We start from the raw sequence: 461,373 nt of genomic DNA, 5'->3' as shown, positions 1-461,373 counted from the left end.
TAATCAGACCCCAATTATTGTCGATCTTGGTGTTAATGAGTCTGCGCCACTTAATCGTCCCTTTGTAACCGTAACTTTATGTGTCCCAGGTACAGATACTTGTCAAACGATTGATCATGTTCTTCTAGATACTGGTTCTGATGGCTTGCGTGTGCCTGCTTCGATATTAAAAAATGCAGCAATGTATCCGCAGCTTACGCTTGATAATCAGCCTTTATATACTTGTGCCAATTATGCAGCGGGATATGATTTTGGTTCAATGAATCTGACTGATGTAGTTTGGGGTGGAGAGACAGCTAAATCTGTACCTTTTCAGATTATCGATGATAGCCAACCACAAGTTGGAATCCCTGCATCCTGTGATGCAACTGGTAGTTATTTTGATTTTATTGCAGCTGGGCAAAATGCAATCATTGGTGTTCGTAATAGCGTTTTTGATGCAGATGCAAATTATACTTGTGTTAATGGGACTTGTAACCCTGTAACTAATTTACCTGAGTCTATGTTAATTGCTAGTCCGGTGATTCGTATGCCTGTTGATAATAATGGGGTACTATTACAGTTTCCTAATATTCCAGCAAATGGTGCAACTAGTTTTACTGGTACGCTTACTTTTGGTATCAATACTCAATCAAATAATAGTGTTACATCAAATGTAAATCTTCTTTATACTAAGGATAGCTTATTTAATACCAACTACAATAATACAAATTATCAGGGAACATTTGATAGTGGCACACCGTATATTATCTTTTCAGATAATAGCCTTCCTCTTTGTACTGGAGAATTTGAAGGGTTTTATTGTCCTAGTTCACCAATGCAGATTAATGCCGTATTTTCTAATTATAATGGTGGTAATCAGGTTAATTCAAGTTATCCTCTTGCAAACCCAGCTATTTATTGGGGAATGCAATAGCGGGTAATACCCTGTTACCATATGCTGGTGCTCCATGTGCTGGTTGCGAGAGTTTTGCTGACTCAATATTTCTTTGGGGCTTGCCTTATTTTTATGGTAAAACGGTTTATTCAATTTTCCCGGGAGCGATGGTTAATGGTGAATCTGCTCCGGCACTTGGCTTTAGTGATTGAAATTGGATAATTGTCGTAATTTAACTTGTACACTGTTGCAAATAATGGATTACAAAAGAGATCTATTCTTGATTTATAGCTTTGGTAGGGTGAAGATAACATGCTAATTGGAAAAAATTTAAGTCTATTCAGGATTTTAAAAATAACCTGGAAAGTTGATTTATTAATGATTATATTCTGTAGCATCACTTATTTGGTCGATGTTTATGTGCTAGTATCTTTTAAATTGCCAATTGCCTATCCTGCCCTGATGGGTACAGCTATCGCATTTTTCATCGGTTTTAATAATAATCAGGCATATGATCGCTGGTGGGAAGCTAGAACTATCTGGGGTGGTATAGTTAACGATTCAAGGTCATGGGCAAGAAATCTTCTTGCCTACAACCAGGATAAGGAAGCTACTGAGCGAATGGTTTACCGTCATATTGGCTTTTTATACGCATTAACCGCTTCATTAAGAAGATTTGATGATGATAAAAGCTATCTTGATTATATTCCAAAATCTGATATAGTTAAATTACAGTCAAAATCTCATATTCCAAATGCCTTACTGCGGATACAGTCTGAAGAGCTAAAACAATTAAGAGATAAGCAGCAAATAACTGATTTTGAGTTCCTTGGCTTAAACAGCCTGCTTGAGAATTTATGTGATGGAATGGGGAAGTCTGAACGAATAAATAATACGGTTTTTCCGATAAGTTATCTCTTTTTTACGAAGCTTTTTATCTGGATTTTTATTGCCTTGATTACTATGTCCACAAATAGTGAGGTTGGTTGGCAATCGGTAATATTAAGCTGGTTGATGGGCTTTGTTTTTAATACCATTCATTTAAATGGGTTAAGCCTGATGAATCCTTTTGAGTATCATTCTTCAGGTGTGCCGATTTCCAGCATTACTAGAAATATCGAAATAAATCTATTGCAGGAAATTGGTGCAGATTACATTCCACCTCCGTTACAGCCGATCAATGACGAATATATTTTATAGTTCTTATGACTTTGGACTACCTTATCTATATATTGAACCTCAATCACGTAGATAGGATATGCAAAAAAGAATTTCATTTTTAAGGTGGATTACGTGCAAGAAGCTTTAGATTATCAGACTGTCAAAACCAGAAATGGGCAGGTTGGATATTGTAAAACTGGGAATGGGCAGCCGCTAATTCTGATAGTTGGTTATTCGGGGACTCTTTATCACTGGAATCGTCATTTTATTGATGAGTTATCCCAGAACTTTACAGTTTATCTTGTTGATAATCGGAAAATTGGCTTGTCTGAGTCAAAAAATGAATACTCAATGCAGGGTATGGCACAAGATGTTATTGATTTTATTGATGAACTGGCTATCATCAAGCCGATATTATTTGGCTGGTCTATGGGTGGAATTATTACCCAGTCAATATTAAAGCTTCGTCCGAATATTGCCTCTGGTGTTGTCTTACTGGCAACAGTCCCACATCATAATTATACTAGCCCAGAATTTATTCAGCTTTTGATGAATAGTGAACATTTACCTGCTAATGAATTTCGCTTACAACTTTACGCGATGTTTTTTTCGGCTAAGCCAAGTGAAAACCTGAAAGAATTAATCACTGGAGCTGCCGCGGAAATAACTGATTATCACTATCGGTTTAATTTTGAAGCCAAAGAATTGCAGGATTATTCTGTTGCTACTTGGGTAGGAAGTGATGCAGCTACTCTTTCAAATGTCACGTTACCAACTCTAATCTTGAAAGCTAGGAATGATCTGGTTGTTAGTAGTGATGCAGCGCAATTCTTTGCGACTTATATTCCTTTCTCTAAATTAATTGAGTATCCAGCAGGTGGACACTTTTTTCTTCATCAAAACCCGCAAGAAGTTGCTAGGGATGTAGGCAATTTCTTTAATAGTTACCAGTCCTGATAGATGTGGTAAAATCATGAGTTCTATAAAGTTAATCCAAATTTACTAAATAAGTAGTTGTTATGCTAAAAAATGTTGTTTATAAGATCTTCGGTACCAGAAATGAACGCTTGTTAAAGCAGTATTACCGCATTGTTAACCAGATAAATGGGCTTGAGGCGCAAATAAGTAAACTCACAGATGATGAGTTGCGTGCAAAAACTGCAGAGTTCAGGCAGCGTTATACAGATGGGCAAACATTAATGCAATTATTACCAGAGGTTTTTGCCGTTGGGCGTGAAGCTGGTAAGCGCGTTTTAAATATGCGTCATTTTGATGTGCAGCTAATCGGTGGTATGGTTCTAAATGATAATAAAATTGCCGAGATGCGTACCGGTGAAGGTAAGACTTTGGTAGCAACTTTGCCAGCATATTTAAATGCAATTTCTGGTGATGGAGTTCACGTTGTTACGGTAAATGATTATCTTGCTAATCGTGATGCTGAGACGGTACGTCCGTTATTTGAGTTTCTTGGATTGACAGTTGGTGTTAATTTACCTGACATGCCACCGGAAGCTAAGCGCGAAGCTTATGCAGCTGATATTACTTATGGCACCAATAATGAATTTGGTTTTGATTACCTACGTGATAATATGGTTTTTGAAGCTGGACAAAAAGTTCAGCGCAAGCTTTCTTTTGCGATTGTCGATGAAGTTGATTCAATATTAATTGATGAAGCTCGGACACCATTGATTATTTCTGGTCCAGCTGAAGGATCTAATGAATTATATCAGAAGCTTAATGCTATTCCACAGATGCTTGTGGCGCAAGAGACCGAAGAAAGCACAGAAGGTGATTTTTGGGTTGATGAAAAAAATCATAACGTAATCTTATCTGAATCTGGGCACATCAAGGTTGAGCAGATCATGTCTGAAATGGGGCTTATCAAGGAAGGTGACAGCCTTTATAATGTTCATAATATTAGTTTGATGCATCATTTGATTGCGGCAATGCGTGCGCACTATGTTTATTTTAAAGATCAACACTATGTGATTAATGATGGTGAAGTGGTTATTGTTGATGAGTTTACTGGTCGTCTAATGTCTGGTCGTCGTTGGTCTGATGGTTTACATCAGGCAGTAGAAGCTAAAGAAGGCGTTGAAATTCAGCGTGAAAATCAGACGATGGCTTCAATTACTTTCCAGAACTATTTCCGGATGTATAAGAAACTATCTGGAATGACTGGTACTGCGGATACTGAAGCATATGAGTTTCAGCAAATTTATAGCCTTGAGACAGTCGTGATCCCAACTAATAAACAGATGGTGCGTAAAGATTATAACGATAAAATCTATATGACTACTGAAGATAAATTCAATGCTGTTATTGAAGATCTTAAAGAGTGTTCTGCCCGTGGGCAGCCAGCTTTAGTTGGTACTACATCGGTTGAAAGCTCTGAAGTTTTATCAAAAATGTTGGCTAAGGCAGGATTAAAGCATTCTGTTCTAAATGCCAAACAGCATGCTAGTGAAGCAGGTATTATTATTCAGGCAGGATACCCAGGTAATATTACCGTTGCAACTAATATGGCTGGACGTGGAACAGATATTATTCTTGGTGGTAATCCTAAGCCAGAGATAAAAAAAATCCGTGAAGATGCTTCATTAAGTGAAGAACAAAAACAAGCTAAAATAGATGGAATAATGGCTGAATGGCAGAAGCGTAATCAGCAGGTGCTTGATGCCGGAGGTTTATATATTATCGGTACTGAACGTCATGAGTCGCGCCGGATTGATAATCAGTTGCGTGGTCGTTCTGGTCGTCAGGGTGATCCTGGTGCTTCGCGCTTCTATTTGTCCCTTGAAGATCAATTGCTACGGATCTTTGGTGGTGAGCGTATGCGTGGCATGATGCAGCGCCTGGGAATGAAGCCGGGTGAAGCGATTGAACATCGCTTGTTATCACGGTCTATTGAATCGGCACAACGAAAAGTTGAAGGTCATAATTTTGATATTCGTAAGCAGTTATTGACTTATGATGATGTCTCAAATGACCAGCGTAAGGTTATTTATCAGCAGCGTGATGAAGTTCTTGAATCTAATGATTTGTCGCCAATGACTACCAATATGATTAAAAGTGTTCTTGGTGAAGTATTTGATTTATATATTCCGCCAAAATCGATGGAAGATGCTTGGGACATCAAAGGGCTAGAGAAAGCACTTAAGGATGAGTATCATATTCCTTTTGCAATTGCAACTAAGGTTGAGGCAGACCCCAATATTGATGAGACTTTATTGCGTGAAGAGCTAATCGAAACAGCACTTAATCAGTATAAACAGAAACTGGATAATTTTAGAACTAGCATCAGCATGGAAGTGGTCAAATTTGCAGTTGCCATGTTACCAGAGAATAAAGAACAATGGAATCTTGTTGCAATCGATGGTTTTATTGCTCAAAATGGTGGGGTAAGTGAAATTAATTTTGCTGAAACCTATGCTCGCCCCGATGCTACGCAAGTTGAGGTTTTGACTGAGTTTGGTAAAGTAACCAAATCAATACTGGATAATCAGGTATTACGCTTTGAACGTGGTGTTTTATTGCAGCATTTAGATCATTACTGGCGTGAACATTTAACTCAGCTCGAACACCTTCGTCAGGGGATTGGTCTTCGTGGCTATGCACAGAAAGATCCGAAGCAGGAATATAAACAAGAATCATTCAATCTATTCTCAGATATGCTTGATAATCTGAAACAAGATGTGGTTAAGGTTCTTTTTGCTGTTCAGTTGCAAAGTATGGATGATGTTCCGAATGAAGATGATTTTGATGAAGATGGACCGATTAGCAATCAGCATCTTGATTTTAATGAGCAGACTCAGTTTGCGGCGATGGAAAATCAGCCGCCAAGCAGAAATGCCCCATGCCCATGTGGAAGTGGTCAGAAATATAAGCACTGTCACGGTAAACTTGCATAATTTGAAAACCTGCTTTAATAGCAGGTTTTATTTATTTGGTGATCAAAAATGGCGTTGGCATTATTAATTGTATTGGGTATTGATTGGGCAACTGGTTACGCGATTGCTGGTTATTGCATGACCCATGGAGTTAAACCGTATGGTTATGCTTTTTGGCAGTCTTTTGGACCATTTTTATTACTTCTTATTATTCAGGTATTCAGGAAAGACCTGTGGCTTGATAAACAAGGCATGATTTACGCTCTTTTATGTGCTTTGGCAGGTATTGTTTTTCCCAATTTACTGATTTATTATGCAGTTAGCAAAATACCTTCCGGATTATTGACTGTTATCGCAAATTTATCCCCGGTTTTTACCTGTATATTGGCATGGTCGCTCAAGGCTGAAAAATTTTCATTAATAAAATTTGTCTGGGTATTGCTTGGTTTATTCGGTATCGCTATAATCATAATGCCATCTGGAAGACTTATAACGGTAGATTTAGGCAGTGTCTGGGTTTATATTGCGATTTTAATTCCATTTAGTTATGCCTTTAGTGCGGTTTATATTGCCAAATTTCATCCGGGAAATGGTTCAGTTTTGTGTTATGCAATGTGGATGTTGCTATTTTCTAGTCTGATAATTAGCCCGCTTACGGTTATAAATCAGGGTTATTATAAGTTAACTATTCATGATTTTAATTCACTGCTGATTTTATGTGAAATACTGCTATCAACCTTAGGTTATGTCTTATTGTTTATTATAATTAACAAAATCGGAGCAGTATCATATACGCTAGTAAATGCAGTTGCAGCAGTCAGTGGCGTAATTTATGGGATAGTTCTTGGACAGCATTTGCAAGGTATCGTCTATTTTGCAGTTTTTTTAATAATACTAGCTATTGCTGGTTTGATCTATACCCAAAAACGATAACAATTGTCTATAGTTGATTGTCTTTTTACTGATATCTATGGATAAGTTATAATCTTGCCTTAAAACGTAAAATTAAAGAGAAGTAAATGTTAAAATTTGAATTATTAAAAAAAGATGGAAATGCACGTCGTGGGCGGGTGCATTTGAATCATGGCGTAGTTGAAACCCCGATTTTTATGCCTGTAGGTACTTATGGTGCAGTTAAAGCACTTGCGCCAACTGATTTGGAAGCTTCAGAAGCGCAAATTATATTGGGTAATACCTTTCATTTGTGGTTACGCCCGGGTTTGGATATTATCAGCAAATTTAATGGCTTACACAAATTTAATGGTTGGGATAAGCCGATTTTGACTGACTCCGGTGGCTTTCAGGTATTTAGTTTGGGTAAATTACGCAAGATTAAAGAAGAGGGCGTTTATTTTCAAAGCCCAGTTGATGGCTCAAAGCTATTTCTCTCGCCTGAAAAATCAATGGAGATTCAGACAGTTCTTAATTCCGATATTGTGATGATTTTTGATGAATGTACCCCCTATCCGGCAGATTATAAGACAGCGCGTGAATCAATGGAATTATCTCTACGCTGGGCACAGCGCTCACGAGATGCATTTAATGAGTATAACAATCCGAACGCTTTATTTGGAATAGTACAGGGTGGGATGTATATGGATTTGCGTAAACAGTCGCTGGATGGGCTAATGCAAATTGGCTTTGATGGGATTGCGATTGGTGGTTTGTCCGTTGGTGAGCCGAAGGAAGAAATGGAACGGATGTTATCTGAACTAGTGGATATTTTACCGGAGGATAAGCCGCATTACCTAATGGGTGTTGGCACTCCCGAAGATCTAGTCTATGGAGTTAAGAATGGTATTGATATGTTTGATTGTGTCATGCCAACCCGTAATGCGCGTAATGGCTGGTTATTTACTAGATTTGGTGATGTTAAAATAAAAAATGCCAAATATAAAGATGATACTGCGCCGTTGGATGAAACTTGTAGTTGTTATACCTGTAAAAATTTTTCACGAGCATACTTACATCATTTATTCAAAATTGGCGAAATACTTGGTTCGCGTTTGAATACTATTCATAATATCCACTACTATCTACAGCTAATGGCGGAAATTCGTCAGGCAATTGATGAGGGTAAATTTAGCCAATTTGAACAAAGATTTTATGCTGAGCGTAGTCAGTTAGCTAGTAATTGATTTTAGTTTTATAGCTAGTGCTTGATGTTGCATGTTAAACTGACCTTGTAACGTATGATATAATCTGGCATTAATTCAGGATTTTTTGAGTATTATTATCATGACAAAAGTAGTTACGTTAGCGCATTATTATACGACCCCAGAAATACAGGAAATGGCTGATAAAGTTGGTGACAGTCTTGAATTATCGCTATTTGCTAGAGATGCCGAAGCTGATCTCATCGTGTTTGCTGGTGTGCGTTTTATGGCAGAAACAGCAAAGATACTTAATCCTCAGGCAAAAGTGGTATTGCCAGATATGGGTTCAACCTGTTCTTTGGTGACCATGACTGATATCAGCCGTTTAAAAAAATGGCGTGAAGAGCATTCAGACTATGTCCACGTTGCATATATAAATTCATCTGCAGAACATAAGGCATTGGCTGACTGGATTGTAACTTCAAGAAATGTCGATGACATAATAGCTCATCTTTATGAACAAGGTAAGAAAGTAATTTATTCACCAGACCGTAATATGGGTGCATTCCTTAATTTTCAATATGGCTATGACATGCCTTTATGGGATGCCGTCTGCGAGGTGCATGATAAATTTAATAAGGTGGCATTAGATGAAGCCTTTTCTTTGGTTAGTGGTGATAAATACCTGATCGCGCACCCCGAAAGCCCTTTGCCTGTTCTACATGAGTCTGATTATATTGGCTCTACTAGTCAGATGCTTAATTGGGTTCGTGATTATAATGGTAATTCGTCAGCAGTGATTTTTGTCGCAACAGAGGACGGTATTTTATATAATATGAAAAAGGCTCGCCCAGATCTAGATATTCGTCAGGCACCAATTTATACTGGCTGTAAGTGTAATTCTTGCCCATATATGAAGTTAAATACGATAGAAGCAGTTAAGGCAGCTCAGGAAGGGCGTGGCGGTACAGAAATTGATTATTTATCTGAAGAATTAATGAAAGAAGCTAAAAAGCCTATTGATCGGATGCTTGAATTTAGTGAACGCTACTATAGAAAATAATTGATAGTTAGGATAGTGAATATTATGCGGATACTTTTGACCAATGATGATGGATATTTAGCGGCTGGCATTAAGGCAGTATATGCTAATTTGGTGAATGCAGGACATGAAGTTGTGATTGTTGCACCGGAACGCAATTCAAGTGGTGCTGGGCAGTCTATTGCTGTTTATAATCCAATTAGTATTACTCAGTTTGAAGAAAAAATTTATTTTGTTTCTAGTACTCCAGCGGATAGTGTGCGGCTTGGTTTACAGTATGTATATAAATCGCCTGACAACTATCCGGATTTGGTCGTCTCAGGTGTAAATATGGGTGAAAATGTGGGTGAAGATGTTCTTTATTCTGGAACTGTCGGTGCGGCTAGAGAGGCTAGCTTACATGGTATTCCTGCATTAGCGTTTTCGACCAATGGTATAAATAAAGAAACTCACAATAAATTTGATCATTTACAGTCTGCTGCTAGAATTGTTGGTGAGCTGGTGGCTAAAGTAGAAGCTAACTTGAAGCAGTTACCAAAAGTTTTTGTCTGGAATATTAACATTCCTAATGTTGCATATGAGCAGATAAAAGGTTATGAAACTACTAAACTTGGGTTGCGTCCACTTCATCGTCCATTAATGGAACAGGTGACACCACGTGGTAATATTATTTATTGGCAGGGTTACTCAAGTGAACCAGAAAACTGTGAATTGGGTACAGATCTTGCAGTTTATCTAAAACAGGAAAAAGTCTCAATTACACCACTTGAAGTTTTACCAACAGATTATAGCCAGATGCCGATTATTGAAGCTTTAACTAATTAATTTAGAGGGATTAAATGAGAAATTTACTGATTTTAAGTTTAGTTATGACTCTGGGAGCGTGTGCTGTTACCAGAGAAACTCCAGCGCCAGTTGTAAATGTGACTGCGCCAAAATCACTAAACCCAACTCCTGCAACCCCTCCGGCTGTGGCAGCTACGACTACTACTTCTGCTCCACCAGCCAAAACAACAGTTAATAAAATTAATGATGATGACGATGGTGTTGTAGTTCAGAATACAACGAAAAATACAGCAAGCTCACCCATGAAATCAACTACTGCAAAAGTAGCTAAAGTAGCAGCTGGTACTGGTGCAGTGATTGCTGGTGTAGATTGGTTAAGACCTACCAATGGTCAGATTACCCAGGCTTATACTGCTGCCTTAAAAGGTATAGATGTATCGGCACCAGAAGGACAGGCTATTCTGGCAGCTAATGATGGTAAAGTGGTTTATAGTGGTAATGGGTTAAAAGGGTACGGTAATTTGATTATTATCAAACATCAGGATAATTTTCTAACTGCCTATTCACATAACAAGGTTAATTTGGTAAAAGAAGGTAGTAGTGTTAAACGTGGACAGAAAATTGCTGAAGTTGGAAAAACTGATAGTGAAAAACCACTTCTTCACTTTGAATTGCGTAAGAGTGGAAAACCAATAAATCCAACGCCAATTTTTGAATAGAAATTAAATGCAAAAAAAAATCATATTATTGTCAATGTTTGTTTTAAATGGTTGTGCATGGTTTTCTGGTCCGGATGATCGTCCACCACAACAGTATACTCCAAGCTATCAGTATGGAAATACTCCGATGGGGGTTTATGTGGGAAATCCTGAAGATATCGGTGATGACATGATGGGGGATGATATGTATATGCCTGATGGACAGCCAATGGGTGAATATCAGGCTCAATCTGGTCAGCAGGAACAGCAATTTCAGTATATTCAAGGGCAGGAAGAGCTAATGGCAGATCAATCAAAGCAGCAAATCAAGCAATATAATGCAGAGCAGCAGATTGGTGAAAGCCTAACCAACCAATACATGCAACAGATTAAATCCCAACAAGGTAACAATTAGAATAAATAATGTGACAATTAAATAAACCCGGTCGTTTTTACGACCGGGTTTATCATTATTTAACATATGGTTATTAAAGAGGAGTATAATATTAGATTGAATAGTAACAAAAATTAAGTGGAGAACTAATGGAAAAAAATCTAGATTTTCTAGTAAAGAAATGCAATAGTTTAGGCAAAATCCCTGCGGCAGTGGTTTATCCATGTAGTGATGTTGCGTTAAGTGGTGCGTTAAAAGCGAGAGAGTGTGGCGTAATAGAACCAGTCCTTGTGGGACCTATCGCAGAGATAAACGATGCAGCGTTGAAGTATGGTTTTGATATTAGCGGAATTAAAATAATTGATTGTAAAGATGACATTGAGGCGGCAGCCAAAGCAGCAACCCTAGCTGCAAATGGAGAAGTAAAGCTTCTGGTAAAAGGCAGTCTTCATACCGACATAATGATGCATGCAATAATGCAGCCGGAATATAACCTCCGCACTCATCAGCTGATTAGTAGCAGTTGTCTTATGCATTTACCAACTTATAACCGATTGATCTTTATTGCGGATATGGTGATTAATATTGCTCCGACTTTAGAGCAGAAAGTGCAAATACTTGAAAATGCAGTTGATCTAGCGCATGCACTAGGGTGGGAAAATCCAAAGGTTGCAATTATTGCTGCAGTTGAAACAGTTAACCTCAAAATGCCAGCCACTGTAGATGCTGCAATTATTTCTAAGATGGCTGATCGAGGACAGATAACTGGTTGTATCGTAGATGGTCCAATTGATCTCGATATTGCTGTTGATCCAACTTCAGCCAAAATCAAGCATTTTAAATCCCAAATCATGGGCGATGCTGATATTTTGATTCTTCCTGATTTGCAATCGGCAAATTCATTATATAAACAAATGATTTTCATGGGGAAGGCTGATGCTGCCGATGTGATTTTGGGAGCAAAAATTCCGGTAGTAGTAACTAGTCGTTCCGATGATGAGGAAACTCGGTTAAATTCAATTGCTGCGGCCGCGCTTCATGCTCATTATCAAACAAGGACTATCTAATGAAAAATGCTGTAATTGTAATTAATTCGGGGTCAACTAGTTTAAAATTTGCTCTTTATACTGTTGAAGGGAGTGATTTAGCTATCCTGGCGGATGGTAGTTATACTGGAATGCCACAAAATACTCATATTAAAATCAAGGATGCCAGAAGTAAGGTGATAGAAGAAAAAGACTTTACCAATGATATCATGAATCATGAAAAGGCGCTTTCATTACTGATACCTAAGCTTGAAGAGCTTTTTCCTGATGTTGAAGTCAAATATGCTGGGCATCGTGTCGTGTCGGGTGGTGAGAGATTTATGGATGCGGTGAGGCTTGATGGTGAGATTATTGATTATCTAGAACAGCTTTCGGAAATTGAACCAACGCACCAGCATTTTGAAGTGATGGGTGCTAGGGCATTGGCTAAGGTATTTCCAGATATTATTCAGACTGCAAGTTTTGATACCTCATTTCATCGTACCATGCCAAAGGTTGCAGAATTCTATGCGGTACCAGAAGAAATTACTAAGCATGGTGTGCGTCATTGGGGATTTCACGGTATTTCCTATGCCTATATTAGTACCCAGCTTGCCAAATTAGTGCCACAAGCGAGACGAGCGATTGTTGCTCATCTTGGTGGTGGCGCTAGTCTTTGTGCCATGCTTGATAATAAGAGTGTCGATACTACGATGCAGTTTGGTGCAATTACTGGTTTGGTTATGGCGACTCGAAGTGGTGACTTTCCTGCCGATGCACTATTGTATCTACTAAAAAAAGAAATTTATACTCCACAAGAGTTTGAGATTTTGCTTAGCAAAAAAAGTGGCTTACTGGCGCTTTCTGATAATCTTTCTGAAAGCATGCAGATAATCGAAGATAGTGATTCAGAAGCTGCCGCTTATGCTCGGGAAAAATTTGACTATATGTTATTAAAGTATCTTGGAGCTTATACGGCTATTCTTGGTGGTTTGGATGTATTGGTATTCACGGCTGGTATTGGAGAAAATGATGCCAGATTAAGAACTCGGATTTGTGAAAAACTGGGATGGCTTGGAATTAGCCTTGATGAGTCAGCAAATAATCAAGCTATTGGTGGTGAAGCAGTAAAGATTAGTTCTAGTAACTCAAGAGTAGAGGTATATGTCATTCCAACAAATGAGGAACTAATGATTGCTAGAAGTACTCTGGAAATAGTTCAGAATACATAATATATTTGGAAATAAAAGTAGTAGCATGAAGGAGATACAATGCTAGACCAGTTACAACAATTTAATGGTGGTTTTCCATTAACTACAACAGCTAAAGAGTTTAATGACTATCTGAAAGATTATCTTGAACGCTCCGTTTTATTTATGGATGTGATGCGTAAACGTGGTAACCAGATGATGGATATGACGCAGAATAATTCGGCTACGGTGCTTAATTTTGAGCATAAAGTCATTATGGATGGTAGCAAATTTGAGCGACCGATCAATTATTGGCTTGCCGAGATCTTGCCGCCTAAAGGTGTAAAAACTGATCATAAATTGCGTCCGTATGTGATTCAAGATCCGCGCGCAGGGCAGGGACCGGGTATTGGCGGATTTAAAAAAGATAGCGAAATTGGTAATGCGCTGAGACATGGTCATCCGGTTTATTTTATTGGTTTTAATTCAGAACCGATTGAAGGACAGACTTATGAAGATATAATTCATGGACAACTGGCTTTTTATGAACATGTAGCTAAACTTCATCCACATAGTCCTAAAATGTGTACTGTGGGTAATTGTGCTGCTGGTTATTTAACTATGTTTAGCGCTATGCAGCATCCAGAAATTTTTGGACCAATTTTAATTGCGGGTTCTCCACTTTCTTACTGGAACGGTGAGCGTGGGCGTTATCCAATGCGTTACAAAGGTGGGCTAGTTGGTGGCTCATGGATAAATTCACTTCTGGGTGATCTTGGTGGTGGTAAATTTGATGGTACCTATCTGGTACTTAATTTTGATTTACTAAATCCGGCTAATTTTCTTTGGACTAAGCAATATGAGCTGTTTGCGAATATTGATAAGGAAAGCGATCGTTACTTGCAGTTTGAAAAGTGGTGGGGTGATTTTATCCAATTTAATACTGAAGAAATCAAGTGGCTAGTAGATAAATTATTTGTTGGTAATGAGCTTACTACTGGTAATTTGATGACTAGTGATGGTATTCGTCTTGATCCTCGCATGATAACTTCGCCAATAATTACCTTTGTCTCAGATGGTGATAATATTAGCCCACCTGCTCAGTCGGCTGGCTGGATTGCTGATCTTTATCATGATGAAAAGGAAATCGAGGCTAGAGGTAAGACTATTGTTTACTGCCTTAATAAAAAAGTTGGACATTTGGCAATATTTACGGCAACCAAGGTTGGCAAACGTGAAGATGAAATGTTTGTTGAAAATATGGATACTATTGATATGCTGCCACCGGGTTTATATGAGCTAGTTCTTGAGACTCCAGAAGGCGCAGAGTCTAATCAGCCGTTACAGTCGCGTTATGAGCCGCGAACGATAGAGGACATCAAAAAACTTGGCTATAATAGCAAGGAGGATGATAGAGCCTTTGCTACAGTAGCTAAGGCTTCAGAAGCAAATAGCTTTGTGTATTCTACTTTTATTCAGCCATGGTTCAAAATGTTTGCTAATGATAGCTACGCTAATATAGTTAAAAATTTCAAACCGCTAAGGCAAAGTTATACTGCATTTTCTGATATAGTAAATCCATGGATGAAAGTATTTGAGCCATTGGCTATAAATATCCAAAACAATCGAAGTGAAGTTAGCACTGATAATAAATTTATCCAATTACAGGGGCAAGTGGCTAATATGATAACTGATTATCTCAAATCATTTCAGGATATCCGCGATAATTTTCAGGAGCAAATGTTTTTTAATTATTGGTCCAATCCTTGGGTACAGAAATTCTGGGGAACCTATGATAAGGAGCCACGCTATATTCCAAGTAAGACTCAATTTGATCGTAAGCGTCTTGATACTAAGCATATTGCAGAAATTAAACAGCATTTACCCATCAGTAATAATGTTGAGGCTTTATTTAGGTTTGTTTCTTTATCATTGCATGGAAATAATTCACTCGCAGAAAATACCGCTCGTATTTTGCTTGATGAAGCTCGGGCAATGGAGCCAAGGTGGGACGACCATCGTCTAAAAAATATAATCCGGATGCAGTCAATGGTTGTTGATTATGACCCTGACGCTGCACTTGATGAGTTAAGTAAATACTCCTTTGCTACCAGTGATTTTGATCAGGTAACTTTGGCGGTTCGCCGTACAGCTGACAGAATAGGGGTAGTTTCGGAAAATGTCGAAAAAGTAGTAAAAAATATAGCAAGTAAACTTAATATTAAGTCAGAATAATCGATCTTATATGATTAAACCAGTCGTAACTGACTGGTTTAAATTATCAAGCTATTTATCGTTCCGTTCTATAAAATAGAGTATGGAAATGAGCAATTAAAGATTGTTTAGGGGTTAAGCGCAGTATAAATTTGCTGTTGTACAGCTATTTCGTATTTGTAATTATCAGAATTTAAACGCCATAAGTGTATTCCTGCCATGCGATATTGATAATAAGTGGCAAGAGCCTCTTCAGTAGTTGGTGTCTCACAATTAGTTTCCGGGCAAATTCCATATAAAATCTTATTCGCAGATACCCCAAGGGCAAAATATGATTCAGGAGTAATATCAAGCCCTCCAGCATAAGATTGCATATTAATGTAGTCTACTTGGGCTAATGATGGCATCGTTAGATATTCAATATCTGCTGGTGAAATGGTAAAGTAGAATTGTTTATGATATTTATTTGATAATTGCTGTAAGGTTTCATGTATTCTATTTGCCAAGATGGGGAATCTTTCAATTACGTTATTACTTTCATAGTCAATGTCGAAACCGTCAATAGCATATTTTCCATTTTCATAAGTTTGATAGTATTCAATAAAATTTGCGACGGATTGAGCATATTCGTTAATATCGGTTTCTGACTTTAGCGTATCTAGTGGCATTCCCCACTTTCCTTGCCCATTGCCCCACCACTGTGAAATAATTATCTTTATAGCTGGGTTAGCCTCCTTCGCTTTAGCAATCAACCATTGAAAGCGATTAGATAGTGCTCCAGTGGATTCACTATTATAAAGCCCAAATTTATTATTATCTTGTATCCCAGCTGGACCAATATACAACACATTTACATCATTTAGGGGGATCTGATTCCAGAAATCAGGGATTTTATAGTAATCTTGTGTATCAGCTATATAGAACCATGCGCCAGATATGCCATTTGTTCCACCATTGGCTGATGAGCTTCCAGAACTACATGAAAAGAGCGTGATCGTTGCAAGTAGCAGAGAGAATAATTTGATTTTCATTGTTTAGCATCCCTAAATTCATGCTTGAGCGATAAGAGCTTTAATTTTATTAAAATTATTGTTACTAACAAAATTTATAAGGGATTATATCAAACTACATTTACTGATAGCCTGAAGAATTTATTCAATTACTTTTTATAGATAGACATTCTAGGTGAACAAGGTAGTCTATTTTTTGTTGCTGATAGGATAGTTTTTGATATAATTTACATCATTGTATGGTGTGGTAAAGAGGTGAAAAATGTTAAAGGTGGCGTTAGTTACTGGTGCTAGTAGAGGAATCGGCAGGGCAACTGCAATACTTCTGGCAAAAAATGGTTATCGGGTATGTGTAAATTTCAATAAAAGCGCAGATGAGGCTACAGGTGTAGTTAAGCAGATACTTGATTTTGGCGGTCATGCTATTCCAATTAGAGCGGATGTAGCTGACGAGAAACAGATAATCCGAATGTTTGAATCAATCGATCATGAGTTTGGACATCTTGATGTTCTTGTTAATAACGCCGGGATATTATTTACTCAGTGTTCAATCTCTCAACTTGATAGCGAGCGAATAAATAAAATATTTTCAACCAATGTAACTGGTACAATCATCTGCTCTAGGGAAGCTGTAAAAAGGATGTCCACTCTAGCAGGTGGTAGTGGAGGTGTTATTGTTAATCTTTCTTCTAGAGCAGCAATTTGGGGCTCCCCAATGAATATCTTGATTATGCTGCTTCAAAAGGTGCTATTGATACTTTTACCACTGGCTTAGCAAAAGAAGTTGCTGATAAAGGCATTCGTGTAAATGCGGTTCGTCCTGGACTAATTTATACCAATATGCATGCCGATGGTGGTGAAGAGGGGCGGGTTGAGCGTTTAAGTACAACGATTCCCATGAAAAGAGGTGGCTATCCGGAAGAAGTTGCTGAAGCTGTTTATTGGTTGGTTTCGGATAAATCAGCTTTTACAACGGGATCATTTATTGATGTATCAGGTGGAAGATAATTTTATTTCTAACATAAAGGTAAGGGATGGAGTATTATTTATCATTATTATTATTTTGTGTTTCAAGTTCGATAACCCCAGGACCTAATAATCTGATGATGTTGATGTCTGGGATTAATTTTGGGGTTAAACGTTCGTTACCACACTATTTTGGTATCTTATTTGGTTTTTCGGCAATGGTGTTTCTGGTTGGAATGGGACTTGCCGGGGTATTTGCCAAATTTCCAGTTTTACATCAGGTTATCAAGTATATCGGGGCAATTTATATGTTATATCTTGCTTATCAAATAATCCGTTCTAGTAGCTCATTAAAAGAAGTTAAATCTGCGCGCCGTCCGTTATCTTTTTTTAAGGCAGTTTTATTTCAATGGGTAAATCCTAAAGCATGGGTTATGGGTATCGGTGCTGTTTCTGCATTCACGGTGATAAATTTACCGATGGTGTCACAAGTCATTATTATCAGCCTTATTTATTTTTTAGTTGGTGTTCCTTGCATTGCTTTCTGGCTTATTGGTGGCGTTGCGGTTAGGCGCTATTTGAATAACACACGTCATTTGCAGATATTTAATGTAACCATGGGTATTCTTCTTATTGCATCAATTCTCTTGATGTTATTTGGTGAGTAATCAAATTACCCAATCCTCAACCGACTTGGTAACTTTAGCAACCGGCGAACTAATCGTAACATTTCCAGCTACTTCTTGCATTACGATACTATTTGGTCCAATCTTGGCATTGGAGTGAATTTTAATATTGCCAAGAATTTTTGCCCCAGCACCAATAATTACATTATCCGCAATCGTTGGGTGACGCTTGGTGTTGGCAGTAGATGGAATACCAAGCCCACCAAGAGTTACGCCATGAAAGATTGTCACATTATTGCCAATCACAGTTGTTTCACCAATAACAATTCCCATACCATGATCAATAAATAGATTTTTGCCAATTATTGCCCCCGGATGAATTTCTATCCCGGTTAGAAATCGAGCTAGATGGGCAAAAATCCGCGAGCTTAGCCGGAATTTATGTTTCCATAACCAGTGATTTAGCCTATGCCATAAAGTGGCATGAAAGCCCGGATAAACCAGAATTACCTCCAGTACGGACGGGCGTACTGGATCCTGCTTCTGATAATGGCGGATAAGTTCCAGCATATTATTGTTCGTCCGGGTTAATGAATAATGCCGTAGATAAATAGCGTTCAGCAAATGATGGAATAATCAGGACAATTTGTTTACCAGCATTTTCTTCACGAGAAGCAACTTCTATTGCTGCTTTTAGTGCTGCACCAGATGAAATTCCGCCTGGGATTCCTTCTACACGTGCAAGTTCACGTCCTTTTTCTAATGCATCTTCATTACTAATCTGAATGATTTCATCAATGATTTTTGTATCCAAAATTGATGGAACGAATCCAGCTCCGATACCCTGTATCTTATGTGGTGCTGGCTTTCCACCGGATAAGACCGGGCTGGCACTTGGCTCTACGGCAATCGCTTTAAATGATGGTTTTCTTGATTTGATTACTTGGGAAATACCAGTAATTGTGCCACCCGTTCCAACTCCAGCAATTAGAATATCCGCACCACCATTGGTATCAGCCCAAATTTCTTCAGCGGTTGTTTGACGATGTATCGCTGGGTTTGCTGGATTATCAAATTGTCCAACTAGGAAAGCTTTTTGCTCTTCGGCTATTTCTTTTGCTCTTCTGACTGCGCCACTCATACCTTCGGCAGCAGGAGTTAGAACTAATTCAGCTCCTAGGTGGGAAATCATTTTACGGCGTTCAATCGATACACTTTCAGGCATGGTAAGTATCAGCCGATAACCTTTAGCTGCAGCAATAAAAGCTAATCCGATTCCAGTATTTCCTGAAGTTGGTTCTACCAATAATGTTTCATTCGGAGTAATTTTATTTTCTTTCTCAGCCGTCTCAATCATATTTAAAGCAATCCGATCTTTCACCGATGCTAGCGGATTAAAAAACTCAAGTTTTGCCAGTAGTTGAGCTTTTAGCTGATATTTTTTTTCAATTTGATGTAGGCGAACTATGGGGGTAGCGCCAATGGTTTCAGTAATACTATTATAAATACGGTTACGGAAAGTAGCTGTAGTCATGATCAATCCTTGAGTATAGATTAAGTTAAGTTATTAAGATAAAAAATATTTATGCTACGAATAGCTATCGAATGATGAATGAGTAATTAGATTAGTTGCAACAGCAACAACAAGATAGAGGAAATGCTTGTGATAGGAAAGAATCGGCAAAGCAGATATTATGCTTATCTGCTAATGTAAATGATAAATGAATATTTGTTGCCATAATCTTGATTGATAAAACGTTTGTTTACGTAAGCTATTTTATTCTAGAGCTGTTTTAGCTGTCAACTATTTTTATAGTTATTTCTTGTCACCTCAGGTTCCTAGCACTTAATTTAGTTGCTAAGTTAGACAATCCAGTTTTCAATATTTGTTCCAGTTAGATGATGCGAACCAGAATTTAGCAAACCTGATGGGATCAGGTCATAGGCAATTATAAGTGCTGCATCAAGTAATTGTTGCTGGGTACTAATGCCTAATTGTAGTTTTATTTTCTTTAAATGTTCATTAACAGTTGTCAGTGACATTTTATGACCCAGCATTGTCATTATTGAAGCAACTTCAGATGCCGAATAGTTTCTGGCATAAAAAAATAAAACCATGTGCTGTTTTCCGGTAATTTTATACTTTTGATTTATTTTGGTAGTAGGAAATGAGAATATTTTGAAAATATTTACCATTATCCGCGGGATATTTACAGTATGAAATGGACGACAATTAACTAATATGAGTTTCTGTTTTGTTATCGTTGTGATTTGAATTACTGTCCGTACAAAAATTTTGCACTCATTTTCTAATTTTAAGATGTCAAGGAAAGAACCTTGTTCTGTGTTTAAAAAATGATTTCGGTTTGACCGTATAAATACATTATATGAATCTTCAATGCTGGCATAGGCGCTAGTTTTTGCCAGTACGGTTCCGCCATCATAAGTAGTCAGATATGCTGCATCGTCAGTATTTTTATAGTAGTTAATAAATGCATCTATGTAGCTTATCAGCTCGTTATCGTCATGATGATAGGAGGCTATTGAGTTAACGTTAAATGATAACCTAGCTGCTAATACACTGTGGCTAACGATTGGATACTGTGTATGCCCCTTTAGAAGAATTAGATAGTCATCGATTAAGTATGAACCTGACTTTAGAAATCCTCTTGGCATAAGCGAAGGAAATCCTGCTAATGTAGCCTTTTTTTTAAGCTCAGCTTTATTTTTGGCACCAAATTGGATCTTTAGGTTTTCCAGATGCTCATTAACTCTGGAGGAAGACATAGTCATGCCAAATGCGCTAAGCCAAGATGATATTTCCGTATAGGAGTAATTTCTTAAAAAAAGAAATAATACTAGCAATTGTTTTGATGTTAGCTCATATTTCCCTGTCCATGGACGAATACAATATTCTTTCTTAGCATAAGAACAAAACGCTAAATCAGAGTATCTTTGCAGGGAAAATGGGCGCATATACACATAAATTCCAATACTTTCATCATCAACGATGATTGGATATTTATGTGTAATATACAGGTGGCTAAATTTATCAATATCCATGATTTCAAAAAATATATGATGCTTTTTATCAGATAGTACCTGTAAATTTTGTTGTGAAATTATTTCATGATTATCTTGATAAAATTGTAATAATGGTAAATCCGTTTCAGTCAATAGCTTACCAATTAGCAAAATTTTATTGGTTATTGAGAATTCACTGGTAAATTCATTACTAACCGCAATAATACGCTGATGATTGTCTAGAATGTAGGCAATGAAATGCATTGTTTCACTAATAAACCGAAACCCAGTAATAAAATTGGTTAACTCAGGTGTAATATTTATATTTTTTTTCAAGAGCCTACTCACTAAGAAATGATCCGTTCTTCAATTATTATAATCTAAGCTATTGTTGAACACAGTATATTCCATATCTACGTCCGCCTCCAGCAGTTTTTTTGCTACAGCTAGCAATACCACTATTGATCGCGTTTGCATTAATTTCAGTAGAATGACCAACAATGCTATTTACAGAATTAGAATCAGTTATCCAACCTGAGCAAATATCTGTACTGGTGGTCCAATCAGACTGTAATCCGGTACGTAACGAATAATTGCCGCTATTATCTATAGGAGCACTCCAGTCAAAAGGGATAACAGATTGTGAATTTGCCGTACCAATTACACCACAAGCAGCATTTACATAATCAATCCCTGGTTGCAGCACCCAATTGTTTAAAGGTACCGCCGTGCGGGTGCTACCATTAACTAGCATGGCCTTGTAACTAATATTCATATCTTGTGGTTTCGAAAGATCAGTATTACAAATAGCATCAGCAGCATCTATTGCACTAGTAAATGGGGAACCAGGAAGCACATTAGTATTGGCATAACCAAGTAGATCCCCACTTATACCAATTTCGCCATTATGTGCTGCATAAATCAGTCTACTTCCTGTCATGCAGTTGCTACCAATATTGCTAAAAGCAATTCCAACCGGAGCTGAAAAATTAGGTGATGCTGTTGTCGGTGTTTCAGTGCATACATTAAAACTGCCATCACTATTTAATGTACATTGGTACATTTTTCCAGTGCTACTACCTACATAAGCATACTGGATGCCATTAATATAAGTAAAAGCAACAGATTGCGGACTCCACGCTATGGCACCACTAGTAGGAGTAGCAATATTACATATATTAAAAGTGCCATCATTATTTAAACTGCATTGGTAGACACCATTACTACTAGCGACATAAGCATAATTGATACTATTAATAGTGGTAAAAAAAATATTCCAAGGTGTCCAGACTGGAGGATTGTCTGTAGGAGTCGCCTGACAGTTGCTTAACGAACCATCGGCATTGTCATTCTCATCTACTGTACAAATATACAATTTACCTTCATTCCCGCCAGCTACATAAGCAGATTTTGTTCCATTTGTTGAAACAGCAATTGCTATTCCATTTGGTTGCCAGTTAGCTGGTGCGTCACTACTTGGAGTATCTCCACAAGCACTTAGATTACCATTATTTCCCACGGTACATTTATAAACCTTCTTATTAAATGCATCTCCTAAATAAGCATACTGAATATTAACAGGAGGGGTAGTGGAGTAGTTAGCAACTGTTGAAAAAGTAATCCCGGAAAGCTTCCAGCTAGACACTCCACTGGATGGAGTTCTATTACAGTTATTTAATGAACCATCATTATTATTAATTGTACACTGATATGGTCCGCCATCATAGGCCGCAATATAGGCGTATAAAAGGTTATTAGATACTGCTATGGCTATACCAGTTGGATATGCAGGTCCACCGCTTGGTGGTGTTGTTACACAAGTGTCAAATGAACCATTAGTTCCAAGCTTACATTTATATAAGGCGCCCGGGCTAGCCCTATTAGCAATATAGGCATAAGCTTCGGTAGTTGGAGCTGGAGATGGGCCTGGACCCGGGGTTGGCGTAGGTGTAGGCGTCGGGCTTGGTGCTGGTGTCGGCACCACATCTGGATTTACATTCTGACTTGTACCCCCTGTACTTGTCTCTGTCTGTCCAGATGGGTTTTGGGCAGTTACCGTTACTAAGTTTGTTGTCGGTGCTACACTTGTATTAATCAACTCATACGTTACCTTGATTACTCGCTGTCCATTTAATATCTCATCTGCTACTGTTATTTTCACATTCGGACTGCTGCTCGTTACCGTTATCTGCGATGCTGTCAAATCTCCTATATTGTATAAGTAACCATACTGGATTGAATCTTTCTGTGTCAGATATACCTGATTGGGGGTTAATTGCAGATTGATATTATTACCCTGCGTAGTCAGTGTATACGTTGCCGTACTCGTACTGCTATTTGTCGTAGCTTTTAATGCTTCACTCTTCAGGTTTAGTCTCTCGGCTAAGCTACTTACCGCTGATGTAGCTAATGTCTGGTACGATGTCCGTACTTTGATATTCTGCGTCAGGTTCACTCCCTGCGGAATCGGTAACTCTATCTCTACTACATCTCCCATTTGTAGCGGTGAACTACCTGGTCCTGCGTTATTACTTGTTACCGTCTGGTTCGGGATTACATTCCCACTTTCATCTACCAACTCTATCGTATTGATTGTCCCTACATTTGGTGACTGCACTACTGCGGTTACCAAGATAAATGGTACTCCGCTTTCGCTATATTGCGCTTTGGGATAGAAATATAAGCCTACTCCATTTGCATTGGCTGATTCGCTATATGGTACTTGTTGCACTCCAATTGCTAACGGTGTTGCTGCTTCGGCTCCATTACTATCTATTGCACTTACTACCGTACCTCCTGCTATTGTTGATTCTGGTACTGAGAATTTCAGGTAACAGCTACTTTTTGCTGCTATATTTGCACAGGCTAATGCACTTGCCTGATCCATGGTTATGCTATTTCCTGAGCCTACCTGCTGCCCAACACTATACTTGATTCCACTTATCGCTACATCTGATGGGTTATATACTCCCATGTAGTTGATACCTGTCTTGTTCGCTAATGAAGGTAAGATACTTGGGGCTACAAAGATTAATTGACTATTTCCATTAGGTGGAACTGTGCAGCAGCCACCGCTTCCGCCTCCACACGCACTTAATACCGCTGCGGTTATCCCTGCTAATGCCAGATTCTGAATCCTACGACTTCTTCCATGTACGAATGTCTTTGTTGTCAGATTTTTCATGCATGCCTCTTATACCAATTATTTCTATATTTTTTATTTCTTATCTACCATGTATACTTAGTTTTGCTTTAGTAAATATGGTCATCTCTCAAAATAAACAGGATGATATTTCTTGTCTATCACCCTGCTCTCATGAAGGAATCTTTTATAATGTTGCTATTTAGAAATTGTACTGTACACCACCCAGTACCAAATTCGTTGCTCCAGCACTCTGATTTCCGCCACCAAATGGTACATAAATTGTATCTTCTACTCGTAAATCAAAATGATTACTAATCGCAAATGATCCTCCCACTCCCGACAACATTACTTTCTGATGGCAGACTATAAATCACCTTTGAAGCAAATAACTGTAATCCACTGAATATTTTAGTATTATTTTTAACTAGCTAGAATGGCTAGCTTTAATTTGAGTAATTTGGTTTATTGGTGTCGTTGTGGTAAAAAGTATTTTTACTTCAAATAGATATGGGTGGTTAAGTTTAGGTTTAGCCTAGTATGCCCCCTTAAATCTATAGAGGTTATAAATGTCGTAAACATGCAGTAAATAGGCTACTGGTTTGGTGGGTTAATAACCTTATAAAAATTGTAGCTATTAATTGCTTATTTTGATATAATATTGATATATCAAATCTACTTGGCGAAAATCCCATGAGTCATTATTACTTTATTCCACATACCAAAATTGATCAGATACTTAGCTACTTCAAGGGAAATGGCTATAAATGTCTCGCGCCACGCCATCTTGAAGGCGGTATCAGTTATGCGCCAATCAGTAAGGCAGAAGATCTGCCATGGGGCTATGTTGATGAACAAAAGCCGGGGCATTATCAAATCACAAAAACGGAGAGTCCGCAGGCATTTGGCTTTACTGTACCGACAGCATCGGTTAAGCCCATGCTATTTAAGGCAAAAGAAACGGTTTGGAAAGTAAAGCGTGATGATTCTGGCAAGCTTGCTTTTGAGTCGGTTGTGGATGTCGAAAAAATAGCTGTATTTGGTGTTAGACCGTGTGATTTACGTGGAATAGAGATTCAAGATCGGGTATTTCAGCATAATTCATATAATGATATTCGTTATAGTAAACGGCGTGAGAATCAGTTTATTATTGCGATGAATTGTGGTACTTCACATTTTAACTGTTTTTGTGTGGCGTTAGGTGATTATCCACGAGCAGATAAGGGGTATGATTTGGCATTAACCGAGATTAATGCTGGATTTGTTGCCGAGATTGGTTCGGATAAAGGTCGTGAATTATTATTGTATCTTGAAGTTGATGCTGCAACTGGTGCAGAAGTAGAGCATGCGCTTAATTTAATTGATAATGCCGCACAAATGCAGCATAAGCAATTGCCGCCAATTAAAGAGGTGGAAGCTAAGCTAATGGCAAATCTTGAACATGAGGCGTGGGATGATGTTGCCAGCCGTTGTTTGTCATGCGGTAGTTGTACTAATTCCTGCCCAACCTGCTTTTGCCATACTGAACGAGATATTCCAAACGTACTGGGTACTGAAACCGAACACACGCGGGAATGGGATTCATGCTTTAGCATTGATCATAGCTACACTCATGGCGAAACTTACCGCGAAAACCCTAAATATCGTTATCGTCAATGGTTAACCCATAAATTCTCAACTTGGCGTGACCAATTTAGAACCAAAGGTTGTGTTGGTTGTGGGCGTTGTGTAACTTGGTGTCCAGTTAAAATTGATGTGGTTGATGAAATCAACACGATTTGCAAATAAGAGAGAAGATTATGCTATATACCAATGATGCCTATACCCCGCATGAAGCAGAAATTGTTGAATTTATAAAAGATCACCACGATATTTTTACTATTCGTTTAAAATTTACTGATCCTGAACTTGATAGCAAATATTCATTTCGTCCCGGACAGTTTAATATGATTTACTTTTATGGTGTTGGCGAAGTTGCTATTTCGATTGTAAATGACCGCGATCACCAAAAAGGACGGTTTGAGCATACAATACAGGTTGTTGGACGAGTAACTAAGGGAATGATGAAACTTCAAACTGGCGATAAAGTTGGCGTCCGCGGACCATTTGGTACCAGCTGGCCAATGGCTGAGGCTAAGGGTAAGGATGTGGTAATTGTGACTGGCGGGCTTGGTAATGCACCTTTGGTGGCAGCAACCGAGGAAGTTTTACAAAATCGCAATCAATACGGTAAATTAAGGGTAATTCATGGAATTAAAAGTCAGGATTGGCTAATTTATCAGGATATGTATGAACGCTGGCATAATTCTCCAGATACCAAAGTAATGATGGCAACAAGCGCCGAAGATCCAGTAGATAATGGTAAATGGGAATGGAAAAAAGGTTTTGTGACAGCCTATATCCCTGAGCTTGATATTGATTTTGCCAATAGTGTGGTAATGACAGTAGGTCCAGAGCCAATGATGTTGGCGGTTGCCAAGGAGTTTATCAAAGCTGGCGCTAAGCCGGATAATGTATTTGTCAGTCTTGAGCGGAGTATGAAATGCGCAATTGGACACTGTGGGCATTGTCAGCTTGGTTCGCAATTTATCTGTAAGGATGGTGCTGTGTATCCATACCCAGCTTGTGAAAAACTCCTTGCCGTGAAAGGATTATAAGATGTCAACGCCTGATAAATTAATAAACTTTGCAAAGCGTCCCAAAATAGCAGTGCATAAGTTTAGCTCTTGTGATGGCTGTCAGCTAGCATTGATTAATGATGCGGTGTCTTTACTTGAATTGGCAACGATGGTTGATATTGTTCATTTTGCCGAAGCAGGACCACTAGATGAGTTTGCTGAAGTTGATCTGGCGATAATCGAGGGTAGCGTAAATACCCACCATGATGTGCATAGAATTGAAATGGTGCGCGCTAAAGCTAAATATGTCCTTTCCGTTGGTGCCTGCGCCTTGACCGGTGGGATACAAGCTCTACGCAATTTTACCGATGAGAAAGAATTACGCCATTGGCAACATGATGTTTACCCTGAAGAGACTGAGGTAATTATTGAGGGTGATTTAGCAACCGCCAAACCAATTAGCGCTTATGTTAAGGTTGATTTTGAATTACCGGGTTGTCCAATTAATACTGGGCAGATTTTACGGGCGATTCGTCAAATACTTTTTGGCGTTGAACCAGAAAAAAATGTTGATCCAGTCTGCACTACCTGTAAGCATGCTGGAGTTACTTGTGTGATGGTTGCCAAGAATGAACCGTGCCTTGGTCCGGTGGTTGCTGATGGCTGTGATGCGATATGTCCAAAGCTTGGACGTGGTTGTTATGGTTGTTATGGACCAGCGAAATATGCCAATATGGATGCAATGATAGCCAAATTAAAGGAAATGGGACTAAGTGATGAACAAATTAAGCATAAATTTCATCATATTAATAGTCAAGCAATAACATTTCATGGAGTAGTTGCTCGGACTATCTCGCAATAACTGCGTCACCTTGCCCCTTGTTAATGGCTTCATATTCCGATGCAGTTATAGTGGATACTTTATATAAATAATTATCATAGATTAGGTAAAAAATTATGAACGTTGAAAATCGCACTACCAAAATTGAAGTTCCAATTCTTGCCCGGGTAGAAGGTGAGGGGGCACTTGATCTGGAAATTACGGCTGGTAAAATCACCAAGTGTGAATTGAGGATTTATGAGCCACCACGTTATTTTGAGAAATTTCTTGAAGGGCGTGAACCAAATGAAGTGATTGATGCGGTTGCCCGGATTTGCGGAATTTGCCCATTAGCTTATCAGGCTGGATTTTCGAATGCTTATGAAGCTGCATTTGGGGTTGAATTGACACCGTGGATTCATGATATGCGCTTATTGATGTTTCTTGGTGAATGGATTGAATCACATTATTTACACACTCATTTACTGGCTGCACCTGATTTTCTTAATTATCGTTCTGGCATTGAGATGGCAAAAGATTATCCAAATGAGGTACTCCGTGGTGTCCGATTACAGCATTTGGGAAATGAAATCCTTAAACTTCTTGGTGGGCGTTCAGTTCATCCAAATGGCATGAAAGTTGGTGGATTTTATCGTGCACCGCGTGAAGAAGAAGTTGCGGTATTGATTCCGAAGCTCGAAGCTGCATTGAAAGATGCAAAGGATGTTGTTGAATGGTTTAGTCAATTGCCGTTTCCTGATGCTGAAGTTCCATTTAAAATGGTTAGTCTCCGTCATCCGACCGAGTATCCCGTTTTCGCAACAGAAGTTATTACCAGTGATGGCGAAACGTTTAATATCAATGATTATGATGAGCATTTTCGTGAGTTTCATGCTCGTCAGTCAACTGCACTACATTCAACAACAATTGCTGGTGAACCAATTTTGTTTGGACCTTTATCGCGGATTAACCTTAATTTTGATCGTTTGCCTCCACATATTCAGGAAATGGCAAATGCTACTGGAATCAAATGGCCAAGCCGCAATATGTTTCATTCAATAATTGCTCGCTCGATAGAAGGCTATTGGGCAATTGAACGCGCGCTTGAAATTTGCCGTAACTATACCTATACTGATAAACCTGCGCTAGAATATACGCCAAAAGCTGCCAATGCTTGGGGTGCTGTTGAAGCGCCACGTGGAATCCAGATTGATCATGTGCAGCTTGATGAGCGCGGTTATGCCACGGCAATCAGAATTTCTGCACCAACTTCGCAGAATTTGCCATGTATCGAAGCAAATTTACGCTCGTCCTTGGAGACATTTGGCTTAGATAAACCAGATGATGAATTACGCCTCCATGCCGAAATGGTTATCCGGAATTATGATCCGTGTATTTCTTGCTCTGCTCATTTTTTAACGCTTAATATTACGCGCCAATGATAAAAACTTTAATCCTTGGGATTGGTTCACCCTTTGGTGATGATAGGGCTGGTTGGCTGGTAGTGGAGGAATTGGAGCAAGTTCCTACAATCAGAGAAATGGTTGCAAAAAATCTTCTGACCCTTGAAGTCGCTGATCGTCCCGGAATTAATCTGATAAACTGGCTACTTGGTGATTATCAAAGAATTATTTTAATTGATATGGTTAAAACGAATCTCAAGATTCCTGGTAGTATTTATAAATTACAGGCGAACGAGATTATCGGTTTTAGTGGCATGCTATCTAGTCATAGTCTGGGTGTTTCGGCTTCATTGGCATTAGCTAAAGAGCTTGGGATTAATATTGATAATGTTGAATTTTGGGGAATTGAAGGTTCGTTAATTTCGCCTGAAAGTGAAGTTTCCCAAGCTATTCTAACTGGAGTTTCTCAAGTTTCTCAAAAAATCTTGGTTGATCCAGAGCTTCATTTATAAAGAATCAGACAAATGTCGGCAAAAAAACTACTTTTACTCCTTGGTGTAATTACTTTAGCGGTATGGTTACTTAATTTAACCGTTACACTCGGTAATGTAAAGCTGTTATCACTGGTGTTTATTGCTTTTACCCTTGGGTTACGTCATGGATTTGATGCTGATCATATCGTCGCAATTGATAATATCACCCGGAAATTCAATTCAGAGAATCGAAAAAGCTATACAACAGGCTTATTTTTTGCTCTTGGGCATTCGACAATTGTTTTTGTACTTACTTTATTAATAGTGCTTGGGGTTATTCAATTTAAAGGTTCATTGGGAAATATTGGCGATTATGGTGGCATAATAGGTACGGTTATTTCGGCTACTTTTCTGTTTTTAACTGGATTCATGAATTTAAGGTCTTTATTTCATGCTTCAAGTCATTCGCATAATCATCCACCCGCTGGTGGGATAATGAGTTTTCTTACGCGGAAAATTCTAAATCTTGTTGATCGTCCATTAAAAATGTACTTGGTTGGCTTTCTCTTTGGACTTGGCTTTGATACTGCTACCGAGATTGCCTTACTTGGTATTGCAGCTAGCTCAGCTTTAAGTGGTATTTCTATTTGGAGCATCATGTTACTACCGATTTCTTTTGCTAGTGGCATGATACTTACCGATTCATTTGATAGTATCTTTATTTCCAAGCTATATGGAAGTTTTAATACTAATCAGCAAAAATTATTAATCTATAACCGGATTATGCTTTTCTCAACTGCAATACTGGCATTTATTGTTGGTTTCTTTGAGTTAGCTAGTTTCATGGCTACTAGCAGTTTCGGGATTAGCAAGATTCTTGCCAAAGGCAGTGATTTTCTAGATGCTTATTCGGAACAAATCGGCATTGCTATTGTTGTTTGGTGTCTTATTATTTGGTGTATTTCAAAATATAGAAGTCAAATATCCAGAATATAAATTTCTGTTATTTACGGGCTTTATTTTTATATCGTGTTGTTGCTTCATCTTGATTGATTGCACCTTCGACAATTTGAGGTGTTGTTTTGTAATCTCCCTTTTGATCTATTCCTAGCTGTCCATATTCATTATTTCCCCAGCAGTATACTTTATTATCAGTTGATACACCACAGGTGTTAGCTGTTGAAGAAGCGCTTATCATTTTAAAAGAAATGTCTCCGGCGACAGCAATAGGTATATTTGATGATAAAAGCGTTCCATTTCCAAGTTGCCCATACTGATTACTTCCCCAACACCACGCGTGATATGTGGTATCTATATTGCACATGTATAGTTACTTCCCGCAGTAATGTCAATAAATTTTCTTGTTGAATAGACACTCTGTGGTGTACTGCTATTATTTAGTGTGTTGTTACCAAGTTGCCCAGTGGAATTTATTCCCCAACACCACGCCTTTCCTGTTGTATCAATAGCACATGTATGGCCACTTCCGCAGCTTGGATTAGATGGTCCATATGAGCTAGCACCTGATGTTACAATCATTTGAAATTTTGTAGCTCCGCTTAATACCTGCTGGGGAGATGATAGATATTGCTCACTATTCTGACCATTGCCAAGATCACCGCCATATTGAGCACCCCAGCACCAAGCAGTGCCTGAGTTATCTATTCCGCAACTAAAGTATTGCCCGGCTGAAACCGTAACAAATTGATGATTCCCACTCACTAACTGTGGAATTGAATTATATAGTCCTTCAGTTGGTGTTTGACCATTTCCCAATTGACCACAGTTATTCTTACCCCAGCACCATCCGTTATTGTTTGTATCTATGCCACAAGATTGGCGGTATCCAGCCGAGATATTTGTGAAAGTATGATTTCCCTGAACAGGTGAAGTGGGAAAAGCTAGGTTACTATTGTTAGGTAATCCAAGCGATCCATCTTTACCATTTCCCCAACAATAGGTTAGATTATCAATTAAATTTATTCCACAAATATGACCATATCGGGATGATATTATACTAAATTTCATGTTTGTATCGACTGCTTCGGGTGTTAAATCCGGATTTGCTTGACTGCTTGATATTGTCCATCCCCACCAGTAGGGAACATTGTTTGTATCAAGTGCACTAGTTTGATAGAATGCCGATTGAACATTAACTTTATTTAAAAATACAGTAATATCTGTACTAGCTGGTGTTGGCGAGACTTCCCCCGTTGTTGAGAAAGAAATTGTATAGTCTCCAGCTACAGTGCCGGAGTTGATTGCAATATAACAGCTAGGTGAAACAAAGCTTAGCTGACAACTATTACCATTAATAAAATACATATTGCTAGGTAGTGAATTTATCCGATAGGTTTGTGTTCCTATTGCAATTTGGGTTGATAAATTAAATACAGCATAGAATACTATGGCATTTGATATTGAATTAATTGTTGGTGTTCCATCCGATTTACTTGATAAAGTCGCAGATACTGTTGGTGTAGGAGTTGGTGTAGGAGTTGGTGTAGGAGTTGGTGTAGGAGTTGGTGTAGGAGTTGGTGTAGGAGTTGGTGTAGGAGTTGGTGTAGGAGTTGGTGTAGGAGTTGGTGTGATATTTTCTGTAACCGGGATTTTTTCTTCAACAGTATTTTGTCCATTATTATAAATTGTTGTTAGAGATGTTATTGCTGTAGGAGTATTTGGTGGGGTAAGTGTAATTTGTGCCAAGCCATATTCATATGGAAAAAGGTTGCCAGTAGCGAATTGAATTATAATATTTGGGCTATTTGAAAGTAATGCAAGTTGTGTTGCTTCTTGGTTTCCTATGTTTGCTAATGCTAATGGTTGAGAAGGGTATTCTTCTGTTAGGTTTAGAACAGCGGGGTAGCTAAAAAGTATTGCTTCATTAGTAACAGTTTTTAACTGATATGTGATTGAGCCAGTTTGAATATTTGAAACTTCCCCAGTCATTGATACTTCAGACGTCTGAATATTGAAGTCTAATTCTTGCACTGACTGTGGTAGTGTCATCATAATTGAGAATGTATCACCCAATTGTAACTGTTGGTGATTGATTAGATTATTACTAATTGGATACTGATTTGGTAATGGTTGATTGTTTTTATCAACTAAAGTTATCTGGTTTAATATTCCAGTATTTAATGACCCAATAATGCCTGATACTATAATGTACTTATTTGAATTTAAGATTTTGTTGTAGTAATAAATCGTTATTCCATTTGGTCCGGTATATGAATTCTGAATACTAGGTTGGATACCAATTAACAGAGATGTTTTTGTTGTGGTTGATTTTTTAGCGCTTGATAACTGACCGCTACTAACGCTTATGCTAAATGCTCCAGCAGTGCTTCCTTTATTAATTTCAAAAGTTAGTGTGCAGCTTGAGTAAGCTTGTATTCTTGAGCATTTTTTTATGCTGTCTGATTCAATAATAGCCTCAGAGCCAGATGCAATACTTGTATCTATATGATATTGAAGATTTGTAATTTCATAATTTGTTGGATTAAATACAACAGCATTAACTTTGCCATTATTCGTATTTGAATTTGGTAGTATATATGGAGTTATTATTTCCAATGATTCAATATTGGAATAGTTGGTATTATTTGAAGTACCACCTTGGCTACAGCCAATTAGGGCAAATGCAAATAAAATAAGTGGGGGTAGGGATAAGTTTTTATTAATTTTATTAAATAAAATGAAAATATTAAATCCATATTATTATAACAGATTTTCATAATGCTCTTTGTTAAAAATAAAGTTTATGGTTGTTGTAAAATTATTGAATCCTTGGGTTGATATTGATTAATCTACTTAGAGTAGTCAGTAATACAAAAATGCATGAATAATATACGTATTTAGCCATTTACATACTTTATGCTTATAGGTATAATACCATCTATAAAACGAATTAAGATTTGTATTTTTGATAGTTTGTAATAGATTAACATAAATATTTAATTACTGGCAAAAAGTCGGAGTTGTAGTTGTTTAATCAATTTAGCTTTTGCTATTTGTGATGATGGCATGTTAGTATTAATTGAGATATCGAGATTTTGACTAAGCATATCAACATTAGTTTTTCTGAAAAAAATTCAAGCGAGACATCCGGGTTTTCATTTAGAAATTCATCAAGATGGCATTATATGATGAAATCAAAGTTGGTGGCAATGCAACTCTAAGTCGGACATGTACTTTCAATAATAGATTGAAGGTTAGTCAAGTTATTATAAATTTTTGTCGAGCTGGTATAATTTCAACATTTGTGGAGTTAAGATTAACTAATTTTATTCCCAGACTCCTTTGGTATAAATGTAGCTAAGTTACCAGATACTTCGGTTTTTTTTGTTTATCCACAAAAGCTGTGGATATCTCTGTGGATAATTATTTTTTATTTGGCTCTATTCCTTGTTATAACAAGGTTTTGTTTGATCTGTTGATAACTTTTAATGTGCTAAAAAATTAAATATAACAATATGTTGCAAAAAGTCAAGCTAAAAAATAATTTAAAATATTTCTTGACAAATAAGCGGTGGATAACTTGATAATAAAATCAACGTTTCGGGCAAATTTTATGGAAAAAATTTCTAATAATATAATGTTTTTTCAAAGTAGTCAGCTTGGAGAGGAAAACATATCTCCGGGCTTATTTGATATTTTTTATGCACATCTGAGTGAGTCTAGGCGTAGTAGTATTTTTAGCAAATTACAAGTAATTGTACCCAATCATGCTTTTGCCGTATATCTACGTGATCGGGTGACTAAAGCTGATGGAATCTCGGCTAATCTTGATTTTGTGGTACTTGTTGGTACGGTACTTGAAAATATTTATCTTGAGAATAATCCTGATGCCCAATTATTTGATTTTAGACAATCGCGCTTTATTATTTACGAATATTTATTAAATACCAGTTTTGATGATTTAGAAGAATCTGAAGAGTTAAAAAATTATATAATAGTTGATGGAGTGATTAATAAATTCAGGGCTTACCAGTTGGCAAGCCAGTTACAACAAATTTTTCACGAGTATCTTTATTTACGAACACATGAATTAATTCATCTTGAAAAGGCAAAATTACCTCACTGGCAGAAACAGATATTTAGACACTTATCTGATTCTATTGGCAGTCGGAAATTATTTATAGATATTTATCAATATTTCATTCAGCTTGATTTAAATGATAATTCTCTCAAACTACCAGAACGTCTGTATCTGTTTGGTCTAACTTCGGTATATCCGTCGCAGCTTGAAATAATTATCAAAATTAGCCAGAAGATTCCTGTTTACTGGTACTATCAGCCGTGCTCGTATGAGTATTATGGAGACCTTTTATCTACAAAAGCTCGCTCAAGCCTTGAGCAGAAATTGCTTCGTAAGCCTGATTTGAGTCTGGATGATTTATATCTGCTCGATGGTAATCCACTACTGGCAAATCTTGGGCAGCAGTCGCGAGAATTTATTGAATTACTTCGGGCTAATGATGTTGAAGTTTACAGCTTTAATACTGAATTCAGTGAAAAAAAGCAAGCAGCTACAATGCTTGAGATCATTCAGGATGACATTCGTAATCTAAAGTATCGGGTACGAAATGAATATCGTTTGAGTAAAGATAATCTGTTTTATATGGATCCAGTCAAACTACTTTCTGGATCTGATGAATGTGTTTCTGATCTCCCTAATGGTAAAACAAGCATTAAGATAAATATCTGTCATAACAGGATGCGTGAAGTACAGGTTCTTTTTAATGAGCTATCTGATATTCTGTCTGACGGTTCCGGAATTATACCTCAAGATATTCTTATTACAGCACCGGATATAGATGACTATGCTACATATATTCGAGCAGTATTTGATAATGAAACGGCTTATACTTCATCTGGCATTCATCTGAAGATTCCATATCATATAACCGGGCATCGTGAGCAAGGTGATTACAAGGTTCTTGAAACCTTGAAGTTACTGTTAAATTTGCCTTATCAATTGCCAGTTAATTATCTGCTTGAGTTATTGATGCAGACAGAAATAAGGGATAGTCTTTTTCTTGATAATGATGATATTGAGACAATAAAAGGCTGGTTTATTGATAACCGGGTTAATTTTGGTTTTAATGAAAAAGATTACGAACCTTATGGTTATCAAAATTTTTCGGTACATAGTTTTAAGACTTTATTGCAAAATATTGTTAGTGGTGCTTGTCTTAGTGAAGATGTGCTGATTTCAGCTAATCATGTTCCCCTTTATCGGTTTGCAGAAGTGGTCGTGGTGCCTTATGACAATATTGATAGTGGGCAAATTGAATTATGTAGTAAGCTGATTGGGTTAATTGATCTTTTATTCAGGATCCGGGAATTCCTTTATCTTGAACATAACTTGTATCGTGAGTTTTCAATTGACGAGCTACATGAGGTTTTTGCTTTATTACAAGAGCAATTATTAAATAATCCTGAATCAGGACTATTATTAAATAAATTTATCGGCTCAATACTGGATATTAATTCAGAGATTAAAATAAACCTTTTAATTGTCAATCAGATAATTGATGATTATATGTCTGAAATTAAGAATAAAATCCGTTTTGAGAGTAAAATTACCTGTGCTTCATTACAGTATATGCGAAATATTCCCCATCGGGTAATTTATATGTTGGGGCTTAATTTTGGTGAATTTCCAGCAATTTATCAACCTAATCAGTTAAGTATCCTTGCCAAAGAGTGGCATCTTGCTGATCGTAACTATAATATTGAGGATAAGCAAGCTTTTCTGGATACAATACTTTCTGCACGCGAGCGGTTGATTATTAGCTATATTGGGCGAAAAGAAACTGACAACAGTGAAATTAAGCCCTCACCGATATTGAGTTTATTCATGAATGTTTTGGGGCAAAGTTTTACTAATTTCTGGGATGAGGGAGATCCTATGAAGCCTAGGTATAATTACAGAAATATTATTTATCAGCACTCATTGCATCCGTTTTATAATAACCATAGCTTCAATTATTCGGAATTTTGGCAAAAATTAGCTAGAATTACTACAGAAAAAGCACAAAATTTGCGTTGGGAATTTAGTGGAACTCAACAAATTAGTCTTACTAGTGAACAAAAGCAGATTTTATACCAGCCAAAATTAGTCGATCTGGTTGCGACTTTTTGTTATTCCAATCGAAACTTATATCGGACATTGGGAATCAATACTTTCATCAATGAAATTGAGCTGGAGGATAGAGAAAGTATCGCTATTTTTGATCGTAATCTGGCTAAAGAAATATTTAAATTTTTTGAATGTTATTTGCAAAAGGCATCATTATCAGAGTTGTCTGAATATTTGCAGGCAAAAGGAGTTCTTGCATATGATCATATCGGAAAATTACAGTTTGATTATTATGCTAGAATTTACCAATTATATAAAGCAAATTGCGGAAATAGCTTAAACAAATTTTATCTTGAGTACCCTGTGACTAAGGGCGAGGAAACCATTGACATTATACTTCAGGATGAGGTATTTGTCGAAGGTAATGCAATAATAATTACTCCAGGATTTGAGCAGATTAGTGATCGGGAATTACCCACTAAGCTGGAAGAGGTTAGCTATTCGTTGAAAATCCGGGCATTAATTTGTGGTCTTTTGTTGCAATGTGATGTTAAATTTGACGCTGGAATCAAGCCAGATAGTGTAATAATCAGGCTGATCCGTAATAATGCTGAAATTCGTAACTTTCCTGTGTATGTACAGGAATCATCAAGTCTTTTTGATATGGTTATTAAGTATTATTTGAGAAGTTTGACATATCCAGTATTAATTCATAAGTCAGCAATTGCTGAATATGCGAAAAGAATTAGCGAAGTTGATAGGAAAGGAAACCTCAAAAACACCCGTGAAGATTGCCTGCGACTTGCAAAAGCTAAATATTTGGTTGATTTTAATAATTTTGAGCTAGATGGTTTGCGTGAGGACATTATTTTCTCATCAATTGCTGAGGATTACTTTGAGTTTATAGATAGTAGTGGTTCTATTAATGATATAGCCCGGATTGCTGAATTATTAAGTCATTTACGTGGTTAATATTGGTTAAAGTATAATTTATTGGAATAATATGCTTGAAGATATTTTTCTTTATGTCAAACTTGTTGATTCTGGTGGTTTTGCGGAGGTTGCCAAATATATAGGGATAAACCAGTCTACGGTTAGTCGGCGAATAAAAGCACTAGAGAAAGAACTAGATACCATACTTATCAAACGAAATACCAGACAGTTTGAGCTTACCCCAAAAGGGAAAGTTCTTTATGATAATTTTAGGGGGCAGGAACAATACGTTGAAGAGCTGCTGTCCAAACTTTACCAGGAAACGACAAATGTCTCCGGGACACTGAATGTGGTATTGCCAGTGGCATTTGCAAGTTATGCAATTACCCCTTATCTTGGCGAGTTTATTCGGAACAATCCTAGATTTAATCTTAATATTTACTACCGCTACTCTGAAATAAATATGGTGAAGGAAGCAATTGATTTGGCAATAGTCTCTTTTCTTCCGCGTGGAGTTTCATTAAAACCACATAAAATCCATAGTAGTAAGGGTATTATCTGCTGTTCTAAAGAGTACATAAAAAAATACGGAACTCTATCTGGATTTGAACCATTAAATCGAAATACCGCTAATCAGTTGATAGATGAAGGCAAGCATATAATTGTAACGCCGATTTTACAGGAAGATACTAAACCGGGAACGACAATTATTTATAATGAAAAAACTGGTGATGAAATCAGGGTTTCAATGCCAGCGCGGCTAGCGGTTAATAATTTTTTGCATGCTAAAATGCTCGTGTTATCTGGTACTGTTATTGCTGGGCTACCAGAAGATTTTATTCGGGAAGAGCTTGCCACTGGTGAAATAATTCGGTTGTTGCCTGATTATAATATTGGTTATGTTGACTATTATTTAATCAGTAATATTAAAGAAAGTGACAGACGTTATCAGTTATTTTATCAATTTATTAAAGAGTGTTTAGATAGATTGACTATTAGACCTCTTTCCTAACCTGCTTCTTTAACTCTTATACGTTGTCATAAAGACTTCTGCGATACTCATGTACTTACGTACGTGTACACTCCGTTTCTCAAAGTCCTTATCCCCTAGTCTAAGAATGAAATAATGGGTTATGAAAGAACTCTATTGACTAAAATTGAATCAAATTTTGCATAAGTAGGGAAAGAAAGTGGTTATATGTATGATGAAATCCTGATTTTTATAGATTTGGTAAATCGTGGTGGTTTTACCGAAGTTGCTCGACATTTGGATATCAATCAATCCACTGTTAGTCGTAAAATTCAGCAAATTGAGAAGAAGCTAGGTTTAATCCTCATTAAAAGAAATGTTCGTCAATTTGAACTGACTGAACATGGTGAAAAGTTATATAGTCTTTTCAAGGGTTATAATGGCGAAGTTAGTCGCTTATTGGGGTTTCTAAATAATGCTGATGAAACTATTCAGGGTAAACTTCATGTTGCGTTACCAATAACATTTTCCCGTTATGCAATTAGTCCACATATTAGTGAATTTGCTCGGAAAAATCCCAAGCTTAGGTTAAAACTTCATTTTCATCATAATGAAGTTAATATGTTAAAAGAAAATTATGATATTGTAATAACCTCGCATGTTCCACGACAACAAACTCAGAAATTGAGAATTATTCATAAAGTTAAAATTATTTTGTGCTGTTCCCGTAAGTATATAGATAATTTCGGGCTGCTATCCGATTTTACCAGTGTTGATAAACATAATTTTCTTTGTCAGTCAGTGGCAAGTAATACCATGTTTAATGAGTTATCGATGTTTAGAGAGTCTGATAATATTAAAATAGGAAATATTAAGATTAAAAGTAATATTCACCTTAGTAATTATATGCATGCCAAGATAATTATAAAAAATGGAGATTATATTGCTGCCATGCCAGAAGAGTATATAAAAAGTGAACTAGATTGTGGTGAATTCATTCGGATTCTACCAGAATATTATTTTGGTTATATTAATTTTTATTTACTTAAAAACATTGAAGATAGTGATGCGAGATTTATAAAATTCAGGGAGTTTATTGATGATTGTATGAGAAAGTATTTACTCATATCTGCTGAATATCGGGAGAATGTTTAGTTATAAATGGCAAGTATTATATGGTAAAATTTTTGTAGATGGTTTTTTTTAGGGGGCAGCATTAATTGAACAATAAATTAAGCAGAAGATGTTTATTTCTATTCTTATTGTGTACTAGTTATAATATTTATGCAGAGGATGATGCTTATATTTCAATAGTGGATAAACGTCCTAGTGATATGATCAATGTAAAGGATGTTATTCCTGAGATTCAGGTAGACATGCGTTATTTTGGTAGTTATAATTTTGTTGGTAAGCCTATTGTTGATTATAAGAAGCCAGTATGTCTTTTGACTCGGAAAGCTGCATTAGCATTGAAAAAGGCTGAAGATAAGTTGGTTCAATTAGGATTAACTTTTAAGGTTTATGACTGTTATCGCCCGCAAAATGCAGTAGATAGCTTTGTTGTTTGGGCAGAGTCAATTGGTGATACAAAAATGAAACAGGTATTTTATCCTGCGGTTGATAAGAAAAATCTTTTTCGTGGAAACTATATTGCCTATCAATCTGGGCATAGCAGGGGGAGTACGCTAGATCTTACTATTGTTCCATTAAATAGCATAATACCTCCTTATCCGACTAATAATAAATTAAGTAATTGTAATTTGAACATAAAGCAGCGACCTGCTGATAATAGTCTTGATTTTGGCACTGGGTTTGACTGTTTTAGCCCTGCATCACATCCGGATTACCTTGCTATATCACCACAAGCACGCGCTAACCGCTTGTTACTAAAGAGCTTAATGAATGAAGCTGGTTTTCGCCATCTGGATAGTGAATGGTGGCATTTTACCTTGCGTGAAGAGCCATATCCCGAGACTTTTTTTAATTTTCCGGTTGAATAGAATTATCAATAGCCGATTTGCCGATTTTTATCCTGACAAACATAATTATATTGTAGTTCTGCAATTGAACCACTACTAATATTTATTGGTTGCGTGCTATTAAAACTATAAATTTTAATTAATTTGCCAAAATCATCATAAATGGCAGTATTTGCAATATAGTATTGTTTTGTTGCACAGTCCATATTCCACCATGATAGACTGTATTTATAATTACCAAGTGCGCCACTTGATGTTTTAGGGGGGCTGTTCGTAATCGTTTTACGATCCTGAAATTTTACTTTATTATCAGTTTTGGTAATGCTGGATTCACTAACTTCGACTGCAATTTGACCATCTTGACTAGTTCCCAAATATCGCCAATTATCTGTAGTTCCACCTGGAATTTGCTTGGCTGGTACTTTAGGGACACTACTTTTTTTCCCTTTATATGATTTACTGCTAGATTTGGTTGCACAACTACTTAAGCCCAGCATTAGGCTAATAAGAATAGATATTGTATAAATTTGTTTCATTGACCCTTACCATATTGCGTTAATATCTATTTTGAAATAAAAAAAGATGCTAAAAATAGCATCTTTACAAAAGAAATTTTAAATTATTTCTTTTTCCCAGATGCAACAGCTTCTTTCAAAGATTTACCTGGTTTAAACTTAGGAGTAACCGTTGCTGCAATCTTGATCTCTTTACCTGTTTTAGGGTTGCGACCAACACGAGCAGCACGAGCAGCAGTAGAGAATGAACCAAAACCAACTAGAGTTACTGTATCACCAGATTTTAGTGCTGCAGTTACACTATCTACAAAAGCATCAATAGCTTCACCAGCTTTTACTTTAGAAATGTCTGCTTTTTTTGCTATCGCTTCAATTAGTTCTGCCTTGTTCATAAAATGCTCCAAAAAATTAATTAAAAACATATACAGACATAGTTATACCAAAGCCTGTAGGCTCTGTCAAATTGAATTTGCTAAAAAAAAACAAGATTTTCATAAGTTGCTGTTATGAAATGCTAAAAATACTGCGACAAAAAGCTATAGAATCCAAATTTTTTATGTAAATCAGCTGCTTTTATAAATTTTTTATTATTTGTGCTTTTAATGAAAATTTAGCTCAGGTTTTAATTATAGGTAGTTTCCAGCCATATTTTACACTTAGTATTCTTAATGCAACCATAAATAATACCGCAATAAATGCTGCCAGAGCATGAAGCATCATACTGCCTAAAGCTATATAAAGAATTCCTCCAAGTAGTGACACTGTAATATACAACTCACTGGAGAATACTAACGGAACCCGGTTAGCAATTACATCGGCAATGATTCCACCTCCAACAGCTGTCCATATACCCATTATGATAGCAATTGAGAAATTTTGTCCCATTAGAAAAGATTTTTCAATTCCAGCAAGACAGAACACCCCTAATCCGATGGCATCAGTGATAAGAACCAGTTTATTTAAGGTTCGGCTGGTTAACAGCCTAGTATTAAAGGAACAGAGAATGAACGTTGCAGCTCCAATCGCAATACTTAGCCAGATGTAAAAATGACTTTTTATCCAAAATACTGGAGCATTTAAAATAAGATCCCGAAATGTTCCACCGGCATTGGAAATTACAAAAGCCAGTAATAGTGCTCCGGTAATATCCATTCTTGAGTCTATTGCGCGCAGTGCGCCGCTGATGGAACAGGCGGTAACTCCGCAAATCAGAAAAATCTCAAGAAGCGTATTAATGTGGTCTATATATTGAGTGCTTAACATATGCTTGCCTTGACATTATTAATTGTTTCTAATTGCCATTTATAAATGCGCTCAATTATATCATGGTTTGCTATTTTGCTATTTGTTAGTTGTTTTGGAATATGGCTTAACTCCTTCGCAGAAGCTAATAGTATCTTTAATTCAAGTATTTTCCATTCTTCTGTATGGTCTGTACTTAGATACCATTCTAAATTATTGACAATTTTTCTAAACTCTTCCAAGTTGCGTAAGGCTCGGACTCTTTTTAATAGCTCTAAAATTTTGTGACAGTCTGGATTGATGGTGAGATTGTCATAGATATACTGAGTATAGTGGATATAATTAATCTGGCTTTTATTCAAAGTCATTAATCTTATTTTTTCGTGAGCTCTTGCGCACAGTATTGCTAAGCTTGTATATTTTTGCAGTGTTGTTGTAGCTTTATGCAAAAAATAAGTTAGTTTATCAAGTCCGAACGAAGTTGGTATTAATAACAGATTTGGAAAAAAAACCTCCAAATTGCCACTTTCAGATAAGATACTGAAGAAATTGTTTGAGAATTTGCCAGCACATGCTAATTCAAGCTCGCGCACTATTCTTTCCCGGCTGACATGCAACCCTGCTTTTTGATTAGCCATTTCTTTCAATAATAACATTGTTTCTGGTGCTACATAAAAACCAAGTGTTGCAGAAAATCGGGCAACTCTTAGAATTCGCAGCGGGTCATCTTTAAATGCTGGAGAAATATGTCTGAGAATACCTTCCCGAAGATCTTTAATTCCGTTATACGGGTCTATCAGGTTTCCCGCTGAATCCTCGGCAATTGCATTAATTGTAAGATCTCTACGCGATAAATCTTCTTCTAGTGTAATCTTTGGGTGGGCATTAATGGCAAAGTCCTGATGCTTATTCCCAATTTTTATTTCACTTCGGGCAAGTGCGTATTCTTCATGCGTTTTTGGGTGGAGGAAAACCGGGAAAGATTTTCCAACCTGCACATATCCCTGCAAGAGCATTTCTTCAGGTGTTGATCCTACTACGACATGATCACAATCTGTTGGGGTTAGACCGAGCAATGTATCACGAACATAACCACCAACTCTATAAATTTTCATTGCTTTATTGAACTACAGAACCATCACCGATATTATTATCATCATCGATGATATAGGTAGAGTCTTTGGTATTCATACGGTTTAGATAGTCAATCAGATCAACTTGTTTGCTATTACTTAGTCTGGCATCATAAACAATCTTGTTGGTGAGAACTTTCTGTACGTAATCTCGAGTGATCTTAAATGGAATCAGTTCAATCTGTACTCGATTATCTAAACTATTAAATGCCTGTTGCCAGCGGTGTGCACGTCCCGGACCTGCATTATATCCCGCAGTAGAATAGATAATATTGTTGCCAAATTTATCATATAAGTGTCCTAAATACCATGAACCAAATTTTATATTGCAATCATAGTTTTTGTAACAGTTACTTGAGCCAGTTTTCTTGGCAATATAACTTGCAGTACCTGGCATGATTTGCATTAAACCTACACCACCATCAGCGGCTAAGGCGTTAGGGTTAAAACGGCTTTCTTGTCTAGTAACTGCCATTGGGTAGCTCATGCTAATATTGTATGATTGGCTATAGCGTTTATACTGTTGGCTAAAGAGAATCGGGAAACTCAGACTGGCATATTTTGAGCCACATTTATTCCCTGCATAGATACCCATTTCATTCCAACCCATATCTAATGCAGTTTTACTAATAATACCGATATCACGTTCATTGGATTTGCCAATTATATAATAAAGACTTTGAGTTGCAAGTCTCACTAAGTAAGCATTTCCATTCTTTTTGCCAATTGTGTATAAATTAAAACTTATACTTGCATCCTCAGCATAGTCAATGCTCGATAATTTGCCACTGGGTGGGTTAGCTGTTATGTCTGGTGACTTATGTAATTCAGATTGAGCAAGTAGTGAGTAATAGCTATAATCACTAGGAATTTTCTGAAGTTCTTCTTTGGCGGCATTTTTATCCCCTAAGCTACTTAGTGAGTATGCTTTCCAGTATCGCCAAGTTGATTTTTCTTGTAACTTTGTTGGCATCGAATCTATGGTGTCAAGGACATCCTGCCAGCTGCTACTCGCAAGATATGTCCGTACGCGCCACTCATAATCATCATCGGATAAGTAATCATTACTTCCATTGTCGATGGCTTTTTTTGCTAAACTGAACATCTGTTTTGCTGCCAAGTTGGCCGCAATTTGATTAAATAAATACTGTCTGGTAAATTTGTCTGCACCTGAATTAGCTAATTCAGTATATGCCCGGTCTGGATCTTTTATAGCTAGATTGGTAATTCTATATACTATCTGGTAGCGGTTACTCAAGCTGGAAGCGGGGATACTCGAGGAGAAATTAACTTTGGCATAATTGAAGGTCGTTGCCAATTGATTGAACTGTGCGGTTTGACCATTACTTACGAGGTTATAGAGAAAAGGCTGTAAATAACTTTTACTAAGGCTGCCATCATTTAGTCTTGATGCAACTAGTGATACACACCAAAGAGGCATTTTATTACTAGTTAGCCATTTATAATTACTTTTATCTGTTACTCCGTTGGATAAAGCAAAATTTGCCGTGTCATAGCCACAAGTTTCATTAACTGAAGCCTGCTTGGTTGGTAAATTATCATAGACGGCGATGTATTGTTTCCAGCTTTGATTATTAAAAAAGTAGGTGAGGAGTTGGTGCATTAAATCTACACTAAAATAATTATCATCTCCGTATTTGTTGACTAGATTAACCGCTGGTTCTGGATTGTTTGAAGCCAGATTTGCCGCAGCATTGAAGTAGCCTATTATTATATCATTAGGATTAGTTTGTTTCAGGTAAGCCAGATTGCTGGTGCTGTTTTTTGAATAGTACTGACTGGCATTTAGCCATTGTGTGCTGGAGGCGAAGGTGCTACTGCTGATTATCATTAAACTGAATACTAATTTTCTCATCAAATTTATCAAGCCTTGTTTCTATATAGTCGAATTTATCTGCTCAAGTCAATTAGATTTTTAGTGCGCTTGACCCGATATTGCTTTAACTGTTGATAACAATACCGACTCTTTTAACGTAAATTCATATCTAGTTGACGAACATAAGTACACTATTATTATACATTATTTGTTGTATGGCTTAGGTAAAAATGTTGCATGTTTCTCGTGGGGTAGATCTGTTATAATAAGGACTTTATCGACAATATACTTAAAAGGTCATCTCTGCATGTCGCTTAAAGATTTTAATCTATCTGAATGGGCATTAAAAAATCAGCCATTAGTCAAATATTTTTTGGTCATATTATTTGTAATGGGCATTCTTAGTTATACCGAGCTGAATCAGAAAGAAGATCCTGATTTTACTATCAAGGCAATGCTGGTATCGGTCAAGTGGCCTGGGGCAACTGAAGCTCAAATGGAAGAGCAGGTGGTTGATAAGATTGAGAAAAAATTACTTGAATTGTCTACACTTGATTATATTTCTTCACAGATTACTCCCGGAGCGGCAATAATTACTGTGAATCTTGGTGATACAATTCGTGGACAAGATGTTACCGACTCTTGGTATCAGGTTCGTAAAAAGATAAGTGATATAAAGGCAACGTTGCCCTCTGGAATACAAGGACCATTTTTCAATGATGAATATGGCGATACCTATAGTAATATCTATGCGTTTAGTGCTAATGATTACAATTATGAAGAATTACGCCGTATCATTGAAGATGTAAAGCGTGAGTTTCTGACTATTGGTGGTGTCATGAAAGTTGATCTGATTGGTAATCAAACTGAACAGATCACGGTTAACCTTTCGAGTAGCCGTCTTTCCTCACTAGGGGTCAGCTTACAACAGGTTTTAACTGCGATTCAGTCACAAAATGCCGTTAATGCATCTGGTAGTTTCACTACTAAAGGCGATGATATTCCTGTCCGGGTTACGGGTAATTTTGCAACGCTTGAAGATGTGAAAGGGCTCCCCGTTGCCGTCAATGGTAAAATTTTCCGTCTTGGGGATATATCAGATGTCAAAAGAGAGTTTCAGGACCCTCCAGAAACTCTTGTGAGAAATAATGGTAAACAAGTTATCCTTCTGGGGGTAGTACCAAATAAAAATGCGGATGTGATACGGACTGGTGAAGAGGTTGAGGCTCGCTATAAGGAAATAAAAAGTAAGCTTCCGGTGGGTGTTAGCGAGGCAGTTGTAAGTGATCAGCCTCACGTGGTCAGAGAAGCGGTAAATGAATTTGTTGAAGCTCTTTTTGAAGCTATTGCGATAGTCTTGATTGTGAGCTTTATCAGTCTTGGTTTTAGAACTGGTATTGTTGTTGCGATCTCAATTCCTTTGGTATTATCGGTTACTTTTTTGATAATGAAAATATACGGAATTGCTTTACAGCGGGTTTCCCTTGGTGCTCTTATTATTGCACTGGGACTATTGGTTGATGATGCTATCATTGCTGTAGAAATGATGGTTTTGAAGCTTGAAGAAGGATATGATAAATTTCAGGCTGCTACCTTTGCCTATACCTCGACTGCCTTTCCAATGCTGTCGGGAACTTTGATTACAGTAGCAGGATTCCTGCCCGTTGGGTTAAATGATTCAACTACTGGAGAATATGTCTTCTCTTTGTTTGCGGTTACGGGAATTTCCTTGGTAGTTTCATGGGTGGTGGCAGTAATCTTTACTCCGTATTTGGGCTTTCATCTTTTGCCCGCAGAGAAGCTGAAGCAAAAGGGCGAGCAGCATCATGGCGGTGATATGTATGCGACTCCATTTTATAATAAATTCAAAAATTTGTTAAATAATGTAATTAATCATAAAAAAATTGTCGTCATCGGTACTGTTGGTATATTTGTTTTTGCACTCTTTATGTTTAAATTATTTGTTGCCCAGCAGTTCTTTCCTTCTTCTGATCGCCCAGAATTAACTGTTGATATGTGGTTGCCACAATCAGCATCCATTTATAATGCTGAATCACAGGCAATTCGATTAGAAAAAATTGTGATGAAAGAAAGCGGTGTTTCTTCTGTTACTACCTTTATTGGGCAGGGAATTCCTCGTTTTTATCTATCCCTTGATGTTCAGCAGCAAAATGCAAATTTTGCTCAATTACTGGTTATGACTAAGGGTGGTGAAGAAGAGCGCGATAAGGTACGCGCAAAGCTTCAAGGCATACTTAAACATGAATTCCCTGATATTCGTGGACGGGTAAACCTCTTAGAAATGGGCGCTCCAGTCGGCTATCCTGTTCAATTCCGGGTTTCTGGGCCAGACTCACAGCGTGTTATGCAAATTACTGAACAGGTAGAAAGCATTATGCGTGCGAATCCTAACACTCTTGGGGTTAATGTTGACTGGGGTGAGGATCTACGTTCAATGCGCGTGGTTGTAAATCAGAGTAAAGCGCAACAGGTAGGAATATCCTCAACGGATCTTGAGCAGCAAATTAATATGCTATTATCTGGCTCTACGATGACCTATTACTTTGAAAAAGATGAGACGATCCCATTAATAGCTCAACTGGATAAAACCGAGCGGGTGCAAGTAAATAATCTTACCAATATGATGATTCAGACTGCAAATAACTTTTTTGTTCCAGTGGGACAAATAGCTAAAGTCGAATTTTTTTCTGAAGCTGGTAAGAAATTTCGTCGCAATCGGGTACCAACTGTAACCGTTAGGGCAGATGTTGTTGATGGTGCCGAAGGAAATGATGTCGCTTTACAGATTTATCCAAAATTACAAGAGCTTGAAAAAACTTTACCTCTTGGTTACCATATCCAAATTGGTGGTAGTCTTGAATCATCTGCTAAAGCTAATGGACCGATAGTCAAAATGTACCCAATTATGGCGCTTGTGGTTCTTACTTTATTGATGCTACAATTAAACAGCTTTAAGCGGACTATGCTTGTTGTTGCTACAGCTCCGCTTGGAATGATTGGCGTGACTCTGTCATTGATATTACTTGATCGTCCGTTTGGTTTTGTTGCGACATTGGGTGTAATCGCATTATTTGGAATTATTATGCGAAATTCTGTTATTTTGATTGATCAAATTGAATCAGACATAAAATCAGGCGAGACTCCGCTTGAGGCAATAAAAATGTCGGTTCTTCGCAGATTCCGCCCAATTGTTTTAACTGCAGCCGCAGCAATTCTTGGAATGATTCCTCTGGTTAAAAGCGTATTTTGGGGACCAATGGCTGTTGCCATGATGGGAGGGTTATTTATTGCAACTTTACTAACTCTAATTTTTTTACCTGCTCTATACGCGTGGACATATAAGATTAGTGAAGTGTCACCGATGGGGAAATTTGAATGAAAAAGAAACTACTAATAGCACTGCTCCCAGTTCTTTGTTATAAAGTTAGTGCTTTTGATCTTGCCTTTGCCTATCAGGAAGCGTTAACTTATAATGCAGATTATTTGAAAACTATTGCCAGTAATGACGCGGGGCAGGAGCAAAAAAATATTGCTATGGCAAAGCTATTGCCACAGATCAATGCTACCGGGACTTTAAGCGAAAATTACTTCAATCAAAGTGGCAATTATGCCTTATATAATCAGGGACTTGTCAGTGCAAGTCTTACACAGGTTGTATTTGATTTTAGCAAATTTTCTTCTTATAGTAAGGGTAAATATGCTGGAATGGTAACTGAGCTTCAGCTTGAGAATGCTAAACAACAGTTGCTAGTAACAGTTTCGCAGGCATATTTTGATGTTTTGTATGCCAAAGATACACTAACTGCAATTCAAAAAACTAAAGAAGCCCTAGAAAAGCAGATGAATCAGGCAAAAAGAGCTTTTGAAGTGGGGAGTGTTACTATTGCTGATGTTAATGATGCACAGGCAGGTTACGACTCTTCTGCTGCACAGGAAATTCAGGCAACTAATGAGCTTATTAATAAGAAAAATATTTTCAGAAATTTAACCGGTCTTGATCCTGAGAAAATTCAGCCAATTAAAGATTCAATTAATCTCGAAAGCCCAAAACCAGCTAATGCTGATAGTTGGTCGGTAATGGCTGAATCTGGCAATCTAAATGTACGCGTAGCGGATAAGCAAGTTGCCATGGCTGATGAAGATGTAAATATTGCTATCTCTGGACATTTACCGACGGTTAATGTTGTTGGTAATTATCAGTACCAGGGAACTGGAAATCTTGATAGTAGTACTCTAAATACCAGTAATGATGGCAGTAATGTTCCTGGTACACCATTATCTAGTTACTCTGTTGGTGGTGTTGGTGCTCAGTTAAATGTGCCTGTATATCAGGGTGGCGGGGTTAATGCCCAAGTGCGTCAGGCTCGTGCCAATCTTGTTGCTGCAAAACAGCAAATGGTTAGCGTAGAACGGCAAACTGATCAGAATACTCGTAACACATTCTGGCAAGTACAAAATGGCGTAAGTATTGTTAAAGCCCAGCAGACAGCATTGAAGTCAGCAAAAACTAAGTTGGACTCTGATCAGCTTGGTTATCAGGTTGGAGTTCGAAATAGTGTCGATTTGGTAAATTCCCAGAAAAACTATTATCAGACTTTCCAGACTTATCAGCAATCGCGTTATCAATATCTGATGGCTCGGGTGCAGTTGCGCTATTTAAGTGGTTCAATAAACCCAGATTTTGTTAAACAGATTAATCAAAATATTAAAAATTAAATTACATAGAAAATATTTATGTTACAACCAGTAGTCTTTGGACTTAATTATCAAACAGCAGATTTTGAATTACGGGATCGCTTGGCGTTTGCTAGCGAAGAAGTTAGCCATGTTCTTAAACGATTAAAAAAATCCGGCATTGTAAATGAGGCTTTGCTGTTATCGACATGTAATCGGACCGAGTTATATTGTACTGCAAAAGATATTGATTTTGTGATTAATTCCTTATGTGATATGCATAGTGTATGTCCGCGTACAGTTAGGAATCATAGTTATATTTTGCACGGTGAAGAATGTGCCCATCACTTGTTTCGCGTGATTTCCGGGCTTGATTCGATGGTGCTTGGCGAAAGTGAAATTGTTGCCCAGATAAAGGGGGCAATGGATCTTGCTCTTGAGAGTGACTCACTTGGTAGTCAGTTGTCTGGTTTATTTCAGATGGCATTAGCAATTGAGAAAGAAGTGCGCTACCATACTTCAATCAATAATGTGGCTATTTCGATGGGACATGCTGTTGCTAATTTAGTTGAAAGTGCTCTTAATAAGCTTCCCAACTCCAAAGTGTTATTTGTCGGAGCAGGGCAGATGATGCAACAGATTGCACCGCATTTCAATTATCTTAATCTGGGGCAAGTGACTGTAGTCAACCGAACTCTAGCTAATGCTGAGACTCTTGCTGTAAAGATTAATGCTAATGCCGTTGATCTTAATCGGTTACCAGAAATCGTGAGCGATTATGCCGTTTTGGTATTATGCTGCTCAAGTAATCATCTACTCATAAACGAAAATATTTTACTTACTGAAATTGAAAATAATATTCCAAAGCTGATTATTGATTTATCAATGCCACTTGTTGCTGATAAGAATTTAAAAAACCATCAGAATATACAATTAGTAACAGTAGATGATATTGCGGCATTGGTTGATGTTGGTATTGAGAAACGCAAGCTGGCTGCGGCTGCGGCAGAAGAAATAATCTCTGGTAAACTTGATGATTACCGAGCATGGCAACGTAAGCGGGGCTTATCGCCTTTAATTAAAAGACTACGTGATGATAGTGATTCCATTCGTAGAGAAAGCCTTGCTGCTGCAGAAAAACAGTTATTAAATGGTGAATCACCAAATGATGTAATGCGCCAGTTATCGATTCAGCTAACTAACCGCTTACTACACATGCCAACAGTAAAATTATGTAGCAGCAATGAACAGCTACAAGATAATTTGATTGATTTGGTAAATTATCTATATGGATTAGAGGCTAATTAATTGATATGAAGCAAAGTGTAATTGATAAATTAAGTATTTTGACCAAAAGACAACAGGAGTTATCTGATTTACTTTCTACTCCAGAAGTAACTGATGATATGCAGCAATTTACCAAATTAAATAAAGAATATGCTGAGTTAACGCCAGTTGTTGATAAATTTAAAGAGTATCAGAAATCTACCGATGATTTGAAAACTGCCGAAGAGCTATTATCTGATCCGGAAATGAAAGATTTTGCTCAAGCGGAAATTAGTAGTGCCAAAGAGCGAATTGAGCAATTAGAGCTTGATTTACAGAAGCTTCTATTGCCTAAAGATGCCAATGATGACAAAAGTATTTATCTTGAAATTAGAGCTGGTACTGGTGGTGATGAATCAGCATTATTCTCGGCAGATTTATTTCGGATGTATTCAAGATATGCAGAACGGATGGGATGGCAGGTTGAAACTATTTCTGCCACTGATTCCGATTTGGGAGGCTATAAAGAGATAATTGCCCGGATTATTGGCGCAGGTGTCTATGCACGGCTTAAATTTGAATCAGGCGCGCATCGAGTACAACGTGTACCAGTTACAGAATCTCAGGGTAGGGTTCATACTTCTGCTTGTACGGTTGCGATTATGCCCGAAGCTGATGAGGTCGCTGAGGTAGAGATTAACCCAGCTGATTTAAGAATTGATACTTTCCGTGCTTCTGGTGCGGGTGGTCAGCATGTAAATAAGACTGATTCTGCAATCAGGATTACCCATCTTCCAACTGGGATTGTGGTTGAATGTCAGGATGATAGATCTCAGCATAAAAATAAAGCACGTGCAATGTCGCTCTTGGCAACTAAGATAAAAGATGTTCAGTTACGCGAACAGCAAGCTAAGGAAGCGGCAGAGCGTAAAAGCCTGGTTGGTTCCGGTGATAGGTCAGAGCGGATTCGGACTTATAATTTCCCGCAGGGACGAATGACGGATCATCGAATTAATCTTACTCTTTATAAGCTTGAATATATCATGGATGGCGATCTAGATGACTTAACCGGAGCGCTTATTGCAGAACATCAGGCTGAACTTCTTGCCCATATGGGTGATAATAACTAAAGATTGATAGTATTAATGAGTAAAGATTGCCAGATAGTTGCCTATTTTGATTTTGATGGAACTTTATCAAATAAAGATACCCTTATTCCATTTCTTATCTATTGTGTTGGTATAGTAAAGTTTATTGCCTATTTACCAAGACTATTTCCTGTTGTTATTTGCTATTTGTTTAAAAAAATTGATAATCAGGAAGCAAAACAAAGAACATTGACGATAATTTTAAAAGGGTGGAAGGAAGAAGATATTCTTGTTAAGGCAAAAAATTTTGCAACTACGCATCTAAATAAGTATCTTGTTCCTGAAACTTATGCAAAACTCGAGTGGCATCGTGAACATAAGCATCGAATAATATTAGTTAGTGCTAATCTAGCAATTTACTTACGCTTTTTTGCTGAGCTTCATAAGATTGATGATGTTATTGCGACTGAAATTGAAATCGTCAATGGAGTTGCTAGCGGGAAATTGGCTACGCCAAATTGTTATGCTATGCAAAAGGTCATACGAATTAAAGAGTATCTAGAGTCAAATAGTTTAAAATTTGACTACGCTTATGGCTATGGTAACTCGCGTGGCGATCATGAGATGTTATTATTTGTCAATGAACCGTATTACGTAGTATCTGGTGAATTTGAAGATTATCATCAATTAAACCATTCAAAATAGAGTATAAGTTGACTGATATTATTATTGATGCTATTCATAAGCTAGGGATTGAATTTGTTGAGAATCAATTATCTGCATTAAATCAATACGCAAGCATGCTTATAAAATGGAATAAAGTATATAGTCTTACAGCTATTAGTAACCCTCGTCAGATTAAGATACTCCATCTGATTGATGGGCTAAGTATCGTTCCGCATTTGCCAGATAATAACGGCTTTGTGCTTGATGTTGGTAGTGGGATGGGTGTTCCAGGTATAATTATTGCTATAATGAAACCAAATCTTCATGTTACTTTGATTGATAGTAATTCGAAGAAAATTGCTTTTTTGCGGCAAGTAAAGATAGAACTTAGATTAGCCAATCTTGAAATTGTAAATAGCCGGGTAGAGAAATATGATATACAACGGTTTGATATCATTACCTCGCGAGCATTTGCGGATTTAAGCCTTTTTATCTCGCTCACTGAGCATTTATTAAATGATTCAGGCTACTATTTAGCGATGAAATCACAGCAAGCTTCAAATGAGGCTGATAAATTAAATAATTATTCTAGTGAAATTATTAATTTGCAGGTGCCATATCTTGATGCACCACGCGTATTGGTGAAAATAAAAAAATTATGAAAAATATTATTGTTGTCGGAAATCAAAAGGGTGGTGTAGGGAAAACTACTACTGTCCTTAATCTTGCTACCAGTTTATCTTTATTCAGAAAAAAGGTGTTGGTTGTTGATATCGATCCACAGGGCAATGCAACTACTGGTGCTGGGGTTGATAAAAATAATTTAAAGTATAGTGTTTATGATGTTCTGATTAATGATGTTCCAGTTTCAGAAGCTACTGTTGCAGCGAAAGAATGTGGTTTTGATCTTCTTGGTGCAAATCGTAATCTTGCTGGTGCAGAAATTGAGTTGGTAGATCTGGATAATCGTGAATTTCGGCTACGGAATGCACTAAGTAAAGTTGCTGCAAATTATGATGTTATATTGATTGATTGTCCGCCATCATTAAGTTTACTGACAATAAATGCGTTATCTGCAGCAAAGCATATTCTAGTACCTTTACAGTGTGAATATTATGCATTAGAAGGGCTTACCGACTTATTAAATACGATTGCCAGAATCCAGTCAAAATTAAATCCAGAACTTCAGTTATTAGGCATTATCCGGACGATGTATGATAAGAGAAATAATCTTGCCCAGCAGGTTTCAGCACAGTTGGTTGAGTATTTTGACGAAAAAGTCTTTTATGCTAGTATTCCAAGGACAGTACGCTTGGCAGAAGCACCAAGCTATGGATTATCTGCAGTTGCTTTGGATTCTGAGTCAGTTGGTGCACAGGCATACATTCGTTGTGCCAAAGAGTTATTAAATAAGCTAAAATAGAGAAATTATATGGCAAAAGTAAAAGGATTAGGACGTGGTCTTGATGCATTATTATCAGCAGCAAAGGCTGATATTGATATCAAGCAAAAAGATACCTCCGAGGTAGTAACTAATCAAAGTGGACTTACCGAACTTAAAATTGATAAGATTCAGCCTGGTAAATATCAGCCAAGGCAGGTTTTTGATCAGGAAGATTTGGAAGAGTTAGCGGTGTCAATTCGGCATAATGGACTAATTCAGCCAGTAATAGTTAGATTAGTTGGCAAAGATCGCTACGAGTTAATTGCTGGTGAACGGCGCTGGCGGGCAAGTCAGATTGCTGGGCTTGAAGTTATTCCGGCTATTGTCCGTGATTTTAGTGATGAAGAGGCACTAGCCGTATCTCTGATTGAGAATATTCAGCGTAAAGACCTGAATATTGTTGAAGAGGCTCAGGGCTATAAAAGGTTGATTGATGAATTTGGTCTAACTCACGAAGCTTTAGCTAGTGTTACTGGTAAGTCACGTAGTAATATCTCAAATATCTTACGCTTATTAAACCTTAGTCCGGAAGTACTGGATTATCTTATGCAACGTAAACTGGACATGGGGCATGCCAGAGCATTATTGCCGCTATCTATGGAAAAACAGCTTGAATTAGCTAATGAAATAATTCTCAAAAAATATACTACCGCCGAAGTTGAAAATAAAGTCTCACGAATCTTGCACGAACAAAAATTTGGGACTGAGATTATTCGTGATAAAACTAAAAAAGATCCAGATATTGCAAGATTAGAAGAAACTATTGCCGATAAACTTGGCATGATGGTTAATATCAAACATAATCGTGGTGGACATGGCAAAATCACGATTAATTATGCAAGCGTTGATGAACTAGAGGGGTTTCTTGAGCTTTTTAGTTAATAATTGTAGAAGGCGGCTTTCACTGAAATAGAAACATTCAAGGAAGCCTTGAAATATAAAGGGTAAGTTCCGATTGTTCCTGAACTTTAAAAATGATCTATTCGGCAGATACAGAAGAATTAGCCTTGGATAATCTTGATGAATTTGCTAAAAAATGGGATGTAAAATATCCGGCTATAAGCAAATCATGGTACAATCGTTGGAATCATTAAATACTTTATTTGGCTATACTAAAGTCGGAAAGCAATTTATATTCCCCGTGCCATTGAATCATTGAATATGACTTTGCATAAAGTGGTAAAAAATAAGCGGTCATTTCCTAATGATACGGCTGTATTTAAGATTTATATCCGGCAATCCAAAAAGTACTTTGGCCATAAATTGTTTGCAAAAATCATCTATTATTACGTATAATTCTACTAAATCCATCATTGCTTCCGTCATTGTTACTTGTTTTGTGAGAAATTCATTTTAACAATTTAGAGCATGATGGATTCTTTTATTTATTCACATTACCTTATCCCAAGTTCGCATTACTAGTTTAATTGTAGATACGGTACAGCAAGCAGCCTAAGCAAAGCTATCTTTTGAATCATTAAAAATATAAAAGACAAAAATGCAAAACTTCATTTCGTAAAATAGATAATTTGCTTAATTTGTATGAAGCACAACAAATTGGGTATTCTAACCTTCCTATAGTGTGACTAGCCGACATTGACTTGTATAAGTTAATTTTACTAAAATACTATTTGCAATGGGGTTTGAATGGAAAAATATCAATCCTGTAGGCAGTTTGTTTAAAAGGAAAACATTATGAAGTTAAATATTTTAAAAAAGCATGTTAAGACAGTTGCGTTATCATTTATAATTGTCGTTAGCCTTAGTGCTTGTAATGGTAATGGGGTTGGCGGCGGAAAGTCTTTAGCATCAGATAATACAGAAATACAAATTAAAGCTCAAAAATTGGCAGATGCTAAAAGGACTGAGCTAACCCGGTTTTACGCCGCACAAGGATATAAAATTGATTTTGCAGACTCACTGTTAGTAGGGCCACAGTTTTATGCTGCAGAATCAAATAAAAGACCAAATACTTTATATAATTTAAAAGTTCTCAAAGTTTCTGATAATGCCTTTACCACTGTATATGAAGCAAATGTAGTTTGCGGTAGTAGTTATGAAGGTTGTAAAGTCAACATTGATAAAAGTAGGCTTCCGGCTGATGAATACGCATTAGAATTGTCACAGGATGGCAAAATTATAGCTGGGGGATTATTTTATGTAAGCAGTGCGGCGGACAGCACTAATTTGATTCTTGATGCAACTAGTACTGGCACTTTCATAAAACGGACTTACTTAGGACCTCAAATGATGAATAGTAGTGATGAGATTGATGAGCTACTCATCCGGGACGCTTTTGATAAAGCAGCAAGAAATGCAGGCTATAGTGGGAAGTATGACTTAAATGAAATGATATATTTTTACTATAATTATCTGTTAGAAAATGGAACTTCTCCAACAATAGTCGTTACAAAAATGGTAAATACAATTAAAGCAAAAGCGGTAAATATCCCTGTGAACAAAAGTATTGCTGATTATCAAGCAAGTATTGCCAAAATCCTAGAGTTAAGCAATAAAGCCTCATTTGCCCAAATGGCTGAAACAATAAAAAAACTGACTGAATCAATTAAAAAATCCGGAAATGAATCTGGAAATGTGCAGATGGTGCTAGATGCACTGGTGAGTTTTGTATCGGGAGGCTCAATTAATGATATCTCCAAGAAAATCGGGCATTTATCTGCTGTAATGGAGTTTCTGTCTAAGGTTAATGGAAGCAAAAATGCTTTAGCTGAAATGAATGCCTTAATTACCTCATTAAGACAAATTCAGGCAGAAGAATTATCTAAAGATGATCAGATAAATAACTATCTAAAATCCATATCGGATCAATTGCAAAAAGCAGATGCCAAATCAGAAATTCGCATGTTACAGAATAATATTAATACTATTAACGTTACCGCCAATGTCTTAAGAAATACCTTAGGCTCTTTAGATCTTGATTCGTATATTTATAAAAATACCGAAGTATCCCCGAAATTAACCTTTGATCAATTAACTATATTATATGCTGCAAATACCGGGGATGGGATTTTTAATATAAAAAGTTTAAAAGAAATTCAAACTGCGGTTGATCAGATAGTTATGGATAAAGCAATTACTAATATTGATGAGTTTCTTAAATCAGTTGATTCTCAGTACATAACAAATGTTAAAGATGGGGTAAATGTTATTCCATTACGTAGAGCCCATAATCTAATTTTGAACGATTATAACCTTGAGCTTCAGGCTGTTTTGGCTGATGCCGAACTAATCCAAAAAAATGCGCTATTTCTGGAATACAAATACCCATATTTTAAAGGTAAAGTAGTTCCTACAGAGAAATTGGATAGTGCTTGTAACCTAGGTACAGCAGAGGAGCAATATAACTGTAAAATTAAAGATATTTCAATTCGCTATAAGAGCTATCGTAATTTTATAACCAATAAATTTAAAACCCACTATATCAATGTCTATCAAGATATTTATGGGGCTGAACGCTTACAATTGCCTTCTGACAATTTTAAGAATATGGCATGTAATTTGCTAAGTCTTACTTATGAAGGAACGGCTGGTAAAGGTCAAGGTATAGTTAAAACGATAGGTGCTTCATGTTTAAATGGTGTCGGGCAAGAAGTTAGTTCAATTCTTGATGTACAAAAGGATGATTGTGATTATAATAGTGCAATAACTACATCACTGCTTAATATTGATGGTAAGTTATCCTGTAAGAGCACAGTCAACAAATTAAGAACCGAAAACAGTATAGCATCTGGATACCCCCTTTATGGATATATTGAAAATTTAGATGACAAAGGCAAAGAATGGTATTTATCACGTATTGGTAACAAAGAATTGCCAGTTAACTTCGTCGTATATGGTGCCGAGGTGACTACCACTGCAAATGACTTTATCAACGGTATTGGTATTACAACACCCGGAGCAAATATTAGCGAGACACTCGATACAAACTTTGATGGTCGTAATTTAGGCGTCGTTAATATTAATATGCTTGGCATGAAATCTGTTTTTAGGGTTTCCTATCATAAAGAGATCACAGCGGATGGCAAAACTGAATTCTATATTCCAATTACCCTAGATATCAATGGAGCTTACTTTCCCTTCTATTTAAAAACAGAAATGACTGGAAGTATGCGACCGAATGGATATAATATTCGTAGTGTAGGATTTAAATTAGCATGTATGACCAATAATTGCAAGTTTGAAACATCAAAACACATGTTTTATGATGATATTAGCGTTAAAGGTAGTCGGGATGGTGTTAGAATAACTTTAGATTATTGTGGCAGTGACAGCAACTTATCTCTAGGAAGAAAGTCCTTGATCCCTGAAGATGGTGGGCGTCATACAGGAAGTATCTGTCTTTACACCCGAAAACTATGAAGTTTCAAGCCAAACGCCTATTAATATAGGTGTTTGGCAGTAAACAACGTTGAAGAGAGTTGATAGACTGTTTTAATCCCGGTTGTCTATCAGCTGACGGTGGCCTATGCTCGACACATCAGTTAGATGGTAGCATGAGCAAGAAAGGTATTGCTGAGATAATGCTGTAGTATAGAGCTTCTTTGCTATCTTGAAAAAGGAATATAACAAAGAAAGGGTTCGCACATACTTGAATGGTGATTCACCGATAGAGTTTGAGTTGAAATATTGGTCATAATTGGTGGCTACTACCTAGTCTAGACTCATAGTTTATATGAAAGAACAGTTATGTATTCTTACGACGATATATTTTTATTTATTAAAATAGTAGAGCTGGGCAATTTTATCAATACTGCTAAAAGACTTAAGGTAAGCGTATCTACAATTAGCAGAAAAATTAAACTTCTTGAAGACGAATTAGGCATAAACCTTGTTCGCCGCAATACTAAAGAATTTGAATTAACTGAACAGGGAAAGCAAATGTATAATTCATTTAAAGGTGATTTGGTGAATTTTGATAAAAAAATATCTGATATTGTAAAAGTAGAAAAAAACAATCCTTTTGGGACAATAAATGTATCCTTACCGCCTGTCTTGGCGTTAAACTTGATTACCCCTTACTTGCCTGGGTTTTTAAGAAAATATCCTGAAATTAATTTAAATATAGCATATCAGTCAAAAGAGGTTAATTTAGTCAAAGAGGGAATTGATGTTGCTATTGTAAATCATATACCAGCGCAGCAGACAGTAAAAGTTAAAAAAATTTTTACTGCAACCATTAGAATATTTTGTACTAAAGAATATATTAAAAAATATGGGGAGCCTAAAACTCTCGGTGAATTAAAAAAACATCTAGTAGCGGGGATGATGCTTGAAAATTATGTTATTCCATCTAATATAGAAGCGATTAATCAGTATACAAAAAAAACTTATATGTTTGAAATGCCCAAAAGAATAACAATTAATAATGCTACACAATCTTTATTTCTGCTACAATCTCATGAAATAATAGCTGGGGGATTTGATTTTATGCTTGATTTTTTAAATGGTACGAGATTCTTTGAGGAACAACTAATTCCAGTGTTACCTGAATATTATTTTGGCAATCAACCATATTATTTAATTAAGCATCCGAATGAGAAAGACTTAAAGATCAAAGTTTTTTGTGATTTCTTAGAAGCTTTATTAAAACAAATTAAAGCAAAAGTATCATCAACATATAACGTGTATGATTCGTAGACATGTTTCAAGTAATTTTTAAATATGTCTAGCTCTTGGCGTTAGCACTGATCATATGGTGCTAGAACTTACGCATTGACAACAAATATGTTATTATAATTAAAGATGAAATTAGCTTGGGTCAAAGATGAAAAAAAAGTAAGCCATCAACAGTAAAATGTAATGAAGAAATATATAACGAGTATTTAATGAGTGAACCAAATAATGCGAGTTATCTAAGAACCAGTTCAAAATCTTTTTAACATCAAACTAATAAAAGCCAGTATCACCATTGTGACTCACTAGATGGTTTCACTATACCCAGATTTTTTTGTAGACTATAGTCAACAAGTAGTCTATTATACTTGTTGTCAGTAACAATAATATTTAGGCTAGTATTCGCAGGCAGTGAGCGTAAATAATCAATTACTAAATGATCATTAGATACCGATTTAAGCTGACTTAGTGAATCTCTTTGCGGGTTAAATGACGAGTATATCGGTAACAGACGAAATTTATTCTCATTAGCTGTTACAGATTCCTTTTGGATAGTCTGCTGAATCATGGTTAGTTTTTTTATTGTATTATATTCAGCTTCTGGAGGTGTATCCATAACTTCAGATTTGTCCCATATATCATAATATTTAGTCAGCATTGAATTTGAAGAAAGCAGAATAATACGATGTTTACTGCTCCAAATATCCTTAAATGTCAGCTGTTGCCAATCTTTTTTTGGCATAAGATATGAACCAAATTTAGTTTGTAGGTAGTTATGAAAAATATTTAAATCATTACTGCTTAACGAACCATAATCAGTATAGATGTTATCAATATCAATCAAAATTATTTCGTCTTCATTGCTACTTATAAAGTCAGATATTTGATTTAAGTTATTTTCAAGGGTGTCTGTAAGGTAATAATTGGAAGTATAATAATTTGCACTTTGAATACAGACATTAAATTCAAGATATCTTATTCCGTTATTTAGTTGTGAACGTACACTATTGGTTTGAGTATTTAAGTAGTTGACAAAATCAGTATTACTTATTTGCTGCGGGTTAGCCTCAATCATCGATTCTATTTGAGCGTTATTACTTAGTGGTGGGTTAGTCTCTCCTACACAGACCACCAAAGTTCCTTTGGTATTATCCAAGCTGTATGCATTTGAATAATGTGACCCAGGAATAATTACCTGTGTAAGTTTTTTTGTCATGAGGGCTTTTTTATTGTCCGCCATCCAGCTGGAGTTAATCGTATTACTACTTGAGCAAGCAACCAGATTAATTTGGTAAATTAATGCTAATAATAAACTGTTTCTTAAATTCATCAATATTCCTAAGGTATATAACCCTTACTTAAATAAGTTTCCAGAGCATAACTAGATCCCAGCATTGCCGGATATTTGTGTGTGATGACATATACTGGCATTTTTTCGAGAAATGACCGATAACGCCCTTTATCTTCAAAGCGGCAACGAAAGTCAGACTTAATAAAGTACTCAAGGATTCTAGGGACTATTCCTCCACCTATATAAACTCCACCAAAAGCATTAGTGATGCAGGCTAAATTGGAAGCGGTAGTTCCCAGTATTCTACAGAAATGATCAAGAGTCTGCTGACAAATATAACATTGATCATTAATTGCACATTCGGTAATCTCGCTTGGGCTAGGTATTTTATCTATGGCAACTTCTTTAATGTTGCAGATTGCTTCATATATAAGCTGTAGTCCGGGACCTGATAAAAACCGCTCTACCGACACATGATGAAATCGTTTATGAACGAACTGCCATAGTTCAAACTCTTCTTCACTGGCAGCAGCAAAGCTTGAGCGTCCACCTTCAGCTGGAATAGCCAGATATTGTTCTTCTATAGGGTGTTTTATTAGCGTTGCCATACCTAATCCAGTTCCAGGACCAATTATTGCAATGGGTTTTGTTGGATTTAACTCCATTCCTCCAACTTTTACCAGTTCATCTTTAGGAATATGTGGTATTGAAAGGGCAAGAGCATGAAAATCATTAAGGAATATCAGGCTTTCTAAATTTGCATCTTCCTGTGTTTGTTTCATTGATGATAGGTGCCATGGGCTATTTACCATAAATAGGGTATCATCAACAATTGGTGATGGAACGGCCAATGCTGCATGTTTTATCTCACTGTGATTTGCTTCTGAGAGGTAGCTAGTTATTGCACTGGCTAGGCTTGGATATTCATTACATTGCAAAACTTTTATGTTTTGGTATGTATATGGCGCAATTTCTATTGCAAACCGTGCATTTGTACCACCGATATCACTTACAAGACGCGGATAATTATGTTGCATTTACTTGCTCCTGTTTTATTCAGACCAAAAGATTTTTGTATCAGGACGATTTGATAATAACAAGCCAATAGGAGGCTGCTTATTTTGTACTTTTAACGCTTTCTCAAGTACCTCTAGTTTTTTATTGCCATTAATGCTTAGAACTAAATGAGGGATTTTAATTAGAGCAGACATATTTAGACCAATTCGCTGATAATTTGCGGTAGTTGGATTAGTAATAATATACCTTTTCGTAGTACTTAGATCACTAGCTGCTTCTAATTCATTGCAGCATGGAAAAATTGAAGCAGTATGTCCATCTTCACCCATTCCAAGAATGGCAATATCTATTTCAGGCATATTAGCGTTAAGGTGATCAACAACTGAATCTATCGCCATATTTGTATTACTAAGCCCGATAAATCTAGCTTCTCTAGCCTTGTTTTGTAGGAGATGCGTTTTAACTAAGTTTTCATTGCTATCTTGGTTGTCAATAGCGATAAATCGCTCATCTACCAGTGTGATAGTTATTCTTTTCCAGTCAATATCCTGCTGGCTTAATTTGTCAAATAATCCTATTGGGCTCTTTCCGCCTGAAACTGCAATACATAATCCAGATTTTGTTTCAAGAAGTTTCGTTATTAATTGAAGTAGATGATTTATAATTCCATTTATCTGTGATTCTGCCGAGTCATATTTATTCATGTATTAAATTCCGTAGTTTGCACATGACCTTGGAAATCATGTCTTTATGTGATATTGATAAGCTGATTTATCGAAACAATATTTTAACTCAATACTACACTTCTAGAATGTAAATAATATGTTGCTCCGCACATAGAGGTGTCTTGCTGGTTTATTTCAGTAAGAGTAACTTTGGTTTATGATATAATTAGCTGGCGCATCTTTGTGATGTTTGAAATAGTTAAAAATGTAATGAAAAATATCTAAATAAGAGTTCAAATATATAGGAGTACTCTCAATGGGGTTTTTGCAAGGAAAAAAAATTCTGATTACTGGGCTTATCTCGGATCGTTCAATTGCTCATGGTGTAGCAAAAGCATGTTTTCAACAGGGAGCTGAGCTTGCTTTTACCTATCAGAATGAAAAGCATAGAGATCGAGTGGCTGGCTTTGCCAAAGAATTTAATTCAGACTTGGTATTTCCCTAGATGTGGGAGTTGATGAACAAATTACTAATTTGTTCGTCGAGCTTGAAAAAAAATGGGATGGTTTGGACGGTGTTCTACATTCAATTGCTTTTACACCTAAAAATGGATTAGTTGGTGATTTTGTTGATAACGTAGATCGTGAAACATTCCAGATTTCAAATGATATCTCTGCTTATAGTTTTATTGCACTAGGACGTGCAGCAAGAAAAATGATGCAGGGACGAAATGGTTCTTTATTGTGTCTTACTTATCTTGGTGGTGAGCGGGTTTTGCCAAATTATAATATGGCTGGTGTTGCTAAGGCTGCGTTAGAGTCAAGCACTCGCTATATGGCTTTTGCTATGGGTGGCGAAGGTATCCGGGTAAATGCGGTTTCTGCAGGACCAATCAAGACTCTTGCTGCTAGCGGAATTGGTAATTTTGGTAAAATTCTTGATCACATGTCGAAATTTGCACCATTAAAACGTGGTGTAACTACAGAAGAAGTTGGTAATACTGCAGCATTTTTATTTTCTCAATTAGCTAGTGGTATTACAGGTGAAGTTCTATATGTTGATGCTGGATATAATATTACAGCAGGTGGTCTTGAAGGGTAATTTTTTGGTGAGGTTTTGCAAGTTGCAAAATTTCGTTAAATTAAACTATGAATAATCAACAAATAATTGCAATTGCAAATCAGGTGTTTGAGGATGAAATAGCTGGTTTGCAGTCGGTGGTGAATACCATTGATGAAGCTTTCTGCCAAGCAGTACAACTAATTTTTAATTGTACAGGTAAAGTTATTGTGTCAGGAATGGGCAAATCTGGACATATTGGTAATAAAATAGCTGCAACACTGGCTTCCACTGGTACAGCAGCCTTTTTTATGCATCCGGCAGAGGCTTTGCATGGTGATTTGGGAATGATTGAAAGTAAGGACATTTTAATTGCCATTTCATACTCAGGTGAATCAGATGAGTTGACCACGATAATCCCGATTGTGCAGAGAAAACAGGTTAAAATTATTGGTATTACGGGAAATAAAGACTCTACTTTAGCCAAGCTTTCTTCCTGTGTGCTACATATTGCAATTAATAAAGAGGCGTGTCCATTAAATCTTGCACCTACAACAAGTACTACTGCTACATTAGTATTGGGTGATGCTTTGGCAGTGGCTCTTTTATCGTTACGAAATTTTAAGCCAGAAGACTTTGCTCTTTCTCATCCAGGGGGTAGCCTCGGACGCAGACTCCTAACTTATGTTTCAGATGTTATGCATGTTAATGAACGGTTACCGGTGGTTAATCCCGAAGCAACCCTAAAAGAAGTTGTGATTGAAATCAGTAAAAAGGGGCTTGGTATGGTCGCAGTTATTGATTCTCATAAAAAACTGGCTGGGATCGTCACGGATGGTGATCTTCGGCGTATTATGGATAATGATGTTGATATTCGGACTCTGACAGCACAGCAAATAATGACGAAGAATCCCAAAGTTATCGGACCGGATGATCTGGCTGTTGATGCATTATACTTAATGGAAAAATACCAGATAACAGGAATGGTAGTTGTTGATAGTAATCAAGAAGTGGTTGGAGCATTTAATATGCATGATCTTTTTAAAGCTAAGATAGTATAGTTTTGGAACTTAAATGACAAAAAAACAAGTAATTGCAAAAGCTCGCAATATTAAAGTAATTGCAACGGATGTAGATGGTGTATTAACAGAAGGATTCGTTTTTATCAAGGGTGATCATGAAGAGCCTTTTGGGAAGTTTAATATTCAGGATGGTTTAGCAATAAGTCTTGCGCATAAAGGGGGACTTAAAATAGTTGTCATTTCTGGACGTAAATCTTTGGCAACAGAAGCGCGTTGTCATAAGCTTGGAATTGATTTTGCTTACACTGGAGTGAATAATAAGCAAGAAAAATTATACCAAGTAGCCAAAGAGCTGGACATTTCTTGTTCTGAAATTGCTTACATTGGAGATGATTTGATAGATTTACCAGCGATGGTTGTTGCTGGTTTAAACTTTGCTCCAGCAAATGCTGTGGACGATGTTAAGAAACGCGTTGATTATGTTAGTAATATCTCTGGTGGGAATGGTGTTTTAAGAGAGGTTGTCGAGCTTATTTTAAAGGCTCAGGGTAGCTACGATGTTATTCTTGCTGAATATCTAACTAAAAATTAACTGGTAATAGAGTTAAATGATTCGGTTAAGATTAAAATATCAATCATCAAGATTGTTTAATTTACTGACAGTAATCATTCTGGCTTTGTTATGTATATTGTTAAACTATCTTACCCGAATCGATTTTCACCGAATTGAATTACCCAAAGATAAACCAGAGTTTTCATCAACTGGAATAGAAGCTAATTTATATACTAAAGATGGTAAATTGCTTTATCGGGCTTTAGCAGAAAGTGGTTTACAATATCCAGATAACAGTAAAGTCTTTTTATATAATCTGAATATGCTTGCGTTTAGCGAGTCAACTAGCTTGCTGCAAGAAAGACTTACCAGCAATGATGGTTGGATTGATACGGAAAATTCGCTTGGTTATCTTGGTGAAAGTGTTGCCTTAACCGTAAATAATATTGATCCTAAATATATTATTAATGCACATACTAGACACGTTCATCTGGATGCAAAAAAGCAGTTTATCTATAGTTCGGAGTCTATTTTGGCAACAAGAGGAAAAAGTGTAATGACTGGTAATGGTTTTAGTGTTGATTATCTTAAAAAAATAATGACTATAGAATCGAATGTTAAAATAGTTTACGTGAAGTAAGTTCAGCACGTTCTTGCCAAATTGTTTGAAAAAATTTTGTATATTACTATAAAGTAAATAAGCAGATTAAATTTATGAAAAATAAGTATTTATTGTTTGTCTTATTGTTTATTATTGGTACTAGCAGTTATGCTCTCAAGACTGATGCCAGTAAACCAGTAGAAATCACAGCTGATCATGCTACCTTTGATCAGAAAAATATGGTTTCAGTTTTTACTGGGAATGTCGTAATTACTCAGGGGACACTTGTTGTTCACTCTGAAAAAGGAACTGCAAGTCAGGATAAGGAAGGTTATCAAACTATCCAATTATTCGGGAGTCCGGTAACATTTTCACAGTTAAACGATGATGGTGAAAAGACGGAGGGACAGGGGAATAATTTTCAATATACCACCAAGACTAATCTAGCCGTTTTAAGTGGGCGTGCTAGGGTTAAAAAGGGTGATAATCTAGTTATTGGCGATAAATTAACATATAACACGCAAAGTCAAATTTTCACAGCCAATTCAACTGACGCTAATGGTGTCACGACTACCAAAAGTGGACGGGTAACAGTTATTTTGCAACCAAACCAGAAAGCACAAGATGGAAATAAACAAAGCGGAATCAACCTCCAGTAGTTTTCTCGAAGTCAAGCATTTACGAAAACAGTTTAAAAAGCGGGTTGTTGTAAAAGACGTATCTTTTGAAGTCAAAAGTAATGAAGTAATTGGTCTCTTGGGGCCTAATGGTGCGGGGAAAACAACCAGTTTCTATATGGTAGCAGGATTACTAGCTAGTGATGGTGGTGATATTTATCTTGATGGTGAAAATATCAAGAGTACCCCAGTTCATAAGCGCGCTAATCTAGGTCTTGGTTATTTGCCACAGGAAGCTTCGATTTTTAGGCAAATGACTGTTGAAGAAAATGTTGCTGCTATCCTTGAATTAAAAGGGCTTGACCGGAAAACCATTCGTAAGGAAGTTGATCGCTTGCTTGAATCGCTCAATATTGACCATTTGCGTGATGTGAATGCGATGGCTTTATCTGGTGGTGAGCGTCGTCGCTGCGAAATTGCGCGCGCACTTGCCAATTATCCACGGTTTATTCTTCTTGATGAACCCTTCGCTGGGGTAGATCCGATTGCCGTTAGTGATATTCAGAAAGTTGTAGCGTTCCTGAAAGATTTGGGGATTGGCGTGATTATTACTGATCATAATGTACGCGAAACGTTACGTATTTGTGATCGTGCTTATATCATCAGTGAGGGTAAAGTTCTGGCGCAGGGAATACCCGAAGAATTAGTTAATGATGAGCGAGTAAAACAGGTTTATCTTGGTGAGAATTTCACCTTATAGTTAATTATAAAGGGGTAATTATGGTTAAATATAAATGGTTTAGCCTTGGTGATGTAAGTAGCTCGGCAACCATCGTCTTTGATAATCTAACCAATATGGCAATCATTGCTTTTTTGTTGACAAAAGTATTTGGTATGCCAGCAGACATAGTTTTGCGGCATATAATACCAGGCTTGTCAGTAGGAATTGTTGCTGGAAATATTATTTTTATCTATTTTGCATTTAGGTTAGCAAAAAAGCTTGGACGAGATAATGTTACTGCTTTTCCATATGGCTTGGATGCACCCAGTTGTATTGGTCTAACTTTATCTGTTGTTGGTCCTTCTTTTCTCCTGTTTAAATCTCAGGGGATGACTCCTGATACTGCCGCAATCACCAGCTGGTATGTTAGCTGTGCCTGCACTTTTTTTATCGGTTTTGTCAAATTTGTATTCTCATTTTTTGCCCATAAAATCAAGCATGCACTTCCAACTGTGGCATTACTTGGCGGTTTGGCTGGAGTAGCTGTAGGCTTAATTGCTTTTTTCCCTTTACTATCAATGCTTGAATTACCTCTAGTTAGTTTTATGGTCTTAGCGATAATTGTGATGGTTTATTTTGCTGGTTATCAGATGCCTGCGAATTTACCTGCAATTCTAGTTGCAATAGTTATTGGCACTATCGCTTATTATATTTTCCAAATTTTCCTGACTGGAAATATGCATTTACCAAGTGCTTCAAATATTCAGCTATCATTACCTAGCTTGGCTCTTGGACTTTTTAGTCAATTTGGGCTTGCTGCTAAATATTTTTCAATTGCGCTACCTTTTGCTTTACTAGTCATTTTTGGTACAGTTTCAGTTGCTGAAAGCGCTAAGGTTCTTGGCGAAGAGTATTCACCAAAAGATCTTTTGATGGTTGATGGAATAGCGACCATGTTAATCGGACTTTTTGGTGGTACGGCGCAAACTACTCCTTATGCTGGATTCCCTGCTTATAAAAAAATGGATGCTCGCTCTGGGTACTTGATTATCAATATAATACTGATTGGCTTTGGTGCTTGGTTTGGTTTTGTAAACTACATTATTGATTTGGTACCTGATGCGATTCTTGCACCTGTTCTGATGTTTATTGGTATTGAAATAGCAATGCAGGTATTTATTGTCTGTGATAAAAAATATTATCCAGCTGCAATTATTGGCTTATTTCCATCAATTGCGCGGATGGTTGAAATCAAACTTTCTTCAAATCCAGATCTGGTTTCGATGAGCAAATTAAATGAGATTCTTTATACAGTAAATAATGGTAAATTATCTGATATTGCCGGGATAGTAACTTTTGGTAATGGCTTCATTATTACAGGTACCTTATTTGCTGCGATTGTCTATTATCTAATAGAGCGAAGAATTATTGCAGCTGTAGTAACCTGTATTATAATGGCAGTATCTTCGCTATTTGGAATTATTCATTCGGTTAATCTTGATGGCTCAATGTATTGGGTGGGTAATTTACCTAAGTCCCAGCAAATTATTCCTTACGAAATAGCTGGAGGTTATCTGCTTTTTGCGGTTGTCGCAGTTTTATTGTGGGCATATAACCGTGGTAAGCCAATAAATCTACATCATTAATAGTTGCTTACGTTAATAATAGGCTGTCTTTGTGCAGCCTTTTGTTTTTCCTGATTTTATAGATGAAAAAATTATTAGAAAATTTCCTTGAATTTGATTTTCAAATAAATCTGATTGCACTGCAAACAGCCATTTTTGGTGGAATATTAGCAGTAGTATATTACCTTACTTCATATAATACTGGCTTAATGGCTGCAATAATGGGCTTATTGACTAACTCGCTGATGTTAACCCAAAATTATCACGGACATAATTCAAAACAAAGGTTATTTTTCGGACTAGTTTTCAGTTTTATTTGTTCTCTAATGTTTGGTCTTGCGACCATTGTTTCCTCATCAATTACCCATTCAACATTAATTATTTTATTTCTAATTCCTTTACTATCGATATTAAGTAGTCACCAGTTATTAAAGTCGTTTGCTTTTTATCTTGCCTATGCATTTATTTTAGGGCTTGGATTTTCAGCCCCGAGTTATTTGGTAGCAATAAAGTATGGCTTATTTTTTGGTTTTGGTTGTTTATTATTGGTAAGTGGTGGATTTATCCGTTTATGGTTACGTAAGAAGCTTTTTCATGCCAATGAGTCGGTTGATTTTGTAAAATATAGGCTTATTAGTTATCCAAAAAAGAGAGAAGCTATTTTTATTTCAATTCTTACCATTGCTGTAATATTGGGTAATCTAATTGCTTTCTTACTACATCTTTCTCATGGTTATTGGTTACCATTAACTGCATTACTAGTTATGAAGAATGAACATCAAATTACCTTAAAACGCGTTTTAGAGCGAGTTATTGGAACTATTTTGGGAATAATAATTGCTTATATTCTATTAACCAAATTCAGTATGATCGGATTGTCTCTTGGGATAATGGTATTTTTTTATCTTTCAATTATTACACTTAATAAGCATTATGTGGCTTTTTGTACCTCAATTACGCTTTTGGTTATGGATATTCTTTTCTTATCTGGAGAGGAAAAAGGTATTTTAAAAACTAGATTGCTAGAGACTGTTATTGGTGTGATAGTTGTTGTACTTGCGAGTTTAGTTGTGAAAATCTGGATTGATAAAATGGATACGAAAAACAATGAAAGTTAGTATATTAAATATCGCTAATAAAATGCCTGATTGGGTAAATACTGCTTGTAAAGAGTACCTAACACGGATTAATCATGGTAAATATAGCTGTAGCCTTGTGGAAATAAAAGCCGATAAAAACCCGAATAAACCGGCATTGGTAAATATGGAAGCCGAAGCTAAAAAGATTGAAGCACAAATTCCTAAAGATAGTTTTGTTATTGCTCTTGACGAACGTGGTAAAAATCTTGATAGTATAAAGTTTGCTAGCTTTCTTGAAGAAACTGCGTTAAATTACAGGAATATTACGTTTATCATCGGTGGGGCAGATGGAATTCATCCTGAGTTAAGGGATAAGGCTGATGCGACAATTAGTTTGTCAAAAATGGTATTTCCTCATGCCTTAGTTCGTGTGATCATTCTCGAACAGATTTATCGTGCAATTTCCATTTTAGAAAATCATCCATATCATCGTGAATAAAGTTATCGTAGTATTTGAATTGGCATCTGAAGAAATGGCAAAAAAAATCACTAATATTTTGCCAGAGGCTTTATTGTTGCTCTCTTCAGAGATACCAGCTGATATTAGTATATATTTGAAGTTAGATGCAGATGGTCTATGGTTATATAGCGAAAGCTTTGCACCATTTCATCTTGATTTATTTTATGCTGAGTTTATTGCCAAACGAAGTAAACTTATTGCTAGAGAGTTATTAGTCCGCGCAGCCAATCCAAAAGGAGGAGCTAAGGAAACTAAGCGAGCACTTGATTTAACTGCTGGACTTGGGCGTGATAGTATTATCCTTACTCTTGCTGGCTATCAGGTGATTATGCTTGAAAATAATCCGTATTTGGCGGTAATCCTTAATTATCTATCAATCAAATTTGCCAAGCAGTTACCAAATTTGCAGGTTATTTATGCTAACCATAATCAGTTCTTAACTGAATCGACTAATTGTTATGATTTGATTTATTATGATCCAATGTTTGAAGATGGTAAAATGGCTCTTGCCAAAAAAGATATGCAATTAATTGATTTGCTGGTTAAATCGCATCCAACTTTGGAACAAAATGATAAATTGCTCCTATGGCAATTACTAAAAACACATTGTCAGAATAAAATTATTGTTAAGCGAGATAATAAGCAGCAACAAGCATTTGCCAATATCGAGCCAACTTACTCCATAAAAGGTAAGACCGTAAGGTTTGATGTTTATCAATGTTAAATAGGTAAATTATGAAAGTAGTAATCAAGGTAGGAAGCCAGACAATAATTTCGCCTGAAGGTGAGGTTCTTGAAGATGTAATGGCAGATGTAATCCGTCAGGTTGTAGAACTGCAACAGCAGGGTCATCAGGTAATACTGGTAAGTTCTGGGGCAGTTGCACTCGGGAGGGTAATCAGCAAAAAAATTGTGGGAAAAACTTACGGAAGTAGTGTAGCAGATAAACAGCTACTGGCAAGCCTTGGACAGCCTCGCTTAATGGCTATTTATGCAAAAATTTGTGAAGAAAAACAGCTAATGGTAGCGCAGTTACTTCTTACTAAGTATGATTTTCAGACTAAGCGTAGTTATACCAATATCCTTCGCTTACTCCAAAAAGGTCTTGATCAGCCAAATGTGTTGGTAATTATCAATGAAAATGATAGCGTGGCGGTTGATGAACTTATGTTTACTGATAATGATGAATTGTCTGGGATAATTGCCGCACAGATTGGTGCCGATAAGCTACTTTTATTAACTAGTATTAGCGGTGTGTATGATAAAAACCCGGAAAATCCGGATGCTAAATTAATCCCGGTGATTGGAGTTAAAGATAAGCTTCCTGAAGTTTCGGGGGCTAAAACGGCTCTTGGGCGCGGTGGGATGGCAAGTAAGCTTAATACCGCTCGTAAAATGGGTAATGTTGGTGTAATGACACATATAGCATCAATTGCTGAAGAAAATGTGATCGTCCGATTGGTTAACGGGGATGTGGCTATTGGTAGCCGGGTAATTCCTGAGCACAAGAAGTCGGGTCGCAAAAAATTCCTAGCTTTTGGACAGACTGGGGCGGTAGCTACTATCATGGTTAATGACGGACTAGTTAAAGTTTTAGCTAGTGGGCAGCAATGTATCAGCATCCTTCCTGTTGGTGTAGTTAAATTTACTGGAGAATTTGCTAAGGGTGATCTTATTGATATTGTTACTGAGAAAAATCAGAAAATTGCGACCGGAGTTGCGCGTTATAACGCAGCTAAACTTAAAGAGTACCTAGGTGGGAAAAATCATCCACCATTAGTACATTATGATTATTTACATGTAAATTATGAGGTATTTGCCGAATGAATAATATAGCGGATAATTTTCGTAAAGTTCGTGAGATAGGCTATGAGACTCAGGATTTAACTTCGGAGCTACGTAATAAAGTTCTTCTTGATCTTGCGAATTTGCTTGAAGATAAAACCAATGAGATAGTAAAAGCTAATCAGCTTGATTTGGATAAGATGGCAAAAGATGATCCAAAATATGATCGCTTACTTCTTAATCAAGAACGAATAATTGGCATTGCTACTGATTTACGTAAGGTTAGTAGCTTAGCTTCACCTGTTGGTCAGATTCTTGAAGAAGTCTCACGATCAAATGGTTTATACCTCAAAAAAATTAGAGTTCCTTTAGGAGTAGTTGCGGTAATTTATGAGGCGCGCCCAAATGTAACTATCGATGTTTTTGCATTGGCATTTAAGACAGCAAATGCTGTAGTATTAAAAGGTGGCAGTGAAGCCCAGCATTCAAACCAGATACTGGTCAGTTTGATTCATCAGAGCCTTATTCAGAGTAATATTGATCCGGGGTTGGTTTATTTAATGCCGCCAGAACGTGAAGCTGTTCATGATCTATTAAATGCAGTTGGTTTAATTGATGTTTGTATTCCGCGTGGTAGCCAAGGACTGATAGATTTTGTCCGTAAGAATGCTAAGATCCCTGTGATTGAAACAGGAGCTGGGATCGTTCATACCTACTTTGATAAAAGTGGTGATGTTACAAAAGCTAGTAAGATTATTCATAATGCTAAGACTCGGCGAGTAAGCGTTTGCAATGCACTTGATACTTTATTGATCCATCAGGAGCGACTTTCGGATTTAGCGATGTTAGTTAGTAATTTGGCGGAGAAAAATGTAGAAATCTATGCTGATACTGAAAGTTATGCTGTGTTAGATGGGAAATATCCGGCTTCACTATTAAAGCATGCAACACCTGAATCATTTGGCACCGAGTTCCTTGATTATAAATTATCTATAAAAAGTGTACCTGATTTAGATAGCGCCATCAAGCATATAATGAATCATACCTCTGGACATAGTGAGGCAATAATTGCTGAAGATCAAGTTGTAATTGACAGATTTCTACGAATAGTTGATGCTGCTGCGGTTTATGTTAATGCTTCAACTGCATTTACTGATGGTGGTGAATTTGGTATGGGTGCAGAGATCGGTATTAGTACCCAGAAGCTGCATGCGCGCGGACCCATGGCATTGCCGGAATTAACCAGCTATAAATGGCTGATTTATGGGAATGGACAAATTAGGTAATTCGAATAATGCAGATACTATTTATTGCTGGGCAGAACGATGAAGAGCGCCTGCGTTATAAAGATTTCGTTAGCCGCTGGTTAACTGCTTTTGATAATTATGTCCCAGAACTGAAGATCCATGTTTATCCGGATGATAATTTTGATCCAGATGATATTGAAGTGGTTCTGATTTGGAAGCATCCTTATGGCTTACTAAATAAATTCAAGAATCTAAAAGCAATTCAAGTAATGGCAGCAGGTGTTGATCATGCACTTGCTGATAAAGAGTTGCCAAATGTGCCTATTGCTCGGATTATTGATCCTGATATGGCTAAGGATTTGGCACAGTATGCAGCCGCTTATGTACTAAAGATTATAAAGCGGATTGATCATTGGCAGCAAAAGCAAAAAGAGCATCGATGGACAAAACAGCCACCATTTAATTTTAGTCATCTGACTATCGGTATAATGGGCTTGGGGGCAATGGGGTAGGCAACTGCAACCATGCTACTAATCTTGATCTACAGGTTATTGCTTGGAGTAAATCTTCCAAAAAAAATTGAGCGAGTTGATTGTTATGCTGGAGACAAAGCGCCAGACTTATTTCTGGCAAGGACAGATATTCTGATTTGTATGCTACCATTAACTGATGCAACCCGAGATATTTTAAATCTGGAACTATTTAGGCGGCTAAAACCTAATGCATATATCATGAATCTTGGTCGTGGTGAACATCTTGTTGAAGAAAGTAAAATATCAGAGAAGACGATTAATCCAAATCGAATTAAAAGTTTGGGTATAAGCCCACTTGCTCTCCCAATGATAGTTGGTCCGGCTGCAATTGTAATGGTAATTCTCTATTGACAGCAGCATACAATTTTAGGTAAATTTCTGATTGTTGGGGTCTTGCTACTGGTAAGTATTTCTGTAGTTGTCGTATTTATGCTAGCAAATTATATTGCTCGCGCGCTTGGATATATGGGGGTTATTGTCCTTACTAAATTAATGGGGCTTATTATTGCGGCAATTGCGTGTGAAATGATTGTCTCTGGATTGAAGGCAGTTATACCAATTCTAGTTCGAGCTGCCAATTAAAGCTAAGACTAATTGATCTTTATTCTAGAAGTTAAAGAATAATCTGAGTTTCAGATCATTAGCTGTAGCTTAAATGCTATATGTTGTTATTTATTTGTAGCAAATTTAGTGGTTTGAATAGAATCTTTAATTCAGGCATGATATACTATGATAGATATATCTAATCTGATAGAAAGATTTTTCATGAAAGCTTACATAACATGCGGTTTCAAGGGTTTTGCTTGTTTGTTATTCAGTGCTACTATCCTATCCGCATGTAGCAGTGGTGGTAGTTCAAATAGTAGTGCTCAGTATAAACCACCAATAGGTCCCAATTCTTATCCTGCATTACAAACAATGTTTACCCATTCTAAAACAGCTTATTCAGGAGCCTTTGCCCCAAAATCTTCAAATAACAACTGTGGTATAAGTGATGATGCAGCAGCCTCTGATTTGGCAATAACGACAGGTTTTATCAGTATGGTGCCTGTAGCAGGACCTGCTTTAGGTGCTTTGACAGGGACAGCTAGTGTTGTTTTATCTCTAATGGGTGGTTCATCTCAAAATTCATGTATGCAATCTGAATTAAATGTTATTAATCAACAGCTGGCTATTCAGGAAGCACAAATTCAAAGTATTGAATCTGAACTTAATCTGACAGACAACACATTTTATGTTGAAAACTACCAAAATGCTTCACAAATTGTGGCAGCCGACAATCTAACTTTTCAAGATGCAGTATCTAACTTTTCTGGACAGCCAAATAATGCTGAAGACTTAGGTTCTATGACTAATCTTATGATTGATATAAAATTTTGGAATTCTACTAGCGCTGCGATAGCTATGCCTGCTAATTTAGCTATTTATATGGAAAGTAACCCTACTTGGCTAACTAATACTTATATTCCTGGTGTAGCAAGATCTGGAGATCAGGCAAACTATCAAACTAATTTAATAAGTCTTGCCGGAGTTAATTTGTCTACATCATGTATAAATTCTGGTAATGCACCTTATACTTGCGTTAGCCAAAACCCACTAAGTTCAGAGATAGTTATGTATCAGGCTCTTTATAGTGCTCTTACTGAAGATATATCTACGCAAGGATATAATAACTATATTCCATTATATGATAATTATAATAATACTTTGATGCAGGCTTATCAACAAACAATTTTTGCCTTGCAGCAAGCCTATTTTATGGAGTATCTGAATAATCAGGTTAATTACAATAATGCGGTTGAGTGTATTGGTCAACCATCTTCATGTTTACAGCAGACATTATCTTATGGTAATGTGTCGGGTACATATTTTGTGGTCGGTTATAATCCTGTAGCTACGAGTGATGAAAGTAGTGTTTATACAAATACTTACGTTGCAGCACAACAGCAGTTAACTTTACTTTTCGCTGCCTACATGAATCAAGCATATATTAACACACTAAACTATATGGTTTCTGATGGTGTTGTTGGTGCTCAGACTTATCCAACTGGTCCAGATACTTTTGTGGTTAATGGTACGACTGTTACAGATGAAAATCCGGTTAATTATGCTGCTGATCTGGGTAGTGATACAGTTGCCCCTATGGCATACTTGATTAATAATATCCAAACTTCATCTGCCGCAGGGGCACAGGGATATACTGGAACACTAGCTAGTTCATTGCAAAATCTACAAAAAGAGTCTTCCATTATGCTTTATCAATACTATGGGCTAAATAATGTTCGAGTATGGGCACAAAGTGTATTTTCTGCAAATTCGAGTAATATGGCAGAATCATTGCAAGCGATTGCTGCTAATTATGAGAGCGCACCACAGTTATTTATCAATGGTAGCGAATCATTTATTGCTTTCAATCAGTCAGTCGTACCAGGGTATTTGGCAACACCAACTGGCTATCCTCTGGGCTTAAATTATCAGCAAACTAATCAGTCACTCATGCCTTATTATGTTCCGGCGAGTGCTTATCCATTAGCAAGCGGAAGTCTAGCAAATAATATCAATCTCAGTGCGTGTAACCCATCAGCTGTGGGTGCAATTCCCGGTTATAACCTATACTGGTACGTTCCAAATGGAGCTAATGGCACATTTTCTTTAGGCACAAAAGGTGTACCATATTTAATGTGTGGTAATTGGCAAACTGGTTATTATCAGGAGGATGTTGCTGGTAGTATTAATAATAACCTTGTTGCATATGCCGGATCAGTTGAGAATTTTGGCTATCTTGCTGCGCATTTGTTAACTTATGTGAATCTTGCACAAAATTCATGGACATTTGTTTCATTTAGGAATAATCCTGAAGGCACTGCTAGTAATATAACTTATATGGCAGCCAGCAATAGCGGGAATTTTGGTATTGATTGGTATGATGGTTCTAGCCTGACTCCTGGTGAATCTTATGCATGGATTAGTGCTGGAGGCTTTGGTAATGCTACCAGCAATAATTATATTACTGTTGTTGCTGCAGTTCAGACAACTTTTCCTGATGGTTTTATTGCATCATTTGGTATAAACCCAATTCAGAATAGTAATGGTTACTATACTAATACACTAGGGATATCCTATAACCCAAATATTGATATAGTTCAGATTAATGGTATCAGCCTGAACAGTGAAAATGCACGTTGGAATTATCCTGGTAATCCTGATGGCGATCCATATAATTGGGCTGTAGCTTTGTTAAATATGACGTTATATACACCAACACATCCATCACCGAATAACACTTATGTGAGTGGTTTATTACTTAACGGTAACTTACTTTTTGTTAACGGTGCACCAATGACTGGAATTTATCTTTATGACTACGAATATAGTTATCAAGATACTTATTTGAGTTTGAACCCAGTTTCTTATACTGGACCAAACATGCCATCCCCCTACGGTATAACTTCACCTTATTGTTCATGGGATTTACAAGATTATAGTGGTGGTTATGAAATGACCATATTTGCTTGTCAGTTATCTTCATACTGGTAACGGCAAAAGTTTGATTAATTTTGATGGTTAATTTTATGGGATTTATAATTTATGAGGCAGAAAAAATTGAAAAATAGTATTGTTTTTGGAGCTCTAGTGCTCACAGGCATCGTTCAATCCGCATTAGCTTGTACAGATGTAAATATTCAAGCTAAAAATGGCGCTGTTGTAGCTGGACGTACGATGGAGTGGGCATATGAAATGAAGTGGCAATTATTGTATTATCCGAAGGGCAGTAAATTTAAATTATCATCACCATCTGGTAGTAATTTACCTTCTAGAGAAATGACAGGTAAATATGATGTTTTGGGTATTGGTTCTGGACTTGCTGGGAATACTCTTCTTGAAGGACAAAATTCTGAAGGTTTGGGATTAAGTGGGAATTTCCTCCCGGGATATACAGAATATGAGACAGTAACGAAACAGGATAAGAATTACATGTCTATACTAGAATTTGGACGCTTTATTTTGGCAAATTATAAATCTGTAGCAGATGTAGAGAAGGATGTAACAAAATATAAAGTCTTTGGTGCTGATGTACCGGGAATTCCGGTTAAGCCAACTGTTCATTACTTGATTACTGACCGAACAGGAAATTCTATCGTCATCGAATTTATAAATGGACAGATGAAAATATTTGACAAGAGTATTGGGGTAATGACAAATGCACCAAACTATGACTGGCATTTAACAAATATTCGAAATTATGTAAATTTAACTAGTAGTGGTGGTAATGTGGCAAAAGTTTCATCTCTGGGTGATGTTACAGGTTTTAGTCAGGGAACATCTTCTTTTGGGCTTCCTGGTGATTATACATCTCCATCAAGATTTGTCAGAACAACATTTCTGAAATATTACTCGACTCAACCAAATGATGCAAAGGGTGCAGTGAACTTGGTTGATCATATCTTGAATACCGTTGATATTCCGATTGGGGTTGTCTCAGATAAGCAAGGTTCTAATACCTACAATGATTATACACAATGGATTGCGGTTAAAGACTTACAAAATAATCAGCTTAATTTTTCTGACTATACACATAGAAGTAATTTTATTGTAGTTGATATGACGAAATTAGCTGGACAGAAAGAAATAGTTTATCCCATAAATAAACTTATTTATCCAAATAATGATATAACTTCAAGCTTAATGAAATAAGTAGTTCTTAGTTTTGATTCAAATACTGTAAAAAAACTGATAGAAGTAATCACTATCAGTTTTATATTTCTATTTTAAGTCTATTAGGCTATTTTACGGATTACTCCATGTGCTTTGTCAAGCTTTTTCTGGGCTTCTTCATAACTACAGTTATTAATGATCATAACAATTGCTGATTTTACATGGTTGTGAGCTAATTCAAGGTACTCTGATGCCGTAGTGAAGTCAACCTCGGTTGCTTCCATGATGATTTTTTTGGCACGTGCCTGTAGCTTCTCATTTGATGTTTTAACATCCACCATTAAATTTTTATATACTTTCCCCAAGTTAATCATAGCTGTAGTGCTTAGCATATTGAGGATAAGTTTTTGTGCTGTTCCAGCTTTCATCCTCGTTGAGCCGCTAATGACTTCTGGGCCAGGGCTGATTTCTATTTTTATGTCAGCATAGTTACTGATTACACTATTTTTATTACAAGCAATTGCAATAGTTGTGCAGCCAATACTGTTGGCATATTTTAAGCCACCGATAACATATGGAGTCCGACCAGATGCGGCGATTCCACAAACAATATCTTTTTCGGTTAATGTAATTTCTTTCAAATCTGCAAATCCAGCGCTTTCCTGATCTTCTATACCTTCCTGTGCTTTAATAAAAGCTTCTTTTCCACCAGCTATTAATCCTACAACAGTATTGTAATCAACTCCATAGGTAGGAGGACATTCAACCGCATCAAGGATACCTAATCTACCACTAGTACCAGCACCCACATAAATCAGGCGTCCTCCCTGTTTCATTGACTGGGTTATTGCATCAACAGCTTTGGCTATTACTGGTAACTCCTGTCCAATTGCTTCTGCTACTTTATGATCCTCTTCATTAATAATTTTTAATTTCTCTATGGTTGGTAAAATATCGATATTAATTGAGTTTTGATTTATTGTTTCTGTTGCTAAAGTTTTAAGTTGTTCAAGAATTTGTTGTTGGTTCATAAGTTCCTACCATTTATTTAACTACCGCAATTTTACCGAAATTCCTCGTTTGCAGTGCATCAATTATTTACTCTTTCAAGAATGTTCAATGATGAATTTGCGGAATGTTTCCTGAACACTTGCTGCTTCTTTTGCAAAGAAGAAGCAGTAGTGAGTACCATATTCAATCCAGATCTTTGATTTTTTCCTGCTTTTCAGCTGCTCATAGGCAAATACTCCATGATAAAACTTTACATCGGAATCATGCGTTCCATGAATAATTAGTGCTGGACACTTGATTTTTGCAAAGTTATCCCAGTTTGCATTAGCTCCTTCTTTCATATCATTCATTGTACCAAGCTGACGTGGTGCATAATCAGACATGCTATAGATTAGCTCAGCGATTACTTCCAGTTGTTCTTGTGATTCAACAATCTCTTTCACTCGCTGGTCAATTTTTTGTTGATCTAGATATCCTTCTGCCCGAATAAGGTTTTTTATTACTGTTTCAGGGAAATAAACTAGGCTTTCCTTAGTAAACCATAAACTAAAGTCGGTAAGAAACATATTTTGGGCAATTTTACCAGTTTGTTCGGGGATTAAATATTCTCCGGCGATGGCATCAATAGCAACAATACCCTTAACTCGCTCTGGGTATCTGCTGGCAAATGTATATAGTGATAATCCACCTGCCGAAATTCCTATAGTGATGATAGACTCAATTTGCAGATAATCTAGTAATGCCGCTAATGCATCAGCCTGTGCTTCTTTTGATTGCCCCGTTTCCAGTGGAGTCCCCAAATATCCAGGACGCGAAGGGCAGATCATCTTATAGCCTTGTGGTATATAGCGTTTGAATAATAAAATTGACTGATCATAGCCCCCAACTCCACCATGAAGAAATAGTAGCGGAATCCCCTCACCATATATGGCAAACTGCATTTTTCCCATTGATAAATCCGCAATTTGGGGAGGAGGAATGTCAAGGGGAGAATGGAGTTTATTTTGTAAAAATTGATAAACCGGGTTTAGCATGGTCATATCCTAATTGGTTGATATTACTTATCATGTTATTTTAGCAGGAAGCTTGATTAATTTGTGGGTTAATATTTATTGATGTGTTCTAGGCATGAGCTTATAATCCATGCAAAAATGAATAAATGTTATACAAAAATGTCTATTTCAATCTTATATGGCAGTTTGGTAGAATCATGCAATAAATTAAGATAAACCAGTAACTGTTCTAGAGGGAAAAGAGAATGAAAATGAAGCAGATGAAAAAAGTAAGTTCGGCTTTAGTTATAGCCGGAAGTGTAGCCTTGGCAGGTTGTAATGGCGGGACAACTGGTGGTGGTCAAAATCTGACTGGTGCACCAATAAGTGCAACCGCAGTTAAAAGTTTGTTTGCAGCAAACAGCTGCTTAACGGGGAAATTAAATTTCCCCGGTAACTCGACTTGGTATCTAGGTGGTAGCATAGATATTATCAACAGCTGTAACTCAGATCTGGATTTAGCTGGAAATACCATTAGCTTTACCTCTCAAGACAGCAAAGGTGGCAAAGTTAATGTTGGAACGCTTAATAACTGGTGGATAAATGGTTCTGCCTATAAACTAGTTTTTACCCCAGGAAATGGTAATCAGCAAATAGGTACTATTAGTGCCGATAATGGTAATGCTATCATTAAAGCTAACCAGACGATATCATTTACTGGCGGATTAAACCTGAATGGTAACACTTTTAATATTGATTTAGCCCAAAATTCATTTGCAGTTAATGGTGCAACACCGACTCCTACACCAACGCCTACTCCGGTTCCTACGCCGACACCGACACCGGTTCCAACACCAACACCAACTCCAAGTGGTGACTATCCGGTATATCCATCGCAGCGTGGAACATACACTGGCGGTACTCTAGTTTATGGTACTGATGGTAAATTATATGAGTGTTTATCTACAACAGTTGCACCATGGTGTAATAGCAGTGATGGTGCATGGGCGTATGCCCCTGGTTCAGGTAGCTACTGGTCACAAGCTTGGAAGCTAGCATCTTCACCGACACCCACGCCAACTCCAACGCCTACTCCAGCTGGTAGTATCAATATTACAGTTGATACTAGCGAAGCTGGTTGCAGTGGTTCGGCATGTGGTCGCGTAACTGTGAGTATTCTTAATTCAAATGGTACAGTAGTTAATAGTTTTAGTGTTCCTTCTTCTGCATTGGGTGGAACTTATACTCAGCAAGTTAATAATCTTGTTGCTGGTAGCTATACCGTAGCAGGTAGCGTGATTAATAGTACAACCGTAAGCTATAAGCCTTCGGCTACAGCAGCAGTTACTGTTGGTAATACTTCGCCAGTAACCGTTAAATACGATAAGGTAGTTGTACCAACTGGTAAAGCTACTATTTCCCTTGGTAATTATGTTGCTAATTATACGGGGACTTTGACTGTACAAATTTTGGATCAAAATAATAATCCTGTTAACGGCGGAACCTTTACAATGAAACAGGGTGATTCTGTAACCACTGCTGATTTACCTGTGAGCGATGCTAATACTTCTTATCGTGTAAAAGTATTAACTGGGATTGCTGATCCTTTACAGGGCTTATATTATGTTGAAAGTGGTGAACCTACTTTGACAATTGTCAAAGATACAACGAAACCATTTAGTGTTCCAATGGTTAAGTCTAATGTCTCACAAAGTAGTGTTATTCTTGCTGTAACTGGACTAGAAGGTAGTGATAAAGCTAGTGTTACATTTAGTGACGGGGCTGGAAAATATAGTTATGTGAACTATTCTAATTTAGCAAATGGTAGTGTTACATATAAAATTGAGAATAATCTAAATTTAGGTACTACAATTACAGCTAGCGGTAGTAGTAGCTATGCTGTGAATCCAATTACTGATACTGGTTTAGTGACTTCGAATAAAACAATATCTGCGGCTTTTCAGAAGCAAGTAGCACCTGTGGTTAAAAAAATCAATGCAACCTATTGGGCAATGTGGGGTAGCAATACTTCCTATGATGTAGGTGGAACTTATCCATCTGTTGCTGTGGATGCGCCAAATATTGATTCTTCATATAATGTAATTATAGCGTCGTTTATTATTACTGATAGTAATGGTAATTATATTTTGTCAACATATGATCCAGGGTCAACTAATCCTGTTAAGTATTATACCGATGATCAGATTATTAACTTTGTTAAACAAGTGAAAGCTCAAGGGCGTAAGATTATAGTTTCTCTTGGTGGTGAAAAATTCCATCTTACTATGAAAACTGACGCAGATGTGGCTACATTTGTAACCCAAGTAGACAAGATTATTGATAAATATGGCTTTGAAGGTATCGATCTTGATCTTGAAGGTGGTGCAACTGCTGAAAATCCAGTATTACTGGCTAAAGCGGTAATGCAGGTAGTAAATAACTATCGCGGAAAAGGTCAAGATTTCTGGTTAACTATGGCGCCTGAGTGGGTGTATGTTATCCCTTATGGTTATGGCTGTGGGCAGTGGGGTAGTCATAGTTATCATAATGCATTCTATGCAAAACTAGTTAATAGCTTAGGTATAAACAATATTAACTATATCTGGCCACAGACTTATAATCAGGGACCTGCAAATGGCGTGTGTGGTTCATCTGAAAATGAAGTTAAACCAGGTTCTGGTATGGATAAATTTGTTGCGGCATTAACTTGGGCTGCTACTACAGAATCAGGTTTTGCAGTGAATACTCGTGGTATGACTGGTGATATTATGCCTATTATTCCTGCAAACAAGTTTGTAATTGGTATTCCGGCGACATTGGGTGCTGCTGGTGGTTATATGGCATATGTTATGACTCCTGCATTGATTTCAAGTTCATGGCAGGTTATGAAAAATACTTATGGTATATCTGCTGGTGGATTCATGAATTGGGCTGCCGATTGGGATAATACCAATTATACCAATAGTACCTATAACTTTAGTCATACTCCTTGGGAAACAGGTAGAGCAGTTGCTAATACTATTAAGTAAGCTGTGTATCTCATTTAAAAGCTACGGTTTTCCGTAGCTTTTTTTATTGTTTTTTTATATGGAATTTTAATTCCATGACCAGCTTTCATATTCCATCTGCTAGATAGAAATTTTAACTATTAATTATTGTTGGTCAAGGTATATCTGACTGTGGTAAAATTCAGCTGTTTTTTAATATTTTATGAGGTCTCTATGGAACAGCAACAAAGACCAAAGTACTTGGATTTGCCAAAACTTGGCTCCAAGATGTCGATTACTGCTAAAGTTTCAATTTTACACCGCGCATCAGGTGTCCTGATGTTTCTCGCGATTCCCTTCGTTTTATATCTTTTTCACAAGTCACTAACCAGTGCCGAGTTCTATTCCAGTTCTTACAATGTAGCAACCTGTGCCTTTATGAAGGTGGTTTATATTGTTTTAATCTGGGCAATAATGCATCATATGTGTGCTGGAGTAAGGTTCTTGTTCTTGGATATGCATAAGGGTATAGAAAAAGGAACCGCGCAAAAAACGGCGCGCTGGGTTATGGTTGTAAGCTTATTGCTAACTGTATTTCTTGGAGTGTTAATATGGTAAAGCAGCGTCGTGTATTGAGTGCTGGTTATGGAATAAATAGTTGGTTGCAGCAGCGAATTACTGCGGTGATAATGCTGGTTGGCATAATTGCGGTTTTTGCTTTTCTTATTTTGGCAAATGAGGTAATTGACTCCAACTTCATTAGCTGGCAACAGTTTTTTAGCTTTGTTTTTGTAAAAGTATTTGCTCAAATCGTTATTTTAGCTGTGATTCTGCACGCTTGGGTCGGGATTCGCGACTTATGGATGGATTATGCAAAATCTTTTGGCTTACGTCTGGTTTTACATACTTTGACAGTCTTGTGGTTATTGGGTAGTCTTATCTACTCGGTAGAAATCTTGTGGGCATAGAAAAGGATAAATTGATGAGTGTTCCTGTATTAAAATTTGATGCCGTAGTAGTTGGTGGTGGTGGTGCTGGTTTACGTGCTGCATTACAATTATCCGAAGCTGGGGTTAAAACAGTAGTATTGTCAAAAGTATTTCCAACCCGCTCTCATACGGCTGCGGCACAAGGCGGTATTTCTGCTTCTTTTGGTAATTCAGAGGAAGATAACTGGCATTGGCATATGTACGATACGGTTAAAGGTGCCGACTGGCTTGGTGATCAAGATGCTATCGAATTTATGTGTAAACAGGCAACTGATGCCGTTGCTGAGCTTGAGCATTATGGTATGCCATTTGATCGTTTAGAAAATGGTAAGATTTATCAGCGACCATTTGGTGGGCACATGGCCGAATTTGGTAAAAAACCAGTTCGTCGTGCTTGCGCTGTTGCTGACCGTACTGGGCATGCGATGTTACATGCTTTATATCAACGTAACGTTAAACTGCAAACTCATTTCTTTGTTGAATGGATGGCATTAGACCTTATCCGTGATAAAGATGGCGATGTAGTTGGTGTTACAGCTCTTGAGATGGAAACTGGACAGGTTTATATTATTCATGCCAAAGCGGTTTTATTTGCTACAGGTGGAGCAGGGCGTATTTATCAGGCATCAACTAATGCATTCATCAATACTGGTGATGGTGTTGGTATGGCTTTGCGTGCTGGTTTGCCAGTTGAAGATATTGAATTTTGGCAATTCCATCCAACAGGCTTAGCCGGTGCTGGTGTATTAATTACCGAAGGTGTACGCGGAGAAGGTGGCTATTTGTTAAATGCCAATGGTGAGCGCTTTATGGAACGTTATGCTCCGACTGCCAAAGATCTTGCTTCACGTGATGTTGTTTCCCGTGCCATGCAAGTTGAAATAAATGAAGGTCGCGGTTGTGGTAAAAATAAAGATCATGTACTATTAAAGCTTGATCATTTGGGTGCTGAGGTTATTGATCAGCGTTTGCCGGGTATTCGTGAGATTTCGATTCAATTCCTTGGTATTGACCCAGTTAAACAGCCAATTCCGGTTGTTCCGACTTGCCATTATATGATGGGTGGGATTCCTACCAATTATAAAGGTGAGGTAATGGATGGTGTTGATGAGAAAATCGTCAAAGGATTCTACGCTGCGGGTGAGTGTGCATGTGCTTCGGTTCATGGTGCAAACCGTCTAGGGACTAATTCTTTGCTTGATCTGGTGGTATTTGGGAAGTCAGCAGGTAATAGTGTGATTGACTTTGTAAAAACTTTGGAAGAGCCTAAGCCATTGCCCGAAAATGCAGCAGAATTTACATTGGCTCGCTTGGCTAAATTAGAAGCAAATACTGGTGATAAGCTTGCCGATGTGCGCCATGATATGCAGGTATGTATGCAACAGCATGCATCAGTATTTAGAACTCAAAAAGTTTTAGATGAAGGTGTTGAGCGGATTCTTGAGGTGTACAAGCGTGCTCAAAATGTCAGTATTAGTGATAAATCAAAAGTATTCAATACCGCACGAGTCGAAGCCCTTGAATTTTTGAATACAATTGAAGTTGCGGTTGCAACAATGGTTGCTGCTCGTGAACGGACAGAGTCACGTGGAGCACATGCGCGAGAAGATTATCCTGATCGTAATGATGAAAAGTGGATGAAACATACACTGTACTATAGTAATGGTAATCGTTTGGAATATAAAGAAGTTCATACCAAACCATTGACTGTAGATTATATTCCACCTGCAAAACGTGTATACTAGGAGAATATGATGTCTAAAAAAATGAAATTTTCAATTTATCGTTATAATCCAGAAGTTGATAAAAAACCTTATTATAAAGACTATGAGGTAGAACTGGGCGATCAGGATAAAAAATTATTAAATGCTTTAGTGAAAATTAAGGAAGAGCTGGATGATTCGGTTTCTTTCCGTCGCTCATGTCGTGAAGGGGTTTGTGGCTCCGATGCGGTGAACATTAATGGACGGAATGGATTGGCATGTCTGACTGATCTTGCTGATTTGAAAGAGCCAGTAGTATTGAACCCAATTCCGGGCTTACCTGTGGTTCGTGATTTGATTGTTGATATGACGCAATTTTTTCACCAATATCACTCAATCAAGCCGTATGTGATTGATGAACGGCCAATGCCTGAGCGTGAGCGGTTGCAGTCGCCAGAAGATCGCAAAGATCTTGATGGTGTTATTGAATGTATCCTTTGTGCCTGCTGTTCAACATCATGTCCATCTTTTTGGTGGAATCCTGATAAGTTTCTGGGGCCTGCAGCGTTACTCCATGCTTACCGCTTTTTGGCAGATAGCCGTGATCAGGCAACTAATGAACGTTTAAATGATTTAAATGATCCATATCGCCTATTCCGTTGTCATACAATCATGAATTGCGTCGATGTGTGTCCTAAGCACTTGAATCCAACTAAGGCTATTGGCAAAATCAAGGAAATGATGGTTGCCCGTATTGCGTAATTTGAATATATAAGTATTTGGGGATTGTATATTTTTTAAGGCTATTGTGAAAGTCATGGATTATATATCTATTGAAAAAATGAAGTGGCGTTCGCGTCGGTCAATTCTGGAACTTGATCTTTTTTTTGAGCGCTTTATTAATGAAGGCAGGTTTGCCCGAATGAATGAGGTGCAATTGGGTTACTATCAACAATTGCTTGAATTTGAAGATGGTGATCTATTACAGCTTTTTCAGGGGAAAGTCCGGTTGGCTGATCCTCTTTTCCAGATGTTAATTGATGAAATAGCTCAGGTTGATTTTTATAAGGAAAGTACTATGACAGACGTTAAAGAAAATAAGGTTGAGACTCAGAATCAACGCGTGGTTAAAGTTGACTTTGGTAATGGACAGACCGCTGAATATCCAGTTTATAAGGCTACTTTGGGGCAGGATGTAGTTGATTTTGGTGCCTTTGGTAAGTCAGGTTTCTGGAGCTATGATCCGGCCTTTTTGGCGACAGCAGCTTGTGAATCAAAGATTACTTATATTGATGGTGATAAAGGACAATTATTCTATCGTGGTTACCCGATTGAGCAATTAGCTGAACACTCTTCGCATTTGGAAGGTGCTTATGCGCTACTAAATGGTGAGTTACCAACCAAAGCTCAAAAAGAGGAATTTGAAACAGCCATTCGTTATCATACTATGGTGCATGATCAGTTTTTAAGCTTCTTCAAAGGCTTCCGTCGTGACTCACATCCAATGGCAATGTTGGCTGGTGCAGTTAGTGCCATGGCAGCATTTTATCCTGAAGCTTTTGACTTCAAAAATGCAGAACACCGTAAAATTGCGATTATTCGTCTAATTGCTAAAATGCCAACAATTGTGGCGATGTGTTATCGCTATGGTCAAGGTTTACCATTTATGTATCCACGTAATGACCTTGATTATTCGTCAAACTTCTTATATATGATGTTTGCAACGCCATGTGAACCATATGTACCAAATCCAGTAATTGCTAAAGCTTTTGATCGTATTTTGTTGTTACATGCGGATCATGAACAGAATGCTTCAACTTCAACCGTGCGTTTAGCTGGTAGTTCTGGTACACATCCGTTTGCGGCTATTGCTGCCGGGGTTTCATGCTTATGGGGTCCTGCGCATGGTGGTGCTAATGAAGCGGTATTGAAAATGCTAAATGAAATTGGTGATGAATCACGTGTTGATGTATTTATGCAAGGCGTTAAAGATAAAAAATATCGTTTGATGGGCTTTGGTCATCGCGTTTATAAAAACATGGATCCACGTGCGAGCATTATGCGTAAAACTTGTTATGAAGTGCTAGACGTGTTGGGTAAACATGATGATCCACTCTTCAAATTGGCAATGAAACTCGAGAAAATTGCTTTGGAAGATTCATATTTTATCGAGAAGAAACTTTATCCAAATGTTGATTTCTATTCAGGTATTATTCAACGTGCAATAGGAATTCCAACGGAAATGTTTACTGCTATCTTCGCCTTAGCACGGACAGTTGGTTGGTTAGCTCAATGGCAGGAAATGATTGAAGATCCTGATCTTAAAATCGGTCGTCCACGCCAGCTATATACTGGTTATGCTGCTCGTGATTATGTAGCTGTGGCAGATCGTAAATAGTTTAATCCGTATACAACAGGCAGATTATATATTTCTGCCTGTTGTTTTTTCTGAATCAGGTAGATGAAAAAATATTTAATTGGTCTAGTTGTTTTTATTGCTTCATTGTCCACTGTTTCCTGTAATAGTGGCGGAGGTGGTAATAATTCTGTGACTCCATATCCATATCAAACTTCAGGTAGCTATAACGGTATTTCTTATTCCCAACTGGGAAATCCACCGGGATTTACTGATTATCCGGAGGCATATTTTCCTACATTTACTTCTTCAGCGGCTATGAGTAGTAAAATTGCCTATGGACGGAATACTCAAACAAATATAACTAACCTTAGTGCGTATGTAAGAATGGGGAAATATATTTGTTCAGCTACTCCAATTTATTACAATCCTAAAGAGAACGTTACTTTTCTAGTTGGGGCTGCACATTGTTTTATTCCCGCAAAACCGCTGGCAGACACATTGACAGCTAATGATTTGGTAGCCAATAATCTAGTTTCTGTTTATAATGGTGTAAGTCAAGATACTGGGTGGTATGAGTCCTTTCCTACTACTGCCGTGTATCTGATGAAAAATTACTGTTATGGTGCTACTTTTGATAAACCTGGTGGCTGTCCTAATTTTACGGCTGGAGATGGTGTAGCTGGTGGACAGGGTAATGATCTGGCAATAATCCAGATTCCTGGTAAATATGCCAATCCTGAATCATATCCTACAGTAGTGCCAGAGAGTGAATATCCACAAGAGCTTAGTATGGCTCCAATACTTTCAGTTGGCTATGGTTTGAATACCCAGACACCTGCAAGCCCAGATAGCGATTTACCTCGTGGTACAATGTTTTATGTAGCGAATTATTTTTATGATAAGACTGATACTAATGGGTATCATTATTTATACAATAGCTTCTTCAATAGCGCTAGCAATGGCTATGCCGCACTGATATGTGGTGGTGATTCTGGTGGTGGGGATTTATTCTGGACTGGGCAAAAGTGGATATTACTATCCGAGCATACGTATGGTCCAGATGATGCTTGTGGGACTTATTATAATTATTTGCCAAATGCGGCAACCAATGTTGGAAGCTACTATAGCTGGATAGAAAGTATTATAACCTCAGCAAGTCCACAAGATTGGTGTAATGCTGCGGGTAATAATTGCGTAACCAATTATGGTTTATAATTACTGATATTTTTTAGTTTCAGAGTATAAATTTCAGGATATATTTGCAGATTTTAATGTTGCGAATGATGAAATTGGTATAAAATTAATTCTTCTATCTTTTGATAATAATATTTTGACTAATGCAATTTAACTTACGGGTGAAAAAATGCAAAACATGCGCGATCAGTGGAAATCCTCTTATCTTTTTGGTTCAAATGGTGATTTTATAGAAGAGCTATACGAGCTTTATCTTGAAAACCCTGAAAATATCGATAGTAAATGGCGAAGTTATTTTGATTCAATTCAAGATGGTTCTACCCGTGATGTTAATCATAATGATATAAAAGAGAAGTTTACGATTTTAACTAGTAACCCACTGGCTCTTGCTGGTGGTAGTGAGGTAATGAGTAGTGCACAAACTGCTGTTTACGGATTAATTGCTTCTTATCGGACATTTGGGCATAAATTTGCCAAACTTGATCCATTAGAGCGTGAAATTATTGAGCGCCCGGCTGAGTTAGATTATAAAACTTATGGTTTAGCCAATGAACTTGAGAATGAATTTTTTAATGATTATGATCTTAGACGTGCAAAAAAAGCTAAATTAAAAGATATTATTGCTCAATATGAATCTATCTATTGTGGTTCTGCAGCCTTTGAATTTACTTATATTAGTGAATTAGCCGAGCAGGAGTGGATTCGCAATTATATCGAAGAAAACTATCCTAAATTTAAACTGGATAATGCTGAGAAAAAACAAATCCTTCAAAAACTTACTGAGGCTGATGGTTTAGAGAGATTTTTACATACCAAATATGTTGGGCAAAAGCGTTTCTCCCTGGAAGGTGGGGATTCTTTAATTCCACTGTTGGATAGAGTCATAACTAAAGCTGCAGATAATGGCGTTAATGATGTATGTCTTGGGATGGCACATCGTGGTCGCCTAAACACGCTAGTAAATATTGCAGGTAAAGCGCCACAGAAATTGATTGATGAATTTGATGGTAATTACCCTCATTATGACTTTGTCACTAGTGGTGATGTTAAATATCACAAAGGTTATGCCTGTGAATATACTACCGTAAATGGTAAAAAAGTAAATACTTCTCTAGCTTATAATCCATCGCATTTGGAAGTGGTAAATCCGGTAGTGCAGGGTATTGTTCGTGCCAAACAAGATCGATTACATGATAATAAAAATCAAGTTATGGGTGTTTTGATACACGGGGACTCTGCGCTGATTGGGCTAGGAACTAATCAGGCGGTTTACAATATGTCTGAAACTCGTGCTTATGGTGGGCTTGGTCTAATTCATATTGTAGTTAATAATCAGGTTGGTTTTACTACCTCACGCCGCAATGATAATCGTTCATCGCGCTATTGTACCGATATTGGCAAAATGGTTGAATCACCAGTGATTCATGTCAATGCGGATGACTTACGTGCGGTAGCTTTTGCTGCTGATTTTGCTATTGATTTTAGACACAAATATGCACGTGATATCATGATTGATTTGGTTTGTTTCCGTCGTCATGGGCACAATGAATCAGATGATCCAACATTAACTCAGCCATTAATGTATGTCAAAGTAAAACAACATCCGGGAACTCGTTCGCTATATGCCAAGCAGTTAATTGCGGAAGGTGTTATTACTGAAGCTGATGAAAAGGAATTGGTTGATAATTATCGTAGTAGTTTTGCCAAAGGCGAGCATGTTGCTAAAGATAAAATGAAGCCGTTACCACGTTATTTTATTGATGTTAAAGCAATGTTAAAAGCTAAGTGGACTGATGAAGTTAAAACCAAAGTTAGTAAGAAAAAATTAGCTGAATTAGCCGAGAAAGTAACTCGTAAACCAGATGGTGATTTCAAACTTCATCCAACGGTTAACAAACTTGTAGATACTCGGATTGCAATGGCAGCCGGTAATCAGCCAGTTGATTATGGAATGGCAGAAACTCTTGCCTATGCCGCATTGCTTGATGAAGGTATCAGCATTCGCTTGACTGGTGAAGATATTTGTCGTGGAACGTTTACCCACCGCCATGCCGCTTGGCATGATATGAATCGTAAACGTTTGAGTGAGGGGATTTATTACCCGCTTAATAATGCGAAAAACAATAGTTATTTTGAGATCTATGACTCTATCCTTAATGAAGAAGGTGTTCTTGGTTTTGAATATGGTTATAGTCTTGAGGCTGTTCCAAGCTTAGTACTTTGGGAAGCTCAATTTGGCGATTTTGCCAATGGCGCGCAGGTAATGATAGATCAGTTTATTGTTTCAGGTGAAGCTAAATGGGGTAATCTTAGCCGCTTGGTACTTATGTTGCCACATGGTTACGAAGGACAGGGACCAGAGCATTCATCAGCAAGACTTGAACGTTTCTTGCAATTAGCTGCCGAAAATAATATTCAAGTTGTAATGCCTTCAAATTCGGCACAAATGTTCCATTTGTTGCGTCGTCAGGTTAAAGGTAACTACGTTAAACCGCTAGTTGTTTTTATGTCGAAAAAGCTACTACGCTTTAAAGATGCATTATCTCATGTAGATGAGCTGACTGAAGGTAGTTTCAAATTTGTGATTGGTGATGAAGTTGCTAAAAAAACTGCTGAACGAGTAATTTTATGTGGTGGTCCGGTTTATTACGATTTGGTAAAAGCTAGGGCTGATTATAAGCTTGAAGATAAAGTGGCAATAATTCGTGTTGAACAATTATATCCATTCCCGACCGAGTTTATCAAGGCTGAATTAGCTAAATATACTAAAGCTAAAGTATTTATGTGGGCACAGGAAGAACCATATAATCAGGGGGCATGGTTACAGATTCGTGAAGATCTGGATAATTGTCTGGATGGTAAAGGAAGATTTGTTTCTGCTACTAGACCAAGAGCTGCAGCTCCAGCTTGTGGTTCTACGCACATGCATAATGAGCAACTGCAGGATCTTTTAGCTACTGCATTTGGTAAAAAATAAGGCATGACTGTTTCTAGTATTAACCGATTGGGTTGGATGGCACTAATTACCCTAATACTGGGTAGTGTCACCTCCTCATTCGGGATTGGCATCATAATCTCGATTATCAGTTTGATTATTACAACTATGCTGTATAAACGGATCGATGATATGGGTTATGGTACTAGTTTATTTAATTTTAGTATTTCGCAATATCTGATTGCGGGTGTTCCAACTGGGTTAATGGTTTATTTCGGTGTTAGCCAGTACACAGATAAAAGTCATGGGGTTATGTTTTTAGTAGCAATAGTAATTCTTGCGCTACTATTATTTGTTGCAATACTTAACTATTTTATTGCTAAAAGCTTGCTGATAGTAGCCGAAAAGTGTGATAATGCATGGTTTAAGATAAGTGGCATTCTTACCAAATTTGGTGCTTATACAGTGCCTGTTTTAATTGGTTTTATGCTACTGATTCTTGCGCAACCTATTTTTCTAATTGGTTGTATTACATTTAAAGGAATTCAAAAAACTGCATGAGTAAATTAAATAAACTGGCACTAGTCGCCCTGATTTTCAATATACTTGGATATTTGCCAAAAATTGGACATGTATTTAGCCTTGTTGGTTTTATAGTTGGTGTCCTTACCTATCGTGAGCTTGAGGTGCTTGGTTTAATCAAGGGGGCATGGAAATCATTTATTGGCATTACTGTTTTAAGTATTGTTGCAGTATTTTTTGCTGTTATTGGTTATTTATATCAAGATAAAATTTCAGTATCTTTAACCATGTCGGTAGTTGCCTATGCAGTTGGTTTAGGTGCTACTTGGTGTACTTATAAACTAATGAAACAAATGGAAGAAACCGTTGCAGTTACTGGAAATAAATCATTCAAGATAACATTAGTAACTCTTAGAATAGCTGTTTTTACTATGCCTATTTTGGTTGGGTTCTTAATTCAGGGAATAGCACAGCTAATATTCCTGATTTCAGCTATTATGTATAAACCAAGTCAAGTTCAAAATGATTAATTTTTATTTAGGAAATAATTTATGAAAATTGAAATTAAAGTTCCTCAGCTGCCAGAATCGGTTAGTGAAGCGGTATTACTTAACTGGCATAAAAAAGTTGGTGAGTTTATCAAGCGCGAAGAAAATTTGATTGATTTGGAGACTGATAAAGTAGTCTTAGAATTGCCTGCGCCTGAAGATGGTGCACTAGTTGAGATAGTTGGTAAGCCAGGTGATACAGTTACTAGTGGTCAATTAATTGCTTATCTTGATACTTCAGTTAAACCAGAAGCCGCAGCTCCAGCTGCTAAAGCTGCAGAGCCAGTGGCACAAGCTCCTACTCAGCAAGCTGCTGCAAATGTTGCTAGCTCAACAGAAAAAGTAGCTGCAATGCCTGCTGCAGCAAAAGTTGCTGCTGATAATGGAGTTGATCTAAAGAACGTTGCTGGTAGTGGTCGTGGTGGTCGTGTACTTAAAGAAGATGTTTTAGGTGCTATGAGTGGTAAAGGTTCACGAATTGAAGAACGTGTACCGATGAGTCGCCTACGCAAACGTGTTGCCGAAAGATTACTTGAAAGCCAGCATACCAATGCTATATTAACAACATTCAACGAAGTTAATATGAAGCCAGTTATGGATTTGCGTGCCAAATATAAAGATCATTTCGAGAAAAAGCATGGCGTAAAATTAGGGTTCATGTCATTCTTTGTTAAAGCTGCGATTGCAGCAATGAAGCAGTATCCAATTGTAAATGCTTCGGTTGATGGTGAAGATATTGTTTATCATGGTTATTTTGATATTGGGATTGCAGTTGGTTCACCACGTGGGTTAGTTGTGCCAATTTTGCGTAATGCTGAAAATATGTCAATTGCCGATATCGAGAAGCAGATTGCTGATTTCGGTAAGCGTGCTAAAGATGGTAAACTTGATATTGAAGAATTGACTGGTGGTACTTTCTCGGTTACTAATGGTGGAACTTTTGGTTCAATGATGAGTACACCAATTATTAATCCGCCACAGTCAGCAATTCTTGGTATGCATGCAACCAAAGAGCGGGCAGTAGTTGAGAATGGTCAGGTGGTAGTTCGTCCAATGATGTATTTGGCATTATCTTATGATCACCGAATTATTGATGGACGTGAAGCAGTATTAACTCTGGTAGCAATTAAAGATGCACTAGAAGATCCTGCCCGTTTGTTGCTTGATCTTTAAGGTTGTTAAAGGCAGGATTTTCCTGCCTTTTTTAGCAGAAAAATATGCAGCGCAAATTTAAGCAGATTATTGTTATATTTTTTGCCATATGGTGGCTTATTGCACTATGGACGGATATTGTTGGTGGTTTGGCACATCTGGGTTATATTAAGGCTACTTGGGCACCCGATAATAATTATCCATTTCTAGTTAAATCATTAAGCATGTACCATTTACCGGAATGGGTTTCTGCATTTTTGTATCTTTGTATTATCCTTTGCTCAGCAATTAGTGGCTGGTTATTTGTCTATGCCGTATGTACTATGAAAAAGCCGCTATGGCTAAATAGAGTTAATCTGGCATTTGTTTTTAGTCTGAGTTTTTGGTTATTGTTTTTTTTGGCAGATCAATTGATAATGAATTTTGAGCTGGAAGAAAATCATATGGTACAAGGTGGGTTTGAGTTGTTATGCTATCTGCTAATAAATATCGTGCCGGATAATAAACCTTTTGTATAAATCAAGGTTCATTATCCGGGTTTGTTGTATTGATCTGTAATAAATATAAACAGGTCAGTTGATCTTATTGTGAGTTATTTACCAGTTCCTGCTGCACACGCATAAGCACTACCGAGATCTGCACATCCAGTTGTCTGATTATCATTATTTAAAACATTACTAATCCAAGAATTAAATTGGCGAACATCAGCTGAAGCATTTGCAACATATGTTTGACTATATACTCCACAGTTCATTCCGACTGGTGAGATAGATGAGTTAGCTATTTGACCCCAAGAATGAACACCAACTAGATTCCAATTGCTTCCATCCCAAGCAAAGTCTCCGCCACCAGAATCACCATTACAGATAAGACCATAATAAATATTATTAAATAGATACCCATTCATAATAGTCATTGATCCCGACCATGTTCCATAACTATTTGTACCAAAATACTGTGTGTTTATATAATTTAACTTACTATTTAGAGAGTTCTCGCTATCAATTGTGCCATTCGGATTAGTTGTGCCATATCCTAAAACTAATAAATTAGTTTTAGTGCTAATCAAATTAAGATTTGAAGGAGCTAATTTTATGTTTGATGCAACTGTTACTGATTTGCCAAGCTGAGTTTGTACCTTCAATACAGCAAAGTCACCATTCATATAAGATATATTGGAATCATCACCACACAAATAGATACCTTCGTCATCTAAATAATTATATGCGGCTCCTTGACAGTATTGGCTTGGAACATAAACAGCAAGAATTTGGGCATTTAATTGATCTAGCGAAAGTGGAGCGGCATTAGTTCCCTGATAAATCCATGCCTGATTATGTCCTAGTGATTCTACGTAAGTATTAATGTTTGCTGCTGTGGTTGGCGCTCCTGCTGGTTTTGGTGTCGTTGTGCCAATAACACAATGTGCGGCTGTAAGAACAAATGTTACACCTGTGTTTGAATTGTATTGAATTGGTGTGCCAGAACAATTATTATAAAACCCTGATTCAGGGAATTGATTATTTTGCGGATTATATTTTTCTAGAGCAACAGCCATTTTTTGCAAATTGTTTGTTTCAGTTGCAGATTCAACAGAACAATTCCCTGCATATGCAATTTTTGAACTATTTGTCCCTGTAGGTAGATTTGATGGTAAACATTGATAACTTGCTGGTAGAGCCTGAGCAACTGGACCTGTAGTTGTTGTAGAGCTGCTACCACTATTACAAGCAGTTAAGATTAGGCCTATACTACCACTTAATATTGTTAGTCGAAATAAAGAGTTATTCATAGTTTCCTTTTTCTTTAAATTGGTTTTCTAGAGATTTTATATGTCACTATTATATAATTATAGGCATTTAATTGTACATAGCTATTTATGAATAATGTTTATCCCTGCCATTAATAATTACCATGAATTTTTAGGTTAGTCTATTATCCGGGCATAACAGTCTTGTATGAACTTAACAAATGATTGTTGAGGATGGGTGAGAGTATGAGATGGAAGAATTAAATAACAAGTAATCTCACGGAAATAGTATTCAGGTAGGATTTTTATCAATTTTCCAGTTGCGAGTTCGTTTTCGAGTAGTGAATCCCATGCCGTTATCATCATTTTATGTGAGCTTGCTAATTCATACGCATTGATTAGATTATCGATATATATTCTTGGATGGGGGATAGTGCCATTTTTTGTCTCTCCCGTAATAGTATTTACTGCAACAAAGTCGTTTGTATAAGAACCATCAACACTCAAGAAACCAACAGTTGATTTACTTATTGCAATATCTAGGGTATCAATTGGACCATTGTTAGCCAAATACTCTGGTGTAGCATATAATTGAATATAAAATTTCTTTAGGAGAATTACTTTGTAGCTTTTTGCGGTTGGTTCATAAGTAGTTACTGCGGCGTCAAATCCTTCTTCAATTAGATCGATGTAACTTGAACGGTATGATAAAATAAGATCAATGTCTGGAAACTCCTCCAAAAACTGACCTAGATAAGGCGCAATAATGTTTTTTGATAATAACACTGGTAAGGCAATCCGCAATATTCCTTTTGTATCAAGACCATAATTTTGTCTTACTTCAGAAATCGTGTTTTCAAGATAAAGTTTATGATTCTTGAATTTTTCATAGAGAAAAGTTCCGGCATTGCTGATACGAAGATTATTGGTGGTTCTTATAATTAGTTCAGTTTTAAATTCTTCTTCAAGGTTGGCTATTCTGCGGCTTATTGTTGACTGCGCTACACCAGTAATATTAGATAGTTTGCTAAATGAACCAACTTCAATTAATTTTATAAATAGCAAAATATCATCATACATATTTTATGCCTTATAAAAGAAAAAAATTATGAAAAGAACTAGCGAACTTTTTAAAATTATACCACATAGGTTCGTTATTTCGTTGGCTTCTTTTGCTGAAAGAGCTTATCTGTTTAGTATAAATGAGTATGCTATAATTATGGCATGATTAACCTCTATTAGGTAGTGATTTTTAATTGCCTTGAGAGCTGAATATAGTCCTGATATTTATAATGATAGGAAAAATATGCAAAACTTTGACGTTGTAGTAATTGGTGGTGGACCTGGTGGTTATGTAGCGGCAATTCGTGCTGCACAACTTGGCTTTAGCACTGCATGTATCGATGGCTATCGCCGCAAGGATAAATATTCACTGGGTGGTACTTGTCTAAATGTTGGCTGTATTCCTTCCAAAGCTTTATTACAGTCCTCGGAAAATTATGCTGAGTTGACGCATAGTTTTGCTGATCATGGTATTAGCTGTGATAATCCAAAAATTGATGTTAAGAAAATGATTGCACGTAAAGAAGATATAGTTAATAAAAACTCTAATGGTATTTCTTTTCTTTTTAAAAAGAATAAGATTACTGAATTACATGGCTGGGCAAGTTTTTCAGCTAATAAAGATGGTAAATGGGTAATTAGTATTGATGATCAGGGCAAAAAAGAAGAAATAAGTGCAACTCATGTAATTGTTGCCACAGGTTCTAATTCTCGTCATTTACCACAAATTGCAACTGATAATGTAAACATCCTTGATAATGAAGGTGCTTTAGATTTAACCGAAACACCAAAAGAGTTATGTGTGATTGGTGCTGGAGTAATTGGCTTGGAAATGGGTAGTGTCTGGGCACGCCTTGGGGCAAAAGTAACAGTTTTAGAAGCTTCTGATAAGTTTTTAGGTGCTGCGGATGAACAGGTAGCTAAAGAATTACACAAAAATCTAGTTAAGCAAGGTCTTGAAATAAAAACTGGAGTTAAAATAGGTGAAATCAAGAATGCTAAGAAAAAAGTAACGGTTAACTATGAACTTGGTGGTGAAAAACTGAAACTTGAATGTGATAAATTGCTGGTTTCAATCGGGCGAATTCCAAATACCAATGGACTAAATCCTGAAGCGGTAGGGCTTAAACTTGATGAGCGTGGTTTTATCGTAGTTGATGCTGATTGCCGGACTAATTTACCTAATGTATGGGCGATTGGTGATGTGGTACGTGGGCCAATGTTGGCGCATAAAGCATCAGATGAGGGTATTATTGTTGCTGAGCGTATTGCTGGACAACACCCACATCTTGATTTTAATACGATACCTTGGGTTATTTATACTAATCCAGAAATCGCTTGGGTGGGTAAAACTGAACAGCAATTAACTGCTGAAGGTATAAAATTCAAAAAAGGTGTAGCGAGCTTTATGGCAAATGGACGTGCACTTGGACTAGGTCATAATGTTGGTTTTGTCAAAATGCTGGCATGTGAAGAAACTGATCGTATTTTGGGTGTACACATGGTTGGTCCATTTGTCTCTGAACTAATTAGTGAAGCTGTAGTGGCAATGGAGTTTATGGCTAGTAGTGAAGATCTAGCGCGGATTATTCATGCACATCCATCATTGTCTGAAGTAACTCATGAGGCTGCATTAGCTTGTGATAAGCGTCAATTGCACGGCTAACCTGATTTATCAAAGCAGTTAACTTTTTAGTTAGCTGCTTTTTTTAGCAAATTGAAATTAAATATCATGATATTCCTGATTTACCCATACTAATCCCAGCCTAATTCTTTTGGTTAATTTTTATCAATCATCTATATTATTCTGTACGATATTTTCATTTTTACTTTTCTGTGATGTTCATCTACTAAATCTGTACACTCCATTTTTTCAAAGCTCTTGTTACTAGTCTAGGATTGAAATAATTGTTTATAAAATAGTGGGTTATTCTTCAGCTGTGTAAAAACACAGTAGTAATTATTTGTCCTTAAAAATATAATTGAGTCCTGAGCACAAACAATTTTTAACAGGAACACTAAAATGATTAATGCAACAAATAATGGAACTCTAACAGGATATAAAGGATCTGTTTTTTATTTTACTGATAATCCTAAATTTACTCAAAATGCATATCAGTTTTTTCCGGAAGGGATACTATATGTACAAGATGGTAAAGTGGTTGAAGCTGGTGATTATAATAAATTGCGGGCAAAATATCCAAATGCTGAGATTGTTGATTATACAGGTAAGTTAATTACACCAGGGTTAATGGATTCTCATGTGCATTATCCACAGATGGAAATGGTTGGATCATATGGGGAACAGCTAGTGCAATGGTTAGGAAAGTACACTATTCCTACAGAAAGAAAGCTTGCTGATCGTGAATATGCCGATAAAATTGCGAATCTATATTTGGATGAGTTAATAAAACATGGTACTACCAGTGCAGCAATTTTTGCCACGATCTCACCTAATTCAACGGATGCGTTATTTGAAGCTGCTTTGAAACGTAATATGCGTGTTATTGGTGGAAGTGCCTATATGGATGTAAATACACCAGACTATGCTTGTTTACCACCAAATGAAGTGTATGATTTTAATAAAACTTTGATTGATCGTTGGAATGGTCGCGGTCGCACTAATTATGCCATTAGCCCACGTTCAGCTTATTTGTTAAGTCCAGCGGAAATGGAAGCAACGCAAGCTTTGCTAAAAGATTATCCGGACATTCATATTCAAGTTCATCTGGCTGAAAATAAAGAATCAGGAGACATGGTTACCAAGCTCTTCCCTGGATTAAAAAACTATACTGAAGTTTATGATCATTATGGATTAATGACGGATAAAACAATTATGGGGCACTGTGTTTGGTTAGATGATGCTGAGTTTGAATTGATTGTGGCACGTAAGTCATCATGTGCTTTCCTACCTACTTCAAATTTATTTCTTGGTAGTGGTTTATTTAATTTGCAGAGAGCTAATAAGCATCGAGCTACAGTAGGTATGGGTACTGATTATGCCGCTGGAACTACATTATCAATGCTGAAAACTATGGGTGAGGCGTATAAGGTAACCCAATTACGCAAGGCTTTTGCTGAGGATCCACGTTCGGTAGAACCATTGGATCCATTAGAAAACTATTATTTAACAACTCTCGGTGCTGCTCGTGCTATGTCAATTGATGCATATGTAGGTAGCTTCGAAAGCGGTAAGGAAGCTGATTTTATTGTACTGGATTCAACTAGTACCCGTGATTTGTCTGTACGTGCTGAACAAAGTGAAGATATTCGTGATTTGTTATTTGCATTTCAGATTATTGGTGATGATCGTTCAGTTGCGCATACTTATATTATGGGTAATAAAATGAAATAAATTACTGTCAAAATAAAAAGGGGTATATATCGGATGGTAGATATATGCCCACAAAAAAATTATAATAGGAAAAAGATATGAAATCATTAAGTTATTGTCGCTGGTTGTCAACTGAGTTTTTATTCATGATCAGCATTATGTGTTCGGTATTATTTGGTGCTTATGCATTACCAATTCAGTTAGCAAATAATTTGGGTAGTACTGAGCTTGCAATATTATCTGGAACATTTTTTGCTGTTTTTGCATTTTCTCAATTTTATTCAGGTTATCTTATTAATAAGGTATCTACTAAACTTTTACTGGGTTGTTCTGCATTACTTGCGGCAATTGGTGTATTTATTTTCGCAAATACTCATGTTTTTAGTATTCTTATTCTTGCTCGAGTAATTATTGGTTTGGGGCTAGGGTGTACTTTTGTTGGAGTATTATATATTGTTGAAATGGAATTTAACCAGCAATTTGCTTTCTTTGCTTCATTAAGTCAAAGTGTTGGCAATGTGGCTTCCGGATTAATTGCAATTTTTGGTAGTGGTTTGATTAGTACTTATTCATATCAGGCTGCATATAATCTGATTAGTATTTTTCTACTGGTTTCAGCTATCTTGATCTTTATCTTTTTGCCAAAACAGATTCAGTTGGTGACAGAGGTAAACCAGGGTTCTATTTTTACAAACTTAAAAATTATTTTATCCAATAAACGTTTTATTGCTGCGACAGTTTATTTTGGTGGCATTTTTGCAACGATTTTGGCTTATGCAGATTTATTTAATGTTAAATATCGCGAAGTAGTATTTAATATGAGCCCTACAAAAGCAATTATTTTAAATGGAACAATTCCTTTGGGAATTGCGATTGGCGGTATTATCGCTGGAGCTTTATCAACAAAATATAAACGCAATCGTTTGATTGCAGCCAGCTTTAGTTTGTTATTGTTAGTTGCGATGATAGTTACATTATATGTAAGATTCCCAACAGATGAGGCTTATGCTATTAGCACATTATGCCAGATTTTATTCGGTATTGGTTGTGGCGGGAGTATGCTTGCTTTCCAAGAGGTTCAAGTAGCATTCAAGGAGGTTTATTTACGTCCACTTGCAAACTCTATTATTTTGACCATTTCCTACTTGTTTGCTGGTTTAATTCTACAACCTGGGATAGGAATGATTATTGGAAATAATTCATATAAATTACCGAGAAATTCGGTAGTGACATCGCATAATTTGCTAGATCAACCAATTATTCAGCAGGCTTGGCATCATTATAATCTAGGTCTATCTGCTCTGGTTGTTATCTTGGCGGCAAGTTTTATTAGTAGTCTATTCTTTACTTCAAAAATTAAATAAGTGGGATAAGGAGTAGGTCAAAATATTATTTTGATATATTTTTGTTTGCTAACCTAATGCATGGTTATTAAGGGGGTAAATAAATAATTAATTTTGCTGCCTAACTGATATAAATGTGTTAATCTTAAAGTCTGTGTATCTCGGATTCGATGTAAATCATCTTTCGGCGACACAGACTTTTTTAATTTACGGGCTATTTCTTGTATTTATGATTAGGTCTCAACTAAAGGGAGAGTTATGTGAAACCAGTTTTGACTTCAACATTATTATTGTTGCTTGCAATAATAACAGGTGTAAGTGTTGCTAATCTTTATTATCTACAGCCATTACTGGCAGAAATCAGTATTTCATTTCAGGTAAACCCAACCACTGTTGGTAGTGGGGCGATGTTAACTCAAGTTGGTTATGCAATTGGAATGCTATTTATATTGCCTTTGGCTGATATTGCCAACAAAAAACGCTTAATTTGTACTGTTGCTCTTGGTGCAGTAATAATATTGCTGATTATTGGAATTAATCAAAGTCTATGGGTATTTTTAATTGCAACCTTACTCTTGGGGATTTTTTCTGTAACACCACAATTAATTATTCCTCTGGGTGCTGAATTGGCTGATGCTAAGGCTCGCGGTGCTGCCATTGGTAAAATTATGTCTGGATTATTTGTTGGAATATTACTCTCTCGAACAGTTAGTGGTTTTATTGGTGAGTATCTTGGCTGGCATATGGTATATTTAATTGCTTCAGCTTTGATGTTGCTTATTGTCTTGATTGTTATTTTTTACTTGCCTAATTACCATAACCCACAGCCAATAAAATATCTGGAGCTGTTTACTTCAATTTTTCAGATAGCAAAAGAAGAAAAAACACTTCGGGATGCTTCCTTGTGTGGGGCATTAACTTTTGCTACTTTTAGTATTTTTTGGACTACATTACCGTTTTTGTTGGCTTCACCGCATTATAATATGGGGCCTCAAGTGGTAGGTGTTTTTGGATTGGTCGGCGTTACCGGGGTTATAGCCGCTCCAATTGTTGGAAAAATGGCTGATCGCCGCAGCCCTGAAACTACGATTTCTGGGGCAATAGTTATTGTTATTTTAAGTTATTTATGCTTTCTTTTCTTTGGAAAGTACATAGCGGGTTTAATAGTAGGCGTGATTTTACTTGATTTGGGGATTCAATCTTGTCAAATTTCTAACCAAGCGCGAATTTTTGCTTTGTCAGATACTGCATATAATCGGATAAATACTTTTTATATGGTAAGTTATTTTTGTGGTGGTGCATTCGGTTCATGGTTAGGAGCATTCTGTTATACTCACTGGGGTGGAGTGGTATTAGTATATCAGGGTTAATATTATTAGTAATCGCATTGGGGCTTAATCTTAAACAAATTCATCAGATTAAAGCCTAGCTATATTTTTTGATATTAAATGTGGCTATAGGATAAAATAAGATTCGTTTGTCAAAGAAATCTACAATAGAATGATGAAATTATGCTTCGGATTCTAAAATCCTTATGATGATTTTTTTCAGCCATAAATTTTAGTAAAAAGGTTTTCAAGATGAGATCTAATGCGGAATACCTGCAAGATGTTATAAGTAACTATCGTAACCTTGATGAATTAACCACATTGGCTCCAATTGCCATTTATGATTTAAATCAGATGGTCGCTTTTAGTAGTAAAGAGTACAAACGAGCTAGGGGAATTCAGGCACAGGAAGGTAATTGTGGACTACCTGATGAGCTTGGTCAATATTTCCAATCACAATCGATAAAAGAGCAGGAAGAAATAATTCGTAGTAGGATACCTAGTTACTCAATCAATTTCAATTATTATGAAGGGGTTGTTCAACCATATACTACAAATAAAAAGCCACTAATAAATCCGGATAATGATGAAGCTGCTGGATTGTATGTTGAATTACGTAAAATATTATATACAAATCTCAAATTCAGCCTGCTTAAGGCTCTTAAAGTTTATGATTTTTCAGTTAATGCTGATTATAGGAAGTATAACCTTAGTAAGCGTGAAAAACAAGTTATCTTTTTATTCATTCATGGACTAACTAGTCAAGAAATTGCCAGCGTTATTTCTACCGCAGAAAATAAGAATATTTCTAAAAGTGCAATTGATGCTGTTTTTGCCAATCAGTTGCGAATTAAATTTGATGCTTATACTCGAGATGGCTTATATGATAAATTAATCAGTTTGGGATTTTACCAAGTTATTCCGCAGGATCTGATGGTAAATATAAAGTTGCCAGCTGGGCATATTGATGTCTATTAATTATCTAAATTAAGTTTAATTGTTTTTGTTGATTATGCTAAAAAGAACAGGTCATTATATTAAACCTCTTTCCTAAGCGGTTTCTTTAACTCTTATTCGTTGCCATAAAGACCTCTGTGATACCTCATGTACTTACGTGTACATTCCGTTTCTCAAAGTCTTTATTTCTAGCCTAAGAGCGAAATTATGGGTTATGAGAGAGGTCTATTCTTCAGTCATACTTAGGTTCATAAGTATTTGCATGGTTTAATAACCTGTTCTTTTTATTGGTTTTATCGCACTGACGCCTGGTAAGGGTAACCTTGATCAAAAATTGCTTGCCAGTCTTGTTGGTAAAGTTGTGCCAATTCTGGGGTATTATGATATATTTGGTAGTTTTCAGCATTTTTTGTTTGTGCTGATGCTGTGTAATTATAACTTCCTGTTTCTACAGTATTACCATCAATAATCATATATTTATTGTGCAATAGTTCATATGCGTTATTTATTTTTACCTCAATCCCATTTTGAACCAATTTATCAAACCCGGCTGTGCTATAAGCTTGAGTGCCTTGTGAATAATCTGCTACCACTTGTACCGTTACACCACGATTTTTGGCTTTGATTAAATCATCAATTAGTGCTTTATCAGTAAAAGTAAAGATTGCTATCTGGATAGATTGTTGAGCGTTATTTACTGCTTGGTAAAATGGTGAATCTTGATAATATCCACCTTTGGAATAATACGAATAATTGCTCAAACAGCTAGCCCCCAGATTACTCATCGTTGCCGGACATATTATGGCACTTTCAGTATTAACTAGATTATGCACGCTATCGATGTCAGTATTATCAATTGATAAGCTATAAATCTGTTTCCCAGCTATTTCGGTTTTTGTGCTGGCTACGACATTTATACCTGAATTATATGGTTGTTCAGAATATTGTGATTGACTAGTCTGATATACAGTAGTTGCCTGATTGGCACGAATCTCATTCCAGCGTTCGCTATAACTGGCGGCAATATTACTATTATCGATCCAGATTGCATTATTAGCTTGTCTGGTTGCTGCAGTAGTTGAATAATTAAAGCTGCCGTACTCAACAGATTTATTGTCAATTACTATGAATTTATTATGCATGATTGCATACGCAGATGCAATATATACTGGAATATTGTTATTTTGCAAAACGGCAATCATTGAATTGGTATCAGTCAAATTTGCTTTATCAGCAATTACTTGTATATCAAGTTGTGGATTATTACGTTTTGCGCTAATTAGGGCATATGCGATATCTGGATTATTAAAATCATATACTGCGGCACGAATTGATTGTTTTGCACTAGTAATCGATGCTACAACTAGTTTGGTAATTCCGGCATTACAATTAAAATATTCATCGCTATTCCATAAACTATCCAAAGTTGAACTTTCGCTAACTTTCATTATTGGTGCTATTGTTGTAGCATAGATATCCTGAGCGTTTGGGCATTCATTTGGACTATGCTGGCTACCTGATTCAAAGTATGGTGAAAAAGCGATCTGTAAATTTGCTTTTTGTGCGCTGAATTTAGCTGCAAACCCAATTGTAGTAGGGTCAGTGATAGAAGTCGCAATCATACTTTTTAGGGTGGTATTGCTATTTATTGAAGTTTGGTTTTGTCCGGATGAGTTGCTGCTACCCACACAAGCAGTTAATGTAACTAGTGGCAAAAGTGCAATAATTAGTTTTTTCATAATACTTCCCTTGATTATTTTGTTTTAGATAGGAGGTATTATAACTATATGTTAAAAATATTAAAACTGGGTTTTTACGCAGGCGATTGTGTCAATATAGTTGCCAGTTATATTTGGGGCGAAATTAAAAGTAGCAAAAACTGGGTTACTATTAAATAAAGCAAAGGGGGCGGAATAGCTGTTATTTTAGCCGATTCAGATAGCTAATAATAATTCTGTCTAATGCATTGGCAAAGGAGGCTTTATCCTTATCATTGTATGGTTGGGGTCCACCTCGGATTTCAAGACTGTCGCGCAAGTGTGTCAATAAATCGCGGGTAGCAAGTTCCTGCTTGATATTTTCCATACTATAAACTTTACCGCGTGGATTTATCACAATTGCTCCCTTATCAATAGCATCACTTGCAAGAGGGATATCTGCTGTTACTAGTAAATCATCTTTATTTATTAGTCTGACTATTTCATTATCTGCTTCATCAAAACCTTTATTTACCTGCATCATTTTAATCTTGGGGCTTATTGGTAATTGTAGGATTTGATTGGCAACCATTAGTAATTCTATCTGGTTACGGATGGCAACCCGAAATAGTATTTCACGAACTGGTTTAGGACATGCATCTGCATCTACGTATATTTTCATTTATGTGATTGATACTCTTTTAATATTGAATAAAACAGGCTTCAAGACTATTGTTTGCAATTAGTCTAATTTCATCCGGGGTAAGCTTCAACGCAGTTGTTAATGCTAGATAATTTTCATTAAGATAACCACCAAAATAAGCGGGGTCGTCTGAATTAATTGTAACTTTTACACCGTATTCCATGAACTTGCGTAATTGGTGTTTAGCTAAATCTGGTACGCTTTGTAAACGCTGATTGGAAAGAGGACACATGGTTAGTGCTAAATCATCTGCGGCAATTCGTCTGATTAAGCTAAGATCATTTATTGCATTATTCCCATGATCAATCCGATGAACGCCAAGTTCATCTATTGCTTCCCAAACATAACTAGCGTCGCCTTCTTCTCCTGCATGTGCTACAAGATATAATCCGGCATCTCGTGCTTTTTGAAATACTCTTTTAAACAGTGAGGGTGGATGACCAACTTCAGAAGAGTCAAGACCTACACCGATAAATAAATCACGATAATTCATTGCATTGTCAAATGTTTTTAAAGCGTCAGACTCTGGCAAGTGACGTAAAAAGCACATGATTAAACTAGCATTAATACCCAGATTTGCTTTGGCTTCATCTATGGCGCGTTTAAATCCATGCATGAAAGTATCCCACTTTATATTACGTGATGTATGTCCTTGTGGGTCAAAAAATATTTCAGCTTGGGTAATATTTTGACTAGCAGCTTTATTTAAATAGGCATACATTAAATCATAAAAGTCATCTTCACTTTGTAAAACAGCCATTCCCTGATAATATAAATCAAGGAACGACTGTAAGTTATTGAACTGATATGCTGACTTAATTTCTTCAATGTTTTTATATGGTAGTGCGATTTTATTCCTTTTTGCGAGTTTAAACATCATTTCTGGTTCAAGACTGCCCTCAATATGAATGTGTAATTCGGCTTTAGATAAATTTTGGATTAGATTATTCATTTAATTTCCAGCATTAATAAGAACTATTACTGGAGTTTATCATAATTAAATAAATGATACACGGACATAATCAATTTGTCTCGCTACAGATAAAATGAGTATAACACTATATTCGAAACTTAACAAAGAGGTTCTTAGACCTCTTTCTTAACCATTTCTTTAACCCTTACGTTGAGAAAGACTTTTATTATGTATGCGTATGCTCTTGTTTTTCAAAGCCTTTATTTCTAGTCTAGGGACAAAGTAATTGCTTATGACAGAAGTCTATTGTTAAATTATTTTTTGCTATATAGTATTTCTATTGCTTTATCCATAAATAGAACAGTTTGCTGTTCATAACCAGGGATTAATCCAGATGGAATATCGCCTGATTTCATTAGTTCCCACATTTTTCTTCCTAAATCAGACTTTTCTTCGTATTGATTATTTGCCGAGTTCATCCATCGTTGCGCTAAATTCTGTACTTCAGAAGAAGCCGGGTCTTTGCTTATTAATGTTTTTGCTTCAGCAAATAGTTTAATCCATAATTGCTCATTATCAACACGGCTTTGCTGAAAGCTGACTTCATTAAAAAAGTTGATTTCATCTTCAGAAAAATTACGTAAAGACCACTCTTTAACAATGCTATTATCTGTCATTTTAAATACCTCTAACATTTTGGCAATTGACTGCCATTCAATTTCATTATTTTTAGAATACAGATTAATGCTTTCTTTAATCAAGATTAACCCTTGATTAAGCCTAGCAATATTATCCTGAACAATTTTTGCCTGTAAATTTAATGAGTGCAACCAGTCTAGTTGATTGGTGTTAAGGATGGTTCTAATCTGTTTTAAATTAAAACCAATGTATTTAAGGACACTAATTTTCTGGATAACCTGTAAATCTCCATAGGAGTAGAAGCGATAACCAGCTTCATTTTTATGATGCGGCTTCAAAATATCTTCATCATCATAATACTGTAGAGTACGAACAGTAACACTAGTTAATTTACTGAATTCTTTGATAGTCCAATATTTATTCATTTCTTTCTCCTGACAGTAATGTAAATTATCACGTAACGTGAGAGTCAAGATATTTTTTTAAATTATAATATTTTTATGCTTTGAAGGGGGTGATTTAGTGGAGATTGTAAAAAGATGTGCTGAGTAGGCTTCTTGAATCTTCAAATTACTAATTTTATCTGCTGATACATTTATTATTTGTGTTATCACACACCTGATTTTTATCCATTCCATTAATAATAGTATTTATCCAATCATAATAATACCCAACATTGGTTGATGCATTTGGGAGGTAATTATATGCTTTGCCACAACCATCCTGAGGTCCATAACTATGGGTTGCCAGTAAAATCCACTTGCTACCATCCCAAAATAAATCGCCTCCACCCGAATCACCACCGCAAGCAAGGCTCATATAACCATTACTGCTATCATAATAACTACTATATAGATAGTGATAACCAGTGGTATCTGTTTTACGGTAGAGATAATTGGTTACGTAAAAGGTTATTCCAGCATGATTCATGTCTTCGGTAATGCCACTTCCAATTGATAGTACTGGTGCCATTGTATAGGCTTCAGGAAATTCACTTTGTGGCGCAAGATGTGCATAATTATCAGGGTTGCCAACTTTGCCTAAAGTATAGATGAGTGCTATGTCGTTACCTTCTGCTCCATTTCCGGCATCTTGTCCCGGATAAAAATTGAGGCAGCCACCGAGTCCATTAAAGGTATTGTTTTTGCAGTAGTCTGAATATACATAAACGGATTGTGCTTCGCTGGCTTGCCATTGATTATTAAAGGTAGTCTCAATTGATAATCTGGATGGGTTTATCAATTCACTCGGGTCAATTATTTTTTTATCAGATTTTTTGGTTACTAGGCAGTGAGCAGCGGTAACGAGCCATGTACCGCTTCCATCATATTTAATAGGCGTAGCACTACAGATATTGCTATTAGCTATGTTTAATAATACATTTAAATTCTTTATCTCTTCAGAGCTGGCGTTGCCGTAGGCAATTTTTGCACCAAATGGTGTACCATTAATAGAATCAGGTAAAGCCAAAACTGGTGGTATGGGGTAATCTTTAGCTGCGGGGTAGGGGTAAGGATCTGCATTTATGCTAGTCATGGGAGGAGTAGTTTGGCTTATCCCAGTACTGCCACCGCCACCACCGTTACAGCCAGTAATTGCGATTCCATATAGCAATATTTGCCAGAATTTATATTGTCTAAACATTTTTTCCCCTACCGCGATGGAACATGAAATTGTTCTGCTATGTGTAACTGTTCTAACTAAGATCATTGTACATTAAAATTACAATTTACTGTATTTGCCGATTGGGGATTATTAATTTAATGGTGAAATTAACAAATTTTAGTTTAAGTGAGGTATAATTTTGAGATTTGAAAAATTGTGCAATGCGATTTTACTGATCATTTTATCTTGGTTTCAGATTGTTTTGATTGTGCCTGTAAGGCTTAGTCATTATCGCTTCACTAATTGTATTAGTGATTTAATACAACATTGCTAACTAGCTTTCATTTACAAATAAACTGGAGATTTGCCGTTTGGGCTTTATTTCTTCCTGACTATTAGTGCTACTTACCGCGCAGAATTTTCTTTGTGTCCCAGTCAATTATTGTTGATGGCTTTTTATTAAAGCTGGTAATTCCTGGTAATACCATTAGCTGTTTACCAAATTGACGTTTACACTCTCGGTAATTGCGAGTCGATTTAAAGCCAGACTTATTGGCGGAAGTAGAGACTAGAGGTAGATTTAGATTTTTGCATAGCTGCTTTACTAATTGGTGTTTTGTTACCCTTACGGCAATCTTTTTGTGTTTGCCAATCAGATTTTTGGGTACTTTATTTGTAACTGGGAGGATTAAGCTAAATGGTCCAGGCCAATACCGATTTAGCTCGTTTTCATCTCTATATAAGATGCTTGTAGGGACTAATTTCGTTAATTGCTTCTTGCTCCCTGCAATTACGATTAATCCCTTTTGTTTATTGCGTAATTTAATCTTAATAATCTTATCTATTGCCTTGTGGTTAAATGGGTCGCAGCCAATTCCATAGCAGGATTCTGTTGGGTAAGCAATTAATCCACCATTTTTTATGTGTTTGCGAACTTTAGCAATTAGATTATTTGAGTAAAAATACATATTACATCATTTTTTCAATTGGTACAACCAGAATCGAGCTAGCGCCAATACTTTTAAGCTTGGCAATTGTATCCCAGAATACACCTTCCTTACTGACAACATGCACTGCTACTTTATTATCTGTGCCATGCAAATGTAGTACCGTTGGTGACTCACAGCCGGGGAGAATATCTTTAAGTTTATTTACTGCATCCTTATCTATGTGTAGCATTATATACTTGCTGTCTTTGGCATCAATGACGCTATTAATTCTAAACATCAGTTCTTCTGCTTTGGCTTTTAGTTCATTCCCAGCCGATTTGCGTCCGATTAAGACAGCTTCACTCTCAAGAATGATATGGGTTTCGAGCAGACCATTTTCTTTAAGTGTGGCACCAGTTGATACTAAATCACAAATTGCATCCGCTACAGCGATTTTAGGGGCAAGTTCGACTGAACCATGCATCTGAATAATTCTGGCATTAATATTGTTTTTGTTTAGATAATCTGCAAGAGTTGCTGGATAGGAAGTTGCAATTGTTTTGCCATTATAATCAGCTAGTTGTTTTATGCCGGAACCTTCCGGTGCAGCAAGGCTTAATCGGCAGTACGCAAATTGAAGTCTGGCAATAATCTCCAAATCATTACCCGGATTTTCTAGAGCGTACTCCATATAACCGTTTTCACCAACTATTCCAAGGTCACTTGCATTACTATCTACGAAGCCAGGAATATCGTCATCACGAATCATAAGGAAATCAGTATTCATTTCTTTTGATTGAATAAGATAATGATTTTTGGCTGGTTTTATTTTGAAACTACACTTGTTAAGTAGCTCAATACTACCTTCAGATAATTTACCTGATTTCTGTAATGCAATTCTTAATCGGTTTACACTCATTTTATTTTCCAAGATTAACTGTTAATTAAATTTAAAACCTGCTGCTGTAGTTGTAAATTGGCGCAAGCTAGACACTGTCCATTAAAATCTTTAGTTAGTGTTTTGCCTTGCCAGTCGCTGATGATTCCTCCTGCTGCAGTTATAATCGGGATTAAAGCCGCAATATCATAATATTGTAAGTCAGCTTCCATTATAATATCAATATGACCTGCCGCAAGTAAGCCAAAAGCATAGGCATCACCACCAAAAGATGTAACTCGCACCTGTTTACGCAATAATTCAAACTTAGATTGTTCATAGTCAGTCGTAAACATATATGGTGTTGTAGCATTTAAGCGAGCATTATTTAAAACCGACTGTTCTGCTGTAGAAATTATTTGTCGATTCAGGTACGCTTTTTCGCCTGTTTTTCCACTAAATCGCTCTTGATTGATAGGCTGATCAATTATTCCATACATGGGACTATCTTTTTTTAGTAAAGCGATCAAAGTGGTATAAGTCGGTTTGCCCGTAGAAAATCCTACCGTACCATCTATCGGATCAATTACCCAAGTATATTCTGAATTACCATCATGATTGGCAAATTCTTCCCCAATTATTCTATGATCTGGGTAATTAGTGCAAATTAGACTACGTAGATGAAGTTCAACTTCTCGGTCTGCTATAGTTACCGGATATTCACCACTTTTGGTTTCAATCTCAATTTTATTGCGAAAATATTTTTTACTAATTTTACCTGCTTCGTCTGCAAGGTAGTTGGCAAATTCAATCAAGGTGTCCGGGTTTTGCATGTTTATTCACATTCAATAGTTTTTAAGATAGTTCTCATGTAGTTAGGTTTAAGTTCTAAAACTTGACTTCGAGACCGCCCATTAGGAAGTTCTGGGTACTAGCATTACTTATTGCATAATCTTCAATATTAATCCGGATATAAGGCAAAATAGGAAATGCAACCCCAACACCATAAAGAACCGCGCCGCTGGTAGAACCATAGTTATTAACATAACTCATCCCAAGTCTTCCATAAATATCAACAATAGGAATTGGCAACACACCTTTAATTGCTGCATCCCAGTATGAAGTACTAGCTCCAGTAAAACCAGCTTCAACACCAAGATAACGGTTAAACATATAACCTGCATTAGCATTATAGGCAAACTGATAATTACTACCTGTATTTATACCGGCATTGGCATTGATATAGACACCAGCATCATCTGCATAAGCAATTCCGGCAGTAGCTGCCAGGATTATCGAAATCAATTTACGCATTCTTGCTCCTTTTTATATTATCATTAAACAATCGTTTTTTCTTCACCCAACTATTACAAATCAATTATTTTTTGCCGAATTAAGCCACTCAAGTAAATCAGGATGAGCCAAAATTGCATTGCAATAATCAACTACAGCTCTATTATCAGATTTATATCCATAGGTTTGAAATCTCAATACTACAGGAGCAAACATGGCATCCGCAATACTAAAGTCACCAAATAAAAATTCACCATCTTGACCAAATTTAGAACGACAGTCAAGCCAAATTTCTTCAATTCGCTTGATCTCACCCTGAAGTTCTTCAGAATATGGTAAATCTTTCTGCACAAAAAGAGCAAACGGCATCATTTTACGTAGTGTGGCAAACCCACTATGCATTTCATTGCTTACTGAACGAGCAATTGCTCGAGCGGCTTCATCAGTTGGCCATAATTTAGCACTTGGCGATACCTCTGCTAAGTACTCGCCGATTGATAATGAGTCCCAAATCAATAAATCATTGTGTTTTAGTGCTGGAACTTTGCCAGATGGGCTTAATTGTAAGATTGCAGCTTTAACGTCTTGGCGCTCAAGATCAACAATAATCTCAGAAAATTTAACCTTACAGCGCTTAATCATTAGCCAAGCCCGTAATGACCAAGAAGATAAATGCTTATTACCGATAATTAGTCTAAACTCACTCATCCTTTACCCCCTGATAGTGTAATACTGTTGGAAATGGATCGTAAAAATGATGTAGTAATTTTTTCCACTCTTGATATTCTAACGACTGACGAAATCCTATTTCATGATCAGCCAGAGTTTGCCACCAGACCAATAAGACATACTGATTATCATGTTCAATACAGCGTTGCAATTCATGGCGGATATAGCCATTCATCCGACTAATTATTTTGCTAGCTAAACGAAAGGCTTTTTCAAACTCATCCTCTTGCCCAGATATAATCGTAAGATTGGCAACTTCAAGTATCATGAGTTATTTCTCCATACCCATATATGATGATATATTTTCTTGATTATGATTCAATGGCCAATATTTATTAAATTTTTTAATAACTTATAATATGCTCGTGATCAAATAGAAGCCCCTATTTTACACTATGCTCTTAAGTCCTTACAACATCACTTGGTTAGTTTCAGATAGCCTTTGGGTTGTGTGAAATCAATTTCGCCTCAGATCATGATATAATCCTGCCGTTTTGACGATATTTATAAAGGAATAAAATGAAAACGCATGAAATTTTGACTGCGATTTATAACGATAAAGATGTATTGAAAAAAGTTAAAAAATCAGTTGAAGAATATTCAATTAATTTGCGTTCAATGGAGCAGTTGCGCCAAGACAGCAAAGATATTGAAAAACATGTAAAGGATGCTTATGGTATAGGCGCAACAGTTTTTAAAAAAATTGTTAAATCAAGTATGGTGCAAAATGATAATGTAGATGAATTAATTGAAGAGTTACAGATGATTCGTGAGATTGCCAAAAGCGAATAATTAATTATAGCCACAGGTAAATATCTATTTACCTGTGTTAAAAACTTGCAGTAGGCTATTAAGTGCTTTAAAAATATAACCTTACTTACATTTTTGGTAAGAGATACTTAGTTTTTACATAAATTTGGCTTTAATATCAGTTGATGATTCAATACCTATCTTATCAAAATTATTTTCAATAAAATCGGTAGCCATTTTTTTACCATTTTCAAACATATATGCCAAGTAATCCGGATCCGTATTTAGTTTACTTGAAACACCTAGGTTTTGAACGATGCTCTCCGCTTCAATCGTGTGAATGAAAACCCGTTTATGTTTATCGCTGTCTAATTCACCATTATCGATAAGATTGGTAACAAAGTAAACTGCGCGTAGCTCACGCATTAGGCTTGAATTAAATGAAAGGGTGTTGATACGATCTAATACTTCACGGGCAGAAGTCGGGATATGTTCAATATTTACCGGGTTTATCTGGACAATAAGGATATCCTTGGATTTTGTCTCGCTGATTAACGGAAATAATGGCGGATTCCCAATATAACCACCATCCCAATAATGCTGCCCATCGATTTCTACTGCTTGAAACAAAAATGGTAAGCATGCAGAGGCAAGTACCGCTTTTATCGACACATCTTGATTTGAAAATACTCTTAGTTTGCCATTACCCACATTAGTTGCGGCAATAAATAATTTACAAGCTGGAGAGTTATGTAGTCTTTCAAAATCAACTGTTTTAGCTAGGACTTCTTCTAGTGGATTGATATTAAGTGGATTTAATTCGTATGGAGAGAAGATTTTAGAAATAAAATCATACATCACATAATTTGGTGAAAAATCCATATTTCCAATACTAAACATTTTATCAAGCATGCTTGGTTTTAGAAAACCTTTTTGTCCAGCCTCTGCAATTCTTCCCCAAAATTCTGCTAATTTGTCACGCGCAGCTTGATTCCCGCCAATCGAAAGTCCATAAGCGGTAACGGCTGCATTCATTGCTCCAGCACTAGTCCCTGATAATCCTTCAATTTCAATTCTGCCATCTGCTAATATGGTATCTAGTACGCCCCACGTAAATGCGCCGTGTGAACCACCACCTTGTAATGCCAAATTTATTTTTTTCTTTTCTTTCACTGATTAATCCTGTTAAAAAATATTAGTTTAATTCTTCTAATGTATATAGTTTGATCTTGTCTGCTTTACCGCGAATTTCCTGTTCGCCCATAAATTTTATTTTCATCTTATCTTTGATTGCTAGCGCAGTTTTCTCACTAAATAGTATCGGAGTATGAAGTTCTTTGGTAAGCTGTTCAATCCGCGAAGCAGAATTTACCGTATCTCCTATGGCTGTATATTCTGAGCGTTTTTCTGAACCAATATTACCGATCACCGCTAAACCAGTATGTATCCCGACACCTATTTTTATCTCGGGAATATTTTTACCTTGATTACGCCATTTTTTGGTTAGTTCCTCGACACCTTGTACCATTTCAAGAGCTGTTTTTACTGCATTAAGCTCTTGCTCTTCATCTTCTAATGGAACTCCAAATTCTACCATCATTCCATCGCCAATGAATTTATCCAATACACCATTATTACGGAAAATTATCTCAACCATTGCCGAAAAGTACTCATTAAGGTAACGTACGACCTGTTCTGGAGTGTATTGCTCAGAAATATGGGTAAACTGGCGAATATCTGAGAAGAGTAGGGTAATCTTACGTTTTTCCCCGGTTAGAGTTAGGTCATCGCCATTTTTAATGATTGAGTCCATCACGTGTTTTGAGACATAGCGAGCAAAATTCTGCTGCATTTTTTCTCTTTGCTGTAATCCAATAGTCATTTGGTTTATTTCATTAGCTAGGTATGAAAACTCATCATTGCTATTTATATCTATTTTTGTAGTTAAGTCACCTGCACCGATCTTTTTCACGCCTGAATGCAATGTTTCTAGGGCGGACACCTGTTGTTTAGATAAAAACCAGCCAAATAGAATCGTTATGGCAAGTGTGAATGAAAATGATATTAACCCATAATCAATAAGTTTATGCATTCTTGCAATTACGTGATTCGCATAAAGATTTACCCCAACTGTAGCCAGATATTTACCATTCTTAGAATAGACTGGAGCATAAGCTGTTAGCCAAGTTCCCCATGCATCGGTGATAAATTCTTCTGGGCTATATATTTCGTTTAAATGTTCTTTTAGTTTGACGGTGCTTGCTTCTTCTGCAATCTGACCAATTGGTGAGTAATCCTTGCTGCCAGTTTCTTCAGCATCGACTAGGTATTCGTATTGGCTATTTTGGCGATCCTGTAGTGGATTTAGGAGATAAATGAATTTTACATAAATATCGCTACGTCGATTTACATCTCTAATCTGCCGTAGTTGTTGTTGGATTTGCTTATATTCTATCGAATTATCATTATGGGTCTGCTGAAGCTTGAGAATATCGCTTTTATCCAAGGTAATTGCGGCATCGGCTGCAACTGATATTACTTCACTACGTAATTCATCAAGAATGATTTTTTTTGTCTGATAATAACCAATTCCCAAGCAAAATAAAATACTAATACTTATACTGAGAATTAAGGTTATATAATTCTTGGTTCTATATTTCATTGCTTAAAATTCAAATTGCTGTCCACGGGTAACAAAGCCTAAAAATCCATCTGCAAGAGCATCTGGAAGTTGGCAGTCATTGTAGTCATAAAGCCAGATTTTTTGTTTTATTTCTTTACTGAGAGTTATTAGCTGATTATAGTGTGAATGCTGATTACTCAGGTGCTCAGAGGTCTCGCAATCATGAAATATAATATCTGCCTCCTGATATACACTGCTCAACTCCTCTAGTGCAAAACGGGTATCTGTGGTAATAAAAACTTTATGTTGTTTGCCATAGATAAGTAAGCCATAGCTTGGTAATAAATGATTATTGCTATAGCTATGGGGAACTTTTATTAGTTTGAACACGTGATTATCCAACGTAAATGACATATTATCATCAAGTGCTTCCAGCTGAAAAAATGTTTCAAGGGTTGCTTCCTTGTATTCAAGGGTGGACATTCCGCCAGAAAGAACATTATTCCATAAGCGCTCTTTTAATTCTGGTGCAATATATAATGGAAGCTGAATGTTCTCCATAAAAAATTTGGAGAAGCCTAACCATTCTAGACCACCAACGTGATCTGCGTGTAAATGACTTATAAATACCGCATCAATTTGTTTTGGTGTATAGCCTAATTCAAACATTGCATGTCTAACATCTCCACCACAGTCAATCAATATATGCTTGCCAGAATCTGTTTCTAGCAACATATTTGAATGAAATTTAAGGTATCCTACAGACAGTGCTGAAGAGACACCAAGAAAAGTTAGCTTCATGATTGATTCCTTTGTGTATAGTTAATTCAATGTATAGCTTGAATTAACAACTACAATCTTGAAAGTAGTTGAGGTATGTAGATATTATATACCCTTTACTATCTGCTGTTATAAAAATATCGGTATAAGCATCTATATTTGAGTCAGCAGGGCTTATTGATGTTCATGGTTAGTTTCCATGACTGTAAATAGTTCAATTTGGAGCCATGATTGCAATTTCACCATTGGTTTCCATAATATCAGAGCTAGTATGATCTCACTAGTAACAATCATAAGTAGCACGGGAGGATCTGGCAGGATGTGCTTACTAATTGAGAAGATAAAGCTCATTATTAGTGTGATTACTATTATAGGTAGTGATTCAAAGATAATTCGGCGGAGTTTATAGGTATGTTTACCGCCAAATTGATTTGAGATCCACATTTCCGAAAGCATCATCGCTAGGGCTTTGAGTTTACGATAAGCTGCAATAATAAATGGTAGCGATATAAATATTGCTAGCCCGCAAATTATTGAGCGGTGTATCTGCTCATTTAAAAGTGTTCCTTCGGCATCATTTATGATCTTTTGATCAAAATTGGTTGCAATGAAAACTCCGGCTAAAAATACTGCAATTACAAGTGCACAGTTAACAATAACCTGCAAGACAATTTTTGCAATAATTTTCACCAGCATGGCGCTATCACCTGTTGGATGCAAATCTCTTAACCATACTGTATAGATTTTAAATGGGTTTTTAATGACTTTGGGTGTATGGCTACTAATTATCTTAGATAGCGGATCGGCTGCTTTGATCAGATATGGTGTAAGGAGGGTTGTGATTGCTGATACCGTTATTGCAATAGGGTAAAGGAAATTACTGGTTACTTTTAGTGTGCTGCCAAGACCGGCAATAATAAAAGAAAATTCACCAATTTGTGCTAATCCCATGCCAACTCTTAAAGAAGTTTTTCCGTTTTGTCCAGAAATGAATGAACCGGTGGTAGCGCCAATTATTTTTCCTATCATTAGTGCTAAAGAGATTAACAAGATCGGAGTTAGATATTGTAGCATTACTTCTGGATTTAACATCATCCCAATAGTAACAAAGAAGATGGCGCAAAACATATCCCGTATTGGTTCAATAAGCTTTTCTATTAATGCTAATGGGCGAGCTTCAGCAACAATGGCACCCATCATGAAAGCTCCTAATGCAACGCTATAATCGAGAGCAAGGACAAGTAGGCAGAATCCAAAACATAAACCTAGAACGCTAATAAGCATCATTTCATGACTATTGAATTTTGATATATAAGCTAATAATCTAGGAATAGTGAGTAAGCCCAGAATTAATGATACAATGATAAATAAAGATAACTTGCCAACGGTAGATAGGATTTCGTGTGAATTAACCGCACCACTTGTAGCCAATCCTGAGAGTAGCGCAATGATACCGATGGCAAGAATATCTTCTACAATCAAAACGCCAAAAATAAGCTGGGCAAATTTCTGCTGTTTCATACCAAGCTCACCAAGTGCTTTTACGATAATTGTTGTTGATGAGATTGCCATCATTGCACCCAGAAAGATACAATCCATTTCCTGCCAGCCAAACCAATGACCAAGATTATAACCAATTGTAACCATTAAACTTGTTTCGCAGACTGCGGTGATGAATGCACGTGGACCAACTTTGGCTAATTTTTTTAGGCTAAATTCAAGTCCCAGAGAAAACATCAGGAATATTACACCTAGTTCAGCCAATACCATAATGATCTGTTTGTCGTGGATTAGCTCAAAAGGTGGAGTATGTGGACCGATTATCACTCCAGCTAATAAATAACCTAAAACAACAGGTTGTTTGAGTTTGTTAAATATTATCGTAATCAGACCTGCAACCAGCATAATGATTGCCATATCATGGATAAAGGTATCAGCGTGCATATTCTCCCTTATAGTCTTTTTAGCTTGGCAAACGCTGCTGCCATGCTATTGTCATTAGTTTGTGGTTTATTTTCTTTTGCTGGGCGACGGTTAGCTGCACCACCACTACTATTTGGAATATTTAATTTATTCAACCCTTTCATTGTGAGTGCTATTCTTTTTCGTTTTACATCAACTTCCTCAACTCGTACTTTTACGATTTGTCCAACTTTCAAGACATCATTTGGATTAGCCACGTACTGATCGGCAATTGCTGAGATGTGCACAAGTCCATCCTGATGAACTCCAATATCGACAAAAGCACCGAAGTTTGCAACATTGGTAATTACTCCTTCGAGCTCCATACCAATTTGTAGGTCGGTAATTTCATTGACCCCATCTTTGAATTGAGCCGTTTTAAATTCACCCCGGGGATCACGTCCGGGTTTATCCAGCTCTTTTAGAACATCACTAATCGTCGGTAGTCCATATTTGTCCGTTACGAAATCAGTTGGCTTAATGCTATTTAGTAGCTGATTATTACCAACTAGATCGCTTATTTTTACCTGTAATTTAGTTGCAATTGCTTCTACTAACGGATAACTTTCGGGATGTACCGCTGATTTATCCAGTGGATTATTTCCATCATTAATTCTTAGGAACCCGGCACACTGCTCAAAGGTCTTTTCACCAAGGCGGCTGACTTTGATTAATTCATTGCGGTCTTTAAATTTACCATTGCTATCGCGATAGCTAACAATATTGTTGGCAATAACACTATTTAGACCAGATACTTTTGCAAGTAACGGGACTGAAGCTGTATTTACATCTACGCCAACTGCATTTACGCAATCTTCAACCACGTTTTCTAGCGTTTGGGCAAGTCTTGTTTGATTGACATCATGCTGATATTGTCCCACACCAATCGATTTGGGATCAATTTTTACCAATTCTGCCAAAGGGTCTTGCAATCTTCTAGCAATTGAGACTGCACCACGCAGACTTACATCTAGATCAGGAAATTCTTTTGCGGCAAATTCCGAGGCAGAATAAACTGATGCACCAGCTTCGGAAACAACTACAATCTGTACTTGGATTTCTTTATACTGCTTCAAAAGCTCTTTTACAAATTGTTCAGTTTCTCTTGAAGCTGTCCCATTACCAATGCTTATTAATTCAGTGTTATATGCTTTTATTAATTTGGCAAGTACCAGCATTGCTTCGTCAACATTGCGAGTAAATGGATATATTGTGCTGGTGTTTAATACTTTACCAGTATTATCAACTACTGCAACTTTTACACCTGTTCTTATTCCTGGATCTAGACCTATGGTGGTTTTACTACCAGCAGGAGCCTGAAGTAACAAGTTCCGCAAATTTGTTCCAAATACTTTTATTGCTTCATTATCAGCACTCTCACGCATATTACTGATTAATTCGTTTTCGAGGGAAGGGTAGATCTTTGCTTTCCATGCCAATCTTACACAATCCCTAAGCCAGCTACTAGCGGCTTTATCATCGCTTATCTCAAATTCATTTTTAATCAGGTTTTCATAATCAGAAAATTCACCCCGAAGTAGGGTATGTTGTTCTGGATATTCAACAGCGATTGTAAGAATACCCTCATTATTCCCTCTAAGAATTGCAAGTGCACGGTGTGATGGAATGTGTTTAATTAATTCTTGATGATTAAAATAATCGGTAAATTTGATTCCCACTTCTTCTTTACCTTCAACTAGTTTAGCTGTGATCAGCCCTTCACTTGTGAAGCGTTCTCGTAGTTTTGCCAGTAGTGTAGCATTCTCTGCAAATATATCCAGTGCAATAAATCTTGCTCCTTCCAAGGCTTCTTCCGGAGTATTGATGCTTTTTTCTGGGTTAAGAAACGATTGTGCTAAAGTGATCGGGTCCTGATTTTGATTTTCAAGCAATGACAGAGTAAGTGGTTCAAGACCTGCTTCCTTGGCAATTTGGGCTTTTGTTCTACGTTTTGGTTTATAGGGTAAGTACAGATCTTCAAGAGTAGTTTTATTGTCTGCTGCAAGTATTGCCGCTTCAAGCTCGGGAGTAAGTTTTTCTTGCTCACTAATTGATTTTAGGATTATTTCACGCCGTTCATCAAGCTCTCTTAGATAAATAAGCTTTTCGGCAAGCATGCGTAGCTGTGTATCATCTAGACCGCCAGTTACTTCTTTACGGTAGCGGGCAATAAATGGAACCGTAGCTCCTTCATCAAGAAGTATTATCGTATTTTTAATTTGGTGTTCATTAATATTAAGCAAATTGGCTAAACGAGTCTCAATACTTAAAAGCATCGGTGAGTCCTTAATTAAACATAAAATAGAGTCCTGAATTTCAGGGTAATATTGTATAGTAAAACGGTGTTATTCTGGGATTTTAAAACTAGAGCCAGAATTTTAACTATCGATGGTATAGCTGATAATTGCATCTGCAACCATAAGATGTGGGGCAATTACTTTGTCTGCTCCTACCATTTTAGCTTTTTCTATATTTTCACGATAAAAGACTCGTGCTAGAATTTTTGGTCGTTTGGTGTACTCTGCCAGAAATTCCTTGATATTCATGATGGCAAAAATTGTGTCGGCATCACGATCAAAGCCAACGATTACCATCTTTGCTTCATTAAGTCTTGCTTGTATTAGTGTCTCGTGGTTACCGGGATATGGAGTTTTCAATAATTTATTTTGATCTTGCAAGAGTTGTCGATCAGAATCAATTTCACCCGTTTCATCAATTACTACGTATGGAATATCTTTTTTCTCATAACATTCGATTAAGATCTTTGTCATAATACTGTTATAACCCATTAAAATCATATGGTTTGTCATGCCAATCTTGCCTTTATTGAAGTGAGTAAGTAATTTTTTGACTTTTGAATTTAAAATAAGTCCAATAAATGTAATTCCTGAGGTAAAAACCAATAGTCCAATTATTATCATTGAGCTAACGAAGTACCTTGCCAAATGTGTTTTCGGTAGTATGTCACCAAATCCTACCGTACTAAAAGTGACAATTGTAAAATAGAAAGCATCACCAAGTGTTTGCAGATTACTAAACTCATCTCTCAGTAGGTAACTACCAAGTGTTCCATAGGATATAACAAAAACTAAAAATGCTCCGATAAGTACAAAACTATAAGATAGGTAGAGTTGTAAATTAAAATGCCGATAAAAAATAGCTAATAAACCTAATGCAACCAGAATTGGCGTTATATCTGTATAGTGATAATGCTCTGCTATCAAAAGGTTACTTATTAGGCAGGTGGAAAGCAGAAAAATACTTGCTATCCAGCAAACTCTTGAACGAGATGCAATTAAGGCTCCTAAAATTAGGAGAAAATAAGAGCAAATAGTCTGAACTATTATGTTTATATCAAAATCGATTAAGGATAGATTATGTCTTAATTCTTCATTGTTTGCGATAAGGGGGAATATATTTTTAGTAAAAATTACCATTGCTGTAATCATTACTACGATGCTACAGATATAGGCAATTAAATTATTTGGGTCGGGTTTCTTCAAAATTATCCTTATGTTTTTGTCCAGTAGGTTTCAAATAATGTAGATTATACCAAATATTTCCTGGCGTTTTGATATTAACGAATACTCTTATATGCCAGTTATTTTCATACTAGTTATCTGATGTTAGATTCGGCTATAGATTAAGTCAGGATGGTTAATCGTTTGATAGTTGGGGTATAATTGCGGCTGTTAATCATTACTTGAGAGAATCATGAATGTCTGAATTATATATAAAATCAGAATTGCCTAATGGTATTGCGTGGAACTGGGTTAAAGAAAGCTTTGCTATTTTCCGTGAAAAACCGATCAATTTTTTATTCTTGTCTATAGCCTTTATTCTATTTTCATTTTTTCCTTTCATCGGTTCCATTCTGGCGGTTTTTGTTTTGGTAAGGATTTTTCTCAGCATCGACAAGACCGTTCGTGGAGAGAGCTTTGGTTTGGGACTTAACTTTGGTGAAATTATCATTAGACGTAATGTTCTAAATTATGCCTTAGCAAGCATGCTCTTTGATCTGTTTGGCATGTTTATTGTTGAAATGCTTGCTAATTATTGGCATATTGACATGAAAAACCAGTCAATGCTTGCAGATAAGCGTATTATTGCGGCTTTAGGTGGCGTGAGCCTATTTAGGATGGCATTTTTTGGAATTTCATTAGCGATTATTGCCTTTAACCCAAAGATTCCTTTATTTCAGGCGCTCAAGCTAAATTGGAAATTGATGTTAAGGCATTGGGCTATTTTATTGCTTGCTGTATTTTTATTGCTACCATTTTTAATTATTCCATTGTATTTGGGTATTATTCTTGCTTTTGCTTCTGAGAGTTCGGTGATTTTTGCTGGTGGATTTTTCATAATTTCATTGACGATTTTAGTATTCATTGCCGTGACAACTGTATTTTGCTACAAGATATATGTGGATGGGATTTGTAATGCTCGCTAAACAAGATATAATTCAATTTAATAAAACTAGAATTTTTGATGGATTTAATTGGGTAGTCAGTGGTGTAAAGATTTTAATGACTAAACCATTCAAGTTACTTCTAGCTTCCTTACCGTTTCTTTTTGGTTTTGCTGGAATTATGTGGTTCAATATCCAAGGCATCTATAGTGCTTCAGCAGGCTTACTAGCTGCATTTGTTTTAAGCTTGATTTTCCCATTAAGTTTGCAGGCTATTGTACTAGCCTATAAGGAGTTTGAGGAAGGTAGAAAAATTTACTTAGCTAGGTTATATGCTCAAGTCTTCTCTTTCAATAAGCTAAGAGTAATCTTGGTTTATGTACTATTGGTACTTTTTTGTTCACTTGCTTCCAATTACCTTTTTAGTTTGATAGAAGCGGATAGTGCTATTATGAACTATACCTTTCAGTGTGTTTTTATTATCCTGCAATTCATCATACTATTGGCTGTGCCACTAAACATCTATAGCAAAAGCCAGTTTAAACCATTTTACGTGTTATTTTTGAGCTTAAAGGCTTTATTGCGTAATTTTATCCCCTGTTTAACGCTGATCATCTCCGCATTTGTGATCCTGATTTTGGCAATTGTAATTGCTAAGTATGTTGCAGTTATTGTGGGTAAAATAGCAATAGTATTTTATTTATTTGAACTATGGGTATTTGTTACCTGGCTTGGTACTACCGCAATAGCCATGTACAAATCAATTTTTCACTTGGGGTGATTGTTCTACTTCTTTCAATTTTTGTTTGATAAGGGGCATTTGAGACATTGCTGCCTTGTAACCTAGTGTAATCGCTTCTTTTTTCTTATCAAAAGCAAAGCTTGACAACTGGCTGATATCTGGCTTTATGACTATATCAGCCAGTTTTAACTGCTCATTTAGTAGTTTTATACTAAGTATATTGATTGTTTGATCAAAGTTTGACAGAAACCCACTTCGCCCCTGTTCGGGCTTCGCTGTTATATCAACTGCGATAACAAAGGTTGCGCCAGCTTTACGTGCGTAACTTACTGGTACAGGCGCAGATAAACCTCCATCAACATAGCGATGACCATTCATAACTACTGGAGTAAACACGTTTGGTATGGAGCATGAAGCTCGTACTGCAATACCCGTATCACCATTATTAAAGCCAATACTTTGCCCACTATCTAGATCTGTTGCAACGGCTGTATAATTTAATTTAAGTTTCTGGAGTGGCGTGTTTTTTACTCTGGCATCAATAAAACGTTGTAATTTCTCTCCTTTAATGACGCCGTTCTTGCTAATTGTAAAGTCTGCTAGGTTTAACTCATCTAGCTGATATGAGATTGTCTGTAATTCTGTTGGTGTATATCCATATGCATAGAGGCTTCCAACGATGCTTCCTGCTGATGTGCCCGTTATTATCTGAGGCTTTATACCATTCTCTTCAAGAGCTTTGATGACCCCAATATGTGCAAATCCCTTAGCTGCTCCGCCTCCTAATGCTAAACCTATTATGAGTGGTGGTGAAATATTTTTGCTTACTTTGATTGCGGTGGTTGATTCAGGTGGTAAATTACTTTCATTGATAAAGGCGAGCAATTCAGGGTTGCTTACTACTGATTCATTTTCTGCCGAATAGCTTTTGCTAAAAGATAAGAATAAGCAAGAAAGTAGCAAGATTTTATATCTCATTTCTGACATTCCGGGCAAAAAAAGCTATTTCTCTGACCGAGGCGAACTTCTCTTATTGGGGTATTACAAATCTTACACGGCAGATTTGCCCGTCCATAAACATAATGACTTATTTGAAAATAACCAAGGTCGCCATTGGCATTTTTATAGTCGCGTAAAGAGCTACCTCCTGCATTAATTGCGTTTTGTAAAACTGTTTGAATATTTTTTACCAAATCAGCACATTGTGTAAGAGTAAGGTTATTCCCGGGCTTTAACGGGCTAATTTTTGTCATAAAAAGAGATTCACAAGCATAAATGTTTCCAACCCCAACAACGATTGCATTATCCATTATTAATTGTTTAATCGGTGTTTTCCGGTTTGCTATTTTGTTTTTTAGGTATCGTGGGTTGAATTCATCATTAAAGGGTTCTGGACCTAGATTTACTAAGAGTGTCGAATCATTAACTTTTTCTGTGTAAACTATACAGCCAAATCTACGTGGATCATTATATCTTAGGACATAACCGTTAAACTGGATATCCACGTGATCATGTTTTTGTACTTCAGGTGTTTTATCCCGGTATAATGTTATTCGCCCTGACATTCCCAAGTGAATGATTAATGTGCCTTTTTCGAGCACTAGCAAGAGATATTTTGCCCGTCGTTCAACAGATTGAACTTTTTGCCCCTCCATTTTTGATAATTCGTTTTTATTTAATGGATAACGTAATCTGGGGAAGCGAATAACAGTTTTTTTTACAGATGTTCCAGTTAGCTCAATAAGTCCATTTTTAATCGTTTCAACTTCTGGGAGTTCAGGCATAAATAAATTTTCCGGAGACAGTTTAGTGGTAAAATTAGCTACTGCCGTATAAAGCCAGCAAAGTCATGGCTGTGTAGCATTAATTAACTAATCCATAATTATAAAACATACCGAGTACGAGTTTAATCAAAAAGATAAGGTGATTTATGAGAAATATCCTCATGATATTGGGAACGTTGTTATTCCTTGCTTCCTGTGCTAGTGATCATTTACAGTACAGCCAAGATCAGTTTACAACTTTGAACTATCAGAAAAATATTGCCAATTCGATTGACTATGCAGATAATTTTATTGATTTTGACGATGCGAATATACCAAAGGCAAATTTGGAGCCTGGGGATTTATCTGCGTTGATTCAGGCAGACGTAGCATTTAATCAAGGAGACTATGTAAAAGCCGCCCCTGTATATTACTACTTATCAGAAAAATATCGTGATCCACGTCTGATATACAAAGGTATAATTTGTTATGAGCATTTTAGTGTTGCACCACATGATACTGCCAGATTAAATCAGTTGATTAATCTTCTGGTAAAAACCGCCCCTGATTCTAAATTGGCGCTTCTTTTTTCCATTCGTCCAAATGTTGAAAATGGTAATCTTGATGCGGCAAAAGATAGCTTGAAGATGGTAATAAAATCTAACCCAAATAAGGCTCGTGCAATTTTATTGTTCCTAACAACTATTATTACTAATGATTATGATCGTAAAGATAGCCAAAATTTGGAGAAATTTGCTGAGTTTGTAGCTGATAAATATTCTGATTATCCTGAGTCACTATTATTTTCTGTAGCAAGTTATAGTATTACTACTAATTCAACTGCACTTTTAGGTTCTTTAGATAAGATTAATGCTTATTATCCTAGCTGGGAAGTTCCGGTTTATTGGTCTGCGGGGATTTTAATGAAAGATGAGCACTTATCCTTATTAATGGATATGCTAAACCATGAAATTGGTCGTTATAAAAATCCTTCAGCTACACTTCAAAATCTGTATATTGCCGCACTAATTCGTACCGGCAGTCTGAGTCAGGCTAATAACTATATTGAAAGCTCGTTAAAACAGACACCAAATAGCGGTAGTTTGATGGTTAATTCAGCTATAGTAAACTATAAACTTGGCAATATAAATACTGCAATTACTTCATTGCTTAAAGCTAGGCAGAATAATGCCATGCTTGATGGTGTTACTGATTTCTCCTTAGCTAGTCTTTACGATTATAGCCATAAATATGAAAGTGCAATTCAATTCTATAAATTATCTGCTACTCAAAGTCCAATCCTGACGCCTTCTGCAGATTTAGCTACATTTCGGGCATATGTGAATTTAGGGCAATATCAAAAGGCAGACCAGTTTCTTGATGGAATTAGCAAAGCACTTCGCTTGACAGATAAGGATGCCTTGATTACCAAAATAACACTTTATACCAGTCTTGGAAAATATGATATTGCCTATAAACTCACTGAATCTAAAATAAAAATCTATTCAAATGATAAAGTGATGGTGTACTTGTATGCTTCACTCTCCGGCTTTACTAATCGTAGTGCCCAGTCTATCCAGTGGTATAAAAAATACATCAAAATGAGTCCGGATGATGCTACTGGTTATAATGATCTTGCCTTTGTTATGACGGAAAATACCACGCATTATCAAGAAGCTAGCATTTATGCGCAAAAAGCATATCTGTTATCACCGAAAGACCCGGCAATTCAGGATACCGTTGGGTGGGTTTATTATAAACTGGGGGATTATGCTAAAGCTCAAGGTTACCTTGAGAGTGCATATCAGCAGACGCACGATAGTGATACTGCGATGCATTTAAAGCAGGTTTATTTGGCACAGAAAATGACGGATAAGGCAAATAAGGTAGTTGTATTAACCAAAGAGGTTGAAAAACAGCAGAATGAAAAACTAATGCTAAATCAAGCAATGCTGATACTTATGTATTATCAGTATGGTTTGGATTTGAATAAATGAAAAAACTAGTTTCTCTATTTTTGCTGGGCATATTATTAACTGGTTGTGCTAGTCTTTACGATACCAAAGTTGATAATCCTGCAGACTACCATAAGCCACAGCAAGTTGATGATAATTATAATTTGACTGGGCGGTTTTCAATTCGAACGGCAGATAAAAATTATTATGGTAATTTCAGCTGGCTAAAGGAGTCGGCTAATGAAGAACTTGATTTTATGTCGCCAATTGGTTCCACAGTAGCGCAAATAAAAATAGAGAGTGGTGTTGCTAGTCTAACCGATGAGGAAAATAAAACATATAGTGGTGAAAATCTTAACCAATTGATGCAGGAGCGTTTGGGTTTTGTATTACCAATGGGGTATTTGCACTATTGGATACAGGGCGTTCCACTGCCACAATATCCTGTTCAGGAGTCATTAAAGTCTGGTTTTAGCCAGCTTGGGTGGCGGGTTGAATATTTAAGCTGGCATGATGAGAATCATCCACAAATTATTCAAGCAAGTAAAGACGATTTAAGGATAAAGCTGCTATTGAATTATTAACATCTATTACTGGAGCTAAAGGATAGCAATTAACTGTTATTTTCAACTGTCTTACTTAGTGTTTCTTTTTCATGACTATCATAGCCTACAAAATGAGTTATGATAGATAGGCCAATAAAAAACAGAAAAATAAATGGCATAAGGTTTAATTTTTTCTTTTCTTTCATTTTCTTTCCCGTCAAGTTAGTTGCGTTTTGTAATTGAATTATTTTATTTTGAGTTATAATAGTGCAATGCAGTATTTTAATCATAACAGTGTTAGATTGCAAGAATTTTTTTAAATGTTTTAGAGTGAATTTATGAGTAATGTGAAAAATATGGAGCTAGCTGCTAGTAATAAATACATTAATGCTAATCTGGATTTACCTGGTTCCAAAAGTATTGCTAACCGTGTTTTACCACTAGCTGCTATGGCCAATGGCGTGAGTACCATCCATAATGTACCTGATGTAGGAGAAGATGTCCAGTTAATGCTTCAGGCACTATCACAGCTTGGGATTAAAATTGAAAGAATAAGAACAGATGTGAATGGTTGTTCTAGTTATAAAATCTACGGTTGTGGGGGTAAATTACCAGTAGCAGATGCAGAGTTATTTCTGGGGAATTCTGGTACCTCAATACGTTTTTTAAGTGCAATGCTGGCATTAACTCCGGGTAGTTACATTCTAACAGGTATAGCTAGAATGAAAGAGCGTCCAATTAAAGATCTTATATTTGCGTTAAGTCAGCTGGGCTGTCAGATTGATTATCTTGAAAATGATGGATTTCCACCGATAAAAGTTGGAGGCTTTGTTGATAATGCTGCTAGTGAAGTTGCTATTAGTGGAAGGGTATCCAGCCAGTATTTGACCGGAGTCTTGATGGCATTGCCATTACTTGGGCGAATGGTTCAGATAAGAATAAAAGATGAGCTGATTTCTCGACCATATGTTGATATTACATTGCAATTACTTGAGCTGTTTGGTGTTAAAGCCTCTGAAATAGAAGAAAATGTTTTCCAGATTCCTGTAAGTGATGGTTATAAGGCAATTGAATATACGGTTGAACCAGATGCAAGTTCTGCGAGTTATTTTCTTGCAATGGGGGCAATAAATGGTGATGTAATAGTTAATCACTTATCAGCAACGAGTTTGCAAGGGGATCGCAATTTTGCCAGAATACTGGAAAGAATGGGCGCAAAAGTAACTTATAATGATACAAGCATTCATGTAAAGGCTAGTGATGATTTAAAGGCAATTACAGTAAATATGGAAGATATGCCTGATGTAGCAATGACGATTGCAGTACTGGCATTATTTGCGGATGGGATTACTACGATTAATGGAATTGCCAGTTGGAAGGTGAAAGAGACTGACCGATTATTTGCGATCTACACGGAGCTAATCAAGCTTGGCGCAGAAGTATCTTATACAGATGACAGTATTACTATAGTTCCACCAGAAAAGATAAATACAAATATTAGTATTGATACATATAATGACCATCGAATGGCAATGTGTTTTTCTTTGCTTGCGGTTGCAGGTATTCCTGTTGTTATTAATGATTATGAGTGTGTTGGAAAAACTTTTGCCAATTACTTTGATTTATTTAAGCAGATTGTATATTAAGTAGTTTATGCGCAAAATTATAGATCAAATTATTATTGTTATTATTGGGTATCTCTTCTTCATACGCATATCTTTTGCTGCAACTACAATTCTGGTTGGCACCACTGGCGATTATCCGCCCCTAAGCGCAAAAACTGAAAGCGGTTTCGTTGGTAAAGATATAGATATTATTAAGAATTTTGCTGCGGATAATCATCTGGATTTACGATTTGTTACAACAAGTTGGCAAAATCTGAGTGATGATTTATCTTCTGGGAAATTTATTTTGGCCGTAGGCGGGATATCCGAAAATCCGGAGCGTAGTAAGTTATTTTATTTGTCAATTCCAATTGAAAGCTCAGCGAAAGTGCCTATGATTCGTTGTAGCGACAGAGTAAAGTATAGCCGATTTGCTCTGATTGATAATGAGTCGGTAATTGTTAGTGAAAATCGTGGCGGAACTAATCAAGATTTTGCCTTAAAAAATATCAAACATGCAGTAATCAGGTTAACTCCTAAAAATGATATTGCTATTGCTAGCTTAACGATGACTCCACCTTTAGCAGATGTAATGTTTACAGATAGTATTGAGGCTGATTATCGTCATCACGTGAATCATAACTTGTGTTTGGCGGATATTCCCGAGAAGTTTCCGGGCAGTCCGAAAGTATTTATCTTTGCGAAAACCGAAGTCGGAAGGAAACTACAGCAATTATTCAATCAATGGTGGCTGAACCAGCAGAAAAATTCCAGTTTCTAATTCCAGCTTGCTTCAATCAGATCGTCCTCTTTAAGTGGAGCCCTACTCATGCAGCTTGAGTGGGCAACACCGTTGGTATTATTCGTAGTTGTCCCATCACTAAAAGTAATTGTGGTCCAAGTAATAGTACAACTAAAGCCGTTATTTTTATATACACCGAATAAGGGTAATCCTTTGGCAATAACAGTGTTATTGATAAATGGTGTTGCTTCAGCAAAAGAGGCAGATACAGGCATGGCTGAAATTTCTTTATTATAATTTGCACTGCTGTCCATCTTTAACATAAATTTCCCATTAATTGGTAACTGACTGGATTTGCTTGTTTTAAACAAGCCACAGGATGAAATTATAGTAGCTGAACATAAAATAATAATGATTTTTTTCATTGGTCGATTTTTCTTGTATCAAAAAAACATTAATCCGGCGACAAATATAAAACCTGAAAATAATAGGCTGATAATACAATAGCCCATGATATCTCGTGCGCCCAATCCGGCAATTGCCAGTGCTGGTAATGCCCAGAAGGGTTGCGCCATATTCATCCAAGCTTCGCCATACGCAATCGCCATTACAGCGTGCCCCATATCTGCGCCGATTTTTTGTGCTGCACTCATTATGAATGGACCTTGTACTACCCAGTGTCCGCCTCCGGATGGTACAGCAAAGTTTATGACTGCGGAGGATAAAAAAGCCCATAATGGAAAGGTTTTCACATTTGCAATCTGGATAAACCATTCGGTAATAATTGCACCTAAACCGGAATGATCAAGCATTGCCTGTATGCCAGCATAAAATGGAAACTGGATCAGTATGCCAGCAGTACTTTTGGTACCATTGGCAATTGCCCGAGCATATGCCATTGGGCTTCCATGTAAAAGAAGTCCGCTAACTAAGAAAATTATATTAACACAGTTAATGTCAATTTTGAAGCCCTTGGTGTAAAAATATTCAATAAGATAGCTAATCCCAGTTAGTGCAATGATAATAGATAAGACTTTACTTTCTTCTATCTTAAGTGCGGGACTACTATTTTTATCAATCTTTTTTTGAATAACTGTGTTATCAGCTTCCAATAACTCAGGATTAATCATTTTTCGATCTGACTCTTTAGGTAGCATTTTTGCTGTTAGTATTGGTAGAATAATCAATAAAGAGCCAGTAATAAAGTAATTCATTGGTGTAAAAATTGTTTGGCTGATTGGAATTAGTCCAATAGTTTTTTCTAATGGGTTGCCTGCGGTTGCTGCCAATAGTGGAATTGATCCAGAAAATCCACCATGCCAAGTCAAAAATGCGATATAAGCGCTAGCGATTAACAATGGGTAATCTGATTTCGGCTGCTTTCTAGCTACTTCACGAGCAAGCATAGCTCCAACGATTAAACCAAATCCCCAATTAATAATACAGGCTATTGCACCAATCAGAGTAACTAGGGCCACTCCCTGCGCTGGTGTTTTGGTTAGCGATGCTAGCGTGGTAAGAAGCTTCCGGATTTGTGGGGCACTTGCCAATGCATGACCAGTGACAACTACCATTACCATCTGCATGGTAAAAGCAAGTAAGTTCCAAAAGCCATTGCCCCAGATTGAGATCATTTCGAAGCTTCTGGTGTTAGTGAGAGTAGCCCCCATAATAAAGACAATAATTGTTAACAGCATTGCAAATACTAATGGATCTGGTAGATAACGCCTAACCAGAGTTGTGAAAATTCTTACTAAACTATCCATTTATAGTCACCTTCATTGTTTATGATAAAAGGCTTTTATCAGGTTTGTTGTTTTTAAAATATCATCGGTACTAACATCCAAATGGGTAACCAATCTTATTATTCCAGCCTTATTAGCGGTTTTAGGGAAAATTACTCCATTTTTAAATAATTCCTCGCGTAATTCTGGATAGTTCTTATTGACTTTGATAAGTAAAATATTAGTATTGATTGCGATTATTTGAATAGCATCGATTTCTCCTAGTCCTTTGGCAAGTAATTCGGCATTATCATGATCTTCACGAAGGCGCTCAATATTATGTTCAAGTGCGTATATCCCCGCTGCTGCAACAATCCCAGCCTGTCGCATCCCGCCACCAAGCATTTTGCGCCATTTTCGCGCTTCTTTTATTAATTCCTTTGAGCCACATAAAATAGAGCCTAGTGGAGCACCCAGCCCTTTAGACAGACATACTGAAACTGAATCAAAGTGTTGTGTAATGGTTTCTAAATTTACACCTAATTTACTCACCGCATTAAATACTCGCGCACCATCAAGATGGCTAGCTAACTTATTTTCTTTACAGAAAGCAGGGATTTTTTTGAGATAGTCTAATGGTAATACTCTTCCTGTTGTGGTGTTTTCAAGACATAACAACTTCGTACGGGCAAAATGAAAGTCATCCGGTTTGATAGCCATATATACCTTATCTAAATCAAGTGTGCCATCCAGATCAAAGTCTAATGGTTGAGGCTGGATGCTTCCGAGAATAGCAGCACCACCACCTTCAAACATATAGGTATGTGCCGTTTGTCCAACAATATACTCATCACCTCTTTGACAGTGTGACATAATACCCAGTAGATTACTTTGTGTGCCAGTAGGTGAAAATACCGCAGCTTCCATTCCTGCCATCCCGGCTATTTGCTCTTCAAGTTTGGTGACTGTTGGATCTTCACCAAAAACATCATCGCCAAGTTCTGCTTTTAACATATATTCAAGCATTCCCGTTGATGGTTTGGTTACTGTATCACTTCTTAAATCTATCATTTTTGTAATCCCGTTTGGTTAAATATCAGTAATTATAAGTTGAATTTATTTTTGGCTGGTGGAAATCTATACGAATGACGCTTTTTTATTGAATTATGCAAAAAAAGATCTGACCGGATATTAATAGATACTGATTTAATCCATGTTAAAATGATGCTTTATTATAAAAGTTAAATTCCCATAGTTATTACTGTTCTTGGCATATTATTGATTATGAAAAAAGTGTACTGTATTGGTGAGGTATTGGTTGATTTTATCGGACAACCTGAAGCTGGAATAGTGAATAGTAAATATTTTGCCAAACATCCGGGCGGTGCTCCGGCAAATGTTGCTGCTGCAATTGCCAAACTTGGTGGAAGTTCATATTTTCTTGGTCAGGTTGGGAGCGATAATTTTGGTAGTTTTCTCTTGGCTTCATTACAAGAGGTTGGTATAAATACTAGCCTTGTTGAAAGACATGGTAAAACAACCTTAGCTTTTGTCGCGATTGATGGATTTGGTGAGCGTGAGTTTGAATTTTACCGTGGCAATGATAGTGAATATAAGTTACCTGAATTACTTAGTTTAAGCGATGACTCAATAATTCATTTTGGTTCAGCAACGGCATTACTAGGTGGTAAACTAAAAGAAAGTTATTTTCAGCTTCTTGATTATGCAACTGGTAATGGAAATTTTATTTCATTTGATCCAAATTTTCGTGAAGATCTTATTAGTCCTGATCTTGTTGGTGAATACATTCATGATTGTCGGACATTTATCTCTTATTCAAATCTAGTTAAGTTAAATAAATCTGAAGCGCAGCTAATTAGTGGTGAAGATGATATATCTGCCGCCGCCGATGCAATTTTACGTTTAGGTACTGAAGTCGTAATTGTTACGCTTGGTGAAAAAGGCGCATTACTTTGTACCAATACGGGGCAAAAGATTATTCCAAGTAAATTGATTAAACAGGTTGATAGTACTGGTGCTGGCGATGCATTTATTGGTGCAATTCTTTTTAAACTTTCACAAAACCTTGATCCAAATTGGGAGGTGTTTGTCAGTTTTGCTAATCTTGTTGGTGCCTATACCTGTACTAGTTTTGGTGCAATCAGGGCAATGCCGTATATGCGTGATTTTCTAAGTTTTGTTAATCAGTAGTAAAGGGGACAGAATGCCATTATTTGAAATTGGGCAGATTTTGCTTGCAACCTTATGTGGTCTAGCGATTGGGCTTGAGCGACAAATCCATGGCTCTCAGGCTGGGCTTAGAACCTATAGCTTAGTTTGTCTTGGTTCATGCTTGTTTGGACTAGTTTCTACTCATTCAAAAGGGCTTGCTTACTATGAAAGTGTTGCTGATCCGACGCGAATTGCTGCGCAGATTGTAAGTGGTATCGGATTTCTCGGTGCTGGAGTGATTTTTAAGGATAGAAGTCGAGTTCATGGACTGACTACTGCTGCCAATATTTGGGTTACAGCTTCAATTGGTTTGGCAGTAGCTTTTGAAATGATAATAATTCCACTATTGACCACAGCACTAGTAATAGTGATATTATCCTGTAATCGTTGGAAGATATTTATTAAGTTTAATAAAATTTTTAATTTGGAGCCATATCAGGATCGTGATGATGCAAAGAAAAGTGATGATGTTTGATGAATGCTAAGATGAATATAAAAAAGATTTGTGGTATATTGTTTTTGGTAATTGGTGCGAATTATTCTTTTGCCCAGACGGAATGTAAGTTTTTTAATGACGATGAGGCTATATCAGGGCAAAGTCTCTCTACTGCTACTCCAGCAAGTGTTGGGTTTGATAGTAAGCTATTAGCAAAGGTTGATAAGCAGATAAATAGTGATATTAATCGTGGTTTTCCTGGAGCAGCCCTATTAATCATAAAAGATGGTAAGGTTGTTAAACAAACTGTCTATGGACATCGTCTAAAATATAGTCTTACCAGCGGTAAAAAAATGCCAACACCAGATTTTATGCATTGTACAACCATGTTTGACCTTGCTTCAAATACTAAAATGTATGCAACTAATTATGCAATAATGCATTTGGTATATGAAGGTAAGCTCAATATTGATAAAAAAGTTAAATATTATCTGCCTGATTATACTGGCTGTGATGCGAATGATGAGTGCCGTGATAAGCGAACAATTCGCGATCTTTTGACGCATCGAGCTGGTTATATGCCTGATCCACAATTCTTTGATCCAGATTCCATCGATAAATATGGCAGTGGATTATATTCACAAAATCGTGAGCTTACCGAGTCAATTATTCTGACCCGCCTGCCATTTGCAGGTAAAAAAGCTGATAAACCTGTTTATAGTGATGTGGATTATATGCTTCTTGGTATGGTGGTTGAAGCTATAACTGGTGAGACTTTGGACGAATATGTTAATCAAACAATTTATACTCCGCTTGGGCTTAAATATACTACTTTCAATCCATTAGAGCATGGCTTTACTAAAGCAAAATGTGCTGCAACTGAAATAAGTGGCAATACTCGCGGTGGCACAGTTAGTTTTCCAAATATTCGAACTAAGCCTCTAATTTGTCAGGTACATGATGAAAAAGCCTATTATTCAATGGGTGGTATTTCTGGACATGCAGGTTTATTTTCTGACTTGGGCGATATGGCGGTATTAGTTGATATTATGCTAAATAATGGGCAATATGGTAATAGCTTATTTTGGGATAAGTCGGTTGAAGATGAATTTGTGAAACCGTTAAAGGTAGATGATACTTATGGGCTTGGTTGGAGAATGGTTGGCAAAGAGCATTCATTTAAGCCATTTGGTCAATTGGCAACAGTTGGTGCTTTTGGGCATACTGGTTGGACAGGGACTCTGACTTTAATTGATCGTAAGAATAATATGGCAATAGTGCTATTAACCAATAAGAAACATACTAAATATAAAGATAATAAATTTGCTGGTGATAGTTTTGCAACTGGTCAATATTACCAGATTGTTGATCTGATATACCAAGCACTAAATGATAACTAATCTATATGAGGGGTAGAGAGTGAGTTTTAACGCAGAAAAGATTGCTACAGAAGTATTGGGGCAACTAGCTCAAGCAGATATAACCGCAGTAGCCACTTGTATGACACGCTTACGTATAAGTGTAGCTGACAAAGGGCTTGTCAGTATTGATGCGCTAAAGAAAATCGAGGGTGTTTTAGGTATTGTTGATGCCTCTGATCAGATTCAGATAATTATTGGTCCGGGTAAGGTAAATCAGGTTTACGATGCCTTGATGCCATTATTAGCAAAAATGCCAAAATTTGATAAAAATTCAGCAAATACTGCAAAATCAGCGACAAACTCAGTTGATGCTCTAAGCATCAAGGAAAAACTGAAACAAAAAAACGCCACTCCATTTAAACTTTTTCTAAAAAAACTTGCCAATATATTTATACCAATGATCCCAGCATTTATCGGTTGCGGGCTTATATTAGGTATTGTAAATATAATAATCAAAAGTACTAGTCCGGAAATGTTTGGTGGCGTTACTTTTGATAAAACTACCCTCGGCGCAATTTTTAAAATGATCGGTAGTGGAATTACTTTTGGTTTGGCGTTATTTGTTGGGTTAAATGCGTCAAAAGAGTTTGGCGGCACACCAATTTTAGGCGGAGTATTGGCGGCAGTTCTTAATATGCCGGAACTAAATAATATAACTGTCTTTGGTGAACATGCCATCCCGGGACGTGGTGGGGTGATTGCTGTGTTACTGGTGGCAATTCTGGCTGCTTATCTTGAGCGTTATTTACGTAAGATTATACCAAGTAGCTTGGATTTATTTGTGACGCCGACACTGGTTCTGTTAATTAGTGGATTTGCGGCTATTTTTGTCCTACAACCAATTGGCGGGTTTTTGTCTGATGCGATTACCAATGGTTGTAAGCTTGCAGTAGAACATGGTGGAATTTTAACTGGATTTATTCTAAGTGCAGCTTTTTTACCATTAGTAATGACTGGCTTACATCAGGGGTTAATCCCAATTCATGCTGAACTGATTCAGACTACCGGAGTAACAGTGTTATTACCAATTTTGGCTATGGCGGGTGCAGGGCAGGTTGGTGCGGCGTTGGCTGTCTGGTTTAAAACCGATAATGAAAAGTTAAAGCATATTATTAAGTCAAGTATAGTAGTTGGGTTTTTAGGTGTTGGTGAGCCACTGATTTATGGTGTAACACTGCCGCTATTTAAACCATTCCTTGCTGCTTGTATCGGTGGTGGTATTGGGGGGGCTTTTGTTGCCGCCTTTAAACTTGGGGCAACCGGGATTGGTATTTCTGGCATTCCATTAGCTCTATTGATCCAGAATGGGATTATGTTATATCTGGTAGGGATTTTGCTGGCTTATGCAGGTGGTTTCATTGCAACTTTACTGATTGGGTTTGATGATAGTATTATTGAGTAAACTCACGATAGGAAAATTTTTTAATAATTTAAAACGACTTTATTAATTTAGATCAGATTTAATAAAAATAAAAGGAATCTACAGATGAATTTATGTCTAGATGTTGGGAATACCCAAATTCATGGTGGTGTATTTGCAAATAGTGGAAAGCTGGTTGCACAGTTTCGCCATAATACCAGCCATGTTGGTTCATCTGACCAATTTGCCATGTTCTTACTACAGGTTTTACGTGAGCATGATATTGACCCAACTGAAATAAAAAAAGTAGCAATTGCTTCGGTTGTTCCATCTGTTGATTATAGTGTTGCTTCTGCTTTTGTAAAGTATTTTAATTTAACTCCCATGTTTTTGACTATCGGAGTCAAAACTGGAATTAAAATAGCTTCAAATAATCCCGGTGAAATTGGTGCAGATTTGATTGCGGGTGCTGTTGGTGGTATCGTTAAACACCCTGGCAAACATTTATTGATTTTTGATTTTGGTACTGCGACTACCGTTATTTACATCACTCCTGATGCTGAATTTGTTGGTGGTGCAGTATTACCCGGGATTCGCCTAATGATGGAAAGTCTTCAGAATAATACTGCCAAATTATTTACGGTTAGTATTTCGGCACCAAAGCAGACTATTTCGAAAGATACACGGGTGGCAATTCAGTCTGGTTTATATTATACTCAAATTGGGGCGATCAAGGAGTTTGTTGCTAGAGTTGCCGATGAGTACAAGATTCAACGTGAAGATATGGTTGTGATTGGAACTGGTGGTTTTGCTCCAATGTTAAATACCTCCAATGTATTTGATGAGATTGTTCCCGATCTACTTTTGATCGGGCTAATGAAGATACTGGAAATTAACCAGTAATTAAGGATTTATAGTGTCTACTGATTTAATAATAGTTATAGCTTTAATTATAGCTAATGCTCTTTTTACTATTTCCGATATGTCGGTCATTGCTTCGCGGAAGAGTCGCTTACAAGGAATGATAGATAATGGAAGCCAGAAAGCGCGTAGCGTATTAAAGCTTGCCGAAGACCCAACAGGGGTAATTGCGACAACCCAGATTGGGCTAACAGTTGTAACCTTACTAGAGGGGGCATTTGTTGAGGCAGCTGTTTCTAAGGATGTTGCCGCTTATTTTGTTTCGATAGGATATTTTCATGGTTTTGAAGATAAAGTTGCTTCTATCGGTGTATTTTTCTTGGTTACATTTTTTCTGATTCTATTTGGTGACATTTTACCTAAACGTATTGCTATTCTTTATCCAGAACAGGTTGCAACTTTTCTTGCCCCACTTACAACTGGCATAATTCGCCTATTAATGCCAATGGTAAAAAGCTTCTCGATATTAAGTGATTCAATCCTTAAACTTTTTGGACTAGAGACCAAGCGTGATGATAATGTTTCCGAGGATGATATTACAACTATGCTTGAAGCTGGTGCCGAATCTGGGGTATTGGTTAAAGTTGAAAAGGATTTATTTGATAATGTCTGGCGACTTGATGAAAGTAAGGCTGGGGCATTGATGGCTCCCAGATCGGAAATAGTTTTCATTGATGTTACGGCCCCAGTTCAGGAAAATATTGATAAGATTTTATCAAATCCATCACAAAATCTACTAGTATGTAAAGAAAGTCTAGAGCATGTTCTGGGATATGTACCAGCAATATCCATTATTAAAGAAATTATTCAACAGGCACGAGTTCAGGATATTGAAATTAAAGTTAATTGGACAGATGGTTTAAAGCCAATACATAATATTCCAAATAGTCTTACACTTATTGAAATTCTCGAATCTTTTCGGATGTATAAAACACATATTGCCTTGGTATATAATGAATTTGGACATGTTGATGGGATAATTACATTGGGAGATTTGGTAACTGCTGTAATTGGTGATATTCCCGGTGATATTAATAACGAAGGTAGTCTAATTTATAAAGATACTTCGGGTAAATGGATAATTGATGGGATGGCATCAGTTAATGATATGTTAAATGAGCTTGAGATCGATGAGCTTCCTGATGGAGATACTGGTAGCTATCAAACTGCGGCTGGTTTTGTAATTGCTTTTATTGGGCGTAAGTTTGGACGCTTACCAAAAGTATTTGATAAGTTCGATTTTGCTGGGTTTCATTTTGAGGTGGTTGATATAGATCGCGATGGCGGTTATCGGGTGGATAAAATTATGGTTAGTCGTAAGGAAGAACATTTACAGTTAGAATCTGAAGAATGATCAACACTTCATCCCCAGTATGATAAAATAACTGTATATTAAATAAGGTTTTTGAGGTGCCATATATGAACAAAGAATTTGCACAAAAATTTGCCCATAGCTGGATTGATGCTTGGAATCATCAAAATTTGGATAAGGTATTGGAATTTTATACCGAGGATTGTGAATTTTCTTCACCGCTAATTGAAGAGGTTCTTAAAAAACCGATCGGTGAACTAAAAGGATTGGCGGCTATCCGTGATTATTGGGCACAGGCACTAAAACTGGTTCCCAATCTGTCTTTTGAGCTGGTTGCTGTTTTATCTGGTATAAATAGTCTGATAATTACCTACTATGGTGCACATGATACTTTATCTGCTGATGTATTTTACTTTAATGAGCAAAATAAGATAATAAAATCTTCTGCTTATTATGAGGTATAAATTTCTCTGAGAATCTATACTCAAACAGATTTAGATTCTAGGGTTTTCATTCCCTTACTTTCTGGTTGAGTATAGTTTATTTCCAAATAAATCTGTCTTAGAACCTGTTTAGAATCTTTTCAAAATTAAGCCTACAAAAGCAAGAGATACCATTTGTAGGCTAGTACCTAAGTATCTCTCACAATTTTTCCATAATCTACGGCATTTCTCAAGCCAGCTAAAGGAACGCTCAACAATCCATCTCTTGGGTAAAACCACAAACTGATGCAGCTCATTTCTTTTAACAACTTCAACTCTAGCATTTAATATTCGATGGACTTCGGTTGCAAAGCTATCGCCTCTATAACCTCCATCTACCAATATATTCTGTACCCCAGCCAGATTACGTTTGGCTCCTTCAAACATTAATATTGCTCCTGCGCGGTCAGTTACATTTGCAGTTGTAACATGAATAGCATGTGGTAGTCCCTGCGTGTCTACTGTAATGTGACGCTTTATTCCTGATACTTTTTTACCCGCATCATAGCCCTTATTCTCGGCTGTATTAGTATTCTTCACGCTTTGTGCGTCTACTATGCAGAAACTCGTCATTGCGTTCCTGCCATTTTCGGTACGTACTAAGCCTACCAATTTTTTTTAAGACTATCTCTATAATACTGTCTTCATTGCTTTCTGGCTTTTTTGCCCACATGTTAAAGTAAAAATAAACTGTTTCCCATTTTGGAAAATCACTTGGTAACATTCGCCATTGGCAACCACTTTTGAGAACATAGTAGACTGCGCAAAATACATCGTACAGATCTATTTTGCGAGGTTTTGTCTTTTTACGTGCTAATTCTAATTCTGGCAATATTAACTCAAATTGTTCTCTGCTTACGTCGCTTGGATATGATTTTCTCATTGTACTCGCTCTTTATTACTAACAGCCAGTAGTTTAATCCTTTTGGCAATTTAATTCCAAACAGGTTCTTAGAACGAAGCCTTAACCACACTTCTATAGTTTTGCTGGATAAATTTGCGAACTTCAGGAGATTGAAGTGCTTTTACCAATGCTTTCATTTTTGGACTATCACTGTTGGCTTTAGTAGTTACTACAACATTTGAGTATCTATCGGAATCATTTTCAAGAAGAGACTGATTCGTTACGTAAAGATTCTTAAGATATGCTCGTCCTGAGTTCATTACTATCATGTCGAAGCTATTATTTTGTACTAGCGGAGGCATTACCTCGTTATCAACCTGAATAATATGTAGATGATATGGATTTGCCGTAACATCAGATAAATTAGGAATTGGTTCTTTCGGATCAAGGCTGATTAAATGATTCGCTTCAAGTAATTTTAATGCTCGTGCTGCATCAATATATGCGGTTGGGATCCCAACGGTCATTCCCTCATGCTTTTGTGCTAGAGAGCTAATGCTTGCTGATTCAAGTTTATGAATTGGAGATAGGTAAATTGCAAATGGAATATAAAAGACTTTCCCTATATCCGTAAGGTTACTACCAGACAGTTTATTGTATTCATCTAGATAGATGTCTGGTTGGAAGAAATTGGCATCATACTTACCATTTAAAACCTGTAAATTTGGGTTGTAGATTTCTTGTGGTGTAGAGCCTTTTACCGTAACAATTCCATGTCCAGTATAGCTTGGGATTTCAATGATCTTAAGATCATAGCCTTGCTCCTTCAGGATTGGTTTTGCAACTTTCAGGACATCGCCATTCGGAAATTTAGTTGCTACTACGGTTATGGTTTCAGCTGCTATTGCTGGTACTGCTGCAATTAATAAGCTAATAGTTGTTGCAAGTAGTGCTCGGAATCTGAATTTCATTCTTATTTCTCCATTTATAGATTAGTGGTTCGGTTTACGATATATAATATCAGGCACATTTGGGTAGTACCTGATTGTAATTTATCATCGGAATAATTGTATATACCGAAATCATGATAACTACTTATCATGATTTCGACATCTAGATCTGGTATATGTGGTTATTATAATAGTTGATTGGTTATTTTGGAACCGTCCAAAAATGATGGTATTAGAGCTAGTTGTAAATCTTTCAATCTTGCGAGGTGGATGTCAAAACTCTATGTGGGAATTGCTAACTATAGAATTTGACAATAATAATTCCGGACAGAATCAAGATAAATCCAATCCCAGATATCAGGTTAAGTTGTAGCTGACCAAAGAAGATAAAAGCAAATAACACAGTAAATATTGGGTAACTTGACTCAATGATTGCCGCCAGACTCGCATTACTTGCGGTTATACTTTTTAGGATAAAATAGCTGGCAACTACATAAATCAGCCCGCTACTGATAATTAGCCCAAGTAATTTTGGGTTAGCCAGTTTGCTGGTAAAGCTGCCAAAATTACCTTTGACGATAAAGTAAGCTGCTAGAATTACAAAAACTATAAAAGCTTCGAAAAAAAGTAATTCGATTTCATTAAAGTACTGAAGGGTTAGTTGATTAATTGTATAGCTTAATCCCCATAAAATTGCCGCACATAAAGCAAACCAAAACCAAGACATAATAATTACCTGTTTATTAAAATAATATTAGCAATATTTTACCACATGTCAAATATGATAAAATCCGGGTGTATTTAATTTGTATTTAATGGTTAATTATGAGTAGCAAAAAAATTAATTTTCAGGAACAAGTGCTTAAGGAATTGGACGAATTTCAACGGGTGCAATTTGTATTTTTCTATCGCCAGAATTATAAAAAGCTTGGTGTCGCATATTTATGGCTAATTTTTTTTGGGGTATTTGGAATACATAAATTATACCTCAATAAGCGGATAGGCTGGTTTTATCTTCTTTTTTGCTGGACACTGATTCCTGCCTTACTGGCGGTTATTGATATATTTCTTTTGCCGTTTCAGGTGAAAAAATATAATAAAAATTTAAGTATTCATATTTTTGAGCTCATACGTAAGCTCTCTTCTGACTCAAATACTCAATTACTGATAATTGACCGTAAGCTCAAAAAGGGGCGAGTTGGATTACCAGAGTGGGTGCTAGCATTTGCCATTGTTTTTGGGGTTATTACTCCTGCCATTGCCTATGCCAGTATGAGGTTAACTGCTCATAAACTTGAAATTCATTATAAAACTAACCATTTTGATGGTAGTCAGAGTGATCTTTTTTTAAGCATTTAGTTTAGTATTATGATACGGTATTCAATGAAGCATAGGTTTCAAATAAGGCTGATTGTTTTTAGCCTTTTATTATTCCCAGAATTAGCCTTTGCGCATGGTTTTGCTGGGAGTGGTTGGTTACATCCTTTAACAGGCATCGATCATATGTGTGCAATGGTTGCCGTCGGAGCGTGGAGCGCGCAAATCGGTGGTAAGGCTATCTGGCGTGTACCTGCTGCTTTTGTTACAGCAATGCTTATTGGTGGGATAATTGGATTTGAACATTTTATTCTTCCGGCTACAGAATACGGAATTGTCTTCTCGGTTTTTCTTCTTGGTATTGCTATTGCCAGTGAGTGTCGCTTTGGCGTTTTGTTAGCTTCATTGGGAGTTGGAATATTTGGTTTATGCCATGGATATGCACATGGAGTCGAGATGCCTACGCAGGATAATAAATTTAGTTATGCAATCGGGTTTATTATAACTACGGCCGGATTACATCTCGTTGGTGCAATTGGCGGGCTTTTACTTCTTGAAGAACCCAAGGGTAGAAAAACTTTACGTCTATTAGGTGCTTGCTGTACATTGGTCGGAGTCTATCTATTTTATAAATTGGTTCGTTAAGTATAATGATAAAAGTTTCACTCCCTACTAAAATACATCCACAAAAAAACCAGCTTGCTAGGTTGCCAGCTGGTGGCGATGCGCTATTTATTGCTAATTTGGCAGCAGTTAAAAAATTACCGTTTTTATATATCGCTAAAGATGGTTATGAATTAAGACGTCTAGCGGATGAAATTAGCTTCTTTCAACCAGATTTAGCCATCGGGGTATTTCCTGACTATGAGGTTCTACCTTATGAACGCCAATCGCCATATGCCGAATTGGTGGCTGAAAGGTTAAAGATTCTTTGGCAACTTCAGCAGCAAAAGCTTGATATTGTTTTGATTCAGGCAAGTACTTTACAGACATTACTGCCACCACTTGAGTATTTTAATCAGCGCGTATTGTGGCTAAAGAAAACTAATCGGATTGATGGCACAATTTTACGTGAAAAGCTTGTTGCTGCTGGTTACCAGCATGTTAAGCAGGTTTTTGCTGAGGGCGAGTTTGCGATTCGCGGTTCGATTATCGATATTATGCCAATTGGTCTCAAACGTGGGATTCGGATTGATCTTTTTGATGATGAAATAGAAACCCTAGCTTATTTTGATAGTAAAACTCAGCTACTAGAAGAGCAGATTGATGAAATAAAACTGCTCCCTTCGCGAGAGTATCCCAACGATTATGCCAGCCTTAAAGATGTAGTAGCCAGATTTAGTACTAGATTCCCAAATGAGGCTAAAAGTAGTCTTGCCAAAGATTTGCAAAGTAGTATTTTGCCAGCTGGAGTCGAATTTTATTTACCGTTATTTTTTGCCAACTGTGCCAGTTTTTTTGATTATCTTTCGCAAAATTGCCAGGTTATTTATAATGAAGATTTACTTTCAACGCTTAATCATAACTGGCAGGAAATAAATAAACGCTACGAATATTATAGTTATCAGTATCCATGCCTCAAACCTACCGAGTTATTTATTCCAGCTGAAGAGGTTTTTGCTAAGCTTAAAGTGCATACTTGCTGGGAAATTGCTAAGGCTGATAATCTTTATGCAGGCTTTGATCATGTTGGTGGTTTATTACACGGGCGTGGGCAGTTTGATTGGCTTAAAGAGCTAAAGACTAAGCAGGTTATTATTTGTTCGCCGAGCCTTGGACGGCTTGAGATTCTTAAAAATACTTTAGCTAGTCAAGGAACCAGCTCACAGCAGATTGATAGTCTGGCTAATATCGGTAGTAATAAAATAAGTCTGATTAAGTCCGAATTAAATCAGGGTTTTATTTATGAAAATAGCATATTTCTGACTGAAAGTGATTTATATCCGGGAAGTATTGTTAATCGAAGTCGCAAATATCGGAAATCAGCTGATTCTGCCAAAAATGACTTAATCTTGCGGGATCTGGCTGAAATTCAGGTCGGTGATTATGTTGTCCATCTGAATCATGGAATCGGGCGTTATGTTGGACTTAGTACTCAGACTATTGTTGATACCAATTATGATATGCTTGAACTTGAGTATCAGGGTGGCTCAAAGCTGTTTATCCCGGTAACCAATTTACATCTTATCAGCCGTTATAGTCATCTGGATGGTACTAATGTTGAATTAACCAAGCTTGGCTCTAAAGGCTGGGATAAGATCAAGGCAAAAACTGAACAAAAAGTAAACGATGTTGCTGCCGAATTACTTGAATTATATGCCCGTCGTGAAATGCAAGAAGGTCATGCTTATTCCTTACCTGAAGAATATCCTGAGTTTGCAGCAAGTTTTGGCTACGAACCAACACCAGATCAGCAAAATAGTTTTGATGAAATTATTCGTGATTTAACTGCGATAAAACCAATGGACAGATTGGTGTGTGGTGATGTAGGTTTTGGTAAAACTGAAGTTGCCATGCGAGCTGCATTTATTGTTGCTATGTCAGGTTATCAGGTGGCGATTTTGGCACCGACAACCCTACTTACCGAGCAGCTTTATCAAAAATTTGTTAATCGCTTTGCGGGCTTGCCAGTTACCGTTGGTGAGGTTTCTCGGTTTCGTAGCAAAAAAGAAGTTAATGAAACCCTACATTTACTAGCTGAAGGTAGGTTAGATATAATTGTTGGTACGCACCGCTTGATTCAGGAAGATGTGAAATTTGCTAAACTCGGGCTCGTGATTATCGATGAGGAACACCGTTTTGGTGTCAAGCAAAAAGAACGCCTGAAGCAGCTTCGCACTAACGTAGATATTTTGACGATGACTGCCACTCCGATTCCACGAACTTTATCAATGGCTCTAGATGGCTTACGTGATTTTTCCGTAATTGCGACAGCTCCATCAAGGAGGTTAAGTGTTAATACGATTACCACTACCGATGATGATAGCGTGATTCAGGAAGCAATCCTCCGTGAGGTGCGCCGTGGCGGACAAGTATTTTTCCTTTATAATGATGTAGCAACGATAGAACGAATGTTTGGGCGTTTGATTAATCTTATGCCAGAACTAAGAATCGCGATTGCGCATGGACAAATGCCTGAGTCTCAGCTTGAACAGACGATTAAGGATTTTATAAATCAGCGTTTTAATCTGTTACTATGTTCGACAATCATTGAAACCGGGATTGATATTCCGAATGCTAATACTATTCTTATTTATCGCGCAGATAAATTTGGTTTAGCGCAATTACATCAGTTACGTGGACGGGTAGGGCGCAGTTATCATCAGGCATACTGTTATCTAATAATTCCAGAAAAAATTACCCCAGATGCTGAAAAACGTCTTGATGCAATTAGTATGACTAGCGAACTTGGTGCTGGTTTTAATCTGGCTTTACATGATCTTGAGATTCGTGGTGCTGGTGAAGTACTCGGTGATAATCAGGCTGGTAATATCAAGGAAGTTGGACTGTCACTTTACACTGAAATGCTAAAAAAAGCGATACGTAAATTAAAGCAGGGTGAAAAAATTCATGGGAATTTTGAGATTGAATCCTCATGTGATGTCAACTTGAATGTAACCGCGATTCTACCAGAAGATTATTGTCTAAGTGTGCATGAAAGATTGATTTATTATAAACGGCTAGCACGTGCAGAAGATCAAGAGCAAATTGATCAGGTTTATCAGGAAATTATTGATAGCTATGGCTTACCACCTGAGCCTGTCAAAAATCTGATAGCAAGTCACAGTATTCGTATTATTGCTGTAAGATTAGGGGTTAAAAAGCTTGATGCTACTTCTAGCAATATAGTATTACAGTTTATCGATAATCCGCCATTAGACCCATTAAAAATTGTTTTGGTGATGCAGGAATTAAAAACTTGTAAATATGATGGTAAAAATAAACTGATTTGGCAGATAAAGTCTGATTCGGTAATAGATAAGATTAAAAATGTAAATTCTATCATTGGGAAGCTTGCAAGTTAAGGATATGTCTATGGAGCAGATAAAATTCGAGTATCAAACCGTAAAAACCCGTAGTGGACAAACTGGTTATATTATGCTTGGCAAGGGTAAACCATTAGTTATGTTAGTTGGTTATTCGGGGAATCTGTTACACTGGAATAGTACGCTGATTTTTGAACTAGCGAAGAAATTTACGGTTTATTTGCCTGATAATCGCTTAGTTGGATTAAGTACTTCCACAAATGAAGAATCAATGCTGGGCTTAGCTAGAGATACACTTGATTTTATTGATGCGCTGCAATTAGAAAAACCAATATTGTGTGGTTGGTCAATGGGTGGCATAATTGCTCAAGCGCTTGCTTATGAGAGTAGTGAGCGCATTTCAGGACTTGCATTTATCGTTAGCCAGCCAGATTATAGCTATACCATGGGGCGTTTACATGAGCTCGTTGCCAATTTGCGTGAAAATCCGGGTAAAGAAAATCGTGATCGGCTGACCGAATTGTTTTTTTCTGGTATGCCATCGATAGAATTTCGCAAATATCTGGCAAAAACAATTTTGCCTATTTCTCACTATATTTATCCCTTTAATGCTGCGGCACAAGCTTTGCAGGATAAGGCGGTTGCTAATTGGCAAGTGGATGAAGCTAAACTAAAGCAAATTAATTTGCCAGCGTTAATTACGGTTGCTAAAAATGACTGGGTAACTAAGCCTGAAGCTAGTTATAAACTTCATCAATTACTAACTAATTCGAAGCTAATTAGTTATCCGGATGGTGGGCATTTCTTTCTTCATCATTATCCTGAAGAACTGGCAAGCCAAATAATTAGTTTCTTTCAATAGTATTTTGATAGCCAATCTTAGCTTAGCGAAAACAAAAATCGAGGTATAATAAAGAGTTGTTTTCAAGGGGTGATTATGAGTGATAAAGATGTAACTAAGGAAGGCATAGATTATTTAAAAAAGATAATTAATTGGGGTGGAGGGATTTTAATCGCCTTTCTATTGATATTTTTAGTTGGGTTTTTTATAACGCAATGTTCAAAACAAAATTATACCAATAGTTTAAGCTCGATAGAAACCGTTACAGCATATAAGGAAATAGATAAATCTGTGCTGGAAAGTAGCGCGCAAACCACAAAAACTCTTAATAGTATCAACAGCAATAATGATGCGATTAGATCTTATCTAAATAAAGACGTTAAAAGTCAGTTTGATAATGTAAGCAATAATATCAGCGCATTAAATAGTCAGATAGCTAATTTATATACCATCTTAAATAATTCTCTGATGATAATGTCAATTGTCTTGGGATTATTTACATTAATTATTGCTGTATTTGGGTTTTATATTTCTAATGTAATTACAGCAAGATATACAGAAATTAAAGATTCAAAAAAGACTGTTAAAGAGCTTGAGGAAATTGTAATTAAAGCAAGAAATGAGGTTGAAAGTTCATTAAAGAAGGTTACAGATACATGTAATGAATTAAAAGATTACATACAAGGAAATAATAAAGAGATATTTAAAAAATTCCTTGACCATGATACACAAAGGATGTTGGGGACACTAAAAATAGACCCTCAAAATATTGGAAATATTATTGCAATACTATCAGTAAGGGAGATTAGTGGTGAAGAGAATTGGCAAATTATTAGAAATGCTTTTTTGTCATTAAATAAAATGTATGCTGAAAATTCAGGCACACATTATATTGCTTCCTATACAGCATTAATCTTTCAATTTTACTCTTATAAGTTAACTGTAGAGATGGATAATGAAATTATTCATTTGATAAAAAGTAAGCTTATCTTTGCTAAGAACTTTGGTTTATTTCCAAATGAAATTATTCGACTTATAAAAGAGTTTCGAACTGTGGATAATGATGATGTTGTTGAACTATTTATAGAAATTCTTATAAAAGGTGGTTATTGCTCTTGGTATTTGAATATAGATCAACCATTCAAGGATGAAATAATAAACGAGCTGAAACAAGGTGCACTAGTTAATCCTAAAATTAGGGTAGGGTTAGAGAAATACAAAATATCTGTTGGTACTCTTCTCAATAACCCTAAGCAAGGTAATCATGAATATTATCAAAACATACTAAATGCGTTAAATATTATGCTAGCTATTTAAAGTAACTTATAGAAGTTTATTTTTGTGTGTAGTAACAAGGAAGAGTATATAAAGTAATTCAATCTAACGATAAGATTAATGAACATTAAGTATTCCACGTATAACCATTAAAATCAATGTAAGATAACGGGATTAGATAGAATACGTTTTTCGATGGCAAGCTTTATATTATAAGGGACACAATGGAATCGATCATATTAATAGCAATGTTAGTAGTTATTTTAGTTCTTGTACTATTTATGCTATTTCGGATTAATGCAAATGCTAGTCAGGCTCAAGATGTCGAAGCCTCCAGAACCAATCTAGCATTAGCAAATCAGGAGCTAGCTAATAAAGATCAGCAATTACAAGCCTTGGCTTTAAAGCTAGAACAATTAGCAACTGAAGTAGCAGGATTAAAGCAATCAGAACGGCAGTTATTGGATAATAAAATCAGCCTAAGTAATGAAAATGTACGCTTAAAAACTGAGAATGACAATTTAAAGCAGGCGTATAATAACCTTGAACATTTACTTGCTGATCTAAAAGAGCAGATGATAAAAGAGTTTGGCAATATTAAATCTCAGGCATTACTGGAATTACAAAATAAGGCTAGCGAAACTCTCGGTGCTATTGGCAAGACTAATGTTGTTGAGCCATTAAGTGAGAAACTGAGGGAATTAGATAGCCGAATAATTGAATTAAGAAAAGAAACTCATGATATTAGTAATAAATCAAATAGTCTAAGTGAACAGGCTAATAATTTGGCTCAAGCACTAACTCGCGATAGTCAAAAAAAAGGTGAGTTTGGTGAAATGATTTTGGCGAATATCCTTGAATTTGCTGGACTTAAAGAAAGAGTTAGCTATATTGAACAAGTTCATCTTAGTAATAAAGATATAAGCGCTAAGAATTTGCGTGCTGATTGTCTGATAAATCTACCTGATAATCGAGGGCTTATTATTGATAGTAAAAATATCGTTGGCGAATACTATAATGCAATAACTTCTGGTGAAGATAGAGAAAAGCTAATCCGAAACTCTGTCTTAACTACAATCAAACTTTTTGCCAGTAAGGATTATATATCCGAGATGGAGCGGGTGAGTGGACGAAACTTATTTGATTATATGATTATGTTTATTCCGAATGAAGGGTTATTTAATCTGATTGTAGCAATGGATTCAAAAGAGGATGAACGAGGATTATTATGGTTTGCCTATAGTCAGAAGGTGATAATTGCCGGACCATCAACTATTTTGGCTCTTTTGGCTATTATTGATCGGATGTGGCAAAGTCATGAGGTAGAAGAAAAAGCGGCTGAAATAGTAAAAGTTGCATTACAAATGAGCGATCAATTACGCTTAACTCTCGAGCGACTTACTACTTTAGGTAACAGTATCAATAAGACTGCTGAAAACTATAATCAAGTTGTGACTAGCTTTGCTAATGGTAGTAATAGTAGTATGGTTGGTAAATTTATTCAGCTTAGCAATTATAAACGGGAGTTAGATAAAAGTCAGCCGATTTTATCTGGATCTATTACGCGAAGCCTTCCAGATGTCGAGTTTGATAAAATTAACTAACAGGCTCTGATGTCTTATTTCAGCTCTTTAATTGTTAAAAAATTACAATAACAGAGATAGAGTTTTACGCACTCTCTGAGGATTCTTTCTCATTTTTGACCCCAGGCTGTTTGGTCATGTTAGCCATAGTAACATATCTACGGTCAATGCGTAAGTTCTATAGTTTCATCTATCAGTATGACAATTCTTGTCTGAGTCGTAGGCAGATAATCCATCTTGGAAAATCTGCTTAGCGAAAATGTCAAGGTTATTTTCAGAATCCCAATTTATATGCCTTCATTTTTGTATAGCTTGATTGTCAAAATAGCTATATCCTGAAAATATTCGAGTTACTTATAATCATGTCAGGATTTTAGTCTTAAAAATTATTTTCTACTCCTCTAGCTAGACTTTTTTCATAAGCAATTATTTTTGTTCTTTGATTACAAATAGACATTTCAAAATATTGTATTTATCTGAATATAGACTATTATAAAAGTCTTTATGACAGTATATAAGAACAAAAGACAGATTAGGAAAGGGGTCTACTAAATTTTTAAACTAATTTTCAATTTTATTATAACACTTAATAAAAATAGATATTTAGTGTTACTACAAATAATATATAAAGGGATGATTTATGTATAAAAAATTAAATAGGTTGTTCATTGGTGGGGTTGTAATTGCAGCCACCTTGAATGCTTGTGGTGGTAGCAGTGGTAGTGCAACTACAACTGGCGGCGGCGGAGGTAATACTCCGTTAGTAAATAGTGCCCCACAGGTCAAGATAAGTCAAATGTCTACTATGCCAGTAAATGCGGCTTCTGGTGCTAAATACTATGTCGGTGTTTACAACGATACCCCTACAGTAATTGATTTACAATCAATAGCAACAACTAATGCTCAGAATTCAAGAGATAATCTGAGTGGGGTGGTAACTGCTCTATATAATGGTGCTGGGTGTAGTAAGTTACAACCAAGTCAGTCTTGTACTATTGCAATTACTCCAACTCTGTCAGGAAAAGAAATTGGTGGAGGTTTCCTTTTAACTACTGCATTTACTGGTGCTGATGGTAAGAGTTATAATGCATCACAAGTACTACAATATGGTAAATTAAACAGTGTTAATGGTATTACCGTTGCAAATAATAATATGCGTGTTGTGACAGCTATTACCGATAAGTCATATATTGCTGTACCATATTTATTAGGAGAGAAAGTTTCTGTAAAACCTTCTTCATCGGTTACTCCATTGGCAGAAAATAATATCTGTGATGGTAAATACTGCACACATTTTTATACTTATCATGGTGGTGATTTCACTAGCAAAATCAATTTTACCAATACGATATTACACTCAGTAAAAAATCTTACACATAAATCTTCTTCGCTTAAAGATGCTGGTTTGGCTGGATTTACGATTAATTCAAATACTAATTCGATTTCAAATGTGATTACTGATGGATATAATACCACCCTAATTGCCGGGCAAGTTGCTGTACCAGTTGTGCTAAAGAATAGTGGTTTGGCAGATGCAACTATAAATAGTATTATATCAACTACAGATGATATCACCGTTGATCAGGGCTCTTGTATGAATGGTTCTGCTATTGCTCAAGGAAATATTTGTCTTTTTCACTTGACAACTAGTGCAGCAACAAATGGTAGTGGCACTGTGACCATTAACTATGACAATAACCAGACTATTAGTTTGAATGTTATTTATTTGGCTGCAACAGCCAAGCCAGGTCTACAAATCAGTACTAATAGTAGTGATCTTAGCGGAACTATTTATGGCGAAACAAAGGAAATGCTTGTAACCATTAAAAATAGTAGTACGGATAATACAAAATTGCATAATCTTAAGATTGGTCGAGATGCTAATCCTAGAGTTGTATTGAGTACTAACGGAGTTGATCATCCGTGCGATACTAGTGGAAATTCTACTAATCTAGATAAGGGTGCTGAATGTAATTTTAAAGTAACCTATACTCCTCTAGCAGGTGGTGAGGGAGGAACCTTTAATTTGGCTGCAACTGCCCAATATAGTGAAGCATCTGGTCATATGGTTAATCTGGTTTCACATGCACCTGTTACTTATTCATCCGTCGCGCAAAGTGCTCATTTGAATATTTCGGATGCTGACTATGATTTTGGTGTTATGCGTGCTGATGGGCATGCTGAGTTAACCCATACATTTATTATTACAAATGATGGGCAGGCTCTGGCAACTGGTGTTACTGCTGCTACTTTATCTGCGCAAACCCCGGCTTTGAGTCCATCGCTAGCAATTATCCAAGATAACTGTAATGGTAATGATATTGCACCAACTGCTAGTTGTACCGTTACTGTCAAATTTGGTGCGGCAACTGACAAGGTTGATCCTACAATACAGCAATTATCAATTGGTTATAATTTACGGGCTGGTTCTACTTTAGGAACTGCAATGGTATTCACAGATATTCATTATGCAGCTACTAAAGCGGCATTAATCAATGATCCTATTATTACTTCGTCAGTTGATGAGCCTATTGGTGGTTTAACCAAGGAAATAGACCCGGTAACTGGACATATAACCTACAATTTTTATCCAACTCTTGGCGCTAGCGGGAAACTAAAATTTACTTTAAGTTATACCAATAGTGGAACTGAGGATGCAGAAAATTTTGTAATTGCTGCTAATACTCTACCAATTGGTTTTGAGGTGAATAATAGTAGCACTTGTCCAACGAATCCAAATGCAGCGTCAACCCTTGCAATTGGTTCATCTTGTGATCTGATTGTTGAATATATAAATGATACCTATTTATCGACATTTGGGACGTTAAATGCTAATTTTGTGATGCCTGGGTATTCATATAAGGATGCTTCAACTGGTGTAAATCAGAAAGCTGCAAAAGTTAATGGTGATCAGATAAATGCTCTTAGTTGGGGAACTGTTAATGCACAGGCAACTAATGTTAGCAATAAAGTGGTTACACTTACATTTACGTTGAACGCTTCAAACATACCAGCTACCATAGCTAATGGTGGGGTGACTATCAGTATGCCAAAATTAATTGGTAATGGTCTAACCGCAACTAATAATGCTAGCTGTTCACTTGCTACATTTACTAATGGTGCTACTTGTACGATAACCGTAACTGCAGAAGAGTGGATTCCAACTGGTGGTTATGCTTACGAGTACTATGCAGTACCAACTAATGGAGCGGCAACATCATTGCCATTCCGCGCTGTGGCTAACTTTACTATAAACTAGTAATCCATCTGGGCAATTAAAGATAGGCTATCATAGATAGCCTATCATATTAAGACATTTACGTATAGCTTGATTGCGGAAATAGCTATATTGGAATGAGCTATAAATTGCTTATAATGCAGACATGCAAGTATTGTCTAATCTAATGCATTTAAGGGATTGGATTTAGCACTGAATCTTTTTGATAATCAAAGAAGATTTAATATTAAACCTAATGTACTATTGAGTAATTATAATTATGAAAAAATTCCTGTCAATTTTAATTTGTATAATATTGTTCGGATGTAATTCCGGTATTAATAGCAGTGCTGATAATAGTAACCAAAATCAGGAAGACCCTCAGGATATCACAACTAATAGAGTTCTATCACTTAGTAATGTTGCAACAATACCGACAACAGCTGATCAGCAAAGTTCAGCAACTTTGTTATTGACTAATAATACTGGTATGGTAGTGCATGGGGTAGCAATTTCTTTTGATAGTGGCGATTATTCTGGTGTAAATATTTTCTCAAAGTGTGACGGTGATCTAGCAGTTGGACAATCTTGTCAAATTAATTTGACGTTACCAGCAGAATTACAACAGGGAAGCTTTCAGTTAAAAGTTGAGGGAACATCTGCAAAAGGTCAGTATGTATCCAGACAGCTAGTAAGTTATGCGAATGTTGCTGAAGTAAACGGTATTGAAGCTGGCGAATTTAATGATCAGATAATTGCCGCAAGTGGTAATAAAGTTACTCTAGCTATTCCATTTAGAAAAATTGGTAATTATCAGGTTCAAGTTCGGGTGGATAGTTCTGGGGATAATAATCCGGTAAATGAAATGGTATGTAATAGTGATAATTCACAATGTACCGAATTGGTGTCAATAACTCCACATAATGATAATGAGGTTAATGTATCATTTCTGAATAATAACTCTGAGGTTTTGACAACAGTTTCAGCTGCGGTTATCATGAACGCAGTAGGTAATCTTGTTATTCCGGTCAATAATGTAGTGATTCCAAAGTCAGACGGGGTAACTGGGACATCCTTACAGTTACTAAATAACGGATATACAGCTATAAGTAATATTCGCATTTCATCCAGTAATCCAGCGTTTGGGTTTAATACAGGTAATTGTGCTACCATAGCAGCTAATAGCAGCTGTACAGCTACTATTACTGCAAACAGTAAAGTAAACGGTTTTGGCAGTGTAACCGTAATGTATGACACGGTAAGCACTACAGGGCAGGTGTACCAAAATAAAGCTATCAGTTTTAATGTTAGCTATCTCGCTGAGAGCGGGGCAGCGGGCTTTGGGCTGACGCTAAGTGGTGATAGTTTTAGCAATAATTGGGTTGGAGAATCACGTAATGCTTACCTGACAATAAAGAATACTGGTGTGGTAAAGATTGATTCAATCAATATTACCTCGGTAGCTAGCCAGAATGCAAATGTAAGTGTAAGCGGCTATGGAGCAAGCGCATGTGCTCTGGATGGTACACAGAGTCTAGAACCTAATACTAGCTGCGTAGTAAAAGTTACATATGCTCCATCAAAATCAGAAGCTGGAAACTTGATAATAAACTTTAGCGGGAAGTATCTGGACTCAAATGATGTGTCCGGTTTAGGCAAAATCTCTGTGCTTAGTGATGCAATTAATCTGGATTATAGCGCTAACACTAGGGTAGTTTATCTAATGACGAAAGACTTACAAAATGGAGTTACCCGCTGTAATTTAACTAATGATGGTAGAAGTCTGACCGATTGTTCTATTACCGGACTTAGCGGTTCCAATAATAATAGTACCGTACTTAATAATAGTGGTGTTCTTGGTTTTTCGAGTTTTATGTCGAATGATGGAGTGCTAAATGTCTATTTGGGTAATATACAGGAAAGTAACTTTGCTAAATGTAATGCTAGCGAAAGTGGTTTACTTTCTAATTGTGCCAGTATGATGTCAACTAGTGGCTTACCTCTAAATGGTGTTAGTGGTACAAATATTCAAAATACCATAGCTAATATTAATGGAAAGAACTATTTATATATCGCAATGTATGCTACTGGAAGAATGATAAATAAATGTTTGGTTAATGAAAGTAACGGTAGTCTTTCTGGTTGTGTCTCTCAAGCGGCTAAATTTTCAAATATTAATAGCGGTTTTTATAGTATAGTTCTTAGTGGTAATTATGCTTATACCTCCAGAACAAATGGGGTACAGACTCTCTTAGCTGTTTGTAGCGTGAATCAGAGTACCGGGGATTTCGATGCCTGTACGGAAACAGTCGATACATATGGTCGAGCAGTCTATTCTCCAGTAATTAAAACTTTAGGGTCAGTCAAGTATATTTTTTATACTATTAAGAATGAAGCAAATACCCCAATGATCCGTCGTTGTTCACTTAATCCTGCTAATGGGCTATTGAATAATGATTGTATTTCATTTTCTGTACCTGAGATTCTTTCTGGTAGTGGGTTAACCCTATTGACAACCAGTGGGATGGATTACTTGTATTATGGAAACTCTCAGACCAATAATGTATATCGTGCACAATTGAATACTGATGGCAGTGTCTCAAATCCTGAGCAGGTATCTACAAGTGGTACTCGTCTGACAGGCACACAATACTTATCACCACTAGTTGAATATCCACGTGTCAAAATTGCTTATGCACCTAGTAAAAATGTTTATTATCCGAATAACACTTATACTGAAAGCTTGTATATTGCGGCAAATGTCAAGATGATTAACAAGAATACAACAGTGACATTAACCGCTCCAACAGGTATAACGGTTAGCCCTGCAACTATCAATTTTACTGCTAGTACTACAAGAGTTCCAGTTAGTATTAGCATTGGCAGTAACGTAGCAGCTGGTACTTATACTATCACTGGAGTAGCTACTAATGGTTTGCTTGTTCCTGATTTTACAATAAATGTATTAAATAATGGACCAAAGATGGTGTCCTATTTTCCGGTAAATAATGCAGGTATAACCAATAATGCATCGGTGAGTTTATATACAAGAAATAGTTCTTTGCCATCGCCACTTACAGTTACTATTGCTAAAATGGTTTTTGATAAAGAAGCTGATTTAGCTAAATTTATTAGTAAAGCGGCTGCAAAATTGCAATATTCGGCAGATAATTCATCCTATTCGGATGTCGGTATAAGCTATAGTTGGCGGAGTGATGTTGCTGAGAAAAGTATAATTCTGGTAGTAGATAACTCTTCTGGTTCAAATAAGTTGATAAATGGTGGTTATTATCGAGTAATGATTAATAAATCCCAGATCACAGATACTTCCGGGAATGCATTAGACCCTAATGCTACAGGCTATGAAGAATTAACCAGATTTAGGGCAGGACTGAAGGTTTATGTTACAACGACAACCTTTAGCAGTGATCTACGGACAGAAGGTGGTGGTACGGATGGACTTGATGGTGCAGATAAGTTATGTAATCTTACTGCTAATGGAAAACCTAATGATGGCGGTTACTATAAAGCCATGATAGGAGCTGGAACATTTACCAGCACCGCCAGCGGTTTGGCTGGTAAGAGTCTGAATAGATATCCTGGGCTAAATTGGGTGTTATTTAATAGTATAACTTATTATGGTACGGTTTCTAGTAGTGGTTTAACTCAAGTTGGGACTACTGATAGTAACGGTAAGTTAACCACGACTGTAGCACTTGGTAATAGTGCAGCTTTTACAGGGCTTAATAGTAACTGGAATGTCCCAAATGCGAGAACTACAAATAATGATGCTTGTAATAACTGGAGCTATTCTGGATCGGCAATTAAAGGTTATTTTGGACTTACGTCAAAAACTAATACGCTTTTATACTCTTATAGTTCTGAGGCATGTAATTCAAACAAAAAAGCGATAATCTGTGCCCAGCAGTAATGTAGAAATATATGTGAAATAATCGGTGCTCAGCAAGTGAATTAAACTCAGGCAATAAAATAGCTAGGTTAAAATGTTTAATTATGGCAGAAGGATTCGCTGCTAAAGGTGGTTGATATATATTATAATAACGGGTTAACAAAGTTTTTTATATTAATACGCAGTTAGAGCGTAACCAAAAATATGAGATAAATATACCATGCAATCATCTGTCGGAAATTTAGCTAGTTTACTGCAAAGCGTACTAATTAAAAATGGCTTTGTGGGTGAGTTTCATGTTGATAAACCAACCCGATTATTAAATGCAACGGATAATAGTATTTATGAAGTAATGCCCGCTGCTGTTGCGATACCAGCTAGTTTTGCTGATTTGCAAAAGCTGATTAGTCTATCCAATCAGGAGCCTTTTAAAGCGCTACATTTTTGTGCCCGTGGCGGTGGAACTGGTACTAATGGTCAATCCTTGACCGATGGTATCGTGATTGATTTTAGTAAATTCATGAATCGGATTGTTGAATTTAATCCTGAAGCGATGTCGGTAACGGTCGAGCCGGGAGTGATTCTTGATGACTTAAATCGCTTTTTGCAGCCACATGGTTTATTTTTTGCGCCTAATGTTTCTACTTCTAATCGTGCTACAATTGGTGGGATGATTGCGACTGATGCCGCTGGTAAGGGTTCTCTTATCTATGGTAAAACTGCGGATCATGTTCTTGGACTGAAGGTGCTTCTGCCCGATGGGACACTTCTTAATACGATAGAAGATAAAACAAGCGATCCTACTTTTAATTCCTTTACTACAAAGATTACTGATTTACTTACTCCGTTGCAAGATGAAATTACAGCTAGATTTCCGCCACTAAAACGTCCATTATCTGGTTATAATATACGTCAATGCTATCAAAATTCAAAATTTGATTTAAACTATCTGATTGCGGGCTCAGAGGGGACGCTTGGTGTTGTTGGCTTAGCAAAATTAAAATTGCTAGCAATACCAAAATTTAAGACCTTGATGGTTGTCCACTATCCAAGTTTTGTCGAAGCCTTACGTGATGCTAATTTCTTGATCCAGTTTTCTCCTCTAGCGATTGAAGCAATTGATGAAAAAGTTCAGAAAAGTGCCCAGACTTTGCCAAATTGGCCACAGCTTGCCAAAATGCTTAACTCCGAAGGCAAGAATTATATTTCCAACTTCGTCGAATTTGTTGCGGATAGTAAAGAAGAGTTAGCTGCTAAAACCAGTAAGATTATTGCGGCACTTGATGAAAAGCAGGCGAATTATGTGGTTATTGAAGATAATACCCAAATCGCCCAGCTTTGGTCAATTCGTTCTTTAGCTGTTGGTCTTGCGGGTAAAATGCCGGGTAAACGTAAACCAGTTGCCTTTGTTGAAGATGCAATAGTTCCACCGGAGCATCTCGCCGATTTTGTCGCCGATCTTGAACATGAATTAAATCAGCTTAAACTTAATTATGCAATGTATGGACATGTTGATGTTGGTTGTATTCATGTTAGACCAGCGCTTGATATGCAAAATAGTGAAGATCGGGAAGAAATTCGTCCGATTACCGAGCTAGTTATCAAACTCCTTAACAAATACCAAGGGATTCTTTGGGGTGAACATGGCAAGGGCTATCGTGGTGAATTTGTACCAGATGTGTTTGGACCAGTTTTATATCCGGTGCTATGTAAGATTAAAAAATTATTTGATCCGGAAAACCGCTTTAATCCGGGTAAATTAACTTCTCCAGATGAAAAACCACTGATTAGAATCGAGTCAGTTCCTATGCGTGGTGAATTTGACCAGCATATTCCACTAGCTACGCAAGAGCAATTCACCAGTGCCATGATCTGTAATGGTAATGGAGCATGCTTTAATAAAGAACCAAATAATGTAATGTGCCCATCATACAAGATAACCAAAGATCGGATTCATTCACCCAAAGGTCGGGCGATGCTGGTTAAAGAGTGGCTACGTAAAAAATCATCTTCTACCGCAAGTGATATTCAAACTAAACTAGCTGCTGATGAGGCTTATGCTGCATTAAGTGGTTGTCTTGGTTGTAAGGGCTGTAGTGGTAAATGCCCAACTCAAGTAAGTATCCCTGATCTACGGACTACATTTCTAAATGACTATCATAAGCATTATAAAAAGCGTAAGTTACGTGATTATTTGCTTGGACATATTGAAGGTATTTTACCAACTGCGTATAAACTGCGCGGTTTATGGAAATTGGCAAATCGTACTGGAATTGCAAAAAAAATTGGGATTATTAATTCTCCTGAACCCGCTAATTTATCGTTTGAAGATATTGCAAGAAAACACTCTTTAAAATATTATACCGATGCCAATCAATTGACTAAGCTTGAACCGAATGCGGTGATAATATTTACCGATAGCTTTACTGGTACGATAGATACTCAGATTTTATTATCTAGTGCTGAATTTATCAAAAAAGCTGGTTATATCCCTTATTTGACTGAACCACAGACTAGTGGTAAAGCCTTAATTGTTGCTGGCTATATTGATAAATTCAAGGCTAATGCCGAGCGTTTGGCTAAGCTATTTAATCCATTATTTGCGCTTAATATTCCTATTGTTAGTCTTGAAAATACGATTGCATTAATGTTTCGCGATGAAGTACGCAAATTCGCAACGAGCTTTGCTGGTAAGGTATTAACTCTGGCTGAATTGGCTGAGTTATTGACTAAAGATAAGGTGATTGAGGCGATGGCTGATATTGGTAAATACCGATTATTGCCACATTGTACGGAACAGGCGTTAGCTCCAGCAGAAGCTATTCTTTGGCAAAAAGCCTATGCTAAAGTTGGTATTAATCTTGAGGTTAAGAATCTTGGCTGTTGCGGTATGGCAGGAACTTACGGGCATTTAGCTGAGAACGCCAATAATTCTAGTGGTTTATTTGAGCTTAACTGGAAAAAAACTGTTACTGATGATAGCAGCGTTACTACTCTGGCTAGTGGCTTCTCTTGTCGTTGTCAGGCTGATAAACTTGCAGATATAAAATTAAAGCATCCAATCGAGGTTCTAAATAATCTAATTGGTGATTTTAAAGGATAAAACATGCGTAAATTATTACAAGCTATGATCTTGGGGCATTTTTTAATAGTTCCAGCAATTTTTGCAGCAGATTCAGATTTTGTAACTGTTTCTGATACAAAATTTGCAACCAGTACCAAGGTGAATGGAACGGATCTAGTTTTAAATGGTGCTGGGCTTAGAACCAAATTTCTGGTAAAAGTCTATACGCTTGGACTTTATGTACCACAAAAATCTAATTCTGCTAAATCATTGCTACAGGTTAGTACCCCTGAAATGATTGAGATTCATATGTTACGAACTATTTCAGCGGATACTTTTGCTGATGCCTTAAATGAAGGTCTTGCCGCGAATAATTCCAAAGATGTTCTTGCTAAATTAAAACCGCAGATAGACCAGCTTGAGGCGACAATGAAGGGAGCGGGTAAGACCAAAGAAAATGATGTAATCAGGCTTAGTTATATCCCAGGTACTGGCACCCAAGTATTTTTAAATGGTGCTAAGCTTGGTGATTCGATCGGTGGTGGCGCTGATTTTTATAGCGCATTATTAAAAATCTGGCTTGGGGATAATCCAATCGATAAAAGTCTAAAAGATTCTATCGTTGGCTCGTCCAAATGATCCACTAATAATTGATTCTATAGATGGTAAGTTGTTTAATATATTTTTTATTGTGAAAGATTAGGATAAGTGAATAACAAATATTTTATTATTGATTTTGATAGTACTTTTGTTCAGGTTGAGGCAATGGATGAGTTGGCGGTAATTGCTCTAGCTAATCATCCGGATAGTGAAAAGGTTATTGAAGAAATTCGTTCTATAACTAATCTTGGGATGGAAGGAAAAATCTCTCTAAGTGAAAGTTTAAATAAACGAGTTCAGTTACTTGGAGCAAATAAAAAACATATTGAACAAGTGATTACTTTACTTAAAACTAAAGTTACCCAGTCATTTAAACGGAATAGCGAATTTTTGAAAAACCATGCAAGTAATATTTACATTGTGAGTAGTGGTTTTAAGGAATGTATCCTTCCGGTTGTAAAAGAATTTGGTATTCTTGAAAATCATGTTTATGCCAATACCTTTACTTATGATGAAAATGGTAATGTTAATGGACTTGATACCACAAACCCTCTAAGTCAGGATAAAGGTAAAGTCAGTGTAGTAAAAAATCTGGCATTGACAGGTGATGTTTGGGCGATTGGTGATGGGATTACCGATTATGAAATTCGTGAAGCTGGTGCTGCTAGTCTTTTTTATGCATTTACGGAAAATATTACACGCGAGGCTGTAATTGCCAAAGCTGATGCCGAGATAAAAAGCTTTGATGAGCTTCTTTATATTCACGAGCTACCACGAGCTATTTCCTACCCACGGAATCGAATTAAAATATTATTACTTGAAAATGTTCACCCGAATGGAATTAAGCTTCTTCAGGACGAAGGCTATACTGTTGAATGTATGAAAGGTAGCTTGGGTGAAGATGAATTATGTGAAAAAATCAAAGATGTTTCAATTTTAGGTATTCGTTCCAAAACGATGGTAACCAAAAAGGTACTTGATGCCGCAGAACGGCTAATTTCGATTGGCGCATTTTGTATCGGAACTAATCAGATTGACCTTGATTATGCTACCAAAAAAGGTGTATGTGTCTTTAATGCACCTTATAGTAATACCCGTAGCGTAGTTGAAATGGTAATTGGTGAAATTATCATGTTAATGCGTAAAGTGGTTAGCAAAAATACCAAAATGCATAAAGGTGTTTGGGACAAATCTGCGGATAATTGCTATGAATTGCGTGGTAAGAAATTAGGTATTGTTGGTTATGGTAATATTGGTTCTCAATTATCTGTCTTAGCCGAGTCACTTGGGATGCAAGTATATTACTATGATGTTATTGAAAAGCTTCAATTAGGTAATGCAAAAAAATGTGATACTCTTGATGAACTACTATCAATTGCTGATGTAGTTACTCTTCACGTCGATGGACGTAAGAGTAATGCAAATATTATTGGTGAGTACGAGTTTGGTTTGATGAAAGACAAGGTGATTTTTATCAATCTCAGTCGTGGACATGTGGTAGATATTGATGCGATGGTAAAAGTGTTGCAATCAGGTAAAATACTTGGTGCGGCAGTGGATGTATTTCCATACGAACCAAAAAATAATCAGGAAGAATTTATAAACCCGCTACGTGGTTTTGATAATGTAATTTTGTCACCACATATTGGTGGTAGTACTGAAGAAGCGCAATTAAATATCGGTGAATTTGTAGCTAGAAGAATGATTAATTATGTCAATACTGGTGATACTACACAAAGCGTTAATTTGCCAAATATTCAATTACCAGAACTAAAACAGGCACACCGCTTGATCCATTTACATTCAAATGTACCGGGTATTTTGGCGCAAATCAATCAGGTGTTAGCAAACCATTCTGCAAATGTGCTTGGGCAATATCTTAAAACCAATGAACTAGTAGGATATGTAATTAGTGATATTAATGTTGAATATGGCAAAAATGTCCTCAATGATCTTAAAAAAATTCCAGGTACAATTCGCGCGCGAGTATTATATTAATTGTTGCGGATAAAACAGAAATCCTGATGATATATTTCTCTACTCAATATAAGGTTAGGCTATATTGTTTCTTCCGGTATTTGAGCTAACAAATCAAGTTTATCTTGAGTTCTCCTTGAAGTCCGCCCATTTCTGATTGGGCGGCTTTTTCTATGAATATCATCAAAGCTATTATTTCTTGATAATAAGCAATAGTCTAAAAAATTGTCTTACCCTAATAATAATTTAATCTTATTCATAAATGACCTTCCATTTCATTTTTACTTAATTTTTTGCAGCCGGAAGTATAAAGTTAATAATTTCTTTGAAAGCAACAATTTTTGTTGTGTCTGGATATTTGTATTGATAGATTGCAAATCCGTATAGCTAGATTGCTTAGATGGCTATATTCAGCACTTGGGATGAATTGTTAATATAACGTCATAGGAAGCGAAGAGCTTCAAAACAAAAAAGTAAGAAATTAACTTTCATTTCAAGGGGACTAAAATGAAAAACACACTTAAAAAATTATTGGTTTTATCTGGTTTGGTAATATGTGCAACATCTAGTTTTGCTAGCCCAGTTAATGTGACAAATAATATTAATAATCCAACTCATCAACAAGATGGTGCAATGTTCTCAAATGACGATGAATTTGCTATTCAGTATAGGAATAATTCAAATAGTACTTTTTATTATGATAACGATCGTGGTGGGGTTAAAGATGGAAGAATTGATGAAGATAGATGGCACTACATTGGTCATGGGGCTTTAAAATTACATGACAAAGCAAATTTTACAGTACAACTACATACTGCGTTAACCACTAAAGGTGCAAAACGCATGGTATACCTTTATATCCCTATAACATCCGGGCAAAACTCAGGTAAATATAAACAAGTTGCCTTTATGGTGTGGACACCACATAGTGGAAACCCTTCGTGGAAATTAGGAACCTCCAACCCTGATAATCCAATGGATGAAGATGCTTATGATTATTACAACTTCCATTATGAGATTTATTCTGGTGAGAATGATGGCCCTTTTGTTGGAACTAAATCTTGGGGACTAGTAGATATACAACTTGAACAGGGTGGTGGATCGCCTTACTTGAAGATTGATACATACTATTCTTTTGATCCTTTTAGTTCTATGGGAAGCAGTAAGATAGCAAATTCACAAATAATAGATACTGACAGAGTACAAGGTAAAATTGTGACTCTTGATGATATACAAAATAAACCGCAAGGTAGTTATAGAAATAGTTGCCGAGACGCTGCAGGAGTGAGAGGATGGGAGCATCAATCTAAAACTCTTAAACAGGAATGTCAAAATTCTGAAGGTAAATATAATTTTATTTCAACATTGGACTATAGTTCGTGTGCAAAAGACTCAACAGTATCAAATAATAACGGTAACTTAACCTGTGATCAAAAAAGAGATAGTCAAATGATGACTACGTCTGTAAAAGTAGAGGCACCAAAAGGTAGTTATGATTTTGGTCAGTGGAAAGCAGGCGAATATCCGGTAATATATTCACCGAAAGAGATTCATCCGTTTGTAACTTATAATGGTAAAGGCTATGTAGCATGTAATGGTGATACAACAGCTAAAGATGTACCGGGTAAATCAGATGCATGGAAAGAAATAAATGGTAGTTTGGGTAATACTTGTGGTTACACAGTACATTCTTACAAGAAACAAAGTACCACTCCGTCAGTAACTAAATCAGCGGTTAGCTTCTGGTAGAATAAGAAATCCCCTTGAAAAGCCATCTCAGTAAAGTTGAGGTGGCTTTTTTATATTGTCATATTAAGCAACTGTCACTCATACATAGCAATTTGTTATCCTCGGGCACAGACCCGGGGATTCATTGAAATGGATACCTGCCTATGCAGGTATGACAATATTCGCAAATCATTAACCTTCATAATTCTAGTTATGTGTTTGTAATTATATTGTATTTACTTTTACTTAACCACTATTCTGCGTCAGATAGAATCTTTTTTGATTTGGAGTAGTTGTTTAAACATAGGGTTATTGTCTTAATTTCATCAAAATTAATTGTAATCTAAAACCTCTAACTTATTTACATTTCACTCCCCACTGTTTACTTCATTGGTGCATTTTATCATTTAATAGGCGTATAATCAGCAGAAATAGCTGATAGACAAAAATAATCATTTCAATTACAATTCGGCGTAAAAACTCTAATAAAACTATTTAAAGTAGTATATCTAGGTTTAGCTATCTGGATAGGACAAGGGTATATGGGTATAAGGTGAAAATTTGTCAGCAAATTCAATCCATGATTATTAGAAAGACAGATAATATATGAGAGAATTGATTTTCCTGCTCTTAGGTAGGGTGTTTAGCTATAAAAGATTTATTTATTGTACATTGCTGACTATTGTGCTGACGGCTTGTAGTGGTAGTGGAAATAATAGTTCCAGTCAGGGGCAGGTAACCCTTGAAGCTACTGCCATTAGAATTGATAATACCTCTGCAGTACCAGTTGTTAATGGGGGTTCTACACCTGGAGTACTATATATCCGTAATTATAGTAATTTAGATATTCATAATATTAGTTACAGTTTGGATTCAAGTACAGATTATGAGATATGGCAGAAGGCTATTAAGAAACTAGGGGTAAAGTATCAGGCGATAAAGGAAAACTCCAGCCACTTTATTTTACTGAACCCTGAAGAATGTAGTACTATTAAAGCAAATGGATATTGCCAGCTTAAATTTAATACGCCAGTCCTTAGTGTTGGTAATAAGGGATCTTCTCTGATCTCTCTACAATATAATGATCATCAGGGCAAGTTACATTCATATTCGCAAATAGTTAATTACCAGTACATTGATATGAAGAATATAACTCTGGCATTTTTTAATGCTTCGCTTAATGCTGTAGCCAGACAGGGAGAGACACGTTATGTTGTAAGTTATTTAATTGCAGGCGGAGAATCTGGCTCAGTATATAATCAGGTTTCTATTAATTCAGATAATTCAGGACAAGCTAGTATAAAAAATGGCTTTGTTAACGGACAACAAATTGCTGCCGGGCAAGTAATACCGATTGAGGTTGCAGTTAAGTTTACTGGAAATACTGCTACAACAGCGGTGCTTTCGCCGAGCTACGTCAATACCAACCAATCAGGCTATCAAAATAAATCCTTGACTCTAAATTCAGATCTGTTTATTAATATTATTCCGAGTCAATCCGACAGTAACTTGATCTTTGGGGATACTCCCATTATCAATTTGATGCAGGAGTCAACAGCTACAATTAGTATTGTCAATATTGGAAATAAGGATGTTAGTGGTGGGAGTATTGGAGTTACTTTATCTGAGGGAGTAGTTAGTAATAATTGCACAGGAGTGGTACTTTTGGCAAATGCACAAAATTCCTGCAATATAACTTACCGAGTGACACAATATATGCCAGGCTCTTCACAGATAATATATACTTTGAATGGTATAGAGGCTGGTAATGATCTTTTGATATGGACTAACGATAAACCTTATCCAAACATCTATATAACTCCAAGCGTAAGTAATATTTCTCTTACCAGAAATGAAACTCAAGTTTTTATTTTTACAATAAATAATGTCGGAAATGCACCATTAAATAATGTTACTTTTAGCTATGATTCAGGAGGCAGTGGGCGTGTTGTACAAACTGGAAGTAGCTGTCAGAAATCCTCTAGCAGTTCTAATGCATATGTCATATCACCGCTTTCGCAGTGTTCCGTTTCCATAAATTTTACGAGTGGATCATCTTATGGTTCTGGGGCTATAGTTATGCGATTATCTGGTGATTATAATGGCACTAGTTATACATTTACTTCTTCACCAATAAGATATAATATAACAGAAGCCCCGATTCTGACATTTACCCACCCAACTGCATCCGAAAATGTAAACCTTGTAGTTATGGCAAATGGTGCAAATTATGTATCATATATTTTTCATGTAGTAAATATAGGAAGCGCTCCGGCAGAAATTAGTGGCTACACTCTTGAAGGTACTTCGACCAGTCATGTTCCTCATATTGATAATGCTCTTTTAGATGATCCATGTCCACAATCCGGGATACTTCCCAAAAATGCAGGCTGCAATATACGTGTTATCTATGGTCCAGAACCAGCCAATTTAACTATAAATGAAAATGGAATTACCAATCTGGTAATCAATTATGGCGGTGGCTATCCAAATGTGGCAAAAAATCTTTCTGTACCAATAAATTATCTGCTAAAAGAGAATGATAGCAGTATTGCTCCTGTTCCGGTTGATGCTGGTAATTTGGCAGGTGAGGGTACTTTTGATTCTCCATTTGAGACTAATGGTGCGGATACGGCTGATTCCTTGATTACTTTAACATATACTAATCCGTCGGTAAATTATCCGATGCTTGATTTTAATATTGATACAAATAATTTGCCGCGTGGATTAGTTGTGGCAGGAGGGAATTGTCCTACTGGTGCAAATGTCTCAACAATTCCGATTAATGGTAGTTGTAATTTGATACTAAAACTGGATAAGGCTGATCTGGCTATTATGGGGGCTTCAAATACCTTTAATTCGCCAATTCCTTATCCACCAGCAAGTTGGAATACTGCAGCTGGTTTTTATGAGCAGCCACAGGTTGAAGATACAAATGGAAATACTTCTTTTTATCTTGAGTATACTCAAGCCGTAATTACACCGATTATCACACCTAATCCACTTAGTTCTGGAACTGCAACTCTTTCTTTCGCAACTTCAAATACAGCAGGTTATGGAGCATTGAATATAAATGTTTCCGGTGTAAGTAACTGGCTTGAAACAGTGCCAGTTGCATCAGCAGATTGTTCGGTAAATGGCGCAGATTACTCTGCCAGCTGCAATTTGCTGGGGGCTTTGCCGGGTATAACTTATTTTATGCCAAATTATTTACAAAGTGGTGATAAGGCTTACATTCCGCTTTACTTCACCCTTAGTAGCGGGGAATATGCCTATATTGATGGAACCCTAAAATTTATTGAATATACGCAACCCTAGGGTTGCAATAAGGAGGAAATATGCAAAAAGCCAACTTTATAAAATGGTTACTAAGCATTTTATCTGGTGTCCTGCTAATATCTGGCTGCTCCAAAGCAGTATCTAGCTCAGATGGGAATACTTTGCCAGCAAATGATACATTTAATCGCAGTATTTTGATTGAGCGCTCTACCGTTATTCCGGTAATAGACGGCAACCCAACCACTAGCGGTGTATATGTGCGAAACATGACTGATAAAACGATAAGCAATATTAGCTATACGATTATCCATTATAATGTATCAGACAATGTTGTCCTGAATACCAGTGATTGTCATCAAATTGCGTCTAGGTCAAGCTGTTTGCTTCGCTTCACTACTCCTAGGTTATCAAAGGGTGCAAGTGGTAGTGCCGTTATCTCTGCAAATTTTAATACTGATCAACATACCAATCAGTTGATTAATTATCGGTACTTTCCAAGTAGTGATTATCATGGCGTAAACTTCAGTGATAATACAGTTCTTTTTGGTCCGAACGATTATACTACAGTGTATGTGTTTGCAGGTAATGGACAGAGTTTTGATAACGTAGGGTTTATTCCCAGTGATATGAGCATATCTGTAAATAATGGGTTACATGATGATGCAATGGTAAATATTACTAAAAATCAGGTACTGCCTCTGGAAATAATGTCATCAAAAGATATTATAAATAATCATCCTACTATTAGTTATTATCAACGTAAGAGTAAAGGCTTAAGGAATGTTCCAAAAGATAGTCTGCGTTCTGCCAATAATAGTAACGTACTGGAGGTTACCGTTACTAGCGTATACCACGGTAATATTGCAATGAGCAATTTACCTGTCCTAAAGCCTAGTCAGGAATCTGCTATTTTGACTTTAATAAATAATGGTAATGTAGCTATAGATAACTTACAAATATCTCAGGATAATCCGATAGATATCAGGTTAATTGCTACAGATATGCTTCCGTGTGGACAGCACCTTGATGTAGGCGAAGTATGTTACATTAAAGTTTATCATGTTAATCCTGTAAGTAGTGGTTCAACAAATATCAATGTACAATATACCGATATGTATAATGCAACCATGACTAAAAGTCAGTTAGTTACTTATTATGCTTCTAATGTAGAACCAGTACTTACCATTATTCCTGAGCAAAGTATGATCACTTTGAAAACCCAGACAATTGAACCCCTCAGCTTTACGGTTACCAATATTGGTGCTGCGCCATTTACTTTTACCGATTCTATTATCCGGTCTTATTTTTCTTTATCTGGCACTAGTGCAGCTATTGTATCAAATAATTGTGGTGCTGAATTATTACCGTTGGGTAGTTGTAATATTTCTGTGGAATTAACCAGTACTGGCTCAGCGCAAGATTCTGGTTATATTTATCTGCTAATTAAAGGCAGCTATGACGTGAAAAATTATAGTTACGTGAGTCTACGTTCGATGGTTACAGTCATGGATGTAATTTTGCCCCAAATAACTTCAACTATCCCTGTAGATGGTGATGCTAGTGTTAATGTTAGTACCCCCATTTCTATAAATTTTAATGAACCCATGGATCCACAGACACTAACCTCTGATAATATAAAACTATATAAGGTTTCGGATAATAGTAATATTCCATTAGTACAAACACCAACTGGTCCAAGCAATAATAACCAGAGTGTAACTTTTGTTTTAGCAAATGGTATCTTGGAAAATAATACGGAATATAAACTGGTTCTTAATGAAGCACAGATCTGGGATGCTTCACCGCAACATAATCCATTGGGTAGTGGTGAAACAACAGTTAGCACTTTTACATCTGGAGTTTATGCAACTACAACAATCATCGCAGCCCAGCCAGCTAATAATGCAACTTTGGTTTCTCTAACTCCAACAATGACAATTACATTTAGTAATGCAATGGATGAAACAACGATAAATGCTACTAATATTTGGTTACAAAGAACTACAGGGGATAGCAGCCATATTCCAGTAAATATAACTTATGATTACTTATCTCAACAGGCTATCCTTACTTTTGCGGGGTATCACCGCTAACAGATCTAACCGGGTATAAAATAGTATTAAACCAGACTCAGTTACAAGACCGCAATGGACAAAACCTAGGAATAGATGCTGCTTACACGGTTACACAGTTTACTACTGGTGATTTTACTGCACCAACTTTAGTGTCTTTTTCACCAGCCAATGGACTTTCCGGTAGCAATAGTGTGGGTGGATTTCCCGATATCTCGCTTACCTTTAGTGAAGCTATTGTAGAAAATTCTATTGTTGCAGCAGGAGCTGTTCGGCTTCAGAAAGCTGATGGAACTCCTGTACCTATTGGATATATCAGTAAGTCAAATGGGGATAAAACCTATACCTTTAAACCCTCCTCCAATTTAAAGGGTGGAACATATAAGCTAATAGTTAATTCAACGATGATTTCTGATATATATGGAAATAAGCTGGGTACGGATACTGATGAAGTTGTTACTACATTTAATTCGGCTTCACGTATATTTGTAACCAGCGGTGCTTGGAATGGTGATTTAGGTGGACTTGGTGGTGCAGATAACAAATGCATGAATGATGATAATAATCCTAACAAAGGTAATACAAGTTATCAATATAAAGCTCTACTCGGAGCGAATGATGTCTGTAAAAATCATTTTTTTGAGTGTTTAGATTGGGATCATCAGCAACGCTTCCCAGGAACAAATTGGGTTTTATATCCCGATACGAATTACTACCGGAGTGATGGAACGACGCTTATAACTACAAGTACTGCGGAGGCTAAGTTGCCATCTAGTAATGGTAACTGGACTAATAATATTAGTTTTCAAACTGAGGCATGGACAGGATTTACTGCGGACTGGACTATTCAAACAATTACTCTAATAGATAACTATGCTTGTGATAACTGGACAGTAGGCAATAATTTATCAGTAGAAGGTCATTATGGTAATCCATCAAGTACTGGTGCTTCAACTTGGTCTGGTAGCTCACGTAATTGTGGACAGGTTCAATATTCTATCTACTGTGTTCTCCAATAATATAAATTATTAATCTTACTACATGTAAGTAAATTAATTTCTGGCATGTAGTAAGTTAATTTTTGGAGAAATACTTCTGTTCAATTTCATTATCCAAAATAATAACTCTTGGTTTATATAGGCTTGGTGGGATGTATTTGTCTAACCCCATATTACATGCTAATTCTATCAGTTTTCGGGTATCTACATTAAGTAGTCCCAATTTGTTGGATAATTGATGAGTTATTATTGAAGAGACAGTTCCCCTAGTAATACCTAATACTGTGGCAATTTCTATTTGGCTCAAACCAGCTGTTAGTAGAAATAACACTTCATGCTGGCGTTGTGATAAATTGATCTTTTCAACAAAAGGCTTTAAGGGAACTAGATTCTGCTCTTGACGAATATTATTAATATAATCAACAATCCCATAGAGATAAAAATTATTTCCAATTGCTTGAGTAGCTACTACATTGTCAGTGGTCGGATTAATAATTGGTAGATGGGTGACTATTGTAGCGGAATAATGATTCTTATATGGAATTACATCAATATAATTTATCACTTTTCTTTCTTGCGAAATAATTTGATTTAATTTACCAATTTTTTTAAATAAATTAGCAATTCCTATTAAATCTTCTATTTCTGAGCTTTCACAGATTTTAGCAATGAATTCCAAGTTCATTGTATGATACGACATTCCAACTAATTCTTTATGATCAACCCCATAATTATTAGCACCTTTAATTGATGCTGCAATCACAACCCCATCAGGTGTGAATAACCCAGTGTCAATATCTTGATGAATAAATCCATGAAAGTAAGGAATAACAACCTTATCAAGAAACTCTTTATCATCATTCATCAGCTTATCCTACTTCTATTAAAAATAGTTTTAACTGCTATTTTTAGGGTTAAATATTGTTATAACTAATAAAGTTATTTTTGGCAGCAACAATGGATTCTTCAAATCTTTGATAGTGATGAGTAGCTGCAATTTGATCTTTTTTTACAAACTTGCAATAATAAATTGCGTAGATTTGTCGCCGCATTTGCCACATAATTTGATCAAAGTGCTGGATTTTGTATTTGAGAATTTCATCCGAGCGTAGGTCATAATTTAGACTGGTCGCACTAGTAACAATTTCAGAGAACTTACCGTTAAGAGTATTTCGTAAATCTTCCACAACCAGATATGCATTTAAGCCGAGCATTTCGGAATTAAGCATCCGTTCAACTTTTCCTTCAAGTGTCGTGCATAATTCTCGCTGTAATAAATAATACAGTTTACGTGAGTAATTAAATCTCCTGAATAAAAAGTAATCACCACCAATACATACGACTATTCCAATAATGGTACAGATTATACGATTAACTGAAGTCTGAAAAGGTGTTTCAAGTAAAATAGTAGTAAAGTTATAGGCATTTAGTATAAATACCATCATAGTCATAAATATTACAGTTAGATCATAGCGGCGCTGGTTTGGTACCATCAGTAAGCAGGCAAGTAGAATAAAGGTCAATGGTATCATGCGATAATTTAGCTGGAGCAAATAAATAAGTGGCATGAAGAGGATTATGCCTAGAATAGTACCTTTGCCGCGATTAATTGATTTTTGGATCACTAGCCCTGGTTCGATTGCTGCGGTCATCATTAATACAGTTAGAAAAACCCACCAGTTATGCGGTATGGTAGTGAATAGGTATAGTGCCAGACCAATCCCGTAAACCAGAGTTATCTGACTGAGCCTTGCCATAGCTAGACGACTTCTTAGAGCTGCGTACATATTTTATTCCAGTTTCTGATTGCTTTAGCTAGGTTCTGGTTGGCATATAGGTAATCAAAATCATCAGTATGGTTAATCGCTGCCAATGGCGGGCAAGGTTTTTTATTTTCAAGTGCACTAATGAATATTATCAATTGCTGCTGAAAATTAAACCAGAATGCCTCATTTTTCTCCTCATCAAGTAAATAGGTTAGTGAAAAACTAATATTCCGGATACAGATTACTACCTTGGAAAAATTTATCAAATTTTGTTTGGGTAATAGCCTGCGATAAGCTCGGATAATATTTAAATGTCCAGCTCCAGTTGCGAAATTTATGATTTCAAAGCGGTTAATTACGTCGGTTATCTCACGATTAACTGATTTGACGTATAGTATAAATGCACGATGCCATACTTTGCGATATGGGTTAGGATATAATTTGAAAGCTACGAAAGTTACCATTAATGATAGCATCATACAAAAAAACATGTCTATTGCTATTTGTAGGCTTGCCGGAGGTGTAGTGCTCATGTTTAGTGCACTACCGACGATACAGGTCATAATAAATGGTTTTAATTTAGGGAAAAAGTTGTTGCTTAGATAGTAGGTTACCAGAAAAAAACCAATTGCATAAAATAACAAAAAGAATTTATACGGAAATAGCAGGTAAAAAGTTACGCAACCAAATCCACATAATAAAAAAGAACTAACCAGAAATTTATCTTTTTCCGCAAAGGTTGTAAAGCTTTGTGATTCATAAAATCCAGCTAATAACATTGGTCCGGCGCAGTAGGCAGTAAATACATCTGGTCTAGCGATCCAATTAAATGCAGTTAGCCATGTTGCCAGATAAAGCCCCTTATGGAGGATTATCCGTTGGGTATAATATGGATCAACCTTTTCTAGCCAGCTACTTAGTCTGAATATAGACATAAGCACTTGTTCCTACACGAAGCGGATATTTAGGGTCTGGATCCATAACCTTAATCTGTACCGGCATACGCTGAGGTAAGAGAACCCACTGATTTTCATTGGTAACATTTTGCATCTGCGATCTGTTATCAGTTGTTTGGCGGTTAGCCGCCCAATAATCTGAGATAATTTTGCCATGAAATACTTTTTGTCCCAGATAAATCCTCGGGAATATCAGAACATCATCTCCCGTTTGGACATTTCTTAAATCAGTCTCATTGAAATTTGCCTGAAAGTAAGTTTCTCTTGTCTCGACAAATGAAAATAGTGGTTGATTGATATTTACTGGCGTACCAAGGCTTACAAAAAAGTTCTGGATTATCCCATCATCTTCAGCATAAACTATCGTTTCATCAAGATCTACTTTAGCATTTTTGACTTTTGCTGTTAAAGAGGCAATTTCTTTTTCGGCTGCAACAATACTTTCCTTATCCAGTTCAATTTGCTTTTGTGCTGCTAACCAAGTAGCTTTAGCTGCTTTGGTCGCTTGTTCCGAATTTTGTAGTGTCATTTTTGAAATAGCATTTATCTTATAGGCTTGTTGGTATTTTTCATCATCTTGTGCTAGTTTTACATAAGTTGCTTCCTGATTGACACTTATTTGTTGATCCCGTTCAAGAGTCTTTTTTGCTACTTGCAATTTGGCTTTGGCTGCTTCAAGATCTGCGCTTAACTGTTCATAAGCATATTGATATGGTTTATCAAATACGGTAAATAATTTTTGACCTTTATGCACATAGTCGCCATTTTTTATGTAGATATTGGTAACATAACCGCGTACCTGAGCGGCAACCGGGCGGACATTATTCACCACAAAAGCATTATCGGTAATTGGGAACAGATAAGAGAAAATATAAATTAGAGCAGTTAGGCTACCTAATCCAATTACCACATTGGCAAAATTCAGATGACGTTTAAGTTTTCTTATTAATAAGCGTATCATTCTTTATCCTGAGTTATTTCTGTTTCACGATTATATTTGTATCCGCCAGCAAGATTCTGGTAGAGGTTTACCAATGATAATGCTTGCTGTAATTTACTTTGATTTAACACTAATGCCAGTTTATCTAAATCAAGTTTATTATTGATAAGTTCTGGGTAGGATAAGATTCCTGATTTATAAAGACCCTGATAAAGATTATATTTTTTATTTAGTTCAATATATGCTTCTTTGGTATTTTCGTAGTTCTTACTGGTGCTTTGATTCGTAATGTAACTGTTATCAACTTCCTTGAGGATCTTTCGGACTGTTTGGATATATTGATATACTGTTCCTTTATAGGCACCTTTTTGTGCTTCAATTTGCCCAAAAGTTGCCGGATTTATCTGCCAATTTATATAGGCATCATTCATATTCAGGTATTGGTTTGGATTGGCTACCGTACCATTGAAACTGCCCTGACCAAAAAAACTATCCAGCTGTATCGTTGGGAATAAATTACCATAAGCGACGCCAACACCTTCATGGCTTGATTTAACCATATTTTCTGCCATTATCAAATCTGGACGGTTTTGTAACACCTGTGCGGGTAGGCTACCGGGTTTAAATTTATTAAAATCAATCCGGCTAAAATTATCACTACTATTGATCTTGCCAGGGTTCTGGTTTAGCAGATACTTGATTGAGTTTTGACTGATTACTATATTTTGGTTAACCAAATTAATTTGTGCCTGAATCAGCTTTTCATTTGCAGTCAATTGGGTTAAATCAATATTATCACGCAAGCCAATTTTTAGCTGCGACTTGGTCAGATCAATAAGTGTTTGACTATCTTTATCTAGGGCAGTTAATAACTTTAGTTGCTCTTGACTACTGATAAGCGTAAAGTAACTCGCGGCAATTTGGCTAATTAATGTCAGACGAACACCATCAACCATTGCTTGGTTAACTGCTACATTATATTTTGCTTGCTGTTGCTGTTTATAAATCTTGAAGATATTTGGTACGTATTGCGGCCAGATACCGAAAAACGTACCAGGATTACCAAATGCCGGGTTTGATGAGTAACCTGCATAGATACTTACAAATGGTATCCAACTTAGTTGCGCTTGTTTTAAAATACCTTCTGCCTGTTCCAGATTACTGATTGCAATTTTTATTTCCAGATTATTATTAAGCCCACTTTCAATCAGTTTATTTAGCTGTGGATCATTAAATTGTTGCCACCATGCTAGATATGGGAGACTTTCAATATTAGAGTAGTAGTCACCTGCTGAATTAAATTTTTGTGGTGCATCAACTTCAGGCGTTGTAGGCGATTTAATCCAGCTACAAGCGCTAATAAAGATTATGCTCAAAAGAATAATGATATTTTGCATGTTATTTTGTCTTTAGGCTTATCAATGAGCTTGAATAACTCTGTAGCTGATTCTGGGTTTTTATAATTAACTCGCCATTTGTGCCAATATCATAATGGATACCTCTAGCTATTTCAACTCCATTTTCGATTAAAGAGACCTCTTCATTTAGATGCATGCAGTTATCTAACCACTCGCGGCGAATTAGGGCAAAGCCAAATAACACAAATTCACTCAGAATATTATCCAGTACAAGTGTTAAATCAGCAAGTAGCTGATTCCGTTCCCAGTTTCTGAAATTATCTAGTCCAATTCCAATTACTACCTTGCTCATATTGGTAGAGATGCGGCTTTCAACCAGAATTCCGGCAACTTTTTGTTGATCAACATAAATATCATTTGGCCATTTAATTTTGTTGGTAATGGAGTAGTTTTTTAGCAGTCGGTTTACCGCGATTGCACTAACTAATGGCAACAGTAAAATATTAACATCGCGTTCAAAATGATAAAGAAAGGATACCGTCAGATCATGTGCAATCGTACTTAGCCACCTGCGTTCAAACCTGCCGCGTCCGGCATATTGCCAGTTGCAGCTAATAATTGTTTTATCCGCTAAGGTATTGATGTTCTCTAACGCGTAGGTATTAGTTGATGGGATGCTATCAAGAATAACCAGCGGATGGTTATTATTTGCCAGTGAAGTTTTGAGCTTTTCTTGGTTTAACCAATTTAGCTGCTTGCTTAGCTGATATTTGCCATTATCTGAGTTAATTAAATCTGGTGCAATCTCTCTGATATGCGCTATTTGACTCAATGTTTGTAGTGAATTTTGATTAAGATGTTCACTTAATTCATGTATCGTTAATGAACTATATTCTTCAAGGGTTTTGAGAAGTTTAATTTCCATTGTTACGTATTTGTTGGACTAGTTTTGTTGTTGAAGTATCGTATAAAAATGGAATCGAGTGAACTTGCCCACCATTAGCAAGAACTTGCTGGCTACCGACAATTTTATCAACAGCCCAATCGCCACCTTTTACCAAGATTTCCGGCATTATCTGCAATATCAGGTTTAATGGTGTATCTTCGTCGAAATAAGTTACAAAATCAACACATTCAAGACTAGCCATGACTGCGAGCCGATTTGCTAGACAATTGATTGGTCTATCATCTCCCTTACCTTGCCGTTTTACTGATTCATCGGTATTAAGTGCTACTATCATTGCGGCACCTAATTCACGTGCCTGAGCAAGATAGGTAACATGCCCACGATGTAAAACATCAAAGCAGCCATTAGTAAAAACTAATGGTGTTTTTGATTTAATGTCACGCAATCTCACAGCTATATTTTCTGGATGAATTATTTTTTGTTCAAATTTAGGTGTAGGGTAGTTCATGGTTGTCTGAAAAGGGTTGCTTAATTACATAATTATACCATGTTTTTCATAACTATATTAATGATGAGTTAGGGTTTAATCTTTGAGTTTTTATGTTATAAGGTAAATTTTAAAGTGGAAATTTTTTGGTGTGTTATTCGAAGAAATTAAAATATTTTATGTCTTACTTACTCCCGCTCAACTACTAACCCATGGCAGCAATCACCTTATGCTTTTGTAGCATTATATCTACAAAAATCAGCAAAAAACTTTAAAAAAAATTTAGTGATTTGAGTAAAAATGAGCTGAATTTCGGCTGATGCCGTCTATTTTAGTTGGCTATGGTTTTATAGCGGTTTTCGATGCTCAATTCCGTGAGAGTCTATAGGGTGTATCTTAGATGTATCAATATACTATGAGATAGACTACTAATCAGGAATTATTCGCTATATGATAATTAATCAAATGTGCCTGATTTTATTGCTATCTAAAAATAGAAATAAAGCGTGGGTTTAGTTCTATAAATCGCTATAGACTGTGCGGGGGGGCTGATATTATATGCTCGTTAAAAAAGTCATAACGGGAAATAATAAAATGAACCTACAGCAATTAGATAAAAAACTATCCCTGAAACAGATAGTATCACTATTACTCACTTCAGCACTAGCAACCGCTTGTTCAAATAGTGGTGGCGGAAGTAATGGTAACAATAATGGCGGAAATGGTGATGTTAGCAGCTTACAGCTGGTAGCCCCAAAAACAATCTATAGCTTACCATCCGAAAGCGGAGCAGGCTATATAGTAATCAATAACCCAACTGGAAGTGCAGTAAAGAACCTTAGCTATAGACTAAACTACCAAACTGGTAGTGGAACATCAGCAGAGATAGATCCGGCAAGTGCAGCTGAGTGTGCTGTAGTAGCAGCGTATAGCCAGTGTAATATAAAAGTAACAATTCCAGCTGGAACAGTAGCTGGTAGCATTGGAGTAAGTGCGGATAATAGTGGTACTAGCTTACTAAGTAAGCTTGGAAGATCATTAAAAGCAGATACGGTGAAGAATGTTGCGTATAGCGGAATAGAACAGGCAGCGTATAATAGCTTAAGCGGAGCGGATGGAGTAACGCTAAGTTACTACCATACGGTGATTAATGGTACACCATATATCTTGGTGAGTGGACTGGTAGCTTCAGCAAATGCAGGTAGCTTCAATAATGTAGTATTGGTAGATAGCAATAATAACCCGATACCAAATCAGCAGCTAATCGCAGGAAGTGGTAGCTACACCCAAGGTAAGACATTTAGTGTATTATTGCCAGCTCCATCAGGGAATAATCTCAGCCAAACAATAAAAGTTCAAACCCAGCAAGTCAATAATGGACAAACAACAGTAGTATCGACAGCGACAACAAGTAGTACGCTGACGACAAAAGAGAATATCGGGATAGCGGAGATGCTGCCATCAGCGGTATACCTAACATCAAGCAGTCCGGAGCAGACAATCAGCTTTGTAAATACCGGGGATGCAATGGCACAGTTACAAGAGCTGACAGCCAATAATCCGAATATCGAGATAGTGTTTAATCCAACAAGTCTGGCAAGCGGTGGAATAACAAGCGCAGTATTAAGATTAAAGAATCCAGAGATAGCTGGGACAAGTGGAAATATAAGCTTATCATACAATAATGGACAGGAACAAACTGTCACGAGTGGTATAGTTGATCAGAATGTAAATCCAGCACCGAGTCCAAGTCCGACACCGCCGCCTACACCGCCTACGCCACCGCCGCCACCTCCAGCGCCAAGAGCCGGATTAACCGCAGCAATTAATCCAGATAGCCAGTTTTATGTAACAACGGCAAGTCCTAGCACCACTAGACAGCTAACACTGACTAATACTGGAGATACTGATGAGACTGCAATAATATTCACCTTACCAGCTAATTTCACCATCAGTAATGGAGCTGACCCAGCTACAGCATGTGCTGTAACCAATCCTACCAGCCCGGCAACGATCAGTAACACGCTCCAGCCGGGAAGTAGCTGTACGGTAACGGTAACTTATAATAATTCAACAGCAACCTCACAGGGAACAGATAATATCAGTATTGCCTATAACTACAATGGAGCAACTCCGGCACCAAGTCCGACAACAGCAGCGGTTAGTTATCAGGTAACGCAGTCAACAGCAAGCCTGAGCGTAAGCCCATCTAGCCATAACTTTGGTAGTATAGTTAATAATAATACAGATGCAAGTGCAGATGTAGAGTTTACGATAACAAATAGTGGTGATATAGCCACCGATGGTACGAGTTTTACCCGTACAATTACAGGTACGAATAATACTATGTTTACTCTGAATAATACCGGTATCGCAGAACAGGATCAATGTAGCACCTCCCTAGCAGCAGGAGCAAGCTGTAAGGTAAATGTGAAATTTGGACCAACAGCTACAGCTGTAAATCCGGCAAGTGCAACCCTAAATGCGAACTATATACCATATAGCGGACAGGGATCGACAGCTGCGACAAGTAGCCTAAGTGGGGTTTCAGTATCAGCAGCCAGTATCAATATAACGGGACCTGTAGCAAGTGGCTTTAGTGGAACTGGAGTTTCAGGTGATCCATATGTGGTAATAACCAATAATAGTGGAACACTAACCTATACCTTTACTAATACGGGTACCCAAGATGCCACAGACTTCTACGTAACCAACAGCACGCTACCTACTGGCTATACAAGAAGTGGTGGTACATGTGCATCATCATCAACTGGCACTAATTTACCGAATACAGGCGGTAGCAATACCTGTACCGTGATCTACACAATCAATAGCGGAACGGCAGGAACTAATAACTTCAATCAGAACGTAATGACAGAGCACTGGACAGATGGAGCAAATCCGTCAGGGACCAGTCAGGCTGTAGGCAGCAATCTAACTTATGTGACGGTACAAGCCCCACCAGCATTATCGATTGCGATAAGTAGCATTGCCGGAACTTCATCAAGCGTAATGGGAACAACTCCGATTACATTTACTGCGACTATAAGTGGTAGTGGCTCATCGACATTAAGTGCGACGCTAGCCAATTCAGTTACTGGGACAATAGTATCAAATCCAAGCCCGTGTGCTTTAGATACGTCAGGAACTACCAGCTGTACCTTTAGCATAATTCCATGGAATACAGCAGGCTTTGCTAATAGTATCGTAGGCACCCCTGGCTACGATCCATTTACGCCGATAGGTACGGATATCACATTATCCGCGACGAATGGAGCAAGCATAACTGGTGTAACAGCCAACACCATCAACTACATTATAACTACACCATATGTATATCTGGCAGCAGACGTGCCTGGAAATGCTACAACCGCAGGAACTGGTATCACTTGGGGAACTGGTGGTGCTGTAGCTACGCGCTTTACAGTAGGTAGTGGACTTGAAGCAAATTGTATTACCGATAATCTTACCGGGCTAATGTGGCCTAAAAATGGGATTATTGGTTTTAAAGCTACTAGTACTGGTGGACCAATCACGCAACCTGATTATGCTAATACTGATCCAACCCTAAATTACCTTAGCTGGGCAAATGCTGCAACAGCGATTAGTAATATGAATGCAGCTACTATTAATTTATGTGGACATAATGACTGGTACTTACCCACAGTTAATGATTTAGCCAGTCTTATTAACGATGCTTATGTGGGTGATCAGGGTGCATGGCTGAGTTTACAAGGTTTTCAGAATGTACGAGCCGATAATTATTGGTCGTCTTCTTTCTACGCGCCTTTTACTGATTTCGCGTGGTTCGTCTACTTCACTGACGGCGTTGTGGCTGCGCGTGATATTACTCGTGATAACTTTGTGTGGCCAGTACGTCTGGTGCAGTGATGGGTTATTTGATAATTAGGCTATTTGGTGTGGCGCTTGCGCCACACGCTATTATCTAGGTAAAAAATGGCTAAATATGAACATCTGCCGATTTATAAAGGTGCGCTTGATCTTGCGGTTTATCTGGAAAAAGCAGTAAGTGGCTTTAGCCGTTACCATAAGTATAGTTTAGGGGCTGATTTACGACGGATTGCCCGCCAGAATATTAGTTTAATCGTGCGAGCTAATTCCGAAACTGATAGATTAGCCACCTTGTTATTACTTCGAAATTCATTAGAAGAATTAATGGTCGGGCTAAGGATTGCCAAAGAATTACAGACCTTTAAAAGCTTGCAAAGTTTTATTTTTGCAATTGAAAAAGTGATTCAGCTTAGTCGCCAGAATGAAGGCTGGATTAAAAGCCTGAAAGAACTGCCAGAACAGCAACTAGTCAAAAAATAGTTGCTGGTGTGCAGAGTTTATCACTGTGCGCTCATGACACCCAGGTGGTATAAATGATAGTTTACCAGCATACCTTTAGACGGGATTGCTGAGTGGATTTTAAGTTTGTGAGCTAATGTACAAGCCAATAATTATTGGTCGTCTTCTAGCTACGCGCCAAATACTAATAACGCGTGGAACGTCAACTTCAATGACGGCAATGTGAATGCGAATGATAAGACTAATAATAACTATGTGTGGCCAGTACGTCTGGAGAGTGATATAGATGCTAAAGACCAAATCTACAGAGGGGGTATTCTCGCTGATAAATTTATATCGCCAGTACTTAAAATGTCGCCGTAATAAGCGTGATCACAATTTACGTTGGCTAGCACGCGAGGTTATCTGTGCTAATTCACAGCAAAATATGTTACTTAAAGGTAATGTGGAGCTATTTAAGCAATTGCCAGCGCATAAAAGTTTATTGAATGCCCCATCAGGTAAAGGCTTACCAATCGGTAATTTAAGTAGTCAATTTTTTGCTAATGTTTATTTGAATCAGTTAGACCAGTTTGTCAAACATCACCTGAAGTGTCGTTACTATGTGCGTTATTGTGATGATTTTATTTTGCTGGATAATTCAAAAGAGCAACTGGAACAGTTTAGACGCCAAATTGAGCAGTTTTTAGCAAAGCGATTATTACTAAAGCTAAACCCACGTTATCATGCGGTATTACCAATCAGCAATGGCATTAACTATCTGGGTTATATCATTCATCGTGAATACCGTTTGGTACGTAAGCGGGTAATTAATAATCTATATGCAAAATTAAGTGAATTATTAGCTAGGCTCTGTAAACATGATGCTAAGGGAACTATATATATTTACTATGACTATTCGCAATTAACTACATTGCGTTCGGTATTGGCATCATATTTGGGACATTTTCAACATGCTAATAGTTATCGTTTGATTGAAAGTATTTGGCAAAGGTTTAGCCAATTAAGCTACTTTTTCGAATTAAAATGGCAGGCTAATGCTAAGGTTAACTTAATACCGCGTTATGTTTTTAAAAGAACTATAGTTGGCGGAATAACTAGCCAGTATGGTTATTATGTTAGTTGTTTTAGGGGGGATATTTTATTTTTTCAGGTTGGCTATTATTATGAATTTTATTATGAGTTACCGTTAGCCATTATTGAGCTATTAAAGCTACGCCGTCTGGAATGTTCCAGCCGCAAGGCTTATTATGGCTTTCCCTGTCATAAGGAAGCTGAATATCTGGCTAAAATTCTGGGGCTGGGGTATAGCGTCGTAATTATTCGCGAAACGGAAAGTTATTTGGGGCGTATAAAACAGCGCCTACCAGTAGTTAAAATTTTTAAACAAGGATTAAATCATGAATAACAAATTATATCAATTATTGGGCTTATTCTTTATCAGTGGCAATGTCTTGGCGGCATCCATAGCAAAAGTTCCTGCGACCGGTGAGACCGGCGGTGTAACAGGCTCAGGAAGTGGTGTTGCCTGGCCAACTACCCGCTTTGTAGTAAGTGGTGACTGTGTAACCGATAATCTGACCGGGCTAATGTGGCCGAAAAATGGCATTATTGGTTTTGAAGCAACTGAAGGTGGTGGACCAATCTCGCAACCAAATTATGCTAATACTGATCCAACTCTAAATAACCTTAGCTGGGCAAATGCTACAATAGCAATTAGTAATATGAATTCAGCATTTATTAAATTATGTGGCTATTCTGACTGGCGCTTACCGAATAAAGTAGAACTAAAAAGTTTGGTAAACTATGGTAATAGTAATCCGGCTAACTGGCTAATTGTTCAGGGTTTTAGTAGTGTACAAGCCGATAATTATTGGTCGTCTTCTAGCTACGCGCCAAATACTAATTTCGCGTGGTACGTCTACTTCAATGACGGCTATGTGGGTGCGGATGATAAGACTGGTAATGGCTATGTGTGGCCAGTCCGTGCTGGACAGTAGATTATTTGATCATTTGATTATTTGCAGGTGCGTAGCACCTGCGAATTGTCACCATCGGGCGCGGCCCCGGGGGTTCATGTTAAAATAACGCCTAGGAATAATTTTTTAAAACATAGCCATGAAAAAACTTCCTATCGGTATCTCTCCTTGGAATGAGTTTTGATAGCCAAACAAGAAATTTGTCAGATATTAAAGCCGAAGAGTTTAGGTTCAGTTAAGATGTTGTATAGGCTACGAAAAACTTTATTGAAAAAGCAGGTCCAACTCAGGTAACAAAATTTCGATTAGTTCAAAAGATTCGCTATTATATGTAAATAGTGACTTTCGCTGCCAAAATTGTTGAGACTGCTGATATTTATGACTTAGTAAGTTAGCGGTAAGTATTGGGTAGTCTTGGAGGTCATTTATTGTAACCAATTCTATTGCCATGTCTGATTCACGCTTTACTTTGCTATCTTTTGCAAAAAGGAATTTCCCAATAGGCGTGGTGCTAGCGTTTTTAAGTAAGCTATGAAAATACTGATTTTTTATATCTGTCTGGCTGCAAGCGACAACAACTGGGATATTATCGAGATTAAGGATAGTATAACGGCGAAAATATTCCTCATGATATGCTTCGGAGAGTAGGGTTACGCTCAGATGGTGCCCTTTTTCTTCCAGTTGTTTGGTCATGGAACCACAGGAACTGAGTAACTCTTCAAATTCGCTATGCTTAGGATACCCCAGTAGCGGTTTAAACTGTACCATATACTACCTGAGCTATTTCTGAATTTTCCAGATTAATCGCAGTTAATTTACGCCCCCAGGCACAGCCAGTATCTAATGCTAGATAGTGTCTATCATGAAAGAAACCTAGCGCTGCCCAGTGACCAAAGACAATTTTTTTGTCGATGCTCGAATCAAATGGTGCGTGAAACCATGGAACCAAATCTTCCGGTACATTTCCAAGCATACCCTTATATTTGTAATCAAGCGAGTAATCATGGCGATTGAGTAAGCGCATTCTGGTACAAGCGTTAATTACAAACTTCATTTTTTTGAAATGATCCATTTCACTATCCCAACTATTTGGCTTATTACCATAAATCCGGTCAATAAAGCGACGGTAGTTGCCTGATTTGAGATTATTGCTTATTGCGTGGCTAATATGCAGTAACTCATTAAAATCCATTTGTGGATAAATCCCCGCATGAACCAGAATATGTTGGCTATCATGATAAATTAATGGGCAGGAGCGAATCCAATCAATATAACGACCAATATTTTTATCACGGAGTAAGGGAGATAGGGTATCTTCGTTATCCGGGCGGATGAGATTGGTATATCTGGCAAGAAGGTATATATCGTGATTACCAAGCACAGTAATGACCGAGTCCTGATTTTTATATAGCCATTTTATTACTTCAAGCGAATCTGGACCGCGGTTTACTAAATCACCAACCAGATAGAGCACATCCTTACTTGGATTGAAATCAATGATTTTAATCAATTGCATGAGTTCTTTATAGCAACCCTGAATATCTCCTATTGCATATCTAGCCATTGACACCCTCTAGTTCGGTTAAAATACAGTTCTTTTATAACACAAAATTTTAGCATAGATGCAAGAACTACTGAATAAATTAAATCCTGCCCAACGTGAGGCGGTTACTCATACTAGTGGTCCATTACTGGTTTTGGCTGGAGCTGGCAGTGGTAAAACTAGAGTGATAACGCATAAGATTGCTTATCTTATCAAGGAGCGTGGCTTTCAGGCCAAACATATTACTGCCATCACTTTTACCAATAAAGCCGCCAAAGAAATGCAGGAGCGAGCGACAAAACTTGTTCAGGGGCTTAATGTTCGTGGCTTAACGATTTGTACGTTTCATGCTTTGGGTTTAAAGATCCTTCGGGAAGAGGCTTTACAGCTTGGTTATAAGAAAAATTTCTCAGTTTTGGATAGCTATGATTGTGGGAAAATTATTAGCGATATTGTTGAGACTACAGATAAGAACATAATTCGTGATTTACAGGGGCAGATTTCTCTCTGGAAGAATGGTTTTATTAGTCCTGAGCAGGTAATGGCTGATAAAAGTGATGAAACATTATGGTTTAAGGCGCAGGTTTATCAGCAATATCAGGATTTACTAAAAGTTTATCAGGCATTTGATTTTGATGACCTAATTCGAGTGCCAGTTGATTTATTATCATCAAATCTTGCTGTTTTGCATAAATGGCAATTGAAGATTCGCTACCTACTGATTGATGAATATCAGGATACCAATACCAGCCAGTATCGGTTGATCAAACTTCTAGGTGGTAGTCAGGGGCAATTTACAGCAGTTGGTGATGATGACCAGTCAATCTACGCTTGGCGTGGAGCTAATTCGGAAAACCTTAAACTACTCCAGACTGATTATCCTAAGCTCCAGATTATTAAGTTGGAGCAAAATTATCGTTCAACCTTAACCATTTTGAGTGCGGCAAATAGTGTTATCCAGAATAATCCCAAACTATTTGAGAAAAAGTTATGGAGTGAATATGGTAATGGTGAGGCAATCAAGATAATTAGCTGTAATAATGAAGAATCTGAGGCTGATACCATCGCAAGGCGGATAATGTTGCATCAGTTACATAATAATACTCGTTTTTCAGATTATTCAATTTTATACCGGAGTAATTATCAGTCAAGAGTGCTGGAACAGGCATTACGCAACTATAAGATACCATATACAATTGCCGGGGGCAGTCATTTTTTGATCGTGCTGAAATTAAAGACATTATGTCATATTTACGGCTTATTTATAATGAAGATGATGATACTGCATTTATCCGGGCGGTTACGACGCCCAAACGGGGAATAGGAGAAGTTACCCTAAAGCGTCTCTCCGAATACGCAAGTAGGCGTCAGCTTTCTTTGTTTGCTGCATTATTTGAAGAAGGCTTTGCCGTAGAATGTAATTCGACTCAGCATGAATCGCTTCTTACTTTTGGTAAATTCATAAGTTATATTCAGGAACGACAGGAAAAAGAACGCGCAGGTGACCTTCTTCAGCAATTACTTAAATCAATAAACTATGAGGCTTATTTATACGATATGGAGGAGCCAAAAAGTGCAGAAAAAAAATATGGTAATGTCCTAAGCTTTGTTGAGTGGCTGACAAAAAAGGGGGATGAAGATAATAAGTCATTACCTGAATTAGTACAAAATATTGCATTGATAAGTCTTTTAGATGGTAGAAGTGAGGAAGAACCCAATGCCATTAAATTAACCACGCTTCATGCCGCCAAAGGTCTTGAATATCCATATGTTTTTTTGATTGGCTGTGAAGAGGGGATTTTGCCGCATCAAGAGTCATTAGCTAGTGATATGATTGAGGAGGAGCGACGCTTAATGTATGTTGGTATTACTAGAGCTCAATATGAGTTAACTATAAGCTATTGTGAGCAAAGACGTAAAGCTGGATCTCTTGAAGTACGTGAACGCTCAAGGTTTCTGGCAGAAATGGGGAATAATAACATTGTTGATGAAGCCAAGCGCAGGCATGAAAAAATTAATGACAAAAATGAGCTTCAGCATAAATTTGGTTTATTGCGTTCGCTTCTTAAGCAAACTGGTGAGTAGTATATTGTTTTAGAATTGTAAAATAGTTGAATATGCAATTAGTTTTTCCTAGTAGAGTAGGTTAGTATATAATAGCTGACTGAAAAAGTAGGATTTAATAAAGAGGATTTATTATGGATAAACCTGTATTATTTATTATTCCTGGAGCATGTGCTTTTGGCTCACAGGTAACATTGGAGTGGGTAAATGAAGCCTATCAAGTAGGTCTCACTACCCCAGAAATAAGAGCTAGCAGTCAATTTAAAGCAATCAATCCTTCTGGGAAAGTTGGTGCTTTGAAGGATGGTGATAATGTTGTTGGCGAAAATCTGGCAATTTTGTTATATTTGGCTGACAAGTATCAGCATAAGGGAATTTGTCCTCCTGTTGGGACACAGGAGCGAGCCCATGTTTATCAGTGGCTTTCCTATTTATCTTCAACACTTCATCCTGCATTTGGACAGGTTAATTTCCCCGGGCGTTTTGTTACACCCGAATCAGTAGATACTTTTCGGCAAATGGCACTTGAGCGGTTGATTGCAGTATTAAACTATGTTAATAATAGCTTTAATTCGCATGGTTTACTGGTTACAGATAAACCAACCATTGTAGAGGCTCAGGCTTATGGATTACTTCGCTGGAGTAATGGGTTTCATGGAAATCCTCCAGTTGTCGATATTAATGACTTTCCCCAAATTAAAGCCTTTTTTGAATTGATGGAAAAAGATAAAGCCGTTAAAAATGCCTTAGCAATTGAAGCGGGAAATATTGATAATCTTAATGATAGCCAGTTTGCTGGTTATTTTCTATTCAATTAATTAATTTTACAACAAGGAGGTATAAATGCGCACCCGAATTGAAAATTTAAAACGCTTTATCGCCAATGAAATAGTTCCAATTGGCAAAGCAGCATACTTGAAAGATGATATTGTCGCTGCGATTTCAGTCACTTTTGTAGCAATTCCATTATCATTAGCAGTTGCGGTGGCATCCGGAGTAGCACCTCAGGTTGGACTAATTTCTGCGATATTTGGTGGAATTATTGGAGCCTTATTTGGTGGGTGCCGCCTTAGTGTTACTGGGCCTGCCGTGGCGATGTCAGTATTGGTTGCAAATACGGTACAAAATTATGGCTTTACCGGGCTATTAGTGGTTGGAACCATTTGTGGATTATTACAAATTATTTTTGGTGTCTTGAAACTTGGACGCTTGGCAAAAATAATTCCACTTTCTCTGGTTCTTGCCTTTACTGCTGGTATTGGGGTTATCCTATTTTTTAGCCAGATTGCTATACTATTTAATCTAAATGCAGCAATTGAACATCCTGTTATGGGACTTATCCATCACTGGGGTGAGATTGTACCTAGGGTTACTACAGCTGGTATCTGGCTGACGTTACTAACTTTGGCTATTTTGGGGATAGTTCCGCGTTTCTTGCCTCGTGCCTATGCCTTTGCTTTTGCTGTATTTATTCCAATGGCAATTGCTTATTTTGGTAATTTACAAGTAAGACTCATTGGTGAGATTCCACACGATTTGGTTCATCCGGACATAATTGATTTTAGCCAGATTGGAAACTGGAAAAGCCTGATAATAACTGGAATCGAGGTATTTATTCTTGCTTCTCTTGAGACTTTACTATCAACTAGTGCTGTTGACATCATGGGTAAGGGAGACTTACATAATCCTAATCAGGAATTGATTGGGCAAGGTATTGCCAATGTTGGGGTTGCTGTTTTTGGTGGTATCCCGGTAACCAGTGTTATTGCGCGTTCATCAGTTAACGTCCTTGCTGGTGCCAAGACTAGAAGAGCAGCTTTATTGCATGCGTTGATTATCTTTGTGATTGTATATTTTGGGTCTGAATTTATCGAGAAAGTACCAATGGCAGTACTTACTGGTATTTTGATGGCAGCTGCTTTCAAAATGATGAATTTCCGTCAAGTAGTTGATCTATGGAAAAATGACCGCCTTGAAGTTCTGGTCTATGCAATTACTTTTATCGCAATCGTAGTAACTGATCTTATTAGTGGAATTCAGGCTGGTTTATTTGCGGCCTTTATTCTGGTAGCTTTCAGAATGATGCGTACCAAGGCAGATATCAAGCTTTGGACAAATAAAAATGTATTACGAGTTGGTCTTAATGGCAATGTAAGTATCCTTGCTTATGATGAGCTAAATCGTATTAAAGAACTAGCTTTAGCACAGGCTGGGCTTAAATTTGTGATCTTTGAATTTGCTGCGTTACATAAGATTGATGCTAGTGGTGCTAAGCATTTGGTAACAATTGCCAAAGAACTTGCTGACGAAAATATCAAAACTATTTTTCATGGCATGACTAGCGACCATCAAGCAGTTATTTTACAGGTTAGTAGTAGTGAAGCCAGCCATTACCAGATTACTGTTATGGAGAGCCAAATCAAGGAAATACTTGAGAAATCTGGAATTGAACATTCTGCTAATGATGTGTTGAAACATGGTATTGTCAAATTTACTAGTAACTATGCTAAAGATAATCAGGAGCTGATTTCTACCCTTGCTAAAGGGCAAAAGCCACATACATTACTGATTACCTGTTCAGATAGTCGGCTTAATCCAAATGCGTTTTTCTCAGCTAATATTGGTGAAATTTTCATTGTCCGGAATGTCGGTAATGTAGTTCCTCCATATATGCCAAATAATATTTATAGTGAAATTGCAGCAATTGAGTATGCTGTTTATGAGCTTGGTGTGAGAAATATCGTAATTTGTGGACATACCGAGTGTGGGGCAGTTAAGGCTTCTTATGCTACTGGTGATAAGGATCTCGGTTATATTGGTCTTGATAACTGGCTAAGCATTATTAAAGATGGTTTTCGTAAACATAAGCCAACAGATGCAGCACACGGGGTTAAAGTTAATCTTTTAAATCAGGTTGATAATCTTAAAACATATCCAAAGATTGTTGATATGATTGCAAATACTCAGATTACAGTTAATGCTTGGATTTATGATGTTCATTCAGGTAATATGCTGGAATGGGATGAGAGTAAACGTGATTTTGAAGTGATAGCTTAAGACTTTTGCTTGGAACTAAAATAGGAGGATTTATATCCTCCTATTTTTTTATTGACTACTCAACGATTTTTACTTTATCCATTGTCCGGATTTCTTGGCATTTATCAACAAACTTTTTATTTGTAAAGTGATAAAAGGCGTACAATGAAACAACTACATATGCGGCATAAAATGCCCCATAGTTAAGATAGTCATGACCACCATAGTTACTAGGGCCAACTAGTATCAATATTGTTATCATCCATAAGAAACCGACAAATGGTAAGGAGATTTTTGCTACATCCATAAAGCTATATCCATCCTGACCACGTGCGTGTAGCATCATAAATACAGCCATCAAAGCACTCATGGTTAAGGTAAGATAGAGCATATCTTTTGCACCGATGAAGATGAAGAAGATTGATTGAACCAGGAATAATATAGCGCAGATGATGTTTGCAAAAGGCAGGCGGAAATTTCTTTCCATGGTAGCATGACTATGTCGCAGGGCAATTAATGAAATAGGAATTATCATGTACATTAGAATGATTAGCGCTGTAATAAAGTTGATTAATACTGCCCAGCTATGAAATAAATACAAAAATACTACTGCAACTCCAAAATTAAAAAACATTGCTCTTTTTTCAAAATTATGCTTTTTATCGAGAACCGCAAGCATACTTGGCATTTGTCTTTCGGATGCCATTGAGTAAAGTACCCGTGAACCGCTACCCACAAAAGTAATCCCGGTACCTGATGGTGAAATACAGGCATCTGCATATAGAACCATTGTAACAAAATTTAGGCCAATCATGGTGGCAATCTGGGCAAATGGTGAACTGAAATTTAGGCTAGCCCAACCATTAGTTACTAACTGCTGTGTATCAAGTGCACCGATAAAAGCAGTCTGTAAAATTACATAAATAAAGAAGCATATAATGATCGAAATAACCATTCCTAATGGCAGGTTGCGTCCGGGATTTTCAATTTCACTGGCAAAAGAGGCACATAGTTGGAAGCCATTAAATGAATAAATCATTCCTGTAGAAGTCATTGCCAAAATAATTGAATTCATTCCATATGGCATGAAGCTATCTTTATAGGCGGTAAAATTTGCCGGATGAAAAGAAGTGCCGATGATGATCAGTGCAATTAGTGCTGGTAGGACGACTTTTACCGCAGCAATCGAGTTATTTACTTTGGCAAAAAATTTAATCCCAAACATATTTGCAAGCCAGTAGGCTACCAAAAATAGAAAAGTAAAGGCAAGACCTGCAGCAGTTAATGCACCATCACTAATCAATAGCTTTGACAAATGAGGTGATATTCCTGCCAGATATTCAACACTTGCTTGAGCCTCACCCGGGATACTACCAACTAGTTCAAGCCAGATAGCAAAAGCAAAAATAACCCCAAAATATTTATTGTGGGATAAAGATCCCATTCGCCCAATAATTCCACGTAGTGGGAAAATAGCTACAATTTCGGCAATAACCAGTGCCATTAATATAAAAAATACTAGGGTGAGAACCCAAGATAAATATACACCTGCTCCTGCAATCTTTGCGCCGAGGTAAGCACTAAATAACCAACCACTACCAATAATTCCCGTCGTTGAGATGGCAATTACCGATAGTAGCCCGATTTTATGTTTTGGTATTGAACATTCCATTTAACCGACCTTTTTAAAAAATTGATTTTATCATACCCGCCTTATTTAATGTTTGTGCCACTGCAACATTTTGTCTATCATTTGCAACTAAATCCAACAGCAACTGGAGAATATCATTTGTAAGTTAAATTGATAGTAGAATAACTTGGGAACTGATCATCTTTAAGAGAGCATTCTTTGTCTGGAATATTCCAGTATAATAGAGGGGAAACCAGATTGGAAAAATGCAATGAATTACTTACAAGACTATGTTAATGCCCTGAAAATGGTTGTTTTACCAGAACAGAAAACAATTATAGTCAACCCCGAGTCTTATTTTGTCTATGTCTCGCCATTACTAATGGAAAAAAATAATGTCCTTGGAATTGATTTAAGTACGGCAACTTACGATAGTTTGCCCGCGATCCAGCAGATATCGGAAAGTTGTATTCAAGAGGATGTTGAGTGTCTCAAATATAGACAAATTCAACAATATATTACCTCACAGAATTATGATGGTGAGATTCAGTTATACTTAAAACAGAAAACACCGCTAGTTGATCCTAATATTGATCAGGCAGTCGGCGTGCGAGTTGATTTTTTCCCAATATTTTCGCTAGGGCACTTTAAGCCATATATTAATAATCATATTGTTAAATATGATAATCTTGGATTTACGAACCAGAGACGATTGAATTTGGAATTAACCGAGATAGAAGAGCTAATCATTTTTCTTTTGATTATGCATGCAAAGCCAAAAGTGGTAACCCATCATCTGAATATCATTATGCATAAAGATACTGCGGTTAGTACTGTAAGGAATATTATTCATCAGCAGTTATTAAGGAAGTTTGAGGTTTTAACCGTGGAAGATCTGATTGATAAAGCAATTTTTCTTGGTTACGATACCATACTTCCACGAATTATGGTGGAACAGTTTAGTATAAGGATAGTTTAAGTGGCAAGCGAGATCAAGATTGAAGTAGCAAGATTTGAAGATCTAAGCGCGATACAGGCAATTTATGCTCATCATGTTCTTAACGGCTTAGGTACTTTTGAAGAAACTCCACCCACAATTGAAGATATGGAGAAGAGATTTGATAAAATAACTGCGGATGGGTTCCCTTTTCTGGTAGCAAGGCTCACCGATAAGGTAATTGGTTATGCCTATGCATCACATTTTAGGGAACGCTCGGCATATCGTTTTACGGTTGAAGACTCCATCTATATTGATAAACAATATCAGGGTAGTGGTGTTGGATCAATGCTACTTAAAGAGTTGATTGTTTCCTGTAAGCAGCGTGGTTATCTGCAAATGCTGGCATTGATCGGGGATAGTAATAATCGTGGTTCAGTTAATTTACATAAGAAGCATGGTTTTGAATTAATCGGAATTATGAAGAATGTTGGTTACAAATTTGAGAAATTTGTTGATGTAGTTGTTATGCAGCTTGATTTGGAGGTATAAAATAATGAAGATTCTGGTATTAGATAAAAATACAACCACGGTAAATGATGATATTAGTTTTCGTGGTTTTGAGCAATTTGGTGAAATGGTTATTCATGAAAACTTAAATGAACCCGAAGCAATTATTAGTGCTACTAAGGGGGTTGGTGTTATTGTGGTAAATAAAGTCTATCTGACTGAAGTAATAATCAATAGATTGCCTGATAGTGTGAAGCTAATCGCAATTACAGCAACTGGATATGATAATGTTGATGTTGCTGCGGCAGCTAAACGGGGTATTAAAGTAGCTAATGTTCCTGGCTATGGTACGAATGCTGTCTCGCAGTTGGTGATTTTCTTAATGCTTAGTTGTGCGATTCAGTTCGTTCCCCAGCTTGACTATATGCGAGAAAAGGGCTGGGATAAAATGGCTGGTTTGGCGATACCTATGCATGAATTAGCTGGTAAGACTTTGGGTATCATTGGATTGGGTGAAATTGGTATCGCTACGGCAAAACTAGCGTTAGCTTTTGGGATGAAAGTAGTTGCTTATAACCGTAGTATTAAAAATATAGAAGGAATAAAACAGCTGGAACTTTACGAAGTCGCAAAAGAAGCTGATTTTATTTCTCTAAATTGTGCACTTACTAAAGATACTGCCAAAATCATAAACGAGGAGTTTTTGAGACATATGAAGCCAACTGCGTATCTGATTAATGCTGCGCGTGGTGGTCTTGTTGATGAGATTGCACTTAGTTTAGCGATAAAAAATAAGCAGATCGCTGGGGCAGCACTAGATGTATTAAGTAGCGAGCCACCATTGCCAGATAATCCGCTTCTTGGCTTGGACAATGTACTGCTAACACCACATATTGGTTGGGCACCAGTTGAAGCACGGCAACGGTGTATTGATATTACGGTTGCGAATATTGCCGCTTTTATTGATGGGAAGCCAGTGAATTTATTAAACTGAAATAATTACTATTTACGTCAAAGCATAATGACGGGAGAAACCCGTCATTATGCTTTTTTTAATTGTAATCATTGGTTAAAAAAATGGTGTGATAATGGCGTTTAATTGTAGCTCATTAGTAATACCGCCGTACATACTTGGACAAATATTATAATCAGAAATTATATCTGGATCCATATTAACCATTGGATAACAGCCAGCTGCCATGTTAGTATTATAAGTTTGGTATCCATTAGATACTACTCCATTATTGGGTGTATAAGTAAATATTGAATAATTCCAAGCATCATTGTTGGGGTTAGATACTAGTATTGACATAGCTCCTAAACTGTAACCGTTACCACTACTAAATCCACTCTGAGGAGACGAAAAGGATGAAGCCATATTACTTACAGGTGTTTGTAATTTACTAGCATTCTGATCAACTGTTGGTTCTCCGCCAAGATATTTAACTGGACCTGCGGTAAAAACATTACTCATGGATTGACCATTAGTATAGCCTAGTAACAAGTTGGCTAATGCAGCTTGTTGCTGTGCTATTGTTCCATTCGCACTTGTCATTGGGTAGTTTATGATAAATTCCCCTGCAATTGGATATGATGCCAAGCCGCCCCAAGTTGCATATCCATTACTAAAGTCTGTTTCTAAACCATATACAGGGTTCGTTACAACAATTGGTGATAATCCTATTCCAGTAATTCCTGCTTGTTGATCACCGCTAATGTTCATATTACTTGCATAAAATACAGCCATTGGTGCGGAATTATTTAGTTGTACAGTTGTAGCTACAGAAGGAAAATAAGCATTTAACTCTCCACCAATTTGACCAGCTTCATTATATGTGCCATTATATTGAAGAATAATTGAATTCCACATCTTATCAGCCCATAAACTGTCCCCTACACGGTATGGAGTGGTTGTTGATGAATAGAATGTATATGGATCACTAGTCGCAATTTGGGTCATTGTTGCACAGCTGCTTAGATTATTCATGCAATTGTTGACCTCACTTGCTAGGTTTAAATAATCTGTCGAATAAGAATTAGCCAAATTATTTAATTCAGTGGGTATATCAATAGTACTATTTCCAGCAAGTAGAGTAGGTGTCAACATATTTGCATATAACTGTGCTCTGCCAGCTAGAGAGGTTAAATTAAAAATTAACTGGATATGATTTTCTAAGTTTGTAACATACGGAGCGTAAGCATCGGGAAAAGATCCATTAGCCAAGTTACTTACAGGCTGGGTAGTTAATGGTGTTGGAGGTGTGCCACCACCTTGAGCATTAATTACAGTTACGCCGCTTGGAAATTGTTCAAATAAACTCATGTCAGTAGGAAACCCTGATGTTTGGATATCTGATCCAACTGCGGCAGTTAATGCACTAATTAATGCGCTTAAGTCTGTCAAATATCCAGTACATGTGGTTACACTGCTGGAAGTGATTTGCTCATTACAGGCATTAGCTCCATTTTTATTATTACCAATCCATTCAGATATTATTCCTTCAAATGAATCACCTTTATTCGCAACTATACCATTTGTTATGTTATGTGTATTTTGGAACGTATAATCGCCATTACTTACATAGGAGCTTGCTAGACTAAATGTTTGGTTTGTATTTTTACTTAAAGAGGTTAGTTCTGCTGTAAAGTCAACAAAAGAGTAACTTGCGTTTAATGTGTTAGATATGCTCGTACTTGAACTATTACTGGAGGAAGTTATTGTCGATGTAAATTGATTACTGACCCCAAGAGCCTCGTTAGTAATATATGATGTCCCACAGGTTTGCATAAATTGTTCTGGATTACTTGCTAGCAATGATTTTCCATTTGCTGATAATTGAGTTCCTTCGAAATTAGTACTTAATGCAAAATATGAGAAGAAATTATTTTGTCCAGTTGAGTAAGTTCCACTATAATTGGTGTCGTAACTGAAAGAGTCTTTTGCTTTGAATAATCCATCAGCTCCAGATATGCTTGCTTTTAAATTTAAAGTACTACTGAAGGTACTATCAGAATTTGTTGTATTGAAATTAGCAAATCCTGTAACTCCTGGACCATTCATCGATGATTGGGTTTCTGGAATATATGAATAGCATACGGGTTCTCCATTACTTAAATACCCCCCAGAACCTTCAACTGAAGATTGGGTAGATGCAGTAATTCCAAGATCTAGCCCAGTATAAACTTTACCAGCGGCTTTATTTATTCCATTAATATTTATTGCTTTAGCTGTTTCTGCAATATGTTTATAACTACTGTCTAGATTTGGTTTGTCTGCATTTAATGCTGATAAGTTTGAATAGTGGTGCGTAACTTTATTTGGATCTTTTGAGTGTCTATTGGCAAAGTGCTGCCCATGAGGATGACCTGTCCAAATTAAAATATTTTTCTTGCCATCAGGGCTTTGTGTAAATTGTCTAATTTCAGATATTTTACCATTGACAGTATCAGCTTCAAACTGGGTGGCTGAAGTGGTAGAACTACCATTACTACTGGTAGTTCCGTTATTACATGCAGCAAGAGTGAATGTGCTTATGACTGCAAGGCTAATTAATTTAAGTTTATTGTTCATGTTAAGACCTCCCTTAAGGTAAAGATGAAATTTATATATCTCACAGTTAGAATTGTAACAAATGGAAATTAGTTTTAGTTTCCCATATTTGCAAATGCATTTCCCATATTTGCAATGTTGGAATTATTGTTATGTAAATATAATAATTACAATGGCTGATGTCGAAAATGGAGAGTTATTCATTTTGGGTACAGGGCTTGCTATATGTGGTAAAGTGTATTTTTTTACAACATTTTATTTGAAAGTTACAAGATAACGATTAATCTGACAAGCGGTATGGATATAGGGAGGTGGTTGATAAATCGATTTGTATCGAAATATCGATAGTTCTGATTAAGCCTGAAATTTGTTATAATCTGCCTAGATTGTAAATTAGGGAAATTATGCAGCCATTAACAGAAATTTTAAGACCACAGCAGTTGTCTGAAGTAGTTGGTCAGGGGCATCTTGTTGGCGAAAATGGGCTTTTAACTAGGTTATTAAATAGTAAAAGAATTACTTCAATGATATTTTGGGGGCCGCCTGGAGTTGGAAAAACTACTCTTGCCAATATTTTAATTAAAGAGTTTGATTGTCATGCTATCTATCTCTCAGCTGTATTTAGTGGGGTTAAAGAAATAAAAGAGGCGTTAGAAGCCGCAGAAAAAAATCAAGGCGGATTATTTAACGATAAACCAACAGTTCTTTTTGTTGATGAGATTCACCGATTTAATAAAGCGCAGCAGGATGCTTTTCTTCATCATTTGGAAGAGGGTAAGATTATCCTGATCGGAGCAACTACTGAAAACCCTTCATTTGAAATAAACAATGCATTATTATCAAGGATGCAAGTTTATGTACTTGAAAGTTTGACTTATGATGATTTGTCAAATCTTTTAGCACGGGCAATCAAGTACAAAATTAAGCCAAAGCTTGATGATGATGCAAAGAAACTTTTAATTGACATTTGTGATGGTGATGCACGAAGGCTGGTAAACTTGTATGAGCTTTTAGCAAATTCGACAGATGAAGCCAATATAGATGCCACCTTAGTAAAATCGGTTCTTCCTAAGAATATGCAACGGTTTGATAAAGGTGGTGAGGAATTTTATAATCAAATTTCAGCGTTACATAAATCAGTACGTGGATCTAACCCTGATGCAGCATTGTATTGGTTTGGGAGAATGTTAGCTGGTGGTGCTGACCCATTATACCTAGGTAGAAGGTTACTGCGTATGGCATGGGAAGATATTGGGTTAGCAGATATCAATGCAGCAACTGTTGTAAATAATGCTTTACAGACTTATGAACGTCTTGGTTCTCCAGAAGGTGAACTTGCGCTTGCTGGGGCGGTTACCTATTTGGCTGTTACTAATAAGAGCAATAGCCTCGAATTAGCTTATAATCAGCTAAAAGAATATATAAGAAGTAGCGGTAGCACCTCGGTACCAGTTCACTTACGCAATGCTCCCACTAAGCTGATGGCAGAATTAGGCTACGGTAAAGAATATCGCTATGCACATGATTATCCAAGTCATTATGTACCAAATGAAAGTTACTTTCCCGATGAGCTAGAAATATCACCAACATTTTATCGACCAACAAATCAAGGTTTCGAACAGCGCATTATCGAGAGGCTTCAATTTTTACGAGAGCTTGATGAACAGGCTAGGGAGCATTGATGCTATCCGTTGGCGTAGAGTTCATTAATTGCTCCTGACTATTATTTGCAGCTGGAACTGTATTTATGATTGATTGTTGATTTCTGTTCTGGAAAATTGGGTTATTACCATTAGCTGGTGATTGTCCCTGATATTGACCATTACTATAGTAGGTAGTATTACCATTTACAGTCATAGTACTACCGTATGTTCCGTTTATATAGTAGTTGCCTGCTTGGGGTGCTCCAGGGACAGGTGGAATAGGATTAACCGCAAAAACTGATTTTATGATAATTAATTCTAAAATTAAAATAAGTTTTTTCATGGTAAATTAACTCCTTATTGTATCTACCCCGAGTTTTTGATCTACCGTTTTATAAATTTCGGTATAGTAATTAATACTGGTTACGGTATATATTTTACTAGTTTAAATATAAATATAGTATAGCAGTTTTAACAGTTTACTGGTAAAATTTTACAATTATTACTGCCGATGTTTAATTTTATTTTTCAAAAGTGAATTGTTGTTATACGGAAATGGTTATTTACATTCATATTGTCATTAATGCATAATACCTTATGCTAGCTTTAGCTACCACAATATTTGTAAAAGGAATATTTATGAAGACCAAGTTAATTAGCTTATTGACCTGTTTAGCAGTTAATAGTTACGCTGTAAATACTATAATCAGTCTTCCATCGTCTGAACTTAGCGGCTTTACTGTTATTAGGGCTGAAATTGCTACTACCGCCGGAATTAAATCGGCAGAACAGAACTGTAATAATGTTTCATATTGTAATCTAACACTTCCAGGGCTTTCTCTAACTCCAGGAATGCATGAAGTTAGTATTTATGCTACAAATAATGGTAAAAAAATTGGTAGTGCATCAATTGAAAAGTTTGCGAATACTCCTGGAGATGAAATTTATAATATTTCCCTGAATGCTGCTTCCATAAATTTTGCTAATGCACCATTATTGCAGACATCCAGAAATAATATGGATGGTAATAGTATCGATGATTATAGATTAGTCTCACAGCGAGTTAGTGCCAGTTTTAAAATTATCGCGGCAGTTTTCCCCGGGTTTAAACAGGTAAGCGACCTTGGTGGTGGCATAGTTGAGCTGATGTTTCCCCGTGGTGGCGGTGGTGGCGATACAACTACCAGTAAACAGCTAACTATTGCAATTGAGCTGATTACTCAAGTAGGAGCTCAGGTACAAAGAGTTGAAAATCAGCTAATAAATTTTTATACCAAATACAATAAAGATCGCTTTCAGGATAAACTTGCCAACCTTAATACTAACCTTGCAATCATTAATCAACTTTCACAGCAAATTAGTAACACTTTGAATCAGAGTAATAAAAGCTTGCTTGAATATATCAAAGCTCTTCAAAAAGCAGAACCATTACCAATTGTAATTAAGTTTTTCCAAACACAGCGCGACCCTGCTGAATTAGCTCTAAATAATATCATGGGTAATAATGGCGATAATTTAACAAATCTGAAATCCTCTCTTGATGCTTTGATACATGAAACCAGCCGTGATGGTGCAAAAATAAACTACATTGCATTAAATAGTTTTTATAATGCACAATATGTAAAAATGTACGTAGATATTCTTACTACTATTGCCAGCATGCAGCAGATTGATACCCTCGGGGCAACATTAATCAGTAAGGATTTCCCATATGCAAATATTTATAATACACATATTGCCATTAAAATTAATGGAGTATCATCTACTAATACTATTGCACAGAATGCTGAAGTTGTACGTAAATTTTACGCTGAAAAAATTAAGTTATTAATGGATAAACTTCCAGTTGACAAAAATTCATTAAAAGATATTTATGGTTCGATAAGATTGAAATTTGATGATCCTTCACAATTTACCACTGAGGGTATCCTTGACCCGACAAAATTATCCTCACTGGCAGGACTGAACCTCAAATCATACGATGGGACAACACTGGTGGGAACTTATGGCGGTAACGCCAAATCTAATTGGCCTACTGCCGCAGATTTCAGTGTTCCTTTTAAAAGCATTCAGAATAGTACGTTGCGGGTAGTTAATGGTCAAACTATTTTTATTCCAGCCGAAGCTCGGGAACATGGGTATAATGGTATTACGCGACTAGTATATGTGGATCATCGTGAGTCTCGTAGAGAGCGTAAAGAAAGCAAGGCAGAACAAGGTAGTGCAGAAGGTCATGCAATGTTCTGGCGAAAAGACCGCTTTTATCATAAGAATGGTTCAAAAGCATTTTACGATATTCCAGTAATTTCTGAACTTAACTATAGAAATCTTACTCGGTTATATGTGGAAGGTGATGCTCACAAATATGAATGGAATCACCCGCTGGAAGTTATTAATGGAAATCATATTCGGATGAATCGCCCTAATTATGAAACCAAGGTAAGTGGTCAAGGAGACGTTGAGCCGCGGTATGCAATCTACTCGGTTAGCGGCGGCGGTGTTCCAAATAATACGCAATACGTCTTTGGTATCAAATATGGAGCCTGGGGCTGGAATGAAGGTAACTATTATAGTGTCAGTCTACATTATCGGGAATATCGTTGGCGCGACCTTTGGAGTTGGGGCTTTAGGTTATTCTGCCCAACACTTAACTGCAAACAGCTTGACTATCAAACTCTTGCTTATCCAGATGGTACCTTTGTTAAAATTACTGGCGAATGGTCAGATGCTAAAATCCTTGTAACTCGAGATAGTCAATATGCTTGGAATAAATATCAAATAACTACCAAATTTCCAGAAAAAGGCTATAACTACATGTATTATGCGCCCAAACTAGGTCCCATCAAATCAGGAAGTCATGATTTGGCACCCAATGCGACAGATGTTTTTTATAACCCGGAAAAAGTAGTCAGATTCAGATATTCATTCGGAATGCAGGATATCAACAGGATTGGACAAGATGATACACCTCAATTTGATTTAAATATGGAAAACAATTACTGCCATAGTTATGGAACCAAGTTTGGCAAGAATCTGAGAACATGTGTCTATGATAAAGGTAATAACCATTTTGAAATTGTAACTACCGATTGATAGGTTAGTAGAGAAATAAAGTATTCGTAATCAAAGGATCCTTTTTTATAAGGATCCTTTTTTGGAGTTAGAATAGTATTTTTTAATTCAATTGATTACGTTGCCAGCTGCCATAGGTTGGATTTGGTAATGAAAAATACTCCTGTCCAAATTTTTTATAAAATTCACCATTTGGATTTTGTTTGATTGCCTCACTTTGTTTTATTTTCGGGAAATCTTGGATATTATCACCAAAATAAGCAATTACTTTTAATGGTGGCAGTTTACTGTAACTAATTAGTCCGTCATATTTGCCTGTTTCGACAGCCTGAAATCTTGGATTTTTGTCATCATCCTTCTGGTTCTTAGCAAGTATTACATTATCAAAACAGATATCAGCTTTTTTTAGATTGTCTATAGTTGCCTGTAGTATTTTGTCATCAAAACTACCGTTACGGTTGGAGATTAAAGTTACCTTGCCACCAAGTTTTTGTACCTTGCAAGTAAGGTTACTTGCCCCTGGGGTTGCTAGTGAAATTTCTTCTTCCATAAATGAATACATCGTTGACTCACTAAATTTACCGCAACTCATTACCATGCGTTTCTGGTATTCAGTATTATCGAGAACTGTTTCATCTATATCAAGAATGATCCCCCATTTCCCAGATTTTAAATGATCATTTTTTACTCTAGTTTTAATTTTCTCCAATCCAAGGGCAAATGCTTGGTTATATAATGCTACTTTCTCGGCTGAATCGCGATACCACATTGTAGCATCATAGCCTTGTGATGATTTGGGATTACCTGAAATGCAGGTTGACTTATTATTGTTAATAGGTGCACTAGAATTTGCTTCGGCAAAGATTCCGCCGCTATAAATTAAACTGATACCAATGAATAAAGTTGAAAATTGTTTTTTCATGTAAGACCCTAATAATGTTTTTTTGTTTTTAAATTATTTATTAAACGGCAATAAAAAGCGTATCGATTACTATCGATTAAATTTTCATTCAGCATGGTTTTTATCTGGCATCCAGGCTCATTAAGATGCAAACAATTGTGAAATTTGCAGTTACCTAGATGATCCCTAATTTCTGGAAAATACCAAGCAACTTTTTCAATATCAAGGTGAAATAAGCCAAACTCCTGTAATCCTGGGCAGTCAATTAGATCAGAGTTTCCATCAATATGATATAGTGTTGCATGTGTAGTAGTATGACGACCACTAGTTTCATATTTGGCAATTTCTCCTGTTTTTGCATTAGCTTCCGGGCAGATTTGGTTAGTAATGGTTGACTTGCCAACCCCTGATTGACCAATAAGCAGGGTGCGTTGGTTTTTAAGGTAATTTCCTAATTGTTCACAATTATTCAGTGCACTTAACTTGATTATTTCATAACCCAATGTATTGGCATAGAGATCTGTAAGCTTTTGAGCAAATTCAGTTGATTCTGGTAAATCCATTTTATTAATGATAATTACTGGTTTTATTGCACTTGACTCTGCACAAATAAGGCAGCTATCAAGAAACCCGATATTGAAATTAGGTTTTACTGCAATGACAATCAATAGTTGGGATAGATTACTGGCAATTATTTTACTGCGGTAATGATCGCTGCGGTATATCAGGTTGTTTCGTGGTACTAGCTCAGTAATTGATGCCTGATTATCATTGATAATATCAATTGCTACTGTATCGCCTACCACAAATTCAGTTTTTTTACCTTTTGCTGTTGATTGATATACTTTACCATTAGATTCAACATTAAAAAAGCGTCCATGGCTATTGATAACTAATCCCTGCTGCTGTCTCATCTATTTTTCCAGGTTTGCTATTCTAGTGCTTGCTGGAGGATGAGAGTAATAAAATTTAACGTATAAGTCATCAGGAGTCAAGGTGCTAGCATTATCTCGGTATAGTTTTACTAAGCCGTTTATTAGATCTTTGCTATTACTATGCTTCTTGGCAAAATCATCAGCCTCAAATTCATTCTTACGTGACATAAAGCTACTAATTGGCGCCAGAGGTAGACTTACCAAATTTGTAATAATAAAAAGGAGGATTAGCCCGCTGGCATTATTTATAATACTTACATTCATTCCATTATAAAACCATTCGTGACTTATAAATAGGCTAAATAAATAAAGACCAACTAGGGTGATTCCAAATGAGATTACCATTTGTTTAATGATATGCTTATGTTTGAAATGTCCTAGCTCATGGGCAAGAACAGCGATAATTTCATCGTGTGAAAGCTGCTTTAATAGTGTGTCAAAGAATACAATTCGTTTACTGGAGCCAAGTCCGGTAAAGTAGGCATTACCATGGCTAGAGCGTTTTGATCCATCCATGACAAAAACGCCTTGTGATTTAAATCCACATCTTTCAAGTAAAGTTTCAATTTTAGTCTTTAACTCAAGATCTTCTAGTGGTGTAAATTTATTAAATAATGGCGCAATAAAAGTGGGGTAGATTAATAAAATCAGCAGATTAAATACAACTAAAACCAGCCAGACCCATAGCCACCAACTACTAGCAAGATTTTGCATTAGCCATATTACCAGATAGAGTAGTGGAGTACCAATAAGTAAAGCAATAATAGTTCCCTTGATTAAGTCTGCAATAAAGAGCTTTATAGTCATTTTATTGAAACCAAACTCCTGCTCAATTTTAAACGTACTATAATAACTAAATGGAATGAATAGCACTGAACTAGAAATTGAATAAGCAATTATCAGGCACACCTGACTAGTTAATGGATAATTACTAAATGTGCTTAACTGCCCAATCATGTTAATTCCGCCACCAAAAGTAAAGAAAAGTAGCACAATTGCGCCAAAAAATAACTCTACCCTAGCAAGCTGTAATTTTGCCTGAGAGTATCTCCCTGCTTTTTGATGTTCTTCTAAAGTAATCTGTTTACTAAATGCTTCCGGTACTCTATTGAAAAACTTGAGGATTGAATCTTTCTGTCGCAAATTTAGATGATATTTAAGTGTTACATCAAAAATAAGCAGAATTGCGAATATCCAGCTAAACCAATTATTCATGGAGTAATAAATTCCTTTTGGATTATAGTATGTTATAAATAATAACTATTTGATTTAATTAATAGTGATTAAAGAGGGTATTTTACCAGAAATTAATTACAAGTGTTTATTTACGGATTATTTATAGATAACTGAAATTAGAATTGAAAGAGCCTGAATTATTAAATCCAGGCTAAGGTAGATTTGAACATCTAGGCGTTAGATAGTGCCTGAAGCACCTCTTCGGTAACTTTACCCACACTTTGAGTTCCGTCAATAGTAACAAATTTTACATCTTTTTCATTGGCGTAGTATTTGCATAATACCGAAGTTTGTGCATGATATACCTGAAGACGTTTTTTTATGGTTTCTTCTTTATCATCATCGCGTTGGATTAGGTCTTCTCCAGTTAAATCATCTTTACCTTGAATTTTGGGTGGGTTATGTTCTGTGTGATATGTTCTACCTGACGCAGGATGGACCCGGCGTCCAGATAATCTTGCAATAATTTGCTCATCCGGCACAGCAATTTCCATTACGTAGTCTATTTTCACCCCAGCATCGCGCAATGCATCTGCTTGTGCTGTCGTCCTAGGGAAACCATCGAATAGATATCCATTTTTACAGTCAGCTTCTTTAATTCTTTCTTTTACGAGACCAATTACTATCTCGTCTGATACCAAGTGACCAGCATCCATAATTTTTTTGGCTTGTTTCCCCAGTTCTGTACCAGCTTTTATTGCATTTCGCAACATATCACCAGTTGAAATTTGCGGGATTTTAAATTTTTCGGTAATAAACTGTGCCTGAGTACCTTTGCCTGCTCCTGGTGCGCCAAGTAAAATAATACTGATCATTAACGTTGTCCTTACTGGTTTTTATTATTCGGTTATCAAGCAATAATTATATCAAACTATTTCAGATATAGATATACGCATGTGCGAAATGATGATTTATCTATTTTTTATTATAGTAAAAGTAAACAATTACTGCGATTTATTTGATAAAATGATAGGCTAAGTATTTAAACCCATATTAATGAGAGGGAAGGCTTATGAGGCTTAAATTAATGTTTGCTGTAGCTGTTTCTGTTTTTTCTGCTGCTTATGCTGACTGTAGTTTTACGTTTGTGAATAAATCTCACGCTCCGGTAACGCTACAGGGGTACTTTCTTGAAAATGGAGATGATCAGAGTAAAGATGCTTGGATTACCGTAGATCCTACGCGTCAAGTAACGCAGGTAAGAAGTGGGAAAAAGTGTAATACTGTTTATAAACATAGCGGACAGGTTGCAACGAGAATTGATCTCAAGAATAGCTCAGGTTACTGGATTGGGAATAAAGGATTTTTGTTTGCAGCGGATCGTTCGTACTCTCACTATTCTGGTGATCGGGCAATGGCAGATGATGGAACCAAAGTTACATTGTCAAATGGTGCGAAAATTAGTGGTAAAGAATTTAAGGTTGTTATCTGTCAGCCAGATGTTGATAGTGATAATTGTAATTAAAAAATCAGCCTACGGGCTGATTTTTTAATTTATTAAATAATGTCAAGACAATATTCTCTAATTATTTTATCAAACACCAGAAGCTCGTCAATATCATTAATCAACTCTCCGTCAAATTTGATCAAGGCCTTCTCAATTGTTTTTGGTATATCATAAAATTTAATTTGATTCTTTAGATATTTTTCAACTGCCATTTCATTGGCAGCATTTATTATCGCAGCATTTTTACTATTGTTTTTCAAGCTATCAAGTGCGATTTGCAAACATGGAAATCTATCTAAGTCTGGTTTTTGGAAAGTGAGTTCACTAAGTTCCACGAAGTTTAAATTTTTACTTCCTGATGCTATTCTTTTCGGACTACTTAGTGCATAAGCAATTGGAGTTTTCATGTCCGGAGTTCCCATCTGAGCAATGATTGAACTATCGATATACTCTACCATTGAGTGAATAATGCTTTGTGGGTGGATAATTACATCAAGTTCTTGCGGTGCAGCGCTGAATAACCATTGCGCCTCAATTAATTCGAGCCCCTTATTCATTAAAGTTGCACTATCTATCGAAATTTTTTGCCCCATACTCCAGTTGGGATGCTTTACCGCTTCTTTTGCCATTGCATTTATTAACTGCTCTTTAGGAGTATTTAAAAATGGACCTCCAGAGGCTGTCAGAATAATTTTATTTACTCCAACCTCTTTAAGTGATGCATAATTGTAAGGTAATGCTTGATAGATGGCGCTGTGCTCGCTATCTACAGGTATTAGTTGCGCATTGTTTTTTCTTACGGTAGTAGTAATTATAGCTCCACCAGCAACGAGGGATTCTTTATTGGCAAGGAGTATCCTTTTGCCTGTTTTTGCTGCGTGGTAGGTTGGAATTAACCCGGCACTACCTACGATTGCAGACATAACTATTTGTACTTCAGGGTGTGCTGCTAGCTCTGCCAGTTGTTTTTCGGTATGGAGTACCGTTGTTTTAATTTTTGCTTCATTTAGTTTTATCTTTAGCGTGGCAGCATGTTCAGGGTTTTTAATCCAAACAAAAGTAGGGGAAAACTCTTGGCATTGGGTAAAAGCTAGCTCCAGATTAGAATTGGCAGACAATGCAAATACTTTATACTTATCTTTATGTAGCCGGATAACATCAAGTGTTGATTTACCAATGCTGCCAGTTGAGCCAAAAATAATTATATTTTGCATCTTATGCAACCCAAATCAAGGCAAATCCAATAGATAGAACTGCAATCAGACTATCTACCCGATCAAATACTCCACCATGTCCTGGTAAGATATTTCCACTATCTTTGACCTGTGCTACGCGTTTTAGCCATGATTCAAAAAGATCACCAATTACACTAACAACGGTAAGGATTAGAGCGAATTTAATTGCTGCTCGATAATTTGCTAGATACACTGCTACATTAAAAAATTTAAGGGTTAGTAGGTAAAGTATTACTAGTAAGATTCCACCAGCTGCTCCTTCAATGCTTTTACCCGGGCTAATTTTAGGGGCAAGCTTGCGTTTGCCAAAGGCTTTACCCACAAAATAAGCACCACTATCGGCAACCCAAGCTATAGCCATCAAACTAATTAATTGCCAAGAGCCAAAAATGGCATGAATTACAACTAGTGAGTAGTAGGCTGGGACGAAAAGCGCAATAGCAAATATGGCAATGGTAATCTTTGAAAATCGTTTCGGTGTAAAAATCAAAATCATTGGCACAACAAAGCACCAGATGGTGACGGAAACTATTCGCATAACCTGACTGAAGTCATAGTTGATTTGATTTATTGCTACGACTATGGCGGTATTTATTACTAATAATGCTATAGTTTCAGTCAAATTAAACTTATACATTGTAGCAAGTTCATAGATAGCAATCAGGCAAAGTAACCAGCAGGCAACGGAAAAGCCCAAGGGGGGAGTGCAAAAAGAACTACTCCAGCAAGAATAAATAGAATGATAGACGTTATTAGACGTTGCTTTAGCATAGATTACCCCTTCAATTGCTCTGACGTTTTTCCAAATCGCCGTTCCCGTGAATTATACCATTCTATTGCCTTGTCAAGAGCAGTGGTATCAAAATCTGGCCAACATAACTCGGATAAAAATATTTCAGTATAGGCGATTTGCCATAGCATGAAATTACTAATTCTTGATTCCCCACTGGTTCTGATCAATAATTCTGGTGCTGGTTGACCATTCGTCAAAAGATAATTTGCAAATTCAGCTTCACTGATCTGGCTGGTTCGCTTCTCTGTAATTATCCGATTTACTGCCTGTAATATATCATATTGCCCACTATAGTCAAGACAGATATTGAAGTGTAATCCAGAGTTATTTGCGGTTAATTTTTCAGAGTGGTTAATTTCTCTTAATAGTTGATCATTTAGTCTGCTTCTGTCGCCAATAAACTTTATAATCGCATTCCGTTCATGCATTTCTGCCAATTCTTTTTGTAGGCGTTTTAACATTAACTTCATTAGAAAAGAAACTTCAGATTGTGGTCTATTCCAATTTTCCCGTCCGAAAGCAAATACTGTTAAGTGCTTTACTCCAATCGCATCACAATGAATAACCATTTTTTTTAATGTATTGACACCTTTTACATGTCCGGCAACTCTTGGTAGGAACCGTCGTTTTGCCCAACGACCGTTACCGTCCATTATTATGGCAATATGCTTTGGGATTATTCTAGTCATATATGTGTTCTAATGATAGTCGAAATGCAATGCCATCAGGCATTGCATTTACAAATTATGATAAAATTCTAATGGGAGTGGATGTTTATTAAACTGTTAATAGTTCTTTTTCTTTATCAATAGTTAACTTATCAATCTCTACGATAAATTTATCCGTGATTTTTTGAATCTCATCCTGACCACGTTTATCGTCGTCTTCGGTGATTTCTTTATCTTTAAGCTTAGCTTTCAATTCGTTATTTGCATCTCGGCGTAAATTGCGAACAGCTACTTTAGCATCTTCAGCTTCAGCTTTTACAACCTTGATTAACTCTTTACGGCGCTCTTCTGTTAATGGTGGCATTGGCACACGAACTGTGCTGCCATTGGTTGCTGGGTTTAATCCTAGATCAGCATCTCGGATTGCTTTTTCGATTATACCTGCCATTTTTGCTTCAAATGGTTGGACATTAAGCGTTCTTGCATCACTTACATTAACTGTTGCAACCTGATTAATTGGCATCATGCTACCATAATAATCAACTTGGACATGATCAAGAATACCAGCATGAGCGCGACCAGTTCTTATTTTACCTAAAGTACCCTTGTAATTTTCAAGTGTTTTCGCCATTTTAGTTTCAGTCTGTTTTTTGATTTCGCTGGTCATAGTTTTCCTGTTTTAAATTTTATTCTCTGGGGCAAGATTATATAAAAAATCCAGAATTTTGTCAATTCTGAAAATATGCGTACATTAGTTGAAGCGTTAAAGATTATAGGCGTTTATGTGCTTTTATAGCTTGAGCTGCTTCTCTCTGTCCTTCTCTTTCTTTTTCAGTTGCGCGTTTGTCGTGGAGCTTCTTACCTTTGGCTAGCGCGATTTCCGCCTTAACTTTGCCCTTTTTGTAGTGTAAGTCCAATGCTATCAAACTATAACCACGCTGTTCAACTTTACCTATTAATCGATCTATTTCACGACGATGGAGCAAAAGTTTTTTTAATCGGCTAGCATCTGCTCTAATATGTGTACTTGTGGAAATCATTGGATTAACATTAAATCCGATTAGCCAAATTTCATTGTTTTTGATTTTTACATAGCTGTCTTTGAGCTGTCCTTTTCCTGCCCGAATAGCCTTAACTTCCCAGCCTTCAAGTACAACCCCAGCTTCGAATTTTTCTTCGATAAAATAATCGTGGTAAGCTTTTTTGTTACTTATAATACTCATAATGATTTACTGTAAAAAATGATTCTTTAATGCACCCGATTCTAACATAAAAGCTGATTGGGAGCTGTTTTTTTGCAGTAGAAGCCATTAATTTGTTACAATTATCGGTTAATTAACTTTATTTTAAACCAAGGATACATCTGGCTATGTCCAATGCTTCTGAATTACTGACCTTTCAGGATATAATCTTAAAACTTCAAAATTACTGGGCGAAAGCTGGCTGTGTAATTTTACAGCCTTATGACAAAGAAATGGGTGCAGGGACTTCACATACTGCAACTTTTTTGCGTAGTATTGGACCCGAGCCATGGTTTGCCGCATATGTACAACCATCGCGTCGTCCTAAAGATGGTCGCTATGGTGAAAGTCCAAATCGCCTACAACATTATTATCAATATCAAGTAGTGCTAAAGCCTTCTCCAAGTAATATTCAGGAGTTATACTTAGACTCTTTACGTGAATTAGGGGTTGACACAGATACTCATGATATTCGTTTTGTCGAAGATAATTGGGAAAATCCAACTCTTGGTGCTTGGGGTCTTGGTTGGGAAGTTTGGCTTGATGGAATGGAAGTTACTCAATTTACCTATTTTCAGCAGGTTGGTGGGCTTGATTGTAAACCAGTTCTTGGTGAAATTACTTACGGGCTTGAGCGTCTAGCAATGTATCTACAGGGTGTTGATAGCGTTTATGATCTTATTTGGGCACGGACGCTAGATGGTAATCATGTAAGTTACGGTGATGTTTTTCACCAAAATGAGGTGGAGCAGTCTAAATATAACTTTGAATATAGTAATGCGGAACTATTGTTTGGCAACTTTAATAATTACGAGACTGAGGCAAAAAGGCTTCTTGAAGCTGAATTAGTCTTGCCAGGTTATGAAATGATTTTAAGTGCGGCACATACCTTTAATTTGCTTGATGCTCGTGGTGCTATCTCGGTAACTGAGCGAGCTACATATATTGGGCGTATTCGTACCTTGGCAAAGTTGGTCGCAGAGAAATACTATCTGTCAAGAGAGCAACTAGGTTTTCCATTGATAAAAAAATAATAAAATGAAATGCCCATTTTGCAATAATGATGACACTCAAGTGATTGATACCCGATTGAGTGATGATAGGATGGTGATAAAACGTAGGCGCAAATGTATTGCTTGTGATAGGCGTTTTAATACTTTTGAAAAAATTGAGTTGCAAATGCCTGCTGTTGTCAAATCAGATGGTTCACGGCAGGAGTATGATGAATCAAGAGTTCGTACCAGCTTTATGAAAGCACTTCATAAACGCCCAGTTGCAACTAAAGATGTTGATGCAGCAATTGAATTAATTCGTCAGCAAGTACTGATGCATGGTGAACGTGAAATCAGTAGTCGTATCATTGGTGAAATGGTAATGGAGCAATTAGCCAAGCTTGATACGGTAGCGTATATCCGATTTGCCTCGATATACAGAAGTTTTCAGGATGTTGATGATTTCACTAATATAATTAAACAGGTTGATGATAAATAAGTTCTTGCACCAGATTCAAAGTGACTAGAAGTTAAATAGATAGGAAGAAGAAAATAATATGCTAAAAATTTTGCAAAAAGCTTATGCTTTTGATGATGTTTTATTAGTTCCGGCTCATTCTGAAGTTTTACCCAAAGATGTTTCTCTGGCAACAAAATTGACTCGTAACCTTAGTCTAAATATACCTATTGTTTCAGCGGCAATGGATACAGTGACTGAAGCTAGGATGTCCATTGCTTTAGCTCAAGAGGGTGGAATCGGAATTGTTCATAAAAACATGCCTCCTGAACATCAGGCAAGCCGGATAGCAAATGTAAAACGCCATGAATCAGGCGTCGTTAAAGATCCAATTACTGTATCTCCAGATATAACTGTTCGAGAGCTATTATCTATTACCCATAAAAGAAAAATTTCTGGTGTTCCGGTAATTGAGCATGGTAAAGTGGTTGGAATTGTGACTAATCGTGATGTAAGATTTGAAACCAATCTAGATCAGGCGATTCGTAACATTATGACTCCTCGCGATAGACTTGTAACTATAAAAGAAGGTGAGTCTGTCAATGAAGCAAAAGCTTTGATGCATAAGCATAGGATTGAGCGGGTGTTAGTAATTAATGATAGCTTTGAACTAAGGGGCTTATCACCGTAAAAGACATTAATAAAAATGTTGCCTTCCCTCTAGCTAATAAAGATGAGCTTGGGCGGCTACGGGTTGGTGCTGCTGTTGGAGCTGGTGGTGATACTGAAGAGCGTGTAAGTTTGCTAGTTGCAGCTGGCGTTGATGTAATTGTGGTTGATACAGCTCACGGACATTCACAGGGAGTGATTGAGCGGGTACGCTGGGTTAAAAATAACTATCCAAATGTTCAGGTAATCGGTGGAAATATCGCAACGGCTAGCGCCGCAAAAGCTCTGGTTGATGCTGGTGCAGATGGAGTTAAAGTTGGTATTGGTCCAGGTTCGATTTGTACTACCCGAGTAGTTGCTGGAGTGGGGGTTCCTCAATTATCGGCTATTGCTAATGTGGCTGATTACTTAGCAGGTACTGGAGTGCCTGTCATTGGTGATGGTGGTATTCGCTATTCTGGCGATATTGCCAAGGCAATTGCTGCTGGTGCCAATACGGTAATGCTCGGTAGTATGCTTGCAGGGACTGACGAGGCTCCTGGTGATATCGAGCTTTATCAAGGAAGAAGTTATAAGTCATATCGTGGTATGGGGTCACTTGGTGCAATGGGTAAAGGCTCTGCTGATCGCTATTTTCAGGATTCTGAAGCATCTCAGGATAAATTGGTGCCAGAAGGTATTGAAGGACGCGTGCCATATAAAGGTACTCTTGCCTATGTTACGCATCAGTTACTTGGTGGCTTAAGAGCTTCAATGGGATACCTTGGTTGTGCAAATATTGAAGAGATGTATAAATACGCTGAATTTGTAGAAATTACTTCAGCGGGAATAAAGGAATCACATGTACATGATGTACAGATAGTGAAAGAAGCTCCAAATTATAATATCGGTTAATTTTTAGGATCAATTAGTATGTTTAACATTGTTGAGAAGCATCAGAAATTAGTAAAAGGAATTATGATTACCCTTACAGCTACGTTTGTAGTCTGGGGGGTTAGTGGTTATCTTGGTATGGCTGGTGATGATGGTTATGTGGCTAAGGTTGGCAGTAATAAGCTTTACCTGCAAGATATCGACCGTGCTATGGATCAAAACCCTTCTCAGGGACAGGATAAGATGCAAGTGCTATTTGGCTTGATTAATCGCCAGTTGTTGCTTAACTCAATTGATGATAATCATATGACGGTTACAACAAAACAACTGCAAAGTGCAATTGCTGCGATTCCTGTTTTCCAGACAGATGGTGCATTTGATCCTAAGAAATATGAGGATTTCCTTAAACAACGTTACATGACTTCAGCCTCTTTTGAAAAAGATATGGCTAATCAGGAGTTAATTCAGGATTATTTGGATTTTTTTAAAAATTCTTATTTCTCTTCAAGTGCATTTGAAAGTAAATTTGCTGAAATGTTAAGCCGTGAGCGCAATGTTTCTCAATATGTAATTGATCCCAAGCAGTTCTACAGTAAAATAAATCCATCAGAAAGTGATATCGCGGCTTATTATCAGCAAAATATTGCTAAATTTACTGTGCCCGATCAAGTCAAATTACAATATATTCAATTATCAACAGATGCCATAGCTAAAACAATAAAAGTATCAGATGATGAGGTTAGCAAATATATTCAGGATCATCCAGCTAGTGTAGCAAATGAGCAGGTTGATGTTTCACATATTTTATTTGCGGTACCAGCAGATGCTACCCCAGCACAAAAAGCTGAGATAAAGGCTAAAGCCGAGAAAGTACTTTCTGAAATAAAAGCTAATCCAGCAAAATTTGCTGCTTTAGCTAAACAATACTCTGAAGATCCTGGTTCTGCTGCAAATGGAGGAGATTTGGGGTATTTTGGTAAAGGGGTAATGGTAAAACCCTTTGAACAGGTCGCATTTAGCATGAAAAAAGGTCAAATCAGTGATCTGGTTGAGACTCAATATGGCTATCATATACTTAAACTTAATGATATTAAAGGTAATGATATAGCCAGTCAGAAAGCCACTGTTATTGCGCTGCTTCAGAAGCAGAAAGCCTCAACGCAGCTTCAGGCATCAGTTGAAAAGCTAAATGATGTTGCTTATAATCAGCCAGATAGCCTTAGTCCTGCAGCAGGTAAAGTTGGTGCGACTATTCAGTCAACAGGCTGGCTATCAAAAGGTGGAACATCCGGACTACTGGCTAATCCTAAACTACAGCAAGCTTTATTCACGGATGACGTTTTAAAGAAACATCACAATAGTGAAGTAGTAGATATGGGTGATGGCAGCTATGTTGTTGCTAGAGTTACTGATTATCAGGCTGCCAAGCAAAAGCCTTTGACTGAAGTACGTAGCCAAATTATTGACAGTATGAAAGCTGATCAGGCGGCTCAGATGGCAGCACAGATGGGGCAAATGAACTTATCTCAGCTACAACAGGGTAAACTTAAACTGAATTTTACTGGTAGTGATAATGTTACCATCACAGGAAACAGTAAAAACATCGATCCAATGGCGGTTCGTCAGATATTTACAACTCCAGCAACATCTTTTCCTGCATATACTGGTGCTGCGAATAAAACTGGCGGGTTTGTTATTTATCGAATTAATAGTCAAACGATTGATAAGAGCTTAATTAGCAAAAATATTGATTTATTGAAACAGATGTCAGCACAAAATTCGATGATGACTCTAAACGCTTATATTGGTGCATTGCGAAGTAATTATAATGTAACTTATAAGCTTGATAGAATCAAAAACTCTGACTCGCAAAATAATCAGGGAACTACAGGAAATTAAAGTTGTATTTATGATCAATATTCGTATAAACTTATATAACGATTTTTGGGTAGATAATGAATCAAAAAACTGTTAATAAGATAGGCTGGTTTGCTTCAATCATGGCAATCCTAATGTATGTATCTTATATTGATCAGATCATGCGGAATATTGCTGGGCATCCTGGTTCAGTAATATTGCCGATTACGACCACTATTAACTGTTCTGCATGGGCACTTTATGCCTGGAATAAGGAAAAACGAGACTGGCCTATTATTATGTGTAATTTGCCAGGAATTGTTTTAGGCTTAGTAACTGCTATTACTGCAATAGTCTGATATTAAAAGAGAAATCTAATAATGACTCCCAGAAATCTTAATGTTGCAGTTCTTGGTTTTGGCTTATCTGGTTCTACATTTCATGCTCCATTGATTACTACTACGTTCGGTTTAAAATTAACACATATATTATCAAGGCAAACTGATAAAATTAAAGCACTTTATCCGGAGGTGACAGTTTGCCAGTCTATTGATGAAATATTAGCTTCAAAAGAAATTGATCTGGTAATTAATACCTTACCCAATAGTGAACATTATTCAATAAGTAGAGCATGTTTGGAAGCCGGAAAACATGTGGTTGTCGAAAAACCTTTTGTAATTAACTCAAGTGATGGTATTGAATTAATCAAGCTGGCAGAGTCGAAGAATCTGGTTTTATCGGTATATCATAATCGGCGTTGGGATAATGGCTTTCTCACTTTAAGAAAATATTTGCCTCAATTAGGGAAAATTTATTTATATCAGGCTTCATACGATAGATTTCGTCCAGTAGTTAATTTAGCAAAGTGGCGCGAACAAGATGGTGTTGGTAATGGGATCCTTTATGATCTGGGTTCACATTTGATTGATCAGGCACTGGTATTATTTGGTAAGCCATCTGCGGTATTTGCTGATCTAGATACTCAGCGTGAAAATGCAGTTGCTATTGATTATTTTGAAATAATCTTATATTATGATAAGTTAAGGGTTATCCTTGGCTCATCTTCAGTAATGGCTAGCCCACGTTCGACTCTTGCTATTCATGGTGATAAAGGAAGTTATATTAAATCAGGGTTGGATCCGCAAGAGGAACAACTAAAAGCTGGAGTTACTCCACTAGATGATATTTATGGGGTTGATAAAGAGAATCAGCCTGATTTTACTTCTGGTGCTGAAAATATCCATCATAAGTTAAATACGGAAAGGGGGAGTTATAACGAGTACTATAGTCAACTCCACCAGTGTATTGTAAATAATACCCATAATCCTGTTATGCCAAATGATGCGCTAAATGTGATCAAGATTATTGAATTATGTCAGCTTTCATCTAAAGAGCAAAGGGTAATAAGCTGTGAAGGTTTATTCTGATTTTAATTTGTTTAGTCAAGAATAATTAGCTGTTCATCTATCAGGGTTTTTGGGATCTTACCATGAAATCCTGCCAAAATGGCAAGGTAAATTAGTTTACTGCTGTTTGCTCTGGTTAAATTAAACTTAGGCATGATCTTTTCAGTTAATGTCTTTAATACTGTACTTCGGCTAATTTTTAGCTTTCTAGCAATATCATATTGCGACAAGCCATTACTTAATAAATAAACAATCTCGAATTCTCGGCTGGATAACTTCTCGCTTAAATCTTTGTCAAACAGCTCTGTTGGGCTAGCATATTCCGGAAAAAACAGATTAAACAGATTAGTTTTGATAATTGGCAACTTCTTAGCAAGTATTGCAATCGCAGCTCCATTATCATCCAAAACTGGCTCATAACTCTGAAATATTAGTTCATGATAGTGTTTATTTGGTGGGGTTATTTGTCCTCCGATTCCAACAAAATTAACTGGCTTTTTTTGTCCTAAGCAATCATCAAATATTTTCTCAAGCTCTATTATAAATTGTGGTTTTATATGATTAAAGTCATTAAATTTTTTTCCGCTAATATCAGTCTGAGTTTTAAATTTTAGTTTTGTCAAAACTGAATCGGACGCTAAAATTGCCAGACGATTGCTGTCGTAAAGTATAAAATTACCTAGATTAGCTGATTGTGCTTGATAGTAAGGGACTACAATTTTTTCTAGAAAACTATTCATAAGTATCCAAATAGACGGTTAAACTCGGAAAAATTATAGCATATAATCACGTTATCTCAAAGTTGATTAGATAATTATCGATTAGTAAAGAAAGGAAAAGGAATGAATTTTACTTGTGAATTTCATCATATGGGTATCCCAACTACCGAGACGAAGTTAGGGGAACGGTATAGTTCCAAATTTAAGATGTACACAACTGATAGTATTAGTGAGAGTTATCGTATTCAGTTTCACCGCTTTGATGATGATTGTCCACTCCATAGCTTAATTAAAACCATGCCGCATATTGCCTATAAAGTATCAAGTATTGAGGAAGCCATTGTTGGTGAAGAAGTTATTCTTGAACCATATGAGCCATTTGCGGGCTTTAAAGTTGCTATGATTGCTAAAAGTGGGGTTCCGATTGAATTTATTGAGACAACTCTTTCTGAAGATGAGATTTGGAATACCAGTCGCCATAAAAATTCGATTATTTATGTTGAAGAATAATCTTGTAATTACGATGATCAAACTCAGGTATAATCTTATGATAAAAACATCAGGAAGATATACTATGCTAAAACCTTTATTGTTGATTACTATTAATATTTTTGCCATAACTAATGTCTTTGCTCTAAATAATGATTTACTGTCTGGAAGTGAATCTCCAATTTCAGTAACTAATACTTCAGATGGTAAATGTTATTTATATCAAGATAGTACAGTTATTACTAAAGCTAGTAATTCTGAGGCTGGGGAAGTTATTTTGATAAAAGCAGTGCCAGATAAAAAGTGTAAATGGGATAAATCAGCTTGGAAGATTGTAGGACCAGCAAATTATTACTTTGGTAAATACCGGAATCTTGTTTTTGTTGATAATGGTACTGGTCCAGACTTGCGCCAGATTTCAATTTTTGATACTAATAATCATATTCAGCAATTTAACGATACTTACGTCGAACCAATAAATATTGTTAAAAATCAGCTTAGTTATTGGCAGCCAGCCGCAACTATTGCCAATAAGCAAAATTGTGATAAATTTACTGAAGCTAGTAAAACTGGATTAACGCCGCAAGTTCAGAAGCAGATGCAAGTGGATCTTTTAAATGATTCATTTTTTGGGGTTTCATCAAAAAAAGTGAGGTGTGCACTTACTCAATAAGGGAGTGTTGCATTTTTGCAATTAAAAAATTGCTATAATATATTGATGTGTAAGGTATAAATTCTGAAATTTAAGATTTATGGGTTTATACTTTCAAATTTTAATTTAAACCGGGTAAAATATTCACTGATAACTATAACCTGTTTAAATTAGCCAGATATGCTACAAATAATCCGTTTTCTTATTAATTATTTAAGTCAGCTTCTCCCTCCCTCCCATATTTAATTATGAGTTAACTAATATAATATATTGTTTACATAATTTTGGGATGGAATTTCATGGTAAAAAAACCATTAATTAAAGCCAAGCCAAGAAATCACTACCACTGGCGCAATGATTTACTTTTATGGGTTTTATTGCTAACTATCACCGTGCTGCTTTTAAAGGGTTGGCACGATATGCATTCAACCTTTTCTACTCCTTCTGGCAATATTGAAGTTAATCTTGATCCGCACTTATTGCCTTATTATACATTACGGACAACAATGCGTTTATTGTTGGGCTTGGTTTTTTCTTTATTATTCACGTTTATTTTTGGCGTATTGGCTGCAAAATATAAAGCAGCAGAGCGAGTAATATTGCCATTTGTAAATTTTATGGAATCAGTGCCTTTGGTTGGTTTCCTTACCTTTACCACCGTAATGTTTATCGCGCTTTTCCCACATAATATCATGGGGCTTGAGTGTGCTGCTATTTTTGGCGTATTTACTGGTCAAGCATGGAATATGATGCTGATATTTTATCAAACAATCAGAATCGTACCCAATGAATTAAATGAGGCATCACGGATGTTTCATCATGGACCATGGACACGTTTTTGGCGAATTGAATGTCCATACTCAATGCCGGGATTATTATGGAATACAATGGTTTCTCAATCAGCGGCTTGGTTTGCGATTCTTGCAACAGAAGCAATTCCGGTTAAAACTAATACAGTTGAATTACCGGGCGTTGGTTCATTTATGGCTGAAGCATTGACTCAGGCTAATGTAAGCGCAGTAGTCTGGTCGGTAATTGCATTAATTGTCAATATTATTCTTCTTGATCAGCTAATGTTTAGACCGTTGGTGCGTTGGGTGCATAAATTCAAATATGAAGACACGGCAAGTAAAAATCAAAATACTTCATGGTTCTATTCTTTGATTCGCCATTCTTATTCATCCATTTATATGACGAGGGGATTAATAGCTTTTGCACACTTTTGGGTCTATGGATTACCAAGACTTTGCTATAAGTTTAAACTAAATTATCTGGTGAAAGTAAGTCCCGGTGGCTCGGCGAAAGTCGCAAAATTATGGTATGTTGCAATCATTCTGATTTGTGGTTATTATGGTGTTTTATTGTGGCAATTCCTACCCAAAGCTGATTTACTTAAAATGCCATTACTGATGTCATATACTGCTATTCGGGTATTTGTAGCAATGGCGTTAAGCGTTATTATTTTTGTACCGCTTGGAGTCTGGATTGGACTAAATCAGAAACTAGTTAAAATGTTTCAGCCTATTATTCAGGTTTTGGCAGCATTACCAGCTAATTTGTTTTATCCGCTAATTGCCATAATTTTGATTAGCTATCACCAGAGCCTTAGTATTTGGTCAATTTTTCTGATTATGCTTGGTACGCAGTGGTATATATTATTTAATGTAATAGCTGGGGTTTCGACCTTGCCATATAATTTGATTGAAGTCAGTCGGATGTTCCATGTTAGAGGATTGATGTGGTGGCGCAAATTTATGATTCCGGCGGTATTTCCATATATTGTTACTGGGATCATTTCTGCTGCTGGTGGTGCATGGAATGCAGCAATTGCATCTGAATTAATTACTTGGGGTAAGATGACTAAACAAGCGGTTGGACTTGGAGCTTATATCTCAGATACTACTGCCAATAATGAATTGGCACAAGCAGCACTTGGCTGTACGGTAATGTGTTTTATGGTTGCATTGTGTATTGTTTTCGTTTGGAAACCTTTATATACAATTGCTGAAACTAAATTTAGAATTAACTAATGGGGACAACTCATTATGATAGATAAAAAAATTATACTCCATGCTGAGCATGTATCAAAATCTTTTGAGATAAATAAAAATCATAACCTACAGGTTCTTGAGGATATTAGTCTACAAGTCTATGAGGGTGAAATAGTTGCGTTTCTTGGTAAATCTGGCACAGGTAAATCAACTTTTTTACGGATCCTTGCTGGTTTGATGGAGGCTAGTAGTGGTAAAGTTACTTGTAATGGGAATGTCATTAATGCGCCTTCACGTGATATGAGCATGGTTTTCCAAAGTTTTGCACTAATGCCTTGGCTTAGTGTTTTTGATAATGTTGCTTTTGGACTAGAAGCTTTGAATTATTCAAAAGAAAAAATCAAGTCGGTTGCACAAGCAATGATAGATATGATTGGGCTTGCGGGTTATGAAAATTCATACCCGAAAGAACTATCCGGTGGGATGAAACAGCGGGTTGGATTAGCTAGAGCTTTAGCAGTTGAACCTGATATTCTATTGCTAGATGAACCTTTTTCTGCTTTGGATATCTATACTGCACATAAAATTAAGACTGATCTTACTGAATTATGGGAATCAAGACAAATCAAGACGCGTTCAATGATTATTGTAACTCATAATGTTGAAGAAGCTGTAATTATGTCTGATCGAGTACTTGTTTGGGATAGTAATCCTGGACGAATTGCCAGAGAGTTTAAAATTGATATTCCAAGAAGTGAACGGAGTAAACGCAGTGTTCTTGATCTAGTTGAAGAAATCAGTCATCATCAGCATGAGCAGATTGCTTATGCAGAACGAAAACGAAAACCTCATATTTCACTAAAGAAATAAAAAAAGACCACAAAGTGGTCTTTTTTTATTAATCAGTAGCTAAAATTATTTAGCAGCTGTAGTATCCGCAGCTTTTTTAACTGTATTTAAAGTAGCTTGCGTAGCTGCCTGAAGGTTTTTTGACGCAACTTCAGCAACTTGAGAAGTAACTTTAGTTACTGTGTCAGCAGCTTGATTAGTAGTTGTAATGATGTTTTGGATAGACTCACTAGCAGCTTTTGAAAAAGTTGGATTAACTGCAGAGAACTGATCAACAGATTTAACTAGAGATTCTTGCGCACCTTTGATTGTGCTATTTGCTGCAGTTGAAAATACAGCCTGAGACTGATTTAAAACACTATATAACTCTTGACTTTTAGCAATTGAAGATTCAACTGAGCTAATTGCAAATTTTTGCATGCAGCTAATCGCTTCAGTAGGATTTGTTGCTGAGCAAATATTTTTTGCAGCAACAGCTGATTCTTGCATGAAAGAACGAACAGCATCACACTGAATCATTGCAGCTTGTTTGATACCCTGAATTGAAGCATCAGCAAGACTAAGGCAAGTATCCATCATAGATTGCATTTGAGAATTGAAAGCAGTATATTGAGTTGATTTTAACATTTTTGTCCCCTAACTTGGATTATACAACCTTATATTGTAAGGTTAATTTATTGACAGGCTATATTATGCTGCATTGCAAAAATAAAGTCAAGTTTTTTCGTGGGAATATATGAAATATTTTTCAGCTTATCAAATAAAATTAATTCTATCAATTGGTTGGGTTGGGTGTTTATGCAACATTAGTCATCTGAGTGGCATTTTTCTAACTGTCCATTAATAAATTTACATTTGATTACACCATTATTTATGGTTTGTAACTTTAAAACGACATCGCCATTCTTTTTGGTTTTGCTGTTTAATACAGTACAATAATTTGTAACATCATTTAATATTGAATTTTCGGTAAGAGTATAGCGACCGCAACTAACGTTATTATTGCCAAGATATAGTGATTGTGCAAAGGTATTACTAATTCCCAAGATTAAAAAAATACCCCAGATTTTTAATGTATTCATAATTTAACCTTATATAAATTAGACTGATTATTTTGTTGTTTAAAGTAAAGTTGGCTATAACTATTTGACTATGCTAATTATATATGATTATGGAAACGAATTTTAAATAATTAAGGGATAAATGATAAAATAGCGGTTAACTAGCTTTTAAATACGGAAAAATTATGAAATATACAAAAATAATTGCGACAATGGGACCTGCGAGCGCAGCACCAGACATGATTGAACAGCTTATTGGTTCTGGGGTAAATGTATTCCGGCTTAATTTTTCTCATGGGACTCATGAAGATCATGCAAGAAACATTGTCAATATTCGTAAAATTGCTGAGAAACTTTCTCGTCCAATTGCTATTATGGGGGATTTGCAGGGGCCTAAAATCAGGGTTAGTAAATTTGTTAATAATCAAGCTGAGTTAGCCAATGGCGATACCATAATTCTTGATACAGCATTCAAAGAACTAGGTGATAAGAATTTGGTTGGTGTTGATTATGAGAATCTGGCAAAAGATGTAAAAGCTGGCGATATGCTACTTCTTGATGATGGCAAAATTACTTTTCGCGTAAATAAAGTAGATGGAACTAAAATATCATGCCGGGTAGAACAGGGTGGGATTCTTAAAAATAATAAAGGTATTAATAAAATGGGTGGTGGACTAACTGCGCCAGCACTTACCGATAAAGATCTTGAAGATATAAAATTTATTGCAACTCAGGATGTTGATTATGTGGCAGTATCTTTTCCTAAAGATGAGAAGGATATCCAATTTGCTAGGCAGAAATTAGTTGAAGCTGGCTCAAGGGCACAAATTATTGCCAAAATGGAACGGACTGAGGCAGTTTTTCAGCACTTAAATGCAATAGTTAGTGCCAGTGATGGGGTAATGGTTGCTCGCGGAGATTTGGCAGTTGAGATTGGTGAAGCTCTAGTTCCAGGTTTACAGAAAAAGATTATTAAAGTATGCCGTGAATATCATAAGATAAGCATAGTTGCAACCCAAATGCTGGAATCAATGATTGAAAATCCGGTCGCAACCAGAGCAGAAGTTTCTGATATTGCCAATGCGGTTTTGGATGGTACCGATGCGGTAATGTTATCTGCGGAAACTGCTAGTGGTAAATACCCACTGCAGGCAGTAGAAACGATGGCGCGCGTCTGTGAAGAAGCGGAAAAAATGGCGGATGATAATTTGCATGGTAATTTTGGCAATGAGAAATTTGCTAATATTCAGCAAACCATCTCAATGGCAGCTCTTTTTAGTGCTTATCATCTTGAAGCTGATGCTATTATTGCGCTTACTACCTCTGGAGCCACCGCGCGCTGGATGTCTCGGGTTATTACTGATGTGCCGATTTACGCAATTACTGATTCTCATGAAGCTTTTCAATCTATGTCTATGTTCCGTGGCGTATTTCCGGTATTCCTCAAGCATAAGGCAAAAGACTCAAATGGACATGTTGATGAAGCTTGTGATTTTCTAGCAAGACAGCATATCTTACAAAGTGGTGATACCGTAATTGCTACTTATGGTGAAATGGTTTCCCAGATAGGTAGTACCAATTCACTAAAAGTAGTCAAAATTTAAGCTCTAGGTTAAAAGGTAGTTGATAGCAACTACCTTTTTTATTATGAAGTTTAAGATTATACTAACTGTTAATTAAAGACCATTTGGGAGCTTGATATGAGAAAGATTATATTTTTTATCTTTAGTATTTATGCTATGAGTTATCTTTACGCAGAACAACCGAGAAACCTGACGTATTCAATTATTATATCTAGTATAAAAGATAATCAAACATCTAAGGAGTTTGTAACTCCTTCTATGTATAATGTTCTTTTGAATACTCAGGATTTTAAGATAATTACCAATTTAGAGAGCGGACATTCATATAGTTTGACGTATAAATGTATGAATACGAGAATTAAGAAGGTTTCAACTCCTTCTAATTGTGGCTTCTCTGTTTCCGGGGTGAAATTATATTTAAAATTCCCAACCTTGAATGGGGGACATGCACTAATTAAAGATATTAAACAGAATACTAACTCACTGGATTTAAACCTAAATGCTGAAAGTAGTGGCTACATAGAAATTGTCAATACATCAGTTAGTAATCCGGCAATTTATAGTTCAAATGTATTTTTTATACGAAGCAGATAAATTTCTCTGGGAGTGATTATCCTAATAATCCCTAACCTTACGAGGTTAAAAACATGAGGAATATGATATATTAATGTCGGTAGTATTTTATTGAAATTCCACTACCATGTAGTTAATTAATAATCTGTATTATATAACTGATGTTACGCAGCCATGCTGGATCTTTCAAATTTGGCATGCTGCTGTTTAATTAATTCTAATTCCCTAAAAGCGGCCTTGGCTGCATTTAGGAATAACTTGCTCTTTAGAGCAAAATGATTTAGTTTAGTGCTGAATTTGTATCTCTCCAGTTTAGTATAAGAAACAATTGCAGCAAATATGTGTGTACATTGAGTTTTAACAGTTTTTGTCGGTGATTTGGTAATCGAAGTATTCTGTTTAAAACTCTTATGGTATTCCTCGACACTCCATCGTTTTTTATAGATGTTAAGGAAGTCATCACTAGTTAAATTCAGATTGTTAGTAGCAAGGTATCTGATACCAGTTGAGTTGTCTTTGTTTGTAAAGACCTGTTTAATTAAAAGTATCGGTAATTCAACATCTTTTAACCAAATACGTTCTGGCTTGAATGCTTGCAAATCTAATTGACTGATATTTGTCCAGTTAGGTTTATTCCTATCGCCAAAGGTTGCTAGGCGATTGGATTTTAAATCAAATATAAAGTATTTCTTCCTCTGGTGTATGAACTTCATATTTTCAACGGAAGAATACCAGGAATCAGCAAGAACATAACTGAACTTGATCTGATTCTTTAGTGACTGTAATATCTGCTTACGCATTAGCTCATTCTTGGTTATTGGGCTTTTGCATACTTCAGATTTGCTCTTGATCTCACAGTAGCTATCCTTAGCTATGATATCAAAGGCAACAGGTATTTTTAATGGTTGTTCACCATTCTGGCTATAGTAAAAAGTTGTAAGCAGGTTTATACCTTTTACACTTTTACCAGTAGCATGGTCATGATGCCAGCATATAACCTCATTCTCATCAGTATGAGGCTTATGTAAAATGGTGTCATCAAATATTAGGCAACCGTCAATATGTTCATGTGCTCTAACCAGTGATTTAACAGTGTGCCATAAGGCTTTACTGTCAGATTCATGATTAGCTAACATACGGGTTACCTGATCATGGGATACTGCTTTATCCAGTATACTGGATAATCCCGTAGCTGTTGCCAGACCGGGTGTTATTTGTAAATAATCTGTGTAAAGGTCAAAAATATCCATTAGTGATTCGTCTTAATATTTATTTGACTAAATTTTACACAACTTACTAGACTTACTGCGTAACATCAGTTATATAAGAAAAATAAGGGTGATTATCAATGAAACAAGATTTTGAATTACTTTTAACCAAGAAAGCTTGGGAAAATCCCGATTTTGCAGATTTGCTCGCAAGTGATCCTGAAAAAGCGTTAAATCAACTGGGTGTTACTGTGCCTGAGGGAGTTAAGTTAAAAATTATCTTGCAAAAACCTGATACGCTATATTTTACTATACCCCCGTTAATAAGAGTATCATTTCAAAAGAGAAGTTTGTACTGAATCAGATGGATATATGGTCAAGTTCTAGGATGTTTATTTGGTTAGCCGCTGCTAAACAAAAGGTAAAGTTACTACAACTGCGTAGTAGTATATTTTTTAAAGGAGATTGTAATGAGTAATGATTTTGTGGAAGAGCATTTTCAGCGAATTACTTCAGATCTAGAATATCGCAAAAATTTGATAGCTAATCCCAAGGAGGTATTAGGTCAGGAGTATGGTTGTAGTATTGCTAAAAATACAAATATTGAAATAGTTGAACAGGATGAAGACACTATAATCATCATGCTGCCTGCTAAACCTGAATCAGAAGATGATATTTTATCCGAACTGGAGCTTGTAACTGAACAGGTTGTTGACTTGCTATATGTAGATGGAATTGGGGGGTATTTAGTTCCAAATGATGATCAGAAGTGGGAGTTACGAAATATGCGAAAAGCTTGGATTGAAAAATTGGGACTAGACTTAATGAAATTATAGATTTTTAACCCAAAATAACTATTTAGTATAGCGATTAATATCCTAAACGCTCTAATAGCTAAATAATGTTAAAGACAATGCAGATTTATAGCCTTAATGCAGAGTAGATGTTTTTGTAACTATTTGAAGCAGCTATGAGGGTAAGTACTGGATTTTATTAAAATGTCGCATGATGGGACAAGTTGAAAAACTTAAACTAAGTAAAATAATGTTTGTATTAACAGTATCTTAGTCTCATGAAAAATAATATCATCTACTTTTTAGTTCTATTGCTTTTATCTATGACTGCTTGTTCTACTGGTGAGCACTTGCAAGAATCTAATGGCGGTTATCAATTACAAATTAGCCAGACTGCTCCAGTTCCAGTAGTTAATCAAACTGGCACGGATTTTCTTGTGTATATAAGCAACCGTGGGCAGCAAAATGCAGATAATCTAAATATTTCCATAGTGGATTATGGAGAGAATGGAGCTAAAACTAGCAGTTTTAGTTTGGGTAATCCCGAAGAGTGTAAGAGTATCGGTGCAAGAAGCACTTGCACGCTACTAATTAAAGCCTCTGCAAAAATAAAGATGCATTCACTTGCTCTTCTAAAAGTTAGTGGTAATCAGTATAGTATTAGTTATCCTATTGCTGCCTATAAGATTGGTCACAATTCAAACCAGATGGCCAGAGTTTCCTCAGTATCAGAAATTGACACTAGCTCGAAAGGCTCCAAACATTCATTTTTTCTTGTAAATAATATTAATGATAACCTTGAAGTAAAGCTTCCTGCTACTGATCGCTTACCTAGTGGTTATTCTTACAGTTTGGGTATTTGCCCACAACCATTACCTAAGTTTGGTATTTGTCAAATAATCCTTAACCATGATGGATTTGATTCTGAAGATACCTCCGACATCGCTTTTGAACCATCAATAGTTTTCCCCATGATGATATCAGTAATGAATTTGGCTACTGCGAATACAACAGAAATTGAATCATCAACACTATTTATAACTAATACTCCTAAAGCCAATATTATTTTATACTCACCAAATGATTTATACTTTGAAGATAATCTGACAAATAATTATCTGACAATGGGTTATATAGGTAATAGTGGGTTAGCTAGTTTGGAGGTTAAAAAGCTATTACTTGATAATAAAAATCTAGAGATAGTGAGTGATGAGTGTACTAATAAGACTATAGCTCCAGGTCAAACTTGTAAATATACTGTTCAAGCTCGTGAACCTGAACTTCTGGAAAATATCGGTAATTCATTATTATCCGTCTACTATGCCGATAATGGTCAAAATTTGGTAGCTAGTACCCCCATTTATTGGATAAAAGGGGCAGAGTCTCCGACACCTGTTCCCAATATCATTGTAAACAAGGGGGAAGGTATTAACATTCAACAAAGTAGCATGTCTAAAATAATTGTTATTACCAATAATGGAAATACGACACTAACTCAGATTTCTCCATTAAAAGTAACAGTGCCAATTAAGGGGTTATCTTTGGTTAATAATAATTGTAATGGCACTTTGAGAGCCAATGAGAGTTGCAACTATACTTTAAACTATAGGATGGAGCCACCAAGCGTCAATTCTAGTGTTAATCTTGGGATAGATGGTGCAAACTATATTGATAATGTGGGCAAAATACAGAAAGCAGTATTTAATAATCCCGTTAAATTAAATATTAACACAATCTTTGCTGGAGTTATTGTGGCTGCTAATGATAGTGAAAATATTACTCTTGATAAGGGACAGTCTGCTTCTGTTGTACTTAATAATATTGGAAATCATGATGCAACTATTAATAGTATTACAGCTAGCGATAAGAATATCATTATTAATAATAATTGTAATGGAAATATTGGTGCTGGAGCAAGTTGTAATATTAGCCTGTCAGCACAAAATCAGCCGTTATCTGCAATGAATTCCAGTGGTAATGGAATTATTACTGTTAGCTATAATAACAATAACGGAAATAGTCTAAATTTGATTATAAATGTTAGTTCAATTCCTGATAGTAGCCAGCCAGCGTTACAGTTTAAGGTTTCTCCAGCTAACCTAGCTGCGCAAATGGGGCAAATGACCCAAACAATTATACAAATTAAAAATTTAGCGAACATACCTTTATTTAATCTTAGTTCACCAGTTCTTCCTGGATTTGATCTTTTACCATCGCAATATTCTGATGATTGTAAATTTTCCGGTGGAAAAATATTAGAGTTGCAACCTGCACAAAGTTGCAGAATTAGGTTAGCATATAAATCAGCAGTTTCTTCTAACAATCAGATTATAACATCTAAAATAACGGGTAGACTAGAAAATGGTAGCAACTTTAATTCGGGGTTATTTGGGGTTAGTTTAAATGATCTAGACCGACATAACTTAGGGGTAAGTAGAACTAATGTCAATCAAATAGCATCATGGTTAAACTCCAAAGTACAGGATGCTGTGATACTAAGCAATAATGGCAGTTCAAATATAAAATCCATTACATATAGAACTAGTGAATCACAAATAATTGTTAGCGGATGTACTGGTGGCTTAAATATTTCCAGTAGTTGTAGCCTTACAATTAGTGGTAATTATAGCAAAGAAGGAGTTGCGGTTATTGATATCAGCTATATTGATGATGCAGGACTACATATTGCTAATGGAATTACCGTACACTTTAATTATATAAAAAAGCCTGAACTTATTTCTTCTCTTTTTATTGATGCGCCAGATCATATAGCCGTTAATACTGATCGTTCTGCCAGCAAGAGAATAACCCTTATCAATCAATCTACAACTATCAACGGGGCAGATGGTAGTTTATTTATTGATAGGTCAAGCCTTAAACCAGTAAGTGGTTCTGCAAACGTTGATTATAGTTTGAATACGGATGGCATAAAAAAAGAAGATGCTTGTGATTTGCAACAGACTATATTTACGTTATCTGAGGGTGAATCTTGTAGCTATAATTTACAAATTAGTACAAAGGATCAGGAAGTAAGTTTAACTGATAGCCTAAGAATCAAGACTTCTCACTATATATATTCAGGCACGAATAACCCTCTACTTACAAAGTCAAATTTTATAATAACGGCATTGCCATTTATTGTGAACGTAGTTAAACCTTATGCAATACTTAGTATTACTGGAGAATCTATGGTTGGCTTGTCAGGACAAAGAAATATTAATACAACTCTACCATTCATGAGTTTAAAAATTAAAAATATAGGTGAAGCAGCAACCATTGATGGTCTAACGCTAGTAGGAAAGTATGCAAATAATTTTTTCATTCAAAATCAGGATGGTTGTAACTCAATTGCTCCAGATTCAAGTTGTCAATTAAAGTTATTTCTCAAGAATGCGAATGCGCTCAATCCATTTTCTTTAAATAGAGAGTTACTGATTGGCTATAATAGTGGGCGACAAAAATTTATTGCACAAATGTCTTCAGCTAAACAGTTTATTGCTGCTATCAATACAAGTAACCAACCTGACTTAGTTGTTACTGGTAGTATGGCGGGGTGTTCTATTGGTGATGGCTCTACGGAGAATCCATGCTATTTATTTGCTGGAGTAACTGGATTAACGCCAGCAATATTGACGTTGACGTTTACTAATAATGCTTCAGTTTCTGCAACAAATTTTATAATTTCTGCAGATAGTTATCTGCTTCGCAATTATAAGATTATTAATGATTGTAATAATAAAACTATTGCAGCAAATGGTGGATCTTGTAGTATAAAGCTTATTACCTTAACAGCGGGCGCAATGTTTAAAAATTATGATCTTACTGGCGATAATTTATTTAGCTCATTAAGATACAGCTACAAATATGATAACTCACAATCTGCAAATGGATTTGTGCCGTTAGATTATCATGTTAGTATGTCTGCTCCATTAATTTCATTTAATAGCCTCAGTGAAAATAGTCTATTATTTGTGGGGATTCCAAACCAGAATCTAGTTACGATAAGTAATTATCTTGTAACAGACGAAGAGGTTTTACCTAAGGTAACAATCTTACCTGATTCAGGAAATTTCAATGTTGGGGTTAATGATATTATCCATACCAAAACTGGGTTAATTGCCAACTTGATGATAACTCCTGATATAAACACTCCCATTGGAGTTTATACTCTGCATTTTAGTTTTAATGGCTTGAGTGCTGAGACCAAGTTCTTTGTTCAGTCACAGCTGCAAAATAACGTTATGCCTGAGCTAATTGAGCCAACTATTGCTACGATTCAAGATAATAACTCTTATCAAGATTGCGGTGATGCTGAGGTACACTGGCAAAACATGAACTGGCGTAATGATAGTAATGCTGTTTGTATTAACTGGAATAAAATTCTTGGTGGTTATGTTGGTTTTTTAAGTAATTCCTCATATTAGGCTGAGAGCCTTTATCCTAAAGCCTAGCTATGGCAATAGTTTTGTTATTTGAATTGGGCTTAGTAAAAGAGGTCATTTATGAAGTTGGAGATAAAAATTAGAATTATTGTAACAGTCTTGTGTTTTTTATTTTGTAAGCTAGCGTTTGCAATAAATACCATTAAAACTGAATCGATGATACAAAATTGCCGCTGTTTGCCAAGTGAACCATGCTGGCCTGATGCCAAGGCTTGGACAGATTTAGCCTCCAGACTAGATGGCAAATTAATTAAGCCCCAGTCATTAACCAAACCTTGTGATAATAACTTCAATAGTAAAGAATGTCAGGAGCAGCTGCTAAAGATAAAAAATCCATTTTATGTTCAATCACAATCTGGAGGCACACAATCTCAAGGCTGGCTTAATGGTTGGCAGAGTGCTCCCAGTGTGTATGCTGTAGAAGCGCATTCTGCTAAAGATATTGCTTTGGCTGTCAGCTTTGCACGTAAATATAATCTGCGACTGGTCATCAAAGGTGGCGGGCATGATTATCTTGGTCGTTCTTCAGCGCCCGACTCATTACTAGTTTGGACTCATGCCATGCGTGATGTGAACTATCTTCCTTCATTTGTTCCATCTGGTGCTTCTGATGATAAATCTCCTGTTGCTGCTGTTTCTGTTGCAGCTGGTGCACGCTGGTTGGATGTTTACTCAGTTGTTACAACTAAAGAACATAAGTATGTTCAGGGTGGAGGCTGTGCTAGTGTCGGTGCTGCGGGTGGTTTTATTCAGGGTGGCGGTTTTGGGAGCTTCTCTAAGGAATTTGGTACTGGTGCAGCAGGAGTATTACAAGCAGAGGTCGTTACTGCTGATGGTAAGATTTTGATCGCAAACGAGTATCAGAATCAGGATCTTTTCTGGGCTATTCGCGGTGGCGGAGGTGGAACTTATGGAGTTGTAACTAAATTAGTACTCAAGGTTCATGATCTACCTAAAAATTTTGGTGTATATAAAGAGACGGTTAGTGCGATTAATGATAAGGCTTATAAAGAGTTAATTAAGAAATTTTTGGTTTTTTATAATAGCAGTCTAAATAATCAGAATTGGGGTGAGCAATTTGCCTTTAATAGTAAAAATCAGCTTAATGTTTTTATGGTTTATCAGGGAATAAGTGGGAACAAAGCGAATACTATCTGGGAATCATTTAATCAATGGCTAACTGATAATAATCAGAAATATAAGTTTGATAAAGAAGCGTTCGAGATCCCTGCTGCTAGTATGTGGGATTATGATTACTGGCATAAAAACTATCCTCAATTTGTCAAATTAAATACTAGACCAGAAGCTGGAAAAGATGAATACTGGTGGGCATCAAATACAGCTGAAGCCTCAATGTATATTTATACTTATCAATCATGGTGGCTGCCCGAATGGCTACTTATGAATCAAGGAAGTCTTGATAAATTAACGGATACGTTTTTTAGTGCCTCGCGAGTAGAAACTGTTTCTGTTCATATAAATAAAGGCTTAGCTGGTGCAGATCCTGCTGCTATTAAAGCTGTTGGAGAAACTTCGACTAATCCGCAAGTATTAAATGCTGCTGGATTAGTAATAATGGCTGCGGGTAGTGAAAAATATGTTAGTAAAGATAAGATTTCTAAAGATCAAAAAATCTTAAAACATGTTGCACAAATTTCTGTAGCTATGAATGATTTTAGAAAATTAGCACCAAATAGTGGGACTTATGTAAATGAGGCTGATTTTTTTCAGCAAAACTGGCAAAATGACTTTTGGGGCAGTAATTATCAGCGCTTATCGAAGATAAAACAGAAATATGATCCTGCTGGCTTATTCTACTGCCATCATTGTGTAGGTAGCGAACTTTGGAGTGAGTCAGGGATGTGTAGAAAGTGATTGAATCTAGTTAATACTTTCAAGTTGGCAATATTAATAAAAAGACGTTGTGGGTAAAATTGCCCACAGTGTCTTTGTTTAGTTGAGTTAATTTTCAAGACCAATGAAGCTATCCCATTGGAATTTAATTATCAGCTGACTAATGTTTAATTTGATCGTTCTGATGCCATTTATGGTATTTATGATTGATTGCTAAATTTAATACGTCTATATCTTCTTCAATTCTTCGTAAAATTTCTGTCGGATGATTATTACTTTTCTGTATGTCAATAAGTAGTTCTTGCTGAAAATTAATCAATTCCTTTATCGCTGATAATAATAATTGCTCTTCTTCACGGGTATTATCATCTTGTGAAGTCCGAAATTTGAGTTCATCCGCAACTTTTTTCTTGAGTTCTTTTAGCGTGTTCGGGGGGTAGTTATCATTCATTTCATTTTCAATATAACTGATACTTTTATTTAAAATATCATGTCTAAGCTCTTTTTCTGTATTTATACTAGCACTTAAGTCGTGTTTTATCCTGAATTTTTTTATAATCAACGGCAGAGTTAAGCCGTGTAATAAGAGAGTAACAGTTATAACCGTGAAAGCAATTAGAATTATTTCGTTTCGATAGGGAAATGCTGAGCCATTTGTGATGCTTAATGGCAATGCCAGTGCGATAGCCAGTGATACCATTCCGCGCATTCCTGCCCATGACAAGACAAAAATTTGCTTGATGGCATTTTTATCAATGATGATTTTCTCATGGTTTTTTTTGTTGTAATGATAAATGTTAATGAGTGCCATCGGAAAAATCCAGATAATTCGGGCAAAAATTACTACTAAACTGATGATAATTCCATCAACTATTAGTAAAAAGAGCTGGTGATTATTAAACTCTTTTACTAGACTCGGTAGTTGCAATCCAATCAGTATAAATATCATACCATTTAGGATAAAGGTGACGACATCCCAGAATTCTTTCATTTTAAATCTAGTTTGGAAGTTGATTAACGAAAAGGAATACCAAGATAGATATAATCCAGAACTGACAACTGCCAGAACTCCAGAGATATGTAACTCTTCGGCAACTATATAAATAACCATTGGGAATAGTAATGAGATTACGGTAATTGTCGTTGGGTCTTTTATTTTTCGAAGGATCTTGGTCAGTACTATGGCAAATATAAGTCCGAGTAAGACCCCACCCCCAGATATGACAATAAAACTTAATGGTAAATGGATTAATGAAACTTTTCCACTTAAAAGAGCAAGAAGAGTAAACTGGTATAAAATTAATGAAGATGCATCATTAACTAGGCTTTCGCCTTCCAATATGGTTATAATATGTTTGGGAATGTTTAATCCTTTAGTCGCACTAGTTGCAGCAACCGCATCTGGTGGAGCAACAATTGCTCCAAGAAGTAATCCTGCCATTATTGACATGTCCGGGATTAGATAAGTTGAAATTCCGGCAACACATAATGCCGTAAAAATGACTAATCCAATTGCTAGGGTTAGAATGGTTTTTCTAAACTCCCTAAACTCTTGCCATGATACATTATGTGCTGCCTCAAAGAGAAGTGGTGGCAAAAAAATCAGAAAGACTACTTCAGGGTCAACTTCGATCAAAGCACGATTTGAAAAAAGACCGATTAAAAGCCCTGTAAGAGTGAGAACTATTGGTAAAGGCAATTTTATTCTTATCGCGAGGAGGTTCACCGCAATAATGACTGACATTAATAGAAATAATACTTCCAGCTGATGCATAACAATTAACTATCCAGATACATAAATGCAACATTATATTATATCTTGGGTACTTTTTTATTTTCCATTTACAGATAATTGGATGATTGAGCTAACTTAATAAAAGCTTAAATCAGTACTTATGTTAAAATATTTCAGTCTGTTTAATTGAGGGGGTTATGATGAAAAAATTGTTGGTTATTATGTCGATACTGGCTTTTGGAGTTTATGCAAATGAGACTATCACTATTGCAGCGACTAAATATCCACATGCCCAAATTCTTGAAGAAATAAAACCAGATCTGGCAAAGCAGGGCTATGATTTAAAGATTATTGAATATAGCAATTATAAAGATCCTGGGATTGTTACTGAACGTGGAGCACCTAAAGCCCAGTCGCCTAATGATGTTGTTTATAAAGGCAAGATTGATGCTAATTTTTTCCAGCACCAGCCATACCTTGATGCATTTAATAAAGGCAAGAAAAAACCATTGGTACCAATCGCAAAAGTATTATTTGCTCCACTCGGTATTTATGCAAATAAGGATACCCAGCGTAAATTTATTGATTCAAAAAACATTAATGATTTAAGTAATCCGGTTATTGGTATTCCATCAGATCCAACCAATAATGCCAGAGCATTGAAGTTTCTTGATGCAGCAGGTGTGATTGTTCTGAAAATGAGTAAGAAACCCGCTACGGTTAAAGATATTATCAGTAATCCACATGAGGCAAAAATTGTGGCAATCGATCCGTCAGTATTACCAAAATTACTGAAAGAGGACAAGATTGATCTTGCTGTGATAAATGCTGGGTTCGCGCTTAAAAATGGTCTTAGTCTGGAGCATGATGCAGTTATTCTCGAGAAGCAAAATGATGTCTATTCAAACATAGTTGCAGTTCGTCCGGATGAAGTAGATGAGCCTAAAATAAAAGCTCTGGCAAAAGCAATTAACTCACCGCAGGTAAGAGATTATATTGAAAAAGAATATCAGGGGGCTTTGATTCCTTCTTTTTAAGTGTAATTTTTATTAATAACGCAGCTATTTAGACTGCGTTATTTTTTTGCGTATCCGAAACTATGAAAAAACTGCTGCTCTTACTTTTATTTAATGGTATTGTCTTAGATGCTTATGCGGTTAACGCACTTTCTGAGTCCGCTACTCTTCGTGCCGAATCTACTGCAATTATTGGAAACAATATCATGGAATGTACCCGTGATGTAAACGATGTGTGTATTTCGGAAGCATATCATGATGATTATATTAATGTAAATAATTACCCGATGAATCCATATAATCATTCGCCAAGTGGCGGTGGTACACAAAAAATAACTGAAAGCGATATTGCGAATAAAGGGCTGTGGGAGCAGTTTTTTACCAATGGTACCTATAATGTGGTCGGGCTTGCTGCGTGGTCAGTGCTAAATGTACCAAATAATAATTATGCTTATGGGACGAATATTTTTGCTCAGTCCGGGCATGTTAATGGCTTTGCAGTTGGGGGGATGCTGGAAATTGTCAATCCATTCTTACAACCGGGTTATCGTTATCTTTCTGGGAATATTCCGTATAGCTTACTGCCTATCGGGCAGGTTACCACTATGTCCGAACTTTATCTTGAATATCAGCTACCAAATCATGTTCAGGTTGATGCTGGCTGGATACTACTTGAGACACCATGGATGAATTCATATGATGATGCAATGCTAGTATCGGCACCATTCCAAGGAGTAGTGACTAATTATCAAATGACACCTAATTGGCGACTAATCGGGATTGCAACTAATGGCTATCAGGAAATGGGCGATCAGTACTTTAACCAACTAACCATGTACAACAAAGGGTTTAATGGTAATGGTTGGGTTTTATCAGACAACTATATCAGTAATGGTTCGTATGCTATAGGTAGTGTTTTTAAACCTTCGAAAGATTATGAGCTAAATCTGTGGGGCTATAGCTTTAGTGGCTATGCCAATACTCTTTATGCTGATGCTAATTATGTCTATCATCTGGATACGGTAAATCGCTTTGATTTCGGTGCGCAGATTGGGAACCAGAATACTTGGGGAATGCAGTCAAATAATATGCAGCAAGCTGGCTATGGCGCACCAGATAGTTACCTGGCTGGTGTCAAATTTGCTTATGGCTTTAGCGACTGGTTTAATGTTGAATTATCTTACGATGGCATGTTTGGTCCGGATAATTCATTTTACCAAGGTGGATTTGTTTCGCCATATACCTATACGATAGTAAATGATCCACTCTATACTTCCGGGCTTGGTGCCGGGATGATAGAGCAGGGGGCTGGTAATTCATGGCGAATTGGCAATACCTATAAACTAATGGGTGATGATTTGAAGATGGAGATTGCCTATGAGCAATTCATGACTGCAAATCCATTAAACGAATGGGATCTGGATATAAAATATAAGCCACATTTGAATGGTCTAAAAGGTCTGATTATCCACTGGGAAGCGGATTATGCTACCGCTCCGACTTGGGATGTAACTAATGGCGGCAATTTTTTCTTTATGGAGACGATGGTTTCATATAGTTATTAACCAGAAAAATTCTTATTAAAAGAGTAGTTGCTGCTTAATTGGTGCAAAACTAGTTCGATGAATCCCATGAATTATGCCGTGTTGCTCTATTGCTTGTAAATGTTCTTTAGTTCCATAACCTTTGTGTTTGGCAAAGCCGTATTGTGGGTACTCTTTATCTAATTCAATAAGCTGCCTATCGCGAGTTACCTTAGCTAAGATTGATGCTGCGGATATTTCAGCAATCAGCGCGTCACCTCCAATTATAGCTTCACATACTACATCTGATTTTGGTATTTTATTGCCATCTATCATTGCTTTATCTGGTTTTATTGTTAACTTGTCAATTGCCCTTGACATAGCAAGCAAACTGGCTTGAAGAATATTTATCGAATCAATCTCGGCGACACTAGCTTCTGCAATAGCATAGCATTTAGCATGTGTAATTATTTGCTGGTATAGATATTCCCGTTTAGTTTCTGATAGTTTTTTGGAGTCATTTAGTCCTATAATTGGATGGCTTGGATCTAAAATTACTGCTGCTGCGACTACATTGCCAGCTAATGGACCGCGCCCAGCTTCATCAACACCACAAATAATCATTTTATTTACTTTCATTTATTAGATACTTATATTACTCAGGGAAAAGATTTTGGACAAAGTTTGAGAATACTGCAACTTTTGCATTTTCCTCATCTTTATGCCTTGTTAGGTAAAATTTGGTAGGATCCATTTGATAATCAGTCAGTACCCTGATCAGGCGCCCTTCCTTCACTTCTTTTTCATAGGCAAAAGCACAACCAATACCAATTACTTCATGAGAGTAGAGCATATATTTTGATTGTTCTGCTTGATTTGTGGTGTATCTTATTGGAACTTCAAATATAGTTGATTTGCCCGTTTTAGTATTTATTACTTCAACGTTATGAATGGCTTTACCACTATAATCAATTCCAATAAAATAAGATTGTCCACTAAGATCTTCTAATGTATCTATTTTGCCGTGGCGTTTTATGTATTCTGGGGTGCAATATGCACCTATTTCAGCTGTAAATAAGAGCTTAACTTTTTGATCGGGGAATCGGGGAAGATGGTTAACAATTGCAATATCAAATCCATCACGTAACAAATCTAATTCGCGGTTTTGATAGATTAGCGTCAAATTAATCTCAGGGTAGGCTTTAATAAAGTTTGGTATCTGAGGGGAAATAAACTCTTCACCAAAAGACAATGGTAAGGAAACTTTGAGTGAGCCACGTAAAATTGACTTTGCTTTTAAAATTGCCTGAATTTCCTGTTCAAACTCCTGATGTCTTGCCAGTGAACGTTCATAGATTAACGTTCCGATCTCTGTGAGTTCAATTCTTTGAGTGTTTCTTTTTAGCAAAAGTACACCAAGTTTTTGCTCTAATGTTGTAATTCTACGACTGATTGTTGATTGTGATAAATGAAGTATTTTGGCTGCGGCACTGAAGCTACCCCAATTAACCACCTTGCTGAAGAGAATAAGGTCATCATAGGCTAGATCCCCCATTATCAATCCTTTGCGCTAATTATTTCTGTTAATTAACTAGATTTTTTCTAAGTAATCTAGTTGTCGATAGTACAAAGTTGCATAGGGCTTATGCGGTTTTGTCTATTCCATTATAGCTGTGAGTATACTACAATTTGTCATTAAACTAAAAAATAAGCATAACTAGTATCCGTAAATTTTAGCATAGTATGGTTAAATAATTTTTATGTCTGTTTATGCACAATAAATTGTGCCAAAATGTCTATTGTTTATTGGAGTCGAATTAGATAATATACTGGCTTAGTAATAATAACACTGCAAAGTTTAAAATGACCGATATTAATATTCAAATAGAGCAGCGAATATCTGAAGGGTTACGCGGTGATTTGACTGATGTCGGCTTTACGATTCAGGATAAGCCATATCACCCACTAATCCGGGGTGGTTTAAATTGCTCGGTCGATGCTAATTATGTAGTAAGCTGTGTCGGTCAGGCAAATCTGGCGACACTGGCTAATGGTGCATATCGAATTATTGTCTATACCAATGAAAAACCGGGTAAAGAAGCATTAGCCTGTGATTACTTTGAGTATGATAAAAACTCTAATCAACTTAACCTAGATATTAGTCCAAGTTCGTCAGGCGAATGTATTTTGTCGCAGCTAGAAGCAGATACTGGTTTAAGTGAGTCAGAAATTACCAGACGAGTAAAGCATATTCTTAATGCGGATGAGACTAGTAATGACGAGATTGATCTTGAAACTACACTACACGATTTATTTGTCTATTTTAATGGTAAAACTAGAGAAGACTGGGATAAATCATGGAATTATCTAGTTAGCGCAATTAAAAATAATACCCCATTGCCCAAGAAGCATAAATCAACAATAGATGGTGCCGGGCGTGGATTTTAATTATAAATCATGTCAATCTATAGTATTAATAATGATGAATTTGTGAGGTTTTATTAGTGAGAAATAGAGTTACTCCTATTACGGTTTGGCTATTTGCAACCTTGTTTGCAGTTTATGAACTGTTTATTGCCAACGGGTTTTATGGAGTTTCCCTCCAGTTGCAACAGCATGATTTGAACCTATCTGTCAATGCTATCGGGAGTTTGGCAGCTATTTCAAGTTTGGTGTACGCTTTATGTCAACTTCCCGCCGGAATTATGGTGAGTAAATTTTCAATCCGAATAATTCTTACTCTTTCAACTATTTTGGTAAGTATCGGAATGCTTATTTATAGTCATGCTAATGATGTTGAACAACTTATACTTGCCCGGGTGGTTATAGCCATTGGTTCTGCATTTGCCTTTGTGAGCATTGCCGTACTAATCGGACGCTGGCTAGACAAAGATAAATTTTCATTGTTTTTTGGACTAACTCAATCTATGGGCAATATTAGTGTAGTTAGTGCTAATATGTTTTTACCACAAATTATCAATTTTTTACATGGCTGGAAACATACCAGTCTAGTCTTGGCAATAGTTGGTTTCATTTTGGCGATTGCTATCGGATTAATTGTTAAATCAAGCCCAGCTAGTAAATCGGATAGCATGCAACAAACCGCGAATCGCGCCAGTATCTTAGAGTTATTTAAACAATTGGCGGCGAATAAACAATTCTGGCTAGTTACGGCTTATGCTGGTTTGTTATTGGGAACCTTATTTAATTTTGGGGCAAATTGGTTAATTGGATTTCAGGGTAATTATGATAGCCATAGTTTGGCACATTCTGCGCTAGTTAATTCGGTAATGTTTCTGGGAGTTGCGGTTGGTAATCCGGTCATTGGTGCATTATCCATAAAGTTGCAAACTAGAAAAAAAATACTGCTTATCGGTGCACTGGCTAGTCTTATTTTATTAAGTATACTAATTCTTGGACCTAAGCTTGATGCAAATACTGCACTAATTTTATATTTTCTGTTTGGTCTCTCCTGTAGTAGTGCTATTTTGTCTTACTCAGTTATAATGGAAGTTTTGGTACCGCCATTACAAGGGATTGGGGTCGGAGTATGTAATACGGTGGTTTATCTTAGTGGTGCATTATTAAGCACCGCGATTGCTTCTATAATTCGTGGGGAGGGTGCAAGCCTACATAATGTATTAACAGTAGATAAAATAGCATTTTCCTTATTTTGTGTAGCTGTTGCGATTGGTTTTGCGCTAAGTAGTGTCATCAAAGAAAGTTTTCGCAAGTAATCAGATAAGTATTTAAAGGTACTTATTTTGTAATTAAACTTAGTGATCAAGTACCGATGTATTTTATATAGGAGATGGCATGATGATGTGTTCAAGTCGCGGAATTACAGAGAACTCTGCTAAACTTTGAGATGTAAATTTCGATGTTTAGCAGAGTAAATAGGTATCAGGCTGCATTTCATTTTGAGGCATAGACCTCGGTTAGGAGATTAGTCTCTTTTCAACCTGTTACCGAATCGCCAATCTGTGACTGGAATCACGTATAGGAGAATGGCTGTAAGCCGTATTTTACTTTACTCTGTAAAACTGAGCAACCTGTTTTTTTAGAGAGTAGATATCATGCGCTATATAGGTTTGGATCTTCATACGAATCAAATGACAATATGTTATTTGGAAAATGAAGAATATCGTTATGAGGTACTAGCTGTGACTGAAATCGACACATTTAAAGCAAGGCTATTACCTACAGATAAATTAGCTATAGAAGCAACTGGAAACAGTAGTTACGTTTATCGCCACTGTGTGGATTTAGTTTTTGATTTAGTGGTTGTAAATACTATGCAGTTTAAAGTAATTACTAAGTCATGTAAAAAGACAGATAAAAATGACGCTAAATTATTAGCCGAGTTTTTAAGTAAAGATATTCTACCGCGAGCAAGGGTTAAAGATATTTTAGATGACCGTTTACATAGTTTGGTAGATAGCCGTAATAAATTTATTGAATTACGAACCTAGTTAAAAAATAAGGTTCATAACTTATTAAATCGTTGTGGAATTAAGATTAAGAAAACTAGTTTAACCAGCCAAAAAGGATTAAATAAAGCCTTGGCTTACGAAGTTGATGAATTAGTCAGATTTGAATTAGAACAACTTATTGCAGAAATCAAAACCTTAATTGAACGAGTAGATCAATTTGATAACAAAATTGCAGAATATGGCAGTAAGTTACCGGGCTTTGAGAATGTAACTAGTATTAAAGGTATTGGTACCAATACAGCAGTTACCTTATTAAGTTCAATCGGAAATATAAATGACTTTGCCGATGAGAAAAAGCTGGCGGCATATTTTGGGTTAGTACCGCGAGTAAATAATTCAAATGAGACAGTAAATCACGGTCGTATAACCAAGCGCGGTGATGGGCTAGTAAGAAAATCCCTGTTGCAATGCGCCTTAATAGCGATTAAGTACAATCAGAAATTATGTGGTTTTTACAACAAAATAAAAACCAAACGAGGTTTTGCTAAGGCTATTGTAGCCACTGCCAGAAAATTATTAACGATAGTTTACTATACGTTAAAAAAAGGTTGGTATTTTACGGATTTTGTAAAAAACATTCGTGAAATTCGTCCAATAGAAAAAAGAATTATCGGTACCATCTAATGAAATAATTTACAAATAAATTAGATGGTTAAGTTTAATTAGGTGTGTTTAGTTGGTAAAGTAACTTGACACATCATCATAGGAGTTTGTATGAAAACATGGATTAAAAACCCGAAAGCAATTTTGGCGGATAATGCCGCGAATGGCTTGGTAATTGAGAATGATAAAATTATTGAGCTGGTAGCCAAAGGTGCAACGCCTTCAGTTACTATTGACAAAACTATCGATGCTAGTGAGCACGTGGTTATTCCAGGGTTAGTCAGTACGCATCATCATTATTACCAGACTTTAACTCGTGCTTTTCATGATTCGCTGGACAAAGAGCTTTTTGCATGGTTGACGACCCTTTATGGTGTTTGGAGTGGTTTGACCCCCGAGTTACTTTATACCGCGAGTAAGACGGCAATGGCTGAATTATTATTATCAGGCTGCACTACTTCAGCAGACCATCATTATGTGTTTCCAAAAGGCTTGGAGAATGGTACTGATGTTCAGGTTATGGCAGCACGTGAAATGGGCATGCGTTCAATGATTACACGTGGCTCAATGAATCTGTCCCAAAAAGATGGGGGCTTACCGCCAGATTGCGTCGTTCAAAGTGAAGATGATATTCTAGCTGACTGTGAACGCGTAATCAATAAATATCATGAAACTCATGACGGTTCGATGATTCAGATTGGGTTAGCTCCTTGCTCACCGTTTTCGGTAACCAAATCAATCATGGAAAAAACAGCAGTATTATCAGAAAAATATAATGTGCGCATGCATACACATTTATCTGAAACCGAAGATGAAAATAAATTCTGTGAAAAAATGTTTGGTTGCCGTCCAATAGATTATCTGGAGCAGGTTGGCTGGCTAAATGATCGGACTTGGCTTGCTCATGCGATTCATTATACAGATATAGAATTAGCAAGGCTTGGTAAAGCTGGGGTAGGAATGAGCCATTGTCCATCTTCAAATATGATCCTATCATCTGGAGTATTTAGAAGTGTGGTGGCGGAAAAAGCCGGTTGTAAAGTAAGCATTGCGGTGGATGGTTCAGCGTCAAATGATCATTCGAATATGATGTTGGAGTTAAGGCAAGCATTTTTATTACAACGCTTACATAATAGCTCTCAGATTAGCCATAAGGATATTCTTCGCTGGGGAACTCTTGGCGGCGCACAGGCACTCGGACGGAGTGATATTGGTGAATTAAAAGTTGGTAAACAAGCAGATATAGCAATGTTTAAACTAGATGATATTCAGTTTTGGGGTGCTGATGATCCATTAGCGGCATTGATTATTTGCGGTGCAACTAAAGCTGATATGGTCTATGTCGCCGGTAAAATTAAAGTAGAAAGCGGCATGCTGGTTGGGATTGATATGTCTCAATTACGTCAGGAGCAACGGAAAGCTCAATTAGAGTTGATAAAACGCTAAGAAGATTTTATACTTCGCCGGGACATTTATAGTTCCCGGCAATTTAATCGACTAATCGTTGACTCTATTATGAATTAAATCTAGCACTGCTTTGGCACCCTCAGTACTGCCATCTTGGAGTAGGGTATAGTGGAGCTTATAAAACTCGTCAATCATTGCCTTACGCTTTTGCTGATTATTAAATAATTCAATTATGTATTCACTCATAGAATCAGGATTGGCATCTTCCTGAAGGAACTCTTTAACTATCTCCTTACCAGCAATAATATTTGGCTGACCAACATAGTCAATAGTTACCATTCGTCTAAGCATCCATTCAGTAAACTTATTAATTTTATAACAAATCAGCATTGGCTTTTTGCATAGAGCAGTTTCGAGGCTTACCGTGCCACTTTTGGCAATCACCATATCACTAGCTTTGATTGTATCTCGGGTTTGATTTAATACCAGTTTATATTCAAAATCTGGTTTATTTTCATTTAGGTAATTATCCATAATTGCGAGAGTATGTTGACTAGCAAAAGGATAGATAAAAAGACAGTTAGGTATTTTTTCTGCTATTTTGTGACAGGTCTGGCTTAAAATTTCTGCAAGACTATTTACTTCGCGAATCCGGCTACCGCTAAGGATGGTAATAATTGTTTTATCTTCAGGCAGATTCAATAATTTACGATACTTTAAAGTATCTATATTTAGTTCAATATCATTTGCCATTGGATGTCCAATGAATTTGGCTGCCATTCCAACTTTATGGTAAATCTCTTCTTCAAACGGAAAAATGCATAACATTAAATCAGTCGATTTTTTTATTTTGAAAATACGTTTGTAACGCCAAGCCCAGATCGTTGGGCTAATATAATGTACAGTTTTTATACCAGCCTGTTTAAGCTTGTTTTCTATGAAGAAATTAAAATCAGGTGCATCTACACCAATAAAAACATCGGGCTTATATTCTAGAAGTTGTTTTAAAACAGAGTAGCGGACTTTTAAAATTTCCGGTAAAGATTTTATAACTTCAATATAACCCATTACCGACAGGGTTTCCATCTTATGCCAAGATTTAAAACCATTATCCTGCATCATTTTGCCACCAATACCAACAAATTCAACTTCGCCTTGATATTGATTTTGGATGGCTCTAATTAAAGAAGAGGCTAGCATATCGCCTGAAGCCTCTCCTGCAATCATGGCTATTTTTAACATTAACGGACTATGCCACGCGTTGATTGATTGAAAAAGCTAACAAAGGTTTGTAGCTCAGGATGGTCAATTGCCATTTCTTCAATGATTGCTTTGGCTTCACTATATGAAAGTCCGTTACGATACAGGATTTTATAAACCTGTTTTACGTTCTCAATTTGTTCTAGATTAAAGCCACGGCGTTTCATGCCTTCAATATTTACACCCTTAGGTTCAGAACGGTAACCTGAAGCTAGTACGTATGGAGGAATATCTTGATTTACTGCTGATTGTCCACCAAGCATTGCATGCTCACCAATTAGACAAAACTGATGGATTGGCGACAAGCCACCAAGAATTGCCCAGTCTTGGACTATTACATGTCCGGCAAGGGTAACACCATTGGCAAGGATGGTATTATTTTGGACGATACAGTCATGTGCTATATGTACATAAGCCATAATCCAATTATTATTACCAATTACCGTTTGTCCATTACCTTGAACTGTACCTGTATTAAAAGTACAATATTCGCGGATAGTGTTATTTTCGCCAATGATTAATTTAGTGTCTTCACCCTTATATTTTTTGTCTTGAGGTGCTTCACCAATAGATGCAAAATGGTAAATTCTAGTATTTTTACCGATATTTGTATTACCTGTTAGATTAACATGATTACCTACGAAGCAACCATCACCAAGGACAACTTTGGGACCTACGATTGAATATGCACCAATTTCAATATCTTCACCCAATACGGCATTACTATCAATAATTGCGGTAGGATGTATTTTTTTAGCCATTTTAAACCTCTCTTCTGGCGATCATGATTTCAGCTTCAGCTGCTACCTGTCCTTCTACTGTGGCTACTGCCTGAAATTTGGCAATACCACGGGTTACTTTTAGTAGTTCAATATCAAAAATTAACTGATCACCGGGGATAACCTGACGTTTAAAACGTGCTTTATCAATTGAGGCAAAAAAAGACTGTTCATTTTCTTTTTGCATGCCATAGATTAGTCCAAAAAGTATTCCTGAAACTTGTGCCATTGCCTCTATCATTAATACTCCTGGCATTACAGGGAATCCAGGGAAGTGTCCAGTAAAGAACTCTTCATTCATGGTGACGTTTTTTAATGCTTTAATGTGTTTTGCACCATCATGACTAATTACCTTGTCAACTAGTAGTAACGGATATCTATGTGGTAACCACTTCATAATTTCCAGTATATTTAACTCGGTCGAAGTATTTTCACTCATCCAGTTTGCTCCCTATTTTGTCAAAATTTGCTTGTAAATCACGAACTTTGGTGTTTAATTTATCTAGATTACGAATGTGGACAAATATTTTTGCCCAATCTCGGTATTCCATAGCTGTCATGCCATTTGAATACAATGCTGGTTTGGTTATGTCTTTTCCAACATTACTGCTGGCGCCAATTACAGTGAAGTCACAGATTGAAACATGATCGGCAATTCCTGCATTACCTGCAAGCATACAATGCCTACCAATTTTGCTGTTCCCGGCAATTCCAACCTGAGATGCAATACCTGTATGCGCACCGATTTTTACATTGTGTGCGATTTGTACTAGGTTATCAATCCGGACACCATCTTCGATAATTGTTGCTTCAAATGTACCACAGTCTATGGTAGTATTTGAACCAATTTCGACCCGATTACCAATTTTTACCCCACCGATTTGTGGGATACGGTGATAGTGATGTTTTTCGTCTTTTGCATTACCAAAGCCATCAGAACCAATTGCACAACCACTATGAAAAACGCAATCATTTCCAATCGATACTTTATCATAGATGGTTACATTTGGGTAAATTGTTACATTGTCACCAATAACCACATCATTACCAATGACGGTGTTGGCAAATATCTGGCAATTATTACCAATTATCACATTGTCACCAATAACCACATTATGTGCAATTGCCGGATTGCTACCTAGTTTTGCAGAGTCACTAATAAACGCTGATTTTGCAATTCCTGCTGCCATTTTTCTTCGTGGATGAAACAGATTACTAACTTGACTAAAATAATAGTATGGGTTAGGTGTGATAATTTTTGGTATATTTATATCGCTAGCATCTGCCTCATTTATTATTATTGCTGCTGCTTTACAATCTGACAGATGTTTTTTATATTTACTATCAGAGAGAAAGGTTATTTGAGTTTCGCTGGCTAGATTAGTTGGGGCTATATCATTAACTTCGATATCTGCACCTTCTAATCTGCCGCCAAATAACTCAATTAATTGAGAAAGTTTATATGCCATCTATTTCACCACTCAGATTTATTTAGAAGGAGTTGTAGCTGTAGCCGAAGTAGGAGCTGGTGCAGCACCTGGTTTACCTACTGGAGCCGGGATAGTTTGTGGGCTATTTAATTGTTTGATAATATCAGTTGCATCAATTGTATTTAACTGATCCATTACTTGATCTGTCAAATCATATTTGGCTTTTGCAAATACTAGTTGATTAGAGGTAAGAACTAAATCATAACCTTTTTTATCACTAATGTCTTTAAGAATAGCATTGGTCTTGGTCATTAAAGAACCAAGTGCGTATTCCTGTGATTTTTGCAGATTTTGCTGGAAAGCCATATATTGCTGTTGGAATTGCCCTTGATCTTTGCGATACTTATCTTCTAGACTTTTTAATTGAGACTGATCTGATTTGCTAAGTTTATCAAAGCTAGGTGCTTTGTTAGCAATTTTTTGCATCTGTTGCTGTTCAGCGATAATATTATTATTCATGGTTTCAAGCTGTTTTTGTTGTGGACCATATTTGTCTTTTAGTGCCTGTTGAATTGCTTTTGCCGGCTTCGCTTCAGTAAATACACGATCTACATTAATGTATCCGAGCTTGAAGTCATCTGCAAAAGCCATTGAACTGGCACATGCCAACCCTAAAAGTGCAAATTTTAGTTTTTTCATAGAGTGGTTCCTCAAAAAATTAAAGTGACTAAAATATTAAATCAGTGAATTACTTTACCTTAATTGACCATATTTATGTTAAATAATTATATCTAGAACATTGAGCCAAGTGTAAACTGGAAGTTCTGGATATTGTCGTTTGGTTGGTTAAACATTGGTATTGCATAGCTGAGCTGAATTGGTCCCATTGGTGATATCCATACTAATCCCAAACCATAACTGGCACGAACTGCTTGTAATGGATTGATTCCAAATGGGTCTCCCCCATATAACGAGCCTATATCATAGAATGCACTTAGACGGACAGTTTTATCTTCTTTTACCCCCGGCATTGGGAAGAGCAGGTTATTACTCAGGAATACCCAACGAGTTCCACCCAGTGATGAACCATCGGTATCTTTTGGTCCTATACTACCAATGTAGTAACCACGAATTGAATTTGGACCACCCTCAATAAAGTTTTGATAAAATGGCACAATTTGCCCATCACCATACGAGTTAATGAATCCTAGTTCTCCATTAGTCTTCCAAGTCAAATCCTGTGAGATAGGGAAATACCATGCGTCTTTAGAGTCAAATTTATAGTATTGCGCGCCAACGCCAGGTGCTGTAATTGTAAAACTAGTATTATAGGTAGCACCGCTTGTTGGCCACAATGTGCTATCTGACGTATTTCGTGCCCAGCTAACAGTTACCGGAATAGCATTTACCGAGTTACCATACTGGTTAGTAAACTGGATAAATCGGAGTGGTGCAGTATTGTTATTAATACTAATTTGATTATTTTCAAAGCCAAGACTTAAATTAATTCGATCAAATTCAGAAACCGGAACTGATGTTCGAATCCGTCCACCAAGGGTTTGAGTTGAGTATGGGCTAATCCCTACTAGATTTGGTGTAAATGTAGTATCGTAAATATCATAACCAAGACTGGTTCCATTAGCCAGGTAATATGGATCAGTAAATGAAAGTGAAATACTGCTATTTAATTGACTGTATGATGCATTGATTGATGCAGATTTACCCGACCCAAATAAATTACTTTGTGAAATACCACCATTTAAGATAATACCTTGACCTTGGGCAAAACCAACCCCAAAATTAATACTACCAGTATTAGTTTCAGTAACTTTTACATTTAAATCAACCTGATCATTGACTCCAGGTACTGGAGTGGTTGCTATATCAGTCGTTTTAAAGTAACCCAATACATCTAGGCGGTCTTTAGAGCGTTTAATAGCTGCGGCATTATAAATTCCTGCTTCCTCTTGTCTGAATTCGCGACGAATAACTACATCTCTGGTTTTTTCATTACCACTAATATTAATATTACGGACATAGATTTTCTTACCGGGGTCAATAAATAGAGTATAGGCAACTGTATTTTTTTTGCTATCAATATCAGGCACCGGATTTATGCCCGCAAAGGCATAACCATATTTACCCATTGTTGTTTTTATTGACTGAATATCTTTATCTAGTTTTTCCTGATTAATTATCTGCCCAGGCTTAACGGTAATTAATTTTTGTAATTCTTCTGGTGGAATATCTTTATAGTCTCCCGCGATTTTAATATCTTTAAAGCGATACTGGTGTCCTTCGTCAATATTTGCAGTTATATAAACTAATTTTTTGTCTGGTGTTAACTGAACTTGAACGGAGTTAAGGCGGTAGGTGATATATCCTTGATTTTGGTAAAATGCTTTAACGGTTTCTAAGTCGCCATTAAGTTTATCACTTGAGTACTGGTTGTCTTTATACCAGAAACTAAGCCAGTTGCCAGTTGTCAGGAACATTTGCTTCTGAAGTTTTTGGGAACTAAATGCTTTATTGCCAGTAAAAGTAATGCCGCCAATTTTTGCGGTTACACCCTCGGAAATTGTGATTTGTATATTAACACGATTTCGTTCCAGCTGAACCACGGTGGGAGTGATAATTACGGAATATAATCCACGGTTATAGTATTCTGTTTTTAGACTCATCACAGCATTGTCAAGAATACTTTGATCAAAGATAAGTCCATCAGCAAGACCATTTTCTTTTAACGATTTTACCAATTTATCGTGATCAAACTCGTGGTCGCCAGAAACAGAAATACGGGCAATAACTGGGCGTTCTTCAATATCAACAATTAAAGTATTTCCCTGTTGCTCAACCCTTACATCCTGAAAGAATCCGGTGCTATATAATTTGTGTATTATGTCATTCGCTTTACTTGCGGTTAAGGTATCTCCAACTTTGACTGGTAGGTAACTATAAACTGTTCCCATCTCAATCCGTTGCAAACCTTCAATACGAATCTGCTGAATAACAAAGCCATTATTGTCAGCATAGCTACTATTTAGGATAAATAGTGAAAATATTGTACTAAGTAGTTTAAGTCGTAAGTTCATTACAGATTAAATAATTTTAGAAAGTCATTATATAAAGCCAAGAATGTTACCCCAAGCACAACAATCAGCCCGAATTTAAATAGAAGTTGCTGAATTTGTATAGCCATAGGTTTTCCTGTTAACCACTCAATACTATAAATTAATATATGCCCACCATCTAATACTGGTATGGGCAGTAAATTCATGATAGCTAGACTTAGGCTAATTAATGCAAGAAAATCAACAAATGATTTTACACCCTGATGCATCGCCATTTTTGATGCTTTGGCTATTGAAACAGGTCCACCAAGATTATGCCAAGAAATATCGCCATTTAGCATTAACCAGAGTGCTGTAATATTATTATACGCCAGATTTAAACAGGCATTATATGCATATCCCAGACTATTTATTGGGTTATAGTGCTTGATAAAGCTGTTTTTTTCAATTAAGCTATTGTCTAAGGTAGGCATTATACCAATTTTGCCAATTATTTGTCCATCTTCATCATTGATTGAGTCAGGTATAACGGGCAGAGATATTTCAGTATTATTTCTTTTTACAATAAATGTTAATTTTTCACTTGGCGAAGATTTTATTAATTTGCTAATTTGAAACCAGTTGTTGATTGATTCCCCGTTTATTTTTAAAACAATATCACCCTCTTTTATTCCTGCTCTAGTGGCTGCTGATTGTGGTTCAGTATAGCCAATAACCGGGATATACTTGAACGGATATAAACCTAAATCAGTAAGTGAATAATCATTGCGGTTATTTTTATATTTATTAAAGTTAAGCTGTAGTTGCTGGTTTACAGATTCTATTTCTAGTGTAAAATTTATTTGGTCTGTATGAGCAAGGTCATTACGAAAAATTGTTTCTGCCTGAGACCAGCTATCTATTGGTTGTTCATTAATTTTTTTAATTGTGCTTCCAGGTGCTATTTTTTCTAGGTTCTGGACTAGGGGGGTGGGATTAATGCTTGCTATAATTGGTTTTAGATTATAAACTCCATATAATCCAATAAAATAGTAAGCTATAAATGCAAATAAGATATTAAATAGTGGTCCAGCTAGGGCAATTAGAAGCTTTTGATACGGTGGTTTATTGTTAAAGGCTAAATGTTTTAGTTCTGGTGTAACTGGTGCTTCTCTTTCATCAAGCATCTGTACATAGCCACCAAGTGGGATTGCACCAATTTTCCATTGGTTGTTTTTACCTTGCCAAGAAAAGAGCTTTGGACCAAAGCCAATAGAGAAGGTGATTACCTTAACTTTAAATAATCTGGCAAATAAATAGTGCCCAAATTCATGAATAACTACCAAAATCCCTATTGTTAATAAAAAACCAAGCAAAGCCAAAACTATTTTTCCATAAATTTCGAATTTATAAAATTAAAAAGGTAGTACTTTTCGGTACTACCTTCTTTTACAGGTCAGATATTATACACTATCTAGGCATTAACCCGCAGACCAGTTTTTTTAGACTTGGCAGGCTTTTTCTTTAGTGCTTCTTTTGCTGCTGGTGCAGGGTCAAGTCTGGTTTGCTGATCCCAAGGAACTGGCTTATATTCGAGTGCAATTTCCAGAACCTGCTCAACTGTTTTAACAGGTATGACTTCAAGTTGTTGTTTGATGTCATCAGGAATTTCATCCAGATCTTTAATGTTCTTATCTGGAATCAATACCGTTTTTATGCCAGCACGAAGTGCTGCTAGCATTTTTTCCTTGAGTCCACCGATTGGTAGAACCTCACCATATAAGGTAACCTCACCAGTCATTGCAACACTTGATTTAATTGGCACATGATTCAAGCTTGAAGCAATTGCAGTTACCATTGCAATCCCGGCAGATGGACCATCTTTGGGGGTCGCACCTTCAGGCACATGGACATGGATATCTCTATTTTCATAGAATTTCTCATCAATTCCCAAAGGATTACTTCGGCTACGGACTAGGCTGATTGCAGCTTGAATTGACTCTTTCATCACGTCGCCAAGTTGTCCAGTCCTGATAATATTTCCTTTTCCTGGGATTGCGACTACCTCAATAGTCAATATATCCCCTCCAATTTCAGTCCATGCAAGACCAGTAACCCTTCCAACACGATTTTCTTTAGCACTGATACCAAAATCATTAATTGGAATACCTAGAAAATCTTTTAATGTGTCTTTTGTAATCTTAATCTTCTTGCCCGTAACTTTTTTAGTATCAAGCATCGTTACCACTTTACGGCAAAGTTTACCTATTTGTCGATCTAGACTCCGTACGCCAGCTTCCGCAGTGTAATACCGAATTACATCCAGAATCGTTTCGCTATCAACTGCAATTTCTGCTGGTTTTAAACCATTGTTTTTGATCTGGCGTGGCAATAGGTATTGCTCGGCAATTTTTAATTTTTCCTGTTCGGTATAGCCAGATAGGCGAATAATTTCCATTCTGTCGCGTAGCGGACCAGGAATGTTCATTGAGTTTGAAGTGCATACAAACATTACTTGTGATAAATCAAACGGTACTTCAGTATAGTTGTCTACAAAAGCCCGATTTTGTTCAGGATCTAAAACTTCAAGTAGCGCAGCTGCTGGATCTCCACGGTGATCAGCACCAATTTTATCGACTTCATCAAATAGTAACAATGGGTTTTTTACTCCGATTTTACTGATATTTTGCAAAACTTTACCTGACATCGCGCCAATATAGGTTTTACGATGTCCACGAATTTCTGCTTCATCATGTAAGCCACCAAGAGCAATCCTCACATACTTACGGTTTGTCGCTTTAGCAATTGATTCACCAAGTGATGTTTTACCTACTCCAGGAGGTCCCACAAAGCATAATATTGGAGACTTATTATTTTCTGTACGGCGTTGGACTGCAAGATATTCGATAATCCGTTCTTTAATCTTATCTAACCCATAATGATCTTTATCAAGGATTTTTTGTGCTTTATCAAGGTCTGAACTAACTTTGGTAGATTTATTCCATGGTAGCTCAACTAGGTGTTCAATATAGTTTCTTACCAGTGCACTTTCAGAAGACATCTGTGGCATCATTTTTAGTTTTTTCAATTCAGCTAAAGCTTTTTTTTCTGCCTCTTCAGTCATTTTTGCTTTATGAATCTTATTTTCAAGTTCCTGAATTTCATTTAGTTCTTCAATCTCACCCAGTTCTTGTTGAATTGCTCTCTGTTGTTCGTGGAGGTAATATTCTTTCTGATTTTTTTCGATTTGCTGTTTAACTCGTCCTTGAATTTTTTTCTCGACAGTCAGAATTTCGATTTCCCGATTTAATTCTTTAAGTAGCATAGTCAGACGTTTTTTTAATGATGAAGTTTCAAGTAGTTCTTGGCGAATTGTAAGATCTACTATCACATGCGTTATTATCACATCTGCAAGCTGTTCAATATTGGCAATTTTAGCGATAATTGATACAACTTCATCTGGGACTTTTTGGTTTAGTTTTGCAAATTCATCGAATAGCTGAATAATTTCGCGACGTTCAGCCTCCTGCTCTATTTTACTGATATCCTGTTTGGTTTGAATCTCTTGGATTTCAGCGGATAAGAAACCATCTTTTTCAACAATTTTAGTTGCTTTAGCGCGGATTTTACCCTCAATTAGAACTTTTTTGGTTCCATCTGGTAATTGTAGAATTTGTAATATTTTAGCTAAAGTTCCGGTAGTGTGGAGATTTTCTTCCGTTACTTCATTATCTGTGGGATTTTTTTGACTAAGCAGGATAACTTGCTTATCTTTCTTGTCAGCAACTTCAAGTGCGTTAATAGATTTCTGTCTACCAACAAATAGTGGAACTACCATATTAGGGAAAATTACCACATCTTTTAACGGTATAATTGGCACTAGGTTATCAGATAATTCAATCTCTTTAGTCTTGTCGTTTTGGTTATTATTGGTAATCATTGCTCTTTCCTTAATCTATGGTGCTTATGCTAAAAGATAAAACGTATTTGAACCAATTTGGCTATACAATATTGTAACCTAACTGCGGGTTGCTTTTATGACAAAATCATTTTCCGCAATGCTTGAGAGTAAATCATCAACTTCTTTTGAGGATGAAACGCTAATTGTTAGCTTGACAACTACTATACTATGGTTGTCACTCCGTTCTTGAAAAATCTCTTCCATGTTGATTTGCCGTTCTGCAATTATTGCAGATAACTTATTGAATACTCCCGGTAAATTATCAATTGTAATTGTCAATTTTGATAGGAATTGTGCCTCGGTATCATTGATGAGGATTGCTGGAATTAGCTTGTCTAAGCCAATTGTTTTATTTTTGCGACAGTCGTAGCTATGTAGCTCAAGTTCACCTTTACGAGTGAGTTTTGCATAGATTTTTTCATCTGGTAGCGGGCAACAAACATCGTCCTGGATGATTGCTGAATTACAGTTACTTAACTTTAATTTAAGTGCATGACCCGGGGTTAGTTCGAGTAGTTCGCTGACAACCTGAAGTGCGGGAATTTCGTTTACCCCAATTTTTTGCTCAAAATCAGTAAGGTTAAGTCGGCTACTATATTTTGTGTCAATAAGTTTTTGCAAGATTTCATCGTTTACAATAATCTCACTACCAGCAATATGTAGACCAGTATTTAAGAGGTGAACTCCATTACTTACGTCTTCATCATATTTTTGTTCTTTTAAATATTGCTTGATTTTGCTAATTGCTCGTCCAGTAATTACTGAGTTTAGCCAATTTTCATCCGGTTCGCTAAACTGTGATGTTGCAACTTCGACAACATCACCATTTTGGAGTCTATGATCATGTTCAACGGAGCGCTGATTAACTCTTGCGCGATTAAAATGATCGCCAATATCGGTATGAATTGCATAGGCAAAATCAACAGGAGTAGCTCCTCTTGGTAAGTGAATAATTTTACCTTTTGGTGTAAAGACATAAATATTTTTTGGAGAGAGGTCTTTTTTGATATTTTCCAAAAAGTCGCTAGCAGAGAATGTGCTACTTTGTATTTCCAAAATATTATTTATCCAACTAGCAGTGTGCTGTTTAGCACTTCCGCCGTAGTCAATGCCGCGCTGCTGTTTAAGTAGGTGGCTAATAATTCCATGTTCGGCAATATCTTCCATTTCTGTTGTACGAATATGGATTTGTAATGGAGCTCCGGTTGGACTCATCATTGTTGAATGTAAAGATTGGTAGCCATTACTTTTGGGAATGGCAATATAGTCTTTAAATTTACCCGGTATTGGTTGGTAGAGGTTGTGGATTACACCCAGTGTTAAATAACAATCTCCAATAGTTTCAACTATTATTTTGACTTCAAAAATATCGTAAATCCGGTCAAATGATTGCTGCCGTTTGAGCATGCGGTTGTATAAATTGAAAATCGTTCTCTGGCGGAATTTGAATTCGGCCTTTATGCCATTTGATTTTAAGGCATTGCTAATATTGGTTAGAATTTCTTGGGTGAGTGGTAAGCGGTTTTTTTGCGCTACTTCAACCGCTGAATTTAGTACTTTATATCGCATGGGGTAAAGGTGTTTGAAGCTTTCTTCCGCAAGTTCTAGGTGTACTTTGTGTAAGCCTATACGGTTTGCAATTGGTACGTAAATTTCCATTGTTTCCATAGAAATTTTTCGTCGTTTCTCCGGCTTCATAGATCCTAGGGTCAGCATATTGTGCATCCGGTCTGCCAGCTTGATCAAAATTACCCGGATATCTTTTGCCATAGCCAAGACGACTTTCCGAAAATATTCGGCATGGGCTATTTCTTCTGACTCAAAATGTAATTTATCGAGCTTAGTTACGCTATCTACAAGCTCCGCTATACTAGTGCCAAAAATTCTGGTGAGCTCTTCCTTGCTAACTGGGGTATCTTCAATTACATCATGCATCAATGCACCAGCAATTGTTTGTTCATCAAGTTCCCAGTCTGCGATTAAGGTTGCTACTTCTATCGGATGTGTAATGTATGGTTCGCCACTTTTACGAAATTGTCCGTAGTGTGCGTGATTGGCTACCTGAAAAGCGAGATCAATGGTTTCAATTTTTTTGCCATGTAAGTGCTTTCGGGCTGTTGAAAGCAAGGTTCTTCTTAGGTCATCTACAAGTTTTTGATATTCGCCGTGATTGATTTCCATTAGTACCTCGCTACTTAATTAACAACTATTCAACGCGACCAAGAATTTGCTGATCTACTTTATGATCTGCTATTTCTCGAAGTGCAATTACTGTTGGTTTATCACCTTCTTCATGTTCAACCATAATATCGCTACCTTTTTCGATCTGGCGTGCACGTAGTGCAGCAGCAATAGTCATGTCAAAACGGTTGTTAATTGTTTCCATACAGTCGGCAACTGTGAATCGAGCCATTTTAGAGTTCCTTTCCACTATTAAGGTCAAATTTTTGTTTTATTATTTCAAGCTTACGCGCCGTCTTATTGCGACCAGCTCTTATTATACTACATAGATCTTGCAGTGCAGTATCGAAATCATCATTTATTATAATATAGTCAAATTCTGCTGCATGAGCCATATCCTCTCTTGCTAAAGCCAATCTTTTTTCGATGACTTCTTGACTGTCGGTTTTACGGTCTCGCAGTCTCTTTTCTAAAATCTCAAGTGATGGTGGCGCAATGAATATCAAAACAGCATCATTAAATAGCTTGCGGATTTGTCGTGCACCTTGCCAGTCAATTTCTAATAGAATGTCTTTTCCTGTCGCAAGAAAGTCTTTTATAGTAGTAATATTGGTTCCATACATATTGCCATAAACTTCGGCATACTCCAGAAACTCATTTTTATCTATCATGTTTTTGAAGTCGTCAATACTAGTGAAGAAATAGTTTACACCATGTTCTTCGCCCGGGCGGATACCTCTGGTTGTGTGGGATATCGAGAGTTGGACATTGCTGTCAAGTTTACATAAGGCGTTTACTAGCGTTGATTTACCGGCTCCTGAAGGTGCGGCTATTACATAAATTTTACCCCGATTCATGTCGTGATGACTTCCTTTCGTCTTGTCTATATTTGAAATCTATGCTTTAGTTGCAATTTTCATCAGACATGTATCTATGGTACAATCTGCTGCTTCTTACTAAAAGGTGTTATTTTAACAAAATAAGGCGATTTTATGTTAATTGATTCTCATTGTCATATAAACTTCAAAGAGATTGCTACGAATCTTGATGCTTATATGCAACATATGGTAGATAATGATGTCCGTTATGCATTATGTGTCGCAACGCGACCAGATAATATTGCTGAAGTTATAGATTTGGCAGAAGGTAAAAATAATGTTTTTGCAACAGTTGGAATTCATCCGGATGAGAAACTCCCTGAATTTGAACTTACAGAAGAATTTCTTTTTGCATATTCTCAACACCCAAAAGTGGTAGCGATAGGTGAAACCGGGCTGGATTATTACTGGAATAAGGATATAGACATGAGCTGGCAACATAAGCGGTTCCAGACTCATATTAATGTTGCTAAACGCTCGGGATTGCCTCTTGTGATTCATACCCGTGAGTCAGCGGAAGATGCTTGGAAAATGCTTGCGGAAAATGGAATTAATGATTGTGGTGCCGTTATTCATTGTTTTACCGAAAACTTGGATTGGGCGCGCAAATTTCTCGATCTTGGTTGTTATATCTCATTTTCGGGTATTGTGACTTTTAAAAGTGCCAAGGATATTCAGGAGGCTGCTAAATACGTTCCCTTGGATCGTCTTCTTGTAGAAACCGATGCACCATATCTTGCGCCTGTACCTCATCGCGGAAAATTAAATCATCCGGCACTCGTGCTGCATACAGCGGAGTTTATTGCGGATTTGCGTCAAGTAAATCTTGATACAATTGCTGAAGCAACTAGTAATAATTTCTTCAATTTATTTAAAAAAGCCAAAACCTATATAACTGGAGGTAATTGATCTTATGGTTCCTGTGATTACAATTGATGGTCCTGCTTCATCAGGGAAGGGTACTGTAGCTAAATTATTGGCTAAAGAGCTTGGTTTTCACTACCTAGAGTCTGGAGCGATTTATCGTGCGCTTGGATTGTGGGTTTATCGTAACTACGGTGATACTTCAGTGGGGGAGAGTCAAGTTGTTGATCTGGTTTCAACTATGCTGCTTGAATTTACTGATTTAGGTGTGATTCTTGGTGGTGAAAATGTTACTGATGCACTTCGCGAGGAGTTTGTGGGTATGCTGGCATCAAAGTATGGTTCAATTCCAGAGGTTCGTGCTAGGCTTCTGCAGTTTCAACGTGATTTTGCCAAAGAGCCAGGGCTGGTAACTGATGGGCGGGACATGGGGAGCGTAGTTTTTCCAGCCGCAAAGCTCAAGGTTTTTTTGACTGCTTCAGCCGAAAAACGTGCTGAACGCCGTTATAAGCAGTTGCAATTATTTAATAAATCTGTTACAATTGAGGCTATTTTGCAAGATATCATTGCGCGAGACGAGCAGGATTCAAACAGAAGCACTGCGCCATTGTCATATGATTCTTCATTTAAAGTTCTGGATAATTCTGATTTAACTATAGAAGAAACTATTGCGGTTATTTCTAAGTGGTATCAGAAATCCTGATTGTGGAGTTATGGGCAACTGTCTATAACAAAGTTTAACTTTTTATTTTTTATGGTCCTAAACATAGTGGAAAATTTTGCAAGCCTATTTGAACAACACCTAGCACAACTTGAAATGCGTGAAGGTGAAGTTATTGATGCAACAGTTGTAGCTGTTGATAATAAATATGTAACAGTAACAGCTGGTTTGAAATCTGAATCATCAATCGCACTTAGCGAATTTAAAGATGAATTAGGCAATCTTGAGGTTAAAGTTGGAGATGTAGTAAAAGTTGCTATTGAAGCAATTGAAGATGGTTATGGCGAAACTCGTTTATCGCGTGATAAAGCACGTCGTATTGCAGCTTGGGAAGAATTGGAAGGCGCGTTGGAGCGTGGTGATGTTCTAACTGGTGGTGTATATGGTCGCGTAAAAGGTGGTCTTGGTGTTATGTACAAAAATGTACGTCTATTCTTGCCAGGTTCACTAATTGATGTACGTACTGTACGTGATTTCACTCCATACGAAACTAAGCCAGTAGAATTTAAAGTCATTAAAGTTGATCGTCGTCGTAATAATATCGTTATTTCACGTAAAGCAGTTCTTGTTGAGCGTAATGGTGAAGATAGTAAAGCTATTGCTGAGAAAATGCAAGAAGGTAATGTTGTTCAGGGTATCGTTAAAAATATCACTGACTACGGTGCATTCGTTGATCTTGGTGGAATTGATGGCTTGTTATATATTACTGATCTTTCTTGGAAACGTGTTAAACATCCGTCTGAAGTATTAACTGTTGGTCAAGAAATTGAAGCTAAAGTATTGAAATTTGATCAAGAAAAACATCGTGTTTCTCTAGGTTTAAAACAACTTTCTAATGATCCTTGGTTTGGTGTTGCTGAGCGTTTCCCTGTTGGAACTCGTTTACATGGCAAAATTTCAAATCTTACTGATTATGGCGCATTTGTTGAGCTTGAGCCAGGTATTGAAGGTTTAGTTCACGTATCTGAGATGGATTGGACTAATAAAAACGTTAATCCTTCTAAATTGGTTAAACTTGGTGATGAAGTTCAAATTCAAATTCTTGAAATCGATCCAGAAAAACGCCGTATCAGCCTTGGTATGAAACAATGTCAAGCTAACCCTTGGGTTGAATTTGCTGAGAAAAACCAGAAGGGTGATCGTGTTGCTGGACAAATCCGCTCGATAACTGACTTCGGTCTATTTATTGGTTTAGCTGGTGGTATTGATGGGCTAGTTCATGTATCTGATATTTCATGGACATTGTCTGGTGATGCAGCTATTCGTAACTATAAAAAAGGTCAGGATATTGAAGCAGTTATCTTGTCGGTTGATATTGAAAAAGAGCGTATTGCTCTAGGTATCAAGCAGCTTGATAACGACCCATATGCTAATTTCCTAAATCTTAATGATAAAGGTTCTATAGTTAAAGCTACAGTAAAAGAAGTTAGTGCTGAACAGGCAACAGTTGAATTGGCTGCTGAAATTGAGGCTACTCTTCCTGCTCGTGAATTTTCATCTGAGCGTGTTGATGATTTAACTAAAGTAGTTAATGTTGGTGATGAGCTTGAAGTTATGATCACAAATATTGATCGTAAAACTCGTGCTATCACGGTGTCAATTCGTGCTAAAGATTCAAAAGATGAGGCTGAGGCAATCAAGAAAGTTAAGCAGGCAGATAAAACTGCTGGTACAACTAACTTGGGATCTTTACTACAGGATAAATTGTCACAAGGATAATTATGAATCGCTCAGATATTATTAAGAGGATCTCTGAGCTTTATCCAAAGCTAAGTCGTAAAGAAGTTGAAGCTATTGTCAAGGAATTATTTGCTACAATGGCTTCAAGTATAGCAACGGGTAAACGCATTGAGATTCGTGGATTCGGATGCTTTTCACTAAAACATCGTGCTGCTGGTAAAGTTCGTAACCCACGCCATGGTGTTGCGATTGATTCAGGTGAGCGTCATGTGGTTTATTTCCGCGCAGGGAAAGAACTCCGTGAACGTGTTGATGTATTTAGTCGTTAGTTCTACATTAAAAAGTCCCGTTTTAAACGGGGCTTTTTAGCTACCATGAAAAATAATTACCCGCAAAAAATAGAACCGATTGGTATAAGACAAACTGCAATTGCTCTTCTCGTTATTCTAGTTTGTGCTTTGTTAATTGGTGTTTTAATCTATAACCGTAAAAAACATAAAACGCCAGTTTATCTAAAACCAGTGATTCCCAAGGTAATTAAAGCCAAGACTGCCTCAGATCCTGATCGGATGGAATCAACAACTTTTGTTTTCCCTTTAGTTAAATAGTTCATTTTATAAAAATTCTGTTAAAATCCAGTTTAGAGTTTGTATTGAAAGAACTTATATGATTGGATTCCTGAAACCAGCAAAATTTATTCAGCCATTACCGGATAATAAAATTGATGTAAACTATAAAAAATATCGATTACAGTTATTTTTGACTGCCTATATTGGTTATATGGCATATTATTTCGTTCGAAGTACACTTGCATTAGCCAAACCATACCTACTTAAAGATGGGTTTTCTATTGAGCAAGTTGGTTATTTAGGCTCTGCATTGGCGGTTACTTATGGTTTAAGTAAATTTATCATGGGTAATGTTTCTGATCGCAGTAATCCTCGTTATTTTTTAGCTTTAGGTCTGATTCTCTCCGCACTTACTAATGTTCTTGCTCCATCATTCCTTACCTTTGGTGCCCTGTTTGGTTTAATGCTCTTAAATGGCTGGGTGCAAGGAATGGGCTGGCCGCCATGTGGTAGAATAATGACGCACTGGTTTTCTGATTCCGAGCGTGGTACCAAAATGTCCATCTGGAATACTGCACACAATGTTGGTGCTGGATTATTACCATTTATTGTTGCTATTGGTGTTGGTTTATTTAGTAACTGGGATGGTTTATTTTATCTGCCGGCTATGGTTGCAATTGTAATTGCTTGTGGGGTTCTATTCTTTGCAAGAGATGTCCCACAATCAGTAGGTTTACCTCCGATTGAAGTGTACCGTAATGATTTCCCATTAGCTGAAGTTGAACATGATCTTAAAGATCGCGAACAGGAGATGACAACTAAACAGATTCTATTTGATTACGTGTTAGTTAATAAGAATGTCTGGTATATGGCATTAGCCAATGTATTCGTTTATTGTGTGCGTTATGGAGTCCTAAATTGGGCACCTACTTATCTAAATAAAGTTAAACATTTTAGTAATGTTTATAGCAGTATGGGCTTTGCCTTCTTTGAATTGGCAGCGATTCCTGGTACTATTCTTGTTGGTTGGCTATCGGATAAGTATTTTTCTGGACGGCGTTCGCCACTTGGTGTTATAACCATGGTATTGATTTTCTTTGGGTTGATTGTTTATTGGCAATCAACAAATCAGTGTATTACGATAGCAGCCTTGGGTGTAATAGGTTTTCTTATTTATGGACCAGTAATGTTAATCGGTGTTGCTGCACTTGATTTGGTACCTAAAAAAGCTGGTGGAACAGCGGCTGGGTTTACTGGCCTATTTGGCTATTTCTTTGGAACTATGGGTGCTGAAGCTCTGATGGGGTATTTGGTACAAAATCATGGCTGGGATAGTGGATTCATTATGCTTTTGATTTCAAGTGTACTAGCAATATTTTTCTTTGCGATTACTTGGAATATTCATAAACGTAGTTAGATGGTAAGATGGTTATGCGTTGGTTTTTAGGGTTCTTGTTTGGTATAGTAGCAATTTGTTGCCAAGCTAGTGATTTTTTGCCAGCTTGGCAAGCATTTCAAGTATCAGCTAGAGCTGAGAGTTCAGCTGCTATCTGGCTTAATTTTAATATTGCGGATGAATATCATATTTATCAAAACAAGATTAAGATTATTCCAGAGCAAGCTAGTAATGTCAAACTGGGTGAACCAGTTTTTCCTGATCCAATTATTCTTAAAGATAAGGATCTTGGTAAATTTAAAGTCTATGAACATAAAACTTCGATTCGGATTCCAGTTACTGATGCTGGAAATGGTATTTTAAAATTAAAAGTTAATTATCAAGGGTGTAAAGGTCTTGATTTGTGTTATCCCGAACAATCTGCTACTCTTGATATATATTTAGCTAATGCTTCAGGTAAGATGAATAATCAGCAAATAGATGCTCCAAAACTCGATAATCAAAGCTCGGGAATTTTTGCCGCAGATAGTAGCTCAGAAAAAATTACCAGCTATTTTCAAAATAGCCCAATTGTAGTTATTGCTAGTTTCTTTGTCTTGGGCTTGTTAATTGCTTTTACTCCATGCGTGTTTCCTTTATTACCTGTTTTAGCTGGGGTTATTGCTGGTAATAATATTTCAACGAAGAAAAGCTTTTTCCTTGCATTTTTTTATATCCTTGGTGGAGCTGTTTCTTACTCTATCGGTGGAGTCATTGCGGCAGTTTTTGGTTATAATCTTTCAGTCTTTTTACAGAATACTTGGGTTATTTCGGCTATTGCCATCTTGTTTATGACTTTTGCCTTGTCTCTATTTGGTGCGTTTGAGTTACAATTACCTGCTGGATTACAAAATAAAATTAATACTCGCTTAAATAAATATAATAGTCATTCATTTTTTGGTGCCTTCTTAATTGGTGCAGTTTCGACGCTAATTTTATCACCATGTGTGACTGCGCCATTAGCTGGTGCCTTGGTTTATATTAGTAGCACTGGGAATATCTGGCTAGGTGGTAGTAGCCTTTTTGCCATGGGTATGGGAAGTGGATTACCATTAATGCTAATTGCGGTATTTGGCAAAAAGTTGTTACCAAAAGCTGGATTATGGATGCTACTCATTAAAAAATTGCTTGGTATGGTTATGCTTTTAATGGCAATTTACATGCTAGGGCGGATTATTCCAGAAGTGTATAGCCATATTCTATATTTGGTTTGGGGTATCGCACTAATTTATATCATTGCTCATGGCATTCATAAAAAAGAGCTATTGAAATATTCGTTAGCTAGTGTTGCGAGTATTTTGGTTTTGGCGATAGCAGTTAATTTAGGGTATTTTCATCATGTTGAGCAAGATTCAAGATTTACGGTTATTGATAATCAGACTGATTTAACCCGTGTACTACAATCAGCTGAGTATAATCACCAGCCAGTAATGCTTGATTTTTATGCTAGCTGGTGTATTGCCTGTAAAGAGATGGATTTAAAAACTTTTAGTGATGCAAAAGTTAATCAATTAATGAATAAGTTTAAACTGGTTCGTGTTGATGTGAGTAAAAATAATCAAAATAGCCAAAGCCTTCTTGAAAAATATAAGGTACTGGCTCCACCTTCAATAGTTTTTGTAGATAAAGATGGAAGGTTACTTGACGATTATCAGATAACAGGATTTATTTCAAATGACAGTCTCTATTTAAGTCTAAAAAATGTTTTAGCAGATAAACTAAAGTTGGAAGATTGCATGGATAAAAAGTGCTAGGTTGATTGTGTTTATTTTATCTGTAATTATTAAAAAGGGTGACCTGCATGGCAGATATTGCAGGTCAATCTGAATACAAGGTATGATTTAGTCAAAGCCTTGAAACAGCTATTATAGATTAGACAATAATAAAACATATTCCCATTTTTGCATAACTAGTTCCCATTTTTGATTTAATATTTGTGATAGTTCTAAAGAATGCAAGAAAGTTTAGTTAAATAAAAGCTATTGCTAAATTTGAATAATGACCTGTAAAACCTAGTATGCTGGGGAAAGTGTGTAATAGCCTTCTTTCCTAACCTGTTTCTTTAACCTGATTGAGCATAAAAGAGGTTTAATGCCCTTACTTTTAAAACATATAAAAGTCTAGCCGCATTACAATATCGTATGAGATTAAATTGGAGTGTAAATTATGTCAGTTAAATCAATTCCTGCGGAAGGTGAGCTGGTTATTCAAACAATTGCGATGCCGGGTGATACCAATGCCAATGGTGATATCTTCGGTGGCTGGGTCTTATCCCAAATGGATTTGGGTGGAGCTATTGTTGCCAAGTCTTTATCATCATCAGGGCGAGCGGCTACAGTTGCGATAGAGGGAATGTCATTTATCAATCCAGTAAAAATAGGTGATCTGGTTGCTTGTTATGCCAATATAATTAAGCGTGGGCGGACTTCAATCCAAGTCAGTTTACAAACTTGGACATATAACTATACTACTAGGGAATCAAAACTGGTTACTAAAGGAATCTTCACCTACGTAGCTATAGATAATAATGGAAAACCTATTCCACTGAAAATGGAAGAAAACTAATGCAAATTACCGAAATTTCTATTGCTAAATTACAAATTCCACTGATCCGCCCATTTATTACTGCCTTACGTAGGACGGAGCATGTGGAAGATATCGTGGTTATTCTAAAAACTGATACCGGACATATTGCTTATGGTTCGGCAGCTTCAACTCCAGTAATCACTGGGGATAGTCAGGAATCAATAATTGGCGGACTACAGTTACTAGCAAATAAATTTTTGGGTGCTAGTCTTGATAACTATGAAAATATTCTACGTGAGATAAATATCTCTCTTGTAAATAATAACTCTGCTAAAGCTGCCTTTGATATTGCGATTCATGATCTGGTGGCTAAAGGAATGGGGATACCTCTTTATAAATTCCTTGGTGGTGGCAAACCTGAAGTAAAAATTCTGACGACTATCAGTGTCAAGGATGTATCTGAAATGGTTGCTGATGCTAGACTATTTATTAGTCAGGGTTTTGAAACCCTCAAGATTAAAGTTGGTTTGAACCCAGATGAAGACATCATCCGCATTAAGTCAATTCGTGATGCTGTTGGGGATAGTATTAATATTGTTACCGATGCCAATCAGGGGTGGGATGCTAAATCTGCACTTAATATTATTGAACAGCTGGTGTCAGGTAAAGTCAATATTGCGATGGTCGAACAGCCAGTTAAAGCGTGGGATTATGCTAATTTAAAATATGTCCGAGATAATTCTAAATTACCAATTTATGCTGATGAGTCGGTATTTGGTATTCGTGATGCATTAAAAATTATCAGTGAAAACATAGCTGATGGTATCAATATCAAATTAATGAAATCAGCTGGAATTTATGCTGCGCGTGGGATTTATGATCTTGCTACTAGCCACAATATTCCGTGTATGGCAGGTTGTATGCTTGAGTCGCCAATTGGACTAGCAGCCATGGCAAGTTTTATTGTTAGTCGCGCGAATATCCACTTTGTTGATCTTGATCCAATTACAATGATTAAAACTAATCCAGTTATTGGTGGGGTTATACTTAATGGAGCAACTCTGAGTCTTTCAGAGAGTCCTGGTCTTGGAATAGAACATATTGATGGGCTTCAAACCGTGGCTACAAGAGCGTTATAGATTAGATATAAATTTACTACTTGGGGGTAAAATGGATTGGCACTTTTATTTACAGTTAGCAAGTCTTTCTGTGATTGTTATCTATGCAATTTTAGTATTTAGGAATGTTGAACCACTAGTTGCAACCGCAATTTGCGTTGGAATCGGTTTCATTTTTAACTGGTCATCACCACTTGAAATTGGTAAGGTAATGGAAAGTGCACTGGGGTCATTTCTGGCACTGGTTGGTTTTATAATTATGCTTGGACGTGGTCTTGGTGAGGTACTTAATGAAACTAAAGTTAGCCATACTATGGTGCATAAAATTGTTTATGGCATTGGGGTAAATACCCAGACTAGGGTAAAAATTGGTGTGGTTTTATCTTCGGTAGTTATCGTTGCTGTATTAGGAACTCTGGCCGGTGGATTAGCAATACTAGCGCCAATTTTACGCCCAATAGCGGCAAGTGTCGGATTGTCTCGTCCAAGTCTGGCAGTATTGATGCAGGCAGCTGGTGAGGAAGCTTTAATTCTAGGTCCATTTGCACCACCCGTGGTTGCCTTACTTGGTATTACTAGTATCAGTTATGGTGTAATGCTTACTCATGCGGCGATTCCGATTGCCTTAGTTACGCTTATTACTACTTGGGTTATGGCTGGGAAATTACAAACTCAATATAGTCATGAAGTTTTTTATCACGACCCGAATGAAGAACGTTTTACCCCAACAAAACGTCAAAATCTTGCAACAATAATTTTTATTTTGGCTTTTATTGCTTGTGTGGTTTATGGTTTGACTTTTAAGGCAAAAACTTCTTTTGTAATATTTGTTATGCTATTTTTGGCTCTGATTACTGGTCTATCAGGTGGAGTAAAATTAAGTAGAATTTTTGAATTATTGGTTGATGGGATGAAAAAGAATTTTCATTTGTTTTTCATCTTCGTCTTATTAGGTCCAATGCTAGATCTAGTACAAAATGCTGGTGGGTTTAAAGCTTTAACTGAATTATTTATTCCTCTTGAGAAGTTTGGTGGTAAATCCATGCTTTCAATATTAATTGGGGTAACTGGAGCTTTTGGAATGCCAGCTGCTTCAGCTGCAGTGATCAAGATGTTGCATGAAATGTTTTCACCAGCTGCAATTGAAATGCAGTTAACAGCGACTACTTTTGCATTTAGCATGCTTTTGGCAACTAGAATTACTAATTTTGCTTATCCGGGTGCAAATATGTTTGCAGCAATGGGATTTGCTGAGAGTGAAAATATCAAAGCTATGATAAAAAATGGTTTGACAGTTACCATGGTACAGGTGGTTTTCCTGATTCTTTATAGTATCATTTTATAGCAGTTTGATCAATTTAAATTTTATATAATTAACTTATTGGAGTAGTTATGCGTGTGGTTATTTGGGGGCAATTATCACAAACCGAGAGAAAATTGGTGTTGGCACGTAGCCAGGCGAGTGATGATGAAGCCTTAATTCGTCAGGTTAAAGAAATCATTGCCAATGTACGGCAGAATGGTGATAAGGCTTTATTGGAATATGCAGCCAAATTTGATGGTGCCAAGCTTGATTGCTTATTGGTAAGTGAAGATGAGTATAAGGCAATCGAGAGCCTAAGCAATGATGAGAAACAGGCGATTTTAACTGCGATTGATAATATTCGTCATTATCATAATATAAGTTGTCCGAAATCATTTGAATTTGAACGGAATGGTGCTAAACTGGGTAAATTATATCGACCAATAGAGAAAGTTGGATTATACATTCCGGGTGGGACTGCGCCGCTTGTTTCTACGTTATTGATGCTGGCAATCCCAGCTACTATTGCTGGCTGTGAGACTAAGGTTTTGGTAACGCCACCGGGTAAAAATGGATTAGTTAATCCGGCGATTTTGTTTGCTGCTAAGGCTTGTGGCATTGATGCAATTTATAAAGCTGGTGGAGCACAGGCGGTAGCCGCTTTAGCTTTTGGTACTGAATCAATCCCCAAAGTTTATAAGATATTTGGTCCGGGCAATAAATACGTAACCGAAGCTAAGATACAAGTATCGCAAACGCATAATGGTGCTGCACTTGATATGCCAGCAGGTCCATCCGAAGTTTTAGTGATTGCCGATGATAAAGCTAATCCTGTATTTGTCGCAAGCGATTTACTGGCACAAGCTGAACACGATGTTGCTGCCCAAGTAATATTGCTTACTACTTCGACTGAATTAGCCAATAAGGTACACCAGGAAGTAGAACGGCAAACTGCTTATTTATCCCGGAAAGAGATAATCAAACAGTCATTGGCTAAAAGTGCCGTGATAATTGCCAAAGATTTAGCTGAAGCCTTTGTGATTTCTAACCAGTATGCGCCAGAGCATTTGATTTTACAGATAGCTAATGCTGAAGATTATCTACCACAAGTTATTAATGCTGGCTCAGTATTCGTTGGTGAATGGACGCCTGAATCAGTCGGTGATTATGCTAGCGGTACTAATCATGTATTGCCGACTTATGGCTATGCGCAGATGTATAGCGGACTTGATGTAATTGCATTTATGAAAGCGATTTCGTTTCAGAATTTATCCGCTTCCGGGATTAAGACCTTGGGTCCGGTAGTAGAAACGCTGGCTGATTTGGAAGGCTTAGATGCGCATAAAAATGCAGTAACAGTTAGATTACAGCATCTTAATTCGTAAAATAAACTGATTTTTATGATGGCTTATAACTAGCACCTTATATAAAAGGGGATTTTAATGCAAAAATTACAATTTAAGATAGAAATTAATGCTCCGGTTGCAAGAGTTTATAATCTGATGCTAGGGCTTGACAATAAACAAAGCTACGAAGAATGGACGGCAGCATTTAATCCAACCTCGACCTACGAAGGAAGCTGGTTAAAAGGCAGTAAAATCCTTTTTATTGGCACGGCGAAAGATGGAAAACGTGGAGGCATGATTGCTGAAATTGCCGAGAATATTCCCAATCAGTTTGTTTCTATTCATCATCGCGGTATTCTTGATGGTGATCAGGAAATTACTGAGGGTGAAGCAGTTGAACTCTGGGCTTCTGGTTTTGAAAATTATACCTTTGAAGAGCTTGATAGTATTAGCCTTCTAACGATTGATGTTGATATCCCAGAAGAGTATCTTGATTATATGAATGGTGTGTGGCCAAAAGCGTTGGCACGTCTAAAAGAGCTTGCTGAAAATATGAGTTAATCTGACTAAATTGTTTATTTATTAAACAAAAAATAGTAATATTATGTTACCAAAATTTATGTTAGACAAAATTTTTCATAAAGAAATCCCTAATGAAGACACTTAAATTTCAAAAATTTAGATATTTTATTACAGAAAACCATACTCTACTTAATGAAAACCAATCAAAAGATGAGTTTCTGTCAAAAATTTTCAAAGCAAGATATAAATTTGAGTACTATGGTAACAGTTATGAATATACATTTAGATATTTTAGTGACTCCTTAAACGTTGTATTGGGGACTATTGGGCGTTATTCTGAACACCCATATTATGATGATACATTAGCTAGAAATACTAATAATGAATATGAGTTTGCATTTGTAATCATAAATTTAAACCATAGTGTTGAAGTTGATAAAAATGCTCAAAATATATATTTACAGTGTAATAAAGGTTTATCAACTAATGTATATTCTCTGTTAAAGGCACTAGCTGGAAAAATAAATAACAATGAAGATCATAAGATATTTATTAATCCAGAAAATTTAGCAAAGGATCATTTTTGGGATGCTATTGAAGGTCATCTTGTTACAAAATTAATAATAACGTATGCACCAAAAAATTTATTTAGCCATAAAGCTCTGACTGACCTATCTAAGGAACTTGCTGAAAATATGAATGCTCAAGAAACCAAGATTGTTATTGAAAATTCCTCAGCAAGCTCAACTGGTTTAGAACTGAATAATAAAAATAGTCATAAATTTATGGAGGAAGTTCTAGATGATACTTCAAAAGGTGCTGCTAGTTTAAAAGTCTACTCTAAACGATCTACTTGTTATAACTCGGAATCAAATAATGAGATAATTGAAAGGTCTGTAGAAATATTTTCAGATAATTTAACTAATGAAAGTACAATCGTCAATATAGTAACAGAGTTATTTAGTAGGGATTAGTGTATGTATAAAATCATTAGCTTTACAAGTGCTTTATTGCTGCCGATAATTGTATCTGTATTGACATTTAGAAATGTTAACTTAATAAATAGTACTAATAAATTTTTAATAGAAAATACAATAACAATTATAGGTATTATTCTGAGCGTTAATTGTGCTACAGCACTTGGTGTGTTTAATATGTTCTTAGATAGAGCAGAAAAGAATAAAATTTATATAAAATATCTCATTCCGATAAAGATGCAAATTAAACATAACCTGACCTTATTAGTGGTGTTGTTCTTCCTTACTATTTTGCTAATTATGCTTGAGAAATCTGGTATTGAAAATCAATATTTTGTAATGTGTGTAAATGCTATTTTAATTTTTAATTTAATTTTGTCTGGATTTGCATTGTGGGAAATAGTTTGTTTTTATGGTTTTGGAATTCCGCCAAATATTGCTGATAAGTAATTTAGCTATAGCAATTGTGCGTCGTCGTTTTCATGAGTCGGCGGATAATCTGGTATTAGTTAAAGATTATTTAGATGAGATTTATCTATTGGATAATAGTGATGCTAATTTTTCATTACAAACCTCGATAATCGCGGGTAATAAAACTAACTCTTTGAATTGCACTCAAGAATGGGCTAGGCAATTAATTAGGCGGCTATAAATAATAAAGACAGTGGGCTAATAAAACATTCTTATTAAGTCACTGCAAGTATATCAAGAAAAATTTTAATAGGTGAAATATGAGTAATAAAATGGAATGGTTAAATGGTATCGTTCGTCCGGAGATTCTTAAACTTGCAGCATATAGCTCTGCTCGTTCAGAGATGGGTGATCTATCCGGAATGATACAGATGGATGCGAATGAGAACCCTTATATTCCATATCCACAAAGTATTGAGGTGAGTAAGGCAAATCGTTACCCCGATCCGCAACCAATAGCTTTATTGGCAAGGTTGGCTGCTATTTATGGGGTGAAAAACGATCAAATTCTGGTTGCACGCGGCATGGATGAGATTATTGATCTAATTATCCGTGTATTTTGTATTGCGTATAAAGACAAAATTTTGATTACTCCACCAACCTATGGAATGTATCAAGTTGCGGCGGATACTGCTGGTGTTGAGGTTGTAAAAGTGGCATTATCGGAAGAAGATGGTTTTGAATTTCCACATGCTAAAATTATTGCAACGGCTAAAGCAGAAAAAGTTAAGATAGTTTTTTTATGTACGCCAAATAATCCGACTGGAAACATAATTTCTCTGGATAAAATTGAAGCTATTGCCAAATCATTACCACAAGCAATTATTGCTGTTGATGAGGCCTATATTGAATTTGCTGATACAGAGTCAGCCGCTTCTTTATTAAAAGATTATCCAAACCTTGTTACAATGAAAACCCTTTCCAAAGCCTATGGTTTTGCAGGTGTTCGAATTGGTAGCCTTTTGGCTCATCCTGATATTATTACTGTGTCACGTAAGGTCTTAGCTCCATATCCACTACCAGAGCCTTGTGTTAGATTAGCCCATCAGTTATTATCACCTTTAGGGTTGCAGCTGGTACACAGCCGGACTGAAATTCTTAAAGCAGAGCGGGAACGAATGCTGGAAGTGCTACGGCAGTTGCCAGGAATAGAAGAAGTATATCCTAGTAAGGCTAACTTTATTCTTTTTAAAGTTGAAAATGGAGGCAAAATATATAAAGATGTCCTTGCTAAAGGTATAGTAATTAGGAATCGTGCTAAGGATGTTGCCAATACTTTACGTATCAGTATAGGTACTCCAGAAGAAAATAACCTTGTATTAGCGGCATTAGGTGCAAAACTTGATAATCTAGCTAAGGTTGAACGCACAGCTACAGTTATTAGAAATACTAATGAAACCAGAATAACTGTAGAGGTTAATTTGGATCAAACCAGTCCAATACAAATTCATACCGGGGTAGGCTTTTTTGATCATATGCTGGAGCAATTGGCTAAACATGGCGGATTTAGCCTGAAGCTTGTTGCTGAGGGTGATACACATATTGATTATCATCATACGGTTGAAGATGTTGCGATTGCATTGGGTAATGCCTTACGTCAGGCGTTGGGTGATAAACGTGGAATCAACCGTTATGGTTTTGTCCTGCCGATGGATGAATCCTGTGCCTTTGCTACTATTGATCTTAGTGGTCGTGGAGTTCTTGTTTATGAAGCAGAATATCAGACTCCATTGATCGGTAATTTTCCGGTAGAAATGGTTGAGCACTTTTTCTTGAGTTTGTCAGATCAGCTACAGGCAGCGATTCACCTAAAAGTTAGCGGAGAGAATGCCCATCATATGGTAGAAGGTTTATTTAAGGCTTGTGCTAAAGCGCTAAATCAGGCAATTAAACAAACTGGTGATAGTTTACCTTCGACCAAAGGATTACTCTAAAAAAAGATTTTATGGTTTAGGAAAAAATACGTCCGACAAATAACCCCGCTGCTTAGTAGCGGGGTTATTGTTTTTTATAGATGAATAATATTTTATGAGGCAGGACCTGGTATTATAACTTGGACTAACTCAGGATTGCTTGTATCAACAACAATTCCTCCATTGCCAGGTAGAGTACCGGCTGCCTTATCTTTGAGATAAACCTTGAACTCTTGATTATCAACTTTTATTTCAATTGGACTTTTAACCTCATTAAAGTTACCAGTATTATTTGTAATTACATTGCTATTATATTTGAGCTCTTTTGTTACGCCAGTAGTTGTTTGTCCAAGAATAAAATGTAGTTTATATAAATTATGATCATCATTATCAAAATTACTTGGGTCAGGCGCAGCCGAAGATCCAGGGAAATCTATGGTAGCTTCATTTTTATCCTTAGCTTTCTTGACAATAATTCCTGCAAACTCGAATGAGCTAGGAGTTACAAGTGATGGGTTAAAGTATAAATTAAGCTCTTTATCATTATATTTAACTTTAAATGGAACGCTGACATCTGTCAGTACATCACCGTTTTTAAGTGTTCTACCACTTGCCATATCAATTAAGTTAGTTCCAGAGCCAACATTAACTGTAACTTTATAATGATTCGGGTCTACAAATGGATTCGGTATATGTGTTCCAGCTAAACTACCAAGTGTGATTTTGACTGTCCCTGGGTTTACACCATTTGGATCGTGCATAGTTCCATCTTGTCCTAAAGCATCATCATAAGCAAAAGTATAGATAGGTACGCCAAAAGAGTGTAGGGCTTTAGAGTATAAATCATACCATGGTCCAGTTTGTCCGGCATTAAGTAATGGATTATCAATATAAAAATCACTATGATGCGTTACAAAATAATTTTTATTTAAAATAGTTCCTTCTGGCACAGGTAATAATCCAGCATCAAATGCACTGGTAATCTCGCGCTCAATTATTGAGTCTGGTGTATATGCACCGCCAGCACTTCCATCTGCATTTATTATGCCTGCTCCACCAAAGTAGACCCGTGAACCGCGATCACCTGGCTTATTAATTACTACTTGATTACCGTGACCGTTACTAAAGATAAATTCATTTTGTGCATTTACATGTCCCTTAAATATATAACTATCCAAATGAGTTTTTCCATTAATTTCCGTGCAGTCAATGGTTAATTCATGACCTGGCAGGCTATAATATGCCCATAATGAATCTATATAACTAAAACCATACGTACTAGGGTTTGAGAGATAGTTTTTATCAAAATTAAATGATTTCTCTTCTTCTTGAGTTCCAGAGACCATCATTTTTGATGGAGACATGAATCTTAAGATACTTTGATTTCCTGAGAAATCAGCATAACGGAGAAATAATTTGCCCCACTCATGAGTTGGGGTTTTATCTTTGCTATTGACTAATTCCTGAAGCTGATTAAATACCTGTTCTCTTGGTTCTGATATCCCAACTCGTTTAAATTCAGATTGTGAGTCTGATTCTTCCATTAAAAGTGGCATAGAAAAATAATCTACTGCGGTTGGGTTATCCCAAACACCATTATTATTGAAACTATATTCAATTTTATCAAAAATAGTATAGTAGCTTGGATTAGTTCGATCTGCTGGGTTAGGGTCAACTATACGAATATAACTGTCATGCCCATCTTTATCTTTTGATGTAACTAATGTAAAATCTAAAGGTCTGGCTACCGAAAAAAACATTCGCCCAGATGATACATGAGGAATATATACTAATATATTACCAGCACTATCATGATGAAGATCTTTTAATTTGACCCTAGCGTATTTCATAATGTCAGTGTCTTTGTTAACTTTGTTGCATTTACCAATGCCATTACTATCAAACTCCATTACGCAGTCTTCTACCTCTGAGTCTGGCGCATCACTTATAGGTATGCCTGCTTTAGCTAGAATATAGATATCTTGGTTTACTTTAGTATTATCAACAATTTCAACTGGTAAATACCCGGCTTTTGCATTTGGATCTATTGGGGATGATTTTAATGAGATTTTGCCTGTAGTAGCTGGTGATTTAGCACTGCTATTTGCCAGTGTTGATGAAGCTGTGCCAGACCCACCATTACATGCGGTTAGTAGAACACCAGCAGCCAATATTCCGAGCTTTTTCATAATACCCCTCTTGTGTGAGTTAATTAACAAGGTGGATTATACTAATTTCGATATATTTTGCACAGCTGCCAAAATGGCAGCTGTGCAAAATATATCGAAATTAGTATAATGTTTCAGGTAAAAGAAAAAGTGTTTTTTATAGTATCTTGAAAAATCTAGCTTGAAATCAAATTTTTTCTTAGAGACTGTTTGCTAAGTCTAATGTAAGCGAGAGATCATGATAAATGCGATAAAAAATTATGAAATTTGAGGCGAATAGTTATTCTTAACTGAGTACTTATAATTTTTTAACCATTTGGTTATATTTCGTAGCCCTTTAGGACTTAGCAAACAGGCTCTTAAGTTATTCTAGTATAAACGGATATTCTTAGATGAAAATTTGTTTCTATAGTTTTAACTACATGCATTTTATGATACAATAGAATTACTAACTGTTTTACAGGTTATTTTTAAGGGGTCAAGAATGAAAAGTGGTCTTAAAAAGAGTAAATTAATTACATTGCTATGTATTAGTGTATTTAGTCTTGCGGTTGCTGCATGTAATGGTGGCAGCACATCGTCAGCGGGTACACCAACTCCAGATGAGGATGATACAAAGCGGAGCGGTTATCTGGGATGGATTTTTGGTGGGGCCCACCTGCCATTGTGGGTTTATAAGGGATCAACTTTAGTTGCTTATATAGATAGTTCTAATCAGAATGCATGGTTAGGTGAATATAAAAATGCTACATCTGATGGAACATATGAATATTTATACCAAGATAGCAGTAGTAGTACTGGGTACACAGGTTGTAACGTTCAAGTAAAAAATGGGCGGTTTGTTACTACAAATACTGGTGCACAATGGTGTAAAGGAGTAGTTGCATCATTTGATTCAATTAATGGTCAAACTGGTAATGAAAATACAATCCAATTTGCAAACGCTTCGTCAGATTTATTTCCAATGATGCCACCAGTTACAGCGTCATTAACCGCTCCAACGTATGCCTCAAGAACGCTGACAATTAATAATAATACTCAAACAAATTTAACTTTGTATTTTACGGCGAGCTGTAGTACTAATGGTAGCGCAACAACCCAACCTTTAAATGCAGAGAGTACATATGAGTGGATGGTACCATCTCAAGGAGTGATTAGCTGCAATATAACTGTGCAAGCATTACAGCCACCAGCAGGGGCATACTCCTATAACACCTTGTTTGAAATTACAGCCCCTGGTATTAATGAATTAAATGTCTTTACTAATGTTGATGTTTCAATGGTTAATGGTTTTAATATGAGCTATAGTTTGTATCCTAAATTACCTACTGATACATTTTCCGCGCAGTTAGGATATTTTCAACGTGATACGTCGCCCAATAAACCAACCCCGCAATCAATATTTCTATTTAACAAGGAAAATCCTGCATCACGGTTTAAGCCTACTGGACTACAAACTATATGCGATAGCATAAATACTGCCATGCCACCATCAGTTTTTAGTGCTACTACTATAACTACAACTTCAGGTGGTTTTGAAGTATGGCAAAATCTTGAATCACAAACTTTTGTTGGTTGCTACAGCCCATTAACTATTACGGCAAATTTCTTAAGTCCAGCAAATCAAAATGTAAAAGATGAGTATAATTGTGCTGGAGCCTATAACACTTATCAAACGTGTACAGTTGCTGAAAGCAGTCCGTATGTTCAACTTATTCATAGTGACCCAAATACAAAAAATGCATATGCTTATCCATACGATGATTCATATGCTGATTTTTCTATTGATAGACACACCAGTCTAGTGTGGGATATTGATGACTTTGCTAATTAATAACAGTAAGCTGAACTAAATATCTTAGGATTGAGCAATAAAATGCCAGTATTATTAAATACTGGCATTTTATTTAAACCCACGGGTTTTTATTTCAAATTTTTTAAAAAAATATGACTCCCGTCATTTTTGGACGGTTAGCAAATGATTTATTAGTTGATAGAATATCGTTAGTAAATAGCTAAACCCAATTTTAATTTTAACGGAGAGTCATCATGAAAAAATTAATTACTACTTTAGGAATGTTAGTTAGTGCAAATGCTTTTGCTTATACTGCTACTATTGCTAACCAAAGTAATCTTGATCTAGTTGTAAAAACAAATGGTACGACAGTTTGTACGGTTGCCGCTATGAATAAAGTTGACTGTAATAATCTGGATGCTTATACTAACTATGAAATTAATTATAAACTAAATGCTACAGCAGAACAGCGCTTAGCTTCAATGAAAAAAGATAGCTATCAAGTTTTACAAGCAACTGCGAGCACTTCTAGCTCAGCATTAGCAAACTATAAAGTTCAGTATACGGCTTATATTGGCTCAACTGCTAATTATTCTGGGTCATTTGATAATTTTCTGAATTCTCAAAACCAGGTTGTAGCAGGTGGCTTCTGCCGTGCAGATGGTGGCGCAGGAATTACCTGTCAACTTTCAAGCTACGATAATTTAACAAAGGTAGATATTGTTGCTGTAAGTGACTTTAAGCCCGCACCAGCTCCAGCACCAACGCCAACACCGGTTAAGACTACTTCAGGAATGTATATTGCTGATTATGGTAACTGGGTAAGTGGAACTCTTTACACTACATTTTGGAGTAACGATGTTAATGCTCAAGTTTACCCAGAAGTAACCGATAATGGACAAACCTATGTAGCTTGTTATGGAATTGATTCTAGCATAAAAGACCAGTCACCATCTCAAGTATATCAAAAACAGAATTGGGGACCATGGATTCCATTTAATAATGGACAGGCACAAAATGTGTGTGATGCACCTGCTCTTAAGTCTAGGGCTGTAGCTGGAACAGCTATGAAATTCTGGTAGACTGGAATAGTGATTAAGAAAGAGATAAAAAGCTGCCATCTTGATCTGCTCCCTATAAAGTAGACAAGTATAAAGAAAGCCCTTTATACTTAACTACTCGTAGGGAGTTTTTTTATGTACACACAAAATAAACATCGCAAAACATATACCCGAGAATTTAAATTGCTTATTGTTAATAAGTATCTAAATGAGGGTAAAACAGGTCCCCAACTTTCTGTAGAATATGAATTAGAGATAAGCATAATAAAAGATTGGATAAGGAAGTTTCGACTTTATGGTGCTTCAGGTTTAGAAGATGGTCGTGGCAAGCATAACAACCATAGCTCTCACGGCCGACCAAAGAAAGAAAGATTTAATTCAGAAGTTGAGGCGTTGCGTCATGAAAATATGAGGCTAAAAGGAGAGCTATTTCTACTAAAAAAGTTGAAGGAGCTAAGAGACAAACAGGAAAAATAAAATCTCTGTCTTTTAGTGTTATTGAGAGCTATATTTCTACATCTGGTTTGTCTATTATATCTGCTTGCAAATTTTTTGGTGTATCCCGGAGCGGATATTACAAATATTTATTAGCCAACCGTAATAAAGCTGTGTTAACAGAAACTATGGTAATGGATAGTATCAAAGCTATCTACATTAAAAGTAAAGGTCGCTATGGTTACCGTAGAATACGTGATACTTTAACATCAAAGCAAGGTATGGTAATAAGTTATAAGAAGGTTTTACGCTTAATGCGCAAACTTGGCCTAAAGTCTAGGATTAGAAAGAAGCGTAATTTTTTTGGAAATGAAAATTTACTGGCAGCTAATATTCTAAACCGGAAGTTTCAAAGCAATTTACCTAATAGAAAATTAGTTACTGATATTACTTATTTAAAGGTTAGAGGAGTAAATTATTATCTCTCCGTAATTTATGATTTATTTAACAATGAAGTAAAATCATATGAGCTAAGTAAATACAATGATAATCCGCTAGTAATAGAGACTATCAAACGAGCATTCCCAAGTATGAGTAATGATCAGCTTATTCTACATAGTGATCAAGGTTCACAGTACACATCTATTGCCTACACATCTTTATTAAAATCACTAGGTATAACAAAGAGCATGTCCAGGAGAGGTAATTGTTTGGATAATGCATGTATTGAGAGTTTCTTTGGACATTTGAAAAGTGAGAGTATTTATTTAGAGCAAATAAGTACTTACGAAGAATTAAAATTATTAATTGATGAGTATATCTATTTTTATAATAATGATAGAATACAGCGCAAATTAAGAAAAATGGCTCCGATTGAATATCGAAACCATTTTGAATCTACCAGAGGCTTTTTATAATCTGTCCACTATTTGGGGAGCAGATCAATCTGGCAGCTTTTTATATTGTGGCTTCTTGGGTATTAGCTGTAACTAAGGCTTCACCGATAGTCACTTGCTCAGATTGTATGCTTTTTATTTGATTATGTTTTATATAGCTTATTTGTTTTAATCCATTAAAGATGCCATTATGTGACTCTGATACCTGATTTTTGCACGCAACTAGACAGGCTATAGTTAAGATTGTAATTATGAATTTTTTCATGACCTTTTCCCTTGATTTACATTTTTTGATAGCGGTATTTTATTCTTTCTTCTTTAAAATGGAAATAGTGTTTTTGCGCGGGTGATAAGCGTTTTTAGAATAGAGTAAAAGTACTATTTTAAAAAAAACTACTTTCGGTGAAAATATCGTCAGCAAAAAACAAAAATCTTTAAAGGGAAGAAATTATGAAAAAACTTTTAATCGCACTTACTTTAGTTACTGGTGTAAATTTTAACGCATTTGCTGATAATGATGACGTCACGCCAATTCCTCCGGCTCCTCCTGCACAGTTTGCTACTGATGTTGCTAGTTGTGAAGCTGTTGGCGCACATTTGCTAGTTGGAACGGTAGAGGCTACCCCAGCATATGTAGGGAGCAAAACCATTCAGCCACTAGTAGTTGATGGCAAGGCACAAAATCAAGGGATTTTACTTTCGCATACGCATATCTTGGTACAGCCACTTAATGATAGCAATCCGGCAGATGCTTATGAAATTGCTGCTGATAATGTTTTTGCCGCTGGTTATGATCAGGCTCAACCAAATAAGGCTGTTCCTGCACCATTATCTAGCTTACAGGTAGGGCAGGTTATTGAAGCTTGTGGTTTGACTTATTCTCAAACACCGTTTAAAGGTGGCTCAGTTTTTCAGGCGAATAATGGAATTCACTGGGTTCATTCGAATGATCAGCCAATTTCTCCAGGGCACACCACCAATGGCTGGCTTAAAGAAGTTGACTCTAGTGGTAATGTTGGAACTAATCTTGAAGGGGCATCAGAGTACTTTTGCTTATGGCATAGTCCGACTACAGACTGCAATCTGCCTGCTGATGCACCGCTTGTGCCATATACGCCACATGGTATATCAATCGCCCAATCTGCACTTCTTCCTTGGTAAATAATAAATCAGGTACACATTATCGTACCTGATTTTTCTATTGGCTCAACTTAGCAAATCTCTTAAAAAATTCCTTTTAAGCACTATCCTATTTCATCTATTTTACTGGTAATTGATTTATATTAATCATGCGTGGGCTAGTTTACGATTAATTTGGGGAATGTCATCAAATTATATTATAATAACGGACTGTCTTAATAAAAAAATTGTTATAAGGTCTAATTATGTCTTTAATTCCTAGCGCTTTTGCTGATGGTGCTGCGACTGCAGCTACTGGCGGAACAAATAGTTTGTTGTCATTTTTACCGATGGTGGTTATTTTTGTTTTGTTCTGGTTTTTGTTAATCAGACCACAACAACGAAAAATGAAGCTTCATAATCAAATGATTTCTGCTCTTGAAAAAGGCAATAAAGTTCTTACTACTGGTGGGATTGTTGGCAAAATAGTAAAAATTGATGAACAGTTTATGGATCTAGAGATTGCTGATAATGTAGTTATTACCATTCAGCGCAGTGCAATTGCTGGTAAATTTGATGCAAATAATCAAGTTGCTGCAGTAGCAAGCAAATAATTATGATTGATGCTAGCCCGATTTAGTGGTGCTAGCATCTTTTTATTTCTGGCTTTTAAATAGCTTTTTTATGCTGAAATAAATTTGCTAGTTTTCTGGTTTTCGGGAAACTATTAAATTTTTTTATATTATATGGGTGAATAAATGACTAAATTTCCGGTCTGGAAATATCTGATTATTATTGTCGCAATAATAGTTGGCTTATTATATACTCTGCCAAATTTTTATGGTGAAGTACCAGCAGTACAAATCTCAAGTAGCCGAAGCTCAGTTCAGATCGGTGATGATTTAATCAAAAAAACTACAGATGCATTGTTGGCTCAAAGTGTTCAACCGCAAGGTGAAGTTTTTGATGGTAAAACATTAAAATTCAAGTTTAAAACAACCGATGATCAATTAAAAGCTCGCGATATTATTGCTCAGACTTTGGGTGATAATTTTATTGTTGCGCTAAATTTGATTTCTGCCTCTCCAGACTGGATGAGTAAAATGAATGCGAATCCAATGTTCTTGGGCTTGGATTTACGTGGCGGGGTTCATTTCTTACTAGAAGTGGATATGGATGCAGCTATCAAGAAAACTCTTGATAAATATGTCGGTGAAATTCGCCGTGATTTACGTAATAACCAAATACGCTATGGTTCAGTTGCTGTTGATAATGGTTCATCGGTATTAATTCAATTACGTGATGAAGCAACAGCAGCATCAGTTATTGATCAATTACGCAAAGATTTACCTAAATTACAGGCGGTTAAAGATGGTGATACTAATGTCCGTGTGGTCGTTTCACCAGATGAAGTGCAAAAAATCAAAGAAGCAGCTGTTAAACAAAATATCCTGATTTTACATAATCGGGTAAACGAATTGGGTGTTGCTGAGCCAATTATCCAGCAGCAAGGACCTGAGCGGATTGTAGTTGAATTGCCGGGTGTACAAGATACAGCCCGGGCTAAAGATATTCTTGGGCGTACTGCAACACTTGAAGTACGCATGGTTGATGATGATAAACCTACGTTAACTCAGGCTTTAAATGGCAATGTGCCAGTTGGTGAGGAATTACTTGATGAGCCAAATAGTGATGGTAGCATGACTAAATTGCTCGTGAAAAAAGATGTAGAATTGACGGGTGATAATATTAATGATGCGCAGGCTGGTTTTGACGAAAATGGTTCGCCAGCAGTAAATATTAGCCTTGATGGAACTGGTTCTTCGATATTCAAACAAGTTACTGGAGATAATGTCGGTAAACGGATGGCGATGGTACTGGTTGATCATGGTAAAAGTCAGGTTGTAACGGCACCAGTAATTCGTACTCAGATCGGTGGTGGTCAGGTACAAATATCTGGCGCTATGAGTGTTCAGGATGCGAATGATGTAGCTCTTTTATTACGCTCAGGATCACTAGCAGCACCAATGAATATTATTGAGGAACGTACTGTTGGACCTTCACTAGGACAGGAAAATATTGATAAAGGTTTCCATTCAGTATTGTGGGGATTTGTAGCCATTGCCATATTTATGTGTGTTTATTATATGGTTTTTGGTGCGGTTTCCGTAGTTTCCCTTGGTGTGAATTTATTATTGCTGATTGCTGTTTTGTCTATGCTACAGGCTACATTAACTTTGCCAGGTATTGCAGCAATAGCCCTGACTCTAGGTATGGCTATTGACTCAAATGTACTTATCAATGAGCGGATTCGTGAAGAGTTACGGAATGGGCAGAAACCACATGCTGCGATTGAAGCTGGTTATGAACATGCTTGGGCAACAATTCTTGACTCAAACGTAACCACCTTAATTGCTGGATTGGCATTGTTGGCTTTTGGTTCAGGTCCTGTCAAAGGTTTTGCAGTTGTACACTGTCTTGGTATTTTGACTTCTATGTTTAGTGCCGTTTTGGTATCTCGTGGTATAACTGGTCTTTTATATGCGAATAAGCGTATAAAAAAACTACCGATTTAATTAAGGTCTAATAATGGAATTTTTCAAGATAAAAAAAGATATCCCGTTTATGAGTTACGGGAAACTTACAACTAGTATTTCACTACTTACTTTTATTCTAGCGCTATTTTTCTTGTTTACTCGCGGGCTAAATCTGTCGGTAGAATTTACTGGTGGAACATTGATGGAAGTTCAGTATTCTCAGGCTGCGAATTTGGATGCTATCAGGAATAAGCTAAATGGTATGGGGCTTGATCAAGCTACAGTACAAAATTATGGTAGCTCAAAAAATGTAATGCTACGGTTACCAAATAAAAAAGATATCAATGGTGCGTCTCTTTCAAATAATGTGCTGGCAGCACTTAAATTGGAGGCTCCTGATGTTCAATTAAAAAGCGTTGAGTATATCGGTCCACAAGTAGGTAAGGATCTAGTTAATAATGGCTTGATGGCAATAGCTTTTGTTTGTATTGGGATTATGGCATATTTGGCATTGCGCTTTGAGTGGCGTTTTGCGGTATCGGCAATTATTGCTAATATGCATGATGTGGTGATAATCCTTGGTTGTTTTGCGGCTTTTCAGTGGGAATTTTCACTAACCGTACTGGCTGCGATTCTGGCGGTTCTTGGTTATTCGGTGAATGAATCCGTGGTTGTATTTGACCGGATCCGTGAAAATTTCCGAACTATTCGTGGTGGGACTGTTTCACATATCATTAACAATGCGATTACAGCAACGATAAGCCGGACTATCATTACTCATGGTTGTACCGAAATGATGGTATTATCAATGTTATTTTTTGGTGGTGCAAGTCTACATTATTTTGCACTAGCATTAACTATCGGGATTTTATTTGGTATTTACTCTTCTGTTTTGGTTGCTTCACCGCTAGTTATGTGGCTTGGAGTTTCGCGAGAAAACTTGGTAAAACAAACTAAACGTAAAGAAGAGGCTGTAGTTTAAGCTTTAATTTTGCTTAAAGTAAATAGCTATAATTTCTATTGGAGTTTCTAGGTTAAAGTGATATTATCGTGCCTTAATTTATATTTGAATATGTGAGGCACAATGAAAAAAATATTATTATCTTTAGCTTTATTAAGTACACTAAATTTTGTATTTGCAAATGTTAGTAGTAGTGCAACTTCAATTAATCAAGCAACTAGTAAGGCACCAATTGGAGTTTCTCCGGTAACAAGTTTTTTTGCTGTTGATGGCAAAATTGGCTTTACTTCGGCTCGTGGTGGTGTTTTTTATTATAATTTTGCAGATAGAAAAGCTACCCAAATAGGGGATTTTCTTCCAGATAATGAGTATATCTGGGAAGCAATAGAATTAAACCATAATTTATACGTAGCTGCCAGAAATGGTGTTTATACTTGTAATTTGAGCGATTGTAAATTTACTAAAATATTTAATAATCTTTCAGGTCATGATATTTGGGATATTGCTAATAATAATAGTTTATTTGCTCTTGATGATACTGATCATTTGGTTTATCAGTTAGATAACACAAAAGTTACTGCCTTGCCAAAAATTCAGAATGGTGATATTCCAAAGAAACTATTTGTAAGTTCTAGTGGTGTATATATTGGTTCAGAAAGTGGTAATCTTTATAAATATAATACCAGTAAGCAAAGTTGGCATAAAATAGCACAAGTTGGTAGCTTAATTTGGACGATTGCTGAAGTTAAGAATCAGTTAGTATTAGGAACCCAATCTGGCGATGTTTTGGTTTTTAATGGTAAATCATTAAAATCATTGAATCTAAAAAGTACTCAAAATAAAGCCGTTGGCTATGTCGCTGCAGATAAAAAATTTATATTTGCCAGTAATGACCTTGGCGAATTATTTCAGTATGATGGTTCACACTGGAGCAAAATTAATGCTCAGTTGGATAATAATATAGTTTCTGGCTCTTTGTTTGTGAATGGTAATTATTTATATTCTGGAATAAAAGATAATAAACTAATTCGCTATGACTATGTAAATAAAACTGTCGTAGTCAGCCACTAAAGCTGATTAAATTAAAGAAGTGGGCGTTATTTACGCCCTTTTTGTTTTTATAAGGGAAATAAAGATGGAATTAATCAATGTTGTTTTGCACCTCGATAAATATATCGGTGTAGTCCTTGCCAATTATCATGATTATTTTTATCTTCTGTTTTTCCTTGTCGTTTATGCTGAAACTGGACTAGTAGTTACGCCTTTTTTACCTGGTGATTCATTACTTTTTGTTGCTGGCGCTTTTGCTGGTGCAGGACAATTACATATCGGTTTACTTGCGCTTATTCTTATTTTAGCAGCTTTCCTTGGTGATAATACCAATTTCTTTGTTGGGAAATTTATCGGGCAGAAATTATTTTCCAATCCAAATTCAAAAATATTTAGAAAAGATATTTTGGATAAAACCCATGAATTTTATGAAAAACATGGTTCAAAAGCTATAATTATTGCTAGATTTATTCCTTTGGTACGGACTTTTGCACCATTTGTTGCTGGGGTTGGACAAATGACTTATCGTAAATTTCTTTTATTTAGTATCATTGCTTCATTATTATGGGTGGTTATTTTCCTATTTGGTGGTTATATGTTTGGGAATATTCCAGTAATTAAAGAACATATGTCATTGATTATTCTTGCAGTAATGGTGATCTCGGTACTACCAGCATTAAAAATGATTTGGGACACTAAATTTAAGAAGTAGAAGAAGATTAACAGGTAATAGTTGCAATGGAGAAAAATGTGAAGCTTAGCCGGATTCATCGTCTTAGTGATAATCTCGTTAATCGGATTTGTGCTGGCGAGGTTGTTGAGCGTCCAGCTTCAGCGTTGAAAGAAATTCTAGAAAATAGTGTTGATGCGGGTGCGACATCAATTACCATTGAATTGGCTGAAGGTGGCAGTAAACTCATCAAAGTTAGTGATAATGGTAGTGGAATTATCAAAGATGATCTACCGCTGGCTCTTGAGCGTCATGCAACTAGTAAGATTGATAATGAAGATGATTTATACGCGATTAGAACACTTGGTTTTAGGGGCGAAGGCTTGGCATCGATTGCTTCGGTATCTTGGTTTAGTTTGGCAAGTAAAGTCGCTGGTGAGAGTATCGGTTATCAGCTTAGTAGTCATTTTGGTGAAGTTCGCGAGATTACACCAGTTGGGATTAATTCTGGAACGGTAGTTGAAGTCAAAGACATCTATCATAATATTCCTGCCCGGAAAAAATTTATGAAGAGTGAAACTACCGAGTATCAGCATTGTAGGACTGTATTTGAACGAATTGCTGTTTCATACCCACAAATTGCAATGAAGATTAGCCATAATGCTAAGGAGATCTATAATCTTACTGATGGTGACTTATTAACTAGAATAAGTAGCTTATTTGGCAATCAATATAAAGAGCGATATTTTGCAATTACTGAATTTGCTAGCGAAGAATTAACTCTTAGTGGCTATGTTTATCATCCTGCCTATCTTGAAAATAATAAAAATGTTCAGCTATTTTTTGTAAATGGGCGTTATGTTCGCGACAAAGTCATTCAAAATGCGATCAAACAGGGCTTTTCTGGAGTATTACACCATGAACATAATCCGAATTATGTATTATTCTTGACGATAAATCCTGCTGATATCGATGTTAATGTTCATCCTAGTAAGAGTGAGGTCAGATTTAAAGATTCAGGTGCAATTCACAGTTTTATTAGCCGATCGCTAAAAAAATCACTAGCTGTACCATTAGGGAATAATACTGCTATTTCCGAATCTGCGAATAATAGCTTTAAGGATGGTGGGGCAATCTGGCAGCAATCAGAATTTAACCAGCCGCTAAGTCAAAATAATACTGCTTCATTCCCCTCTTCTGTAAATAATTCTTATACTAAAGATTATCAAAGTTATTCGCCGCGTACGAATAATAATCAATACAATTCACCTCAAAATATTAATCATAATTTGGTACGTGAGTGGTTAGGGGATAGCTTGCCTAATCAAAGCCAGTTCTCGCAACAAAGGTATAAAGAAGGAAGTCTTTTTGAAGAGAATAATGCAGATGAAGGTGATCAGACTTTTCCACCTTTGGGACATGCGCTTGCCCAATTAAAAGGTATCTATATTCTTTCTCAGACCAAAGATGGGATGATTGTCGTTGATATGCATGCGGCACATGAGCGCGTGATTCTTGAACGCTTAAAGCAACAACTTGGCGATAACTCGATTTCGGCACAACAGCTATTGATGCCAATAGCTTTGAGTGTTGATCCAGTGCAGATTGAGGCGTTCGAACGGCATAAAACTGAATTACAGATGCTTGGCTTTGAGATCGATGTAATCGGTGAAGGGCAATTAGCTATTCGTGCAATTCCGATGCTTCTTGATGATGGTCAAACTGAGCAACTGGTTTTGGATGTCCTTAATGATTTCATTAATTATGGTAAATCTAATGCGATCATTGAGCATCAGGAAGAACTTCTTTCAACGATGGCATGTCATTGTGCTGTGCGCGCTAACCATCAGCTGACCAACGCTGAAATGAATGCCTTACTTCGTGAAATGGAGCGCACAGAGCGTTCAGCTTATTGTAATCATGGACGACCAACCTGGTTTAAGTTGACTATGAATGAACTCGATGGCATGTTCATGAGGGGGAAGTAATGCTATTATTTCTTGTGATAATGAAATTCAGGTGTGTTAAAGTTTTAGTTTAAATTAAATAAACTGACTATTAACTTTATTTAGTCGTGGAATGAAATTGCTGCTATGGATTCTTAGATAGTCTATCATTTTATTACTTAGAAATCCAGAAATAATACTTGTTTCATAATCACGTTCAGCATTTGGCAAATCAGTAATTTTATTCATAAAGCTTTTTCTTGAGTGTCCAATCAGGATGGGTAGTTGGGCTTTATGAAATTTTTCAGCATGATTTAGTAAATACCATGACTGAGTAGCAACTTTATTAAAGCCAATTCCGATATCTAAAATAATCTTGTCTTTACTAAAGCCGAAATTTAATAGCTGGCTTTTTTTTGTTTCTGCCCAATCAAGTATTATTTCTAATGGATTTTTTTCTAGTGGGATATTAATCTCACGATTAGCTGGGATGGTAAGACTATGCATGCAAAGATAAGTTTTATTCTTCTCAATTATCTGTTGCAGAGTTTTATCAGGTAATTCACCACTTTGATCATTAATAATATCAATTAAATCGATAAACCTTTCGATTGTCTCAGGCTTATAACTATCAAGACTTAGCTTTAGCTTATATTTATTACATAGCTCACGGATCGGGATTATGATTTTCTCTAGTCTACGAATTTCTTCTTGGCTATCAATTTTTGCTGCATCAGGTCTGGTTGATTCCGCACCTAAATCAACAATACTAACCCCATTGTTGGCAGCAATTTCAATCTCAGCCAAGATTTTTTCATGATTATTATAGAGCTTGCCAGCCTCAGAAAATGAGTCTGGAGTATTATTGATAATTAGCATGTATTCGGTCAGCTTATGGTGTAGGCGAGTGATATCCTGATTAGCAAATGTCAGTTGCCAGCCATCAGCAATGGTTTTAGCGTTATGATCAAGTATTATCTGCTGGTGATCACCAGTTAACTCAAAAACCCCCCAATTCAGTAATAGTTCAAGTGGAGTTGCTGGGGTTGGATTGATCTCACAAGGGCTAAGTTCAGGACATTCAGCAGCTAGACTCGCATTATTAGTTGCAATAAGAATATATATCTTATCTTCTAGCTGAAATAATGACGAATTTGTATATTTATCATATATTGGTCTTAGCCAATTGCGTAGGCTCGCGCGATTATCTGCACTTAGATAATAGAAAATGGTTTCCATAGACTTAACTGATTTGCTCAATGATGAAATTTTCGCTATTTGCCAAGCTATTTTTAATTTCTTTTATACTAATATTTAGTTTTGGATGTAACCAATCTGGTTCAATTTCGGCTAATGGTGTAATCACAAAATCGCGTTCATACATTCTTGGATGAGGTATAGCTAAAAACAGATTATTGTAAATTTTTGATTCATAAAGTGCTATATCAATATCAATAATCCTTGGACCATTGATAAACTCTTCTTTTTTACCCAGTAATTTCTCAACCTTCTTGGTATTAATCAAAAGTTCCTGTGGTGTATAGCTTGTGTAGCCACTGATACAGGTATTGTAAAAATCTTCCTGTTCGCTATAGCCTTGTGGTTTACTTCGATAAAATGATGCAATTTTAATATCGTCGATAAATTCACCAAGCAGTTCAATCGCATTTATTAATTGTTGGCGCGGATTATTCATATTTGAACCTAGCGCCAGAGCTACTTTAAATTTACGTTTCTGTGTAAAATGACAACTTATATGCTTTGCCTTAACCCCATTAACAAGTGATTTACTAACCGTAATTTCAACTTTATTTAATAGTGGATAATTTAATAATAGCTGGTGTGCCAGCTGTTTAGCAAGATTTTCTACCAGATGAAAATGATTGGCAGCAATAACACTTTTTACATAATCACAAACTTCTGAGTAATCAACGGTGCTTTCGATACCATCTGCATAATCAGGCTTACTAATATATAGCTTCAAACTTACTTCAACTGGCTGAAGCATTCCGCGTTCATAGCTATAACAGCCAATAAGTGCATTTGCAGTTATTCCATCAATATTCAGGTACATCTGTTCATTATTCATCATCATGGTCTTCGTTTTTCAATAAAATCTGTTTTTAGCTATTCTAAAGATTATTTATTATCAATTAGTTAAAAAAGGTAGGTGATTTATTAATTTATGTTCAGTCTAACGGATAGTTCTCTGAAGATTAAATGTAATAATATGTCATGATTATAAATCTCTTAAATCTTAGTGTGTACATATTTTTGCTGTAATTAATTTTATTTAGGCAAAATTGGGGGGGAGATAGTTGAATCTACTTCCTCTTGGCTTTTTAATGTAGATAAGGTCACCTTTGTAATGGTTATATAATTTGATTTAATAAAAAAGTAGTTTTTTCTTACCCCGTCCATTTTGGATGGTTATAATAAATTTATGATTGAATTATAATAGCGTTCATCCAAATTTGAATAAACATTATACAAAATTGTCTATTGTGCAAGGCGATAACAATAGTTATAATCTAGCCTTAAAATTTTAATTTAAGATATTTGGTAGCAATTATGTTGCTGCATATCTGAAATTAGAACTTTACGAATAAAGTTTTACCATACGGTAAACTCCATAACATAATTGAGGAAAGCGTATGTCAATTAATAAAAATAATTTCAAAGTAATAATTAGCGGTTTTATCGTATCAATTCTTCTTGTTGCATGTAATAGTGGTGCGACAAATAATGGCAATGCTAGCCCAGGAGTTCAGCTAGCAAGCAAGAGTTATAATGAGGACAATGAACAAATTCTAACTAAAGTAAGGGTTTCATATAGTGCTTCAAACTCAGCAGCAAATGGTCTATCGGATAGTTTTAATGCCAATTTATATTCAATAGCTAAAGGAAATGGTGTTTACATTGCAGTTGGTGATAGTGGTCAAATACTGTATTCTCCTGATGGCTATAGTTGGAATAAGGCTAATTCAGGAGTTTCGGTTAACCTTCACTCTATAGCATATAATTCTACAAATAGCTTATTTTATGCAGTTGGCGATAATTCTACGGTGTTATCTTCGGCTGATGGTAAATCTTGGACGTTGTATAAGACATTAAATCCAGTAGTTAATTTGTATTCTGTTGTTGATGTTCAGGGTAATCTTGTTGTTGGTGCAAGTGCGAGTACGATTTTTGAAATCAAAGCTGCGGGGCGTGGTACAGTTAGTGTTAGAAATACAGTTGATAATATGAAGTTGATTAGTGCTACCTATGGGAATGGTATGATGTTACTCGGTAGTGATGATGGGAGTATTTTATATAAAAGTGCTGCTAATTTTGATACTGCTGTATGGTCTCGAGCAACCAAATTTACAGGAATGGCTATTAATGGATTATCTTATGATGCTCTTGATGGGTGGTTTATTGCCGCTGGTTCAAATGGTAAAGTTGTCTTTTCTGAGAATTCAATAGCTTGGACGACTCCAGTTACTGCAGCTGAGGGCTATAGTTTAAATTCAATTATTCTAGATAATATTTCTAATCAATTTATCTCAGTTGGTGGTACAGCGGCAAGCTCAACTATGGTGGCAAGCGGAGATTTTAATGCTTGGAGTCAACAGACATTGCCAATAAATAATGTCTCTCTAAATAGCATCCAATGCTTTGATCAAGGTGATTGTTTTGTTGTTGGTAATAGCGCCACTATTCTGGTTGGAAAAAAACGTAATCAGCCAGCTTCTCTTCCGGTCTGGGAACAAGTTACAGGCAATCAGTTGGTCCTTGCGTCTGGAGCTAGCTATACGAACCAGAGTGGCACACAAGACGTTGTATTATTTAAAAATGCTTCACGTACTTTTGTATTACAAAAAGATTCAAATTTAGTTTGTTATGGGACAAGCGGACCTCTTTGGGCATCAACAACTAACTGGCATACTACTCCAACCCCAGGCTCAATGCAGATGCTGCTAGATGGAAACCTTCAGGTCAAGGGTGACTATAGAACTTACTCATCGAATACAAACAGTCAAGGTGCATATATTCTCTATAAATCGGACGACAATAGTATTGATATTGTTAGTGCTGATGGCAAAACAGTTTTGAAGAAACTTTGCTAGCCAAATTATTCTAATATCTAAATAACAAAGTTTCATCGTTTCAGATAGGAATAGCGGGAGTGCTCCCGCTATTTTCTCCAATAGTAAGACTTTTGATGGAAATAATTCAAAACGGTTCAAAACTTTTACTGCAAATTAACCTCAGTAGTCTTTTAACTAATTAGCGTAAATATTATTGTCAATTTTGGACGGTGTTTTCATTTTTTGGCTATATTTATAGTTGTGTTTTTAGAGAGTTTATACAAGAAATTTGGAACTTATGAAAAAATCCTGTATCTATGTTACGATGCCATTATCTATCCTGATTACAGGTCGGGTTCGGATTGTATTTCTTCTCTTGGCAATATTTCTTATGAATACCGCTATTTGGGGACGAGAGCTAAGGGCTCCTGCAATGATTACTTTGCAAAATAAAACTAACCGGACTATTGTAATCCGACCTAAATTTAATGATAAACTGGTATGTGTGTATAATTGCCACGATATTCAGCTAGAACCAATGAGTTTTACCCACCTTGATGTATTTGTCGCTGAGGTAAATACTAATGCGGATTTATATTTCTATGATAAAAATTTAAATACTTTGTTGGGCGCTGTCTCTTTATCGGTTACATTGGGTGGTACGGAGGTAAATGATTTCCGTGCGGTAGTGATTGATACTGGTGAGTATATAAATGGTCAGGGTATAATTTATTATCAACTATTAGCCAGCTCATCTGATTTTGAATATAATGGCAGATCTCAGGATAAATATACTTACTTAAATATTTCATTAAATAATCCTTCTGAAAATATAAAATCAGCTAAATTTAGGGTGAAATAAGCTAAATTTATAGTGAGTACCAGTAAAAAATCGCTTTTCTGCCTTGAATCTAAATTCTGTAGTTTATGTCCAATGAAAATTTGTTATAATCACCGACAATTCGAACTATTTTCTAATTTGTATGTCTAATATTAATAATTACGGATGTGAGCATAGTTGATTAATCCTCCAAATATATTGAAAGTTGCCATAGTTTTTGTGGCGATATTTCTTACTTCCTGTTTTTTTGCTCCGAGCATGAATTTGACCGGGCTAAATACTCATATGACTAGGGTAACCGAAATTAATAATATCACAGTTATTATTAATCCGATTGATCAGTATTTGGTTGAGTCTGGTACGATTGCTAAAAACAGCGATTATGTCCTAGGTGCTGGTGACATTATTAGTCTTTCAATCTGGGGGCATCCTGAAGTCTCTATTAGTAATATGACTAATTCGATAAAAGCAAATTATTATGACCCTAAATCCTCTCCAACAAAACAGGTTGATCTTACTTATGGTTTGAGTAATCCTTCGGAAAATAAGTCGGATAGCTACCTTATTGATAATAGCGGCAATGCTTACTTGCCTTTTGTTGGCAAAATAAATTTGGCAGGTAAAACTACTAGTCAGGCTCGTGATACTTTAACTCAGGCTTATAAAGATTTTATTATAAATCCCAATGTTAATTTGAAAATTACCGGGTTTCGTAGTCAGAAAGTATATGTTATGGGTGAGGTTCAGCAAAGCCAGATTTTACCGATAACTGATGTTGGTATGAATCTTACCTCAGCACTTGAGCTTGTTGGTGGAATTAATCCGGTAACTTCAAATGTTAACCAGATTTATGTTCTACGCAAGAAAGACCCTAAATCCGTTGAAGCTTATCTTCTTGATGCTGGTTCGGTTACCGCGATGCTTTATGCTCAGAAGTTTTTCCTAAGAAATGAAGACATTGTCTATGTCTCAACTGCAGGTATAGCTCAGTTTAATCGAGTGATGACACAGATATTACCGGCTGCAGAAACTATTTGGTATACTGAGAATAGCATTCCAAATTCGGTTATTCCAGGAATAACTAACTAACAATTATGATATAGTTATATTTGATATTTAGCTTTGTAACGTAACAAATTGATAAGATTTAAATTAGCCTTATGAAACCAGTAAAAATTCGTGTTTTTGAATTATCTAAACTCATTCTTCTTATAAGAAATAATACTTTATTAGTTACGTTATGTGTGCTAACTGGTATGGTTTTGGGGACAATTTTTTGGCTAACTTCGCCGCCAATTTATCAGATTACATCTTCGATTCAGGTTGATAACTCTGATACTAATGCTAATTATCAGGTCGCAGACAAGGTACTTGACGATAATCAGCCCATATTTACCAATAATGCTCCAGTTTCCGAAAAAAGCATGGTTTATTTGACATTACCTTATATTCTGGATCCTGTAATTGATAGTCTACATCTAGATATAGAAGTTCAGCCAAAGTTGTTTCCGGTTGTTGGCAAATATATGTTTTACAAACATTTACGAGAGAAGAAGCCAGGGCTTGAGTCTTCGCCATTTTGGGTAAACCGAAATAGTGGCTATTCTTGGGGTGGTGAGAGGCTTGAAATTCCACTTTTTTCGGTTCCTGAAAATATGTTTGAAAAACCATATACTATTAAAGTACTCGATAGCAAACATTATCTACTTTTAAATAAACAGACCATTGTTTTAACTGGCGTCGTGGGAGAACTAGCTAGTAGTCAGGATGGGAATCTTCGGATTCGTGTGGATGAAATCAAGGCTCATCCGGGAACAATTTTTTCGCTAAAAAAAAGAGATGTTATCAATGTAGAAAAGAGTCTAACACAAAGACTCAAAATCAATGAAGTTGTTAAAACGAAGAAAGATACAGGTAATTCAACTACAGGCATTATTGAAATTGATTTGGCAGGACCTGATCCTAGTCTAGCCAAGGAAATCGTAGCTGAATTAATAAATACACTTATAGAAAAATCAAGAACTAGTAAACTTGCTAAGATAAATGCAACACTTAATTTTATAAATAATGAATTACCTAATGCAAAAGAGAAGCTTGCAAAATCAGAAAAAACACTATCCTTATTTAAGGAAAAAAACCATTTAACTGTACTTGATGAACAGGAAACATCTTTACTTAAAAATATTTCTGATTTAGACCAGCAAATTACCAATAATAAGGTAACTTTGGCAGCACTACAAGGTGAATATGGCCCAAAGCATCCAGTTATCAAATCATTGCTATCTCAACAAACTGATTTATCTGCGAAAAAACAAATGCTAACAACTGAGCTAACTAAATTTCCAGCCAAAGAAGTGGTATTAATTAAATTAAAAGCAGATTTGGAATTAAATCAGCAATTGGTTGCAAAACTGGAATCAAAACAGCAAGAATTATTATTAACTGCATCTGGGCAGATTAGCCCAATCACCATTCTGGATTATCCTGATATTCCTGAGTTACCGGAGTCATCTCATGGCAAGATGATAATTTTGATAAGTGCCATCTTGGGATTTATTGTTAGCGTCTTCATCATACTAGGGGTATGGATGTCAAGAAAAAATCCAGATCCATTTATTATGGAGGAACGGTTTGAAATACCAGTTTTTGCTATTATAAGGTATGTAAAATACAAAAATAAAATAAAGGGATTGACTTTCAAGGAGCAATTAAAGCTAGATTCTGTACATTCGGTTCAGGCAAACCGGGATTTTAAAATTCTGACTGCTGGAATACTGGCTAGCCGGAAAAATAGTCGGATTTTTCAATTTTTTTCTACTTGGGCAGGACAGGGTTCTACATTTATTGCATTTAATTGTGCCTTTTTTCTTTCAAAACAACAACAAAAAGTCTTACTGATAACTGTTGGTACCGAAGACAATTTTTTTACTAATAAGAATGGCAAAGATGAAGAATATCTAATTAATAGTAACCTACATACTATCTGGTTAAATTATAATGATAATGCTTTTGAGATAAAAACAAAAATTCAGCAAATAATAGATGCTTCAGAAAGTTATGATATCGTTTTGATTGATTTGCCTAATATTTATCTTGATGCGGTACTGGCTACGAGTTTATTCTTTAGCGACTACAGATTTTTGATAACTTCGCCATATCAGGGTGTTAGGGCATTAACAATGTCAATTAGATTATTAAAAGTAAATAATATCGAGATAACAGCTGCTATTTTTAATTATACTAAAAAATTGATCATACATGATATCTACTCAAAAGTATTATAAGCCAGATAATTCAGTAGAAGAGTTTTTTACCATTTCAATTTTGCTCTTTGTTCTTTTTCTGCCAGATATACGTTTAAGTAGCAGTTTTGCAGCACGACCGGAAGATATTTTAATTTTATTATCATTTATCTATCTTTGCTATAAACGAATCATCTTTGATACGTTTTTTATCCGTATAATTATTCTTATGGCAATAGTGATGTTTGCTTCAATCGGACTTAATAATCGTCTGATATCACTTAATTCATTTGAATTTTACAATAAAATCATCAAGGGAATGGTTGCGTATAATATATGTCTTTTATACATGCAGGATTCTGATGGGTATCACAAAGTATCAAGAATACTTATTGTTTCAATAGCTATTCTTGCGATACTAAACATTCTTCAGCTGGTAAAGATTCCTGGATTAACTAAAGTATATGGTATATACAGTAATCAGATTCAAATGGATGCATTCGACAAAGTTGCTTTATCCTCAGCAATCCCAAGAATTACCGGGCTTATAGGTAACCCAAATAATAATGCTACGTTTTTTTTGATAGTTTTGGGTTATGTTTTGGATGTGTTTTTTCTTACACGAAGAAAGGTTTATATTATTTTAATAGTAGCATGCATCATTATAATAATGTTAACTCAATCAAGAACGATGTTTGCAACCACTGGGGGATTATTTGCCATAGTATTATGTTTGACTGGTAATATTGCAATAGTGCTTTTTGCCGTCATTATATATTTCATTATTCAGATTCTTGATATAAGGTATCTTGCTTTAATATTTGATAGTAGTAAATTATCACAAACTCACTCATTTACCGGAAGGGTTAACGAGTGGGAAGTATTACTAAAAATGATTAAACTCCAACCTATTTTGGGTTATGGAGGATATAAAGAGTATTTTTACATTACCCAAACATATCCTGAAAATGAGTATATTCTTGGCTGGTTCAGATATGGAGCTGTTTATTTGTGTTTATATTGTTATATGTTTCTTCATCTTTTGTTTAATGGAATCTCAAAAGTCTTAAACAAATTTTCTGGTGGCTATTTTATGCTTAGTACCAGCCTAGCAATGATAGTTGGCTCAATAAGTAATACTCCCTTCAATAATCCAAGGTTATTTGTATTGTTTGCATTTGTAAATGCTTTTTTTGAGTCGAGTAGAGTTCATGAAGAGATCTAATGGTTAAGCGTATTTCTAGGATAGCTTTATGACTGTAAATTATCCACGCAGGAACTTCTTAAAGAGTGCTGGAATTATTGCCTTGGGTGCTGGCAGTACTACTAATTTTGCCTTAGCTGAAGCTAAAAACAAACGCGTATATAATCTAAAGGACTTTGGCACAGTTGCTAAAAATGGAGATTCTACTGAAGCATTCATTAGAGCATTTGATCAGCTCGCAAAAACTGGAGGAACATTAATTTTACCTTCTGGGGCATATAATATCAATCAAAGCCTAAGTTTGGAAGTTACTAAAGATATAAATATTATCGGCAATCAAACTATACTAAGATTTAGCAAAGTGAAAAACTACGCTATCGAGTTTTATGGTTCACGCACTGATTTTAAATTACCTAGTATTAAAGATTTTGAATCCCTAATAGTTGGCACTACAGCAAATGCCGGGAATCTTGTCCTACGCCAAGATAATTTTTTATTTGATAATCTAGAACTTAATTTATCCAAAATTGATGATTATAGCTGGGTAATGACATCCGAGCGTAGTTACTTTACCAAAGATATGTTAGGTAAAAATCTTGTTGGGTACAATACTAATCTAACATTTTATATAACGAAAATTATTGACCCAAAAACAGTGGAAGTTATTCCGGGTAATAATCAACCTAAAGATAGTGATCTAGGTTTAATTTCTGCATGGGCAGTTGCTGATTTATGGTGTAAGTCGCGTTCATACTATATGAGGGGAGAAATTTTGACTCCAGAAGCTATTAGTCATAAAAAATTTGCTGACGGAATGGCAAGTTATAAGCCTGAAAATTTGAATTATTATACATTTATGAGTGGGAAATTACGGCTTCAGGGGGTGAATGTTATTGCTAATAAAAACCGTTATGGTATTAAATTTCTTAATATTGCAGGGTTGGAGCTTAATAATCTCATGATGTCAGGATTTGAGGATAATAGTTTAAGTATAATCGAGTCAATAAATGTTAAAATTGGGGGGTGTAATATCCAAAATGGTATATCTCAGCGAGAAAGTAATTATGGCTGCTTGGTTGACTCCTGTCAGGACATTGAAATAACCAATTCTAGGTTTTCTGGAGGGTTTCATTCTTTATCTCATGGCGGTACTTTTCCATGCCGAAATATTAGGCTATCCGATCTCTACTTCTCTGGTAGTAGTAATTTTGGACTTGATTTTCATGGTAATTGCTCAAATGTTATCATGAGCAATATAAACTGTGTGAGTGGCGCATATATTGGTGCTGTTAATGTTAGTATTAGTAATTCAAGTTTTTTGATTAGTAATCAGAAGTTAGCAGCACTGGTAATTGGACCAGAACGGGATAGCGATTATTATACTATAAATAATTGCAATATACGGAATGGAATAGGGAACGCGCTTGCCATTTCTAGTCAATTTTGTATTGCTGAAATTAATAAGATTTCCCTTAATAATAGTAAAATCATCAGCCCACAAAATGGGGTAATTTTTCAGGCTTACCCATATGGAAAAAATCCTGTAATTAATTATCTGGAGATGACGGATAATACTTTTGGAGTTAAACAGGAAAAAGTGAAAACAATTAATAATCACAATCTATTCATAATCCAGCAAAATAATGCTTTTTAAGATTATGCTTAGGCTTTAATCAAACTTTAAACAGATTTAATAATTTAAAAAAATTCAGGCTTAGCTTGATGGAGTAAGTTCAGACATGGAAAAAAGATTTATACCATTTGCCTTACCAGATATTGGTGAAGAAGAAATTAATGAAGTTGTATCGACCCTGCGTTCTGGCTGGGTGACTACAGGACCAAAAACTAAAGAATTTGAACAAAAATTTGCTGAATACGTAAATGCTAATGTTGAAGCGATTGCAGTAAATTCGGCGACAGCTGGCTTACATCTTGCGCTTGAAGCGTGCGGGATCACTGATGGTGATGAAGTTATCATCCCAACTCTTACCTTTACTGCAACTGGTGAGATTGTACGTTATCTTGGCGCTGACCCGGTATTTGTAGATTGCGACCCAAATACATTATGTATTGACATCAAGCAGATTGAAAGTAAAATAACTAGCCGGACGAAAGCAATTATCCCGGTACATATGGCGGGGCTTGCCTGTGATATGGAGGCAATTTTAGCAATCGCGAAGAAACATAACCTTCGAGTTATCGAAGATGCGGCACATACCTGTCCAAGTAAAATTAATAATGTTTATATCGGGCAGCATGCCTCAGATGCGATAGTTTATAGTTTTTATGCAACCAAAACGATTACTACTGGTGAAGGCGGGATGATTGTTACTAGTAATCCAGAAATCGCTAAGCGTTGCAAGGTAATGCGCCTACATGGAATAAATCGTGATGCTTTTGATCGTTATACTTCTAAAAAACCATCATGGTATTACGAGGTAGTTGCGCCAGGTTATAAATATAATTTGACCGATATTGCGAGTAGTCTTGGGCTTTGTCAATTAGCCAAAGCTGATCGTTTTCAAGCCAGACGTGAAGCAATGGCAGAGCGTTATTTTGCTGAATTAAGCGATTTACCGCTAATTTTGCCACCTAAAGTCAAAAATCCAGCAACTGATCTACACTCATGGCATTTATTTTGTTGTCAATTAAATACTGATAAAATAAGCCGGGATGAGTTTATCCAACAAATGAGTGATCATGGCGTTGGTACTTCAGTACATTTTATTCCATTACATTTGCAACCCTACTGGAAAGAGCGTTATCAGCTTTCTCCTACTGATTTTCCTGCTGCCAGCCAATATTATAAAAATGCGATAAGTTTGCCATTATATACAAAAATGTCAGATGAAGATCAGAGCTATGTAATTGCTGTCATTAGACAGATTTTAGCTTAGCTATAAGTATAATATCGTGTTAGCCAAACGAATTTTTGATATTGTTTGTTCCTTCATTGGGTTACTGATTCTATCTCCAATTTTTCTTGTTATTATCGTATTGATTAAAACTGGTTCTAAAGGACCAGTTTTTTTCCGACAAACTAGAATTGGGCAGTATGAAAAGCCATTTCAGATTCATAAATTTCGTACCATGATAGTCGATGCCGAAGCACGTGGACTCAAAATAACGGTTGGTGTCGATCCTCGTGTTACTGTGATTGGACGTTTTTTACGGAAAAGTAAACTTGATGAATTACCGCAGCTCATTGATGTATTTCTAGGTAGTATGTCGCTAGTTGGTCCGCGCCCGGAAGTCCCTGAATATGTCCGATATTTTCCGCCAGAAGTTAAGGCGGTAGTTTTCCGGGTGAAGCCGGGGATAACCGACTATGCATCGTTAAAAATGATCGATGAGAATGAGATATTAGCAAAGTCAGAGAATCCAGAAAATGCCTATATAAACGAAATACTACCAGAGAAACTGGCTTATGCGGTGAAATATGTCAAAACCAGAAGCATGACTACTGATATTTATTTGATTTTTCTAACGATATTTAAAATTTTTGCCCGCTAAAAATATTTATTTGGGAATTGAGATGGGGTCAATATTAAAAGATAAACTAGCCTATTTGTTTAAATGGGAAATTTTGGCATTACTCCTTTTGGATTGTGTCTTGTTACCAGCAGCGCTCTTTACTGCTGTCTGGCTTAGACTTGGTGCTGAGTGGGATCCTAAAATCACACCTCACATCTGGTTGTTTTTTTGTTTGCCACTGTGGACGATTCCTTTATTTATCCAACTGGGACTATACCGGGCGATTATAAAATTTCTTGACGATACTGTAGTCTATATTGTCTTTATTGGGGTTACTGTTTCAGTACTAGTTCTGACAGTATTTATTCATTTTTCTAATGCTTTGGCGTTTCCCCGGACGGCAATTATTATCTACTGGTTATTTGCACTGGTGTATATCGGTGGTAGCCGATTTATGCTCCGCGGAATTCTACGCAAGATTGGTTATAATGCTGAAGCCCGTCCAGTCGCGATCTATGGTGCTGGTAGTGCGGGAGTACAGCTGGCAACCTCACTTACTCATGGTAATGAGTATGCGCCATTGTTATTTATAGATGATGATGAATCAAAGTGGTATAAGACTATTCGCGGCTTGAAAGTCTATCCTCCCAATGAGTTGATATTAGTTACCAAGCTATATCATATAGAAGAGGTTTTATTGGCAATTCCTTCTGCACCACTAAGTCGCCGTCGTGAGATTATTAATCAACTTGAAGAAAACTCAATTTATGTCAAAACATTGCCCGGGCTTGCAAGTATTATTAGCGGCGAGGTGAAATTTTCTGATATTAAGGATGTTGATATTGAGGATTTATTGGGTAGGCTGCCAGTGCCACCCAATAATGAGTTACTTACCAAAAATATTGTCGGTAAAAGTGTATTAGTGACTGGCGCAGGGGGATCAATTGGTAGTGAATTATCAAGGCAGATCGCAGCGCTTAATCCAGAGCGTTTGGTTATTCTTGATTCATCAGAGTTTGCCTTATATAATATTGAACAAGAGTTACGTAATCGTTTTGCATATGTTAATCTTGTTGTAATACTTGGTAGTGTTACTAATGAAAAATTGGTTTCAGCGGTTCTTAATCGATATAAAGTTAATACGATTTACCATGCCGCAGCCTATAAGCATGTGCCGATGGTAGAGGCTAATCCACTTGCTGGGCTAGAGAATAACGGGCTAGGCACTTATGTGGTTGCTGAAGCAGCCTTAAATGCTGGTGTTGATAATATGGTACTTATTTCAACGGATAAAGCAGTTCGCCCAACAAATGTCATGGGTGCGAGTAAGCGGCTTGCTGAGCTTATTTTACAAGCATTTGCTGAGAAGTCTGGACATACGGTATTTAATATGGTCAGATTTGGTAATGTATTAGGATCATCGGGCTCAGTTGTCCCGTTATTTAAGCGACAAATTAGGTCGGGTGGACCAATTACCGTAACCCATCCAGATATAATTCGCTATTTTATGACTATTCCTGAAGCAGTACAACTGGTTATTCAGGCGGGGAATATGGCGATTGGTGGTGAAGTATTTGTACTTGATATGGGGGATCCAGTTAAAATTGTTGACTTAGCAAGAAAAATGATTTATCTGAGTGGACTAACTCTAAAAGATGCTGAGAATCGTAGTGGAGATATAGAGATCAAGTTTACTGGCTTACGTCCAGGTGAAAAGCTCTATGAAGAGCTACTAATTGGTAATAATCCCGATAAAACCCAACATGAGCGGATTATGAAAGCAAATGAGAAATTTATTGCTATGGAGTTATTGAAGCCAAAATTACTTTTAATGAGTGACTTTATTCGCTTTAATGAAATACATGCTGCACTAGATTTACTGAAAGAGTTGGTTATTGAATATACGCCGGGGATTGAATAAGGAGTAAAAATTTGCGTTTAAAGTATATATTTTCTTTAATAAGTGGTTTATTGGTAGTTGATGTTCCGGATGTTTATGCTACTAATAATAGTAATGAGTCGGCAGTATTCGAAAAAACTGGTGAATCAAGTGTTACCTTAGCCAAATATGACGGGATAGTTGGTAATGCGCCTAAGGATGTTACGGTTTCTTCTGCTGGTGTTGGTATTCAGGAGACCCCCAACAATACGCAGGCATATCTATTTTTCTCACAAACTTTAGCAAATCAGATTTATTATGAAGTGCGAGTTTGGGGCGCGTACAACTATATGACTCAGAATCCAATTTTTGATTCCGTGCCAGTATCTAATATTCAAAATCCATTAGGTACTGGTTTTAGTGGCTTTTTGGGTTATAATTTTCATGTGAATGAACACATAGACATGACTCCATATGCCCGGATGAATTATTTCAAAAATTTTCAGCTAGTTTATGAAGACAGTAATGGTAACTATATTAATTCAACAACACTGGCTGGCTTTCTGGGGCTAAAGATTTCATTTAAGGAAACCAAATACTTTACGCCATATCTTAATTTCTGGATGGGTTTTCAGCAAGTGGCTTTGATAGGTACTCTTCAGGAGGGGGAAACTAACCCGGGTGTTGTTCAGACTGCAACGGTAGATCAAATTGTTGCAAATACCCAAATTGGCTTTGCATTTAAGGTATCTCAGTCAATGAGTCTTATCCCGTATTGGCAATATCAGACTGCTGCTAATTATCCGGATAGTGTCGCGATGGCTTCTCCGTCTGACGGAGGGTTTGGAGTAAATTCACAGACAAATTCGATTCAGATGATTGGCGCAAAGTTTAACGTAAGTTGGTGATTTTTAGAAATGGTCGGGGCGGTGGGATTCGAACTCACGACCCCTTGTTCCCAAAACAAGTGCGCTAACCAGACTGCGCTACGCCCCGACAAAACATTGCAGTTACTAAGATTAGTCCACAACGCTAGGGAGTAATTATAGCTATTTTAACTAATGCTGTCAACCAAATTTATGTTTTTTGAGTTAAAAATTATTTGCGGACATCAGGTTTATAATAATATAGCTTGTCTTTGCCAATCGATGAAATATCTCGATTACTTATTTTACCTTGTTTTGATTCTCTTTTTATTTTGCGTACAATAAAATTACTTACTTTGCGTAACATATAAACCTTTGCCTTATTTTTGATATGTTGTTTTGTTGTCTTTAATCATCAATTGCACATGTTTTTAATTGACCATTATTATCGAATTGGCATTTCATTTCTACCTCCGTGGTAGCCTTAAATTTTATTTCCTGTCCCTTATTTTTGGATATTAATCTATGCTTTTTTTCTAATTCTTCAGTATTACAGTTTTTTGTAATATCTGCGATAGTTGTTTTACTGGTAATCTTGTAATTATTAGCACAAGTTACCGTTTGAGTATCAACATTTACTTTATCATCAGCGTATGCTAATGAGGACAGAACTCCTAGAGTTAATAATAATGCTTTCATTGTTTAAAACCTTTTAGGGTAGCGTATTGCATACAGTGGCTGTATATCTTGAATAAGCAAGGAGATAGTTAGCCAGCATAAAATTAAATAAATCATTAAACAGACATAAGCTACTTGTTGAGTTTTCAATTATTGGTTTCTGAATATCTGTGATAAGAAATCTATAAGCCTGATTAATCAATATCATACTTTCATTATTACCACCTTTATCTGGGTGATGTACTTTTGAGAGTTTACGATATGCCTTTTTTATAATACCCAGATCCAATACCTGATTATCATTTAATCTTAATGCTTGACATGCTTCAATTCTATTCATGATAATCCCCAGCTTAACAACTTGTCTTTATGTCTTAAATTACTTCCATTTTACAACTTAAGTCTTCACACAGATCTTTGAAGGTCATACTGTGAAAAGCTTGCTGCTCAATACATTGTAATAATACTCCAGTTTGAAAGCCTTGTCAATACTTGAGTTATTAAAACTGCATAATTTATTGGGTTTTGTTGTTTAATGTAACGTTTTGGCGTTTTATTTTGGATATAGCTCTCCTAGAGTATTCTTCTTGATGGGCTTTTTAATTCTGGATTCAATGGATTTAATCAATTCTGGGATGCTATCAAAATTGTCAAATTTTTCATCATTATATGTTGCAGAATTTAATTTCTGAATTAGATTTGCCAACTTCTCATGAAAAATTACACTATTAATATCACTAATAGTATAGATTTTTTTATCCGAAAATGCTTGTGCCCAGTTAATCAGAGCGTTACAGGTTGCGCTAATGTTTTTGCTATTGCAGGCTTCTTTTAATGTAGTGATGTTAATACTCTTGTTGCTAGCAAAATCTACCACGCTAATATCAGTACTTGATTGCTGCGGATTACTAATTTTTCTTTTACGGGATAGTTTTAACATAAAGCCCAAGGTTATTAGCCATAATCCGGCAAATAAGAAGGTTAGATATTTCCAGAGCGGGTTTTCAGGCTTAATTTTAGTAACAGTTTTTTCGCTATTACCCGTATTATTAGCTGAAGATATTTGGCTAGCACTTAAATTTTGGTTGGCTGGTGTAGTGGGATCCGCAGTAACAGTATAAGTTTTGGCAGGGATGGTGACTGTTTTAAGTGTATCAGCAGTGATGTCCCACCATTTAATCGTAATCGTTGGAAAAGATAGCGTTCCTGCCTTGGTTGGGATATAGGCGATTTTGAAAGTTTTAGTTCCGGTTAATTCGCCATTGTTGCTATTAGTGCTACTTTGCGCCTTATCTGGATAAGCATTAACTTCAGCTGGATTATTAATCTCCAGTTCTGGAATCGATGTGGCTGGTACGCCCAATGCTTCAAGCGAGATGGTATGGGTTAATGGCTCACCCACCTTAAGTGTGTCGCTAGAAATAGACCAACTATCAGTAGCTTTCACATTTTTGGCAGGAAACCACTGGTTAATCGCAATATTAGCCGGGACAGCTTTTACCTCCAGATTAACTGGTTTTGAATTTGCCATAAATGGTTTATTTGCCATCATTGGGAAGAAGCTGTTATTATCGTTATCCGCAATTGCTCCTCTTATTTTGGCAGGAGGAATGGTTAGTTTACCAGATTTATTTGGTGTTACCATAAATCTTTGCTCGACAACCTGATAAGTCTTACCATTTTCATTACTCTGGTATTGAATTGGTTTACCTTGAGCCTCGATTTGCGCACCATCAATATTTAATGGTTCCATGCTAAGATTAGATAGCGATACATTAAAATATAGTTTTACTGTATATAAAAATGGTACTCCAACATACAGGCTTTGCTTACCAACTGAAGCTTCAAGATAAACTGCACTATCTTTGGCATCGGCGACCTTATTATTACTATCGCCTTCGCTTACTTCTATGCTAATTGGCGCGGTTGCATCATTACCAACTTTTATTGCTGGGATTAGCTGTTTTCCCGGATTTTTTGGAATAAGATTAACTGTTAGCGTATTTTGTGAATTTACTTTGCCATTAATAATATTTGTTTGGCTGCTAGTCGATGTTCCATAAATTTCAAAGTTGCTTTTTAATACATCCAGATTCGGCGTATCGTTTGAGTCGGGTAGATTTATAGTTAGGGTAAAACTCTGTCCCAAGGCAATCTGACTTCTATCGACACTAGCTGATACAGTGGCAAATACATTGCCTGCAATCAATAATAGTAAACTGCTAAAGAGGATCTTTTTATTCATTATTACTTCCTTGCTGTTGTTGTTCTTTTTGGTAATCACGTAAAAATTTATTTCTTAATAGTCCACCCGGATCATCTGGTACTTGTGAGAGGATGGCTTTTAATTCTTGCTGCTGTTTCTGCTCTTCAGGTGTCATATATTGGCTAGTAGCTGCATTGGTGGCTTGTTGTCCCTGCTGTGTTTTTTTATCTTCTGCTTGCTGCTTAGCCTGTTGTTCCTGAGCCTGCTTTTGCTGCTGATTTTTATCGTTGTTTGCAGACTGTTGCTGGCTTTGATTATTCGCTTTTTCTTTGGTATCATCTTTCATCGGCTGATTCTGCTTTTGACTATCTTGTTGCTGTTGTTGCGATGATTGATTTTGATTGTTATTATTTTCTCCATTTTGCGGTTTATCTTGTTGTTGTCCTTGAGATTGTTGATCTTTATCTTGTTGTTGTTTATTATCTTGATTATTATTAGCATTATTTTGCTGGTTATTCTGTTGTTGATTTTGCTGACCTTTAGAATTATTGTCCTTATTCTGCTGCGACTGAGAGTCTTGCTTATTATTTTGATCTTTTTTGTCTTGATCTGATTTGGAGTCAGAGTTTTGCTGCTGATTCTGCTTTTGCTGTTGCTGAAGTTTTTTCAAGATTTCAATATTATCTTTAGCATCCTGATTATTTTTATCCAATTTCAATGATTGAGAGTATGCATCGATTGCTTCCTGATATTTTTGCATATTGGCAAGAGCATTACCCTGATTATAATAACCTTGAGCTGATTTATCATTTTGAAATTCTCTATAAGCCTTATCATATTGCTTGTCTTTATAATAGGCAATACCTTTCCATTTCTCGTCATGGAATTTTTCTGCGGCTTCTTTCGGTTTATTTGATTTTAATAATTGTTGAGCTTGCTGATCTTGATTAAACCATAAGTCTTTCCAGCTAAAAGCCAAACTTAATTGCGGTAAAAATATAATACCCAAGCAAATATATTTTAGTTTAATTCTTCTATTCATCTTTCACCTATACTTTTTTAGGATATTTTTTCTAGCCAACCTTTTCTAGCAATAATTACTACTAGAATCAGTAATAGCCAGATTAACCAGTGTCCTTCGTCTTTCCATAAGCTTTTGGTTTCCATTTGCGCAGTAGGTTTGCCATCCTCAAGAACATTATTATTGATAGAATTAAGAATTGCATCTACATCGCTATCATCGTTGCTAAAGGCTATAAAGTTACCATTCCCTTTAGTTGCGAGAGCCTGTAACTCATGGCTATCAAGCTTAGAAAAAACTACATTACCATTTTTATCTGTCGCAAAACCACCACTAGCATTACTAACTGGACCACCTTGGGCTGTTCCGATTGCAAGAACATTTATAGTATATCCATTTGCTGCTAGTTTTGCTGCCTCTCTTTCATCTTCAGGAGTAGGGCGGGTATCTGTCACAAGTATTATCTGTCCACGGCTAAAACCAGACTGACTTAGTAGCTGTGCTGATTTTTTTAATGCTTTAGCTATGTCTGAACCATCCACTGGTACAATTGAAGAGTCAAGGACTGGAACCATACTAGCGATTGTATTTGTATCGTTAGTTAATGGTGATACCACAAACGGACTACCAGAGAAAACCACTAATCCTGTTTGGCCTTCTTTTAGCTGCTTTAAGAGATCAAGAACCTTATATTTTGCTCGTTCTAACCGAGAAGGTGGAATATCAGCAGAATTCATTGATGGTGAAACATCGAGCGCAATAATTCGGGCAACATTTTTCTGATAAATATTTTCTGCATATTGTGACCAAGTTGGTCCACATAGTGCCAGAACTGCTACCAGCCATGCCGATAAAAGAATATGAGCCAACCATGAGCTTTTTTCTTCACGATAATCACTTATTAGGTGTGGTAATAAGTGTGGATCACAGTATTCTGCCCAATTATTATTAGTTTTAGGACTTCTCTTATGATAATACAAATAGAGTATAATTGCAGGGATTAGAGCAAGAAACCACCATGGGCGTAAAAAATGAAAATTAGTTAGCATGGCGAGTACTCCTTAATTTAAGAAGAATACACAGATAGCTTAATAGTAAGGCTACGCCAAGAGTCCAGGGATATAATGGAGTTACTGGGCGTACCGTAACTGAATCTGATTTTATCGGTTCAAGTTGATTTATCGTTCCATAAATACTTTGTAATTGCGATACATCTTCGGCACGGAAAAATTCACCACCTGTAATTGCAGCAATTTGTCTTAGACTATCAATATCTAGATCACTAGATGGATTAACGGTTCTACTACCAAATAATCCAGGTACTTGCATACTAGTGGCGCCAATTCCAATGGTATAGATTTTTATATGTGCTTCTTTCGCTAATTCAGCAGCTTTTAATGGAGCAAGAACTCCAGCATTATTGCCGCCATCAGTTAGTAAAATTAGTGCTTTACTTTTACTTGGGTAGTCAAGAAGACGCTTTACTGCTAATCCAATTGCATCGCCAATCGCGGTTTGTGGTCCAGCGATGCCAAGCGTAGCATCATCAAGCATTTGGGCGACAGTTTTCCGGTCAAAGGTTAATGGAGTTTGCAAATATGGTCTGGAGCCAAATAGAATTAGCCCAAGCCTATCACCAACCCGATTATTGATAAATTGGCTACCAACCTGTTTCACCATATCAATCCGGCTGATATTATTACCATTAATCACCATATCCGGAGTTTCCATACTACCGGATAAATCCACTGCCATTAAAAGATCACGTCCACTTTGTGGAATTGATAACGGTTTACCCAGCCACTCTATTCCACTAGCAGAGATGACAATTAAAATCCAGATTATTAGCCATAAGTATTTTAGCCAAGATAAGCGATTACCTTGTTCTTCAATCGTTAAGCCATCAAATGTTTGTAATAGCCGATTAAAAAATGGGACTTTCAGTGCGCTGGCATTTTTATGAGTGCTTTTGGGTAATAGCCAATATCCGATAAATGGCAATACTACTACTGCAAATAGCCAAGGATAAGCAATCTGGATCATATTACACTCCTTAGCCATTTTTCAATAAGGGTAAAAAAAGCCTCTTTATCTTCTAGTTGCTGTTTTTGGTATATTTCACCCAAGTAATGTCCACAACCAGTGGTAAATTCGCTGGTTTTGCCTGTTTTATCAAGAAATTGCAGCCAATTTTTGCCAAAGAGTAATTGCGGTTTTTGTTCCGGGAATTTGGCAACGGCAACCCGTTTCAATAAAATTGAGCATTCTTCAATAGTTTTTTCATCGGATGTAGTTACTGCATTAGCTTTAATTTGCTTTAATAGGCTAAAGATTTCCTGTTGTTGCTGTTTTTTCTTATGTCGGCGTAGCTGCCACCAGATAAGCACTGCTACTAAAATAAATATGAGCACAATAACGATATACCAGCCAGTTGCTAGTGGGAAGATAGATACTGGAGCTGGCAGATGGACGTCTTTTAGTTCTGCTAACGGATTAGTATTAGTATCCATATTTTAAAATTCCATGATTAATTTTTCCTACCAGATTATCATTGGTAGCCAGTTTTACAAATTGCATGCGATTTTTGCGCGAGAAATTTTCTATTTCGCTAAGGCGTTCGTTAAAATTATTACTATATAAATGGCGATTATTTTTGGTTGCGCTAATTTCGAGTTTACGTTTACCATCGTCGGTAAAATTATAATATCCATGATCGGGGAGATTAGACTCTAATGGATCATAAATAAAGACATTGATAATTTCGGCTTTGCGATTGATTATATTGAGAAAATTCTTAATGTTGGCGGAATAATCATTAAAATCGCTAATGATTATCACTACACTGCCGGATTGGATTTTTTGACTCAAGAGTTGCAGATTATTTTCAAGTCCACCCTGATAGTGCTTGATGCCCTGATTATTATGGAGGATATTAAACATCTGAAGCAATGACTGACGGCTACGTTTGGGTTGGATATATTCGGCATTCTTATCATTAAAAATAATCCCGCCCACCTGTTCATGATGATCAAGTGCTGCGAAACCAAGTAATGCGGCTACTTTGGCGGCTAGTACATTTTTGAAGCAGACTCTCGTACCAAAATGCATTGCCGAAGACTGATCAATAACTAAATAAATCAACCTTTCACGTTCTTCACGATAAATTTTAGTAAATGGTTTGCCAAGCCTTGCTGTCAGCGACCAGTGAATAAGACGCACGTCATCACCGGATTGGTAATGCCGAACTTCTTCAAAATCCATTCCCCGTCCACGGGCTGGAGATAATCTCATCCCTGCCTGAACTGAGTGAACTTTGCGATTATTAAAAAACTGGATTCCAGCTGCATGATGCTTTAATGCCAGCAATTCTTTTATAACCGGACGTATTCCATTATTTAGATTTTTTTCCTGACTCATTGTTGCTACCCTAGTAAATTTTGCTGTAACGACAAGGCTTTTATAGCTAAATAAAGTTGAAATCAGCGTTATTCAGATAACTATAAAAGCCTAATTAGGTCAGTTTATGGAATTGGAACCAGATTAAGTAGTTTATCAATTACCTGATCGCTAGTAACTGATTCAACTTCGGCATCAAAACTTAATAGAATCCGGTGACGTAACACTTCATGAATAATGGCATGAATATCATGTGGAGTAACATAATCCCGCCCATCAAGCCAGGCATGGGCACGGGCCGTTTTTTCAAGCGCAATTGTCCCACGTGGACTACTACCAAAACGAATCCATTTGGCAAGCTCTTCTGAATATTTCTCCGGATATCTGCTAGCCATGATAAGTTGAATTATGTATTCTTCAACCGCTTTACTTAGATGGATTGCGTTTAATTCTTGCTGCGCTTTAAAAATTGCTTCCTGACTAAGTGTTGGTCGGTTTTCGTTTTCAGTTTTATTAAGATTGCGATTAAGTGCAAGAATCTGTGCTTCAGCATTGCTATCTGGATAGCCGATTTTGACATAGAGCATAAAACGATCAAGTTGTGCTTCAGGTAGGGGGTAGGTTCCTTCCTGCTCGATAGGATTTTGGGTTGCCATTACTAAAAATAATTGCGGTAGAGGATAGGTTTTTTTACCGATAGTTATCTGTTTTTCACCCATTGCTTCAAGAAGAGCTGACTGGACTTTTGCTGGTGCCCGGTTAATCTCATCGGCAAGAAGAAAATTATGAAATAATGGTCCAGCCTGAAACTGGAACGTTTGCTGTTCTGGTACATAAATATCGGTACCAGTTAAATCAGCTGGTAGTAAGTCAGGTGTAAACTGTATGCGGTGGTATGAACACTCAATGCAGGAAGAAAGAGTTTTAATTGCTGTAGTTTTGGCTAAGCCAGGCGCGCCTTCTACGAGTAGGTGCCCACCTGCTAATAATGAAATTAGCAGCCGTTTGGTAAGGTCTTTTTGACCTACAATTTTACCATCAAGATACTCTAATAATTGTCTAAATTGCTCACGTTCTGTCATAAATCCTCCGGGAATATGTGTTTTAAAAACCTTTCATTTCGTATATAGAGTCAAAAATCATTCTTGCAAGTCTCAGAGTTGATTTATAGCATAAAAATGCTTATTTTGCAATTTTTTGATGTGGAGAATTAATATTTTTGATTATAAGCAAATTGCGCTGCTTATTATTTCCTCAATGTCGCAATAAAAGCTTATCCGATAATTCCCCTCTATCAATACGTTTATTTACGTTTAGTTAGTCTACGAGTAGAAGGGGTTATTATCCATTAGCTAATCGCGGCTTAATGGTGAAATTTTTAGCCCAATAGCTAGCAGATACGTGGTAATTGCTCACCATTTAACCAATCAACCCTACGTAGTCCACCAAACAGAGTTTTCATACTTACTTTTACTTGACTTGCTGGGTTAACTTTGGCAATGATTCTACTTTCTTGCCCCAAAGGATGGTTTTTCATAAGCGAACAAATTTCATCTGCATAATCTTTAGCAACTACCAGCATAACTTTACCTTCATTGGCAATATGTAGTGGATCAAACCCAAGAATTTCACTAAGTCCGCGCACTGATTCATTTACTAGGAGCTTTTCTTCATCAATCTCAAAGCTGCAATTATAAAATGTTGCCCATTCGTTTAAAACCGCCGAAACACCGCCTCTAGTTGGATCACGCATAATCCTTATATGCTTTTGATATGGAGCAAGACTAGCGATAAGTGAATTTAGAGCCGCACAATCGCTACTAATATCTGAGGCAAAATTAAGCCCTTGGCGTTTAGACATAATTGCCATTCCATGATCGCCAATTGCCCCATTTATGATGACTAAATCATCTGTTTGTGGGCTAGTTGCCACCCAGTCATTTTCAACTACTCCAATCCCACTGGTATTAATAAAAATTCCATCACCTTTGCCTTTTTCAACTACCTTAGTATCGCCAGTTACGATTTTTACATTTGCAGTTTTTGCCGCTTTCGCCATTGATTTGACGATTTCACGTAGTTGAGCTAAAGGAAAACCTTCTTCAATGATAAAGCCTGCAGCTATATAAAGCGGGGTTGCGCCACCAGCTGCTAGATCATTGACAGTGCCATTTATTGCTAGCGAACCAATATCACCACCATTGAAAAAAAGTGGAGAAACTACATAGCTATCGGTAGAAAATGCTAGTTTACCATTTGCTGGCGGCAAAATCGCCTGATCACCTTGCTGAGCGAGAAATTCATTATCAAATTCTGCTAGCATTAAATCATGAATTAGCTGATTCATTGCCCGACCACCCGCACCAATAGTTAAATCGATATTTCCTTTGTAGTTTATCTTCATTTGTCTAATTCTCTTTATCTAGCGGCTAATTAATGAATATTGAAATGCGGCAGCACATGCGCCTTCGGAAGAAACCATGCATGCTCCCATTGGATTTTCTGGAGTGCACGCCTTTCCAAAAAGCTTACAGTCTTTGGGTTCTTTGATTCCACGTAGAATCTGTGGACATTCACATGATTTTACATCATCACTCTGAAATTCTGGAAGATTATAGTAAACCTCGGCATCAAAATGCGCATACTCCTGCCGAATCTTTAGTCCACTTTTAGCGATTTGCCCCAGTCCGCGCCAGCTAAATTGTTGGCGTTTCTCAAGCACGCGAGCAATTATTTCTTGTGCTTTTAGATTTCCTTCTGGATTTACTGCGCGGGTATATTGATTGATAATATCCGGTTTATTTTCATTGATCAAATCTATTAGGTATTCGATTGACTGCAGTACATCAAGTGGCTCAAATCCGGCGATTACTACCGGCTTTTGGTATTCCTGTGCTACTTCACGATATGCATCGCTACCAACGATAATACTTACATGAGAGGGACCAATAAAGCCATCAATATTTACCTCGTTATCATCAAGGATTGCAGTCATAGCAACTGGTGTTAAAACATGATTACAGAATACCTTGAAATTATCTAACCCCATCTTTTTTGCTTCAAGAATTGCGTGTGCGGTTGGCGGAGTTGTGGTTTCAAATCCGATAGCAAAAAATATTATCATCTTGTCTGACTGGTTTTTCGCGATTTCGAGCGCATCAAGTACCGAATAAACTATTTGTATTTGTGCACCACGCGCTTTGGCTTTTAATAAACTATCTTGTTTATCACCTGGCACGCGTAGCATATCCGCATAGGAGCATAAGATCACATCTGGCTGATTTGCAAGCCAGATTGCCTGATCGATTCTTGGTATCGGTAGAACGCATACCGGGCAACCCGGACCATGAATAAGCTTGATATTTGCTGGTAATATTTGATTAATTCCATAACGGTGAATGGCATGAGTGTGTCCACCACAAAATTCCATCAGATTATATTTTCGCTCTGGATTTATTTTTCGCTGGATATTTTCAATAAGTTTTTTGGCAACTTGTGAATTTCTAAATTCGTCAATGTATTTCATTATAATTCTCTTCATTTAGTAATTCAGCAAAGTACGCTAGTGTTTTTCTTGCATCGTCCTCATCTAGTCGATTTAAGGCATAGCCTGCATGAACAATAACATAATCGCCAATTTTAACTTCGTCCATCAGTAGGGCAAGAGAGATTTCTTTTTTTACTCCAGATAGTGAGGTAATAGCCATTTGATTATCCAGAAGCTCAATAATTTGGGTTGGGATTGCTAGACACATTTTCATTTAACCATAAATATGTATTGATTTTGTGACCTCATGTAAATATAGTCGATTTATCGTAACTACTTGGATTATCTCGCAATAGCGGTATTGCAAGGCTCCTTATTTATTTTGTAAACCGCGTTGCCTTGCGCCTTGCTACATATTCCAGCGGTTACAGAGCTGCATAGTATGAGTAATTACGATTTATTTATCTTAGTTGAGGTGTACTACCACTATTTTAGCATTGTATTAACTAGGGTTATTGCTTTTATCTTCGCTATACTGATTATGCTCATGCAATATCATTGTGACTGATTTATTTTTTTATTTACTTGTTGTAGCTCAAACTAGCTATATCTAAGCCATTTAATGATGATTTATATGTATGGGGTAAGCTGCTATTTAAGAGCAGAATTTTGCCAAATTGTGTATAATATGCGCTTGAATTGTGCGGTGCATTATTTAAGAGTTTCTGCATAAGCAATTTTTCTAATACCCTATGGTGACCTAATGACCAACTATCGAATATTTGTTGAGAAAAAGACCAAGTTTAATATTGAAGCAAGTCAATTAATTGCTGATCTTAAACAAAATCTACATCTAAAAAATCTCACTTCTCTCCGCTTAATTAATATCTACGACCTTTTTAATATAACTTCCGCTGATTTAGAGCTGGTGAAAAATACCGTTCTAGCTGAACTGCCTGTTGATTTGATAACGGAGAAGACTCCCGAACTGGGACGCTCATGGTTTGCCGTTGAGCCATTACCGGGACAATATGATCAGCGCGCAGATTCTGCGATTCAGGCCTTCAATCTTCTCTCTATTAATAATCCCAACCTTGACATCACTACTGGCAAATTAATAATCACTAATCCCGAATTGACTGATGATGAGTTGGCAAAGATAAAGAATTACTACATTAATCCGCTGGAATACCGCGAGAAAAATTTAAATGAGATTAAGCCAGTATTTATAGATAATCAGCCCGTAGCCGTTCCACGTTATAGTGGATTTAATCAGTTTGATGAAGCTGCTCTTAACGGTTTTAGAGCTTTGCATGGGCTTGCCATGACGCTTGCTGATTTACAGTGTGTGCAGGATTATTTCAAAAATCAGGTTGGGAGAGATCCTAGCGAAACAGAAATAAAAGTTCTTGATACTTATTGGTCAGATCATTGTCGCCATACAACCTTTGAAACGCATTTGATTGATATTCAATTCGCTTCTGGTAAATATAGTAAACTCTATCAAGAAACCTATAATCAGTACTTACTAAGTCGCGAATATGTCCATGCCAATAAGATAAATAATAAACCAGTTACCTTGATGGATTTAGCAACTATTTGTGGTAAGCAATTTAAAAAAGCTGGTAAACTTGATGATCTTGAGCTTTCTGATGAAATAAATGCTTGTTCAATTCTGGTTGATATTGAGATTGATGGTAAGCCACAAAAATGGTCGTTGCAATTTAAAAATGAAACCCATAATCATCCAACTGAAATCGAGCCTTATGGTGGTGCATCTACCTGTGTTGGTGGTGCAATTCGTGACCCATTATCTGGGCGTTCTTATGTATATCAGGCTATGCGCGTCAGTGGTGCGGCAAATCCTCTTGAAGCAATTGAAGATACATTGCCGGGTAAATTACCACAGAAAAAAATTACGACTAAAGCCGCTCATGGTTTTTCGAGTTATGGAAATCAGATCGGACTTGCAACTACTCATGTAAAAGAAATTTACCATCCGGGCTATAAGGCGAAGCGAATGGAGGTTGGGATGGTGGTTGCAGCTGCTCCCTATGCCAATATTCGTCGTGATCAGCCGGAAGCTGGTGATGTAATTATCCTTCTTGGTGGACGTACCGGGCGTGATGGCTGCGGTGGTGCTACTGGCTCATCCAAAGAACATACTATTGACTCGGCGGCGCTGTGCGGTGCTGAGGTACAAAAGGGTAATCCGGTTATTGAGCGTAAAATTCAGCGCTTATTTAGAAATCCTGAAGTTACCCGACTAATTAAGAAGTGTAATGACTTTGGTGCTGGTGGCGTATCAGTTGCAATTGGTGAACTGGCGGCTGGAGTTGCCATTGATCTTGATAAGGTTCCCACCAAATATCATGGCTTAACCGGAACTGAACTTGCGATTTCTGAATCGCAAGAGCGGATGGCAGTTGTGATTGCCAGAAATGATATGGCTAAATTTATTGAATTAGCGAATGCTGAGAATCTTGAAGCCACATTTGTTGCCGAAGTAAGCAGTGAGCCAAGAATGACCATGACTTGGCGCGGTGATATGATTGTTAATCTTGAACGTTCTTTTCTTGATACCAATGGTGCCAAATCTGAAGCAAAAATAATCGTTGCTGCTAATGAGAGCAATGATTTATTTAAGCAAGAATCAGTTACTAATACCTTAGCTGATCAGCTAAAAACCATGCTAGCAAATCTTAATGTTTGTTCACAGCAGGGCATGGTCGACATGTTTGATGCTACGATTGGTGCTACTACGGTATTAATGCCTTTTGGCGGTAAATATCAGTTAACTCCTACGCAAGTATCGGTGCAAAAATTCCCATTGATTGATGGGCAAACTGATGCGGCTTCGATTGCCAGCTTTGGTTATGATCCATATTTATCAAGTAAATCTACCTTCCATGGTGCTTATTATGCAGTTTATGAATCTGTTGCCAAAATAGTTGCAGCTGGTGGTGATTATCAGAAAATAAGGTTTTCTTTTCAGGAATATTTTGAAAAATTAGGCACGGATCCATATAAATGGGCTAAACCATTTAATGCATTACTAGGTGCGTATAAAGCACAGCAAGAGCTTGAATTGGCGGCTATTGGCGGTAAAGATTCAATGAGTGGCACGTTTAATGAAATTAATGTTCCACCAACTTTGATTTCATTTGCCGTTGCACCGACTTTAGCTAGTGGGATAATCTCGCCAGAATTTAAAGCTGCAGGTAATTATATCTATGCTTATTTACCAAGCTATGACGAAAATAATATCCTTGAAGCTAAAGAAACGCTTAATGCTTATAAATTAATTCAGGAGTTAATTGCTACTGGTATAATCAATGGAGCCATGGCAATCGGCTTTGCTGGTATTCTTGAAGCTATAAGCAAAATGAGCTTCGGGAATAAACTTGGCTTTGAATTGGTTGATGGTTTAGAGTCATTGGGCTTATTCAATAGTTATTATGGTGGGCTGGTGTTTGCGACTAATGAAAAATTATCATCTAGCGAATTTATCCTTTTGGGGAATGTAATCGCGGAGCCTTTAGCTAAATTAGGTGGCGAAGTAATTGCTCTAGATGAGTTGATTGCTATTTGGCAAGGTACGCTTAATCCTGTATTCCCAATAACGAAACCTGTTAGCGATGCCAATTTTGCCAGTGATTTTAGTATGAGGTTACAGGGTACACCGTCACGAGTTAAAGCAAGACAATCAGTTGCCAAACCAAGAGTGGTAATTCCAGTATTCCCTGGTACTAATTGCGAGTATGATAGCAAGCGGGCATTTGATTTTGCTGGTGCTATAAGCGATATTATGGTATTTAATAATTTATCGCCAAGCTATATTAATCAGTCAATTGATAAATTAGTCAATCTGATTAATAACTCGCAGATTTTGATGCTGCCAGGTGGCTTTAGTGCTGGTGATGAGCCGGACGGTTCGGCAAAATTCATTGCTACGATATTGCGCAATATTCAAGTACGTGATGCGGTGCATGGCTTATTGGCTCGTGATGGCTTGATTCTTGGGATATGTAATGGATTTCAGGCATTGATTAAATCTGGCTTACTACCTTTTGGTGAAGTGGCTGATTTAACTGAGGATAATCCTACTTTAACTTATAACGTTATTGGGCGACATATCTCGCGTTTATCTGCGACTAAAATCGTAAGTAATCAATCGCCATGGTTAAGTTCGTTTAATATTGGTGAGATCAAACAAATTGCTATGTCACATGGTGAAGGGCGTCTTGTGATTAGCCCTGAATTAGCAAAAGAGCTAGCAGCAAATGGACAAATTGCTTGTCAGTATGTTGATCTAGATGGTCAGCCAACTTTGGATGGTATTTATAATCCAAATGGTTCTGACTATGCGATCGAAGCACTTACTTCATTGGATGGGCGGATTTTAGGTAAAATGGGACATTCTGAGCGTAAGGGCGAGAATCTTTATAAAAATATTGTTGGCGATAAAAATCAAGATATTTTTGCCAATGGTGTTTTATATTTTAATTAATAGGAGATAGGCAGATGGAAAAAAGAGCATTCTTATACGAAGGTAAAGCCAAACAGATTTATGCAACCGATGATCCAAATCTGATTATCGTTCACTATAAAGATGATGCAACGGCTTTTAATAATCAAAAAAAAGGTAGCATCGCCGAAAAAGGTGTGATGAATAATAAAATTGCACAAGCAATATTTAACGAACTGGCTAAGCATGGTATTCGTACCCATTTCAAAGAACAGTTAAATGAGCGTGATCAGCTGTGTGAAAAAGTTACGATTGTTCCTCTTGAAGTTATCGTTAGAAATCTGATTGCTGGTAGTTTGGCAAAGCGTTTGAATATCGAAGAGGGAACTAAACCAGATAATACGATTTTGGAAATCTCTTATAAAAATGATGAGCTAGGCGATCCGCTAATTAATGATCATCATGCTGTAGCGCTAAAAGCTGCAAGTTATGAAGAATTGGATAAAATTTACGCTGAAACCAGAAAGATAAATAGCGTTTTGCAGGAATTTTTTGCCAGCCGTGGGATTATCTTGGTTGATTTCAAAATCGAATTTGGTAGAACCGCAAATGGGGAAATAATCCTTGCTGATGAAATAAGCCCAGATACTTGCCGCTTATGGGATGCTAAAACGGGTGAGAAGATGGATAAGGATCGTTTTCGCCGTGATTTGGGAAATGTTGAAGAAGCCTATCAAGAAGTACTTAAACGGTTAACAAGTAATTAATATGAATCATAAAACTATACCCATCAAGCCTATTAATGAAAATAACTTTGCCTCGGATAAGATGGAAGAAGAGTGTGGCGTCTTTGCCGTTTATTCTAAAGAACAGGTTCCAGCTATTGCTTATATGGCATATTGTGGGCTTTTTGCCCTTCAGCATCGGGGACAGGAAAGTGCCGGAATTTCGATCGGGAATTTTGGGCATCTTGAAACTGTAAAAGGTATGGGGCTTGTAAACGAGGTATTTAATCCAGATCAGTTAGCAACAAAGATTGGGAATGCGATTATTGGGCATGTTCGTTATTCAACGACAGGTAGCTCAGTATTAGCCAATGCCCAGCCCTTATTTGCTCAGTCTGTATTAGGTGCAATCGCGCTTGCACATAATGGAAATCTGGTAAATGCACATTCTCTTAGACGTGAGCTTGAGCTTGATGGTGCGATTTTCCAAACTAGTAGTGATACGGAAGTAATTCTTAATCTATTGGCAAAACGTGGCTGGATGGGACTAGAACAGGCGATACATGATACTTGTAATACTATTCGCGGTGCATATGCTTTGGTTATGCTGATCGGGAATAAACTGATTGCGGTACGTGACCCACTTGGTATTCGTCCACTTTGCTATGGTAAGATGCGGGATAGTGATACCTATGTTTTTGCTTCGGAAAGTTGCGCTCTTGATATTGTTGGTGCTGAGCTAGTACGCGATGTTGAGCCGGGAGAAATGATAGTTATTGATGGGAATGGTCTTCATTCTTCCCGTTATACCAAAGAAACTCGCCGAGCATCATGTTCTTTTGAGTATATTTATTTTTCACGCCCAGACAGTCATCTTGATGGATTGGATGTTTATAATATTCGTCAGGAAGCCGGGAAGGCATTATATACTCAAAGCCCGGTTGATGCGGATGTGGTAATTGGAGTACCTGATTCTGGTGTAGTAGCAGCGATTGGTTACTCTGAAGTAAGTGGTATTCCATATGCAATGGGTTTGGTACGGAGCAAATATATGGGGCGTAGCTTTATTTTACCGAATCAGAGCATGCGCGAACAGGCGGTTAAATTAAAACTTAATCCGCTAAAGCAAGTGATCAAAGATAAACGAGTGATTCTAGTTGATGATTCACTGGTGCGTGGTACTACTGCCAAAAAACTTGTGCGGCTACTACGTGACGCTGGGGCAAAAGAAGTTCATTTTAGGCTTGCTTCACCAATGGTTAGAAGTGAATGCTTCTTTGGTGTCGATATTTCTAGTAAAGAAGAACTAATTGCCAGTAAAATGAGTTGCGATGAGATTTGTCAAGAAATCAATGCGGATAGTCTCGACTTTCTCTCATTAGATAATCAACGTAGGATTTTGGGTAGTGATCAATTTTGCGATGGTTGTTTTACCGCTAGTTATCCAATCGCACATATCGAACGAGAATAATAAATTTAGTGTAACTGCTTGGACTATCCCGCAATAGCTGTGTTGCAAGGCTCCTTATTTACTTCTTATGTAAATCGTGTCGCTTTGCGCCTTGCTCTTGCTACATATTCCGGCAGTTACAGAGCTACATAGTATGAGTAATTACAATTTAGGAAAAATTAAATAATGGTAACTTATAAAAGTGCAGGTGTTGATAAAGAAGAAGGTTATAAAAGCGTTGGACTGATAAAAGATATGGTTAAACGCACCTATAATAAAAATGTTCTAACTGAATTAGGTAGCTTTGGTGCCCTTTATGAGCTTGGTAAATATAATAATCCAGTTCTTGTTTCTGGTACGGATGGGGTCGGTACCAAGCTAAAAATAGCTTTCACCTTGAATAAATATAATACTATAGGTATTGATTGCGTGGCAATGTGTGTCAATGATATTTTGTGTCATGGTGCTAAGCCGTTATTTTTTCTTGATTATTTGGCTTGTGGCAGGCTTGATGCTGAAGTTGCAGCGCAAATAGTTAGCGGCATTACTGAAGGTTGTTTGCAATCAGGCGCAGCCTTAGTTGGTGGTGAAACTGCTGAAATGCCTGGTTTTTATCAGCCGGGTGAATATGATATTGCTGGTTTTGCGGTTGGTGTTGTTGAAAAAGATGCCGTTATAACTGGTGACAAAATCCGCGAGGGTGATGTAATTATCGGTTTACCAAGTAGTGGTGTGCATAGTAATGGATTCTCATTGGTACGTAAATTGATTACTGATTTAACTATTGACTTTAATGGTATGCCAATTGGCGAAGCTTTATTGACACCGACTAAGATTTACGTTAAGCCAGTTCTGGCGGTATTAGAGAAATTTGCAGTCAATGGGATGGCGCATATTACTGGTGGCGGTTTATATGAAAATATTCCGCGTGTAATTCCTGATGGTTTATGTGCGACAATTGATAAGGCTAAAATTAAAGCTTTACCGATTTTTGATCTGATTGAAAAACTAGGTGTGCCACGTGAAGAAATGTATGGTACTTTCAATATGGGGCTTGGTTTTGTGATGGTGGTTAACCCTGATAACGCAGCTAATATAGTAAAAATACTTGAAGAAAACGGTGAGTTCCCAGAAATTATCGGTACTATTACCAGTGGTAATGAAAAAATATGCCTAAAATAGTAGTCTTGGTATCTGGGAGTGGGTCAAATTTACAAAGTATTATTGATGCAATTAAGCATGGTGAGTTAGATTGTAATATTGCTGGTGTGATTGCAGATCGTGATTGCTATGGACTTACGCGAGCAAAAGAGGCAGGTATTCCTGCCTATCTCGTAGATAGAAAGACTTATCGTGAAGAGTTATCACAAGAAATCGATAAATTGATTCCGCAGGATAGCAGCCTGATCGTTCTTGCCGGATTTTTGTCTATTTTAGATAATGCTTTTATTGATAAATGGCAAAACCGGATAATCAATATTCATCCTTCATTATTGCCAAAATTTGGCGGACATGGCATGTGGGGTAATCGCGTTCATGAGGCTGTATTGGCTAGCGGTGAAACTGAATCCGGCTGTACCGTTCATTTGGTAACTAGTGAAATTGATTGCGGACAGATAATAGTTCAGCAAAAAGTTCCGGTTTTGAAGGATGATACGGTAGAAAGCCTACGGCTACGAGTGCAGCAGACAGAACATCTAGCAATGCTTGCCGCAATCAGAAAAATATTGGAGAAATAAAATGCAATTAGGTACGGCATTAACGAAAAGTGCTTTTAAGGTTATGTTTCTTGGTGGCGGTGAGCTTGGTAAAGAAGTCGTTATCGCATTACAACGGCTTGGTGTTGAAGTGATTGTTGTTGATCGTTATGCTAATGCACCAGCAATGCAGGTGGCGCACCGTTCACACGTAATTGCCATGACCGATGCAGCTGCACTACGCGAACTAATTATAAATGAAAAACCTAATCTGGTTGTACCAGAAATAGAAGCCATTGCAACAGAAGTATTACTTGAAATCGAAGACTCTCATTTAGCTACAGTCATACCAACGGCAAGAGCAGTTAATCTTACCATGAATCGGGCAGGAATCAGAACGCTTGCAAGTGAAGAATTACAGTTGCCTACTTCAAACTATCGTTTTGCCAAATCGCTTGATGAATTGAAAGTAGCAACTACGGAAATTGGTTTTCCTTGTTTTATCAAGCCAGTTATGTCTTCCTCCGGTAAAGGGCAATCAATGATTAGTTCAGCCAGCGAGGTTGAAGCTGCGTGGGAATATGCTAATCAGGCTGGGCGAGTTAATAAATGCGAAGTGATTGTTGAAGCAAAAATTGATTTTGATTTTGAAATTACACTTCTTACAGTACGCGCGAAAAACGCAGCTGGCAAAGTAGAAACCCATTTTTGTAATCCGATTGGGCATCGTCAGGTAGCTGGTGACTATGTTGAAAGTTGGCAGCCACAGCCTATGTCGGAGAATGCCTTAGCTAAAGCGCAGCAAATTGCGAAAACTATTACTGATAATCTCGGTGGTCTTGGTATATTTGGAGTTGAACTTTTTGTTAGTGGTGATGAGGTTTGGTTTTCAGAGGTGAGCCCACGTCCACATGATACAGGCATGGTAACGATGATTACTCAATATCAGAACGAATTTGAGCTTCATGCGCGTGCGATTCTTGGTTTACCGGTTAATCCTAAGCAGAAGGAAATTGGCGCTAGCCACGTTATTTATGCGGGTGTGGATAAAGATGCATTATCTTACGCTAATCTTGAACAGGCATTAGCAGTGCCAGATAGCGATTTACGCTTATTTGCTAAGCCAGAAGGTTTTATTAAGCGCCGTATGGGTGTTGCCCTAAGTTTTGCTGAGTCCATTGAAATTGCCAGATCTCGAGCGAAGGAAGTTGCTAACGCAGTAAAAGTAATTGCTGAGTAAGCAATGAAAATATATACCAAAACTGGTGATACTGGTGAAACTAGTCTTTATAATGGTACTAGAGTCAGTAAAGCGGATATCCTCATTGATGTGCTTGGCGATAGTGATGAATTAAGTAGCTACCTTGGGTTAGTTCATGATCTAGTTGAGGATAAGAATAGCAAAAATCAGATTAGCGAAATTATTAATACCTTATTTAGGCTTAATGCGTCGATTGCTAAGGCAAAAGGTTATGAAACCCTTAATCTGACAGAAAATATAAATCAGCTTGAGTCTTTTATTGATAAGATGGATCTTGAGTTACCACCATTGAGTAGCTTTATCTATCTATTTGGACATCCGATAATTTCGCAAATTCATATTGCCCGAAGTATTTGTAGGCGGCTTGAGCGTAAGCTTGTTACTGCTTTTCAGTTTGAGAGTATTGAGCCTAGTCAGCAGATATATTTGAATCGCTTGTCAGATTATCTATTTGTTTTAGCTAGATTTACTGCTAAGAATCTTAATGTTGAAGAAACCCCCTATAGTTTTTAAGGAAAATTGATGTTAAAAAGAGCGTTAATAAGTGTTTATGATAAAAATGGAATTGCTGATTTTGCAAGGTTTTTATTGTCTCAAGGTGTAGAATTAATTTCGACTGGTGGCACCTATAAATACCTTCAGCAGGAAGGCTTGAAAGTAACTGATATAAGTGAAATTACTAATTTTCCAGAAATGCTTGATGGACGGGTGAAAACTTTACATCCAAATGTACATGGTGGTATTCTTGCGATTCGCGATAATCCCGTACATATGGAAACCATCGCTAAACACAATATTGAAACCATTGATATGGTGATTGTGAATCTATATCCATTTTTCGATGAAGTGGTAAAAGATATTAGTTTTGAAGAAAAAGTTGAGTTTATCGATATTGGTGGACCAACCATGCTGCGTTCGGCTGCCAAAGCATTTAAAGATGTTATTGTAATTACCGAACCTAGTGATTACGCTAATATAAAAGAGGAATTGTCAGGAACTAAAGAAGTAAGCTTTGCTACTCGCAAAAAGCTAGCTGGTAAGGTATTTAATCTTACCTCTGCTTATGACGGGGCAATTAGTAAATTTCTTCTTGGTGATGAAGAGTTTCCGACTTATCTTAATATGTCATATAAAAAAGTTGATGATTTGCGTTATGGTGAGAACCCACACCAAAAGGCTGCATACTATGTGGCAACTACAGAAGCTGGTGTTTTAAAAGATTTTGAGCAGTTACACGGTAAAGAGCTATCTTTTAATAATATTCGTGATATGGATCTTGCATGGAAGGTTGTTAGTGAGTTTGATGAGTTTGCTGCTTGTGGGGTTAAGCATTCTACACCTTGTGGTGTAGCAACCGGCTCTTCGGTTAGTGATGCTTATGCCAAAATGCATGCTAGTGATCCTGTGTCGATCTTTGGTGGGATAGTTGCAATTAATAAAGAAGTTGATCTGGCAACCGCCAGAGATATGAATAATACCTTTCTTGAGATTGTGATGGCACCTTCGTTTACCCCTGAGGCATTAGCTGAGCTACAAACTAAGAAAAACTTACGAGTAATCAAGATTAAAACAGAGAAGCCACAAGGTAAATTTGAATACGTAACAGTCGATGGTGGGATTCTTATCCAAGATAGTGATAGCAAATTTGCCGAAGGTTTAAATGTTGTTACCAATACCAAACCACAAGAAGCAGATATTGCTGATTTGACTATGGCTATGAAAGTTGTTAAGCATGTGAAATCAAACGCAATTGTTGTTGCCAAAAACGGCGTTGCTAAAGGAATCGGTGCCGGGCAAACCAATCGTATCTGGGCAACGGCGCAGGCAATTGAACGGGCAAAAGATGGTGGTGTATTGGCATCAGATGCATTTTTTCCATTCCGTGACTGTGTTGATGAATGTGCCAAAGCTGGGATTAAAGCGATTATCCAGCCCGGTGGTTCAATGCGCGATCAAGAGTCTATTGATGCCTGTAACGAGCATGGTATTAGCATGATATTTACTGGTATTCGTCATTTCAAACATTAATCGCATTTGCCACAAGCTAAGTCAGATTATAGTATCTGGCTTAGCTAGCAAATCCATTTATCAATTTCGGTATCATTAATATTAAAGAGACCTGTTTTAATTAGCTCTCTAGGAATAAAGTGATGATTCATCGCAATAGCTCGGTCTAAAAGCTGATTTTTGGCATTGATCTTGAGTTTTGATTTTATATTAGCAAGATGCTCATTTACTCTACCTGAAGTCATTTTAAAGCCAATTTCACTAAGTATCTGACTAATTCTTTGATTCCAAAAATTCCTGATGTAGAAATAGATTACAAAAAGTTGTTTTTTAGTAAAAATTATTTCTTCAGGGACTGAACTATAAGGTAATTTTACTACGTTAAATACTTTCTCCATTATTAATGGAATTGATGGCATGATATATGGAGATATGCGGATCGAATAACCAATAATTTCTTTGAATTCATTAATAATGGTATCTTTATAAACGATGAAAATTTTTACAGCTTTATTAACTTGGATAACTTGAAGATACTTACTATTATTGGTTTCGGTAGGTACTGAGATGATTTCTTGCAAGAACTTACTCTCATGGAAATCTAGTCCCAGACTCATGCAGTATTCTGTTTGTGCAATTAATGTTTTCTTATCATCGAAAAAATAAACAGGGGTATCTAAATGGAAGTAAAATTGACTGATCTTATCTATATGATTGCTAATATCTTGAGTTATTAATTTAGCTTCTTGTAGATAAAGAATTCGATTTCTTTCAGGTGTGGTTGGCTTTATGTATTCTGGTGTTGCTACTGGTATAGAATAATCTTGGACTACCTTTAGTTTAAATAGAAAATCATCAATTAAATAGCTTCCTTCTTGCAATAATCCTAATGGAACTTCTGAATAATATCCTTTTTCTAAAGCTTTATCGATCAATTCTACCCTAGTATCTACGTTAAATATCTGTTTAAGATTTATAATGTGTTCATTAACTCTTGCTACAGAAATTGTGTGTCCAAATGCGCTCATCCACGAAGATATTTCGGCATACGAATGATTCCGAATCAGAAAAAATAGTATAAGGTGCTGCTTTTCTGTAAGTTTATACTCTGACGTAAGTGGTCGTGCATAGTGATTAGTATTAAATGTTATAAAAGTAAGATCCGGTATACGTGGGAAACCATAAGGTAGCATACATGTGTAAATTGCTTGTACGACAGAGTCTATAATTATTGGGAATTTATGAACAATATATAATTTTGATGATGTAGTTTGGTTAATTACTTGCAAAAAAATGTGATGAAGCTTATTATTTAAAACTTGCTGTTCTTGTTCAATGAGAGTTTTTTGGAATCTATAAAAGAAAGGACTTGAATTTTTGTCTGTCTTTTGTGTAGAGAAAAATAAGGTTTCTTCAATTTCTGCAATATTAAATACTTCTTTAAATTTAGGGCTTAGCGCTAATGGTTGATGATGTCGGTTAGTAACATAAGCTATTATGTCTTGTGTTTTGGTAGTGAATTTGAAGCTTTCCAAATAATCATTAATAGCGTTATATGACATTAATTTACCTACAAAATCTATTTAGCTGGTTGAAAATTTATTGTAACATACCAATAGTCTTTATAAAAGGCTTTTCTCAATGTCTAATAAATAATTTAATGAATTTACAACATTAACCCCCCTAAAAACTATAGGGGTTGTAGTTACTGGTATTGTTTCATGGTTTGTATTTATCATATTGTATAGCTTTAATAAATTAATTTATTGATGGTTGTTTTAGCTAAAATGCTTAAAGCAGAATAGGATATACTTAAATATAATAGAGGAGTAATTAATACAATAGGATTAAGATGCGGGGTGATACTAATTTAAGAATAAATGATTATTTAGCTGCTTTCAAGTTAATTAGTGATAATCTATATTCAGTTGCATATGTATGTGATAGTAACTATACTATTCTTGCCGTTAGCCAAAAATTTCTAGATGAGTTTTTAATTAAATCAGAAAAAGAAGTTTTGGGAAAACCTTTTTATAAATGTAAAGTTCCAAGTCTCGAATGGTATTCAAAAAATCACGCCGTTCTTGAAAAGCAGTTTCAAGAAGCTAGCCGTGAGAATAAAGTTTACATTACCCTTGATATATTGGATTATGAACAAATATCCAAGATGTATATTGTTCATAAATCACCACGTATTCTTTGCGGTGGCATTACGGTTTTCCATGTTTATTTACGTCCTTTTGGGTTACCTCGGTTAGAGGATATTATTTATTATACCCACGAACTAGATCTATATTCCAGACCTTTAAATACAGTTAAATATAAATTAACACCCAAGCAGCGTATGGTGCTATTCCTCTTTCTACGTAATTATTCATACAGTGAGATTTCTGGCTGGATGAGTGCTTTTGGACTTCAAATGTCATCTGCTCGGGTTACGGAGCATTTAACTACTTTAAAGAATATATTTGGTGCTAAAAATAGCAATGACCTACGAACACTAGCCATACAATATGGTTATCATTCAGAAATGCCAGCTGGATTCTTACCTAATGGGGCATATTGTATTGAGAACCATCTTACCGAAATAAAAGGACAAAATGATTACCCATTATTGTTATCTGATATAAATATTGGCTATAAATATTTGCCTAACGAATTAATCTCACTTAGCTCTGAGGTTGTTATTTTCGATGATCAGCGATTAAATGAAAGTTTAGAATCAAAGCTATTTCAAAGCTTCTATACTAGCAGTAGTGAAATGGCTGGCTTATTTAATAAAGATGGCAAAGTTTTATTGGTTACTATAAAAATGGTTAATGAACTATCTAGAAATTTTACTAACTTGCAAGAAATAATTATACAGAATCATCCAAGGTTAAGTGGCAGTGAACCAAATATTTTTCTGGATGTACAAATAAGTGGGAAAATTTATCTACTACAAATGCAACTTCTAGGTTCTTATGTGCATATACAGATTCGTAAATATGTTATGCCAACAGTACATAGACTAATGATTGAGGTTTTTAATATATTTCCAATGCCTAAAATTAGCTTGCCAGAGCATATGCGAGTTACCAATCGACAACATCAGGTATTGTTTTTTTATGCCCGTAATTACTCTTATAGCAAAGTAGCTACAATTTTAACTGAACTTGGTTATCCTATTTCACCACATACAATTAATGAGCACCTTGAAACATTAAAAACTATGTTTAACGTAACAAATAAGAGCCAACTAATCGATATTGCGCTTGTTATCGGCTATGCACTTATACCTCATTCAATACTTAAGCATCAAGTGTGTAAATTAGTAAATACAGATATTCATAAGTGGATATGTTAATAATTTTAATTAAGTGGGTGTTTCTTTTGTCAACAAATAAGCCCCCTAAAAACTATGGGGGCTTATTGGGTGGTTTCCATGGGATTATTTTACATAATACACTGTTGTGTATTTATAAACTTGTTAGAATTTGAGTCTTATGTGTATTCGTGGAGTAAGTTACTTCTTTTCTTTGTGCAATTAGATTCATTTTATAATCGGTAGTAACACAGTGAAATAACAATTAAAGAAGGAAAAATGATGAATAAAAAATTACTTCAATTAGCACTACTAAGTAGTGTAGGCTTAACTGTAGCAGCGTGTAATAGTGGTAGTAGTAGCCCAAGTCCAGCACCTACCCCAACTCCGACACCATCTCCGACACCAGCTCCGAGTCCTGGTCCATCAGCCCAGGCGATTCCGGCTAGTTACCAATGCTTGCCATCTAATTTACCAACAGCAAGTTCAGTTGCCAATTCTTTAAAAATTGCTTATGCTGGTAATTGCTCAGTTGCCTCAGCTCCACAATCTACGGATTTACAAAAGATGGCAGTAGCCTTGGAGACATATAAATCAAAGAACACGAAATATCCAGAATCTGGGTTTTATAATAATTGCACTGGTACACCAATTCAGTATAACCCAACAACCGGGGTAACTTTTATTGTTACAGCAGCACATTGTGTTATTGGTACCACAACACCAAAAGCAGCTGGAGCACCAACTACTGCTGCAAATATTGGTACCTATGTAGTAGACGACTTTGGGCATAATGATGCTTGGATATATCAGGGAACTAATGCTGGCCCTTTGCAACCTACCAATTTAACAGCCCAAATTTTAGCCGTTTATGTTCCTAGTCAGTATTGCCAGCAAGCAGCATATACCAAAAATGATGGTGGCACATATGATTGTAATACATCCGTAAGGTCTTGGAATGGTGATTTTGCTATATTAAAAGTCCAGGCTCAGACCGGTAAAACCGTAGATATTGCCCCAAATTTAAAATTGGCACCATCAAATTTTAGCATGATAGAAAGCAGTACTAGATTGCTTGCATTAGGTTATGGGGGCACAAACCCTAATAATGGTACACCTGCTAACCCAGAAAATACTAATCTAAATTACATAAACTATCAATACTTTGCAACAAATAAGGAAGCTGAAACTACCATTATGAACGGATGGTTTCAAAATAATAAAGTGTATTCATTAATTTGCCCAGGTGATTCTGGTGGTGGAGATTTTGCTTGGGATGGTACCAATTGGAATTTGGTTGGAGTACATTCTTGGGGTCCTATAGGGTGTGGTATAGTGGGAATGGACTGGTCAGCTGATGTGCGTCAATTTAACTCGTGGATTAACACAGTTCTAACTCAAGATACACAAGCAACTGGTTGTGCTAATCTGGGCAGTAATTATGCCTGTGCATCAGGAACTGGTAAATAGTTTAGTTGTGAATAATCAAAATAGCTCGTATTTAAATATGAGCTATTTTTAACTGAAATTTAAATTTAGGATCTTGAAAATGAAGTATATATTACAATTAATTTTGGCTATAACCCTTTTGTTGGAGGCTTGTTCTTCAACTCCTCTTAAACCTGCTGCTAGCAAAATTGTAGTTTCTGAAATACCTCCAATTGGAGCTAATTGTAAATTACTTGGTCAAATAACTGGTCATGAAGGTAACTTTATTAGTGGTGAGTGGACATCTAATGAAGAACTTGAAAAAGGGGCATTAAATGATCTTAAAAATAAAGCCGCAGATATGGGTGCCAACTATCTTGAGATTCTGACGACTCGTCAGGGCGGAACTGGTGCGTTTGGTGCAGTTGTAGGGTTTAATGATGAAACAACTATCACTAATTCTGCCAATGCCTATAAGTGCCCAGAATCTGCGCTTAATTCATTGAATTAAAATTTTATTATTTTGGTTATTCGTTATTGGAACAGGTATCAGATTTGTTATCATTGATTATATGGTTAAATAAAGAAATAAAGGTATAAATGAATGTATGTAAAGAAAATTTTAATTAGTATATTGTCTGTGACAAGTTTAATTGCTTGCAGTAATGGTTCTTCTGGAGGTAGTAATAGTGGTACTAGTGAAAAGTTTGATTATCCAGCAAGTCAATATACTAACGTGAGTAATACTTATTTTGGAACTACAATTGCGGATCCGTATCAATGGATGGAAAGTACTAATAGCCCTGAGACTCTAGCGTGGGTAAATCAGCAGAATGTTTTTACCGATAATTATATTCATAATTTGCCTGAATATAATATTGTAGCTGGTAGTTTAGCAGCATTATCTCAAGGTAGTAAATCTTTAAAATCTGATGTACAAAAAGATTTTGTCAGAGTTGGTGATAAATATTATTATATGAATGTTCGTGAAGTTGATAATACTATTCCGGAGTTCAACAATGGAATAAATAACAAGATTTCAACTGATAATATAATTTATGTGGCAGATGACAGAAATCAGAATGGTAAAGTTTTCCTTGATTTAAATAAGACTGGTATTCTAAAAGGATCAGTATCAGTACAGCAGTTTGATGTTATTAAAAATAGTCAAGAAAGCATTATTTATACAATAATCAAAACTCAGGATACAAATCTTGATTTGGGCACTATTACGGTACTGGATAATTTAAATAATAATGCTATAATAAAGACAATTAATAATATTTATGGTATGTTCACAACTTATGAGAGTGGTTTCTTTTATGTTCAGCCACAGGAAGTAACCGATATTTATACTTCAAGCTATAATTCCCAAACAATTTATTATTATCAGATTAATACCCGTCCAGTAACAATTTTTGAAGCTGGTTCAGAGATTGGGACAGTTAACCTAGAACCGCAATTGTATAATGATATGCTTTATTTTTCTACTGGTTATGCCAATGGGAGTAATCGGATTTACAGCTTCAACCCATCTAATCTGAATAATTCCGCAAAAATATTTCTTAGTGGAGATATCCCTGCTTCTTTTGATATCGTTAACGAAAGTTCAGATGGAACTTTTTTTGTTAAAACAAATCAGGGGGCGGTACAGAAACGTTGGGTTATTGTTAATCCAAATACTCCAGACTCATCTAATTGGGTTAATGTTGTGCCACCCAATCCAGAAAGCGTTATTGCTAATTCTATGACTAGTTGTGGAAATTACTATTATGTAGAAATTTTGGTAAATGGCGCAAGCAAACTGTATCGTTATGATAAGACGATACCAGCTTCAAATCCTGTAGAAATTGATGGGTTTCCTGGTTTAGGTGCTTTGGCATCTGAGGGGCAGTATAAGCCTGCTTGTGACAAGAATAATGTTTTAACATATATGTATTCAAATCTGGTTACTCCTAATGAGTTATATTCTTATGATCCCGCAACTCAGGAAGAGGGAGTAGGGCAGGGAACGGCTAGTATTCCTGATTTTAATCCGGCTGACTATGAGATGAAAGAGTTGTTTGTCCCGTCTACGGATGGAGTACAAGTTTCAATCTTTATTGGATATAAGAAAGGATTACAGTTAAATGGAAATAATCCTACTCTTATCTATGTTTATGGTGGATTTGACGCATCAACTTTGCCAGAGTTTAATCAAAATGCCACATTATTAATGAAAAATGGTGGGATTTATGTTGTCGCTCAGGTACGTGGTGGAGGAGAATATGGTACTGCTTGGTATAATGCCGGTAGGATGCTAAATAAGCAGAATACCTATAATGATGTAGCGGCAGTAGCTAATTACCTGATTGATAATGGTTATACTAATCCAGCAAAACTGGCTTTATCTGGAGCTTCTAATGGTGGTCTTACAACGGCAGCGACTGCTCTACAGAATCCAGATTTATTTAAAGTGGTGTTTCCTGCGGTAGGTGTTCTTGATCTATTACGCTACCAGCTATTTACAGTGGGGTTTGGCTGGTATCCAGATTATGGCTATAGTACAAATCTTGAGCAATTTTATAACCTGATGACCTTTTCTCCATTGCAAAATGTTCAGCATATTGCTTATCCTACGATGCTAGTTCAAACTGGTACGGAAGATGGGCGTGTGCCACCATTACATAGTTATAAATTTGCAGCAACCATGCAAAATACGGCTATAGGAGATAATCCATATCTATTACGTTCGTACTTTGGAGCAGGACATAATCTTTTAAGTCAATACTATGTAGATATGTGGACATTATTTTTTAATGAAACAAAAACCACCATTCAACCTTGATTTTTATTATTTAGGATAATTAATAGTCTGGCTTTTAAGCTGGACTATTTCTATTGGAATTATCAAAAGGGTTTTTAGTTGTCCTAGCCCCGTATAATAGAACCACTGATAATTAGATAATTTGATAAGATTTAGCCAAATTAACATATAAACATTTAAATCAAACTGTTATTTTATTGCTTATCCCGAGTTGGCGTTGATAAATCTGCAACAAAATACCTAACTATTTCCCTAAATTTAGCTTCTGAAATCTTTGAACTATTTATATACCCGAGTCCTCACTTTTTTATGCTTGAATAAGTAATTCAAGCTGAGTAAACTGATCTTTAGCAAGTTGGTAATTAAAAAATAACGCAGTTGTATAGGAAAATATCTTACGATTAATCCTGCCCAATAAGCCATGAAAGCTCCTAGCTTTAGTGGTGTTGATGCTAAATGATTCGGTTAATTGACTGATACTTGTCTCAATTCTTTTACGAATACTAGTGATACTAATGATTTCACTATCTGCAAGTATAGGACTATAACCACTTTTACGAACTTTACAAGTTAACAGTAAATCCTGATATAAGTCATCTATTAGGCAAAATACATGTATGATATAATCTTCTAATGGCATAAAGTACTCCTAATCTAATTATTTGCGTTGAAACAATGATTTTATTAGGGCTTATGCCTTTTCATTTCTAATTACCAATTTGTTAAAGATTTATCGATTGCTTAAATCTATACTAAGCATAAAAAAGTGAGGACTCAGGTTTATATACTTATTTTTATGAATCATGAAACTTTAGTTCAGCGTAGCTACAATATATTAGCACACCTTTAAATGTGCTTTGATTGTCTAGCCCCAATAATTATTAGTTTGAATATTGGGTGATTATCAGGTAAATTAAATTAAAATAAGCGTGGCAAATGATGGCTACGCTTATTTTTTTATAATAGTCTTTAATAGTACTAAAGATTAACCCTGATATGAAGACTCCAGATAGATATAGTATGTCATAGCTATTTTTATAATGTAATAGGGCAAATATGATATTTACTATAAAATAGCATGTTAGTTTGGAAACGGTTATTTTTTTTATAAAATCCTGTAATAACCCGCGGAAAACCACTTCTTCAAGTATTGGGGCGATAACTAATAATTTGATAATGGAAGTAAGATCAGAATTTACTATAGGTAAGGCTAATTTGACGTATGATATTAGAAAAAGCAGAATTAATGGAGAGAGTATTATAAAAGAAGCCAGCAATATGGAATGATGGCTTCTTGTTTTAGTTAATAGTTTATTGCATTTGGTCAACATAGCGTTCTACTGCCATGGCATCAACCAAGCGACCATTTTTACCAACGCTATTTAAAAATGCCATTGCAATAGGGCGATTATCCACTACTGCATAAAGAACCAAGCAGTGTCCAGCTTCATTGATAAACCCGGTTTTTGATACTTCAATTTGGAATTTATCTGTTCTAACCAGTGCATCACTATTCATATAATGATGAGTATAGTTGCGTCCAAGCATAACATCTGCACCTTTGGTTGTGGTATCTTCACGGATGGCTTCGTATTTGTAGGCGGCAGCTACCATTTTGGTCAAGTCAATGGCAGTTGATTTATTTCGTGGAGTAAGTCCTGTTGGATCATAGAATTGGCTATTATTCATTCCAAGAGCTTTGGCTTTCGCATTCATCTTTTGGATGAAAACATTGATCCCACCTGGATAGGCTGTTCTAGCAATAGCGTGAGCAGCACGATTTTCAGACGACATTAATGCTAGTAGCAAAAGATCTCTACGGCGCAATTGCATGCCGACTCTTAAACGAGAGAATGTATTTTTAAGATGATCAACATCGTCTTCTTCTATGGTAATGTATTCATCTAAATCTGCTCCAGAATCAAGCATAACCATAGCCGTCATTAATTTGGTAATTGAGGCAATTGATAGTTGAGTTGATGCATTTTTACTGACTAGTGCTTCCCCGGTATTTAAATCTACTGCATAACCAGCATATGAAATTAACTTGGGTTGCCGTGGGATTCCGCCACTAACCACTGGTGTAACTGGCTTTGGTTTGCGCCTTTTTGAAGTTGTAGTTGCAGGAGTATTGATTGCATCAAGGATTGGATCACCCTTATTACTACTTGAATAAGTTTTCTTCTTTTTGATTTTTTTATGTGTCTTTGCTTTGGTGGCTGAAGAGTTTTTTGCTGCGTAGCTTGTGCCTAGAAATGTTGAACATAAAATTAAGATTAAGAGTTTTTTTATCATTGTATTCTGGTATTCCTGCTGATTCCGCGTGTTTGATTAAAAGCTTTTGTTATTACTTAGTCTATTTTAAAGTTTTGAATTTTATTTTCAATTTTTATTATAGCCATAATTGTAATTGATAACAGCTGCTTTTGCTGAAAAATATACATATAATTACAATGATGTTATATACTCGCTAGTTATGACATACATATAAAGGTTGTTAAAATGACAGAATCTTTAGTTACATTAAGAGACTACATTCGTTATGCTGTGAGTGAATTTCGTAGAAATAATCTGTTTTTCGGGCATGGAACGACTAATGCTTATGATGAGGCAGTTTTTCTAGTGCTACAATCCTTATCCTTGCCATTAGAGCAGTTGGAGCCTTTTTTTGATGCAAGATTATTGCCCGAGGAAAAGGCGATTATTCTGGAACGTATTAAACGCCGGGTAGATGAACGGATTCCATTATCATATATTACTAATGAAGCTTATTTGCAAGGATATTCATTTTATGTAGATAAGCGGGTAATAATTCCGCGTTCATTTATTGCTGAACATATAGTGAATAATCAGCTTGATGAATGGATCGAGCATCCTGAGCTTGTTAATAATGTTCTTGATTTGTGTACTGGGAATGGTTCATTGGCGACCATCGCTGCACATCATTATTATGATGCTGAAATTGTTGCTAGTGATATTTCTGAAGATGCACTTGATGTCGCAAGCATTAATATAGAGCGTAATCAGGTAACAGATAGAGTTACATTAATCAAATCAGATCTCTTTAATGAGCTAGGTGATTATTTTGAAACTTTTGATCTAATCCTTACGAATCCACCATATGTTGATACGAGACGAATGGAATCATTGCCTAAAGAGTATCTGTATGAACCAAATTTGGCATTGTTTGGTGGGACTGATGGCTTGGAATTTGTTGATAAGATTTTGAAACAATCAAAATATTATCTTTCTGATTTTGGTGTCCTAGTTGTTGAGATGGGCGATAATCGTTTTGAACTAGAACAGATGTATCCCGATTTACCATTCAAATGGCTCGAGAGTGTTAGTGGGGATGGGGTGGTATTTGTCCTAACTAAAGCAGATTTGATTGATTATTTTGATTAGTACTGTATGAAATCTGTGCTTCTTGAGCAATATGATTTGTTTATCTTTGATTGGGATGGTACGCTAATGGATACCAGTCAGATTGTAATTAGTGATGCTTTAGGTGATTTGTTATTTCCTGATGTAGCTGAGATGCTTCAGTTGCTATCAGCTAGTAATAAGCTTTTAGCAGTGGCAACCGGAAGGAGCCGGGCAACGCTTGATAAAATACTGACTAGTAGTGGCTTAGAAGACTATTTTATAATCACAAAGACAGCTGATGAGTGTTTTTCTAAGCCACACCCGCAGATGATTGATGAAATACTTGATTTTTGTGGCATAAGTAAAACTAAAGCCGTGATGATTGGTGATACTAAGCAAGATATACTGATGGCACATAATGCAGTAATTGATGCTATTGCCATTTCTAATACTCAAAATGATTGGTCAGCGTTGTTACCTTCTAATCCTAAATATCTTTTTAATAACATTTCAGAGTTATACTCGCTATTAAAAAATGAAAAAACATAATCTAGCTGTAATCCTTCATGAGCCTGATATTCCACAAAATACAGGTAATATTATCCGTCTTTGTGCGAATACTGGTGCAGAACTTCATTTGGTAAAACCACTTGGCTGGGGAGGTATGAACGATAGCAAATTAAGGCGAGCAGGCCTTGATTATCACGAGTATACAAATTTAGTTATCCATGAAAACTGGGCAAGGTGTTTTGAATATTTTCGCGGACGAACTATCTGGGCAGTTGAAACCGGAAGTTCAGTCTTTCATACTGAAGTTAGTTATACATCTAATGATGTGTTACTTTTTGGTTCGGAAACCCGTGGCTTACCAGATAGTATCCTGACTCAGCTTGGAATGCAAAATGTGATAAGATTACCGATGCAAATCAGTCAACGTAGCTTAAATTTATCTAATTCTGTAGCAATTGCTATTTATGAAGCATGGCGCCAAATAAGGTTTATCGGTGGCGTTTAAGAGGGTTAAAATGTGAATAAAAAACGGTTACTAGTTATTTTGTTGCTTCAGCTTGGTCTGATTTTTAATCCCGTCTATGCAACTACAACTGCCTCTGGTTCGACAAGTAAAAAAAAGCATACTAAAAAACATAAAATAAAGCATGCTAAAAAGCCAAAAAACTATATGCAAGGTCAGGCCAGCTTTTATGCTCCGAAATTTAATGGGCGTAAAATGGCTAATGGAGATCGCTATTGGGATGATGTGTATAGTGCGGCACATGCCAAATTACCACTAGGTACTAAACTAAAGGTTACCAATATTGATAATGATTCGGATAATGGTAAAGTGCTTTATGTTGAAGTTACCGATAGGATGTCTAGTCGTTCAAAATATATTATTGATTTCAGTCCAGCTGCTGCCAAATATCTTAATGGTACTGGACGTGGACTGCGTGTGAAATTGCAGGTTGTTAATAATGCCGAATTTGAGTCACATGATATGAATCGCGATGATTAAAAGAAGATAGATTAAATAATGAAACAAAAGCTACGTATTATATTCGCTGGAACACCAGAGATTGCCAAAACATGTTTGGCAAAAATGATTATGAATGGATATTCTCCTGAATTAGTATTATCCCAGCCAGATCGTCCGGCGGGAAGAGGAATGAAGCTTACTCCTTCACCTGTCAAGATATTAGCCAGCGAGCATCAGATTGAGGTTTTTCAACCTGTCAGTTTTCGCAAAGATCCCGAAGCGTTAAATCGGATACGTGAATTTAAGCCAGATTTGATAGTCGTAGTTGCATATGGTTTGATATTGCCACAAGAGTTACTAGATATTCCCCGGCTTGGTTGTATCAATGTGCATGTATCTTTACTGCCAAGATGGCGTGGTGCCGCGCCAATTCAGCGTGCAGTATTGGCTGGAGATCAAGAAACTGGTGTTTGTATTATGCAGATGGATGCTGGACTTGATACTGGTGCTATTTTACTATCAGATAAGTTACAAATAGAAAGTAATGATACTAGTGGTTCATTACATGATAAGTTGGCAATACTTGGTAGTGAATTACTAGTTAGGTTTCTTGATAGTCCTGAAGAGTATAAGCCAATTTCACAAAGTGAAGCTGGAGTGAGTTACGCCCACAAAATTGAAAAATCTGAAGCTTTGATAGACTGGCAAAGTCCTGCTGAGATTATTAGCCGAAATATCCGTGGCTATAATCCATTCCCCGGGGCTTATACTTATTTAAATGGAGAGCTTGTAAAAATTTGGCAGGCTCATATTAGCCGAGCTTTTAAAGGAGATGTAAAAGCTGGTACAATCATTACTGCTGATAGAGATAAATTGGAAATAGTCTGTGGTGATGGATGGCTTATTTCGATTGATGAAATCCAGGAAGCTGGTGCAAAACGTAAAAATATTGCACAATTCTTGCAAGGGAAAAATAATTTGGATGGGCTAATCTTTGAAAAGGAGTTATCATGAGTGGTAATCAGTTCAAAACTTTTGCCTTAATGGCAGCAATCATTGCACTTTTTATGTTAATCGGTGGCGTGATTGGTGGTAAAGGTGGCATGTTAATGGCATTGATTTTTGGCGGTGCCATGAATTTTTTTGCTTACTGGTATTCAGCGGATATGGTACTTAGGATGTATAACGCACAGGAAGTTGGTCCACACAATGCTCCAGATCTATATCAAATGGTAGCTGAATTAGCTAGTCGTGCTCAATTGCCAATGCCTAAAGTGTATGTTATCAATCAGGATCAGCCGAATGCTTTTGCTACAGGGCGTAATCCAGAGAATGCCGCTGTAGCCTTTACGACTGGAATTATGCGAGTACTTAATTATTCTGAACTACGCGGAGTCGCCGCCCATGAGCTATCGCATGTTAATCATCGAGATATTTTGATTTCAACAGTTTCTGCGACAGTTGCTGGTGCTATTTCGGCAATTGCCAATATGGCAATGTGGTTTGGAGTTCGCGATGAAGAAGGTCATCGTAACTGGCTTGCTGGTTTATTAATTGGGATCTTCGCACCCCTAGCAGCCGCAGTTATCCAAATGGCTATTTCACGTTCCAGAGAGTATCTTGCTGATGAAGGGGCGGCTAATCTTACCAATGAACCTTTGGCTTTAGCTGGTGCTTTACAAAAAATTGAAGGAATTGTACGTGGAACATATATGCCACCAGCCGAAGAACATCCAGCGACGGCTCAAATGATGATAATTAATCCATTGTCAGGCGAGGGTAGAGATAATCTATTTTCTACACATCCTAGTACCGCGAATAGAATCATGCGTTTAGAAGATATGGCAAAAAGAATGGGACAATTAAGATAATTATGTTTTAGGATTAAGAATGAAGAAGATTTATAGAGAGAGTATTTTATTATTGTTACTAGCTGGTTCTATTTCAGTGTTAAATGGTTGCGCTGCAGTTGTTGTTGGTGGTGTAGCTGCTGGAGCAACTAGTGGTGCGGCTGTTGCAGCTGATCCTAGGTCAGCTGATGGTGTTGTAAGTGATCAGAAGCTTCGCGGTAAAGTTGAAGATGTAATTAATGCGGCAATACCTGAAAATAATGTTGAAGTAACTAGTTATGATCATAACATTCTCTTAACAGGTCAAGTTAATACGGAAGATGATAAAACTAAGGCTGAGACAGTTGCCAAAGATGCGGCTGGAGTTAAGAAGATATATAATTACATTACAGTTGGACATAAACAATCTGCTAGTCAAACTAGCAAGGATTCATATCTTACTTCAGCAGTTAAATCAAACTTGTTGGTTTCCAAAGGTGTTAATAGCAATGATGTCAAAGTCGTTACAACAAATGGTGTGGTTTATCTAATGGGTATGATTGATCCATATCAAGCTAAGAAGATCACTAAGGCTGCCAGTGAAGTTGATGGTGTCAAAAAAGTGGTCAGTTTATTTGAATATGTTAGTGAATAATTTTCAGGATATTTTATATGACTAAAATACGTAATTTGTTATTGCTAGGTTTGTTTGGTGTTATTGTGAGTGGTTGTGCGGCAGTAGTGGTTGGAGGTGTAGCTGCAGTTGGTGCTACTGGTGCTGCGGTTGGTACTGACCCACGGAGCAATGGTACGGTTGTCAATGATAATACAATTCAGGCAAAACTTGCAGCAAAATATGGTAATAGTGATGATTTCCCTGATTCAAACATTTATGTTGATGTTTATGCTGGAGAAGTATTATTGACTGGACAAGTCAAAACCAATGAATTGAAAAATTTAGCTGAAAATGTTGCCCGTGGTTATCCGGGTGTAATTAAACTTTATGATTATCTGGATGTAAGATTACCATCGTCTGCAACTGCGAGAAGTAAAGATTCATTGATTACAACACAAGTTAAGGCTGAGTTGTTTGGTACTAGTAAGATTAATAGTAATAATATAAAGGTTGAAACAACCAATACTGTAGTATATTTGATGGGTATGGTAACTCCTCAGGAGGGGGAATCTGCGGCATATGTGGCATCAAAAGTTGGTGGTGTAACTAAGGTCGTAACACTTTTCCAATATACGCAGCCAGTTGCTAGTAAATAAATGGTTCATCAGCACAGAAAAATTGGTAATGAAGGAGAAAGTCTTGCTCTTGAATATTTAAAAAAGCAAGGACTTAGCCTGATTGTCGCCAATTTCAATTCACGTTTTGGTGAAATTGATCTGATTATGCATGATGGTGATAGCTATCTTTTTGTTGAGGTTAAAAAACGTAAGCTTGGCTTAAACCATGCAATAGAGAGCATTAATTATAGCAAACAGCAAAAATTGGTAAAAACTGCCCAATATTTTTTATTAAAGCTTGGGCGAGACGTTAATTGTCGCTTCGATGCGGTGGTCCTTGATTCCGATGGAAGAATTGAGTGGCTAAAAAATATAATTACTTTATAAATTAGGAATGAATATGCAGTTAAATGAATTGATTGAATTTAATTTTACCCAAAGTATTGAAACCAAGCAACAAGCCCAATCAACAATGGTTGCGCCAATTGCGGATGCCGTTAAATTAATCGTAGCGGCTTTTCAAAATGGTAATAAGATGCTTATTTGTGGTAATGGTGGTTCTGCTGCTGATGCCCAACATTTTGCTGCTGAATTTACAGGTCGTTATGAAATGGAGCGGACTCCATTGCCTGCGGTAGCTCTGACAACAGATACTTCTGCTCTAACTGCGATTGGTAATGATTATGGTTTTGATGTGGTTTTTTCCAAGCAAGTTGAGGCTCTTGGGCAAGCTGGTGATATTCTTTATGCTATTTCTACTTCAGGTAACTCCGGGAATGTGATTAAAGCAATTGAGGTAGCGAAAGCTCGGGGAATGCATATTATTGCTATGGTTGGTAAAGATGGTGGCAAAATTGCTCAGATGCTATCGGGCGCAGATGTAAATCTGTGTGTGCCAGCTAATCGAACTGCCCGGATTCAGGAAGTTCATCTACTTACGCTACATACTATTTGTGATGCAGTTGATACTCTTATGTTTAAATAAAAAAGCACCTTAATGATCTGCTCCCCAAATAGTGGACAGATTATAAAAAGCCTCTGGTAGATTCAAAATGGTTTCGATATTCAATCGGAGCCATTTTTCTTAATTTGCGCTGTATTCTATCATTATTATAAAAATAGATATACTCATCAATTAATAATTTTAATTCTTCGTAAGTACTTATTTGCTCTAAATAAATACTCTCACTTTTCAAATGTCCAAAGAAACTCTCAATACATGCATTATCCAAACAATTACCTCTCCTGGACATGCTCTTTGTTATACCTAGTGATTTTAATAAAGATGTGTAGGCAATAGATGTGTACTGTGAACCTTGATCACTATGTAGAATAAGCTGATCATTACTCATACTTGGGAATGCTCGTTTGATAGTCTCTATTACTAGCGGATTATCATTGTATTTACTTAGCTCATATGATTTTACTTCATTGTTAAATAAATCATAAATTACGGAGAGATAATAATTTACTCCTCTAACCTTTAAATAAGTAATATCAGTAACTAATTTTCTATTAGGTAAATTGCTTTGAAACTTCCGGTTTAGAATATTAGCTGCCAGTAAATTTTCATTTCCAAAAAAATTACGCTTCTTTCTAATCCTAGACTTTAGGCCAAGTTTGCGCATTAAGCGTAAAACCTTCTTATAACTTATTACCATACCTTGCTTTGATGTTAAAGTATCACGTATTCTACGGTAACCATAGCGACCTTTACTTTTAATGTAGATAGCTTTGATACTATCCATTACCATAGTTTCTGTTAACACAGCTTTATTACGGTTGGCTAATAAATATTTGTAATATCCGCTCCGGGATACACCAAAAAATTTGCAAGCAGATATAATAGACAAACCAGATGTAGAAATATAGCTCTCAATAACACTAAAAGACAGAGATTTTATTTTTCCTGTTTGTCTCTTAGCTCCTTCAACTTTTTTAGTAGAAATAGCTCTCCTTTTAGCCTCATATTTTCATGACGCAACGCCTCAACTTCTGAATTAAATCTTTCTTTCTTTGGTCGGCCGTGAGAGCTATGGTTGTTATGCTTGCCACGACCATCTTCTAAACCTGAAGCACCATAAAGTCGAAACTTCCTTATCCAATCTTTTATTATGCTTATCTCTAATTCATATTCTACAGAAAGTTGGGGACCTGTTTTACCCTCATTTAGATACTTATTAACAATAAGCAATTTAAATTCTCGGGTATATGTTTTGCGATGTTTATTTTGTGTGTACATAAAAAAACTCCCTACGAGTAGTTAAGTATAAAGGGCTTTCTTTATACTTGTCTACTTTATAGGGAGCAGATCATAACGGTGCTTTTTTAATCAACAATACTTGAAATTGCTTTATTTTCAACTTGATTAGCAGTTTTCTCCTGAATATGGTTCATTAAATAGTAGCATAGTTCTTGACAATTTTCGCCAGTTGCACCAGAGATAATGAATATTTTATCAAAATTGGTATTGGTGTCATGCCGTTTAAATTCATCAATAAATTCTTTGATTATTTCTTCACGCTCTTCGGGTAGTACCAGATCTATCTTATTAATTACTAAATAGCGCGGTTTATTATATAGCTCTTCTGAATATTTGGCTAATTCTTGTGTAATCGCGACACTGCTACCAACCACATCAAAATCTTCATCAAGTGGAGCTATATCTACTAGATGTAATAAAACTTTGGTTCGCTGTAAATGTTTGAGAAATTTATGCCCAAGCCCTTGTCCTTCGGCAGCACCTTCAATTAATCCAGGAATATCAGCAATTACGAAACTTCGTTCACTATCAACACGAACAACTCCCAAATTAGGGTGTAGGGTAGTAAATGGATAATCAGCAACCTTTGGCTTTGCTGCTGATACCGCACGGATAAACGTTGATTTACCAGCATTTGGCAAGCCCAATAAACCAATATCAGCCATTACTTTTAGTTCTAGACGGAGCTTTCTCATCTCTCCGGCTTCCCCTTTAGTTGCCTGACGTGGGGCACGATTAGTTGAAGATTTAAAGTGGAGATTACCTAGTCCGCCTTTACCACCTTTAGCAATAATAATTTCTTGTCCATTAGTATCTAAATCGGCAATGATCAAACCGGTTTCTTCATCAAATATGGTCGTCCCAACCGGAACTTTTAGATAAACATCATCACCTTTATGTCCGTAGCAATCAGCACCACGCCCATGTTCACCATTTTTAGCAGTATATTTTTTAACAAAACGATAATCAACTAGAGTATTGATATTATTATCAGCAATCATGATGATTGAACCACCACGTCCACCATCACCACCATCTGGTCCACCTTTTTCAATAAACTTTTCGCGGCGAAATGACATGCATCCATTGCCACCATTTCCGGCAATTACCTCAATTTTTGCTTCATCAATAAATTTCATTGTTTAACTTTATAACGATTTTCTTATTATAATTCAATGATACCCTTAGAGTATGGTTGTGAAATTTTGGGAGTACAATAATAGTAGACTTAAACCTGACAAGGTGTACCAGAATTATTTAATGGCGCAATTTTATCATATTTATGGACATCAAATGAGAGTACGGTAAATGAAACAATCTTGTCTCTATAAAAATATTTTAAACGTCAATTCGGAATAAGGGGTTATGAAAACACATTGAAACTATTAGTTTTAATTATAATGGTTGAAGTTTGATATACTTAATTTTCATTATTTATAAGTATTTGAATAAAAATGTTATTTTATTGCTTATCCTTAATTGGCGTTTATAGTAAAATTCTTTACTAGTATATTTTTCATATCCAAATTATTATTTCTAGTCTTTTTGCGGGTAATTAACATGATTATTATATTTTCAATTACTTTGATTGTTATTATTATGTTGATATTACTTATAGCAAAATTTAATGAACCTAGACTAACGATATATCTAGGGGAGTATTTTAATACATATCTATTTAGCCTAATTTTTATTGTTACAATTGTTGGACTATTATTATACTTTTTCTCAACTTACTGGGTATGGATAATTGTTGGGGCTACTTTAATTATTGGCTATCTATTGTGGAAGGTACTATCTCCGCTATTTCAATATGCTATTTTGTCAGATATTACATGTTGCTCAAAAGAAAAGTATAGCCCAATAACAATAAGGACAGCTGATAAAAGAAAATATGCTATATTTGAAAAACATGGTGATACTATTGTTAAACAGTTAATAAGTAACCAAACTTTAGCAAAATTTATTCAACTTGAGTTGTTGCCTAATGATGATTATTTTGAGGTCGAAAGAATAATCAAAAAATCTTTTGAAATTGATAAATTAGAGAGTCAAAAACAGTTAATTAGTGTAATAAATTTTTTTCAAGAGGCATATAATAAAGAGAAATTAACAACTAGGTGGTGGCTAGACTTAATTACACTAATTCTAACAGGGGAAGAAATAGATAGAAATGAACTGGACAATTATTCTATAGATCTCTATGAAAAAAATTTATCCTATGATAGTTATCAAAATTTATTAGAAATTGCATATAATGAAGGAAATTTAGGAAATGGATATACTTTGTTACGTATTCTTGTTAATTCTGGAGTAAAGTTCAAGCAAACTGAGGTGTGGCAGCAAAAACTATTTAATAATTTTCTTGGAACCATTACTTATGGCAATTTTGAAGAGGCTGGATTTTTATTATTTGCTGGCTTTGACATCAATTTTATAAATGCAGATGGTGATACTATTTTACATAAATTATGTTCTATTGATAATTATAAAAATAAAGACTCTGACTTCCTCTATATTATAGATGCAAGATGGGTAAAAGAAGAAAGAGACCACTGGCAGTTTATGGTCAGTTCAGAAAAGGAAGATTTAACGAATAGAAAAGAAAAGTTTATCTTGAATGCGATTGGATTCCTTGTAAAGAGTGGGGCTAATCTAAACTCTTTAGACAGGGGTAATTGTTCACCGCTAGCGCTTGCTTGTTTTTCTTTATTAAATTATAACTTAATAAGAAGCTTTATCCATTGTGGTGCGGATGTCGATAATATTAATGGCGAAAATAATCTTAATGGATATTACACAACTCCGTTAGAGATTGTCTTAAATAATTTTGTCAAAGAGAAAAAGAAGGAATGGTTAGCTATAGCAATTACTCTATTAAATAGTAAAGCCACTACTAAAAATTTAGATTCACATCTTTTACGAAGCCTTATTTATTCTGACGGTGATTATTTTTTGTCAAATTATTTTGATAGAGGTTTTGGTAGTGGTGTGAACTTACTTTTCGAAGTAATAAAATTAATTGTAAAAAATGGATATCCAATAAACCAAACGATGAAAAATGACTACGTCGATATTCAAAGCAATGATTGCTTATTCAATTGGGTAGTTGATTCTCCAAGAGCTTGTAATTATGATCTTGTGGAATTTCTTATTAAAAATGGCGCAGAATTAAATCAAGCCCAAAATAATGGAATAACCCCACTAGTTAATGTAATAGATAAAAAACTATATAGTATTGCACGATTACTAATTAGAAATGGCGTAAATGCTAACCAACCTGCTTATCTATCTTTGTCAGAACATGGGTATCGCGGAAATTGGGAGGGTAGTTTTATAACCTATCCTCTACATGCTGCCTGTGAGCAAGAAGCTTTATCTATCGTAGAATTATTAATTGATAATGGTGCAGAAGTTAATGTTCAAACTTTATTAGAAACAACTTCTGGAGATATCCGCCATACTGTATACAGTTTTACTACTCTGGAGAGTCCGAGAGGATGTATTGGCTCTGAGTCCCGAAGAACATGGTTAGTAGGGCGCCTAATTGGTTATACTCCACTTCATTATGCTTGCTCAACGCACAGATTAGACATAATTGATTACCTTCTTAAACAAGGTGCAAATATTAACCTAGCAGCAAATAATGGTGTAACTCCATTAATGGTGGCATGCTGGAATACCAATAATTATGTAATCCAACATTTAATTAGAAAAGGTGCAGATGTCAATATTAGAATATTTAAAGCAAAAGAAGATCACATACAAGAATGGTTTTATCCTATAAAAATTTATCTTAAAGAATGTCGAGAAACTAAGCAATATATGTTGGACACAGTTAGATTATTAACAAATCACGGGGCAAAATTTCATGATAAGCAAGATTTAGATAATGCAATAAAACTTCTTCAAAGTGAGAGTTTTTCAGAGGCTAAGTTAATTAATGATTATCTCGTAAGTAATCAGGCTTTATTAATCGGATAATATGTTTAAAAAGAGTTACATTACCCGAGTCCTCACTTTTTTATGCTTGAATTAGTAACTCAAGCTGAGCAAACTGATCTTTAATGAATTGGTAATTAAAAAATATTTTTATGAATGACAGGCTAATTTTCTGTTATTTCAGTGAAACAGTTTTCTATAAATTTGATAAATTCTTTTACATGTGGGTTTTGTTCATTATCAAGGCGTACTAAGTAATAGTCAAAAGTGGCAAATTTATAGTTTGGCATTATTTTTATTAACTCTCTTTTTTTGAGCTCATCATGATACATATGATCTGTGCCGCCAATGATTACGTCATTTTGCTTAGCCATTCTTAATGATGGCTCACTGTTATTTAGCATTAGTCTTGGTTGATGTCGCCATAAAATCCGTTTGCCATCAGGGGTCGTTACATCAATTACTGGTTGTTCCATATTGTTTTCCATTACAGCGCCAACAAGTAGGTGTCCACTAAGTTCGTCAAGGTTTCTAGGTTCGCTATGCTTTTCTATGTATTTTGGAGTGCAATACAGATTAAACTGGCATTTATAAAGTTTACGAATCCGCAGTGTCGTATGCTGAGGAATGTGGCGCAAAATAGCAAAATCAAAGTTTTCTTTTACTAAGTCAACTTCACGGTTTTGATAAAATGCCAATATCGTAATATTTGGATGAGAATGTAGGTATTTTGGAATTTGTGGCGAAATAATACTATGTATAACTCCCATTGGTAAAGATATTCGTATAGTATATGGTTCATTTTCTTGTTGATTACGAAATTGTTTGACCGTTTCTTTCAATGTTTCCTCTTGACTAATAAAGAGGTCATAGAATTTTTTGCCAGCTTCTGTAACTTCAAAGCTTCTGGTATTCCTTTTTAGTAAAAGTGTACCCAAATCTTCTTCAAGAATACTTATCCTCCGGCTAACCGTTGATTGGCTAATTCCATATTTGTTGGCAACACCGCTAAAACTTCCAATTTCAATTAAGCGGCAAAAAGTTTGGGCATTACTGTATAGGTTTTTAATTTCCATGTGGACAGCTTTTACAGATGGTTAATTTGGAGCAAAAATCCCGCCAGTAAGGCGGGATTTAGTTTGTATTAATTATTTGGGCAGAACGTTACCGTATAATTAGTTGAGTTTGGAGTGACTGAGCCAGGAGTTACATTGTCACATGTAAATGATGAACTTGCATCATCATATGGATATGTATAGCAACTAGGGCAACCTTGTTTTGTCCAAGTAATATTCGGTAGTACGACAGCTAGCCAGTTTGGATTACTTTCCTGAACTGAGTAACCTGGTGCTAATGTGGCAATGTTTTTCCAGTCGGTAGCACCACAAGTATTTAACGTGGTTTGCCCTGATGACAAGCTATAACCCGAATATAACGGCGGCGTTGCACAGGCATAGAGGGTCGCATTATTATATGGTGAATTTCCATTGGTCTGACTAAATCCAAATGGAGCAAGATTAGTTGCTGTATTTTGATTAAAGAACCAGATTTGTGCCGCCGACCAATAACCAAGTTTTTTTCCACAGGTGAGGTTATAGTTTGCAGGTGGAGGAACATTGCCCACTGGATTTACAGATAATACTGCACTTTCGGTATAGCCACAAGAATCACCATTACTGCAACTAGAGCTATCCGAGCATGGAGTACCTGTTCCATCGCCACTAACCCAAGTAAAATATGGAGCAGTGATTGGGGATCCATTTGGTTCTACACCACTTGGGTTAAATGTCCAAGGTGAGGCATTGATTGTTGTTCCACCTGAAGTTGCGGAACTGGTTGATCCTGCTATTCCACAGCTAAATGGGGTTTGGCTTGAGCTATACGTCGTATTATTCGGACCAAAGCTTGCTCCTACATTTAAACCATTCTCAATTGAAATATCATAGCTATCAGGATTTTTCCGTAGCATGGTTATTTCAGCTAGGGTAACTGGTGGTTGAGCACCAGTGGTACAAGTCATATCTGTGCCACCATTGACTGTATTACAATTAGCTACTACACATTTACCATTTGCATCACATAACTGGCGAGCAAACATATTTCCAGACCAAACAAAGTCATTGCCTGGATCGTAGGAAGTGGAAGGAACACCTAAAATTATTGATGATTTAGGTGCAATTGCATAATTATTCCCAGAATTTTGTAATGGGTTAAAGTAACAAATCCAGCCAGCTTTTCCTGCATTTGTACATGAGCTTCCTGATGGACATACCGTTCCTGGATTACTTGTTCCGCAGGCAGTACTGCCACTATCAGTTCCATCTGCTTTTAATGAATCAGTTGATCCACCCGTAGAGCCAACCCAAATAGTTGATTCACAGTTATTCTGAATTGTAAAGGTTCTTGCGTATGATGTAGATTCAACATATACTGATGCTGGAGTTATTGAATAACCAGTAGCAGTTGCATTTAGCGTAGTAGTTCCTGATTCTAGTCCAGAAACCTGTAATGTACATGAACGAACAGCATGTTTTCCACTGGAAAGAACACATGACTCGGGACTAACTTGAGCTATGGCATGATTAGTTGTTTTAAGCCCAACATGAAGATCAGATACTCCCGAACTATCATTAAGGGTTAATAAAACTTCTGATGAACTACCTGGTGAGGTATAAATCGCGGTATTACTGAAAGAGATAGTTCCTGCATTAGCAGTGCTTTCGACATTTGCCAGCATAGGTGTTGGGCTAGTATAGCCAGTAGCTGTAGCAGTAATATCTGCGTTGCCAATTGCGATACCGTCGATAGTTACTTCACATTTACGATTAATACCACTGGAAAGTACGCATGTTTGCTCCTCCGGTTTGGCAACGGAAGGTTTAGTTGATGCTAACGTTACAACAAGATTTGAAACCCCGGAACTTCCATTCAGACTAAGATAGACATAGTTAGTACTACCTAAGGCTATAGATTCTGAATTCTTGCTAAACGATAGTGATCCTTGGATTGTATTACTTTGTACAGTAGCGTTAACTGGTGTTACATTAAATCCTGCTGCTGTAGCTGTAATATTGGCTGTACCATTACTAAGACCATTAACTAGAATCTCACAGCTATTTGGACCATTTGATTCGCTCGATAGTATGCATTCTCCCGGGGTTACACTTGCAACTCCAGTATTAGATGAATTTATTGCTACTTTGAGCCCACTGATTCCGCTTTCTTGAAGCGTCAGAAATAACTCCCCTGAGCTTCCATTAGTTACCGTAATTGCGTTGGTATTAAATACCAATCCCGTATTTCCACTACTCGAGCTACTGTTGCCACCGCTACAACCAACAAGAAGGCTGCTGACTCCAGCAATATAGGCTGTCATTGCCCAAATTAATTTTTTATTATTCATGATATTCTTGATCTCCTAATCATTCTTATGTAATTTAAGCTGATATTATATAAATCTGAAGATAACTGAGCTTTAATATTTCCAGTGACTTATTCAAAAATAACTTAGTGTAATATCAGTCAGATAAATCTATTCGTATTATATCTTGAATCCTACTGCTAAAGTAATAATTAATTAGTGATTTTGATATAAAAATTTAACTTTATCAGTATGATATTGTTTTTATTGATGTGAAGGGCTGTTTGTTATATGTTGCATAAAACAAACAGGAACTTAGGACTACGACGTATAGATTCAGTTTTTCAACGTCTTTATTTCTAGTCTGGTTATAATAGGTTATGAAGGGGGCTATTAAAATTATGAATTAATAAAATACCGCAGATTATGTAGTCTGCGGTATTTTATTGGGTGTGATGTATTATTTTAACGTAATTGACCCGGTTAATTTATCCATTGACACAATCTGTCCACCTGAATTTAATCCATAAATAGCGGTAAGATCTACACCTGCTAGCCCGGCAAATGGAGTATATGCACCACTAGCAACTGCGTTTCCAGAACCATCTGGTGATAGTGTACACACTTGTGTCTTGATTCCATTATTGCCACTTTGGGTACAGTTTGTCATCGTTGGAACCCCAGTGAAATAATCTTCCATTTCCGTTGTTACAGTGATAGGGGCGTAACCAGTTGCATTTGCGAGTGTATGAGAAACTGTCACTGTACCATTTACGCTAGGTTGTGAAATTCCATTAGCTAATGTAGCTTGGTGTGCCGTCGCATAAAGGATTGTTCCATTTAATGGTGCAGGCAACGTAGGCTGGACGCTAAATTGTGTACCAGTTGCGACCTGATCTTGGAAAATTACCGTTGGAGTAGTTAGGTTTTCGGTATAGCTAGCGCCAATATCTCCTAATCCTAAATGATTCTGGTGTAAGACATTATTAAATACTATCGTACAATTTGCGCCCGGCTCAATTGCTGCTGATGGTAGTAATCCACCATTATAGCAAGTAGAAGCATTAGTATCGATTCTCCATGCGTAAGCAGAGTTTGGATTTATAATCCCTGATACTTTTACTGGATTCTGTCCACCATTATTTAGCGTAAGCGTAATTGATTTGCTAGCCGTACTACTGCCATTAAATATGTATGGGTTATTAGTAGAACCATCACCTGATGCTGAACCATTTGCAGTTGGTAATGTACTAATTGACATATTTTGCTCATTTGGCTGAACCGCAGTATTTATTGTTCCTGTTACCGATGCTGGAGTTGACATATCACCACCACTATACGTTACATTATAGTTTACCGTTGTTGCTAGTGTAGTACTTACTGCAACAGGGCCTAGCTTGACAGTAGCAGTTTGGCATGAGCCTCCGGCAGGTACTGATGTACAAGGTGTTCCTGCTGATGTAACGTAAGTAGGAGGATTTACCAAACCAGAACTGCTAATGGTTGCTGCATGGTTTCCATTATTATGAATAACAAGGTTTTGAGTAACAGACTCACGATTATTACCAATAATTGACAAATTCAAGGTATCTACAGACAATGATGGTAAACTTGGAACTACCGTAAATGTAAATGGTAATACTCGGTTATAGCTAGCCGTAGCACCATTTTTCTGGTAACTACCACTAAATCTTAGATTAATCTGGCTATTACTTTGCTCAGTGGTTGAAGCAACGCTGACATCATAACTACAACTCTCTCCAATATCAAGATCAGTACCACAAGTACTATTGCTTACCGTTGGTGTTGCATTACCCGTAACAACTACTGGTGTAGCAATACTTAATCCAGTTAAATTATATGCACCACTATTGGTAACAGTAACTGTTGTTGTAGCAGAACCGACTAAGCGCGGGAATGACATTGGGCTATTAGTAGCTGTCATAGACACCATTGCGGCTCCAGTACGATACCAATCAATAAGATTACTTAATGAAGTTGAGGTGCCACCATTGTAGGTCATAGTTATTAATTCACTGCCTGTGGTATAAGATGAGGTAATCTTATAGTAAACAAAACAGTAGCTATTAGCAGCAAGTGTTGAACCACAGGAGTTATCACCCCCAAGGATACTTATACCTTCTGGTGCTGAAATATTAAGGTCGCTTGCGTCAGCATTTCCCGAGTTAACTATTGGAAATGATCCAGTAGAGCCATTTGCTAGATTTAGTACCGCTGCCTGTCCAACTGTCAACAATGCACCATTATCTGATGGCACAGCATTTACAACTGCTTGAGCATTATTACCACTCTTAAGTGCCGAACGGTTTGCTATTTTACTATTAGTTGAGTCAATTTCTGTTATTATATTAGCGGATGCTAGGGTTGCACTTGGCGGAATTGCTATTTCTACTGCCTGAACATAATCGGATTGAATTTCTCTTCCAGATAAATCACCTTGAGTAATTTTAAAACCAGGCTTATCTAGTTTCATTGATCTGACTTTATGAATTTCTGAACTACCACCACCATATATGTATAAAGTAGCAAATTGGCTTGATTTTGAATTTGCCGCTACACTAACATTCCCGCTAAATTGTGCACCTGATACTTTACTTGCATTGATTCGTGCATAGCTTGCTACGGTATTGAATTCTTTTTTACTACCATTTGCATCCGTATACTGAGCCTGAATAATCGAGCTACCTTTGAAATCAATGCCTTCTGCAGTTGGAGTGCTTATTTCCAAAGCACAAGATTGTCCAGCTCCAATGGTCTCACATCTAGTTTTTGATGCTTGGCTGATTTTTATAAGTTTTGCTGAGTCGTGCTCAAGTACATTAAATTTGATGTTTTTGATTTCAGTTTTTGAGTTATTATGTACAAATAGTTGGGTATTGGTTACTCCACTGGACAGAATTGGAATAGGCGCACTTTGATCAATAGAGAGTGCTGATAGCTGAAGTGTATTCGGAGCCGGATTTATTCCACCACCTGTAGATGAAGATCCTGTTCCAGTACAGGCAACAGTAGAAGCAGCCATAAGAGTTAAATATACAATTTTTTTCATATTATAGTCCTTTCTTGTAAAGTAGCGTTATTCTACAATCCGGTGAATCTGAAAATTGTCCACGTTTATGCCGCAGATAAGTTATAATACGTAAACCTACTGATTTAAATATGTATTAATCGATGAATTACGAAATGTCCATTTTTATGCCAGCGGAGAAATATAGATATGAATGATACTGAAGCACTTGAACTTGCCATAAAATATAATAATAGTATTTATGATAATAATCATACTCTTATCACTAATTTAGCTTATGAGATTGTTAGCGAGGATAGATTCTCTGCAAAGTTGGCAAATATTAATGATGGAACATACATTGGTAAAAGTTTACTAACACTTAATAATGAAGAATGGCGTACAGAGAAATTCAGGAACATTCTTGAATCTTGTCGAACCAAGAGAAGTAATAGTAAATGGCTTTCTTTAAAATTTTCTCGTGATCCTTTATATTGGCTAATTGTGATTAATTTTCAGCCATTAATAAACTATGAGACAGATAATATTTTTGGATTTAAGGTTACGGGTGAAATTCCGGATCATCCGTTACAGTTTTATGGGATTAAAGAGATTATTCGCAATAGCTCTGAAGAACGTCCAGCTACAAGGGTAAGAAATGATAAATTCTTGACCAATCGTGAACATGAGGTGCTATTTTTATTATTCTATTGTGATAATTATCAGCAGGTGGCAGATTTATTAAGTTTAAGTCATGGAATAAACGTTACTAGTTCAATGGTAGCCAAGATTGTAAGTAGAAATTTGTATGTCAAATTTGATGTTGTTAATCTGGAATCCTTAATGGCTGCAGGACATAAAAATGGCTACCATAAGAGCGTACCACTTTCATTATTTGGCGAATTCATGTTTCCAATGAGTAAAGTATAATTCAATTACCTAATCTAGCACCCATCTGACGATTTTCTAATCTCAATTCGGATGGTTATGTTGCTTTACGATTGAATCTTAGACCCAGTTTCATGTGTTTTTGGGGTATTGTAAATTCAATATAGATAAATCGCAATTTAGTCTACAGACCGATAACATTTTTTTGTATTGATTTCTAGCGTTTTATACCAATTTTGCAAATTTCTCTACCTTCTACAAATAATTGATTCTGACACCACCCATTTTGGATGGTACCCTGTCTCAAAACATTATGTTAGAATGTCCCCCTTTAATCATTGGAAGTAAATCATGAAAAAGACAATACGGAATATTGGATGTACAATAGCTTTGGGTGTGGCTATGGTGGGATGTAATTCAGGTAGTTCATCATGGCAGGCTGGAAACTTGGGTTCATTAGGGGTCGAGATGGAGAGTGTTCAGCTAGTTGTGGGACAATCTACACAGGTAACAGCAACACTGACTAATGCATATCAGGGTAGTGATCCAATTGGTTCTGCAACCATTAACTTTTATGTTTGGAATAGTTTCAATAATGGTGTACCAGAGTCATCAAACATTGCTACTTTACAACCAGTAAGCTGTGTAATTAGTAACCCGGCTGAGTCTATCACAACGAGTTGCAGTATAACTTTAACCGCAACCACTCCTGGTAATTCCAATGTATATGTAGAAGCAGTGCCAAATAGCAATATGAATACCACCCCTCCAACCAATAATTATATCTTTGAATCATTCACGATTAATAACTAATATGAAAATCCAGAAAAATGGCTGGTTACTCTGTTCCCAGTTATGCTAGTACCTTTTCAATAGTTTGTGGGGTAAGATTAAAATAATCTGCATCTTCTATATCAGCATAAGTATAGCCATGCTGTCTATGCTGGTATTCAAGCTCGCTAAGTGCTTTCGCTGCACTAAGTTTATCTTCATAGCTAAACCATTGTTCGCGGCGATGATTGTTATGTAGCCCACCCGATATTTTACGTACACACCATGTGCCTAAAAGATCCTGCTGTAAAAATAACCAGTAGAATCGTTGCTCTTTCTGGTTTATCATATAAATCATTTTTTTGTCTTACTCTATCCTTGTTTAACGTCTTATTGTAACATGTTTTCCTGTCCAAAGTACATCGCGAGAATGCCGTTTCTGGTATAATTTACACAAGTTTCAAATAATAGATGATAGGGTTCGTCATGAAGAAAAATGCGATTTATGCTCAATCGGGTGGAGTTACTGCGGTTATAAATGCTTCGGCAGCTGGGGTTATTAATGCTTGTCGCGATTATGCACATCAAATTGGTACTTTGTATGCTGGAGAAAATGGAATCTTAGGAATTTTAACCGAGGATTTGATAGATACCACTCACGAGTCGCGCGAACTGATTGATGGATTACGTCATACACCAAGTGGCGCATTTGGCTCATGTCGTTATAAGCTTAAATCGTTAGAGCAAAATCGCCGCGAATATGAGCGTCTGATTGAAATATTTTCTGCTTATGATATTGGTTATTTTTTCTATAACGGTGGTAATGATTCTGCTGATACCTGTCTTAAAGTTTCGCAGTTGGCAAAAGAAATGGGTTACCCAATCCATGCTATTCATATCCCCAAAACCATTGATAATGATCTGGTAATAACCGATAATTGCCCAGGCTTTGGTTCGGTTGCCAAATATGTGGCTACCTCTATTCGTGAGGCTGGTTATGATCTTGAATCTATGTATAAAACATCTACCAAGGTTTTTATTCTCGAGGTGATGGGGCGCAATGCTGGCTGGATAGCTGCTGCTTGTGGCGTTGCCTCAACGCATGATGGCGAGCCACCACATATCATCTTATTTCCAGAAGTTCCCTTTGATGAAGACAAATTTATCGATGCCGTTAAATTAGCTGTTGATCGCCATGGTTTTTGCGTTATTGCAGTTTCTGAAGGTGTCAAGGATAAAAATGGAGTTGAATTAAGCGCCTCGCAAACCAATGTGGATGATTTTGGTCATCAGCAATTAGGCGGTGTAGCACCAATTCTTGCTGGAATCATCAAAAAAAGACTTGGGTTAAAATACCACTGGGCTGTAGCTGATTATTTACAACGTTCAGCACGACATATTGCCTCGGCTAGTGATGTTGAGCAGGCGTATGTTTGTGGTTACCGGGGTGTCGAATTTGCCTTGCAGGGGCAAAATGCGGTAATGGCATCAATCAAGCGGGTATCGCAAGAACCATACCTTTGGGATATTGAGTCAGTTGATTTGGCTAAAGTTGCCAATCATGAGAAATTTATGCCCAACGACTTCATTAGTAATGATGGCTTTCATATTACCCAGAAGTGTCGCGATTATATATTACCATTAATTACTGGTGAAGATTATCCGCCATTTAAAAATGGTCTTCCGGAGTATATCCGCTTGAAAAAGCATAAAGTGCAGAAGAAATTGCCAGTATTTGAGGTAACGCGTTAATGCCCAAAAGCATAACCTTAGCAGTAACAGGAGCAAGTGGCATGCCATATGTCATTGCTCTTTTGAAAGAGTTACTCGCTCGTGAGGATGTTCTTGTCAACTTTGTAATAAGTAAAGCAGGCATAGTTACCATGCATCAGGAATTAGGAATCTCGCTTTCGCATAATCCACAATTAACCAGAGAAAAGTTACTTGAGGCGATTGACTTAAAAGTTGCTGATAAGTTTAATGTTTATGGGATTGAAGATTGGTATGCGCCTGTTGCTTCTGGTTCCAGTGTTGCTGATGTTACAATTGTTTGTCCATGCACTATGGCAACGTTAGCCAAAATTGCTAATGGGATTGGTGATGATCTTATTGCTAGAAGTGCAGATGTAGCAATAAAAGAACGGAAAAATCTGATTTTGGTTCCGCGCGAGACGCCTTTTTCAGCAATTCATCTGGAAAATATGTTGAAACTTGCGCAACTTGGGGTATCAATTATTCCGCCAATACCTGCATTTTATACTCATCCAGCAACAATTGAAGATATGGTTAATTTTGTAGTTAGCCGGATTCTAGATCAGGCAGGGATTGGTAATTCTTTAATAAGTCGCTGGTAAAAACTATTCTTCTCATCCATTTTTCATTGTTATAAATTAGCAAAAAATATATCAGGATAAATTTAATGTTTTCAAAAAATAAGCAGATTTTAATTGTTATGGGGCTTATTTTGCCTTTTTATTCATACGCTATTGAGTCTTCTCAGGTAGAAGCAAAATCAAGTAATAATAGTTATTTCTATCAGCAAATGAGTAAACTTGAATCAACTGTCGGTGGGCGCATTGGTATAGCTGTGTATAACACTAGAAACAAAGAAACTTTAAGTTATCGTGGTAACGAAAGGTTTCCATTTTGTAGTACTGGTAAAGTTATGACGGTTGCAGCTATTCTTAAAGCTAGTGAGAAAGAGTCAGATTTATTAACAAAAATCATAAAATATAACAAAGCTGATACGGATAAAAGTGCTTATGCACCGATTACCAGCAAATATGTAGCTAAAGGCATGACTATTAGCGAGTTGAGTCAGGCAGCTCTTGATTATAGTGATAATACAGCTATGAACTTACTTGTGGCTGAAGCTGGCGGTGTTGGCAAAATTACTGATTATGCCAGATCAATTGGCGATGAGAAATTTCGTTTAGATCGAATGGAGCCTGAATTAAATACTGCCATTCCAGCCGATAACCGTGATACAACTACGCCACTTGCTATGACAATGTCATTAGATAAACTTGCTTTTGGACAATCGCTTGAAAGTAATTCACAGGCATATTTAACCAAATGGTTAAAGGCAAATACGACCGGAGATAAAAGAATTAGGGCAGGAGTACCAAATAGCTGGATTATTGGCGATAAAACAGGTACTGGTGCTTATGGTACGACTAATGATATTGGTATAATTTGGGCAGCTAAATGTGATCCGATAGTTATTTCTATCTATTATACACAGGATCAAAAAGATGCTAAATCTAATGATTCAGTTATTGCCTCGGCAACTAAAGTGGCAATTGATGCTTTGGCCAAAAATGATGCTTGTCTTCGCAATCAATTAAATTTAAAATAGAATACTGGTATAAAAATAGCATGAATGAAAATCTTAGCTTAACGCCTTTACGGGTACGGTTGATAACCTGGACATTATTATTTATAATGCCTGTTATCGGGATGATTGTTGATTTGGTTGCTCCATCTTTACCAGCAATGGCTATCGATATTCACGTTTCCGAAAGTATGATTAAGAATGTCATAACAACTTTCCTTTTTGGTTATGCGCTAGGCAATTTTTTTACTGGCTTCTTAACCGATGCCTTTGGGCGAAGGAATTTAATTCGAATTGCATTATTGACTTTTGTAATTGTCAGTATTTTGCCGATATTTTATCCAAGCATAAATGTAATTCTATTTTCGCGTTTTATGCAAGGGGTAAGTAGTGGGGCAGCGGCTGTTTTATTGCGAGCAATCTTTGCGGATATATTGCCGAAAGAGAAACTAGTTAAACTGGGTGCAGTTATTGGAACTGTCTGGGGGCTAGGTCCGATTATTGGACCTGTTATTGGTGCAAATTTACAGCATGCTTATGGTTGGCAGGCTGGGTTTTATTTTTTTACGATAATTGGTGTGTTTTGTCTTACATCAGTCTATTTTGTTGTACCCGAGACAATAGCACGCCGTCAGAAGCTCAAATATTCAGTTATTCGCGCTAATTGTCGTGAAATCCTGACGAATAAAGTTTTCTTAGCATTACCAGTACTAATGGGTATAGCATATTCCTTGATAATAACTTTTCATACTGCTGGACCATTTTTGATTCAGAATATATTGGGGTATTCTCCATTATTTTTTGGTAGATTAGCGTTATGTATGGGTATTAGCTTTCTTTTAGCTACTTTTACTGCTAGATATTTGGTTGGAATAATGCCTGTTGAACGAATATTTCAGCTAGGGATCAGCTTATTTTTGTTGGCAATCACAGTTCTTCTTATTTTTAGCCATCTTTTGACTATGCCGCTGACTTTTATTATAGTAGCGAGTCTAATTATGTTTTTTGCAACTGGAATCCTTTTTCCACTTTCAATGGGAAAAGGTCTTTCTATGTTTAGTCATATTGCAGGTACAGCAACTGCGATAATGTATCTTATTAACGGTTCAATAACTGCTGCTTCATCATTTATAATTAGTTTACTTAATGTAAATTCAGCTACAGAAATGCTGCTGACTTATTTTATTATGATTTTGCTTTGCATGTTTATATATCGTACAATGTTACATTCAAAAGCAAGATGAATATTGAAAGGATCTAATCATGAAACTAGCTACATTTCGCTATAATCAACAAAGGTGTGTCGGGATTGTTGATGTTGCTGCTAAAATGGTATCAATATTTGATTTAACTATTGAAAATGCAAAAAATGGCGTTCAATACCTGCTAGATCTTCTTTCGGAAGGTGGCGAGTTGCCGAAAATCAGGGAAACTACTTCACTTGATAGCGTCGAACTAGAAGCACCATTGCCAAGACCACGACGAAATATCTTTTGTGCTGGCAAAAACTATCTAGACCATGTAAAAGAAGTAGCCAAAAGTGGTTTAGGTAGCGGCCCAACTTCAGGAAGTGAAGCCCCAACATATCCGATTATTTTTACTAAAGTACCAGAATCGGTAATTGCGCCACAGGCTAAAATCCTTCGTCATGCAAACTTGACTAATCATCTGGATTACGAGGCAGAGCTAGCTGTTGTTATTGGTAAAAAAGGGCGAGGAATTAGTCGTGAAAATGCAATGGAGCATGTTTGGGGATATACGATAATTAATGATGTCTCGGCACGCGATCTACAAAAGAAACATCAGCAATGGCATATAGCCAAGAGTTTAGACAGTTTTTGCCCAATGGGACCATGGTTGGTATCCAAAGATGAATTTGATGGTAATAATACTGCCATCCGTTGTTGGGTTAATGATGAGTTACGTCAGGACTCTTCGACTTCATTATTTATCTTTGATATTCCGGCGCTTATTGAAAGTTTATCTGCTGGGATTACTCTCTATCCTGGTGATATTATTGCAACTGGAACACCTAGTGGGGTGGGAATGGGCTTTAATCCACCAAGATTTCTACAATCTGGTGATAAAGTTAAGATTGAAGTTGCTGGCATCGGTGTGCTGGAAAATGTAGTAGAGTAGGATAAAATGCAGTTAAAGACAGATTATTTAATAGTTGGGGCAGGAATAATTGGTTTAACTATTGCTAGAGAGTTGTGCGATAAATATCCTAATAAATCAATTCTGGTTATTGATAAAGAAGATTGGATTGCGCGCCATGCCAGTGGCAGAAATAGCGGTGTACTTCATGCTGGCTTATACTATGCCACCGACAGTTTGCGTGCCAAGTTCTGTGTTGCAGGTTCGAAAATGCTTAGGGATTATTCGCTCAAAAATAAAATTCCGCTTAACCAATGTGGAAAGGTTGTAGTTGCGGCTAATGATTCCGAAACTATTCAAATACAGGAGCTTTACCAGCGAGCAATTGCCAATGGCGTTAATTGTAGCCTCGTTGATGAGAAAGAACTATCCGAAATCGAGCCTACCGCCAAAACTTCTGGCTATGCCATTTATTCGCCTGATACGGCATCATTTCATGCCTTGGCTATTTGTTCCGAATTGCAGCGTGAGTTAGCTCATGCAAGTGTCAAGTTTATGTTTAAAACAGAGTATATTGAAAATATAAATGGGAATTGTATAAAAACCAGTCAGGGAGAGATTGAGTACATGACCCTGATTAATTGTGCTGGAATGTATGCTGATAAAATTGCGACGGATTTTGGTTTGATTGAAGACTATGTTCTGATTCCATTTAAAGGAATTTTTCTCTACTGTAATGATTTGATTGGCAATTATCGGAGACATATTTATCCGGTGCCAGATGCGAAGATAAAGCTTCTTGGAGTTCATTTCTCACCGGAATATGACGGCAAAATAAAAGTTGGACCAACTGCAGTACCATGTCTTGCGCGTGAAAATTATTCATGGCTTGAAAACTGGCGCTTTAATGAAATGCGTGAAGTATTAGGAACTGAATTTAAATTACTTTGGAGTAATAAGTTTAATTTTAGGGATCTTGCCTTTGCTGAACTTAAAAAACAGACAAAAAAAGGTTTGATAAAATACTCTACAAATTTAGTGAAAAATATTAAACAGTTTGAGTTTACTGATTGGGGTACTCCAGGCATCCAGCCACGATTGTATAATTTGAAAAAGCAAGAAATTATGGATGATTTTTTGATTGAGCGTGGACTTAATTCAATACATATAATAAACAGTGTTTCTCCCGCATATACCGCATCCTTTGCTTTTGCCAAGCATGTGGCTGAAAATTATTTATAAAGAAAACAGATGATACAGTTATTAGCTATTTTAGGTGCATTAGTCTTGGGTTATGGGATTAAAAACCTTCCCATATCGGATAGTGCGCTTAATAAAACGTTGGTCTATATAGTTGTGCTTATCCTTTTTGTAATGGGCTATGAGTTAGGTAGTAGTAGCAGTGATTTAATAAGTCAGCTTATTTCGCTTAGTCGAATTGTAGTTACTTTTACAATCGCCTTATTTCTAGCAAATTTTTATGCTTGTTATTGGTTATTAAAAAAAATAAATCGCAGCTTACGTAAGCCCCTTCATCATAGCAAAAGTGCTAATTTCCTTCAATTTGCTAGGGAGAGTGGTAAGTATGTAGTTATTATCATAATTGGCATGTGCTGTGGCGTACTTATCAAACATCCATTACATGCGCTAAGCGAGTTTATATCGCTGCTATTATTTATCTTACTTTTCATCATCGGACACCAGATGCGGGCTAATGGTGTTTCGCTTGTTTCTGTGATCTTAAACCGAAATGGTTTAAAATTGGCAGCTTTGATAATTATAAGTTCACTTATAGCTGGTAGTATTGCTGCATATATCTGTGGAATAAAATGGACACATGGTTTAATTCTCAGCTCCGGTTTTGGTTGGTACACTTTATCGAGTATTCTAACCGGTAATCTGATCGATCAGAACTATGGAGCAATGGCGTTTTTTATTGATTTTATCCGCGAGGTTATCGCAATTATTCTGATTCCAAGCTTGGGACAGCGCTATCCTGCTTCAATGGTTGGTTATTGTGGGGGTACGGCAATGGATTTTTCTTTACCTGTTATTAAGCAAAATTTACATGAGGAATGCGTTATTCTGGCAATTTCTAGTGGAATGCTACTAAGTATAGCAGTACCAGTTTTAATATCTGTTTTTGCAAAACTGTAACCGAATGAATAAAATTTTATTAAAATCAATGGGGTGGTTATTTTTAGCTCAAGCCTGTGTCGGGGTAAATATTGTACTAAGTAAAGGCCTGGTTAATCATCTAAATCCAGTTATAATTATGACGATTCGGTTTAGTTTTGCCAGTATCTTTATGCTATTACTTCTAATCAGAAATGATGATGCTAGAAGATTTAAATTTGATTTTTGCCGTAATGATTGGTTTGTTTTATTTGCTAAAGCAATCGGAGCTGGAGTCGCGTTTAATTTTATCATGCTAAGTGGGCTACATTATACTGATGCAAATAGTGCTGGTCTAATCACTAGTTTATTGCCAGCTGTTGTTATTTGCTTAAATATCTTATTATTTCGGCAAAAAATGACATCTAAGATGATGCTCTCAATTATGATTTCAATTTGTGGTTTGATTTTGATTAATTATGGTGCTTTAGGAAGCCAAAATAGCAAGGCAGTACTTGGTAATTTTCTAATTTTTATTTCTCTCATACCAGATGGCTTATATTACACTTTAAGTAAATATTACCCATTAAAAATGAATAATATGCTAAAAGTATTTATGCTTAATGCGATAAATGTACCCATCCTTTTTATTATCATTTTATTTTTGCCAGCAAGTTTATGGAGTATGGTTTCACTGCATGATTGGACTATGCTCATAATTATTGGAATAAATTCAGGCCTATTTTTTATCTTCTGGCAAAAAGGTATAAAAAATATTGATGCTGCTTATGCTGCGTTATCAACTGCATTTATGCCTCTGGCAACGGTAATTCTTGCTTGGATTATTTTGGGAGAGGGGTTGACATTAAATAAATTTATTGGCATGATGCTAGTTATGATGTCAATAGTTATTTATGCCCGTAAATAGTTATAAATAAACTTTATTCCGCTTGGTATAATTATATCTTGAGTTTTTGTAAATAGTTGTGTATATCATGTACACATCAGGTTTGAAAAGATGGAGGAGTTATGACTAAGCCAAAAGTAGTTATTGTTGGTGGCGGGTTTGCTGGTTTAGCAGCTGCTTGGGAATTGAAAGACAGTTCTTATCAAGTTACTTTATTGGATAAGCGTAATTTTAATCTTTTTCAGCCTCTCTTGTATCAGGTCGCTACAGCTAGTTTAACCGAGGCAGATATTACCTTTCCGTTACGTTCTGCATTGACAAAAGATAAAAATGTTTCTGTTTATCGAACAAAAGTCCATGATTTTGATATTAAAAATCAGCTAGTAATTACTGATGAAGGTGATTTTGAGTACGATAAATTAATTGTTTGTAGTGGTGTTACTCATAATTATTTTGGTAATACTCAATGGGCAGAACACGCCCCAGGATTAAAAACTATTGAAGATGCACTTGAAATCCGTAACCGTATATTTATGGCTTTTGAAAAAGCTGAGTTGGAGAAAGACTCAGAAAAACGCAAGGCTTTGTTACGTTTTGTTGTCGTGGGTAGTGGACCTACAGGAGTTGAATTAGCCGGCTCTTTGGGCGAACTTGCGCATAATACCTTACGTAAAGATTTTCGTAATTTTGTTCCATCTGATGTTGAAATTATTCTAGTAGAAGGTTCTGATAGAGCTTTACCAGCTTATAGCAGCAAACTATCTCAAAAAGCAGTAGATCAGTTACATAAACTTGGGGTTACTGTTGTTACTAATAATAGGGTTACTGATATTCAATCCGAGTATATTCGACTCAAATCTGAAGGTGGTGAAACGACTCTTTTCACTCAAACTGTATTATGGGCAGCCGGAATGAAAACGACTCCGCTTGCTGGACTTCTTGCCAATAAAACTGATGCACAACAAGATACTCAGGGTAGAATAGAAGTAAATCCCGATTTAAGCATCCCTGGTTATTCGAATATTTTTGTGCTGGGTGATATTTCGCATCTAAAAGATAAAAACGGTAAGCCTTTACCTGGTATTGCCCCAGTCGCAATGCAGGAGGGGTACTATATTGGTAAATTATTAAAAAAAGAGGCAAATGGTGAGTCAGGGGAGAGCTTCAAATACTTGGATAAGGGAAATATGGCAGTAATCGGTAAGAATGCAGCTGTTGCGCAACTTGGTAAATTAGAGTTTTCCGGTTATATCGCTTGGATATTATGGGTGGTGGTACACATTTGGTATCTGATTGGTTATGATAATAAATTAATGATTATGTTGCGTTGGGCATGGACTTATTGGACATCCAAACGTGGTAGTCGTTTGATTGTTCATGATAATGAAATAGAAGAAAATAGCTCAAAGGCCTTTCTTCAACGAAATGTTGCCAAGCCGGATTCATGATTATAAGGTGTAATGAATGCATGTTTTAGAATTATTGCGAAAACAGATAGATTCATTTCCTCTAATGACAGATCGGGAGTTTTTGCGTTATACTATAAAGAATGTCAGCTATCTTTTTAGAGGGGAAATGATTGCAGTAAAAAATTCTGCTCTTGAATATATTGCAATGTCTGATGAATATGCCTATGAATTTAATTTAGATAAGAATGCTCTTGGTAAAAAAATTGTCAATAATTTAACTGATATTGATACCGAGTTGGCTATTTTGCAACAAGAGCAGGACATCCTTGAAAAATATCCATGTCAGGATTCAATTTGCTTTTACCAAAAAAATGAGAAAACGGAATACTGTGGGATTCGGAAGCGGCAACTGATAAATCCATCTAATAATAATGTAGTTGGACTTCTAATTGTTGCCGGAAAGTTCAAGCCTGGCATATTGCGAAAATCCTATCTTAAGCTATTTGTACCCAATAAAAGTTCATACTTAGCTACTAAAGAGCAAAAATTAACTAACAGTGAGCAACAGATAATATTTGCCTTGTTACTCGGTTTTCATTCTAGAAAAGAAATTTCTGCCATGCTTAGCAATGTTACTAAAGAAAAAATAAATGAAATCAAAGTAAAAAATGGCTTAAATGCATTATATCAAAAATTTCACTGTAGCAGTATTAGCCAATTATTAACCTTAATTTCAAATGATATGATTAATCTTGAACTCCCCCGGATGTATTTGCTTCTGGTAACTATCCTATCGAGTAATAAATATGTTGATACATGAAGATTATGATTTGCCACAAAATAATGACTTTCTTTCCGATGAGGAATATTTATTAAATCAGTTATGGCTACTAAAACATATTTTTTATAATGAAATTGCGGCAGTAGTGAATACTAGGCTTGAATATTTAGGTATTTCAAATCAATTTTCTGAAATTTTTAATTGTGGCAGTGAAATTTTGGGACGTAGATTTAGTATTTATAATAATAGTAATCTGGCATTAAAGATCGAAGAGTCTGAATGTAAAATTATTCAGGAAAAGGTATTTCATGAGTCTGTATATCAGATTAAGCAGGGTAATGAAATAAGATTATATTATATACGGAAAAGACCAATAATAAATCCAGGAACAAATAACTGTGTTGGGATATTTATTTCAGCTGCACTATTGAATCTTGCTCAACATAGTAATATAATTCACCGGGTAATGTCAGGACGGCAGGATAAAGTTGATGTGGTATTTAAAGAAGAGCTTTCGGAAGAGCAGCATCAAATTATTGCCTGTTTACTCATGGGCTTTCATCAGCGTAAGGAAATTGCTTATATACTGCAAAATCTTACTAGTAAAGAATATAGCGATCGGCAAATAAAATACTTCTTGACTAAACTTTATCAAAAGTACAACTGTTCATCAATAACTGAGCTGATTGAATTAATTATTAATAGCTCGGAAAATGATTTAAGATTGCCTGCATTAAATATTCCTGAGATGGTCAATAATATCTAAGAACCAGTTTAGTATTTTTGGGTAAACTGGGAAATTTTAAACAGACACTCTAATATCACAGTCAATGACGTTAACCAAGCGCGCTACTCATGTTTGGCTTTGCGATTCTGTTCTTTTTTATTGACACCAAGTGTAATAAACAATAAAAATAAACCACTAACTGCGAGTGCTATAAGAAGCCAAAATGCATCCATTTTAGTTCTCCTTTTTACAAAACATGGTTATCATTAAAATTTATTTTAGTTTTCTCTTACTGGTAATTTTAATTTATTGCCATATAATCTGTCAACCATGCGTGTAGGAAATTATTGGGAAACTGCTCGGACTATCTAGCAATAGCTGCGTTGCAAGACTTCTTATTTTACTCTCATCTAAACTGCGTCGGATTTTTATATTCCCTTAGTTACAGGGGGGATACAGTAGTTACATTATTGGTATTAATTTAAAGATGCGATTTTACTCAAAAACTCCGGCATATACATATTCATTTATTAATTTAGATGCTTCCTCAGCGACATCACTAGCAAGTATTCCATTAAATCCACGGCGCGATAAGACTAGTTTGGTAGCTGCTAGTCCATGGATAAATACGCCAAAACGGCTTGCAGAAAGCAAATCCATTCCTTGACCAAGTAGAGCAACTATAATTCCAGTTAGGGTATCACCTTGTCCTGCATTAGCCAGAGCTGGATTTCCAGTTGAGTTAATATAAATATTCTTCTCCGACTGGATTAAGGTTCCTGCTCCTTTTAGAATCGTAACACTATTTAGTTTGTCAGTTAAATCCGCGATCGACATAAATCGATTATCTTGAACTTCGTTTACCGTAACCCCAAGAATTCGTGCTGCTTCACCGGGGTGTGGTGTAATAATTTTATAGCGGACTTCTCTAAATTTAAGTTTGAGATCATGATTGGTTGATATAAGATTCAAGGCATCTGCATCAACAAGAAGTTTACTATCTTCAATATTATCTAATAATTTATTTAATATTTTTACAGCTTTGTCATCTTGTCCAAGACCTGGACCAATAGCAATAGCATCAAATGCTTGAATATTCTGAATAATTTCTTTGGGCGATTGGGACATTAATTCAGGAGTATTAAAGTTTAATGTAAAATCGTTATCAAGAGCGCCCAACACTACTTTCCCCGCTCCTGAAAGTAGTGCGGCTTTTCCAGCAAGGTATAGTGCTCCATGCATACCTTGATTACCACCGATGATGGCTACAGTGCCATAATTTCCCTTGCTGGTGTTAAATTTAGAACGCATCAGATGCTGGTAGGGTATATCATCAAGCAGGTTAAATTCAATCTTGTTATTCGCAGGTAAGAGCTTATAATCAGATAGTTTGATTAAATCAGCAATTTCAATTTCACCACAAGTATCAAGTCCATCACCAGTATGTAGTCCGGGCTTATCACTGATAAAAGTAAGTGTTGAGTCCGCAATGATAGAAGATCCCTGAACTCTTCCACTAAAGGGATTTAAGCCGCTTGGCGCATCAAGAGCAAGAATATGTGCATTTGAATCATTAATCTTCTGGATTATTTTGCTGGTTTCGACATCAAGCTCATGAGTTAATCCAATACCATAAATAGCATCTATTATTAATGTATATTTTTCAAGATCCTGAGGGAATTTTGTCAGGCTTTTTTTCAATGCTTGTAATTTATTAAACCATTCTTGATTAGCATTGGTATTATCTTTAAATAATCTGATACAATCAACTTTATAGCCCAGCTGCTGAAGATGTATTGCTGCTGCTAAGCCATCACAACCATTATTGCCCCGTCCAGCTACTATTAGTATTCTGGCTTTTTTGTTAAATTTACCATTTACCCATAATGCAGTAGAGTGTCCGGCACGATCTATCAAATCTATACTATTTTTGGCAGCTTCATTTTCAATTTGCCTTAACTGAAGCAGATTTAGAAAATCATTCATTGCATATTCCATTTAATATTATGAATTAAAAAAGAGGTCATCTGTGGACCTCTTCTTATTAAGGTAATAATTGCTGAAGTTCCCCAGATTCGTACATTTCTGCCATGATATCTGATCCACCGACAAATTCTCCATTTATGTATAACTGTGGGATTGTTGGCCAGTTTGAGTATTCTTTTATTTGCTGGCGAACACCCTCATCTTCAAGAACATTAAAGGTGACGAAATCGGTAACACCACATAATGAGAGAATTTTAACTGCGCGTCCAGAAAAACCACACAAAGGAAACTTTGCGGAACCTTTCATGAATAAAACAACTTTATTATTTTTAACTAAATTATCAATTTTTTCAATACTACCTTGCATAAAACAACCCTAAAATTTTTACTATTAAGAGTATTAATTATACTACACTAACAATAACTGCTTGTAATTAATTATCTTCTCTCTCTCTCGTATTGTAACCTACTCTTGTCAACTCTAAATGCCAAGTGTTTCCTTCAAGATTGAGATTGGGTGCTCAATGATTATTTTATTCATTTATCTGTAAGGTGTTTATAGCATTAATGATAAAACTTCATATGCTATAATAGCAATAATTTAGAATCGGTAATGGTTAGATAAATAATGAAATGGATTATAAATGGCGATAATTACGGTAGATAAAGTCAGTTTGGCGTTTGGACATCATCAACTACTTGATAAGGTGAGTTTTGCGCTTGAAAAAAATGATAAATATGGCTTGATTGGTAGAAATGGGGCAGGGAAGTCTTCTTTTTTAAAAGTGATTGCTGGTGCACATAAAGCAGATGATGGTAGGATTCATTATCAGGAGGGGCTAAAGATAGTTTATGTAGCTCAGGAGCCTGAATTAAATGATGGCAACACAATATTTCAGGAAGTAATGAGTGGCTTGGGAAATCTTACCGCCAATCTTACAGATTATTATGCTGCTTTAGATCAAATGGCAAGTGATTATAGTGAAGCGCTTTTGTCCAAAATCGAACGATTACAGCATGAACTTGAATTACATAATGGCTGGACAGTTAAAAACCTGATTGATAAAACATTGTCAGAGCTTGGGCTAGATGGACATCAAATTGTTGGCGATCTTTCTGGTGGAGTTAGGAAAAAAGTTGCGCTCGCCAAAGCCTTAGTTGTAAATCCAGATATTCTATTTCTTGATGAGCCAACCAATCATTTGGATGTATTTGCGATTGAATGGCTTGAGGGTGTAATCAATAATTTCCCCGGAGCAATTGTTTTAATTACACATGATAGACGTTTTCTCGATAATACGGTTAACAAAATACTTGAATTAGATCGTGGTAGTATCCGTAGCTATACTGGTAATTTTGCACGTTATCAGGAATTAAAAGAACGCCAGTTGGCCGACGAAGCTAAGACTAATTCTGAGTTTGATAAGTTTTTGGCGCAAGAAGAAGTATGGATTCGTAAAGGTATTGAAGCACGCCGCACTCGAAATGAAGGTCGGGTTAGAAGGTTGCAAGAATTAAGAGAGACTCGCAAAAATCGCCGAGATCATCAAGGTCAAGTAAGATTACAGATCGATAGTGGGCAGTTATCCGGTAAGATTGTTGCTGAAATTGAACATTTACAAGTGAGTTTTGGTGAGCGACAAATTATCCGTGATTTCTCAGCTAAAATTTTGCGGGGCGATAAGATTGGTCTTATCGGTGGTAATGGTGCTGGTAAATCAACTCTACTTAAAGCTATTCTTGGTGAATTGGAGCCTTCTAGCGGCAAAGTAAAACTCGGGACTAAATTGGAAGTGGCTTATTTTGATCAGCTTCGCCAGCAGCTTGATGATGATGCTACTATTCAGGATGTGGTAGCGCAAGGGCAGGACTATGTATTTATCAATGGTGCACGTAAGCATATAGCTACATATCTGGAAGAGTTTTTGTTTGATCCGGCACGCTTCCGTTCACCAGTAGCTTCATTGTCTGGTGGTGAGCGTAATCGGCTTTTACTGGCGCGCTTATTTTCGCAGCCCGCAAATGTTTTGGTATTGGATGAACCAACCAATGATTTGGATATGGATACTCTTGAGTTACTTGAAGAGCTATTGGCAAATTATCCAGGAACCGTGTTTTTAGTAAGCCATGACCGGGAATTTCTTGATAATGTGGTAACCCAATCTTGGGTTTTTCTCGGTGAGGGAAATATTCTTGAATTTAGCGGTGGTTATAGTGATTGGTTTAGCTATAAAGATCAATATTTTGCTGAATTTTATGCAGAAAAGAAGCCTATTGAAAATGTAGCTAATGTAGATAAGTCAAGTAAAGACTCTAACCTAAATAAGCAGACGCAACAGCGAAATAAATTGTCGTATAAAGAAAAAACTGAACTAGAACAATTACCAGATTTACTGGCTTCTCTTGAAGCGGAGCAAGCTGATTTGAATCTGAAGCTGCAAGATTCTCAGTTATACAAAGATAATCCAGAATTAGCCACCAAATACCATGCGCGGGTTGCTGAAATCGATGAGTTATTATTAGAGAAATTGGCGCGCTGGGAAGAATTGGAGAATAAGGTAAAATAATATGACAAATAAGCAAAAACCTATATTACTTGAAGATGGTAAAAATCGTTGCGGCTGGTGCAATAAATCAGAACTTTATCAGCGCTATCATGATGAGGAATGGGGGAAACCACTTCATGATGAAGATAAGCATTTTGAATTTCTATTATTAGAAACAATGCAAGCTGGTCTTAGCTGGTACACGATTCTTCAGCGCCGAGAAAATTATCGTCAAGCTTTTGCTGGGTTTATCGCGCAAAAGGTAGCTGCTTTTGATGAGTCAGATGTTGGGCGGTTGATGAATGATGCGGGGATTATCAGGAATCAAGCAAAAATCAGGGCGGCAATCGTTAATGCAGAAAAGTTTCTCTTGATACAGCAAGAATTTGGTTCATTTGATAATTATATTTGGGGTTTTACTGGACATAAAGTTGTAGATAACCAATGGAATAGTATGAGCCAAGTTCCGGCTACCACTGAGTTGTCTGATCTAGTTGCCAAAGATTTGAAGAAGCGTGGCTTCAAGTTTGTTGGTTCAACCACGATTTATGCACATTTACAGGCAATTGGCGTGGTTAATGATCATCTTCTTGACTGCTGGTGTAAGTAAATGTGTGTACAAAATGCGACACTTTGTTTTTATGTTTAATGTATTGATATATAAACTTATTTTAATTTATGTTGATTGATCTAGGAAAATAATTACGGAATTATTCTTTATGTTACTGATTATATCCAATTCGGATGTTATAAAAGTAATTTTTTACTGTAGAATGTTATTTTTGTACATTTGTTTGGAAAATTTAAATTATGCTGGTTAGGTTATTTAGAAAATGTCAGGGTTTACTTTCAATAATACTTGTAAGTGGAGTACTAATCTCTTGTTCCGCAGGAAGTAGCAGCTCTCCATCGCCCACACCAACCCCTACGCCTAGTACTGAAGAATTAGTAATTTCATCATCTACTAGGTCCACACTTGTGGTTGGGGAATCGATTACAATGACCATAAGCATTACTAATCCACCAACAACCGAATCAACAATAGTTGCAATCATCAATAATAATAGCTCAGTTATTTTTATATCTCCAAGCAATTGTACCTTATCAGCAACAGTTCCATCATGTACAGTAAAAATTACTGGTATTGGCGCTGGTTCAGCAAATTTTACTGCAAGTTCAACTGGTATAGCATCGACTACTTCTGGAATAATAACAGTTACAGCTATACCTCCAGTTACATTAAGTGGAATCATATTTGGAACTCAAGATGGTCTGGTTTTTAATAATGGTAGTTTAATTGCTGGCAATTCACCATTAGCTACCATTGACTCCAGTCAAATAAATGGTCTTGCGATAGATTCTAGTGGTAATTTTTATGCCGGGACTGGTGGTGGAATATTTAATGGCTTTGGTGCGGGTAAGGTATTTAAATATAATGCAACTCTGGGTTACTGGATTATGCTTGCTGGTAGCGGAGGTGGTGGTTCTCTAGATGGTTCAGGTGTAAATGCTTTAATTTTGGACACTAATAATAATTTATACGCTGGGACAAGTGCTGGGAATGTTTTTAAATATATTAACGGGGTCTGGAATTTAATTGCATCTAGCCTAAATCAGCCAATTAAAACACTTGCCCTTGATTCGAGTAATAATCTTTATGTTGGAACTAATAATAGTTCAAATACTGACAATGGTGTATTCAAATATGTAAGTGGCGCGTGGGTAACTCTTGGTTCTCCCGATAGTACAGGTATTCAATCAATTGCGATTAGTACAGCTGGGGATATCTATGCAGCGACACAAGGAAATGGTGGAGATGGGCAGGTATATCAGTATGACGGTGGTGGAGGAACAAGCTGGACTACAATTAGTGCCTTTAATGATGGCTCAGTAAATGTAGTCGTTGTAAATAGTAGTGGTCTTTATACAGGAACTGCAACTGGTAAGGTATATGAATATGATGGAAGCGGGACTTCATGGACATTGTTAGGTATTCCAGATGCAACCTCAGCTTCTGCAATAGCAAGCATGATGCTCAATGATTCAAGTATTTATGCTGGAACCTATGGTGATAGCGACAATGGACAGGTCTATTTATATGATGCTGGAAATGCTCGCTGGGATAGTATTGGAACATTAAATAATGGTGGAGTTTCTGCTCTTGCCATAAAAAATAATACTCTTTATACTAGCACGGCTAATAGTGGTGGTAGTACAGGAATGGTCTATCAGTATACTGCAAATATGTGGCAACCAATTGGAACTGGTGCTCTTGATGGTACAGCAGTATATTCAGTAAATATAGCTAGTGACGGTAGCTATTATGCTGGGACACAGAATAATGTCTTTAAATATCTCAGTGCAAATAAATTATGGGTACAGCTTGGCAATTTAAATCTTGGTAATATTGTTGCACTCACAACCTATGAAAGTAATATTTATGCTGGAATAAATACAAATATTTATACTAGTAATAATAATGGTGGTAGCTGGAACTCAATATTTAGTGATGATCTCTATCAGCCATCAGACTTATTGACTACTTCAGGTGGGCGATTATATGCTAGCGTGAATTATTATGATAGTAATGGTGATCAAATATTAAAAGATGGGCGTGTGCAAGTATATAATAGTACAAGCAATACTTGGACCGTACTTGCGGGAAGTGCTTCAAGACAGTCGCTTGATGGTAGCCCAATAAATTCAATCACTATGGATAGTGCTGGAAATCTTTATGCTGCGACAGCTGGTATGGGCAGTGGAGGTCTTGTTTGGAAATATCCTGTTGGTGGGAGTAGCTGGGTGATGGTTGGACTTGGAACACTTGATGGGAATCCGATAACTAGTGTAATTACTGATAGCTCTTTAAATGTTTATGCTGCGACATCAGCCGTTCAAGGAAATCAAATTCAGGGTGGTAATGTATTTAAGTATAATGGTTTATCATGGGTACAAATCAATACTTATTCTCTTGATACCCTTGGAGTTAATAGCCTTAGCTTTGATGGCGAGAGCAATCTTTATGCTGCGACGGCTGGTGGTTTGGTCTGGGAATACTCAGGTAGTGGTGGCTTATGGATAAATACTGGTTATGGTATCGGTGTTTCTATAAATATAACTGGTACAGCTGGCTATTAGGCTAATTTATAAATTTAATAGGCGTTCCATTTTGTAACGCCTATTTTAATTAAGAATAAAAATAAATGAACCAACTAATATTGAAGCGTAACAGTTTAATGTGCGCGTGCGATATTTGGTTTCTTACTTACGGGTCATTATTTCAAGAATAACCTCATCAGTTTCACGCATTCCATCACGGGCAAGCTCACCAATATTACGAATAGTTGCTTCAACATCATCCGCAACAATTCCGTCTCCGGGTGTAACCACATTACCATTCATTGCTGATGCAGCACCATCAAAGGCAGCATATGTGCCGTTGGCTATTTTTACTGAGCATGATGAATTTGCTCCATCGCAAAATACACCAGATACTCCAGATAGGGTATTAATAATTGCTTTTGCCACTACCTCATAACTCTCATCATTAAGAAAGACTAATGCTCCAGATACTGCTCCTGCAGCACACATAGGTCCACAGTATGCAGAAAGCCGTCCAATATTGTTTTTTATATGTACTGATGCTAGAATTGAAAAAATCAGTCCGCGCATCATTTTATCTTCACTTAAGCCATTTTCTCGGCAATAGGTAATAACTGGAATTGATGAAGTTAAACCAACATTACCACTTCCGGCAGCAGTCATCACGGGCATTGCCGAGCCCCCCATCCGTGCATCGCTTGCGGCAGCTGCATTACTAGCACTCAGATTTCTTGCATCTTTGCCATAAAATCCACGTTCAATACTGGTTTTAATATTTTTTCCGGTTCTAACCCCATAGTCATGAGTTAAGCCTTCTATTGAAATAGCGGTATTACAATTAATAATTTTTTCAAGAATAGGCTTTAGAAGATTTATATCAACCTCTTTAGCTAGATCATAAATTAACTTTATATTAAGGATTGCTGCATCGTCTTCAAGTTTAGCTTTACTGCCTGAGTCGTTAATTTTTAGCTGAGTCTCACCATTTTTAACTATCTCGGTAATATTGTTGTGGACGTGTTTTAGTTCAACACTTGCCGATTGACTCCCTGCAATCATTTTAACTTTAATATAAAGTTTAAAATTATTATCTGACTTAGTGTAGTGTACAGTATCTTTAGCCAAAAATTCACGTACTTTTACCATTTCTTCTGGTGTAACCTTGCTAAGCACCATTAATTCTTGATTGGCATCACCAGCAAGTGCTCCCATGGCAGCTGCAACTTCAATTCCCACCATATTACCACTATTGGGTACAAATACACTCTTAACATTTTTAATTATATTTCCCGAGAGGATGAGATTAATATGTTCTGGTTCACACCCAAGTATTTCTCGAGCTTTTGCTGTCGCTAGTGCTATAGCAATTGGCTCAGTACAGCCTTCTGCTGGAATAACTTCATTTTTGAATAATTCAATTACTTTATTTATGGTGTCTTGATCAAAACTCACTGGAATAACCTTCTAATTAAGTCAACTAAGCGCAATTATATTACATTTTACCAATTATTATCATTGCAATGCAATATTGGGTCAATTTTTACTAAGAAAATCAGGTAAGAGGAAATAGTTATAGCCAAATGGTTCAAATTTTGAAGAGTCTGGCGATAACATGCTTGCTGTATTTGCTTTAAAGTCTGGGAAATCTTCAAATTTGGTCCCAAAATATGCAATAATTTTTAGCGGTGGCAATTTTGCTGTTGTTACAACACTCTCATAATCTCCAGAGGAAATTGCAACAAATCGCGGGTTTTTATTGGTAGCATCTGCCGCATTTGCCACAATGAGGCTACTATAGCAAATTTTTTGTTTTTTGAGTTCACTTTCGCTTGCTCGCAGTTGAGCTAGTTGTGAATAAGTAAGCCCACTTTCCGTATAATTACTAACGATGATAACTCGTCCGCCGAGCTTCTCTATATTACAGCTAATTTCTTGTGCACCGGGTAATGCCGACTCAACTAGATAGCTGGTATTACCACTATTTCTTAGCTTTCCAGTGATAATTGTCCCATATGAAAATACAGTTGCCCAAGTTTTTGGCTTGAGGTTAGCATCGTCAACTAGGGTGTCAATATTAGCATAAGCCATGCTGAACATTTGTTTATAAACTAATTGCTCTTCAATGCTTAATTCGCGAGATTCCTCTTTTTGTCGAATTAAGCTCAGATCGTCTGGCGTGCTAGTACTGGGAAGTAATATTTGCGGTGGGGTTATGGCATAAACCAGACTACTCGCAAATAAAAGACAATAAAGTGGCAAATATTTCATATTCATACTAAATCAAATTATAACTTATCGAATTTCGCCATTTTCCATTTACCAGACTAAAGAGTACTAGTTTACTACAAACACATTTGGCGGGTAATGGCTTTTGGCTAAAGAAGTCATAGGCAGCAGTGAAGTTTTCTGCTAACAAATCACGGTTGATGATGCTAATATGAGGTATGAATTTTCTATCGCCACGTGGAGTAACATAATGAATTACTCGCTCATAAACTTCTGTAAAGATTTGTTTCAGCTGAGGTGTTGCCTCAATCGCCATATAAATGGTACGTTCTTTAAAATGATTCCAACCATGAATCGCTAGTTCTAGCGTAGTATAGTTTTTGACTAATTCGGATAACTCTTGATTAATCAATTCCATATTTGAGCTATCTATCTCAAAAGGAGGAACTATAGTTATATGCGCAGGCGATTTTTTGGCTGCCTTACAAGCAAAAAGCTCTTCTGCCTGATTTTTATAAGCTACACATAAAGAATTTAGTTCTTCATCCGGTATAAGTCCAATATAATATAAATTACTCATATTCCTCCGCGGCAATAATTTGACGTACACGTACTAGATCTTCAAGTGTATCAACACCAGCCGCTGGAGCATCAGGAGTAATCATCACTGAAATTTTATAACCATTATACATGGCGCGCAATTGTTCTAATGCTTCAACTTGCTCTAATGGGCAAACTGGTAACTGATGATAAAGATTAAGAAAACTCACCTGATACGCGTAAATACCAATGTGGCGTAATACATTAATCTGCTTAGGTAATTCAACCTTACCACCATGAGTATAACCATCGCGATAGTATGGAATTGGTGCTCTTGAAAAATAAAGTGCATGACTTTCATGATTTATCACGGCTTTTACTACATTGGGATTAAACACTTCATCACTACTATGAATTGGATGCGCAAGTGTAGCAATTGCCGTTTGTTTACGGATAATAAACTGTGCCAATTGATTAATCAACTCAGGATCAATTAACGGTTCATCGCCCTGTACATTTACGATAACTTCATCTGGCATAAGCCCAAGCTTACCGACCACTTCACTAATTCGGTCAGTTCCTGATTGATGTTCGCTACTCGTCATAACTACATTAAGTCCATGTGCGACACAAATATCATAAATTTCCTGATGATCGGTGGCAACCACTACCTGATTGGCATTACTTTTAAGCGCCTGTCTAGCAACCCTAACGATAAGAGGTACTCCGACCACATCTAGCACCATTTTGCGCGGCAATCTGGTAGAACTCATCCGCGCCGGAATTACTACCGTAAAATTATTCACTGGCATTTTCAAAATTCCTTGCTTCATCAATAAGCATTACCGGAATCCCATCATCTATCGGATATGCTAGCTTACATTTATTACAAACCAATTCTTGATTTGGTTTATCATATTCAACTTTTGCCTTACAAACTGGACATACCAATATTTCAAGTAGTTTCGCATCCATTTATTCTCTCCGATCAAGATAATTTGGCTAATTGCTGCGTAAGTGTTACAACAATTGCATTTAATTCACTAACCCGTGCCTGATCTTTTGCTACTAGTTCAGCTGGTGCACGAAGCGCGTAATTTGGGTTATCCAGTTTAACTTTCATCTTTTCGATTTCTTTTGTATTTTTCTCAATTTCTTTAGTTAAGCGAGATTTCTCAGCTGCTATATCAATTTCAACCTTTAACATCAAGCGTCCACCTTGAATTACCGCTACTGGAGCTTGTGAATCTTCAAGTTTGGCTACTATACTAACCGTTTCAATTTTTGCGAGCATTTTAATATAATTAACAAAACCTGAGTATTCATCAGGATTGCTCGTTTCAATAAATAATGGAACTTTAACAGCTGGCTGAATATTCATCTCAGCACGGAGATTACGTACAACGCCAATTAGATTCTTTAATTGAGCAATAAATCCATCTATTTGCGACTGATTAGACTGTACATAATCTTCTTTTTGCGGGTAGTTACTAATTACAATTGACTCTTTAGCTTTTTTATTAGCTAATGGTGCAACTACTTGCCATAATTCTTCAGTAAGAAAAGGCATTATCGGATGCATAATACGTAATACAGCCTCAAGTACTGTTAATAATGTATCAATTGTCCCAGCTTTAATTTCCTTATCTTCGGATTGTAAATTAACCTTGGCTAGTTCAAGATACCAATCACATAACTCATTCCAGACAAATTCGTAAATCCGTTGGCTTGCCAAATCAAAGCGATAGCTTGCAAAACCATTTTCAACATCAGTAATTAATTTTGCTAATTCAGATAAAATCCACTGATCAATAAGCGATTTTTTATTTCCACTACCGATTAATTCTTGATGATTTTCCACCTGCATCAAAACAAATTTAGTTGCATTGAAGATTTTATTACAGAAATTACGATTGCCTTCAATCCGCTTTAAGTCAAAATTAATATAGCGCGCCTGAGTTGCCAGGGTTGCTAACGAGAAGCGCAAGGCATCGGCACCAAACGGAGTAAAGCCATCTGGATAATCTTTCTGCGTTTGTTTCGCGATTTTTTCGGCTTGCTTTGGATTCATCAAATTAGCGGTACGTTTTTTAACCAGCTCATCAATCGAGATTCCATTGATAATATCGAGCGGATCAATAATGTTCCCTTTAGATTTCGACATTTTTTCACCATGAGCATCCATAATTAGCCCATTGATGTAAATATCTTTAAATGGTACTTCGCCAGTAAATTCTTCGGTTAGCATTATCATCCGTGCCACCCAGAAGAAGATAATATCAAACCCGGTTACTAACACATTTGATGGGAGGAAAGCTTTTAGATAATCATTATCCTGTGGCCAATCAAGAGTAGAAAAACACCATAGTGCCGAACTAAACCAAGTATCTAATACATCATTATCCTGTGTAAGAGCATTAGTCCCAGCCTGCTGTGCAGCCTCTTCCAAAGTCTTCGCAACAAAGACATTACCTTTATCATCATAAAACGCTGGTATCCTGTGTCCCCACCATAGTTGACGAGAAATACACCAATCCTGAATATTAGTTAGCCACTGATCATAAGTTTTTTTCCAGTTTTCTGGTACAAATTTAATCTTCCCAGACTCTACCAACTCCAAACCACGTGCGGCAAATTTATCCATTGCCATAAACCATTGATCAGTAAGCATCGGCTCAATCACTACATTGGTTCTGTCCCCTCGTGGCACCATTAGTTTATGTGGTTTGATTTCTACCAGATAACCTTGCGCCTCGAGATCAGCAACTACTTGCTTACGCGCAGCAAAGCGCTCCATTCCTTGATACTCAGTTGGTGCATTTTCATTGATTTTACCATCTAGAGTAAGTATGCTAATCATTGGCAAATTATGCCGTTTGCCGATATCATAATCATTAAAATCATGTGCTGGAGTAATTTTTACACAACCAGTTCCAAAGTTAGCATCGACATAATCATCGATAATAATCGGTATTTCGCGTCCAACTAACGGCAATATCAATGTCTTACCAATTAAATGCTTATAGCGTTCATCTTCAGGATTTATCGCAACAGCAACATCACCAAGCATGGTTTCTGGACGTGTAGTTGCAACTACAATTGACTCATTACTATCTTTCACTGGATAACGAATATGCCAAAGGCTACCATTTTCTTCTTCAGAAACAACCTCCAGATCGGATACTGCAGTTTGTAGCTGGATATCCCAGTTTACTAATCGCTTCCCACGATAAATATAACCTTTTTGGTATAAACTTACAAATACTTCACTAACTGCTTTGGATAAGCCTTCATCCATAGTAAAGCGTTCACGTGACCAATCACATGATGCTCCTAGACGGCGCATTTGGCGAGTAATTGTATCGCCAGAAATTTTCTTCCAATCCCAGACGCGCTTGATAAATTCTTCACGCCCCAAATCATGTCGCGATACGCCGATTGCATCTAATTGACGCTCAACCACGATCTGCGTTGCAATTCCAGCATGATCAGTCCCAGCCTGCCATAAAGTGTTATAGCCTTTCATGCGGTGGTAACGAATCAAAATATCCATAATAGTTTGTTGGAAAGCATGCCCCATATGCAAAGTACCAGTAACGTTGGGTGGTGGTAGTTGGATACAATAACTTGGTGCGTTCTTATCCATATTTGGCTTAAAATAACCTTTTTCTTCCCAAATTGGGTACCACTTAGACTCTATCTCACTGGGTGCATATGTTTTGGCTAGTTCCATCAATTTCAATCCTTGAATCGCATAAAAATAATATTATAAAACCCGTAATTTTAACATAAGGAAGGGTTTTGCCTCAAACTATGTCAGCATAATGTGTGAGGTGATTTATTCCGAATAGTTTATTGGGTGCATTATGTCAATTTGATCTGATTTCTAGTAAAGGTTTTCTTTCTGTAGTTATAAAGTGTGTAACTTAAAATGTGTGGTATAATTTTGCTCCATTTTTTACTTCTGGCAGGTACCTTATGCTTGATAAAATTACCATCCGCGGGGCACGCACTCATAATCTGAAAAATATTGATCTAGACTTGCCAAAAAATAAGCTGATTGTTATAACTGGACTATCTGGTTCTGGTAAGTCATCGCTTGCATTTGATACTTTATATGCTGAAGGGCAGCGGCGTTATGTCGAGTCTTTATCAGCCTATGCACGCCAGTTTTTGCAGCAGATGGATAAACCAGAAGTTGATTTGATTGAGGGTTTATCACCAGCGATTTCTATTGAGCAGAAAGCAACTTCACACAACCCACGCTCTACCGTTGGAACAGTTACTGAAATTTATGATTATTTGCGTCTTCTTTTTGCTCGTGCCGGGACGCCATTTTGCCCAACCCATAAAAATCCGCTACAAACACAATCAGTCGGGCAAATTGTTGACTCAATCCTTGAACTGCCGGAAGATAGTAAAATCATGCTACTTGCACCACTTATTGTTAATCGTAAGGGTGAGCATGTTGATTTACTTGCCCATATTCAGGTGCTTGGATTTACTAAAGTACGAATTGATAACGAGATTTATAATCTAGGTGAAACTCCGCTACTAGATAAAAACAAAAAACATACGATAGAAATTGTTGTTGATCGGCTAAAAATCAAGCCAGATCAAAAATCACGGCTTACTGATTCAGTTGAAACTGGACTTAATCATGGTGAAGGTAAGATCAAACTAGTAAATCTTGAAGATAATAGCGAAAAATGGTTTTCCAGTAAATTTGCCTGTCCTGAATGTGATTATTCGATGCCAGAACTGGAGCCACGGATATTTTCATTTAATAATCCAATTGGCGCATGTCCTAAGTGTGATGGGATTGGGCATATTACTTTTTTTGATCCGGATAAGGTAGTAGCTAACCCGGAGATCTCAATTGCCGATGGTGCAATAAAAGGTTGGGATAAACGGAATCAATATACGTTCCAAATGCTTATGTCTGTTGCTAGCCATTATGACTTTGACATCGAGACTCCTTGGAGTGAATTACCAGAGAAAATCAGAAAAATTTTACTTTTTGGTTCTGGTAATGAGGCAATCAGTTTTAATATACTTAATGAAAAAGGCGGTTATCGGAGCATCAAGCAATCTTTTGAGGGGATTGTTAATAATCTCGAGCGACGATATTACGAAACCGAAAGTCTCCATGTTAAAGAAGAACTTACTAAATATCAGAATAATAAAGAGTGCCCAAGTTGTAATGGCTCGCGTTTACGTATGGAGGCACAATGCGTAACAGTTGGTAAATATAATATTGCTGAAATCAGTCGCTGGCAACTAAGAAAATGTTTTGATTATTTTAATAGCCTTGAACTGGAAGGGCATAAACAGGAAATTGCCAGCAAGATAATGAAAGAAATTACCAGCCGGGTCGGTTTTTTGATTGATGTTGGTTTAGATTATCTAATGCTAAATCGCTCTGCCGATACATTATCTGGTGGTGAAGCGCAGCGGATTCGTCTGGCAAGCCAGATTGGTTCTGGATTAACAGGAGTGATGTATGTGCTTGATGAGCCATCGATTGGTTTACATCAAAGAGATAATGATAGATTAATTGCTACTTTAAATAAATTACGTGATTTGGGTAATACCGTGATCGTTGTTGAACATGATGAAGATGCAATTATCAGCTCAGATTTTTTGGTTGATATTGGTCCTGGTGCTGGTGAACATGGTGGTAAGGTCATTTTTGCTGGAACTCCCGAGGAAATAAAAAAATCGAAAGATTCCATTACTGGACAATATTTATCAGGCAAAAAAGAAATTAGTATTCCTAAGAAGCGTCGTACTCAAGATAAAGGTAAATTGACATTAACTGGCGCTACAGGCAACAATCTGAAAAATGTTAATCTGGAGATCCCAATTGCTAATTTGGTTTGTATAACCGGAGTATCTGGCTCGGGTAAGTCGACCTTGATTAATGATACGCTTTATCGGGCAGTTGCGCAATATCTTTATAATAGTAATGAAAATCCCGAGCATCATAATGAGATAACCGGGCTTGAAAATTTTGATAAGGTAATTAATGTTGATCAAAGTCCGATTGGACGCACACCGCGTTCTAATCCAGCTACTTATACTGGGCTTTTCACACCGATTCGTGAGCTTTTTACTCAAGTACCGATTGCTCGTGAGCGTGGTTATGGACCAGGTCGGTTCTCATTTAATGTAAAAGGTGGGCGTTGTGAGACCTGTCAGGGTGATGGGCTGATTAAAGTAGAAATGCACTTCTTACCAGATATTTATGTTTTATGTGATGTTTGCAAGGGTAAACGTTATAATCGTGAAACCCTTGAGATACAGTATAAAGGTAAAAACATTCATGAAGTGCTAGAAATGACGGTTGAGGAAGGCCTAGCTTTCTTTGCTGCTGTACCCTCAATTGCTAAAAAATTACAAACTCTTATGGATGTAGGTTTGGGTTATATCCGGCTTGGTCAATCCGCAACCACTCTATCCGGTGGTGAAGCGCAGCGGGTTAAACTTGCGCTAGAGTTATCTAAGCGCGATACCGGTCGGACTATGTACATTCTTGATGAGCCAACTACTGGTTTACATTTTCATGATATTGACCTACTTCTAAAAGTATTACATAAATTTGCTGATCATGGGAATACAGTAGTGGTTATTGAACATAATCTTGATGTAATAAAAACTGCTGATTGGATAATCGATCTTGGTCCTGAAGGTGGTGAGGGTGGCGGACAAATAATTGCAACTGGAACACCAGAACAGATTGTAAAACAGAATAAGGGTTACACTGGTAAATATCTGGCACAGTATTTGAAGCCAAAAACCAAAGGGAAATAAATGTTAAAAAAGATACTGGATAGTACCAGAATTAAGCGTATTCTTGATAATGGACATTGGCAGACGATTATTCCACTGATTTTGACTAATCAGCTGATAAAGGTCGAATATCTACGTCAACGGATTTATACTCCAGATAATGATTTTATTGATCTTGATTGGGTTAATCCAGATGTGGTTGATAAACCAACCGTGATTTTGTTTCCCGGGATGGAGGGTAGTTCTGATAGTCATTATGCGAAGCGGGTAATGTATTATCTAAAGCAAATTGGCTGGCGTGGGGTGGTTGCTCATGCTCGTGGTTGTAGTGGCGAATTAAATCTTACTTTTAATTTTTATCATGGCGGTTTTACAACTGATTTAGCTTTTGTGATTGAGACCGTTAAGAAAGTTACGCCAGCACAGCTTTTTGTGACAGGTGTTTCACTTAGTGGTAATATGCTTTTGAAGTTACTGGGAGAGAATAATCCTGCTGCGAATTTGCTTAATGCTGCAATTGCAATTTCGGTACCATTTGATCTAATGGCGGCATCACTTCAGATCGATAGTGGGCTTAATCGCCGACTTTATGTCCCATATTTTTTAAAAACACTAATGCCTAAAATGAAGCAGTATGCCGAGAGATACCCTGATTTAAAATGGCAGAAGGTAGATAGTTTGGATGAATTTAATGATAAGTACATTACCCAAATGTATCGCTTTAAAAGTGCCATTGAGTATTACCAGAAATCTAGCTCAAAGTTTTTTATTGATAAAATACAACAGCCAACTATGATAATTCAGTCTGCTAATGACCCAATGATTCCATTCGATTCATGGCCAGATCGCGAAAAACTGCCGAATGTAGTCAGGTTCTTTGGTTTAAACTATGGCGGACATGCTGGGTTTGTTGGGAACGAAGAAGACCTTTTGGTGGCATTACTCAAGCTACCCAGAATTATGGTACAATATTATAGTAAGCATCTAGACTAATAAGGGGGGTATATGGATTTAAAGAGAACTGCATTAACAACATTAAGACTGATTGATTTGACTAGTCTTAATGATAACGACACTCCGGGAGTTATTCTTAACCTATGCAAACAGGCTAAAACTCCTTTTGGACACGTACCAGCTGTATGCATTTATCGACAGTTTATCCCAGTGGCTAAAGATTATTTTGTTGCTAATAAACTAGATGTAAAAATTGCAACTGTTACCAACTTTCCTCATGGTGGTATTGATAAATATCTTGCCATTAAGGAAACTGAAGAAGCGATCAAACTTGGTGCTGATGAAGTTGATATAGTATTTCCATATCAGGCACTTATGGCAGGAGACTCTGCAATCGGTGCTGAAATTGTTAAAAAAGCTAAAGAAACATGTGGAGATAAAGTTCTGAAGGTAATTATTGAAAGCGGTGAGTTGATTAAACCAGAACTTATTCGGGAAGCGAGTATTATCTCGATAGAAAACGGCGCTGATTTTATCAAGACTTCAACTGGTAAAGTTCCGGTAAATGCGACGCTGGAGGCAACTGAAATTATGCTAAAAGTCATTAAAGAGCTAAATTCTAAATGTGGCTTTAAGGCTGCTGGTGGGATTCGTCGTGTATCCGAAGCTGTAGAGTACTTGAAACTTACAGCCGAGATTATGAGTGAGGACTGGATTAGTTCAGATAAATTCCGTTTCGGAGCTTCAAGTTTGCTTGGTGATGTACTTGATGTACTAAATGATAGACAAAGCAGCACAGATAATAGTGCATATTAATTTAATTGGAGATGAATATGACAAACCGTGTAATTGTTATGGTTCTTGATTCCTTTGGTATTGGCGATCTGCCAGATGCAGAAAAATTTGGTGATAAAGGTAGTAATACCCTTGGGCATATTGATAAATATTGTCATGATAATGGACTTCAGTTTAAGATTCCAAATTTGCTAAAGCTTGGCTTGGGTCGTGCATATCAAACGGTTAATAGCAAGTCACTTTATGCTGATAATAGTGATTATTCGGTACATGGCTTTTATGGTGCTGCACGCGAACTTAGTTCTGGCAAAGATACCACTAGTGGGCATTGGGAAATCGGTGGTTGCCCTGTAATGTTTGATTGGGGTTATTTTACCTCCCATGAGAATAGTTTTCCAACTGAATTATTGGATAAAATTGTCAAGCGTGCAGGTATCCCGGGATTTCTTGGTAATTGTCATGCATCAGGTACGACAATAATTACTGAATTGGGTGAAGAGCATATTAAAACTGGTAAACCGATATTTTATACTTCTGCTGATTCAGTATTCCAGATTGCCTGTCATGAAGAAAGCTTTGGTCTGGAAAATCTCTACCGTTTGTGTGAAATTACTCGCGAAGAGCTTGAGCCATATAATATAGCCAGAGTTATTGCTCGTCCTTTTGATGGTGATAGCTCGGCAAATTTTGCCCGCACCAAAAATCGTAAGGATTATTCTTTATTACCTTCAGCGCCTACGATCCTTGATGTTTGTAAAGAACATGGAGGCGAAGTGGTTGCGATTGGTAAAATAGGCGATATTTATGCGCATCAGGGAACTACAGTTGAAATTAAGGCTAGTGGCTTACCTGAACTTACCGATAAAACGATTGCTGCAATTAAAGAATATCCAGCAAGTGGTAAACCTGTCTATATTATGACTAATTTGGTAGATTTTGACATGAATTTTGGTCATCGCCGTGATGTTAAAGGCTATAAGGAAGCATTGGAGTATTTTGATACCCGCATTCCGGAGATTATTGAGAGTCTTAATCAGAATGATATTCTTATCTTTACTGCGGATCATGGTTGCGATCCTACTTGGACAGGTACTGATCATACTCGTGAGCATATTCCGGTTATAGGCTATCATGGTGGTAAAGAAATTGACATTGGAATTCGTGGTACTTTTGCGGATATTGGGCAAACAATAGCTAGTCATCTACGATTGCCTAAGCTTGATTATGGAGTGTCTTTCACTTAAAAAACCGCCAATTGGCGGTTTTTTTATTAGGCATTTTTTTTATAAGCTAATTATCTAACTTAAAATTTATAAATTCTAACCAGTAAATTAGCGTAAGATTAAAAGCATGTTTTCGATTGTGATGCTTCTATTCGGATCGGCTACTCGAAATAAAGATGATATTTGATTAGTAATTAATATTAATACAACAACTTATTTTTGTCAATATATGATCGTGCATGATAATTGTTTAGATCAATAATATTAGCTATAAATAAATGAGTAACAGATAGTTAAAGCTTTAATTGGTTTGCAAAAATTATATTTGTATGCTTTTTGGTAACCATCAAGCCGAGTTAAGTTGGCTAAAAACAGTACCAACAGCATCCTCTAGCTAAGAATATCCGGTAAAATGGGAAGTTGTAATATAAATTAAATCTTCCAGGGAGCTAATGATGCAGTCTACTAATATTTTCAGGCGAATAATGACAGTATTTATTTTGCTTATCGCTACAATACTCGCAGCAGCATGTAATTCAGCAAGCAGCTCATCGTCTTCAAGCAGTTCTAACTATATGATTAGCGGTGCATCTGATCAAATTAATCAGCTTCAAGGAACTAAATTAACAAATCTACAAGTACCTTTAATCAATTATACAACCTCGGCATTTAATGGTAGTACTTTCGTGGTAGTCGGCTACTCCGGAGTGATTCTGACCTCACCTGATGGCAGTAATTGGACAGCAGTTAATAGTAATACTGCTAATGTTAGTTTTCATGGTGTAGCTTACGGTAGTGGAAAATTTGTAGCGGTTGGTTCTGCTGGCGAAATCTTTACTTCAGCCGATGGTAACTTATGGTCGCCAGCAAATAGTGGTACCACCGATGAAATGATCGGTATCAATTACGTTAATGGTAAATTTTTCGCATTAGGACTTAATGGCTTATTATTAACTTCAAGCGATGGTAGCAGCTGGACAAAACCAGCGAGTGGTACCACTGTGGCACTATACAGTGCGGCCTATGGTGATGGAAAATATGTAGTCATTGGTGATGCTGGTGTCGTATTGACTTCAACCGATGCGGTTACCTGGACGCCAATAGATATTGGTACCAAAAGTAACTTACGTAATATCACTTATGCCCAAAATCAATTCGTGATGGTTGCAGCTAGCGGAATCATTATGACTTCGCCAGATGGCTTAACTTGGACATCACAATCAAGTGGAGTAACCTCGAATATTCTTTATGTAATCTATGCTGGCAACCAATTTGTTGCAGTAGGTGTGTCAGGAGTAATTCTGACTTCGCCTGATGGCGTAAGCTGGACTCAGCGCGTTAGCGGCAACACGTTCTATCTTATGGGTGCTGGCTATGGTAATGGAAAATACATCGTTACTGGTTACTCAGGTACTATTCTTACTTCTACTGATGGGATAACTTGGACCCCAGAAACAGCTAGTGTTAACAATAAACTTGATAATGTTGCTTATGGCAATGGTACTTATGTAGTAATCGGTACCAGTGGGGTGTTACTAACCTCAACTGATGGTATCACCTGGGCTACCCAAAATAGCGGAATTACAACCAATTTACGCGGGATAAAGTATGCTGCGGGTAAATTTGTTGCGGTTGGCTCTGGTGGTGTGGTAATAACTTCACCAGATGCCGTCACTTGGACGCGACAAAATAGTGGAGTTACTAGCAATTTTGGTAGTGTTACTTATGGTGCTGGATTATTTGTAGCAGTTGGGACTACCGGAACTATTGTTACTTCGCCCGATGCGGTTACCTGGACTAGCAGGAATAGTGGAATTAGCACCTATTCTCTTTATAGCATAACTTATAACGGCAGCGCCTTTGCAATAGTTGGTGAAGCTGGGCAAATAACAACTTCGTCAGATGGAATAAATTGGACTGTAAGAGTAAGTGGAACCAGTAACAATCTTCGTGGAGTTAATAATAATGGCAGTACAATTGTTGCGATTGGAAATTCTGGTACAGTAATCCGCTCAACCAATAATGGTGAGACTTGGACTGTGATAGATAGCGGAATTGAAGAAACATTGCTAAACCTTAGCTATGGTGATGGAATGTTTGCTGCATCCGGTAATAGTGGCACAATTGAAACTTCGCCGGATGGAATTACTTGGACACAACAAGTTAGTAATACTAGCAATAATTTATCTGGAATCACTTATGGCGATGGACTTTTTGTCGCAGTTGGAGATGTGGGGACAATTCTAACTTCGTCAAATGGACAAACGTGGAGTACTCAGATTAGCGGAACTGCCAAAAACTTCTATGCAATTAGTTCAGGCAATGGAGTAATTGTAACTGCAGGAGATGCGGGTAGTATTTTACTTAGTACAAATGCAACTAGCTTTGAAAGTGTTGCTAGCGGTAGTACAAGTAATCTTCTGGGCTTAATTTATGCTAATGGCAAATTTATTGCTGTGGGTGACTCGGGTACAATTATTTCTTCTGCAAACGGAAGTAGTTGGAGCACACTAAGTAGTGGCAGTACAAATAATTTATTGAGTATTGCTTATGCTAATGGGCTATATGTCATCGTTGGCAGTGCAGGTACAATTTTGACGTCTAGTAATGCTACTACATGGACAAGTGTTACCAATCCGAGCACTACTAATTTACATGGGATAGCTTATGGAAATGATTTATTTGTTACAGTCGGTGCAAATGGTACAATTCTGACATCAGCCACTGGCAGTAGCTGGCAAGCGCAACCCAGCGGTGTTAGCCTGAAATTAAACGGTATTGCTTTTGCTAATGGAACATTTGTTGCGGTTGGTGAAAAAGGAACTATTCTTACCTCAACTAACGGTACAACTTGGAGCTTACAAACCAGTGGCACAACATATAATCTGCTAAACGTAATAACTACAAGTAGTGGCTTCACGGCTGTTGGCGAAAAAGGAACTATTCTAACCTCGTCAAATGCGCTTAGCTGGAGTCAGTTACCTGTCATGAATGGTGTAACGCTTTACGCAGTAACTCCTTATTAATCAGTCGATTAGGAAAGGCCTGCCATGATACCAAAAATTGGCAGGTCTTTTTTTATCAAGTAATAGCTAGTTAGTAAGTTTGATATTCTAGGACAGTCAGATGAGAGAGTAACTTCTTTTTATGTGTGGTTATTGAATGTCTTGGGTATTCAAAGAGGACATTGTATCTGCTTATTTGACAAAATTATTTTATTATAAGATAATAACGCCTGACAAAGTAAGGTAAAAACTATTAATGAGGTAAATTTTATGAGTCAGACAAATTGGAATCAGATTAAAGAAAATGAATGGCGTAGCCACTGTGGACGCTTCGTAATTGTTAATCGTAAAGAAAGCCAGAAATATCATGTTATTGATGAGCTAGAGATTAAAGTGATTGGCAAATTTGAAACACTTGATCAGGCTAAAGGATATATATTTCATTAGAGTTTATACATTATCTGTAAAATTAAAATAAGGAGCCCATTTTTGTGGGCTCCTTATTTTAATTTGAATGTCAGGATATTAAGACTATTCTGATTTCTCTTCGCCATCATCATCTGAGCTTGTTTCATTCTCCTTATTCTGTTTTTCTGGCAAATAAACTTTATATTTGGCGGTCTTATCAAGCTTATAGATATCTGGACGGAATTGCGCCCAATCATCATCGCTCACCCAAGAAGTAAAATAGGTGATATAAAGGTTTATTGGAGTACTTAGTCCTACCGATTGGCTCTTGCCATCTTTGTAGAAACTATTAATCCGACGTTTATTCCAGCCTTCTTGCTGAGTCAGAATATAGTAGCTAAGTTTCCTTGGTTCGCCTACGCGAATACAGCCATGACTGAAATCACGTTTATAAACATCAAAAACCTCAGATTCATTTGTGTCATGCAGATAAATCTGGCATGGGTTTGGGAATAGAAATTTTACTTTCCCTAAAGAGTTATCTTTTCCTGGATCCTGACGGAAGCGGTAACGGTTAAATTCTTTTTCACTCATGTTTTTCCAGTTAATTGTTTCTGGATTTGGAACGACAGTAAAATTACCCGAGCTATCGGCCTGTAATACATTATAGTGTTTTTTTGCAAGGAAGTTTTTATCTGTTTTTAGCCTTGGCCATAATTCGGCACCAGCAATACTAGTTGGAAGATTCCAGTATGGGTTCAAGACTACAGTGTTAATCTTACTGGCAAGAACGCAACTAGGGTGCTCAGAACCGCCCACTGCAACATCCATGCTTAGTTGAACTTGGTTATCTTTTACTGCTTTTAAAGAGTATTCTGGAAGGTTTACCATTATATACTGACTACCCATGTTATTTGGTAACCAGCGCATTTTATCTAGATTCATTTCCATCTGTTGGATTTTTTTGGTTATTGGAATATTCAGTGATGCTAAGGTATCGTCGTCAACTATGCCATCATCGTATAATCCATTGTTTTGTTGATAGGTAATAACAGCTTTTTGAACATCTTCAGTAAATTTACCTTTTTTATCTATTTCTTCCAATTCGCCACTCATTACAAGTCGTTGCTGCAATAGATAGACTCTTGAATTTTTATCTCCAAGTTGCATTGGTTCACCCTCTGGGATTGATTCCCAGCCTCCAGTGTTCATTGCAACATGTTGATATTCATTCATTTTAGTTTTCAGCTTAGCATAACCAGGATACTCTGGTGCAATTGATAGGATTGTGCTTTCAATACTATCTCCTTCAGCCGCAGTTTTTAATAAAGCTGCTAGATTCACTGCTTTTGGGGCGACCGTCCAATACTGAAATACTTTATGCGCTGGTTGTAGTCCATAGTGAAGATTATTTGCATATAGAAAAAATGCGTCGGTTAAGCTAGTATCGAAATTTGCCAATAGTTTTGCGAACTGTGGGCTATCGTTATCGGTATTTTTGATTTTTGCAAGTAATTTATTTATCTCGGTATTGTGATAACTACGTGGATCAAGTCCATCCAGATAGGATTGATTAATTATCTCGACCATTTTAATTGCATTGTCAGTAGGTTTATTATCCTTTAGCCATATTGCTTGATAGCCATTTTTTCTATAAAATTGGCTAGTTAGTTGCGAGTTGCAACGTGACTTATCGCCACACATGGCTTTACCTGAAGCTAGATGTGATTTTATTATTGAAATTGGATTTATGTTGTCAGCAGCATATGCCATGCTACCATTTATTGTCGTTGCACAAATAAATAAATTAAAAAGGATTTTTTTCATTAATTTTACTTACCGGAGGGTTAAAATTGTTTATAAATAACCCACCATTTTAACAAATTATTATGATATTGAAGGTAATTAAATCATAAGCGGAGAAAATATTGTTGCGATTAATATATAATTGCTAATTAATGTATCTAATTTGAGGTTATGAATGTTTAAATGGTTAAGTTATAACTTAAATTCCGAGCAGCGCAAAGTTGTCCTTCTTTCTTCGATGGGGGGACTCCTTGAGTTTTATGATTTCACAATCTATGGCTTATTTGCCGGTTATTTTGCCCATCAATTTTTTCCTGCGCATGATGAGTTTATCTCTATTATTGCTAGCTACTCAGTTTTTGTCGTTGGTTACGTTGTAAGACCAGTTGGTGGTATTATATTTAGCCACATAGGTGATGCGATTGGGCGTAAAACGGTCTTGATAATGACCATGGTTTTAATGGGGTGGCATCAGTTGGAATTGCTTTATTACCAACTTATGAACAGATTGGTATTTATGCGCCAGCTTTAATGCTTCTTTTTCGCTTGATACAGGGGCTTGCAATTGGTGGTGAATTACCAAGTATGATTGTCTATGTTTCTGAATCAATGCCAGATAAACGGGCTCAGGGAATGGGTGGGATTTTTAGCGGTACTGTTGCTGGGCTTATTCCAGGGATGTTGATCAATCTGGCGATAGTAAAATTTCTTACCCCTGAAGCTATTAATAGCTATGGTTGGCGTATTCCATTTCTTGTTGGAGGTTTATTATGTTTTATCGCATACCGGGTAAGACGCGAACTACATGAGTCAATAGCATTTAAAAAAGTTCATAAGCATGAGAGTCTTCCTTTTGCGGAGTTGTTACAACATCATCTTGGGAAAGTATTGATTGGCGCTGGGCTAGTTTCAATTATGGCAACGCCAATAATTTTGGCTATTATCTTTATGCCTACTTATCTTACCAAGATTGTTAAGGTTGATCCTAAAATTGTTAGTCAAGCAGTCCTTATTGCTACTTTTATCAGTGTGGCTAGTATTTATATCATGGGTAAATTGGTTAATACGCAAAATCTGTTTAAGTTAAGCTACATCTCCTTGATTGGTCTTTTGCTTTCCGCTGTAATTTGTTATTCCATGATTGCAATGAATCTGAATTTAATTATTGCCTTAGCTGTTTTTGCTGTTTTTCAGGGGTTTTTGGTAACTATTCCACCGATATTCCTGAGTTATCTGTTCCCGATAGAAGTTAGACTAACTGGTGTTGCATTGTCATATAACATAAGCTTCGTACTTTTTGGTGGTGTTACACCAATAGTAGTTACCAGTATGATCGAGAAAACTGGAATGGTCTATTTTACTCCTGTGTTGGTGCTACTTTTTTCTGTTTTATTTGTGGCATGGGCTATTTCAAAGTCTAGAAATATTGTCAAGTAAATTATTTTGATAGTTACTTATCTAGCCATGATGCATCATTCATGGCTATTTTTAATTCTGGTATTTACACAATCAGATTGCCATAATCATGAGAGTGTAGGCTATTGACAGAGTCATAATTTCAGAAAAATGAGCTAGTTGTAAGATAGGTAAGCATTCCTGATGGTTTATAGTAAAATAAATTAGGATGGATTTGTAATGAAATTCATAAGTGGATTTAAATACTAGCGAGGGTAGTATTTATAATGCTACATTACATGCTAGATGAATTATGTTAAAATGCTAGGTTTATTATTTCAAATAATTTTACCGCACCATATTAAATATGCAAAAAATATTATTTCTTGTTCTTTGTGCTATTATAGCAATTTTCCAATACGAGCTATGGTATGGTCGTGGTGGTATTTATGATAGTAAAGCTTTGGAAAATTCGATTTCTCAACAGGAAAAGACTAATCAAAAATTACAAGATCGTAATGATTTGATTGTAGATCATTTACAGGAATTAAAAGGCTCGGCAGATCTTATGGAAGCTAGGGCTAGGAAAGAATTAAATCTAATTAAACCAAATGAGATGCTGGTTGTTTTACCAGATGACGCATCCGCTCCTATATCCGGGAAAAAATAAATTGTATGCATTAGAAATAAATAAAGTAAGTAAGATTTATAAAAATAAATTTCAAGCACTTCATGAGGTTGATTTTCAGGTAAAGCAAGGTGATTTTATTGGCTTGCTTGGCGTAAACGGTGCTGGCAAAACAACATTGATTTCATCTATCGCCGGGATCAATCGTTTTGATGGCGAAATAAAAGTAATGGGGCACGATGTGCTTAGTGATGTGGTGGCGGCGAAATCAAAATTGGGAGTTGTGCCACAGGAAATAGCCTTTGATCCTTTTTTGACGGTTTATCAAACATTGCAGTTTCAATCAGGATTATATGGGGTAAAAAACAATAAGCGCTGGTTGGATGAAATATTGGCTGGAATGCATCTTGATGATAAAGCTCATGCAAATACACGGAGTTTATCAGGTGGAATGAAACGTCGCTTAATGGTGGCACAGGCATTGGTACATAAACCACCCGTGATAATTCTTGATGAACCAACTGCTGGTGTCGATGTAGAAATTAGGAAAAACCTTTGGGAGTTTATCAGTAAACTTCATCATGAGGGGCACACGATTCTACTTACTACGCATTATCTTGAAGAAGTGGAAAAACTGTGTAATCAGATAGTGATGATAGACAAAGGTAAAATTATTGCCAAGAGCTCAAAAAATGAGTTAATTGCGCAATCAAGTGATCTTCCAGTTACTTTTGAAATTGAAACAAACGAAGGTCAAATTGCTGGGAGCTTAGCGCAGTTAGTTATTGGCAAAGAAGCAAATAAGTCTATACTTAGTGTTAGAAATAATGATGATATACTCATGATCCTAACTGAGCTTAATAAGGCTGGAATCAAGGTTGATAATATGAATATTAATAAACCCAAGTTAGAAGACATTTTTTTAAAATATTTAGGTCGTTAAGATGCCATTTTTTGCGTTAATAAAAAAAGAAGTATATCGATTTTCTTCAATTTGGGTACAAACTGTTTTAGGTCCACTATCAACGGCATTACTTTATCAACTTATCTTTGGTAGTCAGTTTGCGGTAATTGATACTGGGCTTGAACATGTAACGTATTCAATGTTTCTTATCCCTGGGCTGGTGATGATGCAGATTTTATTAAATGCATTTGGAAATAGTTCAAGTAGTCTAATTCAGTCTAAATATACTGGGAACATTATTTTTGTCCTAATGGCACCTGTTACGGCATTAAATATGTATGCAGCTTATCTTGTTGCTAGTGTTATTCGTGGGCTTATGGTTGGTGCGGCTGTGCTTCTAGGAATAGTTTGGTTTGGTAGTTTTCATTTTGAACATGTTTGGGCTATTCTTTATTTTGCAATTTTTGGTTCACTGATTACTGGTGGGCTTGGCATGATCATTGGTATCTGGAGTGAAAAATTTGACCAGTTGGCAGGTTTTCAGTCGTTTATCATGGTACCACTAATTTATCTATCCGGGATTTTTTATAATATTCAAAATTTGGGTCCTTTTTGGCGTAGTTTAGCAATGCTTGATCCATTTTTATATATTGTTGATGGGTTTCGTTTTGGCTTTATCGGGCATGCCAGTTTTTCAATATTAAATGGTGCGATATTTGTATTTGTATTTGCTTTGATTATTAACCTAATTGGAGTGCAAATGTTGAAACGCGGAATAAACATAAAACATTAATTATTATTTTGAGGTTATTTATGCTTGAAGATGTAATTTATCAGGCTATCGCAGAACATATTGCCTGCGAGTTTCTAGATGTCAGTGGTGATGGGCGTCATTTTGATGCAATTGTGGTAAGTGATGAGTTTCAAGATAAGTCGAGAATTATGCGTCATCGTATGATTTATGCTGCTTTGGGTGACAGAATGAAGGAAGAGGTTCATGCTTTATCAATGAAGTTATATACAGCTAACGAATGGAAAGAAATTAATGGATAAATTAGTCGTAAATCATTCAATGAATCTCAAGGGTGATATTCGAGTATCGGGTGCTAAAAATGCGGCGTTACCGATTGTTTGTGCTTCACTTTTAACCGCAGAGCAATTAACTCTTACTAATGTTCCGCAACTAAAAGATATTTATACATTGGAGAAACTCCTATCAGGAATGGGTGTTAAGGTTAATTTTAGCAATAGCACTATGGTATTTGATGCTTCAAATGTAACATCTCAAGTAGCGCCATATGAACTGGTTAAAACTATGCGTGCTTCAATTTTAGTCTTATGTCCTTTGGTTGCACGCTTTGGTTACGCGGAAGTTAGCTTACCTGGCGGCTGTGCGATCGGTGCTAGGCCAGTTGATCAGCATATTAAGGGATTGGAAGCGATGGGTGCCGAAATTACCATTGAGCATGGCTACATCAAAGCTAAAGCAAGTAGATTAAAAGGTGCGCGTATCGTTATGGATATGGTGACCGTTACTGGTACCGAAAATCTTATGATGGCAGCAGTCCTTGCTGAAGGAACTACTATTCTTGAAAATGCTGCTCGTGAGCCTGAAGTTACTGATCTTGCTCATTGCCTTATTAAGATGGGTGCAAAGATTGAGGGTGTTGGTAGTGATAAATTAGTTATACATGGTGTTGAAAAACTCCATGGTGCTGAGCATGCCATTATTGCGGATAGGATTGAAGCTGGAACTTTTGCTGTTGCCGCCGCTCTAACTCAAGGTGATATTACGCTAACTCATGCTAGACCAGATACGATGGGCGCGATTATTGAAAAGTTAATAAAAGCTGGTGCTGATATTGATGAAGGAAATGATTTTATTCATATTAAAATGAATAAAAGACCGCAGGCAGTAGATATAATAACTTTGCCATACCCTGCTTTTCCAACTGATATGCAGGCGCAATTAATGACCTTGAACTGTGTTGCTGAAGGTACTGGGCGCTTGACAGAAACAATTTTTGAAAATCGCTATATGCATGTACCGGAATTATGTCGTATGGGTGCTAATATTGATATTGATGGTAATGTAGCAATTGTTCATGGTGTAGAACGTTTATATGGTGCTCAGGTGATGGCGACTGATTTACGGGCTTCGGCTTCTTTAGTTTTAGCCGGGATGTTTGCTGAAGGTGAAACGGTCGTTGATAGGATTTATCATCTTGATCGTGGTTATGAACATATTGAAGAAAAGCTTAACAATGTTGGTGCTAATATAGTTAGAATCAAGGGGTAATCATGATTAAGAAAATTGCTGTGCTGTTATTGTTATCCGGTGCAATTATTTCATGTAGTAAAAAAACTGAAGTAGCCGATGATACTCGCTATGTAAAAATCTTTGTTGTTGGTGGTGGTGTTGATAGAGGCTATAGCACTTTTCATGGCAATATTCATGCTGAATATGAACCGAATCTTTCTTTTCGAGTAAATGGCAAGATTGTTATCAGATTAGTTGATATTGGGCAATTTGTAAAAAAAGGGCAGGCACTTGCTAAACTTGATCCAACAGATTATAAATTATCTGCGGATTCGGCAACTGCGCAACTTGCTTCAGCTAAGTCCAATTATGTAACTCAGGAAGCAAATCTTGAACGTTACAAACAATTGTTAAAGCAGAATTTTGTTTCTCAAGCTCAATATGATTCACAAAAGGCTCAATTTGATAGTGCTAAGGCACAATATGAGGAAGCTAATAACCAGCTTGCAAATAGCAAAAATCAGGTACAGTATACTACTTTGGTTGCACCATCAGATGGTGTGATTTCTTCAATTAATATGGATGCAGGACAGGTTGTTTCTGCTGGGCAGACTGTTGCTACAATGGCGGTTTCGGGCAATAAAGAGGTTGCTATTGATTTACCTGAAGCACAAATTAATGATTATAAAATTGGTATGCCTGCTGATGTTAGGCTTTGGGCAACTAATAAAAACTATGTCGGGAAAATTAGGATCATTAATCAGGCGAGTGATCAGCAAACTAGAACCTATGCCGCACGGGTAGTTGTGTTAAATGCTGAATCAGATGTTAAATATGGAATGTCTGCTGATGTAACTATAAAACCGCTTAATTCTGCTGACGGCGTAGTCTTACCACTAAATAGCCTTTATACCAATAATGGCAAAACAGGAATCTGGTTACTGGATGCCAATAGCAAAGCCAAATTTGTACCTGTGGAAGTAATTGCTACTGATGGCAATACAATGAAGGTGAAAAAAGGATTAATCCATGACGGTGATAAAGTTGTGTCGGCTGGTGCTAATTTTGTTTATGAAGGGCAAGTTCTGAAGGTATACAGTAACTAGTATTGTTACTGTATCGGGATATTTATGGTATAATCTTGACCTTTAGTGGAGTATTGCTAGGTTTTGACGGTAGGTTATTACTTGGCTATACTTATCAATAACCTTATATTAAGGAATTTATTATGTCAATGAACGCAGTTAAAAAAGCGGAAATCGTTTCAAAATTTCAACGTAAAGCTGGTGATACTGGATCTTCGGAAGTGCAAGTAGCACTTTTAACAGCTAGAATTAATGAACTTACAGAACATTTTAAAGTTCATGCTAAAGATCATCATTCACGCCGTGGTCTATTAAAACTTGTTTCGCAACGTCGTCGTTTACTTGATTATCTTAAACGTACTGATTTTAGCAAGTACGCTGGTCTTATCAAAGAATTAGGCTTACGTAAATAATAAAAAAGTGGTAGAATATCTACCACTTTTCTTTTTATAACCAGAGCAACAGTGCAAAAGGTCTAAGAAGCTATTTAATCTGCTTAGTGCTGACTAATCAAGTCACTGAGTTGATCAAATAGCTTCTTTTGGTTCTGTTGGCTTATTTTTTAGGAAGCAAAACATTGTTTAATAAAATTACTAAAACTTTCCAGTATGGAAATCATGAAGTTTCATTAGAAACTGGTGTTATGGCTCGTCAGGCGAGCGCTAGCGTTAAAGTAACTATGGGTGAAACCGTAGTATTAGTTACTGTGGTAGCTAATAAAGAAGCAAAAGAAGGGCAGGATTTTTTCCCGCTAACTGTTGATTATTTTGAAAAATCTTATGCTGTTGGTAAAATCCCAGGCGGATTTCTAAAGCGTGATGGTCGTCAGGCTAACCATGAAATTTTAGTTTGTCGTTTGATTGATCGCCCAATTCGCCCATTATTCCCAGAAGGTTTTTATAACGAAATTCAGATCGTAGCTCAAGTATTATCTCTTGATCCTGAGATTAGTTCTGATATTCCTGCAATCATTGGTGCTTCCGCTGCTTTGTCTTTATCTGGCGTTCCATTTAAAGGTCCAGTTGGCGCTGCACGTGTTGGTTATGTCGATGGCCAGTTTGTTTTAAATCCAGGACCTACAAAATTACTTGAGTCTAGTCTTGATCTAGTAGTTGCTGGTACTAAACAAGCAGTATTGATGGTTGAATCTGAAGCAAAAGAACTTCCAGAAGATGTAATGCTTGCAGCGGTGATGTTTGGTCATGAGCAATCTCAAGCAGTTATTAATGCAATTAATGAATTTGTCCGTGAAGTAAATCCGGTAGTTTGGGATTGGACTCCTCCAGCTAAAGATGAAGCGCTAATTGCTAAGATTAAAGAACTAGCTCATCAAGGCTTGGTTGATGCATATAATATTCGTCAAAAACAAGCGCGTTATAGCAAAGTTAACGAAGTGAAAGAAGCTGTAGTTGCACAGGTAATTACAGAAGAAAATAAACTTTCATTAAATACAGTTAATAATCATTTATTTGATTTGGAATCAAGCATTGTTCGAAATAAAATTCTAAGTGGTGAGCCGCGTATTGATGGTCGTGATACTAAAACAGTTCGTCCGATTGATATTCAGCTTGGTTTATTGCCACGTGCGCATGGTTCTTCATTGTTTACTCGTGGTGAAACACAAGCTTTAGGCGTTGTAACTTTGGGTACAAAAATGGACGAGCAAACGATAGATGCAATTGCTGGTACTTATTCTGAGCGTTTTATGCTTCACTATAACTTCCCTCCTTTTTCAACAGGGGAGTGTGGACGTTTGGGTGCTCCAAAACGTCGTGAAATTGGTCATGGTAACTTGGCTAAACGTGCATTAGCTGCGGTGTTACCGGATACTGAGGTATTTCCATACAGCTTACGTATAGTTTCTGAGGTTCTTGAATCAAATGGTTCATCGTCAATGGCAACGGTTTGTGCAGGTTGTTTATCAATGATGGAAGCTGGTGTGCCAGTTAAAGATCATGTGGCTGGTGTTGCTATGGGATTGATTCTTGATGGGAATAAATTTGCGATTCTAACCGATATTCTTGGTGATGAAGATCATCTTGGTGATATGGATTTTAAAGTTGCGGGAACAGAAAAAGGTGTTACTGCACTACAAATGGATATTAAAATCGAGGGAATTAGTAAGCCTATCATGCAAGTTGCATTACAGCAGGCGCGTGAAGGACGGATGCATATTCTTGGTTTGATGAAAGCTGCTTTGCCGTATCCTAAAATGTTATCTGAGCGTGTGCCACGTTTATATACCATGAAAATTAATCCTGAGAAAATCAAGGATGTAATTGGTAAAGGTGGTTCAGTGATTAAAGGGATTATTGCTGATACTGGTGCTACCATTGATATTACGGATGAAGGTGTGGTTACGATTGCTTCAAGTTCACGTGAATCTGCTGATAAAGCACGTTCAATAATTGAAGGTATTGTTGCTGAAGCTGTATTAGGTGAAATTTATCAAGGTAAGGTTACCCGTTTGCTTGATCGCAATATGGGGGCTATGGTAGCAATCCTTGGTGGACGTGAAGGTTTTGTCCATGTTTCTCAGATTGCCGTTGAGCGGGTAAATAATGTTGCTGATTATCTGAAAGAAGGTCAGGAAGTTAATGTTAAGGTAATTGAGTTTGATGATCGTGGTAGAATGCGTTTGTCTATCAAAGCAACTTTACCGCAGCCGGAAGTTCCTCCTCAAGCTCCATCCCCACAGCCTGAAACATCAACTGTTCAGTAAATTGGTAAAAAGCTCCAGATAAATCTGGGGCTTTTTTGTTGCGCTGCAGATAGCATTAGTTCGTCAGGTGTATTAGAATCCAGCCATCGTTAATAAATTTTGAGGTATGTTATGTTAGTTGGAGTTCCTAAGGAAATTAAAAATCATGAATATCGTGTGGGGATGACGCCTGCCGGAGTTTATGAGTTGGTACGACATGGGCATCAGATTCTAGTTGAAACTAAAGCTGGATTGGCTATCGGTTATGATGATGAAGATTATATCAAAGCCGGAGCAATGATTGCGAAATCAGCAGAAGAAGTTTTTGCCAAAGCGGAAATGATAGTAAAAGTTAAAGAACCACAAGCTGTTGAGTGTAAAATGCTGCGCCCAGGGCAGATTTTATTTACTTATCTACATTTAGCACCAGATCCAGAACAAGCAAAAGGCTTACTTGATTCTGATTGCGTAGCAATTGCTTATGAAACAGTAACCGATATAAATGGTGGTTTACCACTATTAGCACCAATGTCTGAAGTTGCTGGGCGTTTATCGATTCAAGCTGGGGCACATGCTTTAGAGCGCCATAAAGGTGGTTGTGGTGTATTGCTTGGTGGTGTACCGGGTGTTAAACCTGCTAATGTAATCGTGATTGGTGGTGGTGTAGTTGGTATCAATGCTGCTCGGATGGCTGCTGGTTTGGGTGCTGATGTTACATTATTTGACCGTAACTTGAATGTGCTTAAAAAAATTGATAATGATTTTGGTGGACGGATTAAAACCATCTACAGTAATCATATGAATCTGGAAAAAGCTATTCGTTCTGCACATCTCGTTGTTGGTGCGGTTCTTATTCCTGGGGCAGCAGCACCAAAATTGGTTAGCCGTGCTATGCTAAAAGAAATGAAAAAGGGTGCGGTTTTGGTTGATGTGGCAATTGATCAGGGTGGTTGTTTTGAAACTTCAATGCCTACAACTCATGAAAATCCAACTTATGTGGTTGATGATGTTGTTCATTATTGTGTTGCGAATATGCCGGGTGCTGTTGCTAAAACTTCAACACTAGCTTTGACAAATGCAACGCTACCATTCGTGGTTGAGCTTGCCGATAAAGGCTGGAAACAGGCAATTAAGGATAATCCACATTTGATGAATGGGCTTAATGTATGCCACGGTAATATTACATATTATGCAGTTGCACGTGATTTAGGTTATACTTACGTTGATCCAAATACAATTCTAAGTACAGTTGCTTATAATTAATCAGATTGAATTTTAGTCAATTTGTTAAAATACCTACCTGAATACGGTAGGTATTTTTATTGGAAGGTGATGCCATATATTCTCTTATTGAATCAAAAGAAAATAATCAGATCAAATATGTTGTGAAGCTTGCTACGGATTCTAAATTTCGTAAAGTATCACAACAATCTGTCATTTATGGGTATCATCTTATTGAAGAGGCTGCCAAGCATCAGCTACTAGCAAAGCTATATATAAATGAGAGTAAACTTACAGATTATGAGGAATTAATTGCAAAATATGATCTTATCGATAGGACTGTGTTAGTTATTGATAAAATCATGGATAAGATGAATCTTCTTGATTCAGCAACTGATTGCGTTGGGCTAATCAATATTTCTCAAAAAGAACTACTTGTTTCTCATGATGAAAGTTACATTCTTCTGGAAAATATTCAGGATCCAGGTAATCTTGGGACAATTTTTCGGGTAGCTCGTGCTGGTGGTATAAATAATGTAGTTCTATCGCCTAAAAGTGTTGATCCATATAATCCCAAAGTATTACGCGCATCGCAGGGCATCCAGTTTGGATTAAATATCTTCACCGAAATTGATCTAGAGCAGTTTATTAGTAGTTATCACGGGCAAGCTTTGGCAATGATTCCGGATGCCGCTGGGAGTATTTATGAAGTTAATCTGAATATTCCAACTGCTATCGTCCTTGGTAATGAAGGAAATGGGTTAACTGAAAAACTAAAATCCAAATTAATCAATCATGTGAGTATTCCGATGTGTGGCGATGCTGAATCGCTTAATCTTGCAATGGCAGCTGCAGTAGCTGTTTTTGAAATGTCCCGTCAAAGAATAATAAAATAATGCAAAAAATTCGTATAATTTCAAGAAATAGTCAGCTTGCAATGTGGCAGGCTAATCATGTCAAAGAAAAATTAATTTCGGCTAATCCCGGTTTGTTTGTCGATATTATCGGCATTACTACGGAAGGGGATCGGATACTAGATAAATCATTGGAAAAGATTGGTGGAAAAGGATTATTTATTAAAGAGCTAGAATATCAGCTCCTACATGAAAATGCCGATATAGCTGTACATTCATTAAAAGATCTTCCTGCCAAATTGCCGGAAGAGTTTATTCTCGCGGCGATTCTTGAACGAGAGGATCCACATGATGCTTTTGTTTCAAATAATTACCAATCAATAGATGAATTACCCGATGGGGCAATTGTTGGTACATCAAGTGCGAGGCGTTCTGCTATTTTAAGAAAATATTATCCGCAGTTGGAAATTAAGCTTTTACGTGGAAATTTACAGACAAGGCTGGCAAAACTAGACAATGGTGATTATGATGCAATAATTCTTGCCGTTGCTGGATTAAAACGGCTTGGTCTTGCCGAGCGAATAAAAACAATTCTACCAGCAAAAATTTTTGTACCCGCAATCGGGCAGGGAGTTCTTGCTGTTGAAATACTAGCTAGTAGAAAAAATGAATTACTATCCTTATTGAAGAAAATTGAAGATATAGATACTAGTAGACTCGTAGGGGCTGAGCGTGAAATGGGACGTTTTATGAATGCAAGCTGTAATGTTCCAATAGCAGGTTACGCTCGAATGGAAAATAATCAGCTACATTTATCTGCTATTATTGCTGATCCTGACAATGTTAGTTTTTATACTGCAGAAATAACAGGTGACCCTGATAGCTACTTACAAATAGGGCAGGAGTGTGCTAGGTTATTGCTTGCTGATGGTGCTCAGGAGATTCTTGGGAAATACTTATAATATGTTACTAGTCGGGCGTCAGGAATCTCAGGCAGCTGAACTTATTGAATTATTGACTATCAATGGTTATGCTGCAAAATGGCTGCCATTAATGACCACTAGATTAAATACTCCTGAATATGCAAAAATTCAGCAAACAATAACATGCTATCAGAAAATCATTATAACTGCCCCGGCAGTAATTGACTATTTATGTATGGAAGTAGCGAAGTTAGGTAGTCAAATAACGATACTTACTCCCGGAGTTGCTTCAGCAAAAAAAATAAAAGAAGTTAATCGAGACGTACAGATTTTATATCCCAAAAACGGTTCTGGGATTGAGTCAATAGCTAAAGAATCGTTATTGGATCAGTTTCTTGATAATGAAATTTTGGTAATTGGTGGGGATGAGATCAATCCTAGATTAAGACTACTGCTTGAAGAATACAAGATTAAGTTTAGCTATGCTAGTATTTATCATAGATTAAATATAGGTCTGGAAAATCTTGATGTGATTGATAAATTTATATCTGACCCGCAAATTATAGGTATAATCATTACTAGCACGCAAATTGCCGACTATTTACTGGAGTGTGTTAGCAGGCTTAATTTGATAAATCGGCTACAGGAAATTTTAATAATTAGTATTCATCCGCAGATAACGGATTATCTGTCTAAAAATGGGATATCAAAGGTACAAGAAACTTTTGCCAGTGATAATCTTTCGATATTGCAAACTATAAGGGCTTTCATGAATGAGTGAAGAACAAAATAATTCTACTATGGTGTCTGGAGAGAATTTAGTTAAAGCTAAACGTCAGCGAGTATCTAAAGTGCCAGTATTACTTGCTTTACTGGCGTTATCTAGTACCTTATATCTTGGTTACCAAGGGATGTATGGAGAATTTGGGGTTCGCCAACAGATGGCAAATAACGCTATTGTCCAGCACCAGATTATGCTATTAACTCGCCAAAATCAAGAACTGAAGGCTGAATTACAAAATCTTGCAAATAGTCAGCAAAATTTACATCAACAGATACAGCATGCTACCCCTAATCAGGGGGTTATTGTTGTTAATCAGCTAAATAATCTGATTGGCGCAGCTAACCAAAGCCTAATTTTATATCATGATATTCCTTCTGCGCTTAAATTGCTTAATTATGCACTACAAATTGTTTCTGTCCATAATGAACCTCAATACGCGGATATCAAAATTAGCCTGACTAAAGATATTGAGTCTATTCAGGCAATTAATAGTTTTGATAATACAGTAATTGCTACCAAGTTGGAAGATGCTTACCAGTTATCATTAAAATTAAATATTGTATCTGGGGCAGAAACAACAGCGCCAAATAGAAATGTAAGTTCAAAACACGATAGTATTTGGGATAATTTTATTGCAAATTTTAAGAAAACATTCTTGGGTATAGTTAAAGTAGAAAGTTCTAAAACTGCAGATAGCAATTTATCTCCAGATCAAAGTGCTTTACTCTATCAGCATCTGCAATTGGATATTTTAAATGCCCGACAGGCTTTTGTAAGTAAAAATCAGGGATTGTGGCAGCAAAGTTTAAAAGATGCTATTGAAGTTTCGGGTAAATATTTTGTAAATGATCAAAATCTTATTCAGGAACTACAAATTTTACGTGAATTACAGGCAATAAATCTCGACAATGCTAAGGCAAATCTTGATTTAACTATGCAATCGTTGGTTAAGTTGCAACAGTTTATACCTATTTCAAGTATTGCTGAGTCTGCAAATTAAGCGATCAGCTAGGACATCGGCATGAAAAAATTATTCTGGTTATTATTTATTTTTATTCTAGTGGTTGTTATTGCCACTTTAGGGCAGTTATTAAGTGGTAATGTAGTCATTTATTTAGATGAGTATAAAGTCAGTTTTAGTCTGAATTTATTGATAGCTGGCTGGATAATTACGTTACTTGGTGTTGTAGTAGCTTGGAAAGCTATTAAGAGTACTTTTATGCTGCCGCAATCCATCGCTGCTTTTTTTATCCGGCGTAGGCTTGCCCGCGTAGATAAAATGCTCACTCAGACTCTAGCAGATTATCTCTCTGGTAATTATCTGAAATCTGCAAAAATTGCGGCTAAACTTGCTCAATTGAATATTTCAGCCGAAAGACAAAGCCTTTGCCTGATTCTTGCTATAGATGCTGCAATTCGTGTAAATAATCTTTCTAATGTCAATAAGATGATTGATAAGCTTAACGAGTCTGCCAATTTAAATATTAATCAAGCGCAAAAAATTATTCGAGCAAAATCAGCTACGTTAAATCAGCAGTATTTACATGCAATTACCTTACTAAAAGAAGTTATCCAGTTTGATTCAAAGAATATCGCTGCGTATCAGCTCTTGTTGGAAAATTATATATATGCTAATGATAAGGAAAATGCAGAGGAATGCCTGAAATGGCTGAAGAAGCGCAAGATTTTTCCACTTTACCTCAATGAATTTTATCAACGCTTTGGTGTCATTAATTAACTAAGGATTTATTATCGAGTTATGAAACAACAGACAAAAACCAAATTTGCCCGTAAAAATCGAGAAACTATATTACCTTCAAAGCTTGCTCGGTTACTCAATGATATTATTGCAATAGTTTTATTTGCTATTGCCTTGATGCTTTTTCTGGCATTGGCTACCCATTCGGCTAATGATAACGCATGGTCAAGAACTATTGACTCTCAAGTCGTACATAATAAACTTGGGGTTGTTGGCGCATATATATCAGATATTATCTTTTATATTTTTGGAATGTCTGGCTGGTGGCTGGTTTTAGGGATATTCTATCTGGGATGTTTTAAAATCAGTCGTAAAAAATTCAATACTGGTAATTGGACGAATATTTATCAGATTGTTAGTTTTATTTTTCTTGTAGCTGCTTCTTCTGTTTTTGAGTATATCACTTTTTATGGACAAGCAACTACGCTACCTGATGGTGTAGGCGGTAGTTTTGGTGGGTTTCTTTTTAGTATTGCTTATTATTTTGTTGGTGAGGTTGGTGTTGCGGTAATAAGCTTGCTAGTAATGATAACAGCGTTTTCCTTTGCTTTTGCTATTTCTTGGGTTACAATTGCAGAAAGAATTGGTGCTGGGCTTGAATACGTTTATCTTGGTTTAGCTGGTCTAGTAGAACGGAAAGATGAAGAAGCCTATGAAGAACCTCAGAAGGTAACAGAAAAGAAAAGCTTCTTTGGCTTTAAACGAAAAGCAAAAGTTGATGAGGATACTGAAATAGAATCAGAGTTTACTCATAAACTGGTCGATTATGAGGAAGCTATTGAAGAAAAGGCGAATAAGTTTAGCAGTAAATTTAGATTTCTGAAAGAGCAAAAAGATGAAGAGCTTTCTACTGATGAGGAAGTATACAATAATAGTATTGATGAAGATGAAATAGAAGAATTTGTAGTTCATCAGCCAAAACATCAGGAAGCTGCTAGTGATCTTGATTTTCTTGCAAGACTTGATAATATAGATAGCGAAAAACCAGTATCGATTAACAATGAAGAAATTATACCTAAACCATTAGCTAAGAAGCCAGTAATAGTACCGAAACTACATAGTGTTGATCTACTTGCTGAATCTGGTAAGCGCCAATTGCCCGCTACCGCACTACTTAATCTGCCAAAACAGCAGGCAGAAACAGTTTCTCCTGAGACAATTGAGTATGTATCAAATACAATAGAGAATACTTTAGCCGAGTTCGGTGTTGAAGTTAAAATTATCAATGTGGAAAGTGGTCCTGTAATTACTCGTTATGAGTTAATTCCACCGAAAGGCGTGCGTGGTGATAAGATTACTGGACTAGCTAAGGAAATTGCTCGTTCATTAGCATTACCAAATGTACGGGTTGTTGAAACAATTCCTGGCAAAAATTCGATGGGTATTGAAGTACCAAATTTCAAACGACAAGTCATTTATCTCAAAGAAATTTTTGACTCAAGTGTTTATCGCAATAATAGTAGTCTTCTTACTTTAGCATTAGGTAAAGATATTGCTGGAGATGTAATTGTTACTGATTTAGCTAAGATGCCACATTTATTGGTAGCCGGAACTACTGGTTCGGGTAAATCAGTTGCAGTTAATGGGATGATTCTATCAATTCTTTTTAATGCTACGCCTGATGAAGTTAAATTTATCATGATCGATCCAAAGATGGTCGAATTATCGTTTTATCAGGATATTCCTCATTTATTGGCTCCAGTAGTGACTGATATGTCTCAGGCAGCAAATGCGCTAAAATGGACTGTTGGTGAGATGGAGCAGCGTTACCGGATTATGGCAAAAATTGGTACTAAAAATATTGTCACTTTTAACCAGAAAGTTGAAGCAGCAATTAGTCAGGGTACTCCGATAAATAATCCATTAAGTATAGACCCAGCCAATCCAGAACCGCTATCAAAATGGCCGTATATCGTAGTAATCATTGATGAGTTAGCGGATTTGATGATGGTTGCGGGTAAGAAAATTGAGCAGTATATCGCGCGTATTGCGCAGAAAGCTCGTGCGGTTGGGATTCATCTGATAGTTGCAACCCAACGACCTTCGGTAGATGTTATTACGGGCTTGATTAAAGCTAATATCCCAGCCCGGGTTTCATTTCAGGTTTCAAGCAAGATTGATTCTCGAACTATTTTGGATCAGATGGGTGCTGAGACACTATTAGGGCAGGGTGATATGCTTTTCCTAAATCCAGGTTCGGGAGTTCCACGCCGGATACATGGTGCTTTTGTTAATGATGATGAATTACATAAAGTAGTTGAGTTTTTGAAAGCCCAAGGCGCTCCGGATTATAATGATGATATTCTGACTGGCGCATCGGAAGTAACTATTCCTGGCTTTGAAGAAGATTCCGGAGCTGAAGGTGGTAGCAATATTGAGAAAGACAGTGTTTTTGATGAAGCCGTCAAATTTATACTAGCTTCTAAGCGTTGTTCTATTAGTTCTCTCCAGACTCAGTTTGGGATTGGTTATAATAAAGCAGCACGGATAATGAGTCATCTTGAGAAAATTGGCATGGTACGGCGTAATGAACGAGGTGGTTTTGAGCTACTTAATCAGCCGTCAACCACCTGATTTTATTTGGCTTTAGTGGTCTAGATTGTGCCAGGTTTTAGGTGGCGCACTAGTATATTAAAGCATATAATTCCAATAATTATAAATATTATATATAATATTGGTAGTAATAAAATATTTGAATTATTTAAAAATCCTAAAATAGTTACGATAACTACAGCTGAGCCCATATTCACAAAACTTAGCATCGCAGAAGCATTGCTCTTGTCAGATGCTTTGCTAAGTGCCAGTGCTGAGCTATTACCAAATACAAAACTAAATCCAATATATATTACAAACATAGGTGCAAAAAGACTTAGATGATTTTGCGGGAATAAGCCGACCCCTGCAACTATTGCAATAACTCCTAAACTAGCAATTGTCAGACCAATTTTTAACATTCTGGTCGTTGAATATGTTTTCCCTAACGCGCTAGCCATAAGTGAACCAAGGATCATACCGACAACTGGTATAAAATTGTATATTCCATATTGTGCTGTACTCATATGCATTATATCCATTGCAATAAATGGTGCTAATGCTGCAAATGTATAAACAAAACATGTTCCACTACCAACTAGTAAGCCACCTAAAACCACAGGTAATGATTTAATTTGTGCGAGATAGTTTTTAGCAATTATCTTTGGATTTAATGCATTATTATTTTTATCTTGAATTACTTCTGGTAAGGTTATTCCAATAATGAGAATTAACAATCCATAAATACACATTAAATAAAAGCTACTTGTCCAATTAAAATATTCGAGTAATACCCCACCTGCAAATACAGCCAAACCGGGTGTAATTGCAAATGAAACAGTTAGTAAACTGATAATGCGTGCATTTTTATCTGGATCAGCAAGCTTGCTAGTCAGGATAAATGCTAGAGTTAAGCCTGAGCCTGCGCCAATCGCCATAATTGTCCTAGAGATAAGTAAAATGCTAAAAGAGTGCATTGGTGCTGAGGCTATACAACCAGTTGCTCCAATTATTTCTACGATGGCTCCGATTATAATGGTTTTACGACTACCAAAGTAGTTTGTCAGTGGACCATAAAATAGCTGTCCAAGAGTATAGCCAACCAAATACCAAGTTACCGTAAAGCCTGTAATATTTGTTGAGACTCCAAAGTATTCTGCTATTTGTGGTAACCCTGGGGTGAATGCAACTGCACCCACTGAACCAAATGAGATTAGCAACATTGTTGCTAATATTTGAGATGTTTTCATTTTATAACCTCTTATGTTTTCAATAAAGCAGTATGATAACAGAGCGCAATCAATTGGTTTTATGATGCTGATCCAAGATATTATATAATATCGGAGAAGTTATAAATATTCGAATATTATGGGAAATAAATGCAACCTAATCAAACTATGACCAGCTTGTGTTTGGATAAAATTCAGCAATTGATACTATCTGGTGAGCTTTTGCCGGGAGATAAAATTAAGGGTGAGTACCTCAAGAATTTGCTTGGAGTAGGACTGAGCCCTATTCGGGAAGCATTGTCACGATTGGCAAATACTCCATTGGTTGAGTTTGTTGATAATATTGGTTTTACTGTTGCTTGTCTTAGCAAAGAAAAAATTGTTGATACATATACTACTTATGCAAAAATTGAAATGTTATCATTAGCCGATGCTATTGAATTTGGTGATGATCTTTGGGAAAGTAAGATTATTGCATCTTTATATCGTTTATCCAAAGTGGAAAAAGATCAGAAAAGCATTCGATATAGAGACTGGGTTAAATTAAATAATGAGTTTCATGAGTCGCTTATCGAAGGATGTAAACTGGAGTATTTAAAAAAAATTAGGAATGAATGCGTATTAATTCGTGACTGGTATTTTACCTTGGCTTTTCCTGATTTGGATGAGAGGCTTATTGAAGTTAGCCATAGTGAGCACCAACGTCTAGCTGAATTGGCTATTGCTAGGGAAAAAAATCTTGCCAGTGAACTGATTTATAGTCATACTTTGCATAGTCTGGAAATACTTATTGCAAGAATTTCCAGCCGTAATTTATTTAATTAGTGTTTTCCGGTACTACCAAATCCGCTTTCGCCGCGATGAGTTTCTGTAAATTCATCAACCAGCTCAAAACCTACCTGGACTACAGGAACAATGACCAATTGCGCCATTCTTTCCATTGGGTTTAGCGTAAATTCAGTATTGCCTCGATTCCAAAGTGAAACAAATAACTGCCCCTGATAATCTGAGTCAATTAAACCAACAAGATTACCCAGAACAATTCCATGCTTATGCCCCAATCCAGAACGGGGTAGTATCATTCCACAGAGATTAGGATCTTCTATATGAATTGCTAGACCTGTTGGGATTAATTCGGTTTGTCCTGGTTTTAAAATAATAGTATTGTCTATGCAAGCGCGTAAATCAAGTCCTGCCGACCCCATTGTTGCATAAGCTGGTAACTGCTCACGAATCTTTTCGTCAATTACTTTAATTTGAACTTTAGTTGACATTTTCAATCCTGTGTCGTAGATATTTAATCAAATGTATCATATATGCTAAAGATTTACGCTCGTAATCAAGTTTTGGATTATATTCTGAAATTTCAAAAGCAATCAGCTTGTCAAAGTCAATTTGATCAAGAGCTTTAATGAAAGTTTCGCCACTAACACCACCTTCTTCTGGAGTACCAACAGCGGTAAATTCAGTTGCAGATAACCCATCTAAATCAAGACTTATTCCTACATGTTTTGTTTGTTTGGATAGGCGTTCAAATTCGCTAGCAAATAATTTGATAAAGTTTTCTTCGTTTAATTGATCTTGATAATAGACCTTAATGCCTAGTTTATCAATGAACTCTTTTTCTTCTGGCTCATATGAACGGATTCCGAAGTAAACCAAATTCTCAGGTTTTAATTTGGGTGTTTTTGTTAGGATTGAAGTTAATTCTGGATGTCCATAACCAAGTAAATGAGAAACTGGCATACCGTGCAAATTCCCGGATTGTGAGGTTTCAGGACGATGTGCATCCATGTGTGCATCAATCCAGATCATGCTTAATTCTTCACCCTGACTAAGAATATAGTCACCAACACCACTCCATGTACCTATTGCACAAGAATGATCACCACCCAGTAATACTGGGAAAGTATTTTTATTCAGCATAAAGCTGATATGTGAAGCAACTTTGATAAAGTAATTTCTTAAAGCAAATTGATCGTGTTTGTGACCTTTGTATGCATAACTACAGCAATCAACGAAATCATCTTCTTCAGCTAATGCGTTGATTAAATAATAAGGTGCGCTTTCACAACCCAGAACTCGACCACAGTTACCAATTGCTGAACCAATAAATTTGACATTTCTAGTCATTTTTTGTCCTAAAAAAGTTTAATATGAATAAAGGGCGGTTTAAACCGTCCTTTATATTTTAATCTGATTATTATTGGAGAGTTTTACTTGTGTAAATCTAGAACCGAAATCAGGTTTTTAGGATCATTTATTGGTGGAATCATATCGATGTCATGACCGATACCGTATTTATGTGCTAGATCATGAGTAAGTCTTAGCGCAGAGAAATCTTCAATTGCAAAACCAACTGAATCATAGATAGTAACCTCAGAATCTTCTTCACGTCCTACTTTACTACCACTAATAAGTTCCCAAAGCTCAGCATGGAGAACTTGTTTTACTTCTTCTGGGGTGATTTGCTGAATATCGCCTTCAACCATTGATTGCTCAGTGTATTCTACGATGACTTTACCACGGAATAAAATTGCTTTATCTAGCTCAGTTTTACCAGGGCAATCACCACCAAGTCCGTTTATATGTACTCCTGGTTTTACCCATGAATTTTCAATTACTACAGCGTGTTTTTTGCATGCTGTACATACGGTTATTATATCTGCGCCATTACATGCTTCTTCTGCGCTAGTACACCGAACTAGATTAAATCCCTTATCACCAAGATTGCGTTCAAATTTATCCATGGCTAATGGATCAATATCAAAATAGCGAATTGTTTTTATTGGACGTACCATACGGTGAGCCAATGCCTGAAATTCACTTTGCGCACCAGTTCCGATTAAAGCCAAAGTAGAGCTATCTTTACGTGCCATATATTCGGTTGCTATCATTGTTGTCGCCGCAGTTCTAAATCCAGTTAGGGCAGTCATTTCCGATAAAAGAATAGGAAAGCCATACTTAACTTCAGACATTTGCCCGGTAGCAACGATAGTTTGCTTACCTTCAAGCGGATTACCCGGATGACCATTTACATACTTGTAGGTAAAATATTGTTTATCAGCTGTTGGCATTAACTCTAAAACTCCACCTGGGACATGTGCTGCATACCGTGGTGACTTGTCAAATTCGTTCCAACGAACAAAATCATTTTTTAAATAACTAACCAGATCAGACATAAAATTTTCAAAACCATGCTTTTTAACTATCTGTGCCAAATCTTGAATCGTAACTAATTTCATAAAATTCCTCAAAATACTCAAAAAAATATGCAGTATTATAGCCTAAAAATCTCTTTTATATCAAGGTATTCAGCGGATTAATCCATGTTGCACTGCACTAGAGCTATGTTATTAGAAAAGCTTAATGGACTGGATACATGTTAAAATATAGTACTATTTTTAGCTCAAATCAGGAAGTTTATGCGCAATACAAAATTATCACCAAGGAGAATTTCACGATCGTTAGCCGTTCAGGGAATTTATCACTTTCAAACTAATCCAAAATCAGTTAGCGAAATTGAAGATTACTTGCAAAATAGCAATGATGAGCTATTTGCAAAAGCTAACTATGATTTGTTGCATTCTCTTCTAGATATGGTGACTAGCAATTTTATTCCGAGTCTTGAGTTATACGCTAATTATTCATCGCGTAAGCTGGAAGAGATTCAACCGATAGAAAAAGCTGTGCTAGCAATAGCTGCGGTTGAGCTTAAATATAGCCTTGAAGTGCCCGCTCCGGTTATTATTAATGAAGCGATTGAGTTAGCGAAACTATATGGTGGTGAAGACTCATTCAAATTTGTCAATGGTTTAGTTGATAAACTAGCTAATGAAATACGCCAAAATGAGATGGAGTACTTCAGAAATAATCCAAGAGTTAGGAAATAGTTTTTCTTATTTTCTGGCTCAAATGTGAAAACTGGTAACTGTTTTCTGTAATCTGTGATGGAGGTGAAATTTGCAAACTGTAAATTTATTGCCACTATATGGTGTTATGGTTGTAGCTATCGGTTTTTTGTTTAGATTGAATCCCCTAATATCAATCTTGATCTCAGCTATAATAACTTCGGTTGCAGCAAATAAGTCTATACCGGATATTCTCGCCTTGATTGGCAGTGGCTTTATCAAAACTCGGAATCTTTCTTTTCTTGTAATTCTACCACTAGCAATTATCGGTTTAATGGAAAAACATAGCTTACGAGAGCGGGCTCAAGCGCTTATCTCCAGATTTGCCAATCTAACAGTGTCTCGTTTGTTAATTACCTATCTATTTTTGCGTCAGCTGACTGCATCGGTTGGTTTAGCCATGTTTGGTGGGCAAGCTCAAATGGTCCGACCTCTTCTAGCCCCAATGATTGAGGAAATTGCTCGTAAGAAATATAAAAATATACCACGAGAAACATTGGATCTACTTAAAGCACATGGTGCGGCTTGTGATAATATTGGGCTTTTCTTTGGTGAAGACATTTTTGTGGCGTTTGGTGCGGTTATTTTGATGACAACTTTTCTTCATGAGTTTGGTATTCACGTAGAGCCAATCCATGTTGCATTTTGGGGGATTCCTACTGCATTATGCATCTTTATTGCACATGCTTATCGCCTTTACCTTCTTGATCAATACCTAAAAAAGATCGCTACAATTTTAGAACACGAGACCGATAATGACCATAATTAAGATGGATTATTTCTATTTTATTACAGGTATAATTCTATTGGTAAATGCGCTGAAAGTATTTAAGTCTAATGGAAAGTCTATTGGCGGGCTATTTTGGCTGATATATGCCTTACTTTTTATTATTGGTGATATATTACCTGATACTATTGCTGGAATTTTGGTGGTGGTTATGATTATAATTGCTGGCATCGGTGTGGTAAAGCCAATTGGTGCTAGCACTACTAAACAGCAGAGAAGTTTACGTACTGATAATAAGGTATTTATTCCCGCATTGGCAATTCCTCTAATTACGCTATTTTGTATTTTTATTTTAAAAGATATCCAAGTTAGTGGAGTCAATTTATTTGAGCCAAAACATATTACTCTGGTTGGTATCGGATTGGGGTGTATTTTTTCATTAATTCTTGCCTGTATTATTTATCGTGATACTCCAATAAATGCTTTTTTTGAATCAAGTCGCCTGTTAGATGCGATTAGCTATCCAATTGTCTTACCTCAGCTCCTTGCAATGCTTGGAATTGTTTTTGCTAGCTGTGGGGTAGGGACGGCGGTTGCCTACCTTGTTAATACTTACCTTGATGTAAGTTATTTATTTACAGGAGTAGCAATTTATGTTTTTGGTATGGCAATACTTACTATTCTTGTTGGAAATGCATTTGTAGCCTTTCCAGTTATGATGAGTGGTGTGGGGATTCCTGTACTTATTCATTCCTTTCATGCAGATCCTGCGATAGTTGCTTCAATGGGTATGCTTTCTGGCTATTGTGGTACATTAATGACGCCTATGGCGGCAAATTTTAATATAGTTCCTGCTGTACTTCTTGAATTACCTGATAAAAATCAGATAATTCGGGTTCAACTCCCAACTGGTGCTATCATATTACTCGTTAATGTGATGTTGCTTTACTTGCTTCTTAAAATCTAAAGAAATTACCATGAAAAAAATTATAATCACTGGATTTGAGCCTTTTGATAATGAGGTTATAAATCCCTCTGCCGAAGTTGCAATGAGCTTTGCTGGTAAGTTAATTAATGGTTATGAAGTTTTATATTTTCAGTTGCCTTGCATTTTTGATGCATCAATTAGAGCACTTGATTTAATGATTAAACAACATCAACCGGATATGGTTTTGTGTCTTGGGCAAATGGCAGGTAGAGTAGATATTTCTCTTGAGCGGATAGCTGTTAACCTAAATGATGCACGTATCCCTGACAATCAAGGTAATCAGCCAATTGATACTCCTGTTTTAACTGATGCTCCGGTTGCGTATTTCTCTAATTTTCCCATTAAAAAAATTCTGGAAAGATTGCGTGCACAAAGTATTCCGTGTTCAATTTCTCAATCAGCCGGAACTTTTGTGTGCAATCATGTATTTTTTGGCTTAATGCATCTTATTCATGATTCTGATAAAAAAATCATGGGAGGATTTATTCATTTGCCTTACTTGCCTGCACAAGTTATAAATAAACCTGGACAGCCTTCAATGGACATTGGATTAATGAAAACTGCTATTGCTATTACATTGGATGTTATTTCTAGCTAAATTTTAATGATTAAAGTCTATTGGAATAAAAATTTATCAATAAGTTATCTAAATAGTTTCTTCAGCTTTAAAGCTATATTCACCAAAATAATTAAAGCTGGTACTTCAACTAAAGGACCAACAACGCCAGTAAATGCTTCTGGTGAATTTAAGCCAAATGTAGCAATAGTGACAGCTATCGCTAATTCAAAATTATTCCCTGCGGCGGTAAATGCTAGTGTAGTAGATCTAGAATAATCAGCACCAAGTTTTTTACTAATAAACATCCCTAAAATAAACATAATCCCGAAGTAAATAACCAATGGAATAGCTATTTTAACTACATCAAATGGAATTGATAATATTATCTCTCCTTTTAAGCTAAACATTACAACTATGGTAAATAGTAAAGCAATTAAAGTGAGGTAGCCTATTCTGCTCACAAATTCTTGCTCATACCATGCATAGCCTTTTGTCTTTACCAGTACCCAACGAGTAAGAAACCCTGCAATAAACGGTATTCCCAAGTAAATAAAGACACTTTCTGCTATCTGGCTAATACTAATATTGACTTGATAAGCCTGTAAACCAAAGAATTGTGGTAGCCAGTAAATAAAAATCCAAGCATATAAACTAAAAAGAAACACTTGAAAAATGCTATTAAATGCAACTAATCCAGCGCAATACTCACGATTACCACCAGCTAGATCATTCCAAACAATTACCATTGCTATACATCGTGCTAAACCGATAAGAATTACTCCAACCATGTAATTAGGCTCATTATGCAAGAATATCATTGCCAGACTGAACATTAATATCGGACCAACTATCCAATTAAGCAGCAAAGAAACCCAAAGAATTTTAGTATCCTTGAATACTAGCGGCATTTCTGCATAATCAACTTTAGCTAATGGCGGATACATCATTAGAATTAATCCAATAGCTATTGGTATATTAGTAGTACCAACACTATAGCTATTAATAAAAGTTGGCAAGGTGGGGTTAAATTTACCCAACATTAAGCCAAGAAACATAGCTAAAAATATCCAAAGGGTTAAAAATCGTTCAACAAATGCAAGCTTCTTCATTTCCAGCTCTTTACTAATTGAGGTAGTTCATTTTGCAAATACGTCTTTATTTCATCACGCACTTGACGATAAATAGTTAGTTTTTCTTCTTCATTGATCAGATTGGTTGCTAATTTAGGTGGATCCTGAAAAGAGTGATGTAGTTTTTGTGCTAATCCGGTAAAAATAGGGCAGGATTCATTAGCATGATCACATACGGTTAATACAAGATCAAATTTTATATCTTTAAAAGTATCAATATGTTTACTGCTATGCATTGACATATCTAGCCCAAGTTCATTACATACCTTTATTGCATACGGATTCATGCCGTGGGTTTCTATCCCAGCTGAAAAAAATTGATGCTGAGGGTACAAGTTGCGGGCTATAGCTTCAGCCATTTGGCTGCGACATGAATTACCGGTGCATAAAAATAGAATATTTAACATTCTGATTCCCTTTTTATTAACTGCGTTTTAATTTTCATCTGTTCTAACAAGTCCGCACCATCAAGCTTTATGATTAGTTCTGCTAACACATTACCAGTTGAGCTTAATTGATAATGCTTCCAACGAGTTGCTTTGCGTGCAGTAATAAGCCCAGCTTGTTCAAGTTCCTTTAAATGACGTGATAGATTGGAGTTTGATAAAGTAAAACAATCTTCGATATGACACAAACAAATATCTGGGCTCAATGCAATGAGTAGTAAAATTTCAAGACGAGTTTTATCGCCAAGCGCTTTGAAAAGTTTTTCCATAATTGGTCCTATAGTTTTTCAGGTAAATTGAAGGTCTCTGCTTCACTATAACGTTGTACTAGATAATCCATATTTCCTCTTAATAAAAGTGTGAACTTAAATAGCTCTTCCATAACATCAATCACTCGCTCGCGGTAAGAAGACTCCTTCATTGTACCATCATCATTAAATTGTTCATATGCTTTGGCTACAGATGATTGATTTGGAATAGTGAACATCCGCATCTAGCGCCCAAGAATGCGTAGATTATTAACCGCATTAAAAGATTGAGAGCCCCCACAGACTTGCATGACTGCTAGCAATTTTCCTTGCGTAGGTCTCACTGCCCCAACACTTAATGGAATCCAATCAATTTGATTTTTTAAAATCGAGGAGATATTCCCATGAACCTCTGGAGATACCCAGACCATTGCTTCACACCAGTCAACAAGATGGCGTAATTCTTTCACTGGCTCAGGAAGTTTTTCAAAATCAGTGGTTTGAGTAAGGCTAATATCTGCTAGCGGTAAACTGACAGGGTTAAAAAAGCGCGTTTCAGCACCAAATGAACTGACAATACGTCCAGCTTCCTCAGCCAGTAATCGGCTATATGAACGCTCCCGTAATGATCCATATAAAAATAATATTTTGGGTGGATGCTTGGGAATTTCGCGACCATGGAAAAATAATTTGTCAAGAACATTGTCTATACTGTGCTTTGGTAACATATTGCTGCCTTATTTAGAATGGGTTTAAAGTATGATATTATATCATATATGCAAATATATGCAAATATAGTAATGGTGGGCGGTAGGTATATAATTATCTGAAAGCTTATTTAAAGTCTTTCAATCTATCAAAGAATAAACTAAACTGGCTTTGATATAATTTTTTCTTTAAAACAAGTATCTGCATAAGGTTCCAATGTAATAATGCTGTTAATGATAAAATTCTTACTTGATTTATTGTTTTTAATAAAAAGATGGAATGGTAAATTGATGAATAAAAAAGGGTTATTTTGCCGTTATTATTTTTTCGGGTAGTATAATCATGCAACTGGTTGTTTCACCGATGGCAGGAGTTACTGATGCTCCATTTAGGACGCTAGCGATCAAAAATGGAGCGGATTACGGTATTTCAGAAATGATTACTAGCCAAACACATCTTTGGGATAGCAATAAAACCCGTCAACGGCTAAAATCGTCTAATCGTGGCGAACCTAAATCAATAATCCAGATTGCCGGGGCATCACCAGATGTAATTGCTGAAGCTGCGTTAGCTTGTAGTAAATTTAAGTCTCTAGATGCGATTGAAATAAATATGGGCTGTCCAGCAAAAAAAGTCTGTAATGTCTTAGCTGGTTCTGCGCTATTAAGAGATAGTAAGCTTGTTGAAAGTATTTTAAATGCTGCGGTTAATGCAGTGCAGATTCCAATTTTTCTTAAAACTCGGCTTGGCTGGGATCATGATAATAAAAATATTACCGATATTGCTTTAATAGCTGAAGACTCTGGGATAAAATCTCTTGCAATCCATGGTAGAACCAGAGCTGATATGTATAATGGTGAAGCTAGTTATGACCTTATTGCTAAAGTAAAGAAATTAGTTTCTATTCCGGTATTTGCCAATGGTGACATTGACTCTCCTGAAAAAGCAGCTATGGTTATTGATTTGGTAAATCCTGATGGTTTATACATTGGGCGTGGGGCTTTGGGCAAGCCATGGCTATTTCAACAAATAAAAGATTATCTTAGCCATGGACATTACTATCAGATTGATGATATTAATTATCTGTTAGATTTAATTTTAGAGCATATTCAGACAATCCATGAACATTATGGTGAAGTCCAGGGAGTTAGATTTGCCCGTAAGCACTTTAAGTGGTATCTTGAAGCTAATGTGCTACTATTTAATAATCAACATAAATCAATATTTCAAGGCTTTAGCCAGATTGAAACAGCTGATTTACAGCTTGAGTATATTTCAAAAATAAGAAATTACAATCATTCGCAAATTTTGTTTATTTGATTATTAAAATACCAGTTATAATATTCTATTAGTTAACAAAATTACTGGGATATTAAAATGCGTAATCTAGCCCATGAGTCAGTAAAAACCAAACTCGAATCTTATCAAAGTGAAGTTGTTCTAAAATACCAGATTTATAACGGTCTATTTCTTGGTCTGCCCTTTGCTGATTCGGATCAAGCAGGTGCTAGATTACCAATTTTTAGTAAAATGTGTGAGGATTGGCTAAAAGAAGGTAAAACTCCCCCGAAGCTGTTGCCAGATATCTTGAAGTTGTTCCGATTCCTGAAGAAAGAAAACCCGGGCTATTGATTAAATTTTTGCAATTTGTCGAACGGCAAGTGGTGCTCTTTGATGCACTTGAAGATGCAGCCTTCAGTAAGATAAATGACATGTCTGGCTTTGGTACAATTGACTATATGCTACAAAAAGTCAATAATGAGCAACTAAAGTACCATAAACATCTTCAGAGTTTACTAAAAAATTATAAAACTCGACTAGTATTAACCGCACATCCAACCCAGTTCTATCCAAATGTTATCTTGGCAATCATTGTTCAATTAGGTAAAGCAATCGAAAATAACGATCTGGATAAAGTCCGTGACCTATTTTTGCAAATGGGGTTAACTCGCTTTGCCAATAAAGCTAAACCAACGCCAATTGATGAGGCTTTAAGTATTATTTGGTATTTGGAACATGTTTTTTATAATGTAGTACCAAGCGTTCAATCAAAACTTTCTTCTGAAATGGTTAATCTAGATATTGGTTTCTGGCCAGGTGGTGATCGTGATGGAAACCCCTATGTTACAGCTGATGTTACCATTGAAGTTGCTGATCGCTTGCGTAATTCCTTAATGCGCCTTTACTATCGAGACATACAGGATTTACGATTAAGATTAACCTTTGATGGACCATATGATGATCTTGGTAAAATTGCATTAAAAATCAAGAAAGATCAGTATAGAAACTATTCTGAGTTAATTAATGATCTTAATTCAGTGATGGTAGAGCTGAAAGAGAAATATCAAGGACTTTTCAGTGATCTAGTACGTGATGTAATCTTAAAAATTAATATCTTTAAATTCCATTTTGCCAAAATTGATATTCGCCAAAATAGTGCTATTCATAGAAATGTGGTACATGAAATTTTATCAGCTAGTGGAGTTAATCATGACTATAAATCACTAGCTGGTAATGAGAAATTAGATTTGCTAGTTGCTAATTGGAATATTAATCTTAATTCAGCAAATTTAACTGATGAAATGGCAAATGAAGTATTAAATACTATTCGGGCAATTGCCAAAGTTCAGAAGCTAAATGGTAAACAAGCAATTGAGCGCTATATTATCAGTAATACTGATTCAGTAGCTAGCGTAGTCGAAGTTTTATGGCTAGTGAACCAGATTAATCACGAACTTGATAGTGAGAGCAAAATTCTGATCGAAATTGTGCCATTATTTGAAACTGTAGATGATTTAGATAATTCTTATTCCATAATGGAGCAATTATATAATTTACCAGTCTATGCTAATAATTTGAAAGCCTTGTCTAATCAGCAGACTATAATGCTCGGATTCTCTGATGGTACTAAAGATGGTGGTTATTTAATGGCTAATTGGGCTATTTTTCTTGCTAAGAAAAAATTAAGTCTCCTTGCCAGTAAATATTCAGTTAATGTAACCTTTTTTGATGGGCGTGGTGGTCCTCCATCGCGTGGTGGTGGTAATACCTATGCCTTCTATCAGAGTCTGGCACAAGAGATTGAGGCACATGAAATTCAGCTTACCATTCAAGGGCAAACGATTTCGGCTAATTTTGGCACGCACGACTCAGCTATTTTCAATATGGAACATTTACTTAGTGCTGGTATTTCCGGACAATTATTTACTACTGAAAGTTCAATTATTGAAAAAGATGAAGAAGAATTGATTAATCAGATGGCTGAGTATTCACTTGAGTACTACCTTCAATTGAAAAATGATCCGATCTTTCTTGATTATTTGCAGGAGATTACACCGCTTAATTATCTTGCCGCAGCGAATATTGGTTCACGTCCGGCAAAACGGAATAAGGGTAGCGAATTAAAACTCGAAGATCTCAGAGCAATTCCTTTTGGTGGGGCATGGATGCAAATGAAACAAAATATCCTTGGCTATTATGGTGTTGGTAGTGCAATCCAAAAATTACTTAGTCAAGATCGAATGGCAATGCATAAATTACAGCACCTATATCAACATTCATTATTCTTTAAGGGGCTTGTAGATAATTCAATGCAGAGTCTTGCGACGACTAATTTTGAGATTACGAAACATCTACGAGATGATCCCAAATTTGGTGCTTTTTGGCAAAAACTTTATGATGAGGCGGAGTTAACCAAAGAATTATTACTTTATATATCAGGGCATGATAGCCTGATTGCAGATAATCCAGTCAAGGATCTGTCAACGGAGTTTCGCGAGCAGATCATTTTGCCATTATTATTAATTCAGCAATATGCGATGGATAAGTTACGCAAGATGGATAGTAATGATGAGAGTTACGAGACATATGAGCATTTAGTTAAGAAATCACTTGCCGCGAGTATCAATGCCAGTCGAAACTCAATCTAAAATAAAAGGTCAGATAAAATCTGACCTTTTTTAATCAATAACTTATGTTACGCAGATAAGCCATTACACAGATATAAAACAAATTTTTCCTCATGGCGGACTGCTTCAAAACAACGAACCAGTCCGCAAAATCGTCAAAATTCATTTTATACCTCTGAAAATTATATAAGTGCGTAACATCAGTCAATAATTAATTGCTGGTATATTCACGATGGAAATTTTCCAGCTGCTGTACTAATTCCAGAATTGCTTCTTTAGGTGGCAGAAAAGTTGTCCGGAAATGTAACGTGCCCGGATGTTGTCCAAAGCCAGAGCCAGGCACCACACAGATACCAGTTTTTTCCAGTAATGACAGACAATAAGCTTCATCTGGTGCAATATCCCCAGTATTTAAACGGTGTTCTGGCAAAGTAATGTTTACGAAAGCGTACATTGCACCTTCGGGATATTTACTTTTATACCGTCAATTTCATTTAATGCCTCGCCAATAATCAAAGACTTTTCTTTAAGGTCATTTAGGATGCTTGTACGTTCATGAATATATAATTCATAGCTAGCATCGCCGGGGTGGGGTGGGGTAACCATCAAATAGGTAGCCATTTGACCAACTAAGTTTGCACATAGATTGATGGATTGTAATTTTACCAGCTGGGCAAACATTTCATCACTCACATTTCTGACTTCAAGATAGCCAGAACGATGCCCACACTCACCATAAAACCCTTTTGACATTGAATGAAAGCTAAAGAGTGAAACATCTTTAATTTTCATATCATCCATTACTTTAGCAAACGAATGGAAGCTTGAGGATTTACTATAAATATTTTCCTGATATACTTCATCTGCTAAAATTGCCAGATTATGCTTACGTGCAAAATAAATTATCATTTTGATATTTTCATATGATAATACTGCACCAGTTGGATTTCCCGGATTGATCACAGTGATTGCTAAAGGATTAATACCCTGTTTAACAGCATTCGCATAGCTAGTGTGTAGTGCATGTTCATTTAATTGCCAGTGGTTTTCTTCGTCCAGATAATAACCGATTGAGTGTCCTCCAAGAAGTGTCATCGTTGCACTATACATCGGGTATTGAGGAATTGGGAGCATTATTCCATCTTTATCATTTTTGATAATTGCTGTTAGCACGGTTTGAGCAGCTTTACTTGCACCATCAGTAAGGATGATCCGATCTGGATTACTAGTTATTCCATCGCGGTTATTAATGAATTTTGCTACTGCTTCGCGGACAAAACTAACTCCGCTACTTTCCGAGTATGCACCAAGCCCTTCTGGCATTTGTTTAAGGATGTGTTTTGCTCGGCTAATTGAATCACTATGGAATAGATCGCCTAAATCTTTTTCAAGAAGCTGGGGAAACTCAAGAAGGCTCAAAACTTCACGAACATAGCTTAGCGGTTTTTGGTTAAATGTATGTGGATTTCCAATATTACAGTAGGTAATCTTACGTCCTTGACGTTCGAGTTCCTGTGCACGAATGGTTATACGTCCACGAACAGCATACTCTGCTTTTAATAATTTTGGACTGATACTTTCTATTGTTAACATAATCTTTTATTCCTGTCAGAATCTAAATAAATCGCATTGATAAATCAATGGCCTGAATGTTTTTGGTCAGACTGCCGATTGAAATGCGATTTACTCCACATAATGCATAATCTTTGACATTGGCTAGATTTACATTACCAGATACTTCAAGGATGACATCCTTATCTTTACAGTAACTAACACACTCAGAAATTTCGGCAGTTGACATATTGTCAAGAAGAATTAACCTAGCCCCACGGGCGACTGCCTGTTTTAGTTCAGTAAAATTTTCAACTTCAATCTGGATTGGAATATGTGCTGGTGTGATCTTGAATGCATGCTCCAGAACAGCATCAATTCCGCCATGAGCAATGATATGATTTTCCTTGATTAACACTCCATCAAAGAGCCCGATACGTTGGTTATGCCCACCGCCAACCCGTACTGCATATTTTTGCGCATAGCGGAGCCCCGGAATCGTTTTGCGTGTATCCATAATTTGGGTATCAAGATTAGCAATTGCCGTTACATATTCACGAGTAATGGTTGCGGTAGCCGATAATGTTTGCAAAAAATTTAAAGCCGTGCGTTCAGCAGTCAAAAGTCCGCGTGCATTACCTTCAATAGTGCATAATTGAGAGCCAGCTTTTATGCTGTCGCCCTCATTAATTAACCAACTGATTTTATGATCGGGAGTGGTTTGATGAAGAGCCGTTTCAACAAATTGTATTCCACATATAACCATATCTTGATTAGTTTTTATGATTGCTTTGGCAGTACTATCTTTGCTAATCAGGTTTGCTGTCCAATCTGGTGTATTGTTTAGGTCTTCTGCTAAAGCCTCAGCAACCAGTTTATTTATCAGGTAATCAGGTAGTAAGTGATTCATTTTATTAATTTATAAAATCAGGTTTTGCTGGCATATTTGGTGAAACAGTTAATACCTCATAAGCTGTTTCAGTAACCAAAACCGTATGTTCAAACTGCGCAGAGAGGCTACGATCTTTAGTTACAGCAGTCCAACCATTACTCATAAAACGAATTTCACGTTTACCTTGATTAATCATTGGCTCAATCGTAAAAATCATTCCCGGCTTTAATTGTGGACCTGTTTTGGGTTTGCCATAGTGAAGGACTTGCGGATCCTCATGGAAAATCTTGCCTATCCCATGTCCACAAAATTCGCGTACTACACTGTAATAGTTTTTTTCTGCATGAGTTTGGATTGCATGTCCGATATCACCAAGATAGTTACCCGGCTTAACTTGATTAATTCCTAGCCACATTGATTCATAAGTAACTTGTACCAAGCGTTTTGCCTGTGGGCTTACTTTTTCACCAACCAAAAAAGTTCTGGATGTATCACCATGATAGCCATTTTTATAAACGGTAATGTCAACGTTAATAATATCACCATCTTTTAGCTGACGCTCATTTGGGATTCCATGACAAATCTCGCTATTTACCGAAGTACAGATAGAGTTAGGATAAGCTGGACCTCGTGGGTCTGGCTGATAGTTTAATGGTGAAGGGTATGCCTGCTGCACATTAACAATATAATCATGGCATAATTTATCTATCTCAAGGGTGGTAATGCCAGGCTTAACGAATGGCTCAATATAATCAAGAACTTCTGCCGCTAATTTACATGAAATCCGCATAAATTCTATGTCTTGAGTATTTTTAATGGTAATATTCATAATCAATAACTATTCTAATAATTAATATTCATTGTTTGTTTAATTTCTTTTAGTGTATCACTGGCAACATCTCTAGCGCGATTGCAACCATCTGCAATAACCCGTTTGACCAGAGTTGGATCTTCTTCGTATGGTCTAGCTTTTTCTTTTAGTTCTGCTAACTGGGTATTAATCGCATCTATTAGTGGCTGTTTACAGTCTAGGCAGCCAATTCCAGCAGAAAGACAACCCATTTCTGCCCACTCGCGAACTTCCTCGCTACTATATACCTGATGTAGTTTCCATACTGGGCAACATTCAGGGTTTCCTTTATCAGTACGTCTTATTCGGGCTGGATCTGTAGGCATCAGTCGGATTTTTTTGCTAACATCTTCTTTATTATCTCGTAAATGAATGCAGTTGTTAGCCTTATTTGACATTTTTTGCCCATCAACTCCGATTATTGTAGTTGATTTTTCAAAAATCGCTTGTGGTTCATTAAATATGACCTTGCTTTTATTTTCCAGAAAAGCAAATAAACGTTCACGGTCGCCATGTGCCAGATTTAATGCATCTTGAAGTAAAAATCTTGCTCTTTCGAGTGATTCCTCGTTTCCTTCTTGTTGGTATTGCATTAAGAGCTGTTCGTATATTTCCGCCTTTTTACTACCAAGTTTTTTTATTGATAATAAAGCCTTTTCTTCAAACCCTTCTTCACGACCAAAGAGGTGATTAAATCTTCTGGCAACCTCCCTGACAAATTCAATGTTTGCTAGCTGTTCTTCATTAACAAGCACAAATTTGCTATTATAAGTAAGAATATCGGTTGCCTGCAAGAGTGGTAACCCTAAAAAGCCATAAGTGCTAAGATCAGTATGCTCCAGCTCTTCAATTTTTTCTTTATATGATGGTACGCGTTCAAGCCAGCTTAATGGAGTAACAGCAGCTAAAAGATAAGCTAATTCAAAATGTTCTGGTACTCTTGACTGGATGAAAATAGTTGCCTGCGATGGGTCAATACCACTAGCTAGCCAGTCAATTACCACATTTTCCATTAATTCAGCTAGGTTTAATTCTGGATCATATTGGTTTGTAAGCGAGCTAATATCAGCAAGCATAAAATAGCTGTCATATTCATACTGAAATTTACGCCAGTTTTGCAATGCTCCAAAATAATGTCCAATGTGTAATGGTCCATTCGGGCGCATTGCTGAAAATAATTTGGGGTGAGAATTCATCCGTCAGTTTAATAAAGATAAAATAATTGTTACTAAAAAATTGTATAAAGGGCTAATTATAAAATTAAGTCCGCCAAAGAGGATTAAAATAATTAAAATCCACATTCCGTATTGTTCAGTTTTGGCATAGCTGATTGCCTGCTTATCCGGCAATAAAGAAAATACTATTCTTCCACCATCAAGAGGCAAAATTGGTAGTAGATTTAGTATAAATAGGCTGATGTTAATACCAATTCCAGCTTGAGCCATTAAATTTAATGGTATACCAAAATAACCACCAGCATACATTGATAGCTTCAAAATTAATGCCCAAATAAGCGCCATTGCCAGATTTGCAGCTGGTCCAGCAAGTGCTATCCAACGTAAGTCTTTTTTAGGGTTATGCAACTTACTAAAGTTGATCGGAACTGGTTTTGCCCAGCCAAAGATAAAACCTATTCCCCCAGCCATGCTACCCAAGACAATGCTTATCAATGGGAAAACTACTGTGCCAATTGGGTCAATATGATGCATTGGGTTTATTGATAATCGCCCATATAGTTTGGCCGTATTATCCCCGTGTTTATGTGCTACATAAGCATGGGCTGCTTCATGGAGTGTGATAGCAAAAATTAGCGGTATGATGTATACCGCTACTGTTTGAATAACTGACAGACCACTCATTATTAAAGCCTGCAAGAAATGATGTTAAGCATTGAGGTTACCTAGAAATCGACACTTTTTACGTGTTTTTTCAAAATTGTTCTAAATTGATCCTGGATTCTTTTTAACGCGCTACTAGTATTTGCTTCAAATCTTAGTACCAATACCGGAGTAGTATTAGAAGCACGCACCAAACCAAATCCGTCAGAGTATTCTACTCTCAATCCATCTATGGTAATTACTTCTTTTGCTCCCGTAAACTTGGCTGTTTTAAGAAGTTTCTCAATGATTTTATGCTGTTCACCTTCTGCCACCGGAATATTAAGTTCTGGGGTTGAAATACAGTTAGGCAAAGCATTTAATAACTCAGATGGGTTATCTACCATAGATAATATTTCTAGAAGTCTCGCCCCGGCATAAACTCCATCATCCACGCCATACCAGCGATCATTAAAGAAAATATGCCCCGACATTTCACCTGCTAGTAGAGCACCAGTTTCTTTGATTTTGGCTTTAACCAAAGAGTGCCCTGTTTTACACATGATTGCTTCGCCACCATGCTCTTTTATCCAGTTAGCAAGAAGTCTTGAAGATTTAACATCATAAATTATTTTCGCTTTTGGATTTTTGCTGATTATATCTGCTGCAAATAACATCATTTGGCGATCAGGATAAATAATGTTTCCATTTTTAGTCACCACGCCAAGACGATCACCATCACCATCAAAAGCAAGTCCTAGTTCTGCATCCGTTATTTTTAATGCCTCAACTAGGTCTTTCAGATTTTTAGTTTGTGATGGATCTGGATGGTGGTTTGGAAAATTACCATCCACTTCACAATATAAACCTAGTACCTTACAACCAAGTCGACGATATAGGATGGGTGCATATTTTCCAGCAGCTCCATTGCCAGCATCAATAATGATTGAAACTTTGCGGCTAAGCTTTACATCACCAGTAATTTTATTGTAATAAGCATTAGTTATATCTTCGTGATAATGTGCGCCATTCCCTGATAAGTAGTTTTTCTGCTCTATTCTTTGACGAATTTGTTGGATTTTGTCACCTGACAAAGTTTCACCACCAACAACCATTTTTAATCCGTTATATTCGGGTGGATTATGACTTCCAGTAATCATGACGCCAGAAAGTGTTTTTAATTCGTAGTTGGCAAAATAAACCATTGGCGTAGTTACCTGCCCAATTTCATAAACGTTACAGCCAGTACTTAAAATTCCTTTTATCAGGAACTTAGCCAATTCAGGACTTGATAGTCTGCCATCATAGCCAACGGTTAGACCTTTTGATTTTGCTTCAATAGTCATTGAACCAAGTACTTTGCCGATTTGCTCTACAGTTTCTGGAGTAAGTTGGCTTGCAACTACTCCGCGAATATCGTATGCTTTAAAAATTTCAGGAGCCAGTTTTTTCATGGCAAATAATTCCCCTAAGTGATAAAAACCATCTCTGAACTAATTTGCAGGATGGTATAATCTGTAATTAATTGCGCTATTTTAGCACAAGCTTTTAATTTCTTAATATATATTTAACCTGCAGCTCAAATGAAAAGAATTTTAGTTATATGAATTTACTTTCCAAGCCTTTTTCCTTGCGACATTTATTCATAAAAATTCTTGCATATGTAGCCGGGTTCTATGTTCTTCTTATGACAGCTTCCGTTGCGATTACTGGATACATATTTTTAAATCTAGAAGGGTATCGAAGTCGGATTGAAACTACTGTCTATAAACACACAGGCTATAAGCTTAACGTTAAATCAATTGAAACTAAGATAAATAGTTCTTTTTTGCCTGAAATAGTTATTCATGATATTAGTCTGGTTAACCCTATTAATAGCAAGCAAAAAGTTCATGTTGATACCTTGGATTTTGTATTTTCTTATTCCAGTATTTGGGATTTGGAGCCTATTTTTAATAAAATTCTTATTGATGGCACTAATGTTGATATCGAATATGATCCATCTGGGAATATTTTTGTTAATGGGATTAATGTAAATAACCCAGATAAGCAAACCCTTGAAAATACTAAAAATAGTCCAATTGATCTTGAAAGATGGATCTTAAAACAGCATTCAATTGTTTTAGATCATATTAATCTGTCATATTTGGATTTGAAAAATGATTTTCCGATTATGCGCTTGAATAATATAAAGCTCGGGTTAGAGAAAAAGTTATGGAGCAACCATTATCTTTATCTGGATATCTACGGTAAATCATACCAAAATATGCTAAAAGCTGAGTTAAACTGGAATGGTGGTAAATTTGTCGACTGGCAAAAATGGGATTCAGCAAAGCTAGTGGTGAAATCACTGAATGGTAATGATAATCTGATTAATACTCTGCAACAATATATTCCTCAAGTAAGTCCTGTAGGTGAGTTTAATGCTACCACAGCTTTAGAGGCAACAATACAAAAGGGGCATTTAGAAAACCTTAACGCCAATTTTGATGTCAATAATTTCCGTGTGGCTATGGCAGATGCAAATCTAGTCAACTTTCCCAAGCTAGGCGGTAATATAAAAATACAGTTATTAAATAATCAGTATTACACAATTAAAGCCAAAGACTTGACTGTTATAACCGGAGATGGGGCATTATTTAATAATGCAACTATTGTTGGTGGTTATGACGTTGGTAAATCTGGGCAAGTTGAATTAAGTAATACTAATCTGGTTGCTATTAATAATTTCTTGAGTCTATTTAAGGCAACAAACGGTATCAGCATTGATGGGATTGTACAGTCAGTGAAATATAACTGGGATGGTTATTTTCTTAAACCAAATGAGTTTCAGGTTTATGCTGCCTTTAATGATATCTCGCTTAATTCAAAAAAAGATGCGTTGCCAAGTATGAGTCATGTTAGCGGGAATATATCGATTCGAAAAGATGCAGGAAGCCTTAACCTGCAATTAAAAGATAGTGTCTTAAATTATGAACATCTATTTTTGATTCCTTATGAATTTAAAAATCTTGATAGTAATATTACTTGGGCAATAGAGTCTAATGGTAGGGTAAATGTTGTTATTAATAAAACCAATCTTGAGACTAAGGACTTCAAAGGCTGGGTAGCTGGAAATTATCATACCGAACCAGACAATCCTGATAGTGTTGGCTATATGGCATTAAAAGCACATCTTGAACGTACTCCGGTTCATGCTGTTGGTTTCTACCTTCCAAAATCAATTCCAATGTCGGTACTTGAATGGTTGCAATTTGGACTAGCAAGCGGTTATGCCAATAATGCAGATTTGAACATGTATGGTGCGCTTAATGACTTTCCTTATAAAAATGGGAAAGGACTTTTTTATATAACTACTGATATTGATAATGCTAAGCTTAATTATGTTAAGGGCTGGCCAGCACTCGAGAATATTAAAGGTAAGTTTATCCTAAAAAATACCAGCATTATTGTTGATGCCACTTCAGCAACGATTGAAAATAATCATCTTGATATGGCTCATGTGGTAATTCCTGATTTTAGTTCTGAGTCGGGTGTTTATCTTACCGCCGTTGGGAAGGCACATGGTAGCACAACTAATTTCCTTAAATATATTTCTAAAACACCTATTGATAAAATAATAGGTGAATTACCGGAAAGACTTACTGCGCAAGGTAATGGTAATCTTGATTTATACCTTAAAGTTCCATTTTCAGATCCGGTTGCAACTGAGGTAAAAGGAACATATCGGCTAATAAATAATAAAGCTCAATTTGATATGCCAGTTCCCGAACTTAGCAATGTTAATGGTGATGTTAATTTTAGTCATCATGGGGTTGACATAAAATCATTACGGGCAGAAGCCTTTGATTCAAGTGCTACACTTGAAGCTAAGACTGATGCTAACGGGATTATTAATTTTAATATTATTGCACCTCAGGTTAATTTTAAGAAGATGGCTCAATTTTATTTACCTCCAATTGAAGAGCTCGTTTCTGGTAAAGCTGATGCATTTATTAAATTTAATCTGAGTAAACATGGGATTAGTAATTTTACTACTAGCAGTAATCTTGTTGGTGTAATGTGTAATGCAGCAGATCCCTTGAAGAAATCAGAAAGTACTGTTGCACCAATGACATTTAATCTGAAGCAAATGAATCCCGGGACTTATCTGGCTAGTTTTAAATATGCAAATCGTTTGAATGGGCAGGTTATTTTAGGGAATACTTCAGTTACTAACCGGGTAAAACTTGCCGTTGGTGATGCTGGTTTTATGACTAATCCAGATCCTGGTGTAGCTATGACAATTAATGCTAATACTGACACTACTGATATCCTTGACTGGCTTGCAACTATTAAAAAGATGATTTCAGGAATAAATGAAGCCAAGGAGTTAAAGTCTGGAGAGTCAGGTAGTAAATTTAGTATTAAAAAAACAGTAGCAGAAAATACTAGCACTAAATCTGAGAAAATGGTCTTCCCAACTCAGCTACAGGTTACAAGTAATGATATCAAATTTGGCAAAATTGGTCTTGAAGCGGGTACTGCGAATGTCTTTGTTGATAAAACTAGTGCTTTCTTTAATATTTATACGCCAGTAGTTAGTGGTGTGGGTAATTTTAATTATAAAGAAAATAATTTACTTCTTACTCTTGATAAATTTATGTTATTTAAAAAAGCACATAAAGCCCCAGAAAGTGGTCCAATTAATTTTAAAAATGGTTCTGAAAGTGCCGTTAATGTCAAGATTCCAACTATGAGGTTGGCTGTAAATAATTTATTTTATCAAAATCATAATTTAGGTAAATTATCCGTTTTTATTCAGCAACAGGGGAAAGATTTACTTATTGAAAGTGGTCTAATTAGTAGTAAGGATGGAACTATCGGATTTAGTGGAACCAATTACTGTATTGGTTGTGGACAAAACAATTCTAGTGTTGATTTTAGATTTAATGCCCAGATTGCCGATGCTGGAAATATCGTATATGCCCTTGATTTGGGGCGTATTCTAGATAAAGGGCGGGGAACAATGAATGGTTCTGTTCAATGGAATGGTGGATTTCAAGATTTTAGTCCACTACGTATGATTGGTTCAGTTAATGCAAACTTTACAGCTGGTAAACTATTAAAAGTTGATCCTGGTGTTTGGGGTGGGTTATTAAGTATTATTAATTTGCAAGGTGTATATGAAGCTGGTTCAATGGATGTACAGGATTTATTCAAAAAAGGCTTCTTCTTTAATGATCTCGAAGTAAATGCCGATATACTTGCTTCGCAGGTGGAACTAAAACATATCTATATGGCAGGTCCATTAGCGCAGGTAAATAGTAACGGTAGTGTTGATTTTGCCAATAATAATGTCGATGCCTATCTATCGATTACGCCACGTCTAGGTTTTGCAATTGCTTTAACTGCGGGGGTCGTAACTTTGAATCCTATCGTTGGTCTTGGGGTCTATCTTGGCGAGTTAATATTAGGAAGTCCACAGAATAAATTATTTACGATTGGTTATCATATTAGTGGTAACCTTAATAAGCCAAAAATTGAGAAAACTAGTGTTAAACAGCAATTTGTCAAGAATGTAAATTCAGCTGTAGGAAACTCTAATGGTGGCAACTAGTCTTAAAATAGCTGCAATTCAGATGGTTTCAGTTAAAGACTGGAAATCTAATTTGCATCAAGCATGCCTCATGATCAAAGAGGCAGCTATGGCGCATGCCAAATTAGTTGTACTACCTGAATTTTTTATACAAATAACCGGACAGGACGACGGCAAGCGTCTTGATATTGCAGAGGCTTTAGGCGATGGGGTTATTCAGCGGAAACTATCACAAGTAGCCAAGGAGTGTAATATTTTTCTCAATGCCGGAACAATCCTGATTAAGGCCTCAGACAAGCAATATTACAATACTTCAATTATTTATGACCAAAATGGTGAACTGCTGGTATATTATAATAAAATTCATCTATTTAAATTTAAAGATGAAAATAATGAATATGATGAAAGTATTACTTTTAAGGCTGGTAAGGATATTGTAAGTGCTGATATCCTTGGTTTTAAAGTAGGTCTCTCCATTTGTTATGATCTCAGATTTCCTGAGCTTTACCGGAAGATGGGGGAATTAGATTTTATTTTATTGCCCTCTGCGTTTACCTATACTACAGGTAAAGCTCATTGGGAGATACTCGCAAGATCCCGCGCAATAGAAAATCAGTGTTATTTTATTGCGGTTAATCAGGGTGGGATTCATGAAACGGGTCGGCATACCTATGGTCATAGTATGATTATTGACCCTTGGGGTAGAGTTGTCTCTTCGTGTGAGGAGGGTAACCAAATCATTTATGCAACTATTGAAAGAGATGTTATTGCAGAAGTTAGAAAGAAACTACCTGCTTTAGAACATAGGGTTATAGATTAGATTTCTTTTATAACCCCGTTAGTTTGCCTTTGGGCTAGGAATAAAGGCTTTGAGAATCAGAGTGTACGGCGCAACAAAATAAAAAAGCCGGTTGGAAAGAGGTATTACTTACCGTAAAAACTTGATACACTTATTCTCCATTCCTTCTTGTTCCATTAATTTTGGCAGTTGCAAACATTAATTTTGATTCTGCAATCAAGTTATCACCCTCAATAGAGCCAATGATTCGCGCAGTTATTTTTCCCAATGGCGTAGTAATTACTGTTTCAAAATCAATTTGGTTACCAGTAGTTGTCCCGCTAATGCTAGAAGTATCACTTTTGGTAACAAATGACCCCGTGAGTATGTTTTTATCTGCTTGAAGAACGAGCGTGGCATGCTTCTCACCCATTGGTGTCTGGATTTTTAAATCATATGTTCCATTTACTATTGTCATAATTGGTATCCCTTTTGGTTAGCTTTCGATATTATTTGGACTAATGCTTTCCCATGAGTAACAAGCCGGACATTGCCAGAAGAAAGTTTTTGATTTGAAATTGCAACAGCCACAATTATAAGATGATAATTTGTCATTATATTTAAGGAGTAATGTTTTTACTCGTTCTGCATCTGCCTTGCCTTCGATTGTGGTTAATAAATTTAACTGGACATCAATCAATAATGCAGCAATTTTTGAATTAGGTGTTGCTATCATTGCTTTACGTAAATAGTCAACAGTTGCGTCAAAGGTATCATAATTTAGGAGTTTACGATAAATGAAGTCGTGCATATTAAGATTTGGAAATAAAGTTACGTAACCTTTGATAAGCGTTAAACATTCTTTTATCTGATCCAGTCTGACATACGCTTCAAATATTTTATCGATGACTAGAGGTAAATAATTATAATTTTGCTTCTCAATTAATTGCCAGGTTTGAATAGCTTCCGCATATTTTTCCAAATTAAAATAAACTTCACCTAGAAGTATATTTGCTCGCACACATTTACGATTTACTTCCAGCGCAGTTTTAATATATTCAATCGCTTTATCATAATTTGATTTTATTATTTCGCCTTGTGCTAGCTCGCAATTAAATTCAGCTACCTCAAGATGATAGCTATAGTCAGAACTGGAAAGTTTTTTGGTAATATCTATAGCGCCTTGCCAATTTTTATCTTGCTGGTAAATGATAAGAAGCATCTGTAATGCTTCATGACCATATATCTGGCTATTTAAGAGATTAATCAATAAAGATTCAGAACGGTCAATCAGACCTGCTCTTTGGAAGTCTTGTGCCAATTCCAGACGAATTTTATCTTTGGTTTCTTCTGAAAATATATACTGTGAAGTTAGCATTTTACTATGAAGGTTTATCGCAAGATCATTTTCCCCACGTTTGCGATATAAGCGCCCAAGACTAAATTGGAGATCAATGAATTGTGGCTCTTGTTCAACAACCTGCTTTAATTCATCTTTTGCAATACCAGTTTTACCATCTACCATTGCATCAACACTATCAAATATTCGTTGTGGTAACTGTTTTGCCTGCTTTAAAACAACTTTCATATCAATTCGCCCGGCAATCCAGCCAAAAGCAAAGAACAAAGGTGTTATGATTAACCAAATAATTAATAAATCCAAATCATGGCTCCATTATTAGAACAAAAAATTAATTGCTAGTAGGTTGATTCTGTTTAGACTGTGTTTGACTTAGTTCTTTACGTAGCTTTTTTAACTCACTTTTGAGGCTTAAGTTATTGCTATAGTTTAAGATCATGCCGATAAAAACTCCTGCAAACGTAAAGATGCCTAAAGTTACAATTAGTGGCAGTCGTAAGGTGTAAATACCCAGAAAATTGAACTCTGTTGTTTGCATATTATTTATTGCTAGTATTAATAGTAAAACAAAAATAGCAATTCTGAATAAAATGCGAATTATCTTTAGGATTTGCATATTAATAAACTCAAATAAATAAAATTATCAATGATTATAGCATACCTAGATTTTACTAATTTTAGTCTATTATGCTCTACTGCAATAATCTTGAAAAATTAAATTAATCATTCAATCAAAATCTCAACTTTTCTTTAGCTCAAGTATTCGTTTTCCGATATAAATTGCAATTAAAATAACAACTATCCCACAACCTTGAATTAAATTTAGGCGTTCATCAAAAATAAAAAAAGCATAAATTGCAGCAAATATCGGAGATAATAATAAAAATAATGAGCTAAGTTGTAAGGGTAGAAACTTTACCCCGTAGGCAAGTAAGGTTTGTCCCAGAACCTGTCCAAAAATAGCAATTGCCAATAATATAAACCAACCATATGCTGTTTGGGGGAATATCACTTCATGCTTAATTGCTGCTAGGGCAAAAAGTAATATTCCACCGGTTAGACAAACTAGAGTCATTACCCGATTAACTGAATAATTGCTGGCAGCTTTTTTGATCGAAGTTAAAAACAATGCATAAAATACTGCGGATAATAAGGCAAGCCAGTCACCAATCAGATGCTTATGATCAAGATCAGTTTTTCCCATGAGTAAATATAGACCAATAATTGCCAAAATAACGCTATAGATAAACCTAAAAGGAACTTTCTCATGAAAAAATACTATTGAAATCGGAACAATAAAAAATGGTGCCATATTAGTAAGTAAGGTTGCTTCTGCCAGTGAAGTATACAAAATTGAGACATTATATACGGCAAGATCAAGTGCAAAAAATAAACCAGATAACATAGAATAAATAATAATTTCACGAGTTAACTTACTAGAATTGTTTTTTTTGCTTGAAAATTTATCGAGGCATAGTAATAGTGGGATGGTTAATAAAAGCCGATAGGCACCACTAGCAACAGGTCCAGCCGCAGAAAAACGGATAAGTAAGCTAGCAAAGACAATACTGGCAATTGCAAATAGTACGATTGAAATATGTTTATTCATCGTTTTCAGGGTAGAGGAGATATTTATTTCTGATTACCGCAAATTTTTTCAATCCAGGCTGCCAGCTGCTACGAATTTCGCTTTCTGTCTTACCTGCAATTATCTGCTGTTTTAAGCTACCATTACCAGCCAGTTTATCAAAGAAATTGGTAAAAAAATGAGCTTTATCTGGAAATTCTTTATATGCACGAAGTAGATATTTTAGGTTGATCTTACCATCGGTTTGTTCTAATACCTCGTCTGCTGGCATTTGTAGATCCCAGCCATAGCATAGTTTTCCATTTAAAGGTGGGTTAGTTGCACCAGACATCGGGTGTGGCGTGAAGCTAAAATCAGTCTTATAATCAGGATGACCAATTACTTGAAATGGTGTGCTTGTTCCACGTCCAATACTTAGCTGTGTGCCTTCAAACCAGCCAAGACTTGGGTATAGATAAATTGCCGTCATATTGGGTAAATTCGGCGAGGGCTTATCGGTTAGCTGATACTTGCTTCTGTGTGTATAATTTGCAACAGGAATGATGGTTAATTTTAATTGCTGGGATTTATTTTTAGGGCTAAGGTTTAGCCATTCTTCACCAACAAGCATTTTTGCATATTCGCCAATAGTCATCCCATAAACAATAGGTATAGCTTGCATTCCTACAAAAGATTTATATTTTGGTTCTAATATTGGTCCATCGATATAAAATCCATTTGGGTTTGCTCTATCAAGTATAATTAATGGTTTATTGTATTCGCTAGCTGCTTCCATCATCTTTTGTAATGAAGAGATATAGGTATAATACCTGACACCCACATCTTGAATATCAAAGATAATCACATCTACATCAGCTAAGTCGTTCTTAGTTGGCTTATCTTTTTTACCATATAATGAGACAATTTTGGGTTTGCTGTCGGCTGAATTTTGGTTGTTAACTGCGGAACCAGCATCTGCTTCAACGTTAAAGCCGTGTTCAGGGGTAAATACTTTAACAATATTAACTTGCTTCTTATTAAGAAAATCAACAATATTCTGTCCATTGACTTGTGAAGAGTTATTGGCAAAGACTGCAACTCTTTTATTGCTAATTTGTGATTCATAAAGTTCAAATCTTGCATCACCATTAATTATTGCTTCCGCTTGTGCAAAAGAAAGTAATGTAATAGAGCAGATGAGAAAAAAGATAATCCGCATAGTGTAATGCCTAACAATAAATATCAGCGATTTTACTATATTACTTAATCTGCTATCAGCCGAATATAGTAAAATAGGCAATAAATTTTGTTTAAAAGTATTATGTCAGTTAAAATCTATAAATCTCAAATTGATACTTTCATCTTGGTGGTAATTCTTACCATGATTGGTTTTTATAATTCACTGGCATTTATCAAAACTCAAGATTATATCTTTCATCATTTTAGTGCGACGGGAGACATAATCTTCTCAATTTCTTTTATTAATGCCTTATCTTTTTTATTTCGTCCATTGGGTGGTACAATTCGTTCTTTATTTCACCACAAAATTAAAAGACCATTATTGCCATACTTTGTTTTGGTATATGCTTTTTATAATATTGCTGTCATTAATCTTGTTGCCTATTTCCCAATTAACTATGCTATTGCCACCTTGATTTTTAACTGTATTTTGATCGGGGTATTACTTGGGGCGATCTACCCAGAAGCAATAGTTAGAATCCTAGATAAAGATAGACTTTCGCCAGCTCGGAAGGTGTTTGTCGGCAATTGCTATTTTATCGCGGTTTATTTTGGTGCTGCATTTACAAAGCTTACTCTTGCTGATGTAAATAATCCCATCTATAAAATAATAATTTCTTTGATGCCATTAATTTTTTGTATTTTTGCGATCTATTTTTATCTTCATACACGTAAGGAGCTATCAGAGGGGAGGAAAAGGTTGTATTATATGAAGCTGTAAATTCAGTTAGCTGTGTTAGAAATAATTTCTGGACTATCATTAGATTTACTTGTTTTCTGACTTTTGTGACAAGTCTAAATGCTTTCTTTTCAACCGTGATGCCCTTTTATCTAGTTCGTTATCTTAATTATTCCGAAAGTAGCGTTTTTAATTTGCAGGTTGTTATTTTCTTATTTTCAATAGCTGGATTAGTTATTGGTGCTATATTTCATCAAAAATTGGGGCGCAGGTTACACATAGTGCTTGGCTTATTAATCAAGATCATTTTATATTTTTTATTTAAAGCTTATATCAAGAATGATTATATTCAAATCCTAGTTTTTGAATCAATTTGTATGCTTTTTGTTGGATTGATGCTATCAAAAATCCTAACTGTTCTTGATAGTATTTTTGAAGTAAAATATAAATTTGGCTCAATTAGCATTATCTATAATCTTACTTTTGGCTTTTTTAGCGGCTTGGGTGTATTTTTATCGACTTATCTGATTAGTAAATCAGGTAACCTGTATATTCCCTCAATAATTATCATTACTTTCAGCTATTTATCTTTGGTAAGTCTCTGGTTTACGCCGAATAAGGATTTCTTCCGGTATATTAAATGAGATGGTTAACTATTAACAGAAATATTTCTAATGAATAGATTATTCCAATTCGTATTTGAACTACTGATAACTTCCCTTAATGCTATCTTTTTAAGTTGAGTAATACGTTCAGCATAAATAAGGCTATGGTAAGGATGGGAGTATTGCACCTCATATGGTGGCATATATGGTGCATCGGTTTCAAGAATGATTTGGCTAAGCGGGATTTTCTCAATTGACTTACTTAACTGGCTTTCTGGGTTGAGAATCAGGCTACCAATTCCAAGATAAAAGCCAAAGCGTAGGAGTTGCTTGGCGGTTTCACTATTGCCATTAAAGGCATGTACTATTCCACGTAGATTTTTATATTGCTTCAGGATTGATAATAATTCATTAGTTGCACGTACGGAGTGTAAAACAACTGGCTTTTGATGCTTTTTAGCGAGCTCTAAATGGATATGAAGTAATTTTTGCTGGAGTTCAAATTCAGGTTTGTTTTTATCAAGACCACATTCACCAATGAAGTCTGGTTGGTATTCTACTATTAATTGTTCCAGATAGTTATTAAAGTTCTCATTAGAATAATTTATGAATTTATTAGCATACCAAGGGTGCAAGCCTAATCCTATTTTTGCATATGGATTACGCTTACGATATTTAAATAACGCTTCTATATCTTCAGGTAAAATAGCCGGAATAGCTATTTTTGTTTGGCGCGGGTCATTTTTGATCGCCTCTAGGTGGCAATGTGAATCATAAATAAGCATTATTCAACGCTAACTACTTCCAAATGTTGCATCGGATGTCCTAGAAACATTTCGCCAATCGATTGGAATTTGATAGGTACATCAGTTACGTAAAAGCGATAGTTCCCATTCGTTGTTAAATTCTGATTTAGCTGCCCGGTTTTATTTAAAATTGCTTGTAGTAGGCTAACTGCAGTAATTGCCGGATCAATTATTTGTATATTGTTGCCAACAATTTTAGCTATCGTCTCTGTAATTAGCGGGTAATGAGTACAGCCAAGGATTAATGCTTCAAGTTTTTGCTTGAGTAATGGGGTTAGGTATTCAGCCGCTATCAGATCAAGGGCAGGGTGCTTGATAAACCCCTCTTCTATCATATTAACGAAAAGGGCGCAAGCTTGTGAGTGCACTTCTGCCTGTGGGTTAAGTTGCTGGATTGCACGTGGGTAGGCATTACTATTAATCGTTGCTGGGGTTGCAATTACGCCAATTTTACTGGCACTAGCGGTTGCAGCCTTTGCACCAGCAGAAATTACATCAATTACCGGAATGTTTCCCGCTAGCTGGAGAACAGTATCTCTAGCTACTGCCGAGATGGTATTACAGGCAATAATGATTGCTTTGACATCCTGATTTAGTAAAAACCGTACCGTTTGTTCAGTGAATTTTTTAATTGTCGAAACTGATTTGGTACCATAGGGAATCCGCGCAATGTCACCAAAATAGACCACGTTCTCTTGTGGCAAATTATGCATTAGACTTTTTACTACGGTTAGTCCGCCAATTCCCGAATCAAATACCCCAATTGGAGAATTTTTATTACTCATCTAAATTTGCTTTATTAATTTGTTTTAATGAAGCTTTTATTATACCATGCAATAAATCGGCTTCATCTCGTTCCAGCTCTGCTTTATGAATTATATGTTGTAATCTACGCATGGTTAAATCCTCATTTTTATTATATGGCGTAGTCTTTATTAATTGTCTAAAGTTATTTAATAGGTGTTGTACATCATGCTGATTAATTTGCTGTTTTTCATCTTTTAAATGAGTTAAATCAGGATTGTAGCTACTATAAATCTCGTAACACATAATTTGAACTGCTTGCGCTAGATTTAACGAAAAATATACGGGGTTACCCGGAATAGTTACCATGCGGTTGCATTTTTCAAGTTGTTCAATAGTTAGTCCATTTTGTTCATTACCAAAAATAATGCTGACTTCCTGATTCGTATTTACTACTGATAGTAATTCTTGAGTGATTTCTTTTGGGGTTTGTAATCGGGCAGTAAATTCGCGTTTACGACCAGTCATGCCAATTGCCAAATTCGAAGCCGCAATCGCTTCATCTAACGTATCGATTACTTTTGCTTTTAGTACTACATCTGCTGCATTTGAGGCTAGAGCCAAGGAATGATCATCGGGTTGACATATTGGATTTACCAGTACTAATCTAGTTAAGCCCATTGTCTTCATAGCTCTTGCAGCTGAACCAATATTCCCCGGGTGAGAGGTATTACAGAGAACTACCTGTATATTATCAAGTTCTTTCATTCTTTAATTTCTTTGCTAGGCGGAGTGATTTAATTAAAATTATTGGAGCTATGATTACTCCAGTGATGAAAATGACAGGAATAAAAATAAATCCGAAAACATTTCCCTCAATTGGCATCAGCATCATTACAAAAATAAATAATCCGGGTGCAGACCAGATGTTAATCTTAATAAACCAGTCGATTAATTCTTGTCTACTAAGGTTTAGTTTATTCTGTATTCTGGCGAATATCAAGAAACGGATTCCTGTTAAGATGATTAAAATTGTCATAAATGGCAAGATATCAATCAAATAAACATTAGTCTCAATTTCTTTATTTAAGCCAGTAGCCATTACTATATAGTAGGCAAAGAGCAGATAAAATGGATGACTAAAACAGCAATTGAGAATACCTGCTGTTCTTAGCCAGTTATTCATGACAAAATTATTTTTCATGGCTTAGATTTATTCTATTTGTAAAATACTGCCCGGAAATAGGTGGTATTATTTAGAGAAATTACTCATATTATGCAGCTCTGTAACTGCTGGAATATGTAGCCAGAGCAAGGCGCAAGGCGACGTGGTTTACATGAGAAGTAAATGAGGAGCCTTGCAACACAGCCATTGCGAGATAGTCCGAGCAGTAACTATTTAGGTAAATAATTGGTTGTTTATGAGGATGGTTTCAACCCGATCCGGTCCAGTTGAGATAATATCAATTGGCGTTTCAATAATTTCTTCAATTCGTTTGAGGTATTTTTTGGCGTTTTCTGGTAGTTCTGCATATGTTTTAAGTCCAGCAGTAGTTTCACTCCAACCCGCCATTGTTTCATAGATTGGCTCACACTCAACAACTGAATCAGAACCAAATGGTAGGATGTCGTATTCTTTACCATCGCGCTTGTAACCAACACAAATTTTTATTTCTTCCATTCCATCCATTACATCAAGTTTGGTAATGCATAGACCGGATACGCCATTAATTTGTACTGCACGTTTTAAGGCTGCGGCATCGAACCAACCACAGCGGCGAGCACGACCAGTAACTGAACCAAATTCATTACCACGTGAAGCCAATCCTTGACCAACTTCATCCGTTAATTCAGTTGGAAATGGACCAGAACCAACGCGTGTTGTATAGGCTTTAGCAATTCCAAGGACATAATTAATCATCCGTGGGCTAATTCCGGCACCAGTTGCCGCTCCGCCAGCTACACAGTTAGATGAGGTTACAAATGGATAAGTACCGAAATCAATATCCAGCAATGTACCTTGAGCACCCTCAAATATTACTTTTTTACCTTCTTTATTTAGATTAAATAATTTACGTGAAACATCTGACACCAATGGTTTGATGTCCTCAGCGTAATTCATAATTTCATTATATACTGTATCAATATCTAATGTTGCAGCATTGAAGTAGTTTTTTAGCAAAAAGTTATAATATTCAAGATTTTCAGCAAGTTTACTTCTAAAAACCTCTTTATTAAATAGATCTTGTACGCGGATAGCGCGTCTAGCAACTTTATCTTCATAACATGGACCAATTCCACGTCCAGTAGTACCGATTTTATTATCGCCCTTTTTAGCTTCGCGCGCCTGATCAAGAGCAATATGATAAGGCATGATTAGCGGGCAGGCTTCCGAAATTTTCAGGCGATTACGAACTTCAACACCAATTGCTTCCAGTTCTCGGATTTCTTTTACCAGTGCTTCTGGCGATACAACAACACCATTACCAATAAGACAGGCAACATGAGGATGCATCATTCCTGATGGTAAAAGGCGTAGTACCGTTTTTTTACCATTTATGACTAGTGTATGTCCGGCATTATGCCCACCCTGAAAGCGTACTACAGCGGCGGCTTTTTCAGTTAGCCAGTCAACAATTTTCCCCTTGCCTTCATCTCCCCATTGAGTGCCGATAATAACGATATTATTGCTTTGCATCAGTAAATCCTAGAACATGTTTTTAACGCTGAATTTTACACTAATTCAGCGTTCAATGTGTGTAAATTGAGAATCTCGAGATAATAATATTGCATTGCACAATTAATGTGATACAATATCTTGCGTGACTTTAAAACGAAAAATATTAGCTTGTGCTTAACCATATTTATAAAGGGAAAATATATGTTTTTCAAAAAGTTGTCAAATATAATTGTATTGATTGTAAAATCAATGGCAGCCGCAGGTGAACTTGAGTCAAGAGCATATCATATTGCTTCAAAAGGTCATGAGTCACTGCGCCACCAGAAGTAAATGGAATAGTCAGTTTTTGGTGATATTGTAATTTGCCTTGTGGCAGCAGATAATAGTGTTATCAAATACTGACTTTTCAGGACGCATAGTCCGACATTTTTCATCTGCGAGAGTGCATCTTGTATTAAAGACGCATCCTTTGGGTGGATTTAATGGTGAAGGTAGTTCCCCCTCAAGTAGCTGTGTTTCCTTGTGTTTCTCCAGTTCCGGGTTTGCAATTGGTACTGCAGCTAAAAGAACTCTAGTATATGGGTGTAGCGGGTTTTTGTAAATAGATCCTTTATCTCCAAGCTCCATAATGTTACCAAGGTACATTACTAGTATCCGGTCACTTATGTGTTTTATAACGCTTAGATCGTGAGAAATAAATAATATTGTTAGTTTTAGTTTTTGTTGTAAATCTTGGAGCAAATTAATTATTTGTGCCTTGATGGAAACATCAAGGGCACTGACTGACTCATCACAGATGAGAACTTTGGGGTTTAAGATTAATGCTCTGGCAATACCGATTCGCTGGCATTGCCCACCTGAAAACTCAGTAGGGTAGCGATTGATTTGATTATGACTTAAACCAACTAATTTCATAGTTTCCAAAACTCGTGACATTACTTTGTTTTTATTCATATCTGGGTAAAGTGTCTGTAATGGTTCGGCAATAATTTCAGCAATTGTCATTCTAGGGTCAAGAGCAGCAACTGGATCCTGGAAAATAAACTGAACCTGTTTATGCACCTCATTCCAATCATTACTTTCTGCTTTTGCCAAATCTATTTTATTGTCAAATATGGCACTTCCTCCAGTAATTGGGTTTAGCCCAACTAGTGCTCGCGCAAGAGATGATTTACCACAGCCAGATTCACCAACTATGCCCAAAGTCTCCCCTTCATAGACATCAAAGCTGACACCATCTACCGCATGTACTATTTTTGCTGGTTTTAGGAAACTTGATTTAAGGTGGAAATATACCTTTAGATTTTTAACTTCAAGAATTTTATTCATTGCTGATTTCCATACAAAGTACATTTAACTACATGGCGCGGATTAACTTTATGTAGTGGAATTATGGTTTGACATTTTTCAGTAACTTTCTCACAGCGTGACTGAAATGGGCAACCGCTAGGTAGGTTAAGCAGATTTGGTGGTTCACCGGGAATAGTATGTAGCTTATCTACTTCTGCGTCAAGGCTAGGGATCGCAGATAAAAGTGCTTGTGTATATGGATGCATTGGGTTATTAAATGTTTCAATTATGGAGGAAGTTTCCATTAACCAGCCACCATACATCACATTTACCCTATCACATAGATTGGCAACTACTCCCATATCATGGGTAATGAAAATAATCGTCATTCCCATTTCCTTACGAAGCTCTTTTAATAATTGTAATATCTGTGCTTGTACAGTCACATCCAACGCCGTTGTTGGCTCATCAGCAATTAGTATCTTTGGTCTTGTAAGTAACGTCATTGCAATCATGACCCGCTGCCGCATTCCGCCAGAAAATTCATGTGGGTAGAGATTTATCCGGTTTTTTGCTTCTGGGATTTTGACATGTTCAAGCATCTGAACTGACTGATTGAGGGCATCCTTATAGCTTAATCCTTTATGTAGCATTAAAACTTCAGTCATTTGTGAGCTAATTTTAAGGTAAGGATTTAATGAAGTCATGGGATCTTGAAAAATCATACCAATTTTATCGCCTCGAATCCGATTTAGTTCTTTAGCTGGCATGCCAATCAATTCTTGCCCCATAAATTTAACAGATCCAGACACTTTCGCATTATTGGCAAGTAAGCCCATAACAGCAAGCATAGTTTGGCTTTTGCCCGAACCTGATTCACCAACTACGCCGATTATTTCTTGGTCATAAGCTTTAAAAGATAGTCCATTTACGGCTTTTACGATACCATCCATCACTTTGAATTCTACGTTAAGATCTCTTACTTCTAAGACAGGATTGTTGCTACTCATATAAATCGCCTTAATTAACGTGGATCAAGTGCATCGCGTAGTCCATTGGATACGAATGCAAAGGATAATAAAGTTATTGTCATTAATCCTGCGGGAAATAATAGTAACCACCATGATTCCATATTTTGCGCACCATCAGCGATTAGTAGTCCCCAAGATGTCATTGGTTCAGTTACGCCTAAGCCAAAAAACGAGAGTACTGCTGAAAGTACAATCATATTAGGTACTGTAAGTGCTGCATATACAATGACAACACCAAGTAAATTGGGGATTACATGGCGAGTAATGATTTTTCGGTTACTAACCCCTGAAACTAGTGCGGCTTCGACATATTCTTTATGCTTGATACTAAGTGTTTGACCACGAACAATACGTGCCATATCAAGCCATGAGATAGCAGCAATTGCAACAAATGACAGGGCAACGCTATTTCCAAATAGGGTAATCAATAATATACAGAAAAAAAGAAATGGTATCCCATAAAGAATATCTACTATTCGCATCATAATAGTATCAATTTTGCCACCTAGATAACCCGCTATTGCCCCATAAAAAATACCAATCAGTAGTACAACAAAGGCGGCAGCAAATGCAATGGCAAAGGTAATTCTACCGCCGATAAATGCTCTGACAAATAGATCACGACCAAGATTGTCAGTACCAAATAAATGTTTGGCATTTGGCATTTCAAGAATCTCGCTCCAGTTTGTTTTATCATAGCTGATGCTACTTAGCATAGGTACAAAAATACACATTAAAGTCAGTATGATAATGATTAATAGACTTAAAAGTGCTAGTTTGTTTTTACTGAAACGTTTAAATACATTACTCCAGAAGCCTTTAGCTTTAGGTACTTCTAGTTTTAAATCTTTGGTTTTAGCTAACATAAAATTGCCTTATTGCTTGATTTTTGGATCTAATAACATATAGCAGATATCAACAATAATATTAAAAATTATGGTTAATGAGCTACCAAATATAGTTATTGCCATTATCATATTATAGTCCCGGTTAGTCGCAGCATTAGTGGTAAGTATTCCAAGCCCAGGTAAAGTAAAAATTTGTTCCGTTACTACTGCGCCAACTAAAATCCCGGCAAACATTGGACCTAGAACTGAAATAACAGGTAACAAGGTAGGGCGAATTGCATGCTTAAAAAGAATTTTGTGGGTTGGCAAGCCTTTGGCTCTAGCGGTTCGGATGTAGTTTGAGTTTAATACATCAATAATACTGCCTCGGGTTACAAACGCTATCGTTGGAGTGTAGGCAAGTGTTAGGATTGCAACCGGCATAAATACATGCATAAAATCACCATCACCCCATCCACCAGCTGGAAAAATCTGTAAGGTTACGGCAAAAAGGAGTACTGCTAGCGGTCCAGTTACCATCGTTGGAACTGCGGTAAAAAATATGTTACTCGCAACTACTATTTTATCAAAAATTGAATTTTTATGTAATCCCGCATAACAACCGACAATTATACCTAAAGGTACTGCAACTATCATGGTATAAACACTTAATTGTAAGGTAACCCAAAATCCACCCATATTATCGGGAAATAATAGCTGGTTGATTGATTGTCCAAGATATTTCATGGAAATTCCAAAACTACCATGAATTAGGTCGTTGAGATAAAGCAAATACTGTTGCCAAACTGGTAAATCAAGTCGATATTGATGCATTAAAGCAGCCAAGGCTTCAGGTGATAGTGCGCGTTCACCGTCAAATGGATTGCCCGGTGTCATATGGACCAGAAAAAATACCAGCGTAATAATTGCTAGCATAGTTGGTATTGATACCAGAATCCGCTTTAAAATAAATTTTAGCATTGGTGTCAATTTCCTTTAAATAAACCTAGTTAACTTAAAACTTATACCATTTACTTTGCACGTGATCCAAGTGGTTGTCTTTAATATCGTAACCTTTTACTTTCGGGCTAATCATTCTAAAGTAGGTGTACTGATATAAAGGAATAATTGCATACTCATCCATTGCAATTGCTATAGCTTTACGAATTAGATCTACTCGCTCTTCCGGGTTTGCAGTTTTTTGTGCCTGTGTAAGGAGGTTATTATATTCTTTATTACACATTTTGCTGTTATTTTGTGGGTTACCACACTGATAAAGATTGGTATAGCTATCTACACTGTCATAGTCAGCAATCCAACCATCCCGGGCAACATCATAATTAGCTGTATTTCTGGCTTTAAGAAAGGTTTTCCATTCCTGATTGGCAATTGTTACTTGAATGCTTTTTTCGCCAAAAACCTCTTGCCACATTGAACCAACAGCCAACGCTACTTTTTTGTGTAAGTCATTAGTGTTATAAGAAATCGAGATTTCTAGTGGATTGTTTGCTCCGTACCCAGCTTCCTTGAATAGTTGCTGAGCTTTGGCAATCTGTTTGTCGCGAGACCAGTTAGCCCAATCATAATTAAGCCCGGCAAACTTACCTGCTTCAATTGTTTCAGTTACGTATGAATATGAGGGGATTTGATCCTGTCCTAAAACTACTTTGACTAGGGCGTTACGATCTACTGCAATTGATAATGCCTCACGAAGTTTTGGATTATCACGGAATTTTGGTAGGGTCATATTTAGATCATAATAGTATAACCCCTCCTGAGTAACTGTGTGTTCTTCCAAGGGCATCTGTCTCTTGATGGTTTTATATTGGTCTATTGGTAAACTATAAGTAATATCTATATTTCCAGATTTATACTGATTTAAGGAGCTACTATAATCAACAATAGGCATAAATTTAACCTGATTAATGCTGACATCTTTTGCATCATAGTAATAGGGATTTTTACTTAATAGTATATAGCCTTTGATAACCCGTTCTGTAAGATTATATGCACCTGAATTGACCATTTTGCCTGGTTGTGTCCAGTCATTTCCATATTTATTTAAGTTGGCTTTGGAGATAATGCCTAAATTTGGCATGGCACATATTGCGAGGAACGAAGCATCCGGGTGTACCAATTTTATTTCTACGGTATTTTTATCGAGTGCCAAAACAGCCAAAGAGTTTACAGGTTGTTTTTTATCAATAATAGCCTGTCCGTTGACTATATTGCTTCCCAGCATATTATAAGGTGATCCTGTTTTTGGGTCAACTAGTCTTTGTAGCGAAAAAACTACATCATCAGCAGTAATAGGGGTGCCATCTGAGAATTTTATCCCCGGACGCAGATGGAAGGTATAAGTTAGCTGATCTTTGGATATATCCCAAGTTTCAGCAAGTCCAGGAATAGTTTGCATTTTCTGGTCAAAAGAGACTAGACCTTCAAAGAGATCATAGATAACACGGCTACTTTGGGTGTCCTGTGCTAGTGCAGGATCTAAGGTCGGTGCATCTTCACCATTATCAACAATAATGATGTCTTTATGACTCCCTGAGGAGGCGGATTTATTTTTTGTGCAGGCAGTTATCCCTCCAACTACTAGAGCTAAGGAACTTACAATTAACATTGCTTTTGCTAGTGTTTTAAGTTTCATCTATAGGCTTCATCTGAAAAATTGGCTAAAATTATAACATCAACTCGGGTATTTACGTTGTTACGCTGCACAAAATAGAGTTAAGCTTCTCGATTAAAATTAAAAACAAGATGCTTATTCAAATTTGAATAACGATTATACAATTTTGTCTATTGCAAGATAAATAGATAAAAGTTACAATTCAGCCCTGCAAGTTTTAATTTCAGAGATCTGTACCTTGCTCGGGCTAAGAGTAGATATATCTGAAGTTGAAATTTTATCGGTAAGATTACCGTTTGGTATAAACATCATATCATCTGATTAAGGGGATAAAATGAATTTTCAACTCAATAAATTATATTTGGCAATTCTAGCTGGTAGTAGCATTGCGCTTACTGCATGTAATAGCGGTACAGGTAACAATGCTAATATGGCAAATTCGGTAGCTGCAAAATTAGGTGCTACAGATTCTAACTGTTTGCAGGTTAGTAGCTCTAAAGTTGAAGGTAATAGGTGGTGGGTTTCAGCAAGTGTAGAAATGAAAAATACTTGTAGTGGACCAGTAAATCTTGACAATACCGTAATTGAGTTGTCTAATAGTAAAACTGCATTAAATGGTAGTGGTTTTAGCATGAATTCCATTTCACCATGGTCAAGCAAGAATGCTCTGGATTTTGCTTATGCTACGAATAAGGTTACAGTTACGGTTCATTCAGATGTGCAAATTGCTAAAAATGGCAATGCCTCAGTTAGCTTTGGTGGTAATCCTGGTATGAATGCAGATCCGGTTGCAAATTCATTTATTTTTAAGGTAAATGGTAGTACTCCTGCGCCCACCCCGACTCCTACACCTAGTCCAACCCCAAGCCCGACGCCTGTGCCTACACCAACTCCGGCACCTACACCTGTGCCAGTGAGCGGCTTACCAACTCCGATCTATTTTACCCCGACAAGTACAGCAAATGGTACGATTTACTTTCATTTGAATTTACCATATAACTCGGGGAATGTTGAAAAACTTGAAGTAAATGCTAATTATACAGATTTATTAATTTCAAATTATGTTGCTGGAGCATTGCTTGGGCATCTTATGCATCAAAAATTTCCACAGCTTAAATTTAATCGTGATTATATCTATGGTACAGTTTTTGGACAACTATTACAAGAAAATATTAATACTTCGAATTACTCAAGTGCTTCTGACTGGATTAATCCGGTAGATAATGAGCGCAATTCATTATTAAATTCAGGTCAGGGTGGTCCATACCAGATTAATGATTATTCAAAGCGTCTTGAAGATAGCAAAGGTGTTGGTCTGGTTAATTTTGTTGCACTACAAAAGGGGCTTGGATATACTGTTGAAGATCAAGATAGTGGCAAGCAAACTGCAAGTAAAGGACCAGACTCTCTAGATCAGAAATATTTTGGACCAATGGCAGCTGCTTATTTTCACTTGAATGATATGAACCGTCTTGAAATGAATAATGCAGAAGACTGGGGGCCACAAGCTGCGTATTATTCACAATGTATGGCGAATCTTCAGAATAGTAAAGCTAGCCAGAATAAATATAATATTTATGATATGATACTTAATGCTGCATACAATGCAGGTACCTACTCTATAATCATTAAGGATTATTTCCGTATTTGTGCTGGTATGTATACTACTAGTCCTGAGATTTCGCAAGTTAATTCTATTGGTGACTATACTTTATCTGATACACTATATCAAGAAGCAATTGGCACTAAAGAAGCTGTAGGTGGCACATTTATTCTTTATCCACGTCAAATCCGTATCTACTTGGATCAGATTTATAATCAGAAAACATATGATTCACCTGCGATTACTGGTGAGAATCATATTAGACTAAGTTTGCAGGATGTAGAATATGTATTCCAGAATGCAATTGGTACTCTTGCGTATATTAATAAAGCTGGTAAGTACGAGTTCGTTAGTCCTAGTCTGAGTAAACACGCTTTTGAAACTGCGCTTACTAAAAATAAATTAAGTATCTCTGGCGCCCTTGATATTGGAACACTAACTGGAAAAACTAATTTCTTTAATCTTTTGGATGACGCAATTAATAACCTTGCTAGTCAAGGAATTAATTTTGGTGCAATAACACAAACTACTATTGGTGGTGTAACTCCGACTCCAACACCTACGCCATCGCCTGCGGTTTGCCCTGAAAATCCGCTCGTATATCCTGCTGGGCGTAATACTTATACAGGAGGCACCATTGTTAAAGCAAGTAATGGAAAGTTCTATAAATGTATTTCTAATGTAGTTGCTGGCTGGTGCAATAGTTCTTCTGATGTTTATGCTCCAGGCTCTGGTTGGGCATCTGGTGACGCATGGCAGGAATATAGCTGTCAGAAATAAATTTGATTTCGCTTGTAATAAGGTGCTGTAGTTAACGGCACCTTATTTTTTATGAGAAGTAAATGAGGAGACTTGCGATACAGCTATTGCGAGATAGTACGAGCAGTTACTAGAGCAGTTACTAAAAAATAAATTGGCTTTCGTCCTATAAATGGGTGTAAAATCCTCCCCTTAACCTAAGGGTTTAGAAATGGAAATTTCTCTGGTGTTAAATTAAATTACATTTAACGGTTTAATTTGGATTAGAAGGTTTTACATATGAACTTCCCTAAACTATTTACTTATTTTGATAAAGAGTACTTTTCCTTTGAGCAGGAAACTCTTTTTAAAAAATCTCCCCAGTATTTTGGGCATAAATTAATGTGTCCAATGCCAAATGATTATCACTCAATCGAGTGGCTTAATCATGCAAAACTTTTATATAATAAAAATAATCAGTTGCAATTAGTTGACAATATCTGTAAGCATAGGCAAGCAATAATGCTAAAAGGCAAGGGTAATAGCCATAATATTGTTTGTGATCTCCATCGTTGGACTTATAATCCAGTAAATGGACAATTAATTGGTGCACCGATGTTTGATCAATTACCCGCTTGCAAAAATCTGGAAATAGATCCATTACAGGAATGGAAAGGATTACTTTTCAAATCTGATCGGGATATAAATCAGGATTTAGCTAACATTGGGCAGTATGCTAATCACATAAATTTTGAGAACTTTCAGTATAGTAATACAATTATTACTGATTATGACTTTAACTGGAAGACTTTTATTGAGGTTTATGCTGAAGACTATCACGTTGACCCATTTCATCCTGGACTCGGCAATTTTGTTGATTGTAAAGGTCTTAAGTGGCAGTTTGGCGACTGGTACCATTTTCAGGTTGTCCCTACCAAAAATGCATTAAATAAGCCAGGTAGCAAGTTATATCAAGATTGGCATAAGAAGGTGCTTGAAGCTCATGTGGGAGTAGATCCTGATTTTGGTGCGGTATGGATGACACTTTATCCTAACATCATGATTGAATGCTATCCAAAAACCATTGTGATTTCAGTTGCTGTACCTACTGCACCAGAAAAATGTCGGGTAATTACCGAGTTTTATTATCCAGATGAAATTCTTGGCTTTGATGAAGAATATGTTGAACTCCAACAGCAAGTATACTTGGAAACGGCAAAAGAGGATGATGAAATTTGTTACCGAATGCATGAGGGCAGACGCACCCTCTATAATGCCGGTAACGAATCATACGGTCCATATCAGCTACCAACCGAAGAAGGGCTTATGCATTTTCATAAGTTTCTAGTTCGGGAAACTATCTCTGCTTAATTCTAGTGGCAGCATCAGTAGGTGCTGCTTTTTTATTATCTTCTTCAAACTCTTTTAATGCAATAAGTAGTGCGAATAATTCAAAGCTTACATGGTCAACAACACTGGTTCCAAATAAAGAATTAACAGTAATTAGTTGATTATTAAATTTTATATATTTTAAAGCTTTCGAACCAGCTTTAAGCATACCATTATATGTATCACTGCTATTTTGCTCTGGCACCAAAGAATCTCGTGTTAAGGATAACAATGTAACAGGTAGTTGGCTTTTCCATTCTGTAATATTAGCTTTTTCCATTGTTTGCATGAATTTCTTGTCCTGAATAATATCATTTGGAATTAATGGTGCTATGCTATTGAAGAGTGGAGAATATATTATCCCTAAATCAGATTTAAATATTGCAGCAAAGAAGTAGCTTAGGGTTATTGAGAAGTTTTTAAGTGGCGAAAGCACAAAAGTTTCTATATTGTGAATAAGTGTTGCATCATTATTACAGGTATATGCAAATGGCCAGATGCATTGCAAGTTATAAAACTCTGAATTAAGCAGTTTGTCGATTGGGTAATCATTATAATGTGCGTATGCTAGCATAACATTAGCAAGTAAACTTGGTTTTAAAAGTGTTCCCCACCAAGGGGTAATAATTGAAAAGCGATTAACCATATCATTTACCTGACTGGTTAATAAAAACGGCAGCATTACTCCTGTCAGATTATATGCGCCATCAATCGGTACGGTTGTTCTTAAGTTTAATCCTGTATTAGTTATAGTTTGTCTAAATTTTGTCTGTTCCTGATAAATACGGCTAAACCATAGTGCGTACGAAGCTCCTTCAGAATAGCCGCTTGCATATAGATTAAACTTTTGCTGTTTTTGGATAAATCCGTTTTTTCTAAGATATAACATACTTGCCAAGAGCATGTTTTTTGCATCGCTGACATTGATTTCAGGATAAAGGATGTATGGGTGGGCGACTTTATAATCAGTTCCCATGCCAATATAGTCTGGGGCTATAACAATATAGCCATTGGCTGCAAATACAGCTGCCAGCATCTGGGATTTATAGTCAGCAAAACGCATTGAAGGTACATTTAATTTACCATTTATTGTTGAGTGAAAAAATAAGATAACGCCCTTTGGTGTGCTAGATATTGGCATAAGAACTAAACCAGATAGCTTGTGATTACTGCCATTATAGCGAGATGTGTATTTTAGCCGTTTAAATAAAATTTTTTTGTCAGATTCAGCTTTTAAAGTAGAGTCATTAAAAATATTGGTCTTGGCAAATAATGGATTACTTTCAATAAAGCTGACATTTTTTCTGGTATTTTTTTGCCCAATCCAACGATAACTTATTTTTTTATAGTTTGAATAAATTGCAGCTACTGACATTACTGATTCCGCTGGGCGATTGAGAATTATACTTTCTAACTGGGGGTATAATTTTTCATTAATAGTTATATTTAAGTCATTTGCCAAAGCTTGATTAAAAAAACATAAAAACAGCCAGAGAAAAAGTTGCTTGACGATTATTTTTTTGAATAGTGGCGGTATCTTATTGCGATTAATTTTCATTGTGTCTAGCAAAAAAGCGTTTGTTAGAAAAATCATTCTTTGATATGCATTACTATTTTGCCACTGACGCAGTACTAGTCGACTAGTTTCAAACATCATTTGTATCCTGATTATAAGATCGCTATTTTAGCAAGAAATCTGCTTATTATATCGTCTTATCTGGGAACCATTACTCCTATAGATAAATAGTTTTTCATCAATTCAATGTTAAAAATATGCGCAAAATCGTTAATAATTTCTTAATAGTTCGATATAATAGTGATTATTTTGTACTAGCAATAACTATTGTAAAGTACAATTTTTATAATGTAAAAGGAGATCTCTAATGCCAAATACAGTTAAATTACACCGGATATTAAAAACTACTCCAGAAAAAATATATCGGGCGTTTCTAGAGCCTGATGCTTTGATAAAATGGATTCCACCATATGGTTTTACTGCACGAACTGAGCACCTTGATGCAAGGGTTGGCGGTACTTTTAGAATGTCTTTTATCAATTTTTCTACTGGGCATAGTCATTCATTTGGTGGTGAATATTTGGAGTTACTTCCATTTGAACGTATATCTTATACAGATAAATTTGATGATCCAAATCTATCTGGGGAAATTGTTGTTGTAATTGAGCTAAAGAAAGTAAGTTGTGGCACAGAAATCAATATTGAACAGTCTGGTATTCCAGATCTTATTCCCGTTGAAATGTGTTATCTCGGCTGGCAGGAGTCTCTTCTACAATTAGCAAATCTGGTTGAGCCGAATATTCCGAATTAGATTAATTTCTAGACTGCGTTTGGATATTTGATTTAATCCCAGAGGATATTAATGAAAACAGAACCTACAATAATTAATCATTTTACAGATGCCGCAAAAGCTTATGATGAGAAAAATCAGCAATTAATGCCGATTGCGGAGAATATGCACTTTCTGATTCGACTCATTTTAAAAGATGCACCCGTTGCTGCTCGTGTGCTTTGTGTGGGTGTTGGCACTGGTGCGGAGATACTATCACTTTCAATGGCATTTCCCGAGTGGACATTTGTTGGGGTTGACCCAGCAATTGGAATGCTTGAGGTCTGCCGAGAAAGACTAGAGGCTGCTGGGGTGCTGCCTCGCTGCGAACTGATTCACGGTTATGTTCATGATGTACCGCAAGGCGAAAATTTTGATATAGCTTTGAGCATTCTTGTTGCTCACTTTGTAAAACGAGAAGAACGGCTGGAATTTTATCGGGCAATGTCTAATCGTTTATACCCAAAGGGTATTTTGATTGATGCCGAAATCAGTTATGATCTGGACGCACAAGAGCTTCCCTTAATGTTAAAGAATTGGGAATCAATCCAATCATTAATGGGGGCTACTCCAGAGTCGATTGCAAATCTGTCACGCGTATTACGCGAGATGCTCACTGTGCTTCCTCCGGTAGAAGTGGAGCAGATGCTAAGGCAAAGCGGCATTCAGTTACCAGTTCGTTTCTTTCAATCCTTTATGATTAGTGGCTGGTACGGAGTAAAGGCATAGTTTCTGCTTTTACTTTTATCTAATTCAGTTATCTAAAATCGAATAACTAGTTATCATAAAATCGCTATTTACTAGATGGCTGCCTTCCTCTTATAATGTCGCCAGTTTGATGAAATATTGACAAAATATTTTAAGGTTCTTGAGTTATTTTGTTAATAGTTTCATCGTGATATTATAGAGGGGTCATAATGAAACTAAAATTAATTACTTTATCTCTACTTGGTGGTATTGCTCTTAGTGCCTGCAATAATACTGGTAATTCAACCCAATCGACTGGCGTAACTACAGAATCAAATGCCTTGGAGAAATTGTCATCTAAAAATGCTATTGATACAACGATTGATGTTACTGACTTAAATCCGCAAGACTGGCAGAAAGATTGGCAAGATCAGATTAGCACCTTGACTACAGCTGATAAGCAACGCCTTAAAGAGGTTGGCTATTATGTAAAAGCGGCGAAAATCAATATCGATAATGTATATCCTGGCTCAAATAATAATCCAGATAATGTTAAACGGATTGAACGTTTAATGCCAAAAGACAATTTTGAGCGAACTTTTCCACTCCTTATTAGTCAGAATAAAGTTAATGGGTTTTATCCGGCGCAAACTTACTCATATACTAATTTTCTTCGTGCGGCTGCCGTTGTGCCTGCTTATTGTGGTGATTTTAGTGATTATCCCGGTGACAAAACAGCTGAGATGGCTAATCCTGATAATATTTGTAAACGGATGCTGGCAACAACTTTCGCGCATGCAGTTCAGGAAACTGCCGATATGAGTTCGATTGGCTTAACCAATATAAATGATAAAATTGCTCGTACGTTTGCGAGTGTTGCAGAAGCTAATGCAACCCCTGAAGCACGAGGTGCAGTCGAGCGTTATTTTGATGCTACAGGTCCATTTGCGACAAATGGTGCACATTATGCACAGATTCAAAATAATTACTACTATGGACGAGGCGCTAAACAGCTAAGCTACCCAAGTAATTATGCTAATTTATCTTTGATGATATATGGTAATCTACTTTTGCTTGAAAACCCAGACTTAGTTCAAGGAGATAATATTCTTCCTTATTTAAGCTCAATTGTTTATGCCATCCAACCTAAAAATGGTCGCCCATCGATAGCTGAAGTTATGGATGGTAGCTTTAAAAAATATGCACAGGGTAATGCTGCTACTTATGCCAAAATGGGATTTCCATTTACTGTTGCTTTGGTAAATGGTGGTCCAGAATGTAAAGGACAAAACCATGAAAATACCCAAACTAGAATTAGGGCTTTCCGCTATTTTTCTGAAAGCGGTAGATTATTTACTAGTGGTTTTAGCTTAACAGCAGCAGAAGAAACTGCTACAAATTGTGACAATGTAGATTATGCTGATGCTTCAATCTATGCTGCATCACAGCGTTATTATTATTTTGATAGCAGTTGTAAACTAGTGAAATGGGATTCGGGTAATCCTATATTTGGCGGTTCAGGTTATCGCGATATTATGTGTAATGCTGCACCAACTCCAAGTCCTGAAGATAAACCAACACCACCACCAACTCCGGCGAAGACGGACTATGATGGTTACAAGATAACTGTTATAAATGATAGTATGCAAATGGGAATTGATAAATTGCATATTCGTGATTTGCGTGGTAGAGATGAAGGTTTTGATCTGGCATATGTTAAAGAAAATGCTAGCGCTATTTTTCCAGATGTAACGCCATGGGATGTTGATAAATTAGTAAAATATAACAATCGTAGTGTAGTGATTAGTTATTCGCCAACATGGGAACAAGGCTCTGATATAGTCCATACATACACTTGCTATCCATTTGATTTAACTGAAAATGTAACAGTTGTAATTCATCCATCATCAAAACCAGGAGAAAATCAATGTTATACCTATCCATCTGATGAAGAATAATTTCCCTAAACTTTAATCTGTTTTTCCCTCGAAACCGCCTGCTCTAGACTCCCTCTCTAAGTAGGCGGTTTTTTTATCTAGATATTTTCTGCTATGATGAGAATGATTTTCAGATATAATCTGATGTAATTCAATCAGGGGTGGAAAAGAATATGTGGTCATATGATGATTTGTTTCTTTTTATCAAAGTAGCAGAAATTGGCAATTTTTTGCATACCGCCAGAAATCTGGGGATAGGTCAGTCAACAATCAGTAACCGGATTAAAAAACTAGAGGGCGACCTAGGAGTAACGCTTTTACGCCGGAATACCAAATCGATAGAGTTGACTGATTTTGGTCGCAAACTTTATGATAAACTAAAGCATAGCGAGCAATCAATTAAAAAGCTGGTAGATGATACCCTTGAGATTAAAGAAATACCTAGTGGCGCATTAAGGGTTGTTCTTCCGCCTGCATTTTCTCAATCCTACATCATGCCACGATTGATGGAGTTTATGGCAAAATATC

General features: G+C 36.6%; 403 protein-coding genes, 1 tRNA gene and 8 pseudogenes (2 of these 412 running past the window's edge). 257 read left to right on the top strand and 155 right to left on the bottom strand.

Going from position 1 to position 461,373, the window contains the following annotated elements; translation table 11 throughout:
- From CUN60_RS10750 to CUN60_RS10685, 15 genes and pseudogenes are all read left to right on the top strand, one after another.
- Positions 1–916: the 3' portion of a DUF3443 family protein gene (locus CUN60_RS10750; protein ID WP_102952042.1), read on the top strand. The gene continues 101 nt to the left of window position 1, outside the view; 916 of the gene's 1,017 nt are visible here — the last part of the coding sequence; the start codon falls outside the window, past its left edge; it ends in the stop codon at positions 914–916.
- Entirely contained in the window at positions 901–1,089 is a 189-nt protein-coding gene (locus tag CUN60_RS13350) for a DUF3443 family protein (RefSeq protein ID WP_102952041.1), read from the top strand. The genes CUN60_RS10750 and CUN60_RS13350 overlap by 16 nt, the downstream gene beginning before the upstream one ends.
- A gap of 100 nt (positions 1,090–1,189) precedes the next feature.
- A complete protein-coding gene (locus CUN60_RS10740; protein WP_102952040.1) occupies positions 1,190–2,077 on the top strand; it encodes a bestrophin family protein in 888 nt (295 codons plus the stop codon).
- A gap of 93 nt (positions 2,078–2,170) precedes the next feature.
- On the top strand, positions 2,171–2,995 hold the full coding sequence (locus CUN60_RS10735) for an alpha/beta fold hydrolase (RefSeq protein ID WP_158649397.1): 825 nt from the start codon (positions 2,171–2,173) through the stop codon (positions 2,993–2,995).
- A 62-nt stretch (positions 2,996–3,057) separates the two neighbouring features.
- Positions 3,058–5,704: pseudogene (gene secA / locus CUN60_RS10730) on the top strand (preprotein translocase subunit SecA); the annotation flags it as partial.
- Between the two features lie 5 nt (positions 5,705–5,709).
- Positions 5,710–5,949 carry an SEC-C metal-binding domain-containing protein gene (locus CUN60_RS13485; RefSeq protein WP_425266155.1) on the top strand — a complete coding sequence of 80 codons (240 nt, stop codon included), beginning with the start codon at positions 5,710–5,712 and terminating at the stop codon, positions 5,947–5,949.
- 48 nt (positions 5,950–5,997) lie between these two features.
- Positions 5,998–6,861, top strand: coding sequence for a DMT family transporter (locus CUN60_RS10725; RefSeq protein WP_102952038.1), 864 nt, complete (start codon positions 5,998–6,000; stop codon positions 6,859–6,861).
- A gap of 86 nt (positions 6,862–6,947) precedes the next feature.
- Positions 6,948–8,066: a tRNA guanosine(34) transglycosylase Tgt gene (gene tgt, locus CUN60_RS10720; protein ID WP_102952037.1), complete on the top strand. Its 1,119-nt coding sequence runs from the start codon at positions 6,948–6,950 to the stop codon at positions 8,064–8,066.
- A 100-nt stretch (positions 8,067–8,166) separates the two neighbouring features.
- Positions 8,167–9,087: a quinolinate synthase NadA gene (nadA, locus tag CUN60_RS10715; protein ID WP_102952036.1), complete on the top strand. Its 921-nt coding sequence runs from the start codon at positions 8,167–8,169 to the stop codon at positions 9,085–9,087.
- Between the two features lie 24 nt (positions 9,088–9,111).
- Entirely contained in the window at positions 9,112–9,891 is a 780-nt protein-coding gene (surE, locus tag CUN60_RS10710) for a 5'/3'-nucleotidase SurE (protein ID WP_102952035.1), read from the top strand.
- 14 nt (positions 9,892–9,905) lie between these two features.
- Positions 9,906–10,571, top strand: coding sequence for a M23 family metallopeptidase (locus CUN60_RS10705; RefSeq protein ID WP_102952034.1), 666 nt, complete (start codon positions 9,906–9,908; stop codon positions 10,569–10,571).
- A 7-nt stretch (positions 10,572–10,578) separates the two neighbouring features.
- Positions 10,579–10,965, top strand: coding sequence for a hypothetical protein (locus CUN60_RS10700; protein WP_102952033.1), 387 nt, complete (start codon positions 10,579–10,581; stop codon positions 10,963–10,965).
- A gap of 128 nt (positions 10,966–11,093) precedes the next feature.
- On the top strand, positions 11,094–12,011 hold the full coding sequence (locus CUN60_RS10695; protein WP_102952032.1) for a bifunctional enoyl-CoA hydratase/phosphate acetyltransferase: 918 nt from the start codon (positions 11,094–11,096) through the stop codon (positions 12,009–12,011).
- Positions 12,011–13,201 (top strand): acetate/propionate family kinase, encoded by a 1,191-nt coding sequence (locus CUN60_RS10690; RefSeq protein ID WP_102952031.1) that lies wholly within the window; start codon positions 12,011–12,013, stop codon positions 13,199–13,201. Before CUN60_RS10695 ends, CUN60_RS10690 begins: the two co-directional genes overlap by 1 nt.
- Positions 13,202–13,240: 39 nt before the next feature.
- Positions 13,241–15,394: a DUF3141 domain-containing protein gene (locus CUN60_RS10685; protein ID WP_102952030.1), complete on the top strand. Its 2,154-nt coding sequence runs from the start codon at positions 13,241–13,243 to the stop codon at positions 15,392–15,394.
- Between the two features lie 107 nt (positions 15,395–15,501).
- Here CUN60_RS10685 and CUN60_RS10680 read toward each other — a convergent pair whose 3' ends face one another.
- On the bottom strand, positions 15,502–16,404 hold the full coding sequence (locus CUN60_RS10680) for a glycoside hydrolase family 18 protein (protein ID WP_102952029.1): 903 nt from the start codon (positions 16,402–16,404) through the stop codon (positions 15,502–15,504).
- Positions 16,405–16,645: 241 nt separating this feature from the next.
- On the opposite strand from CUN60_RS10680, the pseudogene CUN60_RS10675 reads away from it, so the two are divergent.
- Together CUN60_RS10675 and CUN60_RS10670 are read left to right on the top strand one after the other, a co-directional pair.
- A pseudogene (locus tag CUN60_RS10675) lies at positions 16,646–17,391 on the top strand (SDR family oxidoreductase).
- 26 nt (positions 17,392–17,417) lie between these two features.
- The gene (locus CUN60_RS10670) at positions 17,418–18,017 is read left to right on the top strand and encodes a LysE family translocator (RefSeq protein ID WP_102952028.1); all 600 of its coding nucleotides are present in this window, start codon (positions 17,418–17,420) and stop codon (positions 18,015–18,017) included.
- Here CUN60_RS10670 and epsC read toward each other — a convergent pair whose 3' ends face one another.
- From epsC to CUN60_RS13005, 5 genes are all read right to left on the bottom strand, one after another.
- Complete coding sequence (epsC, locus tag CUN60_RS10665; RefSeq protein ID WP_102952027.1) at positions 18,018–18,545, bottom strand: serine O-acetyltransferase EpsC; 528 nt, start codon at positions 18,543–18,545, stop codon at positions 18,018–18,020.
- Between the two features lies 1 nt (position 18,546).
- Positions 18,547–19,509, bottom strand: a complete 963-nt coding sequence (gene cysK, locus CUN60_RS10660) for a cysteine synthase A (RefSeq protein WP_102952026.1) — start codon at positions 19,507–19,509, stop codon at positions 18,547–18,549.
- A gap of 329 nt (positions 19,510–19,838) precedes the next feature.
- Positions 19,839–21,335: a helix-turn-helix transcriptional regulator gene (locus CUN60_RS10655; protein WP_158649396.1), complete on the bottom strand. Its 1,497-nt coding sequence runs from the start codon at positions 21,333–21,335 to the stop codon at positions 19,839–19,841.
- A gap of 49 nt (positions 21,336–21,384) precedes the next feature.
- Positions 21,385–24,183 (bottom strand): DUF1554 domain-containing protein, encoded by a 2,799-nt coding sequence (locus CUN60_RS10650; protein ID WP_102952024.1) that lies wholly within the window; start codon positions 24,181–24,183, stop codon positions 21,385–21,387.
- Positions 24,184–24,343: 160 nt separating this feature from the next.
- Complete coding sequence (locus tag CUN60_RS13005) at positions 24,344–24,490, bottom strand: hypothetical protein (protein WP_158649395.1); 147 nt, start codon at positions 24,488–24,490, stop codon at positions 24,344–24,346.
- Positions 24,491–24,834: 344 nt separating this feature from the next.
- On the opposite strand from CUN60_RS13005, the gene CUN60_RS10645 reads away from it, so the two are divergent.
- The 6 genes from CUN60_RS10645 (at position 24,835) to CUN60_RS10620 (ending at position 30,451) form a co-directional block, all read left to right on the top strand.
- Positions 24,835–25,929, top strand: coding sequence for a 4Fe-4S dicluster domain-containing protein (locus tag CUN60_RS10645; protein WP_102952023.1), 1,095 nt, complete (start codon positions 24,835–24,837; stop codon positions 25,927–25,929).
- An 11-nt stretch (positions 25,930–25,940) separates the two neighbouring features.
- On the top strand, positions 25,941–26,798 hold the full coding sequence (locus CUN60_RS10640) for an FAD/NAD(P)-binding protein (protein ID WP_102952022.1): 858 nt from the start codon (positions 25,941–25,943) through the stop codon (positions 26,796–26,798).
- Between the two features lies 1 nt (position 26,799).
- Positions 26,800–27,621, top strand: a complete 822-nt coding sequence (locus CUN60_RS10635) for an NADH-quinone oxidoreductase subunit B family protein (RefSeq protein WP_102952021.1) — start codon at positions 26,800–26,802, stop codon at positions 27,619–27,621.
- A 95-nt stretch (positions 27,622–27,716) separates the two neighbouring features.
- Complete coding sequence (locus CUN60_RS10630; protein ID WP_102952020.1) at positions 27,717–29,021, top strand: Ni/Fe hydrogenase subunit alpha; 1,305 nt, start codon at positions 27,717–27,719, stop codon at positions 29,019–29,021.
- The gene (locus CUN60_RS10625; protein ID WP_102952019.1) at positions 29,018–29,494 is read left to right on the top strand and encodes a hydrogenase maturation protease; all 477 of its coding nucleotides are present in this window, start codon (positions 29,018–29,020) and stop codon (positions 29,492–29,494) included. Before CUN60_RS10630 ends, CUN60_RS10625 begins: the two co-directional genes overlap by 4 nt.
- Positions 29,495–29,506: 12 nt before the next feature.
- On the top strand, positions 29,507–30,451 hold the full coding sequence (locus CUN60_RS10620; protein ID WP_102952018.1) for a HoxN/HupN/NixA family nickel/cobalt transporter: 945 nt from the start codon (positions 29,507–29,509) through the stop codon (positions 30,449–30,451).
- Positions 30,452–30,458: 7 nt separating this feature from the next.
- Here the strand turns inward: CUN60_RS10620 and CUN60_RS10615 are convergent, their stop codons facing one another.
- Entirely contained in the window at positions 30,459–30,779 is a 321-nt protein-coding gene (locus CUN60_RS10615) for an RCC1 domain-containing protein (RefSeq protein WP_102952017.1), read from the bottom strand.
- Positions 30,767–33,031: an RCC1 domain-containing protein gene (locus CUN60_RS13000; protein ID WP_158649394.1), complete on the bottom strand. Its 2,265-nt coding sequence runs from the start codon at positions 33,029–33,031 to the stop codon at positions 30,767–30,769. Before CUN60_RS13000 ends, CUN60_RS10615 begins: the two co-directional genes overlap by 13 nt.
- A 997-nt stretch (positions 33,032–34,028) precedes the next feature.
- Here CUN60_RS13000 and CUN60_RS10600 point away from each other — a divergent pair.
- The 4 genes from CUN60_RS10600 to CUN60_RS10585 all read left to right on the top strand — a co-directional run bounded on the left by CUN60_RS10600 (position 34,029) and on the right by CUN60_RS10585 (position 40,445).
- Entirely contained in the window at positions 34,029–37,514 is a 3,486-nt protein-coding gene (locus CUN60_RS10600; protein ID WP_102952015.1) for an exodeoxyribonuclease V subunit gamma, read from the top strand.
- A 31-nt stretch (positions 37,515–37,545) separates the two neighbouring features.
- A complete protein-coding gene (locus CUN60_RS10595) occupies positions 37,546–38,487 on the top strand; it encodes a LysR family transcriptional regulator (protein ID WP_102952014.1) in 942 nt (313 codons plus the stop codon).
- Between the two features lie 186 nt (positions 38,488–38,673).
- Positions 38,674–39,600, top strand: a complete 927-nt coding sequence (locus CUN60_RS10590; RefSeq protein WP_102952013.1) for a LysR family transcriptional regulator — start codon at positions 38,674–38,676, stop codon at positions 39,598–39,600.
- A 65-nt stretch (positions 39,601–39,665) separates the two neighbouring features.
- Positions 39,666–40,445 carry a M15 family metallopeptidase gene (locus CUN60_RS10585; RefSeq protein ID WP_102952012.1) on the top strand — a complete coding sequence of 260 codons (780 nt, stop codon included), beginning with the start codon at positions 39,666–39,668 and terminating at the stop codon, positions 40,443–40,445.
- A gap of 5 nt (positions 40,446–40,450) precedes the next feature.
- Here the strand turns inward: CUN60_RS10585 and CUN60_RS10580 are convergent, their stop codons facing one another.
- The 5 genes from CUN60_RS10580 to CUN60_RS10560 form a co-directional block, all read right to left on the bottom strand.
- A complete protein-coding gene (locus CUN60_RS10580; protein WP_102952011.1) occupies positions 40,451–40,960 on the bottom strand; it encodes a surface-adhesin E family protein in 510 nt (169 codons plus the stop codon).
- A gap of 83 nt (positions 40,961–41,043) precedes the next feature.
- On the bottom strand, positions 41,044–41,331 hold the full coding sequence (locus tag CUN60_RS10575; RefSeq protein WP_102952010.1) for an HU family DNA-binding protein: 288 nt from the start codon (positions 41,329–41,331) through the stop codon (positions 41,044–41,046).
- Positions 41,332–41,554: 223 nt separating this feature from the next.
- Positions 41,555–42,202 (bottom strand): trimeric intracellular cation channel family protein, encoded by a 648-nt coding sequence (locus CUN60_RS10570; protein ID WP_102952009.1) that lies wholly within the window; start codon positions 42,200–42,202, stop codon positions 41,555–41,557.
- A complete protein-coding gene (locus tag CUN60_RS10565; RefSeq protein WP_102952008.1) occupies positions 42,196–43,296 on the bottom strand; it encodes a hypothetical protein in 1,101 nt (366 codons plus the stop codon). The genes CUN60_RS10570 and CUN60_RS10565 overlap by 7 nt, the downstream gene beginning before the upstream one ends.
- Positions 43,297–43,300: 4 nt before the next feature.
- Positions 43,301–45,190 carry a lytic transglycosylase domain-containing protein gene (locus CUN60_RS10560; protein ID WP_102952007.1) on the bottom strand — a complete coding sequence of 630 codons (1,890 nt, stop codon included), beginning with the start codon at positions 45,188–45,190 and terminating at the stop codon, positions 43,301–43,303.
- A gap of 268 nt (positions 45,191–45,458) precedes the next feature.
- Between CUN60_RS10560 and CUN60_RS10555 the strand changes: the two genes are divergently transcribed.
- The 11 genes from CUN60_RS10555 to CUN60_RS10510 all read left to right on the top strand — a co-directional run bounded on the left by CUN60_RS10555 (position 45,459) and on the right by CUN60_RS10510 (position 59,968).
- The gene (locus CUN60_RS10555; protein ID WP_102952006.1) at positions 45,459–48,551 is read left to right on the top strand and encodes an efflux RND transporter permease subunit; all 3,093 of its coding nucleotides are present in this window, start codon (positions 45,459–45,461) and stop codon (positions 48,549–48,551) included.
- Entirely contained in the window at positions 48,548–49,888 is a 1,341-nt protein-coding gene (locus CUN60_RS10550) for a TolC family outer membrane protein (RefSeq protein ID WP_102952005.1), read from the top strand. Before CUN60_RS10555 ends, CUN60_RS10550 begins: the two co-directional genes overlap by 4 nt.
- 18 nt (positions 49,889–49,906) lie before the next feature.
- Positions 49,907–51,154: a glutamyl-tRNA reductase gene (hemA, locus tag CUN60_RS10545; RefSeq protein ID WP_102952004.1), complete on the top strand. Its 1,248-nt coding sequence runs from the start codon at positions 49,907–49,909 to the stop codon at positions 51,152–51,154.
- Positions 51,155–51,159: 5 nt separating this feature from the next.
- Positions 51,160–52,242: a peptide chain release factor 1 gene (gene prfA / locus CUN60_RS10540; RefSeq protein ID WP_102952003.1), complete on the top strand. Its 1,083-nt coding sequence runs from the start codon at positions 51,160–51,162 to the stop codon at positions 52,240–52,242.
- 15 nt (positions 52,243–52,257) lie between these two features.
- Complete coding sequence (locus tag CUN60_RS10535; protein ID WP_102952002.1) at positions 52,258–52,905, top strand: HAD-IB family hydrolase; 648 nt, start codon at positions 52,258–52,260, stop codon at positions 52,903–52,905.
- An 8-nt stretch (positions 52,906–52,913) separates the two neighbouring features.
- Positions 52,914–53,528, top strand: coding sequence for a 16S rRNA (guanine(527)-N(7))-methyltransferase RsmG (gene rsmG / locus CUN60_RS10530; RefSeq protein WP_158649393.1), 615 nt, complete (start codon positions 52,914–52,916; stop codon positions 53,526–53,528).
- Positions 53,522–54,289, top strand: coding sequence for a ParA family protein (locus CUN60_RS10525; protein WP_279639067.1), 768 nt, complete (start codon positions 53,522–53,524; stop codon positions 54,287–54,289). Before rsmG ends, CUN60_RS10525 begins: the two co-directional genes overlap by 7 nt.
- 9 nt (positions 54,290–54,298) lie before the next feature.
- A complete protein-coding gene (locus tag CUN60_RS10520) occupies positions 54,299–55,192 on the top strand; it encodes a ParB/RepB/Spo0J family partition protein (RefSeq protein WP_102951999.1) in 894 nt (297 codons plus the stop codon).
- Positions 55,193–55,284: 92 nt separating this feature from the next.
- Positions 55,285–55,404 carry a hypothetical protein gene (locus CUN60_RS12995; RefSeq protein WP_158649392.1) on the top strand — a complete coding sequence of 40 codons (120 nt, stop codon included), beginning with the start codon at positions 55,285–55,287 and terminating at the stop codon, positions 55,402–55,404.
- Positions 55,405–56,005: 601 nt separating this feature from the next.
- Positions 56,006–58,690: a coiled-coil domain-containing protein gene (locus CUN60_RS10515; RefSeq protein WP_102951998.1), complete on the top strand. Its 2,685-nt coding sequence runs from the start codon at positions 56,006–56,008 to the stop codon at positions 58,688–58,690.
- Between the two features lie 327 nt (positions 58,691–59,017).
- On the top strand, positions 59,018–59,968 hold the full coding sequence (locus CUN60_RS10510; protein WP_102951997.1) for a LysR family transcriptional regulator: 951 nt from the start codon (positions 59,018–59,020) through the stop codon (positions 59,966–59,968).
- 265 nt (positions 59,969–60,233) lie between these two features.
- Here CUN60_RS10510 and CUN60_RS10505 read toward each other — a convergent pair whose 3' ends face one another.
- Genes CUN60_RS10505 through pgl form a run of 3 tightly spaced genes read right to left on the bottom strand, consistent with a single transcriptional unit; the run spans position 60,234 to position 62,956 of the window.
- Entirely contained in the window at positions 60,234–61,274 is a 1,041-nt protein-coding gene (locus CUN60_RS10505) for a PI-PLC domain-containing protein (RefSeq protein WP_102951996.1), read from the bottom strand.
- A gap of 8 nt (positions 61,275–61,282) precedes the next feature.
- Positions 61,283–62,272, bottom strand: coding sequence for a glucokinase (locus tag CUN60_RS10500; protein WP_102951995.1), 990 nt, complete (start codon positions 62,270–62,272; stop codon positions 61,283–61,285).
- Between the two features lie 15 nt (positions 62,273–62,287).
- Positions 62,288–62,956, bottom strand: a complete 669-nt coding sequence (pgl, locus tag CUN60_RS10495; RefSeq protein ID WP_102951994.1) for a 6-phosphogluconolactonase — start codon at positions 62,954–62,956, stop codon at positions 62,288–62,290.
- Positions 62,957–63,233: 277 nt separating this feature from the next.
- Here pgl and CUN60_RS10490 point away from each other — a divergent pair.
- The 17 genes and pseudogenes from CUN60_RS10490 (at position 63,234) to CUN60_RS10410 (ending at position 78,974) form a co-directional block, all read left to right on the top strand.
- A pseudogene (locus CUN60_RS10490) lies at positions 63,234–64,018 on the top strand (enoyl-ACP reductase FabI).
- A gap of 47 nt (positions 64,019–64,065) precedes the next feature.
- The gene (locus CUN60_RS10485; RefSeq protein ID WP_102951993.1) at positions 64,066–65,037 is read left to right on the top strand and encodes a KpsF/GutQ family sugar-phosphate isomerase; all 972 of its coding nucleotides are present in this window, start codon (positions 64,066–64,068) and stop codon (positions 65,035–65,037) included.
- Positions 65,038–65,050: 13 nt separating this feature from the next.
- On the top strand, positions 65,051–65,590 hold the full coding sequence (locus CUN60_RS10480; protein ID WP_102951992.1) for a KdsC family phosphatase: 540 nt from the start codon (positions 65,051–65,053) through the stop codon (positions 65,588–65,590).
- A gap of 16 nt (positions 65,591–65,606) precedes the next feature.
- Positions 65,607–66,191, top strand: coding sequence for an LPS export ABC transporter periplasmic protein LptC (gene lptC, locus CUN60_RS10475; protein ID WP_102951991.1), 585 nt, complete (start codon positions 65,607–65,609; stop codon positions 66,189–66,191).
- A 74-nt stretch (positions 66,192–66,265) separates the two neighbouring features.
- Positions 66,266–66,811: a lipopolysaccharide transport periplasmic protein LptA gene (lptA, locus tag CUN60_RS10470; RefSeq protein ID WP_102951990.1), complete on the top strand. Its 546-nt coding sequence runs from the start codon at positions 66,266–66,268 to the stop codon at positions 66,809–66,811.
- Positions 66,777–67,529 carry an LPS export ABC transporter ATP-binding protein gene (gene lptB, locus CUN60_RS10465; protein WP_102951989.1) on the top strand — a complete coding sequence of 251 codons (753 nt, stop codon included), beginning with the start codon at positions 66,777–66,779 and terminating at the stop codon, positions 67,527–67,529. Before lptA ends, lptB begins: the two co-directional genes overlap by 35 nt.
- Positions 67,530–67,549: 20 nt before the next feature.
- Positions 67,550–69,136 carry a hypothetical protein gene (locus CUN60_RS10460; RefSeq protein ID WP_102951988.1) on the top strand — a complete coding sequence of 529 codons (1,587 nt, stop codon included), beginning with the start codon at positions 67,550–67,552 and terminating at the stop codon, positions 69,134–69,136.
- Positions 69,137–69,198: 62 nt separating this feature from the next.
- On the top strand, positions 69,199–70,233 hold the full coding sequence (locus CUN60_RS10455; protein ID WP_102951987.1) for an FUSC family protein: 1,035 nt from the start codon (positions 69,199–69,201) through the stop codon (positions 70,231–70,233).
- Positions 70,223–70,693, top strand: coding sequence for a 23S rRNA (pseudouridine(1915)-N(3))-methyltransferase RlmH (rlmH, locus tag CUN60_RS10450; RefSeq protein ID WP_102951986.1), 471 nt, complete (start codon positions 70,223–70,225; stop codon positions 70,691–70,693). Before CUN60_RS10455 ends, rlmH begins: the two co-directional genes overlap by 11 nt.
- A gap of 34 nt (positions 70,694–70,727) precedes the next feature.
- Positions 70,728–71,438 (top strand): class I SAM-dependent methyltransferase, encoded by a 711-nt coding sequence (locus CUN60_RS10445; protein WP_158649391.1) that lies wholly within the window; start codon positions 70,728–70,730, stop codon positions 71,436–71,438.
- An 11-nt stretch (positions 71,439–71,449) separates the two neighbouring features.
- Complete coding sequence (gene proB, locus CUN60_RS10440; RefSeq protein WP_102951984.1) at positions 71,450–72,541, top strand: glutamate 5-kinase; 1,092 nt, start codon at positions 71,450–71,452, stop codon at positions 72,539–72,541.
- On the top strand, positions 72,538–73,785 hold the full coding sequence (locus CUN60_RS10435) for a glutamate-5-semialdehyde dehydrogenase (protein ID WP_102951983.1): 1,248 nt from the start codon (positions 72,538–72,540) through the stop codon (positions 73,783–73,785). The genes proB and CUN60_RS10435 overlap by 4 nt, the downstream gene beginning before the upstream one ends.
- Before the next feature lie 8 nt (positions 73,786–73,793).
- A complete protein-coding gene (locus CUN60_RS10430) occupies positions 73,794–74,258 on the top strand; it encodes a Rossmann-fold NAD(P)-binding domain-containing protein (RefSeq protein WP_102951982.1) in 465 nt (154 codons plus the stop codon).
- 12 nt (positions 74,259–74,270) lie between these two features.
- A complete protein-coding gene (locus CUN60_RS10425; protein WP_102951981.1) occupies positions 74,271–74,630 on the top strand; it encodes an NAD(P)-dependent oxidoreductase in 360 nt (119 codons plus the stop codon).
- A 12-nt stretch (positions 74,631–74,642) separates the two neighbouring features.
- Complete coding sequence (locus CUN60_RS10420) at positions 74,643–74,861, top strand: MarC family protein (RefSeq protein WP_102951980.1); 219 nt, start codon at positions 74,643–74,645, stop codon at positions 74,859–74,861.
- Between the two features lie 183 nt (positions 74,862–75,044).
- Positions 75,045–77,816 carry a hypothetical protein gene (locus CUN60_RS10415; protein WP_158649389.1) on the top strand — a complete coding sequence of 924 codons (2,772 nt, stop codon included), beginning with the start codon at positions 75,045–75,047 and terminating at the stop codon, positions 77,814–77,816.
- Positions 77,817–77,867: 51 nt separating this feature from the next.
- Positions 77,868–78,974 (top strand): linear amide C-N hydrolase, encoded by a 1,107-nt coding sequence (locus tag CUN60_RS10410; protein WP_102951978.1) that lies wholly within the window; start codon positions 77,868–77,870, stop codon positions 78,972–78,974.
- An 83-nt stretch (positions 78,975–79,057) separates the two neighbouring features.
- Here the strand turns inward: CUN60_RS10410 and murQ are convergent, their stop codons facing one another.
- Both murQ and CUN60_RS10400 read right to left on the bottom strand, forming a co-directional pair.
- On the bottom strand, positions 79,058–79,966 hold the full coding sequence (gene murQ, locus CUN60_RS10405) for an N-acetylmuramic acid 6-phosphate etherase (RefSeq protein ID WP_102951977.1): 909 nt from the start codon (positions 79,964–79,966) through the stop codon (positions 79,058–79,060).
- Positions 79,967–80,041: 75 nt separating this feature from the next.
- A complete protein-coding gene (locus CUN60_RS10400; protein ID WP_102951976.1) occupies positions 80,042–80,980 on the bottom strand; it encodes an alpha/beta fold hydrolase in 939 nt (312 codons plus the stop codon).
- A 224-nt stretch (positions 80,981–81,204) separates the two neighbouring features.
- Between CUN60_RS10400 and CUN60_RS10395 the strand changes: the two genes are divergently transcribed.
- The 12 genes from CUN60_RS10395 to CUN60_RS10340 all read left to right on the top strand — a co-directional run bounded on the left by CUN60_RS10395 (position 81,205) and on the right by CUN60_RS10340 (position 95,845).
- Complete coding sequence (locus CUN60_RS10395) at positions 81,205–83,967, top strand: glycosyl hydrolase family 18 protein (protein ID WP_102951975.1); 2,763 nt, start codon at positions 81,205–81,207, stop codon at positions 83,965–83,967.
- Between the two features lie 192 nt (positions 83,968–84,159).
- Positions 84,160–84,543 carry a succinate dehydrogenase, cytochrome b556 subunit gene (sdhC, locus tag CUN60_RS10390; protein ID WP_102951974.1) on the top strand — a complete coding sequence of 128 codons (384 nt, stop codon included), beginning with the start codon at positions 84,160–84,162 and terminating at the stop codon, positions 84,541–84,543.
- Entirely contained in the window at positions 84,537–84,893 is a 357-nt protein-coding gene (gene sdhD / locus CUN60_RS10385) for a succinate dehydrogenase, hydrophobic membrane anchor protein (protein WP_102951973.1), read from the top strand. Before sdhC ends, sdhD begins: the two co-directional genes overlap by 7 nt.
- Before the next feature lie 14 nt (positions 84,894–84,907).
- Positions 84,908–86,659, top strand: a complete 1,752-nt coding sequence (sdhA, locus tag CUN60_RS10380; protein ID WP_102951972.1) for a succinate dehydrogenase flavoprotein subunit — start codon at positions 84,908–84,910, stop codon at positions 86,657–86,659.
- A gap of 6 nt (positions 86,660–86,665) precedes the next feature.
- Positions 86,666–87,379, top strand: a complete 714-nt coding sequence (locus CUN60_RS10375; RefSeq protein ID WP_102951971.1) for a succinate dehydrogenase iron-sulfur subunit — start codon at positions 86,666–86,668, stop codon at positions 87,377–87,379.
- 55 nt (positions 87,380–87,434) lie between these two features.
- Entirely contained in the window at positions 87,435–89,015 is a 1,581-nt protein-coding gene (gltA, locus tag CUN60_RS10370) for a citrate synthase (protein WP_102951970.1), read from the top strand.
- Positions 89,016–89,078: 63 nt separating this feature from the next.
- Positions 89,079–90,191: a trypsin-like serine protease gene (locus tag CUN60_RS10365; RefSeq protein ID WP_102951969.1), complete on the top strand. Its 1,113-nt coding sequence runs from the start codon at positions 89,079–89,081 to the stop codon at positions 90,189–90,191.
- A gap of 148 nt (positions 90,192–90,339) precedes the next feature.
- Positions 90,340–93,147, top strand: coding sequence for a 2-oxoglutarate dehydrogenase E1 component (locus CUN60_RS10360; RefSeq protein WP_425266145.1), 2,808 nt, complete (start codon positions 90,340–90,342; stop codon positions 93,145–93,147).
- A gap of 3 nt (positions 93,148–93,150) precedes the next feature.
- The gene (locus CUN60_RS10355; RefSeq protein ID WP_102951968.1) at positions 93,151–93,666 is read left to right on the top strand and encodes a DUF996 domain-containing protein; all 516 of its coding nucleotides are present in this window, start codon (positions 93,151–93,153) and stop codon (positions 93,664–93,666) included.
- Entirely contained in the window at positions 93,663–94,157 is a 495-nt protein-coding gene (locus tag CUN60_RS10350) for a hypothetical protein (RefSeq protein ID WP_102951967.1), read from the top strand. The genes CUN60_RS10355 and CUN60_RS10350 overlap by 4 nt, the downstream gene beginning before the upstream one ends.
- A 21-nt stretch (positions 94,158–94,178) precedes the next feature.
- The gene (gene odhB / locus CUN60_RS10345) at positions 94,179–95,348 is read left to right on the top strand and encodes a 2-oxoglutarate dehydrogenase complex dihydrolipoyllysine-residue succinyltransferase (RefSeq protein ID WP_102951966.1); all 1,170 of its coding nucleotides are present in this window, start codon (positions 94,179–94,181) and stop codon (positions 95,346–95,348) included.
- A gap of 44 nt (positions 95,349–95,392) precedes the next feature.
- The gene (locus CUN60_RS10340) at positions 95,393–95,845 is read left to right on the top strand and encodes a hypothetical protein (RefSeq protein WP_102951965.1); all 453 of its coding nucleotides are present in this window, start codon (positions 95,393–95,395) and stop codon (positions 95,843–95,845) included.
- Between the two features lie 74 nt (positions 95,846–95,919).
- Here CUN60_RS10340 and CUN60_RS10335 read toward each other — a convergent pair whose 3' ends face one another.
- Positions 95,920–97,119, bottom strand: a complete 1,200-nt coding sequence (locus tag CUN60_RS10335; protein ID WP_158649388.1) for a trypsin-like serine protease — start codon at positions 97,117–97,119, stop codon at positions 95,920–95,922.
- A 135-nt stretch (positions 97,120–97,254) separates the two neighbouring features.
- Positions 97,255–98,157 carry a LysR family transcriptional regulator gene (locus CUN60_RS10330; protein ID WP_102951964.1) on the bottom strand — a complete coding sequence of 301 codons (903 nt, stop codon included), beginning with the start codon at positions 98,155–98,157 and terminating at the stop codon, positions 97,255–97,257.
- A 226-nt stretch (positions 98,158–98,383) separates the two neighbouring features.
- Between CUN60_RS10330 and lpdA the strand changes: the two genes are divergently transcribed.
- The 5 genes from lpdA (at position 98,384) to CUN60_RS10305 (ending at position 105,122) form a co-directional block, all read left to right on the top strand.
- A complete protein-coding gene (lpdA, locus tag CUN60_RS10325; RefSeq protein ID WP_102951963.1) occupies positions 98,384–99,805 on the top strand; it encodes a dihydrolipoyl dehydrogenase in 1,422 nt (473 codons plus the stop codon).
- 357 nt (positions 99,806–100,162) lie between these two features.
- On the top strand, positions 100,163–101,494 hold the full coding sequence (gene guaD / locus CUN60_RS10320) for a guanine deaminase (protein WP_102951962.1): 1,332 nt from the start codon (positions 100,163–100,165) through the stop codon (positions 101,492–101,494).
- 77 nt (positions 101,495–101,571) lie between these two features.
- Complete coding sequence (locus CUN60_RS10315; protein WP_102951961.1) at positions 101,572–102,837, top strand: MFS transporter; 1,266 nt, start codon at positions 101,572–101,574, stop codon at positions 102,835–102,837.
- Positions 102,838–103,076: 239 nt separating this feature from the next.
- Complete coding sequence (locus CUN60_RS10310; RefSeq protein ID WP_222593260.1) at positions 103,077–104,186, top strand: MFS transporter; 1,110 nt, start codon at positions 103,077–103,079, stop codon at positions 104,184–104,186.
- A 210-nt stretch (positions 104,187–104,396) separates the two neighbouring features.
- Positions 104,397–105,122, top strand: a complete 726-nt coding sequence (locus CUN60_RS10305) for a helix-turn-helix transcriptional regulator (RefSeq protein ID WP_102951960.1) — start codon at positions 104,397–104,399, stop codon at positions 105,120–105,122.
- Positions 105,123–105,394: 272 nt separating this feature from the next.
- Here CUN60_RS10305 and CUN60_RS10300 read toward each other — a convergent pair whose 3' ends face one another.
- The 11 genes from CUN60_RS10300 to CUN60_RS10250 all read right to left on the bottom strand — a co-directional run bounded on the left by CUN60_RS10300 (position 105,395) and on the right by CUN60_RS10250 (position 114,754).
- Positions 105,395–106,840 (bottom strand): phospholipase D-like domain-containing protein, encoded by a 1,446-nt coding sequence (locus CUN60_RS10300; protein WP_102951959.1) that lies wholly within the window; start codon positions 106,838–106,840, stop codon positions 105,395–105,397.
- 181 nt (positions 106,841–107,021) lie between these two features.
- Positions 107,022–107,480 carry a YaiI/YqxD family protein gene (locus CUN60_RS10295; RefSeq protein WP_102951958.1) on the bottom strand — a complete coding sequence of 153 codons (459 nt, stop codon included), beginning with the start codon at positions 107,478–107,480 and terminating at the stop codon, positions 107,022–107,024.
- Between the two features lie 19 nt (positions 107,481–107,499).
- Complete coding sequence (locus CUN60_RS10290) at positions 107,500–108,453, bottom strand: adenosine deaminase (protein ID WP_102951957.1); 954 nt, start codon at positions 108,451–108,453, stop codon at positions 107,500–107,502.
- A 275-nt stretch (positions 108,454–108,728) separates the two neighbouring features.
- Positions 108,729–109,478 carry a MerR family transcriptional regulator gene (locus tag CUN60_RS10285; RefSeq protein WP_102951956.1) on the bottom strand — a complete coding sequence of 250 codons (750 nt, stop codon included), beginning with the start codon at positions 109,476–109,478 and terminating at the stop codon, positions 108,729–108,731.
- 154 nt (positions 109,479–109,632) lie between these two features.
- On the bottom strand, positions 109,633–110,697 hold the full coding sequence (locus CUN60_RS10280) for a trypsin-like serine protease (protein WP_158649387.1): 1,065 nt from the start codon (positions 110,695–110,697) through the stop codon (positions 109,633–109,635).
- 362 nt (positions 110,698–111,059) lie between these two features.
- Positions 111,060–111,626, bottom strand: a complete 567-nt coding sequence (gene tsaC / locus CUN60_RS10275; protein ID WP_102951954.1) for an L-threonylcarbamoyladenylate synthase type 1 TsaC — start codon at positions 111,624–111,626, stop codon at positions 111,060–111,062.
- A 1-nt stretch (position 111,627) separates the two neighbouring features.
- Positions 111,628–112,506 (bottom strand): ATP phosphoribosyltransferase, encoded by an 879-nt coding sequence (gene hisG, locus CUN60_RS10270; protein WP_102951953.1) that lies wholly within the window; start codon positions 112,504–112,506, stop codon positions 111,628–111,630.
- A gap of 14 nt (positions 112,507–112,520) precedes the next feature.
- Entirely contained in the window at positions 112,521–113,297 is a 777-nt protein-coding gene (locus CUN60_RS10265) for an inositol monophosphatase family protein (protein ID WP_102951952.1), read from the bottom strand.
- A 55-nt stretch (positions 113,298–113,352) separates the two neighbouring features.
- Positions 113,353–113,778, bottom strand: coding sequence for a porin family protein (locus tag CUN60_RS10260; RefSeq protein ID WP_102951951.1), 426 nt, complete (start codon positions 113,776–113,778; stop codon positions 113,353–113,355).
- A 60-nt stretch (positions 113,779–113,838) separates the two neighbouring features.
- The gene (locus tag CUN60_RS10255; protein ID WP_102951950.1) at positions 113,839–114,465 is read right to left on the bottom strand and encodes a glutathione S-transferase family protein; all 627 of its coding nucleotides are present in this window, start codon (positions 114,463–114,465) and stop codon (positions 113,839–113,841) included.
- Positions 114,458–114,754, bottom strand: coding sequence for an antibiotic biosynthesis monooxygenase family protein (locus tag CUN60_RS10250; protein ID WP_102951949.1), 297 nt, complete (start codon positions 114,752–114,754; stop codon positions 114,458–114,460). The genes CUN60_RS10255 and CUN60_RS10250 overlap by 8 nt, the downstream gene beginning before the upstream one ends.
- 251 nt (positions 114,755–115,005) lie before the next feature.
- Between CUN60_RS10250 and CUN60_RS10245 the strand changes: the two genes are divergently transcribed.
- Positions 115,006–115,278, top strand: a complete 273-nt coding sequence (locus CUN60_RS10245) for a hypothetical protein (protein WP_102951948.1) — start codon at positions 115,006–115,008, stop codon at positions 115,276–115,278.
- Between the two features lie 114 nt (positions 115,279–115,392).
- Here CUN60_RS10245 and CUN60_RS10240 read toward each other — a convergent pair whose 3' ends face one another.
- The 6 genes from CUN60_RS10240 to CUN60_RS10215 form a co-directional block, all read right to left on the bottom strand.
- Complete coding sequence (locus tag CUN60_RS10240; RefSeq protein ID WP_102951947.1) at positions 115,393–116,409, bottom strand: patatin-like phospholipase family protein; 1,017 nt, start codon at positions 116,407–116,409, stop codon at positions 115,393–115,395.
- Positions 116,410–116,431: 22 nt separating this feature from the next.
- Positions 116,432–117,898, bottom strand: a complete 1,467-nt coding sequence (locus tag CUN60_RS10235) for an adenylate/guanylate cyclase domain-containing protein (RefSeq protein ID WP_102951946.1) — start codon at positions 117,896–117,898, stop codon at positions 116,432–116,434.
- 3 nt (positions 117,899–117,901) lie between these two features.
- Complete coding sequence (locus tag CUN60_RS10230; RefSeq protein WP_102951945.1) at positions 117,902–118,660, bottom strand: MBL fold metallo-hydrolase; 759 nt, start codon at positions 118,658–118,660, stop codon at positions 117,902–117,904.
- 153 nt (positions 118,661–118,813) lie between these two features.
- On the bottom strand, positions 118,814–120,583 hold the full coding sequence (locus CUN60_RS10225; protein ID WP_102951944.1) for a cation:proton antiporter: 1,770 nt from the start codon (positions 120,581–120,583) through the stop codon (positions 118,814–118,816).
- Between the two features lie 8 nt (positions 120,584–120,591).
- On the bottom strand, positions 120,592–122,877 hold the full coding sequence (locus tag CUN60_RS10220) for a Tex family protein (RefSeq protein ID WP_102951943.1): 2,286 nt from the start codon (positions 122,875–122,877) through the stop codon (positions 120,592–120,594).
- Between the two features lie 102 nt (positions 122,878–122,979).
- A complete protein-coding gene (locus CUN60_RS10215) occupies positions 122,980–124,104 on the bottom strand; it encodes an ion channel (RefSeq protein ID WP_102951942.1) in 1,125 nt (374 codons plus the stop codon).
- A gap of 215 nt (positions 124,105–124,319) precedes the next feature.
- Between CUN60_RS10215 and CUN60_RS10210 the strand changes: the two genes are divergently transcribed.
- A complete protein-coding gene (locus CUN60_RS10210) occupies positions 124,320–125,048 on the top strand; it encodes a hypothetical protein (protein WP_102951941.1) in 729 nt (242 codons plus the stop codon).
- Positions 125,038–125,787, top strand: a complete 750-nt coding sequence (locus tag CUN60_RS10205) for a hypothetical protein (protein ID WP_102951940.1) — start codon at positions 125,038–125,040, stop codon at positions 125,785–125,787. Before CUN60_RS10210 ends, CUN60_RS10205 begins: the two co-directional genes overlap by 11 nt.
- Here CUN60_RS10205 and CUN60_RS10200 read toward each other — a convergent pair.
- Together CUN60_RS10200 and mutM are read right to left on the bottom strand one after the other, a co-directional pair.
- A complete protein-coding gene (locus CUN60_RS10200; protein WP_158649386.1) occupies positions 125,767–126,726 on the bottom strand; it encodes a patatin-like phospholipase family protein in 960 nt (319 codons plus the stop codon). The two genes, CUN60_RS10205 and CUN60_RS10200, sit on opposite strands and share 21 nt — an antisense overlap.
- Complete coding sequence (mutM, locus tag CUN60_RS10195; RefSeq protein ID WP_102951938.1) at positions 126,723–127,532, bottom strand: bifunctional DNA-formamidopyrimidine glycosylase/DNA-(apurinic or apyrimidinic site) lyase; 810 nt, start codon at positions 127,530–127,532, stop codon at positions 126,723–126,725. The genes CUN60_RS10200 and mutM overlap by 4 nt, the downstream gene beginning before the upstream one ends.
- Before the next feature lie 146 nt (positions 127,533–127,678).
- Here mutM and CUN60_RS10190 point away from each other — a divergent pair, with 146 nt between their 5' ends.
- Both CUN60_RS10190 and lolB read left to right on the top strand, forming a co-directional pair.
- Positions 127,679–129,508: a tetratricopeptide repeat protein gene (locus tag CUN60_RS10190; RefSeq protein ID WP_102951937.1), complete on the top strand. Its 1,830-nt coding sequence runs from the start codon at positions 127,679–127,681 to the stop codon at positions 129,506–129,508.
- Positions 129,505–130,050, top strand: a complete 546-nt coding sequence (lolB, locus tag CUN60_RS10185; protein ID WP_102951936.1) for a lipoprotein insertase outer membrane protein LolB — start codon at positions 129,505–129,507, stop codon at positions 130,048–130,050. Before CUN60_RS10190 ends, lolB begins: the two co-directional genes overlap by 4 nt.
- A gap of 29 nt (positions 130,051–130,079) precedes the next feature.
- Here lolB and CUN60_RS12990 read toward each other — a convergent pair whose 3' ends face one another.
- Positions 130,080–130,217: a hypothetical protein gene (locus CUN60_RS12990; RefSeq protein ID WP_158649385.1), complete on the bottom strand. Its 138-nt coding sequence runs from the start codon at positions 130,215–130,217 to the stop codon at positions 130,080–130,082.
- A 132-nt stretch (positions 130,218–130,349) separates the two neighbouring features.
- Between CUN60_RS12990 and aroA the strand changes: the two genes are divergently transcribed.
- The gene (gene aroA, locus CUN60_RS10175; RefSeq protein WP_245866348.1) at positions 130,350–131,657 is read left to right on the top strand and encodes a 3-phosphoshikimate 1-carboxyvinyltransferase; all 1,308 of its coding nucleotides are present in this window, start codon (positions 130,350–130,352) and stop codon (positions 131,655–131,657) included.
- A gap of 7 nt (positions 131,658–131,664) precedes the next feature.
- The gene (locus CUN60_RS10170; RefSeq protein WP_102951934.1) at positions 131,665–132,396 is read left to right on the top strand and encodes a transporter substrate-binding domain-containing protein; all 732 of its coding nucleotides are present in this window, start codon (positions 131,665–131,667) and stop codon (positions 132,394–132,396) included.
- Here CUN60_RS10170 and CUN60_RS10165 read toward each other — a convergent pair.
- The 3 genes from CUN60_RS10165 to ltaE are packed head-to-tail and all read right to left on the bottom strand — an operon-like array spanning position 132,393 to position 135,152.
- On the bottom strand, positions 132,393–132,782 hold the full coding sequence (locus CUN60_RS10165) for a hypothetical protein (protein ID WP_102951933.1): 390 nt from the start codon (positions 132,780–132,782) through the stop codon (positions 132,393–132,395). The genes CUN60_RS10170 and CUN60_RS10165 overlap by 4 nt on opposite strands.
- Positions 132,783–132,800: 18 nt before the next feature.
- Complete coding sequence (locus CUN60_RS10160; protein WP_102951932.1) at positions 132,801–134,123, bottom strand: TIGR00366 family protein; 1,323 nt, start codon at positions 134,121–134,123, stop codon at positions 132,801–132,803.
- A gap of 12 nt (positions 134,124–134,135) precedes the next feature.
- Positions 134,136–135,152: a low-specificity L-threonine aldolase gene (gene ltaE / locus CUN60_RS10155; protein ID WP_102951931.1), complete on the bottom strand. Its 1,017-nt coding sequence runs from the start codon at positions 135,150–135,152 to the stop codon at positions 134,136–134,138.
- A gap of 213 nt (positions 135,153–135,365) precedes the next feature.
- Here ltaE and CUN60_RS10150 point away from each other — a divergent pair, with 213 nt between their 5' ends.
- The 7 genes from CUN60_RS10150 to CUN60_RS10120 all read left to right on the top strand — a co-directional run bounded on the left by CUN60_RS10150 (position 135,366) and on the right by CUN60_RS10120 (position 142,227).
- Positions 135,366–136,292, top strand: a complete 927-nt coding sequence (locus tag CUN60_RS10150; RefSeq protein WP_102951930.1) for a carbohydrate kinase family protein — start codon at positions 135,366–135,368, stop codon at positions 136,290–136,292.
- Between the two features lie 13 nt (positions 136,293–136,305).
- The gene (locus CUN60_RS10145; protein ID WP_102951929.1) at positions 136,306–136,788 is read left to right on the top strand and encodes an MgtC/SapB family protein; all 483 of its coding nucleotides are present in this window, start codon (positions 136,306–136,308) and stop codon (positions 136,786–136,788) included.
- A gap of 11 nt (positions 136,789–136,799) precedes the next feature.
- Positions 136,800–138,149, top strand: a complete 1,350-nt coding sequence (gene pbp4b / locus CUN60_RS10140; protein ID WP_158649384.1) for a penicillin binding protein PBP4B — start codon at positions 136,800–136,802, stop codon at positions 138,147–138,149.
- 19 nt (positions 138,150–138,168) lie between these two features.
- Complete coding sequence (locus CUN60_RS10135; protein ID WP_222593259.1) at positions 138,169–139,572, top strand: PTS transporter subunit EIIC; 1,404 nt, start codon at positions 138,169–138,171, stop codon at positions 139,570–139,572.
- A gap of 84 nt (positions 139,573–139,656) precedes the next feature.
- Complete coding sequence (locus CUN60_RS10130; protein ID WP_102951927.1) at positions 139,657–140,433, top strand: type III pantothenate kinase; 777 nt, start codon at positions 139,657–139,659, stop codon at positions 140,431–140,433.
- Between the two features lie 13 nt (positions 140,434–140,446).
- Positions 140,447–141,805, top strand: coding sequence for a hemolysin family protein (locus tag CUN60_RS10125; protein WP_102951926.1), 1,359 nt, complete (start codon positions 140,447–140,449; stop codon positions 141,803–141,805).
- Positions 141,806–141,870: 65 nt separating this feature from the next.
- Complete coding sequence (locus CUN60_RS10120; RefSeq protein ID WP_102951925.1) at positions 141,871–142,227, top strand: nuclear transport factor 2 family protein; 357 nt, start codon at positions 141,871–141,873, stop codon at positions 142,225–142,227.
- A gap of 108 nt (positions 142,228–142,335) precedes the next feature.
- On the opposite strand, the gene CUN60_RS10115 is transcribed toward CUN60_RS10120, so the two are convergent.
- The 3 genes from CUN60_RS10115 to CUN60_RS10105 all read right to left on the bottom strand — a co-directional run bounded on the left by CUN60_RS10115 (position 142,336) and on the right by CUN60_RS10105 (position 144,766).
- A protein-coding gene (locus tag CUN60_RS10115; RefSeq protein WP_425266144.1) for an IS5 family transposase occupies positions 142,336–143,128 on the bottom strand; the annotation gives its coding sequence in 2 pieces (ribosomal slippage) (positions 142,336–142,834 and positions 142,833–143,128; 795 coding nt in all).
- Positions 143,129–143,196: 68 nt separating this feature from the next.
- Entirely contained in the window at positions 143,197–144,060 is an 864-nt protein-coding gene (locus CUN60_RS10110; RefSeq protein ID WP_102951924.1) for a MetQ/NlpA family ABC transporter substrate-binding protein, read from the bottom strand.
- A 274-nt stretch (positions 144,061–144,334) separates the two neighbouring features.
- On the bottom strand, positions 144,335–144,766 hold the full coding sequence (locus tag CUN60_RS10105; RefSeq protein WP_102951923.1) for an EamA family transporter: 432 nt from the start codon (positions 144,764–144,766) through the stop codon (positions 144,335–144,337).
- Between the two features lie 98 nt (positions 144,767–144,864).
- Between CUN60_RS10105 and CUN60_RS10100 the strand changes: the two genes are divergently transcribed.
- The 15 genes from CUN60_RS10100 (at position 144,865) to CUN60_RS10030 (ending at position 173,907) form a co-directional block, all read left to right on the top strand.
- A complete protein-coding gene (locus tag CUN60_RS10100; RefSeq protein WP_102951922.1) occupies positions 144,865–145,398 on the top strand; it encodes a TM2 domain-containing protein in 534 nt (177 codons plus the stop codon).
- A gap of 24 nt (positions 145,399–145,422) precedes the next feature.
- Entirely contained in the window at positions 145,423–146,001 is a 579-nt protein-coding gene (locus tag CUN60_RS10095; protein ID WP_158649383.1) for a HupE/UreJ family protein, read from the top strand.
- 5 nt (positions 146,002–146,006) lie between these two features.
- Positions 146,007–149,381, top strand: coding sequence for a transcription-repair coupling factor (gene mfd, locus CUN60_RS10090; protein WP_102951920.1), 3,375 nt, complete (start codon positions 146,007–146,009; stop codon positions 149,379–149,381).
- 10 nt (positions 149,382–149,391) lie between these two features.
- Positions 149,392–150,204, top strand: coding sequence for an alpha/beta fold hydrolase (locus CUN60_RS10085; RefSeq protein ID WP_158649382.1), 813 nt, complete (start codon positions 149,392–149,394; stop codon positions 150,202–150,204).
- Positions 150,205–150,279: 75 nt separating this feature from the next.
- Positions 150,280–151,500 (top strand): hypothetical protein, encoded by a 1,221-nt coding sequence (locus CUN60_RS10080; RefSeq protein ID WP_102951918.1) that lies wholly within the window; start codon positions 150,280–150,282, stop codon positions 151,498–151,500.
- A 182-nt stretch (positions 151,501–151,682) separates the two neighbouring features.
- Positions 151,683–153,062 (top strand): DNA recombination protein RmuC, encoded by a 1,380-nt coding sequence (locus tag CUN60_RS10075; protein WP_102951917.1) that lies wholly within the window; start codon positions 151,683–151,685, stop codon positions 153,060–153,062.
- 619 nt (positions 153,063–153,681) lie between these two features.
- A complete protein-coding gene (locus CUN60_RS10070; RefSeq protein WP_102951916.1) occupies positions 153,682–156,300 on the top strand; it encodes a hypothetical protein in 2,619 nt (872 codons plus the stop codon).
- 238 nt (positions 156,301–156,538) lie between these two features.
- Positions 156,539–160,189, top strand: coding sequence for a DUF1554 domain-containing protein (locus tag CUN60_RS10065; protein WP_102951915.1), 3,651 nt, complete (start codon positions 156,539–156,541; stop codon positions 160,187–160,189).
- Positions 160,190–160,388: 199 nt separating this feature from the next.
- On the top strand, positions 160,389–163,271 hold the full coding sequence (locus CUN60_RS10060) for an FAD-binding and (Fe-S)-binding domain-containing protein (RefSeq protein WP_102951914.1): 2,883 nt from the start codon (positions 160,389–160,391) through the stop codon (positions 163,269–163,271).
- A 3-nt stretch (positions 163,272–163,274) separates the two neighbouring features.
- Entirely contained in the window at positions 163,275–163,871 is a 597-nt protein-coding gene (locus CUN60_RS10055; RefSeq protein ID WP_102951913.1) for a chalcone isomerase family protein, read from the top strand.
- Positions 163,872–163,940: 69 nt separating this feature from the next.
- Positions 163,941–165,830: a phosphoglycerate dehydrogenase gene (serA, locus tag CUN60_RS13480; RefSeq protein ID WP_102951912.1), complete on the top strand. Its 1,890-nt coding sequence runs from the start codon at positions 163,941–163,943 to the stop codon at positions 165,828–165,830.
- 486 nt (positions 165,831–166,316) lie between these two features.
- Positions 166,317–167,558 carry a hypothetical protein gene (locus tag CUN60_RS10045; RefSeq protein ID WP_102951911.1) on the top strand — a complete coding sequence of 414 codons (1,242 nt, stop codon included), beginning with the start codon at positions 166,317–166,319 and terminating at the stop codon, positions 167,556–167,558.
- A 585-nt stretch (positions 167,559–168,143) separates the two neighbouring features.
- Positions 168,144–170,855 (top strand): COG1361 family protein, encoded by a 2,712-nt coding sequence (locus CUN60_RS10040; RefSeq protein ID WP_158649381.1) that lies wholly within the window; start codon positions 168,144–168,146, stop codon positions 170,853–170,855.
- Between the two features lie 20 nt (positions 170,856–170,875).
- The gene (locus CUN60_RS10035; protein ID WP_102951909.1) at positions 170,876–172,909 is read left to right on the top strand and encodes an Ig-like domain-containing domain; all 2,034 of its coding nucleotides are present in this window, start codon (positions 170,876–170,878) and stop codon (positions 172,907–172,909) included.
- 131 nt (positions 172,910–173,040) lie between these two features.
- Positions 173,041–173,907, top strand: a complete 867-nt coding sequence (locus CUN60_RS10030; protein WP_102951908.1) for a DUF1554 domain-containing protein — start codon at positions 173,041–173,043, stop codon at positions 173,905–173,907.
- A 55-nt stretch (positions 173,908–173,962) separates the two neighbouring features.
- Here the strand turns inward: CUN60_RS10030 and CUN60_RS10025 are convergent, their stop codons facing one another.
- Genes CUN60_RS10025 through rfaE2 form a run of 7 tightly spaced genes read right to left on the bottom strand, consistent with a single transcriptional unit; the run spans position 173,963 to position 180,321 of the window.
- Positions 173,963–174,751: a helix-turn-helix transcriptional regulator gene (locus tag CUN60_RS10025; RefSeq protein ID WP_102951907.1), complete on the bottom strand. Its 789-nt coding sequence runs from the start codon at positions 174,749–174,751 to the stop codon at positions 173,963–173,965.
- Positions 174,752–174,800: 49 nt separating this feature from the next.
- The gene (locus CUN60_RS10020) at positions 174,801–175,673 is read right to left on the bottom strand and encodes an FUSC family protein (RefSeq protein ID WP_102951906.1); all 873 of its coding nucleotides are present in this window, start codon (positions 175,671–175,673) and stop codon (positions 174,801–174,803) included.
- Positions 175,658–176,587, bottom strand: coding sequence for a hypothetical protein (locus CUN60_RS10015; protein WP_102951905.1), 930 nt, complete (start codon positions 176,585–176,587; stop codon positions 175,658–175,660). Before CUN60_RS10015 ends, CUN60_RS10020 begins: the two co-directional genes overlap by 16 nt.
- Entirely contained in the window at positions 176,565–177,569 is a 1,005-nt protein-coding gene (locus CUN60_RS10010; protein ID WP_102951904.1) for an HlyD family secretion protein, read from the bottom strand. The genes CUN60_RS10015 and CUN60_RS10010 overlap by 23 nt, the downstream gene beginning before the upstream one ends.
- Positions 177,566–178,945, bottom strand: coding sequence for a TolC family protein (locus CUN60_RS10005; protein WP_102951903.1), 1,380 nt, complete (start codon positions 178,943–178,945; stop codon positions 177,566–177,568). The genes CUN60_RS10010 and CUN60_RS10005 overlap by 4 nt, the downstream gene beginning before the upstream one ends.
- Position 178,946: 1 nt before the next feature.
- A complete protein-coding gene (locus tag CUN60_RS10000) occupies positions 178,947–179,831 on the bottom strand; it encodes a biotin--[acetyl-CoA-carboxylase] ligase (protein WP_102951902.1) in 885 nt (294 codons plus the stop codon).
- Positions 179,821–180,321 carry a D-glycero-beta-D-manno-heptose 1-phosphate adenylyltransferase gene (rfaE2, locus tag CUN60_RS09995; RefSeq protein WP_102951901.1) on the bottom strand — a complete coding sequence of 167 codons (501 nt, stop codon included), beginning with the start codon at positions 180,319–180,321 and terminating at the stop codon, positions 179,821–179,823. The genes CUN60_RS10000 and rfaE2 overlap by 11 nt, the downstream gene beginning before the upstream one ends.
- A gap of 573 nt (positions 180,322–180,894) precedes the next feature.
- On the opposite strand from rfaE2, the gene CUN60_RS09990 reads away from it, so the two are divergent.
- From CUN60_RS09990 to CUN60_RS09970, 5 genes and pseudogenes are all read left to right on the top strand, one after another.
- Positions 180,895–184,191 (top strand): Lcl C-terminal domain-containing protein, encoded by a 3,297-nt coding sequence (locus CUN60_RS09990; RefSeq protein ID WP_158649380.1) that lies wholly within the window; start codon positions 180,895–180,897, stop codon positions 184,189–184,191.
- A gap of 66 nt (positions 184,192–184,257) precedes the next feature.
- Complete coding sequence (locus CUN60_RS09985; RefSeq protein ID WP_102951899.1) at positions 184,258–184,632, top strand: four helix bundle protein; 375 nt, start codon at positions 184,258–184,260, stop codon at positions 184,630–184,632.
- 129 nt (positions 184,633–184,761) lie between these two features.
- Positions 184,762–184,974, top strand: a pseudogene (locus tag CUN60_RS13475) (Lcl C-terminal domain-containing protein); the annotation flags it as partial.
- Positions 184,898–186,019: a reverse transcriptase domain-containing protein gene (locus tag CUN60_RS09975; protein WP_102951897.1), complete on the top strand. Its 1,122-nt coding sequence runs from the start codon at positions 184,898–184,900 to the stop codon at positions 186,017–186,019. The pseudogene CUN60_RS13475 and the gene CUN60_RS09975, both read left to right, overlap by 77 nt.
- Positions 186,012–186,611, top strand: coding sequence for an Lcl C-terminal domain-containing protein (locus tag CUN60_RS09970; protein WP_102951896.1), 600 nt, complete (start codon positions 186,012–186,014; stop codon positions 186,609–186,611). Before CUN60_RS09975 ends, CUN60_RS09970 begins: the two co-directional genes overlap by 8 nt.
- A gap of 243 nt (positions 186,612–186,854) precedes the next feature.
- On the opposite strand, the gene CUN60_RS09965 is transcribed toward CUN60_RS09970, so the two are convergent.
- Both CUN60_RS09965 and CUN60_RS09960 read right to left on the bottom strand, forming a co-directional pair.
- Positions 186,855–187,358 carry a chorismate--pyruvate lyase family protein gene (locus CUN60_RS09965; RefSeq protein WP_102951895.1) on the bottom strand — a complete coding sequence of 168 codons (504 nt, stop codon included), beginning with the start codon at positions 187,356–187,358 and terminating at the stop codon, positions 186,855–186,857.
- A complete protein-coding gene (locus tag CUN60_RS09960) occupies positions 187,345–188,154 on the bottom strand; it encodes a symmetrical bis(5'-nucleosyl)-tetraphosphatase (RefSeq protein ID WP_102951894.1) in 810 nt (269 codons plus the stop codon). The genes CUN60_RS09965 and CUN60_RS09960 overlap by 14 nt, the downstream gene beginning before the upstream one ends.
- 58 nt (positions 188,155–188,212) lie before the next feature.
- Between CUN60_RS09960 and CUN60_RS13470 the strand changes: the two are divergent.
- The 4 genes and pseudogenes from CUN60_RS13470 to CUN60_RS09945 all read left to right on the top strand — a co-directional run.
- Positions 188,213–188,956, top strand: a pseudogene (locus CUN60_RS13470) (ATP-dependent helicase); the annotation flags it as partial.
- A gap of 78 nt (positions 188,957–189,034) precedes the next feature.
- Positions 189,035–190,218, top strand: a pseudogene (locus CUN60_RS13225) (ATP-dependent helicase).
- Positions 190,219–190,331: 113 nt separating this feature from the next.
- Complete coding sequence (locus CUN60_RS09950; protein WP_102951893.1) at positions 190,332–191,015, top strand: glutathione S-transferase family protein; 684 nt, start codon at positions 190,332–190,334, stop codon at positions 191,013–191,015.
- A 25-nt stretch (positions 191,016–191,040) separates the two neighbouring features.
- On the top strand, positions 191,041–193,254 hold the full coding sequence (locus CUN60_RS09945; protein WP_102951892.1) for a SulP family inorganic anion transporter: 2,214 nt from the start codon (positions 191,041–191,043) through the stop codon (positions 193,252–193,254).
- A gap of 55 nt (positions 193,255–193,309) precedes the next feature.
- Here CUN60_RS09945 and CUN60_RS09940 read toward each other — a convergent pair whose 3' ends face one another.
- Positions 193,310–194,905, bottom strand: coding sequence for an APC family permease (locus CUN60_RS09940; RefSeq protein ID WP_102951891.1), 1,596 nt, complete (start codon positions 194,903–194,905; stop codon positions 193,310–193,312).
- A 229-nt stretch (positions 194,906–195,134) separates the two neighbouring features.
- On the opposite strand from CUN60_RS09940, the gene CUN60_RS09935 reads away from it, so the two are divergent.
- From CUN60_RS09935 to CUN60_RS09925, 3 genes are read left to right on the top strand one after another with little or no spacing between them, the layout of a single operon-like run.
- Entirely contained in the window at positions 195,135–195,842 is a 708-nt protein-coding gene (locus CUN60_RS09935; protein WP_102951890.1) for a hypothetical protein, read from the top strand.
- A complete protein-coding gene (locus CUN60_RS09930; protein ID WP_222593258.1) occupies positions 195,843–196,352 on the top strand; it encodes a GNAT family N-acetyltransferase in 510 nt (169 codons plus the stop codon). It abuts the gene before it with no gap.
- 4 nt (positions 196,353–196,356) lie between these two features.
- Entirely contained in the window at positions 196,357–197,304 is a 948-nt protein-coding gene (locus tag CUN60_RS09925) for an NAD(P)-dependent oxidoreductase (protein ID WP_102951889.1), read from the top strand.
- Positions 197,305–197,379: 75 nt separating this feature from the next.
- Here CUN60_RS09925 and CUN60_RS09920 read toward each other — a convergent pair whose 3' ends face one another.
- Positions 197,380–199,881 (bottom strand): hypothetical protein, encoded by a 2,502-nt coding sequence (locus CUN60_RS09920; protein ID WP_102951888.1) that lies wholly within the window; start codon positions 199,879–199,881, stop codon positions 197,380–197,382.
- A gap of 383 nt (positions 199,882–200,264) precedes the next feature.
- Between CUN60_RS09920 and CUN60_RS09915 the strand changes: the two genes are divergently transcribed.
- Positions 200,265–201,542 carry a replication-associated recombination protein A gene (locus tag CUN60_RS09915; RefSeq protein ID WP_102951887.1) on the top strand — a complete coding sequence of 426 codons (1,278 nt, stop codon included), beginning with the start codon at positions 200,265–200,267 and terminating at the stop codon, positions 201,540–201,542.
- On the opposite strand, the gene CUN60_RS09910 is transcribed toward CUN60_RS09915, so the two are convergent.
- Entirely contained in the window at positions 201,529–201,846 is a 318-nt protein-coding gene (locus CUN60_RS09910; RefSeq protein WP_102951886.1) for a hypothetical protein, read from the bottom strand. The two genes, CUN60_RS09915 and CUN60_RS09910, sit on opposite strands and share 14 nt — an antisense overlap.
- A 296-nt stretch (positions 201,847–202,142) precedes the next feature.
- Here CUN60_RS09910 and CUN60_RS09905 point away from each other — a divergent pair, with 296 nt between their 5' ends.
- Complete coding sequence (locus tag CUN60_RS09905) at positions 202,143–204,596, top strand: hypothetical protein (RefSeq protein ID WP_102951885.1); 2,454 nt, start codon at positions 202,143–202,145, stop codon at positions 204,594–204,596.
- A gap of 82 nt (positions 204,597–204,678) precedes the next feature.
- Here the strand turns inward: CUN60_RS09905 and CUN60_RS09900 are convergent, their stop codons facing one another.
- The 4 genes from CUN60_RS09900 to adk all read right to left on the bottom strand — a co-directional run bounded on the left by CUN60_RS09900 (position 204,679) and on the right by adk (position 208,459).
- Positions 204,679–205,497 carry an HAD family acid phosphatase gene (locus CUN60_RS09900; RefSeq protein ID WP_102951884.1) on the bottom strand — a complete coding sequence of 273 codons (819 nt, stop codon included), beginning with the start codon at positions 205,495–205,497 and terminating at the stop codon, positions 204,679–204,681.
- Positions 205,498–205,505: 8 nt separating this feature from the next.
- Entirely contained in the window at positions 205,506–206,390 is an 885-nt protein-coding gene (gene rsgA / locus CUN60_RS09895) for a ribosome small subunit-dependent GTPase A (RefSeq protein ID WP_102951883.1), read from the bottom strand.
- Positions 206,391–207,626: a M48 family metallopeptidase gene (locus CUN60_RS09890; protein WP_102951882.1), complete on the bottom strand. Its 1,236-nt coding sequence runs from the start codon at positions 207,624–207,626 to the stop codon at positions 206,391–206,393.
- A 191-nt stretch (positions 207,627–207,817) separates the two neighbouring features.
- Positions 207,818–208,459: an adenylate kinase gene (adk, locus tag CUN60_RS09885; protein WP_102952474.1), complete on the bottom strand. Its 642-nt coding sequence runs from the start codon at positions 208,457–208,459 to the stop codon at positions 207,818–207,820.
- A gap of 200 nt (positions 208,460–208,659) precedes the next feature.
- On the opposite strand from adk, the gene CUN60_RS09880 reads away from it, so the two are divergent.
- Positions 208,660–209,112 carry a hypothetical protein gene (locus CUN60_RS09880; RefSeq protein ID WP_102951881.1) on the top strand — a complete coding sequence of 151 codons (453 nt, stop codon included), beginning with the start codon at positions 208,660–208,662 and terminating at the stop codon, positions 209,110–209,112.
- A gap of 32 nt (positions 209,113–209,144) precedes the next feature.
- Here the strand turns inward: CUN60_RS09880 and dxr are convergent, their stop codons facing one another.
- The 5 genes from dxr to smpB all read right to left on the bottom strand — a co-directional run bounded on the left by dxr (position 209,145) and on the right by smpB (position 213,013).
- A complete protein-coding gene (dxr, locus tag CUN60_RS09875) occupies positions 209,145–210,308 on the bottom strand; it encodes a 1-deoxy-D-xylulose-5-phosphate reductoisomerase (RefSeq protein WP_102951880.1) in 1,164 nt (387 codons plus the stop codon).
- A gap of 1 nt (position 210,309) precedes the next feature.
- On the bottom strand, positions 210,310–211,026 hold the full coding sequence (locus CUN60_RS09870; protein ID WP_158649379.1) for a phosphatidate cytidylyltransferase: 717 nt from the start codon (positions 211,024–211,026) through the stop codon (positions 210,310–210,312).
- 77 nt (positions 211,027–211,103) lie between these two features.
- Positions 211,104–211,811 (bottom strand): polyprenyl diphosphate synthase, encoded by a 708-nt coding sequence (uppS, locus tag CUN60_RS09865; protein ID WP_102951878.1) that lies wholly within the window; start codon positions 211,809–211,811, stop codon positions 211,104–211,106.
- 88 nt (positions 211,812–211,899) lie between these two features.
- A complete protein-coding gene (gene frr, locus CUN60_RS09860; RefSeq protein ID WP_102951877.1) occupies positions 211,900–212,457 on the bottom strand; it encodes a ribosome recycling factor in 558 nt (185 codons plus the stop codon).
- A 103-nt stretch (positions 212,458–212,560) separates the two neighbouring features.
- A complete protein-coding gene (smpB, locus tag CUN60_RS09855; RefSeq protein WP_102951876.1) occupies positions 212,561–213,013 on the bottom strand; it encodes an SsrA-binding protein SmpB in 453 nt (150 codons plus the stop codon).
- 146 nt (positions 213,014–213,159) lie between these two features.
- On the opposite strand from smpB, the gene glyQ reads away from it, so the two are divergent.
- The 6 genes and pseudogenes from glyQ to CUN60_RS09825 all read left to right on the top strand — a co-directional run bounded on the left by glyQ (position 213,160) and on the right by CUN60_RS09825 (position 219,306).
- Positions 213,160–214,065 (top strand): glycine--tRNA ligase subunit alpha, encoded by a 906-nt coding sequence (glyQ, locus tag CUN60_RS09850; protein ID WP_102951875.1) that lies wholly within the window; start codon positions 213,160–213,162, stop codon positions 214,063–214,065.
- Between the two features lie 4 nt (positions 214,066–214,069).
- A complete protein-coding gene (nrdR, locus tag CUN60_RS09845; RefSeq protein ID WP_102951874.1) occupies positions 214,070–214,522 on the top strand; it encodes a transcriptional regulator NrdR in 453 nt (150 codons plus the stop codon).
- A gap of 58 nt (positions 214,523–214,580) precedes the next feature.
- A pseudogene (gene guaB / locus CUN60_RS13120) lies at positions 214,581–216,043 on the top strand (IMP dehydrogenase).
- Positions 216,044–216,061: 18 nt separating this feature from the next.
- A complete protein-coding gene (locus CUN60_RS09835; RefSeq protein WP_102951873.1) occupies positions 216,062–217,921 on the top strand; it encodes a peptidylprolyl isomerase in 1,860 nt (619 codons plus the stop codon).
- A 56-nt stretch (positions 217,922–217,977) separates the two neighbouring features.
- The gene (locus tag CUN60_RS09830; RefSeq protein ID WP_102951872.1) at positions 217,978–218,238 is read left to right on the top strand and encodes a SemiSWEET family transporter; all 261 of its coding nucleotides are present in this window, start codon (positions 217,978–217,980) and stop codon (positions 218,236–218,238) included.
- A gap of 21 nt (positions 218,239–218,259) precedes the next feature.
- Positions 218,260–219,306 carry an oxidoreductase gene (locus CUN60_RS09825; protein ID WP_102951871.1) on the top strand — a complete coding sequence of 349 codons (1,047 nt, stop codon included), beginning with the start codon at positions 218,260–218,262 and terminating at the stop codon, positions 219,304–219,306.
- A gap of 11 nt (positions 219,307–219,317) precedes the next feature.
- On the opposite strand, the gene CUN60_RS09820 is transcribed toward CUN60_RS09825, so the two are convergent.
- Positions 219,318–220,025, bottom strand: coding sequence for a response regulator transcription factor (locus CUN60_RS09820; protein ID WP_102951870.1), 708 nt, complete (start codon positions 220,023–220,025; stop codon positions 219,318–219,320).
- A 102-nt stretch (positions 220,026–220,127) separates the two neighbouring features.
- On the opposite strand from CUN60_RS09820, the gene CUN60_RS09815 reads away from it, so the two are divergent.
- The 4 genes from CUN60_RS09815 (at position 220,128) to CUN60_RS09800 (ending at position 224,006) form a co-directional block, all read left to right on the top strand.
- A complete protein-coding gene (locus CUN60_RS09815) occupies positions 220,128–220,514 on the top strand; it encodes a hypothetical protein (RefSeq protein WP_102951869.1) in 387 nt (128 codons plus the stop codon).
- 64 nt (positions 220,515–220,578) lie between these two features.
- Positions 220,579–221,166 carry a hypothetical protein gene (locus tag CUN60_RS09810; protein WP_102951868.1) on the top strand — a complete coding sequence of 196 codons (588 nt, stop codon included), beginning with the start codon at positions 220,579–220,581 and terminating at the stop codon, positions 221,164–221,166.
- 278 nt (positions 221,167–221,444) lie between these two features.
- Positions 221,445–223,175 (top strand): ABC transporter permease, encoded by a 1,731-nt coding sequence (locus CUN60_RS09805; RefSeq protein ID WP_102951867.1) that lies wholly within the window; start codon positions 221,445–221,447, stop codon positions 223,173–223,175.
- A gap of 15 nt (positions 223,176–223,190) precedes the next feature.
- Positions 223,191–224,006: an ABC transporter ATP-binding protein gene (locus CUN60_RS09800; RefSeq protein ID WP_102951866.1), complete on the top strand. Its 816-nt coding sequence runs from the start codon at positions 223,191–223,193 to the stop codon at positions 224,004–224,006.
- 45 nt (positions 224,007–224,051) lie between these two features.
- Here CUN60_RS09800 and phaP read toward each other — a convergent pair whose 3' ends face one another.
- Together phaP and CUN60_RS09790 are read right to left on the bottom strand one after the other, a co-directional pair.
- The gene (gene phaP, locus CUN60_RS09795) at positions 224,052–224,612 is read right to left on the bottom strand and encodes a TIGR01841 family phasin (protein ID WP_102951865.1); all 561 of its coding nucleotides are present in this window, start codon (positions 224,610–224,612) and stop codon (positions 224,052–224,054) included.
- Between the two features lie 179 nt (positions 224,613–224,791).
- Complete coding sequence (locus CUN60_RS09790) at positions 224,792–225,067, bottom strand: hypothetical protein (RefSeq protein WP_102951864.1); 276 nt, start codon at positions 225,065–225,067, stop codon at positions 224,792–224,794.
- Between the two features lie 164 nt (positions 225,068–225,231).
- Here CUN60_RS09790 and pyk point away from each other — a divergent pair, with 164 nt between their 5' ends.
- Entirely contained in the window at positions 225,232–226,650 is a 1,419-nt protein-coding gene (gene pyk / locus CUN60_RS09785; protein ID WP_245866345.1) for a pyruvate kinase, read from the top strand.
- A 96-nt stretch (positions 226,651–226,746) separates the two neighbouring features.
- On the top strand, positions 226,747–227,223 hold the full coding sequence (locus tag CUN60_RS09780; RefSeq protein WP_102951862.1) for a hypothetical protein: 477 nt from the start codon (positions 226,747–226,749) through the stop codon (positions 227,221–227,223).
- 143 nt (positions 227,224–227,366) lie between these two features.
- On the opposite strand, the gene CUN60_RS09775 is transcribed toward CUN60_RS09780, so the two are convergent.
- Positions 227,367–228,452 carry an IS701 family transposase gene (locus tag CUN60_RS09775; protein WP_102951861.1) on the bottom strand — a complete coding sequence of 362 codons (1,086 nt, stop codon included), beginning with the start codon at positions 228,450–228,452 and terminating at the stop codon, positions 227,367–227,369.
- Between the two features lie 98 nt (positions 228,453–228,550).
- On the opposite strand from CUN60_RS09775, the gene CUN60_RS13115 reads away from it, so the two are divergent.
- The 4 genes from CUN60_RS13115 (at position 228,551) to CUN60_RS09755 (ending at position 235,521) form a co-directional block, all read left to right on the top strand.
- The gene (locus CUN60_RS13115) at positions 228,551–228,769 is read left to right on the top strand and encodes a hypothetical protein (RefSeq protein ID WP_222593257.1); all 219 of its coding nucleotides are present in this window, start codon (positions 228,551–228,553) and stop codon (positions 228,767–228,769) included.
- Positions 228,770–228,880: 111 nt separating this feature from the next.
- Entirely contained in the window at positions 228,881–229,246 is a 366-nt protein-coding gene (locus tag CUN60_RS09765; protein ID WP_102951860.1) for a nitrile hydratase subunit alpha, read from the top strand.
- A gap of 236 nt (positions 229,247–229,482) precedes the next feature.
- Complete coding sequence (locus CUN60_RS09760; RefSeq protein WP_158649377.1) at positions 229,483–233,628, top strand: hypothetical protein; 4,146 nt, start codon at positions 229,483–229,485, stop codon at positions 233,626–233,628.
- 78 nt (positions 233,629–233,706) lie between these two features.
- Positions 233,707–235,521: an FAD-binding protein gene (locus CUN60_RS09755; RefSeq protein WP_102951858.1), complete on the top strand. Its 1,815-nt coding sequence runs from the start codon at positions 233,707–233,709 to the stop codon at positions 235,519–235,521.
- Between the two features lie 139 nt (positions 235,522–235,660).
- On the opposite strand, the gene CUN60_RS09750 is transcribed toward CUN60_RS09755, so the two are convergent.
- Positions 235,661–237,274, bottom strand: a complete 1,614-nt coding sequence (locus CUN60_RS09750; protein WP_102951857.1) for a Na+/H+ antiporter — start codon at positions 237,272–237,274, stop codon at positions 235,661–235,663.
- A 158-nt stretch (positions 237,275–237,432) separates the two neighbouring features.
- Between CUN60_RS09750 and CUN60_RS09745 the strand changes: the two genes are divergently transcribed.
- Both CUN60_RS09745 and CUN60_RS09740 read left to right on the top strand, forming a co-directional pair.
- Complete coding sequence (locus tag CUN60_RS09745) at positions 237,433–238,272, top strand: MetQ/NlpA family ABC transporter substrate-binding protein (RefSeq protein WP_102951856.1); 840 nt, start codon at positions 237,433–237,435, stop codon at positions 238,270–238,272.
- A gap of 62 nt (positions 238,273–238,334) precedes the next feature.
- A complete protein-coding gene (locus tag CUN60_RS09740) occupies positions 238,335–239,816 on the top strand; it encodes a hypothetical protein (protein WP_102951855.1) in 1,482 nt (493 codons plus the stop codon).
- 15 nt (positions 239,817–239,831) lie between these two features.
- Here CUN60_RS09740 and rnhB read toward each other — a convergent pair whose 3' ends face one another.
- Both rnhB and CUN60_RS09730 read right to left on the bottom strand, forming a co-directional pair.
- A complete protein-coding gene (gene rnhB, locus CUN60_RS09735) occupies positions 239,832–240,413 on the bottom strand; it encodes a ribonuclease HII (protein WP_222593256.1) in 582 nt (193 codons plus the stop codon).
- 16 nt (positions 240,414–240,429) lie between these two features.
- Complete coding sequence (locus tag CUN60_RS09730; protein WP_102951854.1) at positions 240,430–241,329, bottom strand: LysR family transcriptional regulator; 900 nt, start codon at positions 241,327–241,329, stop codon at positions 240,430–240,432.
- A gap of 308 nt (positions 241,330–241,637) precedes the next feature.
- Between CUN60_RS09730 and CUN60_RS09725 the strand changes: the two genes are divergently transcribed.
- From CUN60_RS09725 to CUN60_RS09710, 5 genes and pseudogenes are all read left to right on the top strand, one after another.
- Positions 241,638–242,222, top strand: a complete 585-nt coding sequence (locus CUN60_RS09725; protein ID WP_102951853.1) for a hypothetical protein — start codon at positions 241,638–241,640, stop codon at positions 242,220–242,222.
- A gap of 56 nt (positions 242,223–242,278) precedes the next feature.
- Complete coding sequence (locus CUN60_RS09720; protein WP_158649376.1) at positions 242,279–243,511, top strand: MFS transporter; 1,233 nt, start codon at positions 242,279–242,281, stop codon at positions 243,509–243,511.
- A gap of 339 nt (positions 243,512–243,850) precedes the next feature.
- Positions 243,851–244,246, top strand: coding sequence for an IS110 family transposase (locus CUN60_RS13110; protein WP_222593255.1), 396 nt, complete (start codon positions 243,851–243,853; stop codon positions 244,244–244,246).
- Between the two features lie 12 nt (positions 244,247–244,258).
- A pseudogene (locus tag CUN60_RS13105) lies at positions 244,259–244,891 on the top strand (transposase); the annotation flags it as partial.
- Positions 244,892–244,981: 90 nt separating this feature from the next.
- Positions 244,982–246,316, top strand: coding sequence for an 8-oxoguanine deaminase (locus tag CUN60_RS09710; protein ID WP_102951851.1), 1,335 nt, complete (start codon positions 244,982–244,984; stop codon positions 246,314–246,316).
- A 51-nt stretch (positions 246,317–246,367) separates the two neighbouring features.
- Here CUN60_RS09710 and lpxB read toward each other — a convergent pair whose 3' ends face one another.
- The 11 genes from lpxB to gmk all read right to left on the bottom strand — a co-directional run bounded on the left by lpxB (position 246,368) and on the right by gmk (position 259,795).
- Complete coding sequence (gene lpxB / locus CUN60_RS09705; protein ID WP_102951850.1) at positions 246,368–247,519, bottom strand: lipid-A-disaccharide synthase; 1,152 nt, start codon at positions 247,517–247,519, stop codon at positions 246,368–246,370.
- Positions 247,519–248,298 (bottom strand): acyl-ACP--UDP-N-acetylglucosamine O-acyltransferase, encoded by a 780-nt coding sequence (gene lpxA / locus CUN60_RS09700; RefSeq protein ID WP_102951849.1) that lies wholly within the window; start codon positions 248,296–248,298, stop codon positions 247,519–247,521. Before lpxA ends, lpxB begins: the two co-directional genes overlap by 1 nt.
- A 1-nt stretch (position 248,299) precedes the next feature.
- Complete coding sequence (gene fabZ, locus CUN60_RS09695; protein ID WP_102951848.1) at positions 248,300–248,755, bottom strand: 3-hydroxyacyl-ACP dehydratase FabZ; 456 nt, start codon at positions 248,753–248,755, stop codon at positions 248,300–248,302.
- On the bottom strand, positions 248,748–249,785 hold the full coding sequence (gene lpxD, locus CUN60_RS09690) for a UDP-3-O-(3-hydroxymyristoyl)glucosamine N-acyltransferase (RefSeq protein WP_102951847.1): 1,038 nt from the start codon (positions 249,783–249,785) through the stop codon (positions 248,748–248,750). The genes fabZ and lpxD overlap by 8 nt, the downstream gene beginning before the upstream one ends.
- An 18-nt stretch (positions 249,786–249,803) precedes the next feature.
- Complete coding sequence (locus CUN60_RS09685; protein WP_102951846.1) at positions 249,804–250,445, bottom strand: OmpH/Skp family outer membrane protein; 642 nt, start codon at positions 250,443–250,445, stop codon at positions 249,804–249,806.
- A gap of 92 nt (positions 250,446–250,537) precedes the next feature.
- A complete protein-coding gene (bamA, locus tag CUN60_RS09680; protein ID WP_102951845.1) occupies positions 250,538–252,838 on the bottom strand; it encodes an outer membrane protein assembly factor BamA in 2,301 nt (766 codons plus the stop codon).
- A complete protein-coding gene (gene rseP, locus CUN60_RS09675) occupies positions 252,838–254,178 on the bottom strand; it encodes an RIP metalloprotease RseP (RefSeq protein WP_158649375.1) in 1,341 nt (446 codons plus the stop codon). The genes bamA and rseP overlap by 1 nt, the downstream gene beginning before the upstream one ends.
- A gap of 92 nt (positions 254,179–254,270) precedes the next feature.
- A complete protein-coding gene (gene lon / locus CUN60_RS09670) occupies positions 254,271–256,736 on the bottom strand; it encodes an endopeptidase La (protein ID WP_102951843.1) in 2,466 nt (821 codons plus the stop codon).
- A gap of 78 nt (positions 256,737–256,814) precedes the next feature.
- The gene (locus CUN60_RS09665; RefSeq protein ID WP_102951842.1) at positions 256,815–258,938 is read right to left on the bottom strand and encodes a RelA/SpoT family protein; all 2,124 of its coding nucleotides are present in this window, start codon (positions 258,936–258,938) and stop codon (positions 256,815–256,817) included.
- A 25-nt stretch (positions 258,939–258,963) separates the two neighbouring features.
- Entirely contained in the window at positions 258,964–259,170 is a 207-nt protein-coding gene (gene rpoZ, locus CUN60_RS09660) for a DNA-directed RNA polymerase subunit omega (RefSeq protein ID WP_102951841.1), read from the bottom strand.
- 1 nt (position 259,171) lies between these two features.
- Entirely contained in the window at positions 259,172–259,795 is a 624-nt protein-coding gene (gmk, locus tag CUN60_RS09655) for a guanylate kinase (RefSeq protein ID WP_102951840.1), read from the bottom strand.
- Positions 259,796–259,930: 135 nt separating this feature from the next.
- Here gmk and CUN60_RS09650 point away from each other — a divergent pair, with 135 nt between their 5' ends.
- The 16 genes from CUN60_RS09650 (at position 259,931) to hisC (ending at position 275,282) form a co-directional block, all read left to right on the top strand.
- Positions 259,931–260,725 (top strand): TatD family hydrolase, encoded by a 795-nt coding sequence (locus CUN60_RS09650; RefSeq protein ID WP_102951839.1) that lies wholly within the window; start codon positions 259,931–259,933, stop codon positions 260,723–260,725.
- A gap of 4 nt (positions 260,726–260,729) precedes the next feature.
- On the top strand, positions 260,730–261,383 hold the full coding sequence (gene cmk, locus CUN60_RS09645; protein WP_102951838.1) for a (d)CMP kinase: 654 nt from the start codon (positions 260,730–260,732) through the stop codon (positions 261,381–261,383).
- A gap of 66 nt (positions 261,384–261,449) precedes the next feature.
- A complete protein-coding gene (gene rpsA, locus CUN60_RS09640) occupies positions 261,450–263,120 on the top strand; it encodes a 30S ribosomal protein S1 (protein WP_279639050.1) in 1,671 nt (556 codons plus the stop codon).
- A 2-nt stretch (positions 263,121–263,122) separates the two neighbouring features.
- The gene (locus tag CUN60_RS09635) at positions 263,123–263,410 is read left to right on the top strand and encodes an HU family DNA-binding protein (RefSeq protein ID WP_102951837.1); all 288 of its coding nucleotides are present in this window, start codon (positions 263,123–263,125) and stop codon (positions 263,408–263,410) included.
- Between the two features lie 45 nt (positions 263,411–263,455).
- Positions 263,456–263,689, top strand: coding sequence for a hypothetical protein (locus tag CUN60_RS09630; protein WP_102951836.1), 234 nt, complete (start codon positions 263,456–263,458; stop codon positions 263,687–263,689).
- A gap of 58 nt (positions 263,690–263,747) precedes the next feature.
- Positions 263,748–265,067, top strand: a complete 1,320-nt coding sequence (gene pgtP / locus CUN60_RS09625; protein WP_102951835.1) for an MFS transporter — start codon at positions 263,748–263,750, stop codon at positions 265,065–265,067.
- A gap of 14 nt (positions 265,068–265,081) precedes the next feature.
- Positions 265,082–266,839, top strand: coding sequence for a protein-disulfide reductase DsbD (gene dsbD / locus CUN60_RS09620; RefSeq protein WP_158649374.1), 1,758 nt, complete (start codon positions 265,082–265,084; stop codon positions 266,837–266,839).
- Between the two features lie 412 nt (positions 266,840–267,251).
- Positions 267,252–267,650 carry an acyl-CoA thioesterase gene (locus tag CUN60_RS09615; protein ID WP_102951833.1) on the top strand — a complete coding sequence of 133 codons (399 nt, stop codon included), beginning with the start codon at positions 267,252–267,254 and terminating at the stop codon, positions 267,648–267,650.
- On the top strand, positions 267,650–268,750 hold the full coding sequence (locus tag CUN60_RS09610) for a dipeptide epimerase (RefSeq protein ID WP_102951832.1): 1,101 nt from the start codon (positions 267,650–267,652) through the stop codon (positions 268,748–268,750). The genes CUN60_RS09615 and CUN60_RS09610 overlap by 1 nt, the downstream gene beginning before the upstream one ends.
- A 31-nt stretch (positions 268,751–268,781) precedes the next feature.
- Positions 268,782–270,074, top strand: a complete 1,293-nt coding sequence (locus tag CUN60_RS09605) for a GntT/GntP/DsdX family permease (RefSeq protein WP_102951831.1) — start codon at positions 268,782–268,784, stop codon at positions 270,072–270,074.
- Between the two features lie 47 nt (positions 270,075–270,121).
- Positions 270,122–271,417 (top strand): histidinol dehydrogenase, encoded by a 1,296-nt coding sequence (gene hisD / locus CUN60_RS09600; RefSeq protein ID WP_102951830.1) that lies wholly within the window; start codon positions 270,122–270,124, stop codon positions 271,415–271,417.
- Between the two features lie 57 nt (positions 271,418–271,474).
- Positions 271,475–271,939, top strand: coding sequence for an SRPBCC family protein (locus CUN60_RS09595; RefSeq protein ID WP_102951829.1), 465 nt, complete (start codon positions 271,475–271,477; stop codon positions 271,937–271,939).
- A gap of 92 nt (positions 271,940–272,031) precedes the next feature.
- A complete protein-coding gene (locus CUN60_RS09590) occupies positions 272,032–272,874 on the top strand; it encodes a hypothetical protein (protein ID WP_102951828.1) in 843 nt (280 codons plus the stop codon).
- A gap of 3 nt (positions 272,875–272,877) precedes the next feature.
- Complete coding sequence (locus CUN60_RS09585) at positions 272,878–273,327, top strand: hypothetical protein (RefSeq protein WP_102951827.1); 450 nt, start codon at positions 272,878–272,880, stop codon at positions 273,325–273,327.
- A 16-nt stretch (positions 273,328–273,343) separates the two neighbouring features.
- Entirely contained in the window at positions 273,344–273,529 is a 186-nt protein-coding gene (locus CUN60_RS09580; protein WP_158649373.1) for a hypothetical protein, read from the top strand.
- Between the two features lie 79 nt (positions 273,530–273,608).
- Positions 273,609–275,282: a histidinol-phosphate transaminase gene (gene hisC / locus CUN60_RS09575; protein ID WP_102951825.1), complete on the top strand. Its 1,674-nt coding sequence runs from the start codon at positions 273,609–273,611 to the stop codon at positions 275,280–275,282.
- 92 nt (positions 275,283–275,374) lie between these two features.
- Here hisC and CUN60_RS09570 read toward each other — a convergent pair whose 3' ends face one another.
- Complete coding sequence (locus tag CUN60_RS09570; protein WP_102951824.1) at positions 275,375–277,450, bottom strand: beta-1,3-glucanase family protein; 2,076 nt, start codon at positions 277,448–277,450, stop codon at positions 275,375–275,377.
- 463 nt (positions 277,451–277,913) lie between these two features.
- Between CUN60_RS09570 and CUN60_RS09565 the strand changes: the two genes are divergently transcribed.
- From CUN60_RS09565 to CUN60_RS09550, 4 genes are all read left to right on the top strand, one after another.
- Complete coding sequence (locus CUN60_RS09565; RefSeq protein ID WP_102951823.1) at positions 277,914–279,263, top strand: glycoside hydrolase 64/thaumatin family protein; 1,350 nt, start codon at positions 277,914–277,916, stop codon at positions 279,261–279,263.
- A 215-nt stretch (positions 279,264–279,478) separates the two neighbouring features.
- Positions 279,479–280,306, top strand: a complete 828-nt coding sequence (locus CUN60_RS09560) for a hypothetical protein (protein WP_102951822.1) — start codon at positions 279,479–279,481, stop codon at positions 280,304–280,306.
- A gap of 114 nt (positions 280,307–280,420) precedes the next feature.
- A complete protein-coding gene (locus CUN60_RS09555) occupies positions 280,421–280,762 on the top strand; it encodes a helix-turn-helix domain-containing protein (protein ID WP_102950727.1) in 342 nt (113 codons plus the stop codon).
- A 47-nt stretch (positions 280,763–280,809) separates the two neighbouring features.
- A complete protein-coding gene (locus tag CUN60_RS09550) occupies positions 280,810–281,637 on the top strand; it encodes an IS3 family transposase (protein WP_245866341.1) in 828 nt (275 codons plus the stop codon).
- Between the two features lie 40 nt (positions 281,638–281,677).
- On the opposite strand, the gene CUN60_RS09545 is transcribed toward CUN60_RS09550, so the two are convergent.
- Positions 281,678–281,881 (bottom strand): hypothetical protein, encoded by a 204-nt coding sequence (locus CUN60_RS09545; RefSeq protein ID WP_102951821.1) that lies wholly within the window; start codon positions 281,879–281,881, stop codon positions 281,678–281,680.
- A gap of 185 nt (positions 281,882–282,066) precedes the next feature.
- Here CUN60_RS09545 and CUN60_RS09540 point away from each other — a divergent pair, with 185 nt between their 5' ends.
- The 7 genes from CUN60_RS09540 (at position 282,067) to mutL (ending at position 289,941) form a co-directional block, all read left to right on the top strand.
- Positions 282,067–282,777, top strand: a complete 711-nt coding sequence (locus CUN60_RS09540; protein WP_102951820.1) for a hypothetical protein — start codon at positions 282,067–282,069, stop codon at positions 282,775–282,777.
- Between the two features lie 224 nt (positions 282,778–283,001).
- Positions 283,002–283,349 carry a preprotein translocase subunit YajC gene (yajC, locus tag CUN60_RS09535; RefSeq protein ID WP_102951819.1) on the top strand — a complete coding sequence of 116 codons (348 nt, stop codon included), beginning with the start codon at positions 283,002–283,004 and terminating at the stop codon, positions 283,347–283,349.
- A gap of 144 nt (positions 283,350–283,493) precedes the next feature.
- Complete coding sequence (secD, locus tag CUN60_RS09530; protein ID WP_102951818.1) at positions 283,494–285,311, top strand: protein translocase subunit SecD; 1,818 nt, start codon at positions 283,494–283,496, stop codon at positions 285,309–285,311.
- Positions 285,312–285,324: 13 nt separating this feature from the next.
- Complete coding sequence (secF, locus tag CUN60_RS09525; protein WP_102951817.1) at positions 285,325–286,254, top strand: protein translocase subunit SecF; 930 nt, start codon at positions 285,325–285,327, stop codon at positions 286,252–286,254.
- A gap of 102 nt (positions 286,255–286,356) precedes the next feature.
- The gene (locus tag CUN60_RS09520; protein WP_102951816.1) at positions 286,357–287,304 is read left to right on the top strand and encodes a ligand-binding sensor domain-containing protein; all 948 of its coding nucleotides are present in this window, start codon (positions 286,357–286,359) and stop codon (positions 287,302–287,304) included.
- A 64-nt stretch (positions 287,305–287,368) separates the two neighbouring features.
- Entirely contained in the window at positions 287,369–287,995 is a 627-nt protein-coding gene (locus CUN60_RS09515; protein WP_222593254.1) for a DedA family protein, read from the top strand.
- 26 nt (positions 287,996–288,021) lie between these two features.
- Positions 288,022–289,941, top strand: a complete 1,920-nt coding sequence (mutL, locus tag CUN60_RS09510) for a DNA mismatch repair endonuclease MutL (protein ID WP_102951815.1) — start codon at positions 288,022–288,024, stop codon at positions 289,939–289,941.
- A gap of 54 nt (positions 289,942–289,995) precedes the next feature.
- Here the strand turns inward: mutL and folP are convergent, their stop codons facing one another.
- Positions 289,996–291,138, bottom strand: coding sequence for a dihydropteroate synthase (gene folP / locus CUN60_RS09505; RefSeq protein ID WP_102951814.1), 1,143 nt, complete (start codon positions 291,136–291,138; stop codon positions 289,996–289,998).
- A gap of 4 nt (positions 291,139–291,142) precedes the next feature.
- Complete coding sequence (gene folK, locus CUN60_RS09500) at positions 291,143–291,994, bottom strand: 2-amino-4-hydroxy-6-hydroxymethyldihydropteridine diphosphokinase (RefSeq protein ID WP_102951813.1); 852 nt, start codon at positions 291,992–291,994, stop codon at positions 291,143–291,145.
- Between the two features lie 559 nt (positions 291,995–292,553).
- On the opposite strand from folK, the gene CUN60_RS09495 reads away from it, so the two are divergent.
- The 10 genes from CUN60_RS09495 to CUN60_RS09450 all read left to right on the top strand — a co-directional run bounded on the left by CUN60_RS09495 (position 292,554) and on the right by CUN60_RS09450 (position 305,520).
- Complete coding sequence (locus CUN60_RS09495; protein ID WP_102951812.1) at positions 292,554–294,011, top strand: beta propeller repeat protein; 1,458 nt, start codon at positions 292,554–292,556, stop codon at positions 294,009–294,011.
- 259 nt (positions 294,012–294,270) lie between these two features.
- Positions 294,271–294,834: a hypothetical protein gene (locus CUN60_RS09490; protein WP_102951811.1), complete on the top strand. Its 564-nt coding sequence runs from the start codon at positions 294,271–294,273 to the stop codon at positions 294,832–294,834.
- A gap of 156 nt (positions 294,835–294,990) precedes the next feature.
- Positions 294,991–295,902, top strand: a complete 912-nt coding sequence (locus tag CUN60_RS09485; RefSeq protein ID WP_102951810.1) for a polysaccharide biosynthesis/export family protein — start codon at positions 294,991–294,993, stop codon at positions 295,900–295,902.
- A 71-nt stretch (positions 295,903–295,973) separates the two neighbouring features.
- Positions 295,974–298,097 (top strand): GNVR domain-containing protein, encoded by a 2,124-nt coding sequence (locus CUN60_RS09480; RefSeq protein ID WP_102951809.1) that lies wholly within the window; start codon positions 295,974–295,976, stop codon positions 298,095–298,097.
- Entirely contained in the window at positions 298,072–299,280 is a 1,209-nt protein-coding gene (locus CUN60_RS09475; protein ID WP_102951808.1) for an O-antigen ligase family protein, read from the top strand. Before CUN60_RS09480 ends, CUN60_RS09475 begins: the two co-directional genes overlap by 26 nt.
- Positions 299,281–299,308: 28 nt before the next feature.
- Positions 299,309–300,913, top strand: coding sequence for a glycoside hydrolase family protein (locus CUN60_RS09470; RefSeq protein ID WP_102951807.1), 1,605 nt, complete (start codon positions 299,309–299,311; stop codon positions 300,911–300,913).
- Positions 300,914–300,998: 85 nt separating this feature from the next.
- A complete protein-coding gene (locus CUN60_RS09465) occupies positions 300,999–302,156 on the top strand; it encodes a DegT/DnrJ/EryC1/StrS family aminotransferase (RefSeq protein ID WP_102951806.1) in 1,158 nt (385 codons plus the stop codon).
- A 16-nt stretch (positions 302,157–302,172) separates the two neighbouring features.
- Entirely contained in the window at positions 302,173–302,772 is a 600-nt protein-coding gene (locus tag CUN60_RS09460) for a sugar transferase (protein WP_102951805.1), read from the top strand.
- Positions 302,773–302,794: 22 nt separating this feature from the next.
- Positions 302,795–304,654: a polysaccharide biosynthesis protein gene (locus CUN60_RS09455; RefSeq protein ID WP_222593253.1), complete on the top strand. Its 1,860-nt coding sequence runs from the start codon at positions 302,795–302,797 to the stop codon at positions 304,652–304,654.
- A gap of 11 nt (positions 304,655–304,665) precedes the next feature.
- Complete coding sequence (locus CUN60_RS09450) at positions 304,666–305,520, top strand: autotransporter domain-containing protein (RefSeq protein ID WP_102951804.1); 855 nt, start codon at positions 304,666–304,668, stop codon at positions 305,518–305,520.
- A 10-nt stretch (positions 305,521–305,530) separates the two neighbouring features.
- Here the strand turns inward: CUN60_RS09450 and CUN60_RS09445 are convergent.
- From CUN60_RS09445 to CUN60_RS09385, 14 genes are all read right to left on the bottom strand, one after another.
- Positions 305,531–305,608, bottom strand: a tRNA-Pro gene (locus CUN60_RS09445).
- 102 nt (positions 305,609–305,710) lie between these two features.
- Entirely contained in the window at positions 305,711–305,845 is a 135-nt protein-coding gene (locus CUN60_RS13345; RefSeq protein ID WP_279639049.1) for a hypothetical protein, read from the bottom strand.
- Positions 305,846–305,886: 41 nt separating this feature from the next.
- A complete protein-coding gene (locus tag CUN60_RS09440; RefSeq protein ID WP_102951803.1) occupies positions 305,887–306,177 on the bottom strand; it encodes a hypothetical protein in 291 nt (96 codons plus the stop codon).
- A gap of 13 nt (positions 306,178–306,190) precedes the next feature.
- Positions 306,191–306,496, bottom strand: a complete 306-nt coding sequence (locus CUN60_RS09435; protein WP_102951802.1) for a J domain-containing protein — start codon at positions 306,494–306,496, stop codon at positions 306,191–306,193.
- Between the two features lie 213 nt (positions 306,497–306,709).
- Positions 306,710–308,401, bottom strand: coding sequence for a BatD family protein (locus CUN60_RS09430; protein WP_102951801.1), 1,692 nt, complete (start codon positions 308,399–308,401; stop codon positions 306,710–306,712).
- A complete protein-coding gene (locus CUN60_RS09425) occupies positions 308,394–309,404 on the bottom strand; it encodes a tetratricopeptide repeat protein (RefSeq protein WP_102951800.1) in 1,011 nt (336 codons plus the stop codon). Before CUN60_RS09425 ends, CUN60_RS09430 begins: the two co-directional genes overlap by 8 nt.
- Positions 309,405–309,421: 17 nt before the next feature.
- A complete protein-coding gene (locus CUN60_RS09420) occupies positions 309,422–310,432 on the bottom strand; it encodes a vWA domain-containing protein (protein ID WP_102951799.1) in 1,011 nt (336 codons plus the stop codon).
- Complete coding sequence (locus tag CUN60_RS09415; RefSeq protein ID WP_102951798.1) at positions 310,422–311,426, bottom strand: vWA domain-containing protein; 1,005 nt, start codon at positions 311,424–311,426, stop codon at positions 310,422–310,424. Before CUN60_RS09415 ends, CUN60_RS09420 begins: the two co-directional genes overlap by 11 nt.
- The gene (locus tag CUN60_RS09410; protein WP_102951797.1) at positions 311,423–311,893 is read right to left on the bottom strand and encodes a DUF4381 domain-containing protein; all 471 of its coding nucleotides are present in this window, start codon (positions 311,891–311,893) and stop codon (positions 311,423–311,425) included. The genes CUN60_RS09415 and CUN60_RS09410 overlap by 4 nt, the downstream gene beginning before the upstream one ends.
- Positions 311,883–312,800, bottom strand: a complete 918-nt coding sequence (locus tag CUN60_RS09405) for a DUF58 domain-containing protein (RefSeq protein WP_102951796.1) — start codon at positions 312,798–312,800, stop codon at positions 311,883–311,885. The genes CUN60_RS09410 and CUN60_RS09405 overlap by 11 nt, the downstream gene beginning before the upstream one ends.
- Before the next feature lie 104 nt (positions 312,801–312,904).
- Entirely contained in the window at positions 312,905–313,861 is a 957-nt protein-coding gene (locus CUN60_RS09400) for an AAA family ATPase (protein ID WP_102951795.1), read from the bottom strand.
- 308 nt (positions 313,862–314,169) lie between these two features.
- Complete coding sequence (hypE, locus tag CUN60_RS09395; protein ID WP_102951794.1) at positions 314,170–315,183, bottom strand: hydrogenase expression/formation protein HypE; 1,014 nt, start codon at positions 315,181–315,183, stop codon at positions 314,170–314,172.
- A gap of 18 nt (positions 315,184–315,201) precedes the next feature.
- On the bottom strand, positions 315,202–316,305 hold the full coding sequence (gene hypD, locus CUN60_RS09390) for a hydrogenase formation protein HypD (protein ID WP_102951793.1): 1,104 nt from the start codon (positions 316,303–316,305) through the stop codon (positions 315,202–315,204).
- Positions 316,292–316,534, bottom strand: a complete 243-nt coding sequence (locus CUN60_RS09385) for a HypC/HybG/HupF family hydrogenase formation chaperone (protein ID WP_102951792.1) — start codon at positions 316,532–316,534, stop codon at positions 316,292–316,294. Before CUN60_RS09385 ends, hypD begins: the two co-directional genes overlap by 14 nt.
- 495 nt (positions 316,535–317,029) lie before the next feature.
- Between CUN60_RS09385 and CUN60_RS09380 the strand changes: the two genes are divergently transcribed.
- The 8 genes from CUN60_RS09380 to purH all read left to right on the top strand — a co-directional run bounded on the left by CUN60_RS09380 (position 317,030) and on the right by purH (position 327,895).
- The gene (locus CUN60_RS09380) at positions 317,030–320,776 is read left to right on the top strand and encodes a phosphoribosylformylglycinamidine synthase (protein WP_102951791.1); all 3,747 of its coding nucleotides are present in this window, start codon (positions 317,030–317,032) and stop codon (positions 320,774–320,776) included.
- 14 nt (positions 320,777–320,790) lie between these two features.
- The gene (purC, locus tag CUN60_RS09375; RefSeq protein ID WP_102951790.1) at positions 320,791–321,501 is read left to right on the top strand and encodes a phosphoribosylaminoimidazolesuccinocarboxamide synthase; all 711 of its coding nucleotides are present in this window, start codon (positions 320,791–320,793) and stop codon (positions 321,499–321,501) included.
- A 1-nt stretch (position 321,502) separates the two neighbouring features.
- Positions 321,503–322,930 (top strand): amidophosphoribosyltransferase, encoded by a 1,428-nt coding sequence (gene purF / locus CUN60_RS09370; protein WP_102951789.1) that lies wholly within the window; start codon positions 321,503–321,505, stop codon positions 322,928–322,930.
- A 165-nt stretch (positions 322,931–323,095) separates the two neighbouring features.
- Entirely contained in the window at positions 323,096–324,091 is a 996-nt protein-coding gene (gene purM, locus CUN60_RS09365; RefSeq protein WP_102951788.1) for a phosphoribosylformylglycinamidine cyclo-ligase, read from the top strand.
- The gene (purN, locus tag CUN60_RS09360) at positions 324,079–324,648 is read left to right on the top strand and encodes a phosphoribosylglycinamide formyltransferase (protein ID WP_102951787.1); all 570 of its coding nucleotides are present in this window, start codon (positions 324,079–324,081) and stop codon (positions 324,646–324,648) included. Before purM ends, purN begins: the two co-directional genes overlap by 13 nt.
- Position 324,649: 1 nt before the next feature.
- A complete protein-coding gene (purT, locus tag CUN60_RS09355) occupies positions 324,650–325,846 on the top strand; it encodes a formate-dependent phosphoribosylglycinamide formyltransferase (protein WP_102951786.1) in 1,197 nt (398 codons plus the stop codon).
- A 3-nt stretch (positions 325,847–325,849) separates the two neighbouring features.
- On the top strand, positions 325,850–326,380 hold the full coding sequence (locus CUN60_RS09350) for a cob(I)yrinic acid a,c-diamide adenosyltransferase (RefSeq protein WP_102951785.1): 531 nt from the start codon (positions 325,850–325,852) through the stop codon (positions 326,378–326,380).
- 9 nt (positions 326,381–326,389) lie between these two features.
- On the top strand, positions 326,390–327,895 hold the full coding sequence (gene purH / locus CUN60_RS09345) for a bifunctional phosphoribosylaminoimidazolecarboxamide formyltransferase/IMP cyclohydrolase (RefSeq protein WP_102951784.1): 1,506 nt from the start codon (positions 326,390–326,392) through the stop codon (positions 327,893–327,895).
- Positions 327,896–327,939: 44 nt separating this feature from the next.
- On the opposite strand, the gene CUN60_RS09340 is transcribed toward purH, so the two are convergent.
- Positions 327,940–329,436 carry a helix-turn-helix transcriptional regulator gene (locus tag CUN60_RS09340; RefSeq protein ID WP_102951783.1) on the bottom strand — a complete coding sequence of 499 codons (1,497 nt, stop codon included), beginning with the start codon at positions 329,434–329,436 and terminating at the stop codon, positions 327,940–327,942.
- A 290-nt stretch (positions 329,437–329,726) separates the two neighbouring features.
- Between CUN60_RS09340 and CUN60_RS09335 the strand changes: the two genes are divergently transcribed.
- The 4 genes from CUN60_RS09335 (at position 329,727) to CUN60_RS09320 (ending at position 335,433) form a co-directional block, all read left to right on the top strand.
- Positions 329,727–331,220: a helix-turn-helix transcriptional regulator gene (locus CUN60_RS09335; protein ID WP_102951782.1), complete on the top strand. Its 1,494-nt coding sequence runs from the start codon at positions 329,727–329,729 to the stop codon at positions 331,218–331,220.
- Between the two features lie 237 nt (positions 331,221–331,457).
- The gene (locus CUN60_RS09330; RefSeq protein WP_158649372.1) at positions 331,458–332,648 is read left to right on the top strand and encodes a trypsin-like serine protease; all 1,191 of its coding nucleotides are present in this window, start codon (positions 331,458–331,460) and stop codon (positions 332,646–332,648) included.
- Between the two features lie 79 nt (positions 332,649–332,727).
- Positions 332,728–333,117: a DUF4156 domain-containing protein gene (locus tag CUN60_RS09325; protein WP_102951781.1), complete on the top strand. Its 390-nt coding sequence runs from the start codon at positions 332,728–332,730 to the stop codon at positions 333,115–333,117.
- Positions 333,118–333,210: 93 nt separating this feature from the next.
- A complete protein-coding gene (locus CUN60_RS09320; protein ID WP_102951780.1) occupies positions 333,211–335,433 on the top strand; it encodes a prolyl oligopeptidase family serine peptidase in 2,223 nt (740 codons plus the stop codon).
- Positions 335,434–335,719: 286 nt separating this feature from the next.
- Here CUN60_RS09320 and CUN60_RS09315 read toward each other — a convergent pair whose 3' ends face one another.
- From CUN60_RS09315 to CUN60_RS09305, 3 genes are all read right to left on the bottom strand, one after another.
- Entirely contained in the window at positions 335,720–336,052 is a 333-nt protein-coding gene (locus CUN60_RS09315) for a hypothetical protein (RefSeq protein WP_102951779.1), read from the bottom strand.
- A 241-nt stretch (positions 336,053–336,293) separates the two neighbouring features.
- Entirely contained in the window at positions 336,294–336,743 is a 450-nt protein-coding gene (locus tag CUN60_RS13465) for a JDVT-CTERM system glutamic-type intramembrane protease (protein ID WP_102951778.1), read from the bottom strand.
- The gene (locus CUN60_RS09305) at positions 336,724–337,707 is read right to left on the bottom strand and encodes a serine hydrolase (RefSeq protein WP_102951777.1); all 984 of its coding nucleotides are present in this window, start codon (positions 337,705–337,707) and stop codon (positions 336,724–336,726) included. Before CUN60_RS09305 ends, CUN60_RS13465 begins: the two co-directional genes overlap by 20 nt.
- Positions 337,708–337,914: 207 nt before the next feature.
- Here CUN60_RS09305 and prmB point away from each other — a divergent pair, with 207 nt between their 5' ends.
- The 10 genes from prmB to CUN60_RS09255 are packed head-to-tail and all read left to right on the top strand — an operon-like array spanning position 337,915 to position 344,299.
- Positions 337,915–338,817, top strand: a complete 903-nt coding sequence (prmB, locus tag CUN60_RS09300; protein ID WP_102951776.1) for a 50S ribosomal protein L3 N(5)-glutamine methyltransferase — start codon at positions 337,915–337,917, stop codon at positions 338,815–338,817.
- 6 nt (positions 338,818–338,823) lie between these two features.
- Positions 338,824–339,327, top strand: coding sequence for an HAD-IIIA family hydrolase (locus CUN60_RS09295; protein ID WP_102951775.1), 504 nt, complete (start codon positions 338,824–338,826; stop codon positions 339,325–339,327).
- Entirely contained in the window at positions 339,314–339,793 is a 480-nt protein-coding gene (locus CUN60_RS09290) for a tRNA (cytidine(34)-2'-O)-methyltransferase (protein WP_102951774.1), read from the top strand. The genes CUN60_RS09295 and CUN60_RS09290 overlap by 14 nt, the downstream gene beginning before the upstream one ends.
- Before the next feature lie 12 nt (positions 339,794–339,805).
- Positions 339,806–340,291 carry a septal ring lytic transglycosylase RlpA family protein gene (locus tag CUN60_RS09285; protein WP_102951773.1) on the top strand — a complete coding sequence of 162 codons (486 nt, stop codon included), beginning with the start codon at positions 339,806–339,808 and terminating at the stop codon, positions 340,289–340,291.
- A gap of 18 nt (positions 340,292–340,309) precedes the next feature.
- Complete coding sequence (fmt, locus tag CUN60_RS09280; RefSeq protein ID WP_102951772.1) at positions 340,310–341,266, top strand: methionyl-tRNA formyltransferase; 957 nt, start codon at positions 340,310–340,312, stop codon at positions 341,264–341,266.
- Positions 341,263–342,123: a zinc metalloprotease HtpX gene (htpX, locus tag CUN60_RS09275; RefSeq protein ID WP_102951771.1), complete on the top strand. Its 861-nt coding sequence runs from the start codon at positions 341,263–341,265 to the stop codon at positions 342,121–342,123. Before fmt ends, htpX begins: the two co-directional genes overlap by 4 nt.
- A 19-nt stretch (positions 342,124–342,142) precedes the next feature.
- On the top strand, positions 342,143–342,736 hold the full coding sequence (locus CUN60_RS09270; protein WP_102951770.1) for a BON domain-containing protein: 594 nt from the start codon (positions 342,143–342,145) through the stop codon (positions 342,734–342,736).
- Positions 342,737–342,753: 17 nt separating this feature from the next.
- A complete protein-coding gene (locus CUN60_RS09265) occupies positions 342,754–343,353 on the top strand; it encodes a BON domain-containing protein (protein WP_102951769.1) in 600 nt (199 codons plus the stop codon).
- On the top strand, positions 343,354–343,701 hold the full coding sequence (locus CUN60_RS09260; RefSeq protein ID WP_102951768.1) for a YraN family protein: 348 nt from the start codon (positions 343,354–343,356) through the stop codon (positions 343,699–343,701).
- Between the two features lie 13 nt (positions 343,702–343,714).
- The gene (locus CUN60_RS09255) at positions 343,715–344,299 is read left to right on the top strand and encodes a phosphoheptose isomerase (protein WP_222593252.1); all 585 of its coding nucleotides are present in this window, start codon (positions 343,715–343,717) and stop codon (positions 344,297–344,299) included.
- Between the two features lie 40 nt (positions 344,300–344,339).
- On the opposite strand, the gene CUN60_RS09250 is transcribed toward CUN60_RS09255, so the two are convergent.
- The 3 genes from CUN60_RS09250 to cgtA form a co-directional block, all read right to left on the bottom strand.
- Positions 344,340–345,167: an IS3 family transposase gene (locus tag CUN60_RS09250; RefSeq protein WP_245866341.1), complete on the bottom strand. Its 828-nt coding sequence runs from the start codon at positions 345,165–345,167 to the stop codon at positions 344,340–344,342.
- 47 nt (positions 345,168–345,214) lie between these two features.
- The gene (locus CUN60_RS09245; protein ID WP_102950727.1) at positions 345,215–345,556 is read right to left on the bottom strand and encodes a helix-turn-helix domain-containing protein; all 342 of its coding nucleotides are present in this window, start codon (positions 345,554–345,556) and stop codon (positions 345,215–345,217) included.
- Between the two features lie 86 nt (positions 345,557–345,642).
- A complete protein-coding gene (gene cgtA, locus CUN60_RS09240) occupies positions 345,643–346,716 on the bottom strand; it encodes an Obg family GTPase CgtA (RefSeq protein ID WP_102951766.1) in 1,074 nt (357 codons plus the stop codon).
- A 421-nt stretch (positions 346,717–347,137) separates the two neighbouring features.
- Here cgtA and CUN60_RS09235 point away from each other — a divergent pair, with 421 nt between their 5' ends.
- Entirely contained in the window at positions 347,138–349,561 is a 2,424-nt protein-coding gene (locus CUN60_RS09235; RefSeq protein ID WP_102951765.1) for an ankyrin repeat domain-containing protein, read from the top strand.
- Between the two features lie 122 nt (positions 349,562–349,683).
- Here the strand turns inward: CUN60_RS09235 and CUN60_RS09230 are convergent, their stop codons facing one another.
- From CUN60_RS09230 to CUN60_RS09220, 3 genes are all read right to left on the bottom strand, one after another.
- Positions 349,684–350,595 (bottom strand): LysR family transcriptional regulator, encoded by a 912-nt coding sequence (locus CUN60_RS09230; protein WP_102951764.1) that lies wholly within the window; start codon positions 350,593–350,595, stop codon positions 349,684–349,686.
- Between the two features lie 68 nt (positions 350,596–350,663).
- The gene (locus tag CUN60_RS09225) at positions 350,664–352,922 is read right to left on the bottom strand and encodes a thaumatin family protein (RefSeq protein ID WP_102951763.1); all 2,259 of its coding nucleotides are present in this window, start codon (positions 352,920–352,922) and stop codon (positions 350,664–350,666) included.
- Between the two features lie 418 nt (positions 352,923–353,340).
- Positions 353,341–355,950, bottom strand: a complete 2,610-nt coding sequence (locus CUN60_RS09220; protein ID WP_102951762.1) for a hypothetical protein — start codon at positions 355,948–355,950, stop codon at positions 353,341–353,343.
- 168 nt (positions 355,951–356,118) lie between these two features.
- Here CUN60_RS09220 and CUN60_RS09215 point away from each other — a divergent pair, with 168 nt between their 5' ends.
- Positions 356,119–356,838 carry a helix-turn-helix transcriptional regulator gene (locus CUN60_RS09215; protein WP_102951761.1) on the top strand — a complete coding sequence of 240 codons (720 nt, stop codon included), beginning with the start codon at positions 356,119–356,121 and terminating at the stop codon, positions 356,836–356,838.
- Positions 356,839–357,147: 309 nt separating this feature from the next.
- Positions 357,148–357,609, top strand: coding sequence for a hypothetical protein (locus tag CUN60_RS09210; RefSeq protein WP_102951760.1), 462 nt, complete (start codon positions 357,148–357,150; stop codon positions 357,607–357,609).
- A gap of 40 nt (positions 357,610–357,649) precedes the next feature.
- On the opposite strand, the gene CUN60_RS09205 is transcribed toward CUN60_RS09210, so the two are convergent.
- Positions 357,650–357,925 (bottom strand): hypothetical protein, encoded by a 276-nt coding sequence (locus CUN60_RS09205; RefSeq protein WP_102951759.1) that lies wholly within the window; start codon positions 357,923–357,925, stop codon positions 357,650–357,652.
- A gap of 128 nt (positions 357,926–358,053) precedes the next feature.
- Here CUN60_RS09205 and CUN60_RS09200 point away from each other — a divergent pair, with 128 nt between their 5' ends.
- From CUN60_RS09200 to CUN60_RS09150, 11 genes are all read left to right on the top strand, one after another.
- Entirely contained in the window at positions 358,054–359,319 is a 1,266-nt protein-coding gene (locus CUN60_RS09200; RefSeq protein WP_222593251.1) for a 6-phosphofructokinase, read from the top strand.
- Positions 359,319–359,921 (top strand): flavin prenyltransferase UbiX, encoded by a 603-nt coding sequence (locus CUN60_RS09195; RefSeq protein ID WP_102951757.1) that lies wholly within the window; start codon positions 359,319–359,321, stop codon positions 359,919–359,921. The genes CUN60_RS09200 and CUN60_RS09195 overlap by 1 nt, the downstream gene beginning before the upstream one ends.
- Positions 359,922–359,986: 65 nt before the next feature.
- The gene (gene bla, locus CUN60_RS09190) at positions 359,987–360,925 is read left to right on the top strand and encodes a class A beta-lactamase (protein ID WP_102951756.1); all 939 of its coding nucleotides are present in this window, start codon (positions 359,987–359,989) and stop codon (positions 360,923–360,925) included.
- A gap of 20 nt (positions 360,926–360,945) precedes the next feature.
- Positions 360,946–362,145 carry an MFS transporter gene (locus CUN60_RS09185; protein ID WP_102951755.1) on the top strand — a complete coding sequence of 400 codons (1,200 nt, stop codon included), beginning with the start codon at positions 360,946–360,948 and terminating at the stop codon, positions 362,143–362,145.
- Between the two features lie 19 nt (positions 362,146–362,164).
- Positions 362,165–363,040, top strand: coding sequence for a fumarylacetoacetate hydrolase family protein (locus tag CUN60_RS09180; protein ID WP_102951754.1), 876 nt, complete (start codon positions 362,165–362,167; stop codon positions 363,038–363,040).
- A 6-nt stretch (positions 363,041–363,046) separates the two neighbouring features.
- On the top strand, positions 363,047–364,240 hold the full coding sequence (locus CUN60_RS09175) for an NAD(P)/FAD-dependent oxidoreductase (RefSeq protein ID WP_102951753.1): 1,194 nt from the start codon (positions 363,047–363,049) through the stop codon (positions 364,238–364,240).
- A 9-nt stretch (positions 364,241–364,249) separates the two neighbouring features.
- Complete coding sequence (locus CUN60_RS09170) at positions 364,250–365,155, top strand: LysO family transporter (protein ID WP_102951752.1); 906 nt, start codon at positions 364,250–364,252, stop codon at positions 365,153–365,155.
- 4 nt (positions 365,156–365,159) lie between these two features.
- Positions 365,160–366,041, top strand: a complete 882-nt coding sequence (locus CUN60_RS09165) for a DMT family transporter (RefSeq protein ID WP_102951751.1) — start codon at positions 365,160–365,162, stop codon at positions 366,039–366,041.
- 101 nt (positions 366,042–366,142) lie between these two features.
- On the top strand, positions 366,143–367,468 hold the full coding sequence (locus CUN60_RS09160; RefSeq protein ID WP_102951750.1) for an NAD(P)/FAD-dependent oxidoreductase: 1,326 nt from the start codon (positions 366,143–366,145) through the stop codon (positions 367,466–367,468).
- 16 nt (positions 367,469–367,484) lie between these two features.
- Positions 367,485–368,249 (top strand): hypothetical protein, encoded by a 765-nt coding sequence (locus CUN60_RS09155; protein WP_102951749.1) that lies wholly within the window; start codon positions 367,485–367,487, stop codon positions 368,247–368,249.
- The gene (locus tag CUN60_RS09150; RefSeq protein WP_102951748.1) at positions 368,236–368,976 is read left to right on the top strand and encodes a helix-turn-helix transcriptional regulator; all 741 of its coding nucleotides are present in this window, start codon (positions 368,236–368,238) and stop codon (positions 368,974–368,976) included. Before CUN60_RS09155 ends, CUN60_RS09150 begins: the two co-directional genes overlap by 14 nt.
- 456 nt (positions 368,977–369,432) lie before the next feature.
- On the opposite strand, the gene CUN60_RS09145 is transcribed toward CUN60_RS09150, so the two are convergent.
- Both CUN60_RS09145 and grxD read right to left on the bottom strand, forming a co-directional pair.
- On the bottom strand, positions 369,433–370,923 hold the full coding sequence (locus CUN60_RS09145; protein ID WP_158649371.1) for an NAD(P)H-hydrate dehydratase: 1,491 nt from the start codon (positions 370,921–370,923) through the stop codon (positions 369,433–369,435).
- A 58-nt stretch (positions 370,924–370,981) separates the two neighbouring features.
- On the bottom strand, positions 370,982–371,290 hold the full coding sequence (gene grxD, locus CUN60_RS09140) for a Grx4 family monothiol glutaredoxin (RefSeq protein WP_102951746.1): 309 nt from the start codon (positions 371,288–371,290) through the stop codon (positions 370,982–370,984).
- A gap of 277 nt (positions 371,291–371,567) precedes the next feature.
- Here grxD and CUN60_RS09135 point away from each other — a divergent pair, with 277 nt between their 5' ends.
- From CUN60_RS09135 to CUN60_RS09125, 3 genes are all read left to right on the top strand, one after another.
- Positions 371,568–373,490, top strand: a complete 1,923-nt coding sequence (locus CUN60_RS09135; protein ID WP_102951745.1) for an ATP-binding cassette domain-containing protein — start codon at positions 371,568–371,570, stop codon at positions 373,488–373,490.
- A gap of 1 nt (position 373,491) precedes the next feature.
- Positions 373,492–374,079 carry a DNA-3-methyladenine glycosylase I gene (locus tag CUN60_RS09130; protein ID WP_102951744.1) on the top strand — a complete coding sequence of 196 codons (588 nt, stop codon included), beginning with the start codon at positions 373,492–373,494 and terminating at the stop codon, positions 374,077–374,079.
- A gap of 200 nt (positions 374,080–374,279) precedes the next feature.
- Positions 374,280–376,607, top strand: coding sequence for a ligand-binding sensor domain-containing protein (locus CUN60_RS09125; protein WP_158649370.1), 2,328 nt, complete (start codon positions 374,280–374,282; stop codon positions 376,605–376,607).
- 123 nt (positions 376,608–376,730) lie between these two features.
- On the opposite strand, the gene CUN60_RS09120 is transcribed toward CUN60_RS09125, so the two are convergent.
- From CUN60_RS09120 to CUN60_RS09095, 6 genes are all read right to left on the bottom strand, one after another.
- On the bottom strand, positions 376,731–378,023 hold the full coding sequence (locus CUN60_RS09120) for an L-cysteine desulfidase family protein (protein ID WP_222593250.1): 1,293 nt from the start codon (positions 378,021–378,023) through the stop codon (positions 376,731–376,733).
- A gap of 81 nt (positions 378,024–378,104) precedes the next feature.
- The gene (locus CUN60_RS09115; protein ID WP_102951742.1) at positions 378,105–378,845 is read right to left on the bottom strand and encodes an HAD family hydrolase; all 741 of its coding nucleotides are present in this window, start codon (positions 378,843–378,845) and stop codon (positions 378,105–378,107) included.
- A gap of 1 nt (position 378,846) precedes the next feature.
- Positions 378,847–379,377 carry a 2'-5' RNA ligase family protein gene (locus CUN60_RS09110; RefSeq protein ID WP_102951741.1) on the bottom strand — a complete coding sequence of 177 codons (531 nt, stop codon included), beginning with the start codon at positions 379,375–379,377 and terminating at the stop codon, positions 378,847–378,849.
- The gene (gene kdsB / locus CUN60_RS09105; RefSeq protein ID WP_102952467.1) at positions 379,370–380,143 is read right to left on the bottom strand and encodes a 3-deoxy-manno-octulosonate cytidylyltransferase; all 774 of its coding nucleotides are present in this window, start codon (positions 380,141–380,143) and stop codon (positions 379,370–379,372) included. The genes CUN60_RS09110 and kdsB overlap by 8 nt, the downstream gene beginning before the upstream one ends.
- Complete coding sequence (locus CUN60_RS09100) at positions 380,136–380,312, bottom strand: Trm112 family protein (protein WP_102951740.1); 177 nt, start codon at positions 380,310–380,312, stop codon at positions 380,136–380,138. The genes kdsB and CUN60_RS09100 overlap by 8 nt, the downstream gene beginning before the upstream one ends.
- Positions 380,313–380,325: 13 nt before the next feature.
- Complete coding sequence (locus CUN60_RS09095; protein ID WP_102951739.1) at positions 380,326–383,070, bottom strand: valine--tRNA ligase; 2,745 nt, start codon at positions 383,068–383,070, stop codon at positions 380,326–380,328.
- Positions 383,071–383,315: 245 nt separating this feature from the next.
- Between CUN60_RS09095 and uvrA the strand changes: the two genes are divergently transcribed.
- The 6 genes from uvrA to CUN60_RS12970 all read left to right on the top strand — a co-directional run bounded on the left by uvrA (position 383,316) and on the right by CUN60_RS12970 (position 392,553).
- Positions 383,316–386,150 (top strand): excinuclease ABC subunit UvrA, encoded by a 2,835-nt coding sequence (uvrA, locus tag CUN60_RS09090; RefSeq protein ID WP_102951738.1) that lies wholly within the window; start codon positions 383,316–383,318, stop codon positions 386,148–386,150.
- On the top strand, positions 386,151–387,122 hold the full coding sequence (locus CUN60_RS09085; RefSeq protein WP_102951737.1) for a YheT family hydrolase: 972 nt from the start codon (positions 386,151–386,153) through the stop codon (positions 387,120–387,122).
- A gap of 12 nt (positions 387,123–387,134) precedes the next feature.
- Positions 387,135–387,899 carry a deoxyribose-phosphate aldolase gene (gene deoC / locus CUN60_RS09080; RefSeq protein ID WP_102951736.1) on the top strand — a complete coding sequence of 255 codons (765 nt, stop codon included), beginning with the start codon at positions 387,135–387,137 and terminating at the stop codon, positions 387,897–387,899.
- 17 nt (positions 387,900–387,916) lie between these two features.
- The gene (locus tag CUN60_RS09075; RefSeq protein ID WP_102951735.1) at positions 387,917–389,122 is read left to right on the top strand and encodes a phosphopentomutase; all 1,206 of its coding nucleotides are present in this window, start codon (positions 387,917–387,919) and stop codon (positions 389,120–389,122) included.
- A gap of 464 nt (positions 389,123–389,586) precedes the next feature.
- Positions 389,587–392,127: a beta strand repeat-containing protein gene (locus tag CUN60_RS09070; RefSeq protein WP_158649369.1), complete on the top strand. Its 2,541-nt coding sequence runs from the start codon at positions 389,587–389,589 to the stop codon at positions 392,125–392,127.
- A 249-nt stretch (positions 392,128–392,376) separates the two neighbouring features.
- Positions 392,377–392,553 (top strand): hypothetical protein, encoded by a 177-nt coding sequence (locus CUN60_RS12970; RefSeq protein WP_158649368.1) that lies wholly within the window; start codon positions 392,377–392,379, stop codon positions 392,551–392,553.
- 84 nt (positions 392,554–392,637) lie between these two features.
- Here the strand turns inward: CUN60_RS12970 and CUN60_RS09065 are convergent, their stop codons facing one another.
- Positions 392,638–394,341: a L,D-transpeptidase family protein gene (locus CUN60_RS09065; RefSeq protein ID WP_102951733.1), complete on the bottom strand. Its 1,704-nt coding sequence runs from the start codon at positions 394,339–394,341 to the stop codon at positions 392,638–392,640.
- Between the two features lie 154 nt (positions 394,342–394,495).
- Between CUN60_RS09065 and CUN60_RS09060 the strand changes: the two genes are divergently transcribed.
- From CUN60_RS09060 to CUN60_RS08980, 17 genes are all read left to right on the top strand, one after another.
- The gene (locus CUN60_RS09060) at positions 394,496–394,852 is read left to right on the top strand and encodes an MFS transporter (protein ID WP_102951732.1); all 357 of its coding nucleotides are present in this window, start codon (positions 394,496–394,498) and stop codon (positions 394,850–394,852) included.
- The gene (locus CUN60_RS09055; RefSeq protein ID WP_102951731.1) at positions 394,786–395,757 is read left to right on the top strand and encodes an MFS transporter; all 972 of its coding nucleotides are present in this window, start codon (positions 394,786–394,788) and stop codon (positions 395,755–395,757) included. The genes CUN60_RS09060 and CUN60_RS09055 overlap by 67 nt, the downstream gene beginning before the upstream one ends.
- A gap of 325 nt (positions 395,758–396,082) precedes the next feature.
- Positions 396,083–396,385, top strand: coding sequence for an FtsB family cell division protein (locus tag CUN60_RS09050; RefSeq protein WP_102951730.1), 303 nt, complete (start codon positions 396,083–396,085; stop codon positions 396,383–396,385).
- Position 396,386: 1 nt separating this feature from the next.
- On the top strand, positions 396,387–397,286 hold the full coding sequence (locus CUN60_RS09045; RefSeq protein WP_245866344.1) for an ABC transporter ATP-binding protein: 900 nt from the start codon (positions 396,387–396,389) through the stop codon (positions 397,284–397,286).
- Position 397,287: 1 nt separating this feature from the next.
- Complete coding sequence (locus CUN60_RS09040; RefSeq protein WP_102951728.1) at positions 397,288–398,040, top strand: ABC transporter permease; 753 nt, start codon at positions 397,288–397,290, stop codon at positions 398,038–398,040.
- 20 nt (positions 398,041–398,060) lie between these two features.
- Positions 398,061–398,300, top strand: coding sequence for a BolA family protein (locus CUN60_RS09035; protein WP_102951727.1), 240 nt, complete (start codon positions 398,061–398,063; stop codon positions 398,298–398,300).
- Positions 398,293–399,546, top strand: a complete 1,254-nt coding sequence (murA, locus tag CUN60_RS09030) for a UDP-N-acetylglucosamine 1-carboxyvinyltransferase (protein WP_102951726.1) — start codon at positions 398,293–398,295, stop codon at positions 399,544–399,546. Before CUN60_RS09035 ends, murA begins: the two co-directional genes overlap by 8 nt.
- A 2-nt stretch (positions 399,547–399,548) precedes the next feature.
- Positions 399,549–400,613: an efflux RND transporter periplasmic adaptor subunit gene (locus tag CUN60_RS09025; RefSeq protein WP_102951725.1), complete on the top strand. Its 1,065-nt coding sequence runs from the start codon at positions 399,549–399,551 to the stop codon at positions 400,611–400,613.
- 122 nt (positions 400,614–400,735) lie between these two features.
- Positions 400,736–401,005: a 30S ribosomal protein S15 gene (gene rpsO / locus CUN60_RS09020; RefSeq protein WP_102951724.1), complete on the top strand. Its 270-nt coding sequence runs from the start codon at positions 400,736–400,738 to the stop codon at positions 401,003–401,005.
- Between the two features lie 164 nt (positions 401,006–401,169).
- Positions 401,170–403,314 (top strand): polyribonucleotide nucleotidyltransferase, encoded by a 2,145-nt coding sequence (pnp, locus tag CUN60_RS09015; RefSeq protein WP_102951723.1) that lies wholly within the window; start codon positions 401,170–401,172, stop codon positions 403,312–403,314.
- A gap of 111 nt (positions 403,315–403,425) precedes the next feature.
- Positions 403,426–404,556: an alanine dehydrogenase gene (ald, locus tag CUN60_RS09010; RefSeq protein ID WP_102951722.1), complete on the top strand. Its 1,131-nt coding sequence runs from the start codon at positions 403,426–403,428 to the stop codon at positions 404,554–404,556.
- Positions 404,557–404,615: 59 nt separating this feature from the next.
- On the top strand, positions 404,616–405,410 hold the full coding sequence (locus CUN60_RS09005; protein ID WP_102951721.1) for a TrmH family RNA methyltransferase: 795 nt from the start codon (positions 404,616–404,618) through the stop codon (positions 405,408–405,410).
- Complete coding sequence (hemC, locus tag CUN60_RS09000; protein ID WP_102951720.1) at positions 405,410–406,330, top strand: hydroxymethylbilane synthase; 921 nt, start codon at positions 405,410–405,412, stop codon at positions 406,328–406,330. The genes CUN60_RS09005 and hemC overlap by 1 nt, the downstream gene beginning before the upstream one ends.
- A gap of 1 nt (position 406,331) precedes the next feature.
- Entirely contained in the window at positions 406,332–407,072 is a 741-nt protein-coding gene (locus tag CUN60_RS08995) for a uroporphyrinogen-III synthase (RefSeq protein WP_158649367.1), read from the top strand.
- Positions 407,065–408,075, top strand: coding sequence for a uroporphyrinogen-III C-methyltransferase (locus tag CUN60_RS08990; RefSeq protein ID WP_102951718.1), 1,011 nt, complete (start codon positions 407,065–407,067; stop codon positions 408,073–408,075). The genes CUN60_RS08995 and CUN60_RS08990 overlap by 8 nt, the downstream gene beginning before the upstream one ends.
- A gap of 21 nt (positions 408,076–408,096) precedes the next feature.
- Positions 408,097–408,813 carry a heme biosynthesis HemY N-terminal domain-containing protein gene (locus CUN60_RS08985; protein WP_102951717.1) on the top strand — a complete coding sequence of 239 codons (717 nt, stop codon included), beginning with the start codon at positions 408,097–408,099 and terminating at the stop codon, positions 408,811–408,813.
- Between the two features lie 21 nt (positions 408,814–408,834).
- Positions 408,835–411,408 carry a DNA translocase FtsK gene (locus tag CUN60_RS08980; protein ID WP_245866343.1) on the top strand — a complete coding sequence of 858 codons (2,574 nt, stop codon included), beginning with the start codon at positions 408,835–408,837 and terminating at the stop codon, positions 411,406–411,408.
- A gap of 20 nt (positions 411,409–411,428) precedes the next feature.
- Here CUN60_RS08980 and CUN60_RS08975 read toward each other — a convergent pair whose 3' ends face one another.
- On the bottom strand, positions 411,429–412,616 hold the full coding sequence (locus tag CUN60_RS08975) for an MFS transporter (protein WP_102951716.1): 1,188 nt from the start codon (positions 412,614–412,616) through the stop codon (positions 411,429–411,431).
- 129 nt (positions 412,617–412,745) lie between these two features.
- Here CUN60_RS08975 and CUN60_RS08970 point away from each other — a divergent pair, with 129 nt between their 5' ends.
- Positions 412,746–413,420 carry a GntR family transcriptional regulator gene (locus tag CUN60_RS08970; RefSeq protein WP_102951715.1) on the top strand — a complete coding sequence of 225 codons (675 nt, stop codon included), beginning with the start codon at positions 412,746–412,748 and terminating at the stop codon, positions 413,418–413,420.
- On the opposite strand, the gene dut is transcribed toward CUN60_RS08970, so the two are convergent.
- The 3 genes from dut to CUN60_RS08955 all read right to left on the bottom strand — a co-directional run bounded on the left by dut (position 413,417) and on the right by CUN60_RS08955 (position 415,840).
- Positions 413,417–413,869 (bottom strand): dUTP diphosphatase, encoded by a 453-nt coding sequence (gene dut, locus CUN60_RS08965; RefSeq protein ID WP_102951714.1) that lies wholly within the window; start codon positions 413,867–413,869, stop codon positions 413,417–413,419. The genes CUN60_RS08970 and dut overlap by 4 nt on opposite strands.
- Positions 413,859–414,728, bottom strand: coding sequence for an arginase (locus tag CUN60_RS08960; RefSeq protein ID WP_102951713.1), 870 nt, complete (start codon positions 414,726–414,728; stop codon positions 413,859–413,861). Before CUN60_RS08960 ends, dut begins: the two co-directional genes overlap by 11 nt.
- An 83-nt stretch (positions 414,729–414,811) precedes the next feature.
- Complete coding sequence (locus CUN60_RS08955) at positions 414,812–415,840, bottom strand: ornithine cyclodeaminase (protein WP_102951712.1); 1,029 nt, start codon at positions 415,838–415,840, stop codon at positions 414,812–414,814.
- 180 nt (positions 415,841–416,020) lie between these two features.
- On the opposite strand from CUN60_RS08955, the gene nusB reads away from it, so the two are divergent.
- From nusB to pcp, 4 genes are all read left to right on the top strand, one after another.
- Positions 416,021–416,488, top strand: a complete 468-nt coding sequence (gene nusB, locus CUN60_RS08950; protein ID WP_102951711.1) for a transcription antitermination factor NusB — start codon at positions 416,021–416,023, stop codon at positions 416,486–416,488.
- 70 nt (positions 416,489–416,558) lie between these two features.
- Positions 416,559–417,275, top strand: coding sequence for a DUF969 domain-containing protein (locus CUN60_RS08945; protein ID WP_222593249.1), 717 nt, complete (start codon positions 416,559–416,561; stop codon positions 417,273–417,275).
- The gene (locus CUN60_RS08940; protein WP_102951710.1) at positions 417,262–418,200 is read left to right on the top strand and encodes a DUF979 domain-containing protein; all 939 of its coding nucleotides are present in this window, start codon (positions 417,262–417,264) and stop codon (positions 418,198–418,200) included. Before CUN60_RS08945 ends, CUN60_RS08940 begins: the two co-directional genes overlap by 14 nt.
- A gap of 10 nt (positions 418,201–418,210) precedes the next feature.
- Positions 418,211–418,819, top strand: coding sequence for a pyroglutamyl-peptidase I (gene pcp / locus CUN60_RS08935; protein ID WP_102951709.1), 609 nt, complete (start codon positions 418,211–418,213; stop codon positions 418,817–418,819).
- A gap of 44 nt (positions 418,820–418,863) precedes the next feature.
- Here pcp and arsB read toward each other — a convergent pair whose 3' ends face one another.
- Genes arsB through CUN60_RS08915 form a run of 5 tightly spaced genes read right to left on the bottom strand, consistent with a single transcriptional unit; the run spans position 418,864 to position 421,332 of the window.
- Positions 418,864–419,889, bottom strand: a complete 1,026-nt coding sequence (gene arsB, locus CUN60_RS08930) for an ACR3 family arsenite efflux transporter (RefSeq protein ID WP_102951708.1) — start codon at positions 419,887–419,889, stop codon at positions 418,864–418,866.
- Positions 419,886–420,317: an arsenate reductase ArsC gene (locus CUN60_RS08925; protein ID WP_102951707.1), complete on the bottom strand. Its 432-nt coding sequence runs from the start codon at positions 420,315–420,317 to the stop codon at positions 419,886–419,888. Before CUN60_RS08925 ends, arsB begins: the two co-directional genes overlap by 4 nt.
- Positions 420,311–420,625: an ArsR/SmtB family transcription factor gene (locus CUN60_RS08920; protein WP_102951706.1), complete on the bottom strand. Its 315-nt coding sequence runs from the start codon at positions 420,623–420,625 to the stop codon at positions 420,311–420,313. Before CUN60_RS08920 ends, CUN60_RS08925 begins: the two co-directional genes overlap by 7 nt.
- 8 nt (positions 420,626–420,633) lie before the next feature.
- Complete coding sequence (locus CUN60_RS13460; protein WP_425266143.1) at positions 420,634–420,849, bottom strand: NADPH-dependent FMN reductase family protein; 216 nt, start codon at positions 420,847–420,849, stop codon at positions 420,634–420,636.
- Positions 420,850–421,332 carry an NAD(P)H-dependent oxidoreductase gene (locus tag CUN60_RS08915; RefSeq protein WP_425266142.1) on the bottom strand — a complete coding sequence of 161 codons (483 nt, stop codon included), beginning with the start codon at positions 421,330–421,332 and terminating at the stop codon, positions 420,850–420,852. It abuts the gene before it with no gap.
- A 322-nt stretch (positions 421,333–421,654) separates the two neighbouring features.
- Here CUN60_RS08915 and dusB point away from each other — a divergent pair, with 322 nt between their 5' ends.
- From dusB to CUN60_RS08900, 3 genes are read left to right on the top strand one after another with little or no spacing between them, the layout of a single operon-like run.
- Positions 421,655–422,632, top strand: a complete 978-nt coding sequence (gene dusB / locus CUN60_RS08910; protein WP_102951705.1) for a tRNA dihydrouridine synthase DusB — start codon at positions 421,655–421,657, stop codon at positions 422,630–422,632.
- 57 nt (positions 422,633–422,689) lie between these two features.
- Positions 422,690–422,944 (top strand): hypothetical protein, encoded by a 255-nt coding sequence (locus CUN60_RS08905; protein ID WP_102951704.1) that lies wholly within the window; start codon positions 422,690–422,692, stop codon positions 422,942–422,944.
- Entirely contained in the window at positions 422,941–425,241 is a 2,301-nt protein-coding gene (locus CUN60_RS08900) for a phosphoenolpyruvate carboxylase (RefSeq protein ID WP_102951703.1), read from the top strand. The genes CUN60_RS08905 and CUN60_RS08900 overlap by 4 nt, the downstream gene beginning before the upstream one ends.
- Positions 425,242–425,431: 190 nt before the next feature.
- On the opposite strand, the gene CUN60_RS13100 is transcribed toward CUN60_RS08900, so the two are convergent.
- From CUN60_RS13100 to CUN60_RS08870, 7 genes are read right to left on the bottom strand one after another with little or no spacing between them, the layout of a single operon-like run.
- Complete coding sequence (locus CUN60_RS13100) at positions 425,432–425,674, bottom strand: hypothetical protein (protein ID WP_222593248.1); 243 nt, start codon at positions 425,672–425,674, stop codon at positions 425,432–425,434.
- Positions 425,659–426,813 (bottom strand): aminotransferase class I/II-fold pyridoxal phosphate-dependent enzyme, encoded by a 1,155-nt coding sequence (locus tag CUN60_RS08895; protein WP_222593247.1) that lies wholly within the window; start codon positions 426,811–426,813, stop codon positions 425,659–425,661. Before CUN60_RS08895 ends, CUN60_RS13100 begins: the two co-directional genes overlap by 16 nt.
- Before the next feature lie 22 nt (positions 426,814–426,835).
- Entirely contained in the window at positions 426,836–427,681 is an 846-nt protein-coding gene (gene nadC / locus CUN60_RS08890; protein ID WP_102951702.1) for a carboxylating nicotinate-nucleotide diphosphorylase, read from the bottom strand.
- 4 nt (positions 427,682–427,685) lie between these two features.
- Positions 427,686–428,492 (bottom strand): type I methionyl aminopeptidase, encoded by an 807-nt coding sequence (gene map, locus CUN60_RS08885; protein ID WP_102951701.1) that lies wholly within the window; start codon positions 428,490–428,492, stop codon positions 427,686–427,688.
- 14 nt (positions 428,493–428,506) lie between these two features.
- Positions 428,507–429,709, bottom strand: a complete 1,203-nt coding sequence (locus tag CUN60_RS08880; protein ID WP_102951700.1) for a nucleotidyl transferase family protein — start codon at positions 429,707–429,709, stop codon at positions 428,507–428,509.
- A gap of 3 nt (positions 429,710–429,712) precedes the next feature.
- Entirely contained in the window at positions 429,713–430,372 is a 660-nt protein-coding gene (locus CUN60_RS08875; protein ID WP_102951699.1) for a site-2 protease family protein, read from the bottom strand.
- 41 nt (positions 430,373–430,413) lie between these two features.
- Positions 430,414–431,784 (bottom strand): phosphomannomutase/phosphoglucomutase, encoded by a 1,371-nt coding sequence (locus tag CUN60_RS08870; RefSeq protein ID WP_102951698.1) that lies wholly within the window; start codon positions 431,782–431,784, stop codon positions 430,414–430,416.
- Between the two features lie 149 nt (positions 431,785–431,933).
- Between CUN60_RS08870 and CUN60_RS08865 the strand changes: the two genes are divergently transcribed.
- Positions 431,934–435,929, top strand: coding sequence for a YhdP family phospholipid transporter (locus tag CUN60_RS08865; protein WP_102951697.1), 3,996 nt, complete (start codon positions 431,934–431,936; stop codon positions 435,927–435,929).
- Entirely contained in the window at positions 435,916–436,728 is an 813-nt protein-coding gene (locus CUN60_RS08860; protein WP_102951696.1) for a carbon-nitrogen hydrolase family protein, read from the top strand. The genes CUN60_RS08865 and CUN60_RS08860 overlap by 14 nt, the downstream gene beginning before the upstream one ends.
- Positions 436,729–436,858: 130 nt before the next feature.
- On the opposite strand, the gene CUN60_RS08855 is transcribed toward CUN60_RS08860, so the two are convergent.
- The 5 genes from CUN60_RS08855 to CUN60_RS08835 all read right to left on the bottom strand — a co-directional run bounded on the left by CUN60_RS08855 (position 436,859) and on the right by CUN60_RS08835 (position 440,832).
- Positions 436,859–437,164: a hypothetical protein gene (locus CUN60_RS08855; protein WP_102951695.1), complete on the bottom strand. Its 306-nt coding sequence runs from the start codon at positions 437,162–437,164 to the stop codon at positions 436,859–436,861.
- Between the two features lie 18 nt (positions 437,165–437,182).
- Positions 437,183–438,349: a tetratricopeptide repeat protein gene (locus CUN60_RS08850; protein WP_102951694.1), complete on the bottom strand. Its 1,167-nt coding sequence runs from the start codon at positions 438,347–438,349 to the stop codon at positions 437,183–437,185.
- A 28-nt stretch (positions 438,350–438,377) separates the two neighbouring features.
- Positions 438,378–438,584: a lipopolysaccharide assembly protein LapA domain-containing protein gene (locus CUN60_RS08845; RefSeq protein ID WP_158649366.1), complete on the bottom strand. Its 207-nt coding sequence runs from the start codon at positions 438,582–438,584 to the stop codon at positions 438,378–438,380.
- Positions 438,585–438,785: 201 nt separating this feature from the next.
- Complete coding sequence (locus tag CUN60_RS08840) at positions 438,786–439,655, bottom strand: DMT family transporter (protein ID WP_102951692.1); 870 nt, start codon at positions 439,653–439,655, stop codon at positions 438,786–438,788.
- On the bottom strand, positions 439,648–440,832 hold the full coding sequence (locus CUN60_RS08835) for an exo-beta-N-acetylmuramidase NamZ family protein (protein WP_102951691.1): 1,185 nt from the start codon (positions 440,830–440,832) through the stop codon (positions 439,648–439,650). Before CUN60_RS08835 ends, CUN60_RS08840 begins: the two co-directional genes overlap by 8 nt.
- A 102-nt stretch (positions 440,833–440,934) precedes the next feature.
- Between CUN60_RS08835 and CUN60_RS08830 the strand changes: the two genes are divergently transcribed.
- Together CUN60_RS08830 and CUN60_RS08825 are read left to right on the top strand one after the other, a co-directional pair.
- Positions 440,935–441,573: a hypothetical protein gene (locus CUN60_RS08830; RefSeq protein ID WP_102951690.1), complete on the top strand. Its 639-nt coding sequence runs from the start codon at positions 440,935–440,937 to the stop codon at positions 441,571–441,573.
- A 65-nt stretch (positions 441,574–441,638) separates the two neighbouring features.
- Positions 441,639–442,175 carry an MFS transporter gene (locus CUN60_RS08825; RefSeq protein ID WP_102951689.1) on the top strand — a complete coding sequence of 179 codons (537 nt, stop codon included), beginning with the start codon at positions 441,639–441,641 and terminating at the stop codon, positions 442,173–442,175.
- A gap of 5 nt (positions 442,176–442,180) precedes the next feature.
- Here the strand turns inward: CUN60_RS08825 and CUN60_RS08820 are convergent, their stop codons facing one another.
- From CUN60_RS08820 to CUN60_RS08800, 5 genes are all read right to left on the bottom strand, one after another.
- Positions 442,181–442,921, bottom strand: a complete 741-nt coding sequence (locus CUN60_RS08820) for a TatD family hydrolase (RefSeq protein WP_102951688.1) — start codon at positions 442,919–442,921, stop codon at positions 442,181–442,183.
- Positions 442,921–443,727 carry a glutamate racemase gene (gene murI, locus CUN60_RS08815; RefSeq protein ID WP_102951687.1) on the bottom strand — a complete coding sequence of 269 codons (807 nt, stop codon included), beginning with the start codon at positions 443,725–443,727 and terminating at the stop codon, positions 442,921–442,923. The genes CUN60_RS08820 and murI overlap by 1 nt, the downstream gene beginning before the upstream one ends.
- Positions 443,720–444,454: an RNA methyltransferase gene (locus CUN60_RS08810; protein WP_102951686.1), complete on the bottom strand. Its 735-nt coding sequence runs from the start codon at positions 444,452–444,454 to the stop codon at positions 443,720–443,722. Before CUN60_RS08810 ends, murI begins: the two co-directional genes overlap by 8 nt.
- Positions 444,441–444,890 carry a hypothetical protein gene (locus CUN60_RS08805; protein ID WP_102951685.1) on the bottom strand — a complete coding sequence of 150 codons (450 nt, stop codon included), beginning with the start codon at positions 444,888–444,890 and terminating at the stop codon, positions 444,441–444,443. Before CUN60_RS08805 ends, CUN60_RS08810 begins: the two co-directional genes overlap by 14 nt.
- Positions 444,891–445,085: 195 nt before the next feature.
- Positions 445,086–446,384 (bottom strand): adenylosuccinate synthase, encoded by a 1,299-nt coding sequence (locus CUN60_RS08800; RefSeq protein WP_102951684.1) that lies wholly within the window; start codon positions 446,382–446,384, stop codon positions 445,086–445,088.
- A 183-nt stretch (positions 446,385–446,567) separates the two neighbouring features.
- Here CUN60_RS08800 and CUN60_RS13340 point away from each other — a divergent pair, with 183 nt between their 5' ends.
- Entirely contained in the window at positions 446,568–446,696 is a 129-nt protein-coding gene (locus CUN60_RS13340) for a hypothetical protein (protein ID WP_279639048.1), read from the top strand.
- A gap of 9 nt (positions 446,697–446,705) precedes the next feature.
- On the opposite strand, the gene CUN60_RS08795 is transcribed toward CUN60_RS13340, so the two are convergent.
- From CUN60_RS08795 to CUN60_RS08775, 5 genes are read right to left on the bottom strand one after another with little or no spacing between them, the layout of a single operon-like run.
- Complete coding sequence (locus tag CUN60_RS08795; RefSeq protein WP_102951683.1) at positions 446,706–447,695, bottom strand: oligopeptide/dipeptide ABC transporter ATP-binding protein; 990 nt, start codon at positions 447,693–447,695, stop codon at positions 446,706–446,708.
- The gene (locus CUN60_RS08790; protein ID WP_102951682.1) at positions 447,692–448,666 is read right to left on the bottom strand and encodes an ABC transporter ATP-binding protein; all 975 of its coding nucleotides are present in this window, start codon (positions 448,664–448,666) and stop codon (positions 447,692–447,694) included. Before CUN60_RS08790 ends, CUN60_RS08795 begins: the two co-directional genes overlap by 4 nt.
- Before the next feature lie 14 nt (positions 448,667–448,680).
- A complete protein-coding gene (locus CUN60_RS08785) occupies positions 448,681–449,553 on the bottom strand; it encodes an ABC transporter permease subunit (RefSeq protein WP_102951681.1) in 873 nt (290 codons plus the stop codon).
- A 9-nt stretch (positions 449,554–449,562) separates the two neighbouring features.
- On the bottom strand, positions 449,563–450,495 hold the full coding sequence (locus CUN60_RS08780; RefSeq protein WP_102951680.1) for an ABC transporter permease: 933 nt from the start codon (positions 450,493–450,495) through the stop codon (positions 449,563–449,565).
- 34 nt (positions 450,496–450,529) lie between these two features.
- Entirely contained in the window at positions 450,530–452,167 is a 1,638-nt protein-coding gene (locus tag CUN60_RS08775) for a peptide ABC transporter substrate-binding protein (protein WP_102951679.1), read from the bottom strand.
- Positions 452,168–452,480: 313 nt separating this feature from the next.
- Between CUN60_RS08775 and CUN60_RS13095 the strand changes: the two genes are divergently transcribed.
- Together CUN60_RS13095 and CUN60_RS08765 are read left to right on the top strand one after the other, a co-directional pair.
- Positions 452,481–454,529, top strand: a complete 2,049-nt coding sequence (locus CUN60_RS13095) for a hypothetical protein (protein ID WP_102951678.1) — start codon at positions 452,481–452,483, stop codon at positions 454,527–454,529.
- A gap of 258 nt (positions 454,530–454,787) precedes the next feature.
- Positions 454,788–455,858, top strand: a complete 1,071-nt coding sequence (locus tag CUN60_RS08765) for an aromatic ring-hydroxylating oxygenase subunit alpha (RefSeq protein ID WP_102951677.1) — start codon at positions 454,788–454,790, stop codon at positions 455,856–455,858.
- Here the strand turns inward: CUN60_RS08765 and CUN60_RS08760 are convergent.
- Positions 455,845–457,533: an alpha/beta hydrolase family protein gene (locus CUN60_RS08760; RefSeq protein WP_158649365.1), complete on the bottom strand. Its 1,689-nt coding sequence runs from the start codon at positions 457,531–457,533 to the stop codon at positions 455,845–455,847. The two genes, CUN60_RS08765 and CUN60_RS08760, sit on opposite strands and share 14 nt — an antisense overlap.
- Positions 457,534–457,759: 226 nt before the next feature.
- Here CUN60_RS08760 and CUN60_RS08755 point away from each other — a divergent pair, with 226 nt between their 5' ends.
- The 4 genes from CUN60_RS08755 to CUN60_RS08740 all read left to right on the top strand — a co-directional run.
- The gene (locus CUN60_RS08755; RefSeq protein WP_102951675.1) at positions 457,760–458,203 is read left to right on the top strand and encodes an SRPBCC family protein; all 444 of its coding nucleotides are present in this window, start codon (positions 457,760–457,762) and stop codon (positions 458,201–458,203) included.
- A 51-nt stretch (positions 458,204–458,254) separates the two neighbouring features.
- Positions 458,255–458,950, top strand: coding sequence for a class I SAM-dependent methyltransferase (locus CUN60_RS08750; protein ID WP_102951674.1), 696 nt, complete (start codon positions 458,255–458,257; stop codon positions 458,948–458,950).
- 188 nt (positions 458,951–459,138) lie between these two features.
- Complete coding sequence (locus CUN60_RS08745; RefSeq protein WP_102951673.1) at positions 459,139–460,866, top strand: chitinase; 1,728 nt, start codon at positions 459,139–459,141, stop codon at positions 460,864–460,866.
- 152 nt (positions 460,867–461,018) lie between these two features.
- Positions 461,019–461,373: the 5' end (the start) of a LysR family transcriptional regulator gene (locus CUN60_RS08740; protein ID WP_102951672.1), read on the top strand. It continues 551 nt past the right edge of the window; 355 of the gene's 906 nt are visible here — the first part of the coding sequence; the start codon lies at positions 461,019–461,021; its stop codon lies off the right edge, out of view.

This window comes from Aquella oligotrophica (assembly GCF_002892535.1).
Taxonomy (GTDB): Bacteria; Pseudomonadota; Gammaproteobacteria; order Burkholderiales; family UBA11063; genus Aquella; species Aquella oligotrophica.
This window is presented reverse-complemented; position numbering and strand designations above follow the sequence as displayed.

Coding starts and splice junctions, on each gene's coding strand:
- CUN60_RS10075 (WP_102951917.1), top strand. CDS start 151,683: ATGGAATCGATCATATTAATAGCAATGTTAGTAGTTATTTTAGTTCTT.
- CUN60_RS10245 (WP_102951948.1), top strand. CDS start 115,006: ATGAAAACGCATGAAATTTTGACTGCGATTTATAACGATAAAGATGTA.
- dut (WP_102951714.1), bottom strand. CDS start 413,869: ATGTCAACTAAAGTTCAAATTAAAGTAATTGACGAAAAGATTCGTGAG.
- CUN60_RS09085 (WP_102951737.1), top strand. CDS start 386,151: ATGTTAAAAAAGATACTGGATAGTACCAGAATTAAGCGTATTCTTGAT.
- CUN60_RS08970 (WP_102951715.1), top strand. CDS start 412,746: ATGCAACCTAATCAAACTATGACCAGCTTGTGTTTGGATAAAATTCAG.
- CUN60_RS13115 (WP_222593257.1), top strand. CDS start 228,551: ATGAAACAAGATTTTGAATTACTTTTAACCAAGAAAGCTTGGGAAAAT.
- CUN60_RS09330 (WP_158649372.1), top strand. CDS start 331,458: ATGATGAATAAAAAATTACTTCAATTAGCACTACTAAGTAGTGTAGGC.
- CUN60_RS10650 (WP_102952024.1), bottom strand. CDS start 24,183: ATGAAAAATCTGACAACAAAGACATTCGTACATGGAAGAAGTCGTAGG.
- nusB (WP_102951711.1), top strand. CDS start 416,021: ATGCGCAATACAAAATTATCACCAAGGAGAATTTCACGATCGTTAGCC.
- CUN60_RS09970 (WP_102951896.1), top strand. CDS start 186,012: ATGAATAACAAATTATATCAATTATTGGGCTTATTCTTTATCAGTGGC.
- bamA (WP_102951845.1), bottom strand. CDS start 252,838: ATGAACTTACGACTTAAACTACTTAGTACAATATTTTCACTATTTATC.
- CUN60_RS10060 (WP_102951914.1), top strand. CDS start 160,389: ATGCAATCATCTGTCGGAAATTTAGCTAGTTTACTGCAAAGCGTACTA.
- CUN60_RS10330 (WP_102951964.1), bottom strand. CDS start 98,157: ATGTATGATGATATTTTGCTATTTATAAAATTAATTGAAGTTGGTTCA.
- CUN60_RS13340 (WP_279639048.1), top strand. CDS start 446,568: ATGTTTTTCAAAAAGTTGTCAAATATAATTGTATTGATTGTAAAATCA.
- CUN60_RS09900 (WP_102951884.1), bottom strand. CDS start 205,497: ATGAAAAAACAATTTTCAACTTTATTCATTGGTATCAGTTTAATTTAT.
- CUN60_RS08895 (WP_222593247.1), bottom strand. CDS start 426,813: ATGTTAACAATAGAAAGTATCAGTCCAAAATTATTAAAAGCAGAGTAT.
- CUN60_RS10200 (WP_158649386.1), bottom strand. CDS start 126,726: ATGAGATATAAAATCTTGCTACTTTCTTGCTTATTCTTATCTTTTAGC.
- CUN60_RS08785 (WP_102951681.1), bottom strand. CDS start 449,553: ATGTTAGCTAAAACCAAAGATTTAAAACTAGAAGTACCTAAAGCTAAA.
- CUN60_RS10705 (WP_102952034.1), top strand. CDS start 9,906: ATGAGAAATTTACTGATTTTAAGTTTAGTTATGACTCTGGGAGCGTGT.
- CUN60_RS09800 (WP_102951866.1), top strand. CDS start 223,191: ATGATAGATAAAAAAATTATACTCCATGCTGAGCATGTATCAAAATCT.
- CUN60_RS10740 (WP_102952040.1), top strand. CDS start 1,190: ATGCTAATTGGAAAAAATTTAAGTCTATTCAGGATTTTAAAAATAACC.
- CUN60_RS08975 (WP_102951716.1), bottom strand. CDS start 412,616: ATGAAAACATCTCAAATATTAGCAACAATGTTGCTAATCTCATTTGGT.
- fabZ (WP_102951848.1), bottom strand. CDS start 248,755: ATGAGTGAAAATACTTCGACCGAGTTAAATATACTGGAAATTATGAAG.
- hypE (WP_102951794.1), bottom strand. CDS start 315,183: ATGAAGATAAACTACAAAGGAAATATCGATTTAACTATTGGTGCGGGT.
- grxD (WP_102951746.1), bottom strand. CDS start 371,290: ATGCAAGGTAGTATTGAAAAAATTGATAATTTAGTTAAAAATAATAAA.
- CUN60_RS09665 (WP_102951842.1), bottom strand. CDS start 258,938: ATGGAAATCAATCACGGCGAATATCAAAAACTTGTAGATGACCTAAGA.
- CUN60_RS10130 (WP_102951927.1), top strand. CDS start 139,657: ATGAATTTATGTCTAGATGTTGGGAATACCCAAATTCATGGTGGTGTA.
- CUN60_RS09915 (WP_102951887.1), top strand. CDS start 200,265: ATGCAGCCATTAACAGAAATTTTAAGACCACAGCAGTTGTCTGAAGTA.
- CUN60_RS09570 (WP_102951824.1), bottom strand. CDS start 277,450: ATGAAAAAGCTCGGAATATTGGCTGCTGGTGTTCTACTAACCGCATGT.
- folK (WP_102951813.1), bottom strand. CDS start 291,994: ATGATGATGAATAATGAACAGATGTACCTGAATATTGATGGAATAACT.
- sdhA (WP_102951972.1), top strand. CDS start 84,908: ATGAGTGTTCCTGTATTAAAATTTGATGCCGTAGTAGTTGGTGGTGGT.
- CUN60_RS10595 (WP_102952014.1), top strand. CDS start 37,546: ATGCTTGAAGATATTTTTCTTTATGTCAAACTTGTTGATTCTGGTGGT.
- deoC (WP_102951736.1), top strand. CDS start 387,135: ATGGATTTAAAGAGAACTGCATTAACAACATTAAGACTGATTGATTTG.
- CUN60_RS09805 (WP_102951867.1), top strand. CDS start 221,445: ATGGTAAAAAAACCATTAATTAAAGCCAAGCCAAGAAATCACTACCAC.
- CUN60_RS09410 (WP_102951797.1), bottom strand. CDS start 311,893: ATGGATACTAATACTAATCCGTTAGCAGAACTAAAAGACGTCCATCTG.
- CUN60_RS09990 (WP_158649380.1), top strand. CDS start 180,895: ATGAACCTACAGCAATTAGATAAAAAACTATCCCTGAAACAGATAGTA.
- CUN60_RS09065 (WP_102951733.1), bottom strand. CDS start 394,341: ATGAAAAAAATCCTTTTTAATTTATTTATTTGTGCAACGACAATAAAT.
- CUN60_RS10190 (WP_102951937.1), top strand. CDS start 127,679: ATGAGAAATATCCTCATGATATTGGGAACGTTGTTATTCCTTGCTTCC.
- lpxD (WP_102951847.1), bottom strand. CDS start 249,785: ATGGCATATAAACTTTCTCAATTAATTGAGTTATTTGGCGGCAGATTA.
- CUN60_RS09265 (WP_102951769.1), top strand. CDS start 342,754: ATGACTAAAATACGTAATTTGTTATTGCTAGGTTTGTTTGGTGTTATT.
- CUN60_RS10205 (WP_102951940.1), top strand. CDS start 125,038: ATGCTCGCTAAACAAGATATAATTCAATTTAATAAAACTAGAATTTTT.
- CUN60_RS10560 (WP_102952007.1), bottom strand. CDS start 45,190: ATGAGAAAATTAGTATTCAGTTTAATGATAATCAGCAGTAGCACCTTC.
- CUN60_RS09430 (WP_102951801.1), bottom strand. CDS start 308,401: ATGAATAAAAAGATCCTCTTTAGCAGTTTACTATTATTGATTGCAGGC.
- prfA (WP_102952003.1), top strand. CDS start 51,160: ATGAAGCAAAGTGTAATTGATAAATTAAGTATTTTGACCAAAAGACAA.
- CUN60_RS09605 (WP_102951831.1), top strand. CDS start 268,782: ATGGATTGGCACTTTTATTTACAGTTAGCAAGTCTTTCTGTGATTGTT.
- CUN60_RS10565 (WP_102952008.1), bottom strand. CDS start 43,296: ATGAAAATTTATAGAGTTGGTGGTTATGTTCGTGATACATTGCTCGGT.
- CUN60_RS09210 (WP_102951760.1), top strand. CDS start 357,148: ATGAAAAAGACAATACGGAATATTGGATGTACAATAGCTTTGGGTGTG.
- CUN60_RS09110 (WP_102951741.1), bottom strand. CDS start 379,377: ATGAGTAATTTATATTATATTGGACTTATACCGGATGAAGAACTAAAT.
- CUN60_RS10550 (WP_102952005.1), top strand. CDS start 48,548: ATGAAAAAGAAACTACTAATAGCACTGCTCCCAGTTCTTTGTTATAAA.
- CUN60_RS09115 (WP_102951742.1), bottom strand. CDS start 378,845: ATGAATATGAAATATTTGCCACTTTATTGTCTTTTATTTGCGAGTAGT.
- CUN60_RS09820 (WP_102951870.1), bottom strand. CDS start 220,025: ATGAATAGTTTTCTAGAAAAAATTGTAGTCCCTTACTATCAAGCACAA.
- nadA (WP_102952036.1), top strand. CDS start 8,167: ATGACAAAAGTAGTTACGTTAGCGCATTATTATACGACCCCAGAAATA.
- purC (WP_102951790.1), top strand. CDS start 320,791: ATGGAAAAAAGAGCATTCTTATACGAAGGTAAAGCCAAACAGATTTAT.
- CUN60_RS10260 (WP_102951951.1), bottom strand. CDS start 113,778: ATGCGTAAATTGATTTCGATAATCCTGGCAGCTACTGCCGGAATTGCT.
- CUN60_RS10055 (WP_102951913.1), top strand. CDS start 163,275: ATGCGTAAATTATTACAAGCTATGATCTTGGGGCATTTTTTAATAGTT.
- cysK (WP_102952026.1), bottom strand. CDS start 19,509: ATGACTACAGCTACTTTCCGTAACCGTATTTATAATAGTATTACTGAA.
- CUN60_RS09180 (WP_102951754.1), top strand. CDS start 362,165: ATGAAACTAGCTACATTTCGCTATAATCAACAAAGGTGTGTCGGGATT.
- CUN60_RS08755 (WP_102951675.1), top strand. CDS start 457,760: ATGCCAAATACAGTTAAATTACACCGGATATTAAAAACTACTCCAGAA.
- CUN60_RS09255 (WP_222593252.1), top strand. CDS start 343,715: ATGCAGTTAAATGAATTGATTGAATTTAATTTTACCCAAAGTATTGAA.
- CUN60_RS09920 (WP_102951888.1), bottom strand. CDS start 199,881: ATGAACAATAAACTTAAATTAATTAGCCTTGCAGTCATAAGCACATTC.
- CUN60_RS08875 (WP_102951699.1), bottom strand. CDS start 430,372: ATGAGTGGTCTGTCAGTTATTCAAACAGTAGCGGTATACATCATACCG.
- CUN60_RS13100 (WP_222593248.1), bottom strand. CDS start 425,674: ATGTACGCTTTCGTAAACATTACTTTGCCAGAACACCGTTTAAATACT.
- CUN60_RS10105 (WP_102951923.1), bottom strand. CDS start 144,766: ATGTCTTGGTTTTGGTTTGCTTTATGTGCGGCAATTTTATGGGGATTA.
- CUN60_RS08905 (WP_102951704.1), top strand. CDS start 422,690: ATGCGTAATCTAGCCCATGAGTCAGTAAAAACCAAACTCGAATCTTAT.
- CUN60_RS10425 (WP_102951981.1), top strand. CDS start 74,271: ATGCTACTAATCTTGATCTACAGGTTATTGCTTGGAGTAAATCTTCCA.
- CUN60_RS09245 (WP_102950727.1), bottom strand. CDS start 345,556: ATGTACACACAAAATAAACATCGCAAAACATATACCCGAGAATTTAAA.
- CUN60_RS08980 (WP_245866343.1), top strand. CDS start 408,835: ATGAAACAACAGACAAAAACCAAATTTGCCCGTAAAAATCGAGAAACT.
- sdhC (WP_102951974.1), top strand. CDS start 84,160: ATGGAACAGCAACAAAGACCAAAGTACTTGGATTTGCCAAAACTTGGC.
- CUN60_RS10430 (WP_102951982.1), top strand. CDS start 73,794: ATGCAGATACTATTTATTGCTGGGCAGAACGATGAAGAGCGCCTGCGT.
- CUN60_RS09890 (WP_102951882.1), bottom strand. CDS start 207,626: ATGAATAATTGGTTTAGCTGGATATTCGCAATTCTGCTTATTTTTGAT.
- CUN60_RS10410 (WP_102951978.1), top strand. CDS start 77,868: ATGAGGCAGAAAAAATTGAAAAATAGTATTGTTTTTGGAGCTCTAGTG.
- CUN60_RS08790 (WP_102951682.1), bottom strand. CDS start 448,666: ATGAGTAGCAACAATCCTGTCTTAGAAGTAAGAGATCTTAACGTAGAA.
- CUN60_RS09975 (WP_102951897.1), top strand. CDS start 184,898: ATGCTAAAGACCAAATCTACAGAGGGGGTATTCTCGCTGATAAATTTA.
- CUN60_RS09650 (WP_102951839.1), top strand. CDS start 259,931: ATGTTAATTGATTCTCATTGTCATATAAACTTCAAAGAGATTGCTACG.
- CUN60_RS10350 (WP_102951967.1), top strand. CDS start 93,663: ATGAGTAAATTAAATAAACTGGCACTAGTCGCCCTGATTTTCAATATA.
- CUN60_RS09760 (WP_158649377.1), top strand. CDS start 229,483: ATGAAAAATAATATCATCTACTTTTTAGTTCTATTGCTTTTATCTATG.
- CUN60_RS13465 (WP_102951778.1), bottom strand. CDS start 336,743: ATGTTGACCAAATGCAATAAACTATTAACTAAAACAAGAAGCCATCAT.
- CUN60_RS09095 (WP_102951739.1), bottom strand. CDS start 383,070: ATGGAACTAGCCAAAACATATGCACCCAGTGAGATAGAGTCTAAGTGG.
- CUN60_RS10005 (WP_102951903.1), bottom strand. CDS start 178,945: ATGCAAAATATCATTATTCTTTTGAGCATAATCTTTATTAGCGCTTGT.
- CUN60_RS10670 (WP_102952028.1), top strand. CDS start 17,418: ATGGAGTATTATTTATCATTATTATTATTTTGTGTTTCAAGTTCGATA.
- dsbD (WP_158649374.1), top strand. CDS start 265,082: ATGCGTTGGTTTTTAGGGTTCTTGTTTGGTATAGTAGCAATTTGTTGC.
- CUN60_RS10165 (WP_102951933.1), bottom strand. CDS start 132,782: ATGAAAAAAATCATTATTATTTTATGTTCAGCTACTATAATTTCATCC.
- CUN60_RS10535 (WP_102952002.1), top strand. CDS start 52,258: ATGAGTAAAGATTGCCAGATAGTTGCCTATTTTGATTTTGATGGAACT.
- murI (WP_102951687.1), bottom strand. CDS start 443,727: ATGAGTAATAAAAATTCTCCAATTGGGGTATTTGATTCGGGAATTGGC.
- CUN60_RS13345 (WP_279639049.1), bottom strand. CDS start 305,845: ATGTTACGCAAAGTAAGTAATTTTATTGTACGCAAAATAAAAAGAGAA.
- CUN60_RS10045 (WP_102951911.1), top strand. CDS start 166,317: ATGAAAAACACACTTAAAAAATTATTGGTTTTATCTGGTTTGGTAATA.
- CUN60_RS10300 (WP_102951959.1), bottom strand. CDS start 106,840: ATGAAAAAACTAATTATTGCACTTTTGCCACTAGTTACATTAACTGCT.
- CUN60_RS09170 (WP_102951752.1), top strand. CDS start 364,250: ATGATACAGTTATTAGCTATTTTAGGTGCATTAGTCTTGGGTTATGGG.
- CUN60_RS09465 (WP_102951806.1), top strand. CDS start 300,999: ATGGAAAAAAGATTTATACCATTTGCCTTACCAGATATTGGTGAAGAA.
- hisG (WP_102951953.1), bottom strand. CDS start 112,506: ATGAGTGTAAACCGATTAAGAATTGCATTACAGAAATCAGGTAAATTA.
- CUN60_RS09175 (WP_102951753.1), top strand. CDS start 363,047: ATGCAGTTAAAGACAGATTATTTAATAGTTGGGGCAGGAATAATTGGT.
- CUN60_RS09615 (WP_102951833.1), top strand. CDS start 267,252: ATGTCAGTTAAATCAATTCCTGCGGAAGGTGAGCTGGTTATTCAAACA.
- mutM (WP_102951938.1), bottom strand. CDS start 127,532: ATGCCTGAACTCCCAGAAGTTGAAACGATTAAAAATGGACTTATTGAG.
- proB (WP_102951984.1), top strand. CDS start 71,450: ATGAAAGTAGTAATCAAGGTAGGAAGCCAGACAATAATTTCGCCTGAA.
- CUN60_RS10725 (WP_102952038.1), top strand. CDS start 5,998: ATGGCGTTGGCATTATTAATTGTATTGGGTATTGATTGGGCAACTGGT.
- CUN60_RS09780 (WP_102951862.1), top strand. CDS start 226,747: ATGAGAAAGATTATATTTTTTATCTTTAGTATTTATGCTATGAGTTAT.
- CUN60_RS10015 (WP_102951905.1), bottom strand. CDS start 176,587: ATGTCTATATTCAGACTAAGTAGCTGGCTAGAAAAGGTTGATCCATAT.
- CUN60_RS09220 (WP_102951762.1), bottom strand. CDS start 355,950: ATGAAAAAAATTGTATATTTAACTCTTATGGCTGCTTCTACTGTTGCC.
- CUN60_RS09685 (WP_102951846.1), bottom strand. CDS start 250,445: ATGAAAAAACTAAAATTTGCACTTTTAGGGTTGGCATGTGCCAGTTCA.
- CUN60_RS10255 (WP_102951950.1), bottom strand. CDS start 114,465: ATGAGTGAGTTTAGACTAATTATCGGTAATAAGCATTTATCTTCTTGG.
- tgt (WP_102952037.1), top strand. CDS start 6,948: ATGTTAAAATTTGAATTATTAAAAAAAGATGGAAATGCACGTCGTGGG.
- lpdA (WP_102951963.1), top strand. CDS start 98,384: ATGCAAAACTTTGACGTTGTAGTAATTGGTGGTGGACCTGGTGGTTAT.
- CUN60_RS09350 (WP_102951785.1), top strand. CDS start 325,850: ATGAAAATATATACCAAAACTGGTGATACTGGTGAAACTAGTCTTTAT.
- CUN60_RS10335 (WP_158649388.1), bottom strand. CDS start 97,119: ATGAATAACTCTTTATTTCGACTAACAATATTAAGTGGTAGTATAGGC.
- lpxA (WP_102951849.1), bottom strand. CDS start 248,298: ATGGCTAAAAAAATACATCCTACCGCAATTATTGATAGTAATGCCGTA.
- CUN60_RS10575 (WP_102952010.1), bottom strand. CDS start 41,331: ATGAACAAGGCAGAACTAATTGAAGCGATAGCAAAAAAAGCAGACATT.
- gmk (WP_102951840.1), bottom strand. CDS start 259,795: ATGAATCGGGGTAAAATTTATGTAATAGCCGCACCTTCAGGAGCCGGT.
- CUN60_RS09730 (WP_102951854.1), bottom strand. CDS start 241,329: ATGGGGGATCTAGCCTATGATGACCTTATTCTCTTCAGCAAGGTGGTT.
- CUN60_RS10145 (WP_102951929.1), top strand. CDS start 136,306: ATGCCATTATTTGAAATTGGGCAGATTTTGCTTGCAACCTTATGTGGT.
- CUN60_RS10510 (WP_102951997.1), top strand. CDS start 59,018: ATGTATTCTTACGACGATATATTTTTATTTATTAAAATAGTAGAGCTG.
- CUN60_RS09130 (WP_102951744.1), top strand. CDS start 373,492: ATGACAAATAAGCAAAAACCTATATTACTTGAAGATGGTAAAAATCGT.
- CUN60_RS08760 (WP_158649365.1), bottom strand. CDS start 457,533: ATGATGTTTGAAACTAGTCGACTAGTACTGCGTCAGTGGCAAAATAGT.
- CUN60_RS09790 (WP_102951864.1), bottom strand. CDS start 225,067: ATGAATACATTAAAAATCTGGGGTATTTTTTTAATCTTGGGAATTAGT.
- CUN60_RS09475 (WP_102951808.1), top strand. CDS start 298,072: ATGATATCTACTCAAAAGTATTATAAGCCAGATAATTCAGTAGAAGAG.
- CUN60_RS09405 (WP_102951796.1), bottom strand. CDS start 312,800: ATGAGTCAGGAAAAAAATCTAAATAATGGAATACGTCCGGTTATAAAA.
- CUN60_RS10150 (WP_102951930.1), top strand. CDS start 135,366: ATGAAAAAAGTGTACTGTATTGGTGAGGTATTGGTTGATTTTATCGGA.
- lpxB (WP_102951850.1), bottom strand. CDS start 247,519: ATGTTAAAAATAGCCATGATTGCAGGAGAGGCTTCAGGCGATATGCTA.
- rsgA (WP_102951883.1), bottom strand. CDS start 206,390: ATGAGACAGCAGCAGGGATTAGTTATCAATAGCCATGGACGCTTTTTT.
- rlmH (WP_102951986.1), top strand. CDS start 70,223: ATGAAAGTTAGTATATTAAATATCGCTAATAAAATGCCTGATTGGGTA.
- lptC (WP_102951991.1), top strand. CDS start 65,607: ATGATTCGGTTAAGATTAAAATATCAATCATCAAGATTGTTTAATTTA.
- CUN60_RS09910 (WP_102951886.1), bottom strand. CDS start 201,846: ATGAAAAAACTTATTTTAATTTTAGAATTAATTATCATAAAATCAGTT.
- CUN60_RS10600 (WP_102952015.1), top strand. CDS start 34,029: ATGGAAAAAATTTCTAATAATATAATGTTTTTTCAAAGTAGTCAGCTT.
- CUN60_RS10615 (WP_102952017.1), bottom strand. CDS start 30,779: ATGTGCAATATAGATACCACATATCACGCGTGGTGTTGGGGAAGTAAT.
- sdhD (WP_102951973.1), top strand. CDS start 84,537: ATGGTAAAGCAGCGTCGTGTATTGAGTGCTGGTTATGGAATAAATAGT.
- rpoZ (WP_102951841.1), bottom strand. CDS start 259,170: ATGGCTCGATTCACAGTTGCCGACTGTATGGAAACAATTAACAACCGT.
- glyQ (WP_102951875.1), top strand. CDS start 213,160: ATGTCCAATGCTTCTGAATTACTGACCTTTCAGGATATAATCTTAAAA.
- CUN60_RS09150 (WP_102951748.1), top strand. CDS start 368,236: ATGTTGATACATGAAGATTATGATTTGCCACAAAATAATGACTTTCTT.
- CUN60_RS09320 (WP_102951780.1), top strand. CDS start 333,211: ATGTATGTAAAGAAAATTTTAATTAGTATATTGTCTGTGACAAGTTTA.
- CUN60_RS10485 (WP_102951993.1), top strand. CDS start 64,066: ATGAATAATCAACAAATAATTGCAATTGCAAATCAGGTGTTTGAGGAT.
- CUN60_RS10695 (WP_102952032.1), top strand. CDS start 11,094: ATGGAAAAAAATCTAGATTTTCTAGTAAAGAAATGCAATAGTTTAGGC.
- CUN60_RS09340 (WP_102951783.1), bottom strand. CDS start 329,436: ATGTCATATAACGCTATTAATGATTATTTGGAAAGCTTCAAATTCACT.
- CUN60_RS10110 (WP_102951924.1), bottom strand. CDS start 144,060: ATGAAATTCAGATTCCGAGCACTACTTGCAACAACTATTAGCTTATTA.
- CUN60_RS08795 (WP_102951683.1), bottom strand. CDS start 447,695: ATGAATAAAATTCTTGAAGTTAAAAATCTAAAGGTATATTTCCACCTT.
- mfd (WP_102951920.1), top strand. CDS start 146,007: ATGATAAAAGTTTCACTCCCTACTAAAATACATCCACAAAAAAACCAG.
- CUN60_RS09035 (WP_102951727.1), top strand. CDS start 398,061: ATGCTTGAAGATGTAATTTATCAGGCTATCGCAGAACATATTGCCTGC.
- CUN60_RS09540 (WP_102951820.1), top strand. CDS start 282,067: ATGAAAAAACTTTTAATCGCACTTACTTTAGTTACTGGTGTAAATTTT.
- CUN60_RS12970 (WP_158649368.1), top strand. CDS start 392,377: ATGAGTCAGACAAATTGGAATCAGATTAAAGAAAATGAATGGCGTAGC.
- rnhB (WP_222593256.1), bottom strand. CDS start 240,413: ATGAAAGTAAATAAAATGATTATTTGTGGTGTTGATGAAGCTGGGCGC.
- CUN60_RS08855 (WP_102951695.1), bottom strand. CDS start 437,164: ATGACAATAGTAAATGGAACATATGATTTAAAAATCCAGACACCAATG.
- CUN60_RS09470 (WP_102951807.1), top strand. CDS start 299,309: ATGACTGTAAATTATCCACGCAGGAACTTCTTAAAGAGTGCTGGAATT.
- CUN60_RS10415 (WP_158649389.1), top strand. CDS start 75,045: ATGAAAGCTTACATAACATGCGGTTTCAAGGGTTTTGCTTGTTTGTTA.
- CUN60_RS10365 (WP_102951969.1), top strand. CDS start 89,079: ATGAAAAAATATTTAATTGGTCTAGTTGTTTTTATTGCTTCATTGTCC.
- nadC (WP_102951702.1), bottom strand. CDS start 427,681: ATGAATCACTTACTACCTGATTACCTGATAAATAAACTGGTTGCTGAG.
- purM (WP_102951788.1), top strand. CDS start 323,096: ATGGTAACTTATAAAAGTGCAGGTGTTGATAAAGAAGAAGGTTATAAA.
- hemC (WP_102951720.1), top strand. CDS start 405,410: ATGCAAAAAATTCGTATAATTTCAAGAAATAGTCAGCTTGCAATGTGG.
- CUN60_RS10250 (WP_102951949.1), bottom strand. CDS start 114,754: ATGATACTTGAAGTTGCCAATCTTACGATTATATCTGGGCAAGAGGAT.
- htpX (WP_102951771.1), top strand. CDS start 341,263: ATGAGTGGTAATCAGTTCAAAACTTTTGCCTTAATGGCAGCAATCATT.
- gltA (WP_102951970.1), top strand. CDS start 87,435: ATGGATTATATATCTATTGAAAAAATGAAGTGGCGTTCGCGTCGGTCA.
- CUN60_RS09830 (WP_102951872.1), top strand. CDS start 217,978: ATGAATCAAAAAACTGTTAATAAGATAGGCTGGTTTGCTTCAATCATG.
- CUN60_RS09940 (WP_102951891.1), bottom strand. CDS start 194,905: ATGGAATGTTCAATACCAAAACATAAAATCGGGCTACTATCGGTAATT.
- CUN60_RS09775 (WP_102951861.1), bottom strand. CDS start 228,452: ATGGATATTTTTGACCTTTACACAGATTATTTACAAATAACACCCGGT.
- CUN60_RS08920 (WP_102951706.1), bottom strand. CDS start 420,625: ATGGAAAAACTTTTCAAAGCGCTTGGCGATAAAACTCGTCTTGAAATT.
- surE (WP_102952035.1), top strand. CDS start 9,112: ATGCGGATACTTTTGACCAATGATGATGGATATTTAGCGGCTGGCATT.
- CUN60_RS09560 (WP_102951822.1), top strand. CDS start 279,479: ATGAAAAAATTAATTACTACTTTAGGAATGTTAGTTAGTGCAAATGCT.
- CUN60_RS09925 (WP_102951889.1), top strand. CDS start 196,357: ATGAAGATTCTGGTATTAGATAAAAATACAACCACGGTAAATGATGAT.
- dxr (WP_102951880.1), bottom strand. CDS start 210,308: ATGCAAAATATAATTATTTTTGGCTCAACTGGCAGCATTGGTAAATCA.
- CUN60_RS08860 (WP_102951696.1), top strand. CDS start 435,916: ATGGTGGCAACTAGTCTTAAAATAGCTGCAATTCAGATGGTTTCAGTT.
- folP (WP_102951814.1), bottom strand. CDS start 291,138: ATGGAAACCATTTTCTATTATCTAAGTGCAGATAATCGCGCGAGCCTA.
- CUN60_RS10460 (WP_102951988.1), top strand. CDS start 67,550: ATGGTTAAATATAAATGGTTTAGCCTTGGTGATGTAAGTAGCTCGGCA.
- CUN60_RS08940 (WP_102951710.1), top strand. CDS start 417,262: ATGACCATAATTAAGATGGATTATTTCTATTTTATTACAGGTATAATT.
- CUN60_RS09155 (WP_102951749.1), top strand. CDS start 367,485: ATGCATGTTTTAGAATTATTGCGAAAACAGATAGATTCATTTCCTCTA.
- odhB (WP_102951966.1), top strand. CDS start 94,179: ATGAAAATTGAAATTAAAGTTCCTCAGCTGCCAGAATCGGTTAGTGAA.
- CUN60_RS13095 (WP_102951678.1), top strand. CDS start 452,481: ATGAATTTTCAACTCAATAAATTATATTTGGCAATTCTAGCTGGTAGT.
- CUN60_RS10685 (WP_102952030.1), top strand. CDS start 13,241: ATGCTAGACCAGTTACAACAATTTAATGGTGGTTTTCCATTAACTACA.
- tsaC (WP_102951954.1), bottom strand. CDS start 111,626: ATGTATTTTTACTCAAATAATCTAATTGCTAAAGTTCGCAAACACATA.
- CUN60_RS10355 (WP_102951968.1), top strand. CDS start 93,151: ATGACTGTTTCTAGTATTAACCGATTGGGTTGGATGGCACTAATTACC.
- CUN60_RS09490 (WP_102951811.1), top strand. CDS start 294,271: ATGAAAAAATCCTGTATCTATGTTACGATGCCATTATCTATCCTGATT.
- CUN60_RS10590 (WP_102952013.1), top strand. CDS start 38,674: ATGTATGATGAAATCCTGATTTTTATAGATTTGGTAAATCGTGGTGGT.
- CUN60_RS09755 (WP_102951858.1), top strand. CDS start 233,707: ATGAAGTTGGAGATAAAAATTAGAATTATTGTAACAGTCTTGTGTTTT.
- CUN60_RS09520 (WP_102951816.1), top strand. CDS start 286,357: ATGAAAAAAATATTATTATCTTTAGCTTTATTAAGTACACTAAATTTT.
- rpsO (WP_102951724.1), top strand. CDS start 400,736: ATGTCAATGAACGCAGTTAAAAAAGCGGAAATCGTTTCAAAATTTCAA.
- CUN60_RS09555 (WP_102950727.1), top strand. CDS start 280,421: ATGTACACACAAAATAAACATCGCAAAACATATACCCGAGAATTTAAA.
- CUN60_RS09810 (WP_102951868.1), top strand. CDS start 220,579: ATGCTAAAACCTTTATTGTTGATTACTATTAATATTTTTGCCATAACT.
- CUN60_RS10120 (WP_102951925.1), top strand. CDS start 141,871: ATGAACAAAGAATTTGCACAAAAATTTGCCCATAGCTGGATTGATGCT.
- frr (WP_102951877.1), bottom strand. CDS start 212,457: ATGACCAGCGAAATCAAAAAACAGACTGAAACTAAAATGGCGAAAACA.
- CUN60_RS09325 (WP_102951781.1), top strand. CDS start 332,728: ATGAAGTATATATTACAATTAATTTTGGCTATAACCCTTTTGTTGGAG.
- CUN60_RS12995 (WP_158649392.1), top strand. CDS start 55,285: ATGATCTATTCGGCAGATACAGAAGAATTAGCCTTGGATAATCTTGAT.
- CUN60_RS10285 (WP_102951956.1), bottom strand. CDS start 109,478: ATGAATAAATATTGGACTATCAAAGAATTCAGTAAATTAACTAGTGTT.
- CUN60_RS09160 (WP_102951750.1), top strand. CDS start 366,143: ATGACTAAGCCAAAAGTAGTTATTGTTGGTGGCGGGTTTGCTGGTTTA.
- fmt (WP_102951772.1), top strand. CDS start 340,310: ATGAAACAAAAGCTACGTATTATATTCGCTGGAACACCAGAGATTGCC.
- CUN60_RS09440 (WP_102951803.1), bottom strand. CDS start 306,177: ATGAAAGCATTATTATTAACTCTAGGAGTTCTGTCCTCATTAGCATAC.
- CUN60_RS09315 (WP_102951779.1), bottom strand. CDS start 336,052: ATGCCATTAGAAGATTATATCATACATGTATTTTGCCTAATAGATGAC.
- CUN60_RS09590 (WP_102951828.1), top strand. CDS start 272,032: ATGAAGACACTTAAATTTCAAAAATTTAGATATTTTATTACAGAAAAC.
- CUN60_RS09040 (WP_102951728.1), top strand. CDS start 397,288: ATGCCATTTTTTGCGTTAATAAAAAAAGAAGTATATCGATTTTCTTCA.
- CUN60_RS09435 (WP_102951802.1), bottom strand. CDS start 306,496: ATGAATAGAATTGAAGCATGTCAAGCATTAAGATTAAATGATAATCAG.
- nrdR (WP_102951874.1), top strand. CDS start 214,070: ATGAAATGCCCATTTTGCAATAATGATGACACTCAAGTGATTGATACC.
- CUN60_RS10095 (WP_158649383.1), top strand. CDS start 145,423: ATGAAGCATAGGTTTCAAATAAGGCTGATTGTTTTTAGCCTTTTATTA.
- CUN60_RS10160 (WP_102951932.1), bottom strand. CDS start 134,123: ATGGATAGTTTAGTAAGAATTTTCACAACTCTGGTTAGGCGTTATCTA.
- CUN60_RS10580 (WP_102952011.1), bottom strand. CDS start 40,960: ATGAAACAAATTTATACAATATCTATTCTTATTAGCCTAATGCTGGGC.
- CUN60_RS13485 (WP_425266155.1), top strand. CDS start 5,710: ATGCTTGATAATCTGAAACAAGATGTGGTTAAGGTTCTTTTTGCTGTT.
- CUN60_RS10630 (WP_102952020.1), top strand. CDS start 27,717: ATGAACGTTGAAAATCGCACTACCAAAATTGAAGTTCCAATTCTTGCC.
- CUN60_RS09305 (WP_102951777.1), bottom strand. CDS start 337,707: ATGATAAAAAAACTCTTAATCTTAATTTTATGTTCAACATTTCTAGGC.
- CUN60_RS10280 (WP_158649387.1), bottom strand. CDS start 110,697: ATGTTTAGACAATATAAATTCTGGCAAATATTGCTATATGGAATCGCA.
- CUN60_RS10080 (WP_102951918.1), top strand. CDS start 150,280: ATGAGTGATAAAGATGTAACTAAGGAAGGCATAGATTATTTAAAAAAG.
- hisC (WP_102951825.1), top strand. CDS start 273,609: ATGAGTAATAAAATGGAATGGTTAAATGGTATCGTTCGTCCGGAGATT.
- CUN60_RS09165 (WP_102951751.1), top strand. CDS start 365,160: ATGAATAAAATTTTATTAAAATCAATGGGGTGGTTATTTTTAGCTCAA.
- lolB (WP_102951936.1), top strand. CDS start 129,505: ATGAAAAAACTAGTTTCTCTATTTTTGCTGGGCATATTATTAACTGGT.
- CUN60_RS09145 (WP_158649371.1), bottom strand. CDS start 370,923: ATGAATGATTTTCTAAATCTGCTTCAGTTAAGGCAAATTGAAAATGAA.
- CUN60_RS10635 (WP_102952021.1), top strand. CDS start 26,800: ATGTCAACGCCTGATAAATTAATAAACTTTGCAAAGCGTCCCAAAATA.
- ltaE (WP_102951931.1), bottom strand. CDS start 135,152: ATGATAGATTTAAGAAGTGATACAGTAACCAAACCATCAACGGGAATG.
- CUN60_RS09595 (WP_102951829.1), top strand. CDS start 271,475: ATGCAAAAATTACAATTTAAGATAGAAATTAATGCTCCGGTTGCAAGA.
- CUN60_RS10265 (WP_102951952.1), bottom strand. CDS start 113,297: ATGCAAAACCCGGACACCTTGATTGAATTTGCCAACTACCTTGCAGAC.
- CUN60_RS09075 (WP_102951735.1), top strand. CDS start 387,917: ATGACAAACCGTGTAATTGTTATGGTTCTTGATTCCTTTGGTATTGGC.
- CUN60_RS08985 (WP_102951717.1), top strand. CDS start 408,097: ATGAAAAAATTATTCTGGTTATTATTTATTTTTATTCTAGTGGTTGTT.
- CUN60_RS09710 (WP_102951851.1), top strand. CDS start 244,982: ATGAAAACATGGATTAAAAACCCGAAAGCAATTTTGGCGGATAATGCC.
- CUN60_RS13110 (WP_222593255.1), top strand. CDS start 243,851: ATGCGCTATATAGGTTTGGATCTTCATACGAATCAAATGACAATATGT.
- CUN60_RS09205 (WP_102951759.1), bottom strand. CDS start 357,925: ATGATTTATATGATAAACCAGAAAGAGCAACGATTCTACTGGTTATTT.
- CUN60_RS08750 (WP_102951674.1), top strand. CDS start 458,255: ATGAAAACAGAACCTACAATAATTAATCATTTTACAGATGCCGCAAAA.
- lon (WP_102951843.1), bottom strand. CDS start 256,736: ATGATTACCAATAATAACCAAAACGACAAGACTAAAGAGATTGAATTA.
- CUN60_RS10235 (WP_102951946.1), bottom strand. CDS start 117,898: ATGAAATATAGAACCAAGAATTATATAACCTTAATTCTCAGTATAAGT.
- hisD (WP_102951830.1), top strand. CDS start 270,122: ATGCGTGTGGTTATTTGGGGGCAATTATCACAAACCGAGAGAAAATTG.
- CUN60_RS10085 (WP_158649382.1), top strand. CDS start 149,392: ATGGAGCAGATAAAATTCGAGTATCAAACCGTAAAAACCCGTAGTGGA.
- CUN60_RS10400 (WP_102951976.1), bottom strand. CDS start 80,980: ATGCTAAACCCGGTTTATCAATTTTTACAAAATAAACTCCATTCTCCC.
- CUN60_RS09950 (WP_102951893.1), top strand. CDS start 190,332: ATGGATAAACCTGTATTATTTATTATTCCTGGAGCATGTGCTTTTGGC.
- CUN60_RS10070 (WP_102951916.1), top strand. CDS start 153,682: ATGTATAAAAAATTAAATAGGTTGTTCATTGGTGGGGTTGTAATTGCA.
- CUN60_RS10295 (WP_102951958.1), bottom strand. CDS start 107,480: ATGAAAATATACGTAGATGCAGATGCATGTCCTAAACCAGTTCGTGAA.
- dusB (WP_102951705.1), top strand. CDS start 421,655: ATGCAACTGGTTGTTTCACCGATGGCAGGAGTTACTGATGCTCCATTT.
- CUN60_RS09230 (WP_102951764.1), bottom strand. CDS start 350,595: ATGGAAATTAAAAACCTATACAGTAATGCCCAAACTTTTTGCCGCTTA.
- CUN60_RS09815 (WP_102951869.1), top strand. CDS start 220,128: ATGAATTTTACTTGTGAATTTCATCATATGGGTATCCCAACTACCGAG.
- CUN60_RS09480 (WP_102951809.1), top strand. CDS start 295,974: ATGAAACCAGTAAAAATTCGTGTTTTTGAATTATCTAAACTCATTCTT.
- CUN60_RS09960 (WP_102951894.1), bottom strand. CDS start 188,154: ATGGCTAGATATGCAATAGGAGATATTCAGGGTTGCTATAAAGAACTC.
- CUN60_RS09740 (WP_102951855.1), top strand. CDS start 238,335: ATGAAAAAACTGCTGCTCTTACTTTTATTTAATGGTATTGTCTTAGAT.
- CUN60_RS09835 (WP_102951873.1), top strand. CDS start 216,062: ATGTTTAACATTGTTGAGAAGCATCAGAAATTAGTAAAAGGAATTATG.
- CUN60_RS09635 (WP_102951837.1), top strand. CDS start 263,123: ATGAATCGCTCAGATATTATTAAGAGGATCTCTGAGCTTTATCCAAAG.
- CUN60_RS09225 (WP_102951763.1), bottom strand. CDS start 352,922: ATGAATAATAAAAAATTAATTTGGGCAATGACAGCCTATATTGCTGGA.
- pgtP (WP_102951835.1), top strand. CDS start 263,748: ATGATTGGATTCCTGAAACCAGCAAAATTTATTCAGCCATTACCGGAT.
- CUN60_RS10220 (WP_102951943.1), bottom strand. CDS start 122,877: ATGCTTTTAAGTATTGAGACTCGTTTAGCCAATTTGCTTAATATTAAT.
- CUN60_RS08870 (WP_102951698.1), bottom strand. CDS start 431,784: ATGAAAAAACTGGCTCCTGAAATTTTTAAAGCATACGATATTCGCGGA.
- CUN60_RS09880 (WP_102951881.1), top strand. CDS start 208,660: ATGAGGCTTAAATTAATGTTTGCTGTAGCTGTTTCTGTTTTTTCTGCT.
- purT (WP_102951786.1), top strand. CDS start 324,650: ATGCAATTAGGTACGGCATTAACGAAAAGTGCTTTTAAGGTTATGTTT.
- CUN60_RS10000 (WP_102951902.1), bottom strand. CDS start 179,831: ATGGAAATTAAACTTCTCAAAACCCTTGAAGAATATAGTTCATTAACG.
- CUN60_RS08845 (WP_158649366.1), bottom strand. CDS start 438,584: ATGCAAACAACAGAGTTCAATTTTCTGGGTATTTACACCTTACGACTG.
- CUN60_RS10515 (WP_102951998.1), top strand. CDS start 56,006: ATGAAGTTAAATATTTTAAAAAAGCATGTTAAGACAGTTGCGTTATCA.
- CUN60_RS09545 (WP_102951821.1), bottom strand. CDS start 281,881: ATGAAAAAATTCATAATTACAATCTTAACTATAGCCTGTCTAGTTGCG.
- mutL (WP_102951815.1), top strand. CDS start 288,022: ATGGAGAAAAATGTGAAGCTTAGCCGGATTCATCGTCTTAGTGATAAT.
- CUN60_RS09260 (WP_102951768.1), top strand. CDS start 343,354: ATGGTTCATCAGCACAGAAAAATTGGTAATGAAGGAGAAAGTCTTGCT.
- uppS (WP_102951878.1), bottom strand. CDS start 211,811: ATGACTAGAATAATCCCAAAGCATATTGCCATAATAATGGACGGTAAC.
- CUN60_RS10570 (WP_102952009.1), bottom strand. CDS start 42,202: ATGTTAAGCACTCAATATATAGACCACATTAATACGCTTCTTGAGATT.
- CUN60_RS09270 (WP_102951770.1), top strand. CDS start 342,143: ATGAAGAAGATTTATAGAGAGAGTATTTTATTATTGTTACTAGCTGGT.
- CUN60_RS10305 (WP_102951960.1), top strand. CDS start 104,397: ATGAGATCTAATGCGGAATACCTGCAAGATGTTATAAGTAACTATCGT.
- murA (WP_102951726.1), top strand. CDS start 398,293: ATGGATAAATTAGTCGTAAATCATTCAATGAATCTCAAGGGTGATATT.
- CUN60_RS08775 (WP_102951679.1), bottom strand. CDS start 452,167: ATGAAACTTAAAACACTAGCAAAAGCAATGTTAATTGTAAGTTCCTTA.
- CUN60_RS10375 (WP_102951971.1), top strand. CDS start 86,666: ATGATGTCTAAAAAAATGAAATTTTCAATTTATCGTTATAATCCAGAA.
- aroA (WP_245866348.1), top strand. CDS start 130,350: ATGAGTAATGTGAAAAATATGGAGCTAGCTGCTAGTAATAAATACATT.
- CUN60_RS09750 (WP_102951857.1), bottom strand. CDS start 237,274: ATGCATCAGCTGGAAGTATTATTTCTATTAATGTCAGTCATTATTGCG.
- pbp4b (WP_158649384.1), top strand. CDS start 136,800: ATGAATATAAAAAAGATTTGTGGTATATTGTTTTTGGTAATTGGTGCG.
- CUN60_RS09965 (WP_102951895.1), bottom strand. CDS start 187,358: ATGGTACAGTTTAAACCGCTACTGGGGTATCCTAAGCATAGCGAATTT.
- CUN60_RS10315 (WP_102951961.1), top strand. CDS start 101,572: ATGAAATCATTAAGTTATTGTCGCTGGTTGTCAACTGAGTTTTTATTC.
- CUN60_RS09295 (WP_102951775.1), top strand. CDS start 338,824: ATGAAATCTGTGCTTCTTGAGCAATATGATTTGTTTATCTTTGATTGG.
- cgtA (WP_102951766.1), bottom strand. CDS start 346,716: ATGAAATTTATTGATGAAGCAAAAATTGAGGTAATTGCCGGAAATGGT.
- CUN60_RS08765 (WP_102951677.1), top strand. CDS start 454,788: ATGAACTTCCCTAAACTATTTACTTATTTTGATAAAGAGTACTTTTCC.
- purH (WP_102951784.1), top strand. CDS start 326,390: ATGTTAAAAAGAGCGTTAATAAGTGTTTATGATAAAAATGGAATTGCT.
- CUN60_RS10480 (WP_102951992.1), top strand. CDS start 65,051: ATGACAAAAAAACAAGTAATTGCAAAAGCTCGCAATATTAAAGTAATT.
- CUN60_RS08830 (WP_102951690.1), top strand. CDS start 440,935: ATGTCAGTTAAAATCTATAAATCTCAAATTGATACTTTCATCTTGGTG.
- CUN60_RS08835 (WP_102951691.1), bottom strand. CDS start 440,832: ATGCGGATTATCTTTTTTCTCATCTGCTCTATTACATTACTTTCTTTT.
- CUN60_RS08745 (WP_102951673.1), top strand. CDS start 459,139: ATGAAACTAAAATTAATTACTTTATCTCTACTTGGTGGTATTGCTCTT.
- CUN60_RS08960 (WP_102951713.1), bottom strand. CDS start 414,728: ATGACTAGAAATGTCAAATTTATTGGTTCAGCAATTGGTAACTGTGGT.
- pcp (WP_102951709.1), top strand. CDS start 418,211: ATGAAAAAAATTATAATCACTGGATTTGAGCCTTTTGATAATGAGGTT.
- CUN60_RS09135 (WP_102951745.1), top strand. CDS start 371,568: ATGGCGATAATTACGGTAGATAAAGTCAGTTTGGCGTTTGGACATCAT.
- CUN60_RS08925 (WP_102951707.1), bottom strand. CDS start 420,317: ATGTTAAATATTCTATTTTTATGCACCGGTAATTCATGTCGCAGCCAA.
- lptB (WP_102951989.1), top strand. CDS start 66,777: ATGGAAATAAACAAAGCGGAATCAACCTCCAGTAGTTTTCTCGAAGTC.
- CUN60_RS10035 (WP_102951909.1), top strand. CDS start 170,876: ATGCAAAAAGCCAACTTTATAAAATGGTTACTAAGCATTTTATCTGGT.
- CUN60_RS10500 (WP_102951995.1), bottom strand. CDS start 62,272: ATGCAACATAATTATCCGCGTCTTGTAAGTGATATCGGTGGTACAAAT.
- arsB (WP_102951708.1), bottom strand. CDS start 419,889: ATGAAGAAGCTTGCATTTGTTGAACGATTTTTAACCCTTTGGATATTT.
- CUN60_RS09100 (WP_102951740.1), bottom strand. CDS start 380,312: ATGGATGCGAAACTACTTGAAATATTGGTATGTCCAGTTTGTAAGGCA.
- CUN60_RS09585 (WP_102951827.1), top strand. CDS start 272,878: ATGTATAAAATCATTAGCTTTACAAGTGCTTTATTGCTGCCGATAATT.
- CUN60_RS09905 (WP_102951885.1), top strand. CDS start 202,143: ATGAAGACCAAGTTAATTAGCTTATTGACCTGTTTAGCAGTTAATAGT.
- CUN60_RS10455 (WP_102951987.1), top strand. CDS start 69,199: ATGAAAAAATTATTAGAAAATTTCCTTGAATTTGATTTTCAAATAAAT.
- CUN60_RS10025 (WP_102951907.1), bottom strand. CDS start 174,751: ATGAATGATGATAAAGAGTTTCTTGATAAGGTTGTTATTCCTTACTTT.
- CUN60_RS09400 (WP_102951795.1), bottom strand. CDS start 313,861: ATGACAGAACGTGAGCAATTTAGACAATTATTAGAGTATCTTGATGGT.
- CUN60_RS09420 (WP_102951799.1), bottom strand. CDS start 310,432: ATGCTAACTAATTTTCATTTTTTACGCCCATGGTGGTTTCTTGCTCTA.
- CUN60_RS09745 (WP_102951856.1), top strand. CDS start 237,433: ATGATGAAAAAATTGTTGGTTATTATGTCGATACTGGCTTTTGGAGTT.
- purN (WP_102951787.1), top strand. CDS start 324,079: ATGCCTAAAATAGTAGTCTTGGTATCTGGGAGTGGGTCAAATTTACAA.
- CUN60_RS12990 (WP_158649385.1), bottom strand. CDS start 130,217: ATGAAAGAAAAGAAAAAATTAAACCTTATGCCATTTATTTTTCTGTTT.
- CUN60_RS10505 (WP_102951996.1), bottom strand. CDS start 61,274: ATGAATTTAAGAAACAGTTTATTATTAGCATTAATTTACCAAATTAAT.
- CUN60_RS10225 (WP_102951944.1), bottom strand. CDS start 120,583: ATGCACGCTGATACCTTTATCCATGATATGGCAATCATTATGCTGGTT.
- CUN60_RS09070 (WP_158649369.1), top strand. CDS start 389,587: ATGACAGTATTTATTTTGCTTATCGCTACAATACTCGCAGCAGCATGT.
- smpB (WP_102951876.1), bottom strand. CDS start 213,013: ATGAGTATTATAAGTAACAAAAAAGCTTACCACGATTATTTTATCGAA.
- uvrA (WP_102951738.1), top strand. CDS start 383,316: ATGCTTGATAAAATTACCATCCGCGGGGCACGCACTCATAATCTGAAA.
- guaD (WP_102951962.1), top strand. CDS start 100,163: ATGATTAATGCAACAAATAATGGAACTCTAACAGGATATAAAGGATCT.
- CUN60_RS09235 (WP_102951765.1), top strand. CDS start 347,138: ATGATTATTATATTTTCAATTACTTTGATTGTTATTATTATGTTGATA.
- CUN60_RS09985 (WP_102951899.1), top strand. CDS start 184,258: ATGGCTAAATATGAACATCTGCCGATTTATAAAGGTGCGCTTGATCTT.
- CUN60_RS10645 (WP_102952023.1), top strand. CDS start 24,835: ATGAGTCATTATTACTTTATTCCACATACCAAAATTGATCAGATACTT.
- CUN60_RS08840 (WP_102951692.1), bottom strand. CDS start 439,655: ATGAATAAACATATTTCAATCGTACTATTTGCAATTGCCAGTATTGTC.
- CUN60_RS10680 (WP_102952029.1), bottom strand. CDS start 16,404: ATGAAAATCAAATTATTCTCTCTGCTACTTGCAACGATCACGCTCTTT.
- CUN60_RS09610 (WP_102951832.1), top strand. CDS start 267,650: ATGCAAATTACCGAAATTTCTATTGCTAAATTACAAATTCCACTGATC.
- CUN60_RS09200 (WP_222593251.1), top strand. CDS start 358,054: ATGAAGAAAAATGCGATTTATGCTCAATCGGGTGGAGTTACTGCGGTT.
- CUN60_RS13005 (WP_158649395.1), bottom strand. CDS start 24,490: ATGTTGTCGGGAGTGGGAGGATCATTTGCGATTAGTAATCATTTTGAT.
- CUN60_RS10520 (WP_102951999.1), top strand. CDS start 54,299: ATGGCAAAAGTAAAAGGATTAGGACGTGGTCTTGATGCATTATTATCA.
- CUN60_RS09415 (WP_102951798.1), bottom strand. CDS start 311,426: ATGATCCAGATTGCTTATCCTTGGCTATTTGCAGTAGTAGTATTGCCA.
- secD (WP_102951818.1), top strand. CDS start 283,494: ATGACTAAATTTCCGGTCTGGAAATATCTGATTATTATTGTCGCAATA.
- CUN60_RS10065 (WP_102951915.1), top strand. CDS start 156,539: ATGAAAAAATTCCTGTCAATTTTAATTTGTATAATATTGTTCGGATGT.
- CUN60_RS10170 (WP_102951934.1), top strand. CDS start 131,665: ATGCGCAAAATTATAGATCAAATTATTATTGTTATTATTGGGTATCTC.
- CUN60_RS10290 (WP_102951957.1), bottom strand. CDS start 108,453: ATGAATAATCTAATCCAAAATTTATCTAAAGCCGAATTACACATTCAT.
- CUN60_RS09290 (WP_102951774.1), top strand. CDS start 339,314: ATGAAAAAACATAATCTAGCTGTAATCCTTCATGAGCCTGATATTCCA.
- pgl (WP_102951994.1), bottom strand. CDS start 62,956: ATGAATAAATATGACTCGGCAGAATCACAGATAAATGGAATTATAAAT.
- CUN60_RS09060 (WP_102951732.1), top strand. CDS start 394,496: ATGTTTAAATGGTTAAGTTATAACTTAAATTCCGAGCAGCGCAAAGTT.
- CUN60_RS10395 (WP_102951975.1), top strand. CDS start 81,205: ATGAAAATGAAGCAGATGAAAAAAGTAAGTTCGGCTTTAGTTATAGCC.
- CUN60_RS09185 (WP_102951755.1), top strand. CDS start 360,946: ATGAATGAAAATCTTAGCTTAACGCCTTTACGGGTACGGTTGATAACC.
- ald (WP_102951722.1), top strand. CDS start 403,426: ATGTTAGTTGGAGTTCCTAAGGAAATTAAAAATCATGAATATCGTGTG.
- CUN60_RS10010 (WP_102951904.1), bottom strand. CDS start 177,569: ATGATACGCTTATTAATAAGAAAACTTAAACGTCATCTGAATTTTGCC.
- CUN60_RS09050 (WP_102951730.1), top strand. CDS start 396,083: ATGCAAAAAATATTATTTCTTGTTCTTTGTGCTATTATAGCAATTTTC.
- CUN60_RS09385 (WP_102951792.1), bottom strand. CDS start 316,534: ATGTGTCTAGCAATCCCAACCCAAATTATTGAGCTTCTGGATAATCAA.
- CUN60_RS10690 (WP_102952031.1), top strand. CDS start 12,011: ATGAAAAATGCTGTAATTGTAATTAATTCGGGGTCAACTAGTTTAAAA.
- CUN60_RS09455 (WP_222593253.1), top strand. CDS start 302,795: ATGGGGTCAATATTAAAAGATAAACTAGCCTATTTGTTTAAATGGGAA.
- CUN60_RS10100 (WP_102951922.1), top strand. CDS start 144,865: ATGAGTAGCAAAAAAATTAATTTTCAGGAACAAGTGCTTAAGGAATTG.
- CUN60_RS08800 (WP_102951684.1), bottom strand. CDS start 446,384: ATGCAAAGCAATAATATCGTTATTATCGGCACTCAATGGGGAGATGAA.
- CUN60_RS09495 (WP_102951812.1), top strand. CDS start 292,554: ATGTCAATTAATAAAAATAATTTCAAAGTAATAATTAGCGGTTTTATC.
- CUN60_RS09515 (WP_222593254.1), top strand. CDS start 287,369: ATGGAATTAATCAATGTTGTTTTGCACCTCGATAAATATATCGGTGTA.
- CUN60_RS08865 (WP_102951697.1), top strand. CDS start 431,934: ATGAATTTACTTTCCAAGCCTTTTTCCTTGCGACATTTATTCATAAAA.
- CUN60_RS08915 (WP_425266142.1), bottom strand. CDS start 421,332: ATGTTACCAAAGCACAGTATAGACAATGTTCTTGACAAATTATTTTTC.
- CUN60_RS09945 (WP_102951892.1), top strand. CDS start 191,041: ATGCGCACCCGAATTGAAAATTTAAAACGCTTTATCGCCAATGAAATA.
- CUN60_RS10340 (WP_102951965.1), top strand. CDS start 95,393: ATGCAGCGCAAATTTAAGCAGATTATTGTTATATTTTTTGCCATATGG.
- CUN60_RS09125 (WP_158649370.1), top strand. CDS start 374,280: ATGCTGGTTAGGTTATTTAGAAAATGTCAGGGTTTACTTTCAATAATA.
- prmB (WP_102951776.1), top strand. CDS start 337,915: ATGACAGAATCTTTAGTTACATTAAGAGACTACATTCGTTATGCTGTG.
- cmk (WP_102951838.1), top strand. CDS start 260,730: ATGGTTCCTGTGATTACAATTGATGGTCCTGCTTCATCAGGGAAGGGT.
- CUN60_RS09195 (WP_102951757.1), top strand. CDS start 359,319: ATGCCCAAAAGCATAACCTTAGCAGTAACAGGAGCAAGTGGCATGCCA.
- CUN60_RS10445 (WP_158649391.1), top strand. CDS start 70,728: ATGGCAAAAAAAATCACTAATATTTTGCCAGAGGCTTTATTGTTGCTC.
- CUN60_RS09425 (WP_102951800.1), bottom strand. CDS start 309,404: ATGAATAGAAGAATTAAACTAAAATATATTTGCTTGGGTATTATATTT.
- CUN60_RS08810 (WP_102951686.1), bottom strand. CDS start 444,454: ATGAAAGAACTTGATAATATACAGGTAGTTCTCTGTAATACCTCTCAC.
- CUN60_RS10625 (WP_102952019.1), top strand. CDS start 29,018: ATGATAAAAACTTTAATCCTTGGGATTGGTTCACCCTTTGGTGATGAT.
- CUN60_RS08880 (WP_102951700.1), bottom strand. CDS start 429,709: ATGAATTCTCACCCCAAATTATTTTCAGCAATGCGCCCGAATGGACCA.
- CUN60_RS10210 (WP_102951941.1), top strand. CDS start 124,320: ATGTCTGAATTATATATAAAATCAGAATTGCCTAATGGTATTGCGTGG.
- yajC (WP_102951819.1), top strand. CDS start 283,002: ATGTCTTTAATTCCTAGCGCTTTTGCTGATGGTGCTGCGACTGCAGCT.
- CUN60_RS09765 (WP_102951860.1), top strand. CDS start 228,881: ATGAGTAATGATTTTGTGGAAGAGCATTTTCAGCGAATTACTTCAGAT.
- lptA (WP_102951990.1), top strand. CDS start 66,266: ATGAAAAATAAGTATTTATTGTTTGTCTTATTGTTTATTATTGGTACT.
- CUN60_RS09630 (WP_102951836.1), top strand. CDS start 263,456: ATGAAAAATAATTACCCGCAAAAAATAGAACCGATTGGTATAAGACAA.
- CUN60_RS09335 (WP_102951782.1), top strand. CDS start 329,727: ATGCGGGGTGATACTAATTTAAGAATAAATGATTATTTAGCTGCTTTC.
- rfaE2 (WP_102951901.1), bottom strand. CDS start 180,321: ATGAACTACCCTACACCTAAATTTGAACAAAAAATAATTCATCCAGAA.
- CUN60_RS10555 (WP_102952006.1), top strand. CDS start 45,459: ATGTCGCTTAAAGATTTTAATCTATCTGAATGGGCATTAAAAAATCAG.
- CUN60_RS09725 (WP_102951853.1), top strand. CDS start 241,638: ATGACCGATATTAATATTCAAATAGAGCAGCGAATATCTGAAGGGTTA.
- CUN60_RS08995 (WP_158649367.1), top strand. CDS start 406,332: ATGTTACTAGTCGGGCGTCAGGAATCTCAGGCAGCTGAACTTATTGAA.
- purF (WP_102951789.1), top strand. CDS start 321,503: ATGAATCATAAAACTATACCCATCAAGCCTATTAATGAAAATAACTTT.
- map (WP_102951701.1), bottom strand. CDS start 428,492: ATGAATATTACCATTAAAAATACTCAAGACATAGAATTTATGCGGATT.
- phaP (WP_102951865.1), bottom strand. CDS start 224,612: ATGTTAAAATCAACTCAATATACTGCTTTCAATTCTCAAATGCAATCT.
- CUN60_RS09025 (WP_102951725.1), top strand. CDS start 399,549: ATGATTAAGAAAATTGCTGTGCTGTTATTGTTATCCGGTGCAATTATT.
- CUN60_RS10040 (WP_158649381.1), top strand. CDS start 168,144: ATGAGAGAATTGATTTTCCTGCTCTTAGGTAGGGTGTTTAGCTATAAA.
- CUN60_RS10620 (WP_102952018.1), top strand. CDS start 29,507: ATGTCGGCAAAAAAACTACTTTTACTCCTTGGTGTAATTACTTTAGCG.
- CUN60_RS08820 (WP_102951688.1), bottom strand. CDS start 442,921: ATGCTTATTTATGATTCACATTGCCACCTAGAGGCGATCAAAAATGAC.
- CUN60_RS08805 (WP_102951685.1), bottom strand. CDS start 444,890: ATGAAAAATAATTTTGTCATGAATAACTGGCTAAGAACAGCAGGTATT.
- CUN60_RS10700 (WP_102952033.1), top strand. CDS start 10,579: ATGCAAAAAAAAATCATATTATTGTCAATGTTTGTTTTAAATGGTTGT.
- CUN60_RS09565 (WP_102951823.1), top strand. CDS start 277,914: ATGAAAAGTGGTCTTAAAAAGAGTAAATTAATTACATTGCTATGTATT.
- CUN60_RS13460 (WP_425266143.1), bottom strand. CDS start 420,849: ATGCGGATGTTCACTATTCCAAATCAATCATCTGTAGCCAAAGCATAT.
- CUN60_RS10020 (WP_102951906.1), bottom strand. CDS start 175,673: ATGTACGCAGCTCTAAGAAGTCGTCTAGCTATGGCAAGGCTCAGTCAG.
- CUN60_RS10435 (WP_102951983.1), top strand. CDS start 72,538: ATGAATAATATAGCGGATAATTTTCGTAAAGTTCGTGAGATAGGCTAT.
- CUN60_RS09825 (WP_102951871.1), top strand. CDS start 218,260: ATGACTCCCAGAAATCTTAATGTTGCAGTTCTTGGTTTTGGCTTATCT.
- bla (WP_102951756.1), top strand. CDS start 359,987: ATGTTTTCAAAAAATAAGCAGATTTTAATTGTTATGGGGCTTATTTTG.
- CUN60_RS09380 (WP_102951791.1), top strand. CDS start 317,030: ATGACCAACTATCGAATATTTGTTGAGAAAAAGACCAAGTTTAATATT.
- CUN60_RS10230 (WP_102951945.1), bottom strand. CDS start 118,660: ATGAAGCTAACTTTTCTTGGTGTCTCTTCAGCACTGTCTGTAGGATAC.
- CUN60_RS09935 (WP_102951890.1), top strand. CDS start 195,135: ATGAATTACTTACAAGACTATGTTAATGCCCTGAAAATGGTTGTTTTA.
- CUN60_RS10360 (WP_425266145.1), top strand. CDS start 90,340: ATGCAAAACATGCGCGATCAGTGGAAATCCTCTTATCTTTTTGGTTCA.
- hypD (WP_102951793.1), bottom strand. CDS start 316,305: ATGAAATACATTGACGAATTTAGAAATTCACAAGTTGCCAAAAAACTT.
- CUN60_RS08990 (WP_102951718.1), top strand. CDS start 407,065: ATGAGTGAAGAACAAAATAATTCTACTATGGTGTCTGGAGAGAATTTA.
- murQ (WP_102951977.1), bottom strand. CDS start 79,966: ATGAACCAACAACAAATTCTTGAACAACTTAAAACTTTAGCAACAGAA.
- CUN60_RS09215 (WP_102951761.1), top strand. CDS start 356,119: ATGAATGATACTGAAGCACTTGAACTTGCCATAAAATATAATAATAGT.
- CUN60_RS08780 (WP_102951680.1), bottom strand. CDS start 450,495: ATGCTAAAATTTATTTTAAAGCGGATTCTGGTATCAATACCAACTATG.
- epsC (WP_102952027.1), bottom strand. CDS start 18,545: ATGCTGGAACTTATCCGCCATTATCAGAAGCAGGATCCAGTACGCCCG.
- CUN60_RS08955 (WP_102951712.1), bottom strand. CDS start 415,840: ATGAAATTAGTTACGATTCAAGATTTGGCACAGATAGTTAAAAAGCAT.
- pyk (WP_245866345.1), top strand. CDS start 225,232: ATGAAATATACAAAAATAATTGCGACAATGGGACCTGCGAGCGCAGCA.
- hemA (WP_102952004.1), top strand. CDS start 49,907: ATGTTACAACCAGTAGTCTTTGGACTTAATTATCAAACAGCAGATTTT.
- CUN60_RS10640 (WP_102952022.1), top strand. CDS start 25,941: ATGCTATATACCAATGATGCCTATACCCCGCATGAAGCAGAAATTGTT.
- secF (WP_102951817.1), top strand. CDS start 285,325: ATGGAATTTTTCAAGATAAAAAAAGATATCCCGTTTATGAGTTACGGG.